This window comes from Ruegeria sp. CJ9 (genome assembly GCF_056536625.1).
In genome coordinates, this window is record NZ_JBQFPY010000004.1 from 1 (window position 1) to 349,190 (window position 349,190).

General features: G+C 56.9%; 365 protein-coding genes, 1 tRNA gene, 1 other RNA gene, 1 pseudogene and 1 riboswitch. Of the genes and pseudogenes, 242 read left to right on the top strand and 126 right to left on the bottom strand.

Annotated features, from left to right (window positions below):
• The first annotated feature begins 317 nt into the window (after positions 1–317).
• The 3 genes from ACR0AJ_RS09625 (at position 318) to ACR0AJ_RS09635 (ending at position 3,971) form a co-directional block, all read left to right on the top strand.
• Entirely contained in the window at positions 318–1,472 is a 1,155-nt protein-coding gene (locus ACR0AJ_RS09625; protein ID WP_480663954.1) for a phosphoserine transaminase, read from the top strand.
• A 58-nt stretch (positions 1,473–1,530) separates the two neighbouring features.
• Positions 1,531–3,126, top strand: a complete 1,596-nt coding sequence (gene serA, locus ACR0AJ_RS09630) for a phosphoglycerate dehydrogenase (RefSeq protein WP_480740727.1) — start codon at positions 1,531–1,533, stop codon at positions 3,124–3,126.
• Between the two features lie 116 nt (positions 3,127–3,242).
• Complete coding sequence (locus tag ACR0AJ_RS09635) at positions 3,243–3,971, top strand: metallophosphoesterase family protein (RefSeq protein ID WP_480740728.1); 729 nt, start codon at positions 3,243–3,245, stop codon at positions 3,969–3,971.
• On the opposite strand, the gene ACR0AJ_RS09640 is transcribed toward ACR0AJ_RS09635, so the two are convergent.
• From ACR0AJ_RS09640 to ACR0AJ_RS09650, 3 genes are all read right to left on the bottom strand, one after another.
• Positions 3,968–5,485: a malonate--CoA ligase gene (locus ACR0AJ_RS09640; protein ID WP_480567289.1), complete on the bottom strand. Its 1,518-nt coding sequence runs from the start codon at positions 5,483–5,485 to the stop codon at positions 3,968–3,970. The two genes, ACR0AJ_RS09635 and ACR0AJ_RS09640, sit on opposite strands and share 4 nt — an antisense overlap.
• 82 nt (positions 5,486–5,567) lie before the next feature.
• Positions 5,568–6,272, bottom strand: a complete 705-nt coding sequence (locus tag ACR0AJ_RS09645; RefSeq protein ID WP_170351126.1) for a GntR family transcriptional regulator — start codon at positions 6,270–6,272, stop codon at positions 5,568–5,570.
• A gap of 13 nt (positions 6,273–6,285) precedes the next feature.
• Positions 6,286–7,641 (bottom strand): formimidoylglutamate deiminase, encoded by a 1,356-nt coding sequence (locus ACR0AJ_RS09650; protein WP_480740729.1) that lies wholly within the window; start codon positions 7,639–7,641, stop codon positions 6,286–6,288.
• Between the two features lie 82 nt (positions 7,642–7,723).
• Between ACR0AJ_RS09650 and hutI the strand changes: the two genes are divergently transcribed.
• From hutI to ACR0AJ_RS09690, 8 genes are all read left to right on the top strand, one after another.
• Complete coding sequence (gene hutI / locus ACR0AJ_RS09655; RefSeq protein ID WP_480740730.1) at positions 7,724–8,932, top strand: imidazolonepropionase; 1,209 nt, start codon at positions 7,724–7,726, stop codon at positions 8,930–8,932.
• On the top strand, positions 8,929–10,458 hold the full coding sequence (gene hutH, locus ACR0AJ_RS09660) for a histidine ammonia-lyase (RefSeq protein WP_480648637.1): 1,530 nt from the start codon (positions 8,929–8,931) through the stop codon (positions 10,456–10,458). Before hutI ends, hutH begins: the two co-directional genes overlap by 4 nt.
• Positions 10,458–11,255, top strand: a complete 798-nt coding sequence (gene hutG, locus ACR0AJ_RS09665) for an N-formylglutamate deformylase (protein ID WP_170351122.1) — start codon at positions 10,458–10,460, stop codon at positions 11,253–11,255. Before hutH ends, hutG begins: the two co-directional genes overlap by 1 nt.
• Positions 11,252–12,937, top strand: a complete 1,686-nt coding sequence (hutU, locus tag ACR0AJ_RS09670; protein ID WP_170351121.1) for a urocanate hydratase — start codon at positions 11,252–11,254, stop codon at positions 12,935–12,937. Before hutG ends, hutU begins: the two co-directional genes overlap by 4 nt.
• Positions 12,938–13,007: 70 nt before the next feature.
• Entirely contained in the window at positions 13,008–13,886 is an 879-nt protein-coding gene (gene serB / locus ACR0AJ_RS09675; protein WP_480740731.1) for a phosphoserine phosphatase SerB, read from the top strand.
• A 46-nt stretch (positions 13,887–13,932) separates the two neighbouring features.
• Entirely contained in the window at positions 13,933–14,262 is a 330-nt protein-coding gene (locus ACR0AJ_RS09680) for an ArsR/SmtB family transcription factor (protein ID WP_170362806.1), read from the top strand.
• Complete coding sequence (locus tag ACR0AJ_RS09685; RefSeq protein WP_425081766.1) at positions 14,250–14,675, top strand: SRPBCC family protein; 426 nt, start codon at positions 14,250–14,252, stop codon at positions 14,673–14,675. The genes ACR0AJ_RS09680 and ACR0AJ_RS09685 overlap by 13 nt, the downstream gene beginning before the upstream one ends.
• Positions 14,676–14,699: 24 nt before the next feature.
• On the top strand, positions 14,700–15,020 hold the full coding sequence (locus ACR0AJ_RS09690) for a YciI family protein (RefSeq protein WP_170351117.1): 321 nt from the start codon (positions 14,700–14,702) through the stop codon (positions 15,018–15,020).
• 5 nt (positions 15,021–15,025) lie between these two features.
• Here ACR0AJ_RS09690 and ACR0AJ_RS09695 read toward each other — a convergent pair whose 3' ends face one another.
• Complete coding sequence (locus tag ACR0AJ_RS09695) at positions 15,026–16,024, bottom strand: asparaginase (RefSeq protein WP_480663939.1); 999 nt, start codon at positions 16,022–16,024, stop codon at positions 15,026–15,028.
• 178 nt (positions 16,025–16,202) lie between these two features.
• On the opposite strand from ACR0AJ_RS09695, the gene ACR0AJ_RS09700 reads away from it, so the two are divergent.
• From ACR0AJ_RS09700 to ACR0AJ_RS09720, 5 genes are all read left to right on the top strand, one after another.
• On the top strand, positions 16,203–16,736 hold the full coding sequence (locus ACR0AJ_RS09700; RefSeq protein WP_170351115.1) for an invasion associated locus B family protein: 534 nt from the start codon (positions 16,203–16,205) through the stop codon (positions 16,734–16,736).
• A 167-nt stretch (positions 16,737–16,903) separates the two neighbouring features.
• Entirely contained in the window at positions 16,904–17,071 is a 168-nt protein-coding gene (locus ACR0AJ_RS09705) for a hypothetical protein (RefSeq protein ID WP_170351114.1), read from the top strand.
• Positions 17,072–17,194: 123 nt separating this feature from the next.
• A complete protein-coding gene (locus tag ACR0AJ_RS09710; protein WP_170351113.1) occupies positions 17,195–17,572 on the top strand; it encodes a lysozyme inhibitor LprI family protein in 378 nt (125 codons plus the stop codon).
• A gap of 79 nt (positions 17,573–17,651) precedes the next feature.
• Positions 17,652–18,839: a dual-specificity RNA methyltransferase RlmN gene (rlmN, locus tag ACR0AJ_RS09715; protein ID WP_170351112.1), complete on the top strand. Its 1,188-nt coding sequence runs from the start codon at positions 17,652–17,654 to the stop codon at positions 18,837–18,839.
• Positions 18,840–19,073: 234 nt separating this feature from the next.
• Positions 19,074–19,700 carry a cytochrome P460 family protein gene (locus ACR0AJ_RS09720; RefSeq protein ID WP_170413991.1) on the top strand — a complete coding sequence of 209 codons (627 nt, stop codon included), beginning with the start codon at positions 19,074–19,076 and terminating at the stop codon, positions 19,698–19,700.
• On the opposite strand, the gene ACR0AJ_RS09725 is transcribed toward ACR0AJ_RS09720, so the two are convergent.
• Both ACR0AJ_RS09725 and ACR0AJ_RS09730 read right to left on the bottom strand, forming a co-directional pair.
• Positions 19,701–20,045: a hypothetical protein gene (locus ACR0AJ_RS09725; protein WP_170351110.1), complete on the bottom strand. Its 345-nt coding sequence runs from the start codon at positions 20,043–20,045 to the stop codon at positions 19,701–19,703.
• On the bottom strand, positions 20,042–20,959 hold the full coding sequence (locus ACR0AJ_RS09730) for a DnaJ C-terminal domain-containing protein (RefSeq protein ID WP_480740733.1): 918 nt from the start codon (positions 20,957–20,959) through the stop codon (positions 20,042–20,044). Before ACR0AJ_RS09730 ends, ACR0AJ_RS09725 begins: the two co-directional genes overlap by 4 nt.
• 147 nt (positions 20,960–21,106) lie before the next feature.
• Between ACR0AJ_RS09730 and ACR0AJ_RS09735 the strand changes: the two genes are divergently transcribed.
• Positions 21,107–21,496 carry a hypothetical protein gene (locus tag ACR0AJ_RS09735; RefSeq protein ID WP_170413985.1) on the top strand — a complete coding sequence of 130 codons (390 nt, stop codon included), beginning with the start codon at positions 21,107–21,109 and terminating at the stop codon, positions 21,494–21,496.
• Here the strand turns inward: ACR0AJ_RS09735 and ACR0AJ_RS09740 are convergent.
• Both ACR0AJ_RS09740 and ACR0AJ_RS09745 read right to left on the bottom strand, forming a co-directional pair.
• Positions 21,491–22,588: a cystathionine gamma-lyase gene (locus ACR0AJ_RS09740; RefSeq protein ID WP_170413982.1), complete on the bottom strand. Its 1,098-nt coding sequence runs from the start codon at positions 22,586–22,588 to the stop codon at positions 21,491–21,493. The two genes, ACR0AJ_RS09735 and ACR0AJ_RS09740, sit on opposite strands and share 6 nt — an antisense overlap.
• A 3-nt stretch (positions 22,589–22,591) precedes the next feature.
• Positions 22,592–23,434 (bottom strand): LOG family protein, encoded by an 843-nt coding sequence (locus tag ACR0AJ_RS09745; RefSeq protein ID WP_170351106.1) that lies wholly within the window; start codon positions 23,432–23,434, stop codon positions 22,592–22,594.
• A 79-nt stretch (positions 23,435–23,513) separates the two neighbouring features.
• Here ACR0AJ_RS09745 and ACR0AJ_RS09750 point away from each other — a divergent pair, with 79 nt between their 5' ends.
• Entirely contained in the window at positions 23,514–24,431 is a 918-nt protein-coding gene (locus ACR0AJ_RS09750) for a threonine/serine dehydratase (protein ID WP_480740735.1), read from the top strand.
• Between the two features lie 108 nt (positions 24,432–24,539).
• Positions 24,540–25,367, top strand: a complete 828-nt coding sequence (gene dapD, locus ACR0AJ_RS09755; protein WP_170351104.1) for a 2,3,4,5-tetrahydropyridine-2,6-dicarboxylate N-succinyltransferase — start codon at positions 24,540–24,542, stop codon at positions 25,365–25,367.
• A 132-nt stretch (positions 25,368–25,499) separates the two neighbouring features.
• Here dapD and ACR0AJ_RS09760 read toward each other — a convergent pair whose 3' ends face one another.
• Positions 25,500–26,120 carry a hypothetical protein gene (locus ACR0AJ_RS09760; protein ID WP_480656976.1) on the bottom strand — a complete coding sequence of 207 codons (621 nt, stop codon included), beginning with the start codon at positions 26,118–26,120 and terminating at the stop codon, positions 25,500–25,502.
• Positions 26,121–26,471: 351 nt separating this feature from the next.
• On the opposite strand from ACR0AJ_RS09760, the gene ACR0AJ_RS09765 reads away from it, so the two are divergent.
• A complete protein-coding gene (locus tag ACR0AJ_RS09765; RefSeq protein WP_170351102.1) occupies positions 26,472–26,816 on the top strand; it encodes a hypothetical protein in 345 nt (114 codons plus the stop codon).
• On the opposite strand, the gene ACR0AJ_RS09770 is transcribed toward ACR0AJ_RS09765, so the two are convergent.
• A complete protein-coding gene (locus tag ACR0AJ_RS09770; protein ID WP_170351101.1) occupies positions 26,813–27,871 on the bottom strand; it encodes a transporter substrate-binding domain-containing protein in 1,059 nt (352 codons plus the stop codon). The two genes, ACR0AJ_RS09765 and ACR0AJ_RS09770, sit on opposite strands and share 4 nt — an antisense overlap.
• A gap of 209 nt (positions 27,872–28,080) precedes the next feature.
• Here ACR0AJ_RS09770 and dapE point away from each other — a divergent pair, with 209 nt between their 5' ends.
• From dapE to rnr, 3 genes are read left to right on the top strand one after another with little or no spacing between them, the layout of a single operon-like run.
• A complete protein-coding gene (gene dapE, locus ACR0AJ_RS09775) occupies positions 28,081–29,220 on the top strand; it encodes a succinyl-diaminopimelate desuccinylase (RefSeq protein ID WP_480740737.1) in 1,140 nt (379 codons plus the stop codon).
• A gap of 3 nt (positions 29,221–29,223) precedes the next feature.
• Positions 29,224–29,799: a TIGR04282 family arsenosugar biosynthesis glycosyltransferase gene (locus ACR0AJ_RS09780; RefSeq protein WP_480740739.1), complete on the top strand. Its 576-nt coding sequence runs from the start codon at positions 29,224–29,226 to the stop codon at positions 29,797–29,799.
• 47 nt (positions 29,800–29,846) lie between these two features.
• Positions 29,847–32,105 carry a ribonuclease R gene (rnr, locus tag ACR0AJ_RS09785; RefSeq protein WP_170378215.1) on the top strand — a complete coding sequence of 753 codons (2,259 nt, stop codon included), beginning with the start codon at positions 29,847–29,849 and terminating at the stop codon, positions 32,103–32,105.
• Here the strand turns inward: rnr and ACR0AJ_RS09790 are convergent.
• On the bottom strand, positions 32,096–32,482 hold the full coding sequence (locus ACR0AJ_RS09790; RefSeq protein ID WP_480740740.1) for a DUF1801 domain-containing protein: 387 nt from the start codon (positions 32,480–32,482) through the stop codon (positions 32,096–32,098). The two genes, rnr and ACR0AJ_RS09790, sit on opposite strands and share 10 nt — an antisense overlap.
• Before the next feature lie 111 nt (positions 32,483–32,593).
• Between ACR0AJ_RS09790 and ACR0AJ_RS09795 the strand changes: the two genes are divergently transcribed.
• Positions 32,594–33,892 (top strand): lytic murein transglycosylase, encoded by a 1,299-nt coding sequence (locus ACR0AJ_RS09795; RefSeq protein ID WP_480740742.1) that lies wholly within the window; start codon positions 32,594–32,596, stop codon positions 33,890–33,892.
• Positions 33,893–34,468: 576 nt separating this feature from the next.
• Positions 34,469–34,732, top strand: a complete 264-nt coding sequence (locus ACR0AJ_RS09800) for a hypothetical protein (RefSeq protein WP_480740743.1) — start codon at positions 34,469–34,471, stop codon at positions 34,730–34,732.
• 109 nt (positions 34,733–34,841) lie between these two features.
• Here the strand turns inward: ACR0AJ_RS09800 and ACR0AJ_RS09805 are convergent, their stop codons facing one another.
• The gene (locus tag ACR0AJ_RS09805; protein WP_480690735.1) at positions 34,842–36,239 is read right to left on the bottom strand and encodes an aspartate aminotransferase family protein; all 1,398 of its coding nucleotides are present in this window, start codon (positions 36,237–36,239) and stop codon (positions 34,842–34,844) included.
• A gap of 75 nt (positions 36,240–36,314) precedes the next feature.
• The gene (locus ACR0AJ_RS09810) at positions 36,315–36,998 is read right to left on the bottom strand and encodes a GntR family transcriptional regulator (protein ID WP_480663918.1); all 684 of its coding nucleotides are present in this window, start codon (positions 36,996–36,998) and stop codon (positions 36,315–36,317) included.
• A 140-nt stretch (positions 36,999–37,138) separates the two neighbouring features.
• Here ACR0AJ_RS09810 and ACR0AJ_RS09815 point away from each other — a divergent pair, with 140 nt between their 5' ends.
• The 5 genes from ACR0AJ_RS09815 (at position 37,139) to ACR0AJ_RS09835 (ending at position 42,423) form a co-directional block, all read left to right on the top strand.
• Complete coding sequence (locus ACR0AJ_RS09815; protein ID WP_170351092.1) at positions 37,139–38,224, top strand: polyamine ABC transporter substrate-binding protein; 1,086 nt, start codon at positions 37,139–37,141, stop codon at positions 38,222–38,224.
• A 68-nt stretch (positions 38,225–38,292) separates the two neighbouring features.
• Entirely contained in the window at positions 38,293–39,420 is a 1,128-nt protein-coding gene (locus tag ACR0AJ_RS09820) for an ABC transporter ATP-binding protein (RefSeq protein ID WP_480740745.1), read from the top strand.
• Positions 39,420–40,310 (top strand): ABC transporter permease subunit, encoded by an 891-nt coding sequence (locus ACR0AJ_RS09825; protein WP_170362382.1) that lies wholly within the window; start codon positions 39,420–39,422, stop codon positions 40,308–40,310. Before ACR0AJ_RS09820 ends, ACR0AJ_RS09825 begins: the two co-directional genes overlap by 1 nt.
• The gene (locus ACR0AJ_RS09830) at positions 40,307–41,125 is read left to right on the top strand and encodes an ABC transporter permease (protein ID WP_170351089.1); all 819 of its coding nucleotides are present in this window, start codon (positions 40,307–40,309) and stop codon (positions 41,123–41,125) included. Before ACR0AJ_RS09825 ends, ACR0AJ_RS09830 begins: the two co-directional genes overlap by 4 nt.
• The gene (locus ACR0AJ_RS09835) at positions 41,122–42,423 is read left to right on the top strand and encodes an NAD(P)/FAD-dependent oxidoreductase (RefSeq protein WP_480648664.1); all 1,302 of its coding nucleotides are present in this window, start codon (positions 41,122–41,124) and stop codon (positions 42,421–42,423) included. The genes ACR0AJ_RS09830 and ACR0AJ_RS09835 overlap by 4 nt, the downstream gene beginning before the upstream one ends.
• Here ACR0AJ_RS09835 and ACR0AJ_RS09840 read toward each other — a convergent pair.
• From ACR0AJ_RS09840 to ACR0AJ_RS09850, 3 genes are all read right to left on the bottom strand, one after another.
• Positions 42,418–43,260, bottom strand: a complete 843-nt coding sequence (locus ACR0AJ_RS09840; protein WP_480740746.1) for a phosphotransferase family protein — start codon at positions 43,258–43,260, stop codon at positions 42,418–42,420. The two genes, ACR0AJ_RS09835 and ACR0AJ_RS09840, sit on opposite strands and share 6 nt — an antisense overlap.
• A gap of 84 nt (positions 43,261–43,344) precedes the next feature.
• Positions 43,345–44,010 carry a flagellar hook capping FlgD N-terminal domain-containing protein gene (locus ACR0AJ_RS09845; RefSeq protein ID WP_480638158.1) on the bottom strand — a complete coding sequence of 222 codons (666 nt, stop codon included), beginning with the start codon at positions 44,008–44,010 and terminating at the stop codon, positions 43,345–43,347.
• 2 nt (positions 44,011–44,012) lie between these two features.
• A complete protein-coding gene (locus ACR0AJ_RS09850; protein WP_480740748.1) occupies positions 44,013–45,242 on the bottom strand; it encodes a flagellar hook-length control protein FliK in 1,230 nt (409 codons plus the stop codon).
• A 111-nt stretch (positions 45,243–45,353) separates the two neighbouring features.
• Here ACR0AJ_RS09850 and ACR0AJ_RS09855 point away from each other — a divergent pair, with 111 nt between their 5' ends.
• The 6 genes from ACR0AJ_RS09855 to ACR0AJ_RS09880 all read left to right on the top strand — a co-directional run bounded on the left by ACR0AJ_RS09855 (position 45,354) and on the right by ACR0AJ_RS09880 (position 49,073).
• Positions 45,354–45,635 carry a rod-binding protein gene (locus ACR0AJ_RS09855; RefSeq protein WP_480690723.1) on the top strand — a complete coding sequence of 94 codons (282 nt, stop codon included), beginning with the start codon at positions 45,354–45,356 and terminating at the stop codon, positions 45,633–45,635.
• Entirely contained in the window at positions 45,619–45,978 is a 360-nt protein-coding gene (locus tag ACR0AJ_RS09860; protein ID WP_480740749.1) for a flagellar biosynthesis protein FlgN, read from the top strand. The genes ACR0AJ_RS09855 and ACR0AJ_RS09860 overlap by 17 nt, the downstream gene beginning before the upstream one ends.
• Before the next feature lie 209 nt (positions 45,979–46,187).
• The gene (locus ACR0AJ_RS09865) at positions 46,188–47,435 is read left to right on the top strand and encodes a flagellin (protein ID WP_170351083.1); all 1,248 of its coding nucleotides are present in this window, start codon (positions 46,188–46,190) and stop codon (positions 47,433–47,435) included.
• Positions 47,436–47,512: 77 nt separating this feature from the next.
• Entirely contained in the window at positions 47,513–47,884 is a 372-nt protein-coding gene (gene flaF, locus ACR0AJ_RS09870) for a flagellar biosynthesis regulator FlaF (protein ID WP_170398159.1), read from the top strand.
• On the top strand, positions 47,884–48,285 hold the full coding sequence (flbT, locus tag ACR0AJ_RS09875) for a flagellar biosynthesis repressor FlbT (RefSeq protein WP_480740751.1): 402 nt from the start codon (positions 47,884–47,886) through the stop codon (positions 48,283–48,285). Before flaF ends, flbT begins: the two co-directional genes overlap by 1 nt.
• Positions 48,282–49,073 (top strand): DUF1217 domain-containing protein, encoded by a 792-nt coding sequence (locus ACR0AJ_RS09880; protein ID WP_480740753.1) that lies wholly within the window; start codon positions 48,282–48,284, stop codon positions 49,071–49,073. The genes flbT and ACR0AJ_RS09880 overlap by 4 nt, the downstream gene beginning before the upstream one ends.
• A gap of 32 nt (positions 49,074–49,105) precedes the next feature.
• On the opposite strand, the gene ACR0AJ_RS09885 is transcribed toward ACR0AJ_RS09880, so the two are convergent.
• The 3 genes from ACR0AJ_RS09885 to ACR0AJ_RS09895 all read right to left on the bottom strand — a co-directional run bounded on the left by ACR0AJ_RS09885 (position 49,106) and on the right by ACR0AJ_RS09895 (position 51,744).
• On the bottom strand, positions 49,106–50,677 hold the full coding sequence (locus tag ACR0AJ_RS09885; RefSeq protein ID WP_480740754.1) for a DUF427 domain-containing protein: 1,572 nt from the start codon (positions 50,675–50,677) through the stop codon (positions 49,106–49,108).
• A gap of 106 nt (positions 50,678–50,783) precedes the next feature.
• Positions 50,784–51,485, bottom strand: coding sequence for a winged helix-turn-helix domain-containing protein (locus ACR0AJ_RS09890; protein ID WP_170351079.1), 702 nt, complete (start codon positions 51,483–51,485; stop codon positions 50,784–50,786).
• A complete protein-coding gene (locus ACR0AJ_RS09895) occupies positions 51,457–51,744 on the bottom strand; it encodes a hypothetical protein (RefSeq protein ID WP_170362372.1) in 288 nt (95 codons plus the stop codon). Before ACR0AJ_RS09895 ends, ACR0AJ_RS09890 begins: the two co-directional genes overlap by 29 nt.
• Positions 51,745–51,920: 176 nt before the next feature.
• On the opposite strand from ACR0AJ_RS09895, the gene ACR0AJ_RS09900 reads away from it, so the two are divergent.
• From ACR0AJ_RS09900 to ACR0AJ_RS09915, 4 genes are all read left to right on the top strand, one after another.
• Positions 51,921–52,409, top strand: a complete 489-nt coding sequence (locus tag ACR0AJ_RS09900) for a hypothetical protein (RefSeq protein WP_480740756.1) — start codon at positions 51,921–51,923, stop codon at positions 52,407–52,409.
• A 110-nt stretch (positions 52,410–52,519) separates the two neighbouring features.
• Positions 52,520–53,137, top strand: a complete 618-nt coding sequence (locus ACR0AJ_RS09905; RefSeq protein ID WP_170351076.1) for a ribonuclease HII — start codon at positions 52,520–52,522, stop codon at positions 53,135–53,137.
• A 108-nt stretch (positions 53,138–53,245) separates the two neighbouring features.
• Positions 53,246–54,346: a site-specific DNA-methyltransferase gene (locus ACR0AJ_RS09910; protein WP_170351075.1), complete on the top strand. Its 1,101-nt coding sequence runs from the start codon at positions 53,246–53,248 to the stop codon at positions 54,344–54,346.
• A gap of 143 nt (positions 54,347–54,489) precedes the next feature.
• Entirely contained in the window at positions 54,490–55,878 is a 1,389-nt protein-coding gene (locus ACR0AJ_RS09915; protein WP_480648671.1) for an adenylate/guanylate cyclase domain-containing protein, read from the top strand.
• A 78-nt stretch (positions 55,879–55,956) separates the two neighbouring features.
• On the opposite strand, the gene ACR0AJ_RS09920 is transcribed toward ACR0AJ_RS09915, so the two are convergent.
• Positions 55,957–57,093 (bottom strand): alkane 1-monooxygenase, encoded by a 1,137-nt coding sequence (locus ACR0AJ_RS09920; protein ID WP_480740758.1) that lies wholly within the window; start codon positions 57,091–57,093, stop codon positions 55,957–55,959.
• Between the two features lie 59 nt (positions 57,094–57,152).
• A complete protein-coding gene (gene mutY / locus ACR0AJ_RS09925; RefSeq protein WP_480740759.1) occupies positions 57,153–58,208 on the bottom strand; it encodes an A/G-specific adenine glycosylase in 1,056 nt (351 codons plus the stop codon).
• 81 nt (positions 58,209–58,289) lie between these two features.
• On the opposite strand from mutY, the gene ACR0AJ_RS09930 reads away from it, so the two are divergent.
• Entirely contained in the window at positions 58,290–58,796 is a 507-nt protein-coding gene (locus ACR0AJ_RS09930; RefSeq protein ID WP_480740761.1) for a DUF721 domain-containing protein, read from the top strand.
• A 14-nt stretch (positions 58,797–58,810) separates the two neighbouring features.
• Positions 58,811–59,467, top strand: coding sequence for a DsbA family protein (locus tag ACR0AJ_RS09935; RefSeq protein ID WP_170378256.1), 657 nt, complete (start codon positions 58,811–58,813; stop codon positions 59,465–59,467).
• Between the two features lie 39 nt (positions 59,468–59,506).
• Here the strand turns inward: ACR0AJ_RS09935 and lpxK are convergent, their stop codons facing one another.
• From lpxK to ACR0AJ_RS09955, 4 genes are read right to left on the bottom strand one after another with little or no spacing between them, the layout of a single operon-like run.
• Positions 59,507–60,505, bottom strand: coding sequence for a tetraacyldisaccharide 4'-kinase (gene lpxK, locus ACR0AJ_RS09940; RefSeq protein ID WP_480740763.1), 999 nt, complete (start codon positions 60,503–60,505; stop codon positions 59,507–59,509).
• Positions 60,505–61,728, bottom strand: a complete 1,224-nt coding sequence (locus ACR0AJ_RS09945; RefSeq protein WP_170351068.1) for a 3-deoxy-D-manno-octulosonic acid transferase — start codon at positions 61,726–61,728, stop codon at positions 60,505–60,507. Before ACR0AJ_RS09945 ends, lpxK begins: the two co-directional genes overlap by 1 nt.
• Entirely contained in the window at positions 61,725–62,525 is an 801-nt protein-coding gene (locus tag ACR0AJ_RS09950) for an inositol monophosphatase family protein (RefSeq protein ID WP_480740765.1), read from the bottom strand. Before ACR0AJ_RS09950 ends, ACR0AJ_RS09945 begins: the two co-directional genes overlap by 4 nt.
• Entirely contained in the window at positions 62,512–63,858 is a 1,347-nt protein-coding gene (locus ACR0AJ_RS09955) for a TldD/PmbA family protein (RefSeq protein WP_480740767.1), read from the bottom strand. Before ACR0AJ_RS09955 ends, ACR0AJ_RS09950 begins: the two co-directional genes overlap by 14 nt.
• A 239-nt stretch (positions 63,859–64,097) precedes the next feature.
• Here ACR0AJ_RS09955 and ACR0AJ_RS09960 point away from each other — a divergent pair, with 239 nt between their 5' ends.
• Complete coding sequence (locus ACR0AJ_RS09960; RefSeq protein WP_480740768.1) at positions 64,098–65,024, top strand: hypothetical protein; 927 nt, start codon at positions 64,098–64,100, stop codon at positions 65,022–65,024.
• 49 nt (positions 65,025–65,073) lie between these two features.
• On the opposite strand, the gene ACR0AJ_RS09965 is transcribed toward ACR0AJ_RS09960, so the two are convergent.
• Positions 65,074–66,597, bottom strand: a complete 1,524-nt coding sequence (locus tag ACR0AJ_RS09965; protein ID WP_480740769.1) for a DUF2125 domain-containing protein — start codon at positions 66,595–66,597, stop codon at positions 65,074–65,076.
• A gap of 139 nt (positions 66,598–66,736) precedes the next feature.
• On the opposite strand from ACR0AJ_RS09965, the gene ACR0AJ_RS09970 reads away from it, so the two are divergent.
• The 3 genes from ACR0AJ_RS09970 to ACR0AJ_RS09980 are packed head-to-tail and all read left to right on the top strand — an operon-like array spanning position 66,737 to position 68,819.
• Positions 66,737–67,480: an SDR family oxidoreductase gene (locus ACR0AJ_RS09970; protein ID WP_480663890.1), complete on the top strand. Its 744-nt coding sequence runs from the start codon at positions 66,737–66,739 to the stop codon at positions 67,478–67,480.
• Complete coding sequence (locus ACR0AJ_RS09975) at positions 67,477–68,085, top strand: enoyl-CoA hydratase/isomerase family protein (protein ID WP_480648685.1); 609 nt, start codon at positions 67,477–67,479, stop codon at positions 68,083–68,085. Before ACR0AJ_RS09970 ends, ACR0AJ_RS09975 begins: the two co-directional genes overlap by 4 nt.
• Positions 68,082–68,819 carry a VOC family protein gene (locus tag ACR0AJ_RS09980; protein ID WP_480740770.1) on the top strand — a complete coding sequence of 246 codons (738 nt, stop codon included), beginning with the start codon at positions 68,082–68,084 and terminating at the stop codon, positions 68,817–68,819. The genes ACR0AJ_RS09975 and ACR0AJ_RS09980 overlap by 4 nt, the downstream gene beginning before the upstream one ends.
• Here ACR0AJ_RS09980 and ACR0AJ_RS09985 read toward each other — a convergent pair whose 3' ends face one another.
• Positions 68,820–69,116, bottom strand: a complete 297-nt coding sequence (locus ACR0AJ_RS09985) for an HNH endonuclease (RefSeq protein ID WP_170351060.1) — start codon at positions 69,114–69,116, stop codon at positions 68,820–68,822.
• 48 nt (positions 69,117–69,164) lie between these two features.
• On the opposite strand from ACR0AJ_RS09985, the gene ACR0AJ_RS09990 reads away from it, so the two are divergent.
• Positions 69,165–70,346: a TIGR03862 family flavoprotein gene (locus ACR0AJ_RS09990; protein WP_480648689.1), complete on the top strand. Its 1,182-nt coding sequence runs from the start codon at positions 69,165–69,167 to the stop codon at positions 70,344–70,346.
• Here ACR0AJ_RS09990 and holA read toward each other — a convergent pair.
• From holA to ACR0AJ_RS10010, 4 genes are all read right to left on the bottom strand, one after another.
• On the bottom strand, positions 70,343–71,371 hold the full coding sequence (holA, locus tag ACR0AJ_RS09995; protein ID WP_480740772.1) for a DNA polymerase III subunit delta: 1,029 nt from the start codon (positions 71,369–71,371) through the stop codon (positions 70,343–70,345). The genes ACR0AJ_RS09990 and holA overlap by 4 nt on opposite strands.
• Positions 71,368–71,859, bottom strand: coding sequence for an LPS assembly lipoprotein LptE (gene lptE, locus ACR0AJ_RS10000; RefSeq protein WP_170351057.1), 492 nt, complete (start codon positions 71,857–71,859; stop codon positions 71,368–71,370). The genes holA and lptE overlap by 4 nt, the downstream gene beginning before the upstream one ends.
• Positions 71,846–74,383 carry a leucine--tRNA ligase gene (gene leuS / locus ACR0AJ_RS10005; RefSeq protein WP_480740773.1) on the bottom strand — a complete coding sequence of 846 codons (2,538 nt, stop codon included), beginning with the start codon at positions 74,381–74,383 and terminating at the stop codon, positions 71,846–71,848. Before leuS ends, lptE begins: the two co-directional genes overlap by 14 nt.
• A gap of 72 nt (positions 74,384–74,455) precedes the next feature.
• Positions 74,456–74,941: a DUF3576 domain-containing protein gene (locus ACR0AJ_RS10010; RefSeq protein WP_170351055.1), complete on the bottom strand. Its 486-nt coding sequence runs from the start codon at positions 74,939–74,941 to the stop codon at positions 74,456–74,458.
• Between the two features lie 283 nt (positions 74,942–75,224).
• Between ACR0AJ_RS10010 and ACR0AJ_RS10015 the strand changes: the two genes are divergently transcribed.
• Both ACR0AJ_RS10015 and ACR0AJ_RS10020 read left to right on the top strand, forming a co-directional pair.
• Positions 75,225–76,298 (top strand): porin, encoded by a 1,074-nt coding sequence (locus ACR0AJ_RS10015; RefSeq protein WP_170351137.1) that lies wholly within the window; start codon positions 75,225–75,227, stop codon positions 76,296–76,298.
• Between the two features lie 102 nt (positions 76,299–76,400).
• A complete protein-coding gene (locus ACR0AJ_RS10020) occupies positions 76,401–77,060 on the top strand; it encodes a YggS family pyridoxal phosphate-dependent enzyme (protein WP_170351054.1) in 660 nt (219 codons plus the stop codon).
• Here the strand turns inward: ACR0AJ_RS10020 and ACR0AJ_RS10025 are convergent.
• Positions 77,044–77,544: a L,D-transpeptidase family protein gene (locus ACR0AJ_RS10025; RefSeq protein WP_480705036.1), complete on the bottom strand. Its 501-nt coding sequence runs from the start codon at positions 77,542–77,544 to the stop codon at positions 77,044–77,046. The two genes, ACR0AJ_RS10020 and ACR0AJ_RS10025, sit on opposite strands and share 17 nt — an antisense overlap.
• A complete protein-coding gene (gene ribA / locus ACR0AJ_RS10030) occupies positions 77,541–78,635 on the bottom strand; it encodes a GTP cyclohydrolase II (protein WP_480740775.1) in 1,095 nt (364 codons plus the stop codon). The genes ACR0AJ_RS10025 and ribA overlap by 4 nt, the downstream gene beginning before the upstream one ends.
• A gap of 161 nt (positions 78,636–78,796) precedes the next feature.
• On the opposite strand from ribA, the gene ACR0AJ_RS10035 reads away from it, so the two are divergent.
• Positions 78,797–79,483 (top strand): response regulator transcription factor, encoded by a 687-nt coding sequence (locus tag ACR0AJ_RS10035; protein ID WP_058283107.1) that lies wholly within the window; start codon positions 78,797–78,799, stop codon positions 79,481–79,483.
• Between the two features lie 190 nt (positions 79,484–79,673).
• Here the strand turns inward: ACR0AJ_RS10035 and ACR0AJ_RS10040 are convergent, their stop codons facing one another.
• Positions 79,674–80,129, bottom strand: a complete 456-nt coding sequence (locus ACR0AJ_RS10040; protein ID WP_170351051.1) for a hypothetical protein — start codon at positions 80,127–80,129, stop codon at positions 79,674–79,676.
• A 224-nt stretch (positions 80,130–80,353) separates the two neighbouring features.
• Between ACR0AJ_RS10040 and ACR0AJ_RS10045 the strand changes: the two genes are divergently transcribed.
• From ACR0AJ_RS10045 to ACR0AJ_RS10060, 4 genes are all read left to right on the top strand, one after another.
• Positions 80,354–81,142, top strand: coding sequence for an exodeoxyribonuclease III (locus ACR0AJ_RS10045; protein WP_480740777.1), 789 nt, complete (start codon positions 80,354–80,356; stop codon positions 81,140–81,142).
• 76 nt (positions 81,143–81,218) lie between these two features.
• On the top strand, positions 81,219–82,136 hold the full coding sequence (gene trxA / locus ACR0AJ_RS10050; protein ID WP_480740779.1) for a thioredoxin: 918 nt from the start codon (positions 81,219–81,221) through the stop codon (positions 82,134–82,136).
• Positions 82,137–82,163: 27 nt separating this feature from the next.
• On the top strand, positions 82,164–82,805 hold the full coding sequence (locus ACR0AJ_RS10055; RefSeq protein WP_170362347.1) for an LON peptidase substrate-binding domain-containing protein: 642 nt from the start codon (positions 82,164–82,166) through the stop codon (positions 82,803–82,805).
• Complete coding sequence (locus tag ACR0AJ_RS10060; RefSeq protein WP_170351047.1) at positions 82,802–82,987, top strand: Trm112 family protein; 186 nt, start codon at positions 82,802–82,804, stop codon at positions 82,985–82,987. The genes ACR0AJ_RS10055 and ACR0AJ_RS10060 overlap by 4 nt, the downstream gene beginning before the upstream one ends.
• Here the strand turns inward: ACR0AJ_RS10060 and ACR0AJ_RS10065 are convergent.
• Entirely contained in the window at positions 82,984–84,246 is a 1,263-nt protein-coding gene (locus tag ACR0AJ_RS10065) for an FAD-dependent monooxygenase (RefSeq protein ID WP_480740780.1), read from the bottom strand. The two genes, ACR0AJ_RS10060 and ACR0AJ_RS10065, sit on opposite strands and share 4 nt — an antisense overlap.
• Positions 84,247–84,300: 54 nt before the next feature.
• Between ACR0AJ_RS10065 and ACR0AJ_RS10070 the strand changes: the two genes are divergently transcribed.
• The 4 genes from ACR0AJ_RS10070 (at position 84,301) to ACR0AJ_RS10085 (ending at position 90,468) form a co-directional block, all read left to right on the top strand.
• A complete protein-coding gene (locus ACR0AJ_RS10070; RefSeq protein WP_480740781.1) occupies positions 84,301–85,629 on the top strand; it encodes an amidase in 1,329 nt (442 codons plus the stop codon).
• A gap of 109 nt (positions 85,630–85,738) precedes the next feature.
• Complete coding sequence (locus tag ACR0AJ_RS10075; protein WP_480648703.1) at positions 85,739–86,920, top strand: aminotransferase class I/II-fold pyridoxal phosphate-dependent enzyme; 1,182 nt, start codon at positions 85,739–85,741, stop codon at positions 86,918–86,920.
• A 14-nt stretch (positions 86,921–86,934) separates the two neighbouring features.
• Positions 86,935–89,832, top strand: a complete 2,898-nt coding sequence (locus ACR0AJ_RS10080; RefSeq protein WP_480740782.1) for a DNA translocase FtsK — start codon at positions 86,935–86,937, stop codon at positions 89,830–89,832.
• A gap of 39 nt (positions 89,833–89,871) precedes the next feature.
• Positions 89,872–90,468, top strand: coding sequence for a LolA family protein (locus tag ACR0AJ_RS10085; RefSeq protein WP_170362343.1), 597 nt, complete (start codon positions 89,872–89,874; stop codon positions 90,466–90,468).
• A gap of 12 nt (positions 90,469–90,480) precedes the next feature.
• Here ACR0AJ_RS10085 and ACR0AJ_RS10090 read toward each other — a convergent pair whose 3' ends face one another.
• Positions 90,481–91,062: a transglycosylase SLT domain-containing protein gene (locus ACR0AJ_RS10090; RefSeq protein ID WP_170351042.1), complete on the bottom strand. Its 582-nt coding sequence runs from the start codon at positions 91,060–91,062 to the stop codon at positions 90,481–90,483.
• Between the two features lie 60 nt (positions 91,063–91,122).
• Entirely contained in the window at positions 91,123–92,004 is an 882-nt protein-coding gene (locus ACR0AJ_RS10095) for an AEC family transporter (protein ID WP_480663871.1), read from the bottom strand.
• Between the two features lie 80 nt (positions 92,005–92,084).
• Here ACR0AJ_RS10095 and hspQ point away from each other — a divergent pair, with 80 nt between their 5' ends.
• Positions 92,085–92,411: a heat shock protein HspQ gene (gene hspQ, locus ACR0AJ_RS10100; protein WP_170398253.1), complete on the top strand. Its 327-nt coding sequence runs from the start codon at positions 92,085–92,087 to the stop codon at positions 92,409–92,411.
• Positions 92,412–92,436: 25 nt separating this feature from the next.
• Here the strand turns inward: hspQ and ACR0AJ_RS10105 are convergent, their stop codons facing one another.
• From ACR0AJ_RS10105 to ACR0AJ_RS10115, 3 genes are all read right to left on the bottom strand, one after another.
• Positions 92,437–94,014: a gamma-glutamyltransferase family protein gene (locus tag ACR0AJ_RS10105; RefSeq protein ID WP_480663869.1), complete on the bottom strand. Its 1,578-nt coding sequence runs from the start codon at positions 94,012–94,014 to the stop codon at positions 92,437–92,439.
• A 211-nt stretch (positions 94,015–94,225) separates the two neighbouring features.
• Entirely contained in the window at positions 94,226–94,666 is a 441-nt protein-coding gene (locus ACR0AJ_RS10110) for an ATP-binding protein (RefSeq protein ID WP_254437451.1), read from the bottom strand.
• Positions 94,667–94,698: 32 nt separating this feature from the next.
• Positions 94,699–95,037 (bottom strand): STAS domain-containing protein, encoded by a 339-nt coding sequence (locus ACR0AJ_RS10115; RefSeq protein WP_170398259.1) that lies wholly within the window; start codon positions 95,035–95,037, stop codon positions 94,699–94,701.
• Between the two features lie 101 nt (positions 95,038–95,138).
• Between ACR0AJ_RS10115 and ACR0AJ_RS10120 the strand changes: the two genes are divergently transcribed.
• Positions 95,139–96,311 (top strand): acetyl-CoA C-acyltransferase, encoded by a 1,173-nt coding sequence (locus ACR0AJ_RS10120; RefSeq protein WP_480740785.1) that lies wholly within the window; start codon positions 95,139–95,141, stop codon positions 96,309–96,311.
• A 54-nt stretch (positions 96,312–96,365) separates the two neighbouring features.
• Entirely contained in the window at positions 96,366–96,818 is a 453-nt protein-coding gene (locus tag ACR0AJ_RS10125) for a GAF domain-containing protein (RefSeq protein WP_170362335.1), read from the top strand.
• A gap of 53 nt (positions 96,819–96,871) precedes the next feature.
• Here the strand turns inward: ACR0AJ_RS10125 and ACR0AJ_RS10130 are convergent, their stop codons facing one another.
• Entirely contained in the window at positions 96,872–97,267 is a 396-nt protein-coding gene (locus ACR0AJ_RS10130; RefSeq protein ID WP_170378302.1) for an SHOCT domain-containing protein, read from the bottom strand.
• Between the two features lie 105 nt (positions 97,268–97,372).
• Entirely contained in the window at positions 97,373–97,783 is a 411-nt protein-coding gene (locus tag ACR0AJ_RS10135) for a DUF1294 domain-containing protein (RefSeq protein ID WP_254429602.1), read from the bottom strand.
• On the opposite strand from ACR0AJ_RS10135, the gene ACR0AJ_RS10140 reads away from it, so the two are divergent.
• The 10 genes from ACR0AJ_RS10140 to rarD all read left to right on the top strand — a co-directional run bounded on the left by ACR0AJ_RS10140 (position 97,772) and on the right by rarD (position 108,870).
• Positions 97,772–98,341 carry a helix-turn-helix domain-containing protein gene (locus ACR0AJ_RS10140; protein ID WP_170351033.1) on the top strand — a complete coding sequence of 190 codons (570 nt, stop codon included), beginning with the start codon at positions 97,772–97,774 and terminating at the stop codon, positions 98,339–98,341. The genes ACR0AJ_RS10135 and ACR0AJ_RS10140 overlap by 12 nt on opposite strands.
• Positions 98,341–98,964, top strand: a complete 624-nt coding sequence (locus ACR0AJ_RS10145; RefSeq protein WP_170553116.1) for a LysE family translocator — start codon at positions 98,341–98,343, stop codon at positions 98,962–98,964. The genes ACR0AJ_RS10140 and ACR0AJ_RS10145 overlap by 1 nt, the downstream gene beginning before the upstream one ends.
• A 4-nt stretch (positions 98,965–98,968) precedes the next feature.
• On the top strand, positions 98,969–99,349 hold the full coding sequence (locus ACR0AJ_RS10150) for a GFA family protein (protein ID WP_170362333.1): 381 nt from the start codon (positions 98,969–98,971) through the stop codon (positions 99,347–99,349).
• Between the two features lie 15 nt (positions 99,350–99,364).
• Complete coding sequence (locus tag ACR0AJ_RS10155; protein WP_170351030.1) at positions 99,365–101,815, top strand: GcvT family protein; 2,451 nt, start codon at positions 99,365–99,367, stop codon at positions 101,813–101,815.
• A 17-nt stretch (positions 101,816–101,832) separates the two neighbouring features.
• Positions 101,833–102,309, top strand: a complete 477-nt coding sequence (locus tag ACR0AJ_RS10160) for a cupin domain-containing protein (protein WP_170351029.1) — start codon at positions 101,833–101,835, stop codon at positions 102,307–102,309.
• A gap of 12 nt (positions 102,310–102,321) precedes the next feature.
• The gene (locus ACR0AJ_RS10165) at positions 102,322–103,374 is read left to right on the top strand and encodes an alcohol dehydrogenase catalytic domain-containing protein (RefSeq protein WP_170351028.1); all 1,053 of its coding nucleotides are present in this window, start codon (positions 102,322–102,324) and stop codon (positions 103,372–103,374) included.
• A gap of 12 nt (positions 103,375–103,386) precedes the next feature.
• Positions 103,387–104,280: a homocysteine S-methyltransferase family protein gene (locus ACR0AJ_RS10170; RefSeq protein ID WP_170351027.1), complete on the top strand. Its 894-nt coding sequence runs from the start codon at positions 103,387–103,389 to the stop codon at positions 104,278–104,280.
• A 10-nt stretch (positions 104,281–104,290) separates the two neighbouring features.
• Positions 104,291–105,262 carry a GlxA family transcriptional regulator gene (locus ACR0AJ_RS10175; RefSeq protein ID WP_170351026.1) on the top strand — a complete coding sequence of 324 codons (972 nt, stop codon included), beginning with the start codon at positions 104,291–104,293 and terminating at the stop codon, positions 105,260–105,262.
• Between the two features lie 90 nt (positions 105,263–105,352).
• Entirely contained in the window at positions 105,353–107,806 is a 2,454-nt protein-coding gene (locus ACR0AJ_RS10180) for a GcvT family protein (protein ID WP_480740787.1), read from the top strand.
• Positions 107,807–107,964: 158 nt separating this feature from the next.
• Positions 107,965–108,870: an EamA family transporter RarD gene (gene rarD, locus ACR0AJ_RS10185; protein WP_480740788.1), complete on the top strand. Its 906-nt coding sequence runs from the start codon at positions 107,965–107,967 to the stop codon at positions 108,868–108,870.
• Here the strand turns inward: rarD and ACR0AJ_RS10190 are convergent.
• Positions 108,861–109,565 carry an SGNH/GDSL hydrolase family protein gene (locus ACR0AJ_RS10190; RefSeq protein ID WP_170351023.1) on the bottom strand — a complete coding sequence of 235 codons (705 nt, stop codon included), beginning with the start codon at positions 109,563–109,565 and terminating at the stop codon, positions 108,861–108,863. The two genes, rarD and ACR0AJ_RS10190, sit on opposite strands and share 10 nt — an antisense overlap.
• Positions 109,566–109,567: 2 nt before the next feature.
• Positions 109,568–109,978: a nuclear transport factor 2 family protein gene (locus ACR0AJ_RS10195; protein ID WP_170362324.1), complete on the bottom strand. Its 411-nt coding sequence runs from the start codon at positions 109,976–109,978 to the stop codon at positions 109,568–109,570.
• A 97-nt stretch (positions 109,979–110,075) separates the two neighbouring features.
• Between ACR0AJ_RS10195 and ACR0AJ_RS10200 the strand changes: the two genes are divergently transcribed.
• On the top strand, positions 110,076–110,723 hold the full coding sequence (locus tag ACR0AJ_RS10200) for an RluA family pseudouridine synthase (protein WP_170351021.1): 648 nt from the start codon (positions 110,076–110,078) through the stop codon (positions 110,721–110,723).
• Positions 110,724–110,725: 2 nt separating this feature from the next.
• On the opposite strand, the gene ACR0AJ_RS10205 is transcribed toward ACR0AJ_RS10200, so the two are convergent.
• On the bottom strand, positions 110,726–110,911 hold the full coding sequence (locus tag ACR0AJ_RS10205) for a hypothetical protein (protein WP_170351020.1): 186 nt from the start codon (positions 110,909–110,911) through the stop codon (positions 110,726–110,728).
• A gap of 102 nt (positions 110,912–111,013) precedes the next feature.
• On the opposite strand from ACR0AJ_RS10205, the gene ACR0AJ_RS10210 reads away from it, so the two are divergent.
• The 4 genes from ACR0AJ_RS10210 to ACR0AJ_RS10225 all read left to right on the top strand — a co-directional run bounded on the left by ACR0AJ_RS10210 (position 111,014) and on the right by ACR0AJ_RS10225 (position 113,989).
• Positions 111,014–111,706, top strand: a complete 693-nt coding sequence (locus ACR0AJ_RS10210; RefSeq protein ID WP_170351019.1) for a helix-turn-helix transcriptional regulator — start codon at positions 111,014–111,016, stop codon at positions 111,704–111,706.
• A 118-nt stretch (positions 111,707–111,824) separates the two neighbouring features.
• Positions 111,825–112,496 carry a YiaD family glycine zipper/OmpA-like lipoprotein gene (locus ACR0AJ_RS10215; protein WP_170351018.1) on the top strand — a complete coding sequence of 224 codons (672 nt, stop codon included), beginning with the start codon at positions 111,825–111,827 and terminating at the stop codon, positions 112,494–112,496.
• 114 nt (positions 112,497–112,610) lie between these two features.
• Positions 112,611–113,153, top strand: coding sequence for an NADPH-dependent FMN reductase (locus ACR0AJ_RS10220; RefSeq protein ID WP_170378327.1), 543 nt, complete (start codon positions 112,611–112,613; stop codon positions 113,151–113,153).
• A 38-nt stretch (positions 113,154–113,191) separates the two neighbouring features.
• On the top strand, positions 113,192–113,989 hold the full coding sequence (locus tag ACR0AJ_RS10225) for an HTD2 family dehydratase (protein WP_480648724.1): 798 nt from the start codon (positions 113,192–113,194) through the stop codon (positions 113,987–113,989).
• On the opposite strand, the gene ACR0AJ_RS10230 is transcribed toward ACR0AJ_RS10225, so the two are convergent.
• Positions 113,981–115,021 carry an NAD(P)/FAD-dependent oxidoreductase gene (locus ACR0AJ_RS10230; RefSeq protein WP_480648726.1) on the bottom strand — a complete coding sequence of 347 codons (1,041 nt, stop codon included), beginning with the start codon at positions 115,019–115,021 and terminating at the stop codon, positions 113,981–113,983. The genes ACR0AJ_RS10225 and ACR0AJ_RS10230 overlap by 9 nt on opposite strands.
• 49 nt (positions 115,022–115,070) lie before the next feature.
• Here ACR0AJ_RS10230 and mnmC2 point away from each other — a divergent pair, with 49 nt between their 5' ends.
• The gene (gene mnmC2, locus ACR0AJ_RS10235) at positions 115,071–115,736 is read left to right on the top strand and encodes a tRNA (5-methylaminomethyl-2-thiouridine)(34)-methyltransferase MnmC2 (RefSeq protein WP_170362318.1); all 666 of its coding nucleotides are present in this window, start codon (positions 115,071–115,073) and stop codon (positions 115,734–115,736) included.
• Positions 115,733–116,602: a DMT family transporter gene (locus ACR0AJ_RS10240; protein WP_480648730.1), complete on the top strand. Its 870-nt coding sequence runs from the start codon at positions 115,733–115,735 to the stop codon at positions 116,600–116,602. The genes mnmC2 and ACR0AJ_RS10240 overlap by 4 nt, the downstream gene beginning before the upstream one ends.
• Here ACR0AJ_RS10240 and ACR0AJ_RS10245 read toward each other — a convergent pair.
• Positions 116,576–118,540 carry a lytic transglycosylase domain-containing protein gene (locus ACR0AJ_RS10245; protein WP_480740792.1) on the bottom strand — a complete coding sequence of 655 codons (1,965 nt, stop codon included), beginning with the start codon at positions 118,538–118,540 and terminating at the stop codon, positions 116,576–116,578. The two genes, ACR0AJ_RS10240 and ACR0AJ_RS10245, sit on opposite strands and share 27 nt — an antisense overlap.
• A gap of 134 nt (positions 118,541–118,674) precedes the next feature.
• Between ACR0AJ_RS10245 and dapA the strand changes: the two genes are divergently transcribed.
• Complete coding sequence (gene dapA, locus ACR0AJ_RS10250) at positions 118,675–119,547, top strand: 4-hydroxy-tetrahydrodipicolinate synthase (protein WP_170378338.1); 873 nt, start codon at positions 118,675–118,677, stop codon at positions 119,545–119,547.
• Positions 119,548–119,647: 100 nt separating this feature from the next.
• Here dapA and ACR0AJ_RS10255 read toward each other — a convergent pair whose 3' ends face one another.
• The 7 genes from ACR0AJ_RS10255 to pdxR all read right to left on the bottom strand — a co-directional run bounded on the left by ACR0AJ_RS10255 (position 119,648) and on the right by pdxR (position 129,601).
• A complete protein-coding gene (locus ACR0AJ_RS10255) occupies positions 119,648–120,520 on the bottom strand; it encodes a dimethyl sulfoxide reductase anchor subunit family protein (RefSeq protein WP_170378340.1) in 873 nt (290 codons plus the stop codon).
• Complete coding sequence (locus tag ACR0AJ_RS10260; protein WP_170362313.1) at positions 120,520–121,269, bottom strand: 4Fe-4S dicluster domain-containing protein; 750 nt, start codon at positions 121,267–121,269, stop codon at positions 120,520–120,522. The genes ACR0AJ_RS10255 and ACR0AJ_RS10260 overlap by 1 nt, the downstream gene beginning before the upstream one ends.
• The gene (locus tag ACR0AJ_RS10265; protein WP_480740794.1) at positions 121,266–124,085 is read right to left on the bottom strand and encodes a molybdopterin oxidoreductase family protein; all 2,820 of its coding nucleotides are present in this window, start codon (positions 124,083–124,085) and stop codon (positions 121,266–121,268) included. The genes ACR0AJ_RS10260 and ACR0AJ_RS10265 overlap by 4 nt, the downstream gene beginning before the upstream one ends.
• Before the next feature lie 24 nt (positions 124,086–124,109).
• Positions 124,110–125,132 (bottom strand): YeiH family protein, encoded by a 1,023-nt coding sequence (locus ACR0AJ_RS10270; protein WP_480740795.1) that lies wholly within the window; start codon positions 125,130–125,132, stop codon positions 124,110–124,112.
• Between the two features lie 80 nt (positions 125,133–125,212).
• A complete protein-coding gene (pta, locus tag ACR0AJ_RS10275) occupies positions 125,213–126,235 on the bottom strand; it encodes a phosphate acetyltransferase (RefSeq protein WP_170351007.1) in 1,023 nt (340 codons plus the stop codon).
• A gap of 4 nt (positions 126,236–126,239) precedes the next feature.
• Complete coding sequence (xsc, locus tag ACR0AJ_RS10280) at positions 126,240–128,015, bottom strand: sulfoacetaldehyde acetyltransferase (protein WP_170398326.1); 1,776 nt, start codon at positions 128,013–128,015, stop codon at positions 126,240–126,242.
• A gap of 125 nt (positions 128,016–128,140) precedes the next feature.
• The gene (gene pdxR, locus ACR0AJ_RS10285; RefSeq protein WP_170398329.1) at positions 128,141–129,601 is read right to left on the bottom strand and encodes a MocR-like pyridoxine biosynthesis transcription factor PdxR; all 1,461 of its coding nucleotides are present in this window, start codon (positions 129,599–129,601) and stop codon (positions 128,141–128,143) included.
• Positions 129,602–129,737: 136 nt separating this feature from the next.
• Between pdxR and ACR0AJ_RS10290 the strand changes: the two genes are divergently transcribed.
• Complete coding sequence (locus ACR0AJ_RS10290) at positions 129,738–130,046, top strand: ArsR/SmtB family transcription factor (RefSeq protein WP_058283064.1); 309 nt, start codon at positions 129,738–129,740, stop codon at positions 130,044–130,046.
• On the top strand, positions 130,039–131,070 hold the full coding sequence (locus tag ACR0AJ_RS10295) for a permease (protein WP_480648735.1): 1,032 nt from the start codon (positions 130,039–130,041) through the stop codon (positions 131,068–131,070). The genes ACR0AJ_RS10290 and ACR0AJ_RS10295 overlap by 8 nt, the downstream gene beginning before the upstream one ends.
• A 38-nt stretch (positions 131,071–131,108) precedes the next feature.
• Here the strand turns inward: ACR0AJ_RS10295 and ACR0AJ_RS10300 are convergent, their stop codons facing one another.
• Positions 131,109–131,501, bottom strand: a complete 393-nt coding sequence (locus tag ACR0AJ_RS10300) for a hypothetical protein (protein WP_480648737.1) — start codon at positions 131,499–131,501, stop codon at positions 131,109–131,111.
• Between the two features lie 54 nt (positions 131,502–131,555).
• Positions 131,556–132,317 carry a DUF1013 domain-containing protein gene (locus ACR0AJ_RS10305; protein ID WP_480638053.1) on the bottom strand — a complete coding sequence of 254 codons (762 nt, stop codon included), beginning with the start codon at positions 132,315–132,317 and terminating at the stop codon, positions 131,556–131,558.
• Between the two features lie 130 nt (positions 132,318–132,447).
• Here ACR0AJ_RS10305 and ACR0AJ_RS10310 point away from each other — a divergent pair, with 130 nt between their 5' ends.
• The gene (locus ACR0AJ_RS10310; protein WP_480648739.1) at positions 132,448–133,077 is read left to right on the top strand and encodes a ribonuclease T2 family protein; all 630 of its coding nucleotides are present in this window, start codon (positions 132,448–132,450) and stop codon (positions 133,075–133,077) included.
• Here the strand turns inward: ACR0AJ_RS10310 and ACR0AJ_RS10315 are convergent.
• The gene (locus ACR0AJ_RS10315; protein ID WP_480740797.1) at positions 133,074–133,562 is read right to left on the bottom strand and encodes a hypothetical protein; all 489 of its coding nucleotides are present in this window, start codon (positions 133,560–133,562) and stop codon (positions 133,074–133,076) included. The two genes, ACR0AJ_RS10310 and ACR0AJ_RS10315, sit on opposite strands and share 4 nt — an antisense overlap.
• Before the next feature lie 102 nt (positions 133,563–133,664).
• Between ACR0AJ_RS10315 and ACR0AJ_RS10320 the strand changes: the two genes are divergently transcribed.
• The gene (locus ACR0AJ_RS10320; RefSeq protein ID WP_170350999.1) at positions 133,665–134,255 is read left to right on the top strand and encodes a hypothetical protein; all 591 of its coding nucleotides are present in this window, start codon (positions 133,665–133,667) and stop codon (positions 134,253–134,255) included.
• Here the strand turns inward: ACR0AJ_RS10320 and recR are convergent.
• The 3 genes from recR to ACR0AJ_RS10335 all read right to left on the bottom strand — a co-directional run bounded on the left by recR (position 134,221) and on the right by ACR0AJ_RS10335 (position 137,149).
• Positions 134,221–134,814, bottom strand: a complete 594-nt coding sequence (gene recR, locus ACR0AJ_RS10325; protein WP_170350998.1) for a recombination mediator RecR — start codon at positions 134,812–134,814, stop codon at positions 134,221–134,223. The genes ACR0AJ_RS10320 and recR overlap by 35 nt on opposite strands.
• A gap of 64 nt (positions 134,815–134,878) precedes the next feature.
• On the bottom strand, positions 134,879–135,223 hold the full coding sequence (locus ACR0AJ_RS10330) for a YbaB/EbfC family nucleoid-associated protein (protein WP_170350997.1): 345 nt from the start codon (positions 135,221–135,223) through the stop codon (positions 134,879–134,881).
• Between the two features lie 165 nt (positions 135,224–135,388).
• Positions 135,389–137,149 carry a DNA polymerase III subunit gamma/tau gene (locus tag ACR0AJ_RS10335; protein WP_480740798.1) on the bottom strand — a complete coding sequence of 587 codons (1,761 nt, stop codon included), beginning with the start codon at positions 137,147–137,149 and terminating at the stop codon, positions 135,389–135,391.
• Between the two features lie 133 nt (positions 137,150–137,282).
• Here ACR0AJ_RS10335 and ACR0AJ_RS10340 point away from each other — a divergent pair, with 133 nt between their 5' ends.
• Positions 137,283–137,777: a protein-tyrosine phosphatase family protein gene (locus tag ACR0AJ_RS10340; protein WP_480740799.1), complete on the top strand. Its 495-nt coding sequence runs from the start codon at positions 137,283–137,285 to the stop codon at positions 137,775–137,777.
• Between the two features lies 1 nt (position 137,778).
• Here the strand turns inward: ACR0AJ_RS10340 and ACR0AJ_RS10345 are convergent, their stop codons facing one another.
• Positions 137,779–138,186: a hypothetical protein gene (locus tag ACR0AJ_RS10345; protein WP_170350994.1), complete on the bottom strand. Its 408-nt coding sequence runs from the start codon at positions 138,184–138,186 to the stop codon at positions 137,779–137,781.
• 83 nt (positions 138,187–138,269) lie between these two features.
• Positions 138,270–138,490, bottom strand: a riboswitch (cobalamin riboswitch).
• A gap of 135 nt (positions 138,491–138,625) precedes the next feature.
• Here ACR0AJ_RS10345 and ACR0AJ_RS10350 point away from each other — a divergent pair.
• Positions 138,626–139,483, top strand: a complete 858-nt coding sequence (locus ACR0AJ_RS10350; RefSeq protein WP_480740801.1) for an alpha/beta hydrolase family protein — start codon at positions 138,626–138,628, stop codon at positions 139,481–139,483.
• A gap of 32 nt (positions 139,484–139,515) precedes the next feature.
• Here ACR0AJ_RS10350 and ffs read toward each other — a convergent pair.
• Together ffs and ACR0AJ_RS10360 are read right to left on the bottom strand one after the other, a co-directional pair.
• Positions 139,516–139,614, bottom strand: an RNA gene (gene ffs / locus ACR0AJ_RS10355) — signal recognition particle sRNA small type.
• A gap of 39 nt (positions 139,615–139,653) precedes the next feature.
• Positions 139,654–141,534, bottom strand: a complete 1,881-nt coding sequence (locus ACR0AJ_RS10360) for a bifunctional 2',3'-cyclic-nucleotide 2'-phosphodiesterase/3'-nucleotidase (protein WP_480740802.1) — start codon at positions 141,532–141,534, stop codon at positions 139,654–139,656.
• 189 nt (positions 141,535–141,723) lie between these two features.
• Between ACR0AJ_RS10360 and nudC the strand changes: the two genes are divergently transcribed.
• The 3 genes from nudC to ACR0AJ_RS10375 are packed head-to-tail and all read left to right on the top strand — an operon-like array spanning position 141,724 to position 143,690.
• Positions 141,724–142,704 (top strand): NAD(+) diphosphatase, encoded by a 981-nt coding sequence (nudC, locus tag ACR0AJ_RS10365; protein ID WP_480740803.1) that lies wholly within the window; start codon positions 141,724–141,726, stop codon positions 142,702–142,704.
• 40 nt (positions 142,705–142,744) lie between these two features.
• On the top strand, positions 142,745–143,212 hold the full coding sequence (locus ACR0AJ_RS10370) for an SRPBCC family protein (protein WP_170350991.1): 468 nt from the start codon (positions 142,745–142,747) through the stop codon (positions 143,210–143,212).
• Positions 143,213–143,222: 10 nt separating this feature from the next.
• Entirely contained in the window at positions 143,223–143,690 is a 468-nt protein-coding gene (locus ACR0AJ_RS10375; RefSeq protein WP_217360548.1) for a GNAT family N-acetyltransferase, read from the top strand.
• 10 nt (positions 143,691–143,700) lie between these two features.
• Here ACR0AJ_RS10375 and ACR0AJ_RS10380 read toward each other — a convergent pair whose 3' ends face one another.
• Entirely contained in the window at positions 143,701–144,534 is an 834-nt protein-coding gene (locus ACR0AJ_RS10380) for a prephenate dehydratase (protein WP_170350990.1), read from the bottom strand.
• Positions 144,535–144,653: 119 nt separating this feature from the next.
• Between ACR0AJ_RS10380 and ACR0AJ_RS10385 the strand changes: the two genes are divergently transcribed.
• The 5 genes from ACR0AJ_RS10385 (at position 144,654) to ACR0AJ_RS10405 (ending at position 151,014) form a co-directional block, all read left to right on the top strand.
• Positions 144,654–145,163, top strand: coding sequence for a c-type cytochrome (locus tag ACR0AJ_RS10385; RefSeq protein WP_170351131.1), 510 nt, complete (start codon positions 144,654–144,656; stop codon positions 145,161–145,163).
• A gap of 236 nt (positions 145,164–145,399) precedes the next feature.
• Positions 145,400–147,238, top strand: coding sequence for an extracellular solute-binding protein (locus ACR0AJ_RS10390; RefSeq protein ID WP_438826486.1), 1,839 nt, complete (start codon positions 145,400–145,402; stop codon positions 147,236–147,238).
• A gap of 9 nt (positions 147,239–147,247) precedes the next feature.
• Complete coding sequence (locus ACR0AJ_RS10395; RefSeq protein ID WP_170350988.1) at positions 147,248–148,333, top strand: microcin C ABC transporter permease YejB; 1,086 nt, start codon at positions 147,248–147,250, stop codon at positions 148,331–148,333.
• On the top strand, positions 148,334–149,440 hold the full coding sequence (locus tag ACR0AJ_RS10400) for an ABC transporter permease (protein ID WP_170350987.1): 1,107 nt from the start codon (positions 148,334–148,336) through the stop codon (positions 149,438–149,440). It begins immediately after the preceding gene.
• Positions 149,437–151,014: an ABC transporter ATP-binding protein gene (locus ACR0AJ_RS10405; protein WP_170350986.1), complete on the top strand. Its 1,578-nt coding sequence runs from the start codon at positions 149,437–149,439 to the stop codon at positions 151,012–151,014. Before ACR0AJ_RS10400 ends, ACR0AJ_RS10405 begins: the two co-directional genes overlap by 4 nt.
• Before the next feature lie 28 nt (positions 151,015–151,042).
• Here ACR0AJ_RS10405 and ACR0AJ_RS10410 read toward each other — a convergent pair whose 3' ends face one another.
• The 3 genes from ACR0AJ_RS10410 to hemN all read right to left on the bottom strand — a co-directional run bounded on the left by ACR0AJ_RS10410 (position 151,043) and on the right by hemN (position 155,081).
• Positions 151,043–151,522, bottom strand: a complete 480-nt coding sequence (locus ACR0AJ_RS10410; RefSeq protein WP_170350985.1) for a DUF995 domain-containing protein — start codon at positions 151,520–151,522, stop codon at positions 151,043–151,045.
• 96 nt (positions 151,523–151,618) lie between these two features.
• Positions 151,619–153,550 carry an elongation factor G gene (locus tag ACR0AJ_RS10415; protein WP_170378373.1) on the bottom strand — a complete coding sequence of 644 codons (1,932 nt, stop codon included), beginning with the start codon at positions 153,548–153,550 and terminating at the stop codon, positions 151,619–151,621.
• 175 nt (positions 153,551–153,725) lie between these two features.
• Complete coding sequence (hemN, locus tag ACR0AJ_RS10420; RefSeq protein WP_480648756.1) at positions 153,726–155,081, bottom strand: oxygen-independent coproporphyrinogen III oxidase; 1,356 nt, start codon at positions 155,079–155,081, stop codon at positions 153,726–153,728.
• Positions 155,082–155,142: 61 nt separating this feature from the next.
• Here hemN and fnrL point away from each other — a divergent pair, with 61 nt between their 5' ends.
• On the top strand, positions 155,143–155,886 hold the full coding sequence (gene fnrL, locus ACR0AJ_RS10425; protein WP_170350982.1) for a transcriptional regulator FnrL: 744 nt from the start codon (positions 155,143–155,145) through the stop codon (positions 155,884–155,886).
• Positions 155,887–155,960: 74 nt separating this feature from the next.
• The gene (locus ACR0AJ_RS10430) at positions 155,961–156,212 is read left to right on the top strand and encodes a GlsB/YeaQ/YmgE family stress response membrane protein (protein ID WP_480648758.1); all 252 of its coding nucleotides are present in this window, start codon (positions 155,961–155,963) and stop codon (positions 156,210–156,212) included.
• Between the two features lie 38 nt (positions 156,213–156,250).
• Here ACR0AJ_RS10430 and ACR0AJ_RS10435 read toward each other — a convergent pair whose 3' ends face one another.
• Complete coding sequence (locus ACR0AJ_RS10435; RefSeq protein WP_170350980.1) at positions 156,251–157,090, bottom strand: universal stress protein; 840 nt, start codon at positions 157,088–157,090, stop codon at positions 156,251–156,253.
• Between the two features lie 195 nt (positions 157,091–157,285).
• Here ACR0AJ_RS10435 and ccoN (ACR0AJ_RS10440) point away from each other — a divergent pair, with 195 nt between their 5' ends.
• Genes ccoN (ACR0AJ_RS10440) through ccoP (ACR0AJ_RS10455) form a run of 4 tightly spaced genes read left to right on the top strand, consistent with a single transcriptional unit; the run spans position 157,286 to position 160,694 of the window.
• Complete coding sequence (ccoN, locus tag ACR0AJ_RS10440; protein WP_170350979.1) at positions 157,286–158,893, top strand: cytochrome-c oxidase, cbb3-type subunit I; 1,608 nt, start codon at positions 157,286–157,288, stop codon at positions 158,891–158,893.
• Positions 158,894–158,907: 14 nt separating this feature from the next.
• Entirely contained in the window at positions 158,908–159,636 is a 729-nt protein-coding gene (gene ccoO / locus ACR0AJ_RS10445; RefSeq protein WP_170350978.1) for a cytochrome-c oxidase, cbb3-type subunit II, read from the top strand.
• Between the two features lie 12 nt (positions 159,637–159,648).
• Complete coding sequence (locus ACR0AJ_RS10450; protein ID WP_170350977.1) at positions 159,649–159,834, top strand: cbb3-type cytochrome c oxidase subunit 3; 186 nt, start codon at positions 159,649–159,651, stop codon at positions 159,832–159,834.
• Positions 159,831–160,694 (top strand): cytochrome-c oxidase, cbb3-type subunit III, encoded by an 864-nt coding sequence (gene ccoP, locus ACR0AJ_RS10455; RefSeq protein WP_480659260.1) that lies wholly within the window; start codon positions 159,831–159,833, stop codon positions 160,692–160,694. Before ACR0AJ_RS10450 ends, ccoP (ACR0AJ_RS10455) begins: the two co-directional genes overlap by 4 nt.
• 136 nt (positions 160,695–160,830) lie before the next feature.
• On the opposite strand, the gene ACR0AJ_RS10460 is transcribed toward ccoP (ACR0AJ_RS10455), so the two are convergent.
• Complete coding sequence (locus tag ACR0AJ_RS10460) at positions 160,831–160,968, bottom strand: hypothetical protein (protein WP_480659262.1); 138 nt, start codon at positions 160,966–160,968, stop codon at positions 160,831–160,833.
• A 100-nt stretch (positions 160,969–161,068) separates the two neighbouring features.
• Here ACR0AJ_RS10460 and ACR0AJ_RS10465 point away from each other — a divergent pair, with 100 nt between their 5' ends.
• The 7 genes from ACR0AJ_RS10465 to nusG all read left to right on the top strand — a co-directional run bounded on the left by ACR0AJ_RS10465 (position 161,069) and on the right by nusG (position 167,292).
• Positions 161,069–161,944 (top strand): LysR family transcriptional regulator, encoded by an 876-nt coding sequence (locus ACR0AJ_RS10465; protein ID WP_480740806.1) that lies wholly within the window; start codon positions 161,069–161,071, stop codon positions 161,942–161,944.
• A 101-nt stretch (positions 161,945–162,045) separates the two neighbouring features.
• On the top strand, positions 162,046–163,473 hold the full coding sequence (ccoG, locus tag ACR0AJ_RS10470) for a cytochrome c oxidase accessory protein CcoG (RefSeq protein ID WP_170350973.1): 1,428 nt from the start codon (positions 162,046–162,048) through the stop codon (positions 163,471–163,473).
• Between the two features lies 1 nt (position 163,474).
• Positions 163,475–163,933 (top strand): FixH family protein, encoded by a 459-nt coding sequence (locus ACR0AJ_RS10475; RefSeq protein WP_170350972.1) that lies wholly within the window; start codon positions 163,475–163,477, stop codon positions 163,931–163,933.
• Between the two features lie 4 nt (positions 163,934–163,937).
• A complete protein-coding gene (locus ACR0AJ_RS10480) occupies positions 163,938–166,115 on the top strand; it encodes a cation-translocating P-type ATPase (protein WP_170350971.1) in 2,178 nt (725 codons plus the stop codon).
• Between the two features lie 5 nt (positions 166,116–166,120).
• Positions 166,121–166,279: a cbb3-type cytochrome oxidase assembly protein CcoS gene (ccoS, locus tag ACR0AJ_RS10485; RefSeq protein ID WP_170350970.1), complete on the top strand. Its 159-nt coding sequence runs from the start codon at positions 166,121–166,123 to the stop codon at positions 166,277–166,279.
• Positions 166,280–166,361: 82 nt separating this feature from the next.
• Positions 166,362–166,559, top strand: a complete 198-nt coding sequence (gene secE, locus ACR0AJ_RS10490) for a preprotein translocase subunit SecE (RefSeq protein WP_170350969.1) — start codon at positions 166,362–166,364, stop codon at positions 166,557–166,559.
• 199 nt (positions 166,560–166,758) lie between these two features.
• Positions 166,759–167,292 (top strand): transcription termination/antitermination protein NusG, encoded by a 534-nt coding sequence (nusG, locus tag ACR0AJ_RS10495; RefSeq protein ID WP_010440977.1) that lies wholly within the window; start codon positions 166,759–166,761, stop codon positions 167,290–167,292.
• A gap of 123 nt (positions 167,293–167,415) precedes the next feature.
• Here nusG and ACR0AJ_RS10500 read toward each other — a convergent pair whose 3' ends face one another.
• The 3 genes from ACR0AJ_RS10500 to ACR0AJ_RS10510 form a co-directional block, all read right to left on the bottom strand.
• Positions 167,416–168,180: a hypothetical protein gene (locus ACR0AJ_RS10500; RefSeq protein WP_170350968.1), complete on the bottom strand. Its 765-nt coding sequence runs from the start codon at positions 168,178–168,180 to the stop codon at positions 167,416–167,418.
• Positions 168,177–169,028, bottom strand: coding sequence for a hypothetical protein (locus ACR0AJ_RS10505; RefSeq protein WP_170362288.1), 852 nt, complete (start codon positions 169,026–169,028; stop codon positions 168,177–168,179). Before ACR0AJ_RS10505 ends, ACR0AJ_RS10500 begins: the two co-directional genes overlap by 4 nt.
• 230 nt (positions 169,029–169,258) lie before the next feature.
• The gene (locus ACR0AJ_RS10510) at positions 169,259–170,155 is read right to left on the bottom strand and encodes a sulfotransferase domain-containing protein (RefSeq protein ID WP_170350966.1); all 897 of its coding nucleotides are present in this window, start codon (positions 170,153–170,155) and stop codon (positions 169,259–169,261) included.
• A 313-nt stretch (positions 170,156–170,468) separates the two neighbouring features.
• On the opposite strand from ACR0AJ_RS10510, the gene rplK reads away from it, so the two are divergent.
• On the top strand, positions 170,469–170,918 hold the full coding sequence (rplK, locus tag ACR0AJ_RS10515; protein WP_037314971.1) for a 50S ribosomal protein L11: 450 nt from the start codon (positions 170,469–170,471) through the stop codon (positions 170,916–170,918).
• Between the two features lies 1 nt (position 170,919).
• The gene (gene rplA, locus ACR0AJ_RS10520; protein WP_170350965.1) at positions 170,920–171,618 is read left to right on the top strand and encodes a 50S ribosomal protein L1; all 699 of its coding nucleotides are present in this window, start codon (positions 170,920–170,922) and stop codon (positions 171,616–171,618) included.
• A gap of 76 nt (positions 171,619–171,694) precedes the next feature.
• Here rplA and ACR0AJ_RS10525 read toward each other — a convergent pair whose 3' ends face one another.
• Positions 171,695–172,735: a Hint domain-containing protein gene (locus ACR0AJ_RS10525; protein WP_170350964.1), complete on the bottom strand. Its 1,041-nt coding sequence runs from the start codon at positions 172,733–172,735 to the stop codon at positions 171,695–171,697.
• Positions 172,736–172,902: 167 nt separating this feature from the next.
• Positions 172,903–173,865 carry a phosphotransferase gene (locus tag ACR0AJ_RS10530; RefSeq protein ID WP_480740809.1) on the bottom strand — a complete coding sequence of 321 codons (963 nt, stop codon included), beginning with the start codon at positions 173,863–173,865 and terminating at the stop codon, positions 172,903–172,905.
• A gap of 417 nt (positions 173,866–174,282) precedes the next feature.
• On the opposite strand from ACR0AJ_RS10530, the gene rplJ reads away from it, so the two are divergent.
• From rplJ to ACR0AJ_RS10560, 6 genes are all read left to right on the top strand, one after another.
• Positions 174,283–174,801, top strand: coding sequence for a 50S ribosomal protein L10 (rplJ, locus tag ACR0AJ_RS10535; RefSeq protein WP_058283024.1), 519 nt, complete (start codon positions 174,283–174,285; stop codon positions 174,799–174,801).
• 79 nt (positions 174,802–174,880) lie between these two features.
• A complete protein-coding gene (gene rplL, locus ACR0AJ_RS10540; RefSeq protein ID WP_170350962.1) occupies positions 174,881–175,255 on the top strand; it encodes a 50S ribosomal protein L7/L12 in 375 nt (124 codons plus the stop codon).
• A 250-nt stretch (positions 175,256–175,505) separates the two neighbouring features.
• Positions 175,506–179,642: a DNA-directed RNA polymerase subunit beta gene (gene rpoB, locus ACR0AJ_RS10545; RefSeq protein ID WP_170350961.1), complete on the top strand. Its 4,137-nt coding sequence runs from the start codon at positions 175,506–175,508 to the stop codon at positions 179,640–179,642.
• Positions 179,643–179,694: 52 nt separating this feature from the next.
• The gene (gene rpoC / locus ACR0AJ_RS10550) at positions 179,695–183,936 is read left to right on the top strand and encodes a DNA-directed RNA polymerase subunit beta' (protein WP_480740810.1); all 4,242 of its coding nucleotides are present in this window, start codon (positions 179,695–179,697) and stop codon (positions 183,934–183,936) included.
• 230 nt (positions 183,937–184,166) lie between these two features.
• Complete coding sequence (locus ACR0AJ_RS10555; RefSeq protein WP_480740811.1) at positions 184,167–184,946, top strand: hypothetical protein; 780 nt, start codon at positions 184,167–184,169, stop codon at positions 184,944–184,946.
• A gap of 124 nt (positions 184,947–185,070) precedes the next feature.
• The gene (locus ACR0AJ_RS10560; RefSeq protein ID WP_480740813.1) at positions 185,071–185,940 is read left to right on the top strand and encodes a DMT family transporter; all 870 of its coding nucleotides are present in this window, start codon (positions 185,071–185,073) and stop codon (positions 185,938–185,940) included.
• On the opposite strand, the gene ACR0AJ_RS10565 is transcribed toward ACR0AJ_RS10560, so the two are convergent.
• Positions 185,919–186,731, bottom strand: a complete 813-nt coding sequence (locus tag ACR0AJ_RS10565) for a putative rhamnosyl transferase (RefSeq protein WP_480740814.1) — start codon at positions 186,729–186,731, stop codon at positions 185,919–185,921. The genes ACR0AJ_RS10560 and ACR0AJ_RS10565 overlap by 22 nt on opposite strands.
• 396 nt (positions 186,732–187,127) lie before the next feature.
• Here ACR0AJ_RS10565 and rpsL point away from each other — a divergent pair, with 396 nt between their 5' ends.
• The 11 genes from rpsL to ACR0AJ_RS10620 all read left to right on the top strand — a co-directional run bounded on the left by rpsL (position 187,128) and on the right by ACR0AJ_RS10620 (position 196,955).
• A complete protein-coding gene (gene rpsL, locus ACR0AJ_RS10570) occupies positions 187,128–187,499 on the top strand; it encodes a 30S ribosomal protein S12 (protein WP_005621086.1) in 372 nt (123 codons plus the stop codon).
• Between the two features lie 15 nt (positions 187,500–187,514).
• Entirely contained in the window at positions 187,515–187,985 is a 471-nt protein-coding gene (rpsG, locus tag ACR0AJ_RS10575) for a 30S ribosomal protein S7 (RefSeq protein WP_058283017.1), read from the top strand.
• Between the two features lie 18 nt (positions 187,986–188,003).
• Positions 188,004–190,121: an elongation factor G gene (gene fusA, locus ACR0AJ_RS10580; protein WP_170350956.1), complete on the top strand. Its 2,118-nt coding sequence runs from the start codon at positions 188,004–188,006 to the stop codon at positions 190,119–190,121.
• Positions 190,122–190,182: 61 nt separating this feature from the next.
• On the top strand, positions 190,183–191,358 hold the full coding sequence (tuf, locus tag ACR0AJ_RS10585; RefSeq protein WP_170415189.1) for an elongation factor Tu: 1,176 nt from the start codon (positions 190,183–190,185) through the stop codon (positions 191,356–191,358).
• A 137-nt stretch (positions 191,359–191,495) separates the two neighbouring features.
• Complete coding sequence (locus ACR0AJ_RS10590) at positions 191,496–192,740, top strand: cation:proton antiporter domain-containing protein (RefSeq protein ID WP_170351688.1); 1,245 nt, start codon at positions 191,496–191,498, stop codon at positions 192,738–192,740.
• A 303-nt stretch (positions 192,741–193,043) separates the two neighbouring features.
• Positions 193,044–193,730: a hypothetical protein gene (locus ACR0AJ_RS10595; protein ID WP_480740816.1), complete on the top strand. Its 687-nt coding sequence runs from the start codon at positions 193,044–193,046 to the stop codon at positions 193,728–193,730.
• Between the two features lie 227 nt (positions 193,731–193,957).
• Positions 193,958–194,272 carry a 30S ribosomal protein S10 gene (rpsJ, locus tag ACR0AJ_RS10600; protein ID WP_008756422.1) on the top strand — a complete coding sequence of 105 codons (315 nt, stop codon included), beginning with the start codon at positions 193,958–193,960 and terminating at the stop codon, positions 194,270–194,272.
• A gap of 18 nt (positions 194,273–194,290) precedes the next feature.
• Entirely contained in the window at positions 194,291–195,016 is a 726-nt protein-coding gene (rplC, locus tag ACR0AJ_RS10605) for a 50S ribosomal protein L3 (RefSeq protein ID WP_170351686.1), read from the top strand.
• Positions 195,013–195,630 carry a 50S ribosomal protein L4 gene (gene rplD / locus ACR0AJ_RS10610; RefSeq protein ID WP_170334382.1) on the top strand — a complete coding sequence of 206 codons (618 nt, stop codon included), beginning with the start codon at positions 195,013–195,015 and terminating at the stop codon, positions 195,628–195,630. The genes rplC and rplD overlap by 4 nt, the downstream gene beginning before the upstream one ends.
• Positions 195,627–195,923: a 50S ribosomal protein L23 gene (locus ACR0AJ_RS10615; RefSeq protein ID WP_058272362.1), complete on the top strand. Its 297-nt coding sequence runs from the start codon at positions 195,627–195,629 to the stop codon at positions 195,921–195,923. The genes rplD and ACR0AJ_RS10615 overlap by 4 nt, the downstream gene beginning before the upstream one ends.
• Positions 195,924–196,253: 330 nt before the next feature.
• Positions 196,254–196,955, top strand: coding sequence for a hypothetical protein (locus ACR0AJ_RS10620; protein WP_217360552.1), 702 nt, complete (start codon positions 196,254–196,256; stop codon positions 196,953–196,955).
• A 28-nt stretch (positions 196,956–196,983) separates the two neighbouring features.
• Here the strand turns inward: ACR0AJ_RS10620 and ACR0AJ_RS10625 are convergent, their stop codons facing one another.
• Complete coding sequence (locus tag ACR0AJ_RS10625) at positions 196,984–197,421, bottom strand: MarR family winged helix-turn-helix transcriptional regulator (RefSeq protein WP_368040155.1); 438 nt, start codon at positions 197,419–197,421, stop codon at positions 196,984–196,986.
• Between the two features lie 102 nt (positions 197,422–197,523).
• Here ACR0AJ_RS10625 and ACR0AJ_RS10630 point away from each other — a divergent pair, with 102 nt between their 5' ends.
• The 25 genes and pseudogenes from ACR0AJ_RS10630 (at position 197,524) to rpmD (ending at position 211,416) form a co-directional block, all read left to right on the top strand.
• On the top strand, positions 197,524–198,105 hold the full coding sequence (locus ACR0AJ_RS10630; protein ID WP_170351684.1) for a YceI family protein: 582 nt from the start codon (positions 197,524–197,526) through the stop codon (positions 198,103–198,105).
• Positions 198,106–198,364: 259 nt separating this feature from the next.
• Complete coding sequence (locus ACR0AJ_RS10635; RefSeq protein ID WP_170351683.1) at positions 198,365–199,399, top strand: fatty acid desaturase; 1,035 nt, start codon at positions 198,365–198,367, stop codon at positions 199,397–199,399.
• A gap of 5 nt (positions 199,400–199,404) precedes the next feature.
• A pseudogene (locus tag ACR0AJ_RS10640) lies at positions 199,405–199,499 on the top strand (50S ribosomal protein L23); the annotation flags it as partial.
• Positions 199,500–199,671: 172 nt separating this feature from the next.
• Entirely contained in the window at positions 199,672–200,682 is a 1,011-nt protein-coding gene (locus ACR0AJ_RS10645; protein WP_480740819.1) for a formylglycine-generating enzyme family protein, read from the top strand.
• Between the two features lie 307 nt (positions 200,683–200,989).
• On the top strand, positions 200,990–201,832 hold the full coding sequence (gene rplB, locus ACR0AJ_RS10650) for a 50S ribosomal protein L2 (protein WP_008757664.1): 843 nt from the start codon (positions 200,990–200,992) through the stop codon (positions 201,830–201,832).
• 3 nt (positions 201,833–201,835) lie between these two features.
• Positions 201,836–202,114: a 30S ribosomal protein S19 gene (gene rpsS / locus ACR0AJ_RS10655; protein ID WP_005980699.1), complete on the top strand. Its 279-nt coding sequence runs from the start codon at positions 201,836–201,838 to the stop codon at positions 202,112–202,114.
• Between the two features lie 3 nt (positions 202,115–202,117).
• Positions 202,118–202,498, top strand: a complete 381-nt coding sequence (rplV, locus tag ACR0AJ_RS10660) for a 50S ribosomal protein L22 (protein WP_039538267.1) — start codon at positions 202,118–202,120, stop codon at positions 202,496–202,498.
• Entirely contained in the window at positions 202,498–203,208 is a 711-nt protein-coding gene (gene rpsC, locus ACR0AJ_RS10665) for a 30S ribosomal protein S3 (RefSeq protein WP_008758042.1), read from the top strand. The genes rplV and rpsC overlap by 1 nt, the downstream gene beginning before the upstream one ends.
• A gap of 12 nt (positions 203,209–203,220) precedes the next feature.
• Entirely contained in the window at positions 203,221–203,634 is a 414-nt protein-coding gene (gene rplP / locus ACR0AJ_RS10670) for a 50S ribosomal protein L16 (protein WP_058283513.1), read from the top strand.
• A 245-nt stretch (positions 203,635–203,879) separates the two neighbouring features.
• Entirely contained in the window at positions 203,880–204,308 is a 429-nt protein-coding gene (locus tag ACR0AJ_RS10675; RefSeq protein ID WP_480690206.1) for a YHS domain-containing (seleno)protein, read from the top strand.
• A gap of 321 nt (positions 204,309–204,629) precedes the next feature.
• Positions 204,630–205,178, top strand: coding sequence for an amino acid synthesis family protein (locus ACR0AJ_RS10680; protein WP_480740820.1), 549 nt, complete (start codon positions 204,630–204,632; stop codon positions 205,176–205,178).
• A 49-nt stretch (positions 205,179–205,227) separates the two neighbouring features.
• On the top strand, positions 205,228–205,848 hold the full coding sequence (locus ACR0AJ_RS10685) for a 2OG-Fe(II) oxygenase family protein (protein ID WP_480740868.1): 621 nt from the start codon (positions 205,228–205,230) through the stop codon (positions 205,846–205,848).
• 256 nt (positions 205,849–206,104) lie between these two features.
• Positions 206,105–206,311, top strand: a complete 207-nt coding sequence (locus ACR0AJ_RS10690) for a cold-shock protein (RefSeq protein ID WP_170351679.1) — start codon at positions 206,105–206,107, stop codon at positions 206,309–206,311.
• Between the two features lie 196 nt (positions 206,312–206,507).
• Positions 206,508–206,933 (top strand): ester cyclase, encoded by a 426-nt coding sequence (locus tag ACR0AJ_RS10695; protein WP_480740822.1) that lies wholly within the window; start codon positions 206,508–206,510, stop codon positions 206,931–206,933.
• A gap of 194 nt (positions 206,934–207,127) precedes the next feature.
• Complete coding sequence (gene rpmC, locus ACR0AJ_RS10700; protein WP_010437082.1) at positions 207,128–207,334, top strand: 50S ribosomal protein L29; 207 nt, start codon at positions 207,128–207,130, stop codon at positions 207,332–207,334.
• A 4-nt stretch (positions 207,335–207,338) separates the two neighbouring features.
• Positions 207,339–207,569 (top strand): 30S ribosomal protein S17, encoded by a 231-nt coding sequence (rpsQ, locus tag ACR0AJ_RS10705; protein ID WP_170351678.1) that lies wholly within the window; start codon positions 207,339–207,341, stop codon positions 207,567–207,569.
• A 76-nt stretch (positions 207,570–207,645) separates the two neighbouring features.
• Entirely contained in the window at positions 207,646–208,014 is a 369-nt protein-coding gene (gene rplN, locus ACR0AJ_RS10710) for a 50S ribosomal protein L14 (protein WP_008757934.1), read from the top strand.
• Positions 208,015–208,016: 2 nt separating this feature from the next.
• On the top strand, positions 208,017–208,328 hold the full coding sequence (gene rplX, locus ACR0AJ_RS10715; RefSeq protein ID WP_008755589.1) for a 50S ribosomal protein L24: 312 nt from the start codon (positions 208,017–208,019) through the stop codon (positions 208,326–208,328).
• Positions 208,321–208,881, top strand: a complete 561-nt coding sequence (rplE, locus tag ACR0AJ_RS10720; RefSeq protein ID WP_170351677.1) for a 50S ribosomal protein L5 — start codon at positions 208,321–208,323, stop codon at positions 208,879–208,881. The genes rplX and rplE overlap by 8 nt, the downstream gene beginning before the upstream one ends.
• A gap of 19 nt (positions 208,882–208,900) precedes the next feature.
• Positions 208,901–209,206: a 30S ribosomal protein S14 gene (gene rpsN, locus ACR0AJ_RS10725; RefSeq protein ID WP_010437098.1), complete on the top strand. Its 306-nt coding sequence runs from the start codon at positions 208,901–208,903 to the stop codon at positions 209,204–209,206.
• Positions 209,207–209,219: 13 nt separating this feature from the next.
• Positions 209,220–209,612, top strand: a complete 393-nt coding sequence (gene rpsH / locus ACR0AJ_RS10730; RefSeq protein WP_010437099.1) for a 30S ribosomal protein S8 — start codon at positions 209,220–209,222, stop codon at positions 209,610–209,612.
• A 12-nt stretch (positions 209,613–209,624) separates the two neighbouring features.
• On the top strand, positions 209,625–210,158 hold the full coding sequence (gene rplF, locus ACR0AJ_RS10735; protein ID WP_170351676.1) for a 50S ribosomal protein L6: 534 nt from the start codon (positions 209,625–209,627) through the stop codon (positions 210,156–210,158).
• Positions 210,159–210,169: 11 nt separating this feature from the next.
• Positions 210,170–210,529, top strand: coding sequence for a 50S ribosomal protein L18 (rplR, locus tag ACR0AJ_RS10740; RefSeq protein WP_058283506.1), 360 nt, complete (start codon positions 210,170–210,172; stop codon positions 210,527–210,529).
• A gap of 116 nt (positions 210,530–210,645) precedes the next feature.
• The gene (gene rpsE / locus ACR0AJ_RS10745) at positions 210,646–211,215 is read left to right on the top strand and encodes a 30S ribosomal protein S5 (RefSeq protein ID WP_058283505.1); all 570 of its coding nucleotides are present in this window, start codon (positions 210,646–210,648) and stop codon (positions 211,213–211,215) included.
• Between the two features lie 12 nt (positions 211,216–211,227).
• Entirely contained in the window at positions 211,228–211,416 is a 189-nt protein-coding gene (rpmD, locus tag ACR0AJ_RS10750; protein WP_008757946.1) for a 50S ribosomal protein L30, read from the top strand.
• 102 nt (positions 211,417–211,518) lie between these two features.
• Here the strand turns inward: rpmD and ACR0AJ_RS10755 are convergent, their stop codons facing one another.
• Entirely contained in the window at positions 211,519–211,950 is a 432-nt protein-coding gene (locus ACR0AJ_RS10755; protein ID WP_170351675.1) for a MarR family winged helix-turn-helix transcriptional regulator, read from the bottom strand.
• 77 nt (positions 211,951–212,027) lie between these two features.
• Between ACR0AJ_RS10755 and ACR0AJ_RS10760 the strand changes: the two genes are divergently transcribed.
• The 23 genes from ACR0AJ_RS10760 to ACR0AJ_RS10870 all read left to right on the top strand — a co-directional run bounded on the left by ACR0AJ_RS10760 (position 212,028) and on the right by ACR0AJ_RS10870 (position 233,338).
• Positions 212,028–212,396 carry an antibiotic biosynthesis monooxygenase family protein gene (locus ACR0AJ_RS10760; protein WP_170351674.1) on the top strand — a complete coding sequence of 123 codons (369 nt, stop codon included), beginning with the start codon at positions 212,028–212,030 and terminating at the stop codon, positions 212,394–212,396.
• A gap of 21 nt (positions 212,397–212,417) precedes the next feature.
• Complete coding sequence (locus ACR0AJ_RS10765) at positions 212,418–212,876, top strand: hypothetical protein (RefSeq protein ID WP_170351673.1); 459 nt, start codon at positions 212,418–212,420, stop codon at positions 212,874–212,876.
• Positions 212,877–213,046: 170 nt separating this feature from the next.
• Entirely contained in the window at positions 213,047–213,259 is a 213-nt protein-coding gene (locus tag ACR0AJ_RS10770) for a DUF1127 domain-containing protein (RefSeq protein ID WP_170351672.1), read from the top strand.
• Positions 213,260–213,437: 178 nt separating this feature from the next.
• Complete coding sequence (locus tag ACR0AJ_RS10775) at positions 213,438–214,298, top strand: hypothetical protein (RefSeq protein WP_254437437.1); 861 nt, start codon at positions 213,438–213,440, stop codon at positions 214,296–214,298.
• Between the two features lie 144 nt (positions 214,299–214,442).
• A complete protein-coding gene (rplO, locus tag ACR0AJ_RS10780) occupies positions 214,443–214,916 on the top strand; it encodes a 50S ribosomal protein L15 (protein WP_480648895.1) in 474 nt (157 codons plus the stop codon).
• A 109-nt stretch (positions 214,917–215,025) separates the two neighbouring features.
• Positions 215,026–216,390 carry a preprotein translocase subunit SecY gene (gene secY, locus ACR0AJ_RS10785; protein WP_058283501.1) on the top strand — a complete coding sequence of 455 codons (1,365 nt, stop codon included), beginning with the start codon at positions 215,026–215,028 and terminating at the stop codon, positions 216,388–216,390.
• On the top strand, positions 216,387–217,031 hold the full coding sequence (locus ACR0AJ_RS10790; protein WP_170351670.1) for an adenylate kinase: 645 nt from the start codon (positions 216,387–216,389) through the stop codon (positions 217,029–217,031). The genes secY and ACR0AJ_RS10790 overlap by 4 nt, the downstream gene beginning before the upstream one ends.
• Before the next feature lie 200 nt (positions 217,032–217,231).
• Positions 217,232–217,600, top strand: a complete 369-nt coding sequence (gene rpsM / locus ACR0AJ_RS10795; protein ID WP_058272383.1) for a 30S ribosomal protein S13 — start codon at positions 217,232–217,234, stop codon at positions 217,598–217,600.
• 15 nt (positions 217,601–217,615) lie between these two features.
• Positions 217,616–218,005: a 30S ribosomal protein S11 gene (gene rpsK, locus ACR0AJ_RS10800; protein WP_008757289.1), complete on the top strand. Its 390-nt coding sequence runs from the start codon at positions 217,616–217,618 to the stop codon at positions 218,003–218,005.
• A 115-nt stretch (positions 218,006–218,120) separates the two neighbouring features.
• On the top strand, positions 218,121–219,137 hold the full coding sequence (locus ACR0AJ_RS10805) for a DNA-directed RNA polymerase subunit alpha (protein WP_058276312.1): 1,017 nt from the start codon (positions 218,121–218,123) through the stop codon (positions 219,135–219,137).
• A gap of 129 nt (positions 219,138–219,266) precedes the next feature.
• Complete coding sequence (gene rplQ / locus ACR0AJ_RS10810) at positions 219,267–219,689, top strand: 50S ribosomal protein L17 (RefSeq protein WP_170351669.1); 423 nt, start codon at positions 219,267–219,269, stop codon at positions 219,687–219,689.
• A gap of 141 nt (positions 219,690–219,830) precedes the next feature.
• Positions 219,831–221,174, top strand: a complete 1,344-nt coding sequence (locus tag ACR0AJ_RS10815; RefSeq protein WP_170351668.1) for a DUF3300 domain-containing protein — start codon at positions 219,831–219,833, stop codon at positions 221,172–221,174.
• A 1-nt stretch (position 221,175) separates the two neighbouring features.
• On the top strand, positions 221,176–222,066 hold the full coding sequence (locus ACR0AJ_RS10820; RefSeq protein WP_170351667.1) for a DUF2950 family protein: 891 nt from the start codon (positions 221,176–221,178) through the stop codon (positions 222,064–222,066).
• Positions 222,067–222,259: 193 nt separating this feature from the next.
• Positions 222,260–223,252: a TauD/TfdA family dioxygenase gene (locus ACR0AJ_RS10825; protein WP_254429609.1), complete on the top strand. Its 993-nt coding sequence runs from the start codon at positions 222,260–222,262 to the stop codon at positions 223,250–223,252.
• A 71-nt stretch (positions 223,253–223,323) separates the two neighbouring features.
• On the top strand, positions 223,324–224,709 hold the full coding sequence (locus ACR0AJ_RS10830; RefSeq protein WP_480740823.1) for a trypsin-like peptidase domain-containing protein: 1,386 nt from the start codon (positions 223,324–223,326) through the stop codon (positions 224,707–224,709).
• 3 nt (positions 224,710–224,712) lie between these two features.
• Positions 224,713–226,023: a replication-associated recombination protein A gene (locus ACR0AJ_RS10835; protein ID WP_170553330.1), complete on the top strand. Its 1,311-nt coding sequence runs from the start codon at positions 224,713–224,715 to the stop codon at positions 226,021–226,023.
• Between the two features lie 109 nt (positions 226,024–226,132).
• Positions 226,133–227,176, top strand: coding sequence for an RluA family pseudouridine synthase (locus ACR0AJ_RS10840; protein WP_480648891.1), 1,044 nt, complete (start codon positions 226,133–226,135; stop codon positions 227,174–227,176).
• A complete protein-coding gene (locus ACR0AJ_RS10845) occupies positions 227,173–227,844 on the top strand; it encodes an HAD-IA family hydrolase (protein WP_170351663.1) in 672 nt (223 codons plus the stop codon). Before ACR0AJ_RS10840 ends, ACR0AJ_RS10845 begins: the two co-directional genes overlap by 4 nt.
• A 4-nt stretch (positions 227,845–227,848) precedes the next feature.
• Positions 227,849–228,556, top strand: a complete 708-nt coding sequence (locus ACR0AJ_RS10850) for an ATP12 family chaperone protein (protein WP_480740824.1) — start codon at positions 227,849–227,851, stop codon at positions 228,554–228,556.
• 208 nt (positions 228,557–228,764) lie between these two features.
• Positions 228,765–229,784, top strand: coding sequence for an amino acid ABC transporter substrate-binding protein (locus ACR0AJ_RS10855; RefSeq protein WP_170351661.1), 1,020 nt, complete (start codon positions 228,765–228,767; stop codon positions 229,782–229,784).
• A gap of 124 nt (positions 229,785–229,908) precedes the next feature.
• Positions 229,909–231,177 (top strand): amino acid ABC transporter permease, encoded by a 1,269-nt coding sequence (locus ACR0AJ_RS10860; protein ID WP_170351660.1) that lies wholly within the window; start codon positions 229,909–229,911, stop codon positions 231,175–231,177.
• 1 nt (position 231,178) lies between these two features.
• Positions 231,179–232,534 carry an amino acid ABC transporter permease gene (locus tag ACR0AJ_RS10865; protein ID WP_480637976.1) on the top strand — a complete coding sequence of 452 codons (1,356 nt, stop codon included), beginning with the start codon at positions 231,179–231,181 and terminating at the stop codon, positions 232,532–232,534.
• A 12-nt stretch (positions 232,535–232,546) separates the two neighbouring features.
• Positions 232,547–233,338, top strand: a complete 792-nt coding sequence (locus ACR0AJ_RS10870; protein ID WP_058283489.1) for an amino acid ABC transporter ATP-binding protein — start codon at positions 232,547–232,549, stop codon at positions 233,336–233,338.
• 45 nt (positions 233,339–233,383) lie between these two features.
• On the opposite strand, the gene ACR0AJ_RS10875 is transcribed toward ACR0AJ_RS10870, so the two are convergent.
• From ACR0AJ_RS10875 to argB, 3 genes are read right to left on the bottom strand one after another with little or no spacing between them, the layout of a single operon-like run.
• Entirely contained in the window at positions 233,384–233,881 is a 498-nt protein-coding gene (locus ACR0AJ_RS10875; protein ID WP_480648887.1) for a SixA phosphatase family protein, read from the bottom strand.
• Entirely contained in the window at positions 233,878–234,555 is a 678-nt protein-coding gene (locus tag ACR0AJ_RS10880; RefSeq protein ID WP_480648885.1) for a ferredoxin, read from the bottom strand. The genes ACR0AJ_RS10875 and ACR0AJ_RS10880 overlap by 4 nt, the downstream gene beginning before the upstream one ends.
• Positions 234,556–234,573: 18 nt before the next feature.
• Positions 234,574–235,437 carry an acetylglutamate kinase gene (argB, locus tag ACR0AJ_RS10885; RefSeq protein ID WP_170362244.1) on the bottom strand — a complete coding sequence of 288 codons (864 nt, stop codon included), beginning with the start codon at positions 235,435–235,437 and terminating at the stop codon, positions 234,574–234,576.
• 117 nt (positions 235,438–235,554) lie between these two features.
• Between argB and ACR0AJ_RS10890 the strand changes: the two genes are divergently transcribed.
• Positions 235,555–236,280 (top strand): SDR family NAD(P)-dependent oxidoreductase, encoded by a 726-nt coding sequence (locus ACR0AJ_RS10890; RefSeq protein ID WP_170378434.1) that lies wholly within the window; start codon positions 235,555–235,557, stop codon positions 236,278–236,280.
• Positions 236,281–236,363: 83 nt separating this feature from the next.
• On the opposite strand, the gene ACR0AJ_RS10895 is transcribed toward ACR0AJ_RS10890, so the two are convergent.
• The 7 genes from ACR0AJ_RS10895 to ttcA all read right to left on the bottom strand — a co-directional run bounded on the left by ACR0AJ_RS10895 (position 236,364) and on the right by ttcA (position 244,039).
• Positions 236,364–237,767 carry a PepSY-associated TM helix domain-containing protein gene (locus ACR0AJ_RS10895; protein WP_170378435.1) on the bottom strand — a complete coding sequence of 468 codons (1,404 nt, stop codon included), beginning with the start codon at positions 237,765–237,767 and terminating at the stop codon, positions 236,364–236,366.
• A gap of 66 nt (positions 237,768–237,833) precedes the next feature.
• A complete protein-coding gene (locus tag ACR0AJ_RS10900; protein ID WP_480740826.1) occupies positions 237,834–238,202 on the bottom strand; it encodes a DUF2946 domain-containing protein in 369 nt (122 codons plus the stop codon).
• Positions 238,199–238,852 (bottom strand): ribosome biogenesis GTP-binding protein YihA/YsxC, encoded by a 654-nt coding sequence (yihA, locus tag ACR0AJ_RS10905; RefSeq protein WP_170351652.1) that lies wholly within the window; start codon positions 238,850–238,852, stop codon positions 238,199–238,201. The genes ACR0AJ_RS10900 and yihA overlap by 4 nt, the downstream gene beginning before the upstream one ends.
• On the bottom strand, positions 238,849–239,586 hold the full coding sequence (locus ACR0AJ_RS10910; protein WP_170351651.1) for an MOSC domain-containing protein: 738 nt from the start codon (positions 239,584–239,586) through the stop codon (positions 238,849–238,851). The genes yihA and ACR0AJ_RS10910 overlap by 4 nt, the downstream gene beginning before the upstream one ends.
• Complete coding sequence (yidC, locus tag ACR0AJ_RS10915) at positions 239,583–241,406, bottom strand: membrane protein insertase YidC (protein ID WP_480740827.1); 1,824 nt, start codon at positions 241,404–241,406, stop codon at positions 239,583–239,585. Before yidC ends, ACR0AJ_RS10910 begins: the two co-directional genes overlap by 4 nt.
• 123 nt (positions 241,407–241,529) lie before the next feature.
• Positions 241,530–243,074 carry a putative bifunctional diguanylate cyclase/phosphodiesterase gene (locus ACR0AJ_RS10920; RefSeq protein ID WP_480740829.1) on the bottom strand — a complete coding sequence of 515 codons (1,545 nt, stop codon included), beginning with the start codon at positions 243,072–243,074 and terminating at the stop codon, positions 241,530–241,532.
• Between the two features lie 71 nt (positions 243,075–243,145).
• On the bottom strand, positions 243,146–244,039 hold the full coding sequence (ttcA, locus tag ACR0AJ_RS10925) for a tRNA 2-thiocytidine(32) synthetase TtcA (protein ID WP_480740831.1): 894 nt from the start codon (positions 244,037–244,039) through the stop codon (positions 243,146–243,148).
• Positions 244,040–244,151: 112 nt separating this feature from the next.
• Between ttcA and ACR0AJ_RS10930 the strand changes: the two genes are divergently transcribed.
• Positions 244,152–245,096 (top strand): alpha/beta hydrolase, encoded by a 945-nt coding sequence (locus tag ACR0AJ_RS10930; RefSeq protein ID WP_480648867.1) that lies wholly within the window; start codon positions 244,152–244,154, stop codon positions 245,094–245,096.
• Positions 245,097–245,124: 28 nt separating this feature from the next.
• Here the strand turns inward: ACR0AJ_RS10930 and yidD are convergent, their stop codons facing one another.
• From yidD to rpmH, 3 genes are read right to left on the bottom strand one after another with little or no spacing between them, the layout of a single operon-like run.
• Entirely contained in the window at positions 245,125–245,361 is a 237-nt protein-coding gene (yidD, locus tag ACR0AJ_RS10935) for a membrane protein insertion efficiency factor YidD (RefSeq protein ID WP_170351646.1), read from the bottom strand.
• Entirely contained in the window at positions 245,358–245,783 is a 426-nt protein-coding gene (gene rnpA, locus ACR0AJ_RS10940; protein WP_480648865.1) for a ribonuclease P protein component, read from the bottom strand. Before rnpA ends, yidD begins: the two co-directional genes overlap by 4 nt.
• A gap of 25 nt (positions 245,784–245,808) precedes the next feature.
• On the bottom strand, positions 245,809–245,943 hold the full coding sequence (gene rpmH, locus ACR0AJ_RS10945; protein WP_005980833.1) for a 50S ribosomal protein L34: 135 nt from the start codon (positions 245,941–245,943) through the stop codon (positions 245,809–245,811).
• 296 nt (positions 245,944–246,239) lie between these two features.
• On the opposite strand from rpmH, the gene ACR0AJ_RS10950 reads away from it, so the two are divergent.
• From ACR0AJ_RS10950 to ACR0AJ_RS10965, 4 genes are all read left to right on the top strand, one after another.
• Entirely contained in the window at positions 246,240–246,971 is a 732-nt protein-coding gene (locus ACR0AJ_RS10950; protein ID WP_480648905.1) for a TVP38/TMEM64 family protein, read from the top strand.
• A 4-nt stretch (positions 246,972–246,975) separates the two neighbouring features.
• Positions 246,976–248,394 (top strand): dihydrolipoyl dehydrogenase family protein, encoded by a 1,419-nt coding sequence (locus tag ACR0AJ_RS10955; RefSeq protein WP_480740834.1) that lies wholly within the window; start codon positions 246,976–246,978, stop codon positions 248,392–248,394.
• 15 nt (positions 248,395–248,409) lie between these two features.
• A complete protein-coding gene (locus tag ACR0AJ_RS10960; protein ID WP_170378612.1) occupies positions 248,410–249,795 on the top strand; it encodes a sensor histidine kinase in 1,386 nt (461 codons plus the stop codon).
• A gap of 64 nt (positions 249,796–249,859) precedes the next feature.
• Positions 249,860–249,936, top strand: a tRNA-Arg gene (locus ACR0AJ_RS10965).
• A gap of 709 nt (positions 249,937–250,645) precedes the next feature.
• On the opposite strand, the gene ACR0AJ_RS10970 is transcribed toward ACR0AJ_RS10965, so the two are convergent.
• From ACR0AJ_RS10970 to ACR0AJ_RS10995, 6 genes are all read right to left on the bottom strand, one after another.
• Positions 250,646–251,455 (bottom strand): NAD-dependent epimerase/dehydratase family protein, encoded by an 810-nt coding sequence (locus ACR0AJ_RS10970; RefSeq protein ID WP_480740836.1) that lies wholly within the window; start codon positions 251,453–251,455, stop codon positions 250,646–250,648.
• Positions 251,443–252,345, bottom strand: a complete 903-nt coding sequence (locus tag ACR0AJ_RS10975; protein ID WP_480740837.1) for a hypothetical protein — start codon at positions 252,343–252,345, stop codon at positions 251,443–251,445. Before ACR0AJ_RS10975 ends, ACR0AJ_RS10970 begins: the two co-directional genes overlap by 13 nt.
• Positions 252,346–252,398: 53 nt before the next feature.
• Positions 252,399–253,394, bottom strand: coding sequence for a substrate-binding domain-containing protein (locus ACR0AJ_RS10980; protein ID WP_170351641.1), 996 nt, complete (start codon positions 253,392–253,394; stop codon positions 252,399–252,401).
• 56 nt (positions 253,395–253,450) lie between these two features.
• Entirely contained in the window at positions 253,451–254,437 is a 987-nt protein-coding gene (locus ACR0AJ_RS10985) for an ABC transporter permease (protein WP_174818509.1), read from the bottom strand.
• A 2-nt stretch (positions 254,438–254,439) separates the two neighbouring features.
• Positions 254,440–256,035, bottom strand: a complete 1,596-nt coding sequence (locus tag ACR0AJ_RS10990) for a sugar ABC transporter ATP-binding protein (protein WP_480740839.1) — start codon at positions 256,033–256,035, stop codon at positions 254,440–254,442.
• A gap of 105 nt (positions 256,036–256,140) precedes the next feature.
• A complete protein-coding gene (locus tag ACR0AJ_RS10995) occupies positions 256,141–256,812 on the bottom strand; it encodes a GntR family transcriptional regulator (RefSeq protein WP_010437239.1) in 672 nt (223 codons plus the stop codon).
• 105 nt (positions 256,813–256,917) lie between these two features.
• Between ACR0AJ_RS10995 and ACR0AJ_RS11000 the strand changes: the two genes are divergently transcribed.
• The 13 genes from ACR0AJ_RS11000 to ACR0AJ_RS11060 all read left to right on the top strand — a co-directional run bounded on the left by ACR0AJ_RS11000 (position 256,918) and on the right by ACR0AJ_RS11060 (position 267,631).
• On the top strand, positions 256,918–257,787 hold the full coding sequence (locus ACR0AJ_RS11000) for an SMP-30/gluconolactonase/LRE family protein (RefSeq protein ID WP_480648856.1): 870 nt from the start codon (positions 256,918–256,920) through the stop codon (positions 257,785–257,787).
• 26 nt (positions 257,788–257,813) lie between these two features.
• A complete protein-coding gene (locus ACR0AJ_RS11005; RefSeq protein WP_480648854.1) occupies positions 257,814–258,848 on the top strand; it encodes a sugar ABC transporter substrate-binding protein in 1,035 nt (344 codons plus the stop codon).
• A gap of 84 nt (positions 258,849–258,932) precedes the next feature.
• Positions 258,933–260,456 (top strand): sugar ABC transporter ATP-binding protein, encoded by a 1,524-nt coding sequence (locus tag ACR0AJ_RS11010; protein ID WP_480740841.1) that lies wholly within the window; start codon positions 258,933–258,935, stop codon positions 260,454–260,456.
• Positions 260,453–261,454: an ABC transporter permease gene (locus ACR0AJ_RS11015; protein WP_170765386.1), complete on the top strand. Its 1,002-nt coding sequence runs from the start codon at positions 260,453–260,455 to the stop codon at positions 261,452–261,454. The genes ACR0AJ_RS11010 and ACR0AJ_RS11015 overlap by 4 nt, the downstream gene beginning before the upstream one ends.
• A gap of 1 nt (position 261,455) precedes the next feature.
• Entirely contained in the window at positions 261,456–262,244 is a 789-nt protein-coding gene (locus ACR0AJ_RS11020) for an SDR family NAD(P)-dependent oxidoreductase (RefSeq protein ID WP_050606103.1), read from the top strand.
• Between the two features lie 22 nt (positions 262,245–262,266).
• Positions 262,267–262,761, top strand: coding sequence for a lactoylglutathione lyase family protein (locus ACR0AJ_RS11025; RefSeq protein ID WP_480740843.1), 495 nt, complete (start codon positions 262,267–262,269; stop codon positions 262,759–262,761).
• Entirely contained in the window at positions 262,754–263,785 is a 1,032-nt protein-coding gene (locus tag ACR0AJ_RS11030) for a C-terminal binding protein (protein WP_480740844.1), read from the top strand. The genes ACR0AJ_RS11025 and ACR0AJ_RS11030 overlap by 8 nt, the downstream gene beginning before the upstream one ends.
• Before the next feature lie 12 nt (positions 263,786–263,797).
• Positions 263,798–264,487 carry an RraA family protein gene (locus tag ACR0AJ_RS11035; protein WP_108861947.1) on the top strand — a complete coding sequence of 230 codons (690 nt, stop codon included), beginning with the start codon at positions 263,798–263,800 and terminating at the stop codon, positions 264,485–264,487.
• On the top strand, positions 264,468–265,388 hold the full coding sequence (locus tag ACR0AJ_RS11040; RefSeq protein WP_480648848.1) for a 2-dehydro-3-deoxygalactonokinase: 921 nt from the start codon (positions 264,468–264,470) through the stop codon (positions 265,386–265,388). The genes ACR0AJ_RS11035 and ACR0AJ_RS11040 overlap by 20 nt, the downstream gene beginning before the upstream one ends.
• Positions 265,385–266,011 carry a 2-dehydro-3-deoxy-6-phosphogalactonate aldolase gene (locus ACR0AJ_RS11045; RefSeq protein ID WP_170351630.1) on the top strand — a complete coding sequence of 209 codons (627 nt, stop codon included), beginning with the start codon at positions 265,385–265,387 and terminating at the stop codon, positions 266,009–266,011. The genes ACR0AJ_RS11040 and ACR0AJ_RS11045 overlap by 4 nt, the downstream gene beginning before the upstream one ends.
• Positions 266,008–266,709, top strand: a complete 702-nt coding sequence (locus ACR0AJ_RS11050; protein WP_170351628.1) for an SDR family NAD(P)-dependent oxidoreductase — start codon at positions 266,008–266,010, stop codon at positions 266,707–266,709. The genes ACR0AJ_RS11045 and ACR0AJ_RS11050 overlap by 4 nt, the downstream gene beginning before the upstream one ends.
• Before the next feature lie 9 nt (positions 266,710–266,718).
• Positions 266,719–267,237, top strand: a complete 519-nt coding sequence (locus ACR0AJ_RS11055) for a 2,4'-dihydroxyacetophenone dioxygenase family protein (protein WP_170347546.1) — start codon at positions 266,719–266,721, stop codon at positions 267,235–267,237.
• Complete coding sequence (locus tag ACR0AJ_RS11060) at positions 267,218–267,631, top strand: methylglyoxal synthase (protein ID WP_170351626.1); 414 nt, start codon at positions 267,218–267,220, stop codon at positions 267,629–267,631. The genes ACR0AJ_RS11055 and ACR0AJ_RS11060 overlap by 20 nt, the downstream gene beginning before the upstream one ends.
• A 24-nt stretch (positions 267,632–267,655) precedes the next feature.
• Here ACR0AJ_RS11060 and ACR0AJ_RS11065 read toward each other — a convergent pair whose 3' ends face one another.
• The 4 genes from ACR0AJ_RS11065 to ACR0AJ_RS11080 form a co-directional block, all read right to left on the bottom strand.
• On the bottom strand, positions 267,656–268,801 hold the full coding sequence (locus ACR0AJ_RS11065) for an alpha-hydroxy acid oxidase (protein ID WP_170351624.1): 1,146 nt from the start codon (positions 268,799–268,801) through the stop codon (positions 267,656–267,658).
• A gap of 45 nt (positions 268,802–268,846) precedes the next feature.
• Positions 268,847–270,130: a TRAP transporter large permease gene (locus tag ACR0AJ_RS11070; protein WP_010437263.1), complete on the bottom strand. Its 1,284-nt coding sequence runs from the start codon at positions 270,128–270,130 to the stop codon at positions 268,847–268,849.
• Positions 270,131–270,140: 10 nt separating this feature from the next.
• Complete coding sequence (locus ACR0AJ_RS11075; protein ID WP_170351622.1) at positions 270,141–270,626, bottom strand: TRAP transporter small permease; 486 nt, start codon at positions 270,624–270,626, stop codon at positions 270,141–270,143.
• A gap of 78 nt (positions 270,627–270,704) precedes the next feature.
• Positions 270,705–271,703, bottom strand: coding sequence for a TRAP transporter substrate-binding protein (locus ACR0AJ_RS11080; protein ID WP_170351621.1), 999 nt, complete (start codon positions 271,701–271,703; stop codon positions 270,705–270,707).
• Between the two features lie 117 nt (positions 271,704–271,820).
• Here ACR0AJ_RS11080 and ACR0AJ_RS11085 point away from each other — a divergent pair, with 117 nt between their 5' ends.
• Positions 271,821–272,492 carry a GntR family transcriptional regulator gene (locus ACR0AJ_RS11085; RefSeq protein WP_170351619.1) on the top strand — a complete coding sequence of 224 codons (672 nt, stop codon included), beginning with the start codon at positions 271,821–271,823 and terminating at the stop codon, positions 272,490–272,492.
• A gap of 889 nt (positions 272,493–273,381) precedes the next feature.
• On the opposite strand, the gene ACR0AJ_RS11090 is transcribed toward ACR0AJ_RS11085, so the two are convergent.
• Entirely contained in the window at positions 273,382–274,035 is a 654-nt protein-coding gene (locus tag ACR0AJ_RS11090; RefSeq protein WP_170351617.1) for a GntR family transcriptional regulator, read from the bottom strand.
• 213 nt (positions 274,036–274,248) lie between these two features.
• On the opposite strand from ACR0AJ_RS11090, the gene ACR0AJ_RS11095 reads away from it, so the two are divergent.
• The 14 genes from ACR0AJ_RS11095 (at position 274,249) to ACR0AJ_RS11160 (ending at position 291,389) form a co-directional block, all read left to right on the top strand.
• Complete coding sequence (locus tag ACR0AJ_RS11095; RefSeq protein WP_217356094.1) at positions 274,249–275,334, top strand: Gfo/Idh/MocA family protein; 1,086 nt, start codon at positions 274,249–274,251, stop codon at positions 275,332–275,334.
• Positions 275,335–275,422: 88 nt separating this feature from the next.
• On the top strand, positions 275,423–276,433 hold the full coding sequence (dctP, locus tag ACR0AJ_RS11100; protein ID WP_170351613.1) for a TRAP transporter substrate-binding protein DctP: 1,011 nt from the start codon (positions 275,423–275,425) through the stop codon (positions 276,431–276,433).
• A gap of 30 nt (positions 276,434–276,463) precedes the next feature.
• Entirely contained in the window at positions 276,464–277,039 is a 576-nt protein-coding gene (locus tag ACR0AJ_RS11105) for a TRAP transporter small permease (RefSeq protein ID WP_170351611.1), read from the top strand.
• Positions 277,036–278,331, top strand: coding sequence for a TRAP transporter large permease (locus ACR0AJ_RS11110; protein WP_074736095.1), 1,296 nt, complete (start codon positions 277,036–277,038; stop codon positions 278,329–278,331). Before ACR0AJ_RS11105 ends, ACR0AJ_RS11110 begins: the two co-directional genes overlap by 4 nt.
• A complete protein-coding gene (locus ACR0AJ_RS11115) occupies positions 278,331–280,223 on the top strand; it encodes a bifunctional sugar phosphate isomerase/epimerase/4-hydroxyphenylpyruvate dioxygenase family protein (protein ID WP_170351609.1) in 1,893 nt (630 codons plus the stop codon). The genes ACR0AJ_RS11110 and ACR0AJ_RS11115 overlap by 1 nt, the downstream gene beginning before the upstream one ends.
• Complete coding sequence (locus tag ACR0AJ_RS11120) at positions 280,220–281,056, top strand: citryl-CoA lyase (protein WP_480740847.1); 837 nt, start codon at positions 280,220–280,222, stop codon at positions 281,054–281,056. Before ACR0AJ_RS11115 ends, ACR0AJ_RS11120 begins: the two co-directional genes overlap by 4 nt.
• Positions 281,043–282,233 (top strand): Gfo/Idh/MocA family protein, encoded by a 1,191-nt coding sequence (locus tag ACR0AJ_RS11125; protein WP_480648837.1) that lies wholly within the window; start codon positions 281,043–281,045, stop codon positions 282,231–282,233. Before ACR0AJ_RS11120 ends, ACR0AJ_RS11125 begins: the two co-directional genes overlap by 14 nt.
• Positions 282,223–282,897 carry a hypothetical protein gene (locus ACR0AJ_RS11130; RefSeq protein WP_170351606.1) on the top strand — a complete coding sequence of 225 codons (675 nt, stop codon included), beginning with the start codon at positions 282,223–282,225 and terminating at the stop codon, positions 282,895–282,897. The genes ACR0AJ_RS11125 and ACR0AJ_RS11130 overlap by 11 nt, the downstream gene beginning before the upstream one ends.
• Entirely contained in the window at positions 282,890–284,080 is a 1,191-nt protein-coding gene (locus ACR0AJ_RS11135) for a Gfo/Idh/MocA family protein (protein ID WP_170351604.1), read from the top strand. The genes ACR0AJ_RS11130 and ACR0AJ_RS11135 overlap by 8 nt, the downstream gene beginning before the upstream one ends.
• A 154-nt stretch (positions 284,081–284,234) precedes the next feature.
• Positions 284,235–285,149, top strand: coding sequence for a sugar phosphate isomerase/epimerase family protein (locus ACR0AJ_RS11140; RefSeq protein WP_170351601.1), 915 nt, complete (start codon positions 284,235–284,237; stop codon positions 285,147–285,149).
• Positions 285,130–286,539 (top strand): aldehyde dehydrogenase family protein, encoded by a 1,410-nt coding sequence (locus ACR0AJ_RS11145; protein WP_170351599.1) that lies wholly within the window; start codon positions 285,130–285,132, stop codon positions 286,537–286,539. The genes ACR0AJ_RS11140 and ACR0AJ_RS11145 overlap by 20 nt, the downstream gene beginning before the upstream one ends.
• On the top strand, positions 286,539–288,320 hold the full coding sequence (locus ACR0AJ_RS11150) for a thiamine pyrophosphate-binding protein (protein WP_170351597.1): 1,782 nt from the start codon (positions 286,539–286,541) through the stop codon (positions 288,318–288,320). Before ACR0AJ_RS11145 ends, ACR0AJ_RS11150 begins: the two co-directional genes overlap by 1 nt.
• A gap of 2,113 nt (positions 288,321–290,433) precedes the next feature.
• The gene (locus tag ACR0AJ_RS11155; RefSeq protein ID WP_170351595.1) at positions 290,434–291,066 is read left to right on the top strand and encodes a hypothetical protein; all 633 of its coding nucleotides are present in this window, start codon (positions 290,434–290,436) and stop codon (positions 291,064–291,066) included.
• A gap of 74 nt (positions 291,067–291,140) precedes the next feature.
• Positions 291,141–291,389: a ParB N-terminal domain-containing protein gene (locus ACR0AJ_RS11160; RefSeq protein WP_170351593.1), complete on the top strand. Its 249-nt coding sequence runs from the start codon at positions 291,141–291,143 to the stop codon at positions 291,387–291,389.
• A gap of 137 nt (positions 291,390–291,526) precedes the next feature.
• On the opposite strand, the gene ACR0AJ_RS11165 is transcribed toward ACR0AJ_RS11160, so the two are convergent.
• Together ACR0AJ_RS11165 and ACR0AJ_RS11170 are read right to left on the bottom strand one after the other, a co-directional pair.
• Positions 291,527–292,453 (bottom strand): DMT family transporter, encoded by a 927-nt coding sequence (locus ACR0AJ_RS11165; protein ID WP_170394367.1) that lies wholly within the window; start codon positions 292,451–292,453, stop codon positions 291,527–291,529.
• A gap of 280 nt (positions 292,454–292,733) precedes the next feature.
• Positions 292,734–293,192, bottom strand: a complete 459-nt coding sequence (locus ACR0AJ_RS11170) for a MarR family winged helix-turn-helix transcriptional regulator (protein ID WP_170351589.1) — start codon at positions 293,190–293,192, stop codon at positions 292,734–292,736.
• Between the two features lie 97 nt (positions 293,193–293,289).
• Here ACR0AJ_RS11170 and ACR0AJ_RS11175 point away from each other — a divergent pair, with 97 nt between their 5' ends.
• The 10 genes from ACR0AJ_RS11175 (at position 293,290) to ACR0AJ_RS11220 (ending at position 300,375) form a co-directional block, all read left to right on the top strand.
• On the top strand, positions 293,290–294,243 hold the full coding sequence (locus tag ACR0AJ_RS11175) for a catalase (protein WP_480740849.1): 954 nt from the start codon (positions 293,290–293,292) through the stop codon (positions 294,241–294,243).
• A gap of 155 nt (positions 294,244–294,398) precedes the next feature.
• Entirely contained in the window at positions 294,399–295,295 is an 897-nt protein-coding gene (locus ACR0AJ_RS11180) for a catalase (RefSeq protein WP_480740851.1), read from the top strand.
• A gap of 105 nt (positions 295,296–295,400) precedes the next feature.
• Positions 295,401–295,820, top strand: coding sequence for a group III truncated hemoglobin (locus tag ACR0AJ_RS11185; protein WP_170362191.1), 420 nt, complete (start codon positions 295,401–295,403; stop codon positions 295,818–295,820).
• Positions 295,817–296,560, top strand: coding sequence for a DUF2189 domain-containing protein (locus ACR0AJ_RS11190; RefSeq protein ID WP_480648824.1), 744 nt, complete (start codon positions 295,817–295,819; stop codon positions 296,558–296,560). Before ACR0AJ_RS11185 ends, ACR0AJ_RS11190 begins: the two co-directional genes overlap by 4 nt.
• The gene (locus ACR0AJ_RS11195; protein WP_170362189.1) at positions 296,557–296,847 is read left to right on the top strand and encodes a TehB-like domain-containing protein; all 291 of its coding nucleotides are present in this window, start codon (positions 296,557–296,559) and stop codon (positions 296,845–296,847) included. The genes ACR0AJ_RS11190 and ACR0AJ_RS11195 overlap by 4 nt, the downstream gene beginning before the upstream one ends.
• Positions 296,837–298,459 (top strand): cytochrome-c oxidase, cbb3-type subunit I, encoded by a 1,623-nt coding sequence (gene ccoN, locus ACR0AJ_RS11200; protein WP_170378519.1) that lies wholly within the window; start codon positions 296,837–296,839, stop codon positions 298,457–298,459. The genes ACR0AJ_RS11195 and ccoN (ACR0AJ_RS11200) overlap by 11 nt, the downstream gene beginning before the upstream one ends.
• Before the next feature lie 6 nt (positions 298,460–298,465).
• A complete protein-coding gene (gene ccoO, locus ACR0AJ_RS11205; protein WP_480664140.1) occupies positions 298,466–299,197 on the top strand; it encodes a cytochrome-c oxidase, cbb3-type subunit II in 732 nt (243 codons plus the stop codon).
• Complete coding sequence (locus ACR0AJ_RS11210; RefSeq protein WP_170351576.1) at positions 299,194–299,361, top strand: cbb3-type cytochrome c oxidase subunit 3; 168 nt, start codon at positions 299,194–299,196, stop codon at positions 299,359–299,361. The genes ccoO (ACR0AJ_RS11205) and ACR0AJ_RS11210 overlap by 4 nt, the downstream gene beginning before the upstream one ends.
• Positions 299,352–300,224: a cytochrome-c oxidase, cbb3-type subunit III gene (gene ccoP, locus ACR0AJ_RS11215; protein WP_480664142.1), complete on the top strand. Its 873-nt coding sequence runs from the start codon at positions 299,352–299,354 to the stop codon at positions 300,222–300,224. Before ACR0AJ_RS11210 ends, ccoP (ACR0AJ_RS11215) begins: the two co-directional genes overlap by 10 nt.
• 25 nt (positions 300,225–300,249) lie before the next feature.
• The gene (locus tag ACR0AJ_RS11220) at positions 300,250–300,375 is read left to right on the top strand and encodes a hypothetical protein (protein ID WP_264187355.1); all 126 of its coding nucleotides are present in this window, start codon (positions 300,250–300,252) and stop codon (positions 300,373–300,375) included.
• A 33-nt stretch (positions 300,376–300,408) separates the two neighbouring features.
• Here the strand turns inward: ACR0AJ_RS11220 and ACR0AJ_RS11225 are convergent, their stop codons facing one another.
• Positions 300,409–300,873, bottom strand: coding sequence for an RrF2 family transcriptional regulator (locus ACR0AJ_RS11225; RefSeq protein WP_170347428.1), 465 nt, complete (start codon positions 300,871–300,873; stop codon positions 300,409–300,411).
• Positions 300,874–300,979: 106 nt separating this feature from the next.
• Here ACR0AJ_RS11225 and ACR0AJ_RS11230 point away from each other — a divergent pair, with 106 nt between their 5' ends.
• The 7 genes from ACR0AJ_RS11230 to ACR0AJ_RS11260 are packed head-to-tail and all read left to right on the top strand — an operon-like array spanning position 300,980 to position 305,874.
• Positions 300,980–301,489 (top strand): cupredoxin domain-containing protein, encoded by a 510-nt coding sequence (locus tag ACR0AJ_RS11230; protein ID WP_170378527.1) that lies wholly within the window; start codon positions 300,980–300,982, stop codon positions 301,487–301,489.
• Complete coding sequence (locus ACR0AJ_RS11235; protein WP_170553489.1) at positions 301,490–302,950, top strand: cbb3-type cytochrome c oxidase subunit I; 1,461 nt, start codon at positions 301,490–301,492, stop codon at positions 302,948–302,950.
• The gene (locus ACR0AJ_RS11240; RefSeq protein ID WP_170351568.1) at positions 302,950–303,549 is read left to right on the top strand and encodes an SCO family protein; all 600 of its coding nucleotides are present in this window, start codon (positions 302,950–302,952) and stop codon (positions 303,547–303,549) included. The genes ACR0AJ_RS11235 and ACR0AJ_RS11240 overlap by 1 nt, the downstream gene beginning before the upstream one ends.
• Positions 303,546–304,106, top strand: coding sequence for a hypothetical protein (locus tag ACR0AJ_RS11245; RefSeq protein ID WP_170351567.1), 561 nt, complete (start codon positions 303,546–303,548; stop codon positions 304,104–304,106). The genes ACR0AJ_RS11240 and ACR0AJ_RS11245 overlap by 4 nt, the downstream gene beginning before the upstream one ends.
• A gap of 6 nt (positions 304,107–304,112) precedes the next feature.
• The gene (locus tag ACR0AJ_RS11250) at positions 304,113–304,928 is read left to right on the top strand and encodes a formate/nitrite transporter family protein (RefSeq protein WP_425082637.1); all 816 of its coding nucleotides are present in this window, start codon (positions 304,113–304,115) and stop codon (positions 304,926–304,928) included.
• A gap of 13 nt (positions 304,929–304,941) precedes the next feature.
• On the top strand, positions 304,942–305,469 hold the full coding sequence (locus tag ACR0AJ_RS11255) for a hypothetical protein (protein ID WP_480740853.1): 528 nt from the start codon (positions 304,942–304,944) through the stop codon (positions 305,467–305,469).
• A 39-nt stretch (positions 305,470–305,508) separates the two neighbouring features.
• Positions 305,509–305,874, top strand: coding sequence for a c-type cytochrome (locus ACR0AJ_RS11260; RefSeq protein ID WP_480664152.1), 366 nt, complete (start codon positions 305,509–305,511; stop codon positions 305,872–305,874).
• Positions 305,875–305,959: 85 nt separating this feature from the next.
• Here ACR0AJ_RS11260 and ACR0AJ_RS11265 read toward each other — a convergent pair whose 3' ends face one another.
• Positions 305,960–306,904: a hydrogen peroxide-inducible genes activator gene (locus tag ACR0AJ_RS11265; protein WP_480740855.1), complete on the bottom strand. Its 945-nt coding sequence runs from the start codon at positions 306,902–306,904 to the stop codon at positions 305,960–305,962.
• A 96-nt stretch (positions 306,905–307,000) separates the two neighbouring features.
• Here ACR0AJ_RS11265 and ACR0AJ_RS11270 point away from each other — a divergent pair, with 96 nt between their 5' ends.
• Positions 307,001–308,461, top strand: coding sequence for a catalase (locus ACR0AJ_RS11270; protein WP_480648805.1), 1,461 nt, complete (start codon positions 307,001–307,003; stop codon positions 308,459–308,461).
• A gap of 169 nt (positions 308,462–308,630) precedes the next feature.
• Here ACR0AJ_RS11270 and ACR0AJ_RS11275 read toward each other — a convergent pair whose 3' ends face one another.
• Positions 308,631–309,155 (bottom strand): redoxin domain-containing protein, encoded by a 525-nt coding sequence (locus ACR0AJ_RS11275; protein ID WP_480648803.1) that lies wholly within the window; start codon positions 309,153–309,155, stop codon positions 308,631–308,633.
• Between the two features lie 58 nt (positions 309,156–309,213).
• Positions 309,214–309,963: a hypothetical protein gene (locus ACR0AJ_RS11280; RefSeq protein ID WP_480740857.1), complete on the bottom strand. Its 750-nt coding sequence runs from the start codon at positions 309,961–309,963 to the stop codon at positions 309,214–309,216.
• 86 nt (positions 309,964–310,049) lie between these two features.
• Between ACR0AJ_RS11280 and ACR0AJ_RS11285 the strand changes: the two genes are divergently transcribed.
• Together ACR0AJ_RS11285 and ACR0AJ_RS11290 are read left to right on the top strand one after the other, a co-directional pair.
• Positions 310,050–310,595, top strand: a complete 546-nt coding sequence (locus ACR0AJ_RS11285) for a MarR family winged helix-turn-helix transcriptional regulator (protein ID WP_480648799.1) — start codon at positions 310,050–310,052, stop codon at positions 310,593–310,595.
• Positions 310,592–311,290 (top strand): MOSC domain-containing protein, encoded by a 699-nt coding sequence (locus ACR0AJ_RS11290; protein WP_480648797.1) that lies wholly within the window; start codon positions 310,592–310,594, stop codon positions 311,288–311,290. The genes ACR0AJ_RS11285 and ACR0AJ_RS11290 overlap by 4 nt, the downstream gene beginning before the upstream one ends.
• 463 nt (positions 311,291–311,753) lie before the next feature.
• On the opposite strand, the gene ACR0AJ_RS11295 is transcribed toward ACR0AJ_RS11290, so the two are convergent.
• Positions 311,754–312,755: a helix-turn-helix domain-containing protein gene (locus tag ACR0AJ_RS11295; protein WP_480648795.1), complete on the bottom strand. Its 1,002-nt coding sequence runs from the start codon at positions 312,753–312,755 to the stop codon at positions 311,754–311,756.
• 139 nt (positions 312,756–312,894) lie between these two features.
• On the opposite strand from ACR0AJ_RS11295, the gene ACR0AJ_RS11300 reads away from it, so the two are divergent.
• The 8 genes from ACR0AJ_RS11300 to ACR0AJ_RS11335 all read left to right on the top strand — a co-directional run bounded on the left by ACR0AJ_RS11300 (position 312,895) and on the right by ACR0AJ_RS11335 (position 321,469).
• Positions 312,895–314,292, top strand: coding sequence for a metal-dependent hydrolase family protein (locus ACR0AJ_RS11300; RefSeq protein WP_480648793.1), 1,398 nt, complete (start codon positions 312,895–312,897; stop codon positions 314,290–314,292).
• Positions 314,293–314,378: 86 nt separating this feature from the next.
• Positions 314,379–315,083: a DUF3299 domain-containing protein gene (locus tag ACR0AJ_RS11305; protein ID WP_254429615.1), complete on the top strand. Its 705-nt coding sequence runs from the start codon at positions 314,379–314,381 to the stop codon at positions 315,081–315,083.
• Entirely contained in the window at positions 315,080–316,258 is a 1,179-nt protein-coding gene (locus tag ACR0AJ_RS11310; RefSeq protein ID WP_170553526.1) for a carbohydrate porin, read from the top strand. Before ACR0AJ_RS11305 ends, ACR0AJ_RS11310 begins: the two co-directional genes overlap by 4 nt.
• Positions 316,259–316,306: 48 nt before the next feature.
• Positions 316,307–317,548: a membrane dipeptidase gene (locus tag ACR0AJ_RS11315; RefSeq protein WP_170351540.1), complete on the top strand. Its 1,242-nt coding sequence runs from the start codon at positions 316,307–316,309 to the stop codon at positions 317,546–317,548.
• A gap of 277 nt (positions 317,549–317,825) precedes the next feature.
• Positions 317,826–318,152, top strand: coding sequence for a potassium channel family protein (locus ACR0AJ_RS11320; protein WP_226689145.1), 327 nt, complete (start codon positions 317,826–317,828; stop codon positions 318,150–318,152).
• 176 nt (positions 318,153–318,328) lie between these two features.
• Positions 318,329–319,408, top strand: coding sequence for an AI-2E family transporter (locus ACR0AJ_RS11325; protein WP_170351538.1), 1,080 nt, complete (start codon positions 318,329–318,331; stop codon positions 319,406–319,408).
• Positions 319,405–320,469: an HlyD family secretion protein gene (locus ACR0AJ_RS11330; protein ID WP_170362165.1), complete on the top strand. Its 1,065-nt coding sequence runs from the start codon at positions 319,405–319,407 to the stop codon at positions 320,467–320,469. Before ACR0AJ_RS11325 ends, ACR0AJ_RS11330 begins: the two co-directional genes overlap by 4 nt.
• Entirely contained in the window at positions 320,459–321,469 is a 1,011-nt protein-coding gene (locus tag ACR0AJ_RS11335) for a DUF2955 domain-containing protein (protein ID WP_302478430.1), read from the top strand. The genes ACR0AJ_RS11330 and ACR0AJ_RS11335 overlap by 11 nt, the downstream gene beginning before the upstream one ends.
• A 382-nt stretch (positions 321,470–321,851) precedes the next feature.
• On the opposite strand, the gene ACR0AJ_RS11340 is transcribed toward ACR0AJ_RS11335, so the two are convergent.
• A complete protein-coding gene (locus tag ACR0AJ_RS11340) occupies positions 321,852–322,751 on the bottom strand; it encodes a LysR substrate-binding domain-containing protein (protein ID WP_480740860.1) in 900 nt (299 codons plus the stop codon).
• 96 nt (positions 322,752–322,847) lie between these two features.
• Between ACR0AJ_RS11340 and ACR0AJ_RS11345 the strand changes: the two genes are divergently transcribed.
• Positions 322,848–323,702, top strand: a complete 855-nt coding sequence (locus ACR0AJ_RS11345; RefSeq protein WP_170362162.1) for an MBL fold metallo-hydrolase — start codon at positions 322,848–322,850, stop codon at positions 323,700–323,702.
• Between the two features lie 66 nt (positions 323,703–323,768).
• The gene (locus ACR0AJ_RS11350) at positions 323,769–324,230 is read left to right on the top strand and encodes a cupin domain-containing protein (RefSeq protein ID WP_170414579.1); all 462 of its coding nucleotides are present in this window, start codon (positions 323,769–323,771) and stop codon (positions 324,228–324,230) included.
• Between the two features lie 311 nt (positions 324,231–324,541).
• Here ACR0AJ_RS11350 and cutA read toward each other — a convergent pair whose 3' ends face one another.
• The 10 genes from cutA to ACR0AJ_RS11400 all read right to left on the bottom strand — a co-directional run bounded on the left by cutA (position 324,542) and on the right by ACR0AJ_RS11400 (position 334,148).
• Positions 324,542–324,859, bottom strand: coding sequence for a divalent-cation tolerance protein CutA (cutA, locus tag ACR0AJ_RS11355; protein ID WP_170414581.1), 318 nt, complete (start codon positions 324,857–324,859; stop codon positions 324,542–324,544).
• A 712-nt stretch (positions 324,860–325,571) separates the two neighbouring features.
• Entirely contained in the window at positions 325,572–326,558 is a 987-nt protein-coding gene (locus tag ACR0AJ_RS11360) for a type II secretion system F family protein (RefSeq protein WP_170351524.1), read from the bottom strand.
• 14 nt (positions 326,559–326,572) lie between these two features.
• A complete protein-coding gene (locus ACR0AJ_RS11365; RefSeq protein WP_170351522.1) occupies positions 326,573–327,541 on the bottom strand; it encodes a type II secretion system F family protein in 969 nt (322 codons plus the stop codon).
• Positions 327,538–328,929 (bottom strand): TadA family conjugal transfer-associated ATPase, encoded by a 1,392-nt coding sequence (locus tag ACR0AJ_RS11370; RefSeq protein ID WP_367647831.1) that lies wholly within the window; start codon positions 328,927–328,929, stop codon positions 327,538–327,540. The genes ACR0AJ_RS11365 and ACR0AJ_RS11370 overlap by 4 nt, the downstream gene beginning before the upstream one ends.
• 12 nt (positions 328,930–328,941) lie before the next feature.
• Entirely contained in the window at positions 328,942–330,171 is a 1,230-nt protein-coding gene (locus tag ACR0AJ_RS11375) for a CpaE/TadZ family protein (protein WP_480740862.1), read from the bottom strand.
• The gene (locus ACR0AJ_RS11380; RefSeq protein ID WP_170351519.1) at positions 330,168–330,815 is read right to left on the bottom strand and encodes a TadE/TadG family type IV pilus assembly protein; all 648 of its coding nucleotides are present in this window, start codon (positions 330,813–330,815) and stop codon (positions 330,168–330,170) included. Before ACR0AJ_RS11380 ends, ACR0AJ_RS11375 begins: the two co-directional genes overlap by 4 nt.
• Entirely contained in the window at positions 330,812–331,309 is a 498-nt protein-coding gene (locus tag ACR0AJ_RS11385) for a TadE/TadG family type IV pilus assembly protein (RefSeq protein WP_170351517.1), read from the bottom strand. The genes ACR0AJ_RS11380 and ACR0AJ_RS11385 overlap by 4 nt, the downstream gene beginning before the upstream one ends.
• A gap of 14 nt (positions 331,310–331,323) precedes the next feature.
• Positions 331,324–332,859, bottom strand: a complete 1,536-nt coding sequence (locus ACR0AJ_RS11390) for a TadE/TadG family type IV pilus assembly protein (RefSeq protein WP_480740863.1) — start codon at positions 332,857–332,859, stop codon at positions 331,324–331,326.
• Positions 332,860–332,868: 9 nt separating this feature from the next.
• Complete coding sequence (cpaB, locus tag ACR0AJ_RS11395; RefSeq protein WP_425082393.1) at positions 332,869–333,828, bottom strand: Flp pilus assembly protein CpaB; 960 nt, start codon at positions 333,826–333,828, stop codon at positions 332,869–332,871.
• A 143-nt stretch (positions 333,829–333,971) separates the two neighbouring features.
• Complete coding sequence (locus ACR0AJ_RS11400; protein ID WP_145975006.1) at positions 333,972–334,148, bottom strand: Flp family type IVb pilin; 177 nt, start codon at positions 334,146–334,148, stop codon at positions 333,972–333,974.
• A 528-nt stretch (positions 334,149–334,676) separates the two neighbouring features.
• Between ACR0AJ_RS11400 and ACR0AJ_RS11405 the strand changes: the two genes are divergently transcribed.
• Entirely contained in the window at positions 334,677–335,519 is an 843-nt protein-coding gene (locus tag ACR0AJ_RS11405) for a helix-turn-helix transcriptional regulator (RefSeq protein ID WP_480648780.1), read from the top strand.
• Between the two features lie 696 nt (positions 335,520–336,215).
• Here the strand turns inward: ACR0AJ_RS11405 and ACR0AJ_RS11410 are convergent.
• A complete protein-coding gene (locus tag ACR0AJ_RS11410) occupies positions 336,216–337,445 on the bottom strand; it encodes a hypothetical protein (protein WP_170351495.1) in 1,230 nt (409 codons plus the stop codon).
• Positions 337,446–337,651: 206 nt separating this feature from the next.
• Here ACR0AJ_RS11410 and ACR0AJ_RS11415 point away from each other — a divergent pair, with 206 nt between their 5' ends.
• From ACR0AJ_RS11415 to ACR0AJ_RS11425, 3 genes are read left to right on the top strand one after another with little or no spacing between them, the layout of a single operon-like run.
• A complete protein-coding gene (locus tag ACR0AJ_RS11415) occupies positions 337,652–338,305 on the top strand; it encodes a PepSY domain-containing protein (protein ID WP_217360551.1) in 654 nt (217 codons plus the stop codon).
• A 37-nt stretch (positions 338,306–338,342) separates the two neighbouring features.
• Complete coding sequence (locus ACR0AJ_RS11420; RefSeq protein WP_170351510.1) at positions 338,343–339,002, top strand: response regulator; 660 nt, start codon at positions 338,343–338,345, stop codon at positions 339,000–339,002.
• The gene (locus ACR0AJ_RS11425; RefSeq protein ID WP_170351508.1) at positions 339,002–340,336 is read left to right on the top strand and encodes a sensor histidine kinase; all 1,335 of its coding nucleotides are present in this window, start codon (positions 339,002–339,004) and stop codon (positions 340,334–340,336) included. Before ACR0AJ_RS11420 ends, ACR0AJ_RS11425 begins: the two co-directional genes overlap by 1 nt.
• A gap of 150 nt (positions 340,337–340,486) precedes the next feature.
• On the opposite strand, the gene ACR0AJ_RS11430 is transcribed toward ACR0AJ_RS11425, so the two are convergent.
• The 6 genes from ACR0AJ_RS11430 to ACR0AJ_RS11455 all read right to left on the bottom strand — a co-directional run bounded on the left by ACR0AJ_RS11430 (position 340,487) and on the right by ACR0AJ_RS11455 (position 347,740).
• Complete coding sequence (locus tag ACR0AJ_RS11430) at positions 340,487–340,921, bottom strand: hypothetical protein (protein WP_170351506.1); 435 nt, start codon at positions 340,919–340,921, stop codon at positions 340,487–340,489.
• A 4-nt stretch (positions 340,922–340,925) separates the two neighbouring features.
• A complete protein-coding gene (locus ACR0AJ_RS11435; protein WP_170351504.1) occupies positions 340,926–343,325 on the bottom strand; it encodes a trimethylamine N-oxide demethylase in 2,400 nt (799 codons plus the stop codon).
• Entirely contained in the window at positions 343,322–343,675 is a 354-nt protein-coding gene (locus tag ACR0AJ_RS11440) for a cupin domain-containing protein (protein WP_170351502.1), read from the bottom strand. Before ACR0AJ_RS11440 ends, ACR0AJ_RS11435 begins: the two co-directional genes overlap by 4 nt.
• Positions 343,676–343,694: 19 nt before the next feature.
• Positions 343,695–345,677: an ABC transporter permease gene (locus ACR0AJ_RS11445; protein ID WP_170351501.1), complete on the bottom strand. Its 1,983-nt coding sequence runs from the start codon at positions 345,675–345,677 to the stop codon at positions 343,695–343,697.
• Positions 345,677–346,705 (bottom strand): quaternary amine ABC transporter ATP-binding protein, encoded by a 1,029-nt coding sequence (locus ACR0AJ_RS11450; RefSeq protein WP_170351499.1) that lies wholly within the window; start codon positions 346,703–346,705, stop codon positions 345,677–345,679. The genes ACR0AJ_RS11445 and ACR0AJ_RS11450 overlap by 1 nt, the downstream gene beginning before the upstream one ends.
• Positions 346,706–346,789: 84 nt before the next feature.
• Positions 346,790–347,740, bottom strand: coding sequence for an ABC transporter substrate-binding protein (locus ACR0AJ_RS11455; RefSeq protein ID WP_170351497.1), 951 nt, complete (start codon positions 347,738–347,740; stop codon positions 346,790–346,792).
• Positions 347,741–347,977: 237 nt separating this feature from the next.
• On the opposite strand from ACR0AJ_RS11455, the gene ACR0AJ_RS11460 reads away from it, so the two are divergent.
• The gene (locus ACR0AJ_RS11460; protein WP_480740866.1) at positions 347,978–348,913 is read left to right on the top strand and encodes a LysR substrate-binding domain-containing protein; all 936 of its coding nucleotides are present in this window, start codon (positions 347,978–347,980) and stop codon (positions 348,911–348,913) included.
• The last annotated feature ends 277 nt before the right edge of the window (positions 348,914–349,190 follow it).

The window sequence follows — 349,190 nt, forward strand, 5'->3', positions numbered from 1 at the left end:
GCTCCATGGGCGTCGACAAATACTGGTCCCCCGTCAACCGCGTCGACAACGCATATGGCGACCGAAACCTCGTCTGCACATGCCCACCAATGGACGCATACCTCGACGCAGAATAAACACAAAACACAAAGCTCCGCCGGAATACCGGCGGGGTTTTTCGCCAATAGGAAACCTGTGTTCCAAATTGCGCACCCACCCTATGTCGTTTTCTGCGGGTGAACGGTCTTTTTTGCTTGCTGGATCTGCGAAGGCCTCATACCCCTGTCCGTGGGACACCCCTCCCCAACGAGGGGCGTGTATCTGGAAGGGTAATACACATGACCATCGAACAACCGGCAACGCGGCCGGCGAATCCGCGTTTTTCCTCGGGCCCCTGCGCCAAACCCCCCACATTTGATCTGTCCAAACTGGCCGATGCCGCGCTGGGTCGGTCGCACCGTGCAGCCGTTGGCAAGGACAAGCTGAAGGCGGCCATTGAAGGCACGCGCGAGGTTCTGGGCATTCCGGCGGATTACAAGATCGGCATCGTTCCCGCCTCGGACACCGGCGCGGTCGAGATGGCGCTGTGGTCGCTGCTTGGCGAACGCAAGGTCGAGATGCTGGCGTGGGAGAGCTTTGGCTCGGGTTGGGTGACCGATGTTGTCAAACAGCTGAAGATCGACGCCGAGGTGAAAACGGCCGAGTACGGGCAGATCGTTGATCTCGCATCCGTCGATTTCGCCAATGACGTTGTGTTTACATGGAACGGCACCACCTCGGGTGTGCGGGTTCCCAATGGCAACTGGATTGCGGATGACCGTCAGGGTCTGACGATCTGTGACGCAACCAGCGCAGCCTTTGCGATGGACCTGCCCTGGGACAAGTTGGATGTCACCACCTTCAGCTGGCAGAAGGTGCTGGGTGGTGAGGCCGCGCATGGCATGCTGATCCTGTCACCCCGCGCGGTGGAGCGGCTGGAGAGCTACACACCCGCATGGCCCCTGCCTAAGATTTTTCGTCTGACCAAGGGTGGCAAACTGATCGATGGTATCTTTACCGGTGCCACGATCAACACGCCTTCGATGCTGGCGGTCGAAGATTACCTGTTCGCGCTGGATTGGGCGCGCTCGGTTGGTGGTCTGCAAGGGCTGATCGCCCGAGCTGATGCCAATGCCGGTGCGGTGCATGCATTCTGTGACCGGAACGACTGGATCGCCAATCTGGCCGAGGATGCTGCGACGCAGTCGAACACTTCGGTCTGCCTGAAGTTCACCGATGACCGCATTCAAGATGGCGCAGTCTTTGCCAAAGCCGTGGCGAAACGGTTGGAGGTCGAGAATATCGCGCTGGATATCGGCGCCTATCGCGACGCGCCTGCGGGCCTGCGCATCTGGTGCGGTGGTACGGTCGAAACCTCGGATATCGAGGCGATGCTGCCTTGGCTGGCCTGGGCTTTTGAGGCCGAGATCGCGGCGCAAACCGAAGCCGCCTGACCTTTTTCACCGGGCCCCATCAGGCCCGGACCTTCCCTACAATTCAAGGACCAGAGATATGGCCCCCAAAGTACTCGTATCTGACAAGCTCAGCGAAACCGCCGTTCAAATCTTCCGGGATCGCGGCATCGATGTGGATTTCATGCCCGATCTTGGCAAGGACAAAGACAAGCTGGCCGAGGTGATCGGTCAGTATGACGGCCTTGCCATCCGTTCGGCCACCAAGGTCACGCCGACCCTGCTTGAAAAGGCTGACAACCTGAAAGTTATTGGCCGCGCTGGCATCGGCACGGACAATGTGGACAAAGAGGCTGCCTCGAAAAAAGGCGTGATCGTGATGAACACGCCTTTTGGCAACATGATCACAACGGCCGAACATGCGATTGCCATGATGTTCGCCGTTGCGCGGCAAATCCCCGAGGCCAGTACCTCGACCCATGCGGGTAAGTGGGAAAAGTCCAAGTTCATGGGAATCGAGCTGACCAACAAGACCCTTGGCGTCATCGGCGCGGGCAATATCGGCGGCATCGTTTGCGAACGCGCATTGGGCCTGAAGATGAAGGTCATCGCCTATGATCCCTATCTGGGCGAAGAGAAAGCCGCCAAGATGGGCGTGGAAAAGGTCGAACTGGACGAACTGCTGTCGCGGGCAGACTTCATCACCCTGCACGTGCCGCTGACCGACCAGACCCGTAACATCCTGAGCCGCGAAAATCTGGCCAAGACCAAGCCGGGCGTGCGCATCGTCAACTGTGCCCGTGGTGGTCTGGTCGACGAAGAGGCGCTGTCCGAGGCGCTGCAATCCGGTCACGTTGCTGGCGCCGCCTTTGATGTGTTCAGCGAGGAGCCCGCCAAGGAAAACGCCCTGTTCAACCTGCCCAACGTCGTCTGCACGCCGCATCTGGGTGCGGCCACGACCGAGGCGCAGGAAAACGTGGCGCTGCAGGTGGCCGAGCAGATCTCGAACTATCTGCTGACAGGAGCGGTGGAAAACGCGCTGAACATGCCCAGCGTCACCGCCGAAGAAGCCAAGATCATGGGGCCGTGGATCAAGCTGGCCGGTCACTTGGGCAGCTTCATCGGTCAAATGACAGATGAGCCGATCAAGGCGATTAACATCCTCTATGACGGTGTCGCCTCCGAGATGAACCTGGCGGCTCTGAACTGCTCGGTCGTGGCGGGGATCATGAAGAAGTTCAACCCCGAGGTGAACATGGTCTCGGCTCCGGTCGTCGCCAAAGAGCGTGGCATTCAGATCTCGACCACCAACCAGGACAAGTCCGGTGCGTTCGAAGGCTACATCAAAGTGACCGTGGTGACCGAAAAGCGCGAACGCTCGATCGGGGGCACGGTCTTCAGCGACGGCAAGCCACGTTTCATCCAGATCAAGGGTATCAATATCGAGGCCGAGGTGGGTGCGCACATGCTCTACACCACCAACGAGGACGTGCCGGGCATCATCGGTGCACTGGGTCAGACCATGGGTGACAATGACGTCAACATCGCCAACTTTACCCTTGGCCGGGCGGAAGCAGGCGGCGAAGCCATTGCGTTGCTTTACGTGGACGAGCCGGTCCCGGCCGAGGCGCGCGCCAAGCTGGCGGAAACCGGTCTGTTCACCCAGATCAAACCGCTGGAGTTCGACGTCGCCTAAGCAGTGTTGAATTTCTGGAACAATTCTTGCCCGCGCCCCTCAAGGCGCGGGTATTTTCTTTTCCTGACACGCATTTCGCGCCAAAAGCCGGGTACGCGTTTATCCGAGGGATTTTCATGACATCCGCCATCTACGCCATCGGCGATATCCACGGGCAGTTAGAGATGCTTGAAAATGCGCTGCACCTTATCGAACAGGACGGTGGGCGGGATGCGCGGATCGTGTTTTTGGGTGACTATGTAGATCGTGGGCCGGATTGTCGTGGCGTTCTGGACCTTTTGGTCGCTGGGCAAAAGGCAGGGCGGAACTGGGTTTTTCTGTTGGGCAATCATGACCGGATGTTCGCCAGATTCATGCACGATGGTTCAACCGCCGAGGCCAAATTGCGGATCGGCGAACACTGGCTGCATGCGCGTTTGGGCGGGACCGAGACGTTGGCGTCATACGGTGTGACGTACACCGAAGAAGAACGCGTTTACAAAATTCTCGACCGTGCAAGGGCAGCAGTGCCGTCGGACCATGTCGACTTTTTGAACCGGCTGGTGACGTACCATCACCAGGATGAGGTTCTGTTCGTCCATGCCGGGATTCGCCCCGGTGTATCGCTGGCCGATCAGACCGAGGAAGACCTGATCTGGATACGGGGCGAGTTTCTGGATGATCCGCGACCGCACCCGTGGCTGGTGGTCCATGGGCACACACCTGCGGAACAGGCTGAGCATCGCGGTAACCGGATCAATCTGGACGGAGGTGCCGGGATGGGGCGACAGTTGGTTCCGGCTGTGTTTGAGGGCCGGGATTGCTGGCTGCTCACCAACGATGGCCGTGTGCCGCTGATCCCTTAACCCTTGGTGAACAGGTCCTTGTAGTCCTCACGCAGGAAATTCTTTTGCACCTTGCCCATCGTGTTGCGGGGCAGCTCTTCCAGCACGATCAGTTTGCGTGGGTGTTTGAACCGGGCCAGCGAGTTCTGCACGTTGGCCAGAATGGCCTCGGGGTCCAGTGTCTGTCCCGGCTCGGGCACCAGAATGCCCAGCACGGTCTCGCCGAAATCCGGGTGCGGTACGCCGATCACTGCGCTTTCCAACACGCCCGGCTGGTCATCCAGAACCAGCTCAACCTCTTTGGGGTAAATGTTGTACCCGCCCGAGATGATCAGGTCCTTGCCGCGCCCGACGATGTGGACATACCCGTCCGCATCCAAACGCCCCAGATCGCCGGTGATGAAAAACCCGTCTTCGCGCAGCTCGGCGGCGGTTTTCTCGGGCATTTGCCAATAGCCCTGAAACACGTTGGGGCCGCGCACCTCAAGCATGCCGATCTCACCCTGCGGCAAGTCTGCACCGGTTTCGGGGTCGGTCACCTTCAGTTCGACGCCGGGCAGGGGAAAGCCTACCGTGCCTGGACGACGTTCGCCGTCATGGGGGTTCGAAGTGCTCATGTTGGTCTCGGTCATGCCGTACCTCTCAAGGATACGGTGGCCAGTGCGCGCCTCGAACCGCTCATGGGTCTCCGCCAGTAACGGCGCCGAGCCCGAGATGAACAAACGCATGTGTCGGGTCAGATCGCCGGTGAACCGCTCATCGCCCAGTAAGCGGGTGTAAAAGGTCGGAACCCCCATCATCGTCGTGGCCTGCGGAATCAGCCGCAACATGTCTTCAAGATCGAATTTCGGCAAAAAGATCATCGACCCGCCCGCGGACAGCGCCACATTTGTCGCCACGAACAGCCCGTGCGTGTGAAAGATCGGCAGCGCATGCAGCAGCACGTCATCCGCCGTGAACCGCCACTCCTGCACTAGCGTTTCAGCGTTTGACAGCAGATTGGCCTGCGTCAGCATTGCGCCCTTCGATCGTCCGGTTGTGCCCGAAGTATAAAGGAATGCGGCCAGATCATCCTCGGACCGCTGGACCGGCTCAAACGCGGGCAACATCCCCAGCGCCCGCCGCATAAGGCTTCCCGAACCATCGGCGTTGAGCGTCTCTAACCGGGCGTTTTGGGCGGCGGCGATAGGGGCCAGCCCCTGTTCTTTTGCGGCGTCACAGACAACCAGTTTCGCACCGCTGTTTTCGATGAAATATTGTAACTCGGCCGTGGTGTATCCGGTATTCAGCGGCAGAAAGATCAATCCGGTCTGCACGCAGGCAGCATAGAGCGCCAGCGCCTGGGGCGATTTTTCCACCTGTACGGCCACGCGTTCACCGGGCTCAAGTTCGTATCCGCTTAGGGTATTGGCGATCTGCGCGGCCATGTCCAGAAAATCGGCATGGGTCAGGATCTGACCATCAGGAAGATGAAGAAACGGTGTGTGTTTGCCCGCGTGAATGCCAAACAGCCGTTCGTACAGCGGGTTACCCATTTCGTATTTCCTTTGCGCCTGCTTAATCTTGGGTGAATCTGTATCGGATTGAGCAGAGGGTAAAGAGAAATCCGGGCGCGGTTTAGAATTGCGTGGTCATGCGATACCCGGCGGCAAAGAACATCTTGGCAAAGGTCACGGGCTGACCTTGCAACCAGGTGATGCGCTCTCCGGTAAAGACCGGTTCTCCTTCGGGGACGTCCAGAAACCCAGCGAGTGTTGTATCGGCACGGCTGGCCAGAAAACTCAGTTCGACATTGGTGAAGGGCAGGGTCTGGATCAGCCACTCATTCGGTCCGATCTGCGAGAAATCTGCCTGCTCCACCTGCGGGACCGAGGCCGTGACGATCCAGCGATCCTCAAACTGAAACGGCGTGTTGCCGTTGAAATGCATGCAGCGAACATGCATCACGCTTTGCCCCGCAGACAGAGCCAATCGGGCGCTTAGCCATTCCGGAGCAGTCTCTAACTTAGAAGAAACCAGCGCATAGCGATACGTGCCGCCCATCGCCTCAACCTCGTCCCGGACCATGGGGATGGTGAAACGGGCCTGTCGCTGCGGTGCGCTCAACACCCGCGTACCAGCCTTGCGCCGGCGTTCCAGATAGCCCTCGTCAGCTAACTCCCGCAGGGCGCGGTTCACTGTTGTGCGGGTGCAGGAAAACTCGACCGCAAGATCCTGTTCGTTGGGCAACAGAGAGTCGGGCTGCCACTCGCCCGATCGGATGCGGGACAGAACGGTTTTCTTGATGTCTTTGTAGCTGGTGGTGTCACTGGATTGGGGCATGATGACCGTTCCTTTAGACCGAGGCCAGCAGGCCCGCAATCGCGGATCTATAGGCGGATATGATCTGATCACGTGCGACGTGGCGGCCCTGTTTCACCATGTGGCGTCCGGCAGACCACAAGTCAATTACCAGCCCATCAGGGGCGGCAAAACACAGTCCATCCAGCAATTGATCGTCCGTCAATGCGCAGAGCGTCGGGTGGGTCCGGTCAATGGCCAGCAGATCAGCTAACTTGCCCTCGGCAATCTCACCAGCGTTACGTCCAAGTGCTTGCGCACCACCTTGCGCGGCACCGGTATAAAGAGCGTGCCCGACCGAGCCTTCGCCCGGTACCAGGACCGCCCGCTGTTGATCACGCAGACGTTGGGAGTATTCCAGGGTGCGCAGTTCTTCGGGCAAGGAAATCCTAATATTAGAGTCTGATCCGACCCCGAATCGTCCATTTTCTGCGACGTAGGTCGCGCCGTTGAAAATACCATCGCCCAGATTGGCCTCGGTGATCGGGCACAGCCCCGCCACAGCACCGGACTGGGCCAGCGTGCGGGTTTCGGCATCGGTCATATGGGTGGCATGGATCAGACACCACCGCGCGTTCACGTCTGCATTGTCCAGCAGCCAGGCCACCGGACGCTGGCCCAACGCGGATTGTACGTCGGCGACTTCCTGAACCTGTTCGGCGATATGGATATGGACCGGACCCTTGGGTGTGTTTTGCAGCAGTTCGCGCAGGTCTGTCGGTGAAGTTGCGCGCAAGGAATGTGGCGCAACCCCCAATATAGAGTCAGTGCTTGGCAGTTTATTACGGCAATCATCCACCAAATTCAAAAACCGGGACACATCATTGCTGAACCGCAACTGCCCACCTGACAGCTTGTCCTGCGCAACGCCGCCATAGGTGTAGAGGACCGGTAAATGAGTCAGACCGATCCCTGACTGGTGTGCGGCGGAAAAGATACGCTGGCTTAGTTCCGAGAGTTGATCGTAGGCCGCGCCGCCGGGTTGGTGATGGACATAGTGGAATTCACCGACCGAGGCATACCCGGCCTCCTGCATCTCCATGAAAACCAGTGCGGCGATGGCTTCGATCTGGTCGGGCGTCAACCGATCCAGAAAGCGATACATCAGGTTGCGCCATGTCCAGAAACTCTCGCGTCCGGCCATGCGGGTTTCCGTCATGCCCGCCATGGCCCGTTGAAAGGCGTGGCTGTGCAGGTTTGCCAAAGCGGGCAAAAGAACGTCAACGCGCGTATCATCGGGCAATGCCGACGCCTGGTACTGCACCCGGCTGATACGCCCATGGTCGATTTCTACTCGCACATCGTGAACCCAATCAGAGCCTAATAAAGCTGTCTTGGCATGAATCTGCATTTTGATTTCCATAATGTGTAGACTTCATATCTTTACACCTATACATAAAAATCAAACAAGAGGGGAGCCGAAAAGAATCGCCATGACCAGAAAAGCGGTCTTACTCAGCGCCAGGATGGCCACGATGTCAGAAGGGGGCACGCCCTATGGGCTGTGTCGGGATGCAGCGATAGCCGTTAACGGGGCAAAGATTGTCTGGGTCGGTGAACGCCAGGACCTGCCGCCGGAATATGCTGATTGGCCGGTCGAGGATTTCGGTGAACGGTTGATCACTCCGGCGCTGATTGACGCGCATACCCATGTGGTGTTCGGTGGAAACCGCGCAACTGAGTTTGAAATGCGGCTGAATGGCGCCTCATACGAGGACATCGCCCGTGCCGGGGGTGGTATCCTCTCCACGGTCAACGCCACGCGGTCCGCCAGCGCTGAGATGCTTTTGTCAGATGCTCTAACCCGCGTGGACGCCCTGATTGCCGAGGGTGTCAGCACCCTTGAGGTCAAGTCGGGCTATGGGTTGGATACCGAGACCGAATTGAAGATGCTGCGCGTTGCCCGCCGGATCGGTGAAACCCGCCCTATCCGCGTCAAAACCAGCTTTCTGGGCGCACATGCAGTGCCGCCGGAATATGCCGAATGCCCCGACGACTATATTCGCGAGGTCTGCATCCCAACCCTGCGCGCGGCCCATGCCGAGGGGCTGGTGGACGCGGTGGATGGGTTCTGCGAAGGAATCGCCTTTAACCCCGCACAAATCGCCCTGGTTTTTGATGTGGCGCAAGAGCTGGGCCTGCCGGTGAAACTGCATGCCGAGCAGTTGTCCAATCTGGGGGGGGCGCAACTGGCGGCCTCTTACGGGGCTTTGTCGGCGGATCACATCGAATACCTGGATGCCAATGGTGTATCAGCCATGGCAAAGGCCGGAACCACGGCCGTGCTGTTGCCGGGCGCGTTTTACACACTGCGAGAAACGCAGGTGCCACCCGTTGATCTGCTGCGCCAGCATCAAGTGCCAATGGCTTTGGCGACTGACTGCAATCCCGGTTCTTCGCCGCTGACCTCGCTGCTGCTGGCCATGAACATGGGCTGCACACTGTTTCGTCTTACGCCTGAAGAGGCGCTGGCTGGTGTCACCCGCAACGCCGCGCGCGCGTTGGGGATCAACGATGCGGGCACTCTCGCGCCGGGGCATAGGGCGGATCTGGCGATCTGGAATGTCACTCATCCGGCGGAACTGGCCTATCGCGTCGGCTTCAACCCACTGCATAAACGTCTTTTCGGAGGGATCGAATGACGTCTCTGATTTTGCAGCCCGGTCAGGTTTCTTTGGCGCAACTGGCCGAGATCTATTGGGATCAAACGGTTGTTTCACTGGATTCTGACTGCAAGCCCGCAGTCGATGCGGCGGCGCTACGTATTCAGGCGGCGGCTCGGGGCAATGACCCCGTCTATGGCGTCAATACCGGTTTTGGGAAACTGGCCAGCCTCAAAATCGCGCCACAGGACACCTCGACCCTGCAGCGCAACCTGATCCTCAGCCATTGTTGCGGTGTTGGTCCCGCCATACCGCAAAGGCTGACCCGGCTGATGATGACACTCAAGCTGTTGTCCTTCGGTCGCGGTGCATCGGGCGTGCGGTGGGAGCTGATCGAGCTGTTGCAGCAGATGCTGGCCCGCGGGGTCACTCCGGTGATTCCGGCACAGGGTTCGGTTGGGGCATCGGGCGACCTGGCGCCACTAGCCCATATGACGGCGGTGATCATTGGCGCGGGAGAGGCGGAGGTGAACGGCACTGTTTTGCCGGGGGCTGAAGCGCTGAAAACAGTTGATTTAGAGCCTATTCAACTAGGTCCCAAGGAAGGACTGGCCTTTATCAACGGCACGCAGTTTTCAACTGCCTTTGCCCTGGCTGGGGTGTTCGAGGCTTGGCGTGCGGCGCAAAGTGCGCTGGTTGTTTCCGCCTTGTCGACCGATGCGATCATGGGGTCCACCGCACCCCTGCGGCCTGAAATTCACACTTTGCGCGGTCATCGTGGCCAGACCGAAGCCGCCAGCGCCATGCGCGCCGTGCTGGACGGGTCGGAAATTCGGGAAAGTCACCGTGAGGGCGACACCCGCGTTCAGGATCCTTATTGCATCCGCTGTCAACCGCAGGTCACGGGCGCAGCAATGGATGTATTGCGGCAGGCCGCCGCCACGCTTGAGGTTGAGGCCAACGCAGCCACCGACAATCCGCTGGTTCTGGCCGACGGGATTGTCTCGGGAGGGAATTTCCATGCTGAACCTGTAGGGTTCGCCGCTGATATGATCGCGCTGGCCGTGTCCGAGATCGGTGCTATCGCGCAGCGTCGCATTGCCCTGATGGTGGATCCGACGCTCAGCTTTGATCTGCCGCCTTTCCTGACCCCTGATCCGGGGTTGAATTCTGGCCTTATGATTGCCGAGGTCACCACGGCTGCGTTGATGAGCGAGAACAAGCACCTCGCCAATCCCTGTGTCACCGACAGCACTCCCACCTCGGCCAACCAGGAGGATCATGTTTCGATGGCGGCCCATGGTGCGCGGCGCCTGATCCGAATGGTCGAGAATTTGAACTACATTCTGGGTGTGGAATTACTGTGTGCGTCTCAAGGGGTTGAATTTCGCGCGCCGCTGGTCACCAGCGGGCCTTTGAAGCAGGTCATTGCTCGGTTGCGGGCTGACATTCCGGCCCTGACCGAAGATCGTTATTTGGCCCCTGACTTGGAGACCGCGAAACAACTGGTAGCCGGGGCGTCGATCCTACGGGCCGTTGGCACCCCAATGCCCGAGGTGGTGTGATGCAGGTGGTTAGCGTGCATCACGGGGATGGCCCTATCGTCTTGGGACAACCGCATGGCGGGACCTATGTGCCGGATGACATTGCAGCTCGTCTCAATGACACTGGGCGTGCATTGGGGGACACGGATTGGCACATAAACAGGCTCTATGATAAGCTTTTGAGTGGTGCGACGGTGGTTCAGTCGCATGTTCATCGCTATGTCATCGACGCCAATCGCGATCCCGACGGTGTTTCGCTTTACCCAGGGCAAAACACGACAACGCTGGTGCCATTGACCGATTTCGATGGGCAACCGATCTGGCGCGACGGGCAGGAACCGTCAGAGGATGAGATCGGTCAGAGGCGCGAAACCTTCCATGTACCCTATCATGCCGCGCTTGCCGAAGAGTTGGAGCGCGTGCGGGCAAAGCACGGCGTGGCTGTTCTGTTCGATTGCCACTCGATCCGCAGTCGCATTCCATTTCTGTTTGAAGGCATGTTGTCCGACATGAATATCGGGACGGATGGGGGAGTGACCTGTGCGCCAGACATAGAGTCTATTACACATGAATTTGCCGCATCGTCGCCCTACAGCACCGTTCTGAACGGGCGGTTCCGGGGTGGCTGGACGACCCGCCACTATGGCCGTCCGGCCGACGGTCTGCACGCCATACAGATGGAACTGGCGCAATCCACTTACCTGACAGCCGAGGCCGCCCCGTGGAGTTATGACACTGCCAAGGCCGACCGCCTACGTCGTTGGCTGCGCGATATTCTGGAAGCCATCCAAGACACTGCATTGGAGACGATCCCATGACCGACCCTCGCAAGAACACGCGCGATATCTATCCGCCGACAGGCCCCGAGCTGAACGCCAAAAGCTGGCTGACTGAGGCCCCGCTGCGGATGTTGATGAACAATCTGCACCCGGACGTGGCCGAAAACCCGCATGAACTGGTGGTTTATGGCGGAATCGGCCGCGCGGCCCGCACGTGGAAGGATTTCGACACTATTGTGGACGGTTTGAAGGATCTGGAAGAGGACGAAACCCTGATCGTTCAATCCGGCAAGCCGGTCGCCATTGTGCGGACGCACAAGGACGCGCCCCGCGTGCTGATCGCCAATTCCAACCTAGTGCCCCATTGGGCAACTTGGGATCACTTCAACGAGCTCGATAAGAAGGGTCTGATGATGTACGGCCAGATGACCGCTGGCTCGTGGATTTACATCGGCACGCAGGGCATCGTTCAGGGCACCTATGAGACCTTTGCCGAGGCCGGGCGCCAGCATTATGGCGGCGACCTGACCGGCAAGTGGATTCTGACCGGGGGCTTGGGCGGCATGGGGGGCGCGCAACCGCTGGCCGCCGTTTTTGCCGGTGCCTGCTGTCTGGCGGTCGAGTGTAACCCAGACAGTATCGATTTCCGCCTGCGCACCAAATACCTCGACGAAAAGGCCGAGACTCTGGACGAAGCGCTGGAGATGATCGATCGTTGGACCAAAGCGGGCGAGGCAAAATCCGTGGGCCTGTTAGGTAACGCGGCTGAGGTGTTCCCAGAAATCTTCAAAAGAGGAAACGAGGGCATCCGCCCGTTTCCCGATATTGTCACCGATCAGACCAGCGCCCATGATCCGATCAACGGCTACCTGCCAATTGGTTGGTCCATGGCGCAGTGGCGTGAAATGCGTGAAACAGACCCTAAAGCAGTGGAAAAGGCTGCTCGGGCGTCGATGAAACAACACGTCGCCGCGATGGTTGATTTTTGGAACGCGGGCGTGCCGACGCTGGATTACGGTAACAACATCCGGCAGGTGGCACAGGATGAGGGGTTGGAGAACGCTTTTGCCTTCCCAGGTTTCGTTCCCGCCTATATTCGTCCGCTGTTTTGCAAAGGGATTGGGCCATTCCGCTGGTGTGCGTTGTCAGGCGACCCCGAGGATATCTATAAGACCGACGCCAAGATGAAAGAGCTGTTCCCCGAGAACGAACATCTGCATCGCTGGCTCGACATGGCGCAGGAACGGATTGCGTTTCAGGGCCTGCCTGCGCGGATTTGCTGGATCGGGTTGGGCGACCGCCACCGCGCCGGGTTGGCGTTCAATGAGATGGTCGCCAATGGTGAGCTGAAAGCGCCGGTCGTGATCGGCCGGGATCATTTGGACAGCGGTTCCGTCGCTAGCCCGAACCGCGAGACCGAGGCGATGTTGGACGGGTCTGACGCCGTAAGCGATTGGCCGCTGCTGAATGCTCTGATCAACACCGCCAGCGGCGCGACCTGGGTCTCGCTGCATCACGGTGGTGGGGTCGGCATGGGGTTCTCTCAACATGCGGGTGTGGTGATCTGTGCCGATGGTACCGAGGACGCGGCCCGACGGTTGGAACGGGTGCTGTGGAACGATCCGGCCTCGGGCGTGTGGCGGCATGCGGATGCGGGGTATGACATTGCAAAGGATTGCGCCCGCGCCCATGGGCTGCGGTTGCCTGGCATTCTGGGGTAAACATATCAACTGTCTCTGGTGAATTGGCGGCCCCTGCGTTATGCGCGGGGGAGCCTGCAGGAGACCGATGATGTACGTAGCCACTCTGTTGACCAATCCGAACATGCCGAAGCTCGAGCAGGCTTTGGTCGAGTCGTTGTGCAACGCGTGGGGCGGGGGCGATCTGGTTTGGCTCAGCGAAGATGAGGCGGCGCAGTTCACGTTTCCCGAGCTGCCTGATAATCAGTGGGACGTCTGGGCAGAGCTGCAGTTGTTAGAGGTCGACCTGATCGTGCAGCCGTTCGGGAAACGCCGCAAGCTGATGCTGCTGGCCGATATGGACAGCACCATGATCCAGCAGGAATGTATTGACGAACTGGCCGATGAGGCGGGCGTGGGCGATCGCGTCAAAGACATTACCGCGCGGGCCATGAATGGTGAGCTTGATTTCGAAGGTGCGCTGATTGAACGTGTTGGCCTACTGAAGGGCTTGGATGAGGCGGTGATCGACAAGGTTCTGAACGAACGCATTACATTGATGCCGGGCAGTAAGGAACTGGTTGCGACGATGCGCCTGAACGGGGGCTATGCGGCCCTGGTGTCGGGTGGGTTTACGGCCTTCACCGCGAGGGTGGCTGATCTGCTTGGCTTTGATGAAAACCGCGCCAATACATTGCTGGCCGAAAAGGGCAAGCTGACCGGCGATGTACAGCGCCCGATTCTGGGCAAACAGGCCAAGGTGGATGCGCTGGCGCAGATTACCAAGCGGCTGGGCCTGTCCGAGGCCGACGTGATTGCCGTGGGCGATGGCGCCAATGATCTGGGCATGCTGAGCCGGGCCGGAACCGGTGTGGCGCTGCATGCCAAACCTTCGGTCGCCGCCAAATGCGATATTCGGATCAATTACGGAGATCTGACGGCATTGCTGTACCTGCAGGGCTATTCCCGCGCGGTCTTTACCGAGGTCTGATCGCAAGGGGCTTCCCTTTATTTAACAAAAATGTTAAACAATGGTCATGAACACGCTTCTGACCGCATTTTCGGCATTGTCCGATGCCACCCGATTCTCGATTGTCGAGCAGTTGATGCAAGACGGTGAACTGCCCGCTGGTGACCTGATAGAAGGGCGCGGCATGTCAGGGGCCGCGATCTCGCGCCATCTGAAGGTGTTGCGCGCCGCCGGGCTGGTGCAGCAGCGAGTGCAGGGCAGTCAACGCATGTATTCCATCCAGCCCGAGGGGCTGCGGACCATCGCGGAATGGACCATCTCGAAACGGCAATTCTGGGAAAGCAGCCTCGACCGTTTGAACGATTTGATTGAAAGGGAGAATTCATGGCCGACCTGAAATTGGAACGCGCGTTTCCCACATCCCAGGAAAACCTGTTTGCCTGGATCAGCGATGGTGCAAAGCTGTTGCAGTGGTGGGGCCCCGAAGGGATGCATGTGCCCGAACATGATTTGGATTTTTCACGCCTTGGGCCGTGGCACTCGGTCATGGTGAATGCCGAAGGGCAGCGATACAAAGTATCCGGGCAGGTGACCCATGTTGATCCGCCGAATTCTGTGGGGTTCACCTGGGGCTGGCATGACGATCAGGATCAGCGCGGAGCGGAAAGCCACGTGACGCTGACGGTCACAGCGACGGAAGCTGGTGCAAAGCTGGTTCTTGATCACCGCGAATTGGCCGATGCCGAGGTCGCGGCCAACCACAATCAGGGTTGGACTTCGTCACTGCGCAAGCTGGAAGCTCAGTTTTAAGATTTTCATTAGGGAGGAAGAGAAATGCCTCAGTTCTTGTTTGTCTATCACGGTGGTCACACCCCAACCGACCCCGCCGAAATCGAAGCGACCATGGCCGCCTGGGGCGCATGGTTCCAGAATATGGGCGATGCGCTGGACATCCCCGGCAACCCGGTGGGCCAGTCCTATACCGTCAGCAACAGCGGTGTCGTCGACAATGGCGGTGCCAACCCGGCCTCGGGGTTCACGGTCATCAGGGCCGACAGCATCGACGCCGCCAACGAGATGGCCAAGGGCTGCCCCATGGTCGTCAACGGATCAGGCTCGGTCGAAGTGGCCGAGATTCATCCGATCGAGATGTGATCGCCTTAGCCGGGGAAACCCGGCGCAGGTTTGATGATGCCGCATTCCAGCCCGCGGCGGCTGTACTGAATGGCGTTCATGAATTTGCGGGTGGCCGGGTTTTCGGCCTCCAGCACACCCAGATGGACAAGAATGGATGCGATGGCACATTCAGCGGCACGCGTGGTGCCGTCTGTGATCTTCAGTGCCACGCCCATGCGTTTTTCCGGAATGATGGCGATGAAAACAGCTTCGGCCCCGGTCTTGATCGCGGCGCGGCCCTCCATCGCGCGCATCAGTTCGGTACAGGCGCGGCTTTCGCCGGCAACCAGTTCGGGATGCTTGATCATCGCGGCGGTCAGTTGCTGCGCCGCGTCGCTGGCCCGGTCCGACCGGTCGGTGGCCGAGGCAAACCACGCCATCGATCGCGCCAACCCCACCAGCGAGGTGGCAAAGTTCGGCGCTGAACATCCGTCTATCCCATAGGCGGGGCTGGCCTCACCGGTTGTTTCTTCGATGGCTGACAAACAGGCCTGCTGAACTGGGTGGTCGATTTCCAGATACTCCGGCCCGGCTCCCATATGCTGGGCCACGGTCAGGAACCCGCAATGCTTGCCCGAACAGTTATTGTGAATCTGGCAAGGCGTGTCGTCGGCCAGAATCAATCCGTCGCGCGCGGCCATATCCTGCGGCTCTTGCGGGCCGCAGCGCAGATCATGTTCGGACAGGTTCAGATGGTCCAACCAGGCGGTCACGCGGTCAGTGTGGATATGCGCGCCGCTGTGTGAGGCGCAAGCCAGTGCCAGATGCTCGCTGTTCAGCCCATATTTCGCCGCGGCGCCTGAGGTGATCAGCGGCAGACCTTGGATCATCTTGGCCGAAGATCGTGGGTAGATAATCGCACTTGGATCACCCCAGCTTTGTACGATCTGGCCACTGTCATCACAGATCACTGCATGGCCCAGATGCAGGCTTTCCAACAAGGGGCCGCGCCATAGTTCTGTCATTGGTACCGGCTGCGTCATCAGGCCTCTCCGTAATATGCGCAAAATTCTGCCAATCGCCCTTTCGCCTGTGGCGAAACCTGCGTTAGTGTGTGTATGTCGACAATCATCGGAATACGCAACTTACAGACGAACCGGCAGGGTGCGCAGGCTTTTCCGATGGGTATGAGGTAATAGGTCGAGCTAGGAGGCTGGACAGATGGGATTGAAACTCGTCCGTGTAATCGCGGGCCTGTGCATGGCAGGGATGGCCACTACGGCAACCGCTCAGCAGGCGTCAAGCACCAACCGTGTGGCAGCCAAAACCGATTGGAGCGTGTTCGTCGAAGACGATCCCACCGAATGCTGGAGCGTGTCTGCACCCAAGGAAACCGTCAACACACGCGGTGGCCGGGTGGTCTCGGTCCGCCGCAGCGATATCCTGCTGTTCGTGTTCTATCGTCCCAACGCCGAGGTGAAGGGGCAAGTGACCTTTACCGGCGGCTATCCGTTCGCGGCAGGCTCAACCGTCAATCTTGAAATCGACGGGACCGAGTTTGAACTGATCACCGAAGGCGAATGGGCCTGGCCTGCAACCGAAGGCGAAGACCTCAAGGTGGTTGCAGCGATGAAGCGGGGCACTGAGGCTGTTCTGACCGCCCGGTCCGAGCGTGGGACGCAGACCAAGGACACATTCTCGTTGCTGGGTTTCACGGCAGCGATCGAAGACGCCGAGAAACGCTGCACAAACTGATACGTATCTGAAGACACGCGAGACCCCGTCATTTGGCGGGGTTTTCTTTTTTTTGAAGCGCCAAGTGTCGGCTTTACGCCACGTCTGTCTGCAAGTTTGATCCGTATCAAAGCGAGCCTCCGACATTTTTGAACTAATTAGTTCAGCTGAATAGAAGGAGCTTACGAATGCTGAATAAGCCTATTGTTGCGCTGATGATGGCAGTCGCCGTGTTGTTGAGCGCGTGTGAAAAAGATTCTGAAACCTACCCCGTATCCGGTGAGCAATGTGGGCCAGAGGATCCGGTAAAAACTTTGGATGCAGCAGATTGCGATATCCTGCCAGCGGGCATCTGAAGCGGCTTACCTGATAGCATTGATTTCGGCCGCATCGGCGTTGACGGTGCGGCCAATCTGTATTTGGGGCGCAGTAGTTCGCGTGCTACCGTCGGCAGTGGGAACCTCTGGCAGGAGCGAGTTATGCGGTATGTATTGATCACATTGTTGTTTTCCTCTGCGGCACTGGCAGACCCAACGTTGGAATGTTCAGACGCAAGTTCTCAGGTGGAAATTGGGGCGTGTGTTGGCGAGATGGAAGATCGGGTCAGTCTGGCGCTGGAGGAGAGCTACGGATTTGCCATGCAATCGGCCAAAGAGTTGGACGAGATCACCGAGCGGGTGGTGGCGCAGCCCGCCTTGGAAGCTTCGCAATCAGCCTGGGCAAGCTACCGCGATGCGCAGTGCGAAGCGGTGGGCGCTTCCTATGGCGGAGGGTCCGGTACTGGCATCGCCATCACCGCGTGCCGGGTCGATCTGGGACGCGCGCGTGTGGACGAGTTGCTGCGCTTTGCGAATTGATTGATACGATTCCTTTTGATCTTTGCTAGCGATCCTATATAGAGGCGCATCCCAAGCCAGAATCCGTTGAGATAACCACATGTCGCCCAAAGCGCCGATCACTCAAGATGTCATGACCATCCCCCGCAAATTGCCCGAGGGGAAGACTAACCTTGTCGGCCTGACCCGCGCCCAGCTGCGTGAGGTTTTGATCGAACATGGCACGCCGGAAAAGCAGGCCAAGATGCGCACCGGTCAGATCTGGCAATGGATTTATCAATGGGGTGTGCGCGACTTTGCCGAGATGACCAATCTGGCCAAGGCCTATCGCGCACAACTGGCCAAAAACTTCGTGATCGAAATCCCTGAGGTTGTTACGCGTCAGGTGTCCGAGGACGGCACCCGCAAATACCTGTGCCGTATCGCGGGCGGGCACGAGGTTGAGGTCGTGTACATCCCCGAAGAAGATCGCGGCACGCTGTGCATCTCGTCTCAGGTGGGTTGCACGCTGACCTGTTCTTTCTGCCACACCGGCACGCAGAAACTGGTGCGCAACCTGACCGCGGCCGAGATTGTCGGTCAGGTCATGATGGCGCGCGACGATCTTGAGGAATGGCCGGTTCCCGGCGCGCCCAAGGACGAAACCCGTCTGCTGTCGAACATCGTTCTGATGGGCATGGGTGAGCCGCTGTATAATTTCGAAAACGTCCGCGACGCGATGAAGATCGCCATGGATCCCGAGGGGATTTCCCTGTCGCGCCGCCGCATCACCCTGTCGACCTCGGGTGTTGTGCCTGAAATCGCGCGCACGGCTGAGGAAATCGGTTGTCTGCTGGCGATCTCGTTCCATGCCACCACGGATGAAACCCGTGACGTGTTGGTGCCGATCAACAAGCGCTGGAATATCGAGGAACTGCTGGGTGCGCTGGCCAGTTACCCGAACGCATCGAATTCCGAACGGATCACCTTTGAATATGTGATGCTGGATGGCGTGAACGACAGAGACGAGGATGCGCATCGCCTGATCGACCATATCAAGCGTCATAACATCCCGGCCAAGATCAACCTGATCCCGTTCAATGAATGGCCGGGCGCGCCGTACAAGCGCAGCTCGAACAATCGCATCCGGGCCTTTGCGAATATCATTTACCAGGCGGGTTACGCCTCACCCATCCGTAAGACGCGGGGCGAGGATATCATGGCGGCTTGTGGTCAATTGAAATCGGCCACGGAACGCGCCCGAAAATCGCGCAAACAGATCGAGGCCGAAGCCGGGGTGAAAAGCTGAGGCGTGTTATTGTCGCCAAGTGGTCGACAATAAATAAATTCTCGCCTTGCTGTTCTTTGCATTCGAAATTTGGTATGTTTTAAGCGTCGGGGCTGGATCGGCGCATGTCACTCTTGCGCACAAAGCGGTGAAAGCCGTGGTCTGGCCGTGGCGCGTTTGTTCAGGGCCGCTATCTTATTTCAAACATGATAGGCGGCGTTCAGGCGAACCTTAAGAAACAGGTAGGCCATCCATATGTTTTTACGATTTAAACGTGTGTTTTCAATCTCACTGACAGTGCTGTCAATTTCGGGGTTGTCCGCAACCGACGGGTTTGCGCAATCAACTGGTGAGGACGCGCATATTGCCATCGAGAATCCAGCGGATTTGTCCAAGGAGGAAGCATTGCGCATCTATGAATCCCTGCAGCGGCGCATGGCGCGGGGTTATGGCGCTGCACAGCTGGATTTGCTCCTGAATTATCAGAACTGGCCATTGTTCAACGATGCGCCCTATATCTCGGCCACCCATGGTCAGCGGTATGTGAACAGCTATGCTAATCGTATGGCCCATAACTACGGAACGCTGGCCGAGGGGGAAAAGCTGCCCAAAGGCTCGGTTTTGGCCAAGGACAGCGTGACCGTCACGGATGAAGGCAATATCCATCCCGGCGCTTTGTTCGTAATGGAAAAGCTGGCCCAAGGCGAAAGCCCCGACACGGGTGACTGGCGTTATATCATGGTGATGCCAGACGGATCGCTGTTCGGGGACACGATGGGTGCGCGCGCAAATTCGGTCGCCTATTGCCATGATTGCCACGAGGCGGTCGCTGACCGGGACTACACCTTTTTCGTGCCCGAAGAATACATCGTCGGCAATTGATCAACTGCGCTTGAGGCGGGCGGCTCCGATCACCTCGATCAGGGTCTGACGCACGGGTTCGGGCTGCGCCTCAACCGCGTTCAGCACCTCGCGCAGTTCTGCGCGCAGGCCGTGCATCTGGTCGATCAGCGAAATCATCATCGATAGCGCGTCGGGTTCCATCTCGTATTGCTCATGCAATTCGCAGGCCAGTTCCAGACGGGCGACGTCGAGGCTGTGATAGACCAAGCCCTGATCAGTTTGTTCGGGGATCACGATCTCGGCGGCCAAGTATTCGGTCAACCGGGTCGAGGTCAGGCGGGTGACGGTTGCGATCAGCTGCTCTTCGGTCAGAGTGCGGGTCATGACGGCATTCCTTTACGCGGATCATAGCTTTGGCTCTCGCGCCATGTCTCCATGAATTGCTTTAGGTCTTCGTCGATCTGTCCGGGCATCGCGATGGTCAGTTCGATCAGCTGATCGCCGCGCTCGGTTGAGCCGCGTTTCTTAACCCCTTTGCCGCGCAGGCGCAGTGTCTTGCCGCTGCTGGTGCCCGCAGGAACGCTGACGTTAACGCCACCGTCGATGGTGGGTGCAGGGACCTTGCCGCCCAGAATGGCCTCATCAATCGTGATCGGCAGAGTGATATGTATGTCGTCGCCCTGACGATCGAAGACGGGGTGTTTGGCAACCGAGACGGTCACTAGAGCATCACCCGGCGGTCCGTCGCCAAAGCCCGGATCGCCTTTGCCGCGCAGGCGAATGGTTTGGCCGTCGGTGATGCCAGCGGGAATCTTGACCTCGATCCGGTCGCCATCGGGCAGGGTCAGTTTCTGGCTGGCCCCAAAAACCGCATCCAGAAAACTGATTTGCAGGCTGTAGCCTCGATTGTGCCCCGGCGCGTGGAATTCATGGGTGCGCTGGCCGTATCCGCCACGGCCCCGCATGAACTCGGCAAAGATGTCCGACATGTCATCGGGGTCTGCAGCCTGTCCCCGATAAGGGTTCCCGGCGGCCTCGGCGTAGTCGCGATAATAATGCTGCTGCGGGCGTTCCTGACCCGAGGCGTCAATCTCACCATTGTCGAATTGCGCCCGCTTTTCGGGGTCTTTGAGCAAGTCGTAAGCGGCGGCTGCCGCCTTAAACTTGGCTTCGGCCTCGGCATCGCCGGGCTTTAGATCCGGGTGGCATTCCTTGGCGATACGCCGATAAGCCTTTTTGATTTCGGCGGCGCTGGCGTCTTTGGCGACACCAAGGGCGGAATAGGGATCGTCGCTCATCTCACCTCTCGCGGGTCGGGCTGAACAGGTTGGTTTTATCATGCGATTTCAAGGACCCAAAAGGAAGAGGCTTTTGAAACCGCTCGCAAAACCCCGAAAGTCTGCTAACATATGCACGTTTCGAATTATTTTCTGACGGAGACCCCCATGACGCGCAGAATCAAATCCGCCTTGGCCCTGCTGGCCGGCAATGCCATCGGGTTGCTACTGGCCACGCTGCTGCTGTCAGGGTTTGCGATCAAGCCGATCTCTTTCATCGTCGTGGTGATCGTCTTTACGCTGGTGCAGGTGGTGGCCGAGCCGCTGATCTTGAAGCTGGGCGAGAAAAAAGCACCCGCGCTGAAAGGCGGCATCGCGCTGATCGTTACCTTTGTGGGCTTGCTAATAACCGATCTTGTCACTGCCGGGTTGACGGTTGGAGGTATCTCAAACCTGTTGGCGGCCACGCTTCTGGTCTGGCTGGGGGCGCTGCTCGCCAGCATAGTGCTGCCGATCTATGTGTTTACAGAATTGCGTGAGCCCAAGAAGAAATCATAGCGCGTTCAGGCTGATTTCAATCGCCTGCCACAGTTCCTCGACCGGTTCACAGCCGACAGACAGGCGGACGAAGGCGGGGTCGACATCGTCGCCCCAGCGCGCGCGGCGTTCTGCTGAACTGTGGACGCCACCAAAGGAGGTTGCGGGACGCAACATCGGGCAGGCGTTGATAAAGGCCTCGGCCCTGGCCTCGGTCTCAAGCGTGATCGACAGCAGGAACCCAAACCGCGACGTCTGTGCTGTGGCCAGCGCATGCGATGGATCGCTAGGCAGACCGGGATAGCGGATTTGCCGGACCGTCGAGTGAACGGCCAACCGTTCGGCCAGCTCCTGCGCCGAGGAACACATACGGTCGAACCGCACATCCAGCGTTTCCAGTCCGCGATGCAACAGCCAAGCCTCATGCGGGCCGGGGATCGCCCCAGAAACGCGGCGCCATTCTTCTATCCGTTCCATAATCTGTGCATTGCGGCTGGCCACGTGGCCCATCAACAGGTCGGAATGCCCACCCATGGCTTTCGTATCCGAGGCCACAACCACGTCGATGCCCATATCCAGCGGGCGCTGGCCCAGCGGGGTCAGGGTCGTGTTATCAGCAATCGTGATCCCGCCCGCTGCACGAACCGCAGTGGCGATAGCAGGCAGGTCCAGCATGTCCAGACCGGGGTTCGAGGGGCTTTCGACAAAAACCACATCAAAGCCGTCAAACCCGCCCTCGTTAAAGGTGGTCGTCGGGCGTTCGGTGACCGTTACACCCAGCCCGGACAGGAACTGATCGGCCAGCACGCGCGTGACATAGTACCCATCCGACGGAATCAGCAGGTGCGACCCGGCCTTCAGGGTTGCAAACAATGCGGCTGAAATTGCCCCCATGCCAGACGGAAAAGTCAGGCAGGGCGCACCTTCAAGATGGGCCAGCACATGTTCCAGATGCTCCCAAGTGGGGTTGTCGACTCGGCCGTATGTGGGCAGGCCGTCCGTCACGCCCGGCAGATGATACATACTGCTTTGAGTCAGCGGCAGCGTCACCGGCTCACCCGCGTTCAAGGCATTGCCGCGCAGGTGCAGCATCTCTCCGGTCTTCGGGGCCATGGTTCAGCGCCCCGGTATTTCGTCGCGGGGCGGGGCGGGTTCCCAGTTCTCGATGATCTCGACCGCCTCTTGCGCCGTGTCGACAAACCGGAACAGATCCAGGTCTTCGTCCGAGATGGTGCCCGCGTCCGCAAGCGCCTCCCAGTTGATAACCTTTTCCCAGAACTCGCGGCCAAACAACAGGAAGGGCACGCGCTCCATCCGACCGGTTTGGATCAGGGTCAGGGATTCGAACAGCTCATCCATGGTTCCGAACCCGCCGGGAAAGATAGTGATGGCGCGGGCGCGCATCAGGAAATGCATCTTGCGGATGGCGAAATAGTGGAAGTTGAAGCTGAGCTCGGGGGTCACGTATTCGTTCGGCGCTTGTTCGTGCGGCAACACGATGTTCAGGCCGATGGAACAGCCGCCCGCATCCTGCGCGCCGCGATTCCCCGCCTCCATCACGCCGGGGCCACCGCCGGTGACGATGACGTTCTCGCGGCAGCCGGTTTCATTGGATTTCTCGGTCATCAGCCGGGCGAATTCGCGGGCCTCGTCATAGTACTCCGACAGGTTGGCCAGCGTCTGGGTCCGGGCGGTGTGTTTCTGCGACGGCTCGGGAATGCGCGCACCGCCGAACATGACGATGGTCGAGGTGATCTCACGCTCGGTCATGAGCATCTCGGGTTTCAGCAGTTCCAGCTGCAGGCGAACCGGGCGCAGCTCATCCCGGCACAGGAAATCGTCATCGGCAAAGGCAAGGCGATACGCGGGTGAGCGCGTTTGCGGCGTGTCCGGTACCTCACTCGCGGTCGAGCGGTCGGTCTGCGCGTCGCGGAAAGGGCTGAGGCGGTCTTCTCTCATGAGTGATGGTTCCCTGCTTGCGTGTTCTTGAAACAGCTATAGGGTTCGCGGGCAGAGTGCCAGTCACGGAAGAACAAGAATGAATTGGAAGAGTGAAATATTGGCGGCCGCCGACAGGATCAACGGTTATGCGCAGGTGACGCCGGTGATGGAAAGCCGGGCCTTGGGGTTGGGTTACCCGGTTGAGATGAAGCTGGAACACCTGCAGCATACCGGCAGTTTCAAGGCGCGCGGGGCGTTCAATACATTGCTGAGCCAGGATGTGCCCAAGGCGGGTATCGTTGCAGCGTCTGGCGGCAATCATGGTGCGGCGGCGGCCTTTGCAGCGCGCGCATTGGGGTATCCGGCAAAGATTTTCGTGCCGGAAATGGCAGGGCCGTCGAAAATCACGCTGATCGAACGGACCGGTGCGGATCTGAGCGTCGTGCCGGGCGAATACGCTAACGCGCTGACCGGGGCGCAAGCGCATGAGGATGCAACAGGTGCGATGCAAATCCACGCCTATGACGCGCCCGCAACCGTTGCCGGGCAGGGCACCTGTTTCGCAGAATGGGAGGCGCAGGGTCTGCAGGCCGACACGGTTTTGATTGCCGTCGGCGGCGGCGGATTGATTGCAGGCGCACTGGGCTGGTTGCAGGGCGCGCGCAAGGTTGTGGCGGTCGAACCCGAGACATCATGCGCGTTGAACGCATCCCTTCAAGCCGGAGAGCCGGTGGATGTCACCGTTTCGGGTATCGCCGCCAATGCGCTGGGCGCGCGGCGGATCGGGTCGATCTGTTTCGGACTGGCGCAGGGGCTGGCATCGGTTCTGGTCAATGACGAGGCCATCGCCGAAGCCCAGCAGGTTCTTTGGCGCTCGCATCGGATTCTGGTAGAGCCAGCGGGCGCGACCGCATTGGCTGCGCTGCTGTCTGGTGCCTATCAGCCGGAACCCAATGAGCGTGTGGCGGTGCTGGTTTGTGGTGGGAACCTCTCGCCGGACCCATTGAACGGCTGAAACTGCAGCAATCAGCCGCAAAGCGCGCATTCTGCGTCGCATTGCGGCCTGTCCCCTGCTTGCGTATAGGCAACACCAACGTGAACAGATTCTGCAGGGAGCCGCCAAATGTCCAACGCGCAACTGGAAGCCGCTATCGAAGCCGCCTGGGAGGCACGCGATACCATCACCCCCGCCACCTCTGGCGAACAACGCGAAGCGATCGAAGATACGCTGAACGCGCTGGACAGCGGTTCGCTGCGTGTGGCCGAAAAGATGGACAGCGGCGACTGGCATGTGAACCAGTGGGCCAAAAAGGCGGTTCTGCTGGGCTTCCGCATCAAGGACATGGAGATTCAGTCGGGCGGTCCGCAGGCCGGCGGCTGGTGGGACAAAGTGGACAGCAAATTCGCGGGTTGGGGCGAGGATCAGTGGCGCACCGCCGGGTTCCGCGCCGTGCCGAACTGCGTGGTTCGCAAATCCGCCTATGTCGCGCCCGGCGTGGTGCTGATGCCGTCTTTCGTGAACCTAGGCGCTTATGTCGACGAGGGCACCATGGTCGACACCTGGGCCACCGTGGGGTCCTGCGCACAGATCGGCAAGAATGTACACCTGTCGGGTGGCGTCGGCATCGGTGGTGTGTTGGAACCGATGCAGGCAGGCCCCACCATCATCGAAGACAATTGCTTTATCGGCGCGCGCTCTGAGGTGGTCGAAGGCTGCATCGTTCGCGAAGGCTCGGTTCTGGGCATGGGTGTGTTCATCGGCAGGTCGACCAAGATCGTTGACCGCGAAACCGGCGAGGTCACATATGGCGAAGTGCCGCCCTATTCGGTGGTTGTTGCCGGATCGATGCCATCAAAGAACAATATCAGCCTGTACTGCGCGGTGATCGTGAAACGTGTGGATGAAAAGACCCGCTCGAAAACCGGGATCAATGAATTGTTGCGGGACTAACAGGTAAGAAAAAAGATAATGCCCGAACCACGTTCGGGCATTTCATTTGTTTAAGCTCGGTTATCGAGCGATCTGATTGTTGGCGTCCGCGAGCTATATTCTCGTCATCTGACCAACACCAGATAAGCTTAGTTAGCGATCTTCGCCTGGACGTTCGACTGCGCTGCCATTTTCTTCGCCGCTAGTGTAGCCACTGCCGTTGGATTCACCGTCGTCTCCGCCGCCGGATTCACCGCCGTCATTGGGTTCACTGCCGTCATCGCCGTCATTGGGTTCACTGCCGTCATCGCCATCGTTGGGTTCACTGCCATCGTCACCGCCGGATTCACCGCCGTCATTGGGTTCACTGCCGTCATCGCCACCACCGGAACTGTCGCCGTCATCGCCGCCACCGGAGCTGTCGCCTTCATCGCCGCCACCGGAGCTGTCGCCTTCATCGCCGCCACCGGAGCTGTCGCCTTCATCGCCGCCACCGGAGCTGTCGCCTTCATCGCCGCCACCGGAGCTGTCGCCTTCTTCGCCGCCGCCGGAGCTGTCGCCTTCTTCGCCGCCGCCGGAGCTGTCGCCTTCATCGCCGCCACCGGAGCTGTCGCCTTCATCGCCGCCGCCGGAACCGCCACCTTCTTCGCCGCCGCCGCTGGCTTCAGCTTGCACAGAGTTGGTGGATGCGATTGTCACAACAAAAGCTGCGGGAGCCAGAGCTAGAACGGACACACTTGCCACGGTAGTTAGGAGTTTAGACAAAGTACTCATTGAACTTTCCTTTGTTAAAAAATTGCGACCAATAGTGTTGGGTATTCTAAATTTCGCATGCCATACCTCGTATCGACCTAAAGATGTGGCGCTGCCGTAAGCTAATTTCCGCGCAAATAAACCCGGGCTGTCGGCGAAATTGTACCGATTTCAACCATGCGGATTCTCAATAATATTCCTGTCAATCCAGTGGGGAAATTTTTGCTAGTAACGTGTGTCAATTTTGCATGAAGGCGGAAGCCTGTTGGCTTTGATGCAACGTATTTCGGTTGCCCACAAATCGAATCAGGTCTTGCTGCCGGATCGTTCTATCAGTTGACCATGCCTTGTTGCGCCCGTAATGCAGGCGCCATGGAAAAGCAAAAGAAACCCTCGCGTCAGCAAGTCTATACCCTGCTTGTGCAGATCGGCCGCAAGGATGGCGATGGCCTGCCCGACGGCGCGACCGGCGCGGCGCTGATGTGTTTCGCCAGTGGCGTGGATGAGGCCGAAGCCGTGCGCGAGACCGTGGCGATCCTGAAACAGGCAGACACCGCGCCGCTGGACGTCACCGGCTATGGTACATTGGCCGAGCGAGAAGCACAGGGCCATGACATTGACGCCGACGAGCGCGCGCTGATGCAGCGGGCATTGGATGAAAACGCGGTCATAGTCGCGCAGATGACGCCGTTTTTCGGCGATGAGGAGCAGGGTTAGTTCCGAACCCCGAACCACTTGCGGTATATCTCGTCATAGGTGCCGTCTTCACGCAGCGACAGCAGCGCCTGATTGACGTCCTCGACCAAGGGTGATCCCGTCGGGAAGGCGATCCCGTAATTCTCTCGCAAGAACACGCCGCCGGTCACCGATGCGATCCGTCGTCCTTCGTGCGAGGCATAGTAAGACAGGATCGGCGCGTCAAAAACAACCGCGTCCAGCTCTTTGTCCTTGAAGGCGGTCAGCATCTCATCCAGACCGGAATATCCGGTAAACTCGATCTCGCGCCGGTTCAGGAAATTGGCGGCGGTCGAGTTCGAAATCGTGCCCACCTGTTTGCCATACAGATCGTTGACCGAATTCACGTTGCCGCTGATCGCATCCACCGTCATGACCGAGGTGATGCGCGCGGTAAAAACCGACACGATGAACAGGGATGACACCACCAGAACCACGCCCAGCACACGGCCAAACGGGGTGCGCGGCATGCGTTCTTCGAACCCGCCATTGACCACCAGGTTCAGCGCCCACCAGAAGGACGGGAACCATGCCTCATTCAATTTGCGGTCGAAATAGGGCTGCGAGCGGCGCTCGAACCCCCACATCAGCATGCCACCGCCCAACAGGATGGCAAAGGCCAGGCCAATGGCGATGAACAATTCGGTCGACAGCAACGCATGCAGCAGCGAGGGCCGGCGTGCGGCCTCGGACGGGACCATGATCTGCAAACCGGCCTCAAAGATCGGCTGGCTGAAATCCATCTGCGTTTCGCGCGCCGCGGTGATCGAGATGTTGGCGATGGCCAGATCGGCGGTACCGTCCTGCACTGCACCCAGCATGTCGCTGAACGCCTCGACCCGGTTGACCGAATAGTCCCAATCCAGCGACTGGGCCAGCGCCGCCAGCAGATCCATGGAAAAACCGGTCTGTGCCCCGTCTTCGACATAGGAAAACGGAGGGCGGGTCACGGTGGTGACGTCCAGTGTCTGCGCCTGGGCTTGTTGTGCAAGCGTGGCGAAGGTCAGGCAGATCAGTGCGAATAGGGCGCGTATCATCGTCAGTTTACCTGTTTGGCGCGGCTCTAACGCAATTTTGACGGGTGCGGCAAGGTAGTCGCGGGGTCAAGGTCCGTGTTTTATTGGGGTATCGGCGCGATACAAACAGAAAAAAGCCCGTGGAATCGGGCGTGCGGGGGTTGGCAATCGGCCCAATTCGTTGAATCTGTGCGCGAACCAGCGCCCGAATGAAGCAAAGAGGTCTCACCATGACAGATCCGGTAGAATTGACAGCGGACCTAATCCGTTGCCCATCGGTCACACCCGAAGAAGGTGGCGCGCTGGTGTTGTTGGAAAAGTTATTGTCGGATGCGGGGTTCGATTGCACGCGGGTCGATCGCGGGGGTGTCGCCAACCTGTTCGCGCGCTGGGGCAAAAAGGGCCATGCGCGCAGCTTTGGGTTCAATGGCCATACCGATGTTGTTCCGGTCGGGGATGAAGCCGCCTGGACCATGCTGCCCTTTGGGGCGGAAATCCGCGACGGCGTGATGTACGGGCGGGGGACGACCGACATGAAATCCGGCGTGGCGGCCTTTGCGGCAGCGGCGGTGGATTTCGTGCAAGATACGCCACCAGACGGTGCAGTCATTCTGGCCATCACCGGGGATGAAGAAGGTGATGCCGTGGACGGCACAACCGCGTTGCTGGATTACATGGACCGCGCCGATGAACGGATGTCGGTCTGTCTGGTCGGCGAACCGACCTGCCCGAACACGATGGGTGAGATGATGAAGATCGGGCGTCGTGGCTCGATGACGGCGTGGTTCACGGTGACCGGTGTACAGGGGCATTCGGCCTATCCGCATCGCGCCAAAAACCCGCTGCCTGCAATGGCGCGGCTGATGCACGACCTGGCCAGTCGTGAGTTGGATCAGGGCACGGATCATTTCGATGCCTCGACGCTGGCCGTTGTGAATATCGATACCGGAAATACAGCAACCAATGTGATCCCGGCGCAATGCCGTGGGGCAGTGAATATACGGTTCAACGATTTGCACTCGGGTGCAAGCCTAAGCGACTGGTTGCGGGCCGATGCGCAACGTGTGGCTAAGGCATATGACGTCGAGGTCGATATCAAGATCAAAATCTCGGGTGAAAGTTTTCTGACCCCGCCCGGCCCGCTCTCGGATCTGGTGGCGCAAGCGGTCGAGGCGGAAACGGGCCTGCGCCCCGAGATGTCCACGACCGGCGGTACTTCGGACGCGCGGTTTGTGAAAAACCACTGCCCGGTGGTCGAATTCGGCCTGGTCGGTCGCACGATGCATCAGGTGGATGAATGCGTCGAGGTGGCGCAGATCGACCAGCTCAAGGCGATCTACACGCGCATCCTGCGGGATTATTTCGCCTGATCCATGCAGCGGACTCTGGTAATCATGGTCAAAGAACCACACCCGGGGCGGGTGAAGACTCGTCTGGGTCGCGATATCGGCATGGTCGGTGCGGCCTGGTGGTTTCGGCATCAGACCCAGTCGTTGATCCGGCGGTTACGCGATCCGCGCTGGCAGATTGTCCTGGCGGTCTCCCCGGACCGCGAGGGGCTGAACAGCCGTATCTGGCCGGTGGATCTGCTGCGAGTGCCACAGGGGAACGGTGATCTGGGCGATCGCATGGGCCGGATGTTGCGGGACATGCCAAAAGGTCCGATCTGTTTAATTGGTGCAGATATTCCCGACATCACGCGGGGGCATATTGCGCGGGCGTTCAAGGCGCTGGGCTCGGCGCAAATGGTGTTCGGGCCTGCGCCGGACGGGGGCTACTGGCTGGTTGGCGCGCAACGCTATGGGGCTTTGCCCACGAACCTGTTCCGCGATGTCCGCTGGTCCACGGAACACGCACTGGCCGATACTCTGGCCTCAATCCCCGGAACGCGGGTGGCTTTTCTGGATTATCTTCGTGACGTGGACACGGTTGCCGATCTGAAACCCTGATCTTTTTTAGTCATGACGCCGTCGCATCCCCGTGATACGCCGGACTTATGACTCGCATCCCTACCAAGCAAGAGGTCCTCGATTGGATCTCGGCGAACCCCACCCTGACCTCGAAACGCGATATCGCCAAAGCCTTTGGCATCAAGGGTGCAGATCGAATTGATCTGAAGCGTATCCTCAAAGAACTTGAGGCCGAAGGGCATCTGGAAAAGCGCAAGCGCAGCTATCGTGACCCGGACCGGTTGCCGCCGGTCAGCGTGTTGCAAGTAAAGGCTCCGAATGCCGATGGTGACCTGTTCGCGCGCCCACTGGAATGGCATGGTGAAGGCGTTGAACCCATCGTTCTGATCGTTGCACGCGCCAGCGATCCGGCGCTGGGCGAGGGCGACCGCATTCTGGCTCGCCTGACGGTGGTACATGAAGAAGACCACAATTACGAAGCGCGCTTGATCCGACGTATCGGAACCAATCCGCGCAGGATCGTCGGTATCTTCCGCAAAAGCGCCGAAGGTGGACGGATCGTCCCCATCGACAAGACCGGCTCGACCGAATGGCTGGTGCATGACGGTGCGGTACTGGGCGCCAAGGATGGCGAACTGGTCGAGGCCGAACAGGCAGGCCCCAAGAACCGCATGGGTCTGCCGCGCGCCCGTATCGTCGAGCGGCTGGGTGACCCATCGGCACCCAAGGCGGTGTCGCTGATCGCGATCCACCAGCACGGTATCCCCGACGATTTCCCTGATAAGGTGATTGCCGAGGCCGATAAGGCCAAACCCGTCGGCCTGAAAGGGCGCGAAGACCTGCGGGACATGCCGCTGCTGACCATCGACCCCTCGGACGCGCGCGACCATGACGACGCCTGTTATGCGCACGCGGATGAGGACCCGAAAAACCCCGGCGGCCATGTGATCTGGGTCGCCATCGCGGATGTTGCTGCTTATGTGCAGCCGGGAACCGCACTGGATCGCGAGGCGCGAAAGCGTGGTAATTCCAGCTATTTCCCGGATCGTGTGGTGCCGATGTTGCCGGATCGCCTGTCCGGCGATCTGTGTTCGCTGCACGAAGGCGTTCCGCGCGCCTGTATCGCCGTACGGATGCAGATCGACGCAGACGGCAACAAGATCGAACACCGGTTTGTGCGGGGCCTTATGCGTTCGGCCGCTTCGCTGCACTATGCCGAGGTGCAGGACGCCATTGACGGTAACCCGAATGACCGCACCGGACCTTTGTTGGAAACTGTTCTGAAACCGCTCTACGCCGCTTATGCGGCCCTGAAGAAGGCGCGTGCCGAACGGCAGCCGCTGGAGCTGGACCTGCCGGAACGCAAGATCGTCCTCAGCGACGCGGGCGAAGTGACCAGCGTGGCGTTCCGCGACCGGTTGGACGCCCATAAGCTGATCGAGGAGTTCATGATCCTCGCCAATGTCGCCGCCGCCGAGACCCTGATTGCCAAGCGCCGCCCGCTGCTGTTCCGCGTGCATGAAGAGCCCGCGCCTGAGAAACTGGAAAGTCTGCGGGAAACGGCGCAGGCCGCCGGTCTTAATTTGGCCAAGGGCCAGGTTCTGCAAACCCGGCATCTGAATGCGCTGTTGAACGCCGCCGCCGGGACCGAGGATGCCGAGTTGATCAACCTCAGCACATTGCGGTCGATGGCGCAGGCGTATTACAACCCGGAAAACTTCGGGCATTTCGGGCTGGCGCTGCGGAACTATGCGCATTTCACCTCGCCCATTCGTCGCTATTCTGACCTGATCGTGCATCGGGCGCTGATCACGGCGCATGGTTGGGGTGACGACGGTCTGACCGAGGATGAAATCGCCAGGCTGGAAGAAACCGCCACCCATATTTCGGACACCGAGCGGCGTTCGATGATGGCCGAACGGGATACGACAGATCGCTACCTGGCTGCCTATCTCAGCGAGCGCGTAGGCAATGAGTTCAGTGGCCGTATTAGTGGTATCGCCCGGTTCGGGGCCTTTGTGAAAATGGACGAAACCGGTGCGGATGGTCTGGTGCCCGTCCGATCACTCGGGCGCGAATTCTTCCATTTCGACCGTGAGGCAGGAACGCTGATGGGATCGGACACCGGGCTGATCATCGCCATCGGACAGCGTGTCACCGTGCGTCTTGCCGCGGCGACGCCTGTGACCGGCGGTTTGGAACTGGAATTGTTGTCCATTGACGATCAGGCCCTGCCACGGGGACGCGGTGCGAAAGGGCGGCCAACCCGACGCAAAGCGGTTAGCAACAAGCGCAAGAAAGACAAGATCAAACGCAAGGTCGAACGCAAACGCCGTCAGAGGTGATAGGTCAGCGCCCGCGCAATCAGCCAGCCATGGCGCGTCGGGTCGATCTGCGCGGGGTCGTCAAACAACACGGCCCTGTTGCCATCCAGCCGATCCTCGCTGGGAAAGGCCGAGGTGAAATCACCCATCAACCGGCTTTGGCAATGCACATACAGTGCAAACTGCGCGGACTTATGCGTGCCGATCCGGATTGTTGAACCCTTTGGGGCCAGATAGGCGGGCTGACCCCAGCGCAGCGATTCCTGCAAAGGCTGCGCGTCGGGCAAGGACGCGGCGGTGTCAAAGATCAGGTCACGCAGGGCAAGCGCCCCGACACGAGCATCAATTGGCAGCGCGTCAAATGCGGTGGCAACTTTTGGATCGTCAAAGGGTGTCATCTCAGCAGCTTATTCGGTTTGGCCGGGCGCGTCAGGTATTTTGGTCTGAGTGCTTTGTGAATCTCTCACTTTGCGCTATCCTGAGGTTGAGCAGTAATCAGGAATTTCGGAATGCGTAAATGCGTAAGTGGCATCATAGCCGCTGCATTATGGGCATCCATTGTGCAGGCGGAATCCCACAATTCAGCGGATAGGTCACAGACCTTTCAGCTGGCCTCGGCTGATATAACCGTGTCCCTCCGACCGGTCGTGCGGCCTTCAGCTAAGGAGTATCGGGTGTCGACCGAAGGAAACGCGCGGTTTCAGGCGTGGCTGGGGGCGTTCCGCGAACGGGCAGAACAACAGGGCATTTCAGCCGCGACGCTTGACCGGGCGCTGGCGGGCCTGACCTATGATAAAAAAATCATCGAACGGGATCGCAATCAGGCCGAGTTTTCAAAACCGATCTGGGAGTATCTGGATGCCGCTGTGTCAGACACGCGGATCCGCAACGGCCGCGCGGGGCTGGAACGCCATCACGCAACCCTGACCCGGATCGAGGCGCAATATGGCGTCGAGAAAGAGGTTGTGACAGCAATCTGGGGGCTCGAGACAGCGTTCGGGACGTTTAGGGGCAGTGATCAGACCATCCGTTCGCTGGCGACACTCGCCTTTGACGCGCGGCGGGCGCAGTTCTTTGAAACTCAATTGATCGCGGCTTTGCGGATCGTTCAGGCCGGGGATATCAGTGCCGGGAATATGGTTGGCAGCTGGGCGGGCGCGATGGGTCATACACAGTTCATGCCGACCTCATACTTGGATCACGCGGTGGATTTCGATGGCGACGGGCGGCGCGATATCTGGTCCGAGGACCCGACCGATGCGCTGGCCTCTGCCGCCGCCTACCTAGCGCGGCACGGCTGGATCAAAGGTCAGCCTTGGGGTGTCGAAGTACGTTTGCCGCAAGGGTTCGACTATGCCGTGGCCAAGCGGGATTATACATTGATGCCCTCTGACTGGGCCGCGCGCGGCGTGTTGGGTCGCAATGGTACGCCGGTGCCGGATTACGGACAGGCGGCCATTCTATTGCCCGCCGGAGGGCAGGGCGTGGCGCTGATGATCTTCGACAATTTCGGCGTGATCGAGAAATACAACGGTGCCGACGCCTATGTGATCGGTATCGGCCATCTGTCCGACCGTCTGGCCGGCCAAGCGCCGTTTCAAGCCAACTGGCCGCGCGGTGACCGGGTGCTGAGTTTCACCGAGAAAAAGGAACTGCAATCCCGCCTGACTGAGGCTGGCTTTGATACGCAGGGCATCGACGGGCGCACCGGACCAAACACGACCGACGCCGTCCGCGCATATCAGTTGGCTCAGGGGCTGCTCCCGGATGGATATGCCAGTTTGAAGCTATTAGAGCAGTTGCGGTGATAACGAACGGGTCCTGTATAGTGTTTAGGTGTGTGGTGCGGACATTCTCTCAGTTTTTGGCTTTATGGGATGAGTAACCTCCCGACTACCGGCACTCACTACGATAGACGGGAGGTGGACCCAGCAGTTTAGCGGGTCGCGACGCCAGTAGAGGTAATAAAAAACCGGATCGCATTCACATATTTGAATCTAAGTTGCATCAAATCAAGTTTTTTATCGCGCGACAATTTTTGTTTTCCCGCGCGATGCAGTTGCAATGCTCGTGTGCTGAGCTTTGCTTAGCGCTGAAAACTGCTAGCACGCCTGACAGAGGCTGGAACTGATACACAGGGTATAGACACAGGCGAACCGAGCCAAACACGACCGGCGTTGTACGAACGTACCAACTGTGCCGAATTTACTGCCGGATGATTTCGTCAGCTTGAATATGCAAGGGCGGCTTCAAACACTAACGTCACTGAGGTGTCTTAGTCTGAATCTTATGGTCTCGGCCGCCATTTTGTTGTGACTACCCGCCACGTATATTGCCGGTAGCTTCATCAACCCCAAGTGTGCCTCAAATGATGAGGCCGCACTATGACCGAAGACACACCACAACCAGCGCAGTACTATGACAAACACGACATCTGGACGTTGGATCCAACGTCCACGGACAAAGAGGTCTATGATGTCTTTGCTACAGAAGTCGCCAAACTTGTTCAGTTGCTGGATGAAAACGAGCCACTCATGTCGCGGGATTTTTACGCACGACTTTTTGTGTCACTATTGGGGTTGTCCCGAGTTTTGGGAGAGTACGATGATAGCTGGAGCCGGAGTGTCTTTTCTCCGGACGAAATTTAGCTCTGTCACATATAACCTAATGAGGCAGAGCAAGACTCGGATCTTCAAAGCTAAGGGCGGTTGTTAATCCAACCGCCCCTTGCGTTTCGTAGTTACTCTGAACGCCGACCTATGCCGCCACCTTCATCAAGCCCTGCGCGATGATTTCGGCATGTGCCTCATCCAGCGACTTGTAAATCCGCACGAACATCTCGTCGATATCCGCAGGGGTCAGGATCAGCGGGGGTGAGATGATCATCCGGTCACCCACATGGCGCATGATCAGGTTGTTGGCAAAGCAGCGGTCGCGGCAGATATAGCCGACCGTGCCGGGGTCCGAGGCAAACTTAGCACGGCTGGCCTTGTCTGGCGTCAGCGCGATCGAGGCCATCATGCCGACGATTTTGGCCTCACCGACCAGCGGGTGATCGGCCAGCGCCTCCCATTTCTCTTTCAAATAGGGCGCGGCCACGTCGCGGACGTGTTCGACGATCTTCTCCTCTTCGAGGATGCGCAGATTTTCCAGCGCAACGGCCGCCGCGACCGGGTGGCCGGAATAGGTGTAGCCATGGTTGAACTCGGTGCCGCCGATAACCTTGGCGATCTCATCACTGACGATGGACCCCCCGATGGGCGCATAGCCCGAGCTGAGCCCCTTGGCGATGGTCATGATATCCGGTCGGATACCTACGGTTTCTGAGCCGAACCAGTTGCCCGTGCGGCCAAATCCGCAAATCACCTCATCCGCGATCAGTAGGATATCGTATTTATCGCAGATCCGCTGAACCTCGGGCCAGTAACTGTCGGGTGCCACGATCACGCCGCCCGCACCTTGCACGGGTTCGGCGATAAAGGCGGCGACGCGGTCCTCGCCCAGCTCCAGAATTGCGTCTTCCAACTCGCGCGCGCGGGCAAGGCCGAATTCCTCGGGGGTCATGGTGCCGCCTTCGACCCACCAGTTCGGTTGGTTAATGTGGTGGATGTTGGGGATCGGAATGCCGCCCTGCGCGTGCATCCCTGCCATACCCCCGAGAGACGCGGACCCCACGGACGAGCCGTGATAGGCGTTGTGGCGGCTAATGATGATGTTTTTATCGGGCTGGCCTTTTTCGGCCCAATAGGTGCGCACCAGACGGATGTTGGTGTCATTTGCCTCGGATCCGCCACCGGCGAAGAAGACGTGGTTCAGATCGCCCGGCGCCAGTTCTGCCAGTTTCGCGGCGAGCGCGATGACAGGCACATGTGTTGTTTTGAAGAAAGTGTTGTAATACGGCAGCTCGCGCATCTGGCGGGCGGCGACCTCGGCCAGCTCATCGCGACCATAGCCGATATTGACGCACCACAGACCGGCCATGGCGTCCAGAATCTCTTCGCCCTCGCTGTCGGTCAGATAGACGCCATTGGCGCGGGTGATGACGCGGGCGCCTTCCTGGCCAAGCGAACCATTGGCCGAGAACGGGTGCATGTGATGGGCAGCATCCAGCGCCTGCAATTCAGCGGTGGGCATGTGATTAGTTATGGTGGACATCCGGACGTCTCCTGCAAAAGCGGTTGGCATTTACAATATGATCAAATTTTTCCCTGTCAATCGAATCGCCAATTTCTAGCCGTCGGTCAGGGCGTCGGCCATCAGTTCCATCCCCTGTTCGATATCCTGAGCCGTGGCTTTTGCTGCCATTTTCGCATCTTTTGCGCGCAGCGCGGTGATAATGTCCTTATGCCGGTCCGGCAGACTTTGCGTGCCGAAACGGCCACAGACCACACGCAGAGACGGCCCGAATCTCAGCCAGAGCCGCTCGGTCAGATCAAGCAGAATTGGAGCGTCAGCGTAGGAATAGAGGGTTTCGTGAAACGTGTGGTTCAGATGCAGATAACCGCTGACGTCGCCGTCCGCGATTGTGCGGTCAAGCCGCTGATCGATTCGTTCAAGATTTTCGATATCCGCGCTGTTCATATTCGCAACTGCGCGGCTTGAAAGCTCTGATTCTATTGAAATTCTGGCAAATATCATCTGTTCGACATCTCCCGCCGACAACAGCGGTACGCTGACCCTGCGGTTGCCCTGAAACATCAATGCGCCATCCGAGATCAAGCGGCGAATCGCCTCACGCACGGGGGTCATTCCCACCCCCAGCGAATCAGTCAGCCCCTGTATCGTGACGGGCTGTCCCGGCACCAAGTCACCGAACATGATCTGCGCTTTTAGGGTTTGATAGACCTGTTCGTGCGCGGGTCGTTTTTCGGTCTCTACCTTCGCGCTGGATGCCTTATTTTTGATCAAATCCAATTGGTTTGCCCCGTTTCCAGTGATGATGTCTTGCCAGGTTTCAGGCCTCGTGAAACCATACGCGGGATCGAGGGAAAACGCAAAACTTGATCAAATCCAAAAAAACGGGATTATACCCGTACACTTGCAGGGAGAAGAAAATGACAATCAAAACGCTGACCATGACAGCGGTCATCGCGCTGGGGACTTCTGCGGCCTTTGCCGAAGAAGTGCGTGTTTACAACTGGTCCGACTATATCGATGAGGACCTGCTTGCGAAGTTCGAAGAAGAAACCGGCCTGACGCTGATCTACGACGTGTTCGACAGTAACGAGGTTCTTGAAACCAAGATGTTGGCCGGTGGTTCGGGGTATGACGTTGTGGTGCCGTCCGGAACATTCCTTCAGCGCCAGATACAGGCTGGTGCATTTCAGGAGTTGGATTCGTCCAAACTGTCCAACGCGGGCAACCTGTGGGACGTAATCCAGGAACGCACCGCGGGTTATGATCCCAGCAACGCGTATTCGATAAACTACATGTGGGGCACCACTGGACTCGGCGTGAACGTCGACAAAGTCAAAGAAGCGCTGGGTGATGACGTCGCCCTAAATAGCATGGATCTGGTGCTGAAGCCTGAGAACATGGAAAAGCTGGCCTCTTGTGGGGTTCACTTCCTAGACGCGCCAGCCGAGATGATACCAATGGCTTTGCAGTACATAGGCGAAGATCCTGATAGCCACGATCCTGACGTCATCAAGAAAGTCGAAGAGGTTCTGACTAGCGTCCGCCCTCACATCCAAAAGTTCCATAGTTCGGAATATATCAACGCATTGGCCAATGGAGATATATGCGTAGCCGTCGGCTGGTCGGGCGATATTCTTCAGGCACGCGATCGCGCAGCAGAGGCTGACAACGGTGTCAACATTGAATACCACCCATTTGCCGAAGGCTCGTTGATGTGGTTCGACCAGATGGCAATTCCGGCGGATGCTCCGAACCCAGAAGGTGCACACAAGTTCCTGGATTTTATTCTGGATGCCAATAACATGGCCGCTGCATCGAACTACGTTTACTATGCCAATGGCAACAAGGCGTCACAGGAGTTTCTTGTAGAAGACGTGATCGGTGATCCGGCGATCTATCCTGATGATGCTACCATGCAGAATCTCTACATCACGACGCCATACCCGTCGAAAACACAACGGGTGGTGACCCGTCTGTGGACCAAGATCAAATCGGGCACCTGACCGGTTATCTGCACAGGGCGGATTGGCCCGCCCTGTGCCATTTCCCAGATTGATGCACGGGGGCCGTTTTGAACTCTGACGTCTTTGAGCCGTGGAATGATCCACAGGCGAAACCTTTGATCCAGTTCCGGAATGTCACCAAACGGTTTGGTGAATTCACGGCCATCGACAACCTGTCTCTGGATATCTTCGAAAAAGAATTCTTTGCTTTGCTGGGGCCTTCGGGCTGCGGCAAGACCACCATGATGCGGATGTTGGCAGGGTTCGAAACGCCGACCGAAGGGCACATCATGTTGGGCGGTCAGGACATCGACCCGATCCCGCCGAACAAGCGGGCGGTGAACATGATGTTCCAGTCCTACGCACTGTTCCCGCACCTCAGTATCTGGGACAATATTGCCTTCGGCCTGCGCCGGGACAACATGCCCAAGCATGACTTGGAAGAGCGTGTCGAAGAGATGCTGCGCCTGACCCGGCTGGAACAATTTGCCCGCCGCAAGCCGCATCAGATCTCGGGTGGGCAACGTCAGCGGGTGGCGCTGGCGCGGTCACTGGCCAAGGCACCAAAGCTGCTGTTGCTGGATGAACCGCTTGGCGCGCTGGACAAGAAACTGCGGCAGGACACGCAGTTTGAACTGATGGATATTCAGGAAAAGACCGGCACCACCTTTGTGATCGTGACCCACGATCAGGAAGAGGCGATGACCGTCGCCAGCCGCGTCGCGGTGATGGACCAGGGCAGGTTGATGCAGGTGGAAACGCCGGATCGCATCTATGAAAACCCGAACTCGGTCTATGTTGCGGATTTCATCGGGGATGTGAACATCATCGAGGGCCGGGCGTCCGCCAACGGCGAAGACTCCTATCAGATCGACTGGGCCGAGGGGCAGGCACCGCTGACGGCAACCTCAGCAAATGGGTTTTCTAGCGGTCAGACCTGCCATCTGGCGATCCGGCCCGAAAAAGTGACGATCTCGGCGGATCGCCCGGCGGATGCGATCAACGCAGTGCAGGGCAAGGTTCATGACATCGCCTATCTGGGCAACCTGTCTACCTATCATGTCGAGCTTTCAAACGGCACGATCATCAAGGCGCAGACGGCCAATACCCGTCGAATCTCGCGCCGGTCGTTCACCTGGGAAGACCCGGTCTGGCTGTCTTGGACAGCGACGGCCGCGGTTCTGCTGGCCAGCTGATGCGCCGCGCATTTCTGATTGCCGTTCCCTATGTCTGGCTGTTGGCGCTGTTTCTGGTGCCGTTCTTCATCGTTCTGAAGATCTCGTTGTCGGATACCGAACTGGCCATTCCGCCCTACACGCCAACGCTGGACCTGTCGCAGGGCTGGGCCGGGATCAAAGAGTTCTTCAGCCAGTTGGATTTCGAAAACTTCGTCTGGCTGACCGAGGATGACCTGTATTGGAAAGCCTACCTGTCCAGCGTCAAGATCGCGGTGATCTCGACTTTTCTGACGCTGTTGGTGGGCTATCCGATTGCCTACGGCATGGCCCGCGCGCCGGTCGAGTGGCGGCCGACGCTGATGATGCTGGTGATCTTGCCGTTCTGGACCTCGTTCCTGATCCGCGTTTACGCGTGGATGGGGATTTTGTCGAACGAAGGCTATCTGAACCAGTTTCTGCTGTGGCTGGGCATCATCTCGACCCCGCTGACCATTCTGAACACGCAATGGGCGGTCTATATCGGCATCGTCTACACGTATCTGCCGTTCATGATCCTGCCGGTTTATTCGTCACTGGAGCGTATGGACGGGTCCCTGATCGAAGCGGCTGAGGATCTGGGCTGCTCGCGCCTGCAGGCCTTTTGGCTGGTGACTGTTCCGCTGTCGCGTCCTGGCATCATCGCGGGATGTTTTCTGGTGATGATCCCGGTGATTGGTGAGTTCGTGATTCCATCATTGCTAGGCGGCTCGGGTACATTGATGATCGGCAAGGTGCTGTGGGAAGAGTTCTTCTCGAACCGCGACTGGCCGGTGGCCAGCGCCGTGGCGGTGGTACTGCTGCTGATCCTTGTCGTCCCGATTGTGCTGTTCCAGCGCAACCAGCAAAAGCAGACGGAGGCCGAGCAATGAACAGGCTAAGCTGGTTCAACGCGGTGTCCCTGACGCTGGGATTTGCGTTCCTGTATATCCCGATGATCATCCTGATCATCTTCAGCTTCAATGAGAGCAAGCTGGTGACAGTCTGGGCCGGGTTCTCGACCAAATGGTATGGCGAAGTGATCCAGAACGAGGCCTTTCTGGATGCAGCCTGGGTGACCGTGCGCGTCGCGGTATTCTCATCCACATTGGCGACAATCTTGGGTACCGCCGCGGCCTATGTGTTGGTGCGCGGTGGGCGGTTCTTTGGTCGCACGCTGTTTTCCGGCATGATCTACGCGCCGCTGGTGATGCCCGAGGTTATCACCGGGCTGTCGCTGCTGTTGCTGTTCATCGGCATCGGGTTGGATCGGGGTATCCTGACCATCGTTCTGGCGCATACGACCTTTTCGATGTGTTTCGTCTCGGTCGTCGTGTCTTCACGCCTAGTGACCTTCGATAAATCTCTGGAAGAGGCTGCGCTGGATTTGGGCTGTTCACCCGCTCAGGCGTTCCGGCTGGTGACTTTGCCGATCATCGCGCCTGCGGTGATCTCGGGTTGGTTGCTGGCGTTCACTCTGTCGCTGGATGATCTGGTGATTGCGTCGTTCACCTCTGGGCCGTCGGCGACAACCCTGCCGATCAAGATCTTTTCGGCCGTGCGCCTGGGTGTCAGCCCCGAGATCAACGCATTGTCCACGATCATGATCGCGATTGTGACGGTGGGCGTTATCACCGCATCATTGGTCACAAAACGCGCGATGGTGCGGCAAAAGCAGGATGAAATGGCTGCTGCGCGTACCGAATGAAGCGGCTGTTCCCGGATTACACCTATGGGCCCGGCCCCCGGACCAACTGCTGGTGGGACGAAACGATTGCCAGCCCCGACTGGCCGGTTCTCAACGGTGAACAGAAGGTAGACGTCGCCATTGTTGGTGGCGGTTTCACCGGGCTGTCAGCGGCGCTGCATCTGGCAAACGCGTGTGTTTCGGTTGCGGTGCTTGAGGCCCGGACACCTGGTTGGGGCGCCTCGGGGCGCAATGGTGGCTTTTGCTGTCTGGGCGGATCAAAACTGAGCTACAGCGCAATGGTCCGCCAATTCGGTGAGGCGGCCGCACACAGTTATGATCAAGCTGAAATGGACGCGGTTCTCCTTGTCGCTGATCTGCTGAAAACCAATGCCATAGATGCGGATGTGCATTCACAGGGTGAAACCCAACTGGCCCACACCCCCCGTGCGATGGAAGGGCTGCGCAAACGGGCCGAGGCCACGGGCACTTTGCACGCCCCAGATGATCTTCCTGGACTTGGGTTTGGTGGTCGGTTTTATGGCGGGTACACCAACCCGGTCGGATTTGCACTGAACCCCAGAAAATACCTGTTCGGGCTGGCGCAAATGACCCAGACACTGGGCGCCAAGCTGTTTCAGAACAGTGCGGTGCAGACAATTCGGAAGACGCAATCTGGCTTTGACTTGGAGGCAGCCTCGGGTCGGATCAGCGCCGCAAACGTTCTGATCTGCACCAATGGTTACTCCAGCGAGGACGTGCCGCCCTGGCTGGCTGGCCGGTATATGCCTGTCCAATCCACGGTTCTGGTGACGCGCCCTCTGACGCAGGAAGAATTGCAAACCCAGGGTTGGACATCTGACCAGATGTCTTACGATACCCGCCATTTGCTGCATTATTTCCGCCTGATGCCCGACCGACGGTTTCTGTTCGGAATGCGAGGCGGGTTGCGCGCGTCTCCGCAGGCTGAGGCGGCCATTCGCCGGAAGGCTCTGAACGATTTCAGGCAGATGTTCCCGGAATGGGCGTCGGTCGATGTCACCCATATGTGGTCCGGTATGGTCTGCCTGTCGCGAGGGTTAACGCCGTTTGTGGGTCCCGTGACGGATCAACCGGGGATGTTCGCCGGGTTTGCCTATCACGGTAACGGGGTGGCGATGGGGACCTATTGCGGACGGGCGCTGGCCCGGATGGTTTTGCAGCAAGAGACCGGGCTACCTGAACCCATAACACGTGTCCCAGCGCGGTTTCCGCTGGGACGCTGGCGGCGCGCATTGATGCCGCCGGCCTATGCCATGATGGGTCTATTGGACTTATGACCGCTCTAGCACCGCGCGTTCTAGTTCCAACCCCGTGGCATAGTCCGGTGACCCGTTTTCTATCCGCCACAAACAATAGGCCGCCATCCGCCAGGCATACCAACGACGCAGCGATTTGAACCGGGTCACGATGTCTGCGCGTCTGTACGAGGACAGAAACTGATCTTCTTCCTCAGGTGTCATAGCTGACCCCCGGTACAGGTGCTGCATGGCGGGCGACACAAACAGGGCAATGTCTTCGCACGGATCGCCCTGCGCCGGGCATTGCCAGTCGATCAGGGTCAGCCCGGATGGCGCAACCAGAATGTTCCCCGCAACCGGGTCGCCGTGTATCAGGCAAGTCTGTTGGGTCGGCTGTACCTGTTCGTCAGGTTTTAGCTGTTCCAATTGGTGCCGCATGGCCGAGGTGCATCCGTTAAGGATGCTCTGGCCGTGCCGGGCCAGATCCGCACTGCCATTGCATCCGCGGGGCGCCGGAACCGACACATCCAGCCCATGTAGTTTGCCGAGCAATAGGGCAACGTCGGTTGTGTCCTTACGCCAGGGCGTACCCGGCGCGTGATCGTAAAACACCCATCGACCGTTTTGATGTTGACCCGCCGCGCGCAGACGCGGGGCAAACCCGGTCGGCCCCAACGCGGTTAGGCACTGCGCTTCCAACTCGGCATCGTTGCGAAACAATGGATTGCGCAACCCTGTTCGGTACAGTTTCAAAACCTTGCCGCCGTTCTCTTCCAGCACTTTCCAGACCTTATTGGTCCGACCGCCATACAGGGTTTGAAACTGAGCATCAGGTGCGATCAGCCTTCGGTGACGCAGGTCATCAACAAGATCCAAAGGGGGGAGTGTCGGGGCGGGCAGTGGGTTCACCAAAAAAACGAGTCGCAGTTTGCACTGGTTTGGCCTGTCCCGCCCTGCAGATCAAGTTCCGGTTCGGACCCCGGTCACCATCCCTGCCGGAACCACCTGCCCGCTTTCCAACGTCAGCACGACCGCATCCTCGCCAACCTGTGCCTCGACCACCTGACTGTAGGTTGAGACAGGCTGGACTGAAAGCAACTCTTCCCCGTCATAGCTTTCCAATGTGGCTGAATAGCTGCCGGTCGGCAAAGGGCTGCCATCGCTCGTTGTCCCGGCCCAGTCAAATTCGGTCTGGGTCACCGGTACGGAAATCCTTTCGATCTCGGTGCCGTCACTGTCCCGGATCACCATCACCGCACTGTCTGCCGCCGGTTCAGCCTGCGCGGACAGGGTCACAGGTTCGCCATCAAAGTGGAACGCTGCGGTGGTCTGGACATCCATACCGACCCAATTGGCAAGATCCTCCAGCTTTATACCGCCCAGAGACAGCGCCAGTTCGGACAAAAGCTCGTTGCTCTGAACCTGTTGTTCAACCATCGAAAATTGCGCCAATTGCGAGGCGTACTCGGTCGAATCCATCGGCTCCAACGGGTCCTGATTTTGCGCCTGGGTCGTCATCAGCAACAGGAAAGTATCGAAATCCGACGCGATCGAGGTTGCCTGTGACTGGGATGCTGATTGGGCCTGGGTATTGGCTTGCGTCGTCGATTGGGTTGGGGTGATCATGCTTAAAGCCTCATGTCGATCCGGCCGTCGGGGCCTAGTTTCGGAATGGTGGGGCCCGCCTCGGTGACAGGCTCGTCCTGCGTTTCCGCAAGCCGGGTGCCGTCGCCCGAGTCAGACCTATCCTGCTGTGCGTCTGCAGAGGTGCCCAGATCAAAGGACAGGTCGCCCAGCCCAAAGTTCTGGAATTCGGCCTCCAGCACCGAGATGTGACGGCGCATCATATCCAGTGTTTCCGGCCGTTCCGCCGAGATTGTTATGTGCAGGCCATCATCGCGACCATTCAAGACTATCGAAACGCGTCCCAGTTCTTCGGGATTTAACGCGACCTCGATTGTGCCTTGCTGTCCACGGGTCGAAACAACGGTTGCCATTTGATTGGCAACTGCGCGTGCCGTTTCAGCGCGCGCCGTCGATGTCATGGTCTGTGTTAATGGTGCCGAATCTCGGGCAGAGGACAATGTCGGGGTCTCTCTGGTGGTCGATATCTCTTCGATTTCGGGAAAGGTTTGAAGCTCGGTCTGCGTGTTGGTTTGATCCGTGGCCAAAAGCTGCATTTGTACAAGTGTTGGCGCCTGATCAGGCACCACCGCTTGCGATTGCGCCACCTGTGGCGTCGCGGGGACACTTGGTCCGCCCAGGTCGGGTCGGATGATGGGCGAATGATCCAACCTCTCTTTCGGGAGCATGTTCGGTGTTACAAGCCCGGCGGGAAAGCTTGGCGGATTGGTGGCCGCCTGGGGCGTTCTTCTTGGGGAAACTGTACCGAAAAGCATGGCTTGAACGGCTGGAGATACCGTACGCCGAGCAGGGCCCGCCGCGGGTTCCAACCTGTCGGCTTTTTGAGGGGGCGTGTGCGTCTCGTCTACCGTTGCAGTCTCCGCCTCAACAGTTGATAACGTCATGGTTGGTTTTTCAGCCAAGGTCATGGCAACCGGAGCCGGAACAACTTCCGGCACAGCCGCGCGGAGTTCGGCAGGCGGCTGATCCTCGGGGGTATCGGAAACATCCGGAATTTCAACGTTTGCAGCGATGTCGTCCACCTCTGACACCGTGTCTGGGTTCTGAACCAAAAGGTCGGTGAGATCGGGCTCGGCTGACTGCGGATCGGCCTCTTGATCCATGACCATTTGAAAGGACGCGGCCCCTTTGGACGCACGAGGTTCTTGCGGTGTTGCATCGGGTTTCGCGGCGTTACCGGACGAAGACAACAGTGCTGAAAGTGGGTTGGGCATTTTGCTCCGACTCCGTTTGTGTGAACGGAAATCTGCCCGCAGGAGGTTACGTTTATTTTAACCGCTTTCGCCTTTGATCGAGAAAGTTCGATGCAAATTTCGGAGAAAGTGATGAAGATTTCCACAACCCTTCCTACCGCGCAGCCCCCCACCACGGCCGTGAAATTGCAGGCTGCGGCGGTCGAGTTGGAGGCCGCGTTTCTTGCGGAAATGCTCAAATCTTCTGGGTTGGGCAAGGCCAGCGAATCTTTTGGCGGCGGAGCGGGTGAAGATCAGTTTTCGTCCTTTCTTGTGCAGCATCAGGCGCGTGCGTTGGCCGCATCCGGCGGCATTGGCCTGTCCGAAATTTTGTTCCAGTCCATGATGGAGAAAACCGATGCCGACCAATTCTGAAACCGACCTGATCCGATCCCTTGAGGAAGTGCTGGATCTTGAGCGAACCGCGCTTGTCGACGGGGATCTGGACCGGCTGAGTCATATGGCACCGGAAAAGGAAAAGCTGATCGGCGCGATCAATGAATTGCAGGTTTTGGACAGCGCCGAATTGATTCTCCTGCAGCAGAAAGTCGAACGTAACCAGGCGCTGTTGAACAGTGCCGCCGAAGGGATTCGGGCCGTTGCCAGCCGTATGGCCGAATTGCGGCGCATTCGGCAGGAGTTCAGCACCTACGGAGCAGACGGGCAGCGCAACGGATACGCCGTGCGTCGCAATGCGAAACTGGAAAAACGGGCATAGGAGCGGGTTTGATTCAAATCCGAATTTTCTGAGTGAGGGGCTTTAGCATTCCGTTAGGGGATCAGGGGCAAAGGTGGCCGGGCATCTTAAACAACAGGTGGCGCGAACAGCCCGACGGCGGATCGCATTGATCAGAAAGACGTCAAAGCCCGCATGTGGTGCGGGGTAAGCATGGGCGCAAAGGGCCCGAACGGAAAAGGAAGAAAGCTATGTCCAGCATTCTGACAAACAATGGCGCAATGGTGGCGCTGCAAACCCTGAAATCGGTCAACAAGAATCTGGAGATGACCCAGAACGCGATCTCGACCGGTAAGGACGTCGCAACTGCCAAGGACAACTCGGCCGTCTGGGCAATCTCCAAAGTCATGGAGTCGGACGTCAAGGGCTTCAACGCGATCAAAGACAGCCTGGCGCTGGGTGAATCGACCGTTGCGGTGGCGCGGAACGCGTCGGAAACCGTGACCGATCTGTTGACGCAGATGAAAGAGAAAATCGTCGCCGCGCAGGAGGACAACGTTGACCGCGGCAAGATCAACGATGATGTGACCGCTCTGCGGGATCAGATTGCGTCGGTTGTTGGTGCGGCACAGTTCAACGGGCTAAACCTTGTGGACGGCTCGGCCGGTACTGCTTCGATCTTGTCCTCACTTGATCGGGATAGCACTGGTGCAGTGAATTCGTCGTCGATTTCGGTCGCAAGTCAGGACCTGTCCATTGGCGGTTATACTGCCAAAGGCGTACTTGCAGGTTCGGGAGGCGCGACCACCGACAATGATGTTGCAGGCTTTACCATGGATAAAGCCGGCGGGTCAGGTGACATTGTGATCGACAGCTCGACTGACAACTTTGAAGTCGGTGATAGTGTCTCGATCCGAGTCGGTGATCAGGATGTGTCGTACACCATTCAAGCCAGCGATCTGGATCCCTCTGGAACCTATGACGATGCCTATACAGATGCTCTTGTTGCTGTTGGTCTCAAGAACCAGGTTGATGCGCTGGGCATCACAGGTGTTGCAGTCGACTATGACTCGGGATCGCCGAACACCCTGTCCTTTACTACAGGTACGGCAACGGCTGGTGCGGATGCGGATCAGGACATTACCGTGTCGGCTCAATTCACTAATGCTGGTTCCGGTGGGCTTGGCGCACTCAGCTCGATTGACGTTTCGACAGATGCAGGCGCGGCAGCCGCGCTGGGCACCATCGAAACGCTGATCGACACGTCGATTGATGCAGCGGCAGCCTTTGGTTCGGCGCAGGGCCGTATCGAAACGCAGCAGGATTTCGTTTCCAAACTGACCGATTCGTTCAAGTCCGGCATTGGTTCGATGGTCGACGCCGATATGGAAGAGACCTCGGCCCGTCTGCAAGCTCTTCAGGTTCAGCAGCAGTTGGCCACTCAATCGCTGTCGATTGCCAATCAGGCGCCGCAGTCGATCCTGTCGCTGTTCCGTTAATTTTCGGAACCTGGTCGGGGCGCCCAGACGCGCCCCGACTCTGACCGCCAAAAGACGGCCTATTGGAAGGATTTCAAGTGACACCGCAAACTCTTGCACAACGTGCCTACGCGCAGACCGCCCCGACCCGCACCCCGCGCGATACCGAGTACGAGGCGATTTCGAAGATCACGCATCGGCTCAAGGTTGCGGCGGCCCGACGCAAAACCGATTTCGGAGGGTTCGTTCACGCGCTACACGAAAATCGTCGCTTGTGGACCGTTCTGGCAACTGGCGTGTCCGACTCGGACAACGCGCTGCCCAATGAATTGCGCGCGCGAATCTTCTATCTGGCAGAATTCACCGAGCAACACAGCAGTCAGGTTCTGGGCAATAAGGCGACCGTTGAGCCGCTGCTTGAGATCAATATGGCCGTCCTGCGCGGCCTGCGTCAGATGGGTGCTACCTGATGGGGGGGCTGGTTCTGAAACTGGCACCGAAAGAGAGGGTGCTGATAAACGGCGTGGTTGTCGAAAACGGAGATCGCCGCAGCCGCTTTTCAATCATGACGCCGGACGCAAATGTCCTGCGCCTGCGCGATGCCATTCATCCGGATGAGGTGACTACCCCGGTGCGGCGGGTGTGTTATGCCGCCCAGCTTGTCTTGTCCGGCGATATGGAGCCTGAGCGGGCGCGGCAACAGCTTTTGCGGTGGGTTGAAGAGTTGAGCCAGGTCTTCACCGATGCCGACAGTCGTCGTGTTCTGTCCGAAGCTACTGAGGCTTTACTGGCCGAACAGTATTACAAATGCCTGAAATCCCTGCGGGCGCTGTTGCCGCGTGAAGAACGGTTGATGGCGTATCAGCAATGACATTCCGGCCTGTCATCCCCTCTGATGGTATTGTCGGCTGGCGTTTTTTGCAGCGTACCTATGATACGCAGCTCGAAAGCTTTTCGGCCTCGCCAGTCAATGAACGAGAGACAAAGTACTTTCTGAGCAATATCGGCAAGGTACAGACGGCTGAGGAATTGGTTTCGGATAGGCGGTTGCTGCAAGTGGCGCTGGGCGCCTTCGGGCTAGAGGATGACATCAACAATCGCTATTTCATCCAGAAAATTCTGTCCGATGGGACAAGCGCCGAGGATGCGTTGTCCAACCGTCTGGCCGATAAGCGGTATCGGGAGTTTTCCGAAGCCTTCGGCCTAGGTCCGGGCGAGGTGCGCAGAACGGGTTTGACCACCTTTATGGAAGCAATTGCGCAGGACAATGTCGTGTCTCGGTTCGAAATCGCTGTTGGTGAGAGCGATGAGACGATGCGCATATCGCTTTATACGCAACATACCTTGGCGGATCTGGCCGCGCAGGACAGCAGTTCGGACACTAAGTGGTTCGATCTGATGGGGCAACCGCCGCTGAGAAGCATGATGGAGACGGCGCTGGGGCTGCCATCAAGTTTCGCGCAGTTGGACATCGACAGGCAGCTTGAGGTTTTCAAGGATAGATTGTCGGGCCTGACTGGATCAGACGATCTGGCCCAATTTACCGACGAGGCGTCGGTGGCCCGGCTGACAGACCAATATCTTGCACGCAGCCAGATTGCACAGCTGCAAAACACGATTTCCCCTGCTCAAACGGCGCTGATTTTGCTGGGGGCGTAACCTAGGCGCGACACAGATAACTATTCGAAAATTCAGGCGTTCAACACGGCATCCGCCGAAGTTCTGAGTGCAAATGCGGTCACTGGCTGGGACACATTGTGCAGCTTGACCTCGCCCAATGACAAAGCATCCGCGCATGCAGGCTGAATATCGGCCGAGACGACAATGCGCTGACCGATCGTTTTGCTGTATTCCCCCAACCGGGCCGCGACATTTGCGGCCTGTCCGATGACTGTGAAATCCAGCCGTTCGCGCGATCCGACATTGCCATATGTGACCCGACCATAGGCAACCCCGATCGAGCAATCGCAATGAACGTCTGAGCCAGATTGGCGCAACTCACCAAGTTTTTCGACAATTTCAACGGCTGAGCGTTGCGCGTTTCGGCGCGCGACCATGGAATCTTCACCCTCGGGAAAGACTGCCAGAACAGCGTCACCGATGAACTTCAATACTTCGCCGCCATTGTTATGCACGATATCGGACACGGTTTCGAAAAAGTCGTTCAGCACGTTGATATAGGCGGTACGGCCAAGCTGCTCTTCCAGGCTGGTCGAATTGCGCAGGTCGCAGAACATAATGGCCGCATCAATCTCATCCCCGTCGCCGCGCCGGATTTCACCGCCCAGCACCCGCGCGCCCGAGCGTTTGCCGACATAAGTCTCAAGCAACACCTGTGCGTTCTCGCGCTGCATGAAAACTTCGTAAAAGCGGGCAATGACAGATGAGCACTCGAACACCAACCCGAGGTTTTCTGTTGTAAACCCATCAGGATGATCGCAGGTCAGGGTCAGGACATTTGTCCGCCCGTCCGAGAACGGCAATGGCATGGCGACGTAATCGGTGGCACCCTTGGCCCGCAGGTCCTCCATAATCGGGAAGCTGTTTTGGGGGTTTTCGTCGTTCAACCGCTGGCGCACACCGCCCAGCCCGTTCGAGACGTGACGCAGGGGGCTGTTGATATAGGCCGGGTGATCGTGGATTTCATACGTGGGCACATTGGTCGAAATCTGGGCCTCACCTTTTTCCCAGATATAATGCTTGCCCGCGATCAGCGGATGCAGAGACCAGGCCAGAATGCTGAGCCGTTGAATGGCGATGCCGTGTTCCAACATCTTTTCGGCCAACGCCTTGGTGAAGGCTTCCGGCGTGCTGAGGTTGGATGCACCACGCATCAGCCAATCAATCAGAGGGCCGCTGATATTGCCATCCTCGGTATCTCGCAGTTGGTTTTCGCCCAAGTCGACCCGTGTATAGGCCGAGGGCATAAACCCGACATAGCCCTGAATGGCGGCGCTTTCAGGCAGTGCTTCTTCATAGGCCCAGACTGAGTTGGTCAGCCGTTGCCCATCCAGAATGACATCGTGATAGGTCGCCGTTCCCTTGAATGGGCAAAACGTCTGCAACTCGGTTTCTGCACCAAGATCGACACAGATATCCGCGCGCGGAACGTAAATTGTGGCCGGCAGCCGCGTTTCATACATGACTTTCGCGTCGGTGCTTTCGGCCAATAGGGTGTCATCCCGATAGATCGCGATCCGACCTTTCAGCGATTCGACCGATATCCCATAGCCTTTAGTCGGCGGTGTGGTATGGACGTTCATCATCAGTTTCCCTGACCCGCTTAGTAATAGGATGGGCCTTTGGGGCAAGCATTCCAAGGGGGATAACTGGCATTTTATCACACATACCTTGTGCGATGCGGCAAAGTCAGACCATCTGAATCACATCTTTTTCGATCGACAGCATATAGCCTTTTTTGGCGATATTCTTGACCAGCAACTCACTGACCATCTGATTGCCCAAGGCATCGCGCAGCCGTTTGATCCGTGTGGCACCTGCGGCCTCGTCACAATCGGCGGTGTCTTTGCCTGAGATCATCGACTCGATTTGAACGCCGGACAGGACCTCGTCGTCCAGCCGGGATTCGGCCAGCACCGACAAGGTCTCCATTGCCGCGGGTGTCAGTTTGAAATCCATGTTGTTCAGATAGACGGTATTTTCCTCGCGGCTGATCAGTAGCGAGGTGACCTGAATGCCGGTGCGTTCGATCTGTGCCATTCGCCGGTTCAACAACACCAGCATCACCAGAAACACCAGCGCCGTTACCAACATAGCAGTGGCAAAAACCAGCAACACGAAAATCACCATTCGGTAGCTGGACAGTGTATCGGCAAAAGCGGTGCCCGATTGCGCCAATATCTCAAGCAGGCGAATCTCGGTTTGCGAGGTCAGATCGCTTTCGATGAACAATCGTTCGACCCGGGCATTAAAGGCATTAGCATCGGGCAGGGTCCAGAATAAAAAGATGGCCGCTGTTACCAGAATCACCACGATCGCCGCGATGCCCGCGCCGACCAGTCTGACACCGGATCGGCGGGCCTCAGTAACGGAGATAGAATTTTCCGGCATTGGCCTTCCTTTTATCCAACCCTTCCGGCCCGAACACGGACATGACGTTCAGCAGGGTCCAGCCCGACCCCTTGAGGCGTTGGGCGACTTCTTTTTTAGCCTGCCCTTTACCGCAAGCCGATACCTGCATGACGCCATAATGCAGGCGCAGTGGATTGTCCTGCTTGGCCTTGTAGTCGGCATAGCAATCGGCCGCCGAAGCGGTGGTGCCAAGCGATATCAGGGCCAACAGGGCCAGAGAAGAGAGGATCTGTTTCATAGGCCGCATCCTGCGCATGTGTTGGCACGATATTCAATAACCTAAGGGGTTTCGCGGACCTGATATCGGATAACACCGGCCCGTTATTGCCTGTCTGAACGAGGCGCGGCCAGTGTCGGGTCATCAGCACACGGCCCGCCACCGGGTCACCTCAAGACTACTGAAGGACAAGCACCATGCATAAGAAATTCATTGCCCTGATCGTGGCCTCGGCAGTTGCCATCACCGGTATTTCTGCGTCTCAGGCGCGGGCCGCGGATGTCGAGGATATTCTTGGCGGGCTTGCAGCCATTGCGCTGATTGGCGCCGCTGTGAAGCATTTCGACGACAAGAGCAAAAAGAACAACGTGACGCACAACTACAATCACATATATAAGGCGCCCCAGAAATACGTACACACCCGGCCAAAGCACCGGCCACATCACGTACGCCCGCTGCCCCCGCGTGTTGCGCGTTACAGCCTGCCGCAACGATGCTTGCGCACGTTCAAAGGGTATTCGCCCAATCAACGACTGTTGGGGAAGACCTGTCTGGGCAAGCATTACAAATACAGCAATAGCCTGCCTAACCAGTGCAAGGTCAGGTTCTGGAATGGCAAAAAGGTCAAGCGGGCATACCACCCCGGCTGTCTGCGCCAGAAAGGATACCGCGTTAGTTACAAGTAACGGTTTTCGAGCAGGAGCGGCGCCACAGAAGCGCTGTGCGGGAGAGGGCGGCGCAAGCTGCCCTCTCCTTTTTTCTTGCGGTGGATGGCAAAACGCGATTTTCCGGGGGTATGACGACTCCGGATTATGAAATTGAGAAGGCCGCAGCGGCGCGTGGATTTCTGCGGATCGCAGGTGTCGACGAGGTTGGGCGCGGACCGCTGGCCGGACCGGTGGTTGCCGCAGCCGTGATTCTGAACCCCAGTGATATTCCCGACGGGCTGAACGATTCCAAAAAGCTGACGGCGAAACGGCGCGCCGCGTTAGAGGCAGCCCTGCGTGAGAAGGCCGAGATCGCAATTGCCGAGGCGTCAGTGGCCGAGATTGACGAACACAATATCTTGCGGGCTTCGCATCTGGCGATGGAGCGCGCGGTGGCAGCGCTGGACCCGCCGCCTGATTACCTGCTGATCGATGGGAACATGATTCCACGAGGCCTGACGATCCCCGCGAGGGCGGTGGTCAAAGGCGATGCGCATTCTGTGTCGATTGCGGCGGCTTCGATCGTCGCCAAAAACTGGCGCGATCAACTGATGGTGGATTTGGCGCAACAGCATCCGGGCTACGGATGGGAGACAAACGCCGGTTATCCGTCGAAACAACACAAGGACGCGCTGCAAAATCTTGGTGTGACCCCACACCATAGACGTTCCTTCAAGCCAGTACACAATATCTTGTATCAAGAGTAAATTGTAAGTCGCTGATTCAAAAAAGAAATTGACGGCGAATCGACTTTGACTCATCCTTGTCTCAACCAAATGAGCGCAAAAGCGCCGTGGATACTTGAGGCAGTACAAATGACAACAACCACTAAAAAGGGCGCAAAAGCGCTCCCTTTAAACACGATTCTATCCGGGGACTGCATCGATGTGATGAACAGTCTGCCCGAGGCGTCGGTGGACCTGATTTTCGCGGATCCGCCCTATAATCTGCAGTTGAAGGGTCAATTGCACCGCCCCGATAACAGTCAGGTAGATGCGGTTGACGATCATTGGGATCAATTCTCCAGCTTTGCCGTTTATGACCAATTCACCCGCGAATGGCTGAAGGCAGCGCGTCGTCTGCTTAAGCCAAATGGCGCGATCTGGGTGATTGGGTCTTACCACAATATCTTCCGTGTGGGTTCGGCCCTGCAGGACGCGGGCTATTGGATTTTAAACGACGTCGTGTGGCGCAAATCCAATCCGATGCCGAACTTCCGCGGCAAACGCTTTACCAACGCGCATGAGACGATGATCTGGGCGTCGAAATGCGAAGGGGCAAAGTACACGTTCAACTATGAAGCCTTAAAGGCGCTGAACGAGGGCGTTCAGATGCGCAGTGACTGGGTACTGCCGATCTGCACCGGGCACGAGCGCCTGAAGGATGAAAACGGCGACAAGGCGCATCCGACGCAGAAACCGGAATCGCTGTTGCACCGTGTGCTGATCGGCTCGACCAATCCGGGCGACGTGATCCTTGATCCGTTCTTCGGTACCGGAACCACAGGTGCAGTTGCCAAGATGCTGGGTCGCGAATTCATCGGCATCGAGCGCGAGGAAAGCTATCGCAAGGTCGCTGAAAAGCGCATCTCGAAGGTCCGTAAGTTCGACCGTGAGGCGCTGGAGGTCAGCGCCAGCAAACGTGCCGAGCCGCGCGTGCCCTTCGGCCAACTGGTTGAACGTGGGATGCTGCGCCCGGGTGAAGAACTGTATTCCATGAACCAGCGCCACAAGGCCAAGGTCCGTGCCGACGGCACGCTGGTGGGCAACAACGTCAAGGGCTCGATCCACCAAGTGGGGGCGCAGCTGGAAAACGCGCCGTCCTGTAACGGCTGGACCTACTGGTGCTTTAAACGCGACGGCAAAACGGTGCCGATTGACGTGTTGCGTCAGCAGATCCGGGCCGAGATGAACTGATTTTACCAACACCGCCGGTGCCTGTGGCCTGACACAAGGCACTAAGCCTTGCCCCGCCGATCTCGGCGGGGTCTTTTGTTTTTCAACATCTGGTTTCGAAACGGGCCTTCTGTATTCTGCGGTGCAGTGAAGGAGCTTGTGCAATGTCGGATACCACAGCCAGCGAGTCCCGCTTTGACCGGTTCTTTGTGACCCGCCCGGACAATTTCGATCTGGAAAACAAATATACCGAAGCCGCGATGGAACGACACAAGCGCGAGGGGCTTGAACTTGCGGTCCGCGCTCGCTGGATCGCGATGGCGCTGACTGGTGTGCTGCTGATCTACCTGAATCCGCAATGGGAAGTGCTGTGGTATCACTTCATCTTGCTGCTGATCTGCGCCAACGGTTGGTTTATCCGGCGCGCGGGGCGTGTGGGGCAATCGCGAACCGAGTTGCTTTTGATCTTTGTAGACCTGCTGATCATGACACTGGGGATGATTGTGCCCAACCCGTTCAGCGACGATGTCCGACCATTGGCGATGCAGTACCGGTTCGACAATTTCCAGTATTTTTTCATCATTCTGGCGGCCGGTACGTTGGCCTATTCCTGGCGCACGGTGATTGCGATCGGGTCATGGACAGCAGGGGTCTGGACGGCTGGATGGATCATCGCCTGGTGGGTCGCAACCCCGATGCCCGGTCTCAGCGAGCGTGTGGCTGAGGCATTGGCTGGCTATCCCGATGTGGCAGAATTGCTGGACCCCAACAGCTTTATGCCAGCGCAGCGTATTCAACAGGTGATCGTGTTCATGATGGTGGCGGTGACATTGGGCGTGTCGATGCGGCGGCTCAATCGGTTGCTGATGTCGAATGCGGGGTTGGAGCGCGAAAGGGCAAACCTGTCGCGGTATTTCTCACCGAACGTGGTGGATGAGCTGAGCCAGAATGATGAGCCGCTGAAGCAGGTGCGCAAAGAGCAAATTGCCGTCCTGTTCATCGATATCGTCGGGTTCACCAGATATGCCGCTGGTCGCGACCCATATGATGTGATTGAAGCCCTGCGCGGCTTTCACGCCCGGATGGAGGCCGAAGTGTTCCGCCATCACGGAACGCTGGACAAATACCTGGGTGACGGATTGATGGCCACGTTTGGGACGCCGGTGCCGACACCGCAGGATGCGAGTAATGCAGTGGCCTGCGCGCGTGGGATGATCGATGTGATTGACCGTTGGAACGTGGAACGCCGCCGTACGGGCGAGCCTGAGATACGTGTGGGGATCGGGGTCCATTTCGGCGCGGTCGTTCTGGGGGATATCGGCGCCAACCGTTTGGAATTTGCGGTGATAGGGGATGCGGTGAATGTGGCCGCGAAGCTTGAGGCGCAGACCCGCGAATTTCAGGCAAAAGTCATCATGAGCGACGCAGTTCGGAGCCGTTTGGAGGAAGAAGGCCGCAACGTATCCGAGCTGATGGCGGGGTTTGCGAAACACGAAAATCGTGCGGTCCGGGGGGTGGAGGCCCCGATGGATGTATGGGTGATGACCGGGTGAGGGCTCCCGCCGATCAACCATGCATCGAAGATGCAAGGCGGATCGTTGGGCCGGGCAGCCCGCTGACGCGTGCTGCGGTCAGGCACGTGGCAGCGGGTTTTGCAATTTGTTATAGGACGTCCAGTCCGTAACTTCGGGATAGTATTGGCGCCGCCAAGCGCGGACGCGTGGGTTCATGATGCGACGCCACAGCGGTGGGATCATCGCGGCGACCGTCATCACCGGATAGCCGTAGGGCAATTGCGGGGCCGCGTCCTCGGGGTGGTGTTGCAACAGTGGAAAGCGGCGGTTGGGTTTATAGTGGTGGTCCGAGTGGCGCTGCAAATTGATGAGCAGCCAGTTCGACGCTTTCTGTGATGCATTCCATGAGTGGCGCGGTTGGACATGCTCATACTTGCCTGCGCCCAGATGTTTGCGTGTCAGGCCATAGTGTTCGACGTAATTAACCAATTCTAGCTGCCAGATGGCGACGCCCGCCTGGATCAGGAACAGTGCGAGCCCCGAGAGACCTCCGATCACGAAGGCCAAAACCAGCATTGCACCTTGTAATGCCCAGTAGCGCCAGAACGGGTTTGAGAGGTCGCTCCACGGGCGGTCTTTGCGGGCCAGTTTTTCGCGTTCAGCCCGCAAGGCCGAGAACAGGCATTGTTTCAGCACCCGCGGATAAAACCGATGAAACCCCTCGTTATAGCGGGCAGTCACCGGGTCGCGGGGCGTACCGACATAGCGGTGATGCACCAGCAGATGTTCAGAGCGGAAATGTGAATACAGCACCATCGCCAGAAGGATATCGCCCAACCAGCGTTCGACTCGGCCTTTTTGGTGCATCAACTCGTGGCTGTAGTTGATGCCGATCGTGCCCGAGATTACTCCCATTCCGAAGAACAGCCCAACCTTAGCCAAGGTTGACAGGTGGTCGGTATGCGTGGCGTACCAGATCAGCCCGTAAAGGGTCAGGAATTGCACCGGAACCCAGGCTTTTGTCAGCAGGATGTACCAGTGCAACACCGAGTCGGGGGTATCGGGGCTGGCATTGGTCAGATCCAGCCCGGTGAGCCGGTCGAGCAACGCAAAGGCCCACCATGTGGAAAGTGGCACCAGCAAGACCCACCAACCGCCAGCCATTGCGGTGAACCAGATCAGCGGGATCAGCAGGAATGAGATCCAGAACGGCAGGGCCGATTGCCAACGGGGTAAGGTATCTGTTGCGGTCATTGGGTGGCTCCGGATGACTGCGCGCACATTAGCCACAGTCCGGCAGGACAGACAATGGGTTACCGGTTGCGCCAGAGGTCATATGCTTTGCGCATCACGGTCGGCAGGTCGCTGGGGCGGAAAGTGTGTTTTTCCAAAACGATCAGATCATCGAGGGTCGTTTCCGTCGGCAACGTAGCCGTCCAGACACACAGGATCAGGTGAAAATGGGTGAAGGTGTGGCGCACCTCACCTGCTAAAGCTTGCCAGTCAGCGGCAAAGGGAGGGGAGTCTGCTGGCGCATCTGACCAAACTGACCCCGGCCAGCCCAGCATGCCGCCCAGCAACCCTTTGTCGGGGCGCCGCTCCAGCAGCAAGGCTCCATCCGTACGCTGAGCGATATAGACATGGCCATACCGCGTGGGTTTCTGCTTTTTCGGTGTCTTGCGCGGCAGGTCGGGCTGGGTTCCGGCCGCACGAGCCTGACAAGGGTCGCGCAGGGGGCAGATGCCACAGGCCGGAGATTTCGGGGTACAGATCGTGGCCCCCAGATCCATCACGGCCTGTGCATAATCTCCGGGTCGCAGGTCGGGCGTTAGCGCAGCGGCTTTTTCTTTCAACAGGGGTTTCGAGCCTGGCAGAGGGTCGTGAATGTCATACAGACGCGCCATGACCCGTTCGACATTGCCATCCAGAACCGTCTCGGGCCGGTCAAAAGCGATGGCCGAGATGGCGGCGGCCGTATAGGGGCCGATGCCGGGCAGTTTCAGCAGGGCGTCATAGGTATCGGGAAAAACGCCGCCAAGTTCATTGGCCACCGCGCGCGCGCATTTCAGCAGGTTGCGGGCACGGGCGTAATAGCCCAGCCCGGCCCATTCGCCCATGACCTGATCATCCGGTGCGGCCGCCAGTGTCTGAACCGTAGGCCAGCGCGCGGTGAATCGCGTATAATAACCTCGGACAGCGGCCACGGTGGTCTGTTGCAACATCACTTCGGACAACCAGACCCGGTAGGGGTCGGGTATCATGCCCGCCGCCCGGTCGGCTGGACTAACACGCCACGGCATCGTGCGAGCGTGGCGGTCGTACCAGGCCAGTAACGCACCGCTCAGGTCATATTGAATGGTGTCACGCAAGTTTTATCTATCTCTCTGTCGGGTTTCGCTGGCGTCCGATAACATGCCCTTTACAATAGCGGCGCAGGAGTTGGAAACCAGATGCAGCGCAGACGTTCTTCGACCCGCGGGTTCAAACGCACCGCGACATTGCTGAACGGCCAGATCAGGCGCGCCGGGGAAAGCCGGGGCTTTGCCGTTTCGCGTCTGCTGACCCATTGGGCCGAGATCGTTGGCCAGGATATGGCCGCCATCGCGCGACCGGTGAATGTGGGCTATGGCAAGGGCGGGATCGGCGCGACGCTGACGGTGCTGACTACTGGCCCGCAGGCTCCGATGCTTGAAATGCAAAAGGAACAGCTGCGCGGCAAGGTGAATGCTGTTTATGGCTATAACGCCATCAGCCGGGTGCGTATCACCCAGACCGCGCCGACAGGATTTGCCGAGGGGCAGGCCAGCTTCGATCACAAACCGAAAGCGGCGAATCCCAAAATCGATCCCGAAATCGTGGCCGAGGCGGACCGGACTGCGCGCGACGTCAATGACGGTGATCTGCGCGCGGCCCTTGAACGTCTGGGCCGCAACGTATTATCCAAGCAAAAACGCTGAGAAAGGGCTGAGAAATGAGCCGTATTGCAACCGGAATCTGCGCGGCCGTCGCTATTGCCGCTGGCGGCTATTGGCTGTCGAATTCCTCTACTTCGTATCCGATGATTGGCAGTGCCGAGGCGCAAGAGGCCGATATTGACACCTCGACCATCGTCGAGATGGTGCAGGGGGCCGAAGATGCGCCGGTCGAGATCATCGAATATGCATCCTATACCTGCCCGCATTGCGCCAACTTCCATACGGGGGCGTATAAGCAGCTGAAGAAGGATTTCATCGACACCGGTAAGGTCAAGTTCATCTACCGCGAGGTGTATTTCGACAAATATGGCCTGTGGGCTTCGATGGTCGCGCGTTGCGACGGCCCCGATAAGTTCTTTGGCATTTCCGACCTGATCTATGAAGGTCAGTCCGAATGGACCCGCGCAGGTGGTCCAGCTGAAATCGTGGACGAGTTGCGCAAGATCGGGCGTCTGGCTGGTATTGACAATGACCAGCTTGAAGCCTGCCTGCAGGACGGCACCCGCGCGCAAACACTGGTGGCCTGGTATCAGGAAAACGCCGAACGTGACGGTGTTCAATCTACGCCTTCGTTCGTTGTGAATGGCAAGAAGGTCGACAACCAATCTTATGCCGATTTCAAGAAGCTGATCGAAGAAGAACTGGGCAGCTGATTGCCTGTTGCGACCGGTTCTGCACGGACCGGTCGCACTTTACGGCGACGGGGCGATTTGCAGCAGCATCTGCCGCACCTTGTCGGTCTCATTCACATTCAAACGCACAGGCAGGGTGATGACCTTGCTGCGAAACGGCGGTGGCAGGCGCACGGCGTCTTTTTCCGTTGTCACCATTTGCGCGCCCAGCAGGCGGGCCTCGTTCTCTAACCGGGTCATAAGGGCAGGGGTCAGCGGTTGGTGATCGTCCAGTGCCTCGGCCCGCAAGAGTGTCGCGCCCTGTTGGCGCAAGGTGGCAAAGAACTTTTCAGGATGGCCGATCCCTGCAAAGGCCAGAACCGGCGTATCTGCCCAATCCATACCGGTTTGCAGGGGCTCAACCGCGCCGGTGGCGTGGGGAGCGGTCAATTTCGCCCCCCAGCGATCGGTAAATTGCGATTGCGCGTCGGTATCACCCAGCGACAGTACCAGATCGGCGCGTTGCAATCCGGTTTCAACAGGTTCACGTAAAGGCCCGGCAGGCAGACACAGCCCATTGCCGAATCCACGCGCCGCATCGACCACGATGACCGAGAAATCCTTGGCGACCGAGGGGTTCTGAAACCCGTCGTCCAGCAGGATCACACTGGCCCCGGCTTCGGCCGCCGCGCGCGCGCCGGCGGCGCGGTCCTTGGCCACCCAGACCTCGGCAAAGGCGGCCAGCAACAGGGGTTCATCCCCGACTTGCGCGGCGGTGTGTTTGGATGGGTCAACCTGCACGGGACCTTCTAACGAACCTCCATGGCCACGCGTCACCACATGCGTTTCGTGCCAGGCGTCGCGCAATTGCTCGATCATCCAGATTACGGTTGGGGTTTTGCCAGTGCCACCTGCGTTCAGGTTGCCGATGCAGATGACAGGAATGCCGGGTTTCATCCCGGGCTCGGACGCCACCCGCCGGGCGGTTGCGGCGGCATAAATACGGCCAAGCGGTGCCAGTAGTCTGGCACGCATATCCAGCCGGTTGGGGGCGGTGTTCCAAAAACCAGGTGCTCTCATCAATCCGCACTCCGCTGATCCAGGCAATCCTGCACCATATCGATCAATTGATCCGCTTGTGGTGCGCCTTCGGATACGATCTGCCATCCGGCCAGCGCCATATCTGCAGCTCGGTCAGGCGATAGCAGCTCGACCACGGCGTCCCCCAGTTCGGTTGCGGATCTGACCATGCGGGCAGCCCCGGCCCGATCCAGTTGATCGTACATCTGCTGATGACGATGCACAAACGGGCCGTGGATGACGGACGACCCAAGGGCAACGGCAACAAGTGGATCGCGCCCACCCGCGTCGCGCTCTAGCGAACTGCCCATGAATGTGACTGGCGAGACCCGGTGCCACAGGCCCAGATCTTCGGAGTGGGCGGACAGGATAACCTGCGTGTTGTCTTCGATCTGACCGCTGGTGTCCCAATTGGTACAACGCAGATCCATCGTCTCAAGGCGGTTTTGCAGTGGTTCTGCCTCGGCGGTGTCTGCCACATGCAGCACCAGTGTCAGCCGGGGCAACATCCGCAACGCCTGGCGATGGGCACTAAGGATCGAGATGAACTCTTTGTCCCGCACACAAGCTGCCAACCAGACCGGACGCCCCGCCAGTGCGTGATTGGTTTCGATCAGTTCATCCTCGGGCCAGGGCTGCGGGTTCGGGCTGACATACAATGGTGGAGAGTCGGTGACTTTGCCCGACGTTATGCCAAGGCGACGGATTGTCCGGGTGGTTTCCGAATTCGTGGTCAGGATGGTTTTAAAACAGTCTAAAGTAAAACGGGTGATGTCCGGCAGCCACCGGGCGCCGCGCGCGATCTTTATATCGACCCGTGCTTCGATAAGTATCAGGGGAATACCGCGCTCTTCGGCGCGCGTGATAACATTGGGCATCAGCCCGCCCCCGACCCACAGGCCGATTTCGGGGTGCCAATGGTCCAGAAACGCGCGTGCTGCCCCCGCTTGTTCCGAGGGCAGGTTCACCAGCGGGTAGTCTCCTTGCTCCCAAAGGCTCAGGTCGGCTTCGGCGGGCACTGTCAGCAGCACATGCAAAGTGGGTCGGACCTGCTGCAGCCTATGGCAGAAATCTACGACCGCGCGCTGGCGATCCTGTGCGTTGATATGGACCCATAGCAACTCGCCCTCAGGGCGCTGGATCTCGGGTTGGCTGCTCGGGTTGGACACGCCCCAGGACAGAACCCGATAGGCTGCCAGGCTGAGGGATCGCGGTCGGCTCATGGGCGGATTCCGGTGCTGCCCGGGTCAAGCTGTGCGTGCAGGGTGTCATGAATGGGCGTGCCGGCCGCGATCACGCCGTTCAGGCGCGGATGGGCGTTGTTGAACCGCAACGGTTGCGCCAACCGGTCGGAACAGCGGCCGCCAGCCTCGCGGACAAGCAGGTCGCCCGCGGCGATATCCCATTCCCAACTGGGCCGCAGCGTCAGCATCCCGTCGAAACGCCCTTGTCCGACCAGCGCCATTCGATAGGCCAGTGACGGGCGATAGACCCGTTCAAAGTCAGGCACCTGACCCTGCCGCCAATGGTGTGGCTTCATATTGGGTTTGGCCGCCAATATTTGCGCCGTGTCCAGCGTCGTGACGCCCGAGACGTGGATCGCCGCCCCATTCAGAAACGCGCCTTGTCCTTTGGCCGCAGTATACAGCAGATCGCGCAGGGGCAGGTAAATTACAGCCGCAATCACTTCGCCCTGTTCTGCAATGGCCAGTGAGTGTGCCCAGGTGCGCGATCCTTCGGCAAAGCTGCGGGTGCCGTCGATCGGATCGATGATGAACACCCGGTCCTTCGTCAGCCGGTCAGTGGAATCCTCGGTTTCTTCGCTCAGCCAGCCATAGCATGGCCGGGCGGCGGGCAGGCGCTGTTCCAGCATGCCGTTGACGGCCAGATCGGCCTCGGTCACCGGTCCGGCGCCGTCGGGTTTATCCCAGCGCTGCGCCGTTGTGCCCGAGTATCGGGTGGCGATCTTTCCGGCCTCTAATGCGGCGTCGATCAAAAGTTGCAGGTCAGCTGCCGGCAAGTGTCATTCCTTCGATCAGCACCGACGGAACCACCCGCGACAGATACGGGCGCGCGTCGTTTGCCGGGATGATCCGTTTCAACATATCGCGCAGGTTGCCCGCGATGGTGCATTCGTTGACCGGATGCGTGATCTCTCCGTTCTCGACCCAGAACCCTGATGCGCCGCGTGAATAGTCACCCGTGTTTGGGTTGATGGTCGAGCCGATCATAGATGTCACCAGCAGCCCGGTGCCCATGTCACGCAGCAGGTCCTGGCGGCTGTGTGTGCCTTGGGTCAGGCTCAGGTTCCAGTTGCTGGGCGAAGGTGGCCCCGACACGCCGCGCGTGGCGTTACCGGTTGAGGTCATGTCCAGCTTGCGCGCGCTGGACAGATCAAGCGTCCAGCCGGTCAGCACGCCGTTTTCGACAATGGCGCGCCGTTGCGTTGCCAGTCCTTCGGCGTCGAAGGGGCGCGAGCCCGCGATGCGTGGGCGGTGCGGGTCTTCGATCAGCGACAGGTGGTCAGGTAACACCTGTTCGCCCAGGCAGTCCTTAAGCCAAGACGCGCCCCGCGCGATAGCCGCACCATTGCTGGCCCCCAGCAGGTGACCGATCAGCGAGGATGAGATGCGTTCGTCAAACAGCACCGGAAATGTGCCGGTGGCGGGTTTCTGAGCCCCGACCAGCGCCACAGCACGTTCACCTGCGGTGCGGCCAATTTCCTCGGGGCTGCGCAGGTCGCTTTGAAAGGTGCGGCTGTCGCCGTCATAGTCGCGCTCCATCCCGGTACCTTCGCCCGAGATCGCCACGCATGAGGTCGAGCGGCTGCTGCGGGCATAGCCACCGGAAAAACCGTTGGTTGCTGTCAGATGTACACGGTGCGTGCCATAAGCCGCCGCTGCATCGGATACTTGCGATACGCCGTGAACCGCCAGTGCCGTAGCTTCGGCGGCCAGCGCGTCATGCAGCAGGTCTTCGGCCGCTGGTTCCGGGGTAGGGTCGAACAATTCCAATGCGGGCAGATCCCAATCCGTGGCCAACTGCGCCGCATCGGCCAGCCCGGTGAACGGATCTTCGGGGGCTTCGCGGGCCATGGCCACGGCGCGCTCGGCCATCGCGGTCAAGGTTTTCGGGCGGCTGTCAGAGCTGGACACGATCGCCTGCCGCTGCCCCAGGAACACCCGCAGACCAAGGTCAGTACCCTCGGACCTTTCGGCATGTTCCAGCGCCCCGCTCCGCACTTCGACTGAAACCGAAGAGCCATCGATCACAATAGCATCCGCCGCGTCGGCCCCGGCATTGCGGGCCGCGTCAATCAAGGATTGGCTGATGTCTTCTGGTGTAAGGGTCATGCGGCCTCCGGTTGTATTGCATTGGACCTAGCCTTGGACCGCCCGTCCCGCAAGACCTCTGGGCAGATAGATCACAGGTCAGACCTCTTAGTTTGGCCCAAATTCAGATGGGGCAGCCGAAGGGTTTACATTACCGTATAAACTTTCATTAGTTGGGACGCATTACAGATTTCCGGGTGACGATCACAACAGATTGAATCTTTCACCCGGGCAAGTGAAGGCAAATAGGAGAGCTTGGCTTGGCTCAGTTTTTCGTAGTTGATTTTGACGAGCCGCATGTCGTTGCCGCGGGCAAAGGGTCGAGCAATATCATCAGCCATTTCACAAGGGTTCTTACCAAGCTGCAAGTCCCCGCTGAAGTTTTACCTTTCCGGGAACTGATTGAGCGCGGCCCGACAACAGATCCGAAAAGCTATGTTTTGCTGCATTACAACGAGCTTTTCGTCGTTCAGCATCAAAAAGTAGACTGGCTGCGTGCACGTGAAACAGAGCTTGCTGCTCTGGGTCACAAGGTACTGCATTCCGTTGAACATGGGCGCGTCATTGGCCACAAAGTCCGCCAGAACAAGGTTTTGACGGCCGCGGGCGTTCCCATGCCTAGGTTGATTGAGGCGGGTGACAGTTTCGGCACTGTTTTTTCGAACGAAGTGTCAAACGCGCATGTTCCGGTGCAACTCGTGAGCGACGAAAGGGAATTGGATTCCACGCGGTACAACACCGATTACATCAATTGCAAATACGAATACAAAGGTAAGCCCTGGCATTTATCCATTCGTGCCATGGCGGTAGGCGAACAGGTCTTGTTTTCGTGGATAAGAGCCGGAAAAGGACTCAATGTCCGAACTCGGGGGACGCCGGTTGACGCTGAAATGCTAACACATTTTCACGACCTACTGATCAAACCCAATAGTGACCAAATCCGCGACATCGCGAAAAGCGTCAAGAATGCTGTGGGCGTCGGGCTTTACGCGCATGACATTCTTCCATGCGCAGCAACCGGGAAATTTTTTCTGTGTGAGACCAACTTCAAGTTTTATGAGGGGATGTACCGGTTCCACATGCAGAGCATTGCTAAGGATCTGCCGACACCCGCGTATTTTAATGGTCGAACCGCCGGACGGCGTATAGCACGAGCTCTAGTCCACGAGTTGGATTTGCAGACCTGAGTCAGTTAACGGGCGAAGCTCTGGTAATATTGAGCTTCGCCCCCCAACATCACTTGATGCGCTGACCGTTGGCCAGTATCTGGCCATCTTCCGTGAACTCGATTTTCGAGTTCAGCGTATCCGGTTCGTCGCCGGGTACGGCCATCAGGCCCATCATCATCCGCGCACCCATCGCGTCGCTTTCGCCGATCACGCCCATGGTGATCAGCGTGTCGATCAATGCGTTGGCGCCCGCCAGCTGAAGGTTCGCCACGCCGGCCGGGGACGGCAGCCCGTCGAACTCCTCGGTGCTGGAATTGTCGAAAGTAAAGTCCGCGTCACCCGTCAATTTAGCTCCGACAATTGAGACCAGCAATTCGTTGATCTTCAGCGAGTTCAGCTCACCCGGTGCTTCGCCAGATGTTTCCAGAGCCTCGATGGCGGCCGGATCGAAGAAGTTCGTCAGGATTTTTGCGGTTCCGGTGGCGTCCAGCGCGATGGTTGCCGGGTCGCGCGGCAGGGCTCCTGCCGGGTCGAAGATGCTCCACAACACGTCCGACATGGTGAAATCGGTTACGTTGACCGACAGTCCAAAGGGCTGCTCTTCTTCGGATTGCTGCACCGGGAATTCGAACCCAAACCCTGTCTCGGCCATTGCCATCTCGATTGGGAACGGCAGCTCGGCCGTAGTCACGGCGAGGTTTGTGCTGTTTTGTTCGACATCATAAGCCAGACGCTGATCATCCAAGCTGGCGCCGAACCGGCCACCTTCGGATTGGGTGGCCATCGAAAAAGCCTGACCTTCGCTCGTCCCTTCAATCGCGGTCTGACCCGAAGCGTAAGTGAACAGACCCGAGAATGAGACCCCGCCGTTGAAGAAGGACTGCGGATCGGTGCCGTCGAAATCTTCGGGGATCACGCTGGTGCCTTCGAAGGTCAATTGGTTCATCGACCCGTTGATCTTGCCATCATCTGACCCTTCGGGATCGGTGAATCCCAGATCATAGGTCAGCCCGGCTGCGGTCATTTTCTGGTCCACTGTGCGGGTTTCGCCGACCTTCATCCGCGAATCTCCTGACAAGTCGGTCAGTTTGAAATCCATGGCCAGCATGTCGTTGGGCAGGGTCTCATCCTCGACCTGTACGCCACCCAGTTTCAGACCAAGTGTGGGCGCGGAATAGTCATAAGTCATATCGTCCGGTTGGCCCGAAACGACCATCTCAAGCCCGGTATGGTAGTACTCGATATCAACGGAAAACGCCTCGCCCTCTTCCTCGCCGGACAGGGTCATGGGAAAGCTTTCTGGAAAACCGATGCTGACTGTGCCGTCACCATTTTCAGTCAGGGTCATCTGCGGGACGGTCATCTTGAACGATCCGTCCGTGTCCGGCGAAGACAAGGCAACATTCATATCGGTGATCGTGGTCACCCCGCCCGAGATGGATTGTTCCGCCGACACCATATAGCCCATCTGGGACAAGTAGGCCTGCCAATCATCCCAAACCTGCTGGGCGGTGACATCGGCGAACGCGCCCTGAGTGACAACGGCATAGGCCAGAACTGCGCCGCTGCTGCGGCGGAGGAAAGCGGACATTTGAGAACCCTTCTTGATCAAATTTGCCGGCATCGTCGTGCCTGAGGCCGCAGGCGTCAAGGGGCAAGGGCTGGACCCTTTCCCCGTTGGCACGGTAAAGATTCACACAATCTAAAAACAACGGAGGTACAGGGTCCATATGCAGGGTAAAACCGTACTGATAACAGGGGCCAGTCGTGGCATCGGGGCCGAGGCGGGGCGCGTATTTGCCGCAGCGGGGGCAAATGTCGCGCTAGTGGCCCGTAACCTCGACCAGATTGATGCGCTGGCTGCTGCATTGGGTGACAATGCTATCGCGCTGCAATGCGATGTCAGCGATTTTGCGCAGGTCGAACAGGCCGTCGCGGATTGTATCGACCGTTTTGGCGGGTTGGACGTTTTGATCGGCAACGCGGGTGTCATTGATCCGATCTTTCACTTGTCCAATGCCGATGTCGCCGCGTGGAGCCAGGCAATCGACATCAACCTCAAAGGTGTCTTCTACGGAATGCGCGCCGCGTTACCGGTTATGCGCGCGGCGGGCGGGGGCACGGTGATCACGGTTTCTTCGGGCGCGGCGACAAACCCGATCGAGGCGTGGAGCCACTACTGCGCCTCGAAAGCCGGGGCTAAAATGCTGACCGAATGCCTGCATCTTGAAAATTCAATGCACGGCATTCGTTCTATGGGCCTGTCGCCGGGCACCGTGGCCACGGATATGCAGCGGGTGATCAAGGCGAGCGGCATCAATGCCGTTAGCCAGCTGGATTGGGATGATCACATTCCCGCCGATTGGCCTGCACGGGCATTGCTGTGGATGTGTTCGACGGATGCAGATGAGTTTCTGGGCTCAGAAATCTCGCTGCGACGCGAAGATATCCGGCAAAGGGTAGGGCTGACGTGATCAAACTAACCAAGAAGGACGGGTTGTGGACGGTCACACTCAACAACCCGCAAAAGGCCAATGCACTGACCGAGGCGATGCTGAGTGAACTGGTTGAGATCGCCGAAGCTGCTAATGAGGCGCGGGCCCTGATCCTGACAGGTGAGGGTAAGGTGTTCAGCGCCGGGGCCGATCTGGATGAGGTCCGTGCAGGGCTGGCGACCTCGGATCTTTGGGAGAGGTTGTCAGGCGCCATCGCGGCCTTGCCGTGTCTGACGGTGGCTGCTTTGAACGGGACGCTGGCGGGCGGTGCCAACGGGATGGTGCTGGCCTGTGACCTCCGAATCGCGGTGCCGCAAGCCAAGTTCTTTTATCCTGTGATGAAGCTGGGGTTTTTGCCGCAACCCTCGGACCCGGTGCGTATGGCTGCCCTAATCGGGCCATCACGCACCAAGATGATTCTGATGGCCGGTCAAAAGATCACGGCAGAGGAAGCGTACGGTTTCGGTCTGGTCGACCGGGTTGTCGACCCTGATCAACTGATGCCAACGGCGCATGAACTGGTGGCAGACAGCCTGGCCGCCGATCCCCGAATTGCCGCTGGAATCGCAAGGATGAGCCAATGAAATTGTCCGCCGTGCTGCTGCGTGTTGCCGACCCCATGCAACTGACTGATTTTTATACGGATGTTCTGGGTATGACGGCGCGTGCGCAGGGGGCGAATTATCGCATTGGCTATGGTGGGCAGGACGCGGACCTGCTGCTGATGCCGGGTGGGGGCGGATATGCCCACGATGGTGGACAGCGGTATTGGAAGATCGGTATTACCGTGCCCGATGTTGACCTGGCTGTTTCTCGTCTGCGTGAAAAAGGCGTCGAGGTCTCGGAGCCGAAACAGTTCCGCGACATCGGCTATATGTGCCACCTGAAAGACCCCGAAGGGTTTGTGATCGAGCTGCTGCAACACGACTTTCAGGGCAACCGTCCTGACAACGCAGCCGACCCTGCCGCACCATTCGCCAATGCCTGCATCGGCCAGATCACCTTGCGGACAGGGGACTTAGCCGCCGAGGATGCGTTCTGTCGGGCGCAAGGCATGCGACTGCTTTCAGTGCAGGATGTGGCCCAATACGGGTTCGACCTGCATTTCTATGCCTTCACCGATGATGTGCCGCCTAATCCGGACCTTTGGTCCGTTGAGAACCGCGAATGGCTTTGGAAACGTCCCTATACCACGCTGGAATTCCAACATATCGCCGGGGCGCAGTTTGCGCCGGCGCCGGATTACAGGGGGTTAGAGGTTCAGGGGCTGTCGACGTCCCTGAGGGATGCTTTTGGTGATCCGGTGCGGCCTGGCTGATCAGCGCCCACGTCGCTTGCCCGGAACTTTCGACCAAAATCCGGGTGGTCGTTTGCGCACCCAGATCAGGAATTTCTCCAGACGCGGGTGGGTGCGCAGAGCCTCGACCGTATTGAACGCGCGGGCCAATTCGCCCTCGGTCAGGGTGGCGTGGATCTCTTTGTGGCAAATCACATGCAGCAAAACCGTGGGTCCGCCCTTGCCCCCTTTGAGTTTTGGGATCAGATGGTGCAGGCTGCCGCCCCCATCCGGGATGGGGCGGTCACAGAGCGGGCAGATCGGATCGCTGTCTGACATGGCAGGTACAGATTTGCGCTGGATAGCGTGAAAGGCAAGGGGACGGACATGGCGCAGGCAGTGGTGATCGGGGCCGGACCCGCAGGCCTGATGGCGGCAGGGGAACTGGCCGCTGCTGGCCATGACGTGATGGTGGCCGAGGCCAAGCCATCAGTCGCACGCAAGTTTCTGATGGCGGGCAAGTCGGGTCTGAACCTGACCAAGGACGAACCGTTCGAAACTTTGCTGCAATCCTACGGAGAGGCGGCGGAGTGGCTGCGTCCGATGATTGCTGAGTTCGACGCCGCCGAGGTGCAGGACTGGGCGCGGGGTTTGGGGCAGAAGCTGTTTACCGGCTCGACCGGGCGGGTTTTCCCGACAGTGATGAAAGCCTCGCCGCTGTTGCGCGCATGGCTGAGGAGGCTTGAGGGCGCGGGCGTTCGGATACAAACCCGCTGGCGTTGGTTGGGATGGGACGGCGATGCGCTGATTTTCCATACGTCTGAGGGTACACAGAGCCTGAAGCCGGATGTGACCATTCTGGCGCTGGGCGGGGCCAGCTGGGCGCGGTTGGGGTCAGACGGTCAATGGGCGGATATCTTGCAACAGAAAGGCGTCGCGCTGACACCCTTCGCCCCGGCGAATTCCGCCTTGTCCGTTGACTGGAGCCCCCACATGACCCCGCATTTCGGCGCGGCGCTGAAATCGGTGCGTTGGATGGCCGGAGAGCTGGACAGCCGCGGAGAAGCCACGATATCGGCAACGGGGCTTGAGGGCGGCGGGTTGTATTCTTTGACCCCGGCTTTGCGCGCCGGTGCGGACCTGTTAGTCGATCTTGTGCCCGATCTGGACGCAGTGGCGCTACAGTCGCGGTTGGCTGCAAAGAATTCCAAGACCACACTGTCACAATGGCTGAAGAAGTCATTGAAGCTGCCGCGGCAAAAGGTTGCGTTGTTCCATGAGATGTCGAAACGTTGTGGATTGCCGCAATCCTCTGAGGCCACTGCACTCAAACAACTTCCTGTTTCCGGGGCTGCCCTGCGCCCGATGGATGAAGCCATTTCAACGTCTGGTGGGGTCAGATGTACAGCGCTGGACGAGGGGCTAATGCTGACTGCAATGCCCGGCGTGTTCTGCGCCGGAGAGATGCTGGATTGGGAAGCTCCGACCGGGGGCTATCTGCTGACCGCTTGCATGGCGACTGGGCGATGGGCCGGGCGTTCGGCTGTGGATTGGTTGCGCACCGGTTAGCGGGATCGGGCCAGCATAGCCAGACGGATCATTGCGCGTTCCACCAGTGCCATGGCAGGCGCAGTCTGCCCAGCTGAGCGCAGTGACAGGTCAGTATCAGTCAGAACTGTCAGAGCCGTTTGCAACTTCGGTGCCCCCCAGCCCTGGGCCTGGCGTAAAATCCGGTCGCGGCGTTTGCCATAGACCGGTGGCCGCAGCTTACCGATGCCCTGTGCCGCCCCGCCGGGGTCCGAGGCACAGGCATACAATGTGCGAAAGTGCCGGGTTGCGCCGATACACAGGCTGACCGCATTGGTGCCCTGTGATTGCAGCCGTCGGATCAGCGGACCGATCTCTCCGGCGTGGCCTTCAGCGACCACGTTTAAAACATCATCCAACGCTGCCTCGGTCGAGCGGGGCGCGCAAGCTTCGATATCTTCGATGGCCAGTTCGGAACTGTCTCCACGTTTATAGAGCGACAGTTTTTCAATGGTTTGCGTGAAGTCTCCGGGGCTGATGCCGGTGGCCAGTTCAGCAACGGCAGACATCGAATCGCGAGGGATGTTCTGCAACCCGGCCTGAGTCAGAATGCGTTCGATCTCGGTCCGCGAGGGTGGGTCGTCATAGATGCCGACGGCATAGGCAGCGGGATGCGCCTCGAACGCCTTGCGGACTTTCGAGCTTGGTTTCAGCTGCCCGGCGGTGACGATGATCTGGGCATCACCGGGGGCCCAATCCTCGAACGCGGCGGTAATCGCCGGGGCGGCGGTGTCGGTGGTGTCTTCGACGAATACGGCGCGGGGGCCTGGGAAAAACCCCACGGCCTTGACCGCATCCAACAAAAGTGCAGGATCGCCGCGCAAATCCGTGCCCGGAATGCGGGTCAGGCGCATTTCCTCTTCGGCATTGGCGCCCAGAAGTGCCGACAGAACCTGCTGGCGTTTCAGTGCCACGCGCATCGTATCCGCACCATAAATCAAGAGCCCGGCCTTGTCGGCGTCGGGCCGGGCGAAATACCCTTCAGCCTCGCGCGGGCTGAGCTTCATGAACCAAGGCCTGGCGCAGCATAGAGTTCGTTTACGATCTGATCCGACAGGATCGCCATCAGCCGTTTGCGGGCGTCGCGTTCGTCCGCCAGCGTGGACACTGTCGATCCGGCGGCAGAATAGCTGACGAAATTCTCGACCGTGCCCGAGGCAATGACCTGACCGGTCTCGTTTGATTTGAGCGTGTAGCTAGACCTGCCTTCGATGGTATAGCGGTTGGTTTCGTTCGTCGAAGTGATCGCTGACCGCTGGAAAGCAATCGAGACGTTTACATTCAGATTGTATTCGCTGCCCGAGGTCGCGCTGCGCCCCAGCCGCTGTTCCAGATTTTGGACCAGCAAATAGGTGTCGACCGAGTTTGGCGCTGAAACGGCGACCTTGCCGTTCAGGGCCGCACCCGAACCACCGGGCGCGTAGACCGGTTCAAAGCCGCAGGCAGCCAACACCAGCGGTATCATCAACAGGATTCTGCGGTTAAACAACGACATTTACGATCCGGCCCGGGACAACAATAACCTTCTTAGGCGCATTGCCATCCAGCGCCTTTTGCACAGCTTCGGTGCTGAGCGCTATTTTTTCAACCTCGTCCTTCGCCATATCCTTGGCCACGCTGATTTCCGCGCGGCGCTTGCCGTTGATCTGAATCGGCAGGGTCACCGTGTCGTCGACCAGCATCGCCTGATCCGCAACGGGCCATGGGGCTACCGCCACCAAGCCTTCGCCGCCTTGATGTGCCCAGATGTCTTCTGCAAGGTGCGGCGTCATCGGCGACATCAGCTGCGCCAGCGTTTTTATTGCCTGCTTTTGCGCCGCAGCGCCAGCTTTGGATTTTGCCAGCGTATTGGTGAAGGCGTAGAGTTTCGCGATCGCTGCGTTGAAGCCAAAGCTCTCAACGCCAAGGGTTACGTCGTGGATGGTCTTGTGCATCTCGCGCAAGAGCTCTTGATCGCCTTCCCCTTCGGCTGCTGGGTTCATGGCCCCGATCTTGTCGCAGAGGTTCCATACCCGGCTGAGGTGCTTATAGGCGGCCTCGGCCCCGGACGCGGTCCATTCCACATCGCGCTCGGGCGGCGAATCGGACAGCACGAACCAGCGCGCGGTGTCGGCACCGAACGCCGAGATAATGCTGACAGGGTCGACCACGTTCTTCTTGGATTTCGACATCTTGGCCGAAGGGATGATCTCGACCTCGGTGCCGTCTGCCAGTTTGCCGTCGGTCACATCCTCGGGCAGGTGATAGACCGGGCGGCCGTTTTCGTCGCGGGTCTGGTAAATCTCGTGGGTCACCATGCCTTGGGTGAACAGCGCATCGAAGGGTTCGATGGCCTTTTTGGGCAGATGGCCCGTGATGTTCATCGCCCGCGCGAAGAAGCGGGAATAGAGCAGGTGGAGAATCGCGTGCTCGATGCCGCCGATATACTGGTCCACATTCATCCAGTATTCGGCCTCAGCCAAATCAGTGGGCGTTTCGGCGCGCGGGGCGGTGAAGCGGGCGAAATACCACGACGAATCGACAAACGTATCCATCGTGTCGGTTTCTCGCTTGGCCGGGGCGCCGCAGTTCGGGCACGAACAGTCGCGCCAGGTCGGATGACGGTCCAGCGGGTTGCCTGGTTTGTCAAAGGTGACATCATCGGGCAGGCGGACCGGCAGGTTCTCTTTCTTCTCGGGCACCACACCGCAGCTGTCGCAATGGACAACGGGAATCGGGCAACCCCAATAGCGCTGGCGGGAAAGGCCCCAGTCTCGCAGGCGGTATTTGGTGACGCCTTCGCCCCAGCCTGCCTTTTCGGCAAAATCCACGGTGGCGTTGATAGCCTCGTCGCCTGTCGCCTCGGTCAGGCCCGCGAAATGGTTCACCCAACGGACTTTCTCGGTTTTCGGCGGGACAAAGGCGATCTTGTCGACCGGAGTGGCGTCATCCAGCGCAAAGAACGTATCGACCACGGGCAGGCCGTATTTGCGGCAGAAATCCAAGTCGCGCTGGTCATGCGCGGGGCAGGCAAAGATCGCGCCCGTGCCATAGTCCATCAGGATGAAGTTGGCGATCCAAACTGGCAGTTCCCAGCTTGGGTCCAGCGGGTGCTTGACGCGGATCCCGGTATCGCAACCCAGCTTTTCAGCCGTTTCGATGGCTTCTTCGGTGGTGCCACCTTTGCGACATTCAGCCACGAATTCAGCAACTTCGGGGTTCTCGGCTTCCAATTGCTTGGCAATCGGGTGATCCGGCGAGATGCCCACAAACGACGCGCCCAGCAGCGTGTCGGGGCGCGTCGTATAGACGGTGATCGGTTCGCCTCCGTCCGTGCGCTCGAACCCGAATTGCAGGCCGCGTGACTTGCCGATCCAGTTTTCCTGCATCAAGCGGACCTTTGCGGGCCAGTTTTCCAACGTGTCCAGTGCGTCGAGCAGTTCCTCTGAATAGTCCGAGATCTTGAAGAACCATTGGGTCAACTCGCGGCGTTCAACCAACGCGCCCGAGCGCCAGCCGCGCCCTTGTTCCACCTGCTCGTTGGCCAGAACGGTCATGTCGACCGGGTCCCAATTCACAACGGCGTTCTTGCGGTAAACAAGCCCAGCATCGAGCATATCCAGAAACAACGCCTGTTGCTGGCCGTAATATTCTGGGTCACAGGTTGCAAACTCACGCGACCAATCGATCGACAGGCCCAATGGCTTCATTTGCCCCCGCATGTCGGCGATGTTCCCGTAGGTCCAGTCTTTGGGGTGGCCACCGATGGCCATAGCGGCATTTTCCGCAGGCATTCCGAAGGCGTCCCAACCCATCGGGTGCAATACGTTGTGGCCGGTCGCCAGTTTGTGTCGCGCGATCACGTCGCCCATCGTATAGTTGCGCACATGTCCCATATGGATTCGGCCCGACGGGTAAGGGAACATCTCAAGCACATAGTATTTCGGCTTGTCCGCCTTGTGGTTGGCGGTGAAGATTCCGGCCTTGTCCCAGGCCTCTTGCCATTTTGCTTCGATTTCGTTGGCCGAGTAGCGAGACATCGTACGGTCCTTCGTGAATGAAAACGCCGGGTAGGAACCCGGCGTGGTATTAGTGTGATTTTCGACGAGTTGCTAGAACTTGTTGTCCGCAATGCGCAACTGACGGGCGCGGGACAGGATTGCATCTTCGACTGCGCGGGTCGTGGCCGCACTGACCGGGGCGCCACCGCTGGTCTGCAGCGAGACCGACAGAGACCGCGCCGCCAGGGCCGGGTCACTGATGTGAACTGTCGCGCGATACTGCCGCCCTCCACCCGGAGGTGTGCCGTACCCGGTCACGATTACCCCGGTAAAGGGATCAACTTCCTGAACCGGCAGGAAATTCAATACATCCAGCGACGCCGTCCAAAGATAGCGATTCACATTTGTGATCTGTTCAGCATTGGCCGTGTTGAACACATCCCAGATGGTCTCGCGATTCGGATCGTTGAGCTGGCGCTCATCGGTTTTACCCGCATCGAGATTCGTAGTGTACTCGGTTGGTGCGGCCCGATTCTGTCCGCAGGCGGACACGGCAGCAGTCATTATGATCAAACCGAAAATCGTCTGCAGGCGCATTATCGACTGGTCCTGTTCACTTTGGTCAACGTTGTCAATTGTTACTCCTAGACAAGGACCCGTTCAGCAACAACCCTATTATTGTCACATATCAGTGGTCGTAGGGCTTACCGATGCCCAAAAACAGACTGTGGCATCCTTGCACCAATTTTCCCTCAATGCAGCCGAGTCATTTATGCCAAGCTTGCGTGTTGGGGGCAAAAAGAGCGAAACGGTTCCCGTGCTGAGACATGTGCTGAGGCATGTGTCGAGTAGAAAAACTTTTGAAACCGAGGGAAACAAGATGAAAAAAGTTCTCTTCGCATCGACAGCTCTGATTGCAACCGCAGGTGTTGCAGCGGCTGATTCCGGTGTAAACTTGAGCGGTTATGGCCGTTTCGGTATTGGCTACGTTGAAGATCGCGCCAATGCGACCGGCGTAACTGCTGCCACTCTGACCACCGTGAACGGCGGAACTACAGCAGGTGTCATCCCGACCTTTGCTGATTCCGACGACGCGATCCTGGTATCGCGCTTCCGTCTGAACATCGACGGTTTCACTGAAACCGACGGTGGCGTTCGCTTTGAAGGCCGTGTTCGTCTGCAAGCCGACGAAAACTCGTCGACCGGCGAAGCCAACTCCGCTGGCCTGAACGGCGCGCGCTTCTCGGTTATCTACGGTGGTCTGCGTGTTGACGCCGGCAACGTTGCCGGTTCGTTCGACAACCTGGCAAACTACTACGGTAACGAAGTTGGTCTGGAACTGTTCGCAGGTCAGTATTCGGGTGTTGACTACAGCTTCCTGTCGTACACCTCGACCGGTTCGGGCGCGAACGCAGTGTTCTTCCAGTACGCAGTTGGCGACTTCGCTTTCGGCGCATCGTATGACCAGCGCACCATCTTCCTGAACGACGGCCTGGGCGGCACCATCGACGCCGACCGTTGGGACGTGAGCGCGACCTACACCTTCAACAACATCACCGCAGCTATTGCTTATGGTCAAACTGACGCTGGTGTTTCGGGTGTTTCGGATCCAGAACTGCTGGTTTTCACCCTGGGTGCTGAATTCGGCGACTTCTCGGGTACCCTGTTCGTGGCTGACGAAGACAATACCGCTCCTGCTCTGATCGGTACTCGCTTCTATGAAACCGACGGCACCGCTTGGGGTGTGTCGGGTGCCTATAACCTGGGCGCAGCAACCACCCTGCTGTTCACCTACGGTGACGGTAGCGCGGACGCTGACCTTCAGCAGATTGCTATCGGTGCAAGCTATGACCTGGGCGGCGGCGCGTCGCTGGTCGGTGGTATCGGCCGCAACGATTGTTCGGTTTGCGAAGACTCCATCCAGGCTGACTTTGGTGCAATCTTCAACTTCTAAGTTGGGTTGAACCGCAAGGTTTAAGGGCAGGTCTTCGGACCTGCCCTTTTCTTTTTTGCCGACATGGTGTTTTCCTGCGCTGAAAGCAGATTGAGGAAGCTTATGTCGCTGCAAGATATCACTGCCCGTATTTCCAAAGCCGAAACTGCCGCCGGGCGGCCTGCCGGTTCTGTCAAACTGATCGCCGTATCAAAAGTGCAGCCGAACGAACGTGTGCAGGCAGTTCTGGAGCAGGGCCATCGGTGTTTTGGTGAAAATCGGGTTCAAGAGGCCGTAGGTAAATGGCCGGGTTTCATGGAGCAGTTCGCCGACATTGATCTGCATCTGATTGGCCCGCTTCAAACCAACAAGGCCCGTCAAGCGATTGAGCTGGTCAACTCTATCCACTCGGTGGACCGGCCCAAGCTGGCCAAAACGCTGGCGCGGCTGGCACAAGAGGTCGGCACCTGCCCGGATCTGTTCATTCAGGTCAATACCGGGGAAGAGGATCAAAAGGCCGGTATCCTGCCTGCCGAGGCGGATACGTTCATTGCAGAATGCCGGGGGCTGGACCTGCCGATCCAGGGATTGATGTGTATCCCACCCGTCGATGAGGAACCTTCACTGCATTTCGCACTGCTGGCGAAAATAGCTGAACGCAACGGCCTGACTGGTCTATCGATGGGTATGAGCGGTGATTTCGAACAAGCCATTGCGCTGGGGGCAACCCATGTGCGCGTGGGCTCGGCCATTTTTGGTGAACGGGTCAGGCCGCAGGAATAATTACACGCGTGCCAGGCGAAATCTGGCGCGCGATCCAATGCAGGTGGTCCCGGCGGAAGGCTACGCAACCCTCGGTCGGGAATCCCGGGCGGCGCCATTGGTGAACAAAGATCGCCGATCCGTGGCCCGGTATCGCATTGGGCCAGTTCCAATCGGTGATCAACACCAGATCATACAGCGGATCTGCGCGGCGCAGCTTTTCATGGCTAAAGTCATAGGGCGCGCTGACCAGATTATTGTACTGGTCGTCCCGCCCGTCATCCGACCAAAGATCGCGCGGACCGATGGGAATCGCCCAAGGGGCCGGTTTGGCCATGCGATCTGGCCGGTACAGCATCCCCACGATGTGATGTACACCCGTGGGCGTGGCGCCATCCCCTTCGCGTTTTGCGTGGCTCAACCCACCTTTGCCGATTGTGCAGGGAAAAACACGCCCGGCAAATCGTACTCCGCGCGGTGTCAGGACCAGATCATTCGGCGTCACAGCAGATGCCCGGACTTGGCCGCTTTGGTCGCAAGATATCCGCGGTTATGGGCGGTTTCGCCAACCTTCAGCGGCACGCGCTCGGTCACGGCGATACCGGTCTTCTCCATCATCGCGATTTTTGCCGGGTTGTTGGTCAGCAACCGGACCGAGTTGAACCCCAGAGATTTGAGAATGTCCGAACCCAGCCTGAAATCCCGCTCATCATCCTCGAAACCCAAACGATGATTAGCTTCGACCGTGTCGAACCCCTGATCCTGCAGGAAATAGGCGCGCATCTTGTTGGCAAGGCCAATCCCGCGCCCTTCCTGGTTCAGATACAGCAGCACCCCGGCCCCTTCCGAACCCATCTGAGCCAGCGCACCACGCAATTGCGGACCGCAGTCGCATTTCAGACTGCCCATAAGGTCTCCGGTAAAACAGGCCGAATGCAAACGGGCCAAAACCGGTTTATCCCGATCAGGGCGGCCGATCTCGACTGCGTAATGTTCCTCGCCACCGTCTTCGGGGCGAAAAACGTGCAATCGACCGGCCTCGGATACTTCCATCGGCAGGCGGGCGGCAACCACAGCATGAAGCTCACTGCGATCGGCCAGATGTGGCGCAGCGCGGGTGTGGTCAATGCATGTCAGGCCATGTGCCGCAGCAAAGCCGCGCCCATCCTCAATGGGCATCACAACGGCTGCGGGTAGCAATCGCGCCGACTTTGTGAGGGCGATTGCGATGCGGTGCAGGTTGGCGTTGCCCTGACGTTCGGTCATCAGGGGGCCCTTCATCGGAGCGTTCAGGTCGTCTGACGGATCGGCCACCGCCTGCACCCAGGTCATATCGGCATCGGCAGGGATAATCACACGCGCCAGATCGCCATCATAAGACCGGGCCTTCAGCGTTTCCGCCCGCCGCACAGTGACAGCAACCACCGGGTCGCAACCAAGCCCGCGCAGATCCGCGAGCCGTTGCGCGCTCAGGGTCTCAGCCGCGATGGCCAGCACGCTGAACCCGCTGTCGTCGGTCAATGCGACGGGAACCCCCATGCGCAGATCGGCGCGGGCCCGCGCCAGCAATTCTGAAATATCCGGGATCAGACTCATTTATGTTACCCTGTAACGTTCAAGCCTTCCTGTAGCCTGATACGGCAGAAATGTGAAACATTTCCTCTACCTTGGACACGAGGGCGTGAGACAATTGCAGCAAACCTTGTTGATTGCATCTTCCGCGCGCAAGTGGTGGAAAAGGCTTAGGAGGACCGCACATGGCTCAGCTCAAGAAAATTCTGCTGGTGGATGATGACGAAGACCTGCGCGAGGCGCTTAGCGAGCAACTTGTGATGACCGAGGATTTCGACGTGTTCGAAGCCCATGACGGTCAGTCTGCGATGGAACGGGCGCGTGAAGCGATTTACGATCTGGTCATTCTGGACGTTGGTCTGCCGGATACCGATGGGCGCGAGCTGTGCCGCCTGATGCGCAAGCAAGGTGTAAAAAGCCCGATTCTGATGCTGACCGGCCATGACAGCGACGCAGATACCATCCTGGGCCTGGATGCAGGTGCCAACGACTATGTCTCGAAACCGTTCAAGTTTCCCGTGCTGCTGGCCCGTATCCGTGCCCAGCTGCGCCAGCATGAGCAATCCGAGGATGCGGTGTTTGTTCTGGGGCCGTACACGTTCAAGCCTGCGATGAAGATGCTGATCACCGAAGAAGATCGCAAAATCCGGCTGACCGAAAAAGAAACTAATATTCTCAAGTTCCTGTACCGCTCGACCGATGGCGTGGTTGCCCGCGACGTTCTGCTGCATGAGGTCTGGGGTTATAACGCCGGTGTCACCACCCACACGTTAGAGACGCATATCTATCGTCTGCGCCAGAAAATCGAGCCCGATCCGTCAAATGCGCGCCTTTTGGTCACAGAATCGGGTGGATATCGCTTGGTCTCTTAACTCGGGTGGATTGACGTGGATCAAAGTGATACTCTGGATACGTAATTAGATTACTCCCAACCCGCGCATGTCCGGGTTATGACATGCACCTCCCTGTTGGACTGCCGGGCCTGATGGCCCGGCCTTTTTTTGAAACAAGCTGGGTCGAAGATACAAATCCGATGGCCAGATTTGCTCCCTCAAACACAGTTTAGCTGGTGCCGTCGTTTTCCAGAACGGTACCGTAGGTTATGCCGCTGCGCAGGCTACGAAAATCAGCATAAATCTTGCCATCTTCAAATGTGGCATCGATCAACCCGTTGACCTGGCGGTCTTCTCCGACCCGGGTTTCAACCATGGCGATTGAACCAGTGCCATCGCGGCTGATTGTCCCGGTAACCTGACCTTCGTTCCACCGGTCCGAGCCGATCCGGCTCCATTTGCTGGTTCCCCAGAACGCATTGTCCTGTTGTTCTTTGATCTCAAGAACCCACTCAGATTGATTAAAACGCGGGGCTCCATCACTGTGTTCGTTGGGCAGGGCCGCAACGGTGTGGGTGCCGCTCCAGACGCCGCGCAAATCAGGTGTGTTTTCCGCAACTGCATGGGTTGCAAAGGCAAGGGTGCTGGCCAGCGCGGCGGCGCCAAGTGTCTTGAATCTGGTCATGGTTTCCTCCGTTTTCTAGTCACAAATGTTGGGAACCGCTGATCTGATTTCCATGCTGGCGACGAAACATAAACAGGATTTAACCTGCGCTTTATGTTGCGAACGGTGTGGTGGATTGAACCCGTTTGCCCTCAAAACCAAAAACTGGCTCAGGACAATTTTTTCTCGTGGCACCGGCGGAAACGCCACGCTAACCTGCGCCAATTGCGACAGAGGAATCCCCCATGCCCTTTACACTTGCCACCTGGAACATCAACTCGGTCCGCCTGCGCGAGCCTATCGTGCTGAAATTGCTGCAGGAGGAAGCGCCGGATGTACTGTGTCTGCAGGAGTGCAAGTCGCCGGTCGAAAAGATCCCGACCGAGGGGTTTGCCGAGCTGGGCTACACCCACATGATCGCACGTGGGCAAAAGGGGTATAACGGCGTCGCGATCTTGTCTCGGCTACCGATTGAAGAAGTAGGTGATAAGGATTTCGCGGGTCTCGGTCACGCGCGACACATTGCCGGACGGTTGGAAAACGGGGTTACCATCCACAATTTCTATGTCCCCGCAGGTGGCGACGTGCCGGACCGCGAAAAGAATGAGAAGTTCGGGCAAAAGCTCGATTACCTCAGCGACATGCGCGATTGGTACCATGCGGAAAAGCCGGAAAAATCCATTCTGGTGGGGGATCTGAACATCGCCCCGCGCGAGGATGACGTCTGGTCGCACAAACAACTGCTCAAGGTTGTTTCGCACACACCGATCGAGGTCGAAGCGCTGGCTGAAACCCAGGATGCGGGCGCTTGGGTTGATATCACCCGCCAGGATATTCCCGAGGGGCAATTGTACAGTTGGTGGTCCTATCGCGCGCGCGATTGGGACGCCGCTGACAAGGGGCGGCGGCTGGATCACGTCTGGGCCACGCCCGATATCTCGAACGCGGGCCACTCCAGCCGAGTCCTGCGCGACGCGCGCGGATGGGAAAAACCAAGCGACCACGCACCCGTTTTTGCCAGTTTTGACCTGTAATTACGCAACTCTGCCCTTGGTTTCCGCTGCCAGCGGTTGCATATAGGGCGCAAGTTCGAACCGGAGAGTGAAAACCATGGATCTTCTGAACGCCGCAGCCAGCCCCGAGGCCACCGATCTGATCAAGGACGGGTCCGAGGCGACCTTTATGGTCGACGTGGTCGAGGCCTCTCAGGAAACGCCTGTCATCGTTGATTTCTGGGCGCCGTGGTGCGGGCCATGCAAGACGCTGGGGCCCGCCCTGGAAGAAGCTGTAACCGCTGCCAAGGGTGCGGTGAAGATGGTCAAGATCAACGTGGATGAGGCGCAGATGATCGCGTCGCAAATGCGCATTCAGTCGATCCCGACCGTTTATGCCTTTTTCAAAGGTCAGCCCATCGACGGGTTTCAAGGTGCTCAGCCGGGTTCGGAAATCAAGGCTTTTGTTGATCGTGTGATCGAAGCCGCGGGCGGCGAAAGCCCCGGTGGGCAGCTGGATGACGCAGTCGAAGCTGCCGAAGATATGCTGGCCGATGGCGCCGCTGTTGATGCGGCCCAAACCTTTGCTGCGATTTTGGGCGAAGATCCGAACCATGCCGGGGCTTACGGCGGGCTGGTTCGCGCACACATCGCGTCAGGCGAATTGGAACAGGCCGAAGCCATTCTGAACGGCGCACCTGCCGAGATTTCTACCTCGGCCGAGGTGGAGGCGGCGCATGCGCAGCTGGAACTGGCTAAGCAGGCCGCTGATGCCGGTCCGGTGGCCGAACTGACCGCTGCGGTCGAGGCTGATCCCGACAACCTTCAGGCCCGGTTCGATCTGGCGCAGGCACTGCACGCCAATGGCAATGTGGAGGAGGCCGTGGCGCAGTTGCTGGACCTGTTCCGCCGTGATCGCGAATGGAATGACGGTGCCGCCAAGGCGCAGCTGTTCACCATCTTCGACGCGCTAAAACCCAATGATCCGATCGTTCTGAACGGACGGCGCAAGCTCAGCTCGATGATATTTGCCTAATTCGGGATCAGAGCTACACTCGGATACATGATGCATCCCGCTGATCTGCCGGAAACGGTATCCGTTTTTCCATTGCCGGGGGCGCTGTTGTTGCCCCGCTCGCGCCTGCCGCTGCATATTTTCGAGCCGCGCTATCTGCAGATGTTGGACGACGCACTGAAAACGCAGGAGCGGCTGATCGGCATGGTGCAGCCGAACCCATGTCACAGCAACGAAGATAAGTTGCACCAGATCGGCTGTGCTGGGCGTGTGACGCAATTTTCGGAAACCGAAGACGGCCGTTACCTGATTACCCTGACCGGGATTTCACGGTTCCGCGTCCAATCCGAGTTGGACGCCTTTACGCCTTACCGGCGCTGTGCCGTGTCGTGGGGTGGGTTTGATCGGGATTTGGGCCGGGCCGAGATGGACGATAGTTTCGACCGCAGCGCATTTTTGGGCTTGTTGGAACGGTTTTTCGCCTCGCGCCAGCTTTCGACCGATTGGGATACGTTGAAAGATGCAGATGATGAGTTGCTGGTGAATTCACTGTCGATGCTGCTGGATTTCGATCCCGAGGAAAAACAAGCGCTGCTTGAGGCCCCCTGTCTGCGCACCCGGCGCGAGACACTAACGACACTGATAGAATTCGCCATGCGCGGCGGCACGAATGAGGAAAAACTGCAATGACCGAACCCCAACACCCTTTCGACCGGCATATGCTTGAAGCTCTGATTTGTCCGCAGACGCACACGACTTTGCATTATGATGCCGACAAGCAGGAACTGGTGTCCAAGGCGGCCAATCTGGCCTTTCCGATCCGAAATGGGATTCCGGTGATGTTGGTCGATGAGGCGCGAGAACTAGACTAGATCGCGCGACCCTGCAGCAGTTTTGGCAGGTCTCCGGTCAGCCCGGCGGCCTCACGCACGAAGCCACGGCGCAGGCCGGGCAGCGATCCCACAATTCCCATTCCAATGTCGCGTCCGATCCGCAGCAGTGGGTTGTCGTTGGAAAACAGCTTGTTGAACACGTCTGTTGCCATAGCCAGTGCCGCCGTGTCGAACCGCCGCCATTCCTGATAGCGTTCCAGCACCAGGACAGATCCGATATCCTCGCCGCGCCGTCCAGCCAGTGTTAGCACCTCGGCCAGAGCCCCGACATCGCGCAGACCCGCGTTCAGGCCTTGCCCCGCGATGGGGTGCATGCCGTGGGCGGCGTCTCCGACCAGGGCCATTCGGTCGCCAATGAAGGAATTGGCGATGGTCAGGTTCAGCGGATAGGTGAAGCGGTCGCCCTGCAGGCGGATATCGCCCAAAAAATCTCCGAACCGGGGGCGCAGGACCTGCAGGTACTCGTCTTCGGGCAGGGTGTTGATGTGCTGGGCCGTCTCGGTCCGTTCGCTCCAGACGATCGAACTGCGATTGCCGGTCAGGGGCAGAATGGCTAGCGGGCCGGGTGGCATGAAGAACTGGTGGGCAACGCCGTGGTGGGGCAGGTCATGTTCGATGGCGCAGACCAGTGCGGTCTGGCCGTAATCCCAGCCAGTACGCTTGATGCCCGCCCGCGTGGCGGTGCCGCTGCGGCGACCGTCGCAACCGACCAGCATTGAACCGGTCAGTGTGGTGCCGTCGTCCAAGGTCAGCGTCACGCCGGTCGCATCGCAATCCTGCGCGACAACGGTTCTGCCGCTGATTTCTGTGATGCCTTTTTCCTCGGCCATGGCGCTCATAAAGGCGCGGCGCAGGTGACGGTCTTCGACCATGTAGCCCATCGGACCTTCTTCGATCTCGGCATGGTCGAAATGCATGAAGAACGGGGATGGCCCAACGCCTGCATGCCCATCGGTCACCTTGATTTCCAACATCGACTGGGCGTGTTCGGCCACGCGATCCCAGACCCCGATCGCATCCAACAACCTTTGCGAGGCTAGCGCCAGCGCATAGGCACGCCCATCAAAGGCTGCGTTCTTGCGCACTTTTTCCGCCAGCGCGTCAATCACGGTGACCGAATGGCCGGTCTGCGCCAGCGCCAAAGCCAATGCCGGGCCGTTCAGGCCGCCGCCCACGATCAGGATATCCGAGGTTTGTTCCATGCCCCGCAATATGCGCGCCCATTCGGGATTGTCCATGTGCGGTCCTGTCGCTACCGTCCGTCAAAGCGCAATTTTTTCAAGGGGGCGGTGATGCAGGATTGGCTGACCATGACGGCGTGTGATCTGGGTCGGGGCATCGGTATGGGGCGGATTGACCCGGTGGAATTGACCGAAACATACCTGTCGGCCATCGACGAACATCCCCACAGCGACCGAATCTATGCCCGTGTCACCCATGATCGCGCCCGGTCTGAGGCGGCAGCGGCGCAAGCCCGCGCCAAGCAGGGGCAGCGTCTGTCGCTTTTGGATGGGGTGCCGATCAGTTGGAAAGACCTGTTCGACACTGCCGGTATCGGAACCGAGTCCGGGTCGGCCTTGCTGAAAGGTCGGGTGCCGGAAACTGACGCGGTCGTGGTGCGCAACGCCACCGCATTGGGGGCGGTCTGTCTGGGCAAAACCCATATGAGCGAGCTGGCTTTTTCCGGCCTTGGCCTGAACCCAATTACTGGCACGCCGCCCTGCGTCGATGATGTAGAGGCGGTGCCGGGTGGATCCTCGTCTGGCGCCGGGGCATCGGTGGCCTGGGGATTGGCGGCTGGCGGGATCGGCTCGGACACCGGCGGATCGGTCCGCATCCCCGCGGCCTGGAACAACTTGGTGGGGCTGAAAACCACCGCCGGACGGATCAGCCTGGAAGGTGTAGTGCCTTTGTGCCTGCGATTCGACACCGCCGGTCCGCTGACCCGGTCGGTTGAGGATGCCGCGCATATGTTGGCGCTGTTGGAAGGAGGTACACCGGCGGACCTGCGGGGGGCCAGCCTGAAAGGTCGGCGCTTTGCTGATCTGCAGAACGTCGCCAAGGACGACCTGCGCGATGCACCCCGCAAAGCTTTTGACGACGCTGTTGACCGGTTGCGCGATGCTGGCGCGGAAGTCGTGCCATTGGAAGTGCCCGAACTGGATGAGGCGATGGGGCTTTCGGGCCTTCTCTACACCACCGAAGCCTATGGTTTGTGGCGCGACGTAATCGAGGCCAACCCAGACGCCATGTACCCTGAGATTCTGGCGCGGTTCCGCGCAGGTAAGGATAACTCGGGGCCCGATTACGTCGCCGCATGGTCCAAACTGAAAGCCTGCCGGGCTGCTTGGGATTCGGCAACCTCTGGCTTTGACGCCGTTCTGGCCCCGACAGCCCCGATTCTGCCACCGAATCTGGAGCGGTTGATGACGGATCACGACTATTACGTTAACGAAAACCTGCTGGCGCTGCGCAATACGCGGATTGGCAACCTGATGGGGCTTGCGGCCCTGACCCTGCCCACCGGCACTCCCGGTTGTGGGCTGATGATGTTAGGTTATCCGGGCTCGGAAGAAGTGCTTTTGCGACTTGGATCAGCAGCCGAAGCAGCATTGGCCTGAATGCCACAATCCCCTGATTCGGCACCTCTTTGTCTGGACGAAGCGGGGTGCGGCCTGTAATCTGCTAAAAAAACGGGGCGAAAATGATCCCGATATTGAGGCAGCAGTTATGAATTTCCCCGAGCGGTTTTCGAACCTACCGGAATACGCATTTCCGCGTCTGCGCACCCTGCTGGACCACCACCAGCCGGGCGGAGATGTGATTCACATGACCATCGGCGCCCCGATGCATGACTTCCCGGCTTGGGTGACGGATGTGATCATGGAAAACGCTGCTGGGTTTCAGGGCTATCCGCCAAACGAAGGCTCGCCCGAGCTGCGTGGCGCGATCACCGACTGGATCAAGCGCCGCTATGGCGTGGCGATGGACCCCGAAACCAACGTGATGGCGCTGAACGGCACGCGTGAGGGGTTGTATAACGCCGCCATGGCGCTGTGCCCGGAACAGAAGAACGGCCAAAGACCGGTCGTCCTGTGCCCGAACCCGTTTTATCAGGTTTATATGGTCGCCTCGATCTCGGTTGCGGCCGAGCCGGTCTTTGTGCCCGCAACCGCCGCAACGGGTCATCTGCCCGATTACGCTGGATTGCCCGAGGACGTGCTGAACCGCACCGCTGTGGCCTATATCTGCTCACCCGCCAACCCGCAGGGGGCCGTTGCCTCGCGCGATTATTGGGCCGAGCTGATCCAATTGGCCGAGAAATACGATTTCCGCATCTTCGCGGATGAGTGTTATTCCGAGATTTATCGCAATGATGCCCCAGCCGGGGCCTTGACCGTAGCGCAGGAAATGGGGGCCGATCCCGAACGGGTCACCCTGTTCAACTCGCTGTCAAAACGGTCCAATCTGGCAGGGCTGCGGTCCGGCCTGATTGCGGGCGGGCCTGAGACGATCAAACGGGTCAAGCAGTTGCGCAGTTACGCGGGCGCGCCCTTACCAGCCCCCTTGCAGGCCGCAGCGGCACGGGTTTGGGCGGATGAGGCGCATGTCGCTGAGAACCGCGCGCTGTATCAGGAAAAATACGCGATTGCCGATGAGGTACTTGCCAATGTTCAGGGTTATATGCCGCCAGAGGCGGGGTTTTTCCTGTGGCTACCGGTCGAAAACGGTGAAGAAACCGCATTGAAGCTTTGGCAGCAGACCGGGGTACGGGTGCTGCCGGGCGCATATCTTTCTCAAGGCGATCCGGGGCAAAACCCGGGCGAACAATTTATCCGGGTCGCCATGGTGGCCCCAAAAACAGAGATGAAGCGCGGACTGATCATGCTCCGCGACTGCATCTATTCGTGAGGTACGAGGGCAAAATGGCATCTTATAACGCGCGCAACCGCGATCCATTGCTGGACAGCACGACTCAGGCCGCGATTGAGCGGCGCAGCAAAGAGCTGATCGGGATCGCCCTGATCCTGCTGGGGCTGGCCGCCGCCGCGATGATCTGGTCCTACACGCCGGATGATCCGAATTGGATGGTTTCAACGGACGCGCCGGTGCAAAACTGGATGGGGCGGATAGGTGCCTCAATCGCCGCACCGTTGTTCATGATCGTAGGTTGGGGCAGCTGGAGTATCGCGCTGGTGCTGATCGGTTGGGGCGTGCGCTTTGCTGGGCATTTCGGCGAGGAGCGCGCGGTTGGCCGCCTGATCTTTGCGCCGATCTGGATTGCCATAGTCTCGGTCTATGCCGCGACGCTGGTGCCGGGGGAGGCGTGGCGTGCGACCCACAGCTTTGGTCTGGGTGGTCTGTTCGGCGATACCGTAATGGGCGCGCTTCTGACGCTGCTGCCGATTTCCTCGCATTTCATGGTCAAGCTGATGTCACTGGCCATGGCTGCCGGGATGTTGGCGTTGGGTGTTTTTGTGCTGGGTTTCACCAAAGCGGATGTGCGCAAGGGCTTCCGCGCCTTTTTGCTGGGCTTGGTCATGTCCTATGACATGCTGATGAACCTGCTGGGCCGTGGGGCCACTGCCACCGCGCAGGCCGCCCGCGACCGTCGCACGCAGTGGGAGGAACGCAAGGCCGCCCGTGCGGAAGCGGCGGAAGCTGTGTTTGAAGATAATCTGGCCTATGCCGATCCGGTGTTCGAAGAGCCGGACTATGAAGAACCCGAGCCCGCAAAACCGGGCTTGTTGGCGCGGATGCCCAGCCTGATCCGCCGTCCCGATCCGATGATCGAGCCCGAGCTGGTCGATCCTGAACCCGTTGCTGGGTTTGACGAAATGCCGGGTGAGGATCGTATCCGATCCAAGATCTCTGCCGCTGTGCGCAACCGCAAGGTCGCGATCGGTGAAATGACCCCCGAGCCTGATCCGAACCTGCCGCTGACCAAGGGCCGGGGCCGGGGGCCCGATCCGCTGATCCTGAACCCCAGAGGTGGCGACGAGCTGCCGCCCGAACCGCCGATGACCTCGGCTGGACTGCCGCCGGAACCGATGCTGACAGCAGAACCCGCGCCAGAGTGGCAGCAAGAACCGCTGCATCAGGACTTTGCGCCCGAGCCGGATTTCGAAGACGAAGCCGTGTTCGAGGACGCGTTCGAACCCGCGCCGCAGCAGCGCCCCGCGATGAAAATCCCGGTGGCCGAGCCGCGCAAACCGGTGGTGGCGCAGCCTGTGCGCCGGACCCCGCCGCCCTCGCGACGCGCGCAGGCCGAGGCGCAGCCGACCCTGTCATTCGAGGAGCGGCATTCCGATTTCGAATTGCCGCCGCTGAGTCTGTTGTCCAACCCCGCCAGCATTCAGCGCCATCACCTTAGCGACGAGGCGTTGGAAGAAAACGCGCGGATGCTTGAAAACGTGCTGGATGACTATGGCGTCAAGGGTGAGATCACCAGCGTCCGCCCCGGCCCGGTTGTCACCATGTACGAACTGGAACCGGCGCCGGGCCTGAAAGCCAGCCGTGTGATCGGTCTGGCCGACGACATTGCCCGTTCGATGTCGGCGTTGTCGGCCCGGGTTTCGACTCTGCCGGGTCGTTCGGTGATCGGGATCGAACTGCCGAATGAAAACCGTGAGATGGTGGTTCTGCGCGAAATTCTGGCCAGCCGAGATTTTGGTGACGGTAACCATGCGCTGCCTCTGGCGTTGGGCAAGGATATCGGTGGCGAGTCCGTTGTGGCGAACCTGGCCAAGATGCCTCACTTGCTGATCGCGGGTACCACCGGGTCCGGTAAGTCGGTAGCGATCAACACGATGATCCTGTCGCTGTTGTACAAGTTGTCACCGGACGAATGCCGCCTGATCATGATCGATCCGAAGATGTTGGAACTGTCAGTTTATGACGGCATCCCGCATCTGCTGTCGCCCGTTGTAACCGACCCCAAAAAGGCGGTTGTGGCCCTGAAGTGGGTCGTGGGCGAGATGGAAGACCGCTATCGCAAGATGTCCAAGATGGGCGTGCGTAATATCGCGGGCTACAACGGCCGTGTGAAGGACGCGTTGGCCAAGGGCGAGTTGTTCAGCCGCACGGTCCAGACCGGGTTCGATGACGAAACCGGCGAACCGATGTTCGAGACCGAAGAATTCGCCCCCGAGTCGATGCCCTATATCGTTGTCATCGTCGACGAGATGGCCGACCTGATGATGGTCGCGGGCAAAGAGATCGAAGCTTGCATTCAGCGTCTGGCGCAAATGGCGCGGGCCTCGGGTATTCACTTGATCATGGCTACGCAGCGTCCCTCGGTCGATGTGATCACCGGTACGATCAAGGCGAACTTCCCGACCCGGATTTCGTTCCAGGTGACCTCGAAAGTCGACAGCCGCACCATTCTGGGCGAAATGGGCGCCGAGCAACTGCTGGGGCAGGGCGATATGCTGTATATGGCCGGTGGGGCCAAGATCACCCGCTGCCACGGGCCATTTGTCTCGGACGAAGAGGTCGAAGAAATCGTCAACCACCTGAAACAGTTCGGCCCGCCGGATTACATGAGCGGCGTTGTCGATGGACCGGCAGATGAGAAGGCTGACAATATCGATGCCGTTCTGGGTCTGAACACGGGTGGCAATACGAACGGCGAAGATGCCCTCTATGATCAGGCCGTGGCGATTGTGATCAAGGATCGCAAATGTTCGACCTCATACATCCAGCGGAAACTTGCCATTGGCTACAACAAGGCCGCGCGGTTGGTTGAGCAGATGGAGGACGAAGGCGTTGTTTCTTCTGCAAATCACGTCGGAAAGCGGGAAATCCTCGTCCCCGAGCAGTAGGATATTTAATAACAAGGGCAAAGCGCTTATCTGGGTTTTATGAAACAGATTGCTTTTGCCCTTGCTCTGACCCTGGCCGCACCTGCCGCCTGGGCGGCCGACAAACTGCCATTGTCGCAGATATCCAATTATCTGAACGGTCTGAATACCGTTGAGACGACATTCACTCAGGTCAATGATGACGGCTCGTTGAGTACCGGCAAGCTGTGGATGCAGCGGCCGGGCAAGATGCGGTTCGAATATGATCCGCCCAACAGTGCCGTTGTTCTGGCCAATACGGGCACGGTGCAAATCTTTGACCCCAAGTCGAACCAGCCGCCCGAGCAATACCCTCTGAATCGGACACCGCTGTCACTGGTGCTGGCGCGTAACGTGAACTTGGGGCAGGCAAATATGGTTGTGGCTCATGACTTCGACGGCACCGCCACAGTTGTCACCGCCCAAGACCCGAAAAACCCCGATAGCGGACGGATCGAGCTGATGTTCACCGACAACCCGGTTGAGCTGCGCAAATGGGTGATCCATGACAATGCGGGCACGAAAACAACTGTGCTGTTGGGTCAACTGGATACAGACAGCAACCTGAGCCGAGATCTGTTTACCAAAGCGAAAAGAAGCGGGTCAGGCAATCGCTGACCCGCGTTCTGGTCAATAGCGGCAACCGGACAGTTGCGCTTGGTAAAGTTTGGCGCGCGCATCCACATCATTGGCGACATTCAGCAACCAGGTCTTGCTATAGTGGCTGCCCCGGGCATAGCCGGTGTGGCCTTCGTGATAGGCTAGATACTGGTTGCGGGTGTCGCTGGGGTGAATGCCGTTCCGCTGATAACTTTTGTTCATATACCAGCCGATAAAGTCAGACGCATCGCGGATACGGTCACGCTTGGCCCGGCGCTTGCCGGTCTCGCGCTGGTATTCATCCCAGGTGCCATCCAACGCCTGGCTGAAGCCATATGCGCTGCTCTGCCGGCCCATCGGAATCACACCCAGAACGTAATTATGCGGCGTGCGTGCGTCATGCTTATAGCGGCTTTCCTGATAGATCGTCGCCATTTGTACATGAACCGGGACGCCCCATTTGCGCTCGGTGCTCTTAAAGGCCTTCATATAATCGGGCCGTTCGCGCGCAATGCTGCACGCGTCATTCAATTTGCTGGGTGGTTGCTTGGACCCACCACCACAGGATGCCAAAAGCAGCACCCCGAAGAGTACGATAAGAATTCTGCTCATGTGCCTCGTGCCTTTTTTCTTTATTCTAGCGCAGATTGAGCGTTTAGGGAATCACAATCGCTACAGAATAATCGCGAGAATTATAGGTAATGCGCCCACGGACAACGCTGTTGAGACCATGACCATCCCGGCAACCGCGTCGGAATCGGCATCGAACCGCTCGGCCAGCAGGTATGAGGTTACTGCCACCGGAGTACACATCTGCAGCACCAGAACGCCAAAGGCCACGGCTTCGAGTTTGAAGATCAGCGCAACAGACCAGCCCAGGGCGAAACAGACAGCCAGTTTAAGAAATGACAGCCAGACCGCCTGACCCAGCCGGTGCGTTGTCAGCCGCGCAACCGCCACGCCCAGCGTTATCAGCATCAGGGGCACTGCCATCTGGCCCAACAATTCCAATGTGTTAGTCAGAAACAGGGGCGTCTGCCATCCGCGCCACAAAAACAGCGCCCCCAATAGGGTGGCCCAGACCATCGGTTCGCGCACGACTTTGCCGAACGCGCCTTTTCCGGCCACAAGGTAGATGCCGTACGTAAACGAAAACAACGCTGTTACTGACAGGAAAATGACCGCATAGCCCAACCCGGCCTGGCCAAAGGCGAAAATGCACAAAGGAAGACCCAAATTTCCGGTATTTCCGAATATCAGCGGCGAAAGATAGGTGCGCTGTTCAAGTTTCAGCCCCCGGACGATCAGCCAAAAGACCGCTGCCATCACCAGATTGGCAACGATTGTCGCAACGGTAAAACGGGAAAGATCGCCGCCCGGAATGTCGGTTTGCATCAGCGCCACAAAGATCAGGCTGGGCACAGCAAGGGTCATGGCAAAGCGGGTGACGAATTGCAGGCGATACTCGAATCCCAGCTTGACCCAGGCAAAGCCGATGCCCGCCAGAACAAAGACCGGGGCCACGATTTCGAATACTGTCAGCAAGAGGTTCACAGACTGTTTCCCTTATTTACGGATCAATGATTGGCATTTCCGCCCGGAAAGAGGTAGTAAGTTCAATGGGGGCATAAACTATGCTGAAGACACACGCCAAGTATGGCCTGGGACAGGTCGTCCGTCATAAAAAACATCCCTTCCGAGGGGTGATTTTTGACGTGGACCCCGAGTTTGCGAACACGGAAGAATGGTATCAGGCCATCCCCGAAGACAGCCGCCCGATCAAGGACCAACCGTTTTACCACTTGTTGGCGGAAAACGATCAATCCTTCTATGTGGCTTATGTTTCTGAACAAAATCTGGTCGCCGACCAATCGGGTGAGCCGGTTGAACACCCCGATATTCCCGATATGTTCGGTCCGTTTGAAAACGGCGCCTATCCGCTCCACTTCCATCTGAACTAAGGGTGCTTGGCCGGGTGTCGGCCCGTCAGTACCCAAGGGCGCACCCGTCTTTTCGCGGGTCGCTTGCGCCTTGAAGAACGCCATCCTCACAGATTCGAATGGCTTGTGCGCCGCCCAACGGCGTTTCTGGAATCTCTACAGTGTGCCCTAAATCACGTAATTGTTGGATGGTGCTGGGCGAAATTCCGCGTTCCAGCTTTAATACGCCATTGTCGGCAAAGGCGCGCGGTGCCTCGATGCTGGCCTGAAGGCCCAACCCGTGGTCCGTCAAATTTGACACAAACCGGGCGTGGCCGGTGGGTTGATAGGCGCCACCCATCACGCCGAACGGCATCAGCACACGACCTTTTTGCGTCAACAGCCCCGGAATGATTGTGTGCATGGGGCGTTTGCCGCCGCCCAGTTCATTCGGATGACCCGATTGCAGGGTAAAGCCTGCGCCTCGGTTTTGTAGCAGAATGCCGTATTTTTCGGATGCGATCCCCGAACCGAAGCTGTGAAAGATGGAATAGATCAGCGAAACCGCCATTCTGTCCCGATCCACAACGGTGATATAGACGGTGTCCTTGTGAATCGCCTCGGTCAGCGGGGCGGCGGCGGGCATGGCGCGTTTCGGGTCGATTAGCGCGGCCAGCCTGTCGGCCACATCCTGATCCGTGAACCGATCCGCATGTGTTGTATGATCGGGATCGGCGATAAAGCGGTTGCGCGCGTCATAGGCGAGTTTCGAAGCCTCCGCCTCAATATGCAAACGCTGCGCCCCGAACAGGTCCATGCTGGCTAGGTCGAAGTTCTTGAGGATATTCAGCAAAAGAATGGCCGTGGCGCCCTGGCCATTTGGTGGATGTTCAACCAAATCCAACCCATTGTAGTCACCTCTGACAGGCTGTGTTTCAGTGCATGCGGTGGCCAGAAAATCCTCAATCGTGTGAACGCCGCCGAGTTGGGTGAGTGCAGCGACCATGTCCTCGGCGATGTCACCGGAGTAAAACGCATCCCGCCCGGTACGAGCAATCTGGCGCAAGACTTCGGCTTGCCCTCGAGAGCGAAACACCTGCCCAGTTTTAGGAGCACTGTCATTGATCAGGTATTGCGTCCGCGCGGCCCCCTGTAGAGTGGCTGCCCCTGTTTCCCAATCAAACGCCACCCTTGGGGCAACCGGCACCCCAGCTTCGGCATAGTGAATGGCGGGTTGCAAAATGGCCTCAAGCCCCAGTTTGCCCTCGGTTTGCGCCAGATGACAGAACGCATCGACGGCGCCGGGAACGGTTACAGCGTCTGCTGTGTTCAAAGGCACTTTTGTCAGCCCCTGCGACCGCAGTTTTTCTGCGCTAGCTGCTGCAGGCGCGCGGCCCGAACCATTCAGGGCGCGTATCTGATCCTCACCCGCCCGGTTGTACAGCACGAAACAATCGCCGCCCAGCCCGGTCATCTGAGGTTCACAAATACCCAGCAGCACCGCCCCGGCGATGGCGGCATCCATTGCGTTGCCACCCTGAGTAAGAATGTCCACAGCGACCTTTGCGGCCAAGGGATGCGACGTGGCGCACATCCCTTCGGTCGCCAGAACTTCGGATCGACCCGGTGAGTGAAAATCCCGCATGACATTATTCCCCGATTGAACGCGCCGAAGGTATCGCGCAGTCAGGGGTTGTCCAGTCAAATCAAAGGGAAGTTCCTCGGCGCCGTTCACTGGGTGGGGGCTGTGACACGTGGCGCCGAGGGAAGCTATCTGAGCTACAATTACTCTTTTGCCCTTTGTTTGCGGCGTTACAATGGTTCGATCTGGGCCTTATTGTGACGTTTTCTTGCCGTCAGGTGGGCTCTGGAAAGTCAAAGCGCAGCGACAACCGGTTACAACCATTGCTTCGTTCGTAGCGGATATCGCTGGTCAGTTCGTGGATTAGAAACCAACCGAACCCACCTTCGGGCAGGTCTTCGACCGTCGATCCCAGTGATGCCGGGATGCCGTCAGGTACCCGAAATCCGGGTAACGGGTTGCCAGTGTCCGAGATCAAAATCTCAAGCCAGTTCTGATGCAGGCGGCACCGAACCTTCACCTTGGCCGGAGTTATGTCGGCATAGGCATGTTCGACCACATTATTGATTGCTTCGGCCAGCGCGATTTTCACATCACCCGCCTTGTGCGCCGGAAGCCCATGCGCCGCCAACCCCCGGCTGAGTTGCGCGATCCCGGCACTGGCCTCGGTCTCAGTTGCTGCGAAGCTCAGATCTAAACACTTGCCGTTGTACATGGGCATCGCGCCTATTCAGATAGTCAATTAGGTCAATCCGCGGCGGTCGACAGGGCATCATCCAGGGTTGGATACAGTTTGAACACCGTGTCCATACGGGTCAGGCGGAATACCTTTGCAACAAAAGGGTGCAGCCCAGCCAGGTCCAGCCTGCGCTCATTTCCAAGCTGTTTCATCGAGGCGACGATGGCACCCAAGCCACTTGAATCAATGAACTCGACACTGGTCAGGTCCAGCACCACGCGTGTGGCCCCGCCTTCGGCCTGATTGCGCATATCTTCCTTGAACTGGATGGCCATGGCCGCATCAATCCGGTCGGAATGCACTTTGATAATTTGGGTTGCGTCGGTCGTTGTGCTGGTCAAGGCCATGCGCGACGGTCCTCTAATATGAAACTCGCTAGTAGAAATACGCTAGACGACAATTCTTACTATTCGGTATCCATCAAAGCTGAAAGAGGAGGATCATCGCGATGAAACAGGTTGTTATCGCGGGGGCGGCGCGGACGCCCATGGGCGGGTTTCAGGGTATGTTCGACGGTATTGCCGCTGCTGAATTGGGCGGGAGCGCCATTCGTGCTGCGCTGCGCGGCGCGGGCGCTGATACGGTCGACGAAGTGCTGATGGGCTGTGTTCTGCCCGCCGGCCAGGGCCAGGCCCCGGCACGACAGGCCGGATTTGCGGCGGGATTGGGTGAAGAGGTGCCCGCAACAACCCTGAACAAGATGTGCGGGTCGGGAATGAAGGCTGCCATGATCGCCTTTGACCAGATTGCTCTGGGTCACGCTGATACGATGATCGCAGGTGGCATGGAGAGTATGACCAACGCCCCTTACCTGTTGCCGAAAATGCGCGGCGGTGCGCGCATCGGGCATGGTCAGGTGGTTGATCACATGTTTTTGGACGGCCTCGAGGACGCCTATGACAAAGGCCGCCTGATGGGCACTTTCGCCGAGGATTGCGCCGAAGCCTATCAATTCACGCGAGAATCGCAGGACGAATACGCGCTGCAGTCGCTTTCCAACGCCCTGTCTGCACAGGAAAGTGGTGCCTTCGAGGGTGAGATCACACCTGTTACCTCCAAGACCCGCAAGGGCGAGGTCACTTTTGCCCAAGATGAACAGCCGCAATCCGCCCGGCCAGATAAAATCCCGACGCTGAAACCTGCCTTTCGTAAGGATGGGACGGTCACGGCAGCCAATTCGTCATCGATTTCTGACGGGGCAGCCGCGTTGCTACTGGCTTCGGCTGAGGCGACCGAAGCGCAGGGCCTGACTGTGCGTGCCCGGATCATTGGTCATGCCAGCCACGCGCAGGCCCCGGGTTTGTTCACGACCGCGCCGGTTCCGGCCGCACAGAAGCTACTGTCGAATATCGGCTGGTCCAAAGATGACGTCGACCTGTGGGAGGTGAACGAGGCCTTTGCCGTTGTACCCATGGCCTTTATGCACGAAATGGGCCTGTCGCGCGACAAGGTGAACGTAAATGGCGGGGCCTGCGCTTTGGGGCATCCAATCGGCGCCTCGGGCGCTCGGATCATGGTCACTCTGCTCAACGCACTGGAAAAGCGGAACCTCAAACGCGGCGTGGCTGCCATCTGCATCGGTGGCGGCGAAGGCACGGCCATCGCCATCGAACGCGTTTGACGCTTGGGTTTATTCCACATACTGCGGGATAAACCTTTTCCAAAGAGCTCAATCATGACCGCCGATTACGACACGCTTGCTAAAACCATCGCCGCCCTGACCGAAGGTGAAACGGATCAGGTTGCCCTAATGGCGACAATTACCTGCGAGGTGCATCACGCCGATGACCGGTTCGACTGGACTGGCTTTTACCGCGTGACCCAGCCCGGTTTGTTAAAGATCGGTCCCTATCAGGGTGGGCACGGCTGTTTGGTCATCCCGTTCGACCGGGGCGTCTGTGGTGCTGCCGCGCGGACTGGCGAAGTGCAGCTTGTGCCGGATGTCGAAGCCTTTCCGGGTCACATCGCCTGTGCGACGTCCACCCGGTCAGAATTGGTGCTGCCAGTGCGGGACGCATCGGGAAAGGTGATAGCGGTGTTCGACATCGACAGCAATCAGCCGGACGCATTTACCGATCAGGACGCCACAGCGCTTGGCGCCATTCTGACCGACGTTTTTGCAAGATGAATTCAGCCGGGACATGTCCCGGCTGATTGATGTTCAAAAAGGGTCGCGATTTATCAGCTTGCCAGGATCTTGGCCTTTTGCGCGGCGAATTCCTCTTCCGTCAGATGGCCGCTCTCCTTGAGCTTGGCTAGCCGTTCCAATTCATCCGCGGCGGATACGCTCGCGACCGAGCGGATGTAATCCTTCTGCGCCTCTTCTATCTGATTCATGGTCTCGACATTGTGCTGGTGCATCTTATCCCCGCGCACGATGAGATAGCACAGCACGCCCAACCAGGGGATCAGGATCACAAAGGCGATCCACAACGCTTTGCCTCCGCCGCTCAGGTCCTTTGAGCGGAAGACATCGGCAACGACCGAAATCATCACCCAGAACCAGGCAACCATCAGAAACAACCAGAAGATTGACCAGACTATATCGAAGAAACCGATCCCGTTTTCCATATTCATCCAACCCTTTGCATAAAAAATAGAAATCTCTGCGCACAGAGATACCTATTTGTAACAGACAGTTGGCGATATGGTTAGATATTGTTTTAGGTGAATATAATATTTTTACAGTAGTTTTTCCGAGGCTTCGGTCATCACCAAGAATATTAGAGTCATTTGAACTCCAGTTATAGCGAACAGCCAGACTGAAAACCCGCGTTTGCGGGTTTTGTGCCTGAAAATCCATCGCCCGACCACTGCGCCGGGGCTGCCACCAAGCGCGGCCAGCCATAATAGGCGGCGTTCCGGCACCCGGTTTTTGCGCCGTCGTGCGCGGGCCTTGTCCCAGCCAAAGGCCAATAGTGTCAGGGTGTTGATCCCCCATAAATAGATCACTGCAATCCACATGCGAAAGGCATACCAAGCAAACTGATCAAGTGAAATGAAAAAACTCTTGGAAATTTCATGATTCTCAGCCATCGTGAAAAAGGAGAGGAAATTTTCACAAGAATCGGAACGCCCCTGGTGAATACCCAAGCCCCCCACAGCGCGACACTTGGTGCGGATATCCGCGCCCTGCGCAAGGCGCGCGGGTTGACCTTGACCGAGATTGCAGCGCGGCTGAACCGGTCGGTCGGATGGCTCAGCCAGGTTGAGCGCGACATGTCCGATCCCTCGATCTCGGACCTGCGCCAGATTGCTGAGTGTCTGGGTGTGCCGATGTCGATGCTGTTTGCGCATTCCTCGGTGCCGGTGGCCGAACAGGGTTACGTGGTGCGCGCCGGATCGCGCCGTCCGATGGGCTCGGGTGAGGAAGGGTTGATCGAAGAATTGCTTTCGCCCGATCTGACTGATGACTTCGAGATGGTACATTCCACATTCGAGCCCCGCTCCAGCATGCAGAAACCAGCCAATCGGCCGACGCAAGAGGTTGGTTACATGATCTCTGGCCGATTGGATCTGACCATAGGCTCCAACCAGTTCACGGTGGGGCCGGGTGACAGTTTCCGCATCAGGCATGAATCCTATCAATGGGCCAACCCCTATGATGAGCCCGCCGTGGCCATCTGGGTCATCGCCCCGCCGGTGTACTGATGAGTTTCGAGGCCTGGACCATATTCGCGCTGTTTTGGGTAGTCTTCGTAACTACCCCGGGGCCGAATGCGGTCAATTGTATTTCGAATGGGATGAGCCTGCCGTTTCCAAAGGCGATGCTTGGCGTTCTGGCAATCCTGACGCAGGCCAGCGCGTTTCTGATCCTGTCAGCGCTGGGTGTGACCGCGCTGATCGCGGCCTCTCCAACCGGGTTCTTCATCGCAAAGCTGGTGGGCGCGGGTTTCCTGATCTGGGTGGGTATTCGTGGCTGGATGAATGCTACGAAACCTGCGCCAGCTTCGGAACGGCCTGCACGTCATGTCTATCTGCACGCGCTGGCCGTGGCGACGATCAACCCCAAAAGCGTGGCGGGATATCTGGCGGCCTTTTCGCAATTTGTGCAGCCCGAGGTGCCGATCTGGCAGCAGATGGGGGTGATCATGCCCACCGCGCTGGTCATCACCACGCTCAGCTATACCGGGTTCACCTTGCTGGGCGCGCTGATGGGCAAGGCGGCACTGGGGGCGGTGTTCAACATCTGGGTGCGCCGGGTCATGGCGACCTGTTTCATCATCTATGGCGTGTTGCTGGGGGCCAGCTCCACGCCCGCAACAAGGGGGTAATGACATGCAAGCCGGTTCCTGCCTGTGCGGCGCGGTCGCGTTCACGATTGACGGAGAATTGTCGCCGCCCTCGGCCTGCCATTGCGGTCAGTGCCGCAAGCAATCAGGGCATTATTGGTCTTCGACCTCGACCCATCAGGACAACCTCAGCTTCGCTGCCAGCGATACGCTGAACTGGTTCCGTGCCTCGGACATTGCTCGGCGTGGCTTTTGCAACGCCTGCGGTTCGTTCCTGTTTTGGCAGCACAATGACGAAGACACGATTTCGATTTCCATGGGCGCACTGGATGAGCCCACAGGACTGCACCTCGCCCGGCATATCTTTGTCGCTGACAAGGGCGATTACTATGACATCACAGACGATCTGCCCCAACGGGCACAGTAACAAGGATCAAGACCAATGAGCGATTTTCCGACAAAAGCCCGCGTGGTTGTTATCGGTGGCGGTGTGGTGGGAGCCTCCTCGCTGTACCATCTGGCCAAGAAAGGCTGGACCGACTGCGTTCTGCTGGAAAAGAACGAGCTGACCGCAGGCTCGACCTGGCATGCGGCGGGTAACGTGCCGACCTTCTCGACCTCGTGGGCGATCATGAACATGCAGCGGTACTCGACCGAGCTGTATGCGCGGCTGGGTGAAGAAGTCGACTATCCGATGAACTATCATCAGTCCGGCTCGATCCGTTTGGCGCACAGCAAAGAGCGGATGCAGGAGTTTGAGCGTGCCATGTCGATGGGCCTGTACCAAGGCATCCCGATGGAGATGTGGACCCCAGAAGAGGCCAAGGAACGCTATCCCTTCCTTGAAACGCATGATCTTGAGGGCGTGCTGTATGATCCGACCGATGGTGACATTGACCCGGCGCAGTTGACACAGGCGTTGGCCAAGGGTGCCCGCGACATGGGACAAAAGATCATCCGGTTCTGCCCGGCAACCGGCGTGACCCAGCACGACGATGGAACCTGGACCGTACACACTGACAAGGGCGATATCGCCTGTGATTATGTGGTCAACGCTGCTGGATATTACGCGCAGCGCGTGGGTGAGTGGTTCAAGCCTTACGGTGGCCGCACTGTGCCCGCGATGGTCATGAGTCACCAGTACCTGCTGACCGACGAAATCCCCGAGGTTGAAGAATGGTCCAAGGAAAACGGCGGCAAGAAGCTGCCGCTGCTGCGCGACGTAGATATCTCGTACTACCTGCGGCAAGAGAAGCACGGCTTCAACCTTGGCCCGTATGAGCCCAACTGCAAGGGCCACTGGATGAGCGAAGACGACCCGATGCCCGAGGATTTCTCGTTCCAGCTTTGGAATGACGATCTGGATCGGATTGAGGACATCGTCACCGACGCGATGGAGCGGGTGCCGCTGATGGCAACCTCGGGCGTTGGTCGCGTGATCAACGGCCCGATTCCTTACGCGCCGGACGGTCTGCCACTGATTGGGCCAATGCCGGGCGTCAAAAACGCGTTCGAGGCGCACACCTTTACCTTCGGCATCGCGCAAGGCGGTGGTGCAGGCAAAGTGCTGGCCGAATGGATTGTCGATGGTCACACCGAATGGGATATGTGGGCCGTCGATCCGCGCCGCTATACCGATTACACCGATCAGGATTACTGCAACCAGAAAGGGCTTGAGGTCTATGGCAACGAATACGCCATGCACTATCCCCAACACGAATGGCCGGCCGCACGCGACAAGAAACTGTCGCCGGTCCACGCCAAGGTGAAGGAACTGGGCGGCGTCATGGGAGTATATAACGGTTGGGAACGGGCCAACTGGTTCGCACAACCCGGCGATGACACCTCGCTTGAAGCCACCCATACCTGGGGCCGCTCGGGCCCGTGGGAGCAGCGCGTCAAAGAAGAATGCGAGGCTGTACGCGACCATTGCGGTGTGTTGGATCTGCCGGGCTTTTCGCGCTTTATGGTCAAAGGCGAGGGCGCGGCCGAGGCGTTGCGCGGGCTGGTCGCGGGTGGTCTGCCCAAGGTCGGCCGCATCAATTTGGTTTATATCTCGGACGATCGGGGCCGGATCCTGACTGAGATGTCCTGCCTGCGTTTGGGCGAGGATGAGTTCGTCATGATAACGGCCGCAACGGCGCAATGGCATGACCGCGATATTCTGGTGAATGCGATGCCTGCTGGTGTTTCGGTCGAGGATGTCACCACCACACGCGATACACTGATCGTCACCGGACCGAAATCGCGGGATATCCTGTCGGGTTTGACGGATGCCGATCTGACCACAGGTTGGCTGACCCACCAAGCGGCCACCGTCGCCGGGCAACCTGCCTATTTGATCCGCGTGTCCTTTGCCGGCGAGCTGGGCTGGGAAGTGCATGCACTGAACGAGCATATGCCTGCGATCTATGACGCGATCATTGATGCCGGGGCCAAGCCGTTTGGTATGTATGCCTTGAATTCGCTGCGGATCGAAAAGGGATATCGCGCCTGGAAAGGCGACCTGTCGACCGACTATTCGCTGCTGGAAGGTGGACTGGGGCGGTTCGTCAAGCTGGACAAGCCGCAGGACTTCCCCGGCAAGGCCGCGATCCAGAACGAAAAACAGCAGGGCGTGAAGAAATCCTTTGTCACCCTGACTGTGGACGCAGGCGATTGCGACGCACCCTACATGTCTTGCATTTGGCAGAATGGTGAGATCGTTGGCGAAACCACCTCGGGCGCATGGGGCTACCGTGTTGGCAAATCCATTGCGCTGGGCATGATCAAGGCCGAGCTTGCCAACCCCGGCACCGAACTTGAGGTCGAAATTTACGGCCGGAAATGCCGCGCCGTGGTAGAAGAGGATCAACCGCTGTGGGATCCTCAGAACGAGCGGCTGCGCGCCTAACCCCTGTCGGAGGAGCCATGAGCAAGCGATATTCCAAATTGGGGCCCGGTGAGGGTCCCAACTATGACTGGGAAAACGACCATACGTTCGTAAAGGTTTCGGCCCGGGATACGAATGGCGCCTATACGCTCATGGAAGACAATCTGAAGGCCAGCTTCGCGCTTGGCCTTCATCGCCACGATACCCATGCCGAGTCCTTCTATTTCTTGGAAGGTGCAGTGGATTTCTATGTCGACGGTGACTGGCATCGATGCGGTCCGGGTACCACGATGCATGTCCCGCCAGGGGTTCCGCATGCTTGTCGCGTGGCCGATGGGGCACCGGCGCGGATGCTGATGATTTTTCAGCCTTCGGGGTTTGACGGTTTCCTTGCAGAACTTTCGACTATGACCAACGCCGATTTCGCTGATGAGGCTAAGATGGCAGCACTAAACGCCCGCTATGACATCATCCCGATGGGTCCCGTTCCGTCGCATCCAGACGATCAGGCATAAAGGCAGTATCTGATGACGACACCCACAGTCATGTCCGGCGTTTATCTGACCCAACACGGCGGACCCGAGGCGTTGGAATGGCGCGACGACCTTCCGGTACCGCAACCGGGTCCGGGGCAGGCGCTGGTTCGGGTGTTGGCCGCAGGAGTGAACAACACGGATATCAATACGCGGGTCGGCTGGTATTCCTCGGATGTGACAGGCGCGACGGATTCTGTTGATCAGGACGTCGATGCCGGAGGTTGGGGCGGTGCGCTGCAGTTTCCACGCATTCAGGGTGGTGATCTGTGTGGTGTCGTTGAACAAGTGGGTTCAGGGGTGGCGTTCCAACCGGGCCAACGCGTGACCTGCCCGATAAACCTGCCACGCCCCAGACCCGGTCACCCGACCGGTTTCGTTGCGCTGGGCTCGGAGTTGGACGGCGCATTTGCGCAATACTGTCTGGTTGAGGCGGATGATCTGTATGACGTCAGCGCCTCGCCCCTGTCTGACGTGGAAATCGCCGCCATCCCCTGCGCTTTTGGCACGGCCGAGAACCTGCTGGCCCGCGCAGGTGTGACCTCGGGGCAAAAAGTGCTGATCACCGGCGCGTCAGGTGGCGTCGGTCTGGCGGCCGTACAGCTGGCGGTGTTGCGGGGGGCAACCGTCTGGGGCGTGACCAGCCCGTCCAAGGCCGAAGTGGTCAAATTGCAAGGCGCCGCAGATACGTTCGACCGTGATGCGGCACTGCCAGCCGATATGTTCGACGTGGTGATCGACGTTGTGGGCGGCCCGGCATGGCCCGGCCTGATCCTGGCGTTGAAACCGGGTGGCCACTACGCGGTTTCAGGTGCCATCGCCGGCCCGATCGTAAAGGCCGACCTGCGAGATATCTATTTGCGCGACATCACCATTCACGGCTGTACGCATCAGGCGTTCGAGGTGTTCGGACGGCTGGTTGAGATGATCAATGGCGGGCGCATCATGCCCTTGATCGCAAAGACTTATCCGCTAAAGGACATCGCAACCGCGCAGGCTGATTTTCAATCCAAGGCGTTTGCGGGCAAACTTGTGCTGATTCCCTGAATAGGATGAGATATGGCGGATATCACTCTTCTGGATGGCTCAATCGGACAGGAACTGGTCAAGCGCAGCGGGGACCGGGCCACGCCACTGTGGTCGACGCGGGTGATGATCGACTATCCCGAACTGGTGGGTGACGTACATGACGACTACTTTCGTCGTGGTGCGACTGTCGCCACCACAAACACCTATGCCGTCCACCGCTCGCGTCTGGTGCGGGTGGGGATGGAGGATCAGGTCGCAAACCTGATCGACACTGCCCTGACCCAGGCAGAACGAGCATGTGCAGGAACCAGAGGGCGGATTGCCGGATCGCTAGGGCCGCTATTGGCTTCGTACCGACCCGACCTGAACCCTGACCCGACAGATGCAGCGAATAAGTTTCGGGAGCTAGTGTCGCTGATGACCACGCGCGTCGATCTTTTCCTGATTGAAACGGTGTGTTCGGTGCGGGAAGCCCAAGGCGCTTTGCGCGGGACAGAGGGCTGCGGCAAACCTGTCTGGCTGGGGCTGTCGGTGATGGATGAGGACGGAACCCGCCTACGCTCGGGCGAGCTGTTGAGGGATATCGAACCGGTTGTGGCACGCTTTGCGCCCGACGCCATCTTGATCAACTGTTCGCGTCCCGAGGCGATTCCCGCGGCGCTGCCGATCATTGCGCAGATTGGCCGCCCGTTCGGGGCCTATGCCAATGGGTTCACCGGAATATCAGAAGGATTTCTGAAAGACGCACCCACAGTCGATGCATTGGAACAACGTCAGGATCTTGGACCTGATGCCTATGCCGATCACGCCATGGCCTGGGTGGCGCAGGGGGCGACGATTGTGGGTGGCTGTTGCGAAGTTGGCCCGGATCACATCGAAACGCTGGCCGGCCGGCTGCGCGCAGCCGGCCACCGGATTGTCTGAGGAAAAGGCGATGCGGACACGTTCGGACAACTTACCGCAGACACAGCAGCACTTCGATATCCTGGTGGCACCCGGCTATGTGTTGTTGGAACTGGCCTCGCTGGTTGAAGTTCTGCGACTGGCCAACCGCGTGTGCCCAACGCCTCCGTTCTCCTATGCCTACCGGTCACTGAAAGGGGGCCCGATATCCAGCAGCAGTGAAGCGATGGTTCAGACCGATCCCGTTCCGGCGCAGCCCAAGGCGGATTACCTGTTCGTGATCGGCAATTCTGACCCGGATCACCCTGACCTTTCACTGGGGCGCGTCGTGTCGAGTTATACGTTCCGCGGGGCCAAGGTGTTCCTTCTGGCCGAGGCCGCCAGCCGCTATATCAACGAACACGGCACGGGCGACATGGCGACCCATTGGGAGAACGCCTCGTTCCTGCGTGAGCGCGGCGCCCGGTTCGAGGCCAAGCTGTCCATTGCCACCGAACAGGGCGCGGTGGTGACCTGTGCCGGGATGGAGGCGACAACAGATGTGGCGCTGGCGGTGATCGGTCGCCATATCTCGGGACCTGCCAAGATGACGGTGGCCGATATCATGCTGCATGAAAACATCCGCGATTTTTCATCAATGCAGCCGTTTTCCGGGGCGAAACTGACCGCGACGGGCGACGCCAGACTGGATCAGTGCATCAAGCTGATGCAGGCCAACATTGAAGACCCGATGCCAATCCATCAGATCGTCGAGTCGCTGCACCTGTCGAACCGGTCGCTAGAGCGGAAGTTCAAAACCTTTTTCGGTACCACGCCCAATGGATTCTATCGTGAAATGCGACTGGCCAAGGCCAATAACCTGCTGCTGAACACCACAATGAGCGTTCGTGAAATCGGGCTTGCCTGCGGATTTCCCAACGGTTTTTCCTCGGTCTACAAAAGCTTCTTTGGGGTTACGCCCTTTGTTGTAAGGCGGGAAAAACGGGCCGCGATACAACGGTGAAAATCGCCAATACAGTGACGGTTTTGGCGCATTTATTGTCGATCTTCCGTGGCATTTTGGCGCAAACCTGACACATCGGAGATTCTCAGGATGGTTGATCTTCCCAGCAAGGCCAAAGTGGTCATCATCGGCGGCGGCGTCATCGGATGCTCTGTCGCATATCATTTGACCAAGAAGGGCTGGAATGACGTTGTGCTGCTGGAGCGCAAGCAACTGACCAGCGGCACCACATGGCATGCCGCCGGTCTGATCGCGCAGCTGCGCGCCACGGCGAACATGACCAAGTTGGCGAAATACAGTCAGGAGCTTTACGGCTCGCTTGAGGAAGAGACCGGTGTGGCCACCGGTTTCAAACGCTGCGGGTCGATCACTGTGGCGTTGACCGAAGAGCGCAAGGAAGAAATCTATCGCCAGGCCGCCATGGCTCGCGCTTTTGGGGTGGAAGTCGAAGAGATTTCCAACGAACGCGTTCAGGAACTTTATCCGCATATCAACCTCGAAGGTGTGACGGGCGCGGTTTACCTGCCGCTGGACGGGCAGGGCGATCCGGCGAACATTGCGCTGGCTTTGGCCAAGGGCGCACGCCAACGCGGTGCGGTTGTCAAAGAGCGGGTGAAGGTTGCCGATATCGTCAAACAGGGCCGCAAGGTGACCGGTGTCGATTGGGTTGCGGATGACGGCAGTGCCTCGGGTCATATCGAATGTGACATGGTGGTGAACTGTGCGGGAATGTGGGGGCATGAGGTCGGTCGCATGGCGGGCGTCAATGTCCCGCTGCACGCGTGCGAACACTTCTATATCGTCACCGAGAGTATTGACGGGTTGACCCAGTTGCCGGTGCTGCGGGTGCCGGATGAATGCGCCTATTACAAGGAAGACGCAGGAAAAATCCTGCTAGGGGCCTTTGAGCCCAACGCCAAGCCTTGGGCGATGAACGGCATCCCTGACACGTTCGAGTTTGACCAGCTGCCTGAAGATTTTGATCACTTCGAACCGATCCTCGAAGCTGCCTGTGAACGGATGCCGATGTTGGCCGAGGCCGGTATCCATACCTTCTTTAACGGACCGGAGTCTTTCACACCCGATGATGCATACCATCTGGGCCTCGCGCCCGAGATGGACAATGTCTGGGTTGCCGCGGGGTTCAACTCGATCGGTATCCAGTCCGCCGGTGGCGCGGGTATGGCGCTGGCTGAATGGATGGATACGGGCGAGAAGCCGTTTGATCTGGGCGATGTGGACATCAGCCGGATGCAACCTTTCCAGGGCAATAAGCAGTATCTGTTTGAACGCTCTAAGGAAACGCTGGGCCTGCTTTATGCCGACCACTATCCCTATCGCCAAAAAGCCTCCGCGCGGGGTGTGCGGCGGACCCCGTTCCACCATCATCTGCTGGAACAGGGCGCCGTGATGGGCGAATTGGCTGGTTGGGAGCGCGCCAACTGGTTTGCCAATGAAGGGCAAGAGCGTGAATACCACTACAGCTGGAAGCGCCAGAACTGGTTCGAGAACTCGGCCACCGAACACCACGCCGTGCGTGAGAATGTGGGCATGTACGATATGTCCTCGTTCGGTAAAATCCGCGTCGAAGGACCGGATGCTGAGAAGTTCATGAACTATGTCGGCGGCGGCGACTATTCGGTGCCGAATGGCAAGATCGTCTATACTCAGTTTTTGAACCGTACCGGCGGGATTGAGGCGGACGTGACCGTCACCCGCCTGACGGAAACTTCCTATCTGGTGGTCACTCCGGCGGCGACCCGTCTGGCGGACCAGACCTGGATGATGCGTCACGCAGGTAACTTCAACGTGGTCATCACCGATGTCACCGCGGGCGAGGGCGTTCTGGCCGTTATGGGCCCGAATGCGCGCGCGCTGCTTGAAAAGGTCTCGCCAAGCGATTTCTCGAACGCGACCAACCCGTTTGGCACCGCGCAGGAGATTGAGATTGGCATGGGCCTCGCCCGCGCGCATCGCGTGACCTATGTGGGTGAGCTTGGTTGGGAAATCTATGTTTCATCCGACATGGCAGGGCACGTGTTTGAAACCCTGCATGAGGCCGGGCAGGACATGGGTCTGAAACTGTGTGGCATGCATATGATGGACAGTTGCCGGATCGAGAAGGGCTTCCGCCATTTCGGCCATGACATCACCTGTGAGGATCACGTGGTCGATGCGGGCCTGGGCTTTGCCGTGAAGGTCGACAAGGGCAGTGACTTTATCGGCCGCGAGGCGGTGATTGCGCGCAAGGAAAACGGGCCCAAAAATCGCCTGGTGCAGTTCAAACTGACTGACGCCGAACCGCTGCTGTTCCACAACGAACCGATTATCCGGGATGGCGAATATGTGGGCTATCTGAGTTCAGGCAACTATGGCCACACGTTGGGTGGTGCCATCGGTCTGGGCTATGTCCCGTGTGAGGGTGAGAAGGCAGCAGATGTGCTGGCCTCGACCTACGAGATCGACGTGTGCGGTGTGAAGGTCAAGGCAGAGGCTTCGCTGAAGCCGATGTATGACCCGAAATCCGAGCGCGTTAAGGTGTAATCAAATTGTCGGGGCGCTGTGGCGCCCCGCTCGATTTTGGTGCCTGCCTGTATTGGCACGACGTATCAGATTTCCTGATGACCCTCTTCACAGTTTTCGCGGTTTCCAAGCTAGTCTGATTTGCCGTAGAGAAATACGGTATCAGTCGGAGACCCGCCGTGGCAGACGCCCCCCTACCATCGAACAATGCAGACACGCCCAAAGGGCTTGCGCTGGCTGTGACGGCCTATGTCCTGTGGGGATTTTTGCCCCTGTATATGAAGGCACTGTCGCACGTTGGCCCGGTTGAGATTGTTGCGCATCGCGTCATCTGGTCGGTGCCTGTGGCCGGGTTGTTGCTTGTGGCGCTGGGGCGTACGCGGGATCTGAAGGCGGCGCTGGTAAACCCAAAGATGTTAGGGATGGCTTGCCTGACGGCAGCGCTGATCTCGGTGAATTGGGCAATCTATGTCTGGTCGATTGCCAATGACCGGGCTTTGGATGCAGCGCTGGGATATTACATCAACCCGTTGTTCAGCATTGCGCTGGGCGCGGTTCTGCTGCGCGAGCCGTTGACGAAAACGCAGCTGATGGCAGTGGCGATTGCGGCCCTTGGAGTGCTGGCTTTGATCATCGAGGCTGGTAGCCTGCCGTGGCCAGCACTGGGGTTGATGGTAACGTGGGGATTTTATGCCTTTTTCAAGCGGTCACTGCCCATTGGCCCCAACCAAGGCTTTTTGCTTGAGGTCCTGATCCTGCTGATCCCGGCGTTGATGTACGTCACGTGGTTGGGTGTGAAAGGTACTGGCAATTTTGGGGTGGGTGCATCGGACACCTTGCTGCTGGCTGCGGCAGGGGTGGTGACGGCGGTGCCCCTGCTGGTTTATGCCAATGGGGCCAAGCTGGTACGGTTGTCGACCATGGGTATTCTGCAATACATCGCTCCGACCATGATTTTCATCACCGCCATTACCGCGTTTGGTGAACAGATTGACCGAGGACGCCTGATTGCATTTCCTCTGATCTGGACGGCTCTGGTGGTGTATTCGATTCCGATGATCCGGCAGATGCGGGCTCAGGCTTGACGTAGAAGACGGGCCGCCTCTTCGGCCCAGATCGCATAGGTTTTTGGACTTGGGTGATATCCGTCCAGCGCGACCAGTGCCGGATCGTCGGCCAGATCCATCGCCAGATACCGCGCCTGCGCGAAGCTGGCCGCAACATGCCGTAGGCCCTGATCCAACCGTCTTGCCTGATGGCCTAAGACCCAGGCCAGCGGCTGCGGCAGGGCCGGGAACCGGTTCATCTGCGGTACCGCTGTGACGGCCAATCGTTTTACGCCCAGAGGGCCGGTCAAATGCTTCAACAATTGGGTCTGGCGGTCCACGAAGCGCTTGTACGTCACGCCGCGCGTCACGTCATTTACACCGAGCGCTGTCACTGCCATGTCGAACTGGCCGCTCAGGCCGCGCAATCGGTCAATCGTATCCTGAGTTGTGTGTCCAGTGGTGGCCTCAAGCCGCCATTCGACCGTGTAGTGACTGGCCAGTCGGGACACGAGATGCCCGGACAGCGCTTGCGCCTGTGTCCCCGCACCGACCCCGGCGGCCGAGCTGTCGCCCGTGATAAGCAACCGCAACCGGGGTCCACGCCCTTCGCGCCCTTCGCGCGGGCCAATTGGTTCCGGCAGCAATTGGGCGTTGCGGCGCACCGACAGGCCCTGCATCGCCAGAACCGGCAGTAAGGGCACGCGCAACAGCTGATCCGGGGCAAAAGGCATGGTCAGTTGAGCGCGTCCTTGAATTCTAGGAACCGCGCATCGGTCATAATCCGCGCCATCATCGCCTCGCGCAGGGCACCGATGGTTTTGTGGGGGCGCATGACGACCTCGAATTCCTGGATCAGACCATCATCGTTCAGGGTGATCAGATCGACACCCACCGCATCCAGGTCACCGACCTTGCACTGAAACTCCAACGCCCAGTCCTTGCCCGCACCCATCACACGGCGATAGCGGAAGTCCGAGAACACTTGCCCCACGTGCCCTAGTACCGCCGCCACCGGTGCGCGCCCTGTCCAAGTGCTGTAATAGGTGGGCGGTGAAAACCGCACATCCTCGGCCAACAACTCGTGGATCAGGCTTTCATCGCCCTTGGCCACCACTTCTTGCATGTGTTTGATCGTGGGATGCATGGTCTCTCCTTCCGTATTGGAGCGAGAGTTGCTGAACCGTTCCGTTCAGGCAAGCGCGACGTTGCGGGAGGTCGCGCGCTACGATAGGCAGGCGCGCATGAGCGAGACCTATGATCCCCCGATGACCCCCTTGGACGTGTTGCACGAGGATGCGCAGCTAATTGTGGTGAACAAGCCCTCGGGCTTATTGTCCGTGCCGGGGCGGGGCGAGCATCTGGCCGATTGCTTGCTGACGCGGGTTCAGGCGACGTTTCCGCAAGCGCTGTTGGTACATCGGCTGGATCGGGACACTTCCGGCGTCATGGTCTTCGCTCAGACACCCCACGCTCAGCGGCATCTGAGCATGCAGTTCGAAAATCGTCAGACCCGCAAGACCTATGTGGCGCGCGTCTGGGGGCGGGTCGAGGACAAGACTGGAACCGTCGATCTGCCGCTGATCGTGGACTGGCCCAACCGCCCGCTTCAGATGGTGTGTCATGAGACCGGCAAAGCGGCCGTCACCGACTGGCGCGTGGTCAAGCATGAAGGCGAAACAACCCGCATGCGGCTGTTTCCAAAGACCGGCCGGTCGCACCAACTTCGGGTACATATGCAGGCGCTGGGTCACCCGATCCTGGGTGACCCGTTCTATGCCGAAGATGCGGCGCGGCAATTCCCGCGCCTGATGCTGCATTCCGAAGAGCTACGCCTGAAAAGCCCCGAAGGCGGGGTTGCAATGAAGTTTCGCGCCAAGGCGGATTTCTGATCTTAAGCCGTGCTGGTCCAGAACAGTTTCAGATTGCCCAGTGAAAACCGCTTCGCTCGTTTCTTAGGGACGCAAGGTCGGCGAGCGGCCATGATTTCGCGTTCGATTTCAAAGGCACGTAGGGTGTGATCCTGCGCCCAGCGGTCCAATTTCAGGGTCATCATCACGTGATTGTCGCGGCTTGGCATGGGAATTCTCCTTTCAACTGATCCCAAGTCTGGCCCATCACTCCTGACACCACCCTGTCAGGGGGGTGTGCTAGTGTGTCAGCAGATCAATCGGAGACCCCCATGCGCCGTTCGACACGCCTGTTTGAAATCATCCAGATTTTGCGTTCAGCCGAAACGCCGGTGACGGCCGAGATGTTGGCAGAAAAGCTGGAGGTGTCCGCGCGCACCGTCTATCGCGACATTGCGGCCCTTCAGGCGCAACGTACACCGATCGAGGGAGAGGCTGGTGTCGGCTATCTGATGCGGCGCGGCTATGACCTGCCACCGCTGAATTTCGATGCCGAAGAGGTCGAGGCCCTGTGGGTCGGCCTGTCGATGCTGGCACGGACCGGGGATAGCACGCTGCAGCAGGCCGCCGACCGTGTGTGCCGCAAGATCGAGGCGTTGCGCGTGCCGACAGACTGGTTGCAGGTTGCCCCATGGGGCGCGCCGATGGACGATCCTGAAAAGGGTTGCGTACCGGTTGTGAACTATCGCGAGGCCATACGGAACGAGCGCAAAATCCGCATCACCTATGTCAACGCCAACGAAGATCGGACCGAACGGATCGTCCGGCCCGTTGCGCTGATCTATCATATCGAGTGCACCATGCTGGCCGCGTGGTGCGAGTTGCGGAACGGGTTCCGCCACTTCCGTACCGACCGTATCTGGGCCTGCGAGTTGATTGACGATCACTTTTGCGGGCAGGGTGAGCCGTTGCGCGCGATCTGGCAGGAACAGAATCACTGGGATGTCCCCACAGGTACGTCGTAATTGGCAGGTATTTGCCGATTTCACTTGATTGTTGCTTGAGCCCACCTGCGGGCAACGCGATATACTGCGCCAAACAATACGCGCCCGAAGAACGGGCGCCGGAGCAGAAGGTGATATCATGACGATTTCCAAATTTGTTTTGTCTGCCGGGCTATCCTCGGCTCTGGTCTTGGCGGCCTGTACGGACCCTGGCACGCTGAACCTGCCATCCGACCCCAATCAGAACACCAGACAAGGTGCGATTCTTGGCGGTCTGGTCGGGGCCGGAGTTGGCGCCATTGCAAACGACTCGGATCCGCTGTTGGGCGCGCTGGCAGGTGGTGCCATCGGTGCTGCAGGTGGTGGTCTGGTCGGCAACCAACTGGACAAGCAGGCGGCGGAACTGCGTCAGCAGCTGGCCAATCAGGGCATCACCGTCACCAATGCCGGAGATCGCCTGATCGTCACCGTGCCGAATGATATCAGCTTTGACACTGACAGCGCGACCGTGCGCCCGGCGCTGCGCGCCGATCTGGTGCGGGTAGGGCAGAACCTGACGCGGTATCCGAACTCGAACATTCAGGTCATCGGCCATACCGACAGCGATGGCGAGGCGTCCTATAATCAGGCCCTGTCCGAACGCCGTGCACGGTCCGTGGCAGATATTCTGCAGGCCAATGGGGTGAGCAGCGCCCGTCTCACGACTATCGGGCTGGGGGAAAACCGCCCCGCTGCGTCGAACCTGACGCCCGAAGGCAAGGCTCGCAACCGCCGGGTTGATATCGAGATTGTCCCCAGCGGCCAAACCTGACGAAACGGGGCACCTGCGGGTGCCCCTTTTTCGCACATTGACTGCGCGTCACATGGGCTTTGGTGCGCGCGTGCTTTGGGTTAGCTGTTGGGAAACCCAAACCGGAGTTCCCCAATGTCCGCACCAATCCTTCTGAGCCTGTCCGGTTCGCTGCGTCAAAGCGCCACCAACCGCAAACTTCTGCGCGAGGCGGCGCGGCTGTTCGACCCCGGCACCCATATCGAAGCCGACCTGAACCTGCCGCTCTATGATGGCGATCTGGAGGATGGTGAAGGCATTCCCGCGCCTGTTCAAACTCTGGCCGATCAGATCGCGCAGGCGCATGCGGTGATCATTTCCACACCCGAATACAACAAAGGCCCGTCAGGCGTGCTGAAAAACGCGTTGGACTGGGTCAGCCGAACCGAGGGCCGCCCCTGGGCTGACAAGCCGGTCGCCGTGATGTCGGCGGCGGCGGGTCGTGCCGGGGGTGAGCGCGCGCAGATGGTGTTGCGTGGCTATATGGTGCCGTTCCAGCCGCGCATCCTGCAAGGGCCCGAGATCCATCTGGCCAACAGCTCTAACGAGTTTGATGAACATGGAAAACTGACCAGCGACCGCTATGAAAGCAGCTTGCGAACCCTGATGGAGAAGCTGCGGGCCGAGGCGGGGTTCTAACGCTTGTTCACACAGGTCGGGCTGCCTAATCTACGGCCATGGCAGAGGAAATTCAGACCGATGTGATTGACCCGGCCCGTGCCGCAGCATTTCAGGTGGCGCTGGGGCAGGAGGGGACGGTGACCGACGGAACGCCGTTACCACTGTTTTTTCATCAGCTCTATTTCTGGTCGCCTCGCCCGCCGTCCGAATTGGGTCGTGATGGTCACCCCAAGGTTGGCGGGCTGATCCCCGATATGGGACTGCCACGCCGGATGTGGGCCGGAGGGCGATTGGATTTTAATGCGCCATTGATTGCGGGCCGCAGTGCCAAACGTCGGTCGATCTGCGACAGTGCAACCTCAAAAAAAGGGCGCAGTGGGCCGCTGGGATTTGTGACTTTACGGCATGAAATCTGGCAGGGGGATACCCATTGTCTGACCGAATGGCAGGATCTGGTGTACCGTCAAGACCCTTCGCCAGATCAGGTCAAGCCCGCCCCACCCACGGCGCGCACCGATGAAACCGACCGGCGCGAGGTCACGTTCGATTCCACCTTGCTGTTTCGCTATTCGGGGCTGACCTTCAATGGCCACCGTATCCATTACGATCTGGATTATGCCCGCGATGTCGAAGGTTATGCCGGACTGGTCGTGCATGGCCCGCTGCTGGCGCAGCTGCTGATGTTGTTTGCCGAAGAATTGATGGGGCCTTTGGCGCGGTTCTCATTCCGTGCAACCGCGCCGTTGATGCATTTTGAAACCGCGACCTTGTGCCGGGAAGGGAAAACCCTGTGGGTGAGTGGCCCCGATGGGCGGCAATGTATGATCGCCGAAGCTGTTGCCCGGTCAGAGTGAGGCTTCAGGCCGGAAATCGTCGGGGATGTTATCGCGTCCGTCCAGAACCAGATCGGCCATGGCCTCGGCCACTTTGGGTGCCATGCCAAAGCCGATCTTGAAGCCTCCATTGGCGATGAACTGCCCCTGATGTAGCGGGTGTTCCCCCAGCATCGGTGCACGACTTTTGCTGCGGGGGCGCACACCGGCCCAGCGGTCGATGACCTCTGCCCCATGCAATACAGGCACCGCGCGGGTGGCGCGATCCAGCACATCATCCAGCGCGGCATCCGTACTGGCCGGGTCATCATATTCGCGTTCCGAGGTCGAGCCGATCGCCAGTGTGCCATCCGCATGGGGGACGATATGGATCGCATCCGCAAACAGCTGTGGCACTTCCCCAGCATCGAACCGCAACAGCGCAGCCTGTCCCTTGACGCCATTGCCGACTGTTTTGCCGAAGGCTTGGCTAAGTTCCAGTAATCCGGCCAGACCAGTGGCATGGACAACCTGCCCCTTGTTCGGCCCGTCTGTCACCACCTCGACACCCATCACCGCAAGCGCAGAAACCAGCGCAGCGCAGGCGCGGCGGGGGTGCATCCGGGCACTTAGCGTATCGTGGATCACGAAACCGGTTGGGCTGGGTGGGCACCATGACCCAAGCGTATCAGTCGCAACAACACGCCATTCGGCGTGACCCTGCCACAGCTTGTCCGCCGTAACCGCGCGGGCATGGGCAAGCTCCAATGTGCGGGCGTCAGTGACGGGCTGCAATCGGCCCAGACGCGCATACCCGGCGGAAACCCCGCCGGTGGCTTCGACCTGTTTCCAGAAGGGTTCGGCCAGGATCAGGCTGTCGAATTGAAAGGCCTTCTTGGCGTTCCAGTTTTCGGGCACATGCGGGGCCAACGCGCCGACCAAACCACCGCTGGAGCCTGATCCGGGTCCGAACGGATCGACAACCTGCACCTTGGCGCCGCGCCGGGCGCAGGTCCAGGCAATGGACAGGCCAAAGATGCCCGCGCCACGCACCGTTACATCGACCATTGCCATTCCCCTTATCCTTGTTCAGTGTCGCGCCGCTTAGCTACAGGATTCCCCGATGGCAGACCAGCGCGCCGAACTGACATGGACCGAGGATCAGATCCCGGTCTCGGACCGTTTCGACGATCCTTATTATTCGCTGCAGAACGGGTTGGAGGAAACGCGGCATGTCTTTCTGGCGGGTAATGATCTGCCCGCGCGATTTGCGCCGGGGTTTCGTATCGCCGAGCTAGGTTTTGGCACGGGTCTAAACATGCTGACTGTGTGGTCCGAATGGGAGAAATCTGGCCAAACCACGCCCCTGACCTTCACCAGTTTCGAAGCCTTTCCGATGACGCCCGAGGACATGTCCCGCGCAATGGCATCGTTCCCCGAATTGACACCGTGGAGCGACCGTTTTCTGGCGCAGTGGCAGAGTGGCGGGTGCGATCTGGGGACCCTGCGCCTTGAAGTGATCGAGGGCGACGCTCGTCAGACATTGCCTGACTGGGCTGGTCGGGCAGATGCATGGTTTCTGGACGGGTTTTCCCCGGCAAAGAACCCTGAATTGTGGGGGGCTGATCTGATGCAGCAGGTGGCGGTTCATACGGCAGCCGAGGGCACGGCAGCCACCTACACTGCCGCCGGATTTGTGCGGCGCGGGCTGGAAAAGGCGGGCTTTACCGTCGCCCGAACCCCCGGCTATGGCCGCAAGCGTCATATGACCCGGGCGCGCAAGCCATGACGCAGCAGAATAACGTGCGGGCCGGAATTGGCCTGATGATCGCGGCCACCATCGTGTTTGCCTTGCAGGACGGTATCTCGCGCCATCTGGCCGGGACCTACAACACCTACATGGTTGTGATGATCCGCTACTGGTTCTTCGCCGCGTTTGTCATTGCGCTGGCAGCGCGCGCGCCGGGCGGGTTACGGGCCGCAGCGCAGACGAGCCAGTTTGGGCTACAGGTGTTTCGTGGCGTCTTGCTGGCGGCAGAAATTTGCGTGGCCGTGTTTGCGTTCACCGTTCTTGGCCTGATCGACACGATGGCTGTGTTTATCTGCTATCCATTGCTGGTCGCAGCCTTAAGCGGACCGGTGCTTGGTGAGAAAGTAGGTTGGAGACGCTGGTCCGCTATTGGTGTCGGTTGCATCGGAGTGCTGATTATCCTGCAACCCGGGGTCGGGGTGTTCAACCCGTGGGCCATCGTTCCGCTCATATCCGCGCTGATGTTTGCACTCTATGGTCTACTGACCCGGTTCGCTGCCCGTAAGGACAGTGCGGCCACCAGCTTTTTCTGGACTGGAATTGCAGGTGCTGTTGCGATGACTTCGGTGGGAATGTGGTTCTGGGAACCGATGGCCCGCCCGGACTGGGTCTGGATGGCGGTGTTGTGTGTCAGCGGCGTGTTAGGCCACTGGTTGCTGATCAAATGCTATGAGATGGCCGAGGCCAGCGCGGTGCAGCCCTTTGCCTATTTCCACCTGGTCTGGGGTACGATTTTGGGCATCACGGTCTTTGGCGAGGCGCTGCGGCCAGAGGTCGTTCTGGGCGCAGCTTTGGTCGTGGCGGCGGGTCTGTTCACCCTATGGCGCGAACGACGCCAGGGTTGAGCCGACCAATTCCTGCGAGAAGGGGATCGGCAGAGCGGGCTGGCCCAGGCGCGCGCGATAGACCGGCAGGCTTTCGGCCACACGCATCACGTAGTTGCGCGTCTCGCTGAACGGGATCGTCTCGATCCAGTCGACCACGTCAATCTCACCGGCGCGGGGATCGCCATATCGATCCATCCACGATATCGGACGGCGCGGCCCGGCATTATAGCCTGCGGCCATCATCACCACATTGCCGTTGAAATCCTCTGCCAGCCCAGACAGGTAATTGGCGCCCAGCTTGGCGTTGTATTGCCAGTCCGAGGTCAGCTTGATTGTCTTGTGACCGCTGAGAATTCCCAGCTCCTTAGCTACCAGTTGCGCCGTGGCCGGCATCACCTGCATCAGCCCGCGCGCGCCCGCGCCGCTGATCACCACCGGGTCGAACTCGCTTTCGCGACGGGCGATGGCCAAGGTCATCTCTTTCGCCATGGGCAGGCCCATATCGGCCACCGGATGCACCGGGTAATAGGCGGCGGGCAGAACAACGCCCGTTTTCGCCGCCCGTTTGGCGATCATCACCGCCAGATGCGGCTCCTTGAGTTCGATCACCAGATCGCCCAATTGCGTCGCCTGCACCTGATCCAGTTCTTCTACCAGATGGGTTAGGAAGCGTTCGGACAGGTTATCTTCGCCCGCACGCAACAGCAGCAGCCCGGCTTCCAACACGCTGGAGTCGGCAAACTCCGCCTGTTTCCAATGCGGCGCGCGGCGAGGGTTGGCCAATTCGCTGTCAAACGGTCGTCCAATGCGTTCAGCCGCCAACAGGCCATAGAACGACGTCTGGCAATCCGCGCCCATCGCATAAGCTTCATAGGCTTTGTCGACATCGCCTTGCGCGCTATAGGCCCGACCCAGCCAGTATCCGCCGCGCCCTTTCGAGATCGGAGACTGCACCGCGCCTGAAAAGTTCTGGAAATGCCGCACGGCTGTGGCCGGATCGTTCAACTTGCGCAGGGCCAAGAACCCCGCCAGCCATTCCAGATCGGCATAGGCATAGCCCATTTCCGGCGTCATGTGATGGTTCGCAGCGATCTGGTAGGCGCGATTCACGTCGCCATTGCGCATCTCAAGCCGGGCCAGACGGCGGCGGCCCTCGGCCCATTTGTCAGGTTCACCCAGCGCCTCAGGCCCGGTCGAGCGTGCCAACATCAGGTCAATTGCGCTGTCGTCCAGCTCTTTCCGGTCGCGCCAGACAAAACGGTCAAAGGCCAACCCCGGCGCGTCGGCCAGGGATTTCGGAACGGCTGCAACCTTGCCATCGACGCCGGGCAGGCGTTTTTGCAGGGCAATCCGCGCTTCGGCCAGCTTGCGCTGATCGGCACTGACCAAGGGCAGCATCTGCCCCGCGCTGACCAAGTGGTTGTCCCACAGCATCCGGTCCAGCCGCGCCGCGTGGTGGGGTTTCAGCAGTTTGCTGAAATTCTCAAGGTAATTCTTCTGCAGACCCTTACCCATCGGCATGGTGCGCCATGCAGCTACAATGTCAGCCTCGGCATCACCTTCGCGCCCCTTGGCCATCAAGGCGACAGCATAGTTCAGCGCCCCTTCGGCGGTTTGCGGCGGTACGTCGGCGTAGAATTTCAAGACCCGATCGGGATCAGCACCGGTAAAGACCGGCTCGCTTTTGCGCCTCAGCCAGGCCAGACCCGGCCAATCCGGTCGGCGTTCCAGAAACACCAGCACATCGCCAGAGCTGCCATAGCCTTCGCGCAGCCAGTGCCAGACAATGATATCGCGGCTGACCGACCCCCGATTGCCCGAAACCCGCAGGGCGGCATTCCAGTCGCCCTTACGCATTTCGTTCATCCCGGCCCGCAGATCACCGACCGAGTCGGCCTGCGCTTGCCCCATTGACCCAAGAATCATTGCTATCAAAAGCGCTAGAACGCGTGTCATGCCTTGCATTTCCCAACCAACCAAGGATAGAGCCATTCAGGATAAACCTTGTGCCGACGGTATCAACTCACATCGCCATGATTGTGACGATCCTTGGGCACAAAAAACACAAACTGCACACTAAGGAGCGTGTCATGTTCAAAGGCTCAATGCCAGCCCTCGTCACACCGTTTTCAAACGGCGAGTTGGACCTGAAGACGCTCAAACACTTGGTGGAATGGCAGATTCAGGAAGGCTCGACCGGGCTGGTTCCTGTGGGCACCACCGGTGAAAGCCCGACCCTTAGTCATGAAGAGCATGAAACCGTTGTGGAAGAGGTGGTCAAAGCGGCCGCTGGTCGTGTTCCGGTTATCGCCGGGGCGGGGTCGAATAACACGGTTGAGGCAATCCGCTTTGTGCGATTCGCAGAACGGATCGGTGCCGATGCGGCACTGGTGGTGACGCCGTATTACAACAAGCCGACCCAAAAGGGTCTGGTGGCACATTTCCGTGCGCTGCATGATTGCGCCGATATTCCGATCATCATCTACAACATCCCCGGTCGGTCGGTCGTCGACATGACCCCGGCAACCATGGGTGAACTGGCTGAACTGCCGCGCATCGTGGGCGTCAAGGACGCCACTGGTGATCTGGCGCGCGTCAGCCAGCAGCGTGCGACTTGTGGGCCCGCGTTCTGCCAACTGTCCGGCGAAGACGCGACCGCGCTGGGCTTTAACGCGCATGGCGGTGTTGGCTGCATATCGGTGACCGCGAATGTCGCACCGAAGCTTTGCGCCGAGTTCCAGCAGGCGACGTTGGCAGGCGATTTTGCCAAGGCGCTGGAATATCAGGATCGCCTGATGCCCCTGCACGAGGCGATTTTCCTCGAGCCGGGTCTGGTCGGGGCAAAATACGCGCTTAGCAAACTGGGTCTGTGCAGTGACGAGGTCCGCTCGCCTCTGACACCGCTGGAAAACAACACCAAGGCCGCTATTGATGCCGCAATGGCCCATGCCGGTCTGATTTGATCCCAGCCTGGCCGGGTGGTTTCACCCGGTTGGCAATCCCTTGGAAAAGACGGATTGGCCTGTCAGGCTAAAAAAGAAGGGGGCTGAGAGCCCCCTTTTATTATCGTTTTCCGTAGTACAGCCCGACGACGTGTTCGGCCTGTGCAAAGAATAGCCATCGGGAAATTGCAACGCCGGTCAGATGGGATAGGACGGCGAGCAATGCCAGTATGTGATGGAATGGCAGCATCAACAGGATCAGCGGTACGAAAATGGCCAACGTGAACGAGATGATCCGCAGCTTTTCGGCGTGTTTGCGCCCGACCACGTGGACGAATTCGCGCAGCAGATAGTTGGTGCCGGTATGGGGTGGTTCAAACGCCCGAACCGAACCGCGCCCGCCCAGGCCTGTAGCGGTGCCCAGATCAGTGCCGGATTGGACAAAGGCCTTGTCCCCTTGCCGCCAGTACATCAGTTGCACCGCGCCGGCGATCAACAACAACGGCATCGCCCAAGCAAGTTGCCCGGACAGAAGCGCCCCGCCCGCAAGGCTGAAGCTGAGGAACATGGTGGGTGTCAGCTTCATGTTCCAGCGCGGGATGGTCTTGAGCTGGGTATAGATCATCGATGTCGTGAACACTGTTGCCAGTGAGAACAAGGAACCGAGAACGCCCAGAGCGCCCCAGCGCTGCCCAAAAAACACCGCGCCGATGGCGTAAAGCCCCATCAGGACTAGGGCGATGACTGCGCACCAGCCTTCACGGCTGAGCCAGCTTGACCGCCATTGCGTAAAAGCCTTCATCGCGCGTTCCGGGTGGCCCAGGTGGAAGGTCGAGGCCAGCAAGCCGCCGACGGAAAGACCAAAGCCGATGGCAAAAAGCGCAAAAGCGACCCAGCCGGTGACGACGGGCAAGCCGAGGCCGAGGAAAAACAGCAGGCCAAAACCCAGGCCCGAGAGGGTGGTGAAGACGATGACGGAAGGTGCGGGATGCATCAGAGCTTCTCCAGAGTTTTGTCGAGCCAGCCAAGGAATCCTTTGGGTTCTTCGGCGACCGGGGCCAGCAGCGGGGCCAGAATGTCGATCTGATCCTCGATCTGATCCTTGGGCCTGGGTGGCAGATATTTGTTGACGGGTTTGGTGCCCATTTCCGGCATCAGGTCCATGCCCTCACGCTCAGCCACCAGTTTGCTGACGTCGCTGTCAGGATCGCCAAGATCACCGAAATGCCGGGCCCCGGCGGGGCAAGTGCGCACGCAAGAGGGGACACGATCCACCTCGGGCAGGTTCTCGTTGTAGATGCGATCAACGCACAGGGTGCATTTCTTCATCACACCTTCCGCCTGATCCAGCTCGCGCGCGCCATAAGGGCAGGACCACGCGCATAGGCCGCAGCCGATGCAGTCGCTTTCATTGACCAGAACGATGCCATCCTCGACCCGCTTATAGCTGGCCCCGGTGGGGCACACGGTGACGCAGGGCGCGTCTTCGCAATGCAGGCAGGATTTGGGGAAATGGATCAGCTGTGCGTGACCCTCATCCGGTGTCACCTCGTAGGAATGCACACGGTTCAGGAAGGTGCCCGACGGATTGGCGCCATAGGCATCCTGATCCGACAGCGGCGCGCCATAGTTTTCGGTGTTCCAGCCTTTGCAGGAAATGACGCAGGCATGGCAGCCAACGCAGGTGTCCAGGTCGATAACCAGACCCATCTTACGTTCGGTGGATTGGGGGAGTTGGGTCATTTGCCTACCTTCCACGCCAGATCTTTCGGGCCGGTTCCCACCGGCGATTTTATAGGATCGAATTCCGGTTGGCTTTCGGCGTCACCCGGGGCTTCGGCTTTTTCGATTTTGACCTTCAGGTCGAACCAGGCGGCCTGACCGGTAATGGGGTCGGAGTTGGCCCACCGCATGCCATCGCCTTTCGGCGGCATCAGCTCGTGAATCAGATGGTTCAGCAGGAAGCCCTTGGAGGCCTCGGGCGCGTCCTCTTGCAGGGCCCAGGCGCCTTTGCGCTTGCCGATGGCGTTCCAGGTCCAGACGGTGTTTTCATTCAGCGCTGCCATTTCCATGACCGGCACCGTGATTGCCCCATGCGGCGAGCTGACCTTGGCCCAGTCACCATCCTGCAGCCCGTGCTCGCGCATCAGTTTGGTCGGGACATAAAGAGGGTTGCGCCCGTGCAACTGGCGCAGCCAAGCGTTCTGGGTGCCCCAGCTATGGTACATTGCCATAGGGCGTTGGGTCAGGGCGTTGACGGTGAAACCTTCGTTGCCTTGTTGATCGGTCTCGTACCAGATCGGCAGCGGGTCCATCGTGTCCTTGATGCGCTGGCGCAGATGCTCGGGTGGTTGCCTCTCACCATGGCCTTCGGCCGCCAGTTGGAATTTGCGCATCGGTTCCGAGTAAAGCTGGAAAAGGTAAGGTTGCGGGCTGTCATAGATACCCATGCCCACGGCCCAGTCCTGATAGGCTGCGTTCCAAGGTTTGTAGTAATCCGCACCTTCGGGAATATGCGCGACATAGAAGCCGCCGTTGTCGATATAGCGGTTCAATTGTTCCGGGTTGACCTCACCACGCCCTTCCTTGTCGCCATCTGGGCCACGGAAACCGGCCAGCGGGCCAATGCCCGGGCGGCGTTCGTGGTTGACGATGTAGTCGGCATAGTCCTTCCACTTGGCGCTGCCATCTTCGTTGGTGAAGCCGGGCAGGTTCATGCGGTTGGCCAGTTCGATCAACACCGACTGGAACCCGCGGACGTCGCGATCGGGTTCGATCACCGGCCAGCGGATCGCATCGGCGGCGGCATCAGCCTCGCAGATTGGACGGTCCAGAAGCGAGATACAGTCATGCCGTTCCAGATAGGTGGTGTCGGGCAAGACCAGATCGGCATAGGCCACCATTTCCGAGGAATAGGCATCGGAATAGATGATGTTCGGAATGACGTAATTTCCGTCATCATCTTTGGCGGTCAGCATTTCCATCACGCCTTTGGTGTTCATGGACGAGTTCCACGACATGTTTGCCATGTACATAAACAGCGTGTCGATCTTGTAGGGATCACCCGCAGCAGCGTTTGAAATCACCATATGCATCAGCCCGTGGGCCGACATCGGGTTTTCCCAGGTGAACGCCTTGTCGATGCGAATGGGGCTGCCGTCATCGTCCAGCAGCAGATCGTCGGGACCGCGTGGAAAGCCCAGATGCGGCCCGTTCAGCGGTCGGCCCGGACGGCGGTCGCCATGCGGTGTCGGGTGCGCCTCGACCGGTTTGGGATAGGGCGGTTTGAAACGGAAACCTCCGGGCACTTCGACAGTGCCCAGCAGGATTTGCAGAACGTGCAGCGCGCGGCAGGTCTGGAACCCATTTGCATGGGCCGATACCCCGCGCATCGAATGGAAGCTGACCGGACGACCGATCATCTTGGAGTGCTTCTCACCCCGGAAATCGGTCCATTCGTGGTCCAGTTCGATTGCTTCGTCAAAGGCAACACGGGCGATTTCGGCCGCGATGGCGCGGATGCGTTGCGCCGGGATGCCACAGCGTTCGGCCACGGCCTCGGGCGCGTTGTCGTCGCTGAGGTATTTGTCCGCCATCAGGTGGAAGACCGGGCGGTGGGTGACACCATCTTTTTCGTAAGTCGCCGACAGGTCAGGTCGCACACCCGGCTTGTCAAAGGCGGTCAGCTGGCCTGTGGTGCGGTCGATCACCAGCGGTTTTCCATCGGCGTCGCGCAGGAACAGGCCTTTCTCGGGGCCTTCGGCGGCATTCACCAGAACCGGCGCGTTGGTGTAGCGGCTGAGGTAATCAAGGTCGATCTTGCCCGCCTTCATCAGCACGTGGATCAACGACAGGATGAACAGCCCGTCGGTGCCCGGCGTGATCCCGACCCAATCATCGGCCACAGCGTTATATCCCGAACGGATCGGGTTCACCCCGATCACCCGCGCACCGCGCTTTTTGATCTTGCCGATGCCCATCTTGATCGGGTTGCTGTCATGGTCCTCGGCCACGCCGAACAGCATGAACAGCTTGGTGTGATCCCAGTCGGGCTGACCGAATTCCCAGAACGCGCCACCCATGGTGTAGATGCCACCCGCCGCCATGTTGACGGAACAGAACCCGCCATGGGCCGCATAGTTGGGGGTGCCGAAATTCTGCGCCCAGAAGCTGGTGAAGCTTTGGCTTTGGTCGCGACCGGTAAAGAAGGCCAGTTTCTGCGGCGCGGTTTCGTGCAACTCGTTCAGCCAGCCAACGGCAGTGCTGATCGCTTCGTCCCATTCGATCTCGCGAAACTCACCCGAGCCGCGGGGACCAACCCGGCGCAGCGGCTTGCGTAACCGCGACGGCGCGTTGACCTGCATGATCCCGGCCGAGCCCTTGGCGCACAAAACGCCCTTGTTCACTGGATGGTCGCGGTTGCCTTCGATATAGGCGACCTTGCCGTCTTTCATATGAACGTTGATGCCACAGCGGCAGGCACACATGTAACAGGTGGTGCGCCGAACCTCGTCCGAGACTTTAGGGCTGGTGTCTATCTTCGGTTGCTGGATGGTCATCTGGCGTCCTTCTGTCGGGGCGGATCAGGTCAGGAAAGTTATTCCGGCTAGGATAATTCCTGCAATGAAAAGAGTTTCTAAGACGATCAGGGCAATGGCTGCGCCGCCGACCGACAGGATTTGTTTCAGGTTGGTCTTCATGCCGACCGCCGCGATGGCGATCAGCAGCAGCCACCGCGATGCCTGGCTAAGCAGTTCAGAGATGAAAGGCGGGATCAGGCCGAATGAGCTGGCGGCAGCCAGAACAAGAAATCCAAGGACAAAGCCCGGAAGGATCGGGGGCCGTTTGCCGGTTTCATCCATTTCAGCAACGCCGCGGATGATCAGCGACGCGACCAGAACCACCGGAGCCAGCATCGCCACACGGATCAGTTTCACCAGCGTTGCGGTATCGCCGGTCTGTTCCGAGATCGAAAAGCCTGCGCCGACCACTTGCGCCACGTCGTGGATCGTACCGCCCAGAAACACGCCCCCTGCGACATCGCTCATGCCCAGAATGCGCACTAAGATTGGATAGGCGATCATCGCAATGGTCGATAGAACGGTGACACCCAGAACGGTAAAAATCAGGCGCTCTTCGGATCGTTCATCCTTGGGTAGAATGGCGCTGATGGCCATCGCGGCAGAGGCCCCGCAAATCGCGACAGAACCGGCGGTCAGAAAGGCAAAGCGCCATTTGTGGCCAAAGAATCGGGCAACCAGAAGGCCAAAGCCAATCGTTGCTAGAACCCCGCCCACGACCAGAGCGATCAGGTCCCAGCCCAGCCCCATCATCAGCGTCATTGAAACCCGAACACCTAACAGCGCCACGCCCAGGCGTAGCAGCGATTTTGCGGCAAAGCCGATACCAGGGACGGTTTTACCCTCTTCCCCCAAAAAGCTAAGCGCAATGCCCAAAAGTAGAGCCATCAGCATGGCTGGCGTCGCGTAATGCTCAGACAGGAATTTGGCAGATACAGCAACGATGATCGCCACCAGAATGCCCGGGAAAAGGGTGCGGGCCTTTTGGGTGGCATTTACACCGACAAGATTTGAAATCTGGGTCATGGCCAGCATTTATTCGACGGTCCTTCCTGACGCAGCGGCGTCATCGGCGAGTATGCCGCCGAAGTTATGCTGGTTCCGGATCAGCATGTCTCGGGCTCGGCATCGTCGTGCTGGGCCTGAACAGCGGTCACTGCAATCATGTGCAGAACATCATCTGCCGAACAGCCGCGTGACAGGTCGTTTGCTGGTTTCGCCAGTCCTTGCAGAACCGGCCCGATGGCCTCGGCCCCGCCAATACGCTGTGCGATCTTGTAGCCGAGGTTCCCGGCATCGAGATTCGGGAAGACAAACACGTTGGCTTGCCCCTTCAACGGCGAATCCTTGGCCTTTTTGCTGGCAACTTCGGGCACGTAGGCGGCGTCGAACTGCAGCTCTCCGTCGATCAGCAGATGCGGGCTTGCGGCTTTGGCGATCCGGGTGGCTTCGACCACCTTGGAAACTTTGGGATGGTTGGCGCTGCCGCCTGTGGAAAAGGACAGCATGGCAACACGGGGTTCTTGGCCGGTCAGTGCGTGGTACGACGCCGCCGATGCCTGCGCGATTTCGGCCAGTTCCCGTTCGTCGGGATCAACAACCAGACCGCAATCGGCAAAGATGTGAACACCCTGAACCGCGTGGTGGTCGCGGTCATAAATCATCAGAAAGAAGCTGGACACCATATGGGCGTCGGGCGCTTTGCCAATGATCTGCAAAGCGGCGCGCACAGTGTCCGAGGTGGTTTCAACCGCCCCTCCGACGGTGCCATCAGCCAGTCCCAGGTGGACCAGCATGGCGGCATAGTTCAGGCGGCTTCTGATCAGTTTCTGCGCGTTCTCTGGCGTCATGCCCTTGTGCTTGCGCAGCTCATAATAGGTCGTGGCGAACCGATCTGTATGGGGGGATGTCGCGGGGTCATGGATGGTAATCCCGTCCACATCGGATCCGCCTTTTTCCGCCAGCAAGGCGGTGATCTTGGCGTGATCGCCCACAAGGATGATATCGGCGGCATTTTCGGCACGCGCTTTCAGCGCACCTTCCACCACACGTGGATCATCGCCCTCAGCAAGGGCGATGATCTTTTTGGAACTGGTCGCAGCCCCAAGTATTTGGCGCAGGGGCTTCACGTAATTATGCTCCGGCCTGGGGCTTCATGTCCGCAGCATCGATACCAGCGACCTCGACGGGCTTCTTCATCGCATCGCGGCGGAACGGGTCACCCAATTCCTGGTTGATCATCGCTTCGATCAGCGTGGTGATGCCGTTTTTCTGATCGATGATCGCCTGGTTCAGCGCCGCAGTCAGCTCGTCCTGTGTGCGCGCCTGAACGCCCTTCAGTCCACAAGCTTGCGCGATGCCCGCATACGATACTTGCTGGTCCAGCTCTGTGCCCACGAAGTTGTCGTCAAACCACAGGGTCGAGTTACGCTTTTCCGCGCCCCACTGATAGTTGCGGAAAACGATCTGGGTTACAGCAGGCCATTCTTCGCGACCAATCGCCGTCAGCTCGTTCACTGCGATGCCGAATGCGCCGTCACCTGAGAAACCGACAACCGGAACATCGGGGCAGCCAATCTTGGCACCGATAACCGCTGGCAGGCCATAGCCGCAGGGGCCGAAAAGGCCAGGAGCCAGATATTTGCGACCCTCTTCAAACGACGGATACGCATTGCCGATGGCGCAGTTGTTGCCGATGTCGGACGAGATGATTGCCTCTGTCGGCAGCGCCGCCTGAATTGCGCGCCACGCCATGCGCGGGCTCATCCAGTCGGGCTTGGCGGCACGGGCGCGCTCGTTCCAGGTGGTGCCCGGATCGTCGTTCTCGTGGGTCAGCGAGCTCAGCTCTTGCGCCCAAGCAGATTTGGTGGTGGCAATGGTGTTTTTGCGATCTTCTCGACCTGCGTCACCGGCATGATCACCCAGACGGGCCAGTAGACCTTCGGCAACTTTCTTGGCATCGCCAACGATGCCAACCGTGACATCTTTGGTCAGGCCGATACGGTCAGGGTTCAAGTCAACCTGAATGATCTTGGCGTCGGTCGGCCAGTAGTTGATGCCGTAGCCGGGCAGGGTCGAGAACGGGTTCAGACGGGTGCCCAGAGCCAGTACGACGTCTGCTTTGGCGATCAGCTCCATACCAGCTTTCGAGCCGTTATAGCCCAAAGGACCGGCAAACAGCGGGTGCGAGCCGGGGAAGGCGTCGTTGTGCTGGTAGCCAACGCAGACCGGTGCGGTCAAACGTTCGGCCAGCTCGGCAGATGCGGGGATCGCGCCGGACAGAACAACGCCAGCGCCGTTCAGGATGACGGGGAACTTGGCTTCCGACAGAATGTCAGCCGCTTCCTGCAGTGCCTCGTCACCGCCTGCGGTGCGAGCGAATTCAACGATCTTCGGCAGCTCGATGTCGATAACCTGGGTCCACATATCGCGCGGGATGTTCATCTGAGCCGGTGCCGAGGCACGCTTGGCCTGCAGGATTACCCGGTTCAGAACTTCGGCGACACGCGACGGGTCACGCAGTTCTTCCTGATAAGCCACGCAGTCCGAGAACATGCGCATCTGCTCCATCTCCTGAAAACCGCCCTGACCGATGGTTTTGTTCGCGGCCTGTGGTGTGATCAGAAGTACTGGTGTGTGGTTCCAGTATGCGGTTTTAACAGCCGTTACAAAGTTGGTGATCCCAGGACCGTTTTGCGCGATCATCATCGACATCTTGCCGGTCGCGCGGGTGTAGCCGTCGGCCATCATGCCGCCGGACCCTTCGTGCGCACAGTCCCAGAACGAAATTCCGGCCTTCGGGAAAATATCCGAGATCGGCATCATGGCCGAGCCGATGATACCGAACGCATGTTCGATCCCGTGCATCTGCAACGTCTTAACGAATGCTTCTTCAGTCGTCATTTTCATGTGTGTGATCTCCGCGCATGTGTGGAATGGCCGGGCCCGGTGCCCCGCCTTTGCATACGGTTTTGACCTATGGGGGAGGGCTGCGTTAGGGCCAGATGGATTTGCGGAATATGTCCAGTATGGCGCTAACAGCCGCGTATGGCCTCTGCGATCAATTTCACACCCGGTTCGATACGGTCCTGCCGGATCGAGGAATAGCCGATACGGTAGAAATTCTTCGGCTGATCCGGCCCCGAAAAGAACGGCGCGCCGGGTTCGATATGAACGCTCTGGCCCTGCAGCGTGTGGGCCAGTTGCGTTGTGTCGACGTGTTCAGGGGCAGACATCCACAGGGATGATCCGCCCATGATGCCACGCCCGGCCACTGTCAGCCCGTGTTTGTCGATCGCTTGGTCCAAGGCCTCACGCCTGCGCGCCAAAGCCTTGGACATGCGCCTGATCTGCGCGTCGTAATGGCCCAATGACAGGAAATAGGCGGCGGTGCGCTGGATGTGCCCCGGCGGGTGGCGCAACACCAACGAACGCAGCGCCCGCGCCTCGCGGATGAAAGGTTCCGAGCCGACCATGTATCCCAGGCGCAATCCCGGAAATAGCGATTTTGAAAAGCTGCCGACATAGATCACGCGGCCATCGCGGTCCATTGACTTCAACGCCGGAGAGGGCGCGCCCAGAAAGGCCATTTCGAACTCATAATCGTCTTCGACCACCATTGCGTCCAGGTCGTGCGCGCGTTCCAGCAATTTGTGCCTGCGTTCAACGGGCATAGTTGCAGTGGTTGGGCTTTGGTGACTGGGCGTCGTAAAGATAACGTCGGCGGTGTCAGGCAATGTCTCAGGGGGCAGCCCGTCGCGGTCGACGGGTATCGGAGTCACGTCGCAATCCCAATGCTCTAGCAGGCTGCGCAGAGAGTAATAGCATGGGTCTTCGATCACCGCGGTGCGATTGTGGGTCAGCAAAATTCGTGAGGCCAGCCACAGTGCGTTCTGCGCGCCCATGGTGATCAGAATCTCTTCGGGGCGGGCGGCGATGCCGCGGCGGGGCAGGGTGTGACGGGCAATGAATTCGACCAGCAACGGATCATCCTGATCCACGTAATCGGTGGTGAGGGATTCGAAATCCTTGTGCCCAAGGGCGCGTACGGCACACAGGCGCCAGTTGGCGTGGTCAAAAAGATTGCGATCCGCTTGCCCGTAAATGAATGGATAGCGATAGCTGCGCCAGTCCCGTGGTTTCGACAGCATGTCCCCGCCCGAGAATCGGCGGGCCAGCGCAGCATCCCAATCCACGGTTTCGGCACCGCGCTGAAGGGGTGTGTATTTCGGCGGCACCGGTGCGTTTTGCGAGACGAAATAGCCCGAACGCCCCTTTGCCGTCAGATAATCATTGGCCAGCAGTTCGGTATAGGCCAGCGTCACCGTAATCCGGCTGACACCCAGATGGGCGGCCAGTTTGCGTGATGAGGGCAGCTTTTCCCCGACATGAAACCTGCCGGACAGTATGCCTTCGGCAATCATCTGCTGGATCTGCGCCTGCAGCGTACCTTGCCCGTTCAGCTCAAGAAAGAATGTGTCGACCGATATTGCCATGAGGTCTTATAGGGTGGACCTAAAAGATGAGCAATCTGGACTTATGACTTTTCCAAAAATTCCCGCGTTGCCGTGCTTGACGGTGGGTTTCAATTCACCTAAATAACTAGAAATCTAGTTTAATGGAGAATCGAATATGTGGGAAACTGCTGCAGCAGGATTTTCGGCCATGGGGTCCGAGGCCCGGTTGAAGGTTCTGAGAACTTTGGTCCGCGCCGGACAGGCGGGCCTGACGGTTGGTGAAATTCAAGAGCGGACGGGAATAGCACCGTCAACCTTGGCTCATCACCTTCGGTTTTTGGCCGCTGGCGGTGTCGTGGAACAAGAGAAAGTCGGGCGCAGCACGATCAACCGTGCCTGCTATGACGAGTTGAGAAATCTGGCGCAGTTCATCCTTGCCGAATGCTGCGCGGACGAAGTGGGAAAGGCCGCGAACGATGGCTGAACTGACGCAAAATCCCAAAGTGCCCGTGAAGGCGCTTGATCTGATTAAAACCCCTTGGGCATTGATCGTTGCAATCCTGGCCGCCGTGGCTGTTCTGGACCCTGGTAATTGGGTTGAAGTCGTGACTTTTGCTGGTAAGGCGCTGATCCATACCGGCCAGTATATCCTGTTTGCCGTTTTGTTGCTGTCCTACCTCAAGGCGACCGGGGCCGAGGTGATGGTCGCGCGCGCCTTTGAAGGGCGCGAGACGCGGATGATCTTCCTTGCTGCGGTGTTTGGTGGATTGGCGCCGTTCTGTTCCTGTGAGGTCATCCCGTTCATTGCCGGATTGCTGGCGCTGGGTGCGCCCCTGTCTGCGGTGATGGCGTTCTGGCTCAGCTCTCCGTTGATTGACCCGCCAACCCTATTGATCACCGCCGGTGCGTTAGGATGGCCCTTTGCGATAGGCAAGGCGATTGCTGCGGTGGCGCTGGGTCTGTTCGGCGGTTTCGTTGTGCGCGGCCTGAAGCGCTCGGGCGCCTTTGCCCAACCGCTGCGCGACTACAAACCGGCCGGTTGCAGCGCTTGTGGTGGCCCAAAACAGGATGACAAACCGGTCTGGCGATTCTGGCAGGAAGCTGAGCGTCGTCAGCGGTTCCAGTCGGAATTCGTTCACAACGGGCTGTTCCTGCTGAAATGGCTGGCCCTGGCTTATGTGTTAGAGGCGCTGTTGGTCAGCTATGTTCCGGCCGATCTGATCGCCCGCGTGGTGGGGGGCGAAGGTGTCGTACCCATCGTGATCGCGGCGTTGGTCGGGATGCCTGCCTATCTGAATTCCTACGTCGCGCCGCCACTGCTAGCGGGGCTGACAGAACAGGGGATGAGTGCGGGGGCCGCGATGTCGTTCATGATCGCGGGTGCGGTCAGCTCGATCCCGGCGATGGCAGCGGTGTGGTCACTGGTCAAACCACGGGTCTTTGCCACCTATCTGGGTCTTGGGATTACCGGGGCGATCATTGCTGGTATTCTGTTTCAGATGATCTAAAGGAAAAACCGCCCGGAGATACCTCCGGGCGGTTTTGCTTATTGGTTGGCCTCGCACAGGCTCGGCAATTTGAACCTGTACCGTGCCTCTCCGCTGTTTACGTAGACACGTTTTTCGACACAGGCTGTGGTGCCTACTGTTCGTGCGACATGCTCTTTGGGTTCGTTGATGGAGGTGGCCGACCCATCCGGCAATTGAATCGAGGCTATGACACCGTTCTTCAAGTCACCGTTCACGGGGGTTGCCGACAGAACCGAAACGGTCAGGTACGAGTCATGTTCGTGCGCGCCGTTGTCATTGAAAACCAGCAATGCGGTAGCAATTGAGATGGTGCCGACGATTGCAACCGCCAACAAACCCCATGTCTTCAAAAAAGCATAGATCGATACGGCGTGGTGCGGGCCAAAGATTTTGGACAGGATGGTCAGCATGGAATCCCTGCGGGAAAAAAGCCCCTGCCTGTTCGGACTGGGGCCATCTGTGCCTTAGGGGCGCAGATCGTCTTCGTCTTCATCCTCGGCCCCGCCTTTGGGCAGGTTGAAGAAGCTGTCGGCGTCGATGACCGGCTCTTCTTCTTTCTCTTCCACAGGCTCGTCAGACAGCGAGAAGGTTTCCAGACCTTCGATGGCGGTTGGGATCTTGGGTGCTGCGTCCATTTCCAGCGATTGTTCGGTCGAAACCAGCTTGCGGCGTTCGTCATCGCTCATGACGCCACCTTCGGCTGCCTTCTTGGCTGCGGCTTTCTGAACGATGGCGTCCAGCTCGGATTGCTTGCACAAGCCCAGCGCAACCGGGTCGATCGGTTGCATGTTCGAAATGTTCCAGTGGGTACGCTCGCGGATCGACTGAATGGTTGGCTTGGTGGTGCCCACCAGCTTGGCGATCTGACCGTCGCTAAGTTCGGGATGGAATTTGACCAGCCAAAGGATCGAGTTCGGACGGTCCTGCCGTTTGGACAGCGGGGTATAGCGCGGACCACGACGTTTTTCTTCACCGCTAGCAGCTGGGTTGAACTTGAGCTTCAGCTTATGCAGCGGGTTGCCCTGCGCCGAGTCGATCTCATCCTGGGTCAGCTGGTTGTTGGCGATGGGGTCGAACCCTTTCACGCCCGCGGCCACGTCGCCATCGGCGATGCCTTGCACTTCCAACTCGTGCATGCCCACGAAATCCGCGATCTGCTTGAAGCTGATCGTGGTGTTGTCCACCAGCCATACGGCTGTTGCCTTGGCCATAAGCGGTTTTGCCATCAGCCCGTCTCCTATAAATACATCTGTCCCGTCGCCGGAATTCGGCGGCCCCGAAGCTTTGGGGCAGGTTTCCGTTGTCGGGGAACTCGGGGCCTATATAGTCGCGGCAAGGCAAGAAGGGAAGAGGCGAATGCGCTGGGTGATTTTGTGGGTCTTGAGCGCGGTCGCCGCACTGGCAGACGGAGAGAAAGCCGGTCAATTCGACTATTACGTCCTGTCGCTAAGTTGGTCGCCCAACTGGTGCGCCCGCGAAGGCGATGCGCGCGGGTCGGACCAATGCGATGCGCGCCATGATCACGGTTGGATATTGCATGGGTTGTGGCCGCAATATCACCAGGGTTGGCCAGCGTTCTGTCGCACGGCTGAGGCACCGCCAACGCGCCGCATGACACGCGAAATGACGGATATTCAGGGCTCTTCGGGTTTGGCGTGGCACCAGTGGAAAAAGCACGGAACCTGTTCGGGGCTGTCCGCGCCGGACTATTTCGCGCTGTCTCGGCAGGCTTATGACGGAGTCGTGCGTCCGCAAGTGTTCCGTCAATTGGAGACATCGGTCAAGTTACCCGCCTCGGTGGTCGAAGAGGCGTTTTTGAAGGCCAATCCCGGTTTAGAGCGGGACATGATCACAATCACCTGCAAGCAGGGCTATATTGAAGAGGTCCGTCTGTGCCTGTCGCGCGACCTTAATCCGGTGCCTTGTGGTCGCGACGTTATCCGCGATTGCACAGCCAAAGACGCGCTGTTCGATCCGATTCGTTAGAGCTTCCGGTTCTGGCAGTCGCGGGCATAGTCCAGCGCTTTGGCGGTGCCCTTGAGATCAATTGCCATCACCACTTCGCCTGCCGGGTTATAGACGGTCATGGTTTTGTTCTGCGCGATGGCGTTAACGAAACTGCGGTCGGTGAAGAACACTGTCGCGCCCGGCACGTCACGCTGATTGAAGCCGATGGCAGTGGCATCAAAGCTTTTACCATCGAGTTCGAAGCGGATTGGGTAACTCTTACCCTGCTCAATATCGCCCCAGGCCTTGTTGTAGACGGCGAAATACCCGCGATTGTCCAACGCGTCATAGCCGATACGCACCACCGAGAGGTCTTGATAGATCGTCTGGATCAGACACCCATTGCCCAGCGCGGGGTCCATCATGATGTTCCAGCCTTCGACAAAGCCTTTGTCGATGAGTTCCTGCGACCAAGCTGCAGTTGCGGTGAGGGCGGCGATTGTGAGGGCGAGAAGGCGGGTCATCAAACAACTCTCAAACTAATAGGGTTCTATTGACGTTATTAATTTTTTATTGAATTACAAAGGTATAACTTCTTTGTAAGAAATTACAGTGACTTGGAGCCGATGAAGCTGTTGCTCACCGCGCTATTCAGCGTTTTCGCATACTCTATGACTTCTCTATTCCTGTTCGGAGGTGTTTTTCAGCCAATAGCATTTATTACGATTTGGAACGGTCGATTGGGTGCCCCATTTTGGTTGGCTTTTGTGTTTCTCGGCGGTTTTTTTGGTTTTTTTGTTGGTGCGTTCTTAAGTAAGCTTGGTTTCAAGTCCCAAGTGACCCTGCCGGTGTTTATTGTCATGGCTATGAGCCTTTCAGGCGTGTTTGTCGGGTCGTATACAAGCTTTCTACGTGCCCGAGAAATCAATGCCTTCGGTACGGACGTAGAGTTTAGGAATTCGTTCTTTCAAACGCTTCGAAATGCGCCAAGAGAGTTTCAGTTCTATTTACATGCAGCAGCCCTAAAAGACTGCGTTCCATATGCTTGGAGTTATCGGAGCATGTCATTTTACCAACTGCCGAACAACGTCGCGGTCAATGTTCTGCCGTATGAATGGTTGGTGCAATGCAATATCACCAGAAATAAGCTTGAGCACTTGTCAAACGGAACACCTGACAAGATCAAAGCTCTTTCCGCGCCCTCAACGCAGCCGTGATCGTCCCGTCATCCAGATAATCCAGCTCTCCGCCAATCGGCACGCCTTGCGCCAGCGAGGTCAGGCGGACCTGTCCTTCCAACTGATCGGCAATATAATGCGCGGTAGTCTGACCGTCGACGGTGGCGTTCAGGGCGAGGATGATCTCGGTGATCCCTTCGGCTGTCACGCGGTCCTTGAGGCGAGGAATGCGAAGTTCGTCCGGGCCGACCCCGTCCAGCGCCGACAATGTGCCGCCCAGAACGTGATAGCGGCCTTTGAAGACCCCGGCGCGTTCCATTGCCCACAGGTCGGCCACGTCTTCGACCACGCATAGCTCTCCGGTCGCGCGGTCCTCGCTGTCGCAGATGTCACAGATATCGGTGGTGCCGACGTTGCCGCAGTTCAGGCATTCGCGGGCGGTGATGGCAACCTGCTGCATGGCGTCCGACAGGGGTGTCAGCAGCAGGGCGCGCTTGCGGATCAGATGCAACACCGCGCGGCGGGCCGAGCGGGGGCCGAGGCCCGGCAGCTTGGCCATCAGATCAATCAGGTTGTCGATATCGCTGTTCGAACTCACCGAGGGTGCTCCTGCAAAGGGGCCGGGCAGGGGCGCCCGGCCGATGATCCGTCAGGAGGGGGTATCAGAACGGCAGCTTGATGTCTGCGGGCAGGCCCATGCTTTCGGTCAGCTTCGCCATTTCGGCCTGTGCGCGTTCAGTCGCTTTGGTTTGTGCGTCCTTGATGGCGGCCAGGATCAGGTCCTCGACCACTTCCTTGTCGTCGCCGTTAAAGATCGATGGGTCGATGTCCAGACCTTTCAGCTCACCTTTTGCGGTGGCGGTGGCCTTCACCAGTCCTGCACCGGATTCGCCAACGACCATCATGTTGTTCAGCTCTTCCTGCATGTCGGTCATCTTGGCCTGCAAGTCCTGCGCGGATTTCATCATCTTGGCCATGTCGCCCAGACCGCCGAGTCCTTTGAGCATCGGTATTCTCCTGTGTATCGCTTTGTCGCCTAAATACGGGCGGTACCCGTGTGGCACAAGGGGGTGGGGTTGCTCCCGCCCGTCGTCAAGGTCTTTGAAAGACCTTTCCTCCCGTTGGGCCCGTGGCGGGTGCGGGAGGATTTCGGGGGTGTGTGTTGAAGTGGCTCAGTCTTCCTCGAACGGGTCCCATTCGTCTTCGACCTCGGGCAGGGCTTCGGTTTCGACCTTGGCCGCGCGTTGCTCTGGCGTTTCGATGCTTTTGATCCGCGCCTTCGGGAACTGGGCCAGAACCGCCTGCACCAGCGGGTGTTCGCGGGCTTCTGCCTTCAATGCTTCCTCAGCCGCGTTTTCCTTTTCATAGATCGTCTCGCCGCCGCCTTCGTTGACGACAGTGACTGCCCAGCGGTTACCGGTCCATCGCTGCAGGGCGGTTCCTAGACGTTGCGCCAACTGGGCCGAGGCACGCTGGGTCGGTTGGAATTCGATACGCCCGGGTTGATAGGCTGCAAGCCGCAAAGACCGCTTCACCTCATCCAGAAGCACGCCGTCCCGGTTTGCGCGGATCAGTTCGACCACATGATCGAAGGTCGGATAACGTGCCAGGGCGGCCTGCACATCCTGCGCCAACGCCGCGCTGGGAGCGCCGCCGCCCCCACCATGGGCGGGAGCTGAATAAGAAGATGCCACCGGCGCTTGCGTCTGAACCGCGGCATGTGATGGCACCGGTATCCCGCCACCGGGTCCGCCATTTGGCGGTGGGGGCGTGTCTTGCAGACGTTTGATCAACTCTTCCGGGCTGGGCAGGTCTGCCACATGGGTCAGTCGGATCACTGCCATTTCAGCTGCCATCATGGCATTTGGGGCCGCCGAGACCTCTTCGAGCGCTTTAAGCAACATCTGCCACATCCTGGTCAGGACGCGCATCGGCAGGGCTTCGGCCATTTGTTGACCACGCGCGCGCTCGTCCGGCGAAACGGTGGGATCATTGGCTGCGTCTGGCGTGATTTTAACCACAGAGACCCAATGGGTGATCTCGGCCAGATCGCGTAGCACGGCCAGCGGATCGGCTCCTTCGGCATATTGCCCGCCCAACTCGGTCAGCGCGCCTGCAGCGTCCCCGCGCAGGATCATGTCCATCAGGTCCAGTACCCGACCGCGATCAGCCAGGCCCAGCATCGCGCGGACCTGATCGGCGCTGGTTTCACCCGCACCGTGCGAGATCGCCTGATCCAGCAGCGAGGTCGCGTCCCGGGCCGAACCCTCGGCTGCACGGGTGATCAGCGCCAGCGCGTCATCCGCGATCTGAGCGTTTTCCGCCGCCGCAATCTTGCCGAGCAGGCTGATCATGTCCTCGGGTTCGATCCGGCGCAGGTCGAACCGTTGGCAGCGCGACAGAACCGTCACTGGCACTTTACGAATCTCGGTGGTGGCAAAGATGAACTTCACATGCTCGGGCGGTTCTTCAAGCGTCTTGAGCAGCGCGTTGAACGCGCTGGTCGACAGCATGTGGACCTCGTCGATGATATAGATTTTATAGCGCGCGCTGGCGGCGCGATAGCGGACACTGTCGATGATCTCGCGGATATCGTTCACACCAGTACGGCTGGCGGCGTCCATCTCCATCACGTCAACGTGGCGGCCTTCCATAATGGCCACGCAATGTTCGCATTGGCCGCAGGGCTCGGTCGTTGGTTTGCCGTCACCATCGGGGCCGATGCAGTTCATGCCCTTGGCGATGATCCGTGCCGTGGTGGTTTTGCCGGTGCCGCGAATGCCGGTCATGATGAAAGCCTGCGCGATCCGGTCGGCCTCGAACGCATTTTTCAGCGTGCGCACCATTGCGTCCTGACCGACGAGATCGGCAAAGGTTTCCGGGCGGTATTTGCGGGCAAGAACCTGATAGGCGGGGCTGGGCGTGTCGTTCATATCTGCTCTGTCGGATTCGGGTTCCGATGCAGCGTAGAGACCCCTGCCGCCCGCGTCCACAGCAGGCTTGGGTGAATTTCGGTTTGCAGCACAATTTGCACGCCTTAGAAGCGAGTATTAGGGAGGGTCCGTAGTGAGCCAGTTCGCACTTCATTCAGTTCAGATTGGAAACGGCACCGTAACCTTGTCACCTCTTCCGGGGCGCGGTGGCGGGTATACGCGGGACTTGGGAACGATCCGCGACTGGCAGCCGGATCTTGTGATCTCGATGACCACCGAGGTCGAAATGCTGCAAGAGGGCGCAGGTATGCTTGGCGAAGACCTGCACGCACTCAATATCAAATGGGTGCATCTGCCGGTTGCGGATTTCGGTACGCCGCCTCCTGAGGTTGACGCGGCGTGGGGCAGTGTCAGCCCTGCGGCGACTGATATCCTGTCCCGCGGGGGGCGGGTGCTGGTGCATTGCCGGGGCGGCTGTGGCCGGTCCGGGATGATCGTGCTGCGCCTTATGGTCGAGCATGGTGAAGACCCCGAGACAGCGTTGACCCGTTTGCGGGCGGTGCGGTCCTGCGCCGTCGAGACCGGCGGCCAGATGGAATGGGCCGCCCTTGGGCGGACGCGCGACTAGATCAGAGCGCCACCTGTCGTTCTGCCTGTGCCACCGGGTTGGGCGGGATCGCTGTGACCTCAAGCATGGCGCAGGGTGGGGTGGTTAGCATGCCTGCGGGGCGCATGGTCACATCCGGGCCGAACATCATATCTGCGAAAACATCCAGCGACTCGAGGGGCGCATCCTCGCTTGTTCCACAAAAGACCCGGATCAGGTCTTTTTGAGCGCGAAACCGTGCGCTGCATCCTTGCGTGCAATACGCCAGCTCAGAGCTGCCGTCGAACTCAAAATCAGGCGTCGTCGCCGGAACGGCAGCATCCATCGCCTGCACGATCGCGCGCGCCATCTGTGCCAGCGCCGGACAGGTTTTTCCTGTGCGTTGGCAAACGGTTGCGGTAAATTGGTGTGTCTTTGTCTTCCAGATCATATTGCGCCCTCCGCGCGTGGAACGGGGGTGTGGATCAGGTGTGACAGCGTGCTGACGACCTGCCCGGACACCCCGCCCGAGTTTCGGTTTCTTGTTCGATGGCAGGTCTCCTGACTTGCGGGTCGTTGCGTTGCCGACCTTCCCAGCCTTGCGGCCAGTGGTGTTTCGGCATTGCTCACCGCTTACAGTTGCGGGGGCAGTCGCGGCCTTGGTTCGTTCCGGTATTCCGGGCAGAACCGCACCGTGTTCCCTTTTCATCCCGCCCCGGAGACCGGGGACGAGAACCATCATCCAATCGCTAGCGGGTAGGGGTGACCTGAGTCAAGCCGCCTTTTGGTGGGGCAAAGTGGACGCGTGGTCATGCGGAAACAGGATTGACTTAGGGTGGCAAAAGATGCCGTTTGGGGTGGTGAACTAATCGGTTCAGATTGAGGGCGCCATGCTGGATACCGCACAAGCTGTTTTAACCGAGGATTTTCAGTTTCCTTCTGGTTCGACCCAACTGTCGGCTCGGCTGTACCTGCCGGTAGCCGAACCTGGGATCGCAGTGGTGATCCACAGCGCCACCGGAGTGCCGCGCGACTATTATCAGCACTTCGCACGCTGGTTGGCTGCGGAACATGGCATTGCCTGTCTGACCTATGATTACAGCGATTTCGGTCATTCGCAGAGCAGGCCATTGAAGTCAGCTCAGGCCACGATGGCGGATTGGGCGCTGATCGACATGCCTGCGGCTCGGGCCGAGATGCGCAGGCGATACCCCGACGCGCAGCACTGGAGCATCGGCCATTCCGTCGGCGGTATGCTGGGGCCGATTCAGCCCGATATTGATCAGATCGACCGCATGATCTGCGTCTGCGCCGGGCCGGTGACTGTGTCGGACCATCCCTGGCCTTATCGGGCGTTGGCTTTGCTGTTTTGGTACGGACACGCGCCCCTGGCCGTAAAAGCGCTGGGTTACCTGCCGGGCAAGGCACTGGGATTCGGATCGAACCTGCCTGCCAGCGTCTATTGGCAGTGGCGCCGCTGGTGCACTGGGCCGCGCAACTACCTGCCCGAAATCGGCGTGTCCTTGCCCGAGGCCCGCTGGGCACAGTCAGACACACCAGTGGATCTGTTCAGCTTTGAGGATGACGATCTGGTGCCAAAGAACGCGGTCTGGCGGCTGGCTGATCTGTACGGGTCCAACGCACGCCGCCATTTGTTGTCTCCGGCCGAGTTCGGACTGTCCGAGGTTGGCCATATCGGTGCCTTTGCCCGGCGCAATTCGGCTGTCTGGCCACGGTTGATTGCCTAGGCCTGTTCGCAACAATTCAATGTCGGGAGTTTAAGTGAGAGGTTGGACATCGACCCAAGCGGGGCTCGTTGTGGCTGCTTCCTTCCGGACCTGACCAGGTTGGCGAGGCGCTCGCCCGCGCCAACCTCTCGGGGTCTGATATAGGCAACGGGCGCAGGAAACACAACCCGTCAGAGCGTCAAACGGATCAGCAAAAAGCCCTCATCGTCTTCTCCGACGACGTGGGGGTCATATTCTTCAAGCTCGGCAATGTGAGTTTGTGCCTTCGGACCGGTTCTAAATAGCGCAGTCGCGCCCTGCATCGAGGCAAAGCCAAAAGGATAGGACGCATATTGCAAGGGATCTTGCGGCAGTGCGCCGGACAGATAGTCCTGCAAGACGCGCTGAACAGGCAGGTTCGGCAGCGCGATGGGCTCGGCCTGATCAACAAAGGGAAAGTGACCCCCGCCATTGGCACGGTAATTGTTCAGTGCGACGACGAACCGTTGATCGGCGGCCATCGGTTGGCCGTCAAAGCGAATGTTGCGAATGCGCCGGTTGACGGGGTCGATCAAGTGACCGCCAGCGTCGAACCGAGCCGGTTGAGAGAGATCAAATTGATAAGTAAGCCCCTGTATAATATCAAAATTATGCCCCGCCCTGTTGATGTCGACCAATGTGGTCTGATGTCCCGGCGTAATCTGGTTGAACACGCCTGCAGACATCTCAAGCCAGTCGCTGATCTGCTCTCCGGTGACAACTACCGCCTGCAGCTCATTGGGAAACGCATACATGTCGTTGACATGGCGCAGGCATATCTGGCCGGGCGGGACGTCGGTGAAAAACCGGGGGCCGGCACGCCCCCCGAACTTTGAAGGCGCGGTTGCGGACAGAACAGGAAAATCCGCAAATGACGTGTCCTGCAGATAGGGCCGCAGGGCTGCTGCCTGGGCCGCGGCGGTCAGAACCAAACCTCTGTCCGGGGCGCAAAAACTGAAATAGCTGTGCAAATGCTTATCGGTCTGGCCAACGGGTTGCGCCGTGCGCCGCCGAGTTTCCGAATGGCCCCGGGCGAAAAGGCGCGCCAAAACAGGGTCTTCCTGGATAGGCTTGGGTGAGCCGTCGGGTTTGGTTGGGCATATCGACCGCAGACTGACGCGATGATCCTGAACGGTCCAATGGCCATTTCCCGCCCTGTCCAATGTCAGGTCGATCACCCCCAGAAATGACCCGGACGCACCGGGCATGACCACCGGCTTTCCGTGAACCAGACCCCGATTTGCATCGACGTGCTCAATCCCGTCATGTGTGTTTCCGGGCAGTGTCAGATGTGAATGCCCGGCAATCAGCGCATCAATTCCTTCGATACCGGCCAGCGGGATGACGGCATTTTCCAAACCCGTTTCCGGTTCGGTCGACCCTATCCCTGTATGCGCCAATGCAAGGATCAAATCGCAACCCTGCGCTTTCAGATTCGTCACTTTTTGTGCGGCGCAAGTCAGGATATCTTCGATGACGACCTTGCCTTGCAGCAGGTGTGCTTCCCATTTGGCTGTCTGCGGTGGCAGGACTGAGAACGCACCAATTTTCAGCGTAACATGTTGATCATAAAATTTTATTTCTCGATTCAAAATCGCATGATCTTGCCAGCAGGAGGGGGCGTCTTGTCGGTATGCATTGCTGCAAATCACCGGGCACGCAGCATCTGCAATCACACGGCCCAGCGTTTCCAGTCCAAAGCCGAAATCATGATTTCCGAGCCCGATTGCGTCATAACCCAGCTCGGAAAATGCCTGCATCAGGATGTGTGGTGCGTTTTCGGATTGAACCGCCCATTCCCCCAGTGGCGTGCCTTGCAGTGAATCTCCGTTGTCGCACAGAACCACCAGAGCACCCTGCGCTTCGGCCTCGGACCTGGCTGCGCGGATCAGGCTGGCGGTGCGGGTAAAGCCGATTGAGGGGTCGGGGGTGTCCGAATAATAATCGAAGCCGCATAGATTCATATGCAGATCGGATGTTGCCAGAACCCGTATCTTCAGTGGTGCGCGGGACGGGATAAGGGGATGTGTCAAATTTCTACTTCTGGCGGTTATATGTTAATCATTTTCTCCAAAAAGTATAATAAATGCAACTTGCATAGCGTGTTTTTAGTCAATTGACGACTTCAAGTTTTCGGGTGGTGCGAATTGGCATTGCAACATTGGCATTGCAACAAAAGGGCAGCCGTGGCAGCCCTGTGCCGACGACCCAAGGGAAATCCTATGAAACACGCGGAACTGGTGACATTTGGCAGCTCGGGCCTTGATCGCGCGGCGCATATTCGAGGGAATGCAGACCATTTGGCGCAGGTGCGCGCGCATCCGCAAGCGACCTGCCTGTTGCTGTGGCGTGGTAAGCCGCTGGTTCAGGGGGAAGCACTGGACCGCCTGGGGTTGATTCCCATGACCCACGGACTGGTACAAAACGGCCCGGGCGGTAGTATTAAAGAACCTGTATTTCTGGGACTTTCAGACGGTGATCCGGTTTTTGCGCTGGATATCTCGGGCTGGTCCCCCGAGGGGCTGGACATGTCGCAGGTCGGTGCCTTTATCGACCCGTCGGAACAGCAGCACCCGGACCTGCCAACAGCCCATGTCTTTGCTGAGTTGCGCCGGATCATGACCCGACTGTCTGCCCGCGATGCGGAATTGGCTGCGGCCGCCAAGGCCGTTATTGGCTGGCACGAAACGCATCGGTTCTGTGCCCGTTGTGGCGCACCCAGCGAAGTATCCCAAGCTGGATGGCAGCGCAGTTGCGCCGAATGCGGTGGGCAGCATTTTCCGCGCACCGATCCGGTGGTCATTATGCTGATCACCCATGGGGATTCGGTTTTGATGGGGCGATCACCGGGCTGGCCCGAAGGGATGTATTCCCTGCTGGCTGGATTTGTCGAACCCGGAGAAACGCTTGAGGCAGCGGTTCGACGTGAGGTGATGGAAGAGGCAGGCGTGCCGGTTGGCCCGGTCAGCTATCTATCCAGCCAACCCTGGCCATTCCCGGCCTCGCTGATGTTTGGTTGCGCGGGTGAGGCGTTGTCGCGCGAGATCACCATTGATCCGGTGGAAATCGAAGATGCAATGTGGGTCAGCAAGCCCGAGATGATGCAGGCCTTTGCCGGGGAACACCCGGTCCTGCTGCCAGCTCGCAAGGGGGCCATTGCGCATTTCCTGCTGCAAAACTGGCTTGCGGATACGCTGGACTGACAAAATACTAGGCCAATAGACAAGAGACCCACGAACCATCATGCAGTTTACAGCACGCGAAGATATCGAAGCCCCGATCAATGCGGTGTTCGAAATGGTCGCTGACTTTGAGCGGTTCGAACGCATGGCCATGCGCCGGGGGATCGAAGTAAGGCGCATGTCGGGTCATATGGGTGTTGTGCCCGGTACGCAGTGGGAAACCGAGTTCAACCTGCGTGGCAAGCCCCGCCATGTTGCGATTGAGATGGCTGAATGCGACCCGCCTGCCTTGATGCGGTTTCAGGCAGCAAGCAAGGGCATGAACGGGACAACAACTGTCGAGTTTCTGGCCTTGTCGCAGCGCCGCACCCGCTTGAGTGTCGAGATGGCGCTGGCGGCGAAAACTCTGCCGGCCCGGTTGTTACTGCAGTCACTGAGACTGGGCCAATCGCGGTTCCGACGACAATTCCAACTGCGGCTCAGCGAGTTCGCGCGCGAGATGGAAGAACGCCATCTGCACGGTTCCTGACAGGAGGCAAATGGACAATCTGATCATCCGACAGGCCGGTTTGGACGACGTCCAAGGCATTTCAGACGTGTTGCATGAAATCACTGCTGCCGGAAAACGCACAAGACCGAGTGACCCGGGCTTTGTACTAACGAACTATGTCGGGCACCCGGATCAGTTGACATGTGTCTTGGCACTCAGCGAAACCCGAATTTTGGGGTTCCAGTCCATGAAACGGGCGGTCGCAGCCAATCCTTACGGAGTACAAGTCGGCTGGGGAATCATCGGTACCCACATTCGACCCTCGGCCGCGCGTTGCGGGGTGGGGCGGGCCTTGTTTCAGGCGACATTGAAGGTTGCCAAAGAGCAGGGCATTCCCGCCATCGACGCCACCATTGCGGCAAGTAACGCCGAAGGTTTGGCCTATTACGCCGCAATGGGGTTTATCGATTACAGATCACACGAAGGGGCTGTGTGCAAAGCCTACACAGTTGGATGAAACTAGGCGCTTACCCGCGCGAATGCGCTGCGGGGTAGACGCCCAGTACTTCGACATTGGTGGTGAAATGCTCCAACTCTTCCATGGCCAGCTGCACGTTGCGGTCTTCGGGGTGCCCGACGATATCGGCATAAAACTGGGTCGCGGTGAATGACCCGTCGACCATATAGCTTTCCAGCTTTGTCATGTTGATACCGTTGGTGGCAAAGCCGCCCATCGCTTTGTACAGCGCAGCCGGAATGTTGCGCACCTGAAACACGAAGCTGGTGATCATGCCATGCGGGCCGCGTCGGGACATGTCCGCCTGCCGCGACATAACCAGGAACCGCGTGGTGTTGTTGTCCTGATCTTCGATGTGACGGGCCAGCACGTTCAGCCCATAGATTTCGCCCGCCAGCTCACTGGCCAGTGCCGCAGAATGCAAATCACCTTGCTCCGAGACCTCACGCGCGGCGCGCGCGTTGTCGGGGCTGACGCGGCCGCGAATGTCATGTTCTTTCAGAAAGCCTGCGCATTGCGGCAGTAGAACCAAATGCGAATGCGCCTCGGTGATATCTTCAAGCGTTGCCCCGGGGACAGCTAGCAGATTGATGTGCACGCGTACGAAGGCCTCATCAATGATGTGCAGCCCACTATGGGGCAGCAGGCGGTGAATATCGGCCACCCGGCCATAGGTGGTGTTTTCGACCGGCAGCATCGCCAGATCAGCTTCGCCTGACCGAACCGATTCGATCACATCTTCGAAAGTACGGCAGGGCAGGGCCTCCATATCGGGGCGTGCATTGCGGCAGGCCTCGTGGCTATAGGCGCCTGGTTCTCCCTGAAATGCGATACGATTGCTCATTTGGTCGATTCCGTGCAACAAGTTCTACAATTGGGCGTTTAGTCGCGGTGTCTATACCTTGCCTCTTGCAAGGGGAAGCCTTAGACACCCCGCAGACAGCTGAAATGGACTCGCGATCAATGTTCGACACGATGACAGTTACCAAGGCCGCCGCAGGCCTGTTTGGCACCTTCCTGGTGCTTCTTCTGGCCAAATGGGGTGCCGAAGTTCTTTACCATGCGGATGGGCATGGCGAGACAGCCTCTTACATTATCGAAACCGAAAGCGCTGGTGAAAGCGCCGACGGTGAAGAAGTGGTCTTCGAAGATATGCTGGCCGCCGCCGATCCGGAAAAAGGCGCCCGTGTCTTCCGTAAATGCACCGCCTGCCACAAGCTGGAGGACGGCGCAAACGGTACCGGCCCCTACTTGTACGGTGTCGTAGATCGCCCGGTTGCATCAGCCAACGGCTTCACCGGCTATTCAGCCTCGATGCAGGCCCATGGCGGCAATTGGACTCCCGAAGCGCTGGATGCGTTCCTCGAGCGCCCAAGTGCTTACATCTCGGGTACTTCGATGAGCTTTGCCGGTCTGAAGAAACCGCAAGAGCGCGCCGATCTGATCGCGTATCTGCAGACCATCGGCAACTGATCCTTTGATCAAAGCATGATTTTCAAAGCCGCTGCCTCGCGCAGCGGCTTTTTTTTGCCTAAGAAAAACTTCACAAAGTGTTCACGCATTCTAAACTTGAACCTGACAGTGCTGGTCATTTAGCTGGCGCGAACAAGATAAAAGACACAACGACCCAGAGGATGAGCAAAATGATATCCAATCGACTTACTGCACAGGCGCGCTCGGTGGATATTAAGGGTTGGTCGCACGCTTTGATGTTCGGGTTGATTGTGGTCATGCTGACCTCGGCGCAGCTTTTTGCGGAAGAAAAGATAATCAAAAGCCACGGATTCTCGGAATTCGGCGATCTGAAATACCCCGAAGGTTTCGCTCATTTCGACTATGTGAACCCCGACGCTCCGCGCGGGGGAGAGCTATCTTATGCGGCGCAGGGCACGTTTTCTAGCTTGAACCCGTTTACGCGGAAAGGGCGCGCAGGCGCGCGGTCTGCTGACCAATATGAAACCCTGCTGATTCCATCCTATGATGAGCCCGCAGCCTATTACGGGTTGCTGGCCGAAAGCTTGGAATACCCGGAAAGTCAGGATTGGGTTATTTTCAACATGCGGCCCGAGGCCCGGTTTTCCGATGGCAGCCCCGTGACCGCCGAGGATGTTGTGTTTTCCCACAATCTGCTGCTGGATCAGGGGCTGAAGTCTTATGCAGATGCGGTGCGCAAGCGTATCCCACGCGCCGAAGCACTGGATGAACATAGGGTCAAATTCTATTTCGCACCGGATATCTCGCGCCGGGCACTGATCTCGCAGGTGGGCGGAACGCCGGTGTTTTCTAAAGCCTGGTTCGAAGCAGACCCGGAAAACCGGCGTCTGGATGAACCGCGTTTGGTTCAGGGGGTTGGATCGGCCCCCTATGTTCTGGACAGCTATGACATCAACCGGCGCATCATTTACAAGCGCAACCCCGATTATTGGGGCGATCACGTCAACGTAAACGTGGGTCGCAACAACTATGACACCATCAGGATCGAGTATTTCAGTGACTCGATTGCCGCGATGGAGGGATTCAAGGCAGGTACGTTCACGTTGCGGCAGGAAAACAACTCGAAAAGCTGGGCGACCGCCTATGATTTTCCGGCCATTGCGAACGGCTGGGTCATTCGGGACGAGTTGGCGAATGGAAACGTGCCATCTGCGTCGGGCTTCATCATGAATCTTGATCGCCCACAGTTGCAGGATCCGCGTGTTCGCGAAGCCATCCAGCTTGGTTATAATTTCGAATGGACCAACGAAAGCCTGCAGTACGGGTTGTTCCAACAGCGCAGTTCGTTCTGGGAAGGCACGCACCTTGAGGCGACTGGCCTGCCCGAAGGGCGTGAATTGGAGGTGCTGCAAAGCCTCGGCGATGCGTTGGACCCGGACGTTCTGACCGAGGAACCGGTCAGCGCCCATGAATCGCGCCCGGCGCGTCAGAACGACCGTCGCAACCTGCGCGCGGCGATGAAGCTGTTGGACGAGGCCGGTTGGTTGGTTGGTGATGACGGCATTCGCCGGAACGACAAGGGCGAAGTGTTGTCGATCGAGTTTTTGTCGGACCAGCCGACGCTGGACCGCATTGTTCAGCCCTTTGTCGACAACCTGCGGGCAATGGGTATCGACGCGCTGTATAACCGGGTGGACAATGCCCAGTTCACGCTGCGCCGCCGGGATCGGGATTTTGACATGATCGTCGGCGGGTATCCGAAATCACTGCAGCCTTCGACTGGCCTGTATCAGCAATTCGGGACCGAGGCGGCCTCGTATTCCGTATTCAATCCGTCGGGTGCGCATGGTCCCGATATTGAACCATTGATCGACAACATCGTTGCCGCCACCGAAAGCGAGGAGCTTTTCGCCAATGTCCGCGCGTTGGACCGTGTTCTGAGGGCCAAGCGGATCATGGTTCCGACATGGTATCTGGGCAAATATTGGGTAGCGTATTGGGACATGTACGAATACCCGGAAAACCTGCCACCCTATGCGTTGGGCGTGGAAGACCTGTGGTGGATCAACGCCGAGAAAGAAGCCGAGTTGAAATCCTCGGGCGCGTTGAGGTAATCCGCCCCCATGGGAGCATATATTCTAAGACGCCTGTTGCTGGTCATCCCCACATTGCTTGGGATCATGATCGTCAATTTCACGCTGGTTCAGTTTGTCCCCGGTGGTCCGATTGAACAGATGATCGCCCAGATGCAAGGGGGCGGTGACGTGTTCGAAGGCATCGCAGGCGGCGGCAGCGATATCGAGCAGCAAACCAGCAGCGTGAATGACCGCTATATCGGCGCGCGCGGATTGCCGCCCGAATTTATCGAAGAGTTGGAAAAGGAATTTGGATTCGACAAACCTCCGGTCGAACGGTTCCTTGACATGTTGGGCAACTACATGACGTTGGACTTCGGCGAGAGTTATTTTCGCTCGATCAGCGTGATTGATCTAGTGCTGGAAAAAATGCCCGTTTCAATCTCGCTGGGCCTGTGGTCCACATTGATTGCCTATCTGGTGTCGATCCCGCTGGGTATTCGCAAGGCGGTCAAGGATGGTTCAAAGTTCGATACCTGGACCAGTGGCACCATCATTGTGGCCTATGCCATTCCCGGCTTCCTGTTTGCGATCCTGCTGCTGGTGCTGTTTGCCGGTGGGTCCTACTGGCAAATCTTCCCGCTGCGGGGGCTGACATCTGACAATTGGGACAGCCTCAGCCTGATTGGCAAGATCGCGGACTATTTCTGGCACATCACACTGCCGGTCATTGCCCTGACGATTTCTGCCTTTGCGACGCTGACGCTGCTGACCAAGAACTCGTTTCTGGATGAGATCAAAAAGCAATATGTCATGACCGCTCGCGCAAAAGGTTTGAGCGAGGGCAGGGTGCTGTATGGCCACGTGTTCCGCAATGCCATGCTGATCGTGATCGCAGGCTTTCCGGCGGTGTTCATTGGCGTCTTCTTCGGAAGTTCGATCATTATCGAGACGATCTTCTCACTCGATGGTCTGGGCCGTCTGGGGTTCGAGGCAGCAGTCGCACGCGACTACCCGGTGATCTTTGGCACGCTGTTCATCTTTGGCCTGATGGGTCTTGTCGTCGGTATCGTCAGCGATCTGATGTATGTGCTGGTTGACCCGCGCATCGATTTCGAAAAGCGGGAGGGGTAAATGGCGCTTTCCCCCCTCAATCAGCGCCGGTGGCGTAATTTCCGGCGCAATGGCCGGGCTTTTTGGTCGCTGATCATCTTCTCGGTACTGTTCGGTATCTCGCTGTTTGCCGAGTTCATCGCGAACGACAAGCCGATCCTGGTGAAATACCGGGGTGAGTTTTACACGCCGATCTTCAATTTTTACCCGGAAACTGAATTCGGCGGGGATTTCCAAACCGAAGCAATCTATCGCGATCCCGAGGTGCAGTGTCTGATCGACAGCGGCGGGCTTGAGGAGTGTTTCGACGATCCAGAAGGGATCATTGACGAAATCAAAGACGGGACCTTTCAGGCCGAGGGGTTTGAACGCGGTTGGGCGATCTGGCCGCTGATTCCATATTCCTTCAACACCAGTGTGGATCGTCCGGGGGCCGCACCGCTGCCGCCCAATGGGCAGAACCTGTTGGGAACCGATGACACCAAGCGCGATGTGTTGGCTCGGGTCATCTATGGCTTCCGCTTGTCGATCCTGTTCACATTGATGGTCACAGGGGCCGCCAGCCTGATTGGCATTTTCGCCGGTGCAATTCAGGGCTTTTTCGGCGGCTGGTTGGATTTGGTCTTTCAGCGCATCATCGAGATCTGGTCGGCCACCCCTTCGCTGTACGTGATCATCATCATGTTCGCCATTCTGGGTCGAAGTTTCTGGCTGCTGGTGGCGTTGATGATCCTGTTCAGTTGGACCGGATTAGTCGGCGTTGTCCGGGCCGAATTCCTGCGCGCGCGCAATCTGGAATATGTCCGCGCGGCACGGGCGTTGGGCGTGGGCAACATGACGATCATGTTCCGCCACATGCTGCCCAACGCGATGGTTGCGACGCTGACATTCATGCCCTTCATCGTCACTGGCACCATTGGCGGATTGGCCTCGCTGGATTTCTTGGGCTTTGGCTTGCCGTCTTCGGCGCCGTCGCTGGGGGAATTGACCTTGCAGGCGAAACAGAACCTGCAGGCACCTTGGCTGGCCTTCACTGCGTTCTTCACCTTTGCCATCATGCTATCGCTGCTGGTCTTCATCTTTGAAGGCGTTCGCGATGCGTTTGACCCCAGAAAGACCTTCTCATGAGCCTTTTGGATGTGAAAAATCTCAAGGTCTCGTTCAAGCAGGACGGGCAGGTGAGCGCGGCGGTCAAAGGTGTTTCGTTCACCGTGGACCGGGGGGAAACCGTCGCACTTGTGGGGGAATCCGGATCAGGCAAGTCGGTTACGGCATTGTCCACCGTGTCGTTGCTGGGGGACAGTGCTATCGTCGAAGGTTCGGTCACCTATGACGGTGATGAGATGATCGGCGCCTCGCAAGACAAGCTGATGGACGTGCGCGGCAATGATATCAGCTTTATTTTTCAAGAGCCGATGACCTCGTTGAACCCGCTGCACACAATCCAAAAGCAGATGGCAGAATCGCTGGCCCTGCACCAGGGTCTGAGCGGAGATGCGGCACGCACACGTATTGTCGAACTGCTGACCAAGGTGGGGATTCGTGATCCGCAGGATCGGTTGGACAGCTATCCACACCAGTTGTCCGGCGGGCAGCGGCAGCGGGTCATGATCGCAATGGCGCTGGCCAACAAGCCCGACATTCTGATCGCGGATGAACCGACAACTGCCCTGGACGTGACCATTCAGGCTCAGATTCTGGAGTTGTTGGCCGAGCTGCAAAAGTCAGAGAATATGGGGATGCTGTTCATCACCCATGATCTGGGAATTGTGCGGCGCATCGCCGACCGGGTTTGCGTGATGAAGGATGGTGAGATCGTCGAGACCGGCGCCACTGCCGAGATCTTCAACAACCCGCAGCACCCCTATACGCAGAAACTGCTGGGGGCCGAGCCCTCGGGTCATCCCGACCCCGTCGCCCCCGAGGCCGAAGAGGTCGCCCGTACCGATCACCTGAAGGTCTGGTTCCCGATCCAGCGCGGGTTTTTGAAACGGACCGTGGGCCATGTGAAGGCAGTGAACGACGCCACGCTTAGCGTGCGCGCGGGCGAGACGGTAGGCATTGTCGGTGAAAGCGGGTCTGGTAAGACGACGCTGGCGCTGGCGATCATGCGCCTGATTGCGTCCGAAGGCGCCATCACTTTCCGCGAACAGGACGTGCGCCGCTGGTCCACGCGAGAGTTGCGGCGGTTGCGCAAAGACATGCAGATCGTGTTCCAGGACCCGTTTGGCAGCCTTAGCCCGCGGATGACCTGCATGCAGATCATTGCCGAGGGCTTGGCGATCCATAAGGTCGACCCCCACCGTGCCCCGCGCGAATTGGTGGCCGAGGTGATGACCGAAGTGGGGTTGGACCCGGCGGCAATGGACCGATACCCGCATGAATTCTCGGGCGGACAGCGTCAGCGTATCGCGATAGCGCGCGCCATGGTGTTGCGGCCCAAGCTACTGGTACTGGACGAACCGACCAGCGCGCTGGACATGACGGTGCAGGTGCAGATCGTTGATCTTTTGCGCAATCTTCAGCGGAAATACGGGCTGGCCTATCTGTTCATCAGCCACGACCTGAAGGTGGTCCGGGCGATGTCTCACAAGGTGATTGTCATGCGGAACGGAGATGTCATCGAAATGGGTGCGGCTGAAGATTTGTTCGAAAATGCTCAGACAGATTATACCCGTGAACTGATTGCGGCAGCGGGGTAGGGTGAGTTCCTACCCGCGCGGCAAAGGGTTATAGACCCAGATCTTTCTTCAATTTGTTAAACTTTCTCTGGTGCGGGTTGCCTCTGACTTGCGATCGGATACTGTGGCGATACCAGTTTGACTTCTCAGGGATAAACCTCTCCCAGATTGTTCCGTCCGGGGCTGTCACAAACTCCCAACATTCTTCGAAACGTTTGTATTGCCTCGCCCCGTTTTCGAACCAGTACCAGTCAGTCTCGTTACACAGTTTACCTCTGTTTGTGACGTACCATCGCCCAATGCCAACGGCGCCTTCTTTTTGCCCTATCCCCTGTAAGGTGCCGTTAGGAGCCCAATAGAACGACCCTCCAAGTCTCCAATTTGTTGTCTTGCCGGAATAGAGCTGAGCTATCGTTTGTGGGTCAGTGCGTTTTGCGCCTTTGGGTTTCCCCTTGGCAAGGCTTTCCCCGGCAGCCAGAAAAATGGCCGCGACTACAAATGTCGTCAGGACGGTTGTTGAATACGCCATAACTGCGGCTCCTCTTTAAATAACAAACCTGAAATGCGGGGCGGCCCTCCTGTGTATTCTCTGACCGGGGTGCCGGTCAGAGGTTTTTTGAGAATTTCACTGTGCGTTGGCGGCCTCGCGCGCTGCACTTTTCGGAAGTGGTCCGCGCAGCTCTTCATAGTGATCAAAGTTCAGCTTGACCCAACCGGTGCCACGTGTGGCACTGGCGAGGGTTCGGTGCAACTCGTCCTCGGCCACGGCGGGCAATTGGGCGTTGAAGATCTCCCAGCCTGAGGCGTTGGGATTACCTTCAAAGCCCAGAACCTGGCCTTGCAGCGAACTTATGGTCGGAACCAGATCGCCTACAAAATCCGACGGCAGGTGGATTTCGGCACTCAGGATCGGCTGCAGGACCACTGGTTTGGCCTGTGGCAGGGCTTCACGCACAGCATTCTTGCCTGCGGTACGGAAGGCATAGTCCGAGCTGTCCACGTTGTGGTGCTTGCCATCGCTAAGCGTGACTTTCACATCCACCACTGGAAAGCCCTCGGGCCCCTGCACCAACGCATCCTTGGCGCCGTGTTCGACCGATGGAATATAGTTCTTGGGCACCGCGCCCCCCTTTACGATTTCCTCGAACTGGAACCCCGAACCCCGCGGCATTGGCGCAACCGAGATTACTACGTCTGCGAACTGTCCAGCCCCACCAGATTGTTTGCGGTGGCGGTGACGGTGTTCGACGGGTGCGCGAATGGTTTCGCGATAAGCGGTCTCGACCGCGTCGGCAGTAATCTCGATCCCGAAATCCTCATCTAGTTTGGCGGTGACACGACGCATGTGTTGCGGACCTTGTGAACCCAGAATTGCATGACCGCTAAGTTCGTCCTGTTCCAAATGCAGGCCGGGGTCGATCTCGACCAGACGGGTTAGTGCGTTAGACAGGCGCACGTCGTCTCGCTCATGGGTGGGCGACACGATCTGACGATGCGCTGCCGGGTGGGAGCCGGCCCATTCGGGCAGAGGGGTCGCCGAAGAACTGTCATAGAGATTGCCGGGATTTAGGTGATCGGATTTCACGGCGAGCCCAATTTGCCCAGCTGGTAGCTCGGCAATCTGTGTCTTGGCGTCCAGCGTAGTCAGGTTGCCGACGGTTTCGCCGCCCAGATTCTCATGCGCTTTCACACCTGCGCCCAGCCCGCGCAGAACGACGATCTTGCCGATATGTTTTTTTACATCCGCGAAGCCAGCGATCGCGCGGGCGTTTTCTGCCGCTTCGTCTCGCCCGGCGGCTATGTCAAACTCCGGGGCCTCGTGCCGCAGGGCTTTCATCAAACGAGTCAGCCCGTTTCCATGGCTGGCCGCGCCCAAACAGGCGGGTATCAGCTGGTGGTTCTGCAGCACTTGTGCGGCCAGATCGTAAACCTCGGCGCTGGGCGGTTGCTTGTCTTCGATCAGTTGCTCAAGCAAGTTGTCGTCGAAATCTGACAAGGTTTCCAACAATTCCGTGCGGGCCTCCTGTTCGCGGTCCTCGACCGATTGCGGCAATTCGATCAGGGCTGAGGGCTGGCCTTCCTGATATTTCCAGGCCCGCTCCGAGATCAGATCAACCGCACCGACGATCGTGTCGCCCTCGCGGATCGGCACCTGACGCAGAGCGATGTGGTGGGTGCAATAGGTCTGCAACGCCGCAATGATGTCGCGAATCCGGCCATTGGGGTTGTCCATACGGTTGATGAACAGGAAGCAGGGAATGCCAGCCTCTTCGACCAGTCGCAGATATGGGGCGCACAGAACGGCAGCCAGTGGGTCGGGTGGCACGACCACCACGGCGGCGTCCGAGATTGCCATGGCAGGGCCGACATAGGCCAGATTATCGCCGCCGCCATCGACATCAATGGCGCACCAGGGTTCGTCTAAATAAGAAAAACCGTGCAAATGCACGGTTCCAGATACGTCGAATGTGGTGGACCGGCCATCGAGGCGGCTGATGGCCTCGACCAGAGTGGTTTTGCCCGATTGGCTGGGGCCGAGGACGGTGAAAACGCGCATGGGTGCTGTCCCTCTTTCAAATTGCAGATCGGCTGCACGAAAGGGATAGCCTTACGCAAATGCGTTGGCGCGAACTGTCTGGTATTGGGCCTGCCTCGGGTGCGGGCGGGTTCCGCCCGCCCTGCAAGTGTGGAAAAAACCGACCCGCCGCGTCAAGCCCTGACCTGCCTTGATGTCAGATTGCCGAACTGTGGCCGGCCAAGCTCAGGTCATAGGCGTCAAAGCTGCGGGCAATCATGCGGGTCAGCGGCCGGGCCTCGGGCGGGATGAACAAGCCATCTTCGGTGATCCGCAGCAGGCCGTCAAAGGCTGTATTGGCAGCCTGATACATAGCCTGCAACTCTGGCCCGGTGATGTCGTGATTGCCCAGAACCTCGGCTGTATTGATCTGGAAATCGCACATCAGCGCTTCGATCAGCCGGGCGCGCAGAACGTCCTGCCCTTTGAACAAGTGCCCGCGTGAGGTCGAGAACCGCCCTTCGCGAATCGCCTTGGTATGGGCAGATGTTGCGGGCGCATTCTGGGCATAGCCTTGCGGAAAGCGCGAGATAGAGCTGGCACCAACCCCGATCAGAACCTCGGCCTGATCGTCGGTATAGCCCTGGAAGTTCCGCTTTAACCGCCCGGCCTTCAGCGCATGGGTCAGGCCGTCATCCTGCGTGGCGAAATGGTCAATGCCGATCTCGGCATAGTCATCCCACATGAACAGGCGGCGGGCGGTGTCGAACAGATCAAGACGTTCTTCGGGGGTCGGCAGGGCATCTGAGGGGATCAGTTGCTGCCGCTTGGCCATCCATGGCACATGGGCATAACCGTATAGCGCGACACGATCCGGGCTGAGCGACAGAAGTTTCTGCACGCTTTCCGTCATCCGCGATTTGGTCTGGTGCGGCAGGCCATACAGGATATCCGCATTCAGGCTGCTGATCCCACGGGCGCGGATCATGTCCACGGCTTTGCGTGTGACGTCATAGCTTTGGATACGCCCGATGGTCTTCTGAATTTCGTCGTCGAAATCCTGCACCCCGATTGAGGCGCGGTTCATCCCGGCCTCGGCCAATGCGTCCAGACGGGCCTCATCAATCTCGTTCGGGTCGATCTCGACCGAGAACTCGGCATTCGGACCCAGCGGTACGACATCCAGAATCCGCGCGGCCAGATCCCGCATCAGATCCGGGTTCAACAGGGTTGGCGTGCCGCCACCCCAATGCAGGCGCGACAGGGTAATGCCCTCGGGCAGGCGTTCAGCCAGCAGGTCAAGCTCGGCTTTCAGAACGTCCACATAGGCAATCACCGGGTTGTCGGTTTGGGTGCCTTGCGTGCGGCAGGCGCAGAACCAGCACAGCCTGCGGCAAAACGGGACATGGATGTACAACGACACCTCGCTGCCCGGCTTCAGGCCGGAAATCCAGTCGGAATAAAGGCTTGACCCCACGTCATTGCTGAAGTGGGGGGCGGTGGGATAGCTTGTATAACGCGGGACTTTCGCGTCAAATAGTCCAAGCTTGGCCAATTGTGGTTTCACTATCATGGCGATAGCTTTAAGGGACGGACCGTCTAGATGCTTTGACCGAGATCAAGTGGAAACGTGCATGACACCGATACTCAAATTCGACCATACAAACTGCGGAGATTGCCCCATCCGGCATCGTGCAGTATGCGCCCACTGTGATGCGAACGAGCTGGTAGAGCTTGAAGGCATCAAATACTATCGCAGTTTTGAGGCGGGTCAGACGATCATCTGGTCGGGGGATCAGATGAATTTTGTGGGCTCTGTCGTGTCAGGCATCGCCTCGCTGACCCAGACAATGGAAGACGGTCGCACCCAAATGGTCGGCCTTTTGCTGCCCAGTGATTTCGTCGGGCGGCCAGGCCGCGATTCTGCGCCATATGATGTGCTGGCAACAACCGATCTGGTCATGTGTTGTTTTCGCAAGAAGCCGTTTGAAGACTTGATGAGCAATACCCCGCATATTGCACACCGGCTGTTGCAAATGACGCTGGACGAGCTGGACGCCGCGCGCGAGTGGATGTTGGTGCTGGGGCGCAAGACTGCGCGAGAAAAGATTGCCAGCCTGCTGTCGATTATCGCCCGGCGCGATGCGTCGATCAATCAAAAGGGAAACACGGGGCCGATCGTGTTTGACCTTCCGCTAACCCGCGAGGCGATGGCGGACTACCTTGGGCTGACGCTGGAAACAGTCAGTCGGCAGATCTCGGCCCTGAAAAAGGATCAGGTCATCACGTTGGAAGGCAAACGCCACGTGACGATTCCGGATATGGGCCGCCTGATGGAAGAGGCAGGCGACGACTCGGATGGAGGTTTTCTGGTCTGACACGCTTGCAGCGTGACTGGATCGGCTGGCCATGTTTAACTGGGGTCATTTGAAGCAGACCTCAGGAGTAAGTCATGGGATTCAGTAGCATTCTGGCGATGCTGTTCATCGGCGCGATCGCCGGGTGGCTGTCGGGCAAGATCATGGAAGGCCGCGGCTTTGGCCTGATTGGCAATATCATCGTCGGCATTGTCGGCGCGTTTTTGGCCGGTTTGATCTTTCCCGCGCTGGGCTTTGCTGTTGGAGGCGGTGTCCTTTCAACTATTTTCTTTGCCACCATCGGTGCGATCATCCTTCTGTTTCTGATCGGATTGGTGAAAAAGTAAAAACCGCCCCAGGGGGCGGTTTTCTGTAACGGCCTATACTAGTGAGCCAGGAACACCGGTACTGTGGCTTGTTCCAACATGTTCCGTGTCGCGCCGCCCAAAATGGCCTCGCGGAACCGCGAGTGTCCGTAGGCTCCCATCACGATCATGTCTGCCTCGGTATCTGCGGCGTGGCGGTTCAGGATATCGGATACCCGCGTCATGGTCTTGCTCAGCACGTCGATTTCGCATTTCACGCCATGGCGGGCCAGCATCTGCGACAGCATCCCACCAGGGTCCGAGCGGTCGGGGCCGTGGCGCGGCGGATCAATCACGACGATGCGCACCAGATCGGCTTGCGTCAGAAACGGCAGGGCGCGGCGGATGGCTCGCATGGCCTCGACGCTCTCGTTCCAGCCGATCAGGATGTTGCCCGGTCGTGCGAACGGGGTTGCATCGTCAGGAACGACTAGAACAGGCGCGTGACCTTCGAACATGGCAGCTTCGACAATGGGTTCGGCCTCGGCGTCGCGGTCAGGTCCGTAAGGTTGCGGGAGAATGACAAGATCGGAAAACCGCGCGCGGTGCGCCACGTGGCGCCCGATATCCGAGATCTGAGCAACACCGCTTTCGGCGGACCAGCGAATTCCAGTCTTGCCCAGATAGTCTTTGGCATAGGCCAGTACCTCTTCGGCTTCGGCATTCGCGCGGCTCAGTGTTTCCTGAAGTATCAGGGCGTTTGCGCCGGCGTAGTAATATCCCGTCTGGCTGCGGTCGACGCCCAGACACAAAGCCTCGGCATGCGCGTCTTGCGAAGCAGTCAGAGCGGCCATCTGGGCCAGAGGCGCGTCACTGTGGTTCGTGTCTGTCATCACCGTGAGAAGAGATTTGTATGCCATTTTGACCTCTTGTCTTTCAGGCTCATGTACCTGCGGCCCTATGGCCCAGTTGTCAGTTTACGATTGTCACAGAAATCAGTGTATTGTCTTGACACAGATCAAAGTAATTCTGGCCGCCGTTCGACAAAACGGCAACCAGTCAAAAGGGTCCTGCGATATACAAGAATCACGTGGGGCATGGCAAAGGGACGCAATATGTCAAATTACATCAAGCTGATCGTGCTTGGTCTGGTTGTGGTGTTCACTGCGATCGGGTCCAACTATGCACGCGATTTGGCGTATCAGGTGCATTCGATTCTGGTGATGCTGATCGCCGGTGGTTTGTTCATCTGGACGCTTAGAAACACTGACGAGCCAGATATTCTTGTAGACCGTTCGGGTGAATACATGGATGGCGTCATCCGCTATGGCGTGATCGCAACTGCCTTTTGGGGCGTGGTCGGGTTCCTTGCAGGGACTTTCATCGCGTTTCAGCTGGCCTTTCCGGCGCTGAACTTCGAATGGGCGCAGGGCTATTTGAACTTTGGTCGTTTGCGTCCGCTGCACACATCGGCGGTGATCTTTGCCTTTGGCGGTAACGCCTTGATCGCAACCTCGTTCTATGTGGTACAGCGCACCAGCGCCGCGCGCCTTTGGGGCGGCAATCTGGCGTGGTTCGTGTTCTGGGGCTATCAGCTGTTCATTGTACTGGCAGCGACCGGTTACGTACTGGGTGGTACTCAGTCCAAAGAATATGCCGAGCCTGAATGGTATGTTGACCTTTGGCTGACCGTCGTATGGGTTGCTTATCTGGCCGTTTTCCTTGGAACGATCGTCAGGCGGAAAGAACCCCACATTTACGTGGCGAACTGGTTCTATCTGGCGTTCATCGTGACTGTCGCCATGCTGCATCTGGTCAACAACATGACCATCCCGGTCAGCATCTGGGGTTCGAAATCGGTTATCGTCTGGTCTGGTGTGCAGGATGCCATGATCCAGTGGTGGTACGGCCACAATGCTGTGGGCTTCTTCCTGACCGCGGGTTTCCTGGGAATGATGTATTACTTCATCCCGAAACAGGCCGAGCGTCCGGTATTCAGCTATAAGCTGTCGATCATCCACTTCTGGGCTCTGATCTTCCTGTATATCTGGGCCGGTCCGCACCACCTGCATTATACCGCGTTGCCTGACTGGGCTTCGACGCTGGGCATGGTGTTCTCAATCGTGCTGTGGATGCCGTCATGGGGTGGAATGATCAACGGTCTGATGACCCTGTCGGGTGCATGGGACAAGCTGCGCACTGATCCGGTTATTCGGATGATGGTGATCTCGGTCGGCTTCTATGGAATGTCCACCTTTGAAGGCCCGATGATGTCGATCCGTGCAGTGAACTCGCTGTCGCACTACACCGACTGGACCATCGGTCACGTGCATTCGGGCGCGCTGGGCTGGAACGGCATGATCACTTTTGGTGCGCTGTACTTCTTGGTGCCTGTCCTGTGGAAGCGTGAGCGTCTGTATTCGCTGCAGATGGTCAGCTGGCACTTCTGGCTCGCTACCATCGGCATCGTGCTTTACGCCGCGTCGATGTGGGTCACCGGCATCATGGAAGGTCTGATGTGGCGCGAAGTGGATGCCAACGGCTTCCTGGTGAACTCGTTCGCCGACACCGTGGCTGCCAAGTTCCCGATGTATGTGGTGCGTGCTTTGGGTGGCGTGATGTTCGTCGCTGGCTCGCTGATCATGTGCTACAACCTGTGGATGACTGTACGGAAAGCGCCGGCCAAAGAGGCCAGCCTGTCCGTCGCGGTCCCGGCTGAGTAAGGAGGGCCGGAGCAATGGCAATTCTCGACAAACATAAGATCCTCGAGACCAACGCGACCCTCCTGCTGATCTTCAGCTTTCTGGTCGTTACCATCGGTGGCATCGTACAAATCACCCCGCTGTTCTATCTTGAGAACACCATCGAGAAGGTAGAGGGCATGCGCCCATACACCCCCCTCGAATTGGCCGGGCGTGACATCTACATCCGCGAAGGGTGCTATGTCTGCCACAGTCAGATGATCCGCCCGATGCGGGACGAAGTTGAACGCTATGGTCACTACTCGCTGGCGGCTGAATCGATGTATGATCACCCATTCCAGTGGGGCTCCAAGCGTACCGGGCCAGATATCGCTCGTGTCGGTGGCCGTTATTCGGACCAGTGGCAGGTGGACCACCTGCGTGATCCGCAATCGGTGGTGCCTGAATCGGTGATGCCGAAATATGGCTTCCTCGAGCATCGGAAGATCGACGGTAAGTATATCGGTGATGTCATGGCTGCCAATTCTGTGGTCGGCACGCCGTACACAGACGAGATGCTCGAGCAGGCACAGGCGGATTTCCGGGCGCAGGCGGATCCGGACAGCGACTATGACGGATTGCTGGAACGCTATGGCGACAAGGTCAATGTCCGCAATTTCGATGGTCAATCTGAGTTGACCGAGATGGATGCGCTCGTTGCTTACCTTCAGATGCTGGGCACGTTGGTTGATTTCTCGACCTTCACCCCGGACGCAAGCCGATAACAGGAGAGTGTGATGGAAGAATATACTCTCTTACGGCAGTTCGCGGATAGCTGGATGTTACTTGTGCTGTTTGCCTTCTTTGTAGGCATCGTGATCTGGGTTTTCCGCCCCGGTGCCAGCAAAGAATACAAGGATACCGCCAACATCCCTTTCCGGCATCAAGATAAACCCGCCGAAGTCAAGGAGGCGAGGAAATGAGCAAAACACCTGAAAAACAGCCGGGTGATCCGAATACCACCGGCCACAGCTGGGACGGAATTGAGGAATTTGACAATCCGATGCCCCGCTGGTGGCTGTGGGTCTTGTACGCAACCATTGTTTGGGGCGTGATCTATACGATCATGTATCCGGCTTGGCCGTTGGTTCGGTCTGCAACGGCTGGTGTCATGGGATGGTCTTCCCGAGCACTTGTGCAGGAAGAGATGATCTCGTTCGAGGAGGCCAATGCGCCGTGGAATACTAAGCTGATTGAAACGCCGCTGGAGGATATCTCGAAAGATGCCGAGTTGCAGCAATACGCGGTGAACGCAGGCGGTGCGGTGTTCCGTACCTGGTGTGCGCAGTGTCACGGCTCGGGCGCGCAGGGTGCGCCGGGTTTCCCGAACTTGCTGGACGATGCCTGGCTGTGGGGAGGGTCGCTCGAGGATATCGAGATGACCGTTGCCTATGGTATTCGCAATGAAGAAAGCGACGATGCGCGCTATTCTGAGATGCCGGCCTTTGGCGAGATTCTGGAACAGGACGAAATCACTCAGGTGGTGCAGTATGTCATGTCGCTGACCAACGCTCAGACTGATGATGCGGCGGCGCAGGCGGGCAAAGTTGTTTTCGAGGACAACTGCGCAGTATGTCATGGCGAAGACGGCACCGGTGATATCACTCAGGGCGCACCGAACCTGACCGATGCAATCTGGCTTTATGGCGGCAGCGAAGAGGCTTTGACCGAAACGGTCACCAACAGCCGCTTTGGCGTGATGCCATCCTGGGAAAACCGTCTGACCGACGCGCAGATTCGCGCGGTCACAGCTTATGTCCACCAATTGGGTGGCGGTCAGTAACGGCAAAAGAATACCTTCGGACGGTTCGCCGCCCGAAGGTTAGGCACCGGCTGTTCCATCTGTTCGCGCGTTTCCTGAACAGCCGGTGCTACAAGTTCAGATTAGTTCTCTGTTTTGATCGGGTCCAGAGGGCCCGTCATTTCGCACGGGAACGTGTGACGCGCGTGGTTCTCCTCCACCAATTGCCCTCGGGGCGGTGTTCGCGGTTTTGCGGTGTCGTTAGCCCATCCGTGTGGGTGGCGACCATGAATGTACGTGCAAGAATCGATAGCATCTGATCTCTCCTTAAGTTGGGTCTGATTGCACTCAGGATTGATGTTTTGCGAGGAATATGCGACTCAATTGCCATTGAGTAATGTAACCTAGGCTTACATATGAATTGGATGACAATGCCACCCCTTGCATCGCTGAAGGCTTTTCATGCCTTTGCGGAAGCAGGAAATGTGGTGCAGGCCGGGGTCCTGTTAAATGTCAGCCACGCTGCCATCAGCCAGCAATTGCGCGCCTTGGAAAAACACCTTGGGGTGACCCTGCTGGACCGCAGCGGTAAGTCCATGACGTTGACGGTCGAGGGTGAAAGGCTGGCCCGCGCCTTACATCTGGGTTTTGGCGCGATCGGGGCAGCCGTAGCGGATCTGACGCATATCGCCGAAGATCGCCCGGTTCATGTATCCTTGACGGCATCTTTTGCCGCGTCCTGGCTGATGCCCCGCTTGCCGGCGTTTCAGGCCGAGTATCCTGATATACCCTTGGCGCTGGACCCTTCGCCTGACCTTGCCAGTTTGCGTCCGGGTGGTGTGGATGTGGCGATCCGATACGGGGATGGATACTGGCAGGGGGTGAATGCAGAGCCTCTGTTGCAAAGTCCGATCGTGATAGTTGCTGCGCCGTCGCTACTGGGAGGCCGGGAAGCCATTACTCCGGATGAGCTTAGCCAACTGCCTTGGTTGGAAGAGCTTGGAACTACAGAGGCAACATCGTGGCTGGCCCGCCGCGGGGTTGAACACGGCCCGCGGGCTGGGCGAATCTTGTTGCCCGGCAATCTGGTGCTTGAGGGGCTGCGCGCTGGTCAGGGTGTGACATTCACGGCGCGACATTTTGTCGAAGCTGATATTCAGGCGGGTCGCATCATCGAGTTGTTTCGCGAACCTGGCGCGCGTGGATACCACATTGTTACAGGGGATGCGCCACTGCGCCCGGCTGTCAAAATTTTTGTTAGCTGGCTCAGGCGGCAAGCTGGTATGGTGTGACAAAAGGTGTCTGCGTGATGCGCTTTTGACCCATGTCAAAGTGACTGCTTTTGTGATCTGGAAAAAGACGCCTAAAAGACAGCCACATCTGGAGCCTGCTTGTGAGCGATTCCGACCCTGCCCCCAGCCTTTACGCTGCAAGGGAGCCGATCTTTCCCCGGCGCGTGTCCGGGCCATTTCGAAACCTGAAATGGATCATCCTCGCGGTTACGCTTGGCATCTATTATGTAACGCCCTGGATCAGATGGGACCGCGGCCCCAGCCTGCCGGATCAGGCGGTGCTGCTGGACCTGGCGAACCGGCGTTTTTACTTTTTCTGGATCGAAATCTGGCCGCATGAATTTTATTTCGTGGCAGGCCTGTTGATCATGGCCGGTCTGGGCCTGTTTCTGTTTACCTCAGCGCTGGGGCGCGTGTGGTGCGGCTATGCTTGCCCGCAGACGGTGTGGACGGACCTGTTCATTCTGGTCGAGCGCTGGATCGAAGGCGATCGCAACGCCCGATTGCGACTGCACCGGCAGGAAAAGCTGGATTTCCGCAAGGCGCGCCTGCGTATCACGAAATGGACGGCGTGGTTTCTGATCGGTCTGGCAACCGGCGGGGCCTGGGTGTTCTATTTTGCCGATGCCCCTACGCTGATGCGGGATCTGGTCACTGGAAACGCTCATCCGGTTGCCTATACAACGGTCCTGATCTTAACAGGTACGACGTTCTTTTTCGGCGGTTTCGCCCGCGAGCAGATTTGCATTTATGCTTGCCCGTGGCCGCGTATTCAGGCCGCAATGATGGATGAGGACACTCTGGTCGTCGGGTACCGCGAATGGCGGGGCGAACCGCGCGGCAAGGGTAAGCGTACTACCGATTCCGAGCTGGGCGACTGCATCGACTGCATGGCTTGCGTGAATGTTTGCCCGGTTGGGATCGACATTCGCGACGGGCAGCAGATGGAATGCATCACCTGCGCGCTGTGCATCGACGCTTGCGATGACATGATGGCCAAGATCGGCAAGCCGCGTGGCCTGATCGACTATATGGCGCTGAGCGACGAAGCTCATGAACGTGCAGGCGAGCAACCCATCAACGTCTGGAAACACATCCTGCGTCCGCGGACGATCCTGTATACGGCTTTGTGGGCCCTGGTTGGCCTTGCGCTGTTGTTTGCGCTGTTTATCCGGTCCGATATTGATCTGACCGTGGCGCCCGTGCGCAACCCGACCTTTGTCACTTTGTCCGACGGAACAATCCGCAATACCTATGATGTGCGCCTGCGTAACAAGCATGGCGAGGACCGGGCGTTCCAATTGTCCCTCGCGGGTGATCCGGCCTTGCAGATCCAGATCGAGGGCGTCGAAGGTGAGATTGTCAATGTCACGGCAGATACGGCACAATTAACCCGCGTCTACATCGTTTCTGCGGGCGACACCGGGCCGGCGGCTGCGGATGCAACTTCGGTGCGCATCTGGGTCGAGGATCTGGAAAGCGGTGAACGCGCCTATAAAGACACCACTTTCAACGGACGAGGGAACTAGTATGGCCGAGCGTCAATTTACCGGTAAGCACGCTCTGGCCATTTTCGTCGCCGCGTTTGGTGTGATTATCGCCGTAAACCTCGTACTGGCCTATAGCGCGGTCAAAACCTTTCCGGGGCTTGAGGTCAAAAACTCTTATGTCGCCAGTCAGGAGTTCAACGACCGTCTGAAGGAACATCAGGCGCTGGGTTGGACCATTCGTGCCGAAATGTCTGGCGGCTTATTGATCCTACATATCACCGACAAAACCGGAGCTCCGGTCGAAGTGGCCGAGTTGCAGGCTGTTGTGGGTCGCGCCACCCATGTCGAGGATGATTTCTCGCCCGAATTTATCTTTGACGGTCAGGCCTATGCAACGCCGGTATCGTTGGGCAAAGGCAACTGGAACATACGGCTGGTTGCCAAGGATAGCGCGGGTGCAGAGTTTGCCCAGCGTGTGCCGTTGTACGTAAAAGGGTGATGGGATGACGACGCAGTTCACATCCGGCACTGCGGCCTGCCCCGGTTGTATCGCCAGCCCGGCGGAACCGGCGCGGCCCATCCCACAGGATGCTCAGATTGCGTTATCGTTGCCGGGCATTCATTGCTCGGCTTGTATTGCCACGGTCGAACGGGAACTGAACGCCTATCCGGGGGTCGAGGACGCGCGGGTGAATCTGACACTCAAGCGGGCGATGGTCAAAGCGTCGCCTGATCTGCGTGCAGCCGATCTTATTCCTGTATTGGAACGGGCGGGCTATGAGGCGCACGAGCTGGACCCCGGTTCGTTGTCAGCGACGCAGGCCAATAAGGCTGGTCGCGATCTGTTGATGCGGCTGGCGGTGGCTGGTTTCGCTTCGATGAACGTGATGCTGCTGTCGGTGTCGGTCTGGTCGGGCGCATCGGATGCCACGCGCGATATGTTCCACTGGATTTCCGCGGCCATTGCTCTGCCGGCCATTGCCTTTTCCGCGCAGCCCTTTTTTGCCAACGCCTGGAGCGCCCTGCGGGTCAAACGCCTGAACATGGATGTTCCGATTGTTTTGGCCATCTTGTTGGCGTTGATCACATCGCTTTGGGAAACCGCGCTCAGCGGCAAACACGCTTATTTCGATGCCGCGCTGACGCTGACCTTCTTCCTGCTGGCGGGGCGGTATCTGGATTACCGCACCCGCGATGCTGCCCGATCCGCGGCCGAAGAACTGACCGCACTAGAAGTACCGCGCGCCATCCGCCTGGTCGAGGGTGCCGAAGAAGAAGTGGCCGTGGCCACCCTTGCAGTTGGCGATCTATTCCTTGTCCGGCCCGGTGGGCGTATGCCGGTGGACGGCGAAATTGTGTCGGGGCAGTCAGAGCTTGATCGGTCCCTGTTGACCGGGGAAACCCTGCCTGTTTTTGCGCAAGTGGGTATGGCAGTCAGCGCTGGTGAGGTTAATCTGACTGGCCCCCTGACCATTCGGGCGACAGCGGTGGGTGAGGATACGTCGCTGCACCGTATGGCCGATCTGGTCGCCATCGCTGAATCGGGCCGGTCGCGCTATACCTCGTTGGCGGACAAGGCAGCCAAGCTTTATGCGCCGGGTGTACACATCCTAGCGGCACTCAGCTTTCTCGGTTGGTACATCTATTCCGGCGATATCCGCACCGCGCTGAACATTGCAGCTGCGGTGTTGATCATCACCTGCCCCTGTGCGCTGGGACTGGCGGTGCCTGCGGTGACAACGGCAGCCTCGGGGCGGTTGTTCCGCAAGGGGATGCTGATCAAACATTCCACTGCCCTGGAACGTCTGGCCGAGGTGGATACGGTGGTGTTCGACAAAACCGGTACGCTGACCTCGGGCACGCCCGAACTGATCAACCTGGGCGATCATGCCCGCACTAACCTTGAAGTGGCCTTGGCGCTGTCCGAGGCCTCCTCGCACCCGCTGTCCGTTGCATTGACCACCGCGGCACGCGATGCGGGGGTCAAACCGGCCCGTCTGAAAGATATCACCGAAGTTCCGGGTTACGGCACCGAAGGCACCTATCGAGATCAGCGCGTGCGTCTGGGCCGGGCAGCGTGGACCGGTGCGCAAGAGGGTGATCAGACCGCAGCATGGTTGTCCGTCGCAGGGCAGGCGCCTGTGTGCTTCCAGTATTCGGACAGTCTGCGCCCCGGCGCGGCCGAGGCGGTTCAAGCCTTCCGCGACGCAGGCAAAGAGGTCATCCTGATTTCGGGTGACACAGAAGGCGCGGTTCAGGCGTTGGCTGAAAAGTTGGGGATCGAACACTGGGTCGCGCAGGCTTTGCCGCAAGAAAAAGCCGCCCGTGTGCAGGAGCTGAGCGATCAGGGCCGACATGTTCTAATGGTCGGCGACGGTCTGAACGATACCGCCGCGCTGGCAGCGGCGCATGTGTCGATCTCGCCCGCATCGGCGCTGGACGCGGCGCGGGTGGCCTCGGATATCGTGCTGTTGGGTAATGATCTGGCCCCAATTGCCGATGCCTGTGATACGGCCGTGAAGGCGACCAAACGGATTCGCGAGAACTTTCGTATTGCCACCGTTTACAATATCATCGCTGTGCCGCTGGCGGTGGCCGGTCTGGCCACGCCGTTGATTGCGGCGCTGGCGATGTCGACCTCGTCCATCACCGTGTCCCTGAACGCCCTGCGTCTGAGGTAGCTGCTATGGAAGTTTTGGCCTATCTGATTCCGATTTCCCTGTTTTTGGGCGGGGTTGGACTTGTGGCCTTTGTGTATACCGTCCGCTCGAACCAATATGACGACCCCGAGGGTGACTCTCGGCGCATCCTGAGTGATGAATGGGACGACAAGCCCAAGCCCTGACACATGGCAATCAAGCGCTCTTGAAATTGCCGCAATGCCCGGTTATGTCCGGCTCATCCGCTAGCAGAGAGAACCAAGCCAAATGGCAACTATGAATCCGATCCAGTTCATTCAGCAGGTCCGCGCCGAAGTTGCAAAGGTCGTCTGGCCGACCCGGCGTGAGGTGCTGCTGACCACGGTCATGGTGTTCATCATGGCGGCGCTGACTGCCGTGTTCTTTGCGTTGGTTGATCTGGGCATTCGCGGCGGATTGCAACTGATCCTGGGTGCATTCAGTTAAACCGGTTTGGGCGGGCTGAAACGCCACTGCCCCCTTGCACAGCGCGCAATGTCAGAGTAGTTGACGCGGTACTATTCGGAATGGGCGTGCGGCGATTCGGGCTGCGCGCCGCTTTTTATTCCGGGTGACGTGACAGAATTTCAATGACGGTGCTTGCGGCATTGCCAGCGCACCGAAGGCAAACAAGGACGACAGGTTCATGGCGAAACGGTGGTACTCGGTCAGCGTTCTTTCGAATTTCGAAAAGAAGATCGCAGAGCAGATCCGCACGTCGGTGGCCGAGCAGGGCCTTGAGGACGATATCGACGAAGTTCTGGTGCCCACCGAAGAGGTGATCGAAGTGCGCCGGGGCAAGAAGGTCACGACCGAACGCCGCTTTATGCCCGGTTATGTGCTGGTGCACATGGAAATGTCCGATCAGGGCTATCACCTTGTGAACTCGATCAACCGCGTCACCGGCTTTCTGGGCCCGCAAGGCCGCCCGATGCCGATGCGCGATGCCGAAGTGAACCAGATCCTCAACCGCGTTCAGGAAGGTGAAGAAGCGCCCAAGCTGATGATCACCTTCGAAGTGGGCGAGAAGGTCAAGGTCAACGACGGCCCGTTCGAGGATTTCGACGGTATGGTCGAAGGTGTCGACGACGAAGCTCAGAAGCTGAAGGTTTCGGTCTCGATCTTCGGTCGGGAAACCCCGGTCGAGCTGGACTTCACGCAGGTTACAAAGCAGAGCTGATAGCTACTTCAGCAAGATTTTAGCGCCGCGATGCCACGAGCACTGCGGCGTTTTGTTTTGGCGAACCAGTTGTCAGTTCAGAAGTCCAAGGTGGTTTTCTCAACGACAAGGATCACCTTGCAGTTACGGCGGGCCGGGGATCAGTTCTTGCCGTTGAAGGACCGTCAGAATATCGAGAATGGTCGAAGGGCTGACATCCACCGATCCTTCAAGGAAGACACCAAGCCCACCTTCTCCGATCTCTTTGGGTCCGCCATTGTCATAAACCGGGTCAAGTGACGCGAGTTCTGCCGGTAACTTCGGACACAAAGGGGTATCGTTCAATACAAGATCTACAGCGGCCAGCATCAGTTCCTTTACAGAGTCCAGCGTATCATCATCCAGAAGTTGCTCTCGCTGTTCTTCGGGGGCCGTCAGTGTAAGATCAATGAGTTTGAAATAGGCACAATTGTCACGCAGTTCGACTGTCGCTTCGGTGGACATGTTCGCCAGGATAGCCTTTTTTTGCTCACCCCGTTGAAAATTGCGCTCACTGGTTCGGCTGCATTCAAAGATCGTGATGGTTACATCCCCATCCAGATCAATCGCATCGCCTTGGGCCCCAAAACTCAAGTCATCCAGCCGGACTTGCAGGCCGCAATTGTCGACTATTGCGTTGTCAGCCAGTCGCTCAGGCACAGTCTTCTGTATTTCACGCAGATCAAGAAGCGCGCCCACCCCGATCCGTGTCGGCGCAACAGCGGCGAGGTTCAGATCAAGCGTATAGGGCAGCTCTGTATCACGAACTGGCAATGTCGCGTCGACGACAAAGTCCACTTGTTGCGCGCTTGGTGCCCGGGCGTCCAGAACGGCTGCCATTAAGACCGGGAAAATCAACCAGTGTCTCATTCAGCAAACTCCAATACGCCAAGTTCCTTCAGCCCACCCAGGACTTTGACGATTGTCCCGGCGCTGACATCGGCAGATCCGACAACAGCCGCCCCCATCCCGCCCGGAGCGATTTCGCGGGTGCCTCCTGATTCGTAGACCGGTTCGAGAACAGAGAATTCGTCGGGCAGTGGCGGGCAAACCGGATGGGCTGCCAGAAACTCACCACCCTTTTCCAGAACTGCGTCGTTGATGCGGTTGGTCAAACCAAAGAGGTTGGAAACAGCGCCGATGAACCCGCGCGGGCTGAGGTCGGCGCTTTCAATGCTGAATGTTAGGCATTGGCCTTTCACCTCAGCCTTGGCGACAGCGACCGCGTCCACGGTTGCTCCAAAATAACGAAAGCCCGGTTCTTCACGCCGGTTGCACCTTGTAAACTGCGCGCGGGCGGAACCTTCGACCTTTACGGTGTCACCTATGGCGGTAACGTCTCGGATCTCAAGGTAAATCTGACGTTTGCAGGTTTCTTCCAAAGGGCCAGTCAGGATTTGAGGGGCTTTTTCCTGTAGCCCACGCAGATCCATGAAGGCCTTCAACCGCAATCGGGTTGGGCTGGATTCTTCTAGACCGCCGTAAACGGTAAAGGGAACCGGAATGTCGCGCAGGGGTACTTCTTTTGTTAGCTTGATTTGAAAGCGACCGGCATAGGTGGCTGGATCAATCCCTGTCGTTACGGACGAATTGGATTTTGTGACCGCGTTGGTTTCGGCATCCAGAGCTTTTTGGTCTTCGGCCTTGCTGCCACAACCCGGCAGCATAGCGACCAGTACACAGATCAGCAGTCCTTTGTTAAGTCGAGATGACCCCATCCCTGACCACCTCATTTGTGTCCAAGTTGCACCAAGATACCCGCCTTCGTTTCTTAAGCAACTCAAGTATTAGGATTAATTGATTTGTTCCGCAAATCTCGACCTTCGCTGAGGCGTTATTGGGCCTCAATCAGGTAATTGGGAACATAGAGGCAATCGTTTGTCTTCTCTGGACCTCCGTCAATGATGGCCCTTTCGTGGGTTTCGACGAGGTGGTGCCAGTGATGCTCTTATTTTCCGAAGGCTAGCCAACTGCTGCATTCCGGCCCGAGCTCCGCCAAGGCTCTAGCCTCATAGCGGGCTTTGTCCTCTTCAGGGAGAATCTCACGCCAACGACCGTTCACGCCGCGGTGGATGAATGTCTCTGCGCCGCCATCCCAAAAAATACCGCCTCCAGGGACGGATTTACTTGCATGTGCTTTCATGTAGTCAAAGGAACAGTGCGTGAGGATCGCATCCCAACGACTTTCGTCAATCTCGATGTCCAGGAAATTTGCGATGCGGCGAATTTCCCCCGGCATGTCGCGTTTGAGCGCTTCGAAATGGATAAGTTGCACGTTGGGCTGATCGCGAATCTCCCACCAGGTTCGAATATTTTCCCAGAAAGGCCACATCGGGTAACCATCATTCTCCAGCCATTCCCTGAAGTATTGAACGGTATCTCGTGTTGGTCGTTCGATCGGTGGGCCTACCCGGCCGGGCGTATCATTCAGAGTTTCATACCAAGTGTCATTCGCGTTCGAATGATGGTTGTGAAAGCTCCATACTACGTCACGCCCATCGCGCCCAATGTATATGTATTTGGCTTGTTCTGAGAAAACGAGCGCATCCACCGGTAAATGCGTTTTCAAGAAGCGTCGGTGCGTTTGCGACGCGACTGCTGGTAACTTGACCTCTTTGGGCGGGACCCGAAGGTCAAGCCACGGCGACATCTCGGCGACGTCGAGGTCTTCAGCGCCGTTGAATATCAGCTGAGCGACGATTTGCTGAACCCAAGTCGTTCCAGACTTTGCATAGGTCGCGATGATGATATCGTCATTACGAAATTCGAAATCGTTCCACATGGAGGAGTCAAAGTGGTGGTTGTGAAACTCCCGTGTTTTCTTCGGCGACCCAAACCCGTTCATTTTCCGATCCCTCCTGCGCCTTGAAAGTGCCAGTCTGCCACAGAACGCCAGTCCGAGGAAGAATTTGTGGCGCTAATCGGTCTTGCAGTTGAGGAGACAGGCAGAGATGAGTACGCGTGTTACGGGCCCAAAGCAGTGATGCCAAACTGTAACGCCAACCTCTTGCCAACCCCACCAATCCTCTATACATGCCCGCTCTATCGTCTTCGGGCGAGATTCTCTCGTGGGAGGTTGCTGGGATCGCGATCCCGGATCGGACCACGCAACATAATCTGGTCGGGGCGCGCCCTGACTTAGTTGAAAGGAAAACCAAATGGCCAAGAAGCTTGCTGGTACAATGAAACTGCAGGTTCCTGCAGGTCAGGCGAACCCGTCGCCGCCAGTTGGTCCGGCGCTGGGTCAGCGCGGCATCAACATCATGGAATTCTGCAAGGCGTTCAACGCCAAGACCGCAGACATGGAGCAAGGCGCACCTTGCCCGACCGTGATCACCTATTATCAGGACAAGTCCTTCACCATGGACATCAAGACGCCGCCCGCGTCTTATTACCTGAAAAAAGCAGCTGGTCTGAAGCCGGTTGGCAAGCGTAACCGCCCTCGTGGCGCGGAAAACCCTGGTCGTGAGACCGTGGCAACCGTGACTTCGAAGCAGGTTCGTGAAATCGCCGAAGCCAAAATGAAAGATCTGAACGCCAACGACGTCGAAGGCGCAATGCAGATCATCCTGGGCTCGGCCCGCTCTATGGGCATCGAGGTGAAGTAAGATGGCAAAACTCGGTAAACGTACCCGCGCTGCGCGCGAAGCTGTCGCTGGCAAGGAAAACCTGTCGGTCGAAGAAGCTGTTTCCCTGGTCAAAGGCAACGCCACTTCGAAGTTCGACGAGACCATCGAAATCGCTCTGAACCTGGGCGTTGACACCCGTCACGCGGACCAAATGGTTCGTGGCGTTGTCGGCCTGCCGAACGGCACCGGCAAAGCGATGCGCGTTGCTGTGTTCGCACGTGGCCCCAAGGCTGACGAAGCGAAAGAAGCAGGCGCGGACATCATCGGCGCAGAGGACCTGATGGAAACCATTCAGGGCGGCACCATCGAATTCGATCGCTGCATTGCCACCCCGGACATGATGCCGATCGTTGGCCGTCTGGGTAAAGTTCTGGGCCCCCGCAACCTGATGCCGAACCCCAAGGTCGGCACTGTTACCATGGACGTGAAAGCGGCCGTTGAAGCAGCCAAGGGTGGTGAAGTTCAGTTCAAGGCGGAAAAAGGCGGCGTTGTACACGCCGGCGTTGGCAAAGCGTCGTTCGACGAAGCCAAGCTGGTCGAAAACGTCCGTGCCTTCATCTCGGCCGTGGCCAAGGCCAAGCCGTCGGGCGCCAAAGGCACCTACATGAAGAAAATCGCGCTGAGCTCGACCATGGGCCCCGGCGTGACTCTGGATGTGGCGGCTGCGGCCGGCGAATAAGCCCCAGCCAAGCGCTTAGAAAAAGAACCCGGGTTGCATATGCGACCCGGGTTTTTCATTTTTGCGGTCCGCGTGATCAGAGGTATGTGCGCAATACGCGGGCTTCATGCGCCCCGATTGTCTTGACGGCCGTGTGCTGGAACGCATTTCCGATCTCTTCAACCGATGGGAAAAGCGCGAGGATTTCCGCCCTTTGCGGGGATGATAGGGAATATTTGGCAGTATCGCCGTAATAGTAGCTTTCCGTCAGCGCGCCGTTTGATCGCACAATGTGGTGCCGGTCGAACATGAAATGCGTATAGGTGATGCGGTCCGTCTCACGGATCGAAACGCCGGGAAGGCCGCACAGGTGCTTGGCGGCCACGAACACTTCGGACGAGCCAAACAGCATGTCGGTTGCGGGTGACTGTATCAGGACCCTGTGCTGTTGCGAGACCACAAGCTCATGCGTGTTTCCGATGGCGCCAGCTTCGATCACGACCGGAGCGAACGCGCCGTGGCCATGAACCTCGGTCGTTCCGATCCACAGGATCGGTTGCAGCCCGCCATCCCGGGTCCAGACGCGCTGACCCTTTTTCAGGGTCTGCACTTCGACGTCACCATCTTCGGTTTCGATCAAGGTTCCTAGGCCAAAGCAGGTAATGAAATCCGTATAGAGCGACGACCCCGCGTTTGAGCCGCTGATTTTGACATAAGAGGTTCCCGGCACCAAGGGGGCCGACGTGCTATAGCCCCAAACGTCCTGCGTGACCCCGTTCTGGGAAAACACGTAGATGTCAATCGCGGGTCCGGTTGGGTTTCCGTTAATGTCCAGAGCCCGCACGGTGATCACGGACTCAGATTCAACCTGTGTGCCATTTGTGACGATGCCACCGCCATCGGTAATTACATGGCCCGTTTCCTGATCGTCGTCGAATACATCCGGGCTGCCGCTGGTGTCGTCCAGCGTGACAGTAGTGCCAAATCCACCCGAATAGGCAAAAATGGTGCCGTCAGGTGTGTCTGAGTTGTTGATAATAGATCCACCGACGACAATGTCATTGGCATCGCCTCCGGCCGGAACAAATGTGGCGATGAGACTGGCACTGTCCTGAGCGAAAAAACTGCGGAGAACCATCTGCGCGATTATTCCTCTTTTGTACTTGTTATGTTGGGCCAAAGGCGACGAAGGCCACGCGAAATTATGCTGAAAGATAAGAAATTGGTTGGGTGGGTGCGTCAACCGGGTTCTTCAAAATACCGCACAAATAATTGTCAACTGGGACGGTTACCGCAACAGTCTCATTATCCTTGAAACACAACTTTCAAACGATTGCCCAACCGCTGTCGTTTGTCTTCCTCAAACGGGCTACAGTCGTGGTTGGGTTGCCACAACGCCAGCCAGTCCTTCAACAACCGGCCCCGGATGCAGTAATCCAGAATTTCCATGTTGATGGGATGTCGATAACGGCGAAAGAACATATCCTTGTTTTTTCTGAGAATACCGCTGCGATCCACATCGGGTCCGGCCCCGTCGCGAAAAATATCTGCCTTTAGAAAGTCGACGATATCGTACACGGCCAGCTTTTCGCGGGATTCAGTAAAATCCAGGCCAATCGTTTTTCCCTGCCCGACAATCAGGTTCTGCCCGTGAAAATCTCCATGCGAAAAAACCCGGATATCCTGAATGCCCTTCAGGCGAGCAGCTTCGGCCAGCATGACGTTTACCATTTTCCGACTTGTGCCCGCGATATCATAGGGCACTGTAGTTGACAGGTCGCGAATGCTGTCCGTCATCCATTTTGGTCGAAATGCATAGCTCGCCGGGGGGTGGCGGTCATGAAGATCATTCAACCATGATCCAGCACGGCGAAAAATCTGGGCAACCTGATTTTCGTTCTTGCTGTTATAGATCAGGTCGACCGCGGTTGGCCGGTTGATGAATTCGGTGACAAAGAAGGTTTCAGATGGCGACAGGTAAATCGGGCGGATAACCTGCGATGACGGGTTGTTTTCAAAATGCTGGTGAAGATCGGTTAGCAGGCCGAACTCATCCCGCAGCCTTCCAGTGGTGGGAGAGTTGTTGTCGATTTTCAGTGCAAAGCTTTCAATTCCGGTTGTGATTTTCAAGACCAGACGCGAATCCGGAAACGCGTGCGAGCGATAGACGCATTCGACTTTCTTCACAGGCCCGACAGGATTGCGCCGTGAAAACTCGGCCACATACTCTGAAGCGATTGTCTGTTCAGTATCGGAAAGATCCAGCATTCAAATGCGTCGTTCTATGTGGCTTTTCACTGTGCGGATCGAATGGAACTCAGGGCTGGTGTCATGTCAATGCTGTGATGGCTGGCTTTGGGTTTTGCGCGACGGATCTGGGCGGTAAAGCAAACCGGTTGGAACGGTCAATTTACCCCTTGGAAACCCCTGCCATCTGGCCTAAATAGAACTGCGGAATAAAGCGTGCGATTCGTCGTGCGCTTTATTTTGTTTCGTCCAAGACGGTGGGTGGGTCCATTCGGCCCCTTAATTCCCTGCCTGAGACGGGTAAGACCAAAGAATTCTGAGGGTCACGATCCTCGGGCGAGTTTTGGCCAATCCCGTAACAACGGACCTGAACGCCGGGGTTAACCCTTCGGCAAATATGAGCCGGGGTGAGGTATCACCCCTAACTTGGAGAGAACTGTGGATAGAGCCCAGAAAGAGAAAGTGGTCGAGGAACTCGGCCAAATCTTCGAAAGCTCTGGCGTCGTAGTGGTTTCGCACTACGCCGGTCTGACAGTTGCCGAGATGCAGGACCTTCGCGCACGTGCTCGTGACGCGGGTGGTGCCGTGCGTGTTGCCAAGAACAGGCTCGCCAAAATCGCCCTTGAGGGTAAGCCGTGTGCAAGCATGGCCGACCTGCTGACAGGGATGACCGTTCTGACCTATTCCGAGGACCCCGTGGCAGCAGCCAAGGTGGCCGAGGACTTCGCCAAGGATAACAAGAATTTTGAGATTCTTGGTGGTGCAATGGGTGAGAACGCTCTGGACCGCAAAGGCGTCGAAACAGTTTCGAAAATGCCGTCTCGCGAGGAGCTCATTGCTTCGATCGTGGGCTGCATTGGCGCACCTGCTTCGAACATCGCCGGCGCGATTGGCGCACCTGCAAGCAACATCGCAAGCATCCTTTCCACCATCGAAGAGAAGGCGGAAGCTGCGTAAGCGGTTGGCACTGAATGATCTGCGTAGGGTGAATACCCTAACGTTGGAACACACACTGTAAACGGAAAGAGCTGATAAAATGGCTGATCTGAAAGCACTCGCAGAAAGCATCGTGGGTCTGACCCTGCTGGAAGCACAAGAACTGAAAACCATCCTCAAAGACGAATACGGCATCGAGCCCGCAGCTGGCGGCGCCGTAATGGTCGCAGCTGGTGGCGACGCCGGTGGCGCAGCTGAGGAAGAAAAAACCGAATTCGACGTCGTTCTGAAGAACGCCGGCGCTTCGAAAATCAACGTGATCAAAGAAGTTCGCGGCATCACCGGTCTGGGCCTGAAAGAAGCCAAAGAGCTGGTCGAAGCTGGCGGTAAGATCAAAGAAGCTGTGTCGAAGGACGAAGCCGAAGAGATCAAAGGCAAGCTGGAAGCAGCTGGCGCCGAGGTCGAACTGGCCTAAGCCCGTTGTCTGGCGCATCGCTGATGCGCCGCAAATTTTGGCTGGGCCCGGAGAAATCCGGGTCCAGCCGAACCTGTCTTAGAAAGGGCCTCATGAACGGGGGCGTTTTCTAAGACGCGGTTTTCGGATCGGGAGGCTGCCTTCGGGACGGTGGCCACGAATTGATCCGGACGTGTCGTCTCGAATGTGCAAGGCGCCGGGGCCCGACGGTGTCTTTGCCCGCTGAGAACATCGAAAGGTGACATCTGACATGGCTCAAACGTTCCTTGGCCAGAAACGTCTTCGGAAATATTACGGCAAAATCCGCGAAGTGCTGGAGATGCCGAACCTCATTGAGGTCCAGAAATCTTCTTATGATCTTTTCCTGCGCTCCGGCGATGCAGAGCAGCCTACTGACGGCGAAGGCATCAAAGGTGTGTTCCAGTCGGTTTTCCCGATCAAGGATTTCAACGAAACCTCCGTTCTGGAGTTCGTGAAATACGATCTGGAAAAGCCCAAATACGACGTCGAAGAGTGCATGCAGCGCGACATGACCTACAGCGCGCCGCTGAAGGTCACTCTGCGTCTGATCGTGTTTGATGTCGACGAAGATACCGGCGCCAAGTCGGTAAAAGACATCAAGGAACAGGACGTGTTCATGGGCGATATGCCCCTGATGACGCCGAACGGGACCTTCATCGTGAATGGTACCGAGCGTGTGATCGTGTCCCAGATGCACCGCTCGCCCGGTGTGTTCTTTGACCACGACAAGGGCAAAACCCATTCCTCGGGCAAGCTGCTGTTTGCCTGCCGCATCATCCCGTATCGCGGCAGCTGGCTGGACTTTGAGTTCGACGCCAAGGACATCGTTTTCGCTCGTATCGACCGCCGCCGCAAACTGCCTGTGACAACCCTGCTGTATGCGCTGGGTCTGGATCAAGAAGCGATCATGGACGCGTATTACAACACCGTGTCCTACAAGCTGGACAAGAAAAAGGGCTGGATCGCGCCGTTCTTCCCCGAGCGAGTGCGCGGCACCCGCCCGACCTATGATCTAGTTGACGCCAAATCCGGTGAAGTGATTGCTGAAGCAGGTAAGAAAGTCACTCCGCGCGCGGTCAAGAAGCTGATCGAAGAAGGCGTCGTCACCAACCTGTTGGTTCCTTTTGATCACATCGTCGGCAAGTTCGTCGCCAAGGACATCATCAACGAAGAAAACGGCGCGATCTATGTCGAAGCCGGTGATGAACTGACCCTGGAATACGACAAGGACGGCGAGCTGATCGGCGGCACAGTGAAAGAGCTGATCGACGCAGGTATCACCGACATCCCGGTTCTGGACATCGATAACGTCAATGTTGGCCCCTACATGCGCAATACCATGGCGCAGGACAAGAACATGGGTCGCGAAAGCGCGCTGATGGACATCTACCGTGTCATGCGCCCGGGCGAGCCGCCCACCGTCGAAGCGGCCTCGGCCCTGTTCGACACGCTGTTCTTCGACAGCGAGCGTTATGACCTGTCCGCCGTTGGCCGCGTGAAGATGAACATGCGTCTGGCTCTGGACGCGCCGGACACCCTGCGCACCCTGCGCCGCGAAGACATTGTGGCCTGCATCAAGGCGCTGGTGGAGCTGCGCGACGGCAAAGGCGACATCGACGACATCGACCACCTCGGCAACCGCCGTGTCCGTTCGGTCGGCGAGTTGATGGAAAACCAGTACCGCGTCGGCTTGCTGCGCATGGAGCGCGCAATCAAAGAACGTATGTCGTCAGTCGAGATCGACACCGTCATGCCGCAGGACCTGATCAACGCGAAACCGGCTGCTGCTGCTGTCCGCGAATTCTTCGGCTCGTCGCAGCTGTCGCAGTTCATGGACCAGACCAACCCGCTGTCGGAAGTCACCCACAAACGCCGTCTCTCGGCGCTTGGCCCCGGTGGTCTGACGCGCGAACGTGCGGGCTTTGAGGTGCGTGACGTTCACCCGACCCACTATGGTCGGATGTGCCCGATTGAAACGCCGGAAGGTCCGAACATCGGTCTGATCAACTCGCTGGCCACCTTTGCCCGCGTGAACAAGTATGGCTTCATCGAAACACCCTACCGCGTTGTCAAAGACGCCGAGGTGACCGATGAGGTTCACTACATGTCCGCGACCGAGGAAATGCGTCACACCGTGGCGCAGGCGAACGCGACGCTGGATCAGAACGGCAAGTTCATCAACGATCTGGTCTCGACCCGTCAGGCCGGTGACTACACCCTCGCTCCGCGCGAGAATGTGGACCTGATCGACGTGTCGCCGAAACAGTTGGTTTCGGTTGCCGCATCGCTGATCCCGTTCCTTGAAAATGACGACGCCAACCGCGCTCTGATGGGCTCGAACATGCAACGTCAAGCGGTTCCGCTGCTGCGGGCCGAGGCGCCGTTGGTCGGTACCGGGATCGAGGAAAAGGTTGCGATCGACTCGGGCGCTGCGATCCAGGCGAAACGCGCCGGTATCATCGACCAGGTCGATGCCCAGCGTATCGTTATCCGTGCCACCGAAGATCTGGAGCTGGGCGACGCTGGCGTTGACATCTATCGTCTGCGCAAATTCCAGCGATCGAACCAGAACACCTGCATCAACCAACGTCCGCTGGTGAAAGTGGGCGACACCGTCATGAAAGGCGAGGTTGTTGCCGATGGTCCGTCCACCGATATCGGTGAACTGGCGCTTGGTAAAAACGTGGTCGTCGCGTTCATGCCGTGGAACGGCTACAACTACGAAGACTCGATCCTGATCAGTGAACGTATCGCGCGCGATGACGTCTTTACCTCGGTCCATATCGAGGAATTTGAAGTCGCCGCCCGTGACACCAAGCTGGGCCCGGAAGAGATCACCCGCGACATCCCGAACGTCGGTGAAGAAGCGCTGCGTAACCTCGACGAGGCGGGCATCGTTTACATCGGTGCGGATGTTGAGCCGGGCGATATTCTGGTTGGCAAGATCACTCCGAAGGGCGAAAGTCCGATGACCCCGGAAGAAAAGCTGCTGCGCGCCATCTTTGGTGAAAAAGCATCTGACGTGCGCGACACCTCGCTGCGCGTGAAGCCGGGCGATTACGGTACAGTGGTCGAAGTTCGCGTCTTCAACCGTCACGGCGTCGAGAAAGACGAGCGTGCGCTGCAGATCGAGCGTGAAGAAGTCGAGCGTCTGGCCCGTGACCGGGACGACGAGCTGGCGATCCTGGACCGCAACATCTATGCGCGTCTGCAAGGCCTGATCCTGGGTAAAACTGCTGTCAAAGGCCCGAAAGGCGTCAAGGCAGGCTCGGCAATCACCGAGGATCTGCTGGAAACCCTGACCCGTGGTCAGTGGTGGCAGCTGGCGCTGGAAGACGAGAAGGACGCACAGATCGTTGAAGCGCTGAACGAGCAGTACGAAGTGCTCAAGCGTGCTCTGGACGCCCGTTTCGAAGACAAGGTCGAGAAGGTCCGCCGTGGCGACGACCTGCCGCCGGGTGTGATGAAGATGGTCAAAGTCTTTATTGCCGTGAAGCGTAAGCTGCAGCCGGGCGACAAGATGGCCGGTCGTCACGGGAACAAAGGTGTGATCTCCAAGGTTGTCCCGATGGAAGACATGCCGTTCCTGGCCGATGGTACTCCGGTTGACTTCTGTCTGAACCCGCTGGGCGTGCCTTCGCGTATGAACGTTGGTCAGATCCTTGAAACCCATATGGGTTGGGCCGCGCGCGGTCTGGGTCTGAACATCGACGAGGCACTGGGTGAGTACCGCCGCTCCGGCGACCTGACCCCGGTGCGCGAAGCGATGAAGCTGGCCTATGGTGAGAATGTCTATGAAGAAGGCATTGCCAACATGGACGAGGGTCACCTGATCGAGGCGGCGGGCAACGTGACCCGCGGTGTTCCGATCGCGACCCCGGTCTTTGATGGTGCCAAAGAGGCTGACGTCAACGATGCGCTGGTGCGTGCGGGCTTCTCGGAAAGCGGTCAGTCGATCCTGTTCGACGGTCGCACCGGTGAGCAATTCGCACGTCCGGTGACCGTGGGCATCAAATACCTGCTGAAACTGCACCACCTGGTGGACGACAAGATCCACGCGCGTTCGACCGGGCCGTACAGCCTGGTTACCCAGCAGCCGCTGGGTGGTAAGGCGCAGTTCGGTGGTCAGCGCTTTGGTGAGATGGAGGTCTGGGCTCTGGAAGCTTACGGTGCCGCCTACACCCTGCAGGAGATGCTCACCGTGAAATCGGATGACGTCGCCGGCCGGACCAAGGTCTATGAATCGATCGTCAAGGGCGAGGATAACTTTGAAGCGGGCGTACCGGAATCGTTCAACGTTCTGGTTAAAGAAGTCCGTGGCCTCGGCCTGAATATGGAACTCCTGGATGCGGAGGTTGAGGAGTAAGGGCCTCGGCTCTTCCTCCCGTCCCCCCTTCCGCAAAATTTGAGGTATCAAAATGAACCAGGAAATCACCAATAACCCGTTCAACCCGCTGACGCCGCCGAAGGTTTTCGACGAGATCAAGGTCTCGCTGGCCAGCCCTGAACGGATCCTGTCTTGGTCCTATGGTGAGATCAAGAAACCCGAAACCATCAACTACCGGACGTTCAAGCCCGAGCGTGACGGTCTGTTCTGCGCACGTATCTTTGGCCCGATCAAAGATTACGAATGTCTGTGCGGCAAATATAAGCGGATGAAGTATCGCGGCGTTGTCTGCGAGAAATGCGGTGTGGAAGTCACCCTGCAGAAAGTCCGCCGCGAGCGTATGGGCCACATCGAACTGGCCGCGCCCGTCGCACATATCTGGTTCCTGAAATCGCTGCCGTCCCGCATCGGTCTGATGCTGGACATGACGCTGCGCGATCTGGAACGCGTTCTGTACTTTGAAAACTATGTCGTCATCGAGCCCGGTCTGACCGACCTGACCTACGGCCAAATGCTGACCGAAGAAGAGTACATGGATGCGCAGGATGCCTATGGCATGGACGCGTTCACCGCGAACATCGGTGCCGAAGCCATTCGTGAGATGCTGGCCCAGATCGACCTGGAAGCCGAAGCCGAGCAGCTGCGCGCTGATCTGGCCGAAGCAACCGGCGAACTGAAGCCCAAGAAGATCATCAAACGTCTGAAGGTTGTTGAATCCTTCCTCGAGTCGGGCAACCGGCCCGAGTGGATGGTGATGACCGTGATCCCGGTCATCCCGCCGGAACTGCGTCCGCTGGTTCCGCTGGATGGTGGCCGTTTCGCGACCTCGGATCTGAACGATCTGTATCGCCGCGTCATCAACCGGAACAACCGTCTGAAGCGTCTGATTGAGCTGCGCGCGCCTGACATCATCGTCCGCAACGAAAAGCGGATGCTGCAGGAATCCGTTGACGCTCTGTTCGACAACGGCCGTCGTGGCCGCGTGATCACCGGCGCCAACAAGCGTCCGCTGAAATCGCTGTCAGACATGCTGAAAGGTAAGCAGGGCCGCTTCCGTCAGAACCTTCTGGGTAAGCGCGTCGACTTCTCGGGCCGTTCGGTCATTGTGACCGGTCCCGAGCTGAAGCTGCACCAGTGTGGTCTGCCCAAGAAGATGGCGCTGGAGCTGTTCAAGCCGTTCATCTACTCGCGCCTTGAAGCCAAAGGTTTGTCTTCGACCGTGAAGCAGGCGAAGAAACTGGTCGAGAAAGAGCGTCCCGAAGTGTGGGATATCCTCGATGAGGTGATCCGCGAACACCCTGTCATGCTGAACCGTGCGCCGACGCTGCACCGTCTTGGTATTCAGGCGTTCGAGCCGGTCCTGATCGAAGGTAAAGCCATCCAGCTGCACCCGCTGGTCTGTTCGGCCTTTAACGCCGACTTCGACGGTGACCAGATGGCGGTTCACGTCCCGCTGAGCCTTGAGGCACAGCTGGAAGCGCGTGTTCTGATGATGTCGACGAACAACGTTCTGTCGCCCGCAAACGGTGCGCCGATCATCGTTCCGTCGCAGGATATGATCCTAGGTCTGTACTATGTGACCCTGGAACGCGAAGGCATGCCTGGCGAAGGCAAGGTGTTCGGTTCGATCGACGAAGTTCAGCACGCACTGGATTCCGGCGAAGTGCACCTGCACTCGAAAATCACCGCGCGGATCACGCAGATCGACGACGAAGGCAACGAAGTTCAGAAGCGTTACGAGACCACTCCGGGTCGTCTGCGTCTGGGTGCCTTGCTGCCGATGAACAACAAAGCGCCGTTCGAACTGGTAAACCGCCTGCTGCGGAAGAAAGAAGTGCAGCAGGTCATCGACACCGTCTATCGCTACTGCGGTCAGAAAGAGTCGGTTATCTTCTGTGACCAGATCATGTCGATGGGCTTCAAAGAAGCGTTCAAGGCGGGCATCTCGTTCGGCAAGGACGACATGGTTATTCCGGATGACAAATGGGGCATCGTTGATGACACCCGCGGTCAGGTGAAGGACTTTGAACAGCAGTACATGGATGGCCTGATCACTCAGGGCGAAAAGTACAACAAGGTTGTCGATGCCTGGTCGAAGTGTAACGACCGCGTGACCGAAGCGATGATGAGCACGATCTCATCCTCGGATCGGGCAGAGGACGGATCCGAGCAGGAACCGAACTCAGTCTACATGATGGCCCACTCCGGTGCGCGTGGCTCGGTCACTCAGATGAAACAGCTGGGAGGTATGCGCGGCCTGATGGCCAAACCGAACGGTGACATCATCGAGACGCCGATCATCTCGAACTTCAAGGAAGGCCTGACCGTTCTTGAATACTTCAACTCGACCCACGGCGCCCGTAAGGGTCTGTCGGATACCGCTCTGAAGACGGCGAACTCAGGTTATCTGACCCGTCGTCTGGTAGACGTGGCGCAGGATTGCATCGTTCGTGAGATCGACTGTGGCACTGAGCGCGCGATCACCGCCGAAGCTGCGGTGAACGACGGTGAGGTTGTTGCCTCGTTGGCCGAACGTGTGCTGGGCCGAGTCTCTGCCGATGACGTTCTGCGTCCGGGTACGGATGAGGTGATCGTGGCCGCTGGTCAGTTGATCGACGAACGTATGGCCGACACCATTGACGAAGCCGGTGTTGCGTCCATGCGCATCCGCTCGCCTCTGACCTGTGAGTCTGAGGAAGGCGTCTGTGCGACCTGCTACGGTCGTGACCTTGCGCGCGGTACCATGGTGAACACGGGTGAGGCTGTCGGCATCATCGCCGCACAGTCCATTGGTGAACCCGGTACACAGCTGACGATGCGGACCTTCCACATTGGTGGTGTTGCGCAAGGCGGTCAGCAGTCGTTCCAAGAAGCCAGCCAGGACGGTGTCGTTTCCTTCGAGAACCCGCAGATCCTGGTCAATGCCGCAGGCGAAAGTCTGGTAATGGGCCGGAACATGAAGCTGGTGATCAAGGACGAACACGGCGAAGAGCGTGCCAGCCACAAGCTGGGCTACGGTTCCAAGCTGTTCGTCAAGGATGGCACCAAAGTGGCCCGTGGCGACAAGCTGTTCGAGTGGGATCCCTACACCCTGCCGATCATCGCCGAGAAAGCCGGTACTGCGAAATACGTTGACCTCGTTTCGGGCATCGCTGTCCGCGATGAGACCGACGACGCAACCGGCATGACTCAGAAGATCGTGATCGACTGGCGTGCGGCCCCCAAAGGCAGCGACCTGAAGCCCGAGATCATTCTGGTCGGTGAAGATGGCGAGCCGGTCCGCAACGATGCGGGCAACCCGGTTCACTATCCGATGTCGGTGGATGCGATCCTGTCGGTCGAAGATGGCCAGCAGATCGAAGCCGGTGACGTTGTCGCGCGTATCCCGCGCGAAGGTGCCAAGACCAAGGACATCACCGGTGGTCTGCCGCGTGTGGCCGAACTGTTCGAAGCCCGACGTCCGAAAGATCACGCGATCATCGCAGAAGCCGATGGTTACGTGCGCTTTGGCCGCGACTACAAGAACAAGCGCCGCATCAGCATCGAACCTGCGGATGAGTCGATGGAAACGATCGAGTATATGGTTCCCAAGGGCAAACATATCCCGGTCGCGGAAGGTGACTTTATCCAAAAGGGTGAATACCTGATGGATGGTAACCCGGCCCCGCATGACATCCTGTCCATCATGGGTGTCGAAGCGCTGGCGGATTACATGATCGACGAGGTGCAGGACGTTTATCGTCTGCAGGGCGTGAAGATCAACGACAAGCACATCGAGGTCATCGTGCGCCAGATGCTGCAGAAGTGGGAGATCCTGGATTCAGGCGACACCACCCTGTTGAAAGGCGAACATGTCGACAAGCAGGAGTTTGACGCAGCCAACGAGAAGACCCTCTCGCGCGGTGGCCGTCCGGCTCAGGGCGAACCGATCCTCTTGGGGATCACCAAAGCCTCGCTGCAGACGCGTTCGTTCATCTCGGCGGCGTCGTTCCAGGAAACCACCCGCGTGCTGACCGAAGCGTCAGTACAGGGCAAAAAGGACAAGCTGGTTGGCCTGAAAGAGAACGTCATCGTCGGTCGCCTGATCCCGGCCGGTACAGGTGGTGCGACCCAGGCTGTGCGTCAGGTCGCACAAAGCCGCGACAACGTCGTGATCGAAGCCCGCCGGGAAGAGGCCGAAGCGGCCGCTGCCTTGGCTGCCCCGATTGTCGAAGACGACATGGTTGGAGACGAGCTGGACGTTCTGGTGGAAACCCCGGAAAGCCGCGAGTAAGCGACTACGATAATCCAAAAATCAGGCCCCGCGATTTCGCGGGGCCTTTTTCTTTGGGTGGCCGCCTGTGCCCTTTGCCTGGATTGAAGCGCTGACAATGGCAAGGGTTGGGTCGCAGACTGTGCGGCTCGGTCCGGCGCAAATTAATATGAGCAGATTTATTTTGGAAAAACCCTTTTCATGGTATGGTTTTTTACGTCTCACGCACAAATCCACTGGAGATTTGAATTATGAGAGCTGTATTGAAATTGTCTCGTGCATTATCGGTTTTGGGGATTGGCCTGCTGGCGGCATGTAGTGATTACGCCTATGTCGGGATGCCGCAGGGGCAGCCGTCTCGGGAAGTAAAAATTCCCGATGGTACCACACGGCTTATTCCAGTTTCCGCTTCGATAGTGGGTCTTGCCTATGACCAGCCGCGGCGGCGGATTTTCCTGCGCAATCTCCCCGGTACACAGTTGCAGGAACTTGATCGAAATGGCCGCGTTCTACGCACCTTTTCGGCGCAGCGCGTACCGGCCGGTTGCGGAGGGGTTACTCCTGACGACTTCCCGATCAAGGAATGCGGGCTCGCTATTCGGGGTGCAGACGGTCATCTTTTCCTGGATCATCCAAACGGTCTGATGATTTCAGAATTGACGCGCGACGGGCAGTTCGTGCGCCATATCAGGCTTGCGCAGCCACAAGGACCGATAGGCGGGCTGGCCTTCGACAAAAATACCGGCACCCTCTACGTGTTGTTTATTCGTAATCGTCTGATTGCCGAGATTGATCTGAACGGCACCACCAAAAAGGTCATTCGCCCAACCAACCCCTCGGTTGGCGCGGCGTTGCAGATTGAGCGCTTTGGCCTCGGGATCAACGCTGAACGCCGTGAGCTTTACGTTGCACTTCAAAACGGCAACCGGCTTGGGGTTTTAAACATGTCCGGAGGGCTGATCGCGACGCATAACCTAAGTGCCGGGGTGACCGTCGAAGGTATCGGCGGCGGGCGCGTCTTTGGATTTTGATGGCGATTAGATTGTGTCCGGCAAATTGAGACGTAATTTTCCTGTTCACCTACTAAGTTGCGTTGACAATAAGTCGATCGATTGAGCCAATGCAGCAATCGACTTTCGACCGGGTTCTTTAACCATGACTCCAAACGTGAAAGGCGCGCTGCTGATGATGGGCAGCATGGCCGCCTTTACCATCAATGATGCTCTGATCAAGGCGGCAGGTGCCGAGGTGCCGTTGTTTCAGATGGTAGCAATACGCGGCGTTCTGGCGACGGTTTTGGTTTTTCTGCTGGCGCGTCATCTTGGGGCGTTGCATCTAAATTTCCCGCGTCACGACAAATGGCTGGTGGTGATCCGGTGTCTGGCCGAGCTGTCGGCCACGTTCTTTTTTCTGACCGCGTTGCTGCATATGCCGCTGGCCAACGTGACCGCAGTGCTGCAGGCTCTGCCGCTGACGGTCACGCTGGGCGCAGTGCTGTTTTTCCGCGAACAGATCGGGTGGCGACGAGTTCTGGCGATTGTGTTGGGCTTTGCCGGGATGCTGTTGATCGTGCGGCCCGGCCCCGAGGGGTTCAGCATATACTCGATCTATGCCTTGATTGCGGTGGCCTCGGTCACGGCGCGGGATTTGATCACGCGGCGGATGTCGGTGCATGTGCCCTCGCTGGCGGTTACCTTGGCGACGTCCCTGACGATTACCGTGTCAGCGGGGATTGCCACGGTTGCGACGGGGTGGGAACCGGTGCCGGTCGGGGCTGGTTCGATGGTGGCATCGGCAGCGGTGTTCGTACTTGGGGGCTATCTGTTCAGCGTCATGGTTATGCGCGTAGGCGAGGTCGGGTTCGTCGCGCCCTTCCGATACTCCAGCCTGATCTGGGCGCTGGGGCTGGGGTGGCTCATTTTCGGGGAATGGCCGGACACGTTTACTATGTTGGGGGCAACGCTGGTCGTTGGGGCAGGGCTGTTCACATTATTCCGCGAACGTCAGACGCAGCCCGCCGAGTGAACTTGACGCACAAGGTTCTGATCTATCGCAAAGCGGGCGATGAATTCACCTTCTTGTTCGGGTGTCAGAGGCAACAGCTCAGTCTTAGTGTCACGCGCATTGCGTGAATCGTTAAACTGGTTGAGCGTGCGCACCCACATCGGCGCGTCAGGGTAACTGATGACCGGCATGAAATTCCCGATCCGGTGATGGGCGAAATTCATAATTGTCTGCTCGCAATTTCCAAGCACATGCATCGCAAAGCCTATCCCCAACAGGGGGCGCATAACCTGGGCAGCCTGAATGCCATCTGCCCCGAATTCGGCCAGAAAGCCCTTGTTATAGTCGATGGCGACCGTTCGGTTGTTCTCCATCAGACCTTTGCTCTCGTCGACGGCAAGGCGCAGACGTTCGACAAAATCCACTGACACGGCATCATCGTCGTCATGGCGGAATTGAACGCAAGGGTCGCTGGGGTCGTTGCGGGCGGCATTCAGAATCTCTTTCATCACCTTGCGATGTCGACCCGGAGCGCGGGCGATGATCTGAACCTGGGGCATGCCGACGGTTAGATCACGCAATCGATCCAGAGCGGGTTTGGGAAGGCAATCACCGATCACGATGAGAAACTGAAAATCCTCGTTGGTCTGTTCTCGAATGCAGGGCAGTGTAGTGGTTTCGAACAGGCGAAAGCGTTCTTCTAGGCGGGCGGGGTTGTAAAGGTACCGCCGACGTTCTTCGATCGTTTCATGTTCGACCTGAAAGCCGCCATAGGCAGGATAGGAAAAGCGGCACAGGCCGATGATTTGCATATTTGATCCGTGGGGCAGCGTGTTGCACAGACTATGCCTGCCCGAAAAGGGTGTCGCAACGGCTGCGGTGCTGGAAATTCCGGAAGGGGCCTGATATTCCCGCATAAACAGACCGGTGAGACACCCATACGGGTGCACTGTTGACACTTGCTCCGACTCCCCCTATTACGCGCGCTATCTCGGTACCGGGGGCCGCCCCATAACCGATTTCAGTAATGGACTGGTCAAGGCCTGAACAATTTTGCAGTTCGCGCCCTCTGATAACCAACCGCGACGTTCACCTCGGAATGGGAACGCTCGCGGGTTTTGCGCTTGTGGACGCATAAGTGCAGCAAGTTTAACCGCACGCAACGCGCGTGCATGTCATGTGTGTTGCAAAACGGGGAAGAAACCGGAATGCCAACTATTCAACAGCTGATCCGCAAACCGCGGCAGCCCAAAGTAAAACGCTCGAAGTCCATGCACCTGGAGCAGTGCCCGCAGAAACGCGGCGTCTGCACCCGCGTGTACACCACCACACCTAAAAAGCCTAACTCGGCTATGCGTAAGGTTGCCAAGGTGCGCCTGACCAACGGGTTCGAGGTCATCTCGTACATCCCCGGTGAAAGCCACAACCTGCAGGAACACTCGGTTGTTCTGATCCGTGGCGGCCGTGTAAAAGACCTTCCCGGTGTGCGTTACCACATCCTGCGCGGTGTTCTGGATACTCAGGGCGTCAAAGACCGTAAGCAGCGTCGTTCGAAATACGGCGCGAAGCGTCCCAAGTAAGAAGGAGAGGCTGATATGTCACGTCGTCACGCCGCCGAAAAACGCGAAGTCCTGCCTGACGCCAAATTTGGCGACAAGGTACTGACCAAATTCATGAACAACCTGATGATCGACGGCAAGAAGTCGGTCGCAGAGCGCATCGTCTACAACGCGTTTGATCGCGTTGAAGGCAAGATCAAGCGCGCACCGGTCGAAGTGTTCCACGAAGCGCTCGACAACATCAAACCGTCGGTCGAGGTTCGCTCGCGCCGCGTTGGTGGTGCAACCTACCAGGTTCCGGTCGAAGTACGCCCCGAGCGCCGCGAAGCCCTGGCCATCCGTTGGCTGATCTCGGCTGCACGCGCCCGCAACGAAAACACCATGGAAGAACGCCTTGCCGGTGAACTGCTGGACGCTGTACAGTCCCGCGGTACTGCCGTGAAAAAGCGTGAAGACACCCACAAGATGGCCGAGGCGAACAAAGCCTTCAGCCATTATCGTTGGTAATCCAAGAGGCTTTAACCAATGGCACGCGAATATCCGCTCGAACTGTACCGTAACTTCGGTATCATGGCGCACATCGACGCAGGTAAGACCACCTGCTCGGAGCGTATCCTGTATTACACTGGTAAATCCCACAACATCGGTGAGGTGCACGATGGTGCAGCCACCATGGACTGGATGGAGCAGGAGCAGGAACGCGGCATCACCATCACTTCGGCTGCGACCACCACTTTCTGGGAACGCACCGAGGACGGTCAGACCGCAGAAACGCCTAAGCACCGCCTGAACATCATCGACACTCCCGGCCACGTTGACTTCACCATCGAAGTTGAACGTTCGCTGGCAGTTCTCGACGGTGCCGTCTGCGTTCTGGACGCAAACGCCGGTGTTGAACCCCAGACCGAAACCGTGTGGCGTCAGGCTGACCGCTACAAGGTTCCGCGTATGGTTTTCGTCAACAAGATGGACAAGATCGGCGCTGACTTCTTCAACTGCGTCAACATGATCGAAGACCGCACCGGCGCACGTGCTGTTCCGGTTGGTATTCCGATCGGCGCAGAGTCCGAGCTGGAAGGCCTGATCGACCTGGTCACCATGGAAGAGTGGCTGTGGCAGGGCGAAGATCTGGGCGCAAGCTGGATCAAAGCTCCGATCCGCGACAGCCTGAAAGACATGGCTGACGAATGGCGCGGCAAGATGATCGAAGCGGCCGTCGAAATGGACGACGACGCGATGATGGAATACCTGGAAGGCAATGAGCCCGACGTTCCGACCCTGCGCGCCCTGCTGCGCAAAGGGACACTGGAAATCGCGTTCGTTCCGGTTCTGGGTGGTTCGGCGTTCAAGAACAAAGGCGTTCAGCCGCTGCTCAACGCTGTGATCGACTATCTGCCCAGCCCGCTGGACGTAGTCGATTACATGGGCTTCAAGCCCGGCGACGAGGAAGAAGTTCGTGACATCGCCCGTCGTGCAGACGACGACATGGCCTTTTCGGGCCTGGCGTTCAAAATCATGAACGACCCCTTCGTTGGCTCGCTGACCTTCACTCGGATCTACTCGGGCACCATGAACAAGGGTGACTCGATCCTGAACTCGACCAAAGGTAAGAAAGAGCGCATCGGTCGTATGATGATGATGCACTCGAACAACCGGGAAGAGATCGAAGAAGCGTTTGCAGGCGACATCATCGCGCTGGCGGGTCTGAAAGACACCACCACCGGTGACACCCTGTGTGACGCGAAGGATCCGGTGGTTCTGGAAACCATGACCTTCCCCGATCCGGTGATCGAGATCGCGGTTGAGCCCAAAACCAAGGGCGACCAAGAGAAGATGTCCCAGGGTCTGGCCCGTCTGGCCGCCGAAGACCCGTCCTTCCGTGTGGAAACCGACCTGGAATCTGGTCAGACCATCATGAAGGGCATGGGCGAACTTCACCTGGACATCCTGGTGGACCGTCTGAAGCGCGAATTCAAGGTCGAGGCGAACATCGGTGCACCGCAGGTGGCATACCGTGAGACCATCTCGATGCCGGTCGAACACACTTACACCCACAAGAAACAATCGGGTGGTTCGGGTCAGTTCGCCGAAGTCAAGCTGGAGATCCAGCCGACCGAGCCGGGCGAAGGCTATTCGTTCGAAAGCCGCATCGTTGGTGGTGCCGTTCCGAAGGAATACATCCCGGGTGTTGAAAAAGGCATCAATTCGGTCATGGATAGCGGCCCGCTGGCTGGCTTCCCCGTGATCGACTTCAAGGTTGCCCTGCTGGACGGTAAGTTCCACGACGTTGACTCGAGCGTTCTGGCGTTCGAAATCGCATCGCGGATGTGTATGCGTGAAGGCATGCGCAAAGCTGGCGCAAAACTGCTGGAACCGATCATGAAGGTCGAAGTGATCACCCCGGAAGAATACACCGGCGGTATCATCGGCGACCTGACTTCGCGTCGGGGCCAGGTGTCTGGACAAGAGCCGCGCGGCAACGCGATCGCCATCGATGCGTTTGTTCCGCTGGCCAACATGTTCGGCTACATCAACACTCTGCGTTCGATGTCGTCGGGTCGTGCCCAGTTCACCATGCAGTTCGACCACTACGATCCGGTTCCGCAGAACATCTCGGACGAGATTCAGGCGAAATACGCATAAGCGAAGATTTGAGGGAGCGCGGGCTAACGCGCTCCCTTCACTACCGAAAAAGGAGGCCATCATGGCAAAGGAAAAGTTTGAGCGTACAAAACCGCACGTCAACATCGGCACGATTGGGCACGTTGACCACGGTAAAACCACGCTGACCGCAGCAATCACCAAGTATTTCGGTGACTTCAAAGCGTATGACCAAATCGACGGCGCGCCTGAAGAGAAGGCTCGTGGCATCACCATCTCGACCGCCCACGTGGAATACGAGACCGACAACCGCCACTATGCACACGTCGACTGCCCCGGCCACGCCGACTACGTCAAGAACATGATCACCGGTGCCGCTCAGATGGACGGCGCGATCCTGGTTGTGAACGCCGCTGATGGCCCGATGCCGCAAACCCGCGAGCACATCCTGCTGGGCCGCCAGGTTGGCATCCCGAAGATGGTCGTGTTCATGAACAAAGTTGACCAGGTTGACGACGAAGAGCTGCTGGAACTGGTTGAGATGGAAGTTCGCGAACTGCTGTCCAGCTACGAATACCCCGGCGACGACATTCCGATCATCGCAGGTTCGGCTCTGGCCGCAATGGAAGGCAACAACCCTGAAATCGGCGAAGAGAAAATCAAGGAACTGATGGCGGCTGTTGATGACTACATCGACACCCCTGAGCGTGAAGTTGACAAGCCGTTCCTGATGCCGGTCGAAGACGTGTTCTCGATCTCGGGCCGCGGTACCGTTGTGACCGGTCGTGTTGAGCGTGGCGTGATCAATGTTGGCGACGAGATCGAAATCGTCGGCATCCGCGACACTCAGAAAACCACCTGCACCGGCGTTGAAATGTTCCGCAAGCTGCTGGACCGCGGTGAAGCGGGCGACAACATCGGCGCCCTGCTGCGCGGTATCGACCGTGACGGCGTTGAGCGTGGCCAGGTTCTGTGTAAGCCGGGTTCGGTTACACCGCACACCAAGTTCGAAGCCGAAGCCTATATCCTGACCAAGGAAGAAGGCGGTCGTCACACTCCGTTCTTCGCGAACTATCGTCCGCAGTTCTACTTCCGTACGACTGACGTGACCGGCACCGTGACCCTGGCCGAAGGCACCGAGATGGTCATGCCCGGCGACAACGTCGGCTTCACCGTCGAGCTGATCGCCCCGATCGCGATGGAAGACGGCCTGCGTTTCGCCATCCGCGAAGGCGGCCGCACCGTCGGCGCCGGCGTTGTGTCGAAAATCATCGAGTAAGGCGCTTACGCGATTACCAAAAAAAAGGGCGTCCCAAGGGACGCCCTTTTTTTTTTTTGTTTGGATGTATCAGTTCCTAGGCGCGCAAAAATGTGCAGCTTGTGTAAGAGAATTCCACAAGCAATATTTGAACCTATATGGAAAACTATCTTTTTCTATCTTTCATTCTTCTCGGGACGGGCATTGCTATTGTTCCGGTCGCCGTATGGCTTGGCCTTGGGTCGGTTCTGGGTTTCCTGATTGCCGGAATGCTGCTTGGCCCTGTCTTGTCGGTGCTGAGTGTTGATGTCGGCAGTCTTGAGCGGTTTGCCGAATTTGGCGTTGTCATGATGCTGTTTCTGATTGGTCTGGAACTGGCGCCAAAGAAACTTTGGGATTTGCGTAAAAGGCTTTTGGGGTTGGGTGGTTTGCAACTGGTTTGTACCTCTCTTGCCGTAATGGGGTTGGCGATGGCGCTCGGGCAGCCGTGGCAGTCGGCCTTGACCATCGGGTTGATATTTTCACTGTCGTCCACGGCTATCGTGTTGCAAACACTGCATGAAAAAGGGCTGCTGATGGGAACCGGAGGGCAATCCAGCTTTTCGGTTCTGTTGATGCAGGACATTGTGGTGATCCCAATTCTGGCGCTTCTGCCGTTGCTGGTGGTGCCGGAGCTTGCCGCGATGGGGGGCGGGGCCGTCAGTCACGGGCCCACGACAAGCACCGGGCTTTCACTGAATCTTGTGCAAGGCATGCCGGGATGGCTGAGGGCGCTTGTCACACTTGGTTCGATCATTCTGGTGATTGTTGGCGGTGCTTATCTGACCGGGCCAGTGTTCCGATATGTCGAATCCGCTAAATTGCCTGAGCTGTTCACAGCCATGGCCCTGACCCTTGTGGTCGGTGTGGCCGTGTTGATGATGGCCGTTGGTCTGACACCGGCTCTGGGGGCGTTCATCGCCGGGGTGGTGTTGGCCAACAGCGAATATCGCAATGCGCTGGAAAAAGAGATCACTCCGTTCAAGGGGCTGTTTCTTGGGTTGTTTTTTGTCAGCGTAGGAGCCTCGGTGAACTTCAGATTGATGGTCGAAAATGTAGGCCTGGTTGTCTCGCTGACCTTTGGGGTGATGGCTATAAAGGCGGTGATCCTCTTTGCTCTGGGCCGATTGTTCGGCGTGTCCGGTGCAAATAATTGGCTGTTTGCGCTGGGAATGGCACAGGCCGGAGAGTTCGGGTTTGTGCTGTTGTCCTTCTCGGTCGCAACCCATGTGCTGAGCGCTGATCTCGCAAACACGCTGATTATTGTCGTAGCGCTGTCGATGGTACTGACGCCGTTGTTTTTTTTGTTTTACGACAAGGTCATTGTGCCACGATATGTGACGATCCGACCGCCTGAGGGTTAGCGGCTCCTCCTAGGGCGCAGCGTCAGAGAGGTGAAGCTTTCGTTGCGGCGTCCGCGCGGTGTTCTGTGTCCAAGTTTGCGCTTGCGTGTTTTCGGGGAACCACTGATTCTAAAGCCCGGTCTGAATGGTTTGACATCACGGTATTGTGCGGAAATATTGCACGCGTTCTGCCGAGGGTTTCATAGAATGACAGTACTCAGGAACCTTGTTTGCTTGGTATTCCTCGCAACATCAGTGAGTGGCCAAGAATCCTCGGATTTAGTTGTTCCGACAAATCGATACATCCGTGAAAACGCGGACCTCATGACGTTGACTCATTGGCCCGATGGAATTGCATTTGAAGCAGTTGGGGACGTTCCTGCTGAGCTAGGATTCCATTCGGCATCAATGCTCAAATTTCTGGGGGAGCATGCAAAAACACAAATCTCGTTACCTGGATCTCCGGGCAACTGGTTTCTGCCTAAAGGCAGTATCGGACCGGAAACAAACTATGCGCTGTTGTTTGGTCGATTGAAAGACGAAAAGGCAAGAAATGCGACCAAAGTCTATATTGGCCGTGACATTGATATTGATATCTCAAACGCAAAACCGGAGATTCGACGGTTACTGTCTTCAGGATTGTCCGTTCAAGGTGCTGGATGCTTTGCAGCTTGGGGCGCGAACGAGAAGAATGAGGTGCGAGGGTTCGTATTGGTTGTTGATACCGAAGTTTCGCAGCTTGATCAGAGAGCATGCATTGATCGTTTTGTTCCTTCATCGCTTGGTGTTCTGCCAGTGTTCTCGAATCTTAGTTGGTCCAAGTATGAGGGAAAACGGATTCCGGAAGATGAGCCGTTCGTAGACGAAAGCGAGTTGGTTTTCCTTCTGCGTACGTCTGCCTATTGTAGAGATGTTTTGGAAGATTTTTCTCTACAATGTCCAGCAGCAATTCTTGGTGATGTGTATCGACATCACGAAAGCACCCTGAGCAATTCAGAGACCGTAAAGTAAGTGACCTAATCTTGGACTTAGAAACGCGAAGCTCTGAGCCTTAGCTCAATTACTTTTTCAATGAGCTTTTAAATCGCCCTTGCCAAACCCCCTACACCCCTGTATTTCGCGCGAGTTCTCAACAAGAACGTTAAGGCGGGGTGATTCCCGCCTTTTGGGTTCGAAGAGGGTTGGCGATGCGCGCTTGTCCTCCTCTCAACCTCAACGCCTGATAAAAGGCTGTTATTATGCAAAGCCAAAATATCCGTATTCGGCTGAAGGCATTTGACTATCGCGTTCTGGATGCCAGCACGCAAGAGATCGTCAACACTGCCAAGCGGACCGGCGCGAACGTGCGTGGCCCGATCCCGCTGCCGAACAAGATCGAGAAGTTCACGGTTCTCCGTGGCCCTCACGTTGACAAGAAATCCCGCGACCAGTTCGAGATCCGTACGCACAAGCGTTTGCTCGACATCGTTGATCCGACCCCCCAGACCGTTGACGCGCTGATGAAGCTCGACCTCGCTGCTGGTGTGGACGTCGAGATCAAGCTGCAGTCGTAAGATCGGAGGGTATAGATTATGCGCTCTGGTATTATCGCAAAAAAAGTTGGCATGACCCGCCTGTTCATGGAAGACGGCAAACAGATTCCTGTAACCGTTCTTCACCTGGACAACCTGCAGGTCGTTGCACAGCGTACGGCTGACAAAGACGGCTACACCGCCGTTCAGCTGGGCGCCGGTGCGGCCAAGGCAAAACGCACCTCGAAGGCCATGCGCGGTCACTATGCCGCTGCAAAGGTCGAGCCCAAGCGCAAGCTGGCCGAGTTCCGCGTCTCCGAAGATGGCCTGATTGAAGTGGGTGCTGAGATTTCGGCAGAACACTTCCTGGAAGGTCAGAAGGTTGACGTTTCGGGTACCTCGATCGGTAAAGGCTTTGCCGGTGCGATGAAGCGCCACAACTTCGGTGGTCTGCGCGCCTCGCACGGTGTTTCGATCAGCCACCGTTCGCACGGTTCGACTGGTCAGTGTCAGGACCCGGGCAAGGTGTTCAAAGGCAAGAAGATGGCCGGTCACATGGGTGCTGCCCGTGTTACCACCCAGAACCTGGAAGTCGTCAAAACCGACGCCGACCGTGGTCTGGTCTTCATCAAAGGCGCCGTTCCCGGACCGAAATCGGGCTGGGTCACCGTCAAGGACGCCGTCAAGAAGAAAGCACCGGAAGGACTGCCTTTCCCGGCTGCTGTGAAATCGGCTGCAACCGAAGCACCTGCGGAAGAAGCACCCGCGGAAGGTGGTGAAGCATGAAACTTGATGTAATCAAACTGGACGGCGGCAAAGCCGGCAACATCGAGCTGGATGCAGACCTGTTCGGCCTGGAGCCGCGCGCGGACATCCTGCACCGTGTGGTCCGTTGGCAGCGCAACAACGCGCAGGCCGGCACCCACAAGGTGAAGACCCGCTCGGAAACCAGCTACTCGACCAAGAAGATCTATCGCCAGAAGGGCACCGGTGGCGCTCGTCACGGTGACCGCAACGCGCCGATCTTCCGCAAGGGTGGTATCTACAAAGGCCCGACCCCTCGTTCGCACGGCCACGACCTGCCGAAGAAGTTCCGCAAGCTTGGCCTGCGCCACGCTCTGTCGGCCAAAGCCAAAGCAGGTGAGCTGGTTGTGATCGAGAACGCCGAAGCTGAAGGCAAGACCGCCGCTCTGGCCAAACAGGTTGCAAACCTGGGCTGGAAACGCGCTCTGGTCATCGACGGTGCGACCGTGAACGAAGGTTTCCTGAAGGCGTCGCGCAACATCGAAGGTCTGGATATCCTGCCGTCGATGGGTGCAAACGTTTATGACATCCTCAAGCGTGACACCCTGGTGCTCACCAAAGCGGCTGTCGAAGCACTGGAGGCTCGTCTGAAATGAGCGCGAAGGCAGAACACTACGACGTGATCCGCAAGCCGATCATCACCGAAAAGTCGACCATGGCGTCCGAGAACGGCGCGATTGTCTTTGAAGTGGCGATCGACAGCAACAAACCGCAGATCAAAGAAGCGGTTGAATCGCTGTTTGGTGTCAAGGTGAAGGCGGTGAACACCACCATCACCAAAGGCAAGGTCAAGCGGTTCCGTGGCCAGTTGGGCAAGCGGAAAGACGTCAAAAAAGCATATGTAACCCTGGAAGAGGGTAACACCATCGACGTGTCGACCGGTCTCTGATCCGGTTACACCAAGCGGTGAGAACATGATCAGGCTTCGCCCCCGAATGGTGGGCGGAGCCTTTTTACGTTTGGGTCAGGAAGCTGCCATGTCCAAGGCAGGAACGGGTGTCTGACGGCAAGCCGTTAGCGTTTTGTTACCGGCGTTCTTTCGCCGCTAACCCGTGACAGGGGAGCGGACTGCGTTATCTTCAGTAGTAAACGGGGCAAAAGGTTGAAGATCATTCTGTTGATTGGGCGGTGACTATGGGGTGGTACGCCCAAGCGGGGTGGTACGCCCAAGCGTTTTGACTGATGCGCCGAATGCTTCGGAAATTATAGGTACGGTCAAATGAACAAACGTGGAGCAAACAAATCAATCTCTGTGAATTCGGACCGTTTTGCGCGCAAGCAGGGGTTCGTTACTCAGCGCTTACTGCGGCTTTTTGCGGGGTCAGTGGACCCTGCCGGTGACGCGGTTTCAGGCTCCCAAACTGAAGCCAAACGCAATCAGGTACTGGTGCAGATGCGGGCTTTCAGCGCCGAGCCATACTTTCAGATCGCTGATGAAAATCTTGGGCTTTTGTCCGTATTCGATGATCTGAAATATGACAGGGCGGATGTCGACATGGTTTCTCCGGCGATGCGGAGACATGTTTTCGGCAAGCTTGGGCCGCTGGGGTTTTGTCAGATCTCGGGCACGGTACTAGAACATCCGCAGGCTGATATGCGCGTGTACATCCCCAAGTTCCACGCCCTTGGGGCGTCGCCCTTCGATATCATCCGCTATACCGACAAACGGCCGCAGGATTTTTGCCTGCTAACGCCGACCCAGGTGGCCTGTCAGTTTATCGACCATTACGAGTTGGATGACGCAGTGCAGAGGGTCGAAGCGCTGATTGTGAAGCATCCGATCAACCTGCTCAAGCTGGCGGATTATCTTGAGGGGAAACCCAGGCACCGCGCTTTTCGCGAGGTGTTGGGCCATATCAAACTAAAGCAGCGCATTGCGGTTGAATCTGAACCACTGTGTCGCAGGCGGTCATTGGGGTGATCGTCGATCTGGGTCTTTGATGTTTCGTTCAATCCGCCTGACGTCCTGCGGACGCAAGGAACGCCTGCCAACCCTCGGCACCGCCAAGTGCGCGCATCTTTTCATGCAGCAGCGGTCCGTAGATTTTCCACATACGTTTACGCAGCTCTTTGCCCTTGTCTGTAATCTGCAGCATTTTACCGCGCCTGTCTCCGGCATAAGATACGAATTCGATTAGCCCCTCAGAAACCATCCGTCTGCTGAGATGAGACAGGTTCGACTGCTCAAAAATGGTGTCTTGAGCAAGTTCAAAAGGGCGCAGCCTTCCTCCGTGCCGCTCAAGCGACCATAGCAAGTCATACCATTTCAGAGGCGGCAGGCCCGCATCTTTCAAGGCTGCACTGATTTCTGACTGGATAAGCCGGGTTGTCCGGTTCATGGCCACCCAGATGTCTGTTTCCAATGGGGTTGGCAGATCTTTCTTCACAACTTTGTGTTTGCTCCAAATCTTATTGCTGTTGGCTGCAAATTCAACTAGATGAAAATTCATCTAAAAACCAGCCCCATTGCAGATGAAAGGAACATCACGATGACTTTCAAATCTATGATCGCAGCCGTTGCAGTAGCTGTCGCCGTCACCCCGGCCTTTGCGCAGACTTACAAAACCGACCAGGGGCATACAGAGGTGCGCTTTGGCTGGAGCCATGCAGGCGTGTCCAACCAGCATGCCGAGTTCACCAAGGCCGAAGGCGTGCTGGACCTGAACGCGGATGATGTCGAGGCATCGACCCTGAACGTGACAATTGACACAAACAGCCTGTCGTCGGGATTTGGCCCGCTGGACGACCACCTGAAGTCGGCGGATTTCTTTGAGGTCGAAACCTACCCCGAGATCACCTTTGTCAGCACCGGGATCGCGCGGACCGGAGACACCACGGCAGATGTGACCGGTGACCTGACCATCCACGGCGTGACCAAACCCGTGACCTTGAAGGCGACTCTGACCCATCAGGGCGAGCACCCGCTGGGCAGCGCCATCGAATATTACGCGGGCGATTGGGTGGCCTTCACGGCAGAGGGCGAGATTGACCACATGGAGTTCGGTGTGGGGCCCTTCTCGACCGGGCCGATCAGCATCATAATTGCAACCGAGATGAAGGCGGACGGCTAATATTACGGTCGACCGAGTCGTCGGGCTGGCGTCAAAAAACACATATGTAGGTGGAACGGATGACGCCATTGACGATTTCACTTGCCTAAGTCTGACCCGACATCGGACAATCGAACAAGGCCCCCGTGACTTCGGAGGCCTTTTTTGAGCGGCAGCACCATAAATTGAACGCCAAACATCGCGATTGGTCCAGAATCAGGTTGCTATGTCGGTGTGGTCGTCTATCCGGTGTGCTGAAAGAAAATGATTTGGCAGGCACATGACGGAAACCAATCTATCGACCTCGGCAAAGCCGGATGTGACCGCCGCGCGTGACTGGGTGACGACGCTTGCCAAATATCGCGAACCGAACCAGTTGCGCAGTTGGTTCGAGCTTGGCGTCAGCATCATCCCATTCATCGCATTGTGGGCAGTGTCGTGGATGTTCCTGTCCGTCAGCTATTGGCTTGCTTTTGCAGTCTCAGTCCTCAACGCGGCATTCCTGTTGCGCCTGTTTGCCATTCAGCACGATTGCGGGCACGGGGCTTTCTTCACGAACCGAACGGTCAGTGACTGGGTCGGGCGGGTGATCGGAGTGCTGACCCTGACGCCCTATGATGTCTGGCGCCGTACGCATTCCACGCACCACAATTCTTCGGGCAATCTGGACAAGCGGGGGATGGGTGACATCCACACGCTGACGGTGGCCGAATACCGTGCGATGACGTCGATGAACCGTTTTTGGTATCGGGTGTATCGGCACCCGATTACCCTGTTTGGCTTTGGTCCCGGGTATCTGTTCCTGTTTCAGAACCGGCTGCCGCTTGGCCTGACGGGTATTCCGAAATTCTGGGTCAGCGCGATGGTCACAAATCTGGCCATTCTGATCGTGTTAGGGGCCATCTACTATTTTGGCGGCATGATGCCGATGTTGCTGATTTTCCTGCCCTCGACCCTGATTGCCGCGGCGGCCGGCGTCTGGCTGTTCTACGTCCAGCACCAATTCGAAGAGACGCAATGGGATCCCGATAAGGATTGGCAGCTGCACGAGGCTGCCCTGCACGGAAGCTCTCATTACATCCTGCCATCCGTATTGCAGTGGTTCAGCGCCAATATCGGCATCCACCACGTGCACCACCTCTACAGCCGCATTCCGTTCTATCGCCTGACCGAAGTGCTGCGCGATCATGATGAGCTGGCCAACAGCAACCAGATGACCATCCGAGAGAGCCTCGCCAACGCGCGCCTGCACCTGTGGGATGAGAAAAGCCGCCGTCTGCTGTCCTTCGCCGAGGCCCGCGCGCTGTATGGGTGAGCGGTAAGTTCCACGGCCAGCTGGGCTGTCGGAAAGACGTCAAAAAGCAAATGTGACCCTGGAAGAGGGTAACACCATCGACGTGTCCACCGGTCGCTGATCGGACCCGTCTTTGGAGAGAGAAAAATGTCCCCGCTAAAGTTGGGGGTTTTATTTTTGGGATAACGTGCATTTTCGTTTTTTTCGAGTGCAGTGGCCCTTCGATCAAAGCTCAAAGCTGCTTAAATTCTTTAGCTGTGCGTTCATAAATGACTTGATAGAGATTGAGCAGGATGAGCCTCTTCAGAATTTTGTTTTTGCCGGTGAGTTTCATTGCGCTCTTTCATGTTTCTCCGATTTTCGCTGAGGAGAGCTATTTTATCTCCAAAAGCCAAGTGGTTTCAGATCTTGATACGTTTCAGGAATGCGAAGCATGTCCATCAATGGTTGTTTTGCCTAAGGGGTATTTTTCGTTCGGATCAACTGAAAAAGAGGCGAGGGAAGCGCATCGTCGTTTCAAGATTGGTCTAAACATTGATCCCGATGAAGTCCCAGACCCCTATGACACATTCGTCAGCGAGACCCCAAAACACGACGTTACAATTGATGTTCCTATCGCAATGGGTCTTACCGAAGTTACTCGAGAGGAGTGGGCCGCCTGCGTCGCTGAGAGAAGGTGCGCAGATGAGGCCGACGCACGTATACGCTTTCGACTTAGAAACGGCCCCTACCAAGACCATCCCCGCAGCCCGATCACTGCTGTCACCTACACCGAAATGCAAGACTACTTAGCATGGCTAAATGACAAGGTGGGTGCCAAGGTCTATCGCCTCCCTACTGAAGTAGAATGGGAATACGCTGCCCGGGCAGGAGCAAAGACGATCTTTGCACAAGGTGATTCACTGACACGGGAACAAGCCAACTTTTCTATCTATTGGCGAGAAATCGAAGGTGGCAGGAGCGTGTGGAAAAGAGACCCCGGGAATGAAAAACGGCCTGTTACAGTGGATGAGTTGGATGCTGCAAATTCTTGGGGGTTGCGTCATATGTCTGGAAACGTATCTGAAACGACAAGATCGTGTTGGAGCGAAGGGCATCTCGGCTTTGCCTCTTCGGCTCGCTACCTCGCTGCCTCGTATCGTCCGCTTGGGTGTAGGCGCGTTGGAAAGGGGGGCTCGTACGGAGCATCAGTAGAATTGGCTCGCCCAGCTCGGCGTGTAGGCCATCCCGAAGACTATTGGGGGCCATGGGTCGGTTTCCGCATTGTGCGAGAATTGAAAGCGGAGGGCAATCAGGAGGGCTGAGTTGGTGTTGGGTAACCAGTTGTCTCGGCATTTTCTGAAACTAAGTCATCCAAAACTTATAGTGGAGTAATTCGACGCTTCGTTCACCCGCGCAATCGGATTTTGCTGGGGCGCAAAAATCCAGCGCCCGCTATAGACACCCACCCCCAACACTGCTAAATGCACCCAATCTTGCGGCCTCGGATTCGTTCCGGGGCCTCTGATATTTGTAACCGGGGACCTTCGGGGCCCTATACCCTTGGCACCTACGGGGGCCTATCACATAGCGGGGGAATTCCCTGCACTTGCTAAACGGAAGACAGAAAGCATGGCACTTAAGTCGTACAAGCCGACGACGCCGGGCCAGCGCGGGCTGGTGCTGATCGACCGTTCGGAGCTTTGGAAAGGACGTCCGGTCAAGTCTCTCACTGAGGGTTTGACCAAATCGGGCGGCCGGAACAACACCGGACGGATCACTTCACGCCGCCGCGGCGGTGGCGCAAAGCGTCTCTACCGGATCGTTGACTTCAAACGGAATAAATTTGATGTCGCGGCAACCGTCGAACGGATCGAATATGACCCGAACCGGACCGCATTCATCGCACTGGTAAAATACGAAGACGGTGAGCAGGCATATATCCTGGCTCCGCAGCGTCTGGCTGTTGGTGATAAAGTCGTGGCATCCGCCAAGGCCGACATCAAGCCGGGCAACGCAATGCCGTTCTCGGGCATGCCCATCGGTACCATCGTCCACAACATCGAGATGAAGCCTGGCAAAGGCGGTCAGATCGCACGCGCGGCCGGTACTTACGCTCAGTTCGTTGGCCGCGATGGTGGCTACGCTCAGATCCGTCTGAGCTCGGGCGAGCTGCGCATGGTCCGTCAGGAATGCATGGCCACCGTTGGTGCCGTGTCCAACCCTGACAACTCGAACCAAAACCTCGGTAAAGCCGGTCGTATGCGCCACAAGGGCGTTCGTCCGTCGGTTCGTGGTGTTGCAATGAACCCGATCGATCACCCGCACGGTGGTGGTGAAGGTCGTACCTCGGGTGGCCGTACACCGGTTACACCGTGGGGTAAGGACACCAAGGGTAAGCGTACCCGCAACAAGAACAAAGCGTCCCAGAAGCTGATCATCCGCTCGCGGCACGCCAAGAAGAAGGGACGTTAATCTATGTCTCGCTCTGTTTGGAAGGGTCCTTTCGTCGATGCTTACGTGCTGAAAAAAGCCGAAGCAGCACGCGAGTCGGGCCGCAACGAAGTCATCAAAATCTGGTCGCGTCGTTCCACCATTCTGCCCCAGTTCGTGGGTCTGACCTTTGGTGTGTACAACGGCCAGAAGCATATCCCGGTAAACGTCTCGGAAGACATGATCGGTCAGAAGTTCGGTGAATACTCGCCGACTCGTACCTATTACGGTCACGCCGCAGACAAAAAAGCGAAGCGGAAGTAAGTCATGGGCAAGGAAAAGAACCCCCGCCGCGTGGCTGAAAACGAAGCAATGGCGAAAACGCGCATGCTTCGCACCAGCCCGCAGAAACTGAACTTGGTTGCGCAAATGATCCGCGGCAAGAAAGTTGAGAAGGCTCTGACCGACCTGACTTTCTCGAACAAGCGTGTCGCGCAGGACGTCAAGAAGTGCCTGCAGTCCGCAATCGCGAATGCCGAAAACAACCACAACCTGGACGTTGACGAGCTGATCGTCGCCGAAGCATGGGTTGGCAAGAACCTGGTCATGAAGCGTGGTCGCCCGCGTGCCCGTGGCCGTTTCGGCAAGATCATGAAGCCGTTCTCGGAGATCACCATCAAGGTGCGTCAAGTTGAGGAGCAAGCCTAATGGGTCATAAAGTAAATCCGATCGGCATGCGCCTGCAGGTCAACCGCACCTGGGACAGCCGCTGGTACGCCGACACCAAGGACTACGGTGATCTTCTGCTGGAAGACCTCAAGATCCGTGAGTTCATCAACAAAGAGTGCAAGCAGGCTGGTGTTGCCCGTGTGATCATCGAACGTCCGCACAAGAAGTGCCGCGTGACGATCCACACTGCACGTCCCGGTGTCATCATCGGCAAGAAAGGTGCAGACATCGAAGTTCTGCGCAAAAAGCTTGCTCGTATGACCGACAGCGAACTGCACCTGAACATCGTCGAAGTGCGCAAGCCCGAGCTTGACGCGCAGCTGGTTGCCGAGTCCATCGCTCAGCAGCTGGAGCGCCGCGTCTCGTTCCGCCGCGCGATGAAGCGGTCGGTTCAGAACGCCATGCGCATGGGCGCTCTGGGTATCCGGGTGAACGTCGCGGGTCGTCTGGGCGGCGCCGAAATCGCACGGACCGAGTGGTACCGCGAAGGCCGAGTGCCTCTGCACACCCTGCGTGCCGACATCGATTACGCACATGCCGAAGCGATGACCCCCTACGGGATCATCGGGATCAAGGTCTGGATCTTCAAAGGTGAGATCATGGAGCACGATCCGCAGGCACGTGACCGTAAAGCACAGGAACTCCAGGACGGCCCTGCACCTCGTGGTGCTGGTGGCGGTCGTCGCTAAGGAGGGAAAGATATGCTTCAACCAAAGCGTACTAAATTCCGCAAGATGCACAAAGGCCGGATCAAGGGTCTCGCCAAGGGCGGCTCTGATCTGAACTTTGGCACCTACGGCCTGAAAGCTCTTGAGCCTGAGCGTGTAACTGCACGCCAGATCGAAGCTGCACGTCGTGCCATGACGCGTCACATGAAGCGTCAGGGTCGTGTCTGGATCCGCATCTTCCCCGACACTCCGGTCACTGCAAAGCCGATCGAAGTTCGTATGGGTAAAGGTAAAGGTTCGGTCGACCGCTGGGCATGCAAAGTCAAGCCTGGCCGTGTGATGTTCGAGATCGACGGCGTCAATGACGACATCGCCCGCGAGGCCCTGCGCCTGGCCGCGATGAAGCTGCCGATCAAGACTCGCGTCGTGGTTCGCGAAGACTGGTAAGCGATTGGGGGGCTACCCCGTTCGCTAAAAGATTGACCCCCGTCGGGATACCGGCGGGGGTTTTGCGTTCTCGGTGTCAGACGCAGGTTATGGGGCTTAAACCGTCAATGGCCACATGCCGGTTTACAGACTCGTGACTGGCAATCGGCAGACAGGCGTGGCTAAATTCGGGCGAACCCTCTCTGCCATCGAGTATGATACTGATGCCAAGTTTTAGTCTCCGCCATTTAGTACTGTTGTTTCTGATGACCGTTGGTACCGTGGTCGCCCCAGCAAAAACCTGGGCCGCGTCGCCCGAGGTGAACCTAGGGTATTTCAACAAGCTTGCGATGAACGGATATGACGTCATGACTTATTGGCAAGGCGGTGATCCGCAAAAGGGCGATCCTGAGATCACGGCTCAGCACAATGGCGCTACCTGGGTGTTTCTGAGTGAAGAAAACCGTCAGGCTTTTCTGTCTGACCCGACGAAGTATGCTCCTCAATATGGCGGATATTGCGCCTATGCGGCCAGCCAGAATGCGGTGGCCGATGTCGACCCGTTCGCATGGCGCATCTGGGATGAAAAACTGTATCTGAATTACAGCCCGCAGGTGCGGCGCATCTGGGCCAGCGAGATTGATGCCAATATTGAAAAAGCAAACGAGTTCTGGCCCGATTTGCTGAAGAAATAGGGCGTGTCTGGATCCGCATCTTCCAAGATACTCCGGTCACTGCAAAGCCGGTCAAAGTACGTCTGGGTAGAGTTTCAGTTGATCGCTGGGCATGCGAGCTCAAGTCGGATCACTATAAAGCTGCCGATCAAGACCTGTGTTTAGGTTCCCTAAGACTGGTAAGCGACTGGGGACCACTCGTTCGTGACAAGATTGACCCCTGTCAGGACGCCGGCAGGGGGTATTGTGTTAGTCTTTTGCGATCCATCCCACTGATGAGTGAAAAAAGTCGACCTTTGCCCATAGCCCCCATAATCTGCCCAGAGTGAATGGGAGGGTTGTATGTTTCAGCTACGCAAGAAGGTTTTTGTCAAAGAGGTCATAACTACCGACCAGTTTGGGCAACCATGCGCTCCAGTCTGCAGAGTTGCAGCTTTGGCTGTCATACAAAACCCGCTGGCCGGTAAATTCTCGGAAGACTTGTCCGAGCTGTTTGAAATTGGAGAAATGCTTGGGGCAGACCTAGCGGCCGAGGCTGTTTCTCAACTCGACCGTGCCCCGATTTCCTACGGTAAAGCAGCGATTGTGGGTGCGAATGGCGATCTCGAACAAGGTGGCGCATTGATCCATCCGAAACTCGGCGCTCCAATGCGCGCATCAGCAGGTGGAGGTGAAGCCGTCATCCCGTCGAATGCCAAACTTGGGGCACCGGGATGTGCGATTGATCTGCCCCTCGGACACAAGGACAATCCGTGGTCCTTTGACCATTTCGATACCATGACGCTGAGCATTCCCGACGCGCCGAAACCGGATGAGATTGTTATGTGTCTGGCCTACGCGGATGGCGGGCGTCCGATCCCGCGCTGCGGCTCGGGGCCAATCAAAAACTAAGGGTTGGCTGGGGCTGGCCTTGGATCAGAGCTTGGGCTATGCCCAGCTTATGGCCCAGATTGAATCACTCTTCGTTACCCGTCTTTATCGCGCAGCTTTGTCCGAGTTTGGTCCCAAGATCGACCCAGAAGAGCTGGAAAACTCTTGCCTTGTCATTGCCGAGGATGATGAGGCCGGGCAGGAATGGTGTGAGGAGAACGGCTATCCTGGTTACACCAGCTATGCCTCGCTGACCGATCTGCCGTGGCGGTTCCCGATCTTTGCCGATTTGGTCAAGGCTCTGGACATCCACGTCGCGGCTTTTGCCAAGGATCTCGAGTTTGATCTGGGCGAAGGTGAGTTGAAGCTCGAGGATCTGTGGATCAACATCCTGCCCGAGGGCGGGATGCACTCCAGCCACCTGCACCCACACAGTGTGATTTCGGGCACCACTTATGTGGCGATGCCCGAAGGGGCCAGCGCGTTGAAGCTGGAAGACCCCCGCTCGGGCCGCATGATGGCGGCACCTACGCGTTTAAAAGATGGACGGTGGGACTTACAACCGTTCATCTATATGAAGCCGCAGGTGGGCGATGTCCTGCTGTGGGAAAGCTGGCTGCGCCACGAGGTGCCGATGAACATGGCCGAGGAAGAGCGGATTAGTGTTAGCTTTAACTACAAGTGGGAATGAGCCCCGGTTCCCCGTACGGGAATTGGAACAGCAGAGCAATTGCGCGGCGAACAGGCGGTGTTCCTGCCAATCACGTTTCACCTCGAGTTGCCGAAAAACCTTGCAATATGCTCCGCCATGACCCATGTGAGGCACGCTTACGTTTTTCTTTTTCGACCACTGTCTCCTGAATTTTGGCGTTCAGTCTCTCGATCCAGACCGACCACGCCGCGCTGTCGCAATCCCGCGGACAGCAATTTAATAGGAGAATACGGATATGGCCAATGGCACCGTAAAATGGTTCAACGCAACTAAAGGTTTTGGCTTCATCGCACCGGAGACCGGTGGCAAAGACGTGTTTGTGCACATCTCGGCTGTTGAGCGCTCGGGTCTGACTGGCCTGGCCGACGACCAGAAAGTGACATTCGACATCGAGCCCGGCCGTGACGGTCGTGAGGCAGCTGTGAACATCGCTCTGGCGTAAGCCACTCAGACTTAGACAGTTGAAGACGCGGTCTCGTGCAAACGAGGCCGCGTTTTGCGTTTCCAACCAAAATACAAAAAATTCTGGATAGTTTTAAAAAACTTCTCCGGATGAATTCGTCAAACTCAATGTGAGAAAACCTGACGCCAACTCATATACAATCCTGTATGTTCCATGGATCACAGAGGTATCCAGTATGAAAGAAACTGAACGGGTGGTTCGCCAATTCCATGAAAGTTGGGGGATGCGGGATCCTGATCGCGGGGCCGAGGTGATTGCCGAAGATTGTCAGTTCGAAGATGTTGCTCGTGAGGAAAAGCAACTTGGCAAGCTGGCCTATAAAGAGGATTACGAGCGTTGGCGAAAGGCATTCCCGGATGGAGAATGCATCGTGGATAATGTGATCGTCAGCGAGTGCGGTGAATGGGCGATCGTAGAGTTCCACAATACCGGAACCCACACTGGTGTTCTGCATTCAAGCCTCGGTGATTTCGAACCAACCGGAAAGCGATACGAAGTGCGCTATTGCTCAGTAATGCGGGTAATAGGTGGCATGGTTGTTGAAGGACGAGACTATTATGACAGCGCCACTATCGTAGGACATCTAGGCTTGGTGAAGTAAGCTGCGACCAGCCTGTTAGTGTAGGCAGAGGATTCCTAAACTTTCCCTTGCCACCCACCCCTGAACCCCCTATAGAGCGGCATCTTGCGTTCCCCCGGCTGAGTCGGGGGATTCGTATGTCTATCATTCATCCACCAGGTCAAAGGTGACCCTGATACGGGGCCTTCTGGTGTTTTGAGCAAAGGAAAAAGGCGATGAACGCCCAAGAACTGCGTGACAAGACCCCGGACCAGCTCCGCGAGGAACTGGCCAACCTGAAGAAAGAAAGCTTTAACCTGCGCTTTCAACAGGCAACCGGTCAGCTGGAAAACACTGCCGGCATCAAAGCGGCCCGCCGCAATGCTGCCCGCGTCAAAACCATTCTGAACGAAAAGGCCGCTGCCGCGGCATCGGAGGAGTAATCCTATGCCCAAGCGTATCCTGTCCGGCACCGTAACTAGCGACGCCAACGAACAGACCGTAACCGTTTCCGTCGAGCGCCGCTTCACGCATCCGGTTCTGAAGAAAACCATCCGTAAGTCCAAGAAATACCGGGCTCACGATGAAAAGAACGCCTTCAAGGTCGGCGACTCTGTACGCATCATCGAATGCGCGCCGAAATCGAAGACGAAACGTTGGGAAGTTCTGGAGGCGTAAGCTTCCGGGATTTTTCCATTTGTCGAAACCCTGGGGGATCTAACGAGACCAGCCCCCACAGGTCGGGAGAAACCACATGATCCAGATGCAGACCAATCTGGATGTCGCTGACAACTCCGGCGCACGCCGAGTTCAGTGCATCAAGGTCCTGGGTGGTTCCAAGCGTAAATACGCCTCCGTCGGCGACATCATTGTCGTCTCGGTGAAGGAAGCCATCCCACGCGGCCGCGTAAAGAAAGGTGACGTCCGTAAGGCCGTCGTCGTACGCACCGCTAAAGAAGTCCGTCGCGAAGACGGCACCGCGATCCGTTTCGATCGCAACGCCGCCGTCATCCTGAACAACAACAACGAGCCCGTAGGTACCCGTATCTTTGGCCCCGTTGTTCGCGAACTGCGTGGCAAGAACTTCATGAAAATCATCTCGCTGGCTCCGGAGGTGCTGTAATCATGGCTGCTAAACTCCGCAAAGGCGACAAGGTCGTCGTGCTGGCCGGCAAGGACAAGGGCAAAGAGGGAACGATTACCTCGGTTGACCCGAAAGCCGGTAAAGCTGTTGTTGACGGCATCAACATCGCCATCCGCCACACCCGCCAGACCCAGAACAGCCAAGGCGGCCGTTTGCCCCAGGCAAACCCGATCGAGCTGTCGAACCTGGCACTGCTGGACGCAAACGGCAAAGCCACCCGCGTTGGCTTCCGCATGGAAGGTGACAAGAAGGTTCGCTTCGCCAAGACCACAGGGGACGTGATCGATGCTTGATAACGCAACCTATACTCCGCGTCTGAAGGCTCAGTACGCTGAAACCATCCGCCCCGCTCTGAAAGAAGAGTTCGGTTACAAGAACGACATGCAGCTGCCCAAGCTGGAAAAAATCGTTCTGAACATCGGCTGTGGTGCCGAAGCTGTCAAAGATTCCAAGAAAGCCAAAGCGGCTGTCGAGGATCTGACTGCGATTGCCGGTCAGCAGGCCGTTGCAACCAAGGCGAAAAAGTCGATCGCGGGTTTCCGCGTCCGTGAAGACATGCCGCTGGGTGCGAAAGTGACCCTGCGCGGTGACCGGATGTACGAATTCCTGGATCGTCTGATCACCATCGCGATGCCGCGCGTTCGTGACTTCCGCGGTGTTAAGCCGTCTTTCGATGGTCAGGGCAACTTTGCCATGGGCATGAAAGAGCACATCGTGTTCCCCGAAATCGACTTCGACAAAGTCGACGAAGTTTGGGGCATGGACATCGTAATTGCCACCACAGCGAAAACCGACGCTGAAGCAAAGGCACTGTTGAAAGCATTCAACATGCCCTTCAACGCATAAGCGCCGGGAGGATTAAGACATGGCTAAAAAAGCAATGATCGAACGCGAAAAGAAGCGCGAACGCCTGGTGGCCAAATATGCCGCAAAGCGTGCCGAGCTGAAAGAAATCGCGAATGACGAGAGCAAGCCGATGGAAGAGCGTTTCAAAGCGCGTCTGAAACTGGCGAAACTGCCGCGCAACAGCTCGGCTACTCGTTTGCACAACCGCTGTCAGCTGACCGGTCGTCCTCATGCTTACTACCGTAAGCTGAAGGTCAGCCGTATTGCGCTGCGCGAGCTGGGTTCTGCTGGTCAGATCCCCGGCATGGTGAAATCGAGCTGGTAAGGGAGACATAGATATGAATGATCCTATCGGCGATATGCTCACCCGTATCCGCAACGCGCAAATGCGCGGCAAGTCCACCGTTTCCACCCCGGCTTCCAAGCTGCGCGGTTGGGTTCTGGACGTGCTGGCGGACGAAGGTTATATCCGTGGCTACGAAGCGACGACCGGTGAAAACGGTCATCCGGCCATCGAAATCAGCCTGAAATACTACGAAGGCACCCCTGTCATTCGCGAGCTGAAGCGGGTCTCGAAGCCCGGTCGCCGCGTATACATGGGCGTCAATGACATCCCACAGGTCCGTCAGGGTCTGGGCGTGTCGATTGTCAGCACTCCGAAAGGTGTGATGTCGGACGCAAACGCTCGCTCCAACAATGTTGGCGGCGAAGTGCTCTGCACCGTCTTCTAAGGAGGTCTGTCAATGTCTCGTATTGGTAAAAAACCGGTCGAGCTGCCCAGCGGCGTTACCGCCACTGTGTCCGGCCAGACCATCGAAGTGAAAGGTCCGAAAGGCACCCGCAGCTTCACCGCAACCGATGACGTAACGCTGTCGGTCGAAGACAATGTTGTGCAAATCAACCCCCGTGGCATGTCCAAGCGTGCCCGCCAGCAGTGGGGCATGAGCCGCACCATGGTTGCCAACCTGGTAACCGGTGTGACCCAGGGCTTCAAAAAAGAGCTGGAGATCCAGGGTGTTGGTTACCGGGCGCAGATGCAGGGCAACACCCTGAAGCTGAACCTGGGCTACAGCCACGACGTTGATTTCACCGCTCCGGAAGGTGTCACCATCACCGCACCGAAGCAGACCGAGATCGTTGTGGAAGGTATCGACCAGCAGCAGGTGGGCGAAGTCGCGGCCAAAATCCGCGAATGGCGCCGTCCCGAGCCGTACAAAGGCAAGGGCATCCGCTATAAGGGCGAGTTCATCTTCCGCAAAGAAGGCAAGAAGAAGTAAGGACGCAAACTATGGCAAACAGCAAAAGAACCCTGTTTCTGAAGCGCCGCCTGCGCGTTCGGAACAAACTTCGCAAGGTCAACGCGGGTCGTCCGCGTCTGTCCGTACACCGTTCGAACAAGAACATCTCTGTTCAGCTGATCGACGACGTGCGCGGCGTGACCCTGGCGTCGGCCTCGACCCTGGAAAAAGATCTGGGTGTCGTTGGCAAGAACAACGTCGAAGCGGCCACCAAAGTGGGCGCGGCCATCGCCGAGCGTGCCAAGAAGGCAGGCGTCGAAGAGGCCTATTTCGATCGTGGCGGCTTCCTGTTCCACGGCAAAGTGAAGGCTCTGGCCGACGCTGCGCGTGAAGGCGGCCTGAAGATCTAAGACTTGCGGGCAGCTTTGCGGCTGCCCCGATGATCCGGGGGCCTCGGCAACAGTCGGGGCTCACTTGGATTGAACAAACGGCGCCGATTGCGCCATGTGAGAGAAGGGATGCCAAAATGGCAGAACGTGAAAACCGCCGGGGCCGTGGTCGTGACCGCGACGAAGCACCGGAATTCGCCGATCGTCTTGTTGCGATCAACCGTGTGTCGAAAACCGTAAAAGGTGGTAAGCGCTTTGGCTTCGCCGCTCTGGTGGTTGTCGGCGATCAGAAAGGCCGCGTCGGCTTTGGCAAAGGTAAAGCGAAAGAAGTACCTGAAGCCATCCGTAAGGCGACCGAGCAAGCCAAGCGTCAGATGATCCGCGTGCAACTGCGCGAAGGTCGGACCCTGCACCATGACATCGAAGGCCGTCACGGCGCCGGTAAAGTGGTAATGCGTACCGCACCTGAAGGTACTGGTATCATCGCCGGTGGTCCGATGCGTGCCGTGTTCGAAATGCTGGGCGTCAAGGACGTTGTGTCCAAGTCGCTGGGCTCGCAGAACCCGTACAACATGATCCGCGCCACCATCAACGGCCTGCAGAAAGAGCAGAGCCCGCGTTCGGTTGCACAGCGTCGTGGCAAAAAGGTTGCTGACATCCTGCCCAAGCGGGACGAAGCACCGGCTGCTGCTGAAGCAGAAGCATAAGGAGAGCGACCCATGGCAAAAACCATCGTCGTCAAGCAGATCGGTTCCCCGATCCGCCGCCCCGCTGAACAGCGCGCGACCCTGATCGGTCTGGGCCTGAACAAGATGCACAAGACCCGTGAGCTGGAGGATACTCCTTCGGTCCGCGGCATGGTCAACAAGATCCCGCATCTGGTTGAGATCATCGAAGAACGCGGCTAAGCGCGACATCTTCGAAAAGTTAGAAACGCCTCCGATATTTCGGGGGCGTTTTATCATTTAAGGGTTATGACGGTCTCTTAGTTTAATCGATATGGTGTCAGTTCAATCTGAACGCATTTTTTCTATTACACGGCGCATATAGTTCATGAAACGTGCCTGTTCAGTTTCACTTAACACCTGTAGGGCTTCGGCATTTACGCTTTGAGCAGACTCATAGGCGCTGTTTCGAATTGCTGTGGCCTTCTCAGTTAACCAAATCATTTGGGCTCTGGCGTCAGCGGGGTTCTTTGTTCTTTTGATCAAGCCGTCGCGTTCCATTCGGTTGAGCGTGTTCGCCAGGGTCGCTTGTTCGACATCAATTTTGCCCAGCAATTCTTTTTGCGTCACGCCGTCTTTGAGCCAAAGCTGCAGTAAAATCGGAAATTGCCCAACAACGATGCCCAAGGGCGCAATGCGCTGCTGCAATTCCTTCGCAAACAACCGCGCCATGTGATTGACCAGGTATCCGGCCGAGTTTTCTTTTTCAAAGTTCATGTTCAAGATTTACACTTGCATAGCAAGCTATGCAATAATATATAGCTTGCTATGGAGAAGAATTGAGAGGAATCGAAATGGCTCGTATTGAAGAGTTGGACAATATCGTCACGCTGGCAGATCAGATGCAGACCGAAGAAGGTCCGGTAGTGCTGATCAACCTGTTCACAGTGGACGCCAAAGACAAAGAGGCGCTGCTGAAGGCCTGGGCGCATGATGCAGATTTCATGAAATCTCAGCCAGGATATATTTCTACACAACTCCATCAGGGCATCGCTGGCAGTTCGACCTTTGTGAACTACGCGATCTGGCAGGACGTCCAAAGTTTCCGCGACGCATTTACCAATCCCGAATTTCAGCGACGGATCGCGGACTATCCAGATAGTGCTGTGGCGCGGCCACATCTTGTTCGAAAGCTCGCAGTTGAAAACCACTGCGTCGCCTGATGCGATAACCGGAGTAGCAACATGTTAAGAACCATCCACCCCATCGCCGGAGTATTAGGTTTTCTTACAATCCTCGTTTTCTGGACATCCACCTTGTACAGCGAGTTATTTGCAACCCATGCGACCGTCGCCGCGGTAAAATCCATGATCGTCAGCGGACTGTTTATTCTGGTGCCAGCAATGGTGATTGTCGGTGCATCCGGCATGTCTCTTGGGCGTCGCCGCAAAGATGTCCAGGCGCTCGCCAAGAAGAAACGGATGCCGATCATAGCGATGAACGGACTTCTCATCCTTGTTCCCGCCGCCATCTACCTTAGCGCAAAAGCAAACGCAGGATCATTCGACACCAGCTTTTATATTGTGCAAGTCGTTGAACTGATCGCTGGCGCCACCAATCTGACGTTGATGGGGCTTAGTATTCGGGATGGCCGGGCGATGACCGCCCGCAGAAGAAGTGCGCGAAAGCAGAGAAGCCAGTAAAGGTCCCAATTAAGCACAGCGCCCCGCATAGCTATTCAATGCACGCATAGCGGCTAGACCGAAATCTTCGTTGTTAGCGATACCGAACACTCCTATCTGAACCCTGTCCAAACAAGGAACACACAAGAAAACATCGGGGAATACGCCCCGATCAGGAAAGGAATTCAGATATGGCTTATACAGCAACAACCACTCACGGCATCACCGTTTTTGCTCGCATCGCTGACTTTGCAGCAAAGGTAAAAGAGGCTTACGCCCTGCGCGCAGAATTCAATCGCACCTATTCGGAACTACAAAGCCTGACCGACCGCGAACTGAACGATATCGGTGTGCGCCGCTGCGATATCAAAGACATCGCGCATGATCACGTTTACTGCTCGTAACACAGCAAACTGATCCACGAATTCAGGGGCGCCGTTTGGCGCCGCTTTTTTGTTTGAGAGTCTATCGCGTCACAGCGCTGAAGTTTTTTGACCGGGCGCATTGCGAGGACGCCGCATATAAGGCACACGCCAGAAAAGCGACTTTTATGCTCGGTTCAATTTGGCGGAAAGACTTAGTATGGCGCGTGAATATCAGATTGGAATGCTGTGGGTCGAAGGCCCCCTGAGTTTCCTGGAACAGCTCTGCATCAAGTCTTACCTGGACGCAGGACAAAGTGTGCGCCTCTATACTTATGACAACGTCACAAACATCCCCGATGGGGTCGAGCACCGCGATGCGCGTGAGGTACTGCCCGATTCCGAGTTTGTGACTCATGGCCGAACCGGAAGCCCGGCACCTCATTCGGACAAGTTCCGGTATCGACTGCTGGCGCAAGAAGCGGATTTGATCTGGGCAGATACCGATGCTTACTGTCTGAAGCCTTTCTCGACACCCAACGGCCATTACTATGGGCGGCTCGAAGGTGAGGTGGCCACAGGCGTGCTCGCTCTACCTCAGGATAGTGATACACTGGGCAAATTGATTGAGCTAACCAATGATCCTTATTTCATTCCGCCGTGGTTGCCTCCGAGGCACCGAAAGCCGCTGGAAGAATCGCTGCAGAACGGAGCGCCGGTAAACGTCCCTGAGGTGTTCTGGGGGGTGTGGGGGCCACGGGCGTTTACCTGGGCACTGAAGCAGACGGGTGAGATCAAATATGCGCTGCCCGAGCACGTTTTCTATCCGCTGAACTTCACGCGCCGCCGTGCCCTGGCCCGGCCGAATGCTAGAATCGACCACTACATGAAAGAGGATACGGTTTCGATCCATCTATACGGTCGACGGATGCGAGCGATCATGCGGACCAAATATGGCGGCAGACCCGATCCGAACAGTCTGGTGGGCAAACTGGTCGAGAAGCACGGTATCGACCCACTTGCAGCCCCCATCCGGCCGCATAAAGGGTCCGCTGAAAAGGCGGGTGGAGCCGAGGACTAGCGCGGTACGCTTCCGCGGGCTTGCCAAGAGAGGTCAACGGGCCTATACGCCTGCGGTGGCCTTGCGCCATACGAATCAAAACCAAGAAATGCCGTGGTTGGCCCATCACGCTTCGGGGGTCACATCCGGCTAAGGAGAAGCGATATGAAACTGCACGAATTGCGCGACAATCCTGGCGCCACACCGAAACGCACCCGCGTTGGCCGTGGTCCCGGTTCCGGCAAAGGTAAAATGGGTGGCCGTGGTATCAAAGGCCAGAAATCCCGTTCGGGTGTGGCCATCAATGGCTATGAAGGCGGCCAGATGCCGTTGTACCAGCGCCTGCCCAAGCGTGGCTTCAACAAGCCGAACCGCAAGGAATTCGCCGTTGTCAACCTGGGTTTGATCCAGAAATTCGTCGACGCCGGCAAGCTGGACGCCAAAGCTGCGATCACCGAGGACGCGCTGGTTGCGTCCGGTCTGGTGCGTCGCAAGCTGGACGGCATCCGCGTTCTGGCCAAGGGCGAAATCAGCGCCAAGCTGAACCTGGAAGTCACCGGTGCTTCGAAAGCTGCCGTTGAGGCAGTCGAAAAAGCGGGCGGTTCACTGACGGTCACAAAAGCTGCTGCGGCAGAGTAAGCGCTTGTGAGCGGGCAAAGACCCGCTTACATAGTCCTCAGAGTTTTCCCAGACGCCGCCCGAGCCGGAAAACGGTTCCGGGCGGTGTTTTCATAAGAGAGACCGATTTATGGTATCAGCAGCAGAACAAATGGCAGCCAACACAAGCTGGTCTGCCCTGGGCAAAGCCACCGATCTGCGCAACCGCATCCTGTTTACGCTGGGTTTGTTGATCGTTTATCGCCTGGGCACCTTTATTCCGGTGCCGGGGATCGACGGGCAGGCCCTGCGCGAATTCATGGAGCAGGCGGGGCAGGGCATCGGCGGCATGGTTTCGATGTTTACTGGCGGGGCGCTGGGACGGATGGGTATCTTTGCCCTCGGCATCATGCCCTACATTTCAGCCTCGATCATTGTGCAGCTGCTGACATCTATGGTTCCCGCGCTTGAACAGCTCAAGAAAGAGGGCGAGCAGGGACGCAAGAAAATCAACCAGTATACCCGTTTCGGCACCGTGGCTCTGGCCACCGTTCAGGCCTATGGTCTGGCCGTATCGCTGGAATCGGGTGATCTGGCGACCGATCCGGGCATGTTCTTCCGTATGTCGACCATGATTACACTGGTTGGCGGCACCATGTTCCTGATGTGGCTGGGTGAGCAGATTACCGCACGTGGCATCGGTAACGGTATCTCTCTGATCATCTTCGTCGGCATCATTGCCGAGGTTCCGGCCGCATTGGCGCAGTTCTTTGCCAGCGGACGCAGCGGTGCAATCAGCCCTGCAGTGATCGTGGGTGTGATCGTGATGGTTATCGCCGTGATTACCTTTGTGGTGTTCATGGAGCGGGCCTTGCGCAAGATCCACATCCAATATCCGCGCCGTCAGGCCGGTATGAAGATCTATGAAGGTGGTTCCAGCCACCTGCCGGTCAAAGTGAACCCGGCGGGCGTTATCCCGGCGATCTTTGCAAGCTCGCTGCTTCTGTTGCCCGTGACGATCTCGACCTTCTCGTCGGGTGCGACCAACGGGCCGGTGATGTCGTGGCTGCTAGCCAACTTTGGCCCCGGACAGCCGTTGTACCTGCTGTTCTTCGCCTCGATGATCGTGTTCTTTGCCTATTTCTATACGTTCAACGTGTCGTTCAAACCGGACGATGTGGCGGACAACCTGAAAAAGCAGAACGGTTTTGTGCCGGGTATCCGTCCGGGCAAGAAAACCGCCGAGTATCTGGAATACGTTGTCAACCGCGTGCTCGTTCTGGGTTCGGCCTATCTGGCGGCGGTCTGTCTGCTACCTGAAATCCTTCGGGGCCAGTTTGCCATCCCGTTCTATTTCGGAGGCACCTCGGTTCTGATTATCGTCTCTGTGACCATGGACACGATCCAACAGGTTCAGAGCCACCTGCTTGCGCACCAATACGAAGGGCTGATTGAAAAGTCCCAACTGCGCGGCAAAGGTAAGAAACGCGGCAGGAAGGGACCCTCTCGTCGATGAACATCATTCTTCTTGGGCCCCCGGGGGCCGGTAAAGGGACGCAGGCGCGCCACCTGGTCGAAACACGCGGCATGGTTCAGTTAAGCACTGGCGACATGCTGCGCGAGGCCAAGACCTCGGGCACCGAGATGGGGCAGAAGGTTGCGGCGATCATGGATGCGGGCAAGCTGGTCACCGATGAGATCGTGATCGGCCTGATCGAAGAGAAGCTGACCACCGAAACAGGCGCCGGTTTCATCTTTGACGGCTTCCCCCGTACGCTAGCGCAGGCCGATGCACTGGCGGCGTTGCTGACCAAGCTGGGTCAGTCGTTGCACACAGTGATCGAAATGCGCGTCGATGATGATGCGTTGGTGGGCCGTATTACGGCGCGTTCGACCTGCGGCGGGTGTGGTGAGGTTTATAACGACATCACCAAACCGATTCCGGCAGACGGCAAGTGCACCAATTGCGGTAAGGAAAATGACTTCCAGCGTCGTGCAGATGACAACGAAGACAGCCTGCGTACGCGTCTGATGGAATATTACAAGAAGACCTCGCCGCTGATCGGCTATTACTACGCCAAGGGCGATCTGCGCCCCGTGAACGGACTGGCGGATATCAAGGAAGTCACCGCGTCGATTGAGGCGATCCTTGGCTGATATCAATATGGGCTTGACGGCGTTGCCAAAAGCCCATATCGACCCCCATCCCTAAAGGGAATCAAGACCGCATGCGGGATTCGTCCCAATTGCCCCGACCACCTCGAATAATGCTGAACCCTCTGGCCTCACTGCCACGGTAAAGCGTTGTGAAAAAAGGTTCTGGAGTTACGGAACCGCAACGAAAAGGAAAGTGACACGTGGCACGTATTGCCGGCGTAAACATCCCGACTGCAAAGCGGGTACCTATCGCCCTCACATATATCACCGGTATCGGAAACACCTCGGCCAAAGCGATCTGCGAAGCCGTAGGTATCGACGCGACCCGTCGCGTTAACGAACTGTCCGACGCCGAAGTTCTGGCCATCCGCGAGCACATCGACGCCAACTTCACCGTCGAAGGTGACCTGCGCCGTGAAGTTCAGATGAACGTCAAACGCTTGATGGACCTGGGCTGCTATCGCGGTCTGCGTCACCGCCGCAACCTGCCGGTTCGCGGTCAGCGTACCCACACCAATGCTCGTACCCGCAAAGGCCCTGCAAAGGCCATCGCTGGTAAGAAGAAATAAGGGAGGGTCTGACTGATGGCACGTGATAAGACTCGCGTTAAGCGCAAAGAGCGTAAGAACATCGCATCGGGCGTCGCCCATGTGAATTCGACCTTCAACAACACCAAGATCCTGATCTCGGACGTACAGGGCAACGCCATCTCGTGGTCGTCTGCCGGTACTATGGGCTTCAAGGGATCGCGGAAATCGACACCCTACGCCGCTCAGATGGCTGCAGAAGACGCAGGCAAGAAGGCGCAGGAACATGGCGTCAAGACGCTGGAAGTCGAAGTTCAGGGCCCCGGTTCGGGTCGTGAATCGGCTCTGCGCGCGCTGGCTGCTGTGGGCTTCAACATCACGTCGATCCGTGACGTGACTCCGATCGCTCACAACGGCTGCCGTCCGCCGAAGCGTCGTCGCGTCTAAGCGATTTTGAATTGAGCTGGGGCTGTGTTTTTTGCACGGCCCCAGCACGTCATTTTGAACCTCGGGCGTCTGCACCTTGTTGGTCATGGGGCGCGGACAGGAATGGAGGGATTACATGATCCATAAGAATTGGGCTGAATTGATCAAGCCGACCCAGCTGGAAGGCAAGCCGGGCAACGATCCTGCACGTCAGGCGACTCTGGTTGCCGAGCCTCTGGAGCGTGGCTTTGGTCTGACTTTGGGCAACGCGCTGCGCCGCGTTCTGATGAGCTCGCTGCAAGGCGCGGCCATCACCAGCGTCCAGATCGACAACGTCCTGCACGAGTTCTCCTCGGTCGCAGGCGTTCGTGAAGACGTCACCGACATCATCCTGAACCTCAAGCAGGTTGCCCTGCGCATGGAAGTCGAAGGCCCCAAGCGTCTGTCGATCAATGCGAAAGGCCCCGCAGTTGTCACTGCCGGCGACATCAGCGAAAGCGCTGGTATCGAGGTTCTGAACCGCGATCACGTCATCTGCCACCTGGACGATGGCGCTGACCTGTTCATGGAACTGACCGTCAACACCGGCAAAGGCTACGTCTCGGCTGAAAAGAACAAGCCAGAAGACGCACCTATCGGCCTGATCCCGATCGATGCGATCTATTCGCCGGTCAAAAAGGTTGCCTATGACGTTCAGCCGACCCGTGAAGGTCAGGTTCTGGACTATGACAAGCTGACCCTGAAGATCGAAACCGATGGCTCGATCACACCGGAAGACGCGCTGGCCTTTGCCGCTCGTATCCTGCAGGACCAGCTGTCGATCTTCGTCAACTTCGACGAGCCGGAATCGGCTGGCCGCCAGGACGAGGACGATGGTCTGGAGTTCAACCCGCTGCTGCTGAAGAAAGTGGACGAGCTGGAACTGTCTGTCCGTTCGGCAAACTGCCTGAAGAACGACAACATCGTTTACATCGGCGACCTGATCCAGAAGACCGAAGCCGAGATGCTGCGCACCCCGAACTTCGGCCGCAAGTCGCTGAACGAGATCAAAGAAGTGCTGTCCGGCATGGGTCTGCACCTCGGCATGGATGTCGAGGACTGGCCGCCCGACAACATCGAAGATCTGGCGAAGAAATTCGAAGACGCGTTCTAAACGCGTCTTCTCCAATGCCCGGCCCGAAAATGGGTTGCCGGGGACAACAAGGGCACTTCCGCCCCAAGGAGAGCCGGTGACACGCATCGCCGGCCAGACAAAGCAAAACGCGAAAGAAGGAACTAGAAAATGCGTCACGCACGTGGTTACCGCCGCCTGAACCGTACACATGAGCACCGTAAGGCGCTGTTTGCGAACATGGCTGGCTCGCTCATCGAGCATGAGCAGATCAAAACGACTCTGCCGAAGGCAAAAGAACTGCGCCCGATCGTTGAAAAACTGATCACCCTGGGCAAGCGCGGAGACCTGCACGCCCGCCGCCAGGCCGCATCGCAGCTGAAAGAAGACCAATACGTCGCAAAGCTGTTCGAAGTTCTGGGCCCCCGCTATGCCGAGCGTCAGGGCGGTTATGTCCGCATTCTGAAAGCTGGCTTCCGCTATGGCGATATGGCCCCGATGGCGATCATCGAATTCGTGGATCGCGACGTCGACGCCAAAGGCGCGGCCGACAAGGCCCGCGTTGCCGCCGAAGAGGCTGCAGACGAAGAATAAGAAAGCCCGGCTTTCTGAATTCTGACCCCCGTGTCTCCGGACGCGGGGGTTTTTGATTCCGCGGACCAAGCGGCCAACTGGTCCTCCTGTTGCCAGAATCGCAATCTTGGGTGATCCTTTAAGAAATTAAAGGATCGCAATATGTTTAGGTATCTGATTTTTATGCTCGGTATTGGCGCATCAACCGCGCTTTATGCTCAGGAAACATCCAATGATCCCGCGGCCGAAGAAACGTCAACTGATCAATCTGATCTGTTGACAGATGCCGAGCTGCAAACATTGGTTGCACCGGTCGCTCTTTATCCAGACACGTTGCTTATCCAGATATTTGTCGCCGCTACCCAGCCGTTGGAAATTGTAAAGGCCGAGCGTTTCTTGCTGGACAACGCCGACCGTGACCCCGCTGAGTTGGAGCCGGAAATCGATGCCATGGGCTGGGATCCTTCGGTCAGTGTTCTTGCAACGGCGTTTCCCGAAGTTGTCGGGCAGATGGCCACTCATATTGACTGGACCGAAACCATGGGTACCGCGATGCTGGCCCAGTCCGACGATGTGATGGACGCTGTTCAGGTGATGCGGGACCAGGCGATCGACAGTGGCGCATTAGTTTCAGGCCCTGAACAAACAGTTGAAGTGGCCGAAGACGAAACAGTAGTCATCACGCCCACAAACACCGAGACGGTATATGTGCCGCAATACAACCCCGAAACAGTTTATACCGGTCCATCGACAGGGGATGTGGTTGGTGCGGCGTTACTGACCTTTGGAACGGTCGCACTAATTGACGAAATTTTTGACGACGATGATGATTGGTACGACTATTGGGGCTGTCGGAATTGTGGCGGATGGAATGGTCAACCCATCATCAGGAACCCCGATATCGACATTGATGTCGACCGCAACGTCAATATCGACAGGGACATTGATCTTGGGGACCGGACGGACATCGGATGGCAACCCGATCCTGACCGCAAAAAACAGGCACAGGATAAAATCTCGAACCACAAAAGGCCCGAAAGTGGCCGTGGCGATCTGCCAGTGAACCGTCCCGAAGGACGCACAGATGAGTTGCGCGCGAAACTGAGCCGCGAATCTGGTGCTGCCGATATTAGTCGGGATGGCGCTTCGCGTGAGCGGGCAGCAGCGGTTGCCGCCGGAGCGGGCGCAGGAGCCGTCGCTGGCGGTGCGCTTGCCAACCGGGACAGTGGAAAGAAAGACCTGCCACAGGTGAACCGGGGCAATGTCGACCGGGATAAGGCCGCAGCCAAGCAGCAAGCCGTCGAGCGTACCAAGCAAAGACCGGAGACTGCGAAAAAGCCTGTCCAACAAAGACCCCAAGCTGCCAAGAAGCCTCAGGCCAAGAAAGCGGCTCAGCGCAAGCCACAGGCCTCCAAGGGGCAGGCGATGAAGAAAAAGGCGTCAGGGAAAAGAACCCACAGCGCGTCCAATCGCGGCCATGCCGCCAAAGGCAAGCGGAGACGGTAAGATGCGTAATTCGGTGTTTTCCATTATTTTTCTTACCGCAACTGCGGGTGCGGCAGTTTCAGATGGGGTTCGGTTCGACACGCCGCAAACTGCCCTTGATGCCTTTGTTGATGCCCTGAGGGCGGATGACCAAGGCAAGTTGCTGGAGATTTTTGGGCCCGAGGCGGAAGACCTGATCGGGACAGGTGATCCTGTCGAGGATCAGGAAAGGCGGCAGGAAGTACTTGCCATGTACGCCGAGGGTTACCGATTTCAGCCCGACGAGGACGGCGTCGTTCTTTTGTTGGGCGAAGACAGCTGGCCATTCCCGATCCCCATTTCACGAGGCGAAGACGGCTGGCAATTCGATCTCGAAGCCGGCATCGAGGAACTTTCGGCGCGCGAGATTGGCTTGAACGAACTGGACGTGATCGAACTGCTTGAGGCTTACGTCGATCTTCAGGCTGCGTTCAGGCTGGTCGATCACAATGGTGATGGCGTTATGGAATTTGCTCAGACGATTATTGCGGATCCAGGCGTCAGAAACGGGTTGTTCTGGCCCGAAGAAGACAGCTTTGTCGGTGCAGCACTGGCCCGCGCTGCCGCTTCGGGTTGGAGTGATGGCGAGGTTGATTACGAGGCCGAGCCCTTCCTAGGGTATTACTATACTATCCTACAAGAGCAGGGTCCAAATGCACCGGGTGGCGCTTATTCCTATTTTGTCGGTGATAGGTTTGTCGCCGGGCACGCCCTGTTGGCAGTTCCAGCCGAATATGGTGAAACCGGTATCCATTCATTCCTTGTGGGCGAAAACGGAATTGTTTTCGAGGCGGATTTTGGCCCCGAAACACTGGAAATAACTGCGGATTTTACGTCCTACGATCCCGGTCAGGATTGGTCGCCGATTGAATGATGCGTGCGCCACCTGTTTGCAGGCGGACAGTACAGGTCTATCGTCTAACTAACGTCATTTCCGGCGATTTACGGCAATGAAAAACCATCTTTCCCGCGTTATCCTGAAAAATATGTGTGGAGTACAGATGATGACGGAAATATCCGAGATCCCCAGTGAATTCACAGGACCTTCCGCTTGGACCGGACAACAGATGAGCGCTCGCGAGCATGAATGGATTGTCGACCTTTCGCCCGAGGACATCGCCGATCTTGAACAAGCTGCCCGTCACTATCTGAGCTTGGGGCGCGACATCGGGGAAATTTCAAAAGCGGATTTTCCGTTACAACGGTTTGACGGCCATCTGCAACATCTGCGCGACAAATTGATCAATGGGATCGGATTTGAGGTAGTCCGGGGCCTTCCGGTGCAATCGTACACGCAAGAGATGGCAGCGGCTATTTTCTGCGGGGCGGGGGCACATCTGGGGTCTGCCCGCTCACAGAACGCTCAGGGCCACATTCTAGGGCATGTCCGTGACATTGGCGCGGATGCCAATGACCCGAACACGCGGATTTACCAGACCCACGAGCGGCAGACCTTTCACACGGACAGCGCCGATATCGTCGGGCTGCTATGTTTGCGTGACGCCAAAGAGGGCGGGGATTCACTGTTGGTCAGTGCCGAAACCATCTATAATCGAATGCGTGCCGAGTGCCCCGACCTGCTGCAGCGTTTGTTCGACCCCATCGCGACCGATCGCCGGGGCGAAGTGCCGGAAGGCATGCAACCATTCATGACGATCCCTCCATTTTGCTGGCACGACGGCAAGCTCACCGTGTTCTACCAGCGCCAGTATATCGATAGCGCGCAAAGGTTTCCTGATGCCATGCGCCTGACACCCGACCATGTCGCGGCGTTGGACAGGTTTGATGCGTTAGCAAATGATCCAGAAATGTACCTGACCATGCGGCTGCAACCCGGAGACATGCAGTTCGTTTATAATCATTCTCAGCTGCATGACCGGACAGGGTTCACCGACTGGCCGAACCCGGACGAGCGGCGTCATCTGTTCCGACTTTGGTTATCCCCCGAGGGAGACCGCGAATTGCCTGAGGTGTTCAAGCAGCGCTACGGAACCATTGATGTTGGCAATCGCGGCGGGATCATTACCAAGGGTACGCGGTTGAACGCTCCTCTTAACTGACTGTCACCGGAAGCTTGCATTACGTTTCGCGCGGGCGCATATCCAACGCAACTCTGCAAGTTGAGGTCTATATGTTCCGCGCGACACTTATCGCTCTTTCCTTCGCATGCGCCTCGGTAGCCACTGCGGACACCCGCGTGCCGCAATCACAAGCCGAGATATCGTTGGGTTTCGCCCCGGTGGTCAAAGAGGCCTCACCGGCGGTCGTCAACATCTATGCTAAGATCGTGCGGCAGGGGCGGGCCAACCCGTTTTTCTCGGACCCGTTCTTTCGGGATTTCTTTGGCGGCGGCACGGCCGAGCCGCGCCCGCGAGTGCAGAACTCGCTGGGGTCCGGCGTAATCCTTTCGCAGGATGGTTACGTCGTTTCGAACTACCATGTGGTTGGTACTGCCACGGAAATTCGCGTGGTGACGACGGATCGGCGGGAGTATTCGGCCCAGGTGGTACTGGGTGACAAGGAAAGCGATATCGCCATTTTGCGCCTGCAAGAGGCTGACGATCTGCCGTTCCTGGAACTGCGCGACTCCGATCAAGTCGCGGTGGGGGAACTGGCGCTGGCCATCGGCAACCCGTTCGGGGTGGGACAGACCGTGTCGTCGGGCATCATCTCAGGGCTGGCCCGGACCGGGGCTGCGACCGGCAACGCGCGCGGTTATTTCATCCAGACGGATGCGGCGATCAATCCGGGAAACTCGGGTGGGGCGCTGATTGACGTGAACGGGGATCTGATCGGGATAAATACGGCCATTCTGACCCGCTCGGGCGGATCAAACGGCATTGGATTTGCGATCCCGGCCAATTTAGTGGCCGAGTTCCTGCGGCAAGCGCAGGAGGGTAATGACCATTTCGTCAGCCCTTGGGCGGGAATGGCAGGTCAGCATATGAGCGCTGATATCGCCGAGTCGCTGGGTCTGGTGATCCCGTTGGGCGTGGTAATCTCAGACCTGCACCCCCTTAGCCCGCTTGCCGATGCAGGGCTGCGCGTCGGTGACGTGGTGACCCACGTAGACGGGGATGAAGTGAACTCTCCGGCCGAGATGAAGTTCCGCATGTCGGTGGCGGGTGTCGGCGGCACATCGGTTTTGACCCGGTTGCGCGGCGAGGAAAGCTCGGATCTGGAAGTAGCCCTTGTCCGGGCACCTGAGACCCCGTCAGCCGACGAGACCACGCTGGATGACCAGACAGTCATGCCTGGGTTGACGGTCTCACGCGTTAATCCGGCGGTCATCACGCGGCTGGGGCTGGTGCTGTCGCAAACCGGCGTTGTTGTGGTGGACGCAGACCGATACGGAGGGCGGTCTGGGCTGCGTGTGGGTGATGTGGTTAATGGCATCAACGGCGCGCAGATCGACCACCCGCAAGACATAGTCGATGCGCTGACCGATCCGGGGCGCAGGTTGAATTTTGACATCCTGCGCGGTGGCCGTTCGGTTTCCCTGCGGTTCCGGTTGTAACGCGTGAGCGATCTGTTCGACACCGGGGCCGCCGCGCCCGCACCGCCTGCGCATCGGCCGCTGGCGGATCGGTTGCGGCCGCAAGCGCTGGCTGAGGTAATCGGGCAGGCTCAGGTCTTGGGTCCGGAGGCACCGCTGGGGGTCATGCTGGCTTCGGGCAGCTTGTCCAGTCTGGTGTTCTGGGGGCCGCCGGGGGTGGGAAAAACAACCATCGCGCGGCTGCTGGCGCAGGAAACCGATCTGCATTTCGTTCAGATCAGCGCAATTTTCACTGGCGTGCCGGACCTCAAAAAAGTGTTCGAAGCCGCCAAGATCCGCCGCCAGAACGGGCAGGGCACGCTGCTGTTCGTGGATGAGATCCACCGTTTCAACAAAGCCCAGCAGGACGGGTTCCTGCCCCATATGGAGGATGGGACGATCCTGCTGGTTGGGGCCACGACCGAAAACCCGTCCTTTGAGCTGAACGCGGCTGTGCTCAGCCGGGCGCAAGTGCTGGTGCTGGAACGGCTCAGCCTGACCGATCTGGAACGGTTGACCCAAAGGGCCGAGAAAGAGCTGGACCGCGCATTGCCGCTGACCGGGCCTGCCCGTGAGGCGTTGCAGGAAATGGCCGATGGTGACGGGCGTGCGCTGTTGAACCTGATCGAGCAGATCGCGGCGTGGAAGGTCGATGCGCCGCTGGACCCGGATGCGCTGTCGACCCGGTTGATGCGGCGTGCAGCAAAATACGACAAATCGGGGGATGAGCATTACAACCTGATCTCAGCCTTGCACAAATCGGTCCGCGGGTCAGATCCGGACGCTGCCCTTTATTGGTTCGCGCGGATGCTGACGGGGGGCGAAGACCCGCGATATTTGGCGCGGCGGATCACCCGGATGGCGGTTGAGGATATCGGTCTGGCCGACCCGCAGGCACAGGCGATCTGCGTGCAGTCATGGCAGACCTATGAACGGCTGGGCAGTCCCGAGGGGGAACTGGCCTTGGCACAGGCGCTGGTCTACCTGGCCCTGGCCCCCAAATCGAACGGCGCTTACGTCGGTTACAAGGCGGCGATGCGGCTGGCCAAGCAATCGGGCAGCGAACCACCTCCCAAGCATATCCTGAATGCGCCGACCTCGTTGATGAAGGATCAGGGCTATGGCGCGGGCTATGCCTATGACCACGATGCCGAAGATGGCTTTTCGGGTCAGAACTATTTCCCTGACGGTATGGACCGGCCTGAACTGTATCAGCCGGTCGAACGTGGGTTCGAACGCGAGTTGAAAAAGCGGCTGGATTATTTTGCCAAGCTGCGGGCCCAGCGCAACGGGTAAGGTCGGCTTGACTCTTGCGGTGCAGCAGGCCACAGACGCGCATGTTTTCTAGGACACGTACAGACAGGCTTAGCGCGCGGACACGTCGCGCGACGCAGGGGATATCGGCATGAGCGGCGTACAGATGATCACCGTGGCAGAAGGTGACGGCGACCAGCGGTTGGACCGGTGGCTGCGCCGCCTGTTTCCCCATGTCAGCCAGGGGCGCATCGAAAAGATGTGCCGCAAGGGCGAGCTGCGGGTTGAAGGCGGGCGGGTGAAAGGCTCGACCCGGCTTGAGGCTGGTCAGGTCGTTCGTGTACCGCCTTTGCCCGATGCCGATCACAAACCTGCCGAGGTCAAACATCGTATTTCGGACGCCGACGCCAAGATGATCCAGTCCTGCGTCATCTATCGCGATGATGACGTTCTGGCGCTGAACAAACCCCAAGGCCTGCCGGTGCAGGGCGGCAGTGGCCAGACGCGCCACGTTGACAGCCTGTCCGAGGCGCTGCGGTTTGGATATGACGAGAGCCCCCGCCTTGTGCATCGGCTGGACAAAGACACCTCGGGCGTATTGCTGATGGCGCGCACGCGCGAGGCGGCCAAAGGGCTGACTACCGCCTTCCGTCACCGCGATACGCGCAAGATTTATTGGGCGCTGGTCGCCGGGGTGCCGACGCCCTATCTGGGTGAGATCAAGACCGGGCTGGTCAAAGCCGCAGGCCACGGCAAGCACGGTGAGGGTGAAAAGATGATCCCCGTGCATCTGAACGAAATCAATGACACGCCGGGCGCGAAAAGGGCGCACACGCTCTATGCCACGCTTTACCGGGTGGCTGGGCGCGCTGCATGGGTGGCGATGGAGCCGATCACGGGCCGCACGCATCAGCTGCGCGCGCATATGGCCGCAATTGGGCATCCCATCATCGGCGATGGCAAATACGGCGGCTCAGGTCAGGAAAACCTTGGTGACGGGTGGGGCGCGCAACTGGGCGGTATCATCAGCAAGAAATTGCATCTGCACGCACGGCAGGCTTCGTTCCAGCATCCCACCACGCGCAAGACCATCACCATTACTGCGCCATTGCCGGATCACATGAAACACAGCTGGGACACCTTTGGTTGGACCGAGGATCTGGCCGCCGATGATCCCTTCGAGGAACTGCAATGAGCGCACCGCTGCGTTTGGTGCTGTTCGATGTGGATGGCACCCTTGTCGATAGCCAGGGCAGCATCGTCGCGGCGATGACCGCCAGTTTTCGGGCGCTGTCCCTACCGGTGCCTGACCGCAACGCAATTCTGTCCATTGTTGGTTTGTCCCTGCCCAACGCGATGGCACAACTGGCGCCAGAACATTCGGACAGTGATCAGCAGTGCCTGGTCGAGGGGTATAAACAAGCCTATCACGCGCACCGTCTTGAAAATGGCGCTGCAAGCTCTCCTCTCTATCCTGGCGCGCGGGATGCCATTGAGGCGCTGCACGCAGTGCCTGAAATATTGTTGGGCGTGGCCACCGGTAAGTCCCAGCGCGGGCTGGACGCACTGATCGAGGCGCATGGGCTGGAGCGGTATTTCGTGACCCGGCAGGTTGCGGATCACCACCCGTCGAAACCGCACCCTTCGATGATCGACACCGCGCGCAGTGAAACCGGGGTGGACGCGGCCAACACGGTCATGATTGGCGACACAAGATTCGACATGGACATGGCCCGCGCCGCCGGGGTGACGGGCATCGGTGTCAGTTGGGGCTATCACGACCGGTCCGCTCTGGACGGTGCGACCTGTGTAATTGAAACCTTTGACCAGCTGCCGCAAGCGCTGGACGATATCTGGACCTGACAACATGAGTGATTGGAAACCCAAGCGATTTTGGACCGAAAGTGCCGTGGTCGATACCGAAGGGGGATTCACTGTCGAATTGGACGGACGGCGGGTGAAAACTCCGGCTAAGGCAGCCTTGATCCTGCCCACACATGCTATGGCCGAACAGGTTGCCGCTGAATGGGACGCGCAGGAAAAAGAGATCGACCCGCGAGTCATGCCATTCACACGGTCGGCCAACGCTGCCATCGACAAGGTCCACCATCAACACGCCGAGGTTGCGGACATGTTGGCCGATTATGGGGATTCGGATTTGCTGTGCTACCGCGCGGCGCACCCGCAAGAGTTGCAAAAACGTCAGGCCGAGCAATGGGACCCGGCCCTGGACTGGGCGGCCGAGGTGCTATCTGCGCGGCTGTTGCCCGTGGCTGGTGTGTTGCATCAGCCGCAATCGGAAACAGCTTTGAACACCCTAAAGCTGCGTGTTCATCAGCTTAACGATTTTCAACTGGCCGCATTCCATGATCTTGTCAGCTTGTCAGGCTCGCTTGTCCTTGGTTTTGCGACTGCTCTGAACTGGCGCAATGTTGAAGAAATCTGGCAAATGTCCAGGCTGGATGAAATTTGGCAGATTGAGCAATGGGGCCACGACGATGAGGCATTTGACGTAGCGGAAACCAAAAAGGCGGCCTTTTTGCACGCAAAAAGATTTTTTGACCTCTCGATTTGATCCCTTACAGCCTGATTTTCCAACGTGGAACGAGTCATCTTTGAATTGACTCATCGTTTTCCCTGATCCGGGCCTTGACGTTTGTTTATGAATACGCCCAAACTCGTGCCCACTAAAGGGGAGACACCTTTGGGGAAACCTTTCTGGTGCCAAAGGTGCCGGACAGAGCCGTCTCTGGATAGGGACGGGAAATCAGGAAGAGGTAAAAATGAAAAAATCCGTAATCTTGGGCGTGGCAACCATCGCCGGCCTGGCTGCTGGTGCGGCTGCGGCGGGGACTGCTGATGATGTCAAGGCGCGCGGCAAACTGAACTGTGGCGTGGCGACCGGTGTTCCCGGCTTTGCCAGCCCGGACGCCAATGGCGAATGGCAGGGCTTTGACGTGGCCGTGTGCCGCGCCGTTGCAGCCGCCGTTCTGGACGATCCGACCGCTGTAGAATTCATTCCGACCACCGGTAAGACACGCTTTACCGCGCTGGCTTCGGGCGAGATCGACATGCTGGCCCGCAACACCACTTGGACCTTCAGCCGCGACGTCGACCTGAAGTTCGAATTCGTCGGCATCAACTATTATGATGGTCAGGGTTTCATGGTTCCCAAGGCTCTGGGCGTCAGCTCGGCCAAGGAACTGGACGGCGCGACGGTCTGCATCCAGACCGGCACTACGACCGAGCTCAACCTGGCGGATTTCTTCCGCATAAACAACATGAGCTATGAGCCGGTTCCGATCGAAACCAACGCCGAAGCGCAGCAGCAGTATCTGGCTGGTGCCTGTGACGTCTATACCACCGACGCATCTGGCCTGGCGGCAACTCGTGCCACCTTTGAAAACGCTGGTGATCACGTGATCCTGCCCGAAATCATCTCGAAAGAGCCGCTGGGCCCGCTGGTCCGTCATGGCGATCACGAATGGGGCGATGTGGTCCGCTGGACCCTCAACGCACTGATCGCGGCGGAAGAGCTGGGTGTAACCTCGGCGAACATCGACGAGATGTCCAGCGGTGCCACCGACAACCCAGAGGTAAACCGCCTGTTGGGTACCGAAGGTACGCTGGGTGAGATGCTGGGTCTGGACGCGAACTGGGCACAGCGCGCGATCAAAGTCGGCGGCAACTATGGCGAAGTGTTTGCCAAGAACATCGGTGAAGAAACTCCGATCGGTCTGGCACGCGGCCTGAACGCTCAGTGGACTGATGGCGGTCTGCTTTACGCACCGCCCTTCCGCTAAAAACCACGGAAAAGGGCGCGGGGCAACCTGCGCCCTTTTTCCTTCCATAAGAAACACGCCCGGAACGATCTGAGCAGAAGCAAACTCTGCCATAAACCGGGATGCACGGGGAAAAACATAGGTCATGACGACACTCACTGACCCGCCGAAGGAGCACTTCCGGCTGTCCATGCTCCTTTACGATACGCGGTACCGATCTGCGACCATTCAGGTCATAGCGATGATCGGTTTCATGCTTCTGGCAGCCTGGATTATCAACAACACCATTCAGAACCTCGAAACACTGGGCAGAACAGTCGGGTTCGATTTTTTTGCCGAACCGGCCAGCTATGACATCAACCAGCGTCTGCTGGAATACGACTCGCGCGATACCCATCTGCGTGCGGCGTTCATAGGCCTGCTAAACACGCTGGTTGTCGCAGTTCTGGGCTGTATCACGGCAACGATCATTGGCGTTATGGTCGGTGTTTTGCGCCTGTCGAATAACTGGCTGATCGCGCGGATCATGACGGTTTATGTCGAAATGTTCCGCAACGTGCCAGTGCTGCTTTGGATCGTGTTCGCCATGGCCATTCTGATCGAAAGCCTGCCGGCACCGCGCGCCTTCCGGGGTGAAAACCCAGAAGCCACTATGGATCTGTTCGGCACAGTCGCTGTGACCAATCGCGGGGTCTATATCCCCGAATTCCTGTTTTCGCGCGGGTTGGGAGATATTCACTTGTTCGGCACGTCGAGCCTGCGGTTCGATGTTTCGCTGGACCTCATCGCCTTCCTGATCGTTCTTGGCGGCAGCATCTTCGCAATGCGCAAAGTGTCGGCCTGGGCCAATGCGACGCAGGAAAAGACGGGTGACCGTCCGACCATCTGGCACATCCAGCTGGGCTTGCTGTTCGTTCCGTCGATTATTCTGCTGACGGTGCTGGGCTTTCATTTAGGCTACCCTGAGTTGAAAGGCTTTAACTTCACCGGTGGCACCCATATGCGGAACTCGTTGATCGCGTTGTGGCTGGCCCTGTCGCTGTACACTGCGGCTTTCATCGCCGAGATCGTTCGCGCCGGTATTCTGGCAATTTCGAAGGGTCAGACCGAGGCCGCATCCGCACTGGGTCTGCGCCCTGGCCGGACCATGCGTCTGGTGATCCTGCCGCAGGCGTTGCGGGTGATTATCCCGCCGATGATCTCGAACTATCTGAACCTGACCAAGAACTCGTCGCTGGCGATCGCGGTCGGATATATGGACATCACGGGTACTTTGGGTGGCATCACCATGAACCAGACCGGCCGCGAGCTGGAATGCGTTCTGCTGCTGATGCTGGTCTATCTGTCCATCTCGCTGAGCATTTCGGCGGTGATGAACTGGTACAACAACCGTGTCAAACTGGTGGAGCGGTAATATGAGTGATGTTTCATTTGTCCGCACGGAAATGTTGCCGGAGCAGGCACCACCTGCATCCGAGGTCGGTGTGCTGGGATGGATCAGGCATAACCTGTTCTCAAGCTGGCTCAACGCCATCCTGACCATCATCTCACTGTTCTTCATCTACTATGTGCTGTCCAACATCCTGTCATGGACGTTCGAATCCGTATGGAATGCCAATTCTCTGTCGGAATGTCGCGAGATCATGATGGCGACATGGGGTGATACTCATGGCCATGCCTGCTGGGGTGTTATCAAGGACCGGTGGCTGCAATTGCTGTACGGGTTCTATCCGCCTTATCCGGCGCATCCGGACGCGACGTGGTCTAACCCACCTGAATCGGGCGGCTGGCCGGCCTATTTCCGGCCGAACCTGACCTTCATCCTGTTGCTGGTTGCTATTGCGCCGGTGTTGTTCACCAAAGTGCCGCGTAAGCTGTTGTTCGTAACGGCGGCCTATCCGTTTCTGCTGCCTTGGCTGATGTGGGGTGGAAGCATTTGGGGGCCGCTGATGGTCGCTGCTGGGTTCGCCATTGGGTACTTTGTATACAAGCTGGCGCTACCCGCCGCAGGTTCCTTGATGGCGCTGATTCTGGCGATTGGATTGCCGATACTCTGGTGGTTGTTTGCCTCTGGACCGGTTGCTGTTGCGATCGATTCAGTGATTCCCGTTGGTATCGCGCCGGTCGAAAGCCGCGACTTTGGTGGCTTTATGCTGGCAATCTTGTTGGGTGTTGTGGCCATTGGTGTCTCGCTGCCAATTGGCATCGTTCTGGCGCTGGGTCGGCAGTCCGATCTGATGATCGTCAAATACCTGTGCGTGGGCTTTATCGAGTTCATTCGCGGCGTGCCGCTGATCACCTTGCTGTTCGTGGCCTCGCTGCTGTTGAACCTGTTCCTGCCGCCGGGAACCAATTTTGACATCATCCTGCGAGTGATGATCATGATGACCCTATTCTCGGCCGCCTATATGGCCGAGGTGATCCGGGGTGGTCTGGCAGCCTTGCCGCGCGGTCAGTACGAAGGGGCCGACAGTCTGGGCCTTAACTACTGGCAGGCCCAACGGCTGATCATCATGCCGCAAGCGCTGAAAATCTCGATCCCGGGCATCGTGAGCACCTTTATCGGCATTTTCAAGGATACCACGCTGGTCTCGATCATCGGTCTTTTCGACGTGATTGGCCTGACCAACGGCATCCGCGCCGATACCGCCTGGAACGGCGTCTACTGGGAGCTGTTCGCCTTTATCGGCGTGCTGTTCTTCGTCGTCTGCTTCTCCATGTCCCGTTATTCCATGTATCTGGAGCGCAAGCTTCAGACTGGCCACCGCTAAGGAGTTCAACACATGTCTGAACTTGCAATTGAACGCGAAATCGACCGCTCGAAGATGCAGGTGAGCGACGAGGTCGCCATCGAAATCACCAACATGAACAAGTGGTACGGGGCCTTCCACGTGCTGCGCGACATCAATCTGACCGTCAACCAGGGCGAGCGGATCGTGATCGCGGGGCCATCGGGGTCGGGCAAGTCCACTCTGATCCGCTGCCTGAACGCGCTGGAGGAACACCAGCAGGGCAGGATCGTTGTGGACGGGACCGAGCTGTCGAATGACCTCAAGAACATCGACAAGATCCGGTCCGAGGTTGGCATGGTGTTTCAGCACTTCAACCTGTTCCCGCACCTGACTATCCTGGAAAACTGCACGCTGGCTCCGATCTGGGTGCGCAAGACGCCCAAGAAAGAGGCCGAAGAGCGTGCGATGCATTTCCTGGAAAAGGTGAAAATCCCTGAACAGGCCGACAAATACCCCGGTCAGCTTTCGGGCGGTCAGCAGCAGCGTGTGGCGATTGCCCGCTCGCTCTGCATGATGCCGCGGATCATGTTGTTCGATGAACCGACATCGGCGCTGGACCCTGAGATGATCAAAGAGGTGCTCGACACCATGATCGAGCTGGCCGAGGAAGGCATGACCATGCTGTGCGTGACGCACGAGATGGGCTTTGCCCGTCAGGTCGCCAACCGTGTGATCTTTATGGATGCCGGTCAGATTGTGGAACAGAACGAACCGGAAGAGTTCTTCAACAACCCACAAAGCGAACGGACCAAGCTGTTCCTCAGCCAGATTCTGGGCCACTGATCCCAGAGAACCGGACGAAAAGGCGGGGTTTTGCCCCGCCTTTTTTCATTCCAGCAGCTCCCGTGGAATGACAAACCCCTGCACGGTGCCGCTGTGCCATCGGACATGCGCCCAGTCGTCGATATCAAACCGGATCACGGTGGTGGCGCAGGTCGGGTAGTCGTGGAACCGGGCGTGGTCTGGTGCCTCCCGGACAATGCGGCTGGCAAAGACGCCGATCCCGGGGTTGTGGCCCAGCATCAGCACTGTGGGTTCTGTCGCCCCTGACAATTCGGTCAGAATGTCTTCGGACTCCGCGTGATAAAGCGCACGGTGAAACGTGATCTTGTCCGCCTGCAGCCCCATACGGTCCCAGGTTTCACGGGTGCGGGTCGATGTTGAACTTAGCACCTCATCTGGCAGCCAGCCGTTTGCGCGCAGCCAACCGGCTATCGCCGGGGCGGATTTGCGTCCGCGTTTGTTCAAAGGGCGATCATGATCCGAAAGATACAAGTCATTCCAACTGGATTTCGCGTGGCGAGTCAGGATCAGGGTGCGGCTCATGACGGGTGAAAGGCCTTCATGTGATGGGCGGATTGCTCAGCATCGCGCCCTGCACCCTCGCTAAGGGGGCAGGACAGCCGCGCCAGACACCCACCTGTCATGCAGGTCTGCCCTGCCGCGGTGGACAGATGAGCGTGACAGGCCCCGACATCATAGAAATTCTGACTGTTCAGGGCGCCGACGGGGCAGGTTTGGGTACAGGGGGCCGGGCAGTTGATGCAAGGAGAGGAGCCGGGAACCTCGGGGATAATGAACTCTTCGGTAAAATGCAGCGCCCCACGGTATGAGATCATCATGCCGACGGTATCATGCACCAGCGCGCCCACCGGGCTGCTGAAGGTACGCCCGGATTTCAGGGCCCAGTCGATGAAGGGTGCGTAGGGCGGGCCGCCGAAGGGAAAATGTGCCTCGGCCCCCATATCGTGGGCCAACTGCCCAACCACGCGCGTTGACCACCGATCAACCGGGTGGTCGCCTGGCCATTCGGGTGCGGATTTCAGCGTGGGCCAGAATGATTTTCCCGCGCCCAACAGGATCAGCGTGCCGCCATCCAATTGTTTGGCGTCGACCCGGTGTGGGTGCAGGGCGCCCATCACGATCAGACCCGCTTGCAGCACCGCATGTTCCACGCGGTCATAGAAGGTTGATGAGGAGGTCGGGGGACGTCCGGTCATGTCTCCTCCGTTGGGTAATTAGTCGGGCCGGATAAGCGAGCCTGCGCCGTGTTCGGTGAACAGCTCCAACAGCACCGCATTGGGCGCACGCCCATCCAGAATGACCACGGCCCGTACGCCGCTGTGCAAGGCATCCAGAGCCGTTTCGGTCTTGGGGATCATCCCACCCGCAATGGTGCCGTCCATGGTCATTTCGCGGATCTGACCGGCTTTCAGCTCGGTCACAACCTCGCCGCCCGCGTTCTTAACGCCCGAAACATCCGTCAGCAGCAGCAGCCGGTCCGCCTTGAGCGCCGAAGCAATAGCCCCGGCAGCAGTGTCGCCATTGATGTTGAAGGTCTCGCCGTTCTTACCTGCGCCCAGAGGCGCGATCACGGGGATCACGTCATGCGCGAACAGGTTATGCAAAATCGCCGGATCCATCTGCGACGGAGAGCCGACAAACCCAAGTGACGGATCGGCCTGATCGCAGATCATCAGGTTGGCATCCTTGCCCGACAGGCCCACCGCCTTGCCGCCCTGACCATTGATTGCCTGCACGATGCGTTTGTTTACCAGGCCGGACAGCACCATCTCGACCACTTCGACGGTGGCTTTGTCGGTCACACGTTTGCCGTTCACGAACTCCGACTGGATGTTCAGCTGATCCAGCATCGCGTTGATCATCGGCCCGCCGCCATGCACGACCACCGGGTTGACCCCGACCTGACGCATCAGAACGACGTCGCGGGCAAAGCTTTCCATCGCTTCGTCGCTGCCCATGGCGTGGCCGCCCAGTTTGATGACGACGATTGCACCGTCATAGCGTTGCAGATACGGCAATGCGCTGTTCAAAGTGGCGGCGGTGGCGATCCAGTCCCGGTTCATGTCTCGTGTCTTCATATCTTGGTCCTCTTCCACACGTGTTAGGCGTTTTGGCGGCATAAGCCAAGATCGCTGTTGTGAGTGCAGTCGCCACTGTTAGTGTGCCTGCATGCCCTGAAACAGGAGACACATCCAATGGAGCAAAAAACTCTTATTCTGACGGGTGCTAGCCGGGGCATTGGGTTCGCAACGGTTCGTCGGTTCCATGCCGAAGGTTGGCGGGTTATCACGTGCTCGCGCTCTCCTGTGCCGGATGATTGTCCGTGGGAAGGAAAAGAAAATCATTTGCAGCTGGATCTGAGCGATCCTGCCGAAACGATCAATTCAGTTGGTGTCCTGCAAGAAATGGTCGGAGGCAAACTACACGCCCTCGTCAACAACGCGGGGGTGTCGCCGAAGGGCCCAGAAGGAGAGCGATTGAATACGCTGGACACCGACCTCATGACTTGGGGGCAGGTGTTCCACGTCAATTTCTTTGCTTCCGTTGTTCTGGCGCGCGGCTTGAAAGAGGAATTGGCCGCAGCCCGTGGATCAGTCGTTAACGTCACATCCATTGCAGGGTCGCGCGTACATCCGTTTGCAGGCGCGGCCTACGCTACATCCAAGGCGGCGCTGGCAGCGCTGACGCGGGAAATGGCACATGACTTCGGCCCAATGGGCGTGCGGGTGAACGCAATCGCACCTGGTGAGGTTGAAACCGGAATCCTCAGCCCCGGCACCAATAAAATAGTGGAAAAGTTGCCACTTGGACGGTTAGGGCAGCCCGAAGAAGTCGCAGCAGCTATCTATTTCCTGTGTTCTCAGGAAAGCTCATACATCTCGGGGGCGGAAATCGAGGTGAATGGGGCACAGCACGTATAGGACATTCGCGGACGCTGCCAAACCCAGACAGCGGAAACATCGGGATCGATCGGGCCGCACCGATGCGATGCGGCCCGGATTTGTCAGCTCAGGGCTTTTTTCATCACCGGGATATTGCTGATCAGCAGCAAGTCAAAGACTAGCACCGCCAGCAATGTCAGACCCACCAGCGGGAAGGCCATCGCGGTGAGCAGACCGATCACAACAGCCCCTTTCCACAGCGGCATTTCCGCAGGCATTGGCGGCGCGGCCAGTCGCCCCGCACTCTGTGGCCGCCGTTTCAGCCACATCACCACGCCCGAGACGCAAGCAAAGATGACCGACAGGCAGAACACGACGTTCAGGATAAAGTTCCACGTCCCCATCAGCCCCATGTGAAACGGAATGCCAACAGCCATGGACTTCCCCATCAGCGAATAATCCTGATACCGCACATCGGCCAAGATCTTGCCGGTATACTGATCCACATGAACGGTGCGGTCGTTTGCCGGATCGGTCGAGTCGCTGCTCATGCTGTCGCGGTTCAGGGTCCAGACGCCCTCCTCGCCGTTGGGATACGCGACGCGGAAGCGTCCTGACATGTCCAGCGCCACTCCCAACGCCACCAAGGCATCGATATCCACCGGCGCGCCTTGCGGTACGCCATCAATCCCGGCCTCAGAACCCGAGGCGGGCATCGGCGTTTGCTCTAGTGCCCAGGGAACGTCGTTTTGGTGCCCGTGGTTCATGCTGGCGTGGATATCGTCCGAGAGGGGCACGTTGTCCCATTTCTCGGCCGGGAAGCTGCTCCAGGGTTGTACGATCATTCCACCCCAGACACCGGCCCAGGAGAGGCCCGAGATCAGAAAGACAACCAGCAGCCCGGACATCCAGAAACTGATCACGGCATGTAGGGATTTCCACAAAGCACGGCCTCGCGTGCGCAGGTTGGGGACAAATGCAGCCATGGCGTTGCCGCGTGGCCACCACATGTAAAGACCGGTGAAGACCATCAGCAGGCTCAGACCGGCGGCGATTTCAATGATGCGATCCCCGGTTGTCCCGATCAGCAGGGTCGAGTGAATATTGTCCGCCAGATCGTACCAGCCCGCGCGACGATCCCAGATTTGCAGGACCTCTCCGGCATAGGGGTCGACGGCTACAAGGCGTTGGCCTGCCTCGGTTTTGATACGAAACACGGTGGCCAAATCGGCGGCTTTCGGGCCAATCCATTCGACGACTGTGCCGGGGAGTTCGGTTAGCGCGACCTCGGCCTGTTGCGATATTGGCAGGGCGGTTCCCTGAACTTCGACCGCAATTTTTTCGCCATCGCGACCGTCATATTGGGTGATGAGCATCATCATCAACCCGGTGACGGCCAGAATGATCAGGAAGGGGATAACGAAAATCCCCGCATAGAAATGCCACCGCCAGGCGGCGAAGTAGAACTTTTGCGCAGCAGTGTTTTGCGCCGGGGTGTCCCCCAGGGTTTGGCTATCAAATGCCATAGTGTTCTCCGGATTCGAAAATTGCCCCGCGCAGCGTATGCGCAGGCTCTCAGATGTTGAGGTGAATCAGGAGAAGACGGGAGGCGCCCGCGCGTCATAACGGGCATAGTACCCGGCGCTGCGATGGGTAAAGTCGTGGTGGACCCAGCGCGGCTGGATCGTTGCCTCGAAAGGCATGGTGTCCCCGACGGTGGTCAGGGTGACATCTGCGGTCAGCCCCGCGAAGGGGCACATTGCGCGCTCGTCAGTGTCGTCGTGTATGGGATCGTCCGGGTTCAGATCGACCCATTGTTCGACCGTGCCTTCGCCGGTGCAGAGAACCAGCAACACCTTGCCGTCATTGCCCATTGTGGGCATCCAGCCCTGCGGAATCACACCGGTCAGCAACAGCGCCAGTGTGGGCAACAGGGCAAAGAGACGAAGCGGCAGAGTCATTCCAGATGCGCGATGATCGAGCGCAAGGTCGGAATGCCATCGCCTTTTTCGGACGAGGTCAGCACGATTTCAGGAAAGGCCGCAGGATGTTTCGACAATGCGCCGCGTACTTGTTCCAGCACCTTTTCGCGTTCTTTGGCTTTGACTTTGTCTGCCTTGGTCAGAACGCATTGAAAAGTCACAGCGCTGGTGTCCAGCAGCTTCATGATCTCGGCATCCACCGGCTTTACCCCATGGCGCGCGTCGATCAGGACAAAGGCCCGGCGCAAGGTCTGACGTCCGCTCAGGTACTGTTTCAGCAACCGCTGCCACTTTTCCACCACCTTCACCGGCGCATTGGCGTAGCCATAACCGGGCAGGTCGACCAGATATAGTTCGGGGCCTTGAGTGAAGAAGTTGATCTCTTGCGTGCGGCCCGGAGTGTTCGAAGCGCGCGCCAGTCCCTTGGTACCCGTTAGCGCGTTGATCAGGCTGGATTTGCCCACATTGGAACGGCCGGCAAAGCAAACCTCAAGCCGATCCGGCGCAGGTAGGCCATCCATGGCGACCACGCCCTTGACGAATTCAGACTCGCCCGCAAACAATTTGCGTCCGCGCTCCAACGCGAATTCATCGGGGTTTTCGGCTAAAGGAAAGGGGAGGGGGCTCATAACAATTCTACCTTATCGCCAACCGAGATTGCGCCGCCTTCAAGAACTTCGGCATAGACGCCGAAATCCTGGTGACCCCAGGTTTCAAGTGCGCCCAATGTATCGGTATCGCGTACACCTGTGTCAGGGTTGGCTGTGGTTGCCAAACAGCGGGTGATGCGCTCGCGTACGCGAAGCACGGCCTCGCCGATCTGAACCTCACGACCCAGCCAGTCGAATTCTTCCCACAAGGGCAGGCCGTCGAACCAGATGTTGCCTCGCCAGCGGCGCACCGACAAATCTTGGCCCAGCTTTTGTCCGACCGCACGATGCGATGCCAGGTTGCACAGGCTGATTGAAGGGAAATCACTGTCGGTCATCCCGCGCCCTGGAACCCGAATGATCCGTGCCGAGGCCGCGCGGTTTGCGGGCATTAGGGGCTGGACCCAATCCAGAAACGCCTGTTGCTCACTGTCTGGGGCAAAGGTCAGGTCAGGGCGATCCGGGTGGGACAATGTCAGTGTGTCGCCGTTTGATTGCGTTGAAATCGCCATCAACTGTGGTGCTTTTGCGCCGCGACTGAAGTTGGCGCAAGGGACCCATTTTGAACCATCCGCTTTGGATGCCTCATGCGCAACCGCCCAAACGCGATCCCCGGGCATGGTCTGCCCGGGGGTCACGTTTACGGTTTCGACGGCTTCGCGACCATGGCTTTTGATCGGATGCCGCCAAAGCTGGGTCACTTCAGCTGTCATTTATCATCCGTTTTCGGCGTGCGCTTGAAGCTGGACTTAATGTTGCCGAACACGTCCGGCTTAAAGCCTTGGCTGCGCATGATCAGGTACTGCTGGGTGAACGTGATCGTGTTGTTCGCGATCCAGTAGACAACCAGACCACTCGCAAAGCTGCCCAGCATGAACATGAAGACCCACGGCATCCAGGCAAAGATCATCGCCTGCGTCGGATCGGTTGGCGCCGGGTTCAGCTTTTGCTGCAGCCACATCGAGATACCCAGCAACAGCGGCAGGATACCAATAAAGATCAGTGCCATGATCGTGTCGGGCTGCGGACCGGCAAACGGCAGCAGTCCAAACAGGTTCATGATCGAGGTCGGGTCCGGCGCGCTGAGATCCCGGAACGGGCCAAACCACGGCGCTTGACGCAGTTCAATGGTGACGAAGATCACTTTGTACAGCGAGAAGAAGATCGGGATTTGCATCAGGATCGGCAGACAGCCTGCGGCGGGGTTCACCTTTTCCTTCTTGTACAGCTCCATCATGCCTTGCTGCATCTTCTGACGATCATCGCCTGCTGCCTCTTTCAGGGCTTCCATCTGCGGCTGAAGCTCTTTCATCTTTGCCATCGAGACGTAGGACTTATACGCCAACGGGAACAGGATCGCCTTGATGATCAGGGTCAGGCCGATGATCGACCACCCCATATTGCCGATCAACGCGTTGATATTGTGCAGCAGCCAGAAGATCGGTTTGGTCAGGAAAAAGAACCAACCCCAGTCGATGCTGTCGATGAATTTCTGTACGCCTTCCGACTGATATTCGCGGATGGTTTCCCATTCCTTAGCACCTGCGAACAGCTGTGTGGTGACCTCTTCGGTAGCGCCGGGGGCGACCGTCAGGGTCGGCAGCACTGTTTCGGTTTGGTATATCTTGCGGCGTTCGTCGTATTTTGCTGCGGCCTTGAACGGTGTTCCCGGTTCCGGGATCAGTGTGGTCATCCAATAGTGATCGGTAAATCCGATCCAACCATCTTCTTTGACCTGATAGACCTCGGCTTGCGCGCGCTCGTTCGGGTCGATATCAAAATCGCGGACATCGCCATAGTCAATCTCGGCCAACGTGCCGTCGGCCATGCCGATTACGCCTTCATGCAGGATGAAAAAGTTCTTCAGACCGGGCAGACCGCCATCCTCGCCAATGCCGTGGCGGGCCAGGATGCCATAGGGGGCCATGCCAACCTCGGCCTGGGTATTGTTTTCGACCGACTGGGTGACCGTAAACATATAGTTTTCGTCCACCGAGATCATGCGGCGGAAGGTCAGACCTTTGTCGTTTTCCCATTTCAGTGTGACCGGAGCGTCGACGTCCAGCGTTTCGCCGCTTTCGACCGTCCACAACGTGTTCGGGCCGGGCACATCCGCGCCTGCCACACCGGTTCCCGGCGCCCAGCCATACAGGGCATAGTAAGCCGAGTCCGAGCCAACCGGAGACAGCAATTCGACAATCGGTGCCCCTTCTTCGATCGAGACCTTGTAGTCCTTCAGGAACAGCTCATCGATCCGTCCGCCCGACAGCGACAGACTGCCCTTCAGCCGGGGGGTGTCGATTTCAACCCGTGGGGCTTGCTCTTCAGGCAGGGTTTCTTCTGCGGCCGCCGTCGCCTCACCCACAGTACCTGCGGCGCTGGGCGTCTGAACCTCATTACCCTCGGCGGTGGCAATCTCAACCTCGTCTGGTGTGAGTGTCTGCTCCGGCGGGGGAAACAGCACGAACCAAACAAGGATCACGATAAAGCTGAGCACGGTTGCAAGGATGAGATTCTTGTTCTGATCGTCCATCGGGGACAGCCACCTTAAGCAGTGAAACACACCCGGTGGGTTCAACAGAGTGCAAGCCCAAAGGTCAAGCGGATTCGCCCGTCATTTCCTTTTGGATCGCGTTTCTGTGGCGTAAATCAGCGATTACGGTCCTGTCTTGCGCCCGATCTTCGGCATTCCGTTGACCTTGTTCTGATGTGCCGCGATCCAATTCAGCGTCTTTTCAAAGGGCATTGGCTTGCCAATTCCGAACCCTTGAACATGATCGCACCCCAATTGCGCCATCAAGGCATGCTCGCCTTGGGTCTCAACCCCTTCGGCCAGCGTTTCGACATTCAGCCGCTCGGCCATCGTCAGTATTGCGCTGACCAGTTGTTGCTGGCTGGCGTCGCGATCTGCCTTGGCGACGAAAGAGCGGTCAATTTTGATCCGCGAAACATCAAAGCGCTTGATCGAAGCAATAGATGCGTGGCCGGTGCCAAAATCGTCCAGATCGATGCAGCACCCCAACTTGGCCATGCTGGTCACGTTGCGGGTAATCACATCGTCGGGGCGGCGCGAGAACACGGTTTCCAGAACTTCCACCGCCAACCTGTCCGGTGTCAAATCATTCTGGTCCAACTCCCATTTCAGGCGGTCGATCAACGCTGGATCGCGCAGTTCATCAGATGAGAAATTCACGCCGATCCGGGGAACCACGACCGAGGCGCGATCCCAATCGCGCATCGCGGCGAAAGCATGGTGCCGCATCGCCTGACCGAATTTCTCCATCAACTCGGCCTGCTCAGCGAACGGCAAGAATACCTGTGGACTTAGTACACCCTTTTGCGGGTGTTCCCAGCGGGCCAGAGCCTCGAAACCCGTAACGCGACCTGTGTCGGTTGAGATTTGTGGCTGGAACCAAGGGCGTATCTCACCATTGTCGAGCGCGTCCTCAAACTCTTTGCGAAGATTGGCGCGAATGCGTGATCGACGCTGTGTTTCGCTGGAAAACGCGCGAATGGTCGACGGCCCGTTCCGCTGCGCCTCGCCCAAGGCGGCTTTTGCGGCGTCGACCCAATCCTCGTACTGATCCTTAGGGACGCTACTCAGCAGGCTGAATCCGATTGAACAGGAAACGTAGACACCAGCACCATTGAGTGTAAAGGGTTCTTCAACGACGGCCTGAATGCGCCCCGCCATCTGAATGCAGGCCTCCAGATCCAATTGGTGGGATGGATGCAGGCCGATTGCGATTTTGTTAGGTTCCAGGCGGGTCGCGATATCCTGTGTTCGGATAACAGAAAGAATGCGGCTGCCAAATTGATTAGTCAGATGATTTGCCGCCGAATTGCCGTGAAGATCGAGAAAGTCGGAATAGTCATCCAGGGCGATTAGAAGGCAAGCCGAATCCGCACCATCGGTTACTGCCTTTTCGAACATGCCTTCCAGCTCGTTGTAAAAGCTGTCTACCGCCATCATGCCACCAGGAGGGTTGCGCTGCTGAAGCTGCCTGTAGGCGCGGTCGTCAAATGTGGCCGCGCCTGCGAATATCAAGGGTAAAACGAGGGCGGCAACCACCAACGCCCGTTCCCCGCCGATCCAGAACGCCGCCAAACTGATGGCGGGCACAAAGGCCAGCGCGGCAGGGCCGCTCAGAACAGAAGCAAGAGCATCAAGAACGCGGTCGAATTTGATATGTTTCCACATCGGTTTTCTTGGCCTCTACGTTTGGCAAAGCACGTATTGGGCAACCGTAGAAAACCAATCTGAGTCAGACGTTAACGCAGCTGAGGAATTTCGTCCGAATTTTCGTCTTTTTTGCCGGGGTTTAGCGCAAGGTTGGCGAAATCGAACAGTTTTGGGTCCAACAGATGCGACGGTCGCGCGTTGGTCAGTGCCCGAAACATCACTTGGCGTCGACCGGGGCTGTTTCTTTCCCACTGATCCAGAATCTGTTTCACCTGCTGACGCTGCAAGCCGTCCTGGCTGCCGCATAAATCGCAGGGGATGATCGGATAGTTCATCGAGGTGGCGAATTTCTCGCAATCGGTCTCGGCCACGTGGGCCAGTGGGCGGAACACGAACAGATCGCCTTCTTCGTTCACCAGTTTCGGTGGCATCGTGGCCAGACGCCCGCCGTGGAAGAGGTTCATGAAGAACGTTTCCAGAATGTCGTCCCGATGATGGCCCAGAACCACGGCTGAGCAACCTTCTTCGCGGGCGATCCGGTACAGGTTGCCCCGGCGCAGGCGTGAGCACAGGGCGCAAAACGTACGGCCCTGCGGAACCTTATCCACAACGATGGAATAGGTGTCTTGATATTCAATGCGGTGAGGCACGCCCATGCGTTCCAGAAAGTCGGGCAGGACCGTGGCGGGAAAACCAGGCTGACCCTGATCCAGATTACAGGCCAACAGATCGACCGGCAGCAATCCGCGCCACTTTAGTTCATAGAGAACCGCAAGCAGGGTATAGCTGTCCTTGCCACCCGACAGGCAGACCAGCCAACGGGGCGGTTTGCCGTCCTTGTCATGGGAGGACGGGTCCACCATTCCGTAATGCTCAATGGCTTCACGGGTCTGGCGAACGATGCGTTTGCGCAGCTTCTTAAACTCGGTGGTCGAGGGCGCGCCAGCAAAGAGCGGGTGGATATCGTCAGTTTCGTCAAACATGCGCCGTGGTTACAGTCGATATGGCAAGCGGGCAAGCGCGATAAGCCGGATTGTAGATTTTGGGGCATTGTTGACCTGTGATAAAAGGGCGTCATTTATCGAGGAGATTATTATGGACTATGCCTTTGTTGCCCGCGGCAAAAGCGGAAACGGCTTTTCTAACGAGCCTGCAGCCAGCCATTTTCTGGAAATTCCGGAAAGCGCGGATGATATGATGCTGTCGCACAAGATCACAAAGCGAGAATGGCGCGACAAGGTCATATTGGCCGCTCAGGGTGGTACGACGAACCCTTATACCGAGGGTGACATCGTGTTCTACGTGCATGGGTTCAATAACTCTCAGGCGGAAGTTCTTGTGCGGCACCGCAAAATCAAAGCAGGGCTAAAAGAACACGGCTTCAAAGGCGTTGTTGTGAGCTTTGACTGGCCCAGTGCGGATTCGGCCTTGAATTACTTGGAGGACCGGATGGATGCCAAGCAATCGGCCTTCCGGCTGGTGAGGGACGGCGTCGCGATGTTTTCTGAGATGCAACGACCAGAGTGTCGGATCGACTTGCACGTACTGGCACATTCGATGGGCAGCTATGTGGTGCGCGAGGCATTTGATGATGCCGATGACCGAGCCCGAATTGCCAGCAAAAGCTGGTCAGTCAGCCAGGTTATGTTGGTGGCTGGAGATCTGTCTGTCAAATCGCTTGATCCGGAGAGCTCCAAGTCTTCATCGCTTTATCGTCACTGCGTGCGACTGACGAATTACTACAATACAATGGATGACGTACTGTCGATATCTGCGGTCAAACGGATCGGGGTTGCACCAAGGGTTGGGCGGAGTGGTATGAACAGGCCGCTGCATAGCAAGGCCGCCAATGTGTATTGCGCGGCGCGCTTTAAACAAGGCGGTTTTGACGGCGGTATCAATTCCGGACACACGTTTTACTTTGATGACCCGGTATTTCTTGAAGACGTGTTCCACACCATTTCTGGCAAGTTGGACCGCGAGGAAATTCCGACCCGTACACACACGACGCAGGGCAACCTTGCTTTAAGGCCGAGTTAAGACCGCTATTCTTTGAAACACGTCTGCTCTAGTCTTTTGGTTTTTGCTCTGGAACCGGGTCATACCCGTCACCACCCCAAGGATGGCAGCGCCCGATCCGCCGGGCGGTCAGCCACGCGCCTTTGATGGCGCCGTGCTTTTCCAATGCTTCCAGCGCATAGGCCGAGCAAGTGGGCTGATAGCGGCAATTGAAGCCAACCCAGGGGCTGAACACCAGCCGATAGGCCCGAACGGGTAGGGCAAAGATATGAGACAGCAGAGTCATTTCCGCGCACTGTGAATTTTGCGCAGGGCATAGCGCAGATCATCCAGCAAAGCTTCATACGGGCGCGCGGCAGTGACCTCGGCGCGGCCGATCAGCACGTAGTCCCAACCATTCTGACCCTGTGCGGGCAGAACCGCGCTGGCAGCTTCGCGCAGGCGCCGCTTGGCGCGGTTGCGCGCCACCGCATTCCCAACCTTCTTGGAACAGGTGAACCCAACGCGAATCCCCGTAGCTTCATCCGCAGCACGTTTTCGCGCCTGCACCATCATGGACGAGGTGCCCTGCCTGCGCGCGCGGGCGGCTTTCAGGAAATCGGATCGCTTCTTGAGAACAGTCAATGTTTCAGGCACGCAAACGGACGCCGCCGGGGGCTTGACCCTCGGCTGGTTCTTACCATCCTCAGGGGCCTCCGGCGGCGTCATGTTCATAACCTGATCGGTGAGCGGTTTATGCGCTCAGCGATTTGCGGCCGCGTGCGCGACGTGCGTTCAGGATCTTGCGGCCGGCCTTGGTGGCCATGCGCGCGCGGAAACCGTGGCGGCGTTTGCGAACCAGGTTCGAAGGCTGATAGGTGCGTTTCATCGCTCCGTCTCCAATCTATGCGGTGGGGTGCGGCGCGGATTCGCCTGGCCCTAGTGTTCGAAGCCCGTCCTCTACTGGGTAGCGGTGGGTAAGTCAAACCCCTAGGTGGGGGTTTTGACGCCTTTTGCAACAATTCTGGTACGGCGTCACGCAAAAGGTTTCAAAATAGCGGTTTTATGGCCTCAAACCCTCACATTACCCGTCATTTGCATCAACGCCGCGTGAGGTCCCTGTTGCATGGGTCCCGCGCGGCGCATGTTGGGGGCAGAATGAAACGCACCAAACCGGACGGCTTGATGAGCGAAACCACCCAGACCCCGCGCAGAGGGCTTGCGCGACACGTACCTTTGCTGGTGATTCTCGCCGTGGCTGCGGTGGGGTTCTTTACGTTGGGCGATTATCTGACGTTCGAGACGTTGCGTGACAACCGCGAAGCCCTTTTGGCGTGGCGGGATGCGAATTATTGGTCCATGGCGGGTGCTTTTGTGGCGATCTACATCGTCATCGTCGCCTTTTCGCTGCCCGGCGCGGCTGTGGCGTCCATGACCGGAGGGTTTCTGTTCGGCCTTTTTGCCGGAACCGTTTTTAACGTATTTGCAGCTACCATCGGTGCATCGGCGATCTTTCTGGCCGCGCGTTGGGGGCTGGGTGAATCCCTGACCGCACGGCTGGAGGCTTCGGAAGGCACCGTGAAAAAGCTCAAGGACGGCCTGCGCGAGAACGAAATCTCGGTGCTGTTCCTGCTGCGTCTTGTGCCGGTTGTGCCGTTTTTTGTCGCCAATCTGGTGCCAGCGCTGGTGGGAGTGAAATTCCGCAACTTCTTGATCACCACAGCGCTGGGCATCATTCCGGGCGGCATCGTGTACACCTGGATCGGTGTCGGTTTAGGTGGCGTGTTCGACCGCGGCGAGACGCCGGATGTCTCGTTGCTGTGGGAACCCTTCGTTATCGGCCCCATCCTGGGCTTGTGTGCGCTGGCCGCGTTGCCGATAGTTATCAAAGCCCTGCGCGGCAAAAAGGACACCTGAACTCATGCAAGAACTGAAGACGGATATCCTGGTGATCGGGGCCGGGTCGGGTGGCTTGTCCGTTGCTGCCGGGGCTAGTCAGATGGGGGCCGACGTCATCTTGCTGGAAGGTCACAAGATGGGCGGTGACTGCCTGAATTTTGGCTGTGTACCTTCCAAGGCGCTGATCGCCAGCGGCAAGACAGCTTATGGGCAGGCCCATGCCGCAGCCATGGGTGTGGTAGACGTGATGCCGCAAGTGGATTATGCGGCTGCCAAGGATCACGTCCGTGACGTGATATCCCAGATCGAACCGATGGACAGCCAGGAACGCTTTGAAGGCTTCGGAGTCAAAGTGATACGCGAATTCGGCAGCTTTGTATCCCCCACGCAGGTGCAGGCGGGCGATCACTTGATCACTGCGCGACGGGTGGTGATTGCCACCGGCTCGTCGCCTTTGGTGCCGCCGATCCCGGGTTTGGATCAGGTGCCATATTACACCAACGAAACCATATTCGAGCTGCGTGAAAAACCCGAGCATCTGCTGATCATTGGTGGTGGCCCTATCGGGCTTGAGATGGCACAGGCCCATATCCGTCTTGGTTGCGAGGTGACCGTGATCGAAGGCATGCAGGCGCTGGGCAAGGATGACCCTGACGCGGCGGCTGTTGTGTTGGACACTTTGCGCGCCGAAGGTGTAGCCCTGCATGAACAGGCGATGGTTGCCCAAATCAGGGACAATAACGGACTGGTCGATGTCGTGACCGAGAATGGCGATATCTACACCGGCTCGCATCTGCTGATCGCCGCCGGGCGCACGGCCAATACCGACCGCCTTAATCTGGAAGCCGCCGGGATCGAACCAACCCGTACCGGGATTAAGGTGGACGCCTCGCTGCGCACCACGAACCGCAAGGTCTATGCCATCGGCGACGTGGCGGGCGGGCTGCAATTCACCCATGTGGCCGGGTATCATGCCGGGATCATCATCCGCTCGGCCTTGTTTGGCCTGCCATCCAAGGCAAAAACGACACATATCCCCTGGGCCACCTATACGGACCCGGAGCTGGCGCAGGTCGGCCTGACCGAGGCGCAAGCCCGCGACCAGCATGGCGACAGGGTAGAGATCGCGCGCTTTGACTATCACCATAACGATCGCGCCATAACCGAACGCAAGACGAAAGGCTTCATTAAGGTCATGGTCGTAAAAGGCCGTCCCGTGGGTGCCACAATCGTGGGTCATCAGGCGGGCGAATTGATCAACTTGTGGTCGCTGGCGCTCGCCAATAATCTGAAGATGGGGCAGATCGCTGCGATGATTTCGCCCTATCCGACGATCGGAGAGCTTAACAAACGCGTGGCAGGTGCCTATTTCACGCCAAGGCTGTTTGAGAATCAAATGGTTAAACGAGTGGTCGGGTTCGTCCAACGCTGGATACCCTAACCGGAAAAGGAGCGTATAGTGAACTCGCTGTCGGGCCGATTTCTGATCCTGACGACGGTCTTCGTAATGTTGGCCGAGATTTTGATTTTTGTCCCCTCGATTGCCCGGTTTCGCGAAGACTTCCTGTTGAACCGGTTAGAGCGTGCGCAGATCGCTTCGCTGGCCTTGTTGGCTGATGACATGCTGGCCGAGGATCTTGAGGCCGAATTGTTGGTCAACGCGGGCGTGTATAATGTGGTGCTGCGGCGCGATGAAATTCGACAGCTGATGCTGTCCTCGCCTATTCCCGAACAGATCGCCAATACCTATGATCTGCGCGATGCCGGACCGTGGATTTTAATCCGGGACGCCATGTCGCGCCTGTTCACACCTGAAAACGAAGTCATTCGCGTGATTGGTGAGCCGGTCAAAGATGCAGGTCTTCTGATCGAGGTCACGACAGACAGCAAGCCTCTGCGGATGGCGATGACCGATTATGGCCTGCGTATTCTGGGCCTGTCCTTTGTCATTTCAATTATCACCGCGTTTTTCCTGTTCCTTGCCGTGCGCGTTGTTCTGGTGAAGCCGATCAAGGGCGTCGTGGGGTACATGCAGCGCTATGCAAGCGCCCCCGAAGATGCCCGCGGGATCATCTCGCCCAATTCCAAAGTGACCGAGTTGCGCGAAGCTGAAGAGGCGCTGCAGCAGTTACAGACCGAACTGACGCAAGCTTTGAAGCAGCGCGAACGACTGGCGCAGCTGGGTGGTGCTGTGGCTAAGGTCAGCCATGACCTGCGTAACATCCTGACGTCGGCGCAGCTGTTCACTGATCGGATCGAGGCCAGCGATGATCCGCTGGTGCGGCGCATGGCGCCGAAGCTGGTCAACTCGATCACGCGGGCTGTGTCTCTGTGTGAAAACACGCTGGCGTTTGGTCGGGCGGAAGAGCCGGCACCGACCTTGACAATGGTGCCTTTGCGCGACGTGGCCGAGGATGTTGTGGCAAGTGAAAAGCTCGCTATTGCTGATGCCTGTGTCGAGATTGTGAACGAGGTTCCGAAAGACCTCGTGGCGCGCGCAGATCCCGAACAGATTTTCCGCGTGATGATGAACCTGGTGCGCAACGCGCGTCAGGCGCTGGTGGCGTCCGGAAAGCCGGGCCGAATCACGATTGCCGGCTGCGTACACGACAATGACTGGTGCGTAGAGATCAGGGATAACGGCCCTGGTTTGCCGCCGCGAGCGCGCGAAAACCTGTTCACTCCGTTTCAAGGCGGGGTGCGCAAAGGAGGCTCGGGCCTTGGGCTTGCCATCTCGCAAGAACTGGTGCGTGGACATGGTGGCGACTTGGTTCTGACCCAGACCGGACCGGAGGGAACCACCTTTGAAATCAGGCTGCCGCAGGGCGACGTGACTTTTTAAAAGTTTTTTGAAGAATCGGCTTGCACGTCCTCTGACGTGGGTCTACATACCGCCTCACCAACGCGGACCGATAGCTCAGCTGGATAGAGTACTTGACTACGAATCAAGGGGTCGGGGGTTCGAATCCTCCTCGGTCCGCCACTGGTTTCCTGTTGAACGTCACAAGAACCTGACCCAACCGTCACAGTTGGACCAGAAACGGGGTGAACGTTCGACACCGGAAGGCACCCCCGATGTTGGACATCAATTGATGTTGGCCTTCGCGTCTTAGACTGACCCAAATATCCCATTTTAAGGCTCCTGCAGACAGTTTCGTTTGATCTGGCTTCCCTTATGGAAAATCAGGGCTGATTTGCAGATCAGACAGCGAAGCTGCCTGATTCTGCCGATCTGCCACGTGGCGAACGCGGGAGGGGGCGAGGCAATGCTATTCGATAGGGGTGGTGCGGCCCGCAGGCACGGCCGAGGACACGGTCCTGTCTAATAGCGTTGCCCGAGGGGGAGGGCCGCGCCCTCGCCCTGACGGCCAAGGGCGTTTGGCTTGTCCAAATCCCGCTGGCCCACGAAAGGAAAGTGGTGGGAAGGATGATATCTGAGGGGTTGAAATGATGGTTCGTTCGGTCCGCAGATAAGGCTCGCACTCAACCAGAGATCGCTTCAGATAACACCCGTTCAGCGACGTTTGCAGTTTGTTATCGAAGTATCAAACATCAATGGTTGCCAAATCTGGCGCTCGTTATGTCGCTCTCCGTCTACCGCGAAGCGGACAAAGATGACCTTTTCAGCGCTTACTTCGGTGCGAGGTTTCGGAAACTGAATGCGAGGCGCAACAATGTCCGGGCCTTATACTCTACCAATCTGGAAAACGTGTCGTGAAATAACTAGGGAGCCGGACTGTAAACAGCCGCTGCAGCATGGATCTCAAGGAAATGCCCAATGTTATTTTCGCGGGGCTTCCATCCATTGGAGAGTAGCCAATCGCTTGCCGTGTTTCGGTGATATTCCAGCGCATCCCCGGGTTATCTGACATTAGGTTGAGGGCTGCGAAGGAAATACCCTTGGCATCTATTGCGGCGCGCATTCCGCTTAGAAAGTCCCGATCACTCAACCACATTTCCTGACCCCACCGGCCCATCGCCATGTGTGTGCCGGGTTGGTTGCCGTGAGTCCATTGCGTCCAGCCGATGCGCAAGCAGATGACCGACAGTCCGTGATGCTCGGCGAAATAGGCCCCTGTCCGTTCACAGAATAGCTTTGACATGCCGTAGGCGTTTACTGGCCCTGGTGGTGTCGTGCTGTTGAGCACCTGATGCGTGAACCTTTTGTCGCCGTGAACCCAGTTAGAGCTGGCAAGAACCACGCGGCTGACGCCCATGGCTGCCGCATGGTGATAGAGAGAAAGCGTTGCATCCATATTGTGTTTGATCGCCGAGGCCCAAGTGGCGGAGGGCTCTCGGTCACCAGCTAGATGCACGATAACGTCCACTCCCTTAAGCAAACTGACCCAACTGCTGTCGTCGGACAGGTCTGCTGTGTGAATGTCGGGATGATCAACGGGACGGATGTCGATGCCAGAGACGGTGTAATCGGAGTCGCTTTCTAGCGCGTTGAAGAGTTTGCGGCCGAGATGCCCGCCTGCGCCTGTAATCAAGACATGCATGACAGGAACTCCTTGTTGTTTGCGAGTCCCAATGGCATTTGGGTTGCATCTTCATCCGTCAAGACGCGGAACGTTTGCCGAAAACTCAGCGTTTCATTCGGTGCGAGGTTGCGTGCCGGGGAGTGCCACTCCGCTTCGCAATAGGCGTAATCGGCTGAATTAAAGACCTCAAACGGATAGTCGTGTGCAAATTGATCGCCCTGTTGAGGTTCTGGTACCGAGCACATTAGCAACGGGGTGTTAGGGCCGCACCGCATCAGTGTACGACCGTTGGGGTTCGGTAACCCGACTTTGAATTCCTGCTGTCTGTTGCAATCCACGACAATGCCATTGCCGCGCGTCGCTATCATCCCTTCGGAAGAGCCAAAAACAGGATAAAACGCGGGGTCTTCCAACTCGACACCGATTTTGGTGGGGGTGTTAAGCATCATGACTGACCAAATGCCAGTCAGGCGCGACGAGGTCCCATGGTTGACCACGATGTGTTCTATTTCCCAGCTTTCCGCAGAGGTCAGCGTGATGCGGCGCGACACTGACAAGTGCGAGGTCGGGCATAATGCGCTGGTCATGTCGATACGAGTGCTGCTTCTAGAAGTGATCTGGTAAGAGCCGCTGTCCAACACGGGAAACGGAGCGCCGCTTACCCAGGACGCATCTGGGGCGATCCAAGTCTTCTCGCCGCCCCAGAGTGGAAAACCAAATTGTGGAGAGCGTGTGGGCAGATCAGTAAGCCGTGTGTCATCGACATCCAAACCGTCGAGATCTGCGTTCTGAAATAGGAGGGAGCGACCTTGGAAGTTTATATCCCATAAGCGGCCCCCGATGCCGGGCAGGAGTGTCAGCCGCAGATCGTTTTGCTGCAGGTGAAGAACGCTCCATCGGTCCAACATTTAACCCCCTCCTATCGGTTTCCCGGCGCGATAGAATGCACCGGGACAATCGCTTAGGTGTGCTTGAACTGGACGACGTTCTCGGCAGTAATCGGCATAACCCCGGTTTCAACGCGCTCGGGTAGAGGATTGATGCCAGCCGCCTTCCAATCGGGCAAGACCTTCAGCGCGTCAGTGTTCTGCCAATGCATCATGTGGAAGGCGAGAAAGATCTCAAGATAGGATTTCTGAGCCACAGCGCCGTGAATTGTGCCGTCTTCGATATAGGGAAGCATATCATCATTTCGGTCCATCGCGACGATCTTGATGTCCTTGCGTCCCGCCTCATTGATTGCAATTGCCGCGCCTTTGCCGCTGTCGCCGTCCGTGCCGCCAATGCCAACAATATCCGGGTTCGCCTGAATTGCCTGAAGGTAGGCTGTCGGCGCATAGGAAGGGTCGGCCTTATCGTTGACGACGTCGACCACTTCGATATCCGGGTATTTCTCAGCAAAGATTTGTTTGTACCCCTCGACCCGCTCCAATGTGGAGGGCGCAGGGAAAGTGCCGAGGATAACCTTGCCTTTCCCGCCAATCGCTTGCGCGAGCATTTCGCCGCCGACACGTCCTGCCTGAACGCCATTGATACCAAGGAATGTGGACCGGGGGCTGTCGGGAATATCGCCAATACAACATGTGACCGGAATGCCCGCTTCGACCGCACGTTCGACGCCGGGGGCCAGAGTGGCCGGATCACCGGGGAAGATAAGGATGCCTGCGGGACGTCTTGCGATCAGTTCATCCAATTGGCGTGCTTGTGCGGCCGTGTCGAAATCCAAGGGGCCCGTGAATGTGGCCTTGATGCCCATCAGTTCCTCAAGGTCTTCCATTGCATTTCGATAGTCCACCCAGAACGGCACCTGCGTGACGATGGACAGGAACACATACTCCTTGCCGGCCGCTTGCGCCATGGCTTCTTTGGACAGCATGGGCAGTCCGAACGCTGCGGCCAATCCAGCGGTGGTGCCCGCTGTCAGCAGCCTGCGCCGATTCACGTTCAATTCAGTCATCGTAGTCTCCCTGTTTTGGATCTTTGGTTGTTGTTGAGTTTTGGAAAGCTTCGGGATTAGCCCCGTTTGCTTCGGATCAGCATGTCCAAGGCGACCGCTGTAACGAGTACACCGCCGATGACGATCATCTGCCAGTAGATCGATACAGCCAGCATCGTCATAGTGTTGTTGATCAACGCAACGAAAACGACGCCGAGGAAAGCACCAAGAATAGTACCTTCGCCGCCGCGTAGAGATGCGCCACCGATGACAGCCGCTGCCAGAACCTGAAGTTCGATACCGTTTCCTGCCGTGGGCGTGCCGCTCATCAGGCGGGAGGCCAGCAATACACCCGCCAAAGCAGCCAGAATACCGGTCAGTGCGTACAGAATGATACGTACGCGTGTGACATGGATGCCTGACAACATCGCGGCCTTTTCATTGGCGCCGATGAAATAGACCTGACGGAAAAAGCGCGTATGACGGACGGCCAGGTCAAACAGAACGACGAGCAGAATGGTGAACAAGACGATTACCGGAAAGCCGCCTATGTCAGCTTTGCCGATCCAGGCAAATGATGCCGGCAGGCTTGAGACAGAAAAACCTTCGGTCAGGACAAGAGCGATGCCTCGCGCGATCGACATCGTGCCGAGGGTCGCGATAAGCGGATTGATCCCGAGGCCGGTCACGAGCAAACCGTTCACTACCCCGACAATTCCACCCAACACTAATCCGCATACCACAGCGAGCGGAATTGGCATGCCAGTCAAAAGCAGCATGGCTACGACGGTAGAAGACAAAGCCATAACCGATCCAACGGAAAGATCGAATCCGCCGGATGCAAGTAGGATCGCCATACCGATCACGATGATCGCGGTGGGGGCCATGCCCACGGCCACGGCTCGAAAGTTCGAGAAGCTGAGGAAATAGGGATTAACGTTGGACATCACGATGATGATGGCGGCGATCAGAACGATCAGCGTCAGTTCACGAATATCGACAAAAGCTTGTAGAACACGGCGCAGCAGCGGACGCTTCATGGGCAAGTTGGCTTGAGCGGTCATGGTCACGTCGCGACTCCTGATTGATTGGTTTGGGGTGCGTCCACAATTGGAACGGAATTTCCAGCGGCCATTTGAAGAAGCGTGGTTTCGGTTGTCTCAGCGGCTGCGATGTCTCCCATGAGGCGACCGTCGTGGACGACAAGGATGCGGGTTGAGAGAGAGACAAGTTCGGGAAAATCGGATGACACGACGAGGATGGCCATTCCCTCTGCAGCTCGACGCAACAGTTCCGTGTGGATTTGGAATTTGGCTCCGACATCGACCCCTTTTGTGGGCTCCTCAATAATGAGAAGAGCTGGCGCGCGTTTGAGCCACTTGGCCAACATTATCTTTTGTTGATTGCCCCCTGAGAGATCACCAACAAGTTCGTTAATCCCGCTGGTTTTGACACTGAAGGCGTCAATGGCTGCTTGGCTGGCTGCTTTGATCGAGCCCGAACGCATGAGCCCAGCAGACGCATGATCGGAAAGACTAGCCGCGATCAGGTTGTCGCTGAGTGATTGCTCCAGAAAGAGGCCTTCAGTCTTGCGTTCCTCGGGAACAAACCCAACTCCAGCACGCATCGCCTGCCGCAAGGACGCAAAGTTAACAGGCTTGCCGTGAAGTCTGATCTCCCCGGTCGCGCCATGCATCAGCCCGACAATCGATCGAACAATCTCGCTGCGGCGAGCGCCCATCAACCCTGCCATCCCTACAATCTCTCCGGCTTTAATGGAGAAAGAAATGTCTTCGAATTCACCTAGATGGGTTAGGTCTTGGACCTGCAAAACCTCTTCACCGTTAACCTTACCTGACCGCGTGACATCACCGGGGTGAGCGCCGCCGATCATCTCGGCAACGACTTGTTCCTGAGAAGTTTCCGAAACCGGTAAAGTGCTGATGTGGCGCCCATCTCGCAAAACGGTAATGCGATCCGATATCTGGAAAATCTCGGCCATATGGTGGCTGACATAGACGATGCCAATCCCTTTCTTTGTCAGGGACTTTAGGACTTCGAATAGTGCGTCTACTTCGTCGGGTGCCAATGCCGATGTCGGTTCATCCAGCAAAAGGACGCGGGAATTCAACGACAGCGCCTTGGCGATTTCAACAATCTGGCGGGAGCTAATTGGCAAGTTTTCCACGGGTGTTGAGACGTCGATATCCAGACCGAATTCCGCCAGCAACGCCTCCGCACGGCGGCGCAGTTCAGGCCAGTCAACTACGCCAAACCGGGTGGGCACGCGGCCCGCGTAGATGTTTTCCGCAACAGAGAGCGCGCCAGCGAGGCTGAGCTCTTGGAAAACACAGCCGATGCCCAGGGATTGCGCATGCGACGGGCTTTCGACCCGCTGTTCCTTGCCGTCGCACAGGATACGCCCAGCAGAAGGTTGGTGAAGTCCATAAAACAGGCCGAGACAGGTGGATTTTCCGGCGCCGTTTTCCCCGCATAGCGCGTGAACTTCGCCGGGTCTCAATTCAAAGTTGACGCCATCCAAAACAATGTTCGTGCCGAAGCTTTTGCCAACCCGATCCAGTTGGATCAGTGGCTGTAGCCCCAGTGAGTCAGGTTTCATTGCTGGCGTCATATAAGCTTCCTCCCGCTTTTTGATTGGCATCTGATATCTCAGATGTCAACTGAAAAAGAAAAGACGGTGAGGTGCCCAAAAGAAAGGGGCGGCGCCGTTCTGGCCCGCCCCCGTCACAACGAAGCTACGTTTTTGCTAGGATGCGGTCGCTCCTTCGAGGACGATGGCGGCGCTTTTGTAGGCTTGTCTGGTGCGGTCAATATGCGCTGTGAGAAGAGATTTGATTTTGGCCATGTCACCTTCGCGAACGGCAATAGCGATTTTCGAATGCTCATCGAAGGAGAGCTCAGTATGCTGTGGCAGCTTCGCCAAATGGGTTCGCAATGCGGCAATCTTACCGATGTAGCGTGTATAGCTGGCCGTCAGATAATCGTTACCGGCATGTTCAAAAATCAACTGATGAAATGTGGTATCCAGTGAAAGGTAGCCCTTTTCATTGCCTCGCCTGCGTTCTTTCTCCATGTCCTTCACGACACGCTGCATGTCGTCGGCAAGACCTTCCGGGTTCCGCAACAACGCAAGTTCAAAGGCGGCAGTTTCGATAGCCTGTCTGAAATCGCAGATCTGAGTCACTTCCGGCTCAGACAGCGAAAAAACGCGTGCGCCTTTTTGAGGCTCGATACTGACCAACCCTTCGTCACGTAGTTGAGCGAGTGCTTCGCGGACTGGCGATTTCGATACGCCCAGCTCTTCGGAGATTTTTCGCTCCGACAAAACCTGACCCATTTTCAGGGAGCCATCGATAATACTATTCCGCAAATGTTCCAGTGCGAGTTCACGCAAAGACTTGGGTCTCTCAAGCGCCATCTGAGGATATCTCCAAAAAAAGGTGTTGCCAGATGCAAGATATCTGATACACCAGATTAGGCAAGCTGGTATATCAGATATCAGAATGTACTTAGGAGAAAAAAAGTGCGCGCAGAGTTGGTCGTCGATTGTAAGAACCAGCACGGGGAAGGGATTTTCTGGAATCCCGCCGATGGCCTTATCTGGTGGACCGACATTGAGGGCTGCGCGCTTTGGTCATTTGATCCTGCAACGTCAGAATCCGCTTCTCATGAGATGCCGGAGCGCGTGTGTTGCTTCGCGCCGCGCGCGTCTGGCGGTCTGATAGTTGCTTATGCTGATCGAGTTGTCTTGTTCGATTCGCCCAATAGCGAGGAAACCCTCGTGACGCGATTCGAGCCGAACAATCCGGAGACACGGCTTAACGACGGGCGAACCGATCGCCAGGGGCGATTGATTGTTGGAGGCATGAATGAAGTTTCTGGTAAGGCCGATTCGTCAGTCATCTGCGTCGATAAGGATTTGAGTGTACGGGCGATTATCGAAGGAGTGTCTTGCGCCAATTCGACTTGCTTTACGTCCGACGGTGAGACGATGTACTTCGCGGATACCCCGGATCGGGAAATCGTCGCATTTGATTACGACACCCGCAGTGGAACCGTTTCGAACCGTCGGCGGCACGCTTCTTTCAATGATGAGCCTGGCTTGCCTGATGGGTCCTGTGTCGATGCCGAAGGGGGCGTCTGGAACGCCGAATGGGAAGGCCATCGCGTTGTTCGCGTCGCACCTGACGGCACGATAGATCACGTGATCGAGGTGCCGGTCTGGAAGCCCACCTGTTGCGCTTTCGGTGGCCCTGATCTCGACACGCTGTTCATCACGACCTCAAGGCTGATGAGTGACGACGCAGCTTTAACAAAAGAACCGGAATCCGGCGGCCTCTTTGCTGTGAAACCCGGCGTTCGTGGCGTGATCGACGCGCCATTCAAAGGATAACCGACGAATTTCTGGAGGAGAAAACTATGTTGAAAACGCTTATGACCACTACGCTTGTCGCGGGGTTCGCCACGCTGGCAACGGTCGCTCTGGCGGAAAATTATCCAACACCGGTTCCACTTGAGGACGGGGCACAAGCGCCAATCGATGCGATAGAACCCAAGAACGATACGTTCCGGATCGCGTATATGCCGCCGGCGACCGAGTTCAACTATTACATCGCCATCGGTGAAGGCATCAAAGCGGTTGCTGCTGAGGCCGGGGTCGAAGTCTTCATGCTTGCGCCCCAGTCCGGTGCGGACATCAACGGCCAAATGGGAATGATCCAGGATGTGCTGACGCAGGATGTGGATGCAATCATCTTTGGTACACACGATGAATTTGCTGCCGCACCGCTGCTGAAGCAGGCCGTCGACAAGGGCATGGCAGTTTTGATGATCAACTCGGACATCCCGAACTTCCCGACGCCAATTCATGGCGTTGTCGGGTACTCTCAGCGCAACGGCACGCATGCTATCGCTGATTGGGCCATTGAAACTTATGGTGATCAACCGTTGAAGGTCGGGATCATCGAAGGCCAGCCAGGCTATCACTCGACCGAACGTGTGGGTGGCTTCCTCGACGGTATCGAGGGCAACGAAAACTTCGACGTTGTGGTATCCATTGATGGTAAATGGAACGTTGAAGGCGGCAACACTGCTGGTATGGATATCCTGCAGTCGAACCCTGATCTGGACATGATCTTTGCGGCGAACGACTACATGATCATCGGAGCGTCCTTCGCGGCTAAGGCACTCGGTCGCAATGACATCGTCCTTTTGGGCAATGATGGCGACACGTCAGGCCTTGAAGAAATTGCGGCTGGCAACATCACGGCAACCGTCAACACCTCGCCATTCCTGATGGGTAAGGCGGCTATGCACGCAACCATTGATGCGCTCAACGGGTCCTATCCCGGCGGCTGGATCGAAACGCCCACATCAATTGAAGACAAAGACGGAGCGATCAGCGTGCTGCAAGAGCCAGAAAAGCTCTTCCCGCAGCCGTCCAAAGAGTACTGAGCTTTCTCCCCGCTTCCCGGTGGCGCGTGCGCGTGCTGCCGGGTCGCAACTCAACCGAGTTTCGCTTTTAACGAGGCAATCGTAATGACACCCGCAACGCCACTTTGGGAGTTTGTCGATATCACCAAGGCCTATCCCGGGGTTTTGGCGAATGACAAGGTTTGCATCCGGCTTATGCCCGGTTCCATTCATGGGCTGCTGGGTGAAAATGGCTGTGGCAAGTCGACCATGATCAAGACTCTGTCCGGCGTACAGCAACCCGATAGCGGTCAAATCCTGCACAATGGCAGCCCAGTCACGATCAGCGACCCGCAGGCGGCACGTGAACTGGGCGTTGCAACAGTTTTTCAGGAATTCTCGATCGTGCCCACCTTGTCGGTGGGCGAGAACATCTTCCTTGGCAATATGCCTCGGTCCCGCTTTGGCGTGATCGATTGGGCCAAGGTCCACAACGAAGCCGCTCGCGTTTTGGCGGAAATGGATGTCGATGTTTCACCCGAGACCATAACCGGCTCACTATCGGTAGGCGAGCAACAACTGGTCGAGATCGCGAAAGCCGTCGCGATGGACGCTCGCATGATCATCCTGGATGAACCGACGGCGGCATTGGGTGAAGACGAAATTGAGCGCCTGCACCAGCTACTGCGCAATATGCGTGAGCGCGGTACCGCTATTCTCTATGTGTCGCACAGGCTGGATGAGGTTGAACGGATCGTTGATGAAGTGACGATCTTGCGCAACGGCTGTGTTGTGCGTGCAAGTGGCGAGACCAAGATCAACGTCTCTGAGATTGTCAGCGCAATGGTCGGTGAGGACATTGGTGAGCATTATCCCAAGGAGCAGAACGCGACCAAGGATATTGTGCTAGAGGCGGCGGGTCTGGCCACCAAATCGGGCGTGAAAGATGTATCGTTTTCGTTGCACCGGGGTGAAGTTCTGGGCTTGGGTGGCGTATTGGGCAGCGGCCGCACAGAGATCGCTCGCGCCCTGTTCGGGACAGACGAGCTGACGGGCGGACAGATAACACTGCACGGCAAACCAGTTCGCTTCCGTCGGGAAATCGATGCGATCCGTGCTGGATTAGCCCTTGTTCCGGAGAACCGTAAGTTTGACGGGTTGTTCTTCAATTTCCGCGCAAGCGGGAACGTCACCGCAGCGTCCCTCGGCGGGCTAAGCCGGTTCGGTGTCTTGAATCTCAAGGCGGAAGAGCAAGCCACCCATGACCTGATCCGCGATCTGGAAATCTCGACCCAGGCTGAGGAAAAGACGGTCAACTTCTTGTCTGGTGGTAATCAGCAGAAGATCGTGATTGCACGTTGGCTGTTCTCAGCCTCTGACATCCTGATCCTTGATGAACCGACGCAAGGGATCGATATCGGCGCCAAGATCGCTGTTTACAAGCTGATTAACAGGCTCACTCGGGCGGGAAAATCGATCATTCTGATCAGTTCAGACCATGATGAGTTGCTTGCGATGAGCGATCGGATTGCCGTCGTGCAGCACGGAACGATTGTGCGCACGGTCGATGCATCCGACCTTACTCATGACGATCTTGTGCGCGCGTCCGCCGACACCCCCCAATCCAAGCCTAAGGAGGCTTTCGCATGAAGCGGATCTTTGACACCCAGTTGATCGGGCCATTTGCAGCAATGGTGATCGTCGCACTGATCGTGGCACTTACGACGGAACGCTTCCTGAACCCGGGCAACCTTTCTAATTTGTCGCTACAGGTAAGCATCGTGGCCTTGATCGCAATCGGGTCTACTATCGTGATCTTCGCTGCGGGCATCGATCTGAGCTCCGGGTCTATGGTGGCTTTGCTGACCATGATCCTTGCACAGATGTTGAAATTTGTTGGCATTCCACTGGTTCTGGCGTTGCCACTCATTCTCCTCATGGGCGGATTGCTTGGTCTATTCATTGGGCTGATAACAGCCTATGGGCGTATCCCATCTTTCATCACAACATTGGCGGCGTTGATTGCCTTCAGGGGCCTTGCGCTGACCTTCAACAATGGGTCTCCGATCTTCTCGCTGGATCCGGCGCTGGAGCCAATCTTTTACGGCAAGCTGTTCGGTGTTCCGATGCCTTTCTTCTACCTCGTGTTCTTCTACGTCCTTGCCGCGTTCACTATGAACTTCACGAAACTCGGCCGTGAGATCTATGCCGTGGGTGGCAACCCAGCCGCTGCCGTTCTGACAGGTATCAACGTACGAAAAGTTCAGACGACGACATTTGTCATCGCGGGTTTCATGACTGCGGTTGGTGCGATCCTGATGTCAGCGCGCCTCAACTCTGGTTCGCCCAACTATGGCCAGACGCTGGAACTTCAGGCCATTGCCGCCGCTGTTGTCGGCGGAGCCAGCCTTGCAGGTGGCCGCGGCAACATCCTCGCCACGCTGATGGGGGCGATGACAATCGTTATCGTCCAGAATGGTTTGAACCTAAACGCTGCGCCATCTTCGGTTCAGAATATCGTGTTGGGCCTGATCATTCTGTTGGCCGTCGGCATAGACATGTGGCGCGCGGAGATTTCGGCCTTGATGGGTCGAATGTTCGGCCGCCCTTCATCGCAGCAGTCATCTAACGTTAAGAAGGAGGCCTGAGATGGATCTGGGGCTCAAAAATAAGCTGGTCCTGGTGACTGGTTCAGGTTCCGGCATCGGCAAAGCCACTGCCCGGGTCTACCTGGAAGAAGGCGCGCGGGTCATCGTGCATGGCCTGACCGAGGCGGAAGTGTCCGACTGCGTCGACGACCTGTCATCTCTGGGCAAGGTCGAAGGCATTGCGGCCGACTTAACCAAAACCACTGATGCGGAAACTCTGGCAGAGTTTGCCCGCGCGCGCGGTGCGGTGGACGTTCTGGTGAACAATGTTGGCATCTTTTCGGTCAAACCGTTCGAGGATCTCACCGATGACGACTGGATGCATTACTTCAACATCAATGTCCTGTCCGCCGTTCGGATGAGCCGGATTTTCCTGCCTGACATGCTTGGCCGGGATAAGGGATCTATTATCAACATGGCCAGCGAAGCGGCAGTGAAACCACTACCTCAGATGGTGCATTATTCTGTCACTAAAACTGCCATGTTAGGTCTGACACGTGGCATGGCAGAATTGACAAAGGGGACAAAAGTCCGGGTTAACTCGATCCTGCCTGGTCCAACCTGGACCGAAGGTGTCGAAGCCTATTTTGACGGCCTCGCCGATCAAAAGGGTGAGCCGCTCGACACGATCGTCGACAATTACTTCAAATCAGATGAGCCCACATCGCTCATACAGCGCTTTGTCCAACCAGACGAAGTCGCCCGCATGATCGTCACGATCTCTGCAAGCACAGCCTCCAATGGTTCTGCGCATCGGATCGAAGGCGGCATCGTTCGCAATATTCTTTAACTGCTAACTGGAGGAGCCCTACATGGCCGCTCTCACTTTCTCTCACATCGGCGTCACAGTTCCCGACCTGGAAAAAGCCGTGGAGTTCTATTCCAAGGCATTCGGCCTTTACGTGCTGATGGAACCAACTGAAATCCTGCATGACGAAAGCGCCATCGGTCAGATGTGCGACGATGTGTTTGGGGAAGGTTGGGGAAGCTTCCGTATCGCGCACTTGTCAATGGGCGACGGTGTTGGCATCGAATTGTTTGAGTTCCCAAAGACCGTCGAAGAAGAACGCCCGTTTGAATATTGGCGGCGTGGCTTGTTTCATTTCTGCGTACAGGACGAGGATCTGGAAGGCCGCATCAAGATTATCGAAGACCTGGGCGGGCGCCAGCGCATGAGCCAAGTGCGCAAGTATTACCCAGGTGAAAAGCCCTATCGCATGGTCTATATGGAGGACCCGTTTGGCAACATCTTCGAGCTCTACAGCCACTCGTACGAATTGACCTATTCGGCGGGTGCTTATGACTGATCGCGCCGACTTTTCCCCCAGAACGGACAAACCCAAGGTCGTGATAACCGATTACGACTTTGGTGATGTTGCCGTTGAGACGGAAATCCTGGAAGCCGCGGGAGCCGAGGTGATTGCGCTTCAGGCCAAGCGCCAGGAAGACCTGTTCGATGTCGCGCCGCATTGCGCAGCGATGATGAACCAATATGCCAGGATCGGGAAAGAAACGATTACGCGGATGCGGAACTGTGAGGTCATCGCGCGTTATGGCGTAGGCGTAGATATCGTGGATGTTGGCACGGCGACGGAAAAGGGCATTCTCGTCACCAATGTGCAAAACTATTGCACCGAGGAAGTCGCCGATCACGCGATTGCCCTTTGGCTGACCCTGGCGCGCAAGTTGCCCGACTATGATCGAGCCACTCATGCAGGGGTCTGGCAATGGCAAAGCGGGCAGCCGGTCTACCGGTTGCGCGGGCGGACGATGGGTGTCGTTTCGCTGGGTAAAATCGGGCAAGCCATCGTTGCGCGGGCGCAATCTTTCGGAGTTACGGTCATCGCTTACGACCCGTATTTGCCAAGAGAAGTCGCCGCGAAGATTGGGGTCGAGCTGGTGAGCAAGCCCGAATTGCTGGCAAGGTCCGACTATATCCTAATGCAGGCGCCGATGACGCCGAACACGCATCACTTTTTGTCGGATGCCGAATTTTCGGTCATGAAACCCGGTGCGATACTCGTGAACACTGGACGCGGACCAACGGTAGACAACAAAGCCCTGTTCCGGGCGCTGACCGAAGGCCATTTGGCCGCTGCAGGGCTCGACGACCCCGAAGAAGAGCCGGCAAAGCGCGCCAACTGGACGCCTGATGACAACCCGCTGTTCACACTGCCCAACGTCCTCGTAACGCCGCATGCCGCCTACTATTCCGAGGAATCAATACACGCAGCGCGGGTTACCGCGGCTTCGCAAGTGGCCAAGGTCCTGACAGGACAAAAACCCGACTACACAGTCAATGCCGACGCATTGGCCGTATCTACCGCATAACAGGAGACAAGAATGCCAGACGTCAGCACGGACCTTAGGGTTTTTAATGATTTTGAAAGAAACCCGGAACTTCTCAAAAAATTCGACAAGGTGTTGGAGGCGTACTCTGCTGCTGCCATTTTTGCAGATGTTCAGTACCGAACAGGCGTGATGGACAGCGCCATCAAGCCCGCATTCCGCGCCAAGGTGACAGGCCAGGCCGTGACGGTTCAGCTTTCAAAAGGCGATCTGGTCGACCCCTTGCGAGCGCTTGAAATGGGACAACCCGGGGACGTGATCGTTGTGGACGCGGGTGGTGATCGTCAAACTTCAGTCTGCGGTGGTCTAATGGGTGGTCTGGCCAAGAACCGTGGCATTCGCGGTATGATCGTAGATGGCACTGGGCGTGACACAGATGAGTTGGAAGACATCAACTGGCCAATCTGGACGCGCGCGATCACGCCGCGCGGAACGCACACGATGTTCTCGGAACGTAAAGAAGAACTTTCGATCAATGTGCCAATCGCCTGTGGGGGCGTCGTGGTAAACCCCGGAGATTTCATTGTAGCTGATCTTATGGGCGTCGTCGTGGTACCACAGGAAATTGCCGAAGAAACCGTGCGCCTTGCTCAAGAGCAAGCTGACCGTGAGGAGGAAACCCGTAAATGGGTGGCCCAAGGCAAAACCGTTGAGGATCTGCTGAATGAATTCGGTCGCATCTGAGCCAGCGCTGATCGGCGTAGATTGGGGCACTTCATCGTTTCGTGCATTTCTAATTGGTGCGGAGGGCGACGTGATCGATGGGGTCTCGTCGCCTGAAGGTATCATGCAGGTTGCGGGACAAACCTTTGAGGCGGTCCTTGATCGTCTAATCGGCCCTTGGGTCGCCAAGGCTAACCTGCCGATCCTGGCATCTGGCATGATCACCAGCCGCAATGGCTGGGTAGAAACGCAATATGCCGAAATGCCTCTGGGTGCTGTCGGTCTTGCGCGGGCGTTGGTCCCGCACGAAGCGGCCAACGGAGCGCGTATTCATTTTGTGACTGGTGCTTCGACAGAACATGCCGGAGGACCGGACGTAATGCGCGGCGAGGAGACCCAGATCATTGGGGCATCTTCGCTAGGTTTGAGCGAAGGTATGTTCGTGATGCCGGGAACGCACAGCAAATGGGTTCAGGTTGCCGACGGGAAGATCGTGGATTTCTCGACCTACATGACAGGTGAGATCTTTTCGGCGCTGAAAGAACACACGATCCTTGGCACCTTGATGAAGGAGGACGCCTTCAGCGAAGACGCATTCGTGATGGGCGTCAAGGCGGGCCTCAGTGGTGAGTCGAACCTGCTGCACAGCCTGTTTCATGTTCGGACGCTTCCTCTCATGGGCAAAATCCCAAAGGTTGCCACGGCCGACTACTTGTCGGGCTTGTTGATCGGGACCGAGGTTGCTGCCGCGACCGGCGAAGTAAAAGACGTCGGCACGATCACTGTTGTTGGACGCAGCGACTTGTCCGACCGATACGAAATAGCGCTTCGAACTGCTGGTTTCGACAGCCGTCGCGCGCCAGATGATATCGTTGCGAAAGGGCATTTTCTGATTGCTCGCGCTGCGGGGTTGGTTGGATGATTGACCTCACCGCAGCTCTTGCCGAGAACCCGCTGATTGCGATTTTGCGGGGGCTAGCACCAGAAAATGCGCGCCCGGTGTCTGATGTACTCTTCGATGCCGGGTTTCGGATCATCGAAGTGCCGCTCAACTCACCGGACCCGCTGGAATCGATTACGCAGATCGTTGCGAAACATGGCGCACAAGCCATAGTCGGCGCTGGCACTGTGTTGACTACGGATCAGGTCGCGGCGGTTGCAGATGCAGGCGGGCGGATCATCGTGTCGCCCAATATGAACCCGGACGTCGGGCGCGCGGCTGTCGCGCATGATCTGTATTGGTGTCCAGGTGTCATGACCCCCTCCGAGGCCTTTACGGCGTTGGATATCGGAGCTTCGGTCCTCAAATTTTTTCCGGCGGAAATGGTGCCACCAGCTGCCATCGCTGCCATGCGCGCCGTATTGCCTGCAGACGCAGTCGTCGCTGCGGTAGGGGGCATAACGCCGGATACGATGGCGTCGTATCATGCCGCGGGTGTAGATGGATATGGGCTGGGCTCCGCTCTGTTCAAACCGAGCTATACATTGGATGATATCGGCAGACGCGCGCGCGCCTTCACCAATGTATTGGAGGAACTTGGATGAAACAGGCCCTTGTTACGGGCGGTACGCGAGGGATTGGTGCGGGTGTTGCACGGTCGTTGGCAGACGCAGGTTGGTCCGTAATCGCCGCATCCGCCTCCCAATCTGAATTGGATGCATTCGAGCCTCAGGACGGGATAAAGTTGCTGATCTTGGATGTCACCGACCAGACATCCATCGATGATGTATTCGGCGAGCTCACGGGTCTCAATGCCTTGGTGAACTGCGCAGGTATTCTTCTGCGTGGCGAAGAATACGACATTGACGTTTTCGCTAAGGTGCTTGATGTGAACCTGACTGGTACTATGCGCTGCTGTCTCGCCGCGCATCCTTTCTTAGCGGAAACAGGAGGGGCTATCGTCAATACAGCTTCTATGCTCAGCACTTTTGGTGGACCTTTGGTGCCGGCCTATTCTGCTTCCAAGGGCGGTGTGGCACAGTTGACGAAGGCGCTGGCAGGTCGCTGGGCCGAAGACGGCATCCGGGTCAATGCCATCGCGCCGGGTTGGATCGAGACAGAGATGACCCAGGGCCTTCGGGAAGACCCTGAACGAACAGCGGGGATCATGGCGCGTACGCCAATGAAACGCTGGGGGAAACCCGAAGAAGTCGGTGCGCTTGTGCAATGGCTTTTGAGTGAAAACGCCAGTTTTGTGACTGGATCGATCTATCCGGTCGATGGCGGCTATCTCGCTATGTGAGGAAAATCTATGAATGACGATGACACCGCCCGAATGCCATATCAATTGCCATTCCCCAAGGATGCGCAAGACGAGATCGTGATCCCGAATGCCATGAGTGAGGACGATAGACTGTGGGTTCCGCAGGCAGAGAACGTCTGGTTTCGACCGCTCTGCCTGAACCGCTCGCAAGGTTATTGGATGAACCTTCTCAAAGTGCGCAAAGCTGGTGTTCTTTCGCGGCACCGCCATCCACAGCCCGTCCACGGCTTCGTCCTGAAAGGGCGCTGGCATTATCTGGAACATGACTGGGTTGCAGAAGAAGGGGGATATGTCTTTGAGCCGCCGGGTGAGACTCATACCTTGGTCGTTCCCGACGATGTCGAAGAGATGGTTACCTATTTCCAGGTCAATGGCGTGATGTGCTATGTTGATCCGTGGGGCAAGGTCACTGGCTACGAAGATGTCTTTACCAAGATTGATCTGTGCCGAAAACACTTTGCGGAAGTCGGACTTGGAGAAGACTACGTTGAACAATTCATCAGGTGATGCGCCGCGTTTCGCGCTAGTAGCTCATGACGCGCGAAAGGACGAAATCGTTGAATGGGTGGGTCTGCAATTGGCCCGCCTGTCCAGAGTACAAGTCTTTTCGACAGGCACCACCGGCAGTCGCATTAAGCAAGCCTATCCAGAACTGGACGTGACCTGCCTGAAAAGTGGACCACTCGGAGGCGACCAACAGATCGGCGCTATGATCTGTGAAGAGAAACTGGATGCACTGATTTTCTTTGTCGACCCTCTCTCACCCATGCCACATGACGTCGACGTTAAGGCTCTGACCCGTCTCGCAACGGTATATAATCTGCCAATGGCATGTTCGCGCTCTACCGCGGATCTGATCGTCAAGGGGCTGATTGACGAGGATGACAACGCGCCTGGGTGATACGCCACGCGCCGCAAGCGCCGATCAGCCTGTTCTCAGAAGGTGCTCTGCCAAACTGCCGAGGTTTTCGCTACCAAGCTGGCTCATGTTGGCCTCAATGTCAGCTTTCAGGATGTGAACGAGATGGTCGATCCCTCGTGCTCCGAACGCTGCAACGGCATATTGAAAGGCGCGTCCGACCATGACGAAATCTGCACCTTTCGCCAGGGCACGCATGATGTCCAATCCCCAGGCAACGCCAGAGTCGTAGATAAGTGGCACATCTATTCCGACCGCCTCGCGGATGTTCGGGAGTTGGTCAATCACGGCGGGCCCGGCTTCGAATTGACGCCCGGAGTGGTTTGAGACCCAGATGCAATCCACGCCTTCGGCCACCATTTTTTGCGCGTCCTCCGGCCGCAGGACACCCTTGACGATCAGGTGACCCTCCCATTCCCGCCGCAGTTCGCGCAGGTAGTCCCAATCTGGAATCCCACGGATCAGAGCGCCTGCATGGGTAAAGCTTTCTCGCCCGCGGGTCGGGACGTAATCGTCAAAGAACCGCATACGTGGCATGATGCCCTCGCGCAGATGTGCAAGGCACCAGGCGGGTCGTGATGCCATTTCAGTCAGCGTGCGCAGGTCAGCTTTTGGAGGCACCGTCAGATTGGCACGGCGCTGTCGTTCGCGCCGGCTCTCTTCTGGAACGTCCACCGTGATAATCAGCGTATGAAATCCCGCTGCCTTAATCCTCGGCAGCATCGCGCGGCGCAGATCGCCGGAGTTCACCGGGTAATGCTGAAACCATCCGTTCTTGCCAATATGAGGCGCCACATCTTCAGGCGAAGCAACAGCCACGCTGGACAACGAGAACGGAATGTTGTGAGCAACTGCTGCCTTGGCAAGCATCCGCTCTGCTCCTGCCCACATCAGGCCGGACATGCCTACCGGTGCTATCCCGAAAGGCAGGTCGTATTTTTGACCCATCAATGTAGTCTGCAGTTCGGCCTTTGTTCGGCCACATAGCACACGCGGCATAAAACCGATGGCATCAAGTGCATCACGGTTGACCTTCAACCCCAGCTCCCGGCCGGTCGCGCTGTCGAGGTATTCGAAGGCAAACTTCGGAATGCGCTTTTGTGCGGTTTTCCGAAGGTCTTCTATCGACGGGTGGGAAAGGTCCAGATCCATCCGGGTCCTCTGTTCGTTGTCTAACGGTTGAAGCTCCTCAGTCGGTCACCAAAGGGATGGCAGGGCCAAGGAAATTGCGGGCACATAGGTGATGAACATCAACAAGATCAGCATGCCGACAAAGAATGGCAGGATCGCCCGGCTGAGGCTTTCGATGGAAACCTTCGAAATGCTACTGGCCACGAACAGGTTCACACCCAATGGCGGTGTGCAGAACCCAATGGCCAGGTTGACCGTCAAGATGACACCAAAAACGATCGGATCGACACCCAGCGCGGTTGCAACCGGCAGCAGGATCGGCGTCATGATGATGATCGAAGAAATCGTCTCCATGAACATGCCGATCACCAGCAACAGCAGATTGATCAGCAACAGAATGATGATCGGATTGTCGGACAGGCTGGTGATTGTTGTTGCGAGCTCTGTCGGGATTCTTGCGAGCGTGATCAACCTGCCAAAGGCGGTCGCCATGATCACCAATATCAGAATAGTCCCGCTGGTTTTTGCACTGCCCGCCAAAACCTCTGGCAGGTCCTTGAGGGTGATGTCTCCGTAAACGAAGATGCCGATGAAAGCGGCATAAACAACGGCCACGGCTCCGGCTTCGGTAGGGGTGAAGATCCCGCTATAGATGCCGCCAAGGATGATTACAGGCACCAGTAGCGCCCAGATGGAAGAGCGGAAGCTCTGCCAGACGCCCGGGCCTGAGAACGTAGTCGTCGATTGCTGAACAACCTCGTCCTTTCGCAGCAGAACACGAGCGACCAACATGAACATGAGGGCAAAAAGGATGCCAGGAACAACACCTGCAAGAAACAGTTTGCCGATCGAAACCTCGGCAGTTACCCCATATATGATGAATGGAATACTTGGCGGTATCATAACGCCGATCATTCCTGAGGATGCCGTCAATGCGCCGCTGAATTTGCGCGTATAGCCGACCTTTTCCATCTCTGGGATCATGTTCGACCCGATAGCGGCTACGGTCGCAGGAGACGAACCGGATATGGCGGCAAAAAACACACAGGCGAGTACGTTCACGTAAGCAAGCCCACCCCGGATATGCCCGATCAGTGCATTGGCGAACCCAACCAGTCTACGAGACATTCCGCCGTGCTGCATCAGGTCGCCTGCCAAAATGAACAGAGGGACGGCAATTAGAGGAAACGAGTCCGCGCCTGTTACCACGGACCGTGCCAAAAGAACCATGGGTGGGGTGCCGTCCACAAAGACCATCACGATCATGGTGGCTAGGCCCAGACAGATGCCAATTGGCACGCTGAAGAGCAGAAGGGCGAAAAGCGTCAGGAAGAGCGTTGTTGCAAGCATGCCGGGTTCCTCACGCTTTGGTTCCTGCGATCAGACGCAGGGTTCGGATCAGATGTTGAGTGACGCGGATCGCGGACAGGCCAGCGCCAATCGGCGCCGAAGCATAAAGGATCGGAATCGGTAGTCCTAAAACGACCGACGTCTGGCTGGCTACAAAAGGCTGTCGGATAAGCTTGATGCATTCAATTGTCAGAACGACCAGAAATCCAAGGACAAGAAGCGCGATCACAACATCCGCGTAAAGCCTTGCGCGCTCGCTTAGGACATCACGCAGGACCGTGATACGCACATGATCGCCTGTGTGGAATGCATAGCTGACGCCAAGCCAGACAAACCATACAAACAGCCAAAGCGTTAGCTCTTCGCCCCATGAAAGAGAGGCATTCAGAATGTAGCGCATGAACACATTGCCAAAGATCAACAAGACAATCGCGGCCAAAAGTGCACTGGCTAAGACCTTTTCGGCATTCATATCGATCCATTTGATAACCGACACCGTTCACCTCCCCTTGAACGAAAGGGGCACCCGAACCTTAATGGCACGGGTGCCCGTATTGGCTGAGTAGTCCGAGGGTCAGCTTCCGCTCGCTGCGGAAACCGCTGCTACCCAGTCGTCATAGGCTTCGGCGCCAACCTCGTCGCGATACTGCAGGCGGACGCTTTCGGTTTTGTCAGCAAAGGCCTGTCGCTGCTCTGCAGTCAGCTCCAGAACCTCGACACCGGCAGCACGGATCTGTTCCAACTGTTCCGCATCTTCGTTTGCGACCAGTTCCGCCTGATAGTCACGTGCGGTGGCCATTGAGTCCCGGACCAATTGCTGATGCTCTGCGGACAGCGAGTCAAAGAACGGTTTGGAGATGACAGGCATATAGACCGCAAAGACATGGCCCGTGGTCGAAAGGTATTTCTGCACCTCGTAGAAACGCTGTGAGGTAATGATCGCCAGTGGGTTTTCCTGGCCGTCGATCACGCCTTGCTGGAGAGCAGAATAGACCTCACCAAAGTTCATTGGCGTCGGGTTGGCCCCGAGCGTTTCGAATGTCGCCACATGCGCCGGAACCTTCATGGTGCGCAGCTTGACACCCTCGAGATCTGCGGGGGTTGCAACCGGACGGACATTGTTGGTCACATTGCGTACACCCAATTCAAGCCAGCCGAGACCAACTAATCCCTGGTTTTCGACCCGTGCAAGCATCCCATCACCAGCATCACCATCAAGAACATCAAAGGCGATGTCCTTGGAGGAATACATGTAGGGCAGTTCAATTACTGCAAAAGCCGGATCCCAGCCCGCGAAGAAAGAGGAAGGAGGAATGGCCATTTCCAGAACGCCGGTTTGAACACCTTCGATCATCTCGCGATCAGGGCCCATCTGCGACGAAGGGAATATCTGTACGTCGATCTCACCATTCGAGCCAGTTTCGACCAGTTCTTCAAATTTCAGTAGCGCGCGATGCATGTGAAACGCTTCTGCTGCGCCATGCCCAACCTTAATGACTGTTTCAGCGGATGCTGCAAAAGCAAGCCCGGCTGACATGACGACGCCAAGCGCCAATGTTGATTTCTTGAACAAGGTATCCTCCCACGGATTTAGTCATTTTCGATCTATTATCTGAGATATCAGATATAATATAGAAATCAAGCTTACATGTGCTATTGTGTTGGAGAGACGAAATAGGACGAAGTGAAAATGACCGAGATTTTGCAGATTAAGCGCCCGGATTCGTTGAGTAAAACTGCTGAAGAGCATATCCGAAAAGGCATAATCAATGGCACGTTTCAATTGGGTGAATCGTTGCCGGAAGTGAAGCTGTCAAGTGCCATGGGCATCAGCAAAACTCCGATTCGCGAAGCGCTATCGGCTTTGAATCTTCAGGGGCTCGTTCAGATCTTTCCTCATCGAGGAGCCTTTGTATTCTCTCTTTCTCAAGAGGACGTGGTGCAGCTTTGCCAGTATCGGCTCATCCTAGAATCTGCAGCTTTGGAGCAAGCGCTTGAAAAGAACCCGTCGGTTCTGATCAATGAGCTGGCTACAATTGTTTCTAAGATGTCAGAAGCGCAGGAAGCGGATGAATTCGAGCAGTACTTGGAACTTGACGCCGAGTTTCACGACGCGTTTTTCAGGTCCTGCGGAAACAGTTACCTGCGGGATGGATATCAAAAAGTCAGTGATATCGTCCAAACTATGCGGACGCATCTGTCCAAGCGTTCCAATCGAACGAAGAAATCTTACAAGGAACATCAAGCGATCACATCGCTTTTGGGCGAGGGTAAAGTAAAAGCAGCAACGAACACCCTCAAACGTCAAATCACTCGCGGTGAGCGTTCTTATTCCGATTTGGTTGGTCTGAAGCAAGCATAGGTGCCCACCATTTGGTCACGATGTTCACCAAAAGCGCACCTGGCAGCAAATCTGATGTCGCGTGCGTGGGCAACATAAGTTCAAAGTGGCGGAGTTGGGCTGTTCTGAGACAAGGGCCGTGGCCACGATTAGAGGGTGGTTTTTGTGTTGGGTCAGAAATGCTTGACGATTGGGCCAGAAATGAATGACGTGATTGGCCGATTTATTGAGGTTTTGGCTGTCGATTGAGTCAAATATCAGTGACGTTCCACATTTCCTTGTCAGGCGACACATAGTTCTGCCACCAGCGACAGAACCTTGCCATTTTCGCCTCACTTCCTTCATCTAGCACCTCGACTGATTTCATTGATCGTGACTTCCTTTTGGGAAAACCAGGTTTGATTTGCTGATCAAACGCCGAAGGCGCCTGTTCCTGCTGATCTGCCACGTGGCGAACGCGGAAGGGTGCGAGGCAATGCTATTCGACAAGGGCGGTGCGGCACGCAACCTAGTTTCGTGTCACTGCGTATCTTGGTTGGTCATTTTTTCTTTGTCTTCGACAGAAACAACCGTTTTCATGTTACTTCTGAGGGTGGATATTGGCGCAGTTGCAGCCAATTTACACTTTGTCCTTAATACTCGTTCCACTGAACGGCCATCACTCAATCAGAGATCGCTTCACATAAAACCGCTTCAAGGATGTTCGCGGTTTGTTATGGTGGTGCAAAGCAACCCTTGGTTGCGGAAGCTTAGCGTTCTCATCCCTGTTTAAACGGCTGCCTGATGTAGCGGGTTCAGATGTTGAATCATAAACTTACGGAATTCGTCTGGTAAGCACAGTAATTAAACTTGCCTTTCAGGTCCCGTGCCGCTGATTCAGGTGATGGAGATAGGCGGCAACAACAGCGAGCTACATAGCCTCCAGCGTATGTGAAAGACCGTTTCGGATGTGATCTACCAACAGCTTCTTAGCGGTGCCCGCGTCTCTGGCCAATGCGGCATCGAACATGCCCTTATGCTCCTTGACGGCCTCTTCGCCGCGATAGGTCAGCACGAGCATCTGATACCGCAAATACTTGTCGTAGATGATCGAGTGCAGAGACAGAAGGTTCTTGGAGTTGCAGGCCGCGATCATCGCTTGGTGAAACTCCCAATCATATCGTTTCCAGGTTTCTTTCTCGGACTCGTCGCCCTTGAGAAGCTGCTGTTCCATCAGGTGCAGTTTGTGGTGCGCGGCAACGAGGTTGCCTTCCCAGTCCGTGTCGCCATTCGCAATGGACAACTCCAACGCGTGGCATTCCAGCAGGACACGCAACTCTGATATCTCGGTCAGGTCTTCGCGAGAGACCGGCGTAACCAGGAACCCCCGTTGTTCCGGGGCTTCGACAAACCCGTCGCTGGCAAGCCTGTTCAGCGTTTCACGAAGTGTCGAAAGGCTTGCTGAGTAGCGCTCTTTCAATGCGTCCAGCTTCAGTTTGGAGCCAGGCTGCAATTCTCCAAAGATAATATCCCGCTTTATGCGCTGATAGGTGCTTGCACCTATCGTAGACGGCTGTTTCGCCATGCGTTTCACCCGATATTTTTAGATTCCTCCTTTAAATACCACTTTACAGAGTTATCAGCAATCCAATGTGATGTATGGTAGAAATAAAAATATCATACATTATTGTGGAATCGCAAAAACCCCAATACGGTCGAGTTCAAGTTGGGCAAAGCAGCTCAGTCATAAACATTGGTTTCGGAGTTTCCGAACCCTCTGGAAGGAAGCAAATTGTCAATGAACTTTCGCATTGCCATTGTCGGCATTGGCCTTGTTGGACGCCGCCACGCAGACGCGATCCGCGCGTTGCGTCATGTCGATCTTGTTGCGGTTGTTGATCCCAGTGACGAAGGGCGCACCTACGCTGCGGAGCATGGCGTTGCGTGTTACGAGACCCTCGAGGATATGTTTGCAAATCAGACGCCGGACGGAGCTGTGCTCGCGACGCCCACGACGCTTCACGTCGAACAAGGGCTCACATGTGTTCGGCATGGTTGTCCCGTACTCGTCGAAAAACCGATCGCCGTGGAAGCCTCCGCTGCACTGGAGCTTGTCCAAGAAGCGGAGAAGGCCAATGTGCCACTGATGGTCGGACATCATCGTCGGCACAATCCTTTGATCAAGTCAGCGAAGGAAGCCATTGTCGATGGGAAGATTGGAGATGTGCGCGCTGTCCATGCGAATTGCTGGTTTTACAAGCCCGATGAATATTTTGACGCCGCACCCTGGCGTAAGAAACCCGGAGCGGGGCCCATCTCGGTCAATCTTGTCCATGATGTCGATCTTCTGCGGTACCTGGCCGGAGAGGTCGTGACCGTACAGGCGCAGTCGGCTACCTCGCAACGCGGCTATGACAACGAAGATGTCGCCGGAGCGCTATTGACGTTTGAAAGCGGAGCGATTGGGACCATTAGCGTATCCGACAGCATTGTTGCTCCGTGGAGCTGGGAGATGACGTCTCAGGAATATCCAATCTATCCGTCGACCACTGAGAGTAGCTACATGATCGGTGGCTCTCATGGGTCGTTGTCTGTCCCCGATCTAAGACTATGGACCTACCAGGGTGAGGAAAGGGATTGGTGGATTCCAATTTCGTCAACCGCGCTGAAGAAGGGTTCCTCTGACCCACTGGTCAATCAACTCGGGCACTTTGTTGACGTTGCTCGGCACGAAGCAGATCCGATTGTGTCCGGATGGGAAGGCTTCAGAACACTTCAAGTCATTGAAGCCATTCAGAATTCCTGCAGAACTGGCGAGACTGTCAAGATAAGAAACCTTCAGGAAATGCAACAACAGAAATTGCAGGTAATGAAAAATATCTGATATTTTGCAAAAAATCTTGCAAAAAGTCCAAAATAGGTCAAAACTCAGAATCGGAAAAATGCATCATGATGTCTCAGGGAGGAGCAAAGTGATTACCAAACTTACCCGCCGGGCTGCTGTGTCAGCCCTGGTTGCAACCGGTGTTCTGTTTAGCGCAACAAGTGGTGCGCTGGCGGAAGACAAAGTGCAACTTCGCCTCGCAACATCAGGATCGGAGACTGACCAGCGTTCGGTTGCCATGGCCGAGGTTTTCGCGCCCATGGTCGCCGATTTCGCAAGTTATGAGCCCAGCTATAACGGCACGATCTTCGCGCAAGGCACTGAGCTGGACGCTATCAGTCGCGGCAATCTGGAGATGTCGATCACCTCGGCGCAGGAGCTGGCACAGTTCTTCCCCGAGTTTTCGATCTTTACCGCAGGCTATGTCCACCAGGACGCCGCGCATCAGGTGGCTGTCTTCAACGATCCCTTGATGGATGCCTTCAAGCAAAAGGCCGAAGAAGAACTGGGCGTCAAACTGCTGTCGGTCATGTATCTGGGCCGTCGTCAGGTGAACCTGCGTCAGCCCAAGGATGAGTTGACGGTCACAACTCCGGCCGATCTGGACGGCGTGAACCTGCGGATGCCGGGCACCGATGCGTGGCAGTTCCTTGGCAAAGCGCTGGGTGCCGCACCGACACCAATGGCCTTCTCCGAGGTTTATACCGCGCTGTCGACCGGTGCCGTTGACGGTCAGGACAACCCATTGCCGACTGTGGTTGATGCCAAGTTCTACGAAGTGACCAATCAGATCGTCCTGACATCGCATCTGGTCGACCTGAATTATATCGCCATCGGCAAAGAGGTTTGGGACGGGCTGACACCGGAACAGCAAGCAAAGGTTCAGGAGGCTGCAGACGCAGCGGCTGAATCGGGGCGCCAGAAGCAGCTTCAGAAAGAAGAGGACCTTGTCAGCTTCCTGAAAGAGCAGGGCATGGAGGTCTATGAACCCGACCTCGCGGCGTTCCGCGATCAGGTACAGACCATGTATCTGGAAAGCGAGTTCGCCGGATCATGGCCGGATGGCGTTCTGGAGCAGATCAACGCTCTGGGCAACTAAGTTCATCTACACAAGGGAGGGAGAACCACAATGAAAGGCTTCATAAAGGGGTTCTCCCGATTGACCGAAGCGATTGCCGGCGGGATGCTGGCGGCAATCTTCCTGATCTTCCTTCTGCAAATTCTATTGCGCTATTTCTTCACCCCTGCCGGATGGACGCTAGAACTGATCGGCATCCTCTGGGTCTGGGTGATCTTTTTCAGCTGCGCTTTCATCGTGCGCGAGCGGGATCACGTAAAGTTCGACATCATCTACCTTTCGGTACCGATGCGGGTGCGCCAGGTATTTGCGATGCTGGCGGCCGCGGCAATCGTGGTCGGGATGCTCTATAGTTTCCTACCGACTTGGGACTACATCGACTGGATGAAAATCCGCAAAACCGCGACGGTACGTAATCCCTTTTCGGGTGAGAAGATACCGCTGCGCACCGTGTTCTCGATCTATGCCGTGTTCATGCTGGTCGTAGCGGCGCGGTATGCATGGCTGTTTTTTGACATCATGCGCAACGGCCCACCAAAAACCGAACTTGAAATGGTCGTGGGATACAACGTGGTCGACGAACATCCCCGTGTTGATGTGGAAGACGACGAGGACGCAAGCAAATGAGTTTCGAACTTCTTTCCTGCCTGCTCACACTCTTTGTTCTGGCAGGCATCGGGACTCCTATCGGGTATTCCATCCTGCTGGCGTCACTTATGTATCTGGGTGTCGCCGGTCTGGACGTTGCACTGGCGGGTGAAAAAATCCTGCAGGGTTTCTACAAAAGCACGATCCTGCTTGCCGTGCCTTTGTTCATCGTTGCCGCCAATATCATGAACGCGGGATCGATCACAGACCGGTTGCTGAACTTTTGCGTCGCGGCGGTCGGGCGTTTCAAGGGTGGTCTTGGGCACGTCAATGTTGTGGCGTCGTTGATTTTCTCCGGCATGTCCGGCTCAGCCGTCGCGGATGCTGCAGGGATCGGCAAGATAATCATTGAAATGATGACCAAGGATGGCCGCTACAGCCGAGGTTATGCAGCCGCAATCACGGCGGCTTCGGCGACGATCGGCCCGATTATTCCGCCTTCGATCCCGATGGTTCTGTATGCGCTGGTCTCAAAGGCCTCTATCGGGTCGCTGTTCCTTGCTGGCATTCTGCCGGGCCTGATCATGGGTGTCGTTCTTATGGCGATGAACTACTATCTGGCTGGAAAGCGGAACTTTGCATTGGAAGAACCTGTTCCGTTGCGCGAGTTGCCGGCTAAAACCGCCAACGCGTTCCCGGCACTGCTGATGCCCGCAATTCTGCTGTACGGCATATATGGCGGCGTCACTACTCCGACAGAGGCCGCCGCAGTTGCTGCATTCTACGCCCTGCTACTGGCAGCGCTGTTCTACCGCGCACTAACCTTCCGTGGTCTTTATCAAGTGTTCGTCGACAGCGCGCGCTCTTCCGCCGCCGTCGGGGTGGTCATTGGTGGCGCGTTCATTCTGAACTTCATCGTCATTCAGGAACAGATTCCACAGTCGATCTCGGCACTGCTGGAGGGTTCAGATGTTAGTCCGATTGTTTTCCTGATCCTGGTTAACCTGCTGATCCTCGCGCTGGGTTGCGTGTTGGACGCGACAACGATCATTCTTGTGATCGTGCCTCTGTTCATTCCAACCTGCGAAGCGCTTGGGATTGATCTGGTGCATTTCGGAGTGCTGGTCGTCGTGAACTCGATGATCGGTCTGATCACGCCGCCCTATGGCATTCTACTCTTTGTGATCAACGCCGTGACGGATATTCCGCTGCGCGAAATCATCTCGGAAATCTGGGCCTTCCTCGCGGTTCTCATCTTCGCCTTGGTGATCATGATGCTGATGCCTGATCTGGTCCTGTGGTTGCCGCGTATGTTTGGATATCAGGGATAATGTGCCTTTCGGTTTCGACAACGTCGATCCCCGGTGATCTGGCTGAAAAGCTGAGTGCTATCGCTGACGCAGGATTCGGGGGTGTCGAACTACACGAACCGGATTTGACCGCTTTTGATGGGCCGCCATCGCAAATCCGGAATATTGCATCAGACCTCGGCCTGAAGATTTGCCTGCTGCAACCCTTCCATAACCTCGAAGGTCAATCCGGCAGCGGTCGGCAGCGCGCTTTTGCTCGGCTAAAGCGCAAACTCGACCTGATGAGCGAGTTGGGAACAGAATTACTGCTAATCGGGTCTGCTTACGAGGTCGATGCCGCTGCAACCGAAGAACAGGTAATCGCGGACCTTGGCGAGGCGGCCAAGATCGCGCAAGAGATGGGGTTGCGTCTGGCCTATATGGGCTTGCCATGGTCGGATCTTGTTCACTCGGATGAGCAGGCGTTAGGCGTCGTTGAAGCCATCGACAGCCCTCATTTGGGGTTGGCCTTGAACTCATTCTTCTCGCTTGCCGACGGGTCCAAACCCGCCCGCCTTCGGGACATTCCCGGAGAGCGGCTGTTCCATGTGCAACTGTCCGATGCACCCCGGCTTGAGATGGATATACGTCGGCTCAAACGGCACTTTGGGCTTCTGCCAGGGCTCGGATCGCTGAACCTTGCAGGTTTCGTGCGGGTGTTGTCCCGCGCCGGGTACAAGGGGCCTTGGTCTATTGCGCGCGTCAACGAAGCAGCTCCTCAACCCGGTGGCCGCACACTTGCCCGAGACAGCTATAGGTCGCTGGTGAACCTCTTGGACGAGGTGTCGCGGACCGAGCCCGGAACGAACTTTGATATCCCGAAATTGCCTGAACGCGTTTACGCCTCAGGCTTCGAATTCGTTGAGTTTACAGCCGACGAAACGAGTGGGACCCAATTGGCAGACATGCTGTCAGCAATGTGTTTTCGAATGGAGCGAAAGCACGTCAGCAAGTCCGTCGAGCTGTGGCGGCAGGGGGCTATCAACATCGTAGTGAATACCGAAAAGGACGGTTTTGCCCAGTCGGCGTTCCTGGGCCACGGGCCCTCGGTTTGTGACATGGGGTTGCGTGTCAAAGATGCGGATCAGACGGTCCAGCGTGCGACCGCGTTGGGCGCTCCGAATTTCTCGCAGCCCGTGGGAACAGGAGAGCTGGATATTCCGGCCATCCGTGGTGTCGGCGGCAATGTCGTCCATTTCATTGATGAGAAATCCGATCTGCATCGGGTTTGGGATATCGAATTTGAGCCGGTAGCAAAAACCAAAGCGACCCAGCCCGCCGGTTTGCGCCGTATCGACCATCTGGCACAGACGATGAGCCACGATGAAATGCAAAGCTGGCTACTGTATTACATCTCGACTTTTGAGATGGAGAAGTCGCCTATCGTGAATGTGGCCGACCCGTCCGGCGTCGTGCAAAGCCAGGCCATCGAAAGCCCCGAAGGCGAAGTGCGCCTGAACCTGAACGGGGCAGTTGGTCGCCGAACTCTGGCCGCTTCGTTCCTTGAAGATGGCTTTGGGGCTGGTGTTCAGCACATCGCCTTCCAGTCTGACGATATATTTGAAACTTCAGACCAATTGCTCAACTCCGGCTTTCCCAGCCTGTCCATCCCAGAAAACTACTACGCTGATCTGCAAGCGACTTTCGGATTGGATGACGATTTGATCGCCCAACTGCGCCGAGGCAACATTCTCTACGATCGGGCAGCAGGTGCCGAGTATTTTCAGATATACAGCCGCCCCATCTTTAACGGCTTCTTCTTCGAAATTGTTGAACGCCGCATGGGCTATGCCGGTTATGGCGCGCGTAACGCACCCATTCGCCTCGCCGCGCAAAGCAAAATCCAGACCGTGAAAGAGGTGCAAACTCAATGACCGTGCTGGATGAAAACATGACAATGGATGAGCGCGCCGTTCGCCAATGGTGGCGCACATCCATCGTCGACATGAAACCCGGAAAGATCGCTTTTCGTGGCAATGCCATAGAGGCCCTGATCGGGAACGTATCTTTCCCGCAAATGATCTGGCTGATGGTACGGGGCGGTTTGCCCAGCGACGCGCAAGCGCGCCTGTTCGAGGCCGCTTTGGTCGCAGGCGTGGATCACGGTCCACAGGCTCCCTCGATCGCGGCTGCGCGTATGGCCGCCACCTGCGGGGTGGGTCTCAATAATGCGATGGCGACTGCGGTGAACATGCTGGGCGACGTGCATGGTGGGGCAGGAGAGCAGTGCGCAGAGCTGTACTATGATATCGCGGCCCGCATGGATGCGGGAGCTTCACTGAATGACGCTGTTCGGGATGGCTTGGACAGCTGGCGTGAGACCTACGGCAAGATCGTTTCGGGCTTTGGTCACAGGTTCCACAAGCCCACCGACCCGCGTGCACCCCGGCTTATGCAACTAGTTCGAAATGCGGCAAAGGAAGGCACAGTTTCAGGCCGGTTTGCCGACATTGGCGAAGAGGTTCAGGCCGAACTTGCCCGTCAACGCGGAGGTCGACCGATTGCCATGAATATTGATGGCGCGACAGCTGTGATCTTCTGCGAGCTTGGCTTTCCTGCGCCCTTGTCGCGGGGGCTATTCTGCTTGTCCCGCTCGGTTGGAATACTCGCCCATGCTTGGGAACAGATGAACCAGGGTGGTCGGAACAAAGGGCCCATGCCCCCAAATTACTTGCCCCTCTACGAAGACAGGAATGATGACACGTGAGACACCGAAATCCTTCCGGGTCGGCCTTATCGGCTGTGGTCGTATCAGCGATATCTATTTAAAAACACTATCTAAATTCTCCAGCGTCGAAGTCGTGGCTTGTGCAAGCCTTGATCCTTTGGAAAGCCGCGCCAAAGCGGATCAATACGGTGTCGCCAAGGCCTGCACGCCAGATGAAGTGTTTGACGATCCGACGATCGACTGCGTTCTGAATCTGACAATTCCGGCGGCGCATGCGGAAATCAGTTTACGCGCGTTGGAGGCGGGCAAACACGTCTATTCCGAGAAGCCACTGGTTATGAATCGAACGGATGGTAAGGCGATCCTGCACATGGCCTCTGAAAAGGGGTTACTGGTCGGCTGCGCACCCGACACGTTTCTGGGCGGTCGCTGGCAGACCGTTCGGCGCTTGATCGACGAGGGTGCTATTGGCAAACCGACAGGGGTTTTTGCCCATGTCGGGACCCACGGGACGGAGCGCCACCATCCCAACCCGGATTTCTACTACCAGGCCGGTGGCGGGCCCTTGCTGGACCTTGGCCCATACTACCTGACCGCGATGATCTGCTGTCTTGGACCAATTGACCGGGTCGCTGGAATGGCACGGCGGACCTTTGAGGAGCGTATGATCGAAAACGGCCCGCGCAACGGCGAATGGATGGATGTCGAGGTCGACACGCACTCCCTGAGCCTGCTGCAGTTCTCATCCGGAGCTATAGGGTCGATGACCATGAGCTTCGACATTTGGGACAGCGAAACCCCACGGTTCGAAATCTATGGTGAAAACGGAACCATCAGCATCCCTGACCCTGACCCGGTTCATGGTGCCAATGTCTTTCAGGGGGATGTCTGGTTGAAGACGCGAGACACCTCGCGCTGGTCTTATCAGCCCCGTCCAGCCGGTCGCGAAGACTGGCAGGTGGTCGAGAACAAACATGGGTTTAATGAAGACAGCCGCGGGCTCGGCCTTTTGGATCTGGCCCTGGCGGCACAAGAAGGACGCCAACCCCGTGCAAGTGGAGCGCTTGCCTACCACGTTTTCGAGGTCATGGACGCGATTGAACGGGCGCCGAAATTTGGCGCCTATCAGACAATAGAAAGCCGTTGCGTGGCCCCGGCGCCTCTACCGGTCGATTTCCTGAACACTGAGAGGAAGGAGCTGGTCCATGCCGATTGAGACACTCGACTTTGCCCAGCCGTTCTTTCGTGTCCAGCACATCACCAATGAAGACCGATTATCTGTCGAGGGCCGCGCCATTGTTCTGAGCCTTGGGGGGAGGGACTTCTCGGTCGAGGATCAGATCGTTGCGCCACTTTCGTCTGTGATCGTACAGAACAGCACCATCCAAAACGTGGAACGCGCAATAATTGTCCACGGTTTCGACGCCCATGCCGATGACAACGAGTTGTTTGCATGGGTGAAAAATACATGGCCATCTGCTTTTGATGTTCGCCAAGAGGAGCGTCTGCGTGGCGTCAGCCACTACATGTCACCAAAGGTCTTCGTGGGTAACGTCGGACTGACCATGTATCACTCGGGCTCGGTGCCGCTGAATGTTGGATTGCACAAGGATCATCCGTTCTGCCCGGTACCGGGGTTTCGCGAAGTGCATACGCAAATCGTAGGCTTTGGCAAAATGCAGCAATGCCGCGAACGGGACGTTGAAACCCTTTACCTCGAAGAATTCATGGCCCCCGGCACGACGCACAAGCCGATGTATGACGCTGAAGGCAACTATCCCTGGCATCAATACGAGACGATTACCCCCAGCATCTTCATGGCGGTGGAAATGCTGCCAGAAGGCGTACGGGCCCCGGAAATGGAGGTTCAGAATGGCTGAGAGACTTTTACCCGAAGACCTGAACTTTGACGGCCCTTTCCCCCGCTTTTCTCGCCGTTTGAGGCTGGGCGTCGTCGGCGGTGGACGTATCTCTGTCACGCAGGCAACGGCCGCGCGGATGACCGACCGGTGGGAGGTCACCGCAGGAGCGCTCAGTTCTGACGCCGCGCGCAGCAAAGCGCGTGGGGCTCAGTGGTTCCTGTCGTCAGACAGGTGTTATGCGTCCTTCGACGAAATGGCGCGGGCTGAGGCGGCGCGCCCGGATGGCGTGGATGCGGTCATGATCACTACCCCGAACCACGTCCATTTCGACGCGGCCAAAGCGTTTCTGGAGGCAGGCATTGATGTACTGTGCGACAAGCCCCTGACCAACGAAGTTGCCGAGGCCGAGGGGCTTGAGGAGATCGCCGCGCGCACGGGGCAGGTCTTTGCCGTCGGCTATGCGATGTCGTGTTTTCCGGTGATCCGTCAGGCCAAACAAATCGTGGCGGAAGGCGGCATAGGTAAAATCAACCAAATCCACGTCGAGTTCATGCAAGACTGGATGACGCCCGATGATGTTGCTGATGCGCCTCATGTAAAGTGGCGGCTGGACCCCAAGATTTCAGGCCCGACCAGTTGTGTCGGCGATATAGGCACGCATGCCGCGCATCTTGCCAGTTTTGTCTCGGGCGTGCCGATGACCGACGTGAGGGCCGAGTTTCATGTCTGCGGTGCGCCAAAGCCTTTGGAAGACACAGTTTTCATGTTCACCCGTTACCAAAATGAAGTCCCCGGAACCTTGATGGCAACACGCCTTGCCCCCGGAAATCGGGGTGGGTTGCGGTTGCGGATGTTCGGGAGCGAAGGCGGTCTTGAGTGGGGCTTGGAGAATTCGGAACAGCTGAAGTTCAATCGGTTCGGTGAGCCGGATCGTATCATCAGCCGAGGTCACGGGCACGGCATTGGCCCCGGCGCGGAACGTCTGGTCCGTACCGCGCGTGGCTTCCCTGAAGGGATTATCGAAGCTTGGGCCAACCTCTATACGGAATTTGCCATGGCCGTAGCTGCGCGTCGGGATGGCGTTACAGTTCCGGCCGATTGGCTTGCTTATCCCAGTGTCGAACAAGGCGCAGACGGTGTCCGATTCATTGATGCCTCTGTACGCTCTCACCAGTCCGGAGGCGACTGGGTCACTATCTAAAGCTTTGCCAAAACGAAGGTTAAACACGCCCGGGCCATTGCCCGGGCGTTTTCGTTTTCTGCTTAGTATTAAAAGTTGATATTTTAAAAAATATCAGATATTTTTTATTACGTGTGATGAAAATGAGATTCGCAGACGCTTGGAGCTGTCGTTCATGGTGAAACCCGAAGAGGCTGGCGCAAGCCCCTCTCTCTATTCCTTGGCGCATCTGACGCTGATCGGCTGCACGCCGCCCGAGTTGGTCTATATCGCCGCGCGGGCCGGTTACGATGCTGTCAGTCCTCGGTTCATTCCGATGCATGTGCCCGGTGAATTCACTCAATCTCCAATCGACAAGGCGCAGGTCCAGGCCACCAAAACTGCTCTCTCTACCACCGGCTTGAAGGTCCTTGATGTCGAGCTTGCGCGCATCACTGAAGATGTCGATCCGCGCAGCTTTGAGCCTTCTCTGGAGATCGGCGGAGAACTGGGTGCCAAGCGCATGATCATGAGCGCGTGGACCAATACCCGTGATGATCGTGATTTTCTGATCGACGTCTATTCAGAGACCTGCAAACTGGCCGTGCCCTATGGGCTGACGGTGGATCTGGAGTTCCCAAGCTTCTCTCGCTTGCGCACTCTGGATGAGGCGCTGGATATTGTCCGCGCCTCTGATCAGCCGAATGGCGGTATTCTGGTCGATACGCTTTATCTGCACCTCAGCCGCGTGGATCTCGGAGAGCTTCTGCACGTCCCCTCGGAGTTGTTTCACTTCTTGCATATCTCTGATTGCCTGCCCGGCATCGCCGATACGCGCGAGGGCATGATCCAACTGGCCCGCGATGCGAGGTTGTACCCAGGCGAAGGTTGGATCGATTTCAACGGCATCATCGAACGGATGCCGCCCGTCGACTATTCTATTGAACTGCCCAACCAAAGCCGCGTTGCCGAGTTGGGATATGAAGAACACGCGCGTCGCTGTCTCAGCCACGCCAAGCGAACATTCGGCGAAGCGCGGTCACAGCGCCGCACGCCTGATGCTGCATTTCTAAAACACCAAGAGGATCACCATGGGCAAAGAGCTCACTGAAAACGACCGCAACATGGCGGCCGATATGCTGGCACGCGCCCGCGCTGCCATGGCCGAGATCGAGGATTGGGATCAGGACAGGCTGGACCGCCTGTCTCAGGCCATTGCGTGGTATGCTGGGAACGAGAAAACTTTCACGCGTCTGGCCCAGCAAGGCGTGGACGAGAGCGGCATCGGAGATCGCGAAGGGCGTCCAGCGAAGAGATTCAAGATTCACATGGTACTGCGTGACGTCCTGCGCACTCCATCGACCGGTATCGTCGAAGTGGATGAGGAAAAAGGACTGGTGAAATATGCCAAACCTGCCGGTGTGATCGCGTCACTGATCCCCATGACTAACCCAGCGATGACACCACCGGTGACCGGCGTATCCGCCGCCAACGCCCGGAATTCGGTCATCTTCAGTCCACATCCGCGAACCGCCCATACCACCTTTGAAATGGTCGAGGTCATGCGCGCAGCTTGTCGTGCTGCCGGTGCCCCCGAGGACTTGTTTCAATCCATTCGCAAACCGTCGATCCCATTAACGCAACATCTGATGGAGATTTGTGACCTGACGCTGGCGACGGGTGGCAAGCCCATGGTCAAAGCAGCCTACAGCTCGGGACGTCCGGCTTATGGCGTCGGCGCGGGCAATTCTTCCATCGTCATCGATGAGACAGCCGATCTGGATGTCGCCGCTCAAAACACACGTATTTCAAAGACCTCCGACTTTGGGTCAGGCTGTTCGGCGGACGGCAACATCATCATCCAGCGCTCGGTTTACGACGATATGGTCAAGGCACTTCAAGCCGAAGGCGGTTACCTGTGTTCGGACGAAGAGAAGGCAATGCTCGAAGCGGCCATGTGGGATGAGAAGGGCAACCGTACCTTCCCGACTATCGCCTGTCCGCCTCAGCAAACGGCCAAGGTCGCCGGTTTCTCGATCGCCGAAGATCGCAAATTCCTGATGGTCGAAAATCAGGGGCAAATCGGGCCGCAGCACAAGTTCTCCAGGGAAAAACTGACCACACTGATGGCTCTATATCACTTCGACACATTTGATGACGCGCTGGAAACGGTCAGCCAGATTTACAACACCGGGGGCAAGGGCCATTCCTGCGGCATTTACAGCCACAATGACGATCACATTGACCGGTTGGCGCGTCTGGCTCCGGTCAGCCGCATGATGGTGCGACAGCCACAATCCAAGGCCAACGCAGGTGCCTGGACCAATGGGATGCCCATGACCAGCAGCCTGGGTTGCGGCATCTGGGGCGGCAACATCACCAATGAAAACGTCACCATGAAACACATGATGAACTACACCTGGGTCAGCCGTCCGATCCCCGAGGATCGCCCCTCGGAGCCGGACCTGTTCGGTGAGTTCTTCGGGCAGGAGGTCGCGTGATGGACGGAGCGAAACTGGACGGAAAAACCGTAGCTGAGCACATTGTCGACTTCCTTGAACGCCGTGAGGTGAAGCATGTGTTCGGCCTATGCGGCCATACCAATATCGCGGTTTTAGCTGCATTGGCGGAAAGCCCAATTGATTTTGTAACGGTGCGTCATGAACAAATCGCCAGCCACGCGGCGGACGCATATGCCCGCGTGACGGGCAAGGCCTCGGTGGTGTTGTCCCATCTCTCCCCGGGGCTGACCAATTGCGCCACCGGGGTCGCCAACGCCGCACTGGATTGTATCCCTATGGTGGTGATCGCGGGCGATATTCCTACGCATTACTACGGCAAACATCCTCATCAGGAAGTGAACCTGCATGCAGATGCCGCTCAGTGGGAGATCTATCGACCCTTCGTAAAACGCGCCTGGCGGGTCGACCGCGCAGATTTAATGGCCGAGATTCTTGAAAAGGCGTTCCATCTGGCTGAAAGCGGTCAGCCTGGCCCCGTGTTGGTCAACGTACCCATGGATATCTTCTCCGAGGTGATCCCGTCGGACAGTTTCGACCGTATCCGCGACAACACGCGGGCGCTCAGGAAACCGTCGATAGACGATGAAACGGCGCGTGAAATCATTGAGACACTGGTACAGGCCGAAAACCCGGTCGCCTATGTCGGCGGTGGTATCCTTCTGGCACAGGCCAGCGAAGAGTTGCGCAGGTTCGTGGAGCATATGGGGTTGCCCGTCGCACATTCCCTGATGGGTAAAGGCGCGCTTCGGGACGACCATCCGCTGGTACTGGGAATGACTGGGTTTTGGGGTACTGAATTGGTCAATCAGTCCTGCCTCAAGGCGGACTACATCTTTGCTGTGGGCACTCGGTTCAAAGAGGCCGATTGCTCCAGTTGGTATCCTGGTTATACGTTCAACATTCCCGGTTCCAAGGTCATTCACATCGACATTGAACCGCAAGAGATCGGCCGCAACTATCCCACCGAGATCGGCGTCGTTGCCGACGCCAAGGCCGTTTTGCGCGTCCTCAACCGGGTTGCCCGCGAGATGTATCCGGACGGTTTCAACCGCCCCGCGCTGGAACAGAAGATCGCTGAATTCCGGACGGATTTCAAAGCGCGCAACGTGGAAATGGCGACCTCACCAGCCTTTCCGATGATGCCCGAGCGTATTCTGGCAGATACCCGCAAGGCACTGCCCGAGGATGCCATCATCACCACGGACGTTGGATGGAACAAGAACGGTGTCGGACAACAGTTCGATATCCTGACCCCTGGCTCAATCCTGACCCCGGGTGGTTTTGCCACGATGGGTTTTGGCCCTCCGGGTGCGATCGGCGCGAAACTGGCGGCACCCGATCGTGTGGTGATCAGCCTGGTTGGCGATGGTGGTTTCGGTCAGAATCCTTCGATGCTGGCAACGGCCGTCGAACTTGATCTGGGCATCATCTGGCTGGTTATGAACAACAACGCCTTCGGAACTATCGCCGGCCTTCAAAAAGCGCATTACGGTCTGACCTATGGAACAACTTTCCCCGGATCAGCCGCCGCACCCGTAAACGGACCGGGCTATGCCGACATAGCGCGAGCCTACGGCGTGGAAGGGCACAGACTCAGCGCTGCCGACGAACTGTTGCCCGCACTGGAAGCGGCAATCGCCAGTGGCAAGCCAACCGTGCTCGATGTGCCAATGATCAACAACCCGACACCAACGACCGGACATTGGAACATCCTCGACATCTATTCGCCAGACAGGGATGTTTCGCACGTTGCAACCTAAAGCAATTTAGAGTGTGCGATCCGCCTATGCATACGGCTTTTGCCAGTATCGGTTAAACAGAAGGGCAATTGCCGCTGTGCGATGGCTTCAGCTTGATGGAAAACCTTTGAGTCGCAAATGGCAAGACTCGTGCGTCGTGCTTTTTAAGGGAAATTAAAAATCAAAGATTTAGATGTCGCCGAATGGCAAAACTATGTGTCGCCTGACATTTCCTGTTGAACGTCACACGAACCTGACCCAACCGTCACAGTTGGACCAGAAACGGGGTGAACGTTCGACTTCGGAAGGCACCCCCGATGTTGGACATCAATTGATTTTGGCCTCTGCGTCTTAAACTGACCCAAAATTCCCATTTTAATTCTCCCGCAGAGGGTTTCGTTTGATCTGGCTTCCCTTTTGGAAAATCTGGGCTGATTTGCAGATCAGACAGCGAAGCTGCCTGTTTCTGCCGATCTGCCACGTGGCGAACGCGGGAGGGGGCGAGGCAATGCTATTCGATAGGGGTGGTGCGGCCCGCAGGCATAGCCGAGGACACGGTCCTGTCTAATAGCGTTGCCCGAGGGGGAGGGCCGCGCCCTCACCCTGACGGCCAAGGGCGTTTGGCTTGTCCAAATCCCGCTGGCCCACGAAAGGAAGGTGATGGGAAAGAGGGCTTACCGCTATTTGCGATCGAACCCTTCTGTCAAACTTCAAAAAGTAATTGTGGCCACTTAGCTGCCATTCGCCGCGTTTGCAGCCTAGGCATCAATCTACGTCCGCTTTGTGCGCATCAGCGGGCTTTGTGGCGCAGGGAACTTCCTTGACTTTATGCTGGGTAAGAACCACAAGAGTGCATTGGTGAAAATCACTCGTCGTCGCAATGCTGCCGACTTCGACGATCCAATGGCCTTCAAAATAGCTGTAGCATGTACCCCAGCTTAGGAACGGGTTCCGCTGGGGTGTTCGAAACGAACTCGTTACTCGCAAACGTTCGCAGTTGTTTCCTGATGTTTTTCAGACGACGAACGACACATGAAAGAAGGCAAAACATGAACAATACTTGGCTCATAAACTGCGTGTCTGATGCCCGATAGGCCCGACCCCAGGCACCGCTTTAACCTGACTTCAATCAAACGTACGCGCGATGTTTCGTGTTTGATCTTGACATTTTTCGTGTTGATTTCGGGAACGCAGCTTTCAGCTCAGGTCGCGCCTGCAACCTCTCAATTGGCAGGAAATTCTGGCGGATCGGTTTGTGACGAAGGTTACGAAAACAGGGGCGGATCGTGCCTAAAAGAAAACGTACCTGAAAACGCATATTCGACAGGCAACTCCTATGGCCAAGGCTGGGAGTGCAACCATGGTTTCCGGGGCGTCGGGGGCATTTGTGAGGAAATAGAAGTTCCTGATAATGCCTACCTCGTTTCTACGGGAGACCGCTGGAAATGCAATCGGTTGTTCCGGCGTGTCGGAGAGGAATGTGAAGAAGTGATTGCGCCGGAAAACGGATTCGTTGAAACCCGATTTGGCGTGCAGGAAACACATTGCAACTGGGGATTTCGCAAAGATGGCCTGGATTGTGTTACAATAGATGTCCCCCGAAACGGCCACCTAACCGACAAAAACAGCAAGGATGGCTGGGTGTGCCTCAGAGGATTTAGATCAGTAGAGAGTCGTTGCGAGCCTGTAGCCATTCCGGATCACGCATACCTTGCGTCTGACACCTATTCTGGGTGGAAATGCGAGCGTGGTTTCCGCGCAAGTCGAAACACGTGCATTGCAATCATCGTCCCATCAAATGCTCATTTGAATCGAAGAGGTGATGGGTGGGAATGCAATCAACCCTTTAAACGTCAGAATGATACATGTGCTGAAAACTTGCCGTGACAATGGGCCGTTGAAATTCACCGTCGCCCTGACAGAGTAGGAAGGATCAAACTGTGACTCTAGACTCGATTGACGAAAATCTGGGCAAAAGGCTCAATGCTGAAAGGGTTCGCCGCTTAACTTACGGCACCAAATTTTTTATCGCGTCAGTAGTTTTTGTAGCGGCGGTTGTCTTTGTAGTGTTTTTCTGATGCGCAATCGAACCCCTCAAGTCAGTCTTCAGAGCGCAAGGACGTCAGTTCTTGGTATGGAGCAGCGAGAATTTCAGGACCGCAGTGTTCGAGAGTCGCGAAATGCAGACGTATCCGGAGTTATTGAAGAAGAGTTCGGAAAATACCTGATAAAAGCCGGCCTTCTAAGCGGCAACAGCGTTGCACGGGCGTTCCCCAAGCCACCGGCTAAAACACAAACCATGATTGCTGACGCAGTTGGCGAAACACCGGCAATGGCTATCGAGGCGTTAAAGGAAATTCTTGAAGAACGTGACCGGAAACGCAGCGGTCAACGCCGTCTGGAAGGAAACTCCGGGACTCATGTTCCCAGCGAAAGAGAATACACAGAAGCATTGCGCCAAGTCCGGTTTACACCGGCGCAGGTTACGATGCTCAGAGCGCTGTCAATCGCAGGAAAGGAAGGTCTGACTGTTGGCCAGCTCTCTCAGGCAGCAGGCCACAAATCGCGCGGGGCATCCCTTAAGTCCTTCAAAAAAGTGGGGCTGTTAATCGCTGAATACCTTGATCTCGATCTTCCCGAAACCGGATCGGAAGAGAATGATGGCGCTGCTCAGATACTGGCGTTTTCTCATATTGAAAATGACGATGAACCAGCAACTTGGATCATGCATGAGGAACTGCGCGGCGCTGTTCGTTCGGAACTTTGATGTACGTACCAGCGCCCGCTGTCGAACGGGATTCCGAATCTGACCAAAAGCTCGAAAGGTTGCACAAGTAGTTTATGCTAGAGAAAAGACCATACCCGCTGGAATTGATCTACGTACCTGTAAAACGTGCAAAAACACTTGATCAGAATAAAGTTCTGACGCTTGCCGAAGATATATTGAAGAACGGTCAGAAGACCCCGATCCAATTGCGCGCCGACAGCAAGAGGTTCGTGTTGATCGAAGGTCTGCACCGATTAGAGGCCATTCGCGCCCTCGGTGGTGACACAATTGAAGCCTACCTGGTGCGTGGCAGATTGCACTGACAATTCCTTGGAACCGGCAACTTCCCGACCAGACCGGCCGAGTGCGGCTACGGCTATCAAATGGTCGGGAACGGCGGCTAAGGGCTCTATCTGCTTGTCCAAACTCTCCATAGAGAAAGTCGGCAACGAGACCAAAGCTACCTCTCAGGCTCCTTGCTGATCACGGTCGTCACAGTTCGAGTTGAGCGACTTTGAGTGAGAGCTATCGCGCCCAAAACCAGCGCGCAGGCCAGCGCCTGTGTACCCGTGATTACTTCACCGAATGCAAGAACGCCAACAGCAAACATCGTGGGTAGTTCAATACTTCCGACTACAGCAGTGCGCGCTGCCCCAATAATAGGCGAACAGATCGTGTAAATCAGTTGCGGAATTAGCGCCGTCACAAGGCCCAACCCGACAACTAGAACCCAGTCGTCCCCACCTTCTGGTAGAATTTCGCCGACCTCGGATGAAAGAATGAGAGGGGCAAGGCCAATGACCGACCCAAGCGAGACTGACGCCATTCTGGCTAAAGGCGCAATACGTGACAGGCGGTGCACGAGAACACATATGCCGAAGCCAAAACCGAAAGGTGCCGCTAATGAGACGAGAAGGATTGGAATTTGGTCCGGTGGCACAGATGCCGGAGAACCTGCGAATATCGCAGCAGCGACGATCAATCCAGCCGCAACAAAGCTGCGCCGCGTTGGTTGATCACCAAAAAGCGCCCATGCGATGGCAATCGTAAACACCGGATAGGTCATGTAGAGTACGCCAACCGTCGATGCAGGAACAGTCTCAAGAGCAGTAACATAGCCGACCCAGCCAAGACCCATCACTGCGCCCGCAACCATACCCCAGACGATTTCTCGCCACTTTGAGTGATGCATTACAAGTGCGGGCAAAAGGACAACCGCTGCCAAGATGTACCGATAAAAGGCAACCGCATAGGGAGCGAGACCCTGATCGGTGAGCCCACGGCTAAAATAGGGTACAAGGCCAAAACAGATGGATGCAAAAAGCACACCAACGACCGCAAGGGCATAGGGTATGGCGTTCCGCTTGGCTGAGGTTAGTTGGTTCATTGCTGACAACTAACACGCTATGCTGCGGTTGACATCGTCAAGACAAATGAACGGCAACTTTGTACGCGTTCGCGACCTGCTGCATGAGCGAAAGACCGAGGTGTGATCAAGGTCTGGTAAGGGCTCATCGCAGGTCCGCAATCGTTCTGTGAGCTTAAAGATCTAGCGATCAGTCTTGTGGCGAACATGGCAAAGAGCGAATGCTTGCTTGGAAGTCCTGGATAAATACCTGGAGAATATTAGAGAAAACCTGTGATGTCTTTCGCACTTCGATAACGGATTACTTGCTGGCGATCTTCTTGCAAATTCGGATGATGTCGTCTGCCTCATGTTGAGTAAGGCCAATTTGGGAAAAGACTTCAGATGATATCCCGCAGCTTTTTATCCAGATGCTGCGTCCTGTTTCAGTTAGAGTGACAATCTTCTGGCGCTCGTTCCCGTCCCGCGTCTCACGCCGTAACAGATCTTTTTCCTCAAGGCGCCGCAACAACGGCGTCATTGTCGCTCCGGATACGTCAAGCCGTTTTGCCAAAGTGGAAATGGAGACACCATCCTCTTCGGACAATGCCATCAAGACCAAATACTGGGTGTAAGTTAGTCCCTGGGCCTTCAGAAGTATCTGGTAAAGCTGCTCTATCTTGTGCGAGGCCGCGTAGACCGCAAAACACAACTGATTGTCTAGCCGAACATCTTCGTCGGTCTCAGGCTTTTTCGTCTTGGGCACGATGGCGACTTTCATTTTTGATCTCGGGCACCTTTTAGCATCTGAAGTTTTTACTTGCAAATAATTAAGGAGCTAAATATTAGCTAGCAAATAAATGCAAATGGAGGATGTAATGATCAGACGCAGCATTATAGCTATTGGCATTTCTGTGGTGGCGGCACCTGCCGTCGCAGAAGGTGACTTTGACTTTGAAAAGGGTTTCGCTGCCTTCGAAGACTTGTTTGGTGTGACTGAAGGTAAACGCCGCAATCACACCAAAGGATTTTGCGTTGAGGGCACGCTTACACCCTTAGACGAGACGATTGAAACGTACTCCAAGAGCACTTTGTTCACTAGTGAATCTTCGGTTATTGCTCGGGTGTCCCACAAGGGTGGTAAGGCGAATCCAGCAGACGACAAATACGGGCTACTTGGGCTATCGATGGAGATCACGACGCCGGATGATGACCTGCACGTGATTGCCATGAACACCGAACACTTCTTTCCGGTGCCGACGAGCGAAGCGTTCATCGAACTACTGCGTGCCAAGGCCGCTGGAGCGGAAGCAACCAAGGCGTTTGCAGCCGCCAATCCTTCATTGAAGACCTACAGTGAGTATCATGGCGCGTTGGATAAATCGCTTCGACCCCATGAGGGTACAACCTACTACAGCGTGAATTCTTTCCTCCTTGTAAATGACGGGGGTCAAGAAACTGCGATGCGATTCTATTTCCGCCCATCGGGGCAGGAGGATATCGTTGTTGACACTCACCCCGACTTCTTCATTGAAAACATGCAGGCCAATATCGCCAACGGGGGCGTGTCCTGGGACATGGTTATCGTTCTGGCTAACGCTGATGACAATGTCGAAGATCCCTCTGTTCAGTGGACCGGCGATCACACAGAAATCGTTGCTGCGCGTTTCACAGCGGATGCTGCGATGACTGAGACTGACGGGCAGTGTGACGAGATCAACTTTGACCCGCTGATCTTGAGCGACGGCTTTGCGCCATCCAATGATCCCATGTTGAAAGCACGATCGTTGATCTACGCACATGGTGTGGGAAAACGGCTGTCTGAAAAATAATAACTTCGAATCCACTGAATCAGCGGATCAATCGATTTCCTGTGATGCTTTGCGCTGCCGGAAATACGAATTCTCAATGAGCAAAATGCATGGGCAATAAAGCCATCTCAAAGAGGGTTTCCCGGCCTGCTCGATAACTGATCAAGGAGGGCGTCATGTCACAGGCAGTAAAGCTGATCGACGCATTGAATGGAACGTTTGGCCGTCACAATGGCTATCGCGCGTCACACGCAAAGGGGTTTACAGCACAGGGGCGTTTCTGTCCTGCTGCGGAGGAGCCGAGAGTTCAAATCCCGATGTTGAACAATGAATGCAAGGCTACGGCGCGCTTCTCCGTTGGGGGTGGAAAACCGGGCATCAGTGACAAAAGCCCTACGGTGCGCGGGATTGGGCTGGAGATCGGAAATGGATCAGACTCTTGGGTTCTGACGTTAATTTCGAACCCGGTTTTCTTTGCCAACTCTGCTGCACAATTCCGGGCTTTTCTTGCCGCTCGTATTCCTGATCCGGACACCGGTGCCCCGGATCCGAAGTTGGTAGAAGCCTTTAATGAGGCAAACCCCAACACGGTGCCACACCAACAATATCTTAGGTCTGTTGCACCCTGCCGTTGTTATTCGTCTGAACAATACCACTCTGGTCATGCTTATCGGTTTGATTGGAGTGGAAGGGAAATCTCTGCCCGAATTCTGCTGGAGCCGGAGGGTGGGCGTTTGGCATTGAGCAAGGAAGAGATGGAAACCCTCTCGGATGATTTCCTTCATGACAGGTTCCTGGAAAAGCTCTGCGATGGTCCCGCCCGTTGGTCGTTGAAGTTGGTGATCGCGAACGCCGCTGACAATGTGTCTGATCCGACTGTGCCTTGGAGTGGGACACATACCATGGTTGATCTTGGGACAATTCAGGTTGAGCTACCTGATGATCGTTCTGAAAGCACCAAAAAGGTGTTCGACCCAACCCGGATGCCTGAAGGAGTTAGGGCACCCCTGGATGATGTTTTTTCCCTGCGAAGTGGAGCTTACGCGGAATCTGCGGCAAGACGATCCGTCTGAGAGGCGGGTTGAATATCTGTGGGTACCAGTGTCTCCCTTTAATAGGTATTGACAATACCTATTAAAGGGGGCAGAAAACGGGAGCCCGAAATGGAGTAGATTCTGATGACAGCTGCGATGGTTGCCAAACCACAGATGTTTGAAATTTCCGCTGAGGAAATTGAGATATTGGTTTGCCGGTTTTACGCGCAGATAAGGGTGCATCCTGTATTGGGGCCCGTGTTCAATGAGGCCATTCAGGATTGGAAAGCGCACGAAGAAAAGATCGCTTCGTTCTGGCGCGGCGCGATCCTCAGGGAGCCCGGGTATTCCGGAAATCCAATGCAGGCTCATCTGGCGAATTCAGACATCCTTCCCGAGCATTTTCCCTTGTGGCTCGATCTGTTTGGCGAAACGGCACATCAGGTTCTGCAGCCAGATACCGCTCAAGCTTTTACTCATTTGACCAACCGGATCGGTAAAGGTTTGACCTTTGGGATCGAGAACTTTCGTCGCGAGGTGGGTGCCCCGCCGGTGTTGTCATGACCATATCGGTATATTCAAAAGCGCAGGTCATTACCGAGCCGCCAATCCAAGTCGTGAAACGTTGGTTGCGAGCGGGATGGCGCGATTTCAGAGCGAACCTTGAGTATTCGATATGTTACGGCATTGCGCTTGTTCTGTTGGGATGGGCATGTGTCGCGGGTCTTGTGTTTAGCGGTCAAGGTTGGGTTCTGCTGCCACTTTTGGCTGGTGGCGTGCTTGTTGGACCCATTGCCACCGTTGGTTTGTATTCGATCGCCAGCGGTGACACTGGACCAGCTGTCGCGAAAGGGCAGATTGCTCTGGTCGGCGCGATCCTCATGGTGTTTGCCCTGACTTGGATACGTGCCGCGACAGTCATGTTCGCCATTGTATATGGTCTGCGCCCGTTCTCTGGCTTCGCTGACACTCTGCTGCGGATGATCAGCACACCGTCGGGCTGGGCTTTATTAATCTCTGGATCTTTGATCGGCGGATTGTTTGCATCGTTGGGGTTCGCTGTCTCAGCCTTTTCGCTTCCGATGCTTGTAGACCGCAAGATTGATGGCTTCTCAGCCATGGGGCTGAGTTTTAATGCCACCACTCACAATTTTCGTCTTTGCCTGTATTGGGGCAGTGCGATTACCGCGCTGACTTTGTTGGGGATTTTAACGGGCCTGCTAGGGCTGGCCGTAGTTTTCCCTTTGCTGGGATACTCAACCTGGCATGCCTATGCAGAGCTTTTCCATGGAGACGCACAATGACAGAAGCCCTTCCAGAAGGCGTGGTGCACTATGCGACTTCGCAATTCACTCACGAAACTCTGCCAGAAAAATTGCGCAAGAATCACAGCACGAAAGCCGGTGTCTGGGGCCAATTGGCGGTGCAATCTGGCCAGCTGTTGCTGCGTCGGGACAACAAAGAAGACCTGGTGTTAGCTGCGGATGAAACGGCGGTCTTTGCGCCCCAGGAAATTCACTCTGTGAACCCCATGGGAGAGGTCGCATTGGAAGTGCGTTTCCACCGGCAGGAGCGGCCAGATGCTGAATAACAATACTGTCGAAAACGTTTTGGTCCTGTGTGCTCTTGTCATTGTTCTGATCGGCGGAGTGGCCATTCTTGGTTGGGGTGTACCTCTCGCCTATGTGCTGCATGGCTGGATGATCGCCATCTTCGCCGGTTGGGGGTTGATCTGGATGATCACCCGAATGAGTGAAGAAATCCGGGACATCCCGCTTGAGTATAATGACAAGGTCACGCGTTTCGGTGTCATAGCTGCGCTATTTTGGGCCTTGGTTGGTTTTACCGTCGGAGACATTCTAGCTTGGCAACTGGCCTTTCCGGCATTGAACGGGGATATTTTCTGGTCGAACTTTGGCCGGTTGCGTCCGGTACATACGTCTGCGGTAATCTTCGGATTTGGCGGCAATGCCCTTATCGCAACTTCGTTCTACGTGGTGCAGCGCACCTCGCGGGCAAGACTGGCCAGTGAATCGCTGCCTTGGATGGTCTTTTGGGGCTATAACCTTTTCATGGTCCTTGCGGCGACCGGCTACCCCTTGGGGATTACCCAATCCAAGGAATATGCGGAACCGGAATGGTACGCGGATCTTTTGTTGCTGGTTGTATGGGTAGGGTACCTCGCGCTTTACCTAAAGACCCTTTCGCGTCGGGCAGAGCCGCATATCTATGTGGCCAACTGGTACTATCTGGCTTTCATTGTCGTCATCGCGATGCTGCACACGGTGAACAACCTCTCGGTGCCCGTCTCCATCGCTTACCCCAAAAGCTACTCGCTTTTTTCCGGGACACAGGATGCCATGACTCAGTGGTGGTACGGGCATAACGCGGTTGGTTTCCTGCTTACGGCAGGGTTCTTAGGGATGCTCTATTACTTTCTGCCCAAAGCGGTGAACCGACCGATCTATTCATACCGCATGTCGATTGTGGGGTTCTGGGGGATCACTTTTCTCTACCTTTGGGCCGGATCGCATCACCTGCATTATACAGCCCTGCCTGATTGGGTTCAGTACCTTGGTATGACCATGTCGATCATTTTGCTGGTTCCCAGCTGGGCCTCTGTGTTCAACGGCATTCTTACGATCAACGGGGCTTGGGATAAAGTTCGGACGGACCCGGCGGTCCGGTTCATGATGGTCGCAATTCTGTTCTATGGGCTGTCGACATTTGAAGGTTCGTTCATGGCGATCCGCCCGGTAAACTCGCTAAGCCACTATACCGACTGGACGGTTGGGCACGTTCATGCCGGCGCGTTGGGTTGGGTCGCTTTCATCACCTTTGGTGCCTTGTACAAACTGGTGCCCTGGATATGGAAGCGGGACGGCGTATATTCCTTGCGGCTGGAGGCCTGGCACTTCTGGCTCGCCCTGAGCGGAACGCTGATTTACGTCGGCGCGATGTGGAACAGCGGCATCACGCAATCGCTGATGTGGCAGACCTATGATGCGGACGGCGCTTTCCTCTATTCCTTCCTCGACAGTGTGATCGCGATGCATCCTTACTATGTCGCCCGCGCGATTGGGGGGCTGTTGTATCTGATCGGAGCCTGCATCGGTGCATACAATATTTACATGACTGTAAGTGGGCCGAAGAAGGCCCAAACCCGGGAAGCCGGACCATTGGTCCAGCTGCCAGCGGAGTAAGTCCCAATGAGCACTCAGCACCAAAAACTCGAACGCCATTCACTTGGGTTTGCAATGGCAATCCTGATGGTTGCATCGATCGGTGGCATTGTCGAAATCGCGCCGTTGTTCACGATCGAAAACACAGTGGAAAAGGTCGAAGGCATGCGGCCCTACACGCCGCTGGAACTTGCCGGGCGCGATATCTATGTACGCGAGGGCTGCTATGCCTGCCACAGCCAGATGATCCGCACCCTGCGGTCGGATATCGAACGCTATGGACATTACAGTCTGGCTGCCGAAAGCATGTATGACCATCCGTTTCAATGGGGCTCGAAACGTACAGGGCCGGACTTGGCGCGCATTGGTGGCAAATACTCTGACGCATGGCATGTGGCGCATTTGGAGGCGCCGCGAGACCTCGTCGAGGGGTCAATCATGCCGGGATATGCGTATTTGTCCGAGACGCGTCTTGCGACTGGACATTTACCTGCCTCGCTGAAAGCCCTCAGCCGGGCTGGTGTGCCCTATACGGACACCCAGATCGAAAACGCCGAAAAGGACGCCGCATGGCAGGCGGATGCTGAGCAGTACTTTGAAGGAGAGTTGCAGGCAAGTTACGGTGAAAACGTTCAGGTTCGGGATTATGACGGGCAACCGGGCAGGCTGACGGAAATGGATGCCCTTGTAGCCTATCTTCAGGTTCTTGGCACATTGGCCGATCTGGATTCGTTAAACCTTGAGGAGGTTCAGCGATGACACATGATACGGTTCTCGTATTCTCCAAGACTTGGGGCGCAATCTACCTGCTGGCCGTCTTTTTAGCTGCAGCTGTTTGGACCTATTGGCCCTCGCGCCGGAAGGTTTACGACGATGCCGCCCAATCCCCACTCGACAGCCGGGAGGATCAGCCATGTCGATGAAGGAAAAGGATCCCGTTTCCGGCACCGATCTGACTGGCCACGAATGGGACGGTATCAAAGAGTTGGATACACCTGTTCCCTGGGCTGCCCGATGGGCGCTTTGGATCAGTATCATCATAGCAGCGCTGTATTGGGTGTTTTACCCATCTTTCCCGAGTGTGCGTTACTACGCGAAGGGGATGCTTGGCTATTCCTCGCGTGCAGAAGTTGCGACGGCACTTCAACAGGCGGATGCGAGTCGAGAAATGACATTTGCGCCTTTCGCGTCCGGGGATATCGAGAAACTGGCCGCCGATCCGACGCTTGAGGCGCGATATGGCGGGTCGATTTCCAAGCTTTACGCCGACAACTGTGCGGCTTGTCACCGGAATGATCTGAAAGGGCAGGCTGGCTTTCCCAACCTGGTGGACCGTCATTGGCTATGGTCAGGCACGCCGGAAGAGATAGAGGCGACCATTCGATATGGAATCAATGCGCAGCATGACGATACACGGATCGCACAGATGCTTGCCTTTGGTGCGGATGGCATGATCGAAAATCAACAGGTTGAGGAAGTCACGGAATTTGTCTTGTTCCTCTCTGGACAGCAGCATGATGCGACGGCGGCCGAAGCCGGTAAATTGGTTTTTGAAGAAAACTGCGCGGCCTGCCACGGAGATGACGGCCGCGGGGGCTACGAGATCGGCGCGCCAGATTTGGGCGATGAAAGTTGGATCTATGGGGGCGACCGGGACGCCATCTATCACAGCATCCATTTTGGCCGACGGGGGGTGATGCCGGCGTGGGACGGACGTTTGAGTGACGCTCAGATCCGAATGCTGACACTGTACTTACTCTGGAATGCAGAAGATGTACCAAGCTGAAGAGAATCCACGATTCCGAAGGGCAATGTACCTGATGATAATGGTCCTGTTGGCCGGCTACATCGGGTTCAAGGCATGGCACCTGTCGATGGCATTCGAGGCCTGGGAAGGGCAGGCGATTGAGGGTGCCGTGCCTGGTGCAGCTAAATGAAAATCGTGGTTTTATACGATTTCAATTTGCGTATTAATGATCTGAAGCCAGCGCATGACTAACTTCTAGCGCTCGGATCAGGTTTTTCATTCCGCGATTTCCTTCCAAAACATCCTGCAATGTCTTGCTGTCCAAGGCAGTAAAAAACGCCTCCTGAGCTTCAGTCAGGATTGGTAGCAACCCACAGGCAGGCGTCATCACACAACAGCCGCCGTCTTCTTTCATACACTCAACCAAAGGGGTGCCGCGTTCGGATTTTCGCAGCAGGCCGCCAATCGAGATCGCATTGGGAGGCAAGGCCATTCGCATTCCTCCGTTGCGTCCACGAACGGATTCTACGTAGCCCTCGTGTGTGAGCCACTGGGAGATCTTGGCCAGGTGATTGAAGGGCAAGTTTTGCATCGCCGCAATCTCGCGGGTCGACATCAACCCCTCTTCGTGGGTGGCAAGATGGATCAGGATGCGCAAGGCATAGTCGGAAAACTTGGTAATTTGCATAGTTATATCTCTCATAAAAAATAGGCTTTGAAAATGCCTATTTTGTTGACATCTTTTTCTGATCTTTATAATAGGTATTTAAAATGCTTAATAAAGGAGGTGGCTCATGCAGCCTGTTGTACTTTTGATCTCGCTGATCCTGATGGCAGCGCTGTCACTTGTCTTCTGGAAGGCCGCGCGCGCCTCGAACGGGGCGGAAGCAGGACCCAATGCCAACTCGAAGCGTGCGGGCTTGATCTGGGCAATGACGATTGTTGGAGTAATCGTGGCAGTCGGTTCATTGCGACCATGGCCGCACGCTTTGGCCAGTACAGATGATGCCATCACCGTTTCCATCACCAGCGGGCAGTGGTGGTGGGATATCGACACAGTTGAGATCCCTGTGGGAACGCCCATCAATTTTAGCGCCACGACCGAAGATGTTACCCACGGATTGGGCATTTACACTTCAGACCTCCGCCTTCTGACGCAGGTCCAAGTGATCCCCGGTTACACAACCGAAGTTTCTTACACGTTCGATGAACCCGGCACTTACCAAGTCCTGTGCATGGAGTTCTGCGGGGTGGCGCATCAGGACATGGTCAACGAATTCGAAGTCGTCGCGGTGGAGGAATAAATGAGCGCTGTATCTGAACTTGTCGCGGAAAAATCAGTCGTCACTGAACCCCAGGCTGAGGCAGTCAAGCTTACCATGATCCTCTCAGGCGCGGTCTTTGCCTTGATGATGGTCTTTGGTCTGATCATGCGTGCTGCGCAGGGCCAATGGATCGAAGTGGATCCGGCTTTGTTTTATCAGTTGCTGACGGCCCATGGCGCCGGAATGGTTGGTACAGCTGCACTGTCTGGCGCCGCAATCATGTGGTATTTTTGCGGGCGTCATATCGTTCTGACAGCTGGAATCTTTTGGGCTTTCCTTGCTTTGTTTCTGCTGGGCGTCGTCCTGATCTTCGGCTCGATCTTCATCGGCGGATATGGCGGCGCATGGACATTCCTGTTTCCCTTGCCCGCGATGTCAGGCGGAGCGTGGGAAGCGGGCGCGGCTGCTGCGTTCATGCTTGGATATGTTTCGATCGGCGTTGGCTTTCTGCTGTATTATCTGGAGCTCGGTCGTCAGATTCATGCCCGTTATGGCAGCCTTTTGCGCGCCCTGGGCTGGAACCTGATCCTAGGGCGAGAGGACAAAAATCCTCCGCCGCCAACAATCATCGCGGCGGCGGCCGTGACTATTTTCAATTCGATCGGGATAATCCTAGGTGCCGCGGTGTTGGTGGCGAGCCTTGTCCACCTGCTGGTGCCGGGTTTTGAAGTAAACGCGCTGTTGGCCAAGAACCTGATCTATTTCTTTGGCCACGTTTTCATCAATGCCTCAATCTACATGGCCGTCACTGCGGTGTATGAAATCCTGCCGGAATACACCGGCAAACCGTGGAAATCGAACCGTCTGTTTGCGATTGCCTGGAATGCAGTTCTGATCTTCGTGATGGCTGTTTACTGGCACCATCTGCTTCAGGATGTGGTGATGCCACCCTGGATGCTGGTGGTCGGGCAACTGGTCTCATACTTCAGCGGCATTCCCCTCATCGCGGTCACGGCATTCTCTACGTTCCTCTATGTGCGAGGTTCGAAAATGACCTGGGATCTGACGTCCTCACTGCTGGTTCTGTCCGTGGCAGGCTGGTCGGTCGGCTCAATCCCCGCGTCAATCGACGGGATGATCAGTGTGAACAAAGTGATGCACAATACAATGTGGGTCCCGGGGCATTTCCACACCTACCTGCTGCTGGGCGAAGTGGCGATGGCCTTTGGGTTCATGGCCTGGCTGGTCCGAGGCAAAACCATCGCCCAGATGAGCGGGTTGGACCGGGTCGCTTTTGTGACCTACCTCGCAGGCGCCGCTGGGTTTGTGACGGTGTTTCTCTTCTCTGGTGCGGCTTCGATCCCGCGTCGCTGGGCAGTGCACTACGAAGAATGGCTGACCCACGACCGCATTGGCACCTTGTTCGGCGTGCTGGTCGTGTTGGGAACATTGCTCTTTGTTCTGCGCTTTGTGCTGCGTTTTGGGCGGAGTGACAGCTGATGATTGCGCGCGCTCTTCCCTCGGTTCTGGTCGCGAGCATCGGCTTGGGAACTCTCTGGCATGCCACAGATGGAGGGCAGGCTTTCACCAGCGAAGCCGCTCGGAGATTGGACGTGGTGCACGCACCGCGTCCAGTTCCAGCCCTGCAACTGGAAGACATGTCAGGTCAGTTGATGCCCCTGTTGCCGCAAGGGGAGGAGGTGGTTTTGGTCGAGTTCATCTACACCGTGTGCGGCGACATCTGCCAGATTGCAGGCGCAGACTTTGCCGAGGTCCGAGATCAATTGGAACAGCGTGGAGAGCCCGTCCGGATGATCTCGGTCAGTTTTGATCCTAAGCGAGACACGCCCGAGCAGATGACGATTTACGGGGAAGCCCATGAGGCGGACGGAAAAATGTGGACCGTCGCGCGGCCGAGGCCAGAAGAGTTGCCGGCATTGTTGAAGCTTTTTGACGTGACTGTCATTCCCGATGAATGGGGCGGGTTTCAGCACAATGCCGCAATCCATGTGATTGAAAGCGACGGCCGCTTTTCGGCGGTGTTTGACACCGATGCGATCGACGATGTTCTGACCCATTTGGAGGAGCGCAGCTCATGAAGTTGCTTGGTTTGGCCTTCCTGGCTTCTGCCGAGGCCGTTGCACTTCGCTATGCGGTTGTTGAAAGTCCGATCCAGCATGTCCTGGTGCAGATGCCATTGTTGGTTCTGGCCGGGGTGTTGTTGGCTTGGAACAGGCAGGTCCGGCGTGAATGGGCTGTTCCGTTGCTACTTGTGGCCTTGACCGTATTTCTGTTCTGGATGCTGCCTAGAAACGTTGATTGGGCGCTAACGCCGACAGGGGAACTTACTAAATATCTGAGCTTGCCCTTACTGTTGGGGGCACCGCTGAGATTGTCCTGGCCTTGGTTGGGCCCAGTGCTGCGCGGATTTCTGAAGGCGAATGCGCTGTCGATGCTGGGTGTGCTGGGTTTTCTGTATACGCATGCGCCGGTCAGGATTTGCAACTCCTACCTGGTCTCGGCTCAGAAGGATCTGGGCATGGCCTTTCTCTACCTCGCGGCATGCTTGGCCTGTCTCTGGGCTATCCCGATCCTGTTTGGAAATCCAAGTGGCCAAAGGTCGAACGCGACCGGCTGCGCAAGCTGTGGAGTGTAATACGAAATGACCTATGCTGACACAGTCATTGGGTTCGCAGAACTGGCGCAAGAGAAAGGCGTCAACCTGCGTGCAGATCCAATTGCCTTTCTGATCCTCGCTTTAAAAGCCGGGGCGTTTGTTGGGGCGGGCATCTTGCTGATCTTTTCTGTTGGGCAGGGTGCGGATCCATCCATCCGTCCCATCGTCATGGGGGCCAGCTTCGGTATCGCCTTGACCCTTGTGGTTTTTGCAGGGGCCGAGCTGTTCACTGGTCACACCATGTACATGACGCACGGATTGCTGGCCAAAAGTACTGCTTGGTGGGATGTGCTGCGCTGCTGGTTGGTCAGTTGGGCAGGAAATCTGATCGGGGCCATATTGCTGGCGTTGCTGTTCGTCGCAGGCGGTGGTGGACTTATCTTAGGGGCAGGCGAAGAGGCTTTGCTTTATAAGGTGGCCATCAAGAAGATGCACGGCACCGAGTTGGAGCTGTTCGCCAAAGCGATCCTGTGCAATTGGCTGGTATGTCTTGCCTTGTGGTGTTCGGCGCGCGCAAAAGACGACGTTACAAAATGCATCGTCATCTTCTGGTGTCTTTATGCATTTATTGCTGCGGGGTTTGAACACAGCGTTGCGAACATGACCGTGTTTTCACTGGCGCTGATTTCAGATCACCCCGACAGCATCACCCTGGCCGGAGCCGCCCACAATTTGACGTATGTCACCTTGGGCAACGCATTCGCCGGTGCCGGGATCATGGGCTACGGCTACTGGCGAGCGGCTTCTAAACCCACGGTCAGGGGCGCCGCAACACACGCGTCAACCAAACACCCTGTCTAGTGAGGGCGCGATCATGAGCGTGACACAACCTGTCAAAATCTCTGTCTCAAAAAACCGACTGTCCCATGCCGAGCCTCTTTTTGAGGCCGCCCGCATTGCACTGATTGCGACTATCTCTGTTTGGATGGGCGCCGCAGTTGGCGGTAACTTGATAGCGGCTCCGGCCAAGTTCCAAGCCCCGTCATTGACATTGCTGGTCGCCTTGGACGTTGGGCGGATGCAATTCCTGTGGATTGGCGTATTCGAGGCGTTTTGCACGCTACTGATTGCAGTTCTTCTTCTGTCGTTCCGGCAGAAACCGTCGTTGTCATTAATTGTCGCGCTCTGCGTGTTCGGATTTCAAAGGCTTTGGCTCCTTCCTTTGCTGAACGCGCGGACGCTTTTGATCATCGCGGGTCAACCAGTCGAGGACAGTTCATTGCATCTGCTCTACGTCGCGTCTGAATTTCTGAAGATCGGTTTTCTTTTTTGGGCTGGCATTCGGGAAATGAGAAGCCTGTTCCGAAAAGCAAGACCGACTGCAGTTTCGGTCCAAACCTGAATTCTCAACTATCTGCAATCAAAAGGAAGGGATGATCTCATGCGAGGTAATCTTGTGGCTGTAACAATAGCGCTGGCGGGTGCTCAAAGCGTTGCCGCAGAAGGCGACGCGGCGGCAGGCGAAAAAGTTTTCAAAAAATGTGCCGCATGTCATGCAGTTGACGAAGGTAAGAAAAAAGTGGGCCCAACGATGTTTGGTGTTTGGGGCCGAGAAGCTGGCGCTGTTGATGGTTACAAATACTCAACAGCGATGGGGGAAGCCGGATTTGTTTGGGATGAAGAACACTTATCCGGGTTCCTAGCGTCTCCCAAAAAGTACCTCCCGGGCACGAAGATGTCCTTTCCCGGAATAAAGAAACCGGAGCAAATCTCAGACCTGCTGGCCTATCTAGAATCCCTGCAGTGAAAGACCAACGGCGTTTCTTTGATGATGACTTGCACGCTTGCCCTCAAAGAAACGCTAAATTGCCTTCTCCGTGGTTGGTCAGGCTCTAAGCTTTTCCGTTCAAATACCGCGCCATTTCCGGGGCAGCCATAAGGGTCTGAATGAAAGTCCCGAAATGTTCAAGCGATCCCGTGCGTGGGTCACTGTCGCGCCATGCCAGCCTGATAGAACGGCCAAACACCCCATCCGCAATGGGATGTGTTGTTGCTAGGCCGCCGAAACGATCGGGGCCACTCACAGACAATGCCGGAAAAAGCGCGCAACCCTCTCCCAGCGCGACCATTTGCCGGAGCATCTCAAGACTGCTGGCCACTCTTTGTCCTGGTCGGTCAATCCGGTCGCAAAACGCAACGGTCTGATCCCGTAGACAGTGTTCTTGAGAAAGTAGAACGAGCTGTGAGGATAAAACCTTGGACCAACGAACCTTTTCATTGGGTTTGAGATCCAGATCCTTGGGGCAGGCAAAAACAAATGGTTCATGAAACAGCTCAAGCGCACTTAGTGCAGGCTGTTTCGGGTTAGTTGCGATCAGCGCAGCGTCCAGCGCCCGATTGGTAAGCATCTCTTCTAGAACATGCGTGGGTTCTTCGAATAGTGACAGTCTTAACTTGGGATAAGCCGATTTGAGAGACTTTAAGATGAGCGGGAGCAGGTATGGCCCAAGCGTTGGAAGCACTCCAAATTTTAGTTTACCTTCCAGATTGTCACTCAGGCTCAGCGACAATTCCAACAGTTCTCGAGCCTCTGTCAGAAGGGTTTCTGCTTTTTGTAGAACTATCCGGCCATTTTGGGTCAAAGAGACATGCCGTCCCTGACGTTCGAAAATCGAGAATCCAAGTCGGGCCTCTAGCTTCAATACCTGTTGGCTGATTGCAGGTTGTGAAACCCCACAGATATCAGCTGCTCGGCCAAAATGACCTTCTTCGGCAATGCTTTGAATATACTCAAGATCTCTGAGTGAAAGACCGGCAACCGAGGTTCTTCTTGCCATGCATCACCTCTGATTATCGATCGGATAATTTATATAAGTTGGAGTAATTTGGCGGTTTTCGGTTTTGTCCTGCCAATACCAACTCAGGAGATTGACATGACCAGCAAACCGAAACTGACCACCGCATTTGGCGCGCCAGTGCCCGACAACCAAAACACTCTGACGGCGGGGCCGCGTGGTCCTGCGCTGCTTCAGGATGTTTGGTTTCTCGAGAAGATGGCTCATTTTGATCGCGAAGTGATCCCCGAACGCCGGATGCATGCCAAAGGGTCCGGCGCTTACGGTATATTCACTGTGACCCACGACATCACCCGCTATACACGCGCCAAATTGTTCTCTGATATTGGTAAGAAGACGGATCTTTTCCTGCGCTTCTCGACCGTTGCAGGGGAACGCGGCGCAGCGGACGCGGAACGGGACATTCGCGGCTTTGCAGTCAAGTTTTACACCGAGGAAGGTAACTGGGATCTGGTGGGCAATAACACTCCAGTGTTTTTCCTTCGCGACCCATTGAAGTTTCCCGATCTTAACCACGCGGTCAAACGCGATCCGCGGACCAACATGCGCAGTGCGGATAACAACTGGGACTTCTGGACCAGCCTTCCCGAAGCTTTGCTTCAGGTGACGATTGTTATGTCTGATCGCGGCATTCCCGCAACCTACCGGCACATGCACGGCTTTGGCAGCCACACATTTAGCTTTATCAATTCGGACAGCGAACGGTTCTGGGTCAAATTCCATTTCAAAACCCAGCAGGGGATCAAAAACCTTACCGACGAAGAAGCCGCGCAAATCATCTCTGGTGACCGTGAAAGCCATCAGCGTGATCTTTATGATGCTATCGAAGACGGTGATTTTCCCAAATGGGTGCTCTACGTCCAAGTCATGCCAGAAAAGGATGCGGGTACATACCACCTCAACCCATTTGATCTGACCAAGGTATGGCCGCATGGGGACTATCCGCTGATTGAGGTTGGCGAGCTGGAATTGAACCGCAACCCCGAGAACTACTTTGCCGAAGTGGAACAGGCGGCCTTTGCGCCTTCTACAATTGTACCTGGTATCAGCTTTTCGCCGGACAAAATGTTGCAGGGACGTCTGTTTTCCTATGGCGACACTCAGCGGTATCGGTTGGGTGTCAACCATTCCCAGATCCCGGTGAATGCGCCGCGTTGCCCGTATCATTCCTACCATCGTGATGGAGCGATGAGGGTCGACGGCAATGCCGGATCTCGGATTGGCTATGAACCCAATATGCATGGCGAATGGTCCGAGCAACCGGATTTCTCTGAACCACCTTTGTCCATCGAAGGTGCTGCGGATCATTGGAACCACCGCGAGGATGATGACTATTTCTCGCAAGCCGGTGATTTGTTCCGCCTGATGACGCCGGAGCAGCAAAAAGTGTTGTTCGCAAACACTGCCCGCGCGATTGGCGCTGCAAGGAAGGAGATTCAGATCCGTCACATATCGAACTGTCTCAAGGCCGATCCTGGTTATGGTGCCGGTGTGGCAAGCGCGCTTGGTTTGAGCATCGAGCGTGTAGACCGGGCATAAAAACAATTGGCAAGTCCCCGATCTTTTGGGACTTGCCTTACGCTGTGGGTTGTTGGGTAGCGAGCACCGTATGGTGTTTTTGGGCTTTTCGTCGCCGTGTAAGACAAAACTACGGTTTGGCGATGGCGCTTGGAAAAAACGATTTCCATATGTGGGCACCTTGGCCCGATCACACATTGCAGCTACCTGGTTCGCATTCGCTTTGATCAACAGTGACGGTGCCGCCTTTGGTCGACACGACCTCCTGTGTCAGAAGACTGCCAATCTCGGACCCCAATTGAAGTTCCGAAACCTGACCAAGGTGATGCGCAACGATCTGCCTCGCCTGATCTAAAAGGACAAGGCTTGGTGTGCCGCGCATGCCAAAGCGAGACATCGTGTTTGGCAACGGTCCTGCGCCCTGTTTGTCCACGCCGACAGGGAACGTGATGCGATATTCATGCAGGAAAGCTTGCAAAGACACCGGTGTCATAGCGTTGTGATGCTCGAACACGGTGTGCAGGCCAATTACGGCTACCTTCTCTTCAGGAAACGTCCTCTGAATCGACTGCGCCAAGGGAATACCGTGCAGGACACATCCTGGGCAAAGCATTTGAAAGGCCTCAATGACGACAACCCGTCCTTTTAGGTTTTCTAGGGTTAGGGGCGTGTCTGTGTTGAACCATTCCGTGACGTCTAACTCTGGTGCTTGCATTTTCTTTGTCCTCAGTAGCAGGCAGCCGCCGTGGGTTCGGCGGCTGCGCAATCGAATATTAGTGAATCTTGCCCGGCAGGCTCAGTTCGCCAGATGCGACGTCAAAAACATCTGTGACGCACAGCAAGGGAGCATGGATATTAGCGTTCACACGCAAGGCCGAAGTGACGCCATCGTAACCGACACCTTCCAGTTCGACGTCGCTGGCGAAGCCTGCGTTCACCGAGATTTCGGGCCCGTCGAACAGCGGTGTAAACCCTGGGCTGTCCAGAAAGATCGGGAATCCAGGCCATGTCGCAGGTAGCTTGGGTGTGGAACCTTCGGGGATGTCACGTACGGCAAGCGCGTCGGGTCCGCACGCTTCGGTCGGGGTCAACACAACCCAATGGCTGTGCCATTCGATGCCGTCATTGGCCGGATCTCCGTCGCCGTTCTCGTCAAAAAGCGGTGTGTCATCAAAATCTGGATGACTGGTTGCGGCCATTGCAAGGATGCCTGTGCCGGCTTCAAACCCAACGGCCGAAGGGTCCAAAGACGTAGGCCAGACATATGACCAGACGTCTGAACCACCGACCTCTCCGGTTGCCGCCGGAACCGAGGCACCAGCCGATCCATTCGTGGTCATGTGAAAAGTGACCGTGTTTCCATTACGGTGCGCGTGCGCGGCCAGAATGTCAAAATCCGCGACTTTACTGGCGTCAGCAGAAGATATGATCGCGCCATCCTGATGAATGGCATGGTTCCCATCAGCAAGAGCTGTGCTGCCGATGAGCAGAGCCAAAGTAGAAGTGAGCGTTGAAAGTTTCATAGATGCCTCCAATTAAAAGATAGCGAGTCGCTACTATAGTGAGAAATACATTGCAACTATAATTTCGAGTCGCTACTAAAAGTGTTATGAACTCAGATCATCGCATACGCACACTGATCAACCGTCTGGCCCGGATTGATGCTTCCGAAGGATGGGCGGGAGATCTGAACCCGACTCAGAGGATGGCGCTCGAGTACCTCGCTGAGGCGAACATGTTCTCGCGCTCGCCGTCGCATGTCGCAGAGTACATCGGTACAACCCGTGGAACGATGTCACAGACGCTCAAGGCTTTGGCACGCAAAGGCTATGTAGAAGAGCACCGGAAAGAACACGATCAGCGGTCGATTTCCTACGAACTCACAAAAGAAGGGGCCGAGATCGTACGTCAGCCAAATCCTGTTGCTCAGGCAATTGGAGATATGCCTGCAGAAAACCTAGCCTTACTTGAGCAGGGGCTGATGCAAGGCCTCAGTCTGGCTTTGGCCGCAAATGGAGGCCGATCCTTCGGCCAGTGCAAATCCTGCACTCATCATGACGACACGACAAACAGCGGTTTTTGCAAGTTATTGGGCGTCTCATTGGAACCCGGCGAAAAAGACAAGATCTGCATTGAGCACGAGGAAGCCAGATGAACCATCCTGAACTGTCGGCAAACATCGACGGCATTTTCCTTGGAGCCATCAGAGATCGCTGGGAAGGCAAACCGCCTTCGGCCATTCAGAAAGTTCGGGTGAACGGCCGGCAGGTTGTTACCTCGCTCGGTTTTGCAGGCGATGCGCAGGCGGATTTGACCGTACACGGTGGTAAAGACAAAGCCATCCATCATTATGCACTTGATCACTATTCAGCCTGGCAAGCAGAGGGCCTAATGGCACCCGGCACAATACCAGCGGCGTTTGGCGAGAACATTTCAACAACGGGGCTGACCGAGGAAAACCTCTGCATTGGGGACATCCTGTCGCTCGGGACGGCGGTGGTTCAAATTAGCCAGGGGCGGCAGCCATGCTGGAAACTTGGGCTACATACCGGGCGCAAGGAAATGCCGTACCAGTTTCAGAAGACGGGCCGAACCGGATGGTACTATCGTGTACTCGAGCCTGGCGAAGTTGGCGCCGGTGATCGGATCACCTTGTCTGAAAGGCCAAATCCCAATTGGTCTGTATTGGCTGTTACACGCGCACGGTTGACTCGTCGCATTCTGCCGGAAGATGCCGAGGCTTTGTCTCAGATGGAAGAACTTGCTGAGGGTTGGCGACAAGCTTTCCGCCGAATGGCTGAAGGCAACGCCAAGGAGGATACATCGGCAAGGCTTGGAGGCTCAGGGTAAGACACCCAACGCGCGTTCTGTCGCGACGTAATTTCCTTGATCTTACTAACCTTCTCAATTCCATGACAGTCAAATCCCCGTTTGTCAGTCGCTGGGTGGGGCAGGTAAAAAATGAGACATCAACTCCAGCACCGATGAAATGCCATTAACCGCTTTGGGCCAGAAATGCTTGACGTTTGGGGCAAAATTGAATGACGTGATTTGAGCATTTTTTGAGGTTTTGACTGTCGATTGAGTCAAATATCACTGACGTTCCACATCTCCTGTTGAACGTCACACGAACCTGACCCAACCGTCACAGTTGGACCAGAAACTAGGTGAACGTTCGACATCAGAAGGCGCCCCCGACGTTGGACATCAGTTGAATTTGACCTTTGCGTTATCAACTAACACGCCGCCTCCATTTCATACTCCCGCAGACAGTTTGGTTTGATCTGACTTCCCTTTCGGAACATCAGAGCCGCTACTTTTTCCGGAAAGCAGTCGGTGTCATTCCGGTCTGGCCACGAAAAAAGCGAGTGAAGTGGGACTTGTCGGAATAACCGAGCATCAAACCAATCTCCGCAATTGTCATCTGGCCTTCTTTGAGGTGCTCCTTGGCGACATCGACACGCAGTCGTTTGACTTCGCGTGGGAGCGTTGTGCCTTGCCGCTGAAGCGCTTTCAAAAACCGTTCCGGCTGTATTCCCAGTAATCCCGCCATCGCCTCCGGCCCCAAATCGGTTTCATCTAGTTTGTCGCGTAATACAGATCGCAAAGCAGCTACCACTGTTACTTCTTCATCTTGTCCCTGTGAGGCGATGGGCTTGGCAGGGCCCTCAGAGACATGGTGCAAAAACAACCATTCCACAGGAAAACTAATTTGCATTCCGGGATCGGTCCCAAGGCCAACCTCGATCCCTTTGTAGTTGATAGGCAGACCGTTGATGTATCTGCTTTCCCATCGTACACGGGAAGAATCCCAGGCATCTCCGACGACGGTCTGAAATAGGCGTACGTAGATTGCCGCACCAAATCCGGTCACCTGAATGGGTGGGACAGTAGGCTCTTGTTGCCTCTCGATACGATAAGTCGCTTTGTCCGCTTCAACGACAAGGCTATGCCGCACAGAATTGGACTCCTGCGGTACAAGTCCGACGAAACGGGTAAAGAACTCGAACAGCGTCTCGGTCGATTGCAGGGCCTGAGCGAATGGAGGCCACTGATGCAAGTCAAACGTCTCTCCGACATTCAGGCCAAGATATCGATCCCCTGACACTTCTGAGAAGGAATTCAGCAATCCATAGACCAACTCAGAGTGAACGAACACGGATGGGTCAGACAACAGTTCGGCTTTCAAGCCGACCTGATCCAGTGCTGGTTGCGGATTGATCTTACGTTCGGTGAGATATTGCAGGAACGGAGCAGCTAAGGAGAGGCGAATAAAGCCTTCGCTATGCTCTTGAGAGGTGGAGTTGAAAGGCAAGCTCGTCACCCTCGTTTGGACTAGATTTACAATGTGGCCATTTTTGCAGTCACATTCGAACATCCTAATGCGAAACTGGCAACCTAGGCAAAGATTTCCGGGCTACAGTTGGCAAAACATGAATATGAAGGGAGTGCTTATGTCCGGTCTACGAATGTCGCTTTGCTCGACGGCAATTGTCGCTGCAGGACTTTGTTTTTCAGCGTCCGCGCAGGCTCAGGATCAAGAAGAACTCCAGACGCTGTTTACTAACGTGCATATCTTCGATGGCGTGAATGAACAGCGTATCGAGAATGCCAGCGTATTGGTCGAGGGCAACCTGATTACGTCTGTATCAACTGAAGCGATTGACGCCCCCAATGCTACGATTATTGACGGAGAAGGGATGACACTGACCCCGGGCTTTATTGAAAATCATGCACACCTGATGCTGCCCGGACCCACGTTGCCCGCAATGGAAGCCAACAGCACTTGGGAAGACCTCGCGATTCACGGCACTCAAATGGCTGAGATGTACTTAATGCAAGGCTTTACCACTGTAAGAGATGCAGGTGGCGCTAATGGAGGTCTTCGTCGCGCAATCGACAGCGGGACCATTGCCGGGCCGCGTTTCTACCCTGCGGCTGCTTTTCTAAGTACACGTGGTGGCCATGCTGATTTCGCCAACTTTACGGCGCCGGTTGGCCAGTCTTCAAACTTCAGCCGTCTGAATATGGCCCAAGAAGTCGACAGTGTCTCCGAAATGTACAAGTTTGCTCGCAACAACTTCCGGATGGGAGCAACACAACTGAAGTACATGCAATCAGGCGGTGTAGTTTCAGCGTTTGACCCGTGGCAGTTGTTGGCTGGATCGACGGCAGAATTAGAAGCGGCCGTGCAGGTTGCAAACGAATACGAAAGCTACGTCATGGCCCATTCCTACCGCAAGGAAACGATCATGGCGGCACTGAATGCTGGTGTGCGATCAATTGAACATGGGTTCATGTTTGATTGTGAAATATCAGCGCTGATGGAAGAGAAAGGAGCCTACATCACAACCAATCTCACAGCATTTGATCCAAATCTCTTTGATATTCCTGCCATTCGAGATGTCCCAGCCAGCTTAAGAAAGGCACAGTCCGCTACGCAGGCTTTTGGCGACTACATAAAAAACATGAATGAGTGCCCAGCCAAAAGAGGGTTTCACACGGATTGCGTAGGTTCTGTAGCGGCCTGCAATATTCAAATTGCGTATGAAAAACATCTCAATAATGAGTTCTTTGGCTCCCACGCTTCATTGGTCGCAATGACGTCCACCGGCGGTGAAATCGCCGCTTTGTCGGGGCCGTTTATGAACCCCTATCCCGAAGGCAAATTGGGCGTGATTGAGGAGGGGGCCTATGCAGACATTCTGCTCATTGACGGCAACCCGCTTGAAGACTTCTCGGTTGTTGGCACGGGTAATCAGTGGTTCGGTGCCGATCCGAGGCCTGAAAGCCCAGATACGATCCGCCTGATCATGAAGGACGGCGTCATCTTCAAAAACACACTGGATTGACCTGTCTAAACAGCCGGAGAGTATTTATGCACCATTGGTTTCGCTCCTTAGTGTTTGCAGGGTTGGTTTGGTGTGGTCATCCTGTCATGGCGACGCCAGGAACCGCGTTGGACTGGTCTGACCTACCTGACCCGTCCGCGCAGGTCTTTGAAGACCCCTATCGAGATCTCAGCCCCGAACAATTCGACGATGTCCTCTACGTCGTACGACTGCGCGGCAGGCTGCAGCAGGATGGCGGCAGCGAAGAAGAGCGTCAGAAGTGGCAAATGCTTTTGACCGAGACTGAGGATGCCTTGGCAACTGATGGAATTGATGTGGACTGGCTACTCGATCAGCGAGAGGTTGTAACGGAACGTCGAAGAAAGGCCGGGACGAACGGAAATCCGCAATTCGATGGTCGAACAATCACACTGGCGGGCTTTGCCATTCCTGCTCCGAACGATCCAGACGGTCGGCCTGTCGCATATTTGGTGCCAGAAAGAGGGATGTGCAGCCACATGCCTCCACCTCCGCCCAACCAGATGATCCGTGTGCGGTTGAACGGGGGCTGGACGCCCAGCTATTTCCATGAACCCGTTCGGTTGACAGGCACGCTAACGATCGATCCGTCTGTTCAGAATATGATGGTTGTGGATGGCCAGATGCCCATGAGCGCGACTTTCCAGTTGGAAGCAGAAAGTGTCGAAACTCTGGAAACCAAGGCAGATAGGCTGGAATGGAAGCAGCGTGCCGCTGATCGCATCCGCGCGGCGGGCAATCGCAAGACCGGCGGGGCAAAGGCGTCTGAATGATAAGACTTCTGGTTGCCGCATTGAGCATTGCCTTCGCTGGCGCAGCGTCGGCTCAGGGACTATCCGGGCCATCTTCGGTCGAAGCTGATCTTGAGCCCGGAGATGGGCTAACCGACCCACAATATCGTTCCGATTTTCCGCGCAATATCGCATCGGGTTGGTTTCAATGGAAAGACCGACTGGCTGTGGGTGGGTTTCGCTTCAACATTGATTACTTGGCATTGGGCCAATCCACAAATGCTGATCTGGGAACCGGCGAAGCGGCAAGTGGGATTGCGCGTTTCTACGGTAGTTGGCAGGCAACTGAACGCGGCTCTCTGACATTCAAGATCGAAGATCGGCACAGCTACACCGATGTTGCCCCACAGTTTTTGGGGCTGGATGGCGGAGCCCTTTCAATCACGGGAACAGCCTTCAACGATAATGGTCTGCTGCTGACCAATCTGTTCTGGACTCAAAGAGCCGAGAACGGTTCGTGGACGCTGCAAGTTGGCCAGATTGATGTAACGGACTTTGTGGATATCTATGGGTTGGTCAGCCCCTACAGTGGTTTCCAAAACCTGTCTTTCAATACCAATCCGACTATTAACACACCCAATCAAGGCCTTGGCATTGCCGGTGGAGTAAAGCTGAGCGAAAACTTCTACGCTGTTGCCAGCGTCTCAGACGCAAACGCCGACCCGTCTGATCCAAACTTTGATGTGTTTAGCGACGGCAATCTCTTCAAATCACTCGAATTTGGTTACACCTCCGGCTTTGATCGCATCTACTTCGACAACATCCATTTGACCCTTTGGCATGCGGATGCGGCTGACGATGGCAGTCGAGCGGAAGATTACGGCGCTGCGTTCTCTGCCGCATGGTTTGTTGACAATAAGTGGATGCCGTTCTTTCGGGCTGGGGCCTCAAAGGGTACCGCAGCGCTTTATGACCGGTCCGTCTCAGCAGGTCTGGGCTACTATGGTCGCAACACCGATTTGGCCGGGCTGGGCCTGAACTGGGCCGAGGCAAGAGGCATAGACGGTGACCAGTTCACGCTCGAAGCATTCTACCGGATTTCAATCTCGCCCGGACTGCAGATCACGCCATCACTGCAGTTCATTTCTGACCCGCTGCTGAACCCCACTCAGGATAGCATTACGCTGTTCGGTCTAAGAACCCGGATCGTTTTCTGAGGGGTTCGAATGCGGCGGTAAAAACAAAGCAGTTAGGGAGGTTCTGTCATGAAGACCATGTTGGCCGTAAGCGCTATCGCGATCACTCTAGGTTGCGCACTACACGCGAGCGAGGAAAGCAAGACTTGGGATGCATCAGAAGAGGCGAAGCAATTCGTACAAGACACCATCGTCCTCGGCATGTTGGCCAGCCCCTACGGCACTGGTTGGACCGACTACGACCAGCTTCATACTTACTTCGCGCGCGCTCGGGACAACGGCATTACGGGACACGAGATGACGCTGGCTGCTGCGGATATGTCGTTTGAAACCCTGCTAGAGCAGCACTATCACTTTCGCTCAGCCATGGCGCAGCAACCGGAAAACTACCTGATTGTCAATGAAACCCGAGATATCGAAGCCGCCCATATACAAGGCAAGACGGCCGTCATCTGGAACAGCCAAACCGCCACAATCCTGAACGGCGATCTTAAGAAAATGGCATTGCTAAAGGATATGGGGATCAAAAGTATGATCCTGGCTTACAATGACATTTTCCGAACCGGATCGGGGCAGTTGGCGGCCTATAACGGGCGCGACATTGGTCTGACACCTTGGGGGAAGTCGGTCATCGATGAAATGGTGCGGTTCGGTATCTTGCTTGACCTAAGCCACACGGGTTCAAAAACGGCCAACGACGCCATGGACTATATGGATGAAAACTATCCCGGCGTGCCATATGTCTATACGCACTCTGTCCCAGCTGGGCTTTATGCGAACGAACCCAATGCCACGACACGCGGTTGTTATCGGGCCATTCCCGACGACGAGGCGCTGCGTGCGGCCAAATCGGGCGGCTATATTTCTCCGACCTTCACCGAATGGATGATGGACGGTGTTTGGCCTGAGGATATCTCACCCGAGCAAGCTGCTGATATGATCGACTACTATGTCCAACTTGTGGGGGTCGACCATGTTGGGATTGCAACGGACGACATGTTCTCGACTGAACTAGTCGTACAGTTCGCAACTGCAAACGCGAGCATGTACGACGACGGCGGCTACATGATCGACGCGTTCAACAAAGGAGCCACCGGTAACGGCGAACTTGCCAAAATCCTTGCGGCGATTACCGATGACCTTTGGGCGAAGGGTTATTCCAATGAGGACCTTGCGAAGATTTATGGCGGTAACAAGATGCGAGTTTATGCGCAAGTTTGGGAGGGCAAACCACCCGAACTATTCCTGAAAGAGTACCCGGAGCGTCTGCGCCTAAGGCAAGAACTTCGTGATGGGTTCTATTCGCGTTAGAGACGTAAGACCTAGCAGCAAGATACTTGGCGCGTAGGCGAACAGCTCGATTGCTAGCTTGCAAAATAGAACCTCCACGGCTGTTCATGCTTCCAAATCACTCGAATGAAGGGATCCGCTGATCTGTACCTGTCGGACCATCGCGCGCAGAATAGCATCGGTGAATCTGGGACTCTGGTTGAGAGTTCTTATCGGGCAGCTTTCAGTAAATCAGCATTGTTCCTTCCGTAAATCCTCAACTCTGGTACAAATGCAATTATTCGAAGATGAGGGTGCAATGAATTCACTGACCAGAATAACACGAGGAATTGGCGTCGCTTTCAAGGACGGTAGAGTGAAAGGCATTCTTGCCTTCACAGTTGGAATGATTTTATGGGCCTCGGTCTTTTACCACTTTGTCGAAGGTTGGAGTTGGCTCGACTCAATCTACTTTTCTGTCGTGACAATTTCGACCGTGGGGTTTGGTGACTTCTCACCTGAAACTGCGGCAGGGAAGATCTTCACAATGGTATACATCATCGTGGGTCTCGGTGTCTTCGTGACCGCGGCGACGACAGTGGCAGATACAATCTTGTCCCAAGACGACACAAAAGCGGACAAGTAGATTATCCCAATTTGGCCAAATCGAGTTCACGCCCAGGCATTGGTTTGACTGGGCACCTCAAGCTGTGGCCCAGATTCATTCGACTCTTCAAGCTGATAGATGATCACCAAAATTCAAAAAAATATACATATTATGTTTTTTGAGTGTAACATTCGAAAAACACATGGAGGGATGGAATGGAAAAGACACAGGACGCAAAGATTGTCGATCTGGCAATACGATTGCTCTTTCTTGGACTATTCCTCTACAGCGCCCTAGTCATGGTGGCCCCGCTTGCGAGCGTGGTTATCTGGGCAACGATCCTCTGTGTGGCGCTTTACCCGGCATTTGACTGGCTTCAGTCCAAGCTGGGAGGGCGGAAAAAACTTGCCACGACGATCTTGGTTTTGTTGGGCCTTGTTCTGACCCTCGGGCCAGTCGCTACGGCGGTGTCTGGTGCCGCAGAACTTGGGTCTGAATTCGCGGAACAAGCAGACAAAGGTGAGTTGAAAGTCCCACCTGCGCCCGAGGGTCTCAAGGAGTTGCCCTTGGTGGGAAACAAAATAGCCGATGTCTGGGGAATGTTTGAGCGCAATCTTGACGGCGCGCTTGCAAAATACGGCACGCAAATCCTTGAGATCACCAAATCGCTCTTCGGTAAGGTGCTGAGCATCGGAATCGGGCTGCTTGGCTTAGCTCTGTCCGTGTTGATTATGGGGGCATTGTTCAGCCCTGGGCCAAATTTGGTCCAAGGTCTTCAGCGCTTTGCCAACCGTGTCTTTGCACCGCGCGGTGGTGAATTCGTGACACTCGCGGGCGCAACGATCCGGAACGTTACAAAAGGCGTGATTGGCGTAGCAGCCATTCAGGCGGTTTTCGTTTGGATACTGTTGGCATTGTTTGGGATTTCTTCGGCCGCCACGCTGGCATTTATCTGCCTGATACTCTCGATTATCCAAATCGGGCCCGGATTGGTTCTTATACCGGTTATTATCTATGCATGGAGTTCCATGTCCGGCGGAATAGCTTTGATCTTCACCATATTGGCCGTTCCAGTCATGATAATGGACAGTTTCCTAAGACCCGTGTTCATCTCAAAAGGCCTTGAGACTCCCATGTTGGTCATCCTCATCGGTGTTCTCGGAGGTATGATGGCGTACGGTTTGATCGGCGTCTTTATGGGGCCGGTGCTCTTTGCTGTGTTCTATGAGCTGTTCAAGGTTTGGATTGATACCTCGCCCGAAGCCGAGGCCGCTGCAGAAGGTGCCGCGAAATGAGGAAGACGATATGGACAACCCTGGCTGTCATTCTGATTTTTCTTGTCTGGTATCTGGTCGCTGATCGAAAAACGCCATTTACCGGGAACGCCAGAGTAAAAGCTGTAGCCACACAAATCGTGCCTCAGGTGACCGGAACGGTAACGGAAGTTTTGGTAGAAAACGGACAGGTTGTTTCGGCAGGTGATGTTCTGGTTCGAATAGATTCCAGGCCCTACGAAATCGAGCGTTCAAAGGCGGAAGCTGATCTTGAAGCGGCGACCCAAGAGGTGGGTGCGTCTTCGGCAGAGGTAAGTGCAGCACAGGCCAAACTCGCAAGGGCGCAGAGCGATCTGGATACGATGCGCATTCAAACGGAACGCGTATTTGCGCTCGAAAAGAAAGGGTTGATTGCCGTCTCAAAGGCTGATGATGCACGAGGGCAATTGGCAGAGTCTGAGGCAAACTTTGAGAACGCAAAAGCGGATCTGGAAAAAGCAAAACAGAGGCTTGGTGACGACGGGATTGAAAACCCGAAAATCCAGCGCGCGTTGGCGGCCTTGGCGGATGCAGAACTGAACCTTGAATGGACGGAACTGCGTGCTCCGGCGACAGGTGTCATCACTAATTTGCTGATAGCCCCCGGAACGTATGCGCGATCCGGCCAGGACCTGTTGACGTTTCTTGATGCAACGGACGTCTGGATCGAGGCGTATTTTACCGAGAACAACCTAGGAAGAGCTTCGATAGGGTCTCCGGTTGATGTAGTGTTGGACATGCATCCCGGTAAGATTGTTCCGGGCGTCATCGAGAGCTTTAGCGCGGCCGTTTCCCTAAGTGGCGGTGATGAGCCCGGGCAATTGGCGAGCCCGCCAAGTACCAAAGGTTTTTTGCGGGAGCCTGAAAGGTTCCCAGTCAGGATCGTTTTGCCGGGCTATGAAGCCGGAAGCACCGAAGATGATCTTCGCTTTCAGCTGAACGGGCAGGCCGATGTGATTATGTACCTAAGCGACAACTCGTTACTGAACTTCGTAGGCCGCACCTACATCCGCTTGGTCTCAATTCTGTCCTATGCGTACTGAGGACCAACGCTCTGTCGCCCGGCTTGCGGTTGGTGTTACCGGCGTCTTTTCCTTGGGCTTATTTCTTGGCTGGCCACTCGCCGTCGTTGGGGCGGTGTTCACCGCACTGTTTTTGCAGGCACCCGCTGCATTGCCTCTGGCAGCATTTGCTAAGCTGTTTGTCTTTTCGATTGGATTGATGTTCACTTCGTTCCTGGTGTCGTCAATCTTCTCACCATATCCTCTTGTTTTTCTCATTCTGGTGGCCATAGGAATAATCCTGTCTTTCATGTGGTCGGTTTCCGGAGCCGGAGTTTTACCGGGCGTCATTGCCCTGATGGGTGCACTGATGATCCCGAACTTGGTTTTGCAATCACAGGATCTGGCTTTGGTGCTCGTGTATTGGATACCGTTGAACCTGCTGTTTGCGGGCTTTGTATCGACGCTGATGTTCGTGTTGATACCCGCTGAACCTCAAACGCCCGCTCAAAAGAAGGCCGCATCGTCGCCGAACTTCGACCCACATCGCCGAATCGTCAGGATGTCGCTTGTAACAGTGCCGTTTGCCTTGGCGTTTTTTGTTTCCGGCGCATCTGCACTACTGGTTCTGTTTTTTGTCGCCCTGCTGAGCCAGCAGCTTGCGGCAATGCCCGCTGCAGGCAAAACAGTTGCAAAAGCTATGCTGACGGCAAACCTTCTTGGGGCGGCAGTATCCATCATATGCTACGAAATAAACGTAATAGCTCCGGTTATTATAACCCCCATTCTGCTGTGTTTCTTCTTTTGCCTAACACTCGGAGCACTTGGAAAGTCAAAAGTACCGCTCGCCGCCGCCGCCGGTTCCGCTATTACAACAGCTCTGATTGTATATGGCGGTTCGGTTGCACCGTTTTCAGACGAGGCTGACGTCAAGAGCATCACTCGCGTATTGCAAGTTGCCAGCGCCGCTTTTTTTGTAATCATTGCATATGTCGTGGTTGATGAATTCTGGCCGGAAAAAGAGCGCCGGGCAATTCAATGAGGTTAGCTGCGATGAGGCTTGGAACCGAAACCAGCAGAGATCCTCCAGCTGTATGCGCGCCGCACAAAACCACAATGACCGCCTTGGGCTCGAAACAGACGTTCTCCGCGCGCAGGATCAATGACTGCTATCCGGCGATTTAGTAATGGTTCGTTTGATCCGCAGGGGAGCTGACCACTCAACCAGAGATCGCTTCACATAACACCCCTTCGGCGACGTTCATGGTTCGTTACGGCACCACCAATCATCCAGTGGCTGTGAGAGCCTGCCGCTCGCGCCCCCTGTCGCCGATGACCGCAACGCGGGACGGAGCCGCCGTTCGCTGCAAACATCCCAAGTTCGGCTTTGTGCAATTTAAGTCAGCGCGGGGGCGCTTTTTCGGTCAGGCCAGATGTTGTTTGATGTGTTGCCGAAGGTGGTCCAGAAATAGACCAACCCGACGAGGTTGGAAGGCTTTTTCGGGGTAGACTGCAAACACCCCAACATCAGGGAACTGCCCTGTAAAATTGATTGGCTCAAGTTGGTCCGCTTCCACCAAGTCTATCGCCATGATTTCTGGAAGCAATCCGATCCCCAACCCACGCACCAGTGCTTCGCGATAAGTATTGGTGTGGTTCATGACAAGTTTCCAGGGCAGGCGCAGCTTTTGCATCCCTTTATTTGTCACGAGCGGCCAACTGTCACCGAACCGTGAAGCACCAAAGACGAGGCAGCAATGTTGGTCTAGATCGGCAACCGTTGTGGGTGTTCCATATGCGCGTAGATAAGAGGGGGACGCGAACAAACCGAGGGATGTCTGAGCCAGCTTGCTAACGATCAGACTGCTATCGTCCAGCTTGATCGCTAACCGAATGGCCAAATCCACCCTAGAGGTGATGAAGTCAGTCTGCTCATTTTCAAACACCAGATCAAACAACACCTCGGGATGAAGCGTCTGAAAGCTCTGCACCGCATCCAGCAAAAGTGGCGTACCGATCCCTTCCGGAGCAGCTACGCGAATTACTCCAGATAACAGCCCCCCTTCTTGTGCAACCACGTCCTGCTCAAGTGCATCCACTTGTTCCAGGGTGGCCTTGCACCCGTGATAGTAGCGAGTTCCGGCTTCGGTCACTTCCATCGAACGAGTTGTGCGGCTAATGAGGCGCAGATCAAGCATCGCTTCCAGATCGGCCACATGTCGCCCAATAATGGCCGGACTAACATTCAAATCTTCCGCGGCTGCGGCAAAGCTTCCCAGCTCGACCACGCGAGCAAACACGGTCATTTTCTTCAGCTTGTCCATTCAGTACTTTTTGTATCTTTTGAATTGTCAATGACATCAATTATCTCATGTTGGGTCAAGGGTATGTTGTTTCCAACGCAAAAGGAGACACATGCCATGAAGCGCATTCTGACGGCCATCGCCGCCGCTATCACCTTTACAAGCGCGGCCATTGCAGCAGGTGATGAAATGACACCGGCCATGACCAAGCTGAAGGACGGCGTCTATCAGTTCTACATGGCGCATTATTCCAGCCTGGTGGTGATCACGGATGAAGGCGTTCTGGTTGTAGACCCCAATCACGAATTCCGGTCCGAGGCGATGCGCGCTGAAATTGCCAAGCAGACCGATCAACCCGTGGTCAAGGTTGTTTACTCGCACGATCACTTTGACCATTCGCGGGGCGGCCAGATTTTCAAGGACGAAGGTGCGGAGTTCATCGCCCATGAAGGGTGCGTTGAGTTGATGAGCCGCGATCTGGAAAACCGGGTGGTGCTGCCTGACGTGACCTATGCAGATGAGCATCGCATCGAACTGGGCGATAAGATCATCGACTTAAAGTACTTCGGGTCCAGCGACGGCCAGTGCCAGAGCGTGATCCACATGCCCGACGACAAGGTTTTAATGGGCGTGGATTGGCATCTTCCGCGTTATCTGGTCTCGACCGCCCGTTTGAATACGCATGATTATGTGGGCGCTCTGAACACCCTGCGCCGTGTCAGCGCAGAGCTTGACTACGATACCGTGGTTTCAGGCCACCTGGAGCATTCGTCGCCTGAGCTTCTCGCTGAAGAATTGGCCTTTGTCGAAGCCCTGTACGTTGCCGTTTGGGAGGGTCTACAAAACGGCAAATCGGTCGACGAACTTAAGGATACGGTCAAACTGCCTGATTTCGAAGACTGGCTATTCTACAAAGAAAACCTTCCAGCCCATGTTGAACGGATGGCTTACGCCATTTGGCACGGCCACTAAACCTCTGACTGGGTTGCGGGGCAGCCCGGTCGTTCCCCACAAATGAAATCAGAATTGGACCTCAACATGTCTAAGAAAACTGAAGCGACCGCCAAAAAGACCGTTGTCAGCGGTTGGCATGAAGGCCGCAAATATTTCATGGCGGATCAGGAGTACACCTCGGTTGTCGCAGGCAAAGACGACACGCAATCCGAGTATGTCTTTGGCTCAGGTGAAATAGCACCGGGCGGGTTCATTCCTGATCATTATCACAAATGGGAAGACCAGACCTTCCACATCCTTGAGGGCGACCTGGAAGTTAAAATCGGCGATGAAGTCTTTAACGCCGGGCCTGGGGCCAGCATCCAATGCCCACGCGGCGTGTCCCACTACATGAAGAACGTCGGTGATACGACTGCCAAGATGATCAGCTACATCTTCCCCGGTGATTGGGCTGAGGAGTTTATGGCCGAAACCTCGCGTCAAAACGAGACAGGCGAAATAGATTTCGCCTTGATCGAAGAGCGCTTTGGCGTCGTCTACATCTGAACCGAAAGGAAAAACGCAATGAGACTCTTAACGCTTCTTGCCACGTTCCTCGCTTTGACCAATCTGAGTGCGGCTTTCGCTGCGGGCCCTCAAGTGACCACAAAACAACTGGCGGACAACGTCTCCCTACTGCTTAACCTTCTAGCACTGAAGGTCTGGTATGTATGGGTTCGCGACTTGCTGAGCGAACAAGTAACCGAATTACGATCAACGCCCGGTCAGGGCTCATCTGCTTGTCCGAACTCGCCGCAGAGAAAGTAGGTAGTGAGCCCAAAGATACAGCGGCTATAGGCCGATAGTTTGAGCTTTGGTTAGATCTCGCGCGTGCTTTCAATCATCCACTCAAGATATTCCCCGTTGGCTTGGTCAACATTAATCGAGAGAATACTGGGCGTCTCATAAGGGTGCATCCTGCGGATCGCGTCAACGACTACGCCAAAAAGCTCCTTTCGGGTCTTCAGCAGAAGTGGGACCTCCCGCGCAGTTACGATTTTTCCCTTCCAGAGATATTTACTGCTAGTCGCAGTGTAGCGGTTCGATGAGGAAACCAAACGCTCTTCAAGAAGCTTGTCCGCGATCTGGTCAGCGACTTTCTCGGATGGGCAGTTGACCCAAATTTTGACTATCATCTGCAATCTCACAAACGCCAAACCTAAGTTCTTAGTCTAACACGGGACCATTTCGACGCCATTGTTGCTCCTACAACGTATCACCGCCATCTGCGTACCACTCAGAGAATGACCGGGTTCCTTTGGCACGCGTTGTCACCGATTGGGCGGCAGGTCGATTGACCGGCGTGTCGCGTGATCCAGAAGTCGAAGGTTTGGCTGGTTTGCTGATCGATCAAGCTGAAGGCTGAGAAAAACAGGAGCGTGCATTTTCGTGCGACCTGCCGCTCTTGGATGCGGCTGCACGCTTGAAAATAAATGTGATATCGATCCGGCGGTTGCGGAATGGCGGCTTTCTAAATCAGGTCACGGTGCGAAACCCGGACACGCAGCACTACCGTTGCTATATAACTGCCCAAAGCCTGCAAGCGTTTGTGGCTCGTTATGTAACACTGGGTCAAATGGCAGAGCAGTTTGAATTTGCCGCGATTCATCTGGCTCGGGCGAGGGACCAAAGAAAAATCGAGACGATCCCCTGTGAGGCTGGGTTCGTTCGCGCTTAGTGGACGCCGCCTGGAATACGACCGATACCTGGTGCTTTACTCCAGCAAAATGCAGCGTTAGCAAAGTATTAGGATTAGAATTTGGCTAAAAGCAGATAACCAAAGCGTGTCATCCATTGCAGCTCAAAGAAGATTCTTTGTTCCTTCAATTCTCAGACTACACCCAACCATCACCCAAACATATTGATCCATCGGATCACCATCGGCGACAGGCAGATCAGCAGTAGAACGGGCATCATGCACATGGCCATTACGGCTGACATTTGAACTGGTAGCCGGTTGGCCTTTTCCTGAGCGCGCAGTTCGCGATCGATACGCATATCAGTGGCAAATCTGCGCAGTGAAGCGGAAATGCTGGTGCCGTATTGATTGGATTGAAGGAAGGCGTTCGCGAAAGAGCTGACCTCGTCAATGCCGACGCGTTCGGCCATGTCCATAAAGGCGGCCTGACGCTCTTTGCCAGCTTGCAGTTCCAGTTGGAGTATCGTGAACTCTTGCGAAATCTCCGGTGCCGCATGCGCCATCTCATTCGCCACTCGCACCATTGCGGCGTCAAATCCGAGCCCGGCCTCAATCGCCACCTGTAACAGGTCCAGCGCATTTGGAAGGCTGTGTTCGATGGCCTGGCGGCGCTTTCTTATACGGTGCCGCAGCCAGAGTGCTGGACCGTAGAAACCTGTTACCATCAAAGCGGTGACAATCTGTAATGCGTTCACCCAGGTGATGCTTTGCAATAGGCCAGCAATCCCAAGCTGAACTTGAGTTTCAAGCGGCAACGACAAAGCCACTACGAAAACGGCTGGAAGCACAAAACCCATCACCAAACGGAACAGATAAAATGATCGGACGGCATGTTTGCGCTGAATACCAGCCTGCTTAAGCATTCTGCCAATTCGGGAACGTTCGCGTTTCGACGAAGGCACAAATGCCTTAAGCAGTCCGTGCGGGTCGCTGTCATCCCCCTGTATGAGGTCAAAATCTGTTCCGTGCCCCCGAGAAATTGATCCGACCCGCATCCGGCGCGCGGCCGTGTCATCGGTTGCGGTCATGCCAGAGATTCCGAGGATTACAAAGAAAACACTTACGGCAATCCCACCTAGCACAAGATACTGAAGGGGAAGGTCTTGGCCGTTTAGAACATTTTGAATAAATTCCATTTTTTCGCTCCCATTCAGAATTTGAATTTGACGAGCCGCTTCAGGATAAGTCCTTGGGCAATCGTCAGGCCGACTATCGCACTCGCAAAATATGGGAACAGCGGATCGTTTCGAACATCGCCGTAGAACGAAGGTGTGGACATCTCGATTGAGAAGTAGATGAACACCGGCAAGACTGTGAGAATTAGACTGCTAAGACGCCCTTCGGCAGAGATGGCCTTGATCTTTTTTTGCATGGTTTGCCGGTCACGGATGACCTGGGACAGAATGCTTAGGACACGGGCAAGGTTGCCGCCGGTGCCGTGCTGAATACCGATGCTGACGGCAAGATAGTTCGCATCCTCTGTTCCGACACGTTTTGCAAAATCCTGAAACGCGGTTGCCACGTCGTCGCCATAGTTAATCTGGTCCTGAATTATGCCAAACTCACTACCTATCGGGTCCGGAAGATCTGTCGCCACGTTCCCGACAGTTACAGCCACTGGGTGCCCGACTTTCAGGCCACGGGCCATAAGGTCCAATGCATCCGGTAACTGTTTCGTAAGTTTTTTGGCCCGGGTATCCTTCATGGCGATCAGTGCCAGCAGCGGCAGAACGCCAGCCAGAAGGACGCTCAGAGCTGCGGCAATTTCCGGGGCAAGGAACCGAGATATTGCGATGAAGGCCGCCACGGCCAGACAGGTGGCTGCAAGGACCACCCAGATCGGGTTGATCGTCAGCCCGGCCTGGACAAGCAGACGACGAAAACGGGCGATCACACTGGGTTTTTCGCCAGGAGTGGTCATCGCAGGGTCACGTAGCAATTGCAGAACCTGATCGGTTGAGGCGCCCCCCTGGATTAGCTTCATGCGCCGATTTCTGGCCTCGCTGAGGGATTCCTTGCGCAGGAAAAGCTGCTGTAATCCTTCGTAAGCAAGAAGAATTCCTAGGAAAATCGAAATGTAGAACAGAATGTTCAGGGTGTTCGGTTGCAGGTCAATCATGACGACATAGCCCCACGAATAAACATGTTGGTGTCTACGTCGATCCCTGCGGCAACCAACTGATCGAAGCACTTTGGACGAATGCCGGTAGGCAAGAACTCTCCCAGTACCTGTCCGTCTTCCGACTTGCCGCGACGTTTGAAAACAAAGATATCCTGCATTGTGATCGTGTCATCTTCCATGCCGGTAATCTCGGAAATGCTGACGACTCTGCGGGTGCCGTCGCTAAGGCGGCTGAGTTGGAGTACGATCTGAATGGCCGAAGCTATCTGCGACCGGATGGTTCTGATCGGCAAGTCAGCGCCAAGCATTGTCACCATCTGCTCGACCCGGCTTAGTGAATCACGCGCCGAGTTTGCGTGAACGGTGGTCATAGACCCGTCATGGCCCGTATTCATGGCTTGAAGCATGTCAAAACATTCTGATCCACGAACTTCTCCAACGATGATGCGGTCAGGCCGCATCCTTAGGGCATTGCGAACCAGATCACGTTGGGTGATTACACCTTGCCCTTCAGCATTTGGAGGGCGGGTTTCAAGACGTACAACATGGCTTTGCTGAAGCTGAAGTTCGGCAGCGTCTTCGATGGTAACGATACGCTGTTTGCCATCGATAAACGACGACACAGCGTTCAGCATGGTTGTTTTACCCGTGCCGGTACCGCCTGAGATGAGGATATTCAACCTTGCTTCGACAAGTGCCTCAAGGAGTTTGGCTGCCTGATCATTCATGCTGTTCTGATCAACAAGCTTTTTTATTGTCAGAGGGTTGCGGGAGAACTTGCGAATTGACAAAGCTGGTCCATCGACGGAACACGGCCGAATAATTGCGTTAACGCGGCTGCCGTCTTCCAAACGCGCATCAACCCAGGGCTGAGACTCATCGATACGCCGACCAACTTTGCTGACGATCTTGTCGATAATCCGTAGCAAGTGACGTTCATCGCGGAAGCGAACAGTAGAAAGCTCCAGAAGACCAAAGCGTTCGACGTACACCTGATCAAAAGAGTTTACGAGAATATCGTTGATAGTCGGGTCTTCCAGCAACGGTTCCAATGGCCCCAGGCCCATGACTTCGTGGATAAGCTCATCAACCAGCGCAGTGAAAGCCTCAGACCGCATGTGCAGGTTTTCAGCCTCGATCAGGCCGGTTACCAAAGATGCGATCTGGCGTTTCAATTCCGATCGTTCAACCTTGTCGATGACTGAAAGATTGAGCCGGTCCAGAAGCTCACCATGCAAGCGGCTTTTGAGTTCCAGATGCGCCTGCAGGTCGACGTCCACTGGGTCAGGAGTCGCCTTGGATTTGGTGGGCATGTCAATGGGTCGATCCAGTGTCAGCACATTCGACTTGGAAGCAACCTTGCGTGATCTAAATTCGTTGAACACGTTGATCTCCTTTTACGCTTTCTTCGTTGCCACGGGCTGAGTTTCAGCCGAAACGGCAGCGGCCAGTTTTGCCAAGGCTTTTCCAAGGTCCGATTGCGGCTTCATATCCACAATCGGCCGTCCAAGATCTACGGAATTTCTGGCAACTTTCGAGTTGTCGGGTAGCCAGTGTTTCAGGCTTGTTTTCAATACCTTCTCGGCTTCGCGGACATGCGAAGGCTTGATCAAAGTGTTCCGCTCTCTGTTGACCACAAACTCCACCGGAAGGCCAACGTTTGCCTCGCGGTAGAAATCAATCAACCGCCTCGCCTGGCGTACGCAGGGGACAGTAGTATCGGTAACCAAAGCCAATTTGGTGGCCCGTTTGAAAATAGGTTCAACCCATTCAACAACGGCGCAGGGAAGGTCGATGATTATATAATCATAGCGCTGTTGCAGAAGGTCCAGCATCCCTTCGATCAGATCAGGCCGCATCGATTGCAGCGGCACCATCGGGGTAGGCGCGCACAGAACGTCAACGCCAAGCCCATGCTCTTGCAGGATCGAAGACAAAAGGTGATCATCAGGAATTTCAGAATTTTCAATTAGCTGAAGGAATCCGCCGTTGTCCTCGATGTCCAGAAAGACATTCGAGTTTCCGAACTGAAGGTCAAAATCCAAAAGGGCTACTCGGTTTTTTGCGGACTTCCTGAAGAAAGATCCCCGCCCGCCGACAAGCGAACACGCGAGGTTGACAGCAACTGTAGAAGCCCCGATTCCACCGCGCGCCTTTGCGACTGGTATCACCTTGCCCAACGCCGAAGAACCGTCTGAAATAGTGGTTTGCGAAACCGCACGCGCATTTAGTTTTTCACTGACTGCGGCTTTCAAACCTTCGCCATCAATTGACAGCGGCAAAACCTCATCAATACCGATCTTGTACAATTCACGCGCCTTGGAGATCGACAGATCATTCTGAGTGAGCGCAACAAACAAGGTGTGATCGTCGCGGTGCGTCAGGACAGCCTCGATAGCGCGGAGCTCTCCTGTGTCATCAGGGTCGATTTCAAAGATCACCAGATCGTGCTTGAATGCAAGATCGAGGGCAGTTCCATTCAACATCTGAAACGATGCCCCGTTCCTGGTGACTTTATTTTCCTCATTTACGGGAAAGACATCCGCAACCAGCTGCGCGATCTCTTCGTTTTCCGAAACAAGCATAATTGCCTGTGATTTGGGTGTGAAAACACTCTGATCTCTCATCCTGACTCTCCTAATGCAAGGTCTTCAGCAGGCAGCGAGACGCTGAAGTTTGAGTAACCGACTGTCGAAGGTATTGTGCTGTTAGTTGCGCCTGCGGCGTTTGCCAGCGCGGCCAACGGTGACACGAATTGAAAATCGTTAAGGTTCAATTCGACTGAGACCATGGGTGTATACGGGCCACCCAGGAAACCCAGATTGGGATTGAAGTCATAATGAAACTGTAAGTTGTCTATTGTGGCATCCGGGGGCAAAAGCGGGCTAATCCGGGTCCAGATTTCCGAGGCCGTAGCATTGGTTGCGACACCCGAACACGAAGGGGTTTGAGGATCCGCACAAACCCCGGCCGAGGCACTGCAGGACGTACCAAATCTCGGTGACGAAGTAGATGTGCCTCGCTGATGCGTCGTGGGCACTCCGGGGCACGCAGGCGGTCGTACGACTGCAATGCGCGCAGCAAGTTGCGAGGCTTTTTGAGCATTCGCAACGCTATAGGACATGCGGCCGAAATCCAGTAGCGCCATGAAGAGAAACAGAAACAGGGAGACGACAATGGCGAACTCTACAAGAACGCCGCCGCCTTGATCCTGAAGAACTTTCTGCCCTCGGCGAAGCAAGCGCGTGTGGATATGAAGCTGACCTTTCATTGTCCGAAAATCCGTGAAGTGTCAGAGACATCCGTCGTCACGGACGATAGTCCGCTGCCAAAGAGGGACAGGATGCTGCCCATCGGAAACTGGATAGTGATGTTTGCGCTGACCGTGCCTACTGGGGCTGGGTTGACCCTATAGGTTCCAGACACACAGGACAGGCTGGGTGTCACCGAATTGACCGTTATGCTGGGTGGAAACAGGCTATTGGCATTTTTGTCGTCCTCGACGATGCCTTTCAATGTTGTAGTAAGCCCTGCAACAGAACCGCCAGAGGTGCAGATATCTGCCGGAGTGACTCTGGACAGATAGCGACTGGCGTCGCGGACGCCTGCAATAACCGATTGGTATGACCACATCATGCGTGCGGATTCCAACGTAACGGCCAATAGTAGAAGCATGATTGGCATGACCAGGCCAAATTCCACAAGGATCGCGCCATCATCTTTTTTTGCAAAGCGTTTGAGGGATTCTGCGAGGCGAGTTTTCATGATTCTGCGTCCCATCACCGATACAGTTGCACTAGGTCGCGAAAGATACCGCCGAACCCATTGCCGCCGCTGCCGACGCCTGAAACGTCAGGAAAGCCGACAATCTCGCCATGGATGTCAAAACTCGGCGGTGAACTACCGTCATCCCCCACCGGTTCGGTCAGGAAGACGGCAACAAATTTTGTGACCGGAACGCCTGTGGTCGAGCCGGAAACCGGGTTTTGAGCGCAATCAATGCCTGCTGCGGTCACGACGCGACGCGCTGGGTTAGTCGACATTTGGTTCGAACACATCGGGCGACCGGTTTCGGCAAGCGAAGGGTCCAGGATCGAATTTGCGTTCGGTGGTGAATGTGGGCTGCTATTGCCGTACGCGATTTCCCGCAGGTACATTCCGTATCTTGTGCCAGCAAACACGCTATCCGTTACGCTAAGAGCCGGGAGGTGAGCATCGCTGCCAATTCCGTCTGCGATACCATCTGCAAGGTCATGGTTCCGGTTAAGATACCCCTCGCGATCCCAGACACCGTCCCCAAACCGGTTGTTCCCGCCGCAGGTTCCCGCAGCCATGCAAGTGTCGCGACCAAGTGCGATCGTATCAGGCGTGACTTCTTCGTTTCCCTGAATGCAGGAACCACCACCCTTTTTCTGTATCCCTTTGATGACGTTCGGAGCCGGTGCAAAGTCCGGATTGTTTTTCTCACCGTTTAGTACCGAGCGGAAAATATCAAAGCGGACATTGAATGCCGCATTGGTGATTCCGACCTTCTGACCCGGTTCAGTATCCAAACCATTGGTGAGGACGCATTGCGTGATCTGGCTTTGCGCCGCGATGAGGCAGGCGAGTTTGTTCCCGCCTTCATCCGCACATACGCCGGAGGCATCTTCAAATGTTGCTAGGTCGATAAACCCGAAATTGCCCGGTCCCCAGGCGGTTCCGTTGCCACCGCTGCGCAGTAAGATTTGATCACCGACGGTCAGGGTATTTTCCCAATCCGGCGGTAAGCAGAACATTAAAGGTGAGATATCGCAGGCCGCTTTGGAGTAACCGGCGACGGCCTCGGCCGAAACGCTGGCCGATATGCCGCTTCCGCCAAGCATCCGGTCCAAAGCTGAAGCAAGGTTCATGCTGAGAGATTTGGGCGTTAGCACGACCTGAGCAAACTTGGCTTCTCTTGGGTTGGTCGTGACGTCTGCGCCCAACGGCGTGAGGTCCGAAACCGGCAGGGCGGAATGAAACGAAAGCGTATAATCCGATGAACCCGAAAGCGTGGCGGACCCATTGGCAAATGTCTGGCTGTCACTGATCAAGTTGGCCGCTGCATTGGTTGCGCGGGTGATGGCGTCGGGTTGTCCGTCCAACTCACCAGCGGCTGCCAAGGCTACGTGGTCCGCGAAGGACTGAAGCTCTGCATGGGTCGAGTTCATTCGGCCTACATCCATCGTGATTGCAAAGAACCCGAGAAATGCGACAAATGCTGTACCCCAGAGAATAGCGACCGTGCCGCGCTCGTCCTGTGCAAAGAATGATATGTTCGTTGTCCGACGCATGACGCAGCCTTACTGTGCAGTGTTCTGGCTGACTTTGAGCGAGCGGGCTTTCGGCTTGGTGCCAGAGTTGATGGCTGCCGGTGTCGACTGGGCGTCCGTTTGATCGCGGGACTCTGCATTTGGAACGGCTTCCACTTCTGTCGCGTCGTCGGCTCCACGAGAGCTTCTCTGTATAACTTCAACTTCGGTTTCGGTGCCGCGGTTTACAATGATTGTCGGTTGCGCTTCGACTTTTTCAACCGGACCTTCCTCTTGCAGAAGATCGCGCAGGCGGACCATTTCCATCGGTTCATCCTCGACACCGTCCAACGTTCTGAGGGTGAGGCTCAGGGTGCCGGCCTTTTGGGCCAAAGCCAGGCGCTGACCTTGCTGAGGGGTCACTTCTACTGTGATCGTACGGGCAATTTCGGGCTGATCACTCAGTTCTTCGGATTGCTGATCCACACCAATAACGCGGATATTCTGTAAAATGGTCACAGCGCGCAAATCCATTTTCGCACCTTGTGTCAAAACGATGTCTACCCAATCACCCGGAGTGACAAATCCGCCGACCGCGGTCACGGCGTCCACTTCGATCGCCATGGCGCGCGTGTTTTCACCCAGCTTTTGAACCAGCGTGACCTTTTCGCCAAAATTCGAAACTTTCGAAATAAGCATGACTTCACCGGGATAGAACCGCCCCTTAGCGCGACGCAGCTGTTGGCGATTATCCGGAACAAGTACGCCTAACTCGGTGAAAACCCCGGCAGGTAGCGCTTCGCGTGGCCAGAGATGAGTTGTGACGTGATGATTTTCTATTGTTTGACCAAATGCGATTTCTGAGCGCGCAACGTAGATCTCAACGAGATCGGCGTTCGTCGTGGCACTGGGTGCAGTCGTGTTAAATTGGATGTAATCCTTCGCCAGGAACACAGAGCCTGAAGCAATCGCAATTCCAAATAATGTGGTAATAACTGGTCTGATACGCATCTCTGTCTCCAAAAGTTACGCTCAAAAATTTCGAAATGTCAGTGGTTAGGTTTCGAAAATCCCGGCGGTGTATTCTGCGCCGCTACACGGATGGGACGGCGCAGAATGTTGTTGTGGTTTGCAAATCGCAAGGAACCAATGGTTCAGCAGGTCGCGCTACCCAGAGCTGCGCAAGCACCCGTTACGTTCGTGTTAGTGGTGGTTCCAAGATACGAGAACGCACCAACCGCAATTGACGCGACAACCAAAAGGGCAAGGCCATATTCAACAATTGCCGCGCCGCTTTCTTCTTTGACAAACTTCTTCATAAATTTGGTCATGTTTCCCCCGAAAGGTTAAATTGAAATCCACGCTGCATTTGTCGCAGCGCAAGCCAGGCATTTCGCATTGGCTCTGAAATAACGGTAGCGGTGATGAAAACTTCCGCCTTCCGCGAAAAATAGGAAAAATACACGTAATAGATGATTTATTTATCATTTAAACTTCTTAAAAGAGATTAAAATAAACATTGCATTAACAAGGCTTTAATCTTCAATCGAATCAGTCAATCTGGAAACAATGCGGCGATTCGATGTGCAACTGTGGCTGGAAGGCTCAATAATACTCGTCGCTATATCTTTCCTTTGAGGCATCCAAGTGTCGGGAATTTGTTTTTCGGTATCTAAGTTTTACGTCATAATTACAGATAGTTATGCAAGTATTGGAAGCTGCTCGCTCTTTTTTTGCCCTATAGGCATGGCCTTAAAATCAGTTGCTGGACCCATGAACCCCGAACAAGTTTGTAATTGCGGTGGGGCCGCGGCAGAAAGTTCTGCCTCGCAACGTTTGTTGTTTTGGTTAGTAGGGTAATGAGTATCAGTTTCTCCAAGAGCGCCCAGGCGCAAAATAGTTTCAATTTTGTTATGGAATGGACGCATGCTTTAACGAGCAAAAACTCCATTCCACAGGTTTTATATAAGCTAATAAAGTTGGTTAATGCGGATGCCGCATTAATTGCACGTACAATTAAGGCGGAACGAAAAGTAAAATATATTGCCCGGTGTTGCAGAGAGGAAGGAAAGGTTTGGCCCTCTCAACCTCAAACTCTGGTGGAACGGGTTCTGGGTGAAAGTTTTCTGACGGCACGGGTGGGCTCAATTTGGACGTTGTCAGACGCGTTGGTTGCGGGCAACACAGCAACGCTTCGTCATTTTGAGGGCAATTTAAAGGCGCTGGGCGAGGTGATCGTGGTTCCGCTTGATACAACCGGCGGGCATGTGGATCACATCGAGCTGCATTTCAGGCATGAACCTGCCCAATATGATCTGGACCTACTAGCCATGTTGGCACCGACACTGGCGTCAGGTTGGTGCAAGCGAACGCCTGGTTCAATCTCCTCGTATCTGGAGAAGGGTCGTAATCATAATCTGAAAAAAGTTTCGGATACCGAGCATGTTCCAATCCTGGGCCCTCAAAATCCAGCAGGGCTCAGCCGGTGCGAGTTTCGGGTTTGCGCTATGCTGAAGGAAGGAATGACAGTTAAAAAGGTTTCAGAAGCCCTGACTGTCTGCCCAACGACTGTTCGTTCGCACCTAAGCTCGGTATTTTCGAAGACGGGTGCCTCTAATCAAGTCGAACTGTTGCACTTGTTAAATCGAAAAATTCAAGCAGGCCGCAGGCCCAGAGACGCTGAAACAGCTAACTTCGGTTGACAGCAATGGAATGCCAGTTCTGCAACGCGCCTCGTTAGCCATAAAACCGAGCAAGACACCCTTTGGTCTGATCGACGGCTAAGCTATGGCACAAAGCCAAGCATGGCTGATGTTATTCGAATAATATTTAGAGCAACCCAAATTTATAGTTTGGTTACAAGCGGCGAAGAGCAATTCAACACATTGTTTACGTTCCGGCGACAACTTTAACCAAAGGTGAACAATGTGTTCTCGTGGTGTTCAACAGGCATCGCGCATACTCCTTCCACCGAGCCGAGACAGTTATGGGTACTTGGCTCCCTGGAAGGGGAACTGCATGATTAAGTCTGCCACTGAAAGCGCTATGGATCAGGTTCCTGTACACTTGGAACCACCACGTTCCACCGCGCGCAAACACTTGTCTAACAGCACGAAATCCAGAAGCGGGCGTTTCCCGCCTGTCGAAATTGCTCTGAAAGCTATCGCAAGGAATGAGCAGCTTGAAAGAGCAAGAAGGACGTCTGACCCTACATCTTGACGTCCGCAGTTTTCGCGGGAAACGTCCTACCCGGGAAAACACAAATGCAAAAGCCCGCTCCAATCCGAGCGGGCTTTTTTGCTGTGTTAAGCTAAGGTTCAGAATTAAGGTACTTTTTCTGGTTCATGTTAGACGAATGCAAGGCAAAAGCGTCGCCCGGAGTCTCGTTGGCAGAATACTTAGCCGTTGCTAACAAGTTCTTCCACTTGTTCTCCCTCAGGCGTCTGACCGTCATCGACCGGATCTGTATTGGCTTCATCCTCATCGTGATCGTCGTCATCATACTTGTCTTCGTCATACGAACTGCCAAGCGCGGTTTTGACGGCTTCCTCGTCAGGATTAGAGGCTCGTACAGCGTCGAGAACATTGTCCTGCTGTTGCGTTGCGATGGCGTCATCTTCTGAAAACCCGCCCTTGTGGTGATCCAAAAGGTTGTCTTCTGCCTGATGCACGGCTTCTGCGGCCGCCAACTGATCTTCCGTAGGTCGATCAATCGGATTACCATCTTCATCCGTGGTTAAGTCGTGCGCATCTTTAACGGCTTGCGCGTCTTCCAAAGCTTCAGGGTCAGTTGTCCCAGGGTTGGCTTCCTCATTGGCGAGGATATCCTCAGCTTCCTCCAATGACAGAGGGGCTTCGTCCAAGTAATCTAGCGCTGCGTTGATTTCTTTCACGTCTTTGGGGCTTAACGTGTTGTCTTCACCCATGATGTGATTGAATTCGGTGTCCGCAACGGCAAGGCCCGCTGCAAGGCTGACCGGTCCGGTACCTTTCTTATACTGACCGTTTGCAATATGCGCGAGCTTTGCTTTGGGGCTGGAGTTAATGGCGCCGTTTAGCTTGCCGAGATTGCGCGATTCAAGCGCAAGCGTACTATCTTCCAGAATCGTTGCTTTTCTACTTGGCGGGCGCAGGGACCGCTTGACCGAAGTAGTCTTTGTTTGTTTTGCGGTGGTTACTGGCTTGCTACCTTTGAACAGGCCACCAATTCCCTTCCTTTGCGTTTTTTTTGCAGTTTGCTTTTTATTACCGCCAAGCAAGCCTTTCAGAGAGAATTGACCCTTCTTAGAAGACCTCGAATTGACCCCTGCGGAGCCTTTTGACTTGTGACCAGATTTTCCGGCCGCTTTGCTTGCTCCGTTCGTGGATGCGGCTGACCCGTTACCCTTGTTTTTATCTTTGCCGCTACTCGCACTGTTGCCATGGCCTTTACCACCGCTGTTGCCCTTGTCGCCCCCATTTCCATTGCCGCCATTGCCACCACCATTACCGTTGCCACCGCCGTTTCCTTTGCCTTGCTTGGCATAGGCGGCATCAGGGAACGTGAATGCGCCAACAATTGCCGTGGATCCCAGCAAGGCGATTGCGATTGCAGAGGCTTTCATTAGGCCGGTCGTATTGATCTTCATGACGGTCCTCGTTTGTTGAATGCGAATTTCCGCACACGATGCAATGCGTAGAAACATGACAGCACGAGTGCGCGTGTCGGAATCGGGAACTAACTGACAAATTTAAGCCTATTATCGTTGAACCTGCGACGAACCGACCGTTCATCGCCAGTTCATCTTAAAATCTGTAGAATTGAGGCGCGATTACGCGATATTGAGTACTGAGGATGAGAAAGCTTTTTATCATCGCTTGTCTGTTCGCCTTTCTCCAGGTTGGGGAAGGGCATGCTGCTGTGCGCGAACTAAAGCAATCCGAATTGCGCAAAGTGACAACGACGGGCAGCACCATCAGGTTAAAGAGGGTTCTAAAAGGCGTTGAAAAAGTCTTTGGTGGAACGCCGGTCGATGCGCGCGCGTTCCAGACTGACAAGGTCTACTATCGGATCCTCGTAAAGAAACCCAATGGGAAGATCATAAGTGTTATTGTGAATGCTCAAACCGGTGTCGTTGTGCCCAATCGTTCTAATATCGGACGCCAGATTTCAAACGCAGCCAAGTCCACATCAGGCAATTCTGCCAAATCCAACACACAAAGCCAGACCAGCAGTAAGGGCAATCAGAGCAACAATAGTGGCGGCAACGGTAACGGCAATTCCGGTGGCAACGGTAATGGCAACTCCGGTGGCAACGGCAACGGCAACTCTGGCGGCAACGGTAACGGCAACTCCGGTGGCAACGGTAACGGTAACTCCGGTGGCAACGGTAACGGCAACTCCGGCGGTAACGGTAACGGCAACTCCGGCGGCAACGGTAACGGCAACTCCGGTGGCAACGGTAACGGCAACTCCGGTGGCAACGGTAATGGTGGTGGCAAAAAATAGTGGTTAAAATTTCGGTCGCAGGCCTATAGATAAAAGTATGAGAGTATTACTCGCAGAAGACGAACCGCACCTTTGCGAACAGATCAAAAAGCTGCTGAATGCTGAAGGCCGCGTGGTCGATATTGTCCACAACGGAGTTGATGCTCAGCATCTGGGAACTACCGAACCATATGACATGATCATCCTCGATCTCGGGCTTCCGGAACGAGATGGCATCTCGGTTTTGCGCGACTGGCGCAGCGCGGGTATAAAAACTCCGGTTCTGATCCTGACGGCACGCGATGGTTGGAGCGAACGGGTCGACGGATTGGATGCCGGTGCAGATGATTACATGACCAAACCATTCCATTTGCCCGAGCTGGCCGCGCGTGTCCGCGCCATCTTGCGCCGTCAGAGTGGGCAGCTGAATCCTGTTATCGAGATGGGCAATGTCGTTCTTGATACACGCAATGGGCGGGTGACTGTTGATGGCGTTCCGATCGACTTAACAGCCCAGGAGATAGCCGTTCTTACTTACCTGGCCCACAACGCCGGTCGCCTGATCCCCAGATCCGAACTTTCGGAACATATCTACGAATATAACGGTGACCGAGATTCGAATACCATTGCGGTTTTCATAAACCGGCTGCGCAACAAATTGGGACCTGACCTGATAACAACGGTCCGGGGTCGCGGATATATGATCGATTCAGTTTGATGTTGTCGCTGCGTCAACGGGCACTGCTTGGAGGGATTGCATCTGGGGCATTGTCCGTTGGCGTGGGCACTCTGGCTGTTTTTTCGTTTATCGATGCCCGAATTTCAAACAGGTTCGACGCTACGCTTCGAGATCGCCACACCCAGCTTGTCGTTGGGTTGAGCGTTACGACACAAGACCCGGATGCCCTGCGTGATCTCATGTTTGATCCGGCATACAGCGCGCCATATTCCGGCAGATACTGGCAGGTTACCACCGGCAACGGCGAGGTTTACACGTCGGCATCTTTGTTTGACGAAACAATCGCTGAACCACCTGACATCTCTGAAGATGCAACCCTTTGGAACACTTCCGGCCCCGAGGGGGAAGCGTTGCGCAGCGCATACCAAAAAATTTCTTTCGAAGATGGAACTGTCTGGGGAATTAGTGTCGCGGAAAGCCAGGCGCAGTTGGTCAATGAAAGACGGGCGGCACAGCGTAGTCTTCTACCGGTGTTTGGTTTGGTTGGCTTGATCGGTGTTGCAAGTTCATTGATGCTGATGTCCGCAATCCTGGGTCCTCTTCGTAAATTGCGTGCGGATGTCGCCCATCGTTGGGACACGGATGACAATCTGGCACCCACGGATTACCCGGACGAAGTGGCCCCTTTGGTCGATGATCTGAATCAGCTTTTGCATCGCAATCGGGACATTGTATCCGGCTCACGCAGGCAAGCCGCTGATCTGGCACATGCTCTGAAAACGCCAGCCACTATTCTGAGAAATGAACTACAGGCTATGTCACAGGCCGGTGTCGACACAGGTATCGCTGACGAAGCTTTAGATCGGATCGACTCTCAACTCGGTCGGTCACTCGCGCGAATCCGGGCTCTAAACACGGCTGAGTTGACCCATTCGCGTACGGACGTTTCACACTCAGTCGAACGTCTCGCACGGTTGTTTACTACGATCGCTGAGAGAGAGGATAAAATACTGGAAGTCAAAAGCGATCCTGAGCTTTGGGTGCGCATGGATACGCAGGATATCGAAGAGGTTCTTGGGAACTTACTGGATAACGCAGTCAAATGGTGTCGTGGCAAAGTAAAACTGACCGCAAAACGTCACGAAGACTGTGTCGAGATCTGTATCGAAGATGACGGCCCAGGTATCCCAGAGGACGCAATACGCGAAGCGCTACGCTCTGGTGGACGGCTTGACACTTCGGTAAGAGGCAGCGGGCTGGGGCTGGCAATCGCGGTTGATCTTCTCAAGGCATACGGTGCGCACTTCGACCTGGGAAAATCTGCCGCGTTAGGAGGATTAAGTGGTCGGGTGGTTATCCCAACCAAGTCTTAAGCGGCGACGGCTGAGAGAATGAGTGGCACAATGCGTGGATTTCTGAGCAGCCTCATCTGACTGGTCCAGTTTGATTGTTAGTGCATTGTTGGCCTCTGACCCATTGGGATGATGGTTTCCGTGGCTGGTGGGCGATGTACACCGACTGCATCAATTGTGATGTTCGAGACTCAAAAACACCAATGTACGATTGATTTGGCCCTTATCTTTTTGGGCAACGCGAATAAAGCCTTCTGAAGTGAAAAGCTCCCTCAGCACGTAACTATCAGGGTGGTTGACTGATCCGTCGTCTTGCGTCCAAGTTCCCTCTTTGCAAAGTGTTACTTCAGTCCAGAGGTCGTTAAACGCGCGAATGGCTTCAGAGTCCCGGAATGGAAACTCCCATCGGCATGAAACGCCTTGGACATTGTCCAGGCCGACAAACGTTTTGCACATCGCTCCATTCGGTGAAACGCCCGTGGTATTATAGTTTTCAAGCGCGGAAACCCGGTCACATTTGTCCGCGAAGCCAGTTGTTGGTGAAGTTGCGATGACAAGCTCCAGAAAACAAACGGCCACAACTTTGGCCGTTTGTTTGGCAGTCAAGTTTTCATTCGGCCGCATCCGGGACATTTTTACTGGGGTAAACACCTTTCACGCGCTCTTTAGTTGGATCAAAATGCGGGAACGGAACAATTTTTGCCTTAAGGCGCTTTTGCTGCCCATCCAGTTGACCGATCTCAATGTCGTGCCCCTCCAGCGCATGGGTTGATGCAACACGCCCAAGGGCGATGACCTTGCCTAAGATGGGTGACTTCATCGCGCTGGTGATTTCGCCGACCTGCGCTTTTCCGACACGTACACAATCGCCCGGAGAAGGCACTGTTCCACCTTCTATATCAAACCCGACCAGCTTGCGGTGAGGGTGAGCCTTGCGTTCCTCAATTGCGCTGCGCCCGATGAAATCATCGGTCTTAGATTTCAATGGGACGGTAAAACCGACCCCGGCCTCGAACGGATCGGTCTGGTCGTCAAATTCGGACCCGGCAAAGATCAAGCCGCCTTCGATCCGCAACATGTCGAGGGCGGCAAGACCAAGCGGGGCAATTCCATAATCCTGACCAACTTCCCATACACGGTCGAAAATCTCGACAGCATCATTGGGGTGGCAGAATATTTCATATCCCAACTCGCCGGAATATCCGGTTCGGGAAATCACGACCGAGGTTCCGCGCACATCCCCGACCCGGGCCACGGTAAGCCGGAACCAAGGCAATTCTTCAATTGTTGGCTGCTGGGGTGGCGTCCAGAATATCTGCGAGAGGATGTCGCGGCTGTGCCGCCCCTGTACCGCGATATTGTGCAACTGATCTGTAGAGTTTCGCACCCAGACATTCATATTGCGCTTGCGCGCTTGTTCCTGCAGCCACAAACCACTGGTGTCGTTGCCGCCGATCCATCGGAAGTTGGTCTCTCCCAGCCGATAGACAGTGCCATCGTCGATCATGCCGCCATGTTCATAGCACATTGCCGTATAGACAACTTGACCGACGCTCAGCTTCTTCATGTTGCGGGTCACGCAAAGCTGCATCAGCTCTTCGGCATCCGGGCCAACAACCTCGTATTTGCGAAGTGGGCTCAGATCCATTACGGCGACTTTGTCCCGACAGGCCCAATATTCTGCGATCGCGCCATGATTGGTCATCGTATTGGGCAGCCAATACCCGTTGTATTCGACAAAATCACGGGTATGACGTGCAAAGCAGTCGTGAAATGCTGTTTTCTTGGTTTCTTCCACATCCGCCTCCGCAGATTTTCTGTAGCCGTAGGACCGTTTGAAATCTTCGGTCGCTCTGTAAGTTCGCACCTGAATGTCGGTTGGATTCCAACCATTGGCCGGGTCAATGTCGCAGGGGCAGCCGGTACTGACGCAGACAAGATCTGTCAGCGCGCGCAGCAGCACGAAATCTCCGGGTCGCGACCACGGATCATCCATGCCGATGGCATTGTCATCGTCCAGCATCGTGTTGAAAAAGAAGTTGATCGCAGGCCAACCTGCGCGGGGCCGGATGCCATACTGGTCCAGATCTTTGTTGATATTTTCCGAGCAATTGACATGGCCAGGATAGCCCAAGTCTTCATAATACCGAGCTGTGCAGGCCAGCCCGAACGTGTCGTGGCGGCCGCACGTATCCTGCACGATCTCGACCAGGGGTTCTTGATCCACCGACCAGTACTTTGAGAATATGCCTGGTTGCGGATACAAACTGCCCATCAGGCTACGTGTCGTGGTGGGATCAATCTCGCGTTCGATCCCCTGATCCAGTGCACGTCGGCTGAACGCCTGAAAGTCTGAACATTCGCGGCCCCTGACATCCACGATCTGGATGAACTCCCCGGCTTTGACCTCATAAGATTTGGCATTGCCAGGCTGAATGTTGATATCCTTGAGTGGGTCGGCCAGAGGATCGGGCGGGCCCACGTTGGGTTTTTCCAAGCCAGGAGCGGCACGCTGAATGTACAGGATAATGTCGGTCGGCGGGTTGTTGTCTTCGGGTCGCATCGCTTCGCCGGGAGCAGAGACGATCAGAAGACCGTCGCATTCCGCCACGAAATGCGCCATGTCGCCGGGCCGTGATCCATCCGAGAAAGCCCGGATCGCATCCCCGCGTCCGATATCGAAACCTGCAACCTCTAACGCGCGTAGCACTTTCTTGCCCGAAACCGAGCCATTCGCCAGAGTCGCAATCAGCCCCTCTGGTCGACCGTGCCCCTGCGCGCCAAGCATGGCAGCGTCCGAGCTTCGATCGGGGGCAAAGAACACCATCTCGGCGGGTTGCATCCCATCGCGATCCAGCAATGTGATCGTGTCGCCTTTGGACACCGAAACCGCCCGCGACCCTGCGCCAGGGACGGGATGACGTTCCGTTCCATGCGGTAGAATCGGAAGACCGGGGGCCAGAACCCCGCTACGTTCGTAAGGCACTTCGAAAACCGGTTTCACATTCATAATGCACCTTCCTGAATGGACTCGGTTGCACCGCGGTGCGTGACCACCAAAAGGCATCCCGCCTCGGTGCGCGAAAAATGGCTGGAACCGGCGGCCAAACTGACGAAGTCACCGCTGCGATAGCTGAAACCGTCGTGATCAGTCAGATCGCCTTCGAGGACAAAGAACTCTTCCGCACCATGATGAATATGCGGATTCGAGCGCGTTCCCGGGGCCATCTTCATCAGATAACTCCCTTGCCCGGTGACTTCGTCAAAGCTGACATTCTTCCACCAGACCTGTTCGTCGAGCAGACCGTCCATGTGCATTCTAACAAAGCCGGTATCGTCGAACCGGGCGACAGTACGCATGTTTTGCTGTTGTGCCATCTTAATCGAGCCCCAGTCGCTTTTTACGCTGTTCCGCCCAGCTGCTGATCGCCATGTCAAAGGTCAGCGCCATCAGCGACACGTTCAGGCCGAGGACAAAGTTTTTGCCCAACTCGGTTCCGGCCAGCGTTCGCTGAAGTTCTTGCCCAAGGTCCTGCGTGCCGATAAAGGCTGCGATGATGACCATGAAAAAGGCGAACATGATGGCCTGATTGAACCCGACCGCCATAGTTGGCAGAGCCAGTGGGAACTGTACCGACATCAGCTTTTGGCGACGGGTTGAGCCGGACATGTCGGCGGCTTCGGTCATTTCCGGCGGGACGCTGCTGAGGCCAATAATAGTGTACCGGATCAGCGGTACGGCGGCGAAGATCAGGATCGAGAACACAACCGCCACGTCATTGACACCGAACAACATGATCGCTGGGATAAGATAAATAAAGCTGGGGAAGGTCTGCGCGGTGTCGCAGGCCAGAAGGATGCTTTTCGACCAGCGTTCGGACCGGGCAGCGATTACGCCCAGCGGTATTCCGATCAGTGTGGCCAGCGCAACAGCCGAGATAACTGTATACAGAGTGATCACCGACCGGTCCCACCAACCCGAGAATGCGACGATGGTAAAAAACACTGCCGCATAGATACCTGGGCGGCGTCCGCCGACCCAATAGGCAAAGGCAACGACTATTAGGATGAAGGCGGGGGTCGGGATCGCCAGCAGCGTGTCCCGGAACGGGATCAGAACCTTGACGTTCAGGAACCAGCGCAACCATTCAGTTGTTCCCTTGATGGCGTCGATCGCCAGGAACGACTTGATCACCACGTCAATTTCCTTGCCTTGGCTCAGGTGCTGTTTGCGGCCAACTTCAGCCAGGATCGGGAATACCTGCGATAGCAGGATAAACCCGATGAACAGACCCAGTGCGACCAGCGAGATTTGATGCCGCTTCCACCAGGGCGTGTTGCGTTCAAAGTGAACTGGTTGCTTGACCACCCAGGCCTTGGACATCCGGTCCAAAGTCACGGCCAAAAGGACGATAGTGATGCCAATCTCGAAGGATCGTCCGAGCTTGAAACTTCCCATCATCGCCAACAGTTTAGCGCCAAGACCCGGCATTCCGATAAAGGCGGTCAGAACGACCATTGCCAGACACAGCATGATCACCTGATTGACGCCAACCAGAATTTCGGTGCGCGCTGCCGGAATGTATACATGGCGCAGCATCTGCCAGCGAGTACAGCCGGACATCTGACCCGCTTCGATCACTTCGGGGCTAACCTTCTTGAGCCCCAGCGTTGTCATCAGGATCATCGGCGGGATCGCGAACGTAATCGTTGCAACGGCCCCGGCGGTTGGACCCACCTTGAAGAAAATCACCGCAGGCAGCAGGTAGGTAAAGAAGGGCAGGGTTTGCAATATGGACAGGATGGGCTTCAGGACCCGCTCGAACCAACCGTATTTCCATGCGGCAATACCCAAAGCCAGCCCCAGCAGGAACGCCAGGGGTGCTGCAACCACGATCACCGACATTGTTTGCATGGCGATCTTCCACTGGCCGATTGCTGCGGTCCAGATAAAGGTGCCCGCGCCCAAAGCGGCCAACTTCCATCCACCGACAGCATAACCCACAACCGCGGCAACGGCGGCAATCGCAGACCATGGGATCGGTCCCAGATAGGGCCAGCGACGCTTGCCTTCCAAAAGGTTGGCCGATGTATCCAGCAGGAATTCAAGCGGACCTTCCGCGATGAAGCGGGTGACGTATATCAGGCCCAGGTCATTCTGGATGAAGTTGAAGATCGCATCCAGAACTTGTGCGGTGGGCGGGATCGCCGCTTCGGGGATGCGGTTCAGCCATTCAGGCAGAATACCAGCGGCTTTGGCAAGGATCAGTGCAAACGCCACTGCAAGCAGCGCGGTAAGTACCCGTGTACGTCCCCACGGCTTGTCCGAAGTCTCCGTCAGATCAGTGGACAGCGTCGCCATTATTCGGCTCCGAGCAGAACATTCAGAGCGGTGTCGCGTTCCAGGACACCGGTGATAACGCCTTTGTCATCTGCAACCGGCAAAAGGATGCGGTTGTCATTGACCAGAACTCGCGCAAGTTCGTGGATCGTTGCGCCACCATTGATCGGAGCTCCTTCCAAGGCGTGCCCGTTGACCGGTTTCGCCAGCCCTTTCGCATGCACCACGCGGGCTTTGTCGATGTCCTCGGTAAATTTCGCCACATATTCAGTGGCAGGATTCATGACGATTTGATCGGGTGTGTCACACTGTTCAACCGCGCCATTGCGCATGATCGCGATCCGATCTGCCAAACGCAGCGCTTCGTCAAAATCATGAGTAATAAAGACGATGGTTTTACCCAGCATCTCTTGAAGCCGTAGGAATTCATCCTGCATTTCACGCCGGATCAAAGGGTCAAGGGCGGAGAACGGTTCATCCAGGAACCAAATATCCGGCTCAATCGCCAGGGACCGGGCGATGCCGACCCGTTGCTGTTGCCCGCCGCTGAGTTCACGCGGGAAATATTCTTCACGACCCTCAAGGCCCACCAGCTTGATTACTTCCAATGCGCGTTCGCGTCGGTCATGGCGATCCTGACCGCGCATTTCCAGCGGGAAGGCCACGTTATCCAGAACCGTACGATGCGGCAGCAGACCGAAGGACTGGAACACCATGCCCATCTTGTTGCGTCGCAACTCGATCAGGTCGCGCTCGCTCAGGCTCATGATGTTCTGACCGTCAACCTCAATCGTGCCGCCGGTAATGTCATGAAGACGTGAAAAGCACCGTACCAAAGTAGACTTACCTGATCCGGACAGCCCCATGATGACCAGCATTTCACCCCGGCCAACTTCAATCGAGACGTCTTTGACCCCGGCGATGTAACCGTCCGCACGTATCTCGTCGAAACTGCGACCCGCGGGCATAGATTTCAGATAGGTCTCAGGAGAGGCTCCAAACAGTTTCCAGACGTTTTTGGCTGAGATGACGGGCGCTGTGGCGGACATGGCTGCCTTCTTTCTTGTTAGGCGCGGCCTCGCTTCACCGAGATCAGCAAGGCCGCGCCAGTTTCGTCGCGAATGACCGGTTTATCAACTGCAGGCGCTGATCCAGGGGTCAACAACAGCGCGGTTAGCGTCCAGCCATTCGGCTGCCGCCTCTTCCGGTTCCAGCTCGTCTGTATCGACCAGCTTGGCCATTTCCGCGATTTGCGGGTTGGTGAACGAAATTTCAGTCAATACGCAGTAAGCAGCCGGCCACTTATCTTTCATGCCATCCCACGCGGCTTTTTTCAGGTAACCGCTGGCTGGGTTTCCGCAATCATACAACGCATCGGGATTCGGACCTTTGGATGGATCTTTGTCGCAACCATCTTCCCAGGCCGGAAATTCAACAAACTCACCGGGCCAGACAGCTTCGGCAAAGTTGGGTGTCCAGTTGAAGACCAGAACAGGTTTCTTATCCGCCTCTGCCGCTCCGATCTCGGCCCAAAGGGCTGCAGCCGAACCCGCATTGATAACCGTGAAATTCAAATCAAGCGCTTCGGCACGTTCCTTACCGTGCTTCAACCAGTCGACGGGTCCATCCAGATACCGGCCTTTGTCCCCGGTTTCCGCTGTTGCGAAAAGATGCGCGCAGTCGTTTAAAGCTTGCCAATCAGGCAGGCCGGGGCAGGATTCCTTAGTCCACATCGGATACCACCAATCCTCGCGCGTGACTGCATCATGATCGCCTGCATCATGCAGTCCACCCTTTTCCAGCGCGGCGCGGAAGGATGCGCCAAATGCACCTTCCCAGACTTCCATCTCAAGTGTGACATCGCCCAAGCGTACCGACTCGTAGACCGCCTGACTGTCTGTTGTGACGTATTCGACGTTGTCACCGATCTCTTCTAGTAGTTGACCTGTAACGTAAGACATCACGATCTGACTGGACCAGTTGTGAATTGGAATGACGATCGGATCGCTGCTGTCTTCGGCGAACGCTCCGGTGCCCGCTACCGCTGCCAAGGTTGCAGCAGAAAATAGGTTTGTGAGTTTCATGTTTGCTCCCTGAGTGACGTACATTTCTTATCTGCGGACTCTTCCGGCCCCGAATTTTCTCATTCTGCCTAAGTTTTCACGAGACGCAGAACAGAAATTTGAGAGGCATTGCCTATAAATTCTTGAGGCAAATCTGACTTTTCACTATTTTAACAGTCAGTTGCCTGATCGGTTTCCAGTCGAAACGGGCAAATGTTTTTGATTGCGATCATCTTCAGATTGGGAAACCGCCTTCAGATGCCAAAGAAAGCGCCAATTACCGGGAAGGTCCTTCCACCGCTCGATTACCTTTTGGCATTTGAAGCGGCTGCGAAGGCGCAGAGTTTTGCGCAGGCCAGCAAGGTGCTCAACATTTCGGAAACGGCAATCAGCCGCAAGGTGCGACTGTTGGAGCAGCATTATGATGTTCCGCTGTTTGTCAGAGGTCATCGCTCGGTCTCGCTGACGCAGCAAGGTGCGATTTTGTTGGCAACTGTGGAAAAGTCGCTGGACCTGATGCGGGATGTTAGCCGTGACATGCTGGCTAAACATCAGGCCAACACAGTCTCGATCTCTGCGACCAACTCGGTTGCGTCACTCTGGTTGATGCCACAGCTAAGAAAATTCAACAAATCTAATGATCGCATTCGTATTTCGTTGGTGTCTTCCGACAGTGATGCAGAGTGCCTGTCAGATTCGATGGATTTGACGATATTGCGCGGGGATGGGGAATGGCCTGGATATGATGCTCAGCTGTTATTTGGGGAAACTGTTTTTCCGGTCTGCAGCCCGGAGTATCTCAGTAGTAATCCGACGGTGACAGATTTAACTGCTTTGCCAGAGTTGGATCTGATTGAGGTGACAAGTAGTCACGCGGAATGGATGACATGGCACACGTGGTTCAACGGCAATGATATTTCGACCTCATTGATGGAACGCGCTGTGGCCTTCAACACCTATCCTCTCTCTATACAAGCTGCAGTCGATGGATTGGGGGTCGCATTGGGTTGGGCCCATCTTGTCGACCCACTGCTTGAAAGCGGCGCGTTGGTCAGACCAATTCAGGACGTCTCGGTGCGAACACAGTCTGGGTATTATCTTCTTAAAAGCCCAACGCAAAAAGCATTCCCGGAATTACGCATCGTTGAGGATTGGTTGTTGGGGCTTAGCGCGGTGCGCAAACGTTACGCGTGATCCGTGACCCCATTGGGTAACAAATACCCTTTCGGTCATGTCCTCGTATTTCCAAGGTTGACCCAAGGGAAAAATTATTTACCGTAAAGAAAGTATTCGATTCCTCCCCGGTCGCACATGCGGGCGGGTTTGAGTTCGTTAAACCTACTTTGCACGGAGCCCAGCACCCAATGAGCTACAAATCCGACATCGAAATCGCCCGTGAGGCGAACAAGAAGCCGATTCAGGAAATCGGTGCGAAAATTGGCATCTCCAGTGACGATCTGCTGCCTTACGG

Excerpts from the sequence above, each read along its gene's own strand:
- ACR0AJ_RS11415 (WP_217360551.1), top strand. The coding sequence starts at position 337,652 with ATGAGAAAGCTTTTTATCATCGCTTGTCTGTTCGCCTTTCTCCAGGTT.
- ACR0AJ_RS11230 (WP_170378527.1), top strand. The coding sequence starts at position 300,980 with ATGCAGCCTGTTGTACTTTTGATCTCGCTGATCCTGATGGCAGCGCTG.
- ACR0AJ_RS10930 (WP_480648867.1), top strand. The coding sequence starts at position 244,152 with ATGGACTATGCCTTTGTTGCCCGCGGCAAAAGCGGAAACGGCTTTTCT.
- rplP (WP_058283513.1), top strand. The coding sequence starts at position 203,221 with ATGCTTCAACCAAAGCGTACTAAATTCCGCAAGATGCACAAAGGCCGG.
- ACR0AJ_RS09985 (WP_170351060.1), bottom strand. The coding sequence starts at position 69,116 with ATGTCAGACAGCGATCCGATCTGCCCGCTCTGTGACCGCCCCATCCCG.
- ACR0AJ_RS10560 (WP_480740813.1), top strand. The coding sequence starts at position 185,071 with ATGACTCCAAACGTGAAAGGCGCGCTGCTGATGATGGGCAGCATGGCC.
- ACR0AJ_RS10315 (WP_480740797.1), bottom strand. The coding sequence starts at position 133,562 with ATGACCCGCCTTCTCGCCCTCACAATCGCCGCCCTCACCGCAACTGCA.
- ACR0AJ_RS10995 (WP_010437239.1), bottom strand. The coding sequence starts at position 256,812 with ATGGCGCTTGAGAGACCCAAGTCTTTGCGTGAACTCGCACTGGAACAT.
- ACR0AJ_RS11070 (WP_010437263.1), bottom strand. The coding sequence starts at position 270,130 with ATGCTTGCAACAACGCTCTTCCTGACGCTTTTCGCCCTTCTGCTCTTC.
- ACR0AJ_RS09980 (WP_480740770.1), top strand. The coding sequence starts at position 68,082 with ATGAAATTGTCCGCCGTGCTGCTGCGTGTTGCCGACCCCATGCAACTG.
- ACR0AJ_RS10870 (WP_058283489.1), top strand. The coding sequence starts at position 232,547 with ATGTCTGAACTTGCAATTGAACGCGAAATCGACCGCTCGAAGATGCAG.
- ACR0AJ_RS11240 (WP_170351568.1), top strand. The coding sequence starts at position 302,950 with ATGATTGCGCGCGCTCTTCCCTCGGTTCTGGTCGCGAGCATCGGCTTG.
- ACR0AJ_RS09895 (WP_170362372.1), bottom strand. The coding sequence starts at position 51,744 with ATGAAACAGATCCTCTCTTCTCTGGCCCTGTTGGCCCTGATATCGCTT.
- hemN (WP_480648756.1), bottom strand. The coding sequence starts at position 155,081 with ATGATAGTGAAACCACAATTGGCCAAGCTTGGACTATTTGACGCGAAA.
- ACR0AJ_RS10695 (WP_480740822.1), top strand. The coding sequence starts at position 206,508 with ATGAAAGAAACTGAACGGGTGGTTCGCCAATTCCATGAAAGTTGGGGG.
- ACR0AJ_RS11185 (WP_170362191.1), top strand. The coding sequence starts at position 295,401 with ATGACAGCTGCGATGGTTGCCAAACCACAGATGTTTGAAATTTCCGCT.
- ACR0AJ_RS11105 (WP_170351611.1), top strand. The coding sequence starts at position 276,464 with ATGAAAGGCTTCATAAAGGGGTTCTCCCGATTGACCGAAGCGATTGCC.
- ACR0AJ_RS10165 (WP_170351028.1), top strand. The coding sequence starts at position 102,322 with ATGACGACACCCACAGTCATGTCCGGCGTTTATCTGACCCAACACGGC.
- ACR0AJ_RS10205 (WP_170351020.1), bottom strand. The coding sequence starts at position 110,911 with ATGCCAAGCCGCGACAATCACGTGATGATGACCCTGAAATTGGACCGC.
- ACR0AJ_RS09920 (WP_480740758.1), bottom strand. The coding sequence starts at position 57,093 with ATGACCGCAACAGATACCTTACCCCGTTGGCAATCGGCCCTGCCGTTC.
- dapE (WP_480740737.1), top strand. The coding sequence starts at position 28,081 with ATGACAGATCCGGTAGAATTGACAGCGGACCTAATCCGTTGCCCATCG.
- ACR0AJ_RS11115 (WP_170351609.1), top strand. The coding sequence starts at position 278,331 with ATGTGCCTTTCGGTTTCGACAACGTCGATCCCCGGTGATCTGGCTGAA.
- ACR0AJ_RS11250 (WP_425082637.1), top strand. The coding sequence starts at position 304,113 with ATGACCTATGCTGACACAGTCATTGGGTTCGCAGAACTGGCGCAAGAG.
- ACR0AJ_RS09690 (WP_170351117.1), top strand. The coding sequence starts at position 14,700 with ATGCCTCAGTTCTTGTTTGTCTATCACGGTGGTCACACCCCAACCGAC.
- hutH (WP_480648637.1), top strand. The coding sequence starts at position 8,929 with ATGACGTCTCTGATTTTGCAGCCCGGTCAGGTTTCTTTGGCGCAACTG.
- ACR0AJ_RS10480 (WP_170350971.1), top strand. The coding sequence starts at position 163,938 with ATGACGACGCAGTTCACATCCGGCACTGCGGCCTGCCCCGGTTGTATC.
- ACR0AJ_RS11005 (WP_480648854.1), top strand. The coding sequence starts at position 257,814 with ATGTTGAAAACGCTTATGACCACTACGCTTGTCGCGGGGTTCGCCACG.
- ACR0AJ_RS09685 (WP_425081766.1), top strand. The coding sequence starts at position 14,250 with ATGGCCGACCTGAAATTGGAACGCGCGTTTCCCACATCCCAGGAAAAC.
- ACR0AJ_RS11130 (WP_170351606.1), top strand. The coding sequence starts at position 282,223 with ATGCCGATTGAGACACTCGACTTTGCCCAGCCGTTCTTTCGTGTCCAG.
- ACR0AJ_RS10760 (WP_170351674.1), top strand. The coding sequence starts at position 212,028 with ATGGCTCGTATTGAAGAGTTGGACAATATCGTCACGCTGGCAGATCAG.
- ACR0AJ_RS09795 (WP_480740742.1), top strand. The coding sequence starts at position 32,594 with ATGCGTAAATGCGTAAGTGGCATCATAGCCGCTGCATTATGGGCATCC.
- ACR0AJ_RS10240 (WP_480648730.1), top strand. The coding sequence starts at position 115,733 with ATGACGCAGCAGAATAACGTGCGGGCCGGAATTGGCCTGATGATCGCG.
- ACR0AJ_RS10900 (WP_480740826.1), bottom strand. The coding sequence starts at position 238,202 with ATGACTCTGCCGCTTCGTCTCTTTGCCCTGTTGCCCACACTGGCGCTG.
- yihA (WP_170351652.1), bottom strand. The coding sequence starts at position 238,852 with ATGAGCCCCCTCCCCTTTCCTTTAGCCGAAAACCCCGATGAATTCGCG.
- ACR0AJ_RS10830 (WP_480740823.1), top strand. The coding sequence starts at position 223,324 with ATGTTCCGCGCGACACTTATCGCTCTTTCCTTCGCATGCGCCTCGGTA.
- ACR0AJ_RS10035 (WP_058283107.1), top strand. The coding sequence starts at position 78,797 with ATGGCTCAGCTCAAGAAAATTCTGCTGGTGGATGATGACGAAGACCTG.
- ACR0AJ_RS11030 (WP_480740844.1), top strand. The coding sequence starts at position 262,754 with ATGACTGATCGCGCCGACTTTTCCCCCAGAACGGACAAACCCAAGGTC.
- ACR0AJ_RS10985 (WP_174818509.1), bottom strand. The coding sequence starts at position 254,437 with ATGACCGCTCAAGCCAACTTGCCCATGAAGCGTCCGCTGCTGCGCCGT.
- rlmN (WP_170351112.1), top strand. The coding sequence starts at position 17,652 with ATGTCGCCCAAAGCGCCGATCACTCAAGATGTCATGACCATCCCCCGC.
- ACR0AJ_RS10690 (WP_170351679.1), top strand. The coding sequence starts at position 206,105 with ATGGCCAATGGCACCGTAAAATGGTTCAACGCAACTAAAGGTTTTGGC.
- argB (WP_170362244.1), bottom strand. The coding sequence starts at position 235,437 with ATGAAGACACGAGACATGAACCGGGACTGGATCGCCACCGCCGCCACT.
- ACR0AJ_RS09640 (WP_480567289.1), bottom strand. The coding sequence starts at position 5,485 with ATGGGTAACCCGCTGTACGAACGGCTGTTTGGCATTCACGCGGGCAAA.
- ACR0AJ_RS10055 (WP_170362347.1), top strand. The coding sequence starts at position 82,164 with ATGATGCATCCCGCTGATCTGCCGGAAACGGTATCCGTTTTTCCATTG.
- ACR0AJ_RS09850 (WP_480740748.1), bottom strand. The coding sequence starts at position 45,242 with ATGCCCAACCCACTTTCAGCACTGTTGTCTTCGTCCGGTAACGCCGCG.
- secY (WP_058283501.1), top strand. The coding sequence starts at position 215,026 with ATGGTATCAGCAGCAGAACAAATGGCAGCCAACACAAGCTGGTCTGCC.
- ACR0AJ_RS09725 (WP_170351110.1), bottom strand. The coding sequence starts at position 20,045 with ATGACCCGCACTCTGACCGAAGAGCAGCTGATCGCAACCGTCACCCGC.
- ACR0AJ_RS11045 (WP_170351630.1), top strand. The coding sequence starts at position 265,385 with ATGATTGACCTCACCGCAGCTCTTGCCGAGAACCCGCTGATTGCGATT.
- ACR0AJ_RS10530 (WP_480740809.1), bottom strand. The coding sequence starts at position 173,865 with ATGCTGGATCTTTCCGATACTGAACAGACAATCGCTTCAGAGTATGTG.
- ACR0AJ_RS11220 (WP_264187355.1), top strand. The coding sequence starts at position 300,250 with ATGTACCTGATGATAATGGTCCTGTTGGCCGGCTACATCGGGTTCAAG.
- ACR0AJ_RS11420 (WP_170351510.1), top strand. The coding sequence starts at position 338,343 with ATGAGAGTATTACTCGCAGAAGACGAACCGCACCTTTGCGAACAGATC.
- ACR0AJ_RS09780 (WP_480740739.1), top strand. The coding sequence starts at position 29,224 with ATGCAGCGGACTCTGGTAATCATGGTCAAAGAACCACACCCGGGGCGG.
- dapD (WP_170351104.1), top strand. The coding sequence starts at position 24,540 with ATGTCCAACGCGCAACTGGAAGCCGCTATCGAAGCCGCCTGGGAGGCA.
- ACR0AJ_RS10335 (WP_480740798.1), bottom strand. The coding sequence starts at position 137,149 with ATGAACGACACGCCCAGCCCCGCCTATCAGGTTCTTGCCCGCAAATAC.
- ACR0AJ_RS11090 (WP_170351617.1), bottom strand. The coding sequence starts at position 274,035 with ATGGCGAAACAGCCGTCTACGATAGGTGCAAGCACCTATCAGCGCATA.
- ACR0AJ_RS10115 (WP_170398259.1), bottom strand. The coding sequence starts at position 95,037 with ATGGCCTTGACCAGCACAACGACCGACGCAACCCAAATTATCAAAGTG.
- ACR0AJ_RS11010 (WP_480740841.1), top strand. The coding sequence starts at position 258,933 with ATGACACCCGCAACGCCACTTTGGGAGTTTGTCGATATCACCAAGGCC.
- hutG (WP_170351122.1), top strand. The coding sequence starts at position 10,458 with ATGCAGGTGGTTAGCGTGCATCACGGGGATGGCCCTATCGTCTTGGGA.
- ACR0AJ_RS10385 (WP_170351131.1), top strand. The coding sequence starts at position 144,654 with ATGTTCGACACGATGACAGTTACCAAGGCCGCCGCAGGCCTGTTTGGC.
- ACR0AJ_RS09860 (WP_480740749.1), top strand. The coding sequence starts at position 45,619 with ATGCCGACCAATTCTGAAACCGACCTGATCCGATCCCTTGAGGAAGTG.
- serB (WP_480740731.1), top strand. The coding sequence starts at position 13,008 with ATGTACGTAGCCACTCTGTTGACCAATCCGAACATGCCGAAGCTCGAG.
- ccoN (WP_170350979.1), top strand. The coding sequence starts at position 157,286 with ATGTCAAATTACATCAAGCTGATCGTGCTTGGTCTGGTTGTGGTGTTC.
- ACR0AJ_RS11040 (WP_480648848.1), top strand. The coding sequence starts at position 264,468 with ATGAATTCGGTCGCATCTGAGCCAGCGCTGATCGGCGTAGATTGGGGC.
- ACR0AJ_RS10675 (WP_480690206.1), top strand. The coding sequence starts at position 203,880 with ATGACCGTTGGTACCGTGGTCGCCCCAGCAAAAACCTGGGCCGCGTCG.
- ACR0AJ_RS11225 (WP_170347428.1), bottom strand. The coding sequence starts at position 300,873 with ATGCAAATTACCAAGTTTTCCGACTATGCCTTGCGCATCCTGATCCAT.
- nusG (WP_010440977.1), top strand. The coding sequence starts at position 166,759 with ATGGCGAAACGGTGGTACTCGGTCAGCGTTCTTTCGAATTTCGAAAAG.
- ACR0AJ_RS11085 (WP_170351619.1), top strand. The coding sequence starts at position 271,821 with ATGACCGAGATTTTGCAGATTAAGCGCCCGGATTCGTTGAGTAAAACT.
- ACR0AJ_RS10310 (WP_480648739.1), top strand. The coding sequence starts at position 132,448 with ATGCGCTGGGTGATTTTGTGGGTCTTGAGCGCGGTCGCCGCACTGGCA.
- ACR0AJ_RS10555 (WP_480740811.1), top strand. The coding sequence starts at position 184,167 with ATGAGAGCTGTATTGAAATTGTCTCGTGCATTATCGGTTTTGGGGATT.
- ACR0AJ_RS10400 (WP_170350987.1), top strand. The coding sequence starts at position 148,334 with ATGGCGCTTTCCCCCCTCAATCAGCGCCGGTGGCGTAATTTCCGGCGC.
- ACR0AJ_RS10190 (WP_170351023.1), bottom strand. The coding sequence starts at position 109,565 with ATGCCTTTTGCCCCGGATCAGCTGTTGCGCGTGCCCTTACTGCCGGTT.
- ACR0AJ_RS10245 (WP_480740792.1), bottom strand. The coding sequence starts at position 118,540 with ATGACACGCGTTCTAGCGCTTTTGATAGCAATGATTCTTGGGTCAATG.
- ACR0AJ_RS09880 (WP_480740753.1), top strand. The coding sequence starts at position 48,282 with ATGACATTCCGGCCTGTCATCCCCTCTGATGGTATTGTCGGCTGGCGT.
- rpsN (WP_010437098.1), top strand. The coding sequence starts at position 208,901 with ATGGCTAAAAAAGCAATGATCGAACGCGAAAAGAAGCGCGAACGCCTG.
- ACR0AJ_RS09835 (WP_480648664.1), top strand. The coding sequence starts at position 41,122 with ATGAAGCGGCTGTTCCCGGATTACACCTATGGGCCCGGCCCCCGGACC.
- ACR0AJ_RS11315 (WP_170351540.1), top strand. The coding sequence starts at position 316,307 with ATGAAGACCATGTTGGCCGTAAGCGCTATCGCGATCACTCTAGGTTGC.
- rplF (WP_170351676.1), top strand. The coding sequence starts at position 209,625 with ATGTCTCGTATTGGTAAAAAACCGGTCGAGCTGCCCAGCGGCGTTACC.
- rplA (WP_170350965.1), top strand. The coding sequence starts at position 170,920 with ATGGCAAAACTCGGTAAACGTACCCGCGCTGCGCGCGAAGCTGTCGCT.
- holA (WP_480740772.1), bottom strand. The coding sequence starts at position 71,371 with ATGAAGCTCAGCCCGCGCGAGGCTGAAGGGTATTTCGCCCGGCCCGAC.
- ACR0AJ_RS11180 (WP_480740851.1), top strand. The coding sequence starts at position 294,399 with ATGTCACAGGCAGTAAAGCTGATCGACGCATTGAATGGAACGTTTGGC.
- ACR0AJ_RS10775 (WP_254437437.1), top strand. The coding sequence starts at position 213,438 with ATGGCGCGTGAATATCAGATTGGAATGCTGTGGGTCGAAGGCCCCCTG.
- rpsE (WP_058283505.1), top strand. The coding sequence starts at position 210,646 with ATGGCAGAACGTGAAAACCGCCGGGGCCGTGGTCGTGACCGCGACGAA.
- ACR0AJ_RS11460 (WP_480740866.1), top strand. The coding sequence starts at position 347,978 with ATGCCAAAGAAAGCGCCAATTACCGGGAAGGTCCTTCCACCGCTCGAT.
- ACR0AJ_RS10595 (WP_480740816.1), top strand. The coding sequence starts at position 193,044 with ATGACGTTGACTCATTGGCCCGATGGAATTGCATTTGAAGCAGTTGGG.
- ACR0AJ_RS09865 (WP_170351083.1), top strand. The coding sequence starts at position 46,188 with ATGTCCAGCATTCTGACAAACAATGGCGCAATGGTGGCGCTGCAAACC.
- ACR0AJ_RS10215 (WP_170351018.1), top strand. The coding sequence starts at position 111,825 with ATGACGATTTCCAAATTTGTTTTGTCTGCCGGGCTATCCTCGGCTCTG.
- ACR0AJ_RS10980 (WP_170351641.1), bottom strand. The coding sequence starts at position 253,394 with ATGACTGAATTGAACGTGAATCGGCGCAGGCTGCTGACAGCGGGCACC.
- rplC (WP_170351686.1), top strand. The coding sequence starts at position 194,291 with ATGCGCTCTGGTATTATCGCAAAAAAAGTTGGCATGACCCGCCTGTTC.
- ACR0AJ_RS09650 (WP_480740729.1), bottom strand. The coding sequence starts at position 7,641 with ATGCAGATTCATGCCAAGACAGCTTTATTAGGCTCTGATTGGGTTCAC.
- ACR0AJ_RS11365 (WP_170351522.1), bottom strand. The coding sequence starts at position 327,541 with ATGATTGACCTGCAACCGAACACCCTGAACATTCTGTTCTACATTTCG.
- trxA (WP_480740779.1), top strand. The coding sequence starts at position 81,219 with ATGGATCTTCTGAACGCCGCAGCCAGCCCCGAGGCCACCGATCTGATC.
- ACR0AJ_RS10825 (WP_254429609.1), top strand. The coding sequence starts at position 222,260 with ATGAGCGCTCGCGAGCATGAATGGATTGTCGACCTTTCGCCCGAGGAC.
- ACR0AJ_RS10645 (WP_480740819.1), top strand. The coding sequence starts at position 199,672 with ATGAGCCTCTTCAGAATTTTGTTTTTGCCGGTGAGTTTCATTGCGCTC.
- ACR0AJ_RS11275 (WP_480648803.1), bottom strand. The coding sequence starts at position 309,155 with ATGCAAGCACCAGAGTTAGACGTCACGGAATGGTTCAACACAGACACG.
- ACR0AJ_RS11435 (WP_170351504.1), bottom strand. The coding sequence starts at position 343,325 with ATGAATGTGAAACCGGTTTTCGAAGTGCCTTACGAACGTAGCGGGGTT.
- ACR0AJ_RS10015 (WP_170351137.1), top strand. The coding sequence starts at position 75,225 with ATGAAAAAAGTTCTCTTCGCATCGACAGCTCTGATTGCAACCGCAGGT.
- ACR0AJ_RS10200 (WP_170351021.1), top strand. The coding sequence starts at position 110,076 with ATGAGCGAGACCTATGATCCCCCGATGACCCCCTTGGACGTGTTGCAC.
- ACR0AJ_RS10230 (WP_480648726.1), bottom strand. The coding sequence starts at position 115,021 with ATGGCAATGGTCGATGTAACGGTGCGTGGCGCGGGCATCTTTGGCCTG.
- ACR0AJ_RS09740 (WP_170413982.1), bottom strand. The coding sequence starts at position 22,588 with ATGGCCCCGAAGACCGGAGAGATGCTGCACCTGCGCGGCAATGCCTTG.
- ACR0AJ_RS11265 (WP_480740855.1), bottom strand. The coding sequence starts at position 306,904 with ATGGCAAGAAGAACCTCGGTTGCCGGTCTTTCACTCAGAGATCTTGAG.
- ACR0AJ_RS10145 (WP_170553116.1), top strand. The coding sequence starts at position 98,341 with ATGAGTTTCGAGGCCTGGACCATATTCGCGCTGTTTTGGGTAGTCTTC.
- ACR0AJ_RS10290 (WP_058283064.1), top strand. The coding sequence starts at position 129,738 with ATGTGGGAAACTGCTGCAGCAGGATTTTCGGCCATGGGGTCCGAGGCC.
- ACR0AJ_RS10395 (WP_170350988.1), top strand. The coding sequence starts at position 147,248 with ATGGGAGCATATATTCTAAGACGCCTGTTGCTGGTCATCCCCACATTG.
- ACR0AJ_RS11165 (WP_170394367.1), bottom strand. The coding sequence starts at position 292,453 with ATGAACCAACTAACCTCAGCCAAGCGGAACGCCATACCCTATGCCCTT.
- ACR0AJ_RS09910 (WP_170351075.1), top strand. The coding sequence starts at position 53,246 with ATGACAACAACCACTAAAAAGGGCGCAAAAGCGCTCCCTTTAAACACG.
- ACR0AJ_RS10090 (WP_170351042.1), bottom strand. The coding sequence starts at position 91,062 with ATGAGCAGAATTCTTATCGTACTCTTCGGGGTGCTGCTTTTGGCATCC.
- ACR0AJ_RS10685 (WP_480740868.1), top strand. The coding sequence starts at position 205,228 with ATGGCCCAGATTGAATCACTCTTCGTTACCCGTCTTTATCGCGCAGCT.
- ACR0AJ_RS09635 (WP_480740728.1), top strand. The coding sequence starts at position 3,243 with ATGACATCCGCCATCTACGCCATCGGCGATATCCACGGGCAGTTAGAG.
- ACR0AJ_RS10410 (WP_170350985.1), bottom strand. The coding sequence starts at position 151,522 with ATGGCGTATTCAACAACCGTCCTGACGACATTTGTAGTCGCGGCCATT.
- ACR0AJ_RS11450 (WP_170351499.1), bottom strand. The coding sequence starts at position 346,705 with ATGTCCGCCACAGCGCCCGTCATCTCAGCCAAAAACGTCTGGAAACTG.
- ACR0AJ_RS11400 (WP_145975006.1), bottom strand. The coding sequence starts at position 334,148 with ATGACCAAATTTATGAAGAAGTTTGTCAAAGAAGAAAGCGGCGCGGCA.
- rplV (WP_039538267.1), top strand. The coding sequence starts at position 202,118 with ATGGGCAAGGAAAAGAACCCCCGCCGCGTGGCTGAAAACGAAGCAATG.
- ACR0AJ_RS10130 (WP_170378302.1), bottom strand. The coding sequence starts at position 97,267 with ATGAATATGGAAAACGGGATCGGTTTCTTCGATATAGTCTGGTCAATC.
- ACR0AJ_RS11015 (WP_170765386.1), top strand. The coding sequence starts at position 260,453 with ATGAAGCGGATCTTTGACACCCAGTTGATCGGGCCATTTGCAGCAATG.
- ACR0AJ_RS11390 (WP_480740863.1), bottom strand. The coding sequence starts at position 332,859 with ATGCGTCGGACAACGAACATATCATTCTTTGCACAGGACGAGCGCGGC.
- ACR0AJ_RS10330 (WP_170350997.1), bottom strand. The coding sequence starts at position 135,223 with ATGCTCAAAGGACTCGGCGGTCTGGGCGACATGGCCAAGATGATGAAA.
- yidC (WP_480740827.1), bottom strand. The coding sequence starts at position 241,406 with ATGGACGATCAGAACAAGAATCTCATCCTTGCAACCGTGCTCAGCTTT.
- ACR0AJ_RS10160 (WP_170351029.1), top strand. The coding sequence starts at position 101,833 with ATGAGCAAGCGATATTCCAAATTGGGGCCCGGTGAGGGTCCCAACTAT.
- ACR0AJ_RS10350 (WP_480740801.1), top strand. The coding sequence starts at position 138,626 with ATGCTGGATACCGCACAAGCTGTTTTAACCGAGGATTTTCAGTTTCCT.
- rplB (WP_008757664.1), top strand. The coding sequence starts at position 200,990 with ATGGCACTTAAGTCGTACAAGCCGACGACGCCGGGCCAGCGCGGGCTG.
- ACR0AJ_RS10010 (WP_170351055.1), bottom strand. The coding sequence starts at position 74,941 with ATGCGCCTGCAGACGATTTTCGGTTTGATCATAATGACTGCTGCCGTG.
- rpmC (WP_010437082.1), top strand. The coding sequence starts at position 207,128 with ATGAACGCCCAAGAACTGCGTGACAAGACCCCGGACCAGCTCCGCGAG.
- ACR0AJ_RS10855 (WP_170351661.1), top strand. The coding sequence starts at position 228,765 with ATGAAAAAATCCGTAATCTTGGGCGTGGCAACCATCGCCGGCCTGGCT.
- ACR0AJ_RS09990 (WP_480648689.1), top strand. The coding sequence starts at position 69,165 with ATGGCGCAGGCAGTGGTGATCGGGGCCGGACCCGCAGGCCTGATGGCG.
- tuf (WP_170415189.1), top strand. The coding sequence starts at position 190,183 with ATGGCAAAGGAAAAGTTTGAGCGTACAAAACCGCACGTCAACATCGGC.
- hutI (WP_480740730.1), top strand. The coding sequence starts at position 7,724 with ATGACCAGAAAAGCGGTCTTACTCAGCGCCAGGATGGCCACGATGTCA.
- ACR0AJ_RS09935 (WP_170378256.1), top strand. The coding sequence starts at position 58,811 with ATGAGCCGTATTGCAACCGGAATCTGCGCGGCCGTCGCTATTGCCGCT.
- ACR0AJ_RS11055 (WP_170347546.1), top strand. The coding sequence starts at position 266,719 with ATGAATGACGATGACACCGCCCGAATGCCATATCAATTGCCATTCCCC.
- ACR0AJ_RS10990 (WP_480740839.1), bottom strand. The coding sequence starts at position 256,035 with ATGCCAATCAAAAAGCGGGAGGAAGCTTATATGACGCCAGCAATGAAA.
- ACR0AJ_RS09970 (WP_480663890.1), top strand. The coding sequence starts at position 66,737 with ATGCAGGGTAAAACCGTACTGATAACAGGGGCCAGTCGTGGCATCGGG.
- fusA (WP_170350956.1), top strand. The coding sequence starts at position 188,004 with ATGGCACGCGAATATCCGCTCGAACTGTACCGTAACTTCGGTATCATG.
- lpxK (WP_480740763.1), bottom strand. The coding sequence starts at position 60,505 with ATGAGAGCACCTGGTTTTTGGAACACCGCCCCCAACCGGCTGGATATG.
- ACR0AJ_RS10045 (WP_480740777.1), top strand. The coding sequence starts at position 80,354 with ATGCCCTTTACACTTGCCACCTGGAACATCAACTCGGTCCGCCTGCGC.
- ACR0AJ_RS09800 (WP_480740743.1), top strand. The coding sequence starts at position 34,469 with ATGACCGAAGACACACCACAACCAGCGCAGTACTATGACAAACACGAC.
- ACR0AJ_RS10320 (WP_170350999.1), top strand. The coding sequence starts at position 133,665 with ATGAAGCTGTTGCTCACCGCGCTATTCAGCGTTTTCGCATACTCTATG.
- ACR0AJ_RS09770 (WP_170351101.1), bottom strand. The coding sequence starts at position 27,871 with ATGATACGCGCCCTATTCGCACTGATCTGCCTGACCTTCGCCACGCTT.
- ACR0AJ_RS10590 (WP_170351688.1), top strand. The coding sequence starts at position 191,496 with ATGGAAAACTATCTTTTTCTATCTTTCATTCTTCTCGGGACGGGCATT.
- rpsK (WP_008757289.1), top strand. The coding sequence starts at position 217,616 with ATGGCACGTGATAAGACTCGCGTTAAGCGCAAAGAGCGTAAGAACATC.
- ACR0AJ_RS11320 (WP_226689145.1), top strand. The coding sequence starts at position 317,826 with ATGAATTCACTGACCAGAATAACACGAGGAATTGGCGTCGCTTTCAAG.
- ACR0AJ_RS11140 (WP_170351601.1), top strand. The coding sequence starts at position 284,235 with ATGGTGAAACCCGAAGAGGCTGGCGCAAGCCCCTCTCTCTATTCCTTG.
- ACR0AJ_RS10475 (WP_170350972.1), top strand. The coding sequence starts at position 163,475 with ATGGCCGAGCGTCAATTTACCGGTAAGCACGCTCTGGCCATTTTCGTC.
- ACR0AJ_RS11025 (WP_480740843.1), top strand. The coding sequence starts at position 262,267 with ATGGCCGCTCTCACTTTCTCTCACATCGGCGTCACAGTTCCCGACCTG.
- ACR0AJ_RS11255 (WP_480740853.1), top strand. The coding sequence starts at position 304,942 with ATGAGCGTGACACAACCTGTCAAAATCTCTGTCTCAAAAAACCGACTG.
- ACR0AJ_RS10345 (WP_170350994.1), bottom strand. The coding sequence starts at position 138,186 with ATGATCTGGAAGACAAAGACACACCAATTTACCGCAACCGTTTGCCAA.
- ACR0AJ_RS09745 (WP_170351106.1), bottom strand. The coding sequence starts at position 23,434 with ATGAGAGAAGACCGCCTCAGCCCTTTCCGCGACGCGCAGACCGACCGC.
- ACR0AJ_RS10170 (WP_170351027.1), top strand. The coding sequence starts at position 103,387 with ATGGCGGATATCACTCTTCTGGATGGCTCAATCGGACAGGAACTGGTC.
- rnr (WP_170378215.1), top strand. The coding sequence starts at position 29,847 with ATGACTCGCATCCCTACCAAGCAAGAGGTCCTCGATTGGATCTCGGCG.
- ACR0AJ_RS10975 (WP_480740837.1), bottom strand. The coding sequence starts at position 252,345 with ATGTTGGACCGATGGAGCGTTCTTCACCTGCAGCAAAACGATCTGCGG.
- ACR0AJ_RS10435 (WP_170350980.1), bottom strand. The coding sequence starts at position 157,090 with ATGGCATACAAATCTCTTCTCACGGTGATGACAGACACGAACCACAGT.
- ACR0AJ_RS11065 (WP_170351624.1), bottom strand. The coding sequence starts at position 268,801 with ATGGATCTGGACCTTTCCCACCCGTCGATAGAAGACCTTCGGAAAACC.
- ccoO (WP_480664140.1), top strand. The coding sequence starts at position 298,466 with ATGAGCACTCAGCACCAAAAACTCGAACGCCATTCACTTGGGTTTGCA.
- ccoP (WP_480664142.1), top strand. The coding sequence starts at position 299,352 with ATGTCGATGAAGGAAAAGGATCCCGTTTCCGGCACCGATCTGACTGGC.
- ACR0AJ_RS10620 (WP_217360552.1), top strand. The coding sequence starts at position 196,254 with ATGAACAAACGTGGAGCAAACAAATCAATCTCTGTGAATTCGGACCGT.
- flbT (WP_480740751.1), top strand. The coding sequence starts at position 47,884 with ATGGGGGGGCTGGTTCTGAAACTGGCACCGAAAGAGAGGGTGCTGATA.
- ACR0AJ_RS10765 (WP_170351673.1), top strand. The coding sequence starts at position 212,418 with ATGTTAAGAACCATCCACCCCATCGCCGGAGTATTAGGTTTTCTTACA.
- ACR0AJ_RS10875 (WP_480648887.1), bottom strand. The coding sequence starts at position 233,881 with ATGAGCCGCACCCTGATCCTGACTCGCCACGCGAAATCCAGTTGGAAT.
- ACR0AJ_RS09905 (WP_170351076.1), top strand. The coding sequence starts at position 52,520 with ATGACGACTCCGGATTATGAAATTGAGAAGGCCGCAGCGGCGCGTGGA.
- rplO (WP_480648895.1), top strand. The coding sequence starts at position 214,443 with ATGAAACTGCACGAATTGCGCGACAATCCTGGCGCCACACCGAAACGC.
- ACR0AJ_RS11120 (WP_480740847.1), top strand. The coding sequence starts at position 280,220 with ATGACCGTGCTGGATGAAAACATGACAATGGATGAGCGCGCCGTTCGC.
- cutA (WP_170414581.1), bottom strand. The coding sequence starts at position 324,859 with ATGATAGTCAAAATTTGGGTCAACTGCCCATCCGAGAAAGTCGCTGAC.
- ACR0AJ_RS09750 (WP_480740735.1), top strand. The coding sequence starts at position 23,514 with ATGAATTGGAAGAGTGAAATATTGGCGGCCGCCGACAGGATCAACGGT.
- ACR0AJ_RS10430 (WP_480648758.1), top strand. The coding sequence starts at position 155,961 with ATGGGATTCAGTAGCATTCTGGCGATGCTGTTCATCGGCGCGATCGCC.
- ACR0AJ_RS09695 (WP_480663939.1), bottom strand. The coding sequence starts at position 16,024 with ATGACGCAGCCGGTACCAATGACAGAACTATGGCGCGGCCCCTTGTTG.
- ACR0AJ_RS11280 (WP_480740857.1), bottom strand. The coding sequence starts at position 309,963 with ATGAAACTTTCAACGCTCACTTCTACTTTGGCTCTGCTCATCGGCAGC.
- ACR0AJ_RS10850 (WP_480740824.1), top strand. The coding sequence starts at position 227,849 with ATGAGTGATTGGAAACCCAAGCGATTTTGGACCGAAAGTGCCGTGGTC.
- ribA (WP_480740775.1), bottom strand. The coding sequence starts at position 78,635 with ATGAGTCTGATCCCGGATATTTCAGAATTGCTGGCGCGGGCCCGCGCC.
- ACR0AJ_RS09900 (WP_480740756.1), top strand. The coding sequence starts at position 51,921 with ATGCATAAGAAATTCATTGCCCTGATCGTGGCCTCGGCAGTTGCCATC.
- ACR0AJ_RS11035 (WP_108861947.1), top strand. The coding sequence starts at position 263,798 with ATGCCAGACGTCAGCACGGACCTTAGGGTTTTTAATGATTTTGAAAGA.
- ACR0AJ_RS11195 (WP_170362189.1), top strand. The coding sequence starts at position 296,557 with ATGACAGAAGCCCTTCCAGAAGGCGTGGTGCACTATGCGACTTCGCAA.
- ACR0AJ_RS09765 (WP_170351102.1), top strand. The coding sequence starts at position 26,472 with ATGGAAAAGCAAAAGAAACCCTCGCGTCAGCAAGTCTATACCCTGCTT.
- rpoC (WP_480740810.1), top strand. The coding sequence starts at position 179,695 with ATGAACCAGGAAATCACCAATAACCCGTTCAACCCGCTGACGCCGCCG.
- ACR0AJ_RS10880 (WP_480648885.1), bottom strand. The coding sequence starts at position 234,555 with ATGACCGGACGTCCCCCGACCTCCTCATCAACCTTCTATGACCGCGTG.
- ACR0AJ_RS10680 (WP_480740820.1), top strand. The coding sequence starts at position 204,630 with ATGTTTCAGCTACGCAAGAAGGTTTTTGTCAAAGAGGTCATAACTACC.
- ACR0AJ_RS11050 (WP_170351628.1), top strand. The coding sequence starts at position 266,008 with ATGAAACAGGCCCTTGTTACGGGCGGTACGCGAGGGATTGGTGCGGGT.
- rpsH (WP_010437099.1), top strand. The coding sequence starts at position 209,220 with ATGAATGATCCTATCGGCGATATGCTCACCCGTATCCGCAACGCGCAA.
- ACR0AJ_RS09735 (WP_170413985.1), top strand. The coding sequence starts at position 21,107 with ATGACGCGCAGAATCAAATCCGCCTTGGCCCTGCTGGCCGGCAATGCC.
- rpoB (WP_170350961.1), top strand. The coding sequence starts at position 175,506 with ATGGCTCAAACGTTCCTTGGCCAGAAACGTCTTCGGAAATATTACGGC.
- ACR0AJ_RS09890 (WP_170351079.1), bottom strand. The coding sequence starts at position 51,485 with ATGCCGGAAAATTCTATCTCCGTTACTGAGGCCCGCCGATCCGGTGTC.
- ACR0AJ_RS10210 (WP_170351019.1), top strand. The coding sequence starts at position 111,014 with ATGCGCCGTTCGACACGCCTGTTTGAAATCATCCAGATTTTGCGTTCA.
- ACR0AJ_RS10110 (WP_254437451.1), bottom strand. The coding sequence starts at position 94,666 with ATGTACAACGGCAAGTGTTTAGATCTGAGCTTCGCAGCAACTGAGACC.
- ACR0AJ_RS11305 (WP_254429615.1), top strand. The coding sequence starts at position 314,379 with ATGGCGACGCCAGGAACCGCGTTGGACTGGTCTGACCTACCTGACCCG.
- rplR (WP_058283506.1), top strand. The coding sequence starts at position 210,170 with ATGGCAAACAGCAAAAGAACCCTGTTTCTGAAGCGCCGCCTGCGCGTT.
- pdxR (WP_170398329.1), bottom strand. The coding sequence starts at position 129,601 with ATGGCAATATCGGTCGACACATTCTTTCTTGAGCTGAACGGGCAAGGT.
- ACR0AJ_RS09645 (WP_170351126.1), bottom strand. The coding sequence starts at position 6,272 with ATGCCCCAATCCAGTGACACCACCAGCTACAAAGACATCAAGAAAACC.
- ACR0AJ_RS10955 (WP_480740834.1), top strand. The coding sequence starts at position 246,976 with ATGCAAGAACTGAAGACGGATATCCTGGTGATCGGGGCCGGGTCGGGT.
- rplL (WP_170350962.1), top strand. The coding sequence starts at position 174,881 with ATGGCTGATCTGAAAGCACTCGCAGAAAGCATCGTGGGTCTGACCCTG.
- ACR0AJ_RS11210 (WP_170351576.1), top strand. The coding sequence starts at position 299,194 with ATGACACATGATACGGTTCTCGTATTCTCCAAGACTTGGGGCGCAATC.
- ACR0AJ_RS10080 (WP_480740782.1), top strand. The coding sequence starts at position 86,935 with ATGGCATCTTATAACGCGCGCAACCGCGATCCATTGCTGGACAGCACG.
- ACR0AJ_RS09855 (WP_480690723.1), top strand. The coding sequence starts at position 45,354 with ATGAAGATTTCCACAACCCTTCCTACCGCGCAGCCCCCCACCACGGCC.
- ACR0AJ_RS11290 (WP_480648797.1), top strand. The coding sequence starts at position 310,592 with ATGAACCATCCTGAACTGTCGGCAAACATCGACGGCATTTTCCTTGGA.
- ACR0AJ_RS10910 (WP_170351651.1), bottom strand. The coding sequence starts at position 239,586 with ATGACAGCTGAAGTGACCCAGCTTTGGCGGCATCCGATCAAAAGCCAT.
- rplX (WP_008755589.1), top strand. The coding sequence starts at position 208,017 with ATGGCTGCTAAACTCCGCAAAGGCGACAAGGTCGTCGTGCTGGCCGGC.
- ACR0AJ_RS11160 (WP_170351593.1), top strand. The coding sequence starts at position 291,141 with ATGCTAGAGAAAAGACCATACCCGCTGGAATTGATCTACGTACCTGTA.
- hspQ (WP_170398253.1), top strand. The coding sequence starts at position 92,085 with ATGCTGAAGACACACGCCAAGTATGGCCTGGGACAGGTCGTCCGTCAT.
- rpsS (WP_005980699.1), top strand. The coding sequence starts at position 201,836 with ATGTCTCGCTCTGTTTGGAAGGGTCCTTTCGTCGATGCTTACGTGCTG.
- ACR0AJ_RS10465 (WP_480740806.1), top strand. The coding sequence starts at position 161,069 with ATGAATTGGATGACAATGCCACCCCTTGCATCGCTGAAGGCTTTTCAT.
- ACR0AJ_RS10120 (WP_480740785.1), top strand. The coding sequence starts at position 95,139 with ATGAAACAGGTTGTTATCGCGGGGGCGGCGCGGACGCCCATGGGCGGG.
- ACR0AJ_RS09830 (WP_170351089.1), top strand. The coding sequence starts at position 40,307 with ATGAACAGGCTAAGCTGGTTCAACGCGGTGTCCCTGACGCTGGGATTT.
- ACR0AJ_RS10295 (WP_480648735.1), top strand. The coding sequence starts at position 130,039 with ATGGCTGAACTGACGCAAAATCCCAAAGTGCCCGTGAAGGCGCTTGAT.
- ACR0AJ_RS10890 (WP_170378434.1), top strand. The coding sequence starts at position 235,555 with ATGGAGCAAAAAACTCTTATTCTGACGGGTGCTAGCCGGGGCATTGGG.
- cpaB (WP_425082393.1), bottom strand. The coding sequence starts at position 333,828 with ATGCGTATCAGACCAGTTATTACCACATTATTTGGAATTGCGATTGCT.
- ACR0AJ_RS09625 (WP_480663954.1), top strand. The coding sequence starts at position 318 with ATGACCATCGAACAACCGGCAACGCGGCCGGCGAATCCGCGTTTTTCC.
- serA (WP_480740727.1), top strand. The coding sequence starts at position 1,531 with ATGGCCCCCAAAGTACTCGTATCTGACAAGCTCAGCGAAACCGCCGTT.
- ACR0AJ_RS09760 (WP_480656976.1), bottom strand. The coding sequence starts at position 26,120 with ATGAGTACTTTGTCTAAACTCCTAACTACCGTGGCAAGTGTGTCCGTT.
- ccoP (WP_480659260.1), top strand. The coding sequence starts at position 159,831 with ATGAGCAAAACACCTGAAAAACAGCCGGGTGATCCGAATACCACCGGC.
- fnrL (WP_170350982.1), top strand. The coding sequence starts at position 155,143 with ATGACACCGATACTCAAATTCGACCATACAAACTGCGGAGATTGCCCC.
- ACR0AJ_RS10175 (WP_170351026.1), top strand. The coding sequence starts at position 104,291 with ATGCGGACACGTTCGGACAACTTACCGCAGACACAGCAGCACTTCGAT.
- ACR0AJ_RS11350 (WP_170414579.1), top strand. The coding sequence starts at position 323,769 with ATGTCTAAGAAAACTGAAGCGACCGCCAAAAAGACCGTTGTCAGCGGT.
- rplK (WP_037314971.1), top strand. The coding sequence starts at position 170,469 with ATGGCCAAGAAGCTTGCTGGTACAATGAAACTGCAGGTTCCTGCAGGT.
- ACR0AJ_RS11245 (WP_170351567.1), top strand. The coding sequence starts at position 303,546 with ATGAAGTTGCTTGGTTTGGCCTTCCTGGCTTCTGCCGAGGCCGTTGCA.
- ACR0AJ_RS10380 (WP_170350990.1), bottom strand. The coding sequence starts at position 144,534 with ATGAGCAATCGTATCGCATTTCAGGGAGAACCAGGCGCCTATAGCCAC.
- ACR0AJ_RS11375 (WP_480740862.1), bottom strand. The coding sequence starts at position 330,171 with ATGAGAGATCAGAGTGTTTTCACACCCAAATCACAGGCAATTATGCTT.
- ACR0AJ_RS11455 (WP_170351497.1), bottom strand. The coding sequence starts at position 347,740 with ATGAAACTCACAAACCTATTTTCTGCTGCAACCTTGGCAGCGGTAGCG.
- rpsQ (WP_170351678.1), top strand. The coding sequence starts at position 207,339 with ATGCCCAAGCGTATCCTGTCCGGCACCGTAACTAGCGACGCCAACGAA.
- ccoO (WP_170350978.1), top strand. The coding sequence starts at position 158,908 with ATGGCAATTCTCGACAAACATAAGATCCTCGAGACCAACGCGACCCTC.
- ACR0AJ_RS10635 (WP_170351683.1), top strand. The coding sequence starts at position 198,365 with ATGACGGAAACCAATCTATCGACCTCGGCAAAGCCGGATGTGACCGCC.
- leuS (WP_480740773.1), bottom strand. The coding sequence starts at position 74,383 with ATGTCTCGCTACTCGGCCAACGAAATCGAAGCAAAATGGCAAGAGGCC.
- rpsG (WP_058283017.1), top strand. The coding sequence starts at position 187,515 with ATGTCACGTCGTCACGCCGCCGAAAAACGCGAAGTCCTGCCTGACGCC.
- ACR0AJ_RS11150 (WP_170351597.1), top strand. The coding sequence starts at position 286,539 with ATGGACGGAGCGAAACTGGACGGAAAAACCGTAGCTGAGCACATTGTC.
- ACR0AJ_RS10070 (WP_480740781.1), top strand. The coding sequence starts at position 84,301 with ATGCAGGATTGGCTGACCATGACGGCGTGTGATCTGGGTCGGGGCATC.
- rpsC (WP_008758042.1), top strand. The coding sequence starts at position 202,498 with ATGGGTCATAAAGTAAATCCGATCGGCATGCGCCTGCAGGTCAACCGC.
- ACR0AJ_RS11445 (WP_170351501.1), bottom strand. The coding sequence starts at position 345,677 with ATGGCGACGCTGTCCACTGATCTGACGGAGACTTCGGACAAGCCGTGG.
- ACR0AJ_RS11380 (WP_170351519.1), bottom strand. The coding sequence starts at position 330,815 with ATGAAAGGTCAGCTTCATATCCACACGCGCTTGCTTCGCCGAGGGCAG.
- ACR0AJ_RS10375 (WP_217360548.1), top strand. The coding sequence starts at position 143,223 with ATGGACAATCTGATCATCCGACAGGCCGGTTTGGACGACGTCCAAGGC.
- ACR0AJ_RS09705 (WP_170351114.1), top strand. The coding sequence starts at position 16,904 with ATGCTGAATAAGCCTATTGTTGCGCTGATGATGGCAGTCGCCGTGTTG.
- ACR0AJ_RS09845 (WP_480638158.1), bottom strand. The coding sequence starts at position 44,010 with ATGATCACCCCAACCCAATCGACGACGCAAGCCAATACCCAGGCCCAA.
- ACR0AJ_RS10265 (WP_480740794.1), bottom strand. The coding sequence starts at position 124,085 with ATGACCATCCAGCAACCGAAGATAGACACCAGCCCTAAAGTCTCGGAC.
- ACR0AJ_RS11325 (WP_170351538.1), top strand. The coding sequence starts at position 318,329 with ATGGAAAAGACACAGGACGCAAAGATTGTCGATCTGGCAATACGATTG.
- ttcA (WP_480740831.1), bottom strand. The coding sequence starts at position 244,039 with ATGTTTGACGAAACTGACGATATCCACCCGCTCTTTGCTGGCGCGCCC.
- ACR0AJ_RS10770 (WP_170351672.1), top strand. The coding sequence starts at position 213,047 with ATGGCTTATACAGCAACAACCACTCACGGCATCACCGTTTTTGCTCGC.
- ACR0AJ_RS09825 (WP_170362382.1), top strand. The coding sequence starts at position 39,420 with ATGCGCCGCGCATTTCTGATTGCCGTTCCCTATGTCTGGCTGTTGGCG.
- ACR0AJ_RS10125 (WP_170362335.1), top strand. The coding sequence starts at position 96,366 with ATGACCGCCGATTACGACACGCTTGCTAAAACCATCGCCGCCCTGACC.
- ACR0AJ_RS09945 (WP_170351068.1), bottom strand. The coding sequence starts at position 61,728 with ATGAGCCGACCGCGATCCCTCAGCCTGGCAGCCTATCGGGTTCTGTCC.
- ACR0AJ_RS10450 (WP_170350977.1), top strand. The coding sequence starts at position 159,649 with ATGGAAGAATATACTCTCTTACGGCAGTTCGCGGATAGCTGGATGTTA.
- ACR0AJ_RS10950 (WP_480648905.1), top strand. The coding sequence starts at position 246,240 with ATGAGCGAAACCACCCAGACCCCGCGCAGAGGGCTTGCGCGACACGTA.
- ACR0AJ_RS11020 (WP_050606103.1), top strand. The coding sequence starts at position 261,456 with ATGGATCTGGGGCTCAAAAATAAGCTGGTCCTGGTGACTGGTTCAGGT.
- secE (WP_170350969.1), top strand. The coding sequence starts at position 166,362 with ATGGCAACTATGAATCCGATCCAGTTCATTCAGCAGGTCCGCGCCGAA.
- mnmC2 (WP_170362318.1), top strand. The coding sequence starts at position 115,071 with ATGGCAGACCAGCGCGCCGAACTGACATGGACCGAGGATCAGATCCCG.
- hutU (WP_170351121.1), top strand. The coding sequence starts at position 11,252 with ATGACCGACCCTCGCAAGAACACGCGCGATATCTATCCGCCGACAGGC.
- ACR0AJ_RS09915 (WP_480648671.1), top strand. The coding sequence starts at position 54,490 with ATGTCGGATACCACAGCCAGCGAGTCCCGCTTTGACCGGTTCTTTGTG.
- ACR0AJ_RS11405 (WP_480648780.1), top strand. The coding sequence starts at position 334,677 with ATGAGTATCAGTTTCTCCAAGAGCGCCCAGGCGCAAAATAGTTTCAAT.
- rnpA (WP_480648865.1), bottom strand. The coding sequence starts at position 245,783 with ATGACGCCGCCGGAGGCCCCTGAGGATGGTAAGAACCAGCCGAGGGTC.
- rpsL (WP_005621086.1), top strand. The coding sequence starts at position 187,128 with ATGCCAACTATTCAACAGCTGATCCGCAAACCGCGGCAGCCCAAAGTA.
- ACR0AJ_RS11330 (WP_170362165.1), top strand. The coding sequence starts at position 319,405 with ATGAGGAAGACGATATGGACAACCCTGGCTGTCATTCTGATTTTTCTT.
- ACR0AJ_RS10510 (WP_170350966.1), bottom strand. The coding sequence starts at position 170,155 with ATGAACGGGTTTGGGTCGCCGAAGAAAACACGGGAGTTTCACAACCAC.
- ACR0AJ_RS11340 (WP_480740860.1), bottom strand. The coding sequence starts at position 322,751 with ATGGACAAGCTGAAGAAAATGACCGTGTTTGCTCGCGTGGTCGAGCTG.
- ACR0AJ_RS09680 (WP_170362806.1), top strand. The coding sequence starts at position 13,933 with ATGAACACGCTTCTGACCGCATTTTCGGCATTGTCCGATGCCACCCGA.
- ACR0AJ_RS10255 (WP_170378340.1), bottom strand. The coding sequence starts at position 120,520 with ATGCATCCCGCACCTTCCGTCATCGTCTTCACCACCCTCTCGGGCCTG.
- dapA (WP_170378338.1), top strand. The coding sequence starts at position 118,675 with ATGTTCAAAGGCTCAATGCCAGCCCTCGTCACACCGTTTTCAAACGGC.
- ACR0AJ_RS10085 (WP_170362343.1), top strand. The coding sequence starts at position 89,872 with ATGAAACAGATTGCTTTTGCCCTTGCTCTGACCCTGGCCGCACCTGCC.
- ccoN (WP_170378519.1), top strand. The coding sequence starts at position 296,837 with ATGCTGAATAACAATACTGTCGAAAACGTTTTGGTCCTGTGTGCTCTT.
- ACR0AJ_RS10260 (WP_170362313.1), bottom strand. The coding sequence starts at position 121,269 with ATGACCCAACTCCCCCAATCCACCGAACGTAAGATGGGTCTGGTTATC.
- ACR0AJ_RS09805 (WP_480690735.1), bottom strand. The coding sequence starts at position 36,239 with ATGTCCACCATAACTAATCACATGCCCACCGCTGAATTGCAGGCGCTG.
- ACR0AJ_RS11440 (WP_170351502.1), bottom strand. The coding sequence starts at position 343,675 with ATGCGTACTGTCGCCCGGTTCGACGATACCGGCTTTGTTAGAATGCAC.
- ACR0AJ_RS10220 (WP_170378327.1), top strand. The coding sequence starts at position 112,611 with ATGTCCGCACCAATCCTTCTGAGCCTGTCCGGTTCGCTGCGTCAAAGC.
- ACR0AJ_RS10500 (WP_170350968.1), bottom strand. The coding sequence starts at position 168,180 with ATGAGACACTGGTTGATTTTCCCGGTCTTAATGGCAGCCGTTCTGGAC.
- rpmD (WP_008757946.1), top strand. The coding sequence starts at position 211,228 with ATGGCAAAAACCATCGTCGTCAAGCAGATCGGTTCCCCGATCCGCCGC.
- ACR0AJ_RS11410 (WP_170351495.1), bottom strand. The coding sequence starts at position 337,445 with ATGAAGATCAATACGACCGGCCTAATGAAAGCCTCTGCAATCGCAATC.
- ACR0AJ_RS10840 (WP_480648891.1), top strand. The coding sequence starts at position 226,133 with ATGAGCGGCGTACAGATGATCACCGTGGCAGAAGGTGACGGCGACCAG.
- ACR0AJ_RS10370 (WP_170350991.1), top strand. The coding sequence starts at position 142,745 with ATGCAGTTTACAGCACGCGAAGATATCGAAGCCCCGATCAATGCGGTG.
- ACR0AJ_RS10845 (WP_170351663.1), top strand. The coding sequence starts at position 227,173 with ATGAGCGCACCGCTGCGTTTGGTGCTGTTCGATGTGGATGGCACCCTT.
- ACR0AJ_RS11145 (WP_170351599.1), top strand. The coding sequence starts at position 285,130 with ATGGGCAAAGAGCTCACTGAAAACGACCGCAACATGGCGGCCGATATG.
- ACR0AJ_RS10755 (WP_170351675.1), bottom strand. The coding sequence starts at position 211,950 with ATGAACTTTGAAAAAGAAAACTCGGCCGGATACCTGGTCAATCACATG.
- ACR0AJ_RS10060 (WP_170351047.1), top strand. The coding sequence starts at position 82,802 with ATGACCGAACCCCAACACCCTTTCGACCGGCATATGCTTGAAGCTCTG.
- ACR0AJ_RS09930 (WP_480740761.1), top strand. The coding sequence starts at position 58,290 with ATGCAGCGCAGACGTTCTTCGACCCGCGGGTTCAAACGCACCGCGACA.
- yidD (WP_170351646.1), bottom strand. The coding sequence starts at position 245,361 with ATGACTCTGCTGTCTCATATCTTTGCCCTACCCGTTCGGGCCTATCGG.
- ACR0AJ_RS09710 (WP_170351113.1), top strand. The coding sequence starts at position 17,195 with ATGCGGTATGTATTGATCACATTGTTGTTTTCCTCTGCGGCACTGGCA.
- ACR0AJ_RS10525 (WP_170350964.1), bottom strand. The coding sequence starts at position 172,735 with ATGGTTCTCCGCAGTTTTTTCGCTCAGGACAGTGCCAGTCTCATCGCC.
- ACR0AJ_RS11425 (WP_170351508.1), top strand. The coding sequence starts at position 339,002 with ATGTTGTCGCTGCGTCAACGGGCACTGCTTGGAGGGATTGCATCTGGG.
- ACR0AJ_RS10300 (WP_480648737.1), bottom strand. The coding sequence starts at position 131,501 with ATGCTGACCATCCTGTCCAAAATCTTTGGCCCGCACCACGCCGTATCG.
- ACR0AJ_RS09885 (WP_480740754.1), bottom strand. The coding sequence starts at position 50,677 with ATGAACGTCCATACCACACCGCCGACTAAAGGCTATGGGATATCGGTC.
- ACR0AJ_RS10225 (WP_480648724.1), top strand. The coding sequence starts at position 113,192 with ATGGCAGAGGAAATTCAGACCGATGTGATTGACCCGGCCCGTGCCGCA.
- ACR0AJ_RS10065 (WP_480740780.1), bottom strand. The coding sequence starts at position 84,246 with ATGGACAATCCCGAATGGGCGCGCATATTGCGGGGCATGGAACAAACC.
- rplN (WP_008757934.1), top strand. The coding sequence starts at position 207,646 with ATGATCCAGATGCAGACCAATCTGGATGTCGCTGACAACTCCGGCGCA.
- rplE (WP_170351677.1), top strand. The coding sequence starts at position 208,321 with ATGCTTGATAACGCAACCTATACTCCGCGTCTGAAGGCTCAGTACGCT.
- ACR0AJ_RS11345 (WP_170362162.1), top strand. The coding sequence starts at position 322,848 with ATGAAGCGCATTCTGACGGCCATCGCCGCCGCTATCACCTTTACAAGC.
- rplQ (WP_170351669.1), top strand. The coding sequence starts at position 219,267 with ATGCGTCACGCACGTGGTTACCGCCGCCTGAACCGTACACATGAGCAC.
- ACR0AJ_RS10020 (WP_170351054.1), top strand. The coding sequence starts at position 76,401 with ATGTCGCTGCAAGATATCACTGCCCGTATTTCCAAAGCCGAAACTGCC.
- ACR0AJ_RS10565 (WP_480740814.1), bottom strand. The coding sequence starts at position 186,731 with ATGCAAATCATCGGCCTGTGCCGCTTTTCCTATCCTGCCTATGGCGGC.
- ACR0AJ_RS09790 (WP_480740740.1), bottom strand. The coding sequence starts at position 32,482 with ATGACACCCTTTGACGATCCAAAAGTTGCCACCGCATTTGACGCGCTG.
- ACR0AJ_RS10150 (WP_170362333.1), top strand. The coding sequence starts at position 98,969 with ATGCAAGCCGGTTCCTGCCTGTGCGGCGCGGTCGCGTTCACGATTGAC.
- ACR0AJ_RS10865 (WP_480637976.1), top strand. The coding sequence starts at position 231,179 with ATGAGTGATGTTTCATTTGTCCGCACGGAAATGTTGCCGGAGCAGGCA.
- lptE (WP_170351057.1), bottom strand. The coding sequence starts at position 71,859 with ATGTCGTTGTTTAACCGCAGAATCCTGTTGATGATACCGCTGGTGTTG.
- ACR0AJ_RS11155 (WP_170351595.1), top strand. The coding sequence starts at position 290,434 with ATGGAGCAGCGAGAATTTCAGGACCGCAGTGTTCGAGAGTCGCGAAAT.
- ACR0AJ_RS11125 (WP_480648837.1), top strand. The coding sequence starts at position 281,043 with ATGATGACACGTGAGACACCGAAATCCTTCCGGGTCGGCCTTATCGGC.
- ACR0AJ_RS10860 (WP_170351660.1), top strand. The coding sequence starts at position 229,909 with ATGACGACACTCACTGACCCGCCGAAGGAGCACTTCCGGCTGTCCATG.
- nudC (WP_480740803.1), top strand. The coding sequence starts at position 141,724 with ATGAAACACGCGGAACTGGTGACATTTGGCAGCTCGGGCCTTGATCGC.
- ACR0AJ_RS10105 (WP_480663869.1), bottom strand. The coding sequence starts at position 94,014 with ATGCGGGATTTTCACTCACCGGGTCGATCCGAAGTTCTGGCGACCGAA.
- ACR0AJ_RS09955 (WP_480740767.1), bottom strand. The coding sequence starts at position 63,858 with ATGACCCTTACACCAGAAGACATCAGCCAATCCTTGATTGACGCGGCC.
- ACR0AJ_RS10075 (WP_480648703.1), top strand. The coding sequence starts at position 85,739 with ATGAATTTCCCCGAGCGGTTTTCGAACCTACCGGAATACGCATTTCCG.
- ACR0AJ_RS10630 (WP_170351684.1), top strand. The coding sequence starts at position 197,524 with ATGACTTTCAAATCTATGATCGCAGCCGTTGCAGTAGCTGTCGCCGTC.
- ACR0AJ_RS10040 (WP_170351051.1), bottom strand. The coding sequence starts at position 80,129 with ATGACCAGATTCAAGACACTTGGCGCCGCCGCGCTGGCCAGCACCCTT.
- ACR0AJ_RS09720 (WP_170413991.1), top strand. The coding sequence starts at position 19,074 with ATGTTTTTACGATTTAAACGTGTGTTTTCAATCTCACTGACAGTGCTG.
- ACR0AJ_RS11260 (WP_480664152.1), top strand. The coding sequence starts at position 305,509 with ATGCGAGGTAATCTTGTGGCTGTAACAATAGCGCTGGCGGGTGCTCAA.
- ACR0AJ_RS10615 (WP_058272362.1), top strand. The coding sequence starts at position 195,627 with ATGAGCGCGAAGGCAGAACACTACGACGTGATCCGCAAGCCGATCATC.
- ACR0AJ_RS10815 (WP_170351668.1), top strand. The coding sequence starts at position 219,831 with ATGTTTAGGTATCTGATTTTTATGCTCGGTATTGGCGCATCAACCGCG.
- rpmH (WP_005980833.1), bottom strand. The coding sequence starts at position 245,943 with ATGAAACGCACCTATCAGCCTTCGAACCTGGTTCGCAAACGCCGCCAC.
- ACR0AJ_RS11110 (WP_074736095.1), top strand. The coding sequence starts at position 277,036 with ATGAGTTTCGAACTTCTTTCCTGCCTGCTCACACTCTTTGTTCTGGCA.
- ACR0AJ_RS10460 (WP_480659262.1), bottom strand. The coding sequence starts at position 160,968 with ATGCTATCGATTCTTGCACGTACATTCATGGTCGCCACCCACACGGAT.
- ACR0AJ_RS09700 (WP_170351115.1), top strand. The coding sequence starts at position 16,203 with ATGGGATTGAAACTCGTCCGTGTAATCGCGGGCCTGTGCATGGCAGGG.
- ACR0AJ_RS10195 (WP_170362324.1), bottom strand. The coding sequence starts at position 109,978 with ATGCATCCCACGATCAAACACATGCAAGAAGTGGTGGCCAAGGGCGAT.
- ACR0AJ_RS10405 (WP_170350986.1), top strand. The coding sequence starts at position 149,437 with ATGAGCCTTTTGGATGTGAAAAATCTCAAGGTCTCGTTCAAGCAGGAC.
- ACR0AJ_RS11285 (WP_480648799.1), top strand. The coding sequence starts at position 310,050 with ATGAACTCAGATCATCGCATACGCACACTGATCAACCGTCTGGCCCGG.
- ACR0AJ_RS10415 (WP_170378373.1), bottom strand. The coding sequence starts at position 153,550 with ATGCGCGTTTTCACCGTCCTCGGCCCCAGCCAATCGGGCAAAACCACT.
- ACR0AJ_RS10820 (WP_170351667.1), top strand. The coding sequence starts at position 221,176 with ATGCGTAATTCGGTGTTTTCCATTATTTTTCTTACCGCAACTGCGGGT.
- ACR0AJ_RS09730 (WP_480740733.1), bottom strand. The coding sequence starts at position 20,959 with ATGAGCGACGATCCCTATTCCGCCCTTGGTGTCGCCAAAGACGCCAGC.
- ACR0AJ_RS10790 (WP_170351670.1), top strand. The coding sequence starts at position 216,387 with ATGAACATCATTCTTCTTGGGCCCCCGGGGGCCGGTAAAGGGACGCAG.
- ACR0AJ_RS10155 (WP_170351030.1), top strand. The coding sequence starts at position 99,365 with ATGAGCGATTTTCCGACAAAAGCCCGCGTGGTTGTTATCGGTGGCGGT.
- ACR0AJ_RS11170 (WP_170351589.1), bottom strand. The coding sequence starts at position 293,192 with ATGAAAGTCGCCATCGTGCCCAAGACGAAAAAGCCTGAGACCGACGAA.
- ACR0AJ_RS11385 (WP_170351517.1), bottom strand. The coding sequence starts at position 331,309 with ATGAAAACTCGCCTCGCAGAATCCCTCAAACGCTTTGCAAAAAAAGAT.
- ACR0AJ_RS10505 (WP_170362288.1), bottom strand. The coding sequence starts at position 169,028 with ATGGGGTCATCTCGACTTAACAAAGGACTGCTGATCTGTGTACTGGTC.
- ACR0AJ_RS11095 (WP_217356094.1), top strand. The coding sequence starts at position 274,249 with ATGAACTTTCGCATTGCCATTGTCGGCATTGGCCTTGTTGGACGCCGC.
- ACR0AJ_RS11360 (WP_170351524.1), bottom strand. The coding sequence starts at position 326,558 with ATGGAATTTATTCAAAATGTTCTAAACGGCCAAGACCTTCCCCTTCAG.
- ACR0AJ_RS10805 (WP_058276312.1), top strand. The coding sequence starts at position 218,121 with ATGATCCATAAGAATTGGGCTGAATTGATCAAGCCGACCCAGCTGGAA.
- ACR0AJ_RS11335 (WP_302478430.1), top strand. The coding sequence starts at position 320,459 with ATGCGTACTGAGGACCAACGCTCTGTCGCCCGGCTTGCGGTTGGTGTT.
- rpsJ (WP_008756422.1), top strand. The coding sequence starts at position 193,958 with ATGCAAAGCCAAAATATCCGTATTCGGCTGAAGGCATTTGACTATCGC.
- ACR0AJ_RS10895 (WP_170378435.1), bottom strand. The coding sequence starts at position 237,767 with ATGGCATTTGATAGCCAAACCCTGGGGGACACCCCGGCGCAAAACACT.
- ACR0AJ_RS10305 (WP_480638053.1), bottom strand. The coding sequence starts at position 132,317 with ATGGCAAAACCGCTTATGGCCAAGGCAACAGCCGTATGGCTGGTGGAC.
- ACR0AJ_RS11235 (WP_170553489.1), top strand. The coding sequence starts at position 301,490 with ATGAGCGCTGTATCTGAACTTGTCGCGGAAAAATCAGTCGTCACTGAA.
- ACR0AJ_RS11310 (WP_170553526.1), top strand. The coding sequence starts at position 315,080 with ATGATAAGACTTCTGGTTGCCGCATTGAGCATTGCCTTCGCTGGCGCA.
- ACR0AJ_RS10180 (WP_480740787.1), top strand. The coding sequence starts at position 105,353 with ATGGTTGATCTTCCCAGCAAGGCCAAAGTGGTCATCATCGGCGGCGGC.
- ccoS (WP_170350970.1), top strand. The coding sequence starts at position 166,121 with ATGGAAGTTTTGGCCTATCTGATTCCGATTTCCCTGTTTTTGGGCGGG.
- ACR0AJ_RS10390 (WP_438826486.1), top strand. The coding sequence starts at position 145,400 with ATGTTCGGGTTGATTGTGGTCATGCTGACCTCGGCGCAGCTTTTTGCG.
- ACR0AJ_RS11135 (WP_170351604.1), top strand. The coding sequence starts at position 282,890 with ATGGCTGAGAGACTTTTACCCGAAGACCTGAACTTTGACGGCCCTTTC.
- ACR0AJ_RS11175 (WP_480740849.1), top strand. The coding sequence starts at position 293,290 with ATGATCAGACGCAGCATTATAGCTATTGGCATTTCTGTGGTGGCGGCA.
- ACR0AJ_RS11270 (WP_480648805.1), top strand. The coding sequence starts at position 307,001 with ATGACCAGCAAACCGAAACTGACCACCGCATTTGGCGCGCCAGTGCCC.
- ACR0AJ_RS11190 (WP_480648824.1), top strand. The coding sequence starts at position 295,817 with ATGACCATATCGGTATATTCAAAAGCGCAGGTCATTACCGAGCCGCCA.
- rplD (WP_170334382.1), top strand. The coding sequence starts at position 195,013 with ATGAAACTTGATGTAATCAAACTGGACGGCGGCAAAGCCGGCAACATC.
- ACR0AJ_RS10270 (WP_480740795.1), bottom strand. The coding sequence starts at position 125,132 with ATGACCCAGATTTCAAATCTTGTCGGTGTAAATGCCACCCAAAAGGCC.
- ACR0AJ_RS10970 (WP_480740836.1), bottom strand. The coding sequence starts at position 251,455 with ATGCATGTCTTGATTACAGGCGCAGGCGGGCATCTCGGCCGCAAACTC.
- xsc (WP_170398326.1), bottom strand. The coding sequence starts at position 128,015 with ATGAAAATGACGACTGAAGAAGCATTCGTTAAGACGTTGCAGATGCAC.
- ACR0AJ_RS11300 (WP_480648793.1), top strand. The coding sequence starts at position 312,895 with ATGTCCGGTCTACGAATGTCGCTTTGCTCGACGGCAATTGTCGCTGCA.
- ACR0AJ_RS09965 (WP_480740769.1), bottom strand. The coding sequence starts at position 66,597 with ATGTCCGCTTTCCTCCGCCGCAGCAGCGGCGCAGTTCTGGCCTATGCC.
- ACR0AJ_RS10920 (WP_480740829.1), bottom strand. The coding sequence starts at position 243,074 with ATGTGGAAACATATCAAATTCGACCGCGTTCTTGATGCTCTTGCTTCT.
- ACR0AJ_RS09815 (WP_170351092.1), top strand. The coding sequence starts at position 37,139 with ATGACAATCAAAACGCTGACCATGACAGCGGTCATCGCGCTGGGGACT.